The organism is Echinicola marina (assembly GCF_020463795.1).
Taxonomy (GTDB): Bacteria; Bacteroidota; Bacteroidia; order Cytophagales; family Cyclobacteriaceae; genus Echinicola; species Echinicola marina.
Genome location: NZ_CP080025.1, coordinates 1,679,804 through 2,141,176, shown reverse-complemented (window position 1 = coordinate 2,141,176; position 461,373 = coordinate 1,679,804). Strand labels below are relative to the sequence as shown.

373 protein-coding genes, 2 pseudogenes and 1 riboswitch (2 of these 376 only partly in view) are annotated in these 461,373 nt (G+C 40.5%); of the genes and pseudogenes, 135 read left to right on the top strand and 240 right to left on the bottom strand.

Annotated features, from left to right (window positions below; all coding sequences use genetic code 11):
• From KZP23_RS08985 to KZP23_RS08975, 3 genes are all read left to right on the top strand, one after another.
• Window positions 1-446 carry the 3' portion of a ribonucleotide-diphosphate reductase subunit beta gene (locus KZP23_RS08985; RefSeq protein WP_226335918.1) on the top strand. Its footprint begins 538 nt before the window's first position, so only the last 446 of its 984 coding nucleotides appear in the window; the start codon falls outside the window, past its left edge; the stop codon is at window positions 444-446.
• Window positions 447-481: 35 nt separating this feature from the next.
• Window positions 482-2,881: a ribonucleoside-diphosphate reductase subunit alpha gene (locus tag KZP23_RS08980; protein WP_226335917.1), complete on the top strand. Its 2,400-nt coding sequence runs from the start codon at window positions 482-484 to the stop codon at window positions 2,879-2,881.
• A 224-nt stretch (window positions 2,882-3,105) separates the two neighbouring features.
• Window positions 3,106-3,720 carry a hypothetical protein gene (locus KZP23_RS08975; RefSeq protein WP_226335916.1) on the top strand — a complete coding sequence of 205 codons (615 nt, stop codon included), beginning with the start codon at window positions 3,106-3,108 and terminating at the stop codon, window positions 3,718-3,720.
• Window positions 3,721-3,902: 182 nt separating this feature from the next.
• Here the strand turns inward: KZP23_RS08975 and KZP23_RS08970 are convergent, their stop codons facing one another.
• Window positions 3,903-5,696 (bottom strand): ABC transporter ATP-binding protein, encoded by a 1,794-nt coding sequence (locus KZP23_RS08970; protein ID WP_226335915.1) that lies wholly within the window; start codon window positions 5,694-5,696, stop codon window positions 3,903-3,905.
• 148 nt (window positions 5,697-5,844) lie between these two features.
• Here KZP23_RS08970 and KZP23_RS08965 point away from each other — a divergent pair, with 148 nt between their 5' ends.
• The 7 genes from KZP23_RS08965 (at window position 5,845) to coaE (ending at window position 11,044) form a co-directional block, all read left to right on the top strand.
• Window positions 5,845-6,945 (top strand): Glu/Leu/Phe/Val family dehydrogenase, encoded by a 1,101-nt coding sequence (locus tag KZP23_RS08965; RefSeq protein WP_317198056.1) that lies wholly within the window; start codon window positions 5,845-5,847, stop codon window positions 6,943-6,945.
• A 154-nt stretch (window positions 6,946-7,099) separates the two neighbouring features.
• Window positions 7,100-8,284 carry a transcription antitermination factor NusB gene (gene nusB / locus KZP23_RS08960; protein WP_226335914.1) on the top strand — a complete coding sequence of 395 codons (1,185 nt, stop codon included), beginning with the start codon at window positions 7,100-7,102 and terminating at the stop codon, window positions 8,282-8,284.
• A 13-nt stretch (window positions 8,285-8,297) separates the two neighbouring features.
• On the top strand, window positions 8,298-8,600 hold the full coding sequence (locus KZP23_RS08955; RefSeq protein WP_226335913.1) for a YtxH domain-containing protein: 303 nt from the start codon (window positions 8,298-8,300) through the stop codon (window positions 8,598-8,600).
• A gap of 14 nt (window positions 8,601-8,614) precedes the next feature.
• Window positions 8,615-9,151 (top strand): DUF1573 domain-containing protein, encoded by a 537-nt coding sequence (locus tag KZP23_RS08950; protein ID WP_226335912.1) that lies wholly within the window; start codon window positions 8,615-8,617, stop codon window positions 9,149-9,151.
• A gap of 2 nt (window positions 9,152-9,153) precedes the next feature.
• Window positions 9,154-9,474 (top strand): preprotein translocase subunit YajC, encoded by a 321-nt coding sequence (yajC, locus tag KZP23_RS08945; protein WP_226335911.1) that lies wholly within the window; start codon window positions 9,154-9,156, stop codon window positions 9,472-9,474.
• Window positions 9,475-9,483: 9 nt separating this feature from the next.
• The gene (locus KZP23_RS08940) at window positions 9,484-10,449 is read left to right on the top strand and encodes a YbbR-like domain-containing protein (RefSeq protein WP_226335910.1); all 966 of its coding nucleotides are present in this window, start codon (window positions 9,484-9,486) and stop codon (window positions 10,447-10,449) included.
• On the top strand, window positions 10,442-11,044 hold the full coding sequence (gene coaE / locus KZP23_RS08935; RefSeq protein ID WP_226335909.1) for a dephospho-CoA kinase: 603 nt from the start codon (window positions 10,442-10,444) through the stop codon (window positions 11,042-11,044). The genes KZP23_RS08940 and coaE overlap by 8 nt, the downstream gene beginning before the upstream one ends.
• Window position 11,045: 1 nt before the next feature.
• On the opposite strand, the gene KZP23_RS08930 is transcribed toward coaE, so the two are convergent.
• On the bottom strand, window positions 11,046-11,261 hold the full coding sequence (locus KZP23_RS08930; RefSeq protein WP_394370974.1) for a hypothetical protein: 216 nt from the start codon (window positions 11,259-11,261) through the stop codon (window positions 11,046-11,048).
• Window positions 11,262-11,497: 236 nt separating this feature from the next.
• On the opposite strand from KZP23_RS08930, the gene KZP23_RS08925 reads away from it, so the two are divergent.
• The 3 genes from KZP23_RS08925 (at window position 11,498) to atpC (ending at window position 14,036) form a co-directional block, all read left to right on the top strand.
• Complete coding sequence (locus tag KZP23_RS08925) at window positions 11,498-11,977, top strand: C40 family peptidase (RefSeq protein WP_226335907.1); 480 nt, start codon at window positions 11,498-11,500, stop codon at window positions 11,975-11,977.
• A gap of 213 nt (window positions 11,978-12,190) precedes the next feature.
• Window positions 12,191-13,693, top strand: a complete 1,503-nt coding sequence (gene atpD, locus KZP23_RS08920; protein ID WP_226335906.1) for a F0F1 ATP synthase subunit beta — start codon at window positions 12,191-12,193, stop codon at window positions 13,691-13,693.
• Window positions 13,694-13,790: 97 nt separating this feature from the next.
• On the top strand, window positions 13,791-14,036 hold the full coding sequence (atpC, locus tag KZP23_RS08915) for an ATP synthase F1 subunit epsilon (protein ID WP_186756101.1): 246 nt from the start codon (window positions 13,791-13,793) through the stop codon (window positions 14,034-14,036).
• Window positions 14,037-14,112: 76 nt separating this feature from the next.
• Here the strand turns inward: atpC and KZP23_RS08910 are convergent, their stop codons facing one another.
• Genes KZP23_RS08910 through KZP23_RS08900 form a run of 3 tightly spaced genes read right to left on the bottom strand, consistent with a single transcriptional unit; the run spans window position 14,113 to window position 17,954 of the window.
• Entirely contained in the window at window positions 14,113-14,841 is a 729-nt protein-coding gene (locus tag KZP23_RS08910) for an MIP/aquaporin family protein (RefSeq protein ID WP_226335905.1), read from the bottom strand.
• A 40-nt stretch (window positions 14,842-14,881) separates the two neighbouring features.
• Window positions 14,882-16,384, bottom strand: a complete 1,503-nt coding sequence (glpK, locus tag KZP23_RS08905; RefSeq protein ID WP_226335904.1) for a glycerol kinase GlpK — start codon at window positions 16,382-16,384, stop codon at window positions 14,882-14,884.
• Window positions 16,385-16,394: 10 nt separating this feature from the next.
• Window positions 16,395-17,954: a glycerol-3-phosphate dehydrogenase/oxidase gene (locus tag KZP23_RS08900; RefSeq protein WP_226335903.1), complete on the bottom strand. Its 1,560-nt coding sequence runs from the start codon at window positions 17,952-17,954 to the stop codon at window positions 16,395-16,397.
• 121 nt (window positions 17,955-18,075) lie between these two features.
• Here KZP23_RS08900 and KZP23_RS08895 point away from each other — a divergent pair, with 121 nt between their 5' ends.
• A complete protein-coding gene (locus KZP23_RS08895; protein WP_226335902.1) occupies window positions 18,076-18,837 on the top strand; it encodes a DeoR/GlpR family DNA-binding transcription regulator in 762 nt (253 codons plus the stop codon).
• An 11-nt stretch (window positions 18,838-18,848) separates the two neighbouring features.
• Here KZP23_RS08895 and KZP23_RS08890 read toward each other — a convergent pair whose 3' ends face one another.
• On the bottom strand, window positions 18,849-19,223 hold the full coding sequence (locus tag KZP23_RS08890) for a co-chaperone GroES (protein ID WP_226335901.1): 375 nt from the start codon (window positions 19,221-19,223) through the stop codon (window positions 18,849-18,851).
• 90 nt (window positions 19,224-19,313) lie between these two features.
• A complete protein-coding gene (dnaK, locus tag KZP23_RS08885; RefSeq protein WP_226335900.1) occupies window positions 19,314-21,245 on the bottom strand; it encodes a molecular chaperone DnaK in 1,932 nt (643 codons plus the stop codon).
• A 435-nt stretch (window positions 21,246-21,680) separates the two neighbouring features.
• Here dnaK and KZP23_RS08880 point away from each other — a divergent pair, with 435 nt between their 5' ends.
• Complete coding sequence (locus tag KZP23_RS08880) at window positions 21,681-21,872, top strand: hypothetical protein (RefSeq protein WP_226335899.1); 192 nt, start codon at window positions 21,681-21,683, stop codon at window positions 21,870-21,872.
• Between the two features lie 73 nt (window positions 21,873-21,945).
• A complete protein-coding gene (locus KZP23_RS08875; RefSeq protein WP_226335898.1) occupies window positions 21,946-22,755 on the top strand; it encodes an MOSC domain-containing protein in 810 nt (269 codons plus the stop codon).
• A gap of 35 nt (window positions 22,756-22,790) precedes the next feature.
• On the opposite strand, the gene hemE is transcribed toward KZP23_RS08875, so the two are convergent.
• The 6 genes from hemE to truA form a co-directional block, all read right to left on the bottom strand.
• Window positions 22,791-23,840, bottom strand: a complete 1,050-nt coding sequence (gene hemE, locus KZP23_RS08870; protein ID WP_226335897.1) for a uroporphyrinogen decarboxylase — start codon at window positions 23,838-23,840, stop codon at window positions 22,791-22,793.
• Between the two features lie 121 nt (window positions 23,841-23,961).
• Window positions 23,962-24,474 carry a hypothetical protein gene (locus KZP23_RS08865; protein ID WP_226335896.1) on the bottom strand — a complete coding sequence of 171 codons (513 nt, stop codon included), beginning with the start codon at window positions 24,472-24,474 and terminating at the stop codon, window positions 23,962-23,964.
• Between the two features lie 125 nt (window positions 24,475-24,599).
• Window positions 24,600-25,118: a hypothetical protein gene (locus KZP23_RS08860; RefSeq protein ID WP_226335895.1), complete on the bottom strand. Its 519-nt coding sequence runs from the start codon at window positions 25,116-25,118 to the stop codon at window positions 24,600-24,602.
• 67 nt (window positions 25,119-25,185) lie between these two features.
• Entirely contained in the window at window positions 25,186-25,767 is a 582-nt protein-coding gene (locus KZP23_RS08855) for a hypothetical protein (protein WP_226335894.1), read from the bottom strand.
• Between the two features lie 80 nt (window positions 25,768-25,847).
• Window positions 25,848-27,620: an ABC transporter ATP-binding protein gene (locus KZP23_RS08850; protein WP_226335893.1), complete on the bottom strand. Its 1,773-nt coding sequence runs from the start codon at window positions 27,618-27,620 to the stop codon at window positions 25,848-25,850.
• A gap of 13 nt (window positions 27,621-27,633) precedes the next feature.
• Window positions 27,634-28,389 carry a tRNA pseudouridine(38-40) synthase TruA gene (truA, locus tag KZP23_RS08845; protein WP_226335892.1) on the bottom strand — a complete coding sequence of 252 codons (756 nt, stop codon included), beginning with the start codon at window positions 28,387-28,389 and terminating at the stop codon, window positions 27,634-27,636.
• A gap of 107 nt (window positions 28,390-28,496) precedes the next feature.
• Between truA and KZP23_RS08840 the strand changes: the two genes are divergently transcribed.
• A complete protein-coding gene (locus KZP23_RS08840) occupies window positions 28,497-28,976 on the top strand; it encodes a DUF4293 domain-containing protein (protein ID WP_226335891.1) in 480 nt (159 codons plus the stop codon).
• Between the two features lie 71 nt (window positions 28,977-29,047).
• Here the strand turns inward: KZP23_RS08840 and KZP23_RS08835 are convergent, their stop codons facing one another.
• Genes KZP23_RS08835 through KZP23_RS08825 form a run of 3 tightly spaced genes read right to left on the bottom strand, consistent with a single transcriptional unit; the run spans window position 29,048 to window position 31,095 of the window.
• Window positions 29,048-29,806 (bottom strand): hypothetical protein, encoded by a 759-nt coding sequence (locus KZP23_RS08835; protein WP_226335890.1) that lies wholly within the window; start codon window positions 29,804-29,806, stop codon window positions 29,048-29,050.
• A gap of 60 nt (window positions 29,807-29,866) precedes the next feature.
• Window positions 29,867-30,568, bottom strand: coding sequence for a hypothetical protein (locus KZP23_RS08830; protein ID WP_226335889.1), 702 nt, complete (start codon window positions 30,566-30,568; stop codon window positions 29,867-29,869).
• Window positions 30,565-31,095, bottom strand: a complete 531-nt coding sequence (locus tag KZP23_RS08825; RefSeq protein WP_226335888.1) for an RNA polymerase sigma factor — start codon at window positions 31,093-31,095, stop codon at window positions 30,565-30,567. Before KZP23_RS08825 ends, KZP23_RS08830 begins: the two co-directional genes overlap by 4 nt.
• 294 nt (window positions 31,096-31,389) lie before the next feature.
• Between KZP23_RS08825 and KZP23_RS08820 the strand changes: the two genes are divergently transcribed.
• Entirely contained in the window at window positions 31,390-32,502 is a 1,113-nt protein-coding gene (locus tag KZP23_RS08820; RefSeq protein WP_226335887.1) for a trans-sulfuration enzyme family protein, read from the top strand.
• Window positions 32,503-32,924: 422 nt separating this feature from the next.
• Here the strand turns inward: KZP23_RS08820 and KZP23_RS08815 are convergent, their stop codons facing one another.
• From KZP23_RS08815 to KZP23_RS08800, 4 genes are all read right to left on the bottom strand, one after another.
• Window positions 32,925-34,463, bottom strand: coding sequence for a YifB family Mg chelatase-like AAA ATPase (locus KZP23_RS08815; protein WP_226335886.1), 1,539 nt, complete (start codon window positions 34,461-34,463; stop codon window positions 32,925-32,927).
• Between the two features lie 88 nt (window positions 34,464-34,551).
• The gene (locus KZP23_RS08810) at window positions 34,552-34,917 is read right to left on the bottom strand and encodes a hypothetical protein (protein ID WP_226335885.1); all 366 of its coding nucleotides are present in this window, start codon (window positions 34,915-34,917) and stop codon (window positions 34,552-34,554) included.
• Window positions 34,918-34,949: 32 nt separating this feature from the next.
• A complete protein-coding gene (locus KZP23_RS08805) occupies window positions 34,950-36,782 on the bottom strand; it encodes an ABC transporter ATP-binding protein (RefSeq protein WP_226335884.1) in 1,833 nt (610 codons plus the stop codon).
• A gap of 31 nt (window positions 36,783-36,813) precedes the next feature.
• Window positions 36,814-38,490, bottom strand: coding sequence for a hypothetical protein (locus KZP23_RS08800; protein ID WP_226335883.1), 1,677 nt, complete (start codon window positions 38,488-38,490; stop codon window positions 36,814-36,816).
• A 309-nt stretch (window positions 38,491-38,799) separates the two neighbouring features.
• On the opposite strand from KZP23_RS08800, the gene KZP23_RS08795 reads away from it, so the two are divergent.
• The 10 genes from KZP23_RS08795 (at window position 38,800) to KZP23_RS08750 (ending at window position 48,089) form a co-directional block, all read left to right on the top strand.
• Window positions 38,800-39,045, top strand: a complete 246-nt coding sequence (locus tag KZP23_RS08795; protein ID WP_186756068.1) for a type B 50S ribosomal protein L31 — start codon at window positions 38,800-38,802, stop codon at window positions 39,043-39,045.
• A 78-nt stretch (window positions 39,046-39,123) separates the two neighbouring features.
• Window positions 39,124-40,326 carry a GlmU family protein gene (locus tag KZP23_RS08790; RefSeq protein ID WP_226335882.1) on the top strand — a complete coding sequence of 401 codons (1,203 nt, stop codon included), beginning with the start codon at window positions 39,124-39,126 and terminating at the stop codon, window positions 40,324-40,326.
• A 15-nt stretch (window positions 40,327-40,341) separates the two neighbouring features.
• A complete protein-coding gene (locus KZP23_RS08785; RefSeq protein WP_226335881.1) occupies window positions 40,342-41,487 on the top strand; it encodes a DNA polymerase III subunit in 1,146 nt (381 codons plus the stop codon).
• On the top strand, window positions 41,484-41,927 hold the full coding sequence (locus tag KZP23_RS08780; protein ID WP_226335880.1) for an ATP-dependent zinc protease family protein: 444 nt from the start codon (window positions 41,484-41,486) through the stop codon (window positions 41,925-41,927). Before KZP23_RS08785 ends, KZP23_RS08780 begins: the two co-directional genes overlap by 4 nt.
• Window positions 41,924-42,832: a 30S ribosomal protein S6--L-glutamate ligase gene (rimK, locus tag KZP23_RS08775; RefSeq protein WP_226335878.1), complete on the top strand. Its 909-nt coding sequence runs from the start codon at window positions 41,924-41,926 to the stop codon at window positions 42,830-42,832. Before KZP23_RS08780 ends, rimK begins: the two co-directional genes overlap by 4 nt.
• Complete coding sequence (hemC, locus tag KZP23_RS08770) at window positions 42,832-43,767, top strand: hydroxymethylbilane synthase (RefSeq protein ID WP_226335876.1); 936 nt, start codon at window positions 42,832-42,834, stop codon at window positions 43,765-43,767. Before rimK ends, hemC begins: the two co-directional genes overlap by 1 nt.
• Window positions 43,768-43,770: 3 nt before the next feature.
• Complete coding sequence (locus tag KZP23_RS08765) at window positions 43,771-44,604, top strand: peptidylprolyl isomerase (RefSeq protein ID WP_226335874.1); 834 nt, start codon at window positions 43,771-43,773, stop codon at window positions 44,602-44,604.
• Complete coding sequence (locus tag KZP23_RS08760; protein WP_226335872.1) at window positions 44,594-45,526, top strand: SDR family oxidoreductase; 933 nt, start codon at window positions 44,594-44,596, stop codon at window positions 45,524-45,526. The genes KZP23_RS08765 and KZP23_RS08760 overlap by 11 nt, the downstream gene beginning before the upstream one ends.
• 253 nt (window positions 45,527-45,779) lie before the next feature.
• Complete coding sequence (locus KZP23_RS08755) at window positions 45,780-47,399, top strand: alanine/glycine:cation symporter family protein (RefSeq protein ID WP_226335870.1); 1,620 nt, start codon at window positions 45,780-45,782, stop codon at window positions 47,397-47,399.
• Between the two features lie 96 nt (window positions 47,400-47,495).
• Entirely contained in the window at window positions 47,496-48,089 is a 594-nt protein-coding gene (locus tag KZP23_RS08750) for a porin family protein (RefSeq protein WP_226335868.1), read from the top strand.
• Window positions 48,090-48,128: 39 nt separating this feature from the next.
• Here the strand turns inward: KZP23_RS08750 and KZP23_RS08745 are convergent, their stop codons facing one another.
• Window positions 48,129-48,695, bottom strand: coding sequence for a helix-turn-helix domain-containing protein (locus tag KZP23_RS08745; protein WP_226335867.1), 567 nt, complete (start codon window positions 48,693-48,695; stop codon window positions 48,129-48,131).
• 139 nt (window positions 48,696-48,834) lie between these two features.
• Between KZP23_RS08745 and KZP23_RS08740 the strand changes: the two genes are divergently transcribed.
• Window positions 48,835-50,832, top strand: coding sequence for an alpha-ketoacid dehydrogenase subunit alpha/beta (locus tag KZP23_RS08740; protein WP_226335865.1), 1,998 nt, complete (start codon window positions 48,835-48,837; stop codon window positions 50,830-50,832).
• A 53-nt stretch (window positions 50,833-50,885) separates the two neighbouring features.
• Here the strand turns inward: KZP23_RS08740 and KZP23_RS08735 are convergent, their stop codons facing one another.
• Window positions 50,886-51,479, bottom strand: a complete 594-nt coding sequence (locus KZP23_RS08735) for a DUF3244 domain-containing protein (protein WP_226335863.1) — start codon at window positions 51,477-51,479, stop codon at window positions 50,886-50,888.
• A 579-nt stretch (window positions 51,480-52,058) separates the two neighbouring features.
• On the opposite strand from KZP23_RS08735, the gene KZP23_RS08730 reads away from it, so the two are divergent.
• Entirely contained in the window at window positions 52,059-52,766 is a 708-nt protein-coding gene (locus KZP23_RS08730) for a hypothetical protein (RefSeq protein ID WP_226335861.1), read from the top strand.
• A gap of 90 nt (window positions 52,767-52,856) precedes the next feature.
• On the opposite strand, the gene KZP23_RS08725 is transcribed toward KZP23_RS08730, so the two are convergent.
• From KZP23_RS08725 to KZP23_RS08715, 3 genes are all read right to left on the bottom strand, one after another.
• Window positions 52,857-53,435, bottom strand: a complete 579-nt coding sequence (locus KZP23_RS08725; protein WP_226335860.1) for a DUF3244 domain-containing protein — start codon at window positions 53,433-53,435, stop codon at window positions 52,857-52,859.
• 733 nt (window positions 53,436-54,168) lie between these two features.
• On the bottom strand, window positions 54,169-54,777 hold the full coding sequence (locus KZP23_RS08720) for a hypothetical protein (protein ID WP_226335858.1): 609 nt from the start codon (window positions 54,775-54,777) through the stop codon (window positions 54,169-54,171).
• A gap of 666 nt (window positions 54,778-55,443) precedes the next feature.
• On the bottom strand, window positions 55,444-56,637 hold the full coding sequence (locus tag KZP23_RS08715) for a hypothetical protein (RefSeq protein ID WP_226335856.1): 1,194 nt from the start codon (window positions 56,635-56,637) through the stop codon (window positions 55,444-55,446).
• Window positions 56,638-56,846: 209 nt separating this feature from the next.
• On the opposite strand from KZP23_RS08715, the gene KZP23_RS08710 reads away from it, so the two are divergent.
• From KZP23_RS08710 to KZP23_RS08700, 3 genes are all read left to right on the top strand, one after another.
• Window positions 56,847-57,830, top strand: a complete 984-nt coding sequence (locus tag KZP23_RS08710; protein ID WP_226335854.1) for a hypothetical protein — start codon at window positions 56,847-56,849, stop codon at window positions 57,828-57,830.
• The gene (locus KZP23_RS08705; protein WP_226335853.1) at window positions 57,766-58,863 is read left to right on the top strand and encodes a 6-bladed beta-propeller; all 1,098 of its coding nucleotides are present in this window, start codon (window positions 57,766-57,768) and stop codon (window positions 58,861-58,863) included. The genes KZP23_RS08710 and KZP23_RS08705 overlap by 65 nt, the downstream gene beginning before the upstream one ends.
• A 202-nt stretch (window positions 58,864-59,065) precedes the next feature.
• Entirely contained in the window at window positions 59,066-60,226 is a 1,161-nt protein-coding gene (locus KZP23_RS08700; protein ID WP_226335852.1) for a hypothetical protein, read from the top strand.
• 214 nt (window positions 60,227-60,440) lie between these two features.
• Here the strand turns inward: KZP23_RS08700 and KZP23_RS08695 are convergent, their stop codons facing one another.
• The 17 genes from KZP23_RS08695 to KZP23_RS08615 form a co-directional block, all read right to left on the bottom strand.
• On the bottom strand, window positions 60,441-61,793 hold the full coding sequence (locus tag KZP23_RS08695) for a sulfatase family protein (RefSeq protein WP_226335850.1): 1,353 nt from the start codon (window positions 61,791-61,793) through the stop codon (window positions 60,441-60,443).
• 343 nt (window positions 61,794-62,136) lie between these two features.
• Complete coding sequence (locus KZP23_RS08690; protein WP_226335849.1) at window positions 62,137-65,238, bottom strand: efflux RND transporter permease subunit; 3,102 nt, start codon at window positions 65,236-65,238, stop codon at window positions 62,137-62,139.
• 155 nt (window positions 65,239-65,393) lie between these two features.
• Window positions 65,394-66,461 (bottom strand): 6-bladed beta-propeller, encoded by a 1,068-nt coding sequence (locus tag KZP23_RS08685; protein ID WP_226335848.1) that lies wholly within the window; start codon window positions 66,459-66,461, stop codon window positions 65,394-65,396.
• Window positions 66,462-66,765: 304 nt separating this feature from the next.
• Entirely contained in the window at window positions 66,766-69,837 is a 3,072-nt protein-coding gene (locus tag KZP23_RS08680) for an efflux RND transporter permease subunit (RefSeq protein WP_226335847.1), read from the bottom strand.
• Between the two features lie 3 nt (window positions 69,838-69,840).
• Window positions 69,841-70,920 (bottom strand): efflux RND transporter periplasmic adaptor subunit, encoded by a 1,080-nt coding sequence (locus KZP23_RS08675; protein ID WP_394370972.1) that lies wholly within the window; start codon window positions 70,918-70,920, stop codon window positions 69,841-69,843.
• Between the two features lie 254 nt (window positions 70,921-71,174).
• Entirely contained in the window at window positions 71,175-71,714 is a 540-nt protein-coding gene (gene cysC, locus KZP23_RS08670; protein WP_226335843.1) for an adenylyl-sulfate kinase, read from the bottom strand.
• Between the two features lie 187 nt (window positions 71,715-71,901).
• Entirely contained in the window at window positions 71,902-73,212 is a 1,311-nt protein-coding gene (locus KZP23_RS08665) for a glycosyltransferase (protein WP_226335842.1), read from the bottom strand.
• Window positions 73,213-73,408: 196 nt separating this feature from the next.
• Complete coding sequence (locus KZP23_RS08660) at window positions 73,409-74,188, bottom strand: galactosyltransferase-related protein (RefSeq protein ID WP_226335841.1); 780 nt, start codon at window positions 74,186-74,188, stop codon at window positions 73,409-73,411.
• A gap of 270 nt (window positions 74,189-74,458) precedes the next feature.
• Window positions 74,459-75,532 (bottom strand): glycoside hydrolase family protein, encoded by a 1,074-nt coding sequence (locus KZP23_RS08655; RefSeq protein WP_226335839.1) that lies wholly within the window; start codon window positions 75,530-75,532, stop codon window positions 74,459-74,461.
• An 11-nt stretch (window positions 75,533-75,543) separates the two neighbouring features.
• Complete coding sequence (locus KZP23_RS08650; protein ID WP_226335838.1) at window positions 75,544-76,671, bottom strand: BF3164 family lipoprotein; 1,128 nt, start codon at window positions 76,669-76,671, stop codon at window positions 75,544-75,546.
• Window positions 76,672-76,740: 69 nt separating this feature from the next.
• Window positions 76,741-76,980: a hypothetical protein gene (locus KZP23_RS08645; RefSeq protein ID WP_226335837.1), complete on the bottom strand. Its 240-nt coding sequence runs from the start codon at window positions 76,978-76,980 to the stop codon at window positions 76,741-76,743.
• 127 nt (window positions 76,981-77,107) lie between these two features.
• The gene (locus KZP23_RS08640; RefSeq protein ID WP_226335835.1) at window positions 77,108-77,488 is read right to left on the bottom strand and encodes a hypothetical protein; all 381 of its coding nucleotides are present in this window, start codon (window positions 77,486-77,488) and stop codon (window positions 77,108-77,110) included.
• Entirely contained in the window at window positions 77,485-78,579 is a 1,095-nt protein-coding gene (locus tag KZP23_RS08635; RefSeq protein WP_226335834.1) for a BF3164 family lipoprotein, read from the bottom strand. Before KZP23_RS08635 ends, KZP23_RS08640 begins: the two co-directional genes overlap by 4 nt.
• Window positions 78,580-78,638: 59 nt before the next feature.
• On the bottom strand, window positions 78,639-78,875 hold the full coding sequence (locus tag KZP23_RS08630) for a hypothetical protein (RefSeq protein ID WP_226335833.1): 237 nt from the start codon (window positions 78,873-78,875) through the stop codon (window positions 78,639-78,641).
• Between the two features lie 127 nt (window positions 78,876-79,002).
• Window positions 79,003-79,929, bottom strand: a complete 927-nt coding sequence (locus KZP23_RS08625; RefSeq protein ID WP_226335831.1) for a sulfotransferase family protein — start codon at window positions 79,927-79,929, stop codon at window positions 79,003-79,005.
• On the bottom strand, window positions 79,892-80,254 hold the full coding sequence (locus KZP23_RS08620) for a LytTR family DNA-binding domain-containing protein (RefSeq protein ID WP_226335829.1): 363 nt from the start codon (window positions 80,252-80,254) through the stop codon (window positions 79,892-79,894). The genes KZP23_RS08625 and KZP23_RS08620 overlap by 38 nt, the downstream gene beginning before the upstream one ends.
• Window positions 80,255-80,277: 23 nt before the next feature.
• Window positions 80,278-81,195: an IS1595 family transposase gene (locus tag KZP23_RS08615; RefSeq protein WP_226332547.1), complete on the bottom strand. Its 918-nt coding sequence runs from the start codon at window positions 81,193-81,195 to the stop codon at window positions 80,278-80,280.
• Window positions 81,196-81,681: 486 nt separating this feature from the next.
• Here KZP23_RS08615 and KZP23_RS08610 point away from each other — a divergent pair, with 486 nt between their 5' ends.
• Entirely contained in the window at window positions 81,682-84,321 is a 2,640-nt protein-coding gene (locus KZP23_RS08610; RefSeq protein WP_226335828.1) for a thiopeptide-type bacteriocin biosynthesis protein, read from the top strand.
• Here KZP23_RS08610 and KZP23_RS08605 read toward each other — a convergent pair.
• The 6 genes from KZP23_RS08605 to KZP23_RS08580 form a co-directional block, all read right to left on the bottom strand.
• The gene (locus KZP23_RS08605) at window positions 84,298-85,011 is read right to left on the bottom strand and encodes a LytR/AlgR family response regulator transcription factor (protein ID WP_226335827.1); all 714 of its coding nucleotides are present in this window, start codon (window positions 85,009-85,011) and stop codon (window positions 84,298-84,300) included. The two genes, KZP23_RS08610 and KZP23_RS08605, sit on opposite strands and share 24 nt — an antisense overlap.
• Window positions 84,977-85,705, bottom strand: a complete 729-nt coding sequence (locus tag KZP23_RS08600; RefSeq protein WP_226335825.1) for a histidine kinase — start codon at window positions 85,703-85,705, stop codon at window positions 84,977-84,979. The genes KZP23_RS08605 and KZP23_RS08600 overlap by 35 nt, the downstream gene beginning before the upstream one ends.
• A gap of 791 nt (window positions 85,706-86,496) precedes the next feature.
• Window positions 86,497-86,694: a hypothetical protein gene (locus tag KZP23_RS08595; protein WP_226335824.1), complete on the bottom strand. Its 198-nt coding sequence runs from the start codon at window positions 86,692-86,694 to the stop codon at window positions 86,497-86,499.
• A gap of 566 nt (window positions 86,695-87,260) precedes the next feature.
• Window positions 87,261-87,476: a hypothetical protein gene (locus tag KZP23_RS08590; protein ID WP_226335823.1), complete on the bottom strand. Its 216-nt coding sequence runs from the start codon at window positions 87,474-87,476 to the stop codon at window positions 87,261-87,263.
• A complete protein-coding gene (locus tag KZP23_RS08585; RefSeq protein ID WP_226335821.1) occupies window positions 87,464-87,913 on the bottom strand; it encodes a DUF5675 family protein in 450 nt (149 codons plus the stop codon). The genes KZP23_RS08590 and KZP23_RS08585 overlap by 13 nt, the downstream gene beginning before the upstream one ends.
• Window positions 87,910-88,662 (bottom strand): hypothetical protein, encoded by a 753-nt coding sequence (locus tag KZP23_RS08580; protein ID WP_226335818.1) that lies wholly within the window; start codon window positions 88,660-88,662, stop codon window positions 87,910-87,912. Before KZP23_RS08580 ends, KZP23_RS08585 begins: the two co-directional genes overlap by 4 nt.
• Window positions 88,663-89,541: 879 nt before the next feature.
• Between KZP23_RS08580 and KZP23_RS08575 the strand changes: the two genes are divergently transcribed.
• Both KZP23_RS08575 and KZP23_RS08570 read left to right on the top strand, forming a co-directional pair.
• The gene (locus KZP23_RS08575; RefSeq protein WP_226335817.1) at window positions 89,542-89,961 is read left to right on the top strand and encodes a MauE/DoxX family redox-associated membrane protein; all 420 of its coding nucleotides are present in this window, start codon (window positions 89,542-89,544) and stop codon (window positions 89,959-89,961) included.
• A 401-nt stretch (window positions 89,962-90,362) separates the two neighbouring features.
• Window positions 90,363-90,617: a DUF6520 family protein gene (locus KZP23_RS08570; RefSeq protein ID WP_226335816.1), complete on the top strand. Its 255-nt coding sequence runs from the start codon at window positions 90,363-90,365 to the stop codon at window positions 90,615-90,617.
• 48 nt (window positions 90,618-90,665) lie between these two features.
• On the opposite strand, the gene KZP23_RS08565 is transcribed toward KZP23_RS08570, so the two are convergent.
• The 5 genes from KZP23_RS08565 to KZP23_RS08545 form a co-directional block, all read right to left on the bottom strand.
• On the bottom strand, window positions 90,666-92,027 hold the full coding sequence (locus KZP23_RS08565; protein WP_226335814.1) for a RagB/SusD family nutrient uptake outer membrane protein: 1,362 nt from the start codon (window positions 92,025-92,027) through the stop codon (window positions 90,666-90,668).
• 453 nt (window positions 92,028-92,480) lie between these two features.
• Entirely contained in the window at window positions 92,481-92,642 is a 162-nt protein-coding gene (locus KZP23_RS08560; protein WP_226335812.1) for a hypothetical protein, read from the bottom strand.
• Window positions 92,643-92,750: 108 nt separating this feature from the next.
• A complete protein-coding gene (locus tag KZP23_RS08555; RefSeq protein ID WP_226335809.1) occupies window positions 92,751-95,948 on the bottom strand; it encodes a SusC/RagA family TonB-linked outer membrane protein in 3,198 nt (1,065 codons plus the stop codon).
• Window positions 95,949-95,968: 20 nt separating this feature from the next.
• Window positions 95,969-97,582 (bottom strand): TlpA family protein disulfide reductase, encoded by a 1,614-nt coding sequence (locus KZP23_RS08550; RefSeq protein WP_226335807.1) that lies wholly within the window; start codon window positions 97,580-97,582, stop codon window positions 95,969-95,971.
• A 604-nt stretch (window positions 97,583-98,186) separates the two neighbouring features.
• On the bottom strand, window positions 98,187-98,339 hold the full coding sequence (locus tag KZP23_RS08545) for a hypothetical protein (RefSeq protein WP_226335806.1): 153 nt from the start codon (window positions 98,337-98,339) through the stop codon (window positions 98,187-98,189).
• Between the two features lie 326 nt (window positions 98,340-98,665).
• On the opposite strand from KZP23_RS08545, the gene KZP23_RS08540 reads away from it, so the two are divergent.
• The 6 genes from KZP23_RS08540 to KZP23_RS08515 all read left to right on the top strand — a co-directional run bounded on the left by KZP23_RS08540 (window position 98,666) and on the right by KZP23_RS08515 (window position 102,414).
• Window positions 98,666-98,893: a helix-turn-helix domain-containing protein gene (locus tag KZP23_RS08540; RefSeq protein WP_226335805.1), complete on the top strand. Its 228-nt coding sequence runs from the start codon at window positions 98,666-98,668 to the stop codon at window positions 98,891-98,893.
• Between the two features lie 274 nt (window positions 98,894-99,167).
• Window positions 99,168-99,581, top strand: a complete 414-nt coding sequence (locus KZP23_RS08535; RefSeq protein ID WP_226335803.1) for a DUF6602 domain-containing protein — start codon at window positions 99,168-99,170, stop codon at window positions 99,579-99,581.
• Between the two features lie 99 nt (window positions 99,582-99,680).
• Complete coding sequence (locus tag KZP23_RS08530) at window positions 99,681-100,049, top strand: hypothetical protein (protein WP_226335802.1); 369 nt, start codon at window positions 99,681-99,683, stop codon at window positions 100,047-100,049.
• 254 nt (window positions 100,050-100,303) lie between these two features.
• A complete protein-coding gene (locus tag KZP23_RS08525) occupies window positions 100,304-101,122 on the top strand; it encodes an FRG domain-containing protein (RefSeq protein ID WP_226335801.1) in 819 nt (272 codons plus the stop codon).
• Between the two features lie 525 nt (window positions 101,123-101,647).
• Window positions 101,648-101,821, top strand: coding sequence for a hypothetical protein (locus KZP23_RS08520; protein WP_226335799.1), 174 nt, complete (start codon window positions 101,648-101,650; stop codon window positions 101,819-101,821).
• Window positions 101,797-102,414: a hypothetical protein gene (locus KZP23_RS08515; RefSeq protein ID WP_226335798.1), complete on the top strand. Its 618-nt coding sequence runs from the start codon at window positions 101,797-101,799 to the stop codon at window positions 102,412-102,414. The genes KZP23_RS08520 and KZP23_RS08515 overlap by 25 nt, the downstream gene beginning before the upstream one ends.
• 147 nt (window positions 102,415-102,561) lie before the next feature.
• Here KZP23_RS08515 and KZP23_RS08510 read toward each other — a convergent pair whose 3' ends face one another.
• Entirely contained in the window at window positions 102,562-104,715 is a 2,154-nt protein-coding gene (locus KZP23_RS08510) for a KAP family P-loop NTPase fold protein (RefSeq protein WP_226335797.1), read from the bottom strand.
• A gap of 317 nt (window positions 104,716-105,032) precedes the next feature.
• Here KZP23_RS08510 and KZP23_RS08505 point away from each other — a divergent pair, with 317 nt between their 5' ends.
• Complete coding sequence (locus KZP23_RS08505) at window positions 105,033-106,058, top strand: AAA family ATPase (protein WP_226335796.1); 1,026 nt, start codon at window positions 105,033-105,035, stop codon at window positions 106,056-106,058.
• A gap of 7 nt (window positions 106,059-106,065) precedes the next feature.
• Here KZP23_RS08505 and KZP23_RS08500 read toward each other — a convergent pair whose 3' ends face one another.
• A complete protein-coding gene (locus tag KZP23_RS08500) occupies window positions 106,066-108,537 on the bottom strand; it encodes a S8 family peptidase (protein WP_226335794.1) in 2,472 nt (823 codons plus the stop codon).
• Between the two features lie 319 nt (window positions 108,538-108,856).
• Here KZP23_RS08500 and KZP23_RS08495 point away from each other — a divergent pair, with 319 nt between their 5' ends.
• Window positions 108,857-109,522 carry a hypothetical protein gene (locus KZP23_RS08495; protein WP_226335793.1) on the top strand — a complete coding sequence of 222 codons (666 nt, stop codon included), beginning with the start codon at window positions 108,857-108,859 and terminating at the stop codon, window positions 109,520-109,522.
• Window positions 109,523-109,720: 198 nt separating this feature from the next.
• Here KZP23_RS08495 and KZP23_RS08490 read toward each other — a convergent pair whose 3' ends face one another.
• Together KZP23_RS08490 and KZP23_RS08485 are read right to left on the bottom strand one after the other, a co-directional pair.
• Window positions 109,721-110,089: a hypothetical protein gene (locus KZP23_RS08490; RefSeq protein ID WP_226335791.1), complete on the bottom strand. Its 369-nt coding sequence runs from the start codon at window positions 110,087-110,089 to the stop codon at window positions 109,721-109,723.
• A gap of 483 nt (window positions 110,090-110,572) precedes the next feature.
• Window positions 110,573-112,282 carry an erythromycin esterase family protein gene (locus tag KZP23_RS08485; RefSeq protein ID WP_226335789.1) on the bottom strand — a complete coding sequence of 570 codons (1,710 nt, stop codon included), beginning with the start codon at window positions 112,280-112,282 and terminating at the stop codon, window positions 110,573-110,575.
• 495 nt (window positions 112,283-112,777) lie between these two features.
• Here KZP23_RS08485 and KZP23_RS08480 point away from each other — a divergent pair, with 495 nt between their 5' ends.
• Entirely contained in the window at window positions 112,778-113,692 is a 915-nt protein-coding gene (locus tag KZP23_RS08480; RefSeq protein ID WP_226335788.1) for a bestrophin family protein, read from the top strand.
• Window positions 113,693-113,813: 121 nt separating this feature from the next.
• Here the strand turns inward: KZP23_RS08480 and KZP23_RS08475 are convergent, their stop codons facing one another.
• Window positions 113,814-113,966 carry a hypothetical protein gene (locus KZP23_RS08475; RefSeq protein ID WP_226335787.1) on the bottom strand — a complete coding sequence of 51 codons (153 nt, stop codon included), beginning with the start codon at window positions 113,964-113,966 and terminating at the stop codon, window positions 113,814-113,816.
• A 435-nt stretch (window positions 113,967-114,401) separates the two neighbouring features.
• The gene (locus tag KZP23_RS23030) at window positions 114,402-114,935 is read right to left on the bottom strand and encodes a septal ring lytic transglycosylase RlpA family protein (protein WP_317198054.1); all 534 of its coding nucleotides are present in this window, start codon (window positions 114,933-114,935) and stop codon (window positions 114,402-114,404) included.
• A gap of 128 nt (window positions 114,936-115,063) precedes the next feature.
• Between KZP23_RS23030 and KZP23_RS08465 the strand changes: the two genes are divergently transcribed.
• Entirely contained in the window at window positions 115,064-116,293 is a 1,230-nt protein-coding gene (locus KZP23_RS08465) for a metallophosphoesterase family protein (protein ID WP_226335785.1), read from the top strand.
• Window positions 116,290-119,322 carry an SbcC/MukB-like Walker B domain-containing protein gene (locus tag KZP23_RS08460; RefSeq protein WP_226335784.1) on the top strand — a complete coding sequence of 1,011 codons (3,033 nt, stop codon included), beginning with the start codon at window positions 116,290-116,292 and terminating at the stop codon, window positions 119,320-119,322. Before KZP23_RS08465 ends, KZP23_RS08460 begins: the two co-directional genes overlap by 4 nt.
• 79 nt (window positions 119,323-119,401) lie before the next feature.
• Here the strand turns inward: KZP23_RS08460 and galB are convergent, their stop codons facing one another.
• The 6 genes from galB to KZP23_RS08430 all read right to left on the bottom strand — a co-directional run bounded on the left by galB (window position 119,402) and on the right by KZP23_RS08430 (window position 129,758).
• Window positions 119,402-121,828, bottom strand: coding sequence for a beta-galactosidase GalB (galB, locus tag KZP23_RS08455; protein WP_226335783.1), 2,427 nt, complete (start codon window positions 121,826-121,828; stop codon window positions 119,402-119,404).
• Window positions 121,829-121,985: 157 nt separating this feature from the next.
• A complete protein-coding gene (locus KZP23_RS08450) occupies window positions 121,986-123,962 on the bottom strand; it encodes an alpha-L-arabinofuranosidase C-terminal domain-containing protein (RefSeq protein ID WP_226335782.1) in 1,977 nt (658 codons plus the stop codon).
• Between the two features lie 368 nt (window positions 123,963-124,330).
• The gene (locus KZP23_RS08445; protein ID WP_226335780.1) at window positions 124,331-125,671 is read right to left on the bottom strand and encodes a rhamnogalacturonan acetylesterase; all 1,341 of its coding nucleotides are present in this window, start codon (window positions 125,669-125,671) and stop codon (window positions 124,331-124,333) included.
• A gap of 78 nt (window positions 125,672-125,749) precedes the next feature.
• Complete coding sequence (locus KZP23_RS08440; RefSeq protein ID WP_226335779.1) at window positions 125,750-128,476, bottom strand: exo-rhamnogalacturonan lyase family protein; 2,727 nt, start codon at window positions 128,474-128,476, stop codon at window positions 125,750-125,752.
• A gap of 39 nt (window positions 128,477-128,515) precedes the next feature.
• Complete coding sequence (locus KZP23_RS08435; RefSeq protein WP_226335778.1) at window positions 128,516-129,223, bottom strand: DUF6250 domain-containing protein; 708 nt, start codon at window positions 129,221-129,223, stop codon at window positions 128,516-128,518.
• Window positions 129,224-129,584: 361 nt separating this feature from the next.
• Window positions 129,585-129,758 carry a hypothetical protein gene (locus KZP23_RS08430; RefSeq protein WP_226335777.1) on the bottom strand — a complete coding sequence of 58 codons (174 nt, stop codon included), beginning with the start codon at window positions 129,756-129,758 and terminating at the stop codon, window positions 129,585-129,587.
• 341 nt (window positions 129,759-130,099) lie between these two features.
• Here KZP23_RS08430 and KZP23_RS08425 point away from each other — a divergent pair, with 341 nt between their 5' ends.
• Both KZP23_RS08425 and KZP23_RS08420 read left to right on the top strand, forming a co-directional pair.
• The gene (locus tag KZP23_RS08425) at window positions 130,100-131,224 is read left to right on the top strand and encodes a glycoside hydrolase family 88/105 protein (RefSeq protein ID WP_226335775.1); all 1,125 of its coding nucleotides are present in this window, start codon (window positions 130,100-130,102) and stop codon (window positions 131,222-131,224) included.
• A gap of 45 nt (window positions 131,225-131,269) precedes the next feature.
• Complete coding sequence (locus tag KZP23_RS08420; RefSeq protein ID WP_226335773.1) at window positions 131,270-131,473, top strand: hypothetical protein; 204 nt, start codon at window positions 131,270-131,272, stop codon at window positions 131,471-131,473.
• Between the two features lie 98 nt (window positions 131,474-131,571).
• Here the strand turns inward: KZP23_RS08420 and KZP23_RS08415 are convergent, their stop codons facing one another.
• From KZP23_RS08415 to KZP23_RS08380, 8 genes are all read right to left on the bottom strand, one after another.
• On the bottom strand, window positions 131,572-134,199 hold the full coding sequence (locus KZP23_RS08415; RefSeq protein ID WP_226335771.1) for an alkaline phosphatase D family protein: 2,628 nt from the start codon (window positions 134,197-134,199) through the stop codon (window positions 131,572-131,574).
• A gap of 32 nt (window positions 134,200-134,231) precedes the next feature.
• A complete protein-coding gene (locus KZP23_RS08410) occupies window positions 134,232-135,902 on the bottom strand; it encodes a RagB/SusD family nutrient uptake outer membrane protein (protein WP_226335769.1) in 1,671 nt (556 codons plus the stop codon).
• Window positions 135,903-135,906: 4 nt separating this feature from the next.
• Window positions 135,907-139,227: a TonB-dependent receptor gene (locus KZP23_RS08405; RefSeq protein ID WP_226335767.1), complete on the bottom strand. Its 3,321-nt coding sequence runs from the start codon at window positions 139,225-139,227 to the stop codon at window positions 135,907-135,909.
• Window positions 139,228-139,361: 134 nt separating this feature from the next.
• The gene (locus tag KZP23_RS08400) at window positions 139,362-140,534 is read right to left on the bottom strand and encodes a FecR family protein (protein ID WP_226335765.1); all 1,173 of its coding nucleotides are present in this window, start codon (window positions 140,532-140,534) and stop codon (window positions 139,362-139,364) included.
• A 64-nt stretch (window positions 140,535-140,598) separates the two neighbouring features.
• Entirely contained in the window at window positions 140,599-141,150 is a 552-nt protein-coding gene (locus tag KZP23_RS08395; protein ID WP_226335763.1) for an RNA polymerase sigma-70 factor, read from the bottom strand.
• 261 nt (window positions 141,151-141,411) lie between these two features.
• The gene (locus KZP23_RS08390; protein ID WP_226335761.1) at window positions 141,412-143,691 is read right to left on the bottom strand and encodes a glycoside hydrolase family protein; all 2,280 of its coding nucleotides are present in this window, start codon (window positions 143,689-143,691) and stop codon (window positions 141,412-141,414) included.
• A 251-nt stretch (window positions 143,692-143,942) separates the two neighbouring features.
• Window positions 143,943-145,313: a glycoside hydrolase family 28 protein gene (locus KZP23_RS08385; protein WP_226335759.1), complete on the bottom strand. Its 1,371-nt coding sequence runs from the start codon at window positions 145,311-145,313 to the stop codon at window positions 143,943-143,945.
• Between the two features lie 153 nt (window positions 145,314-145,466).
• Window positions 145,467-146,342 carry a DUF6528 family protein gene (locus KZP23_RS08380; RefSeq protein ID WP_226335758.1) on the bottom strand — a complete coding sequence of 292 codons (876 nt, stop codon included), beginning with the start codon at window positions 146,340-146,342 and terminating at the stop codon, window positions 145,467-145,469.
• 380 nt (window positions 146,343-146,722) lie between these two features.
• Here KZP23_RS08380 and KZP23_RS08375 point away from each other — a divergent pair, with 380 nt between their 5' ends.
• Together KZP23_RS08375 and KZP23_RS08370 are read left to right on the top strand one after the other, a co-directional pair.
• A complete protein-coding gene (locus KZP23_RS08375; protein ID WP_226335757.1) occupies window positions 146,723-147,493 on the top strand; it encodes a GDSL-type esterase/lipase family protein in 771 nt (256 codons plus the stop codon).
• A gap of 99 nt (window positions 147,494-147,592) precedes the next feature.
• The gene (locus KZP23_RS08370; RefSeq protein ID WP_226335756.1) at window positions 147,593-148,480 is read left to right on the top strand and encodes a dienelactone hydrolase family protein; all 888 of its coding nucleotides are present in this window, start codon (window positions 147,593-147,595) and stop codon (window positions 148,478-148,480) included.
• A 191-nt stretch (window positions 148,481-148,671) separates the two neighbouring features.
• On the opposite strand, the gene KZP23_RS08365 is transcribed toward KZP23_RS08370, so the two are convergent.
• The 9 genes from KZP23_RS08365 to KZP23_RS08325 form a co-directional block, all read right to left on the bottom strand.
• Window positions 148,672-150,789 (bottom strand): beta-L-arabinofuranosidase domain-containing protein, encoded by a 2,118-nt coding sequence (locus KZP23_RS08365; RefSeq protein ID WP_226335755.1) that lies wholly within the window; start codon window positions 150,787-150,789, stop codon window positions 148,672-148,674.
• Window positions 150,790-151,180: 391 nt separating this feature from the next.
• A complete protein-coding gene (locus KZP23_RS08360; RefSeq protein ID WP_226335753.1) occupies window positions 151,181-152,293 on the bottom strand; it encodes a glycoside hydrolase family 88/105 protein in 1,113 nt (370 codons plus the stop codon).
• A 13-nt stretch (window positions 152,294-152,306) separates the two neighbouring features.
• Window positions 152,307-153,878, bottom strand: coding sequence for a DUF4832 domain-containing protein (locus tag KZP23_RS08355; protein ID WP_226335752.1), 1,572 nt, complete (start codon window positions 153,876-153,878; stop codon window positions 152,307-152,309).
• A 194-nt stretch (window positions 153,879-154,072) separates the two neighbouring features.
• The gene (locus KZP23_RS08350) at window positions 154,073-155,299 is read right to left on the bottom strand and encodes a SusE domain-containing protein (protein ID WP_226335751.1); all 1,227 of its coding nucleotides are present in this window, start codon (window positions 155,297-155,299) and stop codon (window positions 154,073-154,075) included.
• 216 nt (window positions 155,300-155,515) lie between these two features.
• A complete protein-coding gene (locus KZP23_RS08345; RefSeq protein ID WP_226335750.1) occupies window positions 155,516-157,171 on the bottom strand; it encodes a RagB/SusD family nutrient uptake outer membrane protein in 1,656 nt (551 codons plus the stop codon).
• Between the two features lie 13 nt (window positions 157,172-157,184).
• A complete protein-coding gene (locus KZP23_RS08340) occupies window positions 157,185-160,514 on the bottom strand; it encodes a TonB-dependent receptor (protein ID WP_226335749.1) in 3,330 nt (1,109 codons plus the stop codon).
• A gap of 118 nt (window positions 160,515-160,632) precedes the next feature.
• Window positions 160,633-161,637, bottom strand: a complete 1,005-nt coding sequence (locus KZP23_RS08335) for a FecR family protein (RefSeq protein WP_226335748.1) — start codon at window positions 161,635-161,637, stop codon at window positions 160,633-160,635.
• A gap of 62 nt (window positions 161,638-161,699) precedes the next feature.
• Window positions 161,700-162,359, bottom strand: coding sequence for an RNA polymerase sigma-70 factor (locus KZP23_RS08330; protein ID WP_226335746.1), 660 nt, complete (start codon window positions 162,357-162,359; stop codon window positions 161,700-161,702).
• A gap of 359 nt (window positions 162,360-162,718) precedes the next feature.
• The gene (locus KZP23_RS08325) at window positions 162,719-164,101 is read right to left on the bottom strand and encodes a glycoside hydrolase family 88/105 protein (RefSeq protein ID WP_226335744.1); all 1,383 of its coding nucleotides are present in this window, start codon (window positions 164,099-164,101) and stop codon (window positions 162,719-162,721) included.
• 279 nt (window positions 164,102-164,380) lie between these two features.
• On the opposite strand from KZP23_RS08325, the gene KZP23_RS08320 reads away from it, so the two are divergent.
• Complete coding sequence (locus tag KZP23_RS08320) at window positions 164,381-165,826, top strand: rhamnogalacturonan acetylesterase (protein WP_226335743.1); 1,446 nt, start codon at window positions 164,381-164,383, stop codon at window positions 165,824-165,826.
• Window positions 165,827-166,487: 661 nt separating this feature from the next.
• Here the strand turns inward: KZP23_RS08320 and KZP23_RS08315 are convergent.
• Together KZP23_RS08315 and KZP23_RS08310 are read right to left on the bottom strand one after the other, a co-directional pair.
• Window positions 166,488-167,783, bottom strand: coding sequence for an MgtC/SapB family protein (locus KZP23_RS08315; protein WP_226335741.1), 1,296 nt, complete (start codon window positions 167,781-167,783; stop codon window positions 166,488-166,490).
• A gap of 316 nt (window positions 167,784-168,099) precedes the next feature.
• On the bottom strand, window positions 168,100-169,194 hold the full coding sequence (locus KZP23_RS08310) for a branched-chain amino acid aminotransferase (protein WP_226335739.1): 1,095 nt from the start codon (window positions 169,192-169,194) through the stop codon (window positions 168,100-168,102).
• Between the two features lie 100 nt (window positions 169,195-169,294).
• Between KZP23_RS08310 and KZP23_RS08305 the strand changes: the two genes are divergently transcribed.
• Window positions 169,295-170,713: an aminotransferase-like domain-containing protein gene (locus KZP23_RS08305; protein WP_226335737.1), complete on the top strand. Its 1,419-nt coding sequence runs from the start codon at window positions 169,295-169,297 to the stop codon at window positions 170,711-170,713.
• A 213-nt stretch (window positions 170,714-170,926) separates the two neighbouring features.
• Here the strand turns inward: KZP23_RS08305 and KZP23_RS23135 are convergent, their stop codons facing one another.
• From KZP23_RS23135 to KZP23_RS08215, 18 genes are all read right to left on the bottom strand, one after another.
• Window positions 170,927-171,100, bottom strand: a complete 174-nt coding sequence (locus KZP23_RS23135; protein ID WP_394370971.1) for a hypothetical protein — start codon at window positions 171,098-171,100, stop codon at window positions 170,927-170,929.
• A 90-nt stretch (window positions 171,101-171,190) separates the two neighbouring features.
• Window positions 171,191-171,445, bottom strand: a complete 255-nt coding sequence (locus tag KZP23_RS08295) for an addiction module protein (protein ID WP_226335733.1) — start codon at window positions 171,443-171,445, stop codon at window positions 171,191-171,193.
• A 202-nt stretch (window positions 171,446-171,647) separates the two neighbouring features.
• Window positions 171,648-176,369 carry a LamG-like jellyroll fold domain-containing protein gene (locus tag KZP23_RS08290; RefSeq protein ID WP_226335731.1) on the bottom strand — a complete coding sequence of 1,574 codons (4,722 nt, stop codon included), beginning with the start codon at window positions 176,367-176,369 and terminating at the stop codon, window positions 171,648-171,650.
• A 1,335-nt stretch (window positions 176,370-177,704) separates the two neighbouring features.
• Window positions 177,705-179,123 (bottom strand): glycoside hydrolase family 28 protein, encoded by a 1,419-nt coding sequence (locus KZP23_RS08285; protein ID WP_226335729.1) that lies wholly within the window; start codon window positions 179,121-179,123, stop codon window positions 177,705-177,707.
• Between the two features lie 57 nt (window positions 179,124-179,180).
• The gene (locus KZP23_RS08280; RefSeq protein ID WP_226335727.1) at window positions 179,181-180,365 is read right to left on the bottom strand and encodes a glycoside hydrolase family 88/105 protein; all 1,185 of its coding nucleotides are present in this window, start codon (window positions 180,363-180,365) and stop codon (window positions 179,181-179,183) included.
• A 341-nt stretch (window positions 180,366-180,706) separates the two neighbouring features.
• Window positions 180,707-182,890 carry a glycoside hydrolase family 65 protein gene (locus tag KZP23_RS08275; RefSeq protein WP_226335725.1) on the bottom strand — a complete coding sequence of 728 codons (2,184 nt, stop codon included), beginning with the start codon at window positions 182,888-182,890 and terminating at the stop codon, window positions 180,707-180,709.
• A 122-nt stretch (window positions 182,891-183,012) separates the two neighbouring features.
• Window positions 183,013-184,302 (bottom strand): pectate lyase family protein, encoded by a 1,290-nt coding sequence (locus tag KZP23_RS08270; RefSeq protein WP_226335723.1) that lies wholly within the window; start codon window positions 184,300-184,302, stop codon window positions 183,013-183,015.
• Between the two features lie 361 nt (window positions 184,303-184,663).
• The gene (locus KZP23_RS08265; protein ID WP_226335722.1) at window positions 184,664-186,298 is read right to left on the bottom strand and encodes a RagB/SusD family nutrient uptake outer membrane protein; all 1,635 of its coding nucleotides are present in this window, start codon (window positions 186,296-186,298) and stop codon (window positions 184,664-184,666) included.
• 11 nt (window positions 186,299-186,309) lie between these two features.
• Window positions 186,310-189,396: a SusC/RagA family TonB-linked outer membrane protein gene (locus KZP23_RS08260; protein WP_226335720.1), complete on the bottom strand. Its 3,087-nt coding sequence runs from the start codon at window positions 189,394-189,396 to the stop codon at window positions 186,310-186,312.
• Window positions 189,397-189,413: 17 nt separating this feature from the next.
• A complete protein-coding gene (locus KZP23_RS08255) occupies window positions 189,414-191,003 on the bottom strand; it encodes a fasciclin domain-containing protein (RefSeq protein WP_226335718.1) in 1,590 nt (529 codons plus the stop codon).
• Window positions 191,004-191,014: 11 nt separating this feature from the next.
• Window positions 191,015-192,610: a fasciclin domain-containing protein gene (locus tag KZP23_RS08250; RefSeq protein WP_226335716.1), complete on the bottom strand. Its 1,596-nt coding sequence runs from the start codon at window positions 192,608-192,610 to the stop codon at window positions 191,015-191,017.
• Window positions 192,611-192,617: 7 nt separating this feature from the next.
• Complete coding sequence (locus KZP23_RS08245; RefSeq protein WP_226335714.1) at window positions 192,618-194,087, bottom strand: RagB/SusD family nutrient uptake outer membrane protein; 1,470 nt, start codon at window positions 194,085-194,087, stop codon at window positions 192,618-192,620.
• A gap of 11 nt (window positions 194,088-194,098) precedes the next feature.
• Complete coding sequence (locus KZP23_RS08240; RefSeq protein WP_226335712.1) at window positions 194,099-197,338, bottom strand: SusC/RagA family TonB-linked outer membrane protein; 3,240 nt, start codon at window positions 197,336-197,338, stop codon at window positions 194,099-194,101.
• A 17-nt stretch (window positions 197,339-197,355) separates the two neighbouring features.
• On the bottom strand, window positions 197,356-199,551 hold the full coding sequence (locus tag KZP23_RS08235; protein WP_226335711.1) for a fasciclin domain-containing protein: 2,196 nt from the start codon (window positions 199,549-199,551) through the stop codon (window positions 197,356-197,358).
• Between the two features lie 547 nt (window positions 199,552-200,098).
• Window positions 200,099-203,689: a DUF4450 domain-containing protein gene (locus KZP23_RS08230; protein WP_226335709.1), complete on the bottom strand. Its 3,591-nt coding sequence runs from the start codon at window positions 203,687-203,689 to the stop codon at window positions 200,099-200,101.
• Window positions 203,690-203,977: 288 nt separating this feature from the next.
• The gene (locus tag KZP23_RS08225; RefSeq protein WP_226335708.1) at window positions 203,978-205,492 is read right to left on the bottom strand and encodes a RagB/SusD family nutrient uptake outer membrane protein; all 1,515 of its coding nucleotides are present in this window, start codon (window positions 205,490-205,492) and stop codon (window positions 203,978-203,980) included.
• 18 nt (window positions 205,493-205,510) lie between these two features.
• Window positions 205,511-208,684, bottom strand: coding sequence for a SusC/RagA family TonB-linked outer membrane protein (locus KZP23_RS08220; RefSeq protein ID WP_226335707.1), 3,174 nt, complete (start codon window positions 208,682-208,684; stop codon window positions 205,511-205,513).
• Between the two features lie 893 nt (window positions 208,685-209,577).
• Complete coding sequence (locus tag KZP23_RS08215) at window positions 209,578-210,000, bottom strand: GxxExxY protein (RefSeq protein WP_226335705.1); 423 nt, start codon at window positions 209,998-210,000, stop codon at window positions 209,578-209,580.
• Window positions 210,001-211,166: 1,166 nt separating this feature from the next.
• On the opposite strand from KZP23_RS08215, the gene KZP23_RS08210 reads away from it, so the two are divergent.
• The 3 genes from KZP23_RS08210 (at window position 211,167) to KZP23_RS08200 (ending at window position 217,590) form a co-directional block, all read left to right on the top strand.
• Entirely contained in the window at window positions 211,167-214,010 is a 2,844-nt protein-coding gene (locus tag KZP23_RS08210) for a glycoside hydrolase family 2 TIM barrel-domain containing protein (protein ID WP_226335703.1), read from the top strand.
• A 15-nt stretch (window positions 214,011-214,025) separates the two neighbouring features.
• The gene (gene rhaM, locus KZP23_RS08205; protein ID WP_226335702.1) at window positions 214,026-214,340 is read left to right on the top strand and encodes an L-rhamnose mutarotase; all 315 of its coding nucleotides are present in this window, start codon (window positions 214,026-214,028) and stop codon (window positions 214,338-214,340) included.
• Between the two features lie 451 nt (window positions 214,341-214,791).
• Window positions 214,792-217,590 (top strand): glycosyl hydrolase, encoded by a 2,799-nt coding sequence (locus KZP23_RS08200; RefSeq protein ID WP_226335700.1) that lies wholly within the window; start codon window positions 214,792-214,794, stop codon window positions 217,588-217,590.
• 211 nt (window positions 217,591-217,801) lie between these two features.
• Here KZP23_RS08200 and KZP23_RS08195 read toward each other — a convergent pair whose 3' ends face one another.
• The 5 genes from KZP23_RS08195 to KZP23_RS08175 are packed head-to-tail and all read right to left on the bottom strand — an operon-like array spanning window position 217,802 to window position 226,362.
• Window positions 217,802-219,313, bottom strand: coding sequence for a DUF7017 domain-containing protein (locus tag KZP23_RS08195; protein WP_226335699.1), 1,512 nt, complete (start codon window positions 219,311-219,313; stop codon window positions 217,802-217,804).
• Window positions 219,303-221,510: an ATP-dependent DNA helicase gene (locus KZP23_RS08190; RefSeq protein ID WP_226335697.1), complete on the bottom strand. Its 2,208-nt coding sequence runs from the start codon at window positions 221,508-221,510 to the stop codon at window positions 219,303-219,305. Before KZP23_RS08190 ends, KZP23_RS08195 begins: the two co-directional genes overlap by 11 nt.
• A 52-nt stretch (window positions 221,511-221,562) precedes the next feature.
• The gene (locus KZP23_RS08185) at window positions 221,563-223,533 is read right to left on the bottom strand and encodes a response regulator (protein WP_226335696.1); all 1,971 of its coding nucleotides are present in this window, start codon (window positions 223,531-223,533) and stop codon (window positions 221,563-221,565) included.
• Window positions 223,530-224,165: a hypothetical protein gene (locus KZP23_RS08180; protein ID WP_226335695.1), complete on the bottom strand. Its 636-nt coding sequence runs from the start codon at window positions 224,163-224,165 to the stop codon at window positions 223,530-223,532. Before KZP23_RS08180 ends, KZP23_RS08185 begins: the two co-directional genes overlap by 4 nt.
• Window positions 224,155-226,362: a reverse transcriptase domain-containing protein gene (locus tag KZP23_RS08175; protein ID WP_226335694.1), complete on the bottom strand. Its 2,208-nt coding sequence runs from the start codon at window positions 226,360-226,362 to the stop codon at window positions 224,155-224,157. Before KZP23_RS08175 ends, KZP23_RS08180 begins: the two co-directional genes overlap by 11 nt.
• A 554-nt stretch (window positions 226,363-226,916) precedes the next feature.
• On the opposite strand from KZP23_RS08175, the gene KZP23_RS08170 reads away from it, so the two are divergent.
• The gene (locus KZP23_RS08170; RefSeq protein ID WP_226335692.1) at window positions 226,917-227,921 is read left to right on the top strand and encodes a helix-turn-helix transcriptional regulator; all 1,005 of its coding nucleotides are present in this window, start codon (window positions 226,917-226,919) and stop codon (window positions 227,919-227,921) included.
• Window positions 227,922-227,935: 14 nt separating this feature from the next.
• Here KZP23_RS08170 and KZP23_RS08165 read toward each other — a convergent pair whose 3' ends face one another.
• The 6 genes and pseudogenes from KZP23_RS08165 to KZP23_RS08140 all read right to left on the bottom strand — a co-directional run bounded on the left by KZP23_RS08165 (window position 227,936) and on the right by KZP23_RS08140 (window position 231,660).
• Window positions 227,936-228,304 (bottom strand): DUF1016 N-terminal domain-containing protein, encoded by a 369-nt coding sequence (locus tag KZP23_RS08165; protein ID WP_226335691.1) that lies wholly within the window; start codon window positions 228,302-228,304, stop codon window positions 227,936-227,938.
• 158 nt (window positions 228,305-228,462) lie between these two features.
• Window positions 228,463-228,600: a hypothetical protein gene (locus KZP23_RS08160; RefSeq protein WP_226335690.1), complete on the bottom strand. Its 138-nt coding sequence runs from the start codon at window positions 228,598-228,600 to the stop codon at window positions 228,463-228,465.
• Between the two features lie 6 nt (window positions 228,601-228,606).
• Window positions 228,607-228,840: a hypothetical protein gene (locus KZP23_RS08155; RefSeq protein WP_226335688.1), complete on the bottom strand. Its 234-nt coding sequence runs from the start codon at window positions 228,838-228,840 to the stop codon at window positions 228,607-228,609.
• A gap of 333 nt (window positions 228,841-229,173) precedes the next feature.
• Window positions 229,174-229,674, bottom strand: a pseudogene (locus KZP23_RS08150) (DUF4411 family protein).
• Between the two features lie 5 nt (window positions 229,675-229,679).
• Window positions 229,680-230,807: an ImmA/IrrE family metallo-endopeptidase gene (locus tag KZP23_RS08145; protein WP_226335686.1), complete on the bottom strand. Its 1,128-nt coding sequence runs from the start codon at window positions 230,805-230,807 to the stop codon at window positions 229,680-229,682.
• Window positions 230,808-231,213: 406 nt separating this feature from the next.
• Entirely contained in the window at window positions 231,214-231,660 is a 447-nt protein-coding gene (locus KZP23_RS08140; protein WP_226335685.1) for a hypothetical protein, read from the bottom strand.
• A 157-nt stretch (window positions 231,661-231,817) separates the two neighbouring features.
• On the opposite strand from KZP23_RS08140, the gene KZP23_RS08135 reads away from it, so the two are divergent.
• The 3 genes from KZP23_RS08135 to KZP23_RS08125 all read left to right on the top strand — a co-directional run bounded on the left by KZP23_RS08135 (window position 231,818) and on the right by KZP23_RS08125 (window position 234,529).
• Window positions 231,818-232,483 carry a hypothetical protein gene (locus tag KZP23_RS08135; protein WP_226335684.1) on the top strand — a complete coding sequence of 222 codons (666 nt, stop codon included), beginning with the start codon at window positions 231,818-231,820 and terminating at the stop codon, window positions 232,481-232,483.
• Window positions 232,484-232,517: 34 nt separating this feature from the next.
• Window positions 232,518-233,135: a hypothetical protein gene (locus KZP23_RS08130; RefSeq protein WP_226335683.1), complete on the top strand. Its 618-nt coding sequence runs from the start codon at window positions 232,518-232,520 to the stop codon at window positions 233,133-233,135.
• Between the two features lie 371 nt (window positions 233,136-233,506).
• The gene (locus KZP23_RS08125; RefSeq protein ID WP_226335681.1) at window positions 233,507-234,529 is read left to right on the top strand and encodes a HEPN domain-containing protein; all 1,023 of its coding nucleotides are present in this window, start codon (window positions 233,507-233,509) and stop codon (window positions 234,527-234,529) included.
• Window positions 234,530-235,131: 602 nt separating this feature from the next.
• Here the strand turns inward: KZP23_RS08125 and KZP23_RS08120 are convergent.
• From KZP23_RS08120 to KZP23_RS08045, 16 genes are all read right to left on the bottom strand, one after another.
• Entirely contained in the window at window positions 235,132-235,893 is a 762-nt protein-coding gene (locus KZP23_RS08120) for a hypothetical protein (protein ID WP_226335679.1), read from the bottom strand.
• A 25-nt stretch (window positions 235,894-235,918) separates the two neighbouring features.
• Window positions 235,919-236,104 carry a hypothetical protein gene (locus tag KZP23_RS08115; protein ID WP_226335678.1) on the bottom strand — a complete coding sequence of 62 codons (186 nt, stop codon included), beginning with the start codon at window positions 236,102-236,104 and terminating at the stop codon, window positions 235,919-235,921.
• A gap of 557 nt (window positions 236,105-236,661) precedes the next feature.
• Window positions 236,662-237,579, bottom strand: coding sequence for an IS1595 family transposase (locus tag KZP23_RS08110; RefSeq protein ID WP_226332760.1), 918 nt, complete (start codon window positions 237,577-237,579; stop codon window positions 236,662-236,664).
• Window positions 237,580-237,692: 113 nt separating this feature from the next.
• Window positions 237,693-238,301, bottom strand: a complete 609-nt coding sequence (locus tag KZP23_RS08105; protein ID WP_226335677.1) for a hypothetical protein — start codon at window positions 238,299-238,301, stop codon at window positions 237,693-237,695.
• On the bottom strand, window positions 238,298-238,531 hold the full coding sequence (locus KZP23_RS08100) for a hypothetical protein (RefSeq protein ID WP_226335675.1): 234 nt from the start codon (window positions 238,529-238,531) through the stop codon (window positions 238,298-238,300). The genes KZP23_RS08105 and KZP23_RS08100 overlap by 4 nt, the downstream gene beginning before the upstream one ends.
• A 266-nt stretch (window positions 238,532-238,797) precedes the next feature.
• Window positions 238,798-239,571, bottom strand: coding sequence for a hypothetical protein (locus KZP23_RS08095; protein ID WP_226335674.1), 774 nt, complete (start codon window positions 239,569-239,571; stop codon window positions 238,798-238,800).
• A gap of 49 nt (window positions 239,572-239,620) precedes the next feature.
• The gene (locus KZP23_RS08090; protein WP_226335672.1) at window positions 239,621-240,388 is read right to left on the bottom strand and encodes a tetratricopeptide repeat protein; all 768 of its coding nucleotides are present in this window, start codon (window positions 240,386-240,388) and stop codon (window positions 239,621-239,623) included.
• Window positions 240,389-240,878: 490 nt separating this feature from the next.
• Window positions 240,879-241,457, bottom strand: coding sequence for an NAD(P)H-dependent oxidoreductase (locus tag KZP23_RS08085; RefSeq protein WP_215226678.1), 579 nt, complete (start codon window positions 241,455-241,457; stop codon window positions 240,879-240,881).
• A 16-nt stretch (window positions 241,458-241,473) separates the two neighbouring features.
• Complete coding sequence (locus KZP23_RS08080) at window positions 241,474-241,812, bottom strand: hypothetical protein (RefSeq protein ID WP_226335671.1); 339 nt, start codon at window positions 241,810-241,812, stop codon at window positions 241,474-241,476.
• 56 nt (window positions 241,813-241,868) lie between these two features.
• A complete protein-coding gene (locus KZP23_RS08075; RefSeq protein WP_226335670.1) occupies window positions 241,869-242,450 on the bottom strand; it encodes a Crp/Fnr family transcriptional regulator in 582 nt (193 codons plus the stop codon).
• Window positions 242,451-242,886: 436 nt separating this feature from the next.
• Window positions 242,887-243,420 carry a dihydrofolate reductase family protein gene (locus KZP23_RS08070; RefSeq protein ID WP_226335668.1) on the bottom strand — a complete coding sequence of 178 codons (534 nt, stop codon included), beginning with the start codon at window positions 243,418-243,420 and terminating at the stop codon, window positions 242,887-242,889.
• Between the two features lie 72 nt (window positions 243,421-243,492).
• On the bottom strand, window positions 243,493-244,230 hold the full coding sequence (locus tag KZP23_RS08065; RefSeq protein WP_226335667.1) for a helix-turn-helix domain-containing protein: 738 nt from the start codon (window positions 244,228-244,230) through the stop codon (window positions 243,493-243,495).
• A gap of 356 nt (window positions 244,231-244,586) precedes the next feature.
• Window positions 244,587-245,030 (bottom strand): GxxExxY protein, encoded by a 444-nt coding sequence (locus KZP23_RS08060; protein WP_226335665.1) that lies wholly within the window; start codon window positions 245,028-245,030, stop codon window positions 244,587-244,589.
• Between the two features lie 383 nt (window positions 245,031-245,413).
• Entirely contained in the window at window positions 245,414-246,067 is a 654-nt protein-coding gene (locus KZP23_RS08055) for a DUF6266 family protein (protein WP_394370980.1), read from the bottom strand.
• A gap of 593 nt (window positions 246,068-246,660) precedes the next feature.
• Window positions 246,661-247,092, bottom strand: coding sequence for an acyl-CoA thioesterase (locus KZP23_RS08050; RefSeq protein ID WP_226335663.1), 432 nt, complete (start codon window positions 247,090-247,092; stop codon window positions 246,661-246,663).
• Window positions 247,093-247,399: 307 nt separating this feature from the next.
• Entirely contained in the window at window positions 247,400-248,773 is a 1,374-nt protein-coding gene (locus tag KZP23_RS08045; RefSeq protein WP_226335661.1) for a Gfo/Idh/MocA family protein, read from the bottom strand.
• A gap of 177 nt (window positions 248,774-248,950) precedes the next feature.
• Here KZP23_RS08045 and KZP23_RS08040 point away from each other — a divergent pair, with 177 nt between their 5' ends.
• Window positions 248,951-249,400 carry a lipocalin family protein gene (locus tag KZP23_RS08040; protein ID WP_226335660.1) on the top strand — a complete coding sequence of 150 codons (450 nt, stop codon included), beginning with the start codon at window positions 248,951-248,953 and terminating at the stop codon, window positions 249,398-249,400.
• A gap of 26 nt (window positions 249,401-249,426) precedes the next feature.
• Here the strand turns inward: KZP23_RS08040 and KZP23_RS08035 are convergent, their stop codons facing one another.
• From KZP23_RS08035 to KZP23_RS08020, 4 genes are all read right to left on the bottom strand, one after another.
• Window positions 249,427-249,771 carry a hypothetical protein gene (locus KZP23_RS08035; protein ID WP_226335658.1) on the bottom strand — a complete coding sequence of 115 codons (345 nt, stop codon included), beginning with the start codon at window positions 249,769-249,771 and terminating at the stop codon, window positions 249,427-249,429.
• A 76-nt stretch (window positions 249,772-249,847) separates the two neighbouring features.
• A complete protein-coding gene (locus tag KZP23_RS08030; RefSeq protein ID WP_226335656.1) occupies window positions 249,848-250,558 on the bottom strand; it encodes a gluconate 2-dehydrogenase subunit 3 family protein in 711 nt (236 codons plus the stop codon).
• 11 nt (window positions 250,559-250,569) lie between these two features.
• Window positions 250,570-252,312: a GMC oxidoreductase gene (locus KZP23_RS08025; RefSeq protein ID WP_226335655.1), complete on the bottom strand. Its 1,743-nt coding sequence runs from the start codon at window positions 252,310-252,312 to the stop codon at window positions 250,570-250,572.
• Window positions 252,313-252,701: 389 nt separating this feature from the next.
• Window positions 252,702-253,394, bottom strand: coding sequence for an arylesterase (locus KZP23_RS08020; RefSeq protein WP_226335653.1), 693 nt, complete (start codon window positions 253,392-253,394; stop codon window positions 252,702-252,704).
• A gap of 320 nt (window positions 253,395-253,714) precedes the next feature.
• On the opposite strand from KZP23_RS08020, the gene KZP23_RS08015 reads away from it, so the two are divergent.
• The 5 genes from KZP23_RS08015 to KZP23_RS07995 all read left to right on the top strand — a co-directional run bounded on the left by KZP23_RS08015 (window position 253,715) and on the right by KZP23_RS07995 (window position 259,007).
• On the top strand, window positions 253,715-254,392 hold the full coding sequence (locus KZP23_RS08015) for an ABC transporter ATP-binding protein (RefSeq protein ID WP_226335651.1): 678 nt from the start codon (window positions 253,715-253,717) through the stop codon (window positions 254,390-254,392).
• Window positions 254,385-256,904, top strand: a complete 2,520-nt coding sequence (locus KZP23_RS08010) for an ABC transporter permease (RefSeq protein ID WP_226335649.1) — start codon at window positions 254,385-254,387, stop codon at window positions 256,902-256,904. The genes KZP23_RS08015 and KZP23_RS08010 overlap by 8 nt, the downstream gene beginning before the upstream one ends.
• A 3-nt stretch (window positions 256,905-256,907) precedes the next feature.
• The gene (gene cysQ / locus KZP23_RS08005; RefSeq protein WP_226335648.1) at window positions 256,908-257,672 is read left to right on the top strand and encodes a 3'(2'),5'-bisphosphate nucleotidase CysQ; all 765 of its coding nucleotides are present in this window, start codon (window positions 256,908-256,910) and stop codon (window positions 257,670-257,672) included.
• A gap of 271 nt (window positions 257,673-257,943) precedes the next feature.
• Complete coding sequence (locus tag KZP23_RS08000; RefSeq protein ID WP_226335647.1) at window positions 257,944-258,393, top strand: MarR family transcriptional regulator; 450 nt, start codon at window positions 257,944-257,946, stop codon at window positions 258,391-258,393.
• A gap of 86 nt (window positions 258,394-258,479) precedes the next feature.
• Window positions 258,480-259,007, top strand: coding sequence for a YceI family protein (locus tag KZP23_RS07995; protein WP_226335645.1), 528 nt, complete (start codon window positions 258,480-258,482; stop codon window positions 259,005-259,007).
• 345 nt (window positions 259,008-259,352) lie between these two features.
• Here KZP23_RS07995 and KZP23_RS07990 read toward each other — a convergent pair whose 3' ends face one another.
• On the bottom strand, window positions 259,353-259,541 hold the full coding sequence (locus tag KZP23_RS07990) for a hypothetical protein (RefSeq protein WP_226335643.1): 189 nt from the start codon (window positions 259,539-259,541) through the stop codon (window positions 259,353-259,355).
• A 140-nt stretch (window positions 259,542-259,681) separates the two neighbouring features.
• On the opposite strand from KZP23_RS07990, the gene KZP23_RS07985 reads away from it, so the two are divergent.
• Both KZP23_RS07985 and deoC read left to right on the top strand, forming a co-directional pair.
• On the top strand, window positions 259,682-260,902 hold the full coding sequence (locus tag KZP23_RS07985; RefSeq protein ID WP_226335642.1) for an NAD(P)-dependent oxidoreductase: 1,221 nt from the start codon (window positions 259,682-259,684) through the stop codon (window positions 260,900-260,902).
• Window positions 260,895-261,563, top strand: coding sequence for a deoxyribose-phosphate aldolase (deoC, locus tag KZP23_RS07980; RefSeq protein WP_226335640.1), 669 nt, complete (start codon window positions 260,895-260,897; stop codon window positions 261,561-261,563). The genes KZP23_RS07985 and deoC overlap by 8 nt, the downstream gene beginning before the upstream one ends.
• Here the strand turns inward: deoC and KZP23_RS07975 are convergent.
• The gene (locus KZP23_RS07975; protein WP_226335638.1) at window positions 261,556-262,701 is read right to left on the bottom strand and encodes a Na/Pi symporter; all 1,146 of its coding nucleotides are present in this window, start codon (window positions 262,699-262,701) and stop codon (window positions 261,556-261,558) included. The genes deoC and KZP23_RS07975 overlap by 8 nt on opposite strands.
• 373 nt (window positions 262,702-263,074) lie before the next feature.
• Here KZP23_RS07975 and KZP23_RS07970 point away from each other — a divergent pair, with 373 nt between their 5' ends.
• The 4 genes from KZP23_RS07970 (at window position 263,075) to KZP23_RS07955 (ending at window position 268,343) form a co-directional block, all read left to right on the top strand.
• On the top strand, window positions 263,075-264,205 hold the full coding sequence (locus tag KZP23_RS07970; protein ID WP_226335637.1) for a hypothetical protein: 1,131 nt from the start codon (window positions 263,075-263,077) through the stop codon (window positions 264,203-264,205).
• A gap of 124 nt (window positions 264,206-264,329) precedes the next feature.
• Window positions 264,330-264,773, top strand: coding sequence for a nucleoside deaminase (locus KZP23_RS07965; protein WP_226336502.1), 444 nt, complete (start codon window positions 264,330-264,332; stop codon window positions 264,771-264,773).
• Window positions 264,774-264,878: 105 nt separating this feature from the next.
• On the top strand, window positions 264,879-265,484 hold the full coding sequence (locus KZP23_RS07960; RefSeq protein ID WP_226335636.1) for a superoxide dismutase: 606 nt from the start codon (window positions 264,879-264,881) through the stop codon (window positions 265,482-265,484).
• Between the two features lie 423 nt (window positions 265,485-265,907).
• Complete coding sequence (locus KZP23_RS07955) at window positions 265,908-268,343, top strand: TonB-dependent receptor domain-containing protein (protein WP_226335635.1); 2,436 nt, start codon at window positions 265,908-265,910, stop codon at window positions 268,341-268,343.
• A gap of 430 nt (window positions 268,344-268,773) precedes the next feature.
• Here the strand turns inward: KZP23_RS07955 and KZP23_RS07950 are convergent, their stop codons facing one another.
• Together KZP23_RS07950 and KZP23_RS07945 are read right to left on the bottom strand one after the other, a co-directional pair.
• Window positions 268,774-269,238, bottom strand: a complete 465-nt coding sequence (locus tag KZP23_RS07950; protein ID WP_226335633.1) for a MaoC family dehydratase — start codon at window positions 269,236-269,238, stop codon at window positions 268,774-268,776.
• Between the two features lie 138 nt (window positions 269,239-269,376).
• The gene (locus KZP23_RS07945; protein ID WP_226335631.1) at window positions 269,377-270,693 is read right to left on the bottom strand and encodes a DEAD/DEAH box helicase; all 1,317 of its coding nucleotides are present in this window, start codon (window positions 270,691-270,693) and stop codon (window positions 269,377-269,379) included.
• Between the two features lie 52 nt (window positions 270,694-270,745).
• Between KZP23_RS07945 and KZP23_RS07940 the strand changes: the two genes are divergently transcribed.
• Window positions 270,746-270,967, top strand: coding sequence for a VF530 family protein (locus KZP23_RS07940; RefSeq protein WP_226335630.1), 222 nt, complete (start codon window positions 270,746-270,748; stop codon window positions 270,965-270,967).
• 149 nt (window positions 270,968-271,116) lie between these two features.
• Here the strand turns inward: KZP23_RS07940 and KZP23_RS07935 are convergent, their stop codons facing one another.
• From KZP23_RS07935 to KZP23_RS07920, 4 genes are all read right to left on the bottom strand, one after another.
• Window positions 271,117-271,632 carry a heme-binding domain-containing protein gene (locus KZP23_RS07935; protein WP_226335628.1) on the bottom strand — a complete coding sequence of 172 codons (516 nt, stop codon included), beginning with the start codon at window positions 271,630-271,632 and terminating at the stop codon, window positions 271,117-271,119.
• A 715-nt stretch (window positions 271,633-272,347) separates the two neighbouring features.
• Window positions 272,348-273,874 (bottom strand): P-loop NTPase family protein, encoded by a 1,527-nt coding sequence (locus KZP23_RS07930; RefSeq protein ID WP_226335627.1) that lies wholly within the window; start codon window positions 273,872-273,874, stop codon window positions 272,348-272,350.
• Between the two features lie 2 nt (window positions 273,875-273,876).
• Window positions 273,877-274,977 (bottom strand): vWA domain-containing protein, encoded by a 1,101-nt coding sequence (locus tag KZP23_RS07925; RefSeq protein ID WP_226335626.1) that lies wholly within the window; start codon window positions 274,975-274,977, stop codon window positions 273,877-273,879.
• 63 nt (window positions 274,978-275,040) lie between these two features.
• Window positions 275,041-275,958, bottom strand: coding sequence for an IS1595 family transposase (locus KZP23_RS07920; RefSeq protein WP_226332547.1), 918 nt, complete (start codon window positions 275,956-275,958; stop codon window positions 275,041-275,043).
• Window positions 275,959-276,364: 406 nt separating this feature from the next.
• Between KZP23_RS07920 and KZP23_RS07915 the strand changes: the two genes are divergently transcribed.
• Window positions 276,365-276,631 (top strand): acylphosphatase, encoded by a 267-nt coding sequence (locus tag KZP23_RS07915; protein ID WP_226335625.1) that lies wholly within the window; start codon window positions 276,365-276,367, stop codon window positions 276,629-276,631.
• Window positions 276,632-276,683: 52 nt separating this feature from the next.
• Here KZP23_RS07915 and KZP23_RS07910 read toward each other — a convergent pair whose 3' ends face one another.
• Both KZP23_RS07910 and KZP23_RS07905 read right to left on the bottom strand, forming a co-directional pair.
• Window positions 276,684-277,187 (bottom strand): hypothetical protein, encoded by a 504-nt coding sequence (locus KZP23_RS07910; RefSeq protein WP_226335623.1) that lies wholly within the window; start codon window positions 277,185-277,187, stop codon window positions 276,684-276,686.
• 306 nt (window positions 277,188-277,493) lie between these two features.
• Window positions 277,494-280,058, bottom strand: coding sequence for a M14 family metallopeptidase (locus tag KZP23_RS07905; protein ID WP_226335621.1), 2,565 nt, complete (start codon window positions 280,056-280,058; stop codon window positions 277,494-277,496).
• Window positions 280,059-280,191: 133 nt separating this feature from the next.
• Between KZP23_RS07905 and KZP23_RS07900 the strand changes: the two genes are divergently transcribed.
• A complete protein-coding gene (locus KZP23_RS07900; RefSeq protein ID WP_226335619.1) occupies window positions 280,192-280,368 on the top strand; it encodes a PLDc N-terminal domain-containing protein in 177 nt (58 codons plus the stop codon).
• Window positions 280,369-280,378: 10 nt separating this feature from the next.
• On the opposite strand, the gene KZP23_RS07895 is transcribed toward KZP23_RS07900, so the two are convergent.
• Window positions 280,379-281,272, bottom strand: a complete 894-nt coding sequence (locus tag KZP23_RS07895; RefSeq protein WP_226335618.1) for a TIGR01777 family oxidoreductase — start codon at window positions 281,270-281,272, stop codon at window positions 280,379-280,381.
• 58 nt (window positions 281,273-281,330) lie between these two features.
• Window positions 281,331-281,400, top strand: a riboswitch (Fluoride riboswitch).
• Between the two features lie 33 nt (window positions 281,401-281,433).
• Between KZP23_RS07895 and KZP23_RS07890 the strand changes: the two genes are divergently transcribed.
• Both KZP23_RS07890 and KZP23_RS07885 read left to right on the top strand, forming a co-directional pair.
• Entirely contained in the window at window positions 281,434-282,735 is a 1,302-nt protein-coding gene (locus KZP23_RS07890; protein ID WP_226335617.1) for a voltage-gated chloride channel family protein, read from the top strand.
• A gap of 139 nt (window positions 282,736-282,874) precedes the next feature.
• Window positions 282,875-284,005, top strand: coding sequence for a 6-bladed beta-propeller (locus KZP23_RS07885; protein WP_226335616.1), 1,131 nt, complete (start codon window positions 282,875-282,877; stop codon window positions 284,003-284,005).
• Window positions 284,006-284,009: 4 nt separating this feature from the next.
• Here the strand turns inward: KZP23_RS07885 and KZP23_RS07880 are convergent, their stop codons facing one another.
• The 5 genes from KZP23_RS07880 to KZP23_RS07860 form a co-directional block, all read right to left on the bottom strand.
• Window positions 284,010-285,071, bottom strand: coding sequence for a GntR family transcriptional regulator (locus KZP23_RS07880; protein ID WP_226335615.1), 1,062 nt, complete (start codon window positions 285,069-285,071; stop codon window positions 284,010-284,012).
• Between the two features lie 140 nt (window positions 285,072-285,211).
• A complete protein-coding gene (locus tag KZP23_RS07875) occupies window positions 285,212-286,120 on the bottom strand; it encodes an alpha/beta hydrolase (protein ID WP_226335614.1) in 909 nt (302 codons plus the stop codon).
• A gap of 93 nt (window positions 286,121-286,213) precedes the next feature.
• Window positions 286,214-286,396 carry a hypothetical protein gene (locus KZP23_RS07870; RefSeq protein WP_226335612.1) on the bottom strand — a complete coding sequence of 61 codons (183 nt, stop codon included), beginning with the start codon at window positions 286,394-286,396 and terminating at the stop codon, window positions 286,214-286,216.
• Between the two features lie 11 nt (window positions 286,397-286,407).
• Entirely contained in the window at window positions 286,408-287,856 is a 1,449-nt protein-coding gene (locus KZP23_RS07865; protein ID WP_226335610.1) for a purine-cytosine permease family protein, read from the bottom strand.
• 95 nt (window positions 287,857-287,951) lie between these two features.
• The gene (locus tag KZP23_RS07860) at window positions 287,952-289,001 is read right to left on the bottom strand and encodes a GntR family transcriptional regulator (protein WP_226335608.1); all 1,050 of its coding nucleotides are present in this window, start codon (window positions 288,999-289,001) and stop codon (window positions 287,952-287,954) included.
• Between the two features lie 558 nt (window positions 289,002-289,559).
• Between KZP23_RS07860 and KZP23_RS07855 the strand changes: the two genes are divergently transcribed.
• Together KZP23_RS07855 and KZP23_RS07850 are read left to right on the top strand one after the other, a co-directional pair.
• The gene (locus KZP23_RS07855) at window positions 289,560-290,327 is read left to right on the top strand and encodes a hypothetical protein (protein WP_226335606.1); all 768 of its coding nucleotides are present in this window, start codon (window positions 289,560-289,562) and stop codon (window positions 290,325-290,327) included.
• A gap of 208 nt (window positions 290,328-290,535) precedes the next feature.
• Window positions 290,536-291,444, top strand: coding sequence for an NAD(P)/FAD-dependent oxidoreductase (locus tag KZP23_RS07850; protein WP_226335604.1), 909 nt, complete (start codon window positions 290,536-290,538; stop codon window positions 291,442-291,444).
• A 66-nt stretch (window positions 291,445-291,510) separates the two neighbouring features.
• Here KZP23_RS07850 and KZP23_RS07845 read toward each other — a convergent pair whose 3' ends face one another.
• Window positions 291,511-291,897: a heme-binding domain-containing protein gene (locus KZP23_RS07845; RefSeq protein WP_226335603.1), complete on the bottom strand. Its 387-nt coding sequence runs from the start codon at window positions 291,895-291,897 to the stop codon at window positions 291,511-291,513.
• A gap of 396 nt (window positions 291,898-292,293) precedes the next feature.
• Here KZP23_RS07845 and KZP23_RS07840 point away from each other — a divergent pair, with 396 nt between their 5' ends.
• The 5 genes from KZP23_RS07840 to KZP23_RS07820 all read left to right on the top strand — a co-directional run bounded on the left by KZP23_RS07840 (window position 292,294) and on the right by KZP23_RS07820 (window position 301,868).
• Window positions 292,294-293,901 (top strand): DUF6377 domain-containing protein, encoded by a 1,608-nt coding sequence (locus tag KZP23_RS07840; RefSeq protein WP_226335601.1) that lies wholly within the window; start codon window positions 292,294-292,296, stop codon window positions 293,899-293,901.
• A 224-nt stretch (window positions 293,902-294,125) separates the two neighbouring features.
• The gene (locus KZP23_RS07835; protein ID WP_226335599.1) at window positions 294,126-297,140 is read left to right on the top strand and encodes a SusC/RagA family TonB-linked outer membrane protein; all 3,015 of its coding nucleotides are present in this window, start codon (window positions 294,126-294,128) and stop codon (window positions 297,138-297,140) included.
• A gap of 16 nt (window positions 297,141-297,156) precedes the next feature.
• Window positions 297,157-298,866 carry a RagB/SusD family nutrient uptake outer membrane protein gene (locus KZP23_RS07830; RefSeq protein WP_226335597.1) on the top strand — a complete coding sequence of 570 codons (1,710 nt, stop codon included), beginning with the start codon at window positions 297,157-297,159 and terminating at the stop codon, window positions 298,864-298,866.
• Between the two features lie 65 nt (window positions 298,867-298,931).
• Window positions 298,932-299,699, top strand: a complete 768-nt coding sequence (locus KZP23_RS07825) for a hypothetical protein (RefSeq protein ID WP_226335596.1) — start codon at window positions 298,932-298,934, stop codon at window positions 299,697-299,699.
• Window positions 299,700-299,750: 51 nt separating this feature from the next.
• A complete protein-coding gene (locus KZP23_RS07820) occupies window positions 299,751-301,868 on the top strand; it encodes a glycoside hydrolase family 97 protein (protein WP_226335594.1) in 2,118 nt (705 codons plus the stop codon).
• Window positions 301,869-301,977: 109 nt separating this feature from the next.
• On the opposite strand, the gene KZP23_RS07815 is transcribed toward KZP23_RS07820, so the two are convergent.
• The 5 genes from KZP23_RS07815 to KZP23_RS07795 all read right to left on the bottom strand — a co-directional run bounded on the left by KZP23_RS07815 (window position 301,978) and on the right by KZP23_RS07795 (window position 307,894).
• Window positions 301,978-302,367, bottom strand: a complete 390-nt coding sequence (locus KZP23_RS07815; protein ID WP_226335592.1) for a helix-turn-helix domain-containing protein — start codon at window positions 302,365-302,367, stop codon at window positions 301,978-301,980.
• A gap of 15 nt (window positions 302,368-302,382) precedes the next feature.
• The gene (locus tag KZP23_RS07810; RefSeq protein ID WP_226335591.1) at window positions 302,383-302,688 is read right to left on the bottom strand and encodes a type II toxin-antitoxin system HigB family toxin; all 306 of its coding nucleotides are present in this window, start codon (window positions 302,686-302,688) and stop codon (window positions 302,383-302,385) included.
• 260 nt (window positions 302,689-302,948) lie between these two features.
• Window positions 302,949-304,298, bottom strand: coding sequence for an FGGY-family carbohydrate kinase (locus KZP23_RS07805; protein WP_226335589.1), 1,350 nt, complete (start codon window positions 304,296-304,298; stop codon window positions 302,949-302,951).
• 201 nt (window positions 304,299-304,499) lie between these two features.
• The gene (locus tag KZP23_RS07800; protein ID WP_226335586.1) at window positions 304,500-305,783 is read right to left on the bottom strand and encodes a TIM barrel protein; all 1,284 of its coding nucleotides are present in this window, start codon (window positions 305,781-305,783) and stop codon (window positions 304,500-304,502) included.
• A gap of 2 nt (window positions 305,784-305,785) precedes the next feature.
• On the bottom strand, window positions 305,786-307,894 hold the full coding sequence (locus tag KZP23_RS07795) for a bifunctional aldolase/short-chain dehydrogenase (RefSeq protein WP_226335584.1): 2,109 nt from the start codon (window positions 307,892-307,894) through the stop codon (window positions 305,786-305,788).
• 618 nt (window positions 307,895-308,512) lie between these two features.
• Between KZP23_RS07795 and KZP23_RS07790 the strand changes: the two genes are divergently transcribed.
• Genes KZP23_RS07790 through KZP23_RS07780 form a run of 3 tightly spaced genes read left to right on the top strand, consistent with a single transcriptional unit; the run spans window position 308,513 to window position 311,193 of the window.
• Window positions 308,513-309,238, top strand: coding sequence for a (Fe-S)-binding protein (locus KZP23_RS07790; RefSeq protein WP_226335583.1), 726 nt, complete (start codon window positions 308,513-308,515; stop codon window positions 309,236-309,238).
• Between the two features lie 6 nt (window positions 309,239-309,244).
• Window positions 309,245-310,618: a lactate utilization protein B gene (locus KZP23_RS07785; RefSeq protein ID WP_226335581.1), complete on the top strand. Its 1,374-nt coding sequence runs from the start codon at window positions 309,245-309,247 to the stop codon at window positions 310,616-310,618.
• The gene (locus tag KZP23_RS07780) at window positions 310,615-311,193 is read left to right on the top strand and encodes a LutC/YkgG family protein (protein ID WP_226335579.1); all 579 of its coding nucleotides are present in this window, start codon (window positions 310,615-310,617) and stop codon (window positions 311,191-311,193) included. Before KZP23_RS07785 ends, KZP23_RS07780 begins: the two co-directional genes overlap by 4 nt.
• A 122-nt stretch (window positions 311,194-311,315) precedes the next feature.
• Here KZP23_RS07780 and KZP23_RS07775 read toward each other — a convergent pair whose 3' ends face one another.
• The 11 genes from KZP23_RS07775 to KZP23_RS07725 form a co-directional block, all read right to left on the bottom strand.
• A complete protein-coding gene (locus KZP23_RS07775) occupies window positions 311,316-312,008 on the bottom strand; it encodes a potassium channel family protein (protein WP_226335577.1) in 693 nt (230 codons plus the stop codon).
• 27 nt (window positions 312,009-312,035) lie between these two features.
• Complete coding sequence (locus KZP23_RS07770) at window positions 312,036-313,814, bottom strand: TrkH family potassium uptake protein (protein ID WP_226335575.1); 1,779 nt, start codon at window positions 313,812-313,814, stop codon at window positions 312,036-312,038.
• A 54-nt stretch (window positions 313,815-313,868) separates the two neighbouring features.
• Window positions 313,869-314,678 carry an ion transporter gene (locus KZP23_RS07765; RefSeq protein ID WP_226335573.1) on the bottom strand — a complete coding sequence of 270 codons (810 nt, stop codon included), beginning with the start codon at window positions 314,676-314,678 and terminating at the stop codon, window positions 313,869-313,871.
• Between the two features lie 32 nt (window positions 314,679-314,710).
• Entirely contained in the window at window positions 314,711-314,881 is a 171-nt protein-coding gene (locus KZP23_RS07760) for a YqaE/Pmp3 family membrane protein (protein ID WP_226335571.1), read from the bottom strand.
• 37 nt (window positions 314,882-314,918) lie between these two features.
• Window positions 314,919-316,034, bottom strand: a complete 1,116-nt coding sequence (locus KZP23_RS07755; RefSeq protein ID WP_226335569.1) for an AI-2E family transporter — start codon at window positions 316,032-316,034, stop codon at window positions 314,919-314,921.
• A gap of 126 nt (window positions 316,035-316,160) precedes the next feature.
• Window positions 316,161-317,225: a hemolysin family protein gene (locus KZP23_RS07750; RefSeq protein ID WP_226335568.1), complete on the bottom strand. Its 1,065-nt coding sequence runs from the start codon at window positions 317,223-317,225 to the stop codon at window positions 316,161-316,163.
• A gap of 134 nt (window positions 317,226-317,359) precedes the next feature.
• Window positions 317,360-320,614, bottom strand: a complete 3,255-nt coding sequence (locus KZP23_RS07745) for a S41 family peptidase (protein ID WP_226335566.1) — start codon at window positions 320,612-320,614, stop codon at window positions 317,360-317,362.
• A gap of 168 nt (window positions 320,615-320,782) precedes the next feature.
• Window positions 320,783-323,662 carry a TonB-dependent receptor gene (locus KZP23_RS07740; protein WP_226335564.1) on the bottom strand — a complete coding sequence of 960 codons (2,880 nt, stop codon included), beginning with the start codon at window positions 323,660-323,662 and terminating at the stop codon, window positions 320,783-320,785.
• A 97-nt stretch (window positions 323,663-323,759) separates the two neighbouring features.
• A complete protein-coding gene (locus tag KZP23_RS07735) occupies window positions 323,760-324,947 on the bottom strand; it encodes a hypothetical protein (protein ID WP_226335562.1) in 1,188 nt (395 codons plus the stop codon).
• 188 nt (window positions 324,948-325,135) lie between these two features.
• On the bottom strand, window positions 325,136-326,107 hold the full coding sequence (locus tag KZP23_RS07730; RefSeq protein WP_226335560.1) for an AAA family ATPase: 972 nt from the start codon (window positions 326,105-326,107) through the stop codon (window positions 325,136-325,138).
• Between the two features lie 136 nt (window positions 326,108-326,243).
• Window positions 326,244-326,897 carry a pseudouridine synthase gene (locus tag KZP23_RS07725; RefSeq protein WP_226335558.1) on the bottom strand — a complete coding sequence of 218 codons (654 nt, stop codon included), beginning with the start codon at window positions 326,895-326,897 and terminating at the stop codon, window positions 326,244-326,246.
• 195 nt (window positions 326,898-327,092) lie between these two features.
• Between KZP23_RS07725 and bla the strand changes: the two genes are divergently transcribed.
• Window positions 327,093-327,833 carry a subclass B1 metallo-beta-lactamase gene (gene bla, locus KZP23_RS07720; protein ID WP_226335556.1) on the top strand — a complete coding sequence of 247 codons (741 nt, stop codon included), beginning with the start codon at window positions 327,093-327,095 and terminating at the stop codon, window positions 327,831-327,833.
• Window positions 327,834-328,134: 301 nt separating this feature from the next.
• Window positions 328,135-328,866: a leucine-rich repeat domain-containing protein gene (locus tag KZP23_RS07715; RefSeq protein WP_226335554.1), complete on the top strand. Its 732-nt coding sequence runs from the start codon at window positions 328,135-328,137 to the stop codon at window positions 328,864-328,866.
• Between the two features lie 128 nt (window positions 328,867-328,994).
• Here the strand turns inward: KZP23_RS07715 and KZP23_RS07710 are convergent, their stop codons facing one another.
• Window positions 328,995-329,909: a hypothetical protein gene (locus KZP23_RS07710; RefSeq protein ID WP_226335552.1), complete on the bottom strand. Its 915-nt coding sequence runs from the start codon at window positions 329,907-329,909 to the stop codon at window positions 328,995-328,997.
• Window positions 329,910-330,193: 284 nt separating this feature from the next.
• Between KZP23_RS07710 and KZP23_RS07705 the strand changes: the two genes are divergently transcribed.
• Together KZP23_RS07705 and KZP23_RS07700 are read left to right on the top strand one after the other, a co-directional pair.
• A complete protein-coding gene (locus KZP23_RS07705) occupies window positions 330,194-331,111 on the top strand; it encodes an IS1595 family transposase (protein ID WP_226335550.1) in 918 nt (305 codons plus the stop codon).
• A 473-nt stretch (window positions 331,112-331,584) separates the two neighbouring features.
• Window positions 331,585-331,842: pseudogene (locus tag KZP23_RS07700) on the top strand (DUF6920 family protein); the annotation flags it as partial.
• A gap of 119 nt (window positions 331,843-331,961) precedes the next feature.
• Here KZP23_RS07700 and KZP23_RS07695 read toward each other — a convergent pair.
• The 7 genes from KZP23_RS07695 to KZP23_RS07665 form a co-directional block, all read right to left on the bottom strand.
• On the bottom strand, window positions 331,962-333,569 hold the full coding sequence (locus KZP23_RS07695) for an alpha-L-fucosidase (protein WP_226335546.1): 1,608 nt from the start codon (window positions 333,567-333,569) through the stop codon (window positions 331,962-331,964).
• 440 nt (window positions 333,570-334,009) lie between these two features.
• Complete coding sequence (locus KZP23_RS07690; RefSeq protein ID WP_226335545.1) at window positions 334,010-334,255, bottom strand: hypothetical protein; 246 nt, start codon at window positions 334,253-334,255, stop codon at window positions 334,010-334,012.
• A gap of 187 nt (window positions 334,256-334,442) precedes the next feature.
• Entirely contained in the window at window positions 334,443-337,598 is a 3,156-nt protein-coding gene (locus KZP23_RS07685; RefSeq protein ID WP_226335543.1) for an efflux RND transporter permease subunit, read from the bottom strand.
• Window positions 337,599-337,615: 17 nt separating this feature from the next.
• Window positions 337,616-338,662 (bottom strand): efflux RND transporter periplasmic adaptor subunit, encoded by a 1,047-nt coding sequence (locus tag KZP23_RS07680; protein WP_226335541.1) that lies wholly within the window; start codon window positions 338,660-338,662, stop codon window positions 337,616-337,618.
• A 50-nt stretch (window positions 338,663-338,712) separates the two neighbouring features.
• On the bottom strand, window positions 338,713-340,080 hold the full coding sequence (locus KZP23_RS07675; RefSeq protein ID WP_226335539.1) for a TolC family protein: 1,368 nt from the start codon (window positions 340,078-340,080) through the stop codon (window positions 338,713-338,715).
• 74 nt (window positions 340,081-340,154) lie between these two features.
• Window positions 340,155-340,616 carry a GbsR/MarR family transcriptional regulator gene (locus KZP23_RS07670; RefSeq protein ID WP_226335537.1) on the bottom strand — a complete coding sequence of 154 codons (462 nt, stop codon included), beginning with the start codon at window positions 340,614-340,616 and terminating at the stop codon, window positions 340,155-340,157.
• Between the two features lie 140 nt (window positions 340,617-340,756).
• Entirely contained in the window at window positions 340,757-340,933 is a 177-nt protein-coding gene (locus KZP23_RS07665) for a hypothetical protein (RefSeq protein ID WP_226335536.1), read from the bottom strand.
• Between the two features lie 309 nt (window positions 340,934-341,242).
• Between KZP23_RS07665 and KZP23_RS07660 the strand changes: the two genes are divergently transcribed.
• The 3 genes from KZP23_RS07660 to KZP23_RS07650 all read left to right on the top strand — a co-directional run bounded on the left by KZP23_RS07660 (window position 341,243) and on the right by KZP23_RS07650 (window position 344,135).
• Window positions 341,243-342,376 (top strand): amidohydrolase, encoded by a 1,134-nt coding sequence (locus KZP23_RS07660; RefSeq protein WP_226335534.1) that lies wholly within the window; start codon window positions 341,243-341,245, stop codon window positions 342,374-342,376.
• A gap of 21 nt (window positions 342,377-342,397) precedes the next feature.
• Window positions 342,398-343,552, top strand: a complete 1,155-nt coding sequence (gene alr, locus KZP23_RS07655) for an alanine racemase (protein ID WP_226335532.1) — start codon at window positions 342,398-342,400, stop codon at window positions 343,550-343,552.
• 178 nt (window positions 343,553-343,730) lie between these two features.
• The gene (locus tag KZP23_RS07650; protein ID WP_226335530.1) at window positions 343,731-344,135 is read left to right on the top strand and encodes an META domain-containing protein; all 405 of its coding nucleotides are present in this window, start codon (window positions 343,731-343,733) and stop codon (window positions 344,133-344,135) included.
• 102 nt (window positions 344,136-344,237) lie between these two features.
• Here the strand turns inward: KZP23_RS07650 and purU are convergent, their stop codons facing one another.
• Window positions 344,238-345,092: a formyltetrahydrofolate deformylase gene (gene purU, locus KZP23_RS07645; RefSeq protein ID WP_226335528.1), complete on the bottom strand. Its 855-nt coding sequence runs from the start codon at window positions 345,090-345,092 to the stop codon at window positions 344,238-344,240.
• A gap of 133 nt (window positions 345,093-345,225) precedes the next feature.
• Window positions 345,226-348,165, bottom strand: a complete 2,940-nt coding sequence (locus tag KZP23_RS07640; protein ID WP_226335526.1) for a DEAD/DEAH box helicase — start codon at window positions 348,163-348,165, stop codon at window positions 345,226-345,228.
• A gap of 542 nt (window positions 348,166-348,707) precedes the next feature.
• Here KZP23_RS07640 and KZP23_RS07635 point away from each other — a divergent pair.
• A complete protein-coding gene (locus KZP23_RS07635) occupies window positions 348,708-350,288 on the top strand; it encodes a hypothetical protein (RefSeq protein WP_226335525.1) in 1,581 nt (526 codons plus the stop codon).
• 66 nt (window positions 350,289-350,354) lie between these two features.
• Here KZP23_RS07635 and KZP23_RS07630 read toward each other — a convergent pair whose 3' ends face one another.
• Entirely contained in the window at window positions 350,355-351,578 is a 1,224-nt protein-coding gene (locus KZP23_RS07630) for an ABC transporter permease (RefSeq protein WP_226335524.1), read from the bottom strand.
• Between the two features lie 77 nt (window positions 351,579-351,655).
• Complete coding sequence (gene rbfA / locus KZP23_RS07625) at window positions 351,656-352,030, bottom strand: 30S ribosome-binding factor RbfA (protein ID WP_215225259.1); 375 nt, start codon at window positions 352,028-352,030, stop codon at window positions 351,656-351,658.
• 149 nt (window positions 352,031-352,179) lie between these two features.
• On the opposite strand from rbfA, the gene KZP23_RS07620 reads away from it, so the two are divergent.
• The 3 genes from KZP23_RS07620 (at window position 352,180) to KZP23_RS07610 (ending at window position 355,669) form a co-directional block, all read left to right on the top strand.
• A complete protein-coding gene (locus tag KZP23_RS07620; RefSeq protein ID WP_226335523.1) occupies window positions 352,180-353,514 on the top strand; it encodes a hypothetical protein in 1,335 nt (444 codons plus the stop codon).
• Window positions 353,515-353,600: 86 nt separating this feature from the next.
• Window positions 353,601-354,035 carry a hypothetical protein gene (locus KZP23_RS07615; protein ID WP_226335521.1) on the top strand — a complete coding sequence of 145 codons (435 nt, stop codon included), beginning with the start codon at window positions 353,601-353,603 and terminating at the stop codon, window positions 354,033-354,035.
• A 104-nt stretch (window positions 354,036-354,139) separates the two neighbouring features.
• A complete protein-coding gene (locus KZP23_RS07610; RefSeq protein WP_226335519.1) occupies window positions 354,140-355,669 on the top strand; it encodes an IS1182 family transposase in 1,530 nt (509 codons plus the stop codon).
• 216 nt (window positions 355,670-355,885) lie between these two features.
• Here the strand turns inward: KZP23_RS07610 and KZP23_RS07605 are convergent, their stop codons facing one another.
• From KZP23_RS07605 to KZP23_RS07575, 7 genes are all read right to left on the bottom strand, one after another.
• Window positions 355,886-356,548, bottom strand: a complete 663-nt coding sequence (locus KZP23_RS07605) for a phosphatidylserine decarboxylase family protein (RefSeq protein WP_226335518.1) — start codon at window positions 356,546-356,548, stop codon at window positions 355,886-355,888.
• Between the two features lie 544 nt (window positions 356,549-357,092).
• On the bottom strand, window positions 357,093-357,818 hold the full coding sequence (istB, locus tag KZP23_RS07600; protein ID WP_226332542.1) for an IS21-like element helper ATPase IstB: 726 nt from the start codon (window positions 357,816-357,818) through the stop codon (window positions 357,093-357,095).
• Between the two features lie 29 nt (window positions 357,819-357,847).
• Window positions 357,848-359,395 carry an IS21 family transposase gene (gene istA / locus KZP23_RS07595; protein ID WP_226332541.1) on the bottom strand — a complete coding sequence of 516 codons (1,548 nt, stop codon included), beginning with the start codon at window positions 359,393-359,395 and terminating at the stop codon, window positions 357,848-357,850.
• 783 nt (window positions 359,396-360,178) lie between these two features.
• Window positions 360,179-361,177, bottom strand: a complete 999-nt coding sequence (locus KZP23_RS07590) for a hypothetical protein (RefSeq protein ID WP_226335517.1) — start codon at window positions 361,175-361,177, stop codon at window positions 360,179-360,181.
• Window positions 361,178-361,757: 580 nt separating this feature from the next.
• Window positions 361,758-363,890 carry a phage tail protein gene (locus KZP23_RS07585; protein ID WP_226335516.1) on the bottom strand — a complete coding sequence of 711 codons (2,133 nt, stop codon included), beginning with the start codon at window positions 363,888-363,890 and terminating at the stop codon, window positions 361,758-361,760.
• Between the two features lies 1 nt (window position 363,891).
• Entirely contained in the window at window positions 363,892-367,002 is a 3,111-nt protein-coding gene (locus tag KZP23_RS07580; protein WP_226335514.1) for a hypothetical protein, read from the bottom strand.
• The gene (locus KZP23_RS07575) at window positions 366,992-367,462 is read right to left on the bottom strand and encodes a hypothetical protein (protein WP_226335513.1); all 471 of its coding nucleotides are present in this window, start codon (window positions 367,460-367,462) and stop codon (window positions 366,992-366,994) included. Before KZP23_RS07575 ends, KZP23_RS07580 begins: the two co-directional genes overlap by 11 nt.
• A gap of 195 nt (window positions 367,463-367,657) precedes the next feature.
• Here KZP23_RS07575 and KZP23_RS07570 point away from each other — a divergent pair, with 195 nt between their 5' ends.
• Window positions 367,658-367,834, top strand: coding sequence for a hypothetical protein (locus KZP23_RS07570; protein ID WP_226335511.1), 177 nt, complete (start codon window positions 367,658-367,660; stop codon window positions 367,832-367,834).
• Between the two features lie 54 nt (window positions 367,835-367,888).
• Here KZP23_RS07570 and KZP23_RS07565 read toward each other — a convergent pair whose 3' ends face one another.
• From KZP23_RS07565 to KZP23_RS07475, 19 genes are all read right to left on the bottom strand, one after another.
• The gene (locus KZP23_RS07565) at window positions 367,889-368,044 is read right to left on the bottom strand and encodes a hypothetical protein (RefSeq protein WP_226335510.1); all 156 of its coding nucleotides are present in this window, start codon (window positions 368,042-368,044) and stop codon (window positions 367,889-367,891) included.
• Entirely contained in the window at window positions 368,037-368,246 is a 210-nt protein-coding gene (locus tag KZP23_RS07560; protein WP_226335502.1) for a hypothetical protein, read from the bottom strand. The genes KZP23_RS07565 and KZP23_RS07560 overlap by 8 nt, the downstream gene beginning before the upstream one ends.
• A gap of 213 nt (window positions 368,247-368,459) precedes the next feature.
• Window positions 368,460-368,807, bottom strand: coding sequence for a hypothetical protein (locus KZP23_RS07555; RefSeq protein WP_226335500.1), 348 nt, complete (start codon window positions 368,805-368,807; stop codon window positions 368,460-368,462).
• Between the two features lie 23 nt (window positions 368,808-368,830).
• Complete coding sequence (locus KZP23_RS07550; protein WP_226335499.1) at window positions 368,831-369,145, bottom strand: hypothetical protein; 315 nt, start codon at window positions 369,143-369,145, stop codon at window positions 368,831-368,833.
• A complete protein-coding gene (locus KZP23_RS07545; protein ID WP_226335497.1) occupies window positions 369,142-369,444 on the bottom strand; it encodes a hypothetical protein in 303 nt (100 codons plus the stop codon). The genes KZP23_RS07550 and KZP23_RS07545 overlap by 4 nt, the downstream gene beginning before the upstream one ends.
• A 41-nt stretch (window positions 369,445-369,485) precedes the next feature.
• Window positions 369,486-369,722, bottom strand: coding sequence for a hypothetical protein (locus tag KZP23_RS07540; RefSeq protein WP_226335496.1), 237 nt, complete (start codon window positions 369,720-369,722; stop codon window positions 369,486-369,488).
• Window positions 369,723-369,736: 14 nt separating this feature from the next.
• The gene (locus KZP23_RS07535) at window positions 369,737-370,435 is read right to left on the bottom strand and encodes a hypothetical protein (RefSeq protein ID WP_226335495.1); all 699 of its coding nucleotides are present in this window, start codon (window positions 370,433-370,435) and stop codon (window positions 369,737-369,739) included.
• Window positions 370,423-370,803 (bottom strand): hypothetical protein, encoded by a 381-nt coding sequence (locus tag KZP23_RS07530; RefSeq protein WP_226335494.1) that lies wholly within the window; start codon window positions 370,801-370,803, stop codon window positions 370,423-370,425. Before KZP23_RS07530 ends, KZP23_RS07535 begins: the two co-directional genes overlap by 13 nt.
• Before the next feature lie 6 nt (window positions 370,804-370,809).
• Window positions 370,810-371,619, bottom strand: coding sequence for a hypothetical protein (locus KZP23_RS07525; RefSeq protein WP_226335493.1), 810 nt, complete (start codon window positions 371,617-371,619; stop codon window positions 370,810-370,812).
• Between the two features lie 168 nt (window positions 371,620-371,787).
• Window positions 371,788-372,087 carry a hypothetical protein gene (locus tag KZP23_RS07520; protein ID WP_226335491.1) on the bottom strand — a complete coding sequence of 100 codons (300 nt, stop codon included), beginning with the start codon at window positions 372,085-372,087 and terminating at the stop codon, window positions 371,788-371,790.
• Entirely contained in the window at window positions 372,084-372,374 is a 291-nt protein-coding gene (locus tag KZP23_RS07515) for a hypothetical protein (protein WP_226335490.1), read from the bottom strand. Before KZP23_RS07515 ends, KZP23_RS07520 begins: the two co-directional genes overlap by 4 nt.
• Window positions 372,367-372,690 (bottom strand): hypothetical protein, encoded by a 324-nt coding sequence (locus KZP23_RS07510; RefSeq protein WP_226335488.1) that lies wholly within the window; start codon window positions 372,688-372,690, stop codon window positions 372,367-372,369. Before KZP23_RS07510 ends, KZP23_RS07515 begins: the two co-directional genes overlap by 8 nt.
• A gap of 82 nt (window positions 372,691-372,772) precedes the next feature.
• The gene (locus tag KZP23_RS07505) at window positions 372,773-373,102 is read right to left on the bottom strand and encodes a hypothetical protein (protein WP_226335486.1); all 330 of its coding nucleotides are present in this window, start codon (window positions 373,100-373,102) and stop codon (window positions 372,773-372,775) included.
• Window positions 373,095-373,298 carry a DUF3853 family protein gene (locus tag KZP23_RS23130; protein WP_226335485.1) on the bottom strand — a complete coding sequence of 68 codons (204 nt, stop codon included), beginning with the start codon at window positions 373,296-373,298 and terminating at the stop codon, window positions 373,095-373,097. Before KZP23_RS23130 ends, KZP23_RS07505 begins: the two co-directional genes overlap by 8 nt.
• 376 nt (window positions 373,299-373,674) lie before the next feature.
• A complete protein-coding gene (locus KZP23_RS07495; RefSeq protein WP_226335483.1) occupies window positions 373,675-374,958 on the bottom strand; it encodes a site-specific integrase in 1,284 nt (427 codons plus the stop codon).
• 282 nt (window positions 374,959-375,240) lie between these two features.
• Window positions 375,241-376,518, bottom strand: a complete 1,278-nt coding sequence (locus KZP23_RS07490; protein ID WP_226335482.1) for a Glu/Leu/Phe/Val family dehydrogenase — start codon at window positions 376,516-376,518, stop codon at window positions 375,241-375,243.
• A 74-nt stretch (window positions 376,519-376,592) separates the two neighbouring features.
• On the bottom strand, window positions 376,593-377,432 hold the full coding sequence (locus KZP23_RS07485) for a phosphatidate cytidylyltransferase (protein WP_226335481.1): 840 nt from the start codon (window positions 377,430-377,432) through the stop codon (window positions 376,593-376,595).
• Window positions 377,416-377,622: a putative signal transducing protein gene (locus KZP23_RS07480; RefSeq protein ID WP_226335480.1), complete on the bottom strand. Its 207-nt coding sequence runs from the start codon at window positions 377,620-377,622 to the stop codon at window positions 377,416-377,418. Before KZP23_RS07480 ends, KZP23_RS07485 begins: the two co-directional genes overlap by 17 nt.
• Window positions 377,597-378,556 carry a CPBP family intramembrane glutamic endopeptidase gene (locus KZP23_RS07475; protein ID WP_226335479.1) on the bottom strand — a complete coding sequence of 320 codons (960 nt, stop codon included), beginning with the start codon at window positions 378,554-378,556 and terminating at the stop codon, window positions 377,597-377,599. The genes KZP23_RS07480 and KZP23_RS07475 overlap by 26 nt, the downstream gene beginning before the upstream one ends.
• A 37-nt stretch (window positions 378,557-378,593) precedes the next feature.
• Between KZP23_RS07475 and dusB the strand changes: the two genes are divergently transcribed.
• Together dusB and KZP23_RS07465 are read left to right on the top strand one after the other, a co-directional pair.
• Window positions 378,594-379,592: a tRNA dihydrouridine synthase DusB gene (dusB, locus tag KZP23_RS07470; RefSeq protein ID WP_215225266.1), complete on the top strand. Its 999-nt coding sequence runs from the start codon at window positions 378,594-378,596 to the stop codon at window positions 379,590-379,592.
• A 289-nt stretch (window positions 379,593-379,881) separates the two neighbouring features.
• Window positions 379,882-380,814, top strand: coding sequence for a DMT family transporter (locus KZP23_RS07465; protein ID WP_226335478.1), 933 nt, complete (start codon window positions 379,882-379,884; stop codon window positions 380,812-380,814).
• Here the strand turns inward: KZP23_RS07465 and KZP23_RS07460 are convergent.
• The 6 genes from KZP23_RS07460 to KZP23_RS07435 all read right to left on the bottom strand — a co-directional run bounded on the left by KZP23_RS07460 (window position 380,806) and on the right by KZP23_RS07435 (window position 387,980).
• A complete protein-coding gene (locus KZP23_RS07460) occupies window positions 380,806-382,269 on the bottom strand; it encodes a potassium/proton antiporter (RefSeq protein ID WP_226335477.1) in 1,464 nt (487 codons plus the stop codon). The two genes, KZP23_RS07465 and KZP23_RS07460, sit on opposite strands and share 9 nt — an antisense overlap.
• A 27-nt stretch (window positions 382,270-382,296) precedes the next feature.
• The gene (locus tag KZP23_RS07455) at window positions 382,297-383,376 is read right to left on the bottom strand and encodes a DUF3810 domain-containing protein (protein WP_317198052.1); all 1,080 of its coding nucleotides are present in this window, start codon (window positions 383,374-383,376) and stop codon (window positions 382,297-382,299) included.
• Between the two features lie 74 nt (window positions 383,377-383,450).
• Window positions 383,451-384,035 carry a NifU family protein gene (locus KZP23_RS07450; RefSeq protein WP_226335475.1) on the bottom strand — a complete coding sequence of 195 codons (585 nt, stop codon included), beginning with the start codon at window positions 384,033-384,035 and terminating at the stop codon, window positions 383,451-383,453.
• A gap of 68 nt (window positions 384,036-384,103) precedes the next feature.
• Window positions 384,104-385,435, bottom strand: a complete 1,332-nt coding sequence (locus KZP23_RS07445; RefSeq protein WP_226335474.1) for a dicarboxylate/amino acid:cation symporter — start codon at window positions 385,433-385,435, stop codon at window positions 384,104-384,106.
• 17 nt (window positions 385,436-385,452) lie between these two features.
• Window positions 385,453-386,535: a chorismate synthase gene (gene aroC / locus KZP23_RS07440; RefSeq protein ID WP_226335472.1), complete on the bottom strand. Its 1,083-nt coding sequence runs from the start codon at window positions 386,533-386,535 to the stop codon at window positions 385,453-385,455.
• On the bottom strand, window positions 386,535-387,980 hold the full coding sequence (locus tag KZP23_RS07435) for a BatD family protein (protein WP_226335470.1): 1,446 nt from the start codon (window positions 387,978-387,980) through the stop codon (window positions 386,535-386,537). The genes aroC and KZP23_RS07435 overlap by 1 nt, the downstream gene beginning before the upstream one ends.
• Before the next feature lie 122 nt (window positions 387,981-388,102).
• On the opposite strand from KZP23_RS07435, the gene KZP23_RS07430 reads away from it, so the two are divergent.
• Complete coding sequence (locus KZP23_RS07430; protein WP_226335468.1) at window positions 388,103-388,291, top strand: hypothetical protein; 189 nt, start codon at window positions 388,103-388,105, stop codon at window positions 388,289-388,291.
• Between the two features lie 54 nt (window positions 388,292-388,345).
• Here KZP23_RS07430 and KZP23_RS07425 read toward each other — a convergent pair whose 3' ends face one another.
• From KZP23_RS07425 to tnpA, 5 genes are all read right to left on the bottom strand, one after another.
• Entirely contained in the window at window positions 388,346-389,470 is a 1,125-nt protein-coding gene (locus tag KZP23_RS07425) for a sugar phosphate isomerase/epimerase family protein (RefSeq protein WP_226335467.1), read from the bottom strand.
• Between the two features lie 97 nt (window positions 389,471-389,567).
• Window positions 389,568-390,053, bottom strand: a complete 486-nt coding sequence (locus KZP23_RS07420; protein WP_226335466.1) for a hypothetical protein — start codon at window positions 390,051-390,053, stop codon at window positions 389,568-389,570.
• Between the two features lie 33 nt (window positions 390,054-390,086).
• Window positions 390,087-390,659: a 5-formyltetrahydrofolate cyclo-ligase gene (locus KZP23_RS07415; protein WP_226335465.1), complete on the bottom strand. Its 573-nt coding sequence runs from the start codon at window positions 390,657-390,659 to the stop codon at window positions 390,087-390,089.
• Window positions 390,643-392,217 carry a bacillithiol biosynthesis cysteine-adding enzyme BshC gene (bshC, locus tag KZP23_RS07410; RefSeq protein WP_226335464.1) on the bottom strand — a complete coding sequence of 525 codons (1,575 nt, stop codon included), beginning with the start codon at window positions 392,215-392,217 and terminating at the stop codon, window positions 390,643-390,645. Before bshC ends, KZP23_RS07415 begins: the two co-directional genes overlap by 17 nt.
• 184 nt (window positions 392,218-392,401) lie before the next feature.
• Complete coding sequence (gene tnpA / locus KZP23_RS07405) at window positions 392,402-392,863, bottom strand: IS200/IS605 family transposase (protein WP_226332611.1); 462 nt, start codon at window positions 392,861-392,863, stop codon at window positions 392,402-392,404.
• Between the two features lie 262 nt (window positions 392,864-393,125).
• On the opposite strand from tnpA, the gene KZP23_RS07400 reads away from it, so the two are divergent.
• The 16 genes from KZP23_RS07400 (at window position 393,126) to KZP23_RS07325 (ending at window position 408,501) form a co-directional block, all read left to right on the top strand.
• Window positions 393,126-395,342 carry a heavy metal translocating P-type ATPase gene (locus KZP23_RS07400; RefSeq protein WP_226335463.1) on the top strand — a complete coding sequence of 739 codons (2,217 nt, stop codon included), beginning with the start codon at window positions 393,126-393,128 and terminating at the stop codon, window positions 395,340-395,342.
• Window positions 395,343-395,369: 27 nt separating this feature from the next.
• Window positions 395,370-395,567 carry a heavy-metal-associated domain-containing protein gene (locus KZP23_RS07395; protein WP_226335460.1) on the top strand — a complete coding sequence of 66 codons (198 nt, stop codon included), beginning with the start codon at window positions 395,370-395,372 and terminating at the stop codon, window positions 395,565-395,567.
• 168 nt (window positions 395,568-395,735) lie between these two features.
• A complete protein-coding gene (locus tag KZP23_RS07390; protein WP_226335459.1) occupies window positions 395,736-396,977 on the top strand; it encodes a M16 family metallopeptidase in 1,242 nt (413 codons plus the stop codon).
• Between the two features lie 177 nt (window positions 396,978-397,154).
• On the top strand, window positions 397,155-397,640 hold the full coding sequence (ispF, locus tag KZP23_RS07385) for a 2-C-methyl-D-erythritol 2,4-cyclodiphosphate synthase (RefSeq protein WP_226335457.1): 486 nt from the start codon (window positions 397,155-397,157) through the stop codon (window positions 397,638-397,640).
• A gap of 1 nt (window position 397,641) precedes the next feature.
• On the top strand, window positions 397,642-398,325 hold the full coding sequence (gene mnmD / locus KZP23_RS07380; RefSeq protein WP_226335456.1) for a tRNA (5-methylaminomethyl-2-thiouridine)(34)-methyltransferase MnmD: 684 nt from the start codon (window positions 397,642-397,644) through the stop codon (window positions 398,323-398,325).
• A 441-nt stretch (window positions 398,326-398,766) separates the two neighbouring features.
• A complete protein-coding gene (locus KZP23_RS07375; RefSeq protein WP_226335454.1) occupies window positions 398,767-399,225 on the top strand; it encodes a cupin domain-containing protein in 459 nt (152 codons plus the stop codon).
• A gap of 188 nt (window positions 399,226-399,413) precedes the next feature.
• A complete protein-coding gene (locus KZP23_RS07370) occupies window positions 399,414-399,839 on the top strand; it encodes a hypothetical protein (RefSeq protein ID WP_226335452.1) in 426 nt (141 codons plus the stop codon).
• Window positions 399,840-399,866: 27 nt separating this feature from the next.
• The gene (locus tag KZP23_RS07365; RefSeq protein ID WP_226335450.1) at window positions 399,867-400,292 is read left to right on the top strand and encodes a hypothetical protein; all 426 of its coding nucleotides are present in this window, start codon (window positions 399,867-399,869) and stop codon (window positions 400,290-400,292) included.
• A gap of 49 nt (window positions 400,293-400,341) precedes the next feature.
• Window positions 400,342-401,064 carry a hypothetical protein gene (locus KZP23_RS07360; protein ID WP_226335449.1) on the top strand — a complete coding sequence of 241 codons (723 nt, stop codon included), beginning with the start codon at window positions 400,342-400,344 and terminating at the stop codon, window positions 401,062-401,064.
• A gap of 64 nt (window positions 401,065-401,128) precedes the next feature.
• Window positions 401,129-402,409 carry a CPBP family intramembrane glutamic endopeptidase gene (locus tag KZP23_RS07355; protein ID WP_226335447.1) on the top strand — a complete coding sequence of 427 codons (1,281 nt, stop codon included), beginning with the start codon at window positions 401,129-401,131 and terminating at the stop codon, window positions 402,407-402,409.
• 87 nt (window positions 402,410-402,496) lie between these two features.
• On the top strand, window positions 402,497-404,704 hold the full coding sequence (locus KZP23_RS07350) for a S41 family peptidase (RefSeq protein WP_226335446.1): 2,208 nt from the start codon (window positions 402,497-402,499) through the stop codon (window positions 404,702-404,704).
• Window positions 404,705-404,716: 12 nt separating this feature from the next.
• Window positions 404,717-406,264 (top strand): serine hydrolase, encoded by a 1,548-nt coding sequence (locus KZP23_RS07345; protein ID WP_226335445.1) that lies wholly within the window; start codon window positions 404,717-404,719, stop codon window positions 406,262-406,264.
• Window positions 406,265-406,361: 97 nt separating this feature from the next.
• On the top strand, window positions 406,362-407,015 hold the full coding sequence (locus tag KZP23_RS07340) for a transglycosylase domain-containing protein (protein WP_226335444.1): 654 nt from the start codon (window positions 406,362-406,364) through the stop codon (window positions 407,013-407,015).
• 101 nt (window positions 407,016-407,116) lie between these two features.
• Window positions 407,117-407,539, top strand: a complete 423-nt coding sequence (locus KZP23_RS07335; protein WP_226335443.1) for a DoxX family protein — start codon at window positions 407,117-407,119, stop codon at window positions 407,537-407,539.
• A 3-nt stretch (window positions 407,540-407,542) separates the two neighbouring features.
• Window positions 407,543-408,025, top strand: coding sequence for a glutathione peroxidase (locus tag KZP23_RS07330; protein ID WP_226335442.1), 483 nt, complete (start codon window positions 407,543-407,545; stop codon window positions 408,023-408,025).
• On the top strand, window positions 408,022-408,501 hold the full coding sequence (locus KZP23_RS07325; protein ID WP_226335441.1) for a MarR family winged helix-turn-helix transcriptional regulator: 480 nt from the start codon (window positions 408,022-408,024) through the stop codon (window positions 408,499-408,501). Before KZP23_RS07330 ends, KZP23_RS07325 begins: the two co-directional genes overlap by 4 nt.
• A 42-nt stretch (window positions 408,502-408,543) precedes the next feature.
• Here KZP23_RS07325 and KZP23_RS07320 read toward each other — a convergent pair whose 3' ends face one another.
• The 5 genes from KZP23_RS07320 to ytxJ all read right to left on the bottom strand — a co-directional run bounded on the left by KZP23_RS07320 (window position 408,544) and on the right by ytxJ (window position 413,944).
• Window positions 408,544-409,059 carry an SRPBCC family protein gene (locus tag KZP23_RS07320; protein ID WP_226335440.1) on the bottom strand — a complete coding sequence of 172 codons (516 nt, stop codon included), beginning with the start codon at window positions 409,057-409,059 and terminating at the stop codon, window positions 408,544-408,546.
• 287 nt (window positions 409,060-409,346) lie between these two features.
• Entirely contained in the window at window positions 409,347-409,847 is a 501-nt protein-coding gene (locus KZP23_RS07315) for a TspO/MBR family protein (protein WP_226335439.1), read from the bottom strand.
• Between the two features lie 107 nt (window positions 409,848-409,954).
• The gene (locus KZP23_RS07310; RefSeq protein ID WP_226335438.1) at window positions 409,955-410,356 is read right to left on the bottom strand and encodes an SDR family NAD(P)-dependent oxidoreductase; all 402 of its coding nucleotides are present in this window, start codon (window positions 410,354-410,356) and stop codon (window positions 409,955-409,957) included.
• A gap of 171 nt (window positions 410,357-410,527) precedes the next feature.
• Complete coding sequence (locus KZP23_RS07305) at window positions 410,528-413,410, bottom strand: outer membrane beta-barrel protein (protein ID WP_226335437.1); 2,883 nt, start codon at window positions 413,408-413,410, stop codon at window positions 410,528-410,530.
• Window positions 413,411-413,605: 195 nt separating this feature from the next.
• The gene (ytxJ, locus tag KZP23_RS07300; RefSeq protein WP_226335436.1) at window positions 413,606-413,944 is read right to left on the bottom strand and encodes a bacillithiol system redox-active protein YtxJ; all 339 of its coding nucleotides are present in this window, start codon (window positions 413,942-413,944) and stop codon (window positions 413,606-413,608) included.
• A 306-nt stretch (window positions 413,945-414,250) separates the two neighbouring features.
• On the opposite strand from ytxJ, the gene KZP23_RS07295 reads away from it, so the two are divergent.
• Window positions 414,251-415,639: a DUF4403 family protein gene (locus KZP23_RS07295; protein ID WP_226335435.1), complete on the top strand. Its 1,389-nt coding sequence runs from the start codon at window positions 414,251-414,253 to the stop codon at window positions 415,637-415,639.
• Window positions 415,640-415,695: 56 nt separating this feature from the next.
• Here the strand turns inward: KZP23_RS07295 and KZP23_RS07290 are convergent, their stop codons facing one another.
• From KZP23_RS07290 to KZP23_RS07260, 7 genes are all read right to left on the bottom strand, one after another.
• A complete protein-coding gene (locus KZP23_RS07290) occupies window positions 415,696-416,370 on the bottom strand; it encodes a 3'-5' exonuclease (protein ID WP_226335434.1) in 675 nt (224 codons plus the stop codon).
• A complete protein-coding gene (locus KZP23_RS07285; protein WP_226335433.1) occupies window positions 416,371-418,317 on the bottom strand; it encodes a DUF294 nucleotidyltransferase-like domain-containing protein in 1,947 nt (648 codons plus the stop codon).
• Window positions 418,318-418,815: 498 nt separating this feature from the next.
• The gene (acs, locus tag KZP23_RS07280) at window positions 418,816-420,714 is read right to left on the bottom strand and encodes an acetate--CoA ligase (RefSeq protein ID WP_226335432.1); all 1,899 of its coding nucleotides are present in this window, start codon (window positions 420,712-420,714) and stop codon (window positions 418,816-418,818) included.
• Window positions 420,715-420,940: 226 nt separating this feature from the next.
• Window positions 420,941-422,644: a sodium:solute symporter family protein gene (locus KZP23_RS07275; RefSeq protein ID WP_226335431.1), complete on the bottom strand. Its 1,704-nt coding sequence runs from the start codon at window positions 422,642-422,644 to the stop codon at window positions 420,941-420,943.
• Window positions 422,645-422,674: 30 nt separating this feature from the next.
• On the bottom strand, window positions 422,675-422,932 hold the full coding sequence (locus tag KZP23_RS07270; RefSeq protein ID WP_226335430.1) for a DUF4212 domain-containing protein: 258 nt from the start codon (window positions 422,930-422,932) through the stop codon (window positions 422,675-422,677).
• Between the two features lie 246 nt (window positions 422,933-423,178).
• Window positions 423,179-423,910 (bottom strand): ZIP family metal transporter, encoded by a 732-nt coding sequence (locus KZP23_RS07265; protein WP_226335429.1) that lies wholly within the window; start codon window positions 423,908-423,910, stop codon window positions 423,179-423,181.
• 102 nt (window positions 423,911-424,012) lie between these two features.
• Window positions 424,013-425,077 carry an FAD:protein FMN transferase gene (locus KZP23_RS07260; protein ID WP_226335428.1) on the bottom strand — a complete coding sequence of 355 codons (1,065 nt, stop codon included), beginning with the start codon at window positions 425,075-425,077 and terminating at the stop codon, window positions 424,013-424,015.
• A gap of 133 nt (window positions 425,078-425,210) precedes the next feature.
• Here KZP23_RS07260 and ruvB point away from each other — a divergent pair, with 133 nt between their 5' ends.
• A complete protein-coding gene (gene ruvB, locus KZP23_RS07255) occupies window positions 425,211-426,251 on the top strand; it encodes a Holliday junction branch migration DNA helicase RuvB (protein WP_226335427.1) in 1,041 nt (346 codons plus the stop codon).
• Between the two features lie 33 nt (window positions 426,252-426,284).
• Window positions 426,285-427,220, top strand: a complete 936-nt coding sequence (gene queG / locus KZP23_RS07250) for a tRNA epoxyqueuosine(34) reductase QueG (protein ID WP_226335426.1) — start codon at window positions 426,285-426,287, stop codon at window positions 427,218-427,220.
• Window positions 427,221-427,276: 56 nt separating this feature from the next.
• Here the strand turns inward: queG and KZP23_RS07245 are convergent, their stop codons facing one another.
• Window positions 427,277-427,975, bottom strand: coding sequence for a response regulator transcription factor (locus KZP23_RS07245; RefSeq protein ID WP_226335425.1), 699 nt, complete (start codon window positions 427,973-427,975; stop codon window positions 427,277-427,279).
• Complete coding sequence (locus KZP23_RS07240) at window positions 427,972-429,672, bottom strand: sensor histidine kinase (RefSeq protein WP_226335424.1); 1,701 nt, start codon at window positions 429,670-429,672, stop codon at window positions 427,972-427,974. The genes KZP23_RS07245 and KZP23_RS07240 overlap by 4 nt, the downstream gene beginning before the upstream one ends.
• A gap of 207 nt (window positions 429,673-429,879) precedes the next feature.
• Here KZP23_RS07240 and KZP23_RS07235 point away from each other — a divergent pair, with 207 nt between their 5' ends.
• The 7 genes from KZP23_RS07235 to KZP23_RS07205 all read left to right on the top strand — a co-directional run bounded on the left by KZP23_RS07235 (window position 429,880) and on the right by KZP23_RS07205 (window position 438,025).
• A complete protein-coding gene (locus tag KZP23_RS07235; protein ID WP_226335423.1) occupies window positions 429,880-430,494 on the top strand; it encodes a hypothetical protein in 615 nt (204 codons plus the stop codon).
• 111 nt (window positions 430,495-430,605) lie between these two features.
• Window positions 430,606-431,841, top strand: a complete 1,236-nt coding sequence (gene lysA / locus KZP23_RS07230; protein WP_226335422.1) for a diaminopimelate decarboxylase — start codon at window positions 430,606-430,608, stop codon at window positions 431,839-431,841.
• Window positions 431,842-432,512: 671 nt separating this feature from the next.
• Complete coding sequence (locus tag KZP23_RS07225; RefSeq protein ID WP_226335421.1) at window positions 432,513-434,309, top strand: T9SS type B sorting domain-containing protein; 1,797 nt, start codon at window positions 432,513-432,515, stop codon at window positions 434,307-434,309.
• A gap of 3 nt (window positions 434,310-434,312) precedes the next feature.
• Complete coding sequence (locus KZP23_RS07220; RefSeq protein WP_226335420.1) at window positions 434,313-435,323, top strand: PorP/SprF family type IX secretion system membrane protein; 1,011 nt, start codon at window positions 434,313-434,315, stop codon at window positions 435,321-435,323.
• A 144-nt stretch (window positions 435,324-435,467) separates the two neighbouring features.
• Window positions 435,468-437,009 carry a glutamate--tRNA ligase gene (gltX, locus tag KZP23_RS07215; protein ID WP_226335419.1) on the top strand — a complete coding sequence of 514 codons (1,542 nt, stop codon included), beginning with the start codon at window positions 435,468-435,470 and terminating at the stop codon, window positions 437,007-437,009.
• Window positions 437,010-437,062: 53 nt separating this feature from the next.
• Window positions 437,063-437,266: a hypothetical protein gene (locus KZP23_RS07210; RefSeq protein ID WP_226335418.1), complete on the top strand. Its 204-nt coding sequence runs from the start codon at window positions 437,063-437,065 to the stop codon at window positions 437,264-437,266.
• A gap of 96 nt (window positions 437,267-437,362) precedes the next feature.
• Window positions 437,363-438,025 carry an outer membrane beta-barrel protein gene (locus KZP23_RS07205; RefSeq protein ID WP_449506051.1) on the top strand — a complete coding sequence of 221 codons (663 nt, stop codon included), beginning with the start codon at window positions 437,363-437,365 and terminating at the stop codon, window positions 438,023-438,025.
• Between the two features lie 64 nt (window positions 438,026-438,089).
• Here the strand turns inward: KZP23_RS07205 and KZP23_RS07200 are convergent, their stop codons facing one another.
• The 4 genes from KZP23_RS07200 to KZP23_RS07185 form a co-directional block, all read right to left on the bottom strand.
• Window positions 438,090-438,713, bottom strand: coding sequence for a helix-turn-helix domain-containing protein (locus tag KZP23_RS07200; RefSeq protein WP_226335416.1), 624 nt, complete (start codon window positions 438,711-438,713; stop codon window positions 438,090-438,092).
• Window positions 438,714-438,854: 141 nt separating this feature from the next.
• Window positions 438,855-440,486: an L-glutamate gamma-semialdehyde dehydrogenase gene (pruA, locus tag KZP23_RS07195; protein ID WP_226335415.1), complete on the bottom strand. Its 1,632-nt coding sequence runs from the start codon at window positions 440,484-440,486 to the stop codon at window positions 438,855-438,857.
• Between the two features lie 80 nt (window positions 440,487-440,566).
• A complete protein-coding gene (locus KZP23_RS07190) occupies window positions 440,567-441,262 on the bottom strand; it encodes a YjjG family noncanonical pyrimidine nucleotidase (RefSeq protein ID WP_226335414.1) in 696 nt (231 codons plus the stop codon).
• Window positions 441,263-441,273: 11 nt separating this feature from the next.
• The gene (locus KZP23_RS07185) at window positions 441,274-441,654 is read right to left on the bottom strand and encodes an ArsR/SmtB family transcription factor (protein WP_186755786.1); all 381 of its coding nucleotides are present in this window, start codon (window positions 441,652-441,654) and stop codon (window positions 441,274-441,276) included.
• A gap of 135 nt (window positions 441,655-441,789) precedes the next feature.
• Here KZP23_RS07185 and KZP23_RS07180 point away from each other — a divergent pair, with 135 nt between their 5' ends.
• Window positions 441,790-442,437 (top strand): carboxypeptidase-like regulatory domain-containing protein, encoded by a 648-nt coding sequence (locus KZP23_RS07180; RefSeq protein ID WP_394370970.1) that lies wholly within the window; start codon window positions 441,790-441,792, stop codon window positions 442,435-442,437.
• Between the two features lie 88 nt (window positions 442,438-442,525).
• Here the strand turns inward: KZP23_RS07180 and KZP23_RS07175 are convergent, their stop codons facing one another.
• Complete coding sequence (locus KZP23_RS07175; RefSeq protein ID WP_226335413.1) at window positions 442,526-444,124, bottom strand: aminopeptidase P N-terminal domain-containing protein; 1,599 nt, start codon at window positions 444,122-444,124, stop codon at window positions 442,526-442,528.
• 207 nt (window positions 444,125-444,331) lie between these two features.
• On the opposite strand from KZP23_RS07175, the gene pafA reads away from it, so the two are divergent.
• A complete protein-coding gene (gene pafA, locus KZP23_RS07170) occupies window positions 444,332-445,957 on the top strand; it encodes an alkaline phosphatase PafA (RefSeq protein ID WP_226335412.1) in 1,626 nt (541 codons plus the stop codon).
• Window positions 445,958-446,072: 115 nt separating this feature from the next.
• On the opposite strand, the gene KZP23_RS07165 is transcribed toward pafA, so the two are convergent.
• The 3 genes from KZP23_RS07165 to mfd all read right to left on the bottom strand — a co-directional run bounded on the left by KZP23_RS07165 (window position 446,073) and on the right by mfd (window position 454,045).
• A complete protein-coding gene (locus KZP23_RS07165; RefSeq protein ID WP_226335411.1) occupies window positions 446,073-448,874 on the bottom strand; it encodes a YCF48-related protein in 2,802 nt (933 codons plus the stop codon).
• Between the two features lie 420 nt (window positions 448,875-449,294).
• Window positions 449,295-450,476, bottom strand: a complete 1,182-nt coding sequence (gldJ, locus tag KZP23_RS07160) for a gliding motility lipoprotein GldJ (RefSeq protein ID WP_394370979.1) — start codon at window positions 450,474-450,476, stop codon at window positions 449,295-449,297.
• A gap of 218 nt (window positions 450,477-450,694) precedes the next feature.
• Complete coding sequence (gene mfd, locus KZP23_RS07155; RefSeq protein ID WP_226335409.1) at window positions 450,695-454,045, bottom strand: transcription-repair coupling factor; 3,351 nt, start codon at window positions 454,043-454,045, stop codon at window positions 450,695-450,697.
• 216 nt (window positions 454,046-454,261) lie between these two features.
• Here mfd and KZP23_RS07150 point away from each other — a divergent pair, with 216 nt between their 5' ends.
• From KZP23_RS07150 to hflC, 3 genes are all read left to right on the top strand, one after another.
• Complete coding sequence (locus KZP23_RS07150) at window positions 454,262-454,873, top strand: cytochrome c oxidase subunit 3 (RefSeq protein ID WP_226335408.1); 612 nt, start codon at window positions 454,262-454,264, stop codon at window positions 454,871-454,873.
• A 76-nt stretch (window positions 454,874-454,949) separates the two neighbouring features.
• Window positions 454,950-455,927 carry an FtsH protease activity modulator HflK gene (gene hflK, locus KZP23_RS07145; RefSeq protein WP_226335407.1) on the top strand — a complete coding sequence of 326 codons (978 nt, stop codon included), beginning with the start codon at window positions 454,950-454,952 and terminating at the stop codon, window positions 455,925-455,927.
• Entirely contained in the window at window positions 455,924-456,862 is a 939-nt protein-coding gene (hflC, locus tag KZP23_RS07140; RefSeq protein ID WP_226335406.1) for a protease modulator HflC, read from the top strand. The genes hflK and hflC overlap by 4 nt, the downstream gene beginning before the upstream one ends.
• Window positions 456,863-456,949: 87 nt before the next feature.
• On the opposite strand, the gene KZP23_RS07135 is transcribed toward hflC, so the two are convergent.
• Window positions 456,950-458,182, bottom strand: coding sequence for an ammonium transporter (locus KZP23_RS07135; RefSeq protein ID WP_226335405.1), 1,233 nt, complete (start codon window positions 458,180-458,182; stop codon window positions 456,950-456,952).
• A 54-nt stretch (window positions 458,183-458,236) separates the two neighbouring features.
• On the bottom strand, window positions 458,237-458,575 hold the full coding sequence (locus KZP23_RS07130; protein ID WP_226335404.1) for a P-II family nitrogen regulator: 339 nt from the start codon (window positions 458,573-458,575) through the stop codon (window positions 458,237-458,239).
• Window positions 458,576-458,877: 302 nt separating this feature from the next.
• Between KZP23_RS07130 and KZP23_RS07125 the strand changes: the two genes are divergently transcribed.
• Entirely contained in the window at window positions 458,878-459,780 is a 903-nt protein-coding gene (locus KZP23_RS07125; RefSeq protein ID WP_226335403.1) for a nucleotidyltransferase family protein, read from the top strand.
• Window positions 459,781-459,900: 120 nt separating this feature from the next.
• A complete protein-coding gene (locus KZP23_RS07120; RefSeq protein WP_226335402.1) occupies window positions 459,901-460,320 on the top strand; it encodes a DoxX family protein in 420 nt (139 codons plus the stop codon).
• Window positions 460,321-460,356: 36 nt separating this feature from the next.
• Here KZP23_RS07120 and KZP23_RS07115 read toward each other — a convergent pair whose 3' ends face one another.
• Window positions 460,357-461,373, bottom strand: partial view of an FAD-dependent oxidoreductase gene (locus tag KZP23_RS07115; RefSeq protein WP_226335401.1) — the 3' portion only. The gene runs 339 nt beyond the window's last position; only the last 1,017 of its 1,356 coding nucleotides appear in the window; its start codon lies beyond the right edge, outside the window; the stop codon is at window positions 460,357-460,359.

The window sequence follows — 461,373 nt, the reverse complement described above, 5'->3', positions numbered from 1 at the left end:
TAAAGAAAAGAGGTCTGATGCCTGGACTAACTTTCTCCAACGAATTAATTTCAAGAGATGAGGGGCTGCACTGCGACTTTGCATGTCACTTGTACACCCAGCATATCACTAATCACTTACCAAAAGAAACTGTATCTGAAATTATTCAAGACGCTGTGGCCATTGAAAAAGAATTCGTAACCGACGCCCTTCCGGTAAGGTTGATCGGTATGAATGCAGAATTAATGTGCCAATATATTGAGTTTGTAGCCGATAGGCTGTTGGTAGAATTGGGCTGTGAAAAAGTATGGAACAGCACCAATCCTTTTGACTTTATGGACATGATCTCATTACAAGGTAAGACCAATTTCTTTGAGAAGAGAGTTGGAGATTACCAAAAGGCTGGGGTTATGAAAGGTAAAGACGCATCTGATTCCTCTAAGTTTTCCATTGAAGAGGACTTTTAATTAACTTTTCTTCCCACCCTTAACTCCCTTATAGCATGTTAGTAATAAAAAGAGACGGCAGAAGAGAATCAGTAAGATTCGACAAAATCACCACAAGAATTGAAAACTTATGTTATGGCTTGGATTCACGTTATATCCACCCCATTGAAGTAGCTAAAAAAGTTATCGATGGTCTATATGATGGTGTTACCACTTCAGCGCTGGACAACCTCGCTGCCGAGGTCTGTGCATCCATGACGGTAAAACACCCTGAATACGCCATACTGGCTGCCAGAATCGCCATTTCAAACCTTCATAAAACTACAAGTCAGTCCTTTTCAAATACCATGAAAAGACTGTACACCTATGTAGATCCGAAAACAGGTGAAAATGCCGCCCTGATTGCCCCTGATGTATATGGAATAATCAAAAAACATGCAGCCAAACTTGATGAAGTAATTGATTACAGCAGAGATTTCAATTATGATTTCTTCGGTTTCAAGACTTTGGAAAAAAGCTACTTGATCAAACTGGATGAAAAGGTAGTCGAAAGACCACAACATATGCTGATGAGGGTAGCTATCGGCATCCATAAAGAGGACATCGATGCAGCTATTGAAACATATACCTTATTATCTGAGAAATGGTTCACCCATGCTACCCCAACACTATTCAATGCAGGTACTCCTAAGCCTCAGCTATCTTCATGTTTCTTGCTGACGATGAAAGAAGACAGCATTGACGGTATTTATGATACCTTGAAACAATGCGCCAAGATTTCCCAATCCGCAGGGGGTATCGGACTTTCTATTCACAACGTGAGAGCTAAAGGCTCCTATATCAAAGGAACAAATGGAGTTTCCAACGGCATTGTACCAATGCTTAGAAACTTTGACATGACTGCTAGGTACGTCGATCAAGGTGGTGGAAAGCGAAAGGGAAGTTTCGCCATATACCTAGAGCCATGGCATGCAGATATCAAGGATTTCCTTGAGCTGAAAAAGAACCATGGTAAAGAAGAAATGAGAGCCAGGGACCTATTCTATGCACTTTGGCTTTCTGATCTATTCATGAAGAGAGTAGAAGCCAATGAAGAATGGTCGCTATTCTGCCCTAATGAAGCCCCAGGTCTTTCTGAATGTTATGGAGAGGAATTTGAAAAGCTCTATGAAAAATACGAAAAAGAAGGTAGGGCAAGAGAAACTGTAAAAGCACAAGAACTTTGGTTTGAAATTCTGGAATCACAGATTGAGACAGGTACACCTTATATGCTTTATAAGGATGCCGCCAATGGTAAATCAAACCAGAAAAACCTCGGTACCATCAAGTCGTCCAACTTGTGTACTGAAATCATGGAATACACCTCTCCTGATGAAGTAGCTGTTTGTAACTTGGCTTCCATAGCTTTACCGAAATTCGTTATTACAGATGCTAAAGGCAACAAAACCTTTGACCATCAAAAGCTATATGAAATCACCAAGGTAGCTACTCGCAACCTGAACAAGGTGATCGACATTAATTATTACCCAGTAGAAGAAGCGCGTAAGTCTAATTTCAGACACCGTCCTATCGGTATCGGTGTACAGGGCTTGGCTGATGCTTTTATCCTATTGAGAATGCCTTTTGATTCCGAGGAGGCTGCAGGCCTTAATGAAGATATTTTCGAAACCATCTACTATGCCGCCATGGAAACTTCCATGGAATTGGCAAAAGACCATGGTACTTACGAGACCTATGAGGGTTCTCCTGTTTCCAAAGGCCAATTCCAATTTGACCTTTGGGGAGTAACACCAAAATCTGGCAGATGGAACTGGGCCGAGCTTAAAGAAAGAGTGAGCAAATATGGCGTAAGAAACTCTTTATTGGTTGCTCCAATGCCTACAGCTTCTACTTCACAAATTTTGGGCAATAATGAGTGCTTTGAGCCTTACACTTCCAATATCTACACAAGAAGAACTCTATCTGGTGAATTTGTGGTGGTGAACAAACACCTAATGAAAGATCTCATTCGTCTAGGTCTTTGGAATGATAATATGAAAAACAGGCTGATTGCAGCTAATGGATCAGTTCAAAACATGCCAGAAGTACCTCAAAACATCAAGGACCTTTACAAAACTGTTTGGGAAATCTCCCAAAAGGTAGTCATCAATATGGCTGCGGACAGAGGTGCCTATATCTGTCAATCCCAAAGTATGAACGTTTTCATGCAAGAACCTAACTTTGGGAAATTGACCTCTATGCACTTCTACGCTTGGAAAAAAGGTCTTAAAACAGGCATGTATTACTTGAGATCCAAAGCGGCTACAAGTGCCATACAGTTCACCGTAGACAAGTCCAATCTGGAAAATGCGGATCAAAAAGCAGCGGAAGTTGATCCAAATATTGGCCAACAAAACAAAGATGCCATCGCTTGTTCCTTGGACAATCCTGATGATTGCGAAATGTGTGGTAGTTAAATTTCCACATACTTAATCAATATTGCCAAGTGCCCGGAAATTTTTCGGGCACTTTTTTTGTGCTGAGACTAAACAAGCCCGAATATTAACAGGTTATTATCAAATAGAAGAAGACATCTCTCAAACCAACATGAAAAATAATTATATTTCGGTCTTCATGAGACAAAAACTTATATGATTTGACCATTTATTCCCTCTGATCAATCTATCACCCTTTAAGTATAATGAAAAGGTCACTCTTATTTACAATCATCTTTATCTCCACCCTCCTAGTGACTCTAGGGCAGAATATTATATCCTCCCAAAAATATAAGCCATTTAAAGTAGACCTTGGAATTAACCTAACCTTTCCTACGGAATCAGTACTGACAACTGGAGGCGGTTTATTCATAGAACCACGATACGGTATTAATGATCACTTGCATCTGGGATTGCAGCTTGCCAGTAATATCCTTGGAGAAGGAGAGTCCATTTTCAATCACAAAGAAGCCCTCTTTAAAGCCCAGGCTATAAGCAATGTATCAATAACTTCCGAATACCAATTTGGCATCAATGAAACACGACCATTCATTGGAGTATTAGCGGGAATGTACCGAAGAAGCAATTATGAAATAGTGGACAGTGCTGATGGCACCATCATTACCCGCTATAATGACCGAATAAACTTTGGATTAGCACCGAGAATGGGGTTGATTTCAGGTAAATTCCGACTTAATGCCACTTACCATTTTACAGGAAAAACGGTAAGTGACTTTCTCAGCATTGGTGTAGGAATGCAATTTGGGGGAGGAAAAATCAAAACAAGTCCAAGAACCCACAATTATAACGAAGATTGGTAAATCATATCATATAAAACCTGCATTCTCAACTCAAACTAAATTCCGCTTAGACAGTTTACACAAAGATTCAGCTCTAATCAATCTGCTTTATCCAGTTCTGCACAGACCAAGTATCTACATCAAGCTCATCTTTGTAATCCAAACAATATACATTGACAGCATGGATAAATACACATGCCGTCCTATTCATCCTCCATCGCTTCACTGGTACTGGTCTGTTTTTCATAAAGCTCAGCATAAATGCCCTTTTGTGCCATCAGAATATCATGTGATCCCTCCTCCACTACTTTTCCATCATCCAAAACAATTATCTTATCGGCCAGTTTAGCCGAAGAAACCCTATGCGAAATAATAATGCTCGTCCTATTTTCCATAATCCCCTTTAGGGCATTTAAGATCACATTTTCAGTTTTAGTATCTACAGCTGACAAGCAATCATCCAACAGCAATATGGAAGGATCCTTAGCAATCGCCCTAGCAATCGAGACCCTTTGCTTTTGTCCTCCGCTCAAGGTAATCCCTCGCTCTCCTAACCTAGTTTTGAAACCCGCAGGAAAATCTATTATATTTTGATAAACATCTGCATCTTTTGCGGCCTTTTCTACTACACCCTCAGGAATATTGTCTAACCCAAATCCAATATTATTATATATAGAATCACTGAAAAGGAAAACATCCTGGGGCACATAGCCAATTTGGTTCCTCAAATAGGAAATATCAAAAGCCTTTATATCCTTACCATCCAATTGGATATTACCTTCAGAAGCATCAAACATCCTCATCAATAAATTAGCAATGGTTGATTTCCCAGACCCGGTCGTACCGATAATGGCCAAGGATTGTCCCGGCTGAATATCAAAGCTAACCTTATCCAATGCCTTAATTCCAGAGTCTGGATATACAAAAGAAAGATCATTAAATACTATCTGACCTTTTACAGGAGTAGTCAGTTTTTCTTCACTGATGATATCATTTCTCTCGTCCAAAAATTCATTTATCCTAGTTTGGGAAGCAGCAGCCCTTTGCACGATACTTGTTACCCAACCCAATGAGGTTACTGGCCAAGTTAACATATTTACATAAAGGATAAACTCAGCAATCACACCATATCCAATGGCTCCTTCTATTACCTGATTACCCCCGACATAAACTGTAATGATCGTACTTACCCCTACCAACCCCATGATCAATGGATAAAACAAGGCCTGCACCTTTGTAAGACTAATGGACTTTTCCTTATAATCTTCACTGGCCTCTGTAAAATCTTTACTACTATCATCTTCCCTCACAAAAGCTTTGATGACCCTAATACCCGAAAAGGATTCTTGCACAAACGTACTCAGCCCAGAAAGACTACGTTGAATTTTTTCCGACCTTTCATTGATCATATTATTGACCAAATAGATGCTGATAGAAAGGACTGGCAAAGGCATCAGCGAATATATCGTCAAAGGAACGTTGACACTAAGCATATAACCTATCACCAAAGGAAATAGTACCAAAAGGTTGATACCATACATCAATGCTGGGCCAAAATACATCCGCACCCTACTGACATCCTCAGTAACCCTAGCCATTAAATCCCCCGTACTGTTTTTTCGGTAAAAACTCAACGGTAACTTCTGGTAATGATCAAAAATCTCGTTCTTCAGATCATACTCTATCAACCTGGACATCACAATAATGGTTTGCCTGATCAAGAAAAGGAAAAATCCTCTCAAGAATGCCATAACCAATATCAACACTCCAAAAACAAAAATATAATCCAGAAAAGCGCCCCTAATTACTGCCGTCCCATTTCCTTCTGGAAACATCTGATAAAAACTGAAACTTTCCACGACATAATCGATGGCTACCCGCACCAACTGGGCAGGTATCATCACAAACACATTGGAAATAATAGTAAAGATGATCCCCAATAGGAGATAGCCCTTATACTTAAATAAATATTTGTTTAGACGCCAGAGGGAGTTCACGAAATAAAAATTTTAAAATACCTTATTTTGTTTTACAATAATCTTTTATGTAGCTTTACCTAGCCTCTATTTAGTATTTAATTCTATATAGCATGGCAAACTTAAAGACTTACCCAAATATAACATAATCTAAACATCTAAGTTCACTATGGTAGAGATTAAAACCGAGGAAATGGTCAAAGGAGACTCAATTTATGGACAAATCACATCTTTAGGTCATGAACAATTGGTCATGTGCTATGATGAACCTACAGGACTTAAAGCGATCATTGGCATTCACAATACCGTTTTGGGACCTGCATTAGGAGGAACAAGAATGTGGAACTATGCTTCAGAGCAAGAAGCCATCACTGATGTTCTGCGCCTTTCAAGAGGCATGACCTTCAAAGCTGCAATTTCAGGATTGAATATTGGAGGAGGTAAAGCAGTCATTATAGGTGATCCAAAACTGAAAAATGAGGCGTTTTTAAGAAGGTTTGGAAAATTCGTTCAGAGCCTAGGCGGAAAATATATCACTGCCGAAGACGTGAACATGAAAACTTCCGACATGGAATATATAGCCATGGAAACCGCGCATGTGACCGGTCTTCCGGAAGTAAAAGGAGGCGGCGGAGACCCTTCTCCAGTAACCGCCTATGGTGCTTACCTAGGCATGAAAGCTGCTGCAAAAAAAGCTTACGGCCAAGACAGCTTAGCCGGCAAGAAAATTGCCGTTCAGGGAATCGGACAAGTAGGTCGCCACCTGATTGACCATTTGGTAAAGGAAGGTGCAGAGATTTTCATCACTGATATCTTCGAAGATCGATTAAAAGAAGTCGCCCAAAAGACCGGTGCCACTGTTATTTCTCCGGAGGACATTTATGACGTAAAAATGGACATCTACGCACCATGTGCTTTGGGTGCTACTGTAAATGACGAAACATTGAGTAGACTTAACTGTCAGGTCATTGCCGGCGCCGCCAACAACCAATTGAAAGACGAAGAAATCCATGGGCAAGCCTTGATAGAAAGAGGCATCATTTACGCACCCGACTTCCTTATCAATGCAGGTGGACTGATCAATGTTTATGCAGAATACTTGGGTAACTACAATAGAGACCTCGCCTATCAGCAAGCAGAAAAAATCTATGATACTTGCTTAGCTATTCTCAATAAATCTGAAAAAGAAGGCATTCCTGCACAACAAGCTGCCATTGAAATGGCCTGGAATAGAATCAATAGCATCAGTAAGCTAAAATCCACTTACTGATAAACTTACCCTTTTTTATCAAACCAAATGCAATGGAAAATAAAATCCGTGCATTTGGTTTTTTTATTTTTTAACTTTGCAGCAACATTAAGTGAACGGAGCAAATTCGTTTCACTACAATTCATCTAAATTTTACGTTCTTTATATTCAGGTAATGTTAAACAGAAGAATACTTAGAGTTAAGGCTTTCCAGAACCTTTACGCCTATGAGCAGTGTAAAGCTTCCAACCTCAATTTAGCCAAAGACTACATCAGGGAAGCCTTCCTTCCGGACCTTAACAGCATGGAAGTGCAAGACAAAGCCCAACTTAAAAAAGACGCGGAAACGACCGTTGAGCTTTTCTCTAAAAACCTGAACAATAAAGCCCTTATAGCATCAGGTGACTACGGCACCAAAATCAAATCCATTGCTATAAAAGCGGTAAATCTATTCCACCAATACAATCAAAAAGACTTAGAGTTCTTGGAAAAGAACATGGTCAATGCCGCCGAGAGCATTCCACAACTATACCTCAAAGTCATCCATATCCTGATTGGCTTCAGTAAACACGTTCAAGGAGAATACGAAAGGAAGCGCAAACTAAACCAAGAGGCTTTGGTTTCCCTTTCAGGCGACCTAAATTTGGCCAACAATCAGATCATCAAATACCTTAAAGAAGCTCCAGCTTTCAATTCGGAATCCACTCGCCAACAGGCCGATGTAGAAGAGTTGGAATTAGAGATCCAAGAATGGTTCCGTGAGTACATTAAGCCTTGGGAAAAATACCAAGATTACATCAAATTAAGCGAACCAAATGAAGAGGAAGACCTGAACATTCTATTGGAAATGATCAAAAAGATCATTTTCAAAAATGAAGCCATCATGAGCTATTTTGCTGAGCAAGACCTCAACTGGACGGAAAACAAAGCTGTCGTAAGAAGTTTAGCGGTCAAAGTCCTCAAAAACATCAGTGAAACCCCGGACAGCCAAGATTATGTCCTTCCAGAAATCGCCATAAACTGGGAAGAGGACAAGGAATTTTTCCAAAATATATTTAACTTGACTATCGAAAATGACTTTAAAAACAGGGCATTGATAGCGGAAAAAACAAAAAACTGGGACATAGAACGTGTCGCCTCTACGGACAAAATCATCCTCTCTATGGCCATTACGGAAATGTCATTTTTTCCGAGCATCCCTGTAAAAGTAAGCATCAATGAGTATATTGACATTTCGAAAACATACAGTACACCAAAAAGCAAGCAATTTGTAAATGGATTATTGGATGTTTTGGCTAAAGAGCTAACCGATCAAGGAAAAATCCGTAAGAGTGGAAGAGGCCTTTTAGATAACAAGTAAACATTATTTAATTATGAGCAAACAAAGTAATTCTATTTTAGCTTTTGTATTGGGTGCTGGAGTAGGTGCCGCATTAGGGGTACTATTCGCACCTGACTCTGGCAACAATACCAGAGACAGACTTTCTTACCAACTTTCTAAATACAAGGCTGAACTTGAGGATTTGATCAATGACCTTATCGAAGGCAAAGATCTCCCCATAAACGAGGCCAAAACTGAAGGCAAAAAAGTAATTTCTGAAGCCAAGAGCAAAGCAGAAAATTTGCTGGATGATGTCAACAAACTTATTGACCAAATCAACAAGGACAAAAATTAATAATCATCATCATTATGAAATATTTAGGACTGCCTGCAATATTACTTGCAGGTTCTCTTTTTGTATCAAGCTGTGATACCAACAACAAAGAGAAAATTGAAGAATTGGAACAAAAAATAGCCAAGCTTGAAGCCGGACAAGGTACTAAAACCACTCCTTCTAACGTACAAAACGTAGCTGAGGTTGATCCATCAAGTTTGGGCAAGTTCAAATTCCCCGAAATGGAATATGATTTTGGAGCCATCAGCCAAGGAGAAAAAATAGAACATATTTTCAAATTTACCAATGACGGCGAATCCCCTTTGGTGATTTCCAATATTCAGGCCTCTTGCGGTTGTACCACCCCTGATTGGTCCAAAACGCCTGTTAAGCCGGGTGAAGAAGGTTATGTAAAAGTAAGTTTTAACTCCGCAGGCAAATCAGGAGCACAAAGTCCAACTGTGACCATCACTGCTAACACTTCACCAAGCGTGACCAGGCTAAAATTAAAAGGAACTGTAAACACAAGTAATACCTCGACCACCAAAACTGTTGGTCCTGTTAAAAAGTAAAGATGATAAGTACAATATTATTACAAGCACCAGCTGCCGGCGGTAGCGGCATCATGGGACAGGTTTTTCTATTTGGAGCGATCATTTTGATCATGTATTTCTTTATGATCAGACCCCAACAGAAAAAGCAAAAAGATGCCAAAAACTTTGTCGATTCCATCAAGAAAGGAGATCTAGTAGTAACTATCGGTGGAATTCACGGAAAAGTGTATAGCATCGAAGGAGAAACTGTCGTTCTTGACCTTGACAAAGGATTAAAAATTAAAGTAGAAAAATCAGCCGTTTCAGCAGAATTCTCAAAGAAGGCTAATGGCACTAAATAACAAGAGGTATTGAACAAATTTGAAAAATACTTCGGGAAGCTTAAAAAAAAGAAAGCCTCCGACATCAAAGTGGTGGTCCTATGTGTAATAGCGGCCACCACTTTTTGGGTTTTGAATGCACTCAATAAAGACAATTACCTTACTGTGGTCAATTATCCTATTTCCTTTGAATACAACCGGGAAGAATATATGGCTGTAGAAAAACTCCCTAGCAATATCAAGATTGAAATCACGGGTAATGGTTGGGACCTTTTCAGGAAATATTTTAATGTCAATGTACCTCCCTTTTCTATAGAACTTCCCAACCCGGACAAACAGAAGTACCTGCTTTCTTCAGCATATAGAAGAAGCCTAAGTGAAATTTTGGAACCTACCAACCTCTCGGCTATTCTGACAGACACATTAAAGTTCAATATTGACAAAATTATCACAAAGGAATTCCAAATCCGATTGGACACTAGCACACTCAACCTTGCCCCTCACTTTCAATTTGCAGATTCTATTTTCGTGGAACCAATCCTGGTGCAAGCAAAAGGCCCCGAATCCAAAATTCAAGCCTTAAACGACAGTCTTTATATCAAAATCGATGAAAATGGTCTAAAAGAAAGCTATGACCAAGTCATTCCATTGGAAATACCCGAAGAACTCACCCCATTTATCCACTTAGACCCCAATAGTGCTCAAGTCAAATTTGATTTGATAGAATTTATTGAGGGAAACAAAAGAATTCCTATCCAACAGAAAAATTTCCCAAACAATGTCAGCATTGATAGTGAAATCAAATCAATCCTTTTAAACTATCGAGTAGACGAAAGAAGGGTGAAAGACTTACAGGAATTGGAATTAATCGGAATCATCGACTACTACCATAGAAACAAAGACGATAGCACGGTGCAAATAGAAATCCCAAACCTGCCTGATTATATCGAGTCCATAGTGTTCGAACCAAATTCATTTCAATTAAAATATGAATAATCCCAAACCACTATTAGTGGGCATAACCGGAGGAATAGGGGCTGGAAAGTCCACTGCTGCTAAAATATTCAACATCCTTGGTATACCAGTTTATTCAGCAGATGATAGAGCAAAATGGCTCATGGCTAACGACCAACACTTAATTGCTGCTATCACCAAGTCTTTTGGGACAAGCGCATATAATGCGGACAGAAGCCTGAACAAAACTTTTTTAGCTAAAGAAGTTTTTTCCGATCAAGAAAAAACCAAAACTATCAATCAATTGGTACACCCAGTCGTAAAAACTGATTTTGAAGACTGGGCAAGCAAGCAGTCCAGTCCTTATGTACTAAAGGAAGCTGCATTACTTTTCGAAACAGGCTCTTACAAAGATTTAGACAAAGTCATCAACATCAGCTCCCCGATCAAGGTCAGAATCTTAAGGGTCCTAACAAGAGATCCTCAGCGTTCGGAAGAACAAATCAATGCCATCATTGACCGTCAACTGCCAGATGAGAAAAAAAACAAACTGGCAGATTTCACCATAAAAAACACGGACAATAAAATGTTAATTCCGCAGGTGCTAAAAATCCACCAAATCCTTACAGGAAAATAGCTCAATCCATTTTGAGATTGATCTGGTCCAGATAGAATTTCATCCTACTGTGCCCGTGATTTAAAAAATCAATTTTGTCAATCTTATCTAATTTGTGGTTATAAAAGACTTCCACGTATTCATTGTCCAAAAGATAAAGATTCACCTTATGCCCATAATACCTAATCCCCACTACAAAAGTACCCTCCGTGTAGAGCTTTTGTATTTTCTTTTGCATTGGCAATTTTTTGAATTCTCCCTTTATCATCTTTCTTCCTATAAATAATCCCCCTCTCTCCTTGCCACTAAAGTATAAAACTATTAACCTTCTACTTTAACATCAAGTTTCAGCCCATTAATATTTTTTTATCATTCATTTGATTTAAACAACTACACATACCAGGTTTAGTTTATTGTTTAGCTGACAATACTTATGTATAATTGAATAACGTTTAAATATCAACAAATCATTCAATGCGTACCAAACCAGTTTCTCCACTCCTATTAATCGCACTTTTTTCTTCTCTACTGTTCTTCAGCTCCTGTTCAGCTTCAAAAAAAGCATATAAAAGAAATGTTAATACCGTAGTACAAACAGCAAAGACCTTCAGAGGCACTCCCTACCGATACGGTGGCACTACACGAGCAGGAATGGATTGCTCTGCTTTATTATATTTATCCTTCCAAAGTATTGGCATCAACCTACCTAGAACTTCTGAAGCCCAAAGCAAAGCCGGAAAAAAAATCTCTGTCAATAAACTAGAAAAAGGAGATGTACTATTTTTTGCTACAGGCAAAAAGAAACGAAAAGTCACCCATGCAGGGATAGTCACAGACACTGACAGAAAAAGCATACAATTTATCCATTCCTCATCTTCCCTTGGGGTCACTGAAGATAATTTATATTCTAAATATTGGCATCCCAGATTCATCAGGGCAAGACGCTACTTTTAAAAGCCATCAAGACTAAAACCTTTAAAATCACAAACAGCGCCCCGTACTAACAGATTTTTAAGCTATTAAAGTCTGTTTCAAGACCTTAAGAATATAAAAAATTGACCTAAAGTAGATTAATTTTGAAAACATCCTTTGGTATTAATCATTATTAGTTAATTTTGCAGTCGAATAATAGAAATGCATTAATTCCTTTTACATTAATACACAAAAATGGCGAATACTGGTAAGATAACTCAGGTGATTGGCCCCGTAGTAGATATTTCATTCGAAGGGGGAAAATTGCCGAATATCCTGGACGCACTCGAAATCACCAAAGAGAATGGTCAAAAAGTAGTATTGGAAGTTCAACAGCACCTCGGTGAAGACCGCGTAAGAACCATTGCGATGGACTCTTCTGAAGGTTTGACCAGAGGAATGGCTGCTGTAGACTTGGGCGCTCCTATCTCTGTTCCAACTGGAGAGGGAATCAAAGGACGTCTGTTCAACGTAGTTGGTGAGCCAATCGATGGTCTTCCACAAGTGGACTCTTCCAATAAACTTCCTATCCACAGACACGCTCCTAAATTTGAGGACCTGTCTACTTCAACTGAAGTGCTTTATACAGGTATCAAAGTTATCGACTTGATCGAGCCATATGCAAAAGGCGGTAAAATTGGTCTTTTCGGTGGTGCCGGTGTAGGTAAAACCGTATTGATTCAGGAATTGATCAACAACATTGCAAAAGCTTATTCAGGTCTTTCTGTATTTGCCGGTGTTGGTGAGAGAACTCGTGAAGGAAATGACCTTTTGAGAGAAATGATCGAGTCTGGTATCGTAACTTACGGTGATGACTTCGTAGAATCTCTTGAGAATGAAGGCGGATGGGATCTCTCTAAAGTAGACCTTGAAAAACTTAAAGACTCTAAGGCGACGTTTGTGTTCGGTCAGATGAACGAACCTCCTGGTGCCCGTGCTCGTGTGGCCTTGACTGGTCTTACACTTGCTGAATATTACCGTGATGGAGAAGGCGATGGCGCTGGTAAAGATATCCTATTCTTTATTGACAATATCTTCCGATTCACACAAGCTGGTTCTGAAGTATCTGCCCTTTTGGGTCGTATGCCTTCAGCGGTAGGTTACCAGCCGACCCTAGCAACTGAGATGGGGGCCATGCAGGAGAGAATTACCTCTACCAAAAATGGTTCAATTACTTCCGTACAGGCCGTTTACGTACCTGCGGATGACTTGACTGACCCTGCTCCAGCGACTACTTTCGCTCACTTGGATGCTACTACCGTACTTTCTCGTAAAATTGCCGAGTTGGGTATCTACCCTGCTGTGGATCCTTTGGATTCTACTTCTAGAATTCTTGAGCCAGGTATCTTGGGCAATGAGCACTATGACTGTGCTACTCGAGTTAAAGAATTACTACAACGCTACAAAGAACTTCAGGACATCATCGCCATCCTTGGTATGGAAGAACTTTCTGAAGAAGATAAATTGGTTGTTCACAGAGCTAGAAGGGTACAGAGATTCTTGTCTCAGCCTTTCCACGTAGCTGAGCAGTTTACAGGGCTTAAAGGGGTGCTTGTAGACATTAAGGACACCATCAAAGGTTTCACCATGATCATGGACGGTGAATTGGATCACCTTCCTGAGGCAGCATTCAACTTGGTAGGCAACATCGATGATGCTATCGCCAAAGGTGAGAAAATGCTTGCTGAAGTTAAATAATCAAAGCTCTCCAATCCGAATGGAGGACTGAATCACAGGGCAAAAGCTTATTCGTCTGCTTTTCCCTGTGATTTTTTAAAACAAAACTAACGGCATCATGCATTTAGAAATCATAACACCGGACAAAAAGGTATATCATGGAGAAATCTCAGAAGCTACTTTCCCAGGGGCTTCAGGTACTTTCCAAGTATTGAAAAACCACGCTGCTATTGTATCTGCATTGGCAAAAGGAACCGTTTCTTACACTACCAATGACGGCAAGCAGTCTCTAGAAGTGGACGGCGGTGTAGTAGAAGTAAGAGAAAATGAGATTATTCTTTTGGCTGAAAAAATCCTTGATTGATCAGCTAAACTGATAAGATAAATTTAAAGCGAACCAAAATTGGTTCGCTTTTTTTTATGCCTTAGTATTATTGGCGCTATAAAATCAAATATAGCCCAGCCGCCAAACAAGCCCCTGTCAATGGCCCCAAAATAGGCACCCAGCTATAGGCCCAATCACTACTCCCTTTCCCCTTGATAGGCAGAAACTGATGGGCAATCCTCGGCCCTAAATCCCTGGCGGGATTGATAGCATAACCAGTAGTTCCCCCCATAGCCAAACCAATCACCCACACCAAAAATGCCACTGGCAAGGCCCCTAATGCCCCAAGGCCAATGGGCGTATTATTCCCATCCTCCAATTGCGCACCTGTAGAATGCAGGATCACAAAAATCAATATAAAGGTCCCCACTACCTCAGAAATAAAATTGGAGGTATAATTCCTAATCGCTGGGGCTGTCGCAAACGGAGCAAATTTAAGCCCCTTATCCTCCGTAACATCAAAATGATCCTTATATACCACCCAAGCTATAAAAGCCCCAAAACAAGCTCCTAAAACCTGTGACAACACATATCCTGGAACTAGGGCCCAATCAAACAAACCTGCCACAGCCAAACCCACGCTAACCGCAGGATTGATATGGGCACCACTGTATGGACCAGCCACCACCACAGCCACAAACACCGCCAATGCCCAAGCAGTGGTTATCACAATCCAACCACTTTGGTACCCCTTAGTTTCTTTTAAAACCACATTGGCGACCACCCCGGAGCCTAGCGAGATCAAAAGGGCTGTGCCAATAAATTCAGCTACGTATATATTCATCGTTTATCTTATTATTGAGATGTGTTGAAAAATGAAAGCTTTAGGATTCCTCCCAGCTTTTGGACCGCTCTACTGCCTTATGCCAAAAATGCAGTTTTTCCGCCACCTCTTCAGGAGTCTTCTCTGGACGGAAGCAGGCATCTTCCTCCCATAATTGCTGTAAAGTCGCCTCACTCTCCCAATACCCAACAGCTAACCCTGCCAAAAAAGCCGCACCCAAGGCCGTAGTCTCCGTAATCTTAGGTCTCCTAATATCACTTCTCACCAAATCCGATTGAAATTGCATCAAAAAATTATTGGCTGAAGCACCACCATCCACACGCATTTCGGTAGTTTTTCCCCCAGCATCCTTTTCCATCGCATGCAAAACATCGTATACTTGAAAAGCAATGGCCTCTAAGGCCGCCCTTGCAAAATGTGCCTGCGTAGTCCCTCTCGTAATACCAAAAAAGGCTCCTCTAGCATCTTGATCCCAATATGGTGCCCCTAAGCCTGTCAGGGCAGGAACAAAGTAAATCCCCCCATTATCATCAACCTTTTGGGCAAGGAATTCACTTTCTTTGGCATTATGAATAATTTTTAGCCCATCCCTTAACCATTGAATCGCCGCTCCACCAATAAATACACTACCCTCCAAAGCGTACTTCACCTTTCCCTTTATTTCCCAGGCAATGGTCGTTAATAGTTGATTTTGAGAATCAACAGGCTTTTCACCAGTATTCATCACCAAAAAACAACCTGTGCCGTAAGTGGTTTTGGCCATTCCAGACTCTGTGCAAAGTTGACCAAAGAGTGCTGCTTGCTGATCCCCTGCTATGCCAGCAATAGGAATCTTTACAGATAAAACATCTCCTGCTGTTTTACAATACACTTCACTGGATGACTTTACTTCCGGCAAAATAGATTCAGGTATATCAAACAAGGACAGTAGTTCTTTGTCCCATTCCCTTTCATGAATATTGAACAACATTGTCCTACTGGCATTAGTAATATCCGTAATATGTGTTTCACCTTTGGTCAGCTTCCACACCAACCAACTATCTACTGTCCCAAAACACACCTTTCCCTGCCTTGCTTTTTCCCTGGCACCTTCCACATGATCAAGTATCCACTTGATCTTAGTAGCAGAGAAATACGCATCAATGACCAAACCTGTTTTTGCTTTGATCTTCTCACCAAGTCCTTTGCTTTTTAATTCATTACAGTATACAGAAGTTCGCCGGTCTTGCCAAACAATAGCATTATACAAGGGCTTACCCGTTTCCCTATCCCATAAAATGGTCGTTTCACGTTGATTGGTGATCCCCATACCTGCTATTTGCTTGGGAGATATTTCTGTCTCAGCTATAAGTTCCAAAATCACAGAAGATTGGGAAGTCCAAATTTCTGTAGGATAATGTTCTACCCAACCAGATTGGGGAAAATACTGTTTGAAATCCTTTTGGGCCATACCTACTGGCTGACCTGACTGGTTAAAAAGTATTGCCCTAGAGCTGGTCGTTCCTTGATCTAAGGCCAAAATGTACTGTTTACTTTGGGTCATGGTTAAATGGTTATATCATATATTTATTTGCCGTTTTCTTAAATTCCTCCAATTCACCCATTATCCATTCCTCACCTTGCTTCAACTCTCCTGCCATCACTTCCGCTACCAAAGGAGCCATTTCACATGCCGCTTTGGCATCCAAAAACAATATCCTCATCCTTCGAGCCAGCACATCCTCCAATTTCATGGCCATCTCCCTCCTTACTGCCCACACCACTTCTCCAACGGTATATGGGTAATCCCTATGAAGAAGCCGGGCATAGCCAGGTTCATCTTTGATCATCTGGAGGAGTTCCGTTGCATATGAACCGTATTGTCTCCAATGCCCCTCCAAAAGCCCTGTTCCAAATCCATGTATCCGCTCCTTCCAAGACCTACTTCTCCTTACTTCTTTCCCTGTCAGCTTTGAAAAGTAATCCACCGTATCTTCTCCCATCTTCCTGAAGGTAGTCCATTTACCTCCTGTCAAGGTCACCAATCCTGAACCAGAAACAATCACCTTATGATTTCTTGAGATCTCTTTGGTCTTTGTATTCCCTTCTTTTGGTGCTGCCAAGGGTCTCAGTCCTGCAAAAACAGCCAACACATCCTTTCGAGTAGGCTTCTTTAATAAATATAAACTTGCAGTCTGAAGTATAAAATCAATTTCCCTTGACAATGCTTCAGGCTCAAGCTTCGCCTTTTTGCGCAAGGTATCTGTTGTTCCCACTACCAATTTCCCTAACCAAGGCACCGCAAATAATACCCGACCATCACTGGTCTCCGGTATCATCAACGCATCCTCACTCCCCAAAAACTCCAAAGGCAAAACCAAATGAACACCTTGGCTTGGCTGTATCATTTTTGGCGCATTCGGCTCATCTAACTTCAAAACCTTATCCGCAAAAACACCTGTGGCATTAACCACCATCAGGGCCTTTATCTCATAGCTTTTCTTTGCCAAAACATCTTTCACCCTTACACCATTTATCCTCCCATCACCTGATTTCAACAAGGAGGTCACTTTGGCATAATTAAGTACACAACCTCCCAAATCATCGCAAGTCTGAGCCACACTTAAAGCTAATCTGGCATCATCAAATGCCCCGTCATGATAAACCACTCCTCCTAGCAAGCCCTCCTCCTTCACTTCTGGCAAGCGGATTTTCACTTCTCCCCTAGTAATATAAGACGAATCCCCCAAACTTAACCTACCGCTCATCCAATCATATATTTTCAGGCCTAAGGTATATTTCAATTTATCCCAATATGAATAGATCGGAATGATAAAAGGCTGGACACTGGCCAAGTGCGGGGCATTCTGAAGAATCCTCCCCCGCTCACGTAAAGCTTCCCATACCAAGAACACATCTCCCTGAGCCAAATACCTCACTCCTCCATGAACTAACTTAGTACTTCTACTGGAAGTCCCTTTGGCAAAATCATTTCCCTCAAGCAGCAATACATCAAGCCCCCTGGACAAGGCATCCAAAGCCACCCCAAGACCAGACGCTCCACCTCCTATCACCACAATATCCCATACCTTACCAGCTTCCTTTAATTTCCTTATATTTCCTAATCTATCCATAAAAATCAATTAACATCAGAAAAGTAACACAAAAAGAAATAAAAAGAAACAAAAGGATATAAATTAATTAAATCTATCTTAAAAGGAATCTTTAGTAATAATTAACTATTTTCGTCTTATCATGACGATAGCAGAAAGACATAAGTTAATATTGGACAAATTGGACCAAGAAGGGTATGTAAGTGTTTCCGAGCTGAGTAAAAGCATGAAGGTCACCATGGTAACTGTACGAAAAGACCTCAAAATCCTTGAAGACAAAGGACTGCTCTATCGGACCCACGGAAGCGCTACTCCGGTACCTCCATATGTAAACGATCGGTCTGTAAATGAAAAGCAGCTGGAAAAAGTTGACGAAAAGAAAAGAATCGCCCAAAAAGCAGCAGAAATGATACTTCAGGATGATGCTATCATCATTGGGTCTGGAACCACTGTCGTTGCCTTTGCCCAAGTCATCCCCAAAAACTTACGTCTCACCGTACTTACAGCTGCCATGAACGTCACCATGTCATTAATAGACCTTCCAGAAGTAGAAGTGGTCCAATTGGGTGGAGTAGTAAGAAAAAGTAGTTCCTCTGTCGTTGGATATTATGCAGAGAATATGATGAAACAGTTTTCCTGCAGCAAGCTTTTCCTAGGAGCGGATGGCATCAGCATGGACCATGGGCTCAGCACTTCCAATATGATGGAAGCTCATCTAAACGCACAAATGATCAAGTCCGTCCAAAAAACCATCGTATTGGCTGATTCCAGCAAATTTGAAAGAAAGGGTTTTGGAAAAATATGTGATATAGAGGACATCGATGAAGTGATTACCGATAAAGGCACGCCAAGTCACTTCATTAAAAAGTTAGAAGAAAAAGGCATCACTGTCACCATAGTATAAAAAAGGAGCTTTCAAAGCTCCTCTTCTCTTTCCAACATCAGTATAGCATTTTGTGATACGATATAAAACTTCTCTTCCTCATAAATCACCTCGTGTGCACCATTCAATAAAAAAATGGCCAAATCCCCTTCCTTCGCTTGCAAGGGGATATATCTAATACTCTCCTCTTTTTCCTTCCAAGGCTCATCCTCTTCTACATGCATAGGAATAGGATAACCTGGACCTGTTTTAATAATATAACCTTGTTGTACCTGTTCCTTCTCCTTTACACCTGGTGGTAGATATAACCCACTAGAAGTTTTTTCCCCGGCCTTTTTGAGTTTAATCAATACTCGATCACCCACTACTACCAGTTTCTTCAACTTATTATCTTCAGTTATGCGCATAACCCCTAAGCTTTTGTCAATTACTTTTAAAAACAAAAAGCACCCCGAAAAAATCGAGATGCTTTTCTTTATCCTTGATCCCGAAGAAAATTATTTCTTATCCTCTTCGTTTACTTCTTCATAATCTACATCAGAAACACTGTCTCCTGCTTCCGCTCCAGCGTCTGTACTAGCTCCGGCACCTGCTCCCGCAGCACCTTCAGCACCTGCGCCTTGAGTAGCGTTGTACATTTCAGTAGAAGCAGCTTCCCAAGCTTTATTTAACTCTTCAATAGCTGGAGTGATCGCTTCCAAATCCTGGGCTTGGTGAGCTGTTTTCAATTTCTCCAAAGCACCATTGATATTGGTTTTGTTTCCATCGGAAAGCTTATCTCCAAACTCCTTCAATTGCTTTTCTGTCTGGAAGATCAAACTGTCAGCTTGGTTAAGCTTTTCAATTTTTTCTTTTTCCTCTTTATCAGAAGCAGCATTGGCCTCAGCTTCTTTTTTCATTCTTTCGATTTCCTCATCAGAAAGGCCTGAAGAAGCTTCAATCTTAATTTTCTGCTCTTTACCAGTTCCTTTGTCCTTGGCAGACACATGAAGGATACCGTTCGCATCAATATCGAAAGTTACTTCGATTTGAGGAACTCCTCTTGGTGCTGGTGGAATATCGCTCAACTGGAATCTACCGATACTTCTGTTATCCTTAGCCATAGGTCTTTCACCTTGAAGCACATGGATATCTACTGCTGGCTGGTTGTCAGCAGCAGTTGAGAAGGTCTCAGACTTCTTAGATGGAATCGTAGTGTTGGCTTCGATCAATTTGGTGAATACACCACCCATAGTTTCGATCCCCAAAGAAAGTGGAGTCACGTCTAGCAACAATACATCTTTCACTTCACCGGTCAATACACCACCTTGGATGGCAGCACCAATGGCTACTACCTCATCAGGGTTAACACCTTTAGATGGTTTTTTACCAAAGAACTTCTCTACCTCTTCCTGAATCCTAGGAATTCTTGTAGACCCTCCTACCAAGATCACTTCGTCAATTTCAGAAGCAGACATTCCTGCATCCGACAAAGCCTTCTTACAAGGTTCCATTGACCTTTTCACCAAGTCTTCAGACAATTGTTCGAACTTAGCTCTTGAAAGATTTCTAACCAAGTGCTTAGGACCAGTCTGAGTGGCAGTGATATATGGCAAGTTGATTTCAGTAGATGAAGAGCTTGAAAGTTCGATCTTAGCTTTCTCAGCAGCTTCCTTCAATCTTTGAAGGGCCATTGGGTCTTGCTTCAAGTCAATGTCTTCCTCAGCTTTGAATTCATCCGCTAACCAGTTGATGATTACTTGGTCAAAGTCATCCCCACCCAAGTGAACATCACCATTGGTAGATTTTACTTCAAACACTCCATCACCCAACTCAAGAATTGAAATATCGAAGGTACCACCACCAAGGTCATACACAGCGATTTTCATATCTCTGTCTTTCTTGTCCATACCATAGGCTAGGGCAGCTGCAGTAGGCTCATTGATGATTCTTTTCACATCCAAACCTGCAATCTGGCCAGCTTCTTTGGTAGCATGTCGCTCAGCATCGTTAAAGTAAGCCGGAACAGTAATTACTGCTTCTGTGACTTCCTGTCCCAAGAAATCTTCAGCTGTAGACTTCATTTTTTGAAGGATCATAGCTGAAAGCTCTTGAGGAGTATAAGATCTGTCGCCAATTTTAACAGCTACAGTATCATTAGAACCTTTTTCTACTTTATATGAAGCATGCTTTTTCTCATCAGAAACTTCTGAGAACTTTTTACCCATAAACCTTTTCACAGATGAAATGGTATTGGCAGGGTTAGTGATAGCCTGTCTTTTGGCAGGATCCCCTACTTTTCTTTCTCCGTTTCCATTGTCCAAAAATGCAACAATAGAAGGGGTTGTTCTTCTTCCCTCACTGTTTTGGATAACCACTGGTTCGTTACCTTCCATTACGGCAACGCAAGAGTTAGTGGTTCCCAAATCTATACCGATAATTTTTCCCATAACTTTTTATATTTCTTTATTGCTGTTTTCTATATCATTACTCGAAAACATATTTAACAAGTCATGTGCCAAGCCCTATTTCTTTCTTTTCTGTGTCAGATTGTCAGCAATTATGACAAAGGGCGGGATTTTCGGTATAAAAATCTGTCAAGCCTATCTAATATAACAGACACTGGAATGTTATTTTGTCAACCCTACTTTTTCTAGTCGGAATTATAAACCAGTATCCATCACTTAAATCACCCAATTAGTCACATTTTTTATTAATCATCTCATTTAATGAAGTACTTGGTGCAACCATTTGGTGCTCATTGGTATCTATAAGGTGAAAGCCTTAAAAAGAATGGCAATTGGCCTAGGAGCCATTGGCACTGATATTTTTAAACAATGAACTTAATAAACAGTTCCCTTATGTCCACAATAACAATTTGACCAATGAATGCTTCACTAAAAAAAGAACGGATAAGATGGGCAATTGTCATTTTGATCGGCTTAATAGCTTCTTTGATCATTTCTGAATGGGAAAAGAAGTCCAAAACTCCCAGTAACTTGAGCCAAACCAATGATACGTCATCCATAGGAGAATTGAGACAACCCATAGAGCAAATCTTCCTTCCAATCTATTAATCTAAAAGACAAATCAGCCCCCTTTTTACTAATTTCCCTGATTATCATCTAACTTAGCTGGCAAAAGCCGCTTATGAAAATCCAAGACATTTATATCTACCCCATCAAATCACTGGGAGGAATTAGATTACAAGAAGCTGAAGTTAAAACCAAAGGTTTTAAATGGGATCGCAGATGGATGCTGGTAGATGATACAGGTGGTTTTCTTAGCCAACGTAGCCTGCACCACATGGCTTTATTACAAGTTGAAATCCATGAAAATGGATTAAAGGTTTTCCATAAGACCAAACAAGATCAATACATTAATATCCCTTTTACTCCAGAAACAGACGATTTTATCCAAGTTCAAGTCTGGGACGATAGCCTTTCGGGCCAAATTGTCAGTACAAAAGCCAACCAATGGTTTTCTGAGACATTAAATATTAATTGTCAACTTATCTTTATGCCTGAAGACAGCTTTCGGCCAGTAGAAGAAAAATATACAGTTAATAATGAAACGGTCAGTTTTGCGGATGCGATGCCTTATCTTTTAATCGGACAAGGCTCCTTAGATGACCTAAACTCAAGGTTGGATACGCCTGTTCCTATGGAACGGTTCAGACCTAACCTGGTATTCAGCGGTGGCAAAGCTTTCCAAGAAGATGATTGGTCGAATATTCAAATTGGAGATTGCACCTTTAAGATCACGAAACCATGCGCCAGATGTGTATTGACCACTGTAGATCAAAACACTGGTCTTAAAGGGAAAGAACCGCTAAAAACTTTATCTCGTTTTAGGCTTAAGGACAAAAAAGTACTATTTGGACAAAATCTTATCTCCTTAAAAAACGGAACAGTCAAGGTGGGCGATGAGCTAATTGTCAAAAAAGCCTCCACCCTATAGGTGAAGGCTTTGCATACTATGGTTTTCTAAATTTCTTAGACCTTTTCTGCTCTTAATTGAGCACTGTATTCCTTTACGGTATTGATAAACACTTTTACTTTTTCAGGGTCAATATCCGGATAAACACCGTGGCCCAAGTTGGCAATATGTCTACCAGTTCCAAACTGATCCAACATTCTTTTGGTAGCTGCCTCCACCTCAGCATCTGAACCATACAAAGCTGCAGGATCCAAATTACCCTGAAGGGTTTTATCTGGACCGATCAACCTCCTTGACTCTTCAATTCCCATATTCCAATCAAGGCCTATAGTCTCGCAGTTTAACTTAGCCATTTCTTCACGGGCAAAGAATGCACCCTTTGCAAATACTGTCACAGGAACCTCTGTGATGGCATCACAAATAGCCGAAATATATTTTAGAGAATATTTCTGATAATGGTCAGGAGGAAGAATTCCCGCCCAACTATCAAAAATCTGTACAATATCAGCGCCAGCAGCAATCTGGGCCTTAAGGTAATTGATAGTGGACTTGGTGATCATATCCAATAGCATTTCTGCCAAATCTGGTTCTTGATAAAGCATGGCCCTGGACTTAGAAAAAGTCTTGCTGCCTGAACCCTCTACCATATAGGCGAAAATGGTCCATGGCGCACCTGCAAATCCAATCAATGGCACACGGCCATTCAAGGCTTTTTTGGTGATTTTTATGGCTTCAATAACATAACTAAGATCATCCACCCCATCTGCAATTCGCAGCTTTTTCAGATCAGCAGCAGAAGAAACTGTATTAGGAAATTTAGGACCACGCTTTTCAATCATCTCATATGGCAGTCCCATTGCTTCAGGAATCACCAAAATGTCCGAAAAAATAATGGCCGCATCCACCCCCAGCAAATCCACAGGTTGAATGGTCACTTCAGCTGCCAATTCCGGTGTCTGAGCCAATTCAATAAAACCACTCACACTACTTCTCACTTCACGGTATTCCGGCAAAATCCTCCCTGCCTGTCTCATCAACCAAACTGGCGTTCTCTCTACTTGCTCCCCACGGGCAGCTCTTAATAACAAGTCATTTTTAAATTGCATGGCACAAAGATAGTTGATGAAAAGAAATTATACGAACCCTTCTTGGCAATTGGATGGACAGAAATAAAAAAAGCCGTTAAGATTTTAATCTCAACGGCTTTAACCATTTCTTTATTTGATGCTATTTCTTTTTGAAATCTTCTTCAGTAATTCCAAAATGCTTCATTGTCGCTTCATAATCCGAGAAATCCATTCTAGCGTCTACCAAATCAGCAGGAATGATCACTCCTCTAAAGGTCAAACCATCTGTCCAGTAAGGATCCAACTGGGTAAAATCAATTGCTCCATCCATAAAGATGCTGAAATCAACTGGCGTATAATCAAAATTATATACCAAAATCCCCTCTTCAAAATAGAAAGTCTGAGGAAGTAATCTCCAAGCATAACTATCTTCATAAACTGGAGATGCCTCTTCCATATAAATCAGCAATGCATCACCATCCACTAAAGGCTCTGTAAATTCAAATAATTCAGCAAAAGCATTCTCGTCATTGAAATCAATCGTCATCTCAAATGCCTCTCCAACAATCAATCCTCCATCTACACCCGGAGGTCCTTGAGGTCCTTCTGGTCCTTCACAGCCTTGAAAAATCATGGCTGAAGCTACGAACAATACTAACAATAATCTTTTCATAGTTGAGATAGTTTACACTTCTAATCAATTCCTATCAGGACCCAAAGGAAGGATAATTTTCCAAATATCCAAAATGCCCCAACATTTTAACAATAACTAAAACCGTACCAGTTTTATTGTATTCTTTAGTCTGCTTTTCTTATTGGGGCTATTACCTGGACATGATCTTCTGTTAATAGCCTATCAATAAACAAGCCTTGAAGCTCCCATCCATTATCAGCAGCAACCCCCCTCAACTCATCCTTGACCGTTTCAGGCCTAGGCATCACCAGTTTATTCACTTTAATATCTGCTACCAATGCTTGTTCCGCAAGAATCATTTTTTCCTCCCAATCCTTTCCAAGCTGATCATCCAAGCGATCCAAGCCCACAAACACTTCCATGGTATCCAGTTTCCCCGCAGGCTCTACATAATAAATGGTATGCAATACCGCCTCGGGATTAGCTTCCTTGAGGCTTTCTACTTGCTCAAAAGTTTGCTTGAGGCCTTCATCTTGCGGGGTTCCCCTATAGGTCAAACCATATAATTTGAATTCCCCCAATGATTTGCTCTCTATCGGTATGGCCTCAAATCCACCCAAATAAGCAAAGGCTCCAAGCCCAAGCAAACCTATTATCGCCACGACAATCGCCGCCTTTTTCATAATTGAATTATTAATTTATAAGGTCACCAATCGCAGGGACTTTAACTTTATTCTTTTCTCTTTACTCCTAAAAAAGGTACCTGACACCCAAACCGCCCTGCAACTTGATATGACCTGGCCTGTCCACAATCTCCATCATCAAACCTATTTCTGCAAATACGGTAATCGGCAATTCTTCTAAATAATATTCTCCTCCGCCAAACACTTCAGGACCAAAATCAACATTATTTCTGCTTTCATACCTCAAAATGTCAGCATCTGGTGTTTCATAGTAGGCATATTCCACCCCAACACTTCTCAACTGAAGGCCTGCGCCTCCATAAGCCAAAAGCTTGCCCTCAGTAATATCAAACTCTGAAGTAACGTCCTCATGATAAGCCACACGGCCATTTAAGGAAAGGCCTCCTCCTGAGCTGTGGTTAACATAAAATGATCCTGGAGCAGGCTTGTTATTATCAAATACTCTTCTGTAATAGGATGAACTATTGGAACTCCCCCTACCGATCATCGCTTCTAGGGAAATTTTTTCTTCAATAAAAGTTTTGTAAGTAATACTTAAAGGCTCACCCAATCTCAAACCAATAGATTGTTCTTGAGCAAAGGCCATAACAGGCAAGCTAAAGATGACCAATAGCAATAATCTTTTCATAATAGTGTAAGTGTATTTTAATTCAAACGGTGCAAAATTAATTCCTATTCATCAATAACTGATCAACAGGCCCCCATATTTTAGCTGACCATGGATTTTAATTGCATCTGGTGCAACTGTGCATAATAGCCTTCCTTCTCAAGCAGGGACTCGTGGGTTCCCATTTCCTTGATTTCCCCTTTATGCAAAACAATGATATTATTCGCTTTTTGTATGGTCGATAGCCTATGGGCAATGACGATGGAGGTCCTACCTTTCATCATCTTGTCTATGGCATTTTGGATCAGTTCTTCAGTTTCTGTATCTACAGAAGAGGTCGCTTCATCCAGGATTATAATCTCAGGATTGTAAACCATGGCACGAACAAATGAGATCAATTGTCTTTGACCTACAGAAAGGGTGGCACCACGTTCCATGACATTATAATCCAATCCTCCAGGTAAACGCTCAATGAATTTTCTTGCCCCAACCAACTCTGCAGCCTCCATCACCTGTTCTCGTGTAATATCCTCATTGCCCAAAGTAATATTATAGTAAATGGTATCAGAAAACAGGAACACATCCTGTAACACCACGCCTATATGCTTTCTTAATATCCCCAATTCATATTCCTTGATATCCGTCCCGTCCACTTTAATCGTTCCCTTGTTGATATCGTAAAAACGACTTATAAGGTTAATGATAGAAGATTTACCTGCACCAGTAGCCCCTACCAAAGCAACAGTTTCTCCATGTTTCACCTTAAAATTGATATCCTTAAGCACCCATTCTTCATCATTATAGGCAAACCAGACCTTTTCCAATTCAATATTGCCCTTGATCTTTTCCGGAACCAATCTTCCTTCATTTGGAATGTGCTCATCACTCTCCAACAATTTAAATATCCTCGAGGCACTCACTACCCCCATCTGCAGTGTATTAAATCTATCCGCTAACATCCTAATTGGACGGAAAAATAATTGAAGATACATAATGAAAGAAATCAACACTCCCACTTTAAGGTCCAAACCAAAAACCCCTGTAGCCCCATACCATACGACCAAGCCTATTCCTACCGCCTGAATGATCTCTGCTACCGGATAATAAATCGCATAATACAATACAGACTTGACATGCGCTTTTTTGTGCTCCGTATTGATTTCCTTAAACTTCCTGTACTCCTCATCCTCACGGTTGAAAATCTGCACAATATTCATCCCAGTAATATGCTCCTGCAAAAATGAATTTAGGTTGGAAACGGCATTTCGAACTTCATTAAAAGCCACCTTCACTTTTTCTTTGAACACATAAGTGGAGATGATCAATAAAGGCAAGGTACTTAAGCTGACCAAAGTGAGCTTCCAGTCTACCCAGAACATCACACTAAGAATGGTAACCAGCTGTAGCAGGTCCCCAATAATGGCAGCCAGTCCCTCACTGAAAACATTGGAGAGTGTTTCTATATCCGAAATATTTCTGGTCACCAGTCTACCTATAGGGGTATTATCAAAAAACTTCAAGCGCATTTTCAATAAATGCTTATAAAGCTTGATCCTTATATCTTTGATGATCACTTGCCCCAGCCAGCCCGAAAGATAAGTATGGGCAAACTGTACTGCAGCTTGTAGCACCAATAATCCCACCAAAATCATGATGATAAACATCAAGCCCTCTTTATCACCATAGGCCACGTAATTATCTATGGCTTTTTGAATAAAAAGAGGCCTGGTCGGTGCCAAAGCAGCCAATGCAACGGTCAAGAAGATCAAAAAGAAAAACCTCCCCCTATATGGCGATACAAACCTATATAACTTGCGGAGCACCTGGGTATCAATGATATCTCCGCTTTTTACATTTTCTTTGTCTAGACTCAAAATCTATTGCTGTTTATATAAATATTTCTTCGGGATAAATCACACGACTCAAGAACAAACCTCTGGCAGGAGCAGCTGCGCCCGCCTTTGTCCGACTTTTACTTTCTAAAATCGCCCTAAACCCTTCTTTGTCCATCTTTCCGGTACCTACTTCCACTAAGGTACCTACTATTGCCCGTACCATCCCTCTCAAAAAACGGTTTGCCGTTATATGGAAAATCAAATGCTGGTCTTTTTGTTCCCAATAAGCCGTTTTTATTTCGCATTCAAAATGATTGACTTCTGTTTTGACCTTGCTAAAGCACTCAAAATCCCTATACTTGAGCAATAATTTAGCGGCCTCATTCATCGCCTCCACGTCCAGTGAATAATAACATTGCCAGGACAACTCTTCTTCAAACGGATTTTTTCGCAAAGAGATATAGTATTCGTAACTTCTCCAGACAGCATCAAACCGCGCATGGGCTTCAGCCTTCACTTCCCTTAAGTCATAAATACTGATATCCTTGGGCAAAACAGCATTGGCTTTCTTCAGAAAAGTCCGCTTATCCAAAATCTCTTCACTATCAAAATGTAAATATTGCTGCTTACCGTGCACCCCTGTATCTGTCCTACCACTGCCCATGGTATCAATCTTTCTTCGCAAAATAGTAGCAAGCGCCTTATCTATTTCCTCTTGAACAGTAACAGCATTGGGCTGCACCTGCCATCCGTGATAACGAGTTCCCTTATAGGCCACCTCCAGAAAATACCTTTTTTGTGCTTTCATGAATCCACAAAGATACTATTCCCAATGAATATAATTTGGGAAATGAATGATTCCTTGCTAATATTCAAATTACCCCCTTTCTTTGTCAAAAGTTTTAAAATTTAATAATGATACAGCGAGTTCAAACTATCTTCTTATTCCTTGTGGCCGTTGCCATGCTTTTGGTTACTTATTTCCCTATTTGGACACAAGTAAATGTAGATCAAACTGAAAGCCTTAAACTGACGGCTTGGTCAATGACCCATATGAATGTGACCAGCGATTCGGTAATAGAAGAAACTGGTACTTATTATATCGGCGCATTGGCTATTCTTGCAGCCTTAATTGCCCTTTACAGCCTTAGCCAGTTCAAGACCAGAACAAAACAAATGTTCCTAAATATGATCAACTCCTTAGTGATGGTCATCAACCTAGGTATCATCGTATACATTACTTATAGCTATAATTTAGACTTTAACCCTATGGCCAGTGGCGCCTTTATGCTGGGTTTCTATACCATTATTGTCGCAATGATCTTCAATATTGTGGCCAATAGGTTTATCAGAAAAGACGAATTATTGGTAAAGTCAGTAGACAGAATTCGATAAGCGATTACAGCTTTAAAAACACAAAAGGCTAACCGATCGGTTAGCCTTTTGTGTTAGCTGAACGCCCTAATTTACCAAAACCGCACACCTATAGTCGGATAAAACGTTTTCAAATTATCTGTTGCTACCAGCCCAGCCTGAATAAAAAGATGCTTGCTCAATCTATGCCTATAAACGGCCCTTATGGTTGTTCCTTGAAACAGTTTATAACTGCCCTGATTCAATAATATTCCCACTTGAATCGTCTGTTCATTATTGACAATGGCTTGTCCCTTATTCCAAGAAAACTCTCCATTCAAAAACCAATTACTGTTCACTTCCAATTCCCCTGCCTCCCTGTCAGGAAAATAAACAGTATTGGTGATAGAAGCGCCCAAACTGTAACCTGGCAAATTCAGATGTGCCCTAAAGCCTACCTCAGGTGTAAAATAGCCCGCAGTAAAATCTATCCCCACTGGGATCCCCAATTCGATACTCTCTAAATGTCGGACATAGTTCCGGTCAATTTTATTCTTCACATTATCCAAACTCGTTGGGGCGAAATTATTGGCCAACCTAAATGCTTTGGTTTCGAACTCGGGGAATCTAGTAGCCCTTTTCATCAAGGGTTCCAATGCTGCTTTCAGCTCCTCGGTGGAAAATTCCTCTTCATTGTAGTAGAACAAGACCTTTCCTTCATTGGGCAAACTGAACTGCAAAGTATCAGTAATCGGCCAATCCTTATCCAACCAATTTTGTTGGCTATGGGAAAGTGTATTCTCTACCTCTTGGGCCAAAACTGAAGACATAACAATCCCCATTAGCATGACTATTAAACCTGCCTTTTTCATTTTTTCTTATCTTTTTTTATGATTAATTCATTTAGTTGGAAACCAAAAAAAATGTCAATTTCATTGCCCATTGGAAAACCTCAAAACAAGCTTCCCAGGATTGCTTCTCAACTTACTCAGCTCCCTTTCTGTATCAATGCGTTTATTTTTAGCTGAATAAGCTGTATTGATCTTGATCTTCTCATTAATCCCCCATGAAACCCTTACCTCATGAAAGCTTTCCTCCGCGGTTTCATCCTCTTGAACAGGCCTTGGGCGCTCATTCACAGCCAATGGCGCTGCTGTAATAAACACGGGCATGGACAATTCGGGAACTTCTATTTCACCTAATGCTATTTCCTTTTTGATCATGAAATTTTCCTTTGGGGCTTTCTGTACTGCCGTTTCTTTTACTGCCGGAACCGATGTAACTTTCAGCTTATTCATCTTTGGCACTTTTAACGGAATTTCCATCTCGGAATAAGTATTGGTCAAAAGAAATTCCTGATCATTGGAAAAAGAGTCCATTTTTATCGTCATGAAGAGTATATAAGCCACCACCATAACAAGGAAAACCGCAGCTACGCCTATCCAAAAAGGACGGATTGAATGCTGATTATTCAATTCCTCCTCGATTCCTTGCCAAGCCTCCTCCTTGGGAGCGACTAAAGGCAAATGCGGCAATTCTCTGGACAATTGCTTTTCAAAGCTTCTTTCGCTTTCCAGTTTATCCCAAAAATTCTTATTGGGCTGAAATTCCGGTAAATCAAAATTCTCTTTCATGCCTTCAGTACTTGATTTAAACTTTCTCGTAATAACTTTTTAGCATAAAACAGCTGGGACTTGGAAGTACTTTCTGAAATAGACAGCATTTGGGCACATTCTGCATGCTTAAACCCCTCCACTTCTATCATCAAAAAGACACTTCTACATCCCACCGGCAATTTCCTTATGGCTTGATCCAGCATTTCCCCATCTATCCAACCATCAAGAACACCTGCTTCAGAAAAGGCATCCACCTGATCCAATGATGAAAAATATATCCGTTTTTTCGCCATATGAATCGCTTTTCTCACTGCTATTTTTTTCATCCATGCACCCAAAGTACTCTCCCCCCTAAATTTTTTAATCCCCTTGAATATCTCAATAAAGGATTCTTGTAGGGCATCATGTGCCTCAGCCTCATCATCCAAAATTCTATACACTGTGGAATACAAGGCCACCTTATATCGCTCGAAGAGCTCAAACTGGGCTTTTCGATCCTGCCTTATACATGCAGCAATAAGATCTTTTTCAAAAATTGACTTCATTCTAATCGGTTTCCACTATAAAGAGGCTGTTTTATTGGAAATGGTTGGAAAGCCTTGCTATTTTTCTTATTACAATTTAAAAATTCTAATGGATGGGACACTTATTCTTACAATCATAAGACCACTTTTAAACAAATGTCTCCCTAACTCCAAAATACAAATCAGCAGCCCATGGCTCTTAAATCTACTTATTAAAGCTGATCACCTACAATTTTCTTAATTAGCCATGAGCAGATAACTAAATCTTACCCCACTTTGGTCCAAATTCATTAATTTTAAATAAAATTGACAATCATGAAATTCGAGACCATAGCCATTCATGGAGGGAATTTGATAACGGACAGCCACAGACCGGTAGTTCAACCCATTACCCTATCCACCACTTTTGAACACCAAAAAGATTCCCTGATATATTCCCGAGCCAATAATCCCAATAGAATGGCCCTGGAAAATCTATTGGCCAAACTTGAAATGGGAAAATCCGCTGCAGCCTTCTCTTCAGGAAATGCCGCAGGAATGGCTGTTTTTCAAGCTCTCCCTCACGGAAGCCATGTAATCGCCCCATCAGACATGTACCATGGTCTCAAAAAACAGTTGGTTGAAATATTCCATGATAAGCTGGAAGTTACATTCATTGACCTTAGTTATAGCCAAAAACTCAAAAAAAGCCTTCAACCCAATACTAAACTCATTTGGATAGAAAGTCCTTCCAATCCATTACTAAAAATCAGTGACATCAAGGCCCTATGTAAATTGGCTAGGGAAAATGATATTATCTCTATTTGCGACAATACCTTCGCCACTCCTGTATTCCAAAATCCTTTGAAACTAGGAGCCGATATGGTGATGCATAGTACGACCAAATACCTCGGGGGGCACAGTGATATTCTTGGAGGGGCATTGATTACAAAAGAGGAAAATAAGTTTTGGGATCAAATACTAAATGTTCAAAAAACCGGGGGAGCGGTCCCTTCTCCTTTTGACTGCTATTACCTAACCAGAAGCATAAAAACCTTGGCCTATAGAATGAAAGGCCATGCCGAGCATGCTGGGATTATCGCCACCTTCTTGAATCAGCATCCAATGGTCGAAAATGTCTTTTATCCAGGATTAACACAGCATCCCGGTCATCAGATAGCCGCAAATCAAATGACTGGTTTTGGGGGAATCCTTTCTTTTCTAATAAAAGGAGGACCGGAAAATGCGGACAAATTCATCTCCCACCTCAAATTCTTCAGTAATGCTACTAGCTTGGGCGGTGTGGAAAGCCTTATTGAAAGAAGAGCTGCAGTAGAAGGCCCCGATACCAAAACCCCGCAAAATCTTATCCGTGTTTCTGTCGGCCTGGAACATTTGGAAGACCTTCTAGAAGACCTAGAACAGGCTTTCAAAAAAATCAAGAACTAATCGAAATTGAATTATTATGAGAAAGGTAAGCGATTAACAACCTATTTTCAGGCCAGGCTTGATCTGAATATTCTTTCTCTCCATTTTTTGCATTTACCCTATGATTGTACCCAAAAAGAATAATTTCGGGTCAAAACAACAAAGCCATCCGCTTAAGCGGATGGCCCCTTTCTTTAACTGACTTTCTAAAGAAAAAAGTGTGTTGAATTAGTTGGATTGTATATATAAGGGTGACAACAACTTTGTCTGCAAATAAAAGCATTTCATATTTATTTGCAAAACTTAACAATCATTAAAGTACAATAATTTTATAAGAATATTTCAATACTACTTTTTCAAAATACAAATACTGGAAATATAATATCATTTTTCTAATCATATAATTATTCAAATTTAGCTCAAAACTTATTGAAAATTTTGTTTTAACCTGCCCATCCTTCACGATCCAAACTTCTGTACTGAATAGCCTCTGCCAGATGTTCTACTTTAATCTGCTCACTTCCTGACAAATCCGCTATCGTCCTCGCTACTTTCAAGATCCTATCATAAGCTCGGGCAGACAACCCCAATCTTTCCATAGCGGTTTTCAGCAGTTTTTTTCCTCCTTCATTGATCTGACACACTTCTTTAACCAAATGCGATGGCATCATGGCATTGCAGTAGATATCTTTATGCTCTTCAAAACGTTTCACCTGCATTTCCCTTCCCGCAATCACCCTTTCCCTAATAGAGGAACTGTCTTCTGCCTTATTCATGGAAGTCATTTCTTCAAACTTCACGGGGGTTACCTCCACATGCAGATCAATCCTATCCAATAAGGGACCGCTTACCTTGTTCAAATATCGCTGAACTACCCCTGGTGCGCAAACACACTCCTTATCAGGATGATTATAATAGCCACATGGGCATGGGTTCATGCTGGCAATCAACATAAAATTAGCAGGATAGTCCACAGAGACTTTTGCCCGGCTGATGGTTACCTTACGCTCTTCCAGAGGTTGGCGCATTACCTCAAGCACCGTCCTTTTAAACTCCGGCAATTCATCTAAAAATAGCACCCCATTATGCGAAAGGGAGATTTCTCCCGGCTGGGGATTGCCCCCTCCACCGACCAACGCCACATCACTTATGGTATGATGGGGAGAGCGAAAAGGTCTTTGTGCTATAAGTGTTGCTTCATTTCCTAGTCTTCCTGCGACAGAATGAATTTTAGTGGTTTCCAAAGCTTCCTGTAAAGTCAAAGGAGGTAAAATGGAAGGCAGCCTTTTGGCCAACATGGTTTTACCAGCACCTGGAGGGCCAATCATCACCACATTATGGCCTCCTGCTGCGGCTATCTCCATGGCCCTTTTGATATTGTCCTGCCCTTGGACATCCGCAAAGTCAAATTCGTAATCCTCCAGGCTGTGGTAAAATATGTCCCGAGTATCGGTCACCAATGGTTCGATCTCCAATTCCCCATCCAAAAAACCTATTGCCTCTTCCAAGGTCTCTACACCGATCACATCCAAATTATTAACGATAGAGGCTTCCGAAGCATTCATTTTAGGTAAGATCACCCCCTTGAAACCTGACCTTCTTGCTTCTATGGCTATGGGCAATACGCCCTTGATAGGCCTTAGCTGACCATCTAGGGACAATTCGCCCATGATGACATACTGCTCCAATTCCGGAAAGCCGACCTGCTCAGATGCTTTTAATATCCCCATGGCAATGGGAAGATCATAAGCTGAGCCCTCTTTACGGATATCTGCCGGGGCCAAATTGACAACTACTTTTTGCCGGGGCATCCTATAACCAAAATATTTCAAGGCTGATTCCACCCTTTGCTGGCTTTCCTTTACCGCACTGTCCGGTAGGCCTACCATATAAAAACTTGTTCCCTGACCTACATTTACTTCTATTGTAATCAGCTTGGCATCGACTCCGGACACCGTGCTTCCAAAAGTTTTAGCTACCATTTGATAATTTATTCTTGATAATAAAAAAGGAAATCTCTTTTCGAGATTTCCTAATATACTAATTATTATACTAGTGTTTTACTTTCTACTATTTGATGTTTTGACGGGGCTTAATCACTGAGGAATCCTTTTCCTCCTCTGAAGCATTCGTCACCTCTTCACCCACCCTTGATTTCTTTCCTTGTTCGATATCATAAAGTTTGGCTTTTAAGCTATTATTTTCACTTTCCATTTTCATGATCTTTTTATTAAGCCCGCCAGCATACATGCTTTGAAATAACCAAGCCAACAAATAAATCACAAATCCGACCAGCATCCAAACCACCACTTTCCCAGCGGTAAGCTCCTCGATATTGAAGCCGTTTTTCACACTATCAAACGCTAAAAAGAAGACCAATGCAACTCCAAAAAATAGCGCTACCAAAAGCTGAAATATGCTTGTTATTTTTTTCATATGTTTAAAATTGGGTTTTACTAACTAATATACTAAACTGACTGCATTGAGGAAAGCTTCTTGTACAAACCTTCTTTTTCCATCAGGCTCTCATGCGTTCCTCTTTCCACTATTTCACCTTGCTGTATCACCAATATCTCATCAGCATGCTGTATGGTGCTTAAGCGGTGCGCAATCACCAGTGTAGTCCTATGACTCATCAAATTGGTCAATGCTTCCTGCACCAAACGTTCCGACTCGGAGTCCAATGCTGAAGTGGCTTCATCCAGTATCAGGATAGGTGGATTTTTCAAAACTGCCCGTGCAATACTCAACCGCTGCCTTTGCCCGCCAGACAATTTACTGCCACGTTCTCCAATATTGGTCTGATACCCCTCCTCCAATTTCTCTATAAACTCATGCGCATTGGCAATCTTTGCAGCCTTTATCACCGCATCCATGGACACATCTTTCAGCCCAAAAGCAATATTATTAAATACTGTATCATTAAACAGTATTGACTCTTGGGTAACAATCCCTACTAAGTTTCTCAAATCAGCAATTTTGTAATCCTTGATGTTCACTCCATCTAACTTCACGATGCCATCAAGAGGATCATAAAACCTAGGCAATAAATCAGCAATAGTAGATTTCCCTCCCCCGGATGGCCCCACCAAAGCGATGGTTTTCCCCTTCTCTAAGGTAAAATGAATATCCTTTAATACCAACACATGCTCGTATCCAAAATTGACATGATCAAACTCCACCTTACTATTGAATTGAGCAAGAGATCTGGGAGATACTGCATCTTGGATTTCCGAAGGAGTATCTATCACCTTAAAAATTCTTTCTGCAGATGCCAAGCCCCTTTGAATGGTACTCATGGCTCTAGAAATTTCCTTTGCAGGATTAAGTACCTGAGTAAATAAAATAATATAAGCCAAAAATTCACTGGCACTTAAATCTGAAGCATTATTAAGAACCAAACTGCCTCCATACAAAAGGATACCTGCCACAACAAAAACGCCCAAAAACTGAGACATTGGAGAGGCCAGCTCATTCCTGCGTGCCATTGAAACATTAATAGAAGAATACTTTCCTGTCTCCTCGTCAAATTTATCATAAACATAATTCCTTGCACCAAAGGCTTTCACCACACGCATTCCCCCTATGGTTTCATCCAAAATATTTACAATCCTCCCCAATGACTCTTGGCTTTCAATGGCCTTCTTTTTCAGTCGCTTGGTAATCCCTCCAATCAATGCCCCTGAAATCGGAATAATCAAAATAGTAAAAATGGTCAGCTTTACTGACATAAAAAACAAGGCTCCAAAGTATAAAATAATGGTAACAGGTTCTCTAAAAACAACCCTCAGAGATTGAACCACGCTATTTTCTACTTCTTGAATATCATTGGTCATTTTGGACATCAGGTCTCCTTTCCGCTCATTGGAAAAATAACCGATATGCATTCGACTCACCTGATCAAAGACATTCATACGCATCTTTTTGATCACATCAGCACGCACCTTGGCCAGAACCACTCCAGACAAATACGTAAATAGATTGGAGAGGAATACCGAAACCACGATAATAATACAGACATAAACCAAAGTCCCAAACTTCCCATGCATTTCTGCTACCTGAATAAAATAATGGTTAAAAAGGTGCATAAAATAATCTATGGTAAAAGAAAAATCGGGCTGATGGGCATATTTTTCCAGCTCTTCCGGATTCACCTGTTCAAAAATCACATCAAACAAGGGTTTGAGCAAAGTGAAATTTAGCAAACCAAAAATGATTGCCAGAAATGCATATACTATATAAAAAGGAAAATATTGTCTGTATGGTCTGGCATAGGCCAGAATTCTTAAATAGGTCCTCATGTACTTAGGAAAAAACCTCCTCCACTTTTGTTTAATAATTAAAATCTTCTCTGGCTATATTCAGTCTTAAGGATAGCTGCGAATACTGACTTACTTCAGGACTATCCAAATTTTGGGCTGTATGCTTGCGATAACTATGCCCCGCATCCAAAAACAAATTATGTCGCAGCATATAGGAAGCCCTAAAGTTTCCAATAAGCATCCTGCTTTCCACCCCCTGTCCTATGGTATGCCCATAAAGTCCCAAACCATCAGTTCCTTCCAATCTGTTTTTCAACAAATCACCACCCATATTGGTTTCCTCATTGGGATCTGCTCCATAATAATGGTAAACACCTATAAAATTGAATGATAGTTTTGGAAGCGGCTGGTAACGAAGAATACCAATCATTTCCCTGAAATTAGCCCCTCTGGGATGGGTTAGCGGAGTACGGTAATTGGTATAAGCCTGGTATTCCTCCTTTTCCTGATAGGTATAGGGCCTTGCTTGATTATACTCCAACTGCAGATCCAAATTGGGAATATTGAATACATTGATATACTTATATCCTAGCTGTAAACCATGCTTATTTCTGCTAGAGTTTTTTCCATCCTGTCCAAAAAATTCTCCAAAAACAAATTCATCCAAAGCAAATTGTCCATAAAACTGCATGGAATTGGCCATATTCCATTTAAAATCCGTCCCTAACATTACTTGATCGGGAGTTCCTAATTGATGTTCTACCCACCGGTAAAATATAATCGGATTAAAATAAGTCCAATCCGCCTTATTGGCCATTACAGATTCAAAGACGCCGATATTGAATTTTTTACCCAAGTTCAAACCTAAGCGATGCAGACTAAAAAACTTCTTAGGATACCTACCATCGGTAGGTCTACCTATTCTATCCAAAAAAACATCTGCATTTAACTGGGCCCAAGTATTGGTAAACTGGAGTTTCCATACCCTTGTGTTCAGTTTAAAAAACATATAGGGATTGGAAAAATCAGAAAGCACCATGGACCTGTACCCCTCACCAATAAAATTTCTATCATGGCCCATCTGGGCAGAAATATGCTTACTGACCTGAACGGTCACATAGCCCCTTGCAGAAAAATAACTATAACCATGATCCCCATAAGTCTTCCAAAACCCTTCACCTGGCACTGCACCGTTATGCTTTGCGTAGGTATCTATCCAAGAGGGAAAGATCACCTCATTGGTACTTAAATAGGTGAAAAAACCCACTTTTCTATCCACACTCCCCCTGACAGCAATACCCCTAGAGTTTTTGAAATTCATAAAATCCTGTTCACTATCCCTCCCTCCCCGGAAATACAACACTGGATTGACGTGCACATCTACCACCTTATCTCTGTGATAATAAAAATCCGAAGGCTTTTTATATAAGGCTTTCCACAATGGCTTCTTGGAAAAATCCGTTTCCTCCTCTATAAATTCCCAATTATCGTTTTTCAGGAAATTGATATTAAATGCATCCACCTTAGACACATACTGTTCATCGATGGTTTCCAAAAAGTCAGCCACATCATCTCTTCTATACGGTTTATAGCCGGTGTGGAAGGAAGAGTTAAAATTTCCTCCCAAAATTTCATAACGATCTATTAAATGGTAATAATCCCTATTGAAATCAATATAAGCACTCTGGGCAAAACAAAATGGAAACAGGAAAACACTAGCAGTAAGAGATAGTAAAAATCTTTTCATGGGCAATTATTCACATAATTCTTCTATTCAACTACAAAAATTAAAACAATATTAGATGAAAACGAGGCTTTTTCAATAAAAAAGCGTTTTGATCAAGTCTTCTTAGCTGACCATCAAACTCCAAGCTTTCAAATTTTATCACCTCTATTGCTGATATCCGGCATTTTTTTCACAATTTTGCACTGGATTAGTTGGCTGAACCCCTTCTAGTTAAATAATTCATTGATAAACATTTGGAGGCTTTTACAAAAAAGGATAACTTTGTGCCTCCATTTGAAAAAGCGACATTTAATATAAATAGGGATTACCATGAAAAAAGACATTCATCCAAACTACAGAGAGGTTGTTTTTTATGACACTTCCAGTGAATATAAATTCATTACCAAGTCTACTATCGAAACTAACGAGACGATCACTTGGGAAGACGGAAATGAGTATCCAGTTTACAAAATAGAAGTAAGCTCAAACTCTCATCCATTCTACACTGGTAAGAAGATGCTATTGGACACTGCGGGTCGAGTAGAGAAATTCAACAGAAGATACAAGAAGAAGTAATTCATTTCTTTTCTGTAAAAAAGCGTTTTAAAAGTCTCTTGGAAATTGTATTCCAAGAGACTTTTCTATTTTTGTACCATGGAGGCAATTACATTATTTGATGACCCTACATACAGGGGTTCATTATTACCTTTTACTTTTACGCGCCCAGTGGCAGAAATCCGGGTGGGCATATTAAAAATCAGTGAAAAATGGGAAAAACACCTTAATACCAAAGCTGGATTTTTCACACAGGATTATTTAAAAGACAAATTCCCTCAGCAGAAAGAGGCAAAATTATTCATCAATGGTGGGCTCTGCCCAGATCATGGATTGACCACAGCCATCAAATCCCTGCAACAAGGCCAAGCCTTATATAAGGACAATACGCTTTTGGCTACCCTTATTACGCAAGCTTCTGATTTCTCTATAGATGAAATCAAGGAAAAATATCAATCCATCGAACACACGGGAGAAATCACCCTTATCCATAGAAACTGGCACATCTTTCAACACAATGGCCTTGAACTCCGGAAAGACTTTGCCCTGCTCACCAACAACCGCAACTCTGCTGCCATAAACGATCCCCATACGCGCGTTTACAATCCAGAGATGATCTTCGTGGAAGAAGGGACACAGATCCGGGCCGCCATCCTTAATGCAGAAGATGGGCCTATCTATATTGGAAAAAATGCACAGATCCAGGAAGGCGCTATAATCAAAGGCCCCTTTGCACTTTGCGAAGGTGCAGTGGTCAATATGGGTGGAAAAATGCGGGGTGACAATACCATAGGACCATATTCAAAAGTAGGCGGTGAAGTATCCAACACAGTCATCTTTGGCTATAGCAATAAAGGCCATGATGGTTTTATAGGCAACTCTGTCATAGGAGAATGGTGTAATTTTGGTGCCGATACCAATATATCCAACCTAAAAAACAATTATGCTCCAGTGAAAATCTGGGATTATACCAAAGGCGGCTTTGCCAATTCAGGCCTTCAGTTTTGTGGATTGATGATGGGAGACCATTCCAAATGTGGCATCAACACCATGTTTAATACTGGAACAGTGGTAGGTGTGGGAGCAAATATTTTCGGATCGGGATTTCCTAGAAACTTCGTACCTTCCTTTTCTTGGGGCGGAGCAGCTGGTTTCACCACTTTCCAATTCAAAAAGTTTGAGGAAACTGCAAGCAAAGTAATTGAAAGGAGAGGGTTCAGCTTTGATGACACTGAAAAATCTTTGCTTCAACATATATATGACATGACCAAGGCTTATCGCATTTGGGATAAGAAAGTATAAGCGAAAAGAACAAACATGCTATTTTCATCTATTCCAGGCTTACAAGAAACCAAAGACAAGCTCATCAAGGCCATCAAAAACAATCATTTGGCCCATGCTTTGCTATTTCATGGCCCAGAAGGTTCTGCCAACCTAAAAATGGCCCTGGCTTTGGCCACTTATGTCAACTGTGAAAATCCAAGCGAACAAGATGCCTGTGGCGTATGCAGTGCCTGCCAAAAAATGGCAAAACTGGTTCACCCCGACCTGAGCTTTACTTTCCCTGTGCCCGGAAGCCTTGTCAAAGAAGATGATGATGGAAATGGCAAAAAAGTAGACATCCTTGGCCCATGGAGGGAGTTTGTGCTACAGAGGCCCTACGGAAGCCTTCAAGACTGGATATACCATAATGGATTTGAGAAGAAGCAACTGAACATCTCCAAAGCTGCCGCCAAGCAAATTATAAAAACCATTTCCCTTAAATCATTTGAGGGAGGATATAAAGTGATCCTGGTTTGGATCCCAGAACTGATGCATACCGCCTCGGCCAATGCCCTATTGAAAGTTTTGGAAGAGCCACCTGAAAAGACCTTGTTCTTAATGATTGCCCATCAACCGGAGCAGCTGCTGACGACTATTCTTTCCAGGACCCAAAAAGTCTTGGTAAGGGCATTTACTGATGAAGAGATCAAGGATCACCTCATTGCCGAAGGACTCTGCTCCCGAGAGGCAGGAATGCAAATCGCCCCTTTGGCCAATGGAAACATGCGGGAAGCTTATCGACTGGCAGATCAGGTAGTCGACGAAAACACCGCTAAATTCCGGGACTGGATGCGGCTTTGTTTCACACTGGACATCAATAATATTCTTTCTTGGTCGGACAACTTCCAAACCTTGGACAAGGAAGGGCAAAAAGCCCTTTTCCTGACTGGCCTAAACATACTAAGGGAAAGTTTGTTGAAAAGAAGTCAACTGGAAGATCTGATGCGTACCGCTCCAAACGACATGGAATTTATAGAAAACTTCAGTCTAAAAGCGCTGACCGAAAATAAAATCCTCAGTATTTACCAATTACTGAACACCGCTCACTACCACTTAGAAAGAAACGCAAATGCCAAAATCCTTTTTGCTGATCTTTCCTTTAACATGGCCAAAGTCCTAAGAAAAAAAGAGACAGAATGAAAAAGTTCATTATCGGCAGAAGAGAAAAAATCAGCCTTCCTGAATGGGACCTGGACATGATTTCCTCCAAGGTGGATACTGGAGCATATACCAATGCCATACATTGCGAATGGATGGAGGAAAAGGAGATTAATGGCAAAAAAATATTGGAATTCAAACTCCTATCTCCCAAGCATCGCCTTTATAATGGCAAGCTTATACAAACCGAAAAATACAGCCAGAAAAAAGTAAAAAACTCCTTTGGAGGAGCAGAATTAAGGTACAAGGTCTCCACCAAAGTCCTGATGTTTAACCAGGAGTTCGAAACAGAGTTCACCTTATCGGACCGGTCTAAAATGCGCAATGCCATCCTATTAGGCCGAAAAATGCTAAAAGGAAAGTTCATCGTAGATGTAGATGAAACCAACCTATCAAAAAAACATAAAGCTTCACAGCCATGAGAATAGCCGTACTTTCAAGAAACCCAAACCTTTACTCAACAAGGAGACTAAAAGAAGCCATAGAAGATGCAGGGCATGAGGCGCTCATCATCGACCACTCCCTCTGTGACTTGGTCATCGAGCAGGAAGGCCCCTCTATATTTTATAAGGGAGAAAAACTAAGTGACATCCAGGCCATCATCCCAAGGATCGGAGCTTCAGTAACTTTTTACGGCACTGCCGTAGTTCGGCAGTTTGAACTGATGGGAGCATTCTCAGCCGTAGAGTCCCAGGCCATTGTAAGAAGCAGGGACAAATTAAGGAGTTTACAGATACTTTCTAGAGAAGGTTTGGGCATGCCCAAGACAGCCTTTACCAATTTCTCCAAAGGTGGTGAAAAACAATTGATCGACAAAGTGGGAGGAGCTCCCCTGATCATCAAGCTCTTGGAAGGCACCCAAGGTTTGGGCGTGGTGTTGGCAGAAACCAGAAAGGCCGGACAATCCGTAATTGAAGCATTCCATGGTTTAAAGGCCCGGATCATTGTACAGGAATTTATCAAAGAAGCCAAAGGCGCAGATATCAGGGCCTTTGTGGTCAATGGTAAAGTGGTTGGCGCCATGAAAAGACAGGGGGAAGAAGGCGAATTCCGGTCCAATCTTCACCGAGGTGGGCAGGCTTCTGTCATCAAGCTTAGTAGTGCCGAAAGAAGGGCAGCCCTTGCCGCAGCCAAGGCCTTGGGACTGGCTGTGGCTGGAGTAGATATGCTTCAGTCTGCCCGTGGCCCACTGATCCTGGAAGTCAACAGTTCACCTGGACTGGAAGGCATAGAAAAAGCCACCGGAATTAATATTGCAGGAAAAATCATCGAGTATATCGAAGCCTCTGCAAACAAAAAAACTAGTAAAAGCAAAATCAAACAATAATGCAGCCTATCAAAATAGGAACCAGAGGTAGTAAACTTGCACTGTTTCAAGCGTATCATATAGCTGACCTCTTGAAAGCCAAAGGGCTTCAAACGGAAATCGTTACCATAGAAACCAAGGGTGACAAAATTTTGGATGTCTCTATTTCAAAAATAGGCAGTAAAGGCGTATTCACTGAAGAACTAGAGGATCAATTGGCATCTGGTGAAGTGGACATTGCTGTTCACAGTGCCAAGGATATGCCTTCCTCTTTACCTGAAGGATTTGAGCTAATTTCCTTTACAGAGCGAGAAAAGGTCAACGATATCATTTTGAGCCATAAAGGGAACATAGATTATTCCAATCCTGAGAAGCCTTTACTTTTGGGCACCTCTTCCACCCGCAGAGTAGCCACCCTAAAACACTTCTACCCTCATATCAAAACGGTAGAAGTCAGAGGCAACCTTCAGACCAGGATCAAAAAAATGGAGTCTGGTGTTTGTGATGCGCTGCTTTTGGCTTATGCAGGTGCACATAGGATGGGTTATGATGAAATGATCCAACATGAACTTTCCTTGGATGAATTCACCCCTGCTGTTGGGCAGGGAAGTATTGCAGTTGAAGCTTATGATAAATTGGACAGGGAGCTAAGGCAACTCATCATTCAAGCTACACATCATGAAGCAACAGGCTATCGGCTAAGGGCTGAACGCAGCTATCTGAAAGTGCTTGAGGGAGGATGTAGTATTCCTGTATTTTGCCTAGCAGCATATAATAACGGGCAATTAACGCTCAAGGGGGGAATTGTCAGCTTGGACGGAAAGGAAAGAATCCACCATACTCTCACAGGACCTGCCGAAAAAGCAGAGGCACTGGGCAAAGAACTAGCTGAAAAGGTAATCCAATCTGGAGGAGGTCGCATTTTGGCCGAAATAAAAAATACGCTTAACAAATAAGTTATGAAATTAAGATTACTTTGGATAGCATGCCTGCTCTCCATATTGATCTCTTGTTCATCCGAAAATGATTCATTGATCAAGATCCATACGCGACATGGTGATATTTTTGCCGTTCTATATGATCAGACACCCGAGCACAAAGAAAATTTCATCAAATTGGCCAAAGCAGGAAGGTTTGATTCCACCCAATTCCATCGCATTATAGATAATTTCATGATCCAAGCTGGAGATGTATTCACCAAGGAGGGATTGCCTGAAGACGAATGGTACACCCTTCCTGCGGAATTCAATGAGGAGCTAATTCACGAAAAGGGCGCCATTGCCGCAGCCAGACAGGGAGATAATATCAATCCCGAAAAAAGGTCAAGTGGTTGTCAGTTCTATATCGTGGAAGGCAAAGTCTATACAGCGCTGGAGCTGACCACAGACATGAGACGTTTACAAAAGCAGTTCATGAAATATATCAGCCTTGAAAGCAATAAGGAACTGGCAAAGCGCTACGCTGAGCTTTATGCATTTGGGGATTTTTCTGCCATGAATGACTTGATGCTTTCTAAGAAAGTCATCATGGAAGACTTCTATGATATTAATTTGGACAAAAAATTAACTCCCCAACAAATTGAAGCCTACACCAGTGAGGGTGGCACACCACATTTGGACGAAGGAGGATATACCGTCTTTGGCAAAGTCATCAAAGGATTGGATGTGGTAGACAAAATTTCCGCAGAAAAGACCAACCAAATGGACCAAGCTAAAGTCCCCGTATACATCACCGTTGAAGTAGAGGAAATGAGCAAAAAGAAAATCACAAAAGATTACGGTTTTGAATACTAAAAACAATCATCAAGACACCATTTTGGTCACTGGTACCAACGGCCTTTTAGGACAAAAACTGATCAAAAGACTCCTAGAAAAAGGCACTTTCAAAATAATAGCCACAGGAAGAGGGGATTGCAGACTCCCTAAGAGCTGGCAAGGCTTTGATTACGAGCCCATGGATATCACCGATGAAGTATCCATAGAAAAAGTATTTGCCAAATACAGACCGGATATTGTCATCCATGGTGCCGCCATGACCAATGTGGATCAATGTGAAACTGAACAAGAAGCCTGCTACGCACAAAATGTAAGTGCTGTAAAAAATATTATTTCGGCCTCCGAAAAGGTCAGCGCCTATCTCCTCCATGTTTCTACTGACTTTATTTTCGACGGTGAAGCAGGTCCCTATACAGAGGAAGCCGAAGCCAATCCCGTCAATTACTATGGAAAAACCAAATTGGAAGCAGAACAACTGATCCAAGCTTCCCAACTTAAATGGGGGATTGCGCGAACCGTCTTGGTTTATGGTCTTTCCCATGACATGAGCAGGTCCAATATTGTCCTTTGGGTAAAAAATTCCATCGAGGAAGGGAAATCGCTACAGCTCGTAGATGACCAACTCCGGACCCCTACTTTAGCAGAAGATCTGGCAGAAGGCTGCCTGTTAATGGCGGAACAAAAAGCCACCGGGATTTTCAATATTTCTGGCGAGGAACTTTTGACCCCATATGAAATGGCCATGCAGACAGCAGACTACTTCAAATTGGACAAAACCAAGATCAACAAAGCAGACTCCAGCACCTTCCAACAACAGGCAAAAAGACCCCTAAAAACCGGATTTATTATCAAAAAAGCGAAAGAACAGCTTAATTATCAACCAAAAAGTTTTATGAATGGGATTGCTATTCTAGCAAAACAGCTTAATTTAGCCGATTGATAAATTCGGTTAATATTAAAACAATCCAATTTTATCCCTAATAAACATGAATTACATCCTTTATACATACAGTACATATGGCTATAGGGATGGTATTCTTAAACCGAATCCCCCCTTATCATAATCCGGAATTCAAAATCCGGGGGATTGAAAATCAGTATTTAAGGGAGATTGGATTGGGAAATGTAAACAAAAGTAGAATTTATCCAAAAGTTTATAAGGCTCAAATATACAAATCAAACTTAAACACATTATGTATAGAAAACTTCTATCCTTCTTAATTTTTCTACTACCTATTAGCCTGTATGCACAGGAAACCTCGCCCACAGAAGACTTAAGTTTTGGACAAAGAATAGACCAATCCTTTCAACCAGTAGCTGATGCTTGGGAAAGCCTCGTACTATACCCCATCACAATTGGAGACTATAATATCCCGATTGTTTTGATTTTATTGGTTAGTGGCGCTACATTTTTCACCATCTATTTCGCACTTCCAGGGATCACCAAAATGCCTTTGGCCATCAATACCGTAAGGGGCAAATATGATGATATGGAGAAAAACTATAAAGACCCTGAAACTGGGGAAATTATGGTGGATGACTCCAAAGGAGGGGAGGTTAGTCACTTCCAAGCCCTTGCCACAGCCGTATCAGGCACAGTTGGCCTTGGCAATATCGCCGGAGTAGCAGTAGCTATTGCAATCGGCGGGCCTGGTGCCACTTTCTGGATGATCATATGTGGTATTCTAGGAATGAGTACCAAGTTTGTTGAATGTACCCTTGGTGTAAAATACAGGGATGTAGACAAGGATGGAGTTGTTTATGGAGGACCAATGTACTACCTCTCCCGTGGATTAGGTCATGACCTCAAAAAAGGACGCCTAGGACAATTCCTCGGAGGCCTTTTTGCAGTGCTTTGTGTAGGAGCTTCATTTGGTGGTGGCAATGCATTCCAGTCCAACCAGGCTGCCTCCCAGCTGTCCAACCTCATGGGCATCAACTTCCAAACCAATGGATTCTGGATCGGTATTGTACTTGCCATGCTAGTAGCGGTAGTAATCATTGGTGGGATCAAAAGAATCGCTACCATTACTGAGAAAATTGTTCCTTTTATGGCCGGTGTCTATGTATTGGCCTCCCTGATTATCCTGGGAGCTCACTATGACTATATCGATGATGCTTTTGGCTTGATCATAGAAGGTGCCTTCAGTCCAATGGCTGGACTTGGTGGAATGGTAGGTGTGCTGATCGTTGGGTTCCAGCGAGCAGCTTTCTCCAATGAAGCCGGAGCAGGTTCCGCTGCCATCGCCCACTCTGCAGTTAAAACTAAATTTCCTGCCAGTGAAGGTGTCGTAGCCCTTTTGGAACCATTGATCGATACTGTGATTGTTTGTACCATGACTGCCCTAGTAATCATCTTTTTCAATATTGATGGTGGTCTTGGCAATGTAGAGAGCATCTTCAATTATGGTGGTGACGGAAGCGGAAACGTAATTCTTAAAGACGGAGGTGCATCTGTCGGCGGTGTGGAACTCACTACCATGGCTTATGATACGGTGATTCCTCACTTTTCCTATGTGTTGACAGTAGCCATCATTATGTTTGCTTTCTCCACAATGATCTCTTGGTCATATTACGGACTCCAATCTTGGAAATACCTTTTTGGTAGAAGCAAGGCCGCTGACCTGAGTTACAAAATCATATTTCTGGCATTCATCGTGATTGGAGCTTCTACAACCTTAAATGCTGTAGTAAAATTCTCCGATGCCATGATCCTGGCCTTGGTATTCCCCAATATGATTGGCTTGTTCTTTTTATTTCCCAAAGTAAAAGTGGAACTAAAAAAATATACAAACGCCATCAAAAACATGTGACAGTCTCCTCTCCACTCTTTGAGTGCCTAGCTCTGGCAAGGTATTTGAAGTTTGGCAGAAAGCATATTATAGATTTCAACGGATAAAAATTAAGTGATGAAAAAATTATTGGCCCTTTTTGCATTTTCCTTCTTGGCACTGTGTACCCAAGTAAAGGCCCAGGACTTTTCCATTGGCCCAAAACTAGGCATATCCCAAGGAAACATAAGCGTTAGCAATGGTGAATACGAAAGTGGTAGCAGCAAGTTAGGCTACCATATTGGTGCCTTTGCAAGAATGGGGGGTAATGCCCTATACCTACAACCTGAAGTCCTGTATGTCAACACCGGAGGTGAGATCACCAAGACGGATGGCCCTGACGAGCAAAAGTTCGAGGCCAGCTTTAACCGACTGGACGTGCCTGTCATGTTAGGTTTTAAATTAGGAAATATATTCAGGATACAAGGAGGCCCAGTTGGCAGCTTTTTGCTCAACTCCAAATTTTCGGAAGAGCTCCAATCTGACCCCATGCCAGACTATAAAAAATCCACACTTGGCTACCAGGCAGGTATAGGATTGGATATTGCCAATATGATCATTGATTTGAAGTACGAGGGCTCGCTCAGTAAACAAGCTGAGAGCATTGCTGGCTTGGAAACGGACCAAAGGCAAAACCAACTTATTTTATCACTAGGTCTAAGGCTATTCTAAAACATAAAAAGGAGCGATGGAAAATTTCATCGCTCCTTTTTATTTCACCTGGTCCAAGCTCGCCCGGGGCTTATCTTTTAATCTTTTATAGGCAGAAGGTGTCATGCCTACTACTTTTTTGAACTGGCTTGAGAGGTGCTGTACACTACTGTAACCTAGTCTCCAGGCTATTTCACTCAACTGCAATTCCTGATAACAAAGCAGTTCTTTTGTTTTCTCTATCTTCAAATGGATAAAATATTTCTCGATCGTTATCCCCTCAGTGGTACTGAACAAATGGCTTAACGCACTATAATCTTCCGGAATAACCGTCTTGATATATTCAGAAAGGTTTAATTCCGTACCTAATTCCTCTTGCTGCATCATCGCATGCAAAGCATTCTTGATCCGCTCCACTGTTTGCACTTGCTTTTCCCTCAAGAGCTCAAAACCCATCTCCTGCAATGCCTCTTCAAGTAGCTCTTCGGTTGCCTTATCCACGGACTCCTGAACACTCACCTTGCCCAACTCAACCTTGTCCACTTGAATCCCTTGCTCTTTAAAAATCTTTTCCACTGCCATGATACAGCGAGGACAAACCATATTTTTTATTAAAATTTCCGACATACTCTTTAAACTGATTTGGCCTACTTGAAGTTCTGAAAATTTGCTTCTATCACAACAGCCTCTTTTTTCTTGACCTTATCTCATGCTTTGTTTTCAATATAACTTACAGTAATTTGCTTTGAATAAGTTTCAATATACCATGAATAAAGCCAATTCCTTGATGTTTTTTGATCGCAAAAGCCTGAGCAATGAAACGTTATTGTTTTTTTATCAAGAACTTTTAGTCCCCAGAAAAATCGAAGAAAAAATGTTGATCCTATTACGTCAAGGAAAAATCAGCAAATGGTTTAGCGGCTGGGGTCAGGAAGCTATTTCTACAGCTGCTGTAATGGCCATGGAACCTGACGAATTCTTGCTACCCATGCATAGGAATCTAGGTGTATTTACAGGTAGGAGAATTCCTTTAGATAGGCTCTTTGCCCAATTCCAAGGTAAAACCAATGGCTATACCAAAGGCAGGGACCGCTCATTTCATTTTGGTTCATTGGAGCATCATATTGTAGGAATGATCTCACATTTGGGCCCCCAAATGGCTTTGGCCGATGGCATAGCGCTGTCACACAAACTTAAAAAAGAAAATAAAGCCACCTTAGCGTTCACCGGTGATGGTGCTAGCTCTGAAGGAGACTTTCACGAAGCCCTGAATATTGCTGCAGTATGGCAATTACCGGTGATTTTTCTGATCGAAAATAATGGGTACGGACTTTCTACCCCAAGCCATGAACAGTTCCGGTGCGAACAGTTTATCGATAAGGGTCCCGGTTACGGCATGGAGGCCGTTAAAGTGGATGGGAACAATATCCTAGCGCTTTACCATAGCCTTAATGAAATCGCAAATGACATCAGAGAAAATCCAAGGCCCTTTATAGTTGAAGCCTGTACTTACAGAATGCGCGGGCATGAAGAAGCTTCGGGAACAAAATATGTCCCAAATGATTATTTTGAAGAAGGTGCTAAAAAAGATCCAATCAAAAACTTTGAGGAATTTCTAGTTGCTGAAGGTATTCTGGATGAAAAATCAAAACAGTCCATCCTCCAAGAAATCCAAGATAAGATAGATGCAGGGCTTGACAAAGCTTTTGCAAGTCCTGCACCCAAGGCCAATAGCCAAGAAGAACTAAAAGACACCTATGCGCCTTTCAGCTTTCACCTAAGTAAGGCAACTTCAAACAAAAAAAGTGAAAAAAGGCTGGTTGATGCAATTAAAGACGGCTTAGAACTAAGTATGCAACGCTATCCGGAATTGATCCTAATGGGTCAAGATATAGCCACTTATGGAGGGGTATTTAAAGTTACGGATGGTTTTTTACAGAAATTCGGACCGGAAAGGGTACGGAATACCCCCCTCTGTGAAAGCGGTATTGTCGGTACGGCTCTCGGGTTGTCCATTGGTGGCTTTAAATCGGTAGTCGAAATGCAATTTGCCGATTTTGTCAGCTGTGGATTCAACCAAATTGTCAATAACTTAGCAAAGCTTCATTATCGCTGGGGCCAGCATGCTGACGTGGTCATTCGCCTGCCAACGGGTGCTGGAGTAGGTGCTGGGCCATTTCACTCCCAATCCAACGAGGCCTGGTTCTTCCATACTCCTGGCCTCAAAATCCTTTATCCCTCCTCTCCCTACCAAGCAAAAGGCTTGCTTGCCGCTGCCATTGAAGATCCTAATCCATGCTTGTTTTTTGAGCATAAGGGACTATACAGGTCCATCAGTGAAGAAATACCAGATGACTATTATACACTTGAGATAGGCAAAGCCCATTTGGTAAGCGAAGGTGAACAGCTGAGCATCATCACTTATGGAATGGGAGTTCACTGGGCCAAAACAGCTATTCAGGAAGCAGGTATAGAAGCAGATATTCTTGACCTTTGTACCTTATTGCCTTGGGACAAAAAAGCAGTAGCTGACACCGTCAGTAAAACCAATAAAGTAATCATACTCCATGAAGATTGTTTGACTGGGGGAATAGGAGCTGAAATTGCTGCATGGATCAGTGAATATTGCTTTGAAAAACTCGACGCCCCTGTCATGCGGGAAGCCAGCCTGGATACTCCAGTACCTTTTGCCTCCAATCTTGAAAAGAACTTCCTGCCCCAAGACAGGTTTAAGGAAAAGTTAAAAAAACTGCTTGAATATTAAAAAGGCTGTCCTTAACGGACAGCCTGCAGCCCAAACCTATGCTAAATATGGGATTAGAAATAGATGTATTTCTTTCTCCCTTGGGCATCCTTGATCCTTATATACAAGCCCTCGACCTTCCTGTTGCTTACACGATAATCTCTCTCAAATCCATCCTTTACCTTAACTTTGTCTGTAGCAATTACCTGATTGCTCTCATCAAAAATATCTACCTGAGTCCCTGGCTTTTCAATTCCCAGCACCGTGAGGTTGATGGTATGGTTATCGACAACTTTTCCAAAAGCCACTATGGGTCTTTCAAAAACTTTTTCCTTTTCTTTAGTCTCTACACTATAAATAGCTACTTCTTCCTTAGTTTTGATCTTAACAGAATAATAGCCTTCCGGCAAATCACTCAGGTCATAAGGAATATTCATTGGTGTCTTGGCATTGTACCTATTATGAGCTAAGATTTTATCCTGCTCATTCAAAATAGAAATGGTTACTTTACCTACTGGTACCTTAAAACTAACGCTGACTTTTTCGTCATTTGCTTCAACGCTGGTCACAGCCATTAGACTTTCTTTAGCGGCAGGATCTGGATCAGCCGAAGCTTGTGCGATAAAAATCAATCCTAATACAAAAACGGAGGTTAATAAAGCTTTCATGATGGTATATTTATTAATTGAATGTTTTTATTGTGTTTGTACCACCTCCATTGCTAATTATGTACCATGCCAAAACAACCTTCTAAGATTTGGTATATTGTAAATTTTAAAATTAAAAAAACTGTTAAAAAACAAGTGTTCTACTTTCTTTGGCACAGAGACCATTCATAAGAAACTGTATCATATTGACATAACTTACCGCCATTGTGCTCGTATTTGATACAGTTTTTTGACCATTTCTATTTAATTCCCCGTAATAGTTTTTCCACTCGACATTCTCAGAAAAAAAATATTTTTTTATTATTTCCCCATTAAAAAATTAACGCATTGAATCTCATTTCTATAAAGCTGTTCTATTTCGGACAATCGACTGTACTATTCTGTCACAAAAACCAATAACTCCAAGTCCATTCCTACAGCCCAAATCAGCACTAAAAACCATCGAGGCAAACAGCTCTTTTAAAAAGCATTTTTGACTATAGCTAGTCATTAGCACCTAAATCACCCGCACAATAACTAAAACAACATTTATGGCATAAACATTGGCTAGTTCAGGAAGAATTAAACCAACTATTTATTATGAAAAAGAATACTTTAATCATGGCCCTTTTGGCCTTGGGAACCACAGGATTTTTATCCTCATGCAATAACGACGATTCTGATGAAATGCCTCAAGCCAATATCACGGTAAAAGCGCGGGCAGTAACCGAAAGTAATTCAGAAGAAAACAATGGCCTTATCTCCGGAGCAAGTATCACAAGTGCCGATTTTTCCTTTGGTAATCTTTCCATAATTGGCAATTCCAATAGCTCGGGAAGCGTTCAGTTACCGCTAGAGCAAGCGATGAGTTATTCCCTCAACCTGATCCAAAGCGCTTTGCCACAAAGTGAAACGCTGGGCAGCTTAAGCCTAGATGCTGGAAGCTATACTGGTATTACTTTGCAATTCCAACAAGATGATGCCCTGATGGAAACAGATGTCTTATTTGAAAAAAGTATCAATATACAGGGAAATGTCAATGGTCAGCTTTTGAATATCTATACAGATACTGAAGAAATGCTAACTGCGGCTGCTGATGGTGGGAACCTGCAACTGGAAGGCAACCAAGATATTTACCTTAACTTTGACCTCAATAGATTGTTTGAAAACATAGATCTTGGCTTGGCGGTAGACGGAAACAGTAATGGCATCATAGAAATTGAACCGAACAATTTGGACGGTAACAGGAACATCTACCTCACCATGATGGGCAATCTAGAAAAAGCACTTTATATCTCTAAAAACTAAACCCAGAAGGTGATCATCTACTATAGAAATATAGAAACAAAAAAGGCGCTTTGAGATTTTCAAAGCGCCTTTCTTAATTCAGTATCTTATTTATAGTGCAGAGAAATATTTACCCTGTCCATTTTCATTACTTACTTCAAAAACCAAATTGTCAATTGAAGTTACTTTTTCAAACTTAAAGACCTTTCCGAACTTGCTACCTTCGTAAGAAGATTCAAAGATCACATTTCCGTTATCAAAAATCCTTACTGTTTTTTTAGCATCATCGGTTGATTTAACCAATACAGCTACATTATCATCACCCAATACTTTTACTTTGGTGAAATAATCAACCTGCTCTTTTTTCGCTCCTACAAATACATCCATGTTTTGTAATGTTCCTTGCTCAGGAGTAAACACTTCAATTTTATAATCTCCTTCAGCCAATGCAGTAAGATCATATTTCTTAGCGAAAAACTTCTCACTTGAAATAATGTCTTTATATACTACTGAACTGTTTTCATCTTTGATTCTTACCAAAACTTTGCTGCTTGGTACTGCGAGGAATTTCACCTCCACTTTTTTATCAGCGATTTTTTCGATTTTGACAACTTTATCGTCAAGGTCGGATTTAGCAAATGTACTTACTGAAATACATAGCGCTAATAGGGATGCAATAATTAATCTCATAATTTTAGAAATTTTATTTGATGCTTTACTTTTTCTTAAACTTTCTAGCTTAACCAACCTGCGGTTTTAGCTAATTCTAGTGGCTAACTATTTTGGGCGGGATTGTTGATGATCTCTGATCACCTTACAAAGGTACAAACCAAGAATATTATTGCAAAATATTCAACCAAAACAATATAGTTTTAACGATTTAATAATAATTTAGCCGAAAAATTAATCACACAACATTCCTGAAAAAATCAAAATTGAGAATAGACAAATCGCTTTACCCAAAATTTTCATACGACAAAAACCATAAAAGCAGAATTATATTTATTTACAAAATATCATAACTAATATTATCACAATATTAATTGGAAAAACACCGAAAACGGTTGCGATAATTCCTGCTTATTACAAAACCAATTGGCATCACTATAAATCCAAGTCCAATTCCAATTTTATATAGCGCCTTAACACCTGTCCCGGGGGGGATGAATTGAACCATGAAGACATAAAGAAATAATAGCATGAGGCTTTCTTCCCAGCCCAAATGCAAACCCAACTCTCTTAATGAACCTTAACTACATAATGGTTAATAATTAAAAAAACATAAAGAAATAAAGAGCATGAAGTACCCTTCCCCAACAAACATCTCCAATCCTTAATGGCCCTTAATTCCTTAATAGTTATAAAAGCAAACCACAAAAAAAGGCCACCCAATGGGCAGCCTTATCATATTGGTTTAATTCTATTAAAGAGCAGAAAGGAACTTACCATTACCATCGTCACCTCTTACTTCAAATACAAGATCCTTAAGCGATTCTACTTTCTTAAGCTTAAATAATTTCCCATAGTTTTCGCCCTCAAAAGAATCTTCGAATACCACATGTCCTTGGTCTAGGATGCGGATGGTCTTTTTACTTTCTCCCTTCGTTTTCACCAACAAAGCTACATTTTCGTCATCTATAACTTTAACTTTGGCGAAGTAATTAGAACCAGCTGCTTTTGCTTTACCAAGTGATACTTCAAAATTATCAATGGTACCTTCTTCTCTGGTAAACACTTCAAATTCATAATCACCTTCCGCTAAAGCTGAAAGATCATAACTCTTTTTAAATTCCTTATCGGTTTTAATGATTTCTTTATAAACCAAAGCATTTCTCGCATCTTTGATTCTTACCATTATTTTTCCATTTGGTTCCGTCAAAAACTTTAACTGAACCTTTTTGTCCCCGGTTTTCTCAAGGACCACCGTTGATTTTTTGTCTTTTTCTTTCTCTAGGTCTTTTTGACCTGCTGAATAAGCAAATGCACTTCCTGAAATGCACAATGCTACTAATGATGCAATAATTAATCTCATGGTTTTAAAATTTTAAGGGTTATAACTAACACTTGTCAAACCTCCCGATGATCATTTTGATGTCGGATTTTTCTGAGGCTAATTATTTTGGGCAGGTACTATTAATTACTTAATCACGTGATTGTAAGTCAAACGTAAAAAATAGGATTCATAATTACAAATACCGCAACAAAAAATAATTCCTATTAACAATTTGGCAATATTCGTGATTTCTGGATAATTATTCAATATTGACAAGCCGAAACCGTTTGCAGACAATTCAAACAATAGCCTAGTTCAAAAATCACCAAATAAATTACATTTTTTATAAATATCAGAAAATGAAAAAACTTTCAAAAACAATTAATTTTTTAACCTAAAAATCACAAAAACACATAAATAATGAAAAAACATGACTTGAAACAAACCAATAAAACAACATAAAACACAACATACAAAACAAATAGCTTTAACACTAACCTAGCCACATCACACAAGCATAGAGTCTACTCATCTCTATCTCAATACATCCAAACCTCAATAATAACCCTATCAGCTATCCCCTTTTGAATACCCTGGTTATTAGAAAAATCTTCTGATAATATAAAGAGCTGATTCAGTGAAAGCCATATTTTTTTGTAAGTCTATTATCTAATGTCTTAGGTCTTGACACCAAATACAAGCTACTTATTTTACCTTTAGTCTATAGAAAACATTATAATCCCGCTCCACTTCCGGATCAAGATTGTCATTAACATAGATAAATCCTTCTTCGTCCGAAAAGTTGATGCCACCATGAACTGGCAGCTCATTGATTACCCCTACTTGTTTCCCATCTTTAACCACTATATAATATGGCTTGGCATATTGTTTGGAAGCCTCCTGAAATTCAGGCAGCTGATAATATTGCTCGCTTTTGGCACGTAATTCCTTCAAGATCTCCTTAGGTATCCTGGTATAAAAGCCCAGCAAATACCCATCACCTAAGACCCTCAAGTCCATAAAGAAAGGATAATCATCCAACCAACGCTCAGCATCAAGATCTATATCAGGCGCTAAATCAGGTCGGAAACGATGACTCAGTTTGACACTATCTTTTAAAATCGGTTCCTCTCCTGAATAATCATATATAAAAAGCTGACTTCCTGCAGATGGCAGCAAAGCCATTTCCTTATTCTTCCTGTTAATGGTAACCAGAGGAGAAGCCTCTCCCACATAACGGCCAGATTTCCTGGGCTCCCATTCCTCAGGATAGGTAGTAATTAGCTCACTCTCTACATCTTCAATATTATAGTTAAAAATTGTTTTCGCTTGGCTATAAAAATCTGCGCCTAGTTTTTCGGCATTGATCTCCTTATGGTTATAGGCATTTCTTTCCTCTCCAAGGACATATAACTCACCATTTTTACTGTAGGGATGGAAAGTAGTTCTTGTCGCATTGATGGTAATGGAAAAGATCCCTTCGGTCACTGCTGGCAATTCTTTAATCCTGTTTCCCTGATAGTCAAAGACATAATAACCGGTCATTAGATTTTGGGCTAGCCAAGCAGTATCGTTCAACAACCTATATCCAGCCCCGTAACTTCCAATTCCATTTGGACCATCATTAAGAATATCATATTCTTGAATCACAGTACCATTTTCATCCACTAAAAGAGGCTGGCGGCTTTTATAGTTTCTAAGCATATAATATCCCAGATCAGCCATATGGTCATCCATAAGCAAAGGCTCCAGCTCATCCACCACCAGTGAATCCACTACCTCCAGTTCCAGTTCGGCATTGGGGCCTTTTGCTTTTTGTTGGTCTTTACTGCCTCCACAGCTGACCATAAAAAAGATGATTAAAAGAAAACAGCTGAAGTTGGTCTTAGAATGATTCATATACATTTAATAATTATAGACTAAGCTTTTGATGCAAAACAATTGCCATTGTAGCGAAAACTCTTCGAAAATAACCAAAATAATTTTTAGTTTAAAAACTATTTTATTAGTTTAATAGCTATTAAACTAATTTCCAGAAACATAGAATTCTTTTGAATCAAAAAAAGGAGCTATATTTCTGAGATTTTTTGAAAACAAACTCAATAACCATGAATATTCTATTTCTTTTCCTTTGGTTCTATTTTTTGCCCAATAACGTAAAAAAAGACATTATCATCGAACACCAATACTTACCTAGGATTGATGCCTCAAGTATTTCAGATGAGGTGAAGCTTATCAGTATGGACAGGGATTATCACAATATTCAAAGCATGGTGATTACCGAAAAATCCCTTTTTATCAGCCCAGGAGAATATAATAAAAAGGGCTTTGCCTATTCTATTTGCAAATTAGATAAAGCTGGCAGATTCCTAAAAGAAATCTATCGCAACAATGAACACCTTATAAAAGACTTAGCCTTTGACGAGCTTGAAAACAGGCTATTGATTGCTCATAGTAATTCTATCGTTATATACGATATATCAAATGATAAAATTCTCCAATCCATCTCAATTCAAGAATCCATCAATAACCTAGCCCTTTTCAAAGGAAAAGTCTATACTTCGGGCATATCAAATGAATTTGAAGAAAAAACATACTTTATGGACAGCTATAATGCCAAAGACCTGAAGTTTGAAAAGCGGCATTTGGATTTATCCTATGAATCATCTTCCATCAATATATTCAACCCTTCAACATTGACAATTAATAAAGGGGAACTGTACTCGGCTATTGGCGAGGACAATGTCATCTATTCCTCTTCCGACAGATTTCAGGCTCCCGTCTTCCAATTCAAAAACTTATCCCCTGGCAAAAAAGGCCAGGATATATTTTCAGGTTACCGGGGACTTGTTGGAAAGTACACCACAACCCACTTCAGCCATAAAAATCAGGTCTTTATCCTTTTTTATGATTTGACTGCCAATAAACAATACTTAAGTAAAACCGGAACATCTGCTGGTGTATTTGATGATTTCAATGACTCTGGATACTATCACCTCCAATTCACTAACCTAAGCTCCTATATGTATGCTTTTAAAAGAAAAACCTCAGATCACAATGCAACACTTGCGTTATTTAAAATCAAGTCTTAGCCTTCTTCTATCGGTTTGTCTTGCCTGCTCTAGCTCCGAATCAACTGAACTGGCAAGCATTTACATTCCCAAAAAAGGGGATCCGAATATCTCACTGAAGGATATTGCCCAATCTTTGGAGACTGTTAAACTGGAAACCACTGAAGAGTCCTTTCTGAGCATGGTTCAGGATGTGAAATTTTCCAAGGAGAAATATTTTGTGGTGGATATGGCAGGAAAAATCCTTGTTTTCAACAAAGAAGGAAAATTTCTTTACAGACTTGGCAAATCAGGAAACGGCCCTGGTGAATACAGACATGTTTCGTCCATTGCCATTAATGGAAAAGCTGAAATGGTATACATTGCATCAGGCAGAAAACTATTGGAATATTCTTTTGACAACACATTCGTATCGGAAAAAACAATGCCCTTCTTTATAGATCACCTCGCTATCATTGAACAGCAAGTATACCTAATCGGTGGTAATGATGGCATCAAAAAAGGGGGCAAATATGTCAATCAGCGCACATTTTATAAGCTTGATCCTGATCTAGAAATCAATGATTCTCTTCCTATAAGAAATATGCAATTGGACAAAGAAACAGCAGCCATGTTTCCCTACAAACACTATCTCTCTCAATTCAACGGTGAAAACTATTTCTATTTGCCTGTACTGATCAATGAAAGCATTTTGAGAGACAGTTTATATCAAATAAAGGATGAAAAGCTAATTCCTGTCCTCAAGTTAAATTTCGAACCTCCCTATATAAGCGAAGAGGGTATCAAAAAAATCGCCATCAAAAACGTGGTCAACTCTCCTTCCTTCTTGACCTGTGAGTACGATCGTGAAGGGATGCGCATGCTCTATTTTTATAATAAAAATGAAGATAAAGGCATCAATATCAAAGAAGGTTTTGTGGATGAAGCAGGAGAAAACGTTATCATAAGACCACTTGACCTCGAAAACAACATCTTTTATTATATCAAGGCAGCAGAATACACCTATGCTGACGCCGAAGAACCTAATCCAAGTATTGTATTAGTAAAGCTATAAACAACTGTTATTTAAACTACTTAATCTGTATATCCGCTATTCCACCAGTAAGTATTACCCTTCAAAACATTCTCTCAAAAATGACACATATTTCAAAGACATAATTAATTAAATCAGTGGAAATCCATGGAATCCGTGAGAAATAAAGCTACTGGTGTGAAAACGGATAATCATTCTACTTAAACTTTTAAACCAATAAAACATGATCCAAGTCATCATCAAAATACTTTTCGTCAAAATATGTTTCCTCTTCAGTCTTACTTGTTCTAAACATACATTTGCCCAATATTCTCTAGAAAAAGTGGATGAGTTCCAAATCAATTCACTTTGGCCGGTGGAGATCATAGACCACTCCCCAAAAGAAGGCCTTTATCTTGGTTATATTCATAAACGCAGCGAAGGAACTGAAATCGCTATCCTAAATGAGAAAGGAGAAATTCTCATTAGCAAAAACATGCAAGGCGATGCCCCTGACAAATACACCGCATCCTTAAATTGTCTTGGTTTTTCGGAAAATGGGGATATATGGGCGTTAACGGCTACAGAGCTATTGCTTTATGATCAAAAGTTAGTTTTGCAAAAGCGACAACCCTATAAATCCAGTGTAAAAATACACCTCTATGGCAGCTTGAGACCTTTTGCCCATTTCTACAAAAACAATGACCCTTCCTCCCTTTATTTTATTTCCAATCCTTCAGGAGTAAGCAAATATATGGGGAAAAGAGATTTTAAAAGCACCAACCTTATCGAGATTTCCAATGAACAGGAAAGTAACTCCTATGAAATTGCACCTGTAGCAGAAAGGGCTCTATATAGGTCCCTTGACCCATCCACTAATGGTGTTTACTCTCCCATATACACTTTGCAAGGAAAAAACAATCCTAAGCTGTATTTGACCACTTCTTTGGACAATGAAATCACTGTTTTAGATATCAATACGGGCGAAGTAATATCAAGGGTAAAAATCAACCACGATGAGTTTAAAGTCCTAGAGAGCCAATCTATCTCCCTTGACAATATGCCCTCCAAGGGAAGAATCACCCTGTCAGCCTTCAATCGTAATCTGTTCAAATTGGATGGTGAATTGATGGCACTGGAATATGTAAAGGATATTTCCCTTGGGATTTACGAAAAAAACAAAGCGGAGGATCCTAACTACCACCACTTCAAGGATCCGAACTATCACAAAATCATCCTACTGGACGAACATAAGCAGCTGAGCAAAGACCTATCCATTCCTTATGGAAAAATAGCCATGGCCTTACCGGGAAACCGTCTCTTGATCCGATTGATCAACCCAGATGAGGAAGAGGATTTTATCCAATATGGCATTTATCAAATTACCGAATCAGATAACAACTAATATGAAAAGCGCCTACTTATTTTTAACAGTTACTTTTCTTTCTCTTTCCTGCAGTTCGCCATCCTCAGATAAATACCACAAGCTTTCGCATACCTATTTTTCTTCTAGAAGTATTTTCAAAAGACTTGCATGAAACATAGCAGTTGCTATTTTAATCGAAGGGATCCTTTTGATTCGCTTTTAATCTTTACTGGTAGAATTAAGGATATATATATCATCTAATTCGTTTTCCTGTCCAGCGGTTAAATCCATCAGGCGTATAATCCTTAGGGAGTTCATCTTCAAATTCCTTTTTCCATGTATCCAACTTGGAACGCATCTCTGCCAACACCTTAGCATAAGTATCATCCATAGCCAAGTTATTAAGCTGAAAGGGATCGGAAAGCACATCATATAATTCCTCTTTTGGCCGGGAAAGGACAAAGCAATCCATTTGGATCTTTTCCAGCTCTGCCTCATTATGCAAGCGAATCATTTCCTGATAACTTATGCTGGACACCGCATCTGCCGGAGGGGAAGCATTCAGATAAGGGAATTCATTTCTGATATATAAGAACTTATCCGTCCTCAATGCACGCTCATAAGCTTGGTAATCATGCCAATTATGTTCGCCCACAATATAATCACGCCCTTTATGATCAGCATCTTCCAAAACTGAAGCAAAAGAAATCCCCTGAAAAGCTTTGGGTAAAGCAGCTCCTGCCAGTTCACAAAAGGTAGGAGCTATATCAATCGAACTAATCATCGCTGCCGTTCTTCCTGGCTTAACTTGATTGGGCCATCTGACAATAAAGGGAGTCTTGATGCCACTATCATAAAGCCTGGTTTTGTCCCTTGGAAATGGCCTGCCATTATCCGTCATATAGATCACCATGGTATTTTCATCTACACCCTGTTCCTTCAATGCTTCCATCACCTTTCCCAAATAACTGTCCAAACGGGCAATCTCATCATAGTATAAGGCCAGGTCCTTCCTAACCGAATCGTTATCGGGTAGATAGGGAGGAACTTTCACCTGTTTGGGATCATGTGGATTGGGGATGATATTTTCCTCATAGGATCTATGTGGATCTTTAGAGGCCAACCACATAAAAAATGGCTGATCTTTTGGTCGCTCTTCCAATGCCTGTATCCAATATTCACAACCACTGACTTGATGGCCATATATCTTGTCAAAATCCTTTCGAGGTGGCCCGATATGGTATTTCCCTGCTGCCACCGTATAATAACCTACTTTTTGAAGCTCTCCAGCAAACAAGAGTTGATCCTCGGGCAAGGGCATATGTAACTCGGGCGCACCTGTACTGTGCGGATACCTGCCAGTCAAAATACTGCACCTACTGGGACTGCAAGAACTGGTAGTCAAAAAAGCATTATCAAAAACCAGCCCCTCTTCTCCCAATTTATTGATATTAGGCGTTTGGACCATATCATTGCCATATACCCCGCTATCATCCCATGCGGCATCATCAGCGATAATAATGATAAAATTGGGCTGTTCCTTTTTTTGGCCCAGCACCTCAAAAGTTATTAAACACAGAAAGATAAAAACATTGATTACTCTCATGAATCAAAATGGTTAAGAAAATTAAAAAGAATATTGGCCTGAAAATAACCCAACTATCTACTGGATACAAGTTTAAGGTTCAATTAAATATTATCTTGTATACGCTAAGTTATATTATAAGTCTTTATTCTTTGCTCTTTAATCTTGACATAAAAAACCACAGAGTAACACTAAGTCTTCACAGAGGCCCCTGAGTTTCTCGTAAACCCAACCTTCGCGACCTTTGAGCTTCCTTAGCGACCTTTGTGGTAAAATCTATATACTTTGTACTTCAGTCTTTGTTCTTTTGTCTAGCGTCTGGTGTCTAGCGTATTTTATCTAGATACTTGATACTTTGTACTTGCTACTTCCTACTCTCTTTCCTCCACAAAAACACCGGCAAGGCCACAAATACCCCTAGCATACTGAACACCAGCCCTCCAATAGTACCTATGGCAAGCGAAAACCAGAATATCTCGTTTTGCCCCTCCATAATAAATGGAACCAAACCAAAACAGGTGGAAAGCACCGTCAATAGAATGGGAATGGATTTACCTGCCACTGACTTCAATACATTTCGGTTATACTTTCCATTTTCTCTATTGTTCAGGTCATTGACGATGAAAATGGCGGCATTCACCGCCAAGCCCCCCAGCATTACAAAAGCAGCATAGCCGCCCTGATCGAAATAAAAATCAAATAGCGAAAAGATCAAGAACAAGCCAATAAAGGCAATAGGGATCACCGCAATGATATAAAAAGGCTGTTTGAGATTTTCAAATAAGACTCCGCAGATAAAGAAAATCGCCACCATCAAGACCAGCAACAGTGTATACTGTCTTTGGGTCTTTCCATAGCCCCAGCCATAGGAAGAAGTCTCAGCAGAATACCCAATGGGCATACTTGCCTTCATCTCTTCCAGCACTTCATCCAGGTATTCACGGCCAAACTTCCTTGAGCCCATATACTCAAAGGCCACCCTCCGGATATATTGTCGGTCTTCCTTGTGCAGGGAGTTGGTCGTAGTTTCCTTTACCAGCGTCCCTAAACTGGACACTTTAAGCATTTTGTCCTCCGAACTGATCAAGGTGGTTTCTTCCAAGTCAAAACGGGAGAAATCTTCTGCATGCTTTTCCCTGACGACCACACCATAATTCTTATCCTCTAGGTTCAAATAAAGACTTGCCCCAGTGGGTTTGGACCTATCACTCAGGGCCGTCATCACCTCATATTGATTGGTACCCTGCAGGGCGAGCTTCTTCTGATCAAATCGAAGTACAAACTCCTCAGAACTCCTTTCCCCGTAAGACAGGCGCTCATTGGTATTGACTTCTTGGATCCTTTTGTGCTGCATGAGCTTTTCGGCCAGTACTTCGGACTGCCTTGCCAGTTCATCATAGTTATAGCCCTTCATCATCACGGTAAAGGATGGAATCCCTTCTCCGCCGGGGCCGGCACTAAAACCTTGGCCCACTCCATAGATACTCCATCTTGCACCGCTCCAGTCTGTTGCTTTTACTGACAGTCTTCCTTTCAGCTGATAAGGCAAGGCTGAATTTTCATAAGCTTCCTTAAAGGTAATGGTAATGGAAGCATATTGTCCCGAGGACACATTGCTCACAAACTTGTCTACCCCTTCTACCCCTTTTAAAAACTCCTCAAACTCCCGAATGATAAAGTCCATTTGATCGAGGGTATTCCCAAAGGGCAGGCGCACATTTACATATAGCCTTGTCTGGGCAGCTTCCCTGTAGCCAGACTTCTCAAATACCCCTCGGACAAACATCCTCAAGGAACCACCCAAAGCCTTATCCACATAGGGCCTGATGTCCTCTTGATATACCGTGCTGCCAATGACCTTATTGTACCAATCCTGCCCTTCCCATTTGGCCGGCAGGTAAAATATGGGCAAGCCAAAAAGCAAGACCAAGAATATGACAAAGGTCTTTCGGTAGTGAGCGGCAAATCCAATGAGCTTCCGGTACCTTCCAAACCACCTCACCCGTCTCCTCAACTTGGGGACAGTGATGCTTCTTTTCTGGCCTACTTTTTCCCCAAATAGTAATTGGTACATGGCAGGGGTAAACATGAGTGCCACCAGTAGCGACACTGCCAGCATCACGGCTACCACCACCGCAAAGTCCGTCAGGTTTTTCTGGTCTTCTTCCGGCAATAAAAATACCATAAGCAGGGCGGCAATGGTGGTCAGGGAAGCCGCCAAAAGGGCCAAAAAGACCTTTCTATTTTTGTGTTTGTGCAGGTGATCGATCATGATAATGGCATTGTCCACGATCAATCCAAAAGAGATGGTCAATCCTGCAATCGAATAAAGGTGCAGATGGGTCCCTAAAGTATATAGGATAATGCCCGTAGCACTCAGGTTGACCAGGATGCCCAAAAATAATACGGTCAGGTAACGCCAGTTCCGGTTGATCAAAAAGATAAAGACCACCAAAATCAGGATGGACAGCCCTGATCTTTTATAGATTTTGTTCAGTTCCTTGGACAGGTATTCGGTATCATCCTGCTCCAAGCGCACATCATATCCTGCAGGCAACAGCTCAGAAGCTTCCTCGATGGCCTCCTTTAGCCTTTGTGCCAAAACCACCTTGTTCACCCCTTCTCTACTGGTAATGCTCATGGTCACGGAGTTATTGCCATTGATCCGGTAATAGCGATTGGGTTCCGCTTCCTCCAAGGTCAGTTGGGCAATGTCCCTGAGGTAAATATCCTTTCCATCGCGATTAGTAATCCTAAGCATTTCCAACTGCTCCATTTCGACCAAGGAGCGGTCCACCTGAATAAAAAGGGCTTCCCCTTGATGGTTCAGGGCCATGCCGGGAAAACTTGTTCCAAAAGCACTGCGCAGCACTGAATTGAGCATTCCCCTGCTTATGCCAAAAGCCTGGAGTTTTTGTATATCGTAGGTCACAAAAAGCTGCAGGTCCCTGGCCCCATAAACCTGGATTTCCTCCACCTCATCAAAGCGGTTAAGGACGGACTTCAAGATATCCTCAGTGACCTTTTTGATTTCAAAGGCCGCAAAGGGTGCATTGATGCTGTATTGCAGAATAGGCGGTTCATCATTACGCTGGGCAGACTGGTAAACCAACGGAAAGCTGACCTTGGCATCCAAGGATGGATACACCTGCCTGATCAGGGAGGTCACCTCAAACTTCTTGAATTCCATGTCCGTGTGCTTATCGAAGCGCAGAGTCACAGAGCCGCCATTATAGCGGGAAACCGATTCGATTTTCTTAAGATCGGACAACTGGCTAAAAAGCCCCTCCAAAGGTGCCGTCCCCAGCTTTTCCACCAGCTCTGGGGAAGCATCCCGCACGGAATAGGAAATACTGAGCACCGGCTGCTGTTCTCTGGGATTCAGCTCCACGGTCAGCCTGGGCACCAAGGCAAAGCCTATGATGGCCAGCACAAAAAACGATATGACAATTCTAAATGGACTCAAATTTTGTTTTAGACACTAGATGTTAGACATAAGATTTTAGACTTTAGATTAGTCTTGAGATGTGAGTATTGAGTATTGAGCCTCAAGTCATGTTGTCCATTCAGCTGTGCTGATGGACCAAGCAAACTTGAGCCGTTGGCTCCTTTCAACAATTATTATTTCAATTCAACAATACCAACTATAGGGTTGGATTCTTCGGTTTCTTTATCCATGAATTCTGAAGCTTTCGCATAGTAAAACTTGTCTTTTTCTAAGTCTAGGGGCCTAAGCACGACTGGCTCCCCTTGATCATCCAGTGGTCCCACTTTTAGATTATAACTGATAGAATCCTTCTTATTAAAAACAAAAAACCGATTTTCCCTTTCTTGTACATATTCACATATCACGTAAGAATTTGAATTATTAATATTATAGATATTCACTGCCTTCCTCATTTTTAGTACATCTGAAGACTGTGGCTTTTCAAAATCCAATTTTAAAAAAGGAACTAACCTATCCTCCTTAAACTGATACAGGGTGTCCCTTTTAATATTTTCAGCAACTAGCACGGGGTAATATAGGTAGGTACCCTCTTTAGTTTTTGATATAAAATGCTTGTAATTGTAAACACTCACTATGTGTTTTTTTAAATTAACTGTCTTTAGTGTAATACTGTCCAACAATTCCAATTGAGGGCTAAATTCATGGAGAAATGAATAATTGACATAGCCCTCTTTCACCTCGTTTCCGTGAGAATTATAAAATTCATATAGTTTACCATCAGTAAATTCCAAACCGTATATATAATGGAAAAACTTTTTTTCCATCAATAATTCAGCATCCGCAGAATAAACCAATATCCTATAATTTGAAGCTATGTAAACATTTCCATTATGCGGATCCATGGCAAATGTATTAACTATCATATACTCACCGGGTCCTTCCCCATAGCTTCCGATTTGGTATAAAAACTTTCCTTCCAAATCAAAAACCAAGACTTTATCTCTATCAGCTATATAAAGCTTTTCATTATATTGTTTTACTTTCATTATATAACCCAACAATGCCGCCTTTGTGGTCTCCAATTGAATCCTTTTGACCGATTTTGCAATCTCATTCAATGCAAGGGCTGGATCAGCCTTTTCTGACACTGGAATAGTCGGCAAGATATTTTTAGGTTCCTCCGAACAACCCATTACTACTAAAGCAGCTAAAACAAGGCTAACCCTCCATAAAAAAAACATAGGCTTATCTATTATTTAATACCATTTTCGACACAACGAAAACAATATTTTTAGTCAGAGACTCAATTTAACCAGTACCAAGGCAGAGACTTGATACAACATTTCTAATAGCTCCGTTCTTCATACTCCATATTTCCACCTCGTACATCTCTACCCGTATTTTATTCGACCCCTTCAGGGTCGCTAGGCCTGATGATGCTTCACCATTAAGTATGTTTACCCCCCTTTGGGGTTTGAGTCAAGATAATTCCTGCAATACAGTCAACAGGATTCCTACTTTATACTCCATACTTTGTACTTGATACTAGCTACTAACTACTCCAATCTTTCTTCTTTCCTCTTTATTCTTTTTTCTACTCAACGCCCAATACATCAAAGGCACAAAATACAATGCGGTCAGCGTCCCGATCGTCAAGCCGCCCATCACACTGAACACCAAAGGTCTTTGCAGGTCCGCTCCCAGGCCTGAACTGAATACCACGGGCAGCAAAGCCAAAATAGTGGTCATCGAGGTCATCAAAATGGGTTTCAGCCTGATTTCCCCAGCCTTAAAAAGGGCCTGTTCCAAAATCTCCCTGTCCGTCAAATCCCTTTCCTGCTCCGCATATTTCACCCTCAACCTGTTAATGGTGTCGATCTTCAAAATGGCATCATTGACCATAATCCCCAGCATCACCACCAGACCAATGGCCGACATCACATTTAGGGAAGTCCCGGTCAACCAGAGCACTAGCAAGGCCCCTCCAATACCCAGCGGCAGGGTAAAGATCACAATCAGCGGTTGTACAAAACTTTCAAACTGGGCTGCAAGGATAAAATAAAGCAGCAGTACCGCTACGCCCAAAATCCCAATCAATTGTTGAAGATTTTCCTGATCTTTGAAATATTGTCCGGAAAAAGACACACTGAGATTTCTATCCAATCCCCAGTTTTTAAGCTCCCTCTCCCTGTTTTGTGGATTGGGCGCCGTAATTTCCACAGATTGGTAAATCCCGGTCTTATCCGCCGTCACATACTTATAATGGTCCTCATATCCCACTTGGATAAAATTGGCCAGGGCATAAGGCTGCCCCTCCTTGGAGCGCAGGTAATTGCTTGCTAAAATCCCCCTATAATCGGCATCATTTTCCAATAAGCGGATCGGGGTCACCTCGCTGAACTGTTTGATCTCATCAATGGTATAAGCGCCGAAAAGCCTTTCAATCTGCCCCGCTATCTCATTGAGCTCAATTTGGTACAAGGCCAGTTTTTCCAAATCCAAGTGAAAGACCACAGCAGATTCTTCCTGCAAGCCGGGACCTTTCTTCCACTGTTTCACCGGCAAATCCTCCAACCAAGGTTCCATGGTCGCTGCATCAACTGGCTTTTTGTCCTTCAGGTCCTTCCAGCGCATTTCATAGTAGGGCCTATTGGAAGCAAAAAGCTGGTCAAAGGCATTGGGAGCATCCATCAGCTTGATGCTGGCCTGTGGATATTGCGCCCTCAGCTGTTTTTCCAATTGTGCCGTATATTTTTCTTTGCTTGCCTGATCCCTGAAGTCAATATAAATGCTGGCCTCTTGTACCGAGTTTTCCCCATCAAAAAGCAAAAACTGACGGACTCCCACATCTGCCTCCGCATGTTCAAAGCTATTTCCCAGCAATGCCATCATTCCCTTTACCCGCTCAAGGTTCTGCTTTACCGCTATGGGCTCATTCCAATCCAGTTCGATCAAGACATCTTTTTTCCCGATCGGAGGCAATCCTTCTTTGGGCAATGCCAGACCGATCATCAAAAACAGTGGAATAAGGGCCAATAATAAAATCAAACTCAAGCGCCTTTGGGTCATCAGCCTTTGGTAGCCACTTTTATATAAAGCCAAGACCCATTTAAAAAAGCGGCTATCCTCTTGGTTGCTGTCCCATTGCTTTTTGGCAAAGAAAAGTCGGTAAAGTAAAGGCAATAATATAAAGGCCACCAGCAATGAGACAAATAGAATGGCTGCCACCGACACTGCCTGATCAAAGAACAAGGCCCCGGAAATACCACTCAGAAAAACCAAGGGCACAAAGACCGCCAAAGTGGTCAGCACAGAAGAGATCAAAGCCGACATGACTTCATTTACCCCCTTGACGCAGGCATCAAAAAGTGGCAAGCCCTCCTGTCTTTTGCGGGTGATATTGTCCAAAACAATAATGGCATTATCGATCAACATGCCCAAGCCCAAAGCCAGGCCACTTAGGGAAATCACATTGATGGAAATCCCAAAAGCATAAAATACCAGAAAACTGATCAGTAGGGAAGTGGGCAGGCTGACACCAATAATCAAGGGCATCTTATAATTGCCCATAAAGATAAATAATACCCCAAAGGCGAAAATCCCTCCAAAGAGCAAACTGGTCTGCAGGTTATTGATCCCCGCATTGAGCAGGGCGGATTGGTCCTGGCTGAGGGCAAAATCCACCTGCGGATAATCCTTTTTGAACAATTCCACCGACTCGCTGACCTTTTCCATCAGCTCATTCATCTTGGCTGCCGCCTGCTTGTGTATGGTGATCACCAAGCCTTCCTGCTCTCCATATAGGTGGTAGCCCATGGGACTTCCCATTTGGTATTGGACATTGGCTACTTTATTCAACTCCACCATATTCCCCCCAGGTCCCATTACGGGAAGCCCTGCTATATCTTCAGGGGTATCCACCCGGGTCGCCAAGCGCAAAAAATAACGATATTGCCCATCCTTTACGCTTATTCCCGAAGGTTCGCTGTTTCCAGATCGTATCGCATTGATGACATTTTGCTCGGTCATGCCCAAGCCAGCCAAGACCGCCTTATTGGGTTCCACGGTAATGACCCTTTCCTGCTTGCCATTGATATCTACCAGGGATATTCCCTGCAGTTGCTCTATGCGCTTTTTTAGGACATTTTCGGCCAATTTGGTTACTGCGGCATAATCTGTTCCTTCCTTTGGAATCACCTGTAAGCGGACCATGGGAATGTCATTGGTATTGATGCGGATGACCTGGGGGTGGGCAAGCTCTTGGGGCAGGCTATTGGTGAGGCGGTCTATTTTTTCATTCACTTCAATATAGGCCAGCTCCATGGAAGTGCCATAGGCAAATTGGAGCCTCAGCGTACCAGTTTCACTGCCTGCCTTACTGTCCATATCTTCAAGCTCGTTGAGGGTGATCAGTCCTTCCCGCACCCTGCTCAGCACATTCTGCTCAATGGCCTCAGGAGAAGCATTGGGATAATTCACCTTTACCACAATCTGCGGCACATCTATGGGCGGCAATAAGGATATGGGCAGCTTGGTGAAGCCAATTAGGCTAAAGACCATCAGGGCCAGAAAAACCATGGTGACCGCTATGGGCCTTGATAATAAAAACCTGACCATGGGCTATTCTTTTTCTTTGACGATCTGTACTGGTGCTTGGTGAGCCAACTGCAGGTTATTGCTGGTGATGACCGTTTCCCCATCCTTAATCCCATCAAGGACCTCTATCTCCCGGCCATTGTCCTTGCCCACCTCCACATAGTTCCACTTGGATTCCTTCCCATTGAGGGTAAAGACCACCGGACGTCCTGAGCGGTAGACCAGGGCCTGCTTGGGTACGACCACATTATCATTTTGCGGGGCACGGATCACTGCCCGGGCATTCATCCCGGGAAGTAATTTTTCTCCTTTTTTAAGTTTGATATTGACTTCCACCAGGCCATTTTCATCCACCTTGGGATTGATGCTGCTCACCCTGCCTGATAGGCTGCCCGTTCCTGCAGCAACAGGATATACCTCCGTCTCCTGTGCAAGGGAAATAAAGGGAATGTCCGACTCCAGCACCTTGACCCTCAGGTTCAGCTCCTCTGTACTCAGGATTTCACAAAGCTCGTCCCCCGCATTGACCAAGCTACCGGGCTTAAGCTTCAGGTCAGCCACCTTGCCCGATATGGGTGCTTTGATGGTGGACTTTTCCAATTCCAGTTCTGCTTCCTTCAGTTCGATTTCAGCTGATAATAGCCCACTGCTGGCCTTGAGCTGCTCTTGCAGTTCTGAAATCTTATCTATATCGTCACCCTCCATGATGGTGGAAAAACCCAGCATTTCACTGTTATAATTGGCCTGGGCATTTTTCAGCTGCACCAAAGCCTTCTCTCTTCTGAATATATTATCCGTATTATCCAAAAGCGCCATCACTGTTCCGGCCTTTATGGATTGGCCCTCTTTAAGATTAAGTGCTTTGAGATAGCCCCTCCTTTCGATAAAGACTTTGACCTGCTGGGCGGCCTCCACCTTGCCAGAGGCATTGATCAGGTAATCAAAGGAACGCTTTTCTGCCTTGGCCACGGTGACCTTGGTGGCAGTCACTTCATTCCTCATGGATTCCAGGGGAATCTCTTCCTGTTTTTCACCCTTGCTGTCACAGGAAAAGCAGAGCGGAAGGGCTAAAAATGGCAGTAAAAAATATGGTTTTAACTTCATAGATTTCATATAAAACTTTCGAAACCTTAATTAACTAAATTATTAAGTAAAAGAAAAGGAATTTTGGGGAGATGTAAGATTTTAGATATTAGACGCTAGATTCGAGACGCTAGAAAACTTAACCACAGAGGACACAAAGTTATCACTGAGGTTCGCTGAGCTGGCTTTAGGTCCATTGTGTCTTTGTTCTTACTTATTTATATTGAAGTCTTGCTACATCATTCATGCCTTAAATAAATTCAAGCAAGCATTTTTTATGATCTTCTTACAACGCTCACAGATAAGACCGATAAAATCTTCTGCAAACAATCCTCTACGTTTTCTTTATCAGTATTTAAGCTCAGCACATCTCCAAATGGAATTTCAAATTCTTGGTCTATTCCAGTAAATGATTTTATCTTTCCTTTTCTGACTTTTTTATATAAACCTTTTGGATCACGGTTCTCACAAATATGAAGAGGACAGTTTACAAATACCCATTCAATGACATCTTTCCCTAAAATACTTGTAATATAATCCCTGTCTTTTTCAAACGGTGTAATAGCCGCCACAATAGGAATCACCTCCGCCTCCAACATCAAGCGGCAAACCTCCGCAATCCTTCTTACATTTTCCCTTCTGTCTTCTTTGCTAAAGTCCAAACCACTACTTATTCCTTTCCTTATTTTATCTCCATCCAAGACAATACTTCTGACTCCTGCTTTTCTAAAATGTTCATGGAGGGCACTTGCTAAAGTACTTTTGCCTGCCCCTGAAAGTCCAAAAAACCATATTGCTTTATTTAGATCATTCATATTGTGTTCTTATAAAATCAATTCCATCCTAAAGTCCTATGATTTGCAAATCACTTCAAAACCATGGTCCAAGACATGTGGGGCTCTTATTCCATTTTGATAAACCTCATTATCTATCTTAAAATTAACTGTCATCCTATTGGATAGTTCTTTTTGAAATCGAACATGATTACAAATCAAAAATTGGTTACTTCCCTAATAATTCTAAATTTCTATCTGAGAGGGGTATATGCGTACCTTGCATCTCTTGTAAAAGCATCCAGTATTGCTCCCACATCTTATGGGAGGTAAAATGGTTCTCAGCTTCTTCTAAACCATTCTTTTTCAATTTTATGCCAAGCTCTTGATCATTACACAAGCGGAGAATATTATTGGCTATTTCATCTGAATCAAGGGTCTTCTTCCCTTCTTGATCATAATGAATGGTCAACTTCAAGGCATCGTGCTCATGTCTAAACATATCCTCTAGCCCCTCCACACTGCTTACAATAATGGGAATCTGGAAAAAACGCATTTCTATTGCTGTATAACTGCACTGCTCATGAAGGGAGGGCAAGACACCCACGTCAGCTAAACGGTACCAGTCATTGACCTCTTCTTTTGGTAGCTTGCCTGTAAATGTCACCTTGGTAGAGTACGGGTAAACCAAAGGTATAAACTCATCAAAATCTCCTTTCCCAACCAGCACCAACCTACAAGTAGGCTCTACTTCTAACACTTTCTTAAAAGCTTCCAGCAAATAGCCCAGTCCTTTATCTGCCTTGATTCTTCCTGTAAAGAGGATTACTTTTTCTCCTTCAGGTATTCCAAGCCGTTTGCGGAGCGCACTTTTATCAATCTTTCCGGAACTGGACTTCATATCTATCCCATTGTAAATGGTACTTACCTTTTCTGTAGGGACATCCAAATACCGGGTAAAAAAGCTTTTGGCTTGATCAGTAACAGTCACTACTTGATCGGCTAACATCGCTATGGCCTGCTGGTAACGGGTAAACTCTATTGCGGTAGAGGCATTTGGGCTTCCATTCTTCCTGTAAATTCTTACAAAATCTTCATCGCAAACATTATAGTGAATCTTCCAGCTCCAGGCATGATGCACATATAGTAACTGACAATCTAAATGTTCCTTTAGCTCAAAACACACATTTAAGTAATCGATGGAATTCACCCAAAACACTGGATTATCGATCTCTTTGATGTAGGGGTATATGATTTCAACTAGTCGTTTAGCGTAAGTCTGTTGTATAAAATCTTGAGCGCTAGCTAGAAAAAGTTTGTTTTCAGGCTGGGGAATACGGAGTACCTCTACGCCATCAATCTTTTCAAACCCCACCCTTTCAGCATCTTTATCATCTGTTTGAATTACTATGAAACGAATACTTCTCTCCTCTTTAATGAAAGGTAAAAGACTTCCAATATGTGATCCTGCCCCAAAGTTTCCAGTCCTCTGTCCGCAGTAAAATAGGATGAGTGTGATGGGTGAAGTGTTGTTCATCATTGTTGTAGAATTGTTTTGTAGTCGAATTGTTTCACTGTCTAAACCATTAAAATGTGAAACATTTAAGTGCAACAGGTATTTAAATTCGGCACCATTAATAGATCTCTATCAGTTATTTCATATAAGCAAAAAACACCTATGGGAACTAGGGAAACTGATATCTTCCAGTCCCCACTCTCCTTTCGGTTAAATTGAATTAACATTTTATCCATTCCCAATTTTCGATTAATGACTCCAGCTCTTCCTTATCTGCTTTACAGGTTTGGAGATAAGTTTGACTGCTCTTGACAGCTTGATTATTATCATAAAACCAAGAATTGGCCATTCTTTTATGCCAAAGATGAAATAACGGTCCTTCAGGGCGATAGATCCTTTGCCCCAGCTTTCCTAAGCGTTTTACCCTTTCTGCATCATCATGGCCCCAACCTGCTATACCTTCATTTTCCATCCCGCATTTACGGTACGCTGCACGATCAAAAATAAAACATCCTCCCACAGAGAGATAGGTATCTACCGCAAAAGCTGACAAACTTTCCATCAAAATAGCCGGCTCAAGTAATTTCGCAAACAGCTTTCTGTGGTACCGGTCCACCTGTACAAACCTTCCATCATAGGGCAATGAGAACCTTGCTTCTTGCTGACGAATCATTTCTACCGAATTTATGAGTTGCTTTGGGAGAATAATGACATCCGTATCATAAAGCACCGCCAAGGGTGTATCGCAAGCTTTGATGAGTTTGTTGTTGATACGCGTCCTCCGAAATACCCCCTCATGAGAAGACTCAAAGCGATAATGTGTATTTTCCTTGATCCAATTGGGAACTTTTTGATTTACATCATTCTCCCATATCCAAATGGAAGTATCGAAATACTTTCTAAGGTATGCAATGATCACTTCCAGATTAAATAGTCTGTCGGGATGGTCTATCCGGACAGGTATTAGAAAGCTAAGGTCTTTAAGGTTTATTTTCTCCAAGGTGTTTATTGGTTTTTTTAATTTCTATTTTAGGAGTTTAAATTCCTGTTATTGGGAAGTTCCTGATTGCAAATCAGGAACAGCGTAAATGCTTCGACTTTTGCTCAGGACAGGCTTCAGAAACAGCATGTGTGAATAGAACCGTCATCGCGAACAAAGTGAAGCGATCCCGTTCTCTATCAACGAGATTGCCTGCCCTCCCTGCCTACCAGCAAGACAGGCGGGAGGCAGGCTTCTCTTCGCTATCGCTACGATCGCAATGTCCCTAAGCTAGGAGACGTCCTCAGCCTGCTTTTCATTCTTAATCTTCAATTTTCCATTCTTCATTTCTCCCATTCCCAAAAGTTCCAACCAATCGCAGTTGCCCGTTTCCAAGCTTTGTAGGGGAAGGGCAGTACCCACTACTCCCCTTTCCAAACCCATAGGGATGGCTCCCGTTCTAGGGTCGGCGGGAAAAAGGCGGCTGAGAGGAATCTCTTCCAATGTCTTTCTTGAGTATTGCTCCAGCTGTTTGGATAAAGCCAATGCCCCAGTAGCTTTATCCAATAAGTTCAAGAACAAGGCATAAATAGCTGATTGATAAAAATCCACTTGCTCCTTGGATACATGCTCTATATACATCTCCATTCGGGCCACCATCTTTTCATTTTGCCAAGAACTCGGTTCTTGAAAGAGTGTCCACCAGGCTTCCAGCTGTAACCAGCTCACCTTTTCTTCGGCCAATTTATCTGTGATGATCTTTCTTACTTTATGCGTCAGTTCAGCTATTTTCTCTTTTATATATCCCAACTGTTCTACTTGCAACAGATACAGATAGACACCACTCCATCCATTCCAAATGCTGAGGTCATACTGATTTAATTCCTGGATTTGCATCCCCTTGATGAGGTGATCCAGCTGGTCAATGGAAGCAATGATCGCTTCTTTATACCGCATAACTTGAAAGGAATCTTCTGAAAAACTTTTATCCTTAAGACGAAACAGAAAGTACATCCCTATTCCGGGCAAACCCTGTGAAAAGGTAATTTCACGGCACCTGGCACCAAAAAGCACCTTTATCAGGGTATCTTCTGGTTCTGAAAACAGCCTAATAGGACTTTCTTCCAAAAATCCCTTCTTGTGCAGGTAATTGATAAGGCTACCGATCCCTGCCAATCCACTTCCATAGTCCAGTGAAATATTCTGGTTTATTTGTCCTAAGAGTTCTTCTAAAAATGAAAATGATATCTCTTCTGAATAATAATTGTTTTTACCGAGGAAAAAGTAAATAGCAGCCGAACTTTTTCCGTCTATCAAACCCAAATGGTCGGAAAAAGAAAAATTTAGATGAAGATAATTAATCATTAAAATTAAATTTAACTACCTGTGACAGGGGTGATTTTATTAAAAGGAAAGTCAAACTCTGCAATTCCGGGATCTTTATCAGTTGTCAATCCATATAATTTCTTATTAACTTCATCAACAACTAAGTTTTGTAGAGATCTGTCAAGATTTAGTTCGCAAATGACATTCCCCTTTAAATCAAATACAAAAACTTCTGTAGAGTTTATACCTGTTGAATTAATTTCCTTATTGGTCCTACCGCAATAAAGTGCATAAATAAATTTGTCCCCAACGAAAACATCCCTGTACTTATAAGGTTCATCTCTATCCATGATCAAAGCTGTTGAGGCTCCGTTTACACCTTTAGTAAAATGGAAACTAGGTAATCTATTAACTGGCCCATTGACTACAATTATTTCTTCATTTCTCTTGTCTAGGATTTCAAGTCTGTCTCTTTTCACTCCCGCTGCAACAAACAAACCTTTGTTATTGTTGCTATTTAATCTACTCAAATGCAAATCACACATCATGTAATTAGTTAATTTACCAGGCACAGATACATTTGTCCAGTCTCCATATTCATTTATTCTATCCCCATTTATATTAAATTCTACAAACCTATTTGGATCATTGGCCATTCTACACATAACAGTCGAATCGGATGACCAGACCATAGATATTGCCATATAAAAACTTCCCTCTTGTTTAATCTGGTTTTCTGAAAGTTTAATTGTATCATTTAGGAAGAATTCAGAAAATCTCTTCTCTGTAGCACTATAAACCCAAAAAGAATCTTTTTCATTACCAACATCTAACATATAGGCATCAGTTATCTCTCCTGGGCCAAAACCAATTACTCCTTTTTCACCTACATATTCCCAGTTTTTTGTATCTATAATATGTACAGGTGGATTACTTGGGTCAATTCGATTATGCTCACCTATTACCAAATAGTCACCTTTAAGAATAATCCGCATGGGTCTTTTAAGTTGGGAAAAATAATGTTTTTTACTTTTTAAATTAAGTCTTTGTGAAACGTCTTCTAACGTATATTCTTTTTTCAACCTATTTTCATCGCTAGAATTATTTTTTTTGCATGAAAACACAAATGATAATATTACCGCAAAAAGATAAAAAAGAGTCTTATGATTGCTTTTCATTTCAATATATTTAACCAACAATAATCTTTAAAGTGAAGAATAAGAAAAAAGGGGTTTCCCCCTTTTTTCTTATTCTTGTTCATGGTTTGTGCAAGTATCATCTTGGGAGTCTCGATCTACTTTTTCATCAAACATAAAAAACTGCCCATATTCATCAATACATCCTTCTCCATTAAAAGCGCAACACATATAACCGAATCCTCCTCCAGTAGTTTGTGCTTCCGCATCAATAGAATGAAATACACCTACTCCCATAGCTGCCACACTGGCTGCCATTACTACTTTTGATAAATTTCTTTTCTTTTTCATTTTAAAAATGGTTTTGATTAAATAATTTATTTATCGGTTCTAACCTATTAAATAATCCTATGGAAATGGGAAAGTGTATCTAAATAGCCCGTGAATGTCACTCCTCAACTCGTGAGTGCAAGTATTATTATAATTTGATTTTACTAGAGACTCTATATGGACTAAAGGCATTATACATCTCTAGTCCAAAGTGATCAAAAATAATTTGGACCCGCTCCTTTTGCCTATAATCAATGGCATCTATATTCTTGTAAAGCTGCATTAAAGGGCTGCTGTCTAGTCCATTCAAACTGGTTTCGCTTGCAACCCTAAAGGGAATGAATGACATTACTTCTGCAATATTTTCGTAATGAATAACTCTCTCTAAAATGGAACGGATTTGCTTCCGGGGATCTAGGAGAAAATCCCAACTGGGTGTAATTTGCTTCCAATATCTATCGGAATACACGCTCCTATCTTCTAACAATTCATAATTTGATAATAAAGCCAGGTCACCAATGACCATCATTTAGGCATTTCAAAAACAGCAATTCCTGGATTTTCATCAGCTGTTATTCCATAAATTTTTCTTGATTGCTCATCAACCGCCAAAGCCCTTATTGGTATATCAATAGTAAAAGAGCTTCTAAATTCTCCTTTCAAATTAAATATAAAAATGTCCTGAGCAAATTTGCCTTCTCTTAACATCTCTTTTCTTGTATATCCAGAATATAAACCGTATATATACTGCTCTCCAATGTAAATATCCCTGTAAGCTACTGGATTTTCTTCATCAATAATTATTACTGATGACTTTCCTTTTCCTCCTGATACGAAATGAAATTCAGGAATTTCATTTCGTGGTCCATCAACAGAGTAGACCATACCTTCATTTCTATTAAAAATTTCAATATGATCTCTATAATAAGATGCATTAACAAAAATATCACGATTCTTACTACCTTTAAACCATCCTAAATGCAGCTCTGCCATATTAAAATCGTTTAGATCCTTTCCAACATTTAAATCCTGCCAGAGGCCATAACTACCTAAGCGTGTTCCATCTATATTAAACTCCACAAATTTACATGAGTCATTCGCCATTCTACATACCACTGAACTATCCGAACTCCAGGCCATTGCTGTGGCCATAAAAAAATTCTCAGCTTGTTTTATTTGATCCTCAGAAAGGTGCTTTTTGTCATAAATATTGAATTTGGAAAACCGTTTTTCGAGTGATGAATACACCCATAATACACTATCTTCTCCACTTGCATCGATCCCATAAGCATCAGAGATTTCTCCAGGCCCAAAGCCTATTTTTCCCTTTCCTGAAAAATATTTTAAATTACGTTTATCAATTAAATGAATCGGAGAATTATAATCATTAATCCTCCTACTTTCTCCTATTATTATTAATTCATTTTTTAACTCAATTTTTTTTGGGTTTATCAATTCCTTAAAATTATACTTTTTCGCTCTTAAATGTATCGGATCATCAACCGATTCGAATTCAAAAGATCTATAATATTTTGACTCTTCATTTTCTTTACCACAAGAAAAGATTGTTATTAACAACGCAAATACAAAAAGTGTTGAACTAAAATTGATATTATTCATTTAGGATTTAAGTTATGAAATTCGTGAAATTTGGGACGAAAGTAATTCGTCCCAAAATATTATTCCTCATGATTACCACAAGAATCTCCCTGGAAATCTCGATCGATTTTTTTATCTTCAGAAAAATACTGTCCAGTTTCATCAGTACAACCAGGGCCATCAAATGCGCAACACATATACCCTGCTCCTCCACCTGTAGTTTGTGCTTCCGCATCAAACGTTTGAAAAACTCCCACTCCCATAGCTGCAACACTAGCAGCCATTACTACTTTTGATAATGTTCTTTTCTTTTTCATTTTAAAAATGGTTTTGATTAAATAATTTATTTATCGATCCTAACCTATTAAATAATCCTATGGAAATGGGAAAGTGTACCTAGATAGCCCGTAAACGTCATACCTAAACTTGTGAATGTAAGTATTATTATAATTTAATTTTACTAGAGACTCTATATGGACTAAAGGCATTATACATCTCTAGTCCAAAGTGATCAAAAATAATTTGGATCCGCTCTTTTTGCCTATAATCAATGGCATCCATATTTTTGTAAAGCTGCATTAAAGGACTGCTGTCTAGTCCATTCAAACTGGTTTCGCTTGCAGCCCTAAAGGGAATCAATGACATTACTTCTGCAATATTTTCGTTAGGAATAACTCTCTCTAAAATAGAACGGATTTGCTTCCGGGGGTCTATGATTAAATCTTCATAATAGATAACTTCTACTAAATCCTTTAAACCAGGGTTTGCTAGCAGGGGCATATTGTTGATACACCAAAGAATGATTTTGTACTCCAAATCATTCTTTGCATTTTTCAGTATTTCCTTTTTTTGCAAAAAACGGACATTATGGATACTTGAAGGAATTTCACCATAGTCGTTTGTTCCCCTTCCAAATGCCTTAAGCTGTGAGAAGCAGGTGTCAATGGGATGTCGCAACAGCAATATGGGCTTATGTCTGAATTTAATATTTTGACAAATCCAAGGAATCAATAAATTGGCCCTGACAAACTTGGTCAAAACGACCTTTCCATTTACTATACCTTCCCATGAATTCTTTCCAATGGTCCATTCGGAATATTTTCGAAGGGACAGTATATCATTGATTAAATCTCCATATTCCTTATACCTATCATCTGATGGAATATAAGGACGATCTCCCCAATTAAATTCTTTTGGCACCACTCCTTTTTCAATATGTAATGGTTCCCAATTTATAATCGCATTGGGTATATGACTTAACAATTCCATCAGCCAAGTGGTACCACTACGCGCTTCCCCAAAAATTACCAGACCATCCTCTGGAAGCAAATTCTTATTCGCTAAAATTGAGCCTATTCGATTCATATTCATTGATTGCTTTTCTTATTACTTTCACTTTTCTGTGGGACATTTGATAGATCAATTGATCATTCATACGGATGGTCCTTTCTTTGAAATGGACCAACTGCACTTTATTAAGGTTAACTATGGTATTTCTATTGATCCTCAAAAAATGACTTGGAAGCCGCCCCTCTATTTCACTCAATGCTTTACTACAGCAAAAGTCCCTGCTCCAAACCGTACGGCAAGTCAATAAATAATCATTTACTTCCAATGAAAGAATAGCATCTATGGGAATTTTCGCTATTTCTAGTTCATTTTTTAAAATAAGGTATTCCATGATTCTATATTTCATTAAAAAAATTATGTGTATCCGTTTTACTGCACGTATGGGTAAGTGCCCGCAATAACGAGCCTTTCAAAGAGTCCTTTGCCAAAATATCTTCGGTTCAATCTGTAAACAAACTCATTTAAATAGTTCTGTAAATATTTATAAGTTATCATGTGATATACCCCCAACAGGGTTCTTTTAAGATTACTGATTGCTTTGTGTACCCATTTTAAGGTGTCGTTTACGGACTCCTTTCCCGATGGAACGGCCAAATGGGTGGCCACCACTTCCTCTATTTTCGAGTAGGCCGTGTTCTTGTCTGTAAACAGTACCACATCCCCTACGGTATTGGCCCGGATAAAGGCATTGACACTCTCGCAGTCCACTTTGTCCATGACCCTCATTTTGAAATAGCCACAGCGCTTTGTTTTCTGCCCGGAATCCAGGTCTTCCAAGGGTACCGATTCGGCCGCCACCGCTACTGCGGTCTGTTTCTGGCTGCCTTTTCCACGTTTAAGCTGACCCAAGATCTGGTTCTCCTGTACGGTTTCCATATAACACTCGTCATATTCAATCATGTCACTGAGGATATAAAGCTCATCTCGTTGTCCCATGGCTGACCGTATCCTGTGCATCAGACGGAAAGTGGTCTCATATCGGCTAAGCCCCAGTTGCCGCTGGAGCTCAAGGCAGGAAAACCCTTTCTTGGTCGCCGACATAAACAGCATGGCCAATAGCCAGATACGGAGCGGAAGCTTGCTGTTTTCCATTACCGTCCCTGATTTAAGAGAAGAACGTCTCCGACAACTGCTGCATTCGAAAAACCTGCCGTTGGCAAACCAATAGTGTCGGGTTATCTTCTCACAGTTTTTGCACCGTATACCGCTTTTCTCACGGTATTTCTTGATGTATTGTTCACAACTTTCCTCATCTGGGAAATGGCCCGTAAATTCTATAAGGTTCATAGCTTTTCTTGTTTTTATGCAAGAAAACAACTATCCTGATACCTTGAAATTTAATGACACGTATTGTCATATTTTATTACGTGCACTCTTACGGATACACATAAAAAAAATTGACTACAGCACAAGTAAAAAAAAATAAGCATGTTATAAAATACCCCAATTGGGGTATTTTTATTCTCAACGAAATGAAATACAATATCGATCACTTAAAAAGCAATAATTAATAAATTTAAATCATATTAAATGGAATTATTTTCTTTCTTATCGAAAGAAAACGTCATATTTCAAAGGTTTATTCAAAAAAGGATTTGATTCCAAGAGTTATTATTGGTTTCACTTCTGCTTTAGGACCATTTCACATAATTCATTCAAGCTGTGAAAACACTTGTCCAACCCTCCAAAAGCTTTGTTTAAAGAAAAGCGTACTTATGGGGTTTTATGGACTATTTTTTATCAATAGACTTAGGAAGCCAAAATAAATGAAATATGGACTTTATTTATCGACTTCCCCTCTTAGATTTTGATATTACTGATGATGGTGAGATTCAAAGGAATTATACCAACATCTTAAAGGCCATCCAATATTCTTCTCCTGAATATTATGAACAAATCAAGCATAAAACTTATGCTGAACTGAACTGTAAGGAAAAACAAACTTTTAATAATTACCTTAAGCGGGGTCGATACCGTCCAATTCCCTTTGGGCATTGGGCAAGTGTCGGTTTAGGAGAATGGAGTGACAATAAAGGACCTTGGATAATCAAAGCTGAAACAGAGACTATCAAACATACAATTTCGGTGAGTAGGAAAAATGAACACTACTGCCTAAGTGCCTCGATTAAGAAAAGTTCCTCTCATTATATCTATTGGTCCATTGATAAAGGCAGTGAACTGTGGGAAGAATACCGGGTTTTACGAAATCCAATAATCGATCAAGTATACAAGTTCAGCATTTCTAATAAGGTTATTGGATTTCAGGACTTCCAATCTTGGTTTATAGATCCTGAGATCGATGAATCAGAAATTCACGAGGTCTGGAAAGGTATAATTGCCACCGGCATGATCATCCCCTATTTATCCATCACCAATCTAAGAAACCGTGAAAAGAGTTCCTTTTTAAACTCTTATACTTCTACAATAGTATGCCAACATCAATCTATTAAAGACGAACTTGATAACATCAGGAAAGAAATGGGTGCAATATTTGATCCTTCTACATCCTTTCTACTTCAGCAATTCAAATCATTATTTCTCCACTATTATGATGATAAAACTGTCCCAATTCAAGTCCTTATCAAACAATGTGATCCAATTATGGAGTATTTAAAAACTGATGTGAGAAGAACAGATGAGATAGATCATCCTACGTTAAAATTGAACAATCGTATAATATCAATTTTTAAACACAGTAGGTCTTTAAAACAAATAGATCTCCATTCAGAAGTTAAGAAAAAAGAAATAGTTGGTGACTATAGTCTAAGTGTTTTGTATAGGCTTGGGTTCAAAAACCAAATCATCATCGATTCCTGTAGTACCAATAAAAATCATTCACTTGTCGGGCGATTTAGTCATCATCAGGTGATAGGCAAGTATTTAAACTCTGAACTAACTCCCATAAGTAGATCAGAAAAAATCATATACGCAGATTTACCATTAATGGAAACTCAAGTAGTGAATAATTTATCTTTCCATAAAAACTATCTTCCTTATACCATTAATTATCTACAGGCCCAGCCCAGTTCAAAAAATGAAATCACCTTAGATCGAATATGTATTTCCATATGGGAGGATGAAGTAATTCTCAGTGACATCAAGACAAGACAAAAAATTGTTCCTATCAGCCAACACGCTATACATCCCCGTCATATTAGCCATCCATTAGGACGACTATTTTGGGAAATAGGCAACCAATACTCCCGGTATTTAACAAGGGATTTTGAGCATATCGGTGAACAACTTTCATTTAGCCCCCGAATCTTATGGAAAAAGATCGTACTCCAACCGGCCCTATGGTGGATAAAAAAAGAAGATTTGCCTGAAAACGCCAAGCAGAAATCGATAAGAAATATTTTGAGCAAGAAAGATGTACCAAGATATATAACTATTGGCGAAGAAGACCAGGAACTTTTAGTAGATACAACTAAACAAGGAGATATCGAATTGATACTGGCTATGATCAACAAATACTCGAAAATTAGATTAAAAGAATGCTTATGGATATATAATTCAACTTATACTTACCAAAATAGAAATCCTCTATACCCTCAATTTTTGGTCAACCTACCGCTAGCAAAATCTACTTTGGGACAAGAAAACTTCTATCTCAATCCTATTAGCGGAGAATACCTTAATAATGTCATCAATATTTATGTCTATATCACTCCAAGACATGCAAGTGAATTTCTCACAGGCACTATTATTCCATTCATTAGAAAGCATTCAGGAGCAAAAAGGTCATTGAAGTGGTATTATTTGGCCTTTAGAGATGAGGCTTTTCATATTCGACTGAGGGTTATATCTAAAAACAAATATTTAAAAAAAGAATTGCTCTATCTTTTATCCGAATCATCCCAAGTAAGCCATTATAAAACAATGCCCTACTATCCTGAAAATCATAAATACGATGCTGATAGTATTGATCACATCCACAAAATAAATCACCTTGAATCAGAATTTTTATGTAGCAATTTCTTTTCTAGAGAAGGTATCATGGCTGCCAAAAAAGAAACAAAACTAAAAATACTGGTTCATATTTTCTTGAGATTAATAAAGGGGCTTAATAAGTATGACGAAATCTTTCAATATTTAAAACGAAAAAACAACGGATCAAAAACTTCAAAATGGCACAGAAACTATTATGATGTGATAAGAACTCTTTCCATACCTATTGAAGAAATGAATTATCTAGAAGAATTCACCAAACCATATCTACTTAACTATAATCAAGCTGATTATAATCTAAATCAAAAATCCATAAAAGTACTATTCCACCATATACATATGATGGTCAACAGAACATTTCTTGATGAAGCCAATACTTATGAGCCTCTGATTTACTATTTGCTCTATAGAGAGCTCGGAGCTCTAGTCTATAAAAACAGGTTAGGGAATATTATCAAAAAATAAAGCTTGCACATTTTGCCTATATAGTAAACCTATTGGCAGTTTAACTCCTTTATCCAATAAAATGGCATCGGGTTGCTTTCCCAATACCTTATGACCATTTACAATATGCGACCGATGAATCCTTACAAAACCATGATTCCTTAAATGCTCTTCATAAAATGATAAAGGCAGGGAAGAAAGGTGCTTGGACTTTTTCGTTATAATCTCCGTATAACTATGACTACCCTTGAGGTAAAGAATTGATTTTATCTTTACCTTGATGTACTTTCCCCTTTGGACCTGAACGACCAGATCCTTAGGTTTAGTAGATTCTGCCGCCTTCTTTAAACTCCTCAAACTCTTATTAAGCGCCTTTCTATATCGGCTTAAAGAAAATGGCTTATAGAGAAAGTCGACTGCTTCTAACTCTATACTATCGAATGCATATTCCTTAAACGCACTTATTAAAATCGTGGGAATTTGAAATTCACGTGTATCTTCTAGCAAGGCCAGACCACTATAAGAGGGCATGCAAACATCCATTACCAAAATATCAGGCTTTTCTTTTTTAAGGAACCCATTAACCAAATGAGGATCCTGAATCCTAAAGGACAATTCGAAATGAGGAAGTCCATCGGTATAATTCTCCAAAATATCCAATGATGAAGGATCATCATCAATTATTCCAATTTTCTTTATTTGTTGCATCATGTCTAATGTTTATCCTAAAAATGAAGGTGCTTGTATCAGCATCTGTATTTTTATGAAAACTTACCTTATCTTTATAATAATATTTTAGAATCTCTTTTGAATATTCCGTACCAATACCCAATGTTTCTTTTGATATTCTATTTGATTTGATGGTATTTTTGAACTCCAAACGATAATCATAGCTTCCTTCCGATGATTTCTTTTGAATGGTGTAAAAATGAATAAGGCCAGGGGCATCAAGATGATTGATTACACCATGCTGGAACATATTATCCACCAATGTAACCAGGATCATAGCCGGAATCTGAAAAACCTTAGCTTGGTATTTTGGGATATCATTTATAAGATCAACAAACTGTGAATCATTATATCTGAATTTTTGTAGTTCAAGATACCGTGAAATGTGTTTAATCTCTTTTGATAGAGATACATTTCCTTCTCTATACTTTAGTCCATATCTTAAAAGTGTTGCCAATTGGAGTATAATTGTTGGTTGAAAGGAATTGGGCTTTGAAGATAAAGCTCCATAAATAGCAGTAAGTGTATTTAATAAAAAATGAGGCGACAGTTGGTTTTTCAGCATTTGTATTTCGACTTTCAACAGTCTTATTTGTGCTTCTATGGTTGAAACAAAATACCAATAGCCAAAACCATACAGACCAAAATGGATCATTCTCCATGATTCGGCAATCATATACTTGTATCCGTTCTCATAAGGAAAGGATACAAGGATCCCTTTTAAGACTATAAATTTAATGGATAAATAAATCAATAAAAAAAACGGGGTTTCCAGTATTAGCCTGCTCCAATTTTTTTTATTAATAAGAGGAAAAAACCTTAGGGAAAACCAATAAAAAATCAGGGTAATAGTAATACAGTTGATCAAAATATGAAGTAGATCCAATTTTATAGCACCATCAAAAAAGTAACTGGAAACAATATCATATAAAAAATATATCGCCCATACCACTATATGTGTAGAGAGAATTCTTCTTTTTATTTTTAACTGGTCAAAAAGTAATTTCAGCCCTTTAAACATCTCATTAACAGATTATTTTTTTTTGTTAAAATCCCTTTAAATAGATTCCCGTCGTATCAAATCAAATTCAATATGTTTACAAAAAATGATTTAAAAGATTTTGTGATTCACAGAAGTAAACAACAAAATCTCAGGAAAAAAAGGGTAGAGTCAGCGGAAGGGACAAAAAAACAGGAATCCATGAGTGCTTCCCGTGAATGTAGAACCACTGCAACATTTGGAGGTCCCTAATGCGCTCTTTTGTTATTTTAGGTATTAAGAGTTTTTTGCTTTTTTATTAAATAGCTTACCGTAAAAGGCATTTTAATGGGGTAAGCCACATTATAATTAATTTAACAAAATTGGATAAAACAATAACACCGGATCGTAATTCCGGTTGGGTCATAAGGAATCCCAGTAAAAATCATGCAGGAAGTGCAGTTTAATACTTCCTGCTTTTTATGTTATTACTGAATGTATTCCAATACCTTATCCACAGGGATACCATGAAAGCTTGCATATTCTTCAAAGGTCACCACTTGGTGGCTATTTTTATTAAAATAATCTTTAATCTTTGAAAGAATACTGTAAGCATAGCTCTTGCTTCTTCCAGTGATGAACATGATATCCTGGGCGTATATTACACTACGCTCCGTTTTTTTCATTAAAAATAATTATAGGAATATTCATTAAAAATATTTTTGTAGTACAGCTACACAGCAAAATGGGCGGTGCAAGACCGCAAGGGAATAGACAGTTTTTTTTCATCTTCCTAAAAATTAAATAGTACTTTCTTCATGTATCACAGGTTAATTACTTGCAATACTAGTATTAATATAAGTATTAAAATTTATTTATGTTAACAAATTGTCAACTACAAGAGTATTATCATCGAACTGTTATAATGTTTAATCGGTTAATCACCTTCTAATACCGGGCATTCCAAGTACTCCTTATTTTAGATTGCAAATTTGGTAATCGGGAAGCATAGAGGCACAGCCTAAATTTTAATAATCCCATCAGTCATGGCGGGATCGGGATAACGGGGGAATTTGGCTTGTGAATTGAATTCTGGAATTTGGCATTACAAATACCTGTTATTTATGGATCCAGATTACAAATCTGGACCAGCGGGTTCTTCGACAAGCCTAGCTCTCGGTCAAGAATCCTAAGGAAATTTAAGAAGCAAAGGAGACCTCCCTTGCTTCTGTATCCATAGTAAACTCTCCAGTCATTCTTCTGATTTTATTTGTTTGAGCTGGGAGTCTAGCCACTCGCGGATGTTTTGCTGCTCTGCTTTAAGCCATAAAAACATATCGCGGAGTTCCAACTGGTCACGTTTCATTTGTCTGATTTCCTGGACCAATAGCTTTAACAAGTAGGTAATCACCGATAATAGGAAAGAAACCACCGCTTCAGATAATCCTGGAAGGACTAATTGATCCATGCTATTTTTCTTTGATACTGTGACAAATTCAAAGCCTTGTCCGGAGAACTTCTGATCTCCAAAAAGACTTCTTCTTGATTCATGGCCTGATAGAGGAGCTCTTTGATTTTTTCAAAAAGATGCTTGGACTGTATCCCTTTGTATTCTCCTATGGCCCGCTTTACTGGAGCTATATTTCCTGGAGAAAGTTTTTTGATATCCGTGGCTGGGAGGATTGAAACGTGCTCCCTACCTGGAACATTTTTCAGACGAATATGCCAGCCTTTAGAGGATTCAAATTCTTTCTCCAAAAGGTATAGTCCTTCAGGAATACAGGAAGTCTGTGGGTTGTTCCTGTGCCATGGCCATTCAATACTACGGCCTACCTTAAATCCTTCAATGGTGAGGGTACCAATGGTACCCCCAGGCCAATATTCACGATCCAAATGAAGAATCATGTTCCCTCCTCTGTAAGAATGATCGCTGCACCATTGTGTGCCCCGTTGTTCAAGGTGTAGGTTTTACCATTGGTCTCCTGCAGAAACTCAATACCCAAAGCATAAAAATGATCAGCACCGGCCAATTGATTTTTGTCCACAGTAAGTATGAGGTCTGCCACCTCATCTTCACCGATACTGTACTCTGCGCTACTTACCACTGCAGATTGTTTGGTCTGATCGGTAAAATTAGCACTGGCGGCGACCATAAACATTTTAAAATGTGTAGCTCCATCAGGTCTAGCCAAGTACCTGTTAGGCACAAATGGATTAAAGGTAACGACCAGTTGAGCACCATTATCCTGCACGGTATGATCGGCAAATACCAGCGATTCAAATACCGATGCTGAACTGAACTGAAATCCAGTAAAAAGGGAGATATCCCCGTCTTCCACTTTCCTCTCTCCTCTGTCCGAAACGAGGTCCGTCTTCAATACCTTGATCGTCTGACTGTAAATCCTGTTATGCGTTCTCGCATCCCTTGCCTTAGCAACGATTTCCTGAAAAGCTCTTTTAAGAAGTTTTGCAGCAGTAGCTGCTCTAGCAAATTCCGCAAGATTTTCACGAGTCCGCTGAAACTTTGCGTCTTTCATGATCCGCTCTTTTGGAATCCCTCCTTTTTGTCTGGCATTATAGCCATTTCTTCCTTTGTAGAAGGTCACATCCCCGATGGTTCCTTCCAATTTGATAAAACTAGATTGTCTTGCCATAATGTATGGTTTTTTAGTTAAACATATGGGCAAGATGTGACAGAGAAGAATGGGAAGAAATCGAAAGTGGACTATGTGGAAAATAAGGAAAATTAGGAATTGTTGAACTGTTGGATTGTAGAACTGTAAAACTGGGAGAATTGGGAATGAGGAATTGTCGGGCATTTCAAATGCCCTTTATTGATGGGTCCAGATTGCAAATCTGGACCAGCGTGGCAATGAAAGAGTGGATTTTGTAAACAAATTAACATTTATAAGAAACGAAAGCCATCCATTTACTTCCCTCAAACGATTCGCGCATGGTAAGGAAATCATTAACAATAAAAACTCTCCATACTTTTTGGTCCCTAGATGCAAGTGAATATACAGTTGAAAAATTTAGACCAGTTTGGGAGGCACAGGCTCAATTTTAATGATCCTGCAACTCAGCTAGCGGGATAATGGGTAAGCATAGAAAAATGGAATTATGATTTTACACATAACTCAGCTCTGAAAATTGTACTTTTTGTTAAAATCATTGACCGAGGGGTCAGCCTATCCCCAGCTTTGCCCCGGCTTTGATGCAGCTTTGCCCTAGATTTGATGTAGGGATAGTGTAGAATTGTCGAACTGTAGGATTGAGAATGGGAACTTGACATTTTTTAAGGAGAAATTGGTTAATTGTCGAAGGAGAATGGTATTGCAAATGACTATCGTTTATGCATGGAGATTGGAAATTGGGATCAGCAATAAATCAGCGCTAACCGTAACATTTAAGCTTAAAAAAGCTTAACCGGTTAAAGCCCTGTTTCAACCCTTTAAAAGGCTCATTCAGCTATTTTTTTTGATAACCCCGGATTAGAAAAGTATGTTTGGCAGTAAACTAAATCTCGTGTCAACATGCAATTATATTTTTCTAAATCCAATTTTTATATGGTCACTGTAATTCTATTTATCCTTCTTTGGGCATATACGGGTATGGAAAAGCTAGTGGGATATAATGGCTTTCTACAGGCCATGCAAAATCAGACCATTCCCCTAGCTTGGGCAAGGAAACTGGCCTATATTATTCTAATCGTGGAACTCGTATTGACGCTGATGCTGATGGTACGAAATACTAGAAAGCTAGGACTATTGCTTTCAACCCTTCTTATAACGGTCTTCACTACTTATATCGGTTTGGTCTGGATAGGAGCCTTTCCTCGTGTGCCATGTTCCTGTGCAGGATTTATCGAATCTATGAGCTGGGAGGGGCATTTTTTGTTTAATGTAGGATTTATTGTCTTGGGGGTGTTTGGAGTGATGGCGAGTAAGACTTGATATGTGAAACTTGAAATGCTTAGCTGAGTCCGAGTCTCAAATTTAAAAAGTCCTGCAATGAAACTGACAAGACAACGAGCATGATGACTAGATTATGAAAAATGGATGAAGTAATTTAAATCAGTCTTGGGCATTGCAAATGCCTTTTATAAGTAAGTCTGGATTATAAATCCAGAATAGGAAAGTGAGTAGGAGACTTAAATTAAAAGTCCCGTCCGCCAAGGCGGAATCGGGACAAGGGTTTGAAAATATACTGCCCGATTCCATGACACGGGTAAACTAGGTGGAATCTGTACCTGTGCCTGGCAGCGAAAAGGAGGATGCTGAAAATCCTGAAAAGAGTAGGCAAAGCAACCATAAACGTTAAGGGATTTTGATGGTTAAAAATCCCGATTTCAATTATGAATAAATTCGTGAAAAAACTCCCAATATTAGCATTTCTTTTGGGTGCTGTAGGGGCTTTTGCTTTCAATACATCTTCTCCGGTAAGTGAAGAAATTTGGGGAGAGGATGAAAACGGCTGGCATAATGTGACGGAGCTCGAGTACGGTAAAGATTATCAATGCAATGCTTCCACTGAACAGTGTCTTTATGATGATGTGGATGGAAACCCCATCCCCAACGAAACAGGTACTTTTGAATTGTTGAATCCATAATCAGTATGCGATCACAGTGCGGAGAGAAGTCTCCGCACTGTTATTTATTCATCGTAGATTCTGCAACAGTCCTGCCAAATCCACTTCATCGGGCGGGATCGGCAATACATACTTATTGCTTTCTGCTTCCAAGACATAATCAGTCCCGTCCAATTCCCTTACGATATCTTTTTTCCGATCGGGATCCTTGTTCAAACGTCTTAAATCCATCCAGCGAAGACCACGGAAGACCATCTCCTTTCTCCGTTCTTTCAGAACAATTCCCAATGCCTGATCCCGATCCATTGCAGTGAATGGGACAAATTTCCCAGCCTCCCATCTGGTCAACAAATAGGAATTCAGCACCTCCAGACCTTTCCCATAATCCCCTTCTCTTATCAGACATTCGGATAAAGTAAGGTAAATTTCCGGTACCGATACTCCGGAAAATACACGGTAATTCCCTGTATAACTCCCCCTGAAAGTAACGTTCCCGTCTGAGCTTATATCGAAAAAAACATCTTTCCTTAAGTCGCCATCCAGATAAAGATTATACAAGGTACTATCAACCCAGGTGGAAGAGGAGGTTAAAAAAGAGTATTCAAGAAAATCCGCCTGAAAAACCACTTCTTCATTGAATAAATCAAAAGGATAGTACCTCTGACCATCCAAATCACTGAAATCGATCAAATTACTATTCAGAGCCAAAGCCTTTTCTGCATAATCTTTTGCTGACTTATAATCTCCCATAGCCAAATAAACTCGTGACAACAAGCCTAGACCTGCTGTCTTGGAAGGCCTTGTCTTAAAAGGAACTTCTTCCGGAAGGTTGTCTATGGCTATTTTCAGATCTTCCAAAATTTTCATATAAACTTTATCTACCATACTCCTTTTGGGCCGATTGTTCAGATTGGAAGATAACCTTAATGGGACCCCAAGATCGGTAGATGCGGTCTCCTTGGAATATGGGCCTGCAAAAAGCTGGATTAAGTTGAAATAGGCATGGGCCCGAAAAAACAGGGCACTACCCTCAATGGCCTTTGATTCCGTTTCTCCCTCGCCGATCTCCTGGAGTATTTCCAAAACCACATTGCTATAAAAGATCTGCTGATAGGAATAGTACCAATCCAGAGAGTGGGTTTCTCCGCTATACAGATCATCCATCCAAATGTATGCGTTTCTTTCTACCGGACTGCGATATGCATTCCAGCCATTTTGGTCTGTAAATAAATCATCAGAACTCAAAAGCCCCAAGGCTGGAGAAGAATTCATAACAAGACTATTGTCCAACAGTGCCCAAAGGTCTTTTAAGGTTTTAGGTTCTACCAGGTCCTTGCTTGGCTTCTCATCCAAAAAGGATTCGCAGGAAGACAAGAGATGAATGATGCTGATGATCATGATAGTGAATATGAGTTTGATTGTATGTTTCATTTTTTAATTAGACTTTAGATTTGAGGTATTAGACATGAGAATTATTTTCGGTAGTAAGGCCGTATCGTATCCGTCATTGCTATTATGGTTTCCGTGTCAATTAATTACCCCCTAAATCCCCCTTGAGGGGGACTTCTTGGTATCGTAACCAAAATCGGTTCTTCCCCCTTCAGTGGGAGGTTAGGAGGAGGTAAATTCTTTCTTCTTTACTCTTTCTTCTAAAAAGAAGTCCCCGTTTCCCGTATGGAAACATGTCCCGCTGTTTATTAAGATGATGTATGATCACATATGAAGAAAGTACGCGGTAAGGGACTCGTTGATAGTATTGAGTATTGAGTCGTGAGACTTGAGACTAGATTACGGCAGCGAGATCATATCGTCTCCGTCATTGCGAAGGATCTGCCCTGTCTGACGCCAGGCAGGCGTGGCGGAGACTGTGGCAATCCTATTTCTTTAATACCATTCATTGTTTTTTAGATTCTTCACTGCGTTCAGAATGACATCGAATTGTGGACTTGGAACAGCACGTGTACTCGCCTCCGAAATCAAGTCTTTCCTCTTTCCTCCTTCCTCTTTACTCCTTATTCTTTTCTCTATAATTCTTTCTACTATCATCTTAATTCTTAGATAAAACAAGCCCCGCCCACCAAGATTCGCCTTTAATAATCAATCCGGTTAGAATTAAACATGAAATACGGCGGACGGAGCTATGTCTTTAATGTGTTAGAAATCTATTTTTATACCCAAAGCCATGCTCCTTAATGGTTTTGCTGTTCTGAAATCGGGATCCATGGGATCTTCTTTGGCAGCTTTCCAGATGATGCCAAGGTTATTAGCATATATGAACAGCTCGGCATTGTTGAAGGGCAGGAAGTTTTGTTTATCCTGGACAAATCGATATCCTAGCCTGACATCCTTTAGTCTGATATGATCTCCTTTCTCGACCAGAATATCAGAAAACTGGTAGAAGGTCCTTCTGTTCGCATCCCTGGAATCGGGCATGGAAGGGATCTGGGTCATGGATTCATCTCCAGGCCTCAGCCACCTCCGGTCATAATCCCCATGCGTGATCTGTCCCGAAAGTAAATTATAGTAGCTTACTGATGAGCGCCTATAATAATAGCCCAATCTGTAGCTTATGTTAACCGATAATGAAAAGCCTCCATAAGAAAAGGTGTTCCTCAGCCCCCCAAATACCGTAGGGCGAGCGGGACCATTATAATGAATGTTCTCTGCGGTGGTATTGTCGATTATGGCATTATAATCCTTACTTTCCTCACCGTCCAGATAGCCCATGGGCTCTCCCGTATCTGGGTCCAGGCCTGCCCAGGGATAACTATAAAGCGCAAACAAGGGGCGGCCTTCCAAGGGATAAACACTTCCTGCCCCATTCAGCATGTAGGATCGGACAGAAGCCCTTGCCGTATAATCCGTTACCTTCTCTTTCAGGGCACTGAACAGCAATTGGGTATCCCACTGCAACTTCTTGCCAAGATTTTTTGAATTCAAAATAAAATCTACCCCGGAAGTGGTGGTGCCGGCATAATTGCCCCTGAAATCTATCCAGCCTGTGGATGAGGGAATGGCCGTGTCCCCAATCAGATCCTTTCCGGATTTTTTATAAAACTCCAAGCTTCCCGAGAGTATATTGTTTTTTGTCTCGAAATCCAGTCCCAAATTCCAGACCGCTATCTTTTCCCAGCGCAGTTCGGGGTTGGGCGGATTGACGATCACCCCATAAGGGTTTCCTGGGATAATTGCCCTTACTCCACCTACTGTATAAAAAGCGGTTGTTCGTGCGGAGACCGAGCGGTCCATATTACCATTATAGCCGAAGGTACTTCTTAACCTGAGGAAAGGCAGGAATCCACTATGGAAAAATTCCTCCTCGCTGATCAGCCAGCTTCCTCCAAGGGACCATAATGGGACCCACTTTTGATTGGTATCGACCCCAAAAAGGTTGGAAGCATCACGCCTTACACTTGCTGATAGAATATATTTCCCTTTATAAGTATAGGCACTGTTGAAAAACGCGCTGAGGTAATGGTCATTTCTTTCAAAATGTCCGTCGCTATTGGGAATGGAAGCAGAGCGGTTGTTATGGAATCTGGTAAACCGTGTTATATAATCCACAGGTACGCTGATACCGAGCACATCATCATACCCATAAAAGCGCGTGGAAGTCCCTGCTGTCCTGTAATCCTTGAGCTCATAACCTGCTATCGCCGACAGCTCGTTCCGGCCGGCCCACTTATGGTGGTAATCCGCCTGGAACCGGACATTATGACTATTGGATGTCACAAAGGAGCGGTCAAGAATCCCCCCATCGGGGATGGCTCGGTACAATAATACATCTTCTTCTACCTGTGTAAACTGGTTGATCAGGTTACGGGTGGAAAACAGTTTTTGGGGACTGAAGTCACTACTTTCCCCATTGGCCTGCCAGTACTGGTAACTTGTACTAAGTGACAGGCTTGGTGAGAGGTCGTATTCCATGGAGAGGTTTGCCCTTAGATCACGGTCACTGGACTGCTTCCTGTCCAGACCGATTTCTTCAAGAGGTGTATAGGTCCAATCCAATAATCCACTGCCTTCGATACTCCGGATAAAGCGATCACTGAAACCTGCATATATCCGCTGTGGGCGGTCATTACTATCCACCAAGGATTCATAGGGATAGGGATCAGGAAGAGATGTGTCCGAGCTCTCTGAGGTCCCCACATAATACAGGCTCGCGTTAAGCTTAAGATTATCATCCATGGCCTTCCACTGGTGCGTGAGGTTAAAGGTATATCTATTCTGCATGTCCCCGATTACCTGACCAAAGGCCTGATCATAACCTCCACTAACCACATACCTATGGCGACTGCTTCCCCCCGAGACATTGAGTGCATACTGCTGCCGAAAGGTGTTCTTGTAATAGAACCTTTCGAGGTCATTCCTGATATCATTTTGTTTAAAAGCCGCGATCCTGTCTTCCCCCTCCTGATTGCTCATCATCCCATCCCTCATGGCGATCAGTGTCTCCACCACCGGGGACAACATCGTCTTGTTTCTGGAAGTCTCGGCACTCTGGTAATAGCCCTGATCGAAGAGCATACGTTCGGTTTCTATAAAATCTCCCATGTCCATTTGGGGGATATAATGAAGGTCTCTTTTTTCGCCAATTTCCATATTGGCCGTAAAGCCTACCTGCATACCTTGGTCAAAGCTGCCTCTTTTGGTGGTGATGACGATGACCCCGTTTCCTGCCCGGGCACCCCAGATGGAAGCGGCTGCGGCATCTTTAAGGACAGTGATACTGGCCACGTCATTTGGGTTGATATTCTCTAAGGGCCCATCATATGGGAAATTATCGATAATGATCAAAGGCGTAGCATTGGCGAACAAGGTACTTCTACCCCTGATGCTGATCCGGTCTTCCGGGGGACCGGTCCGGTTATAGATGAGCCCTGAGGTGATGTCCTCCATCCTGTCCAATAGCGTCATCCCCGGATTGCGCAAGAGCAGCTTTTCATCCAGATAGCTGAAAGATCCGGTGGCCCGCTCCCGTGGAACCTTCTGGTACCCCGTGGATAGTACCTCTACCTGCTCCAGGTCCAAGCCATCCTCCCGCATGGTGATGGTAATAGGGGAATCCGAAGGAACGGTAATTTTCCTGCTTACCTTTTGGAAGCCCAGAAAATGTACGGTGATGGTATACTGCCCCGGCTTTAAGGCCAGCTGAAAGCCTCCGTCCTCACCGGTAACGGTGCCTTGGGAGGAACCTTCCATGCTTACTGTGGCACCGGGCATGGGCTCATTTTCTACTGTAAAAACCCGCCCTTCCAGGCGGTACCTTAGTGTATCCCCATCCGTCTGTCCCATCATCTGTATGGGAAGCAGGCAGGCATAAAGTAAAAAGGGTATAATTCGTTTCATGTGTCAGGGTTTTAAAATGTTCAATGATCGGTGTTTTGCTTCAATATGTCTTCCAGTAAGGGGATAAGCTCATTAGCGCTTTTCTGGAGCCCTCCGGTCTGGATCACCCTTCCCTTTTGGTCTAAAAGCACCTGATAGGGAAAACCATAGATATTGAAGTATTTCAGCAAAGGATGGTCAAATCCCTTTGTGGTCAGGTTGGTCCCTTTTGGGTTGGTGTAATTACCGGAACTGATGCTCTTTAGCCACCTCTGCGTGCTAGGATCAGCGGAAATGGAAACGATCTGGAAGTCCTGCTTATCAGAGAAATGATCCTCCAAGGGGCGAAGGGTATTCTTATAAAAACCTATGCAGGCCTTACAGCCGGTGTACCAAAAATCGATCAGGCTTACCTTTCCTTTGAGCTTGTCCAAGGGTACTTCCCCTCCATTGGTGTCCAAAAGGGAAAAGTCGGGCAAAGTGCTCTTTTCAGTATTTATACCGACATACTTATTAAAAAGCTCCATCACCCAAGGGGTGGTCGTATGATGGATAGCCTCTGCCAAAAACCGTTGCCTGTCTGACGGGTCCAGTCTTTGAAAATCAGAAGTAAGGTATTTGGTCAATAGGATATCCCTTATCCCGGGAGCATAGCGCTCACCTATCGCCGTTATAAAGTCCATGCCCATGAACTTCATCCTGGCCCTGTTCTTTTCGAACAGGTAATCCATATAGCCCAAAGCATTTGTCATCACAGCAAGGGAAAATTCTTCCTCTGGAAGATCCCTTATCCAATCGTCATATAGCTGGCGGACTTCCTCCTCCAATGCCTTGTCATCCAGTTTCCGGACAGCCGCCCAGAGGTATTTGTGCACGCCCCTGAGCCATACCGCCCGCCTAGTCCCGATGCTGTTCGCTTCAAGGATTTGAAGGGCAAAGGGGTCAACTTTATCCCTGTATCTACGGAGCACCTCTGACTGGCGATCAGGAGCTGATAGTGATTCATATTGGGATATCAGGTCCTGGAGCTGGTCCCGCCCATTTTCGATTATGCTAACTCCCCTGCCCAGGCCATTATTGCTTTCGCTAAAGGCCCTTCGCTTCCCTTCATCCTCCAAAACGGCCTTCCTGTCCGGGACATGGAGAGGCACCTTCTGGTTAAAGGAAGAATGGGCCCGAGCCAACTCCAGGTCCCGCTGGCACTGATAGAAATCAGCCGAAGGGCCTGCAAAGACCAATATTCTGTTTCTTGAATCTATGCTGACCTTGATGCTGTCCCCGGCGCGTACCAGGTACCGGTCCAAGAACGTCTGGTCACCATCCCCCAGACTAAAGTAGCCGTAATCCGAAAATGCGGGAACCTTTATGGTAAAGGTCTGCTTTCGGGCAGTACCCGCATAAACCGTTCCCCATTTAGGGTTAGCACCAATCTTGAGCGGGGCAGGCATTTTGGTGAAACGGTTGAGATAATGGTTCCAAAAGGTCAGGATTACCGTGTCCGAGGGTGTCCTGCTGCTGATCTCCCCGTACACCAGCACCGGAGCCGGAGCAGTATCCAATCCCATGATGGCAGGAGGTGTAGCAACTTGACTGAATGTATTGCTTCCAAAAAGGCATAGCAATGCCAGTAAGCTGTTTTTCGTTAACGCTTTCATAGTTATAAAGGTCTTTGTAGAAATATTGGAATGCTTGGTCTAGCGTCTTTTTAGATGTTAGACACAAGACGCTAGATAAAAGACTTGGTTACGGAGGCGATAACGCCCTCAAACCCGTCATTGCCTGCCTGCTGCAGGCAGGCGATGACCAGAGGGAAGAAGCAATCTCACCTAGCGAAGCCATAAATACCCCCACCTAGCCTCCCCCTTAAAGGGGAGGAACCGACCTCGTTTACGAGATCGAGAAGTCCCCTTTAAGGGGGATTTAGGGAGTAAGTCTGACATCTAGTGTCTTTTCCAACACTTCTACATTTATAATAAATTGATTAAATCCCAGCGCTAATAAAGCTCCGGGACAGGCTACCCTACCAGACGCCAATGATCTTCCGGAGAACCATGTAGCGAATGCAACCTGCGAATTGCGATATGTTAGTATCAAGACTTTAGTATCAAGTATCTAGAATGAGCGACACCAGTAATCTTGATGGTTTAAAAATAGATACCGAGCAACCGGATTGATGGTGCTTTTTAATATTTGAAATGGAGTATATATAATATGGTGTACACTATCCATTATATACTCCATTTCACTACCCAAATGATATTAGATAGGATTTTTAGGTTTACGACGGAAGCCCAGGTCGAAATTGGTGACACCAGATTGGTAAGGGGCAAAAACAGCGGATTTCTGTTCATTACTCTTCACTTTTTCCACCCAAGGGTCAAACGCTGAAAAATGATTTGTTTTTTGTTCCATAGCATTAATATTTTTATGGAACGTCTTTGATAGGCAACATCAAAAAAGATGGCGTGAACTCAGCCTATCCGTCACTTGGTACCTAGGAAGAACCTTGAACACGAACAAGCGAGCTCACGCCAATGGCGTGAGCATTTCACTTATTGCCTTGTGTTCAGAGAAATTTCCTAGGTTTCAGTGACAAGACGTAAAGTGCGATGCCTAAATATTTTAAGTATCGCAAGTTATAAATTAACTATTTCATTTATAGAGCTAATCTATAAATGAAATACAAATAACGCAAATATGCGCTAATAAAAAATTAATATTTCTATGACCTTGCTCCAATGAAAAACTTTCGAGACCAGGATTTCATTAATAAGGTTGGAAAAAAAATTGTTGAGTTGAGAAAATCGAAAGATATATCCCAGGAAGATTTGGTAGAATATACGGGATTTACATTAAGTCAAATAGGAAGAATAGAAAGAGGAGAGATAAATACAAGTATCAGCCACATTTATGCAATAGCCAAAGCTTTAAAAGTACCTCCTAAAGATATTTTTGATATTGAATAAATACACAAAGCTTCCATGATGGGAGTTTTTTGTTTTTGGGGGATTGGTGAAAAATACCTTAGATGGGGTATTTTTTAGGAAGTGGGAGTTATTTAATTTTGGAGGATATGTTTGATTGTAAATGATTACATGTATTTGGTAAGCTTTTGTAATTGGATAAATAGCCTTGAAATAATTTATTTGATTTTTCTTGGAAATTAGGATATATAAGAAATATGCTCAATGGGTTTAAAACCTCATTAACAGCAATAAATTAGAAATTAAATAGGTTAACATGAAAACATCATTTCTATATGGCAACTATGTGAAAACTTTAAACGACAAATTCATTAGACGATTAGAAGATATCGAAGCCGAATTTAATTTTGATTATGGTGACGAATTTGAAATTGCCATTTGTGAAATCTTGAGAAGTTTTCTTCCCCAAAAATTTGGAATCTGCCGAGGATTTGTAGTTGACAGTAAAGGAAATACAGCAGGTGACGATATTATTATTTACGACCAAGAAAGATTTCCAACCTTAAAATTAGTCCATAGAAATGATTATTCCAGAAAGGAAAAAATTCCTATAGAAGCTGTTTACGCATATATCGAAGCGAAACATAATATCTTAATTAATGACGATCCAAACAAATGTGTATTAAGAAAGGCCATAGCACAATGCACTTCTGTTAAAGAATTATGTTGACAACGAATAAAAACAGAATTATATCAAAACGACCCTTATTTTACTGAAACTAATAGAAAAATAACTCCGATTGATTGGTTACCAACATACAGAAACCCAGTGCTTGGAATCATTATTTCAAGACATATCGGATATATAAAAAATAGGCTAACCGATGAAAATGAAATTGATTCCTTACTAAATAAAATACCTCTTGAAATGAATCCTCATTTTCCTGAATTAATTATTGCAGGGCAACATAACATGTTATGTCCAGCTTACGATACCGGTAAAGAAATCAAATCAACTCTTTTTATGCTTACAGAAAAAAGATATGGTGTTGATGTTGTGATTAGAAATAACTTGTCATATGGTATTGGGCTTGCTCATTTATTTGCTGCGATTGACTGGATTAGACTCGGTAGAATGCCTTGGTCAGATATATTAAATGACGCTAAAAAAGACGACTATACACCACAAAATTTTTAAATAATTTTGTGGTGTGCCATTAATTGTTTGTACTACACAAAAATCGCTCTAATACTACAAAATCTTGGCCAGCATTCAGGATTGGTAAATTATCCTAAGTGGAGTATTTGATTTAATTGTTCTTTATTTTTGGGCGATATGTTCAACTGTAAATGATTAAAAATGAATTTGATAGAGCTTAGAAGGCCTTTTTTGAAAATTAAGATATTAGAGAAATCTGTGCAGTGCGTATATACGATCGTTACCCTCCATTTATGCAAAGCTTAATAGATTTAACAAACGATATACATTTAAATTTTTCTCAGGAGTTCATTTCCCTTGAAGTTTTCGATTTTAAGGAAAAGAAAAAGATGCTTAAGAAGCAACCTAAATACCTCTTCAGAGGAGAAAGGACTGAGTTATGGATTGAAACCAAATCAACATTTAGTCGGAACCTTCTTGGAAAACCACTTTTTAACGAGGTCAACCATTGGATATCTGGACATCATTATGCAAATCCAAATTTTAGGACAAACACGTTTAGTCTATACTATTTCTTAAGAGAAGCTGTGTTCGGATTGACTCCATCTGATCAAAATCCAGATCCCAATATCGAATTGTCAATTATTGGGATCATGCAACATTACGATTTTGACACATCCTTTTTCGACCTAACAAGTGACCTGAATATTGCTGCATATTTTGCAACTTTAGGATCTAACATTGGTGATATTGGCCAACTTATGATTGTTTCAACAAAATCTATTGAGGACAAATACTTTGATTTATCTCAAGAAGTTGCAAATAGGCCCAAAACTCAAAGTTCATTTGTACTCTGGGGTACTCCTGATTTGAATTTAAAATCAAATACTTTTACAGAAGAATATGGTGTTTTGTGGCGGAAATTCCAGGTTACTCAGGAGGATATTGAAAGGTTTAGAACTTTAAAAGTTTTATCAACCAAAGGTGATCGAATAGCTCAAGAAATATATGATTGGTATGATTGCCGCATTGATGGTAACACCGAAATTACCTGTGAAACGTCTGGCTACTTTAAGAATAAGATCGATAACCTAAAACAATACGGAGGGTAGTCGAGTAGGTAAAGGGGTATCTCACCCCTAAACGCTCACTACCTGTCCAGACATAATATGAGAACCGTATCCCTCTATTGTGCGACAGGCAGTGAACCACTTGATTCATACGGCTTTTATTATGCAGTCGGTTAACAGTCCATTAAGTTAGACTAATTTGTATCCCAACTCCCAGTGATAGAAAAGGTTTGGATAAGAGACAAAAAACTGTCTAAGTGCATTCACCTTGAAGCCTTAGAAACGCCTGAAAAACTCCGTCATGAAAAGGACCACAAAACGCAAATTCTCAAAGCACTTCACCCGCTTCATCCAACTATGTTTTAACCGCAATCTTGATAGTCTTAAGAAAATAGTGGATATAACGGTTTGATTTGTGCCATCCTTTTCGGCCAAACTGGGCCATTTCCATTTCATTATAAATGGAATTCCCCACCTAATACCGAGTTAGTATTGGGCCAAGTACAACTATGACTAGAACATATTAAGCGAATTTCGTACATTTGTATTAAAAGGTGATTAGAAAAAATGGAAGATAAAGAATTGGACAATTTTATAAACATCCTTGAGCAATACAAGGTGAAAGTATCCAAAAGCAAGTCTGCTTCGAGAAAATTTCTAGTAGAACTTGGTATCGTTACGGAAAAGGGTAATCTCAAGAAGAATTATAAACATCTATGTATTCCACAAGAACAGGCTTAGTTCTTGGATTCCATGGGTGTGATAAATCAGTTGTTGATAAAGTTTTAAACGGACACCAGAGCCTCCGTGTTAGTAATAATAAATATGACTGGTTGGGAAATGGCGTGTATTTTTGGGAAAACAGCCCATCTAGAGCTCTGGAATATGCAACCCATCTCAAAAACAATCCCGGCAAAGCTGTTAACCCCATAAAAGAGCCAGCTGTAATTGGAGCAGTACTGAATTTAGGATATTGCTTGGATCTATTAGATTATCAGAATTTAAAGCTTCTTAAGCTTGGCCACCAGATTTTAGTTGAATCGTATAATGCATCCGGATATAACATACCTAAAAACAAAGTCATAGGTGATTTAAGAGAATTACTTCTCAGAGAATTAGATTGCGCAGTTATTGAGACTTTACATAAGGTTAGAAAAGAAAAAAAGCTGCAACAATTCGATTCAGTGAGAGGAGTTTTTTGGGAAGGTGAAGAACTTTATCCAAATGCTGGATTTAGAGAAAAAGACCATATCCAGATATGCATAAGAAACCCAAATTGCATTAAAGGCTACTTCTTACCCAAGGAAATAGATAAATCCCATCCTAAAGTATAAAAAAGCACCTTATTGATAAAAGTTTATATAATCTGCCACTAGTCAAGCTGATCAGGGGAAATCCCCCCTTGACCCTCTAACGATCTGTCCCGCCATAGTGTGAGAACCTTATTGCAAAATCCCACAAAACCGGCAATGAAGATCTCTTTATACTTCTTCGATATTAGTCTTGTGAATCTTCTGAAACCAGCCCACCAACTGCTCCTCTGACAATTCATCTATATCTGACTCAGGGCTAAACTCAGAATGATCTCCAAATAGTAGGACTGATGTTTCGAAAAAGAAATCCATATCCATCACTCCAGACAATTGCTTATAAAATTCTTCACTAAAATGAGATTTGTATTTTTTGGTAAGTGACTTTCTACTACTATTTGAGGAATGAGAATAGGTTGTTTGGCTGTATGCGCACAATAATTTCATAAAGTTACTGTTGTCTGATTCCATCCATTCCTTCAATTCATTTCTCAATGTTTTTGGTTCGATTTCTCCGCCTATATTTAGCATATATCGAAAATGGGCATCATAAAGATGATTATATAATTGGTCTAGTGAATACTGTTTTTTACATCTTGAATATAAGACTTTAGAAGCTTCCTTCAATTCTGTATCCAATAATACGACCTCCTTGGATTTGCTATTAGGATGAAGTAAGCGCCATATTTCAAAGGCGAAATTCATCGGCCATGCTCTACCCAATATTTTCTTCACTAAAGTCATTCTTTCAGTCTCATCTTGATTCTCAATAGCAGAAAGAATAAAATGAGCCATTTGTTGCTGCGCAGCCATTATTCTAAATCCACCAGAATCTTTTTCTGGGAAATACTCCCCCATCAAGCATAAATTGAGCGCAATGATAAGCTTCGTTTCACTATCAAATGACTCTTCTAAAAACTGTAACTTTAATGCCACATCCTCAGGTTTCATATGGATAAATAAATCCATTAATTCCTTTTGGTGATTAATAAAGTCATGCTGAGAGATTTGCTCAGTTACATGATCGAAAACCACATCAGAAATTTCTCCTTCTAAAACCACATAAGTAAAATACCGTTCAAAATAACGGCCAGAGCACAATCTTTTTCCTTTATAAAAGTCTCTCCAAGTCTTATAAGAATGGGATTGATGTCCTAGCACCTCCTCCAAATTAGGAAATAAATTGGTAATGATTTGCTTTATAATCTTCCTGTCTCCATGATTATAAACATCTATATGCGCTTCAATTTGGCCTCTCGCATCTTCAATCTTCTGATGATATGTATTTGTAAATCTGTCACTTTCACTGTAATCCCTCGTCAGTAAGCCTGAATTATCTCTGATGAAATTATATATGCCTGGCATGGTTACTTTAACCCCTTCTATCATCAAAAGATCCACGACATTCACTTCTCCTTTGAGCATAGGTATCAAAAAAGAAATAGCATTTGTGTACCGAACTGCGATTCTTGGCGTGGTTATCAGTCTTAAAAAACACTTATCAAAATATTCTATAAATCGATATATTTCATCTTCCGATAAACTTATCCCATTATCATTTAGCGCCTTATTTACAGCGTCCAAAGTATATTTTCTTAAAGCAGATAGTTGGGCTTTTGGCAGTCTAAGCGGTAGTTGTATGATTTTTTCGAGATAATCATATCCACCCTTCGCATAACACCCGTCCAAAGCAGCAGCTACTAATTCATCATCAAAGGAAAGTAAATAAACGGTGTTTTTGAAGTTTGCTACCAGCTTGATCAGCCGAAAGACGATTTGGATTTCATTTATATCCAATCTATCAATATCATCTATAATAACAACTACTCTTTTATCTACTTCCTCCAAAGCTGTATTGACCCTTTCCTTATATTGATTTATCGAGGTCTCAGACAATTTCTTGCCCAATACCTCCATAATTTCCTTGCCATTAAAGCCTACAAAATTTCCCACTGCACCAATGGCTTTTCCATATTCCAAAAGTGCTTCCCCAACCTTCTCCTTCTTACTTTTTAATGGCCTGTCAATTTCAGAAGCCAGGATATTAAAAAAGGTCAGTAGTAATTGGTCCTCATTAGAAAAGAGCCAAGGATTAAACTCTACGATTATGATATCATCCTTTTGTTCTAAATCCTTCTTAATAAAATTTAGGACAGAGGATTTTCCTTCTCCCCATTTACCGTAAATCCCCACTACAAAAGACCCCAAACTCTTACTTTCCTCAATTACGGAAGCTATTCTACTTGCAAAAGGATACCGCTGAAAAGCATCTTCTTCTTTATTTGTAACCGGTAAATCGTCTAACATGGAATTGGTTTCTGACATGAGTTAAAAATTAAGTTTTTTTTCTTATTATTTAGAGGGTATCCCTAAAGCATAATACCATCAAAACCAATATGAATTATAGCTGAAACATTACATTGTAAGTAATAAAATGCTTACTTTGTATATATAAATATATACATATGTAAATATATGTATGATAGGTGCTATAATTAATTTTAGAAAGGATCCTCCTCATTCCTTTTAGAATCAGGCATTTATTTCAGATAATTTTCTCGATTTTTTGGGAATTATTGTCGATAGTAAATGTTCAGTCAATTGGCAGAAATAAGTCAGAAATAAATTACAATCATATTGTCGTGAAGCAATTTGACTATATAAAAGAAATCGCACGTTTTGGACTCGAAAATGATCAGGAAAAACTGAAGGATTCTCTTCAGGAACTGATAGAGTATGCCCGAAAAACGAGAAAGACCAATCTCGCGATACAGTTGCAGTCAATTCTTAAAGATGGATTGCGACAGCAGTATACCTTATCTACTGGTAAAACCAGTTCTGGCATCCATTTGGACAATATGGGAAATAAGGCAATGGATGAGCTTATCCTGGACCAAGTGACATCTGATTATAAAATGGATGATCTCATTTGCAGTGATCAGGTTAAAGATTCCTTGGGACATTTTATCATCGAACATCAAAAAAAATCGCTTTTACAAGCATTAGAATTGCCTGTGGCCCACAAAACCCTTTTTTATGGACCTTCGGGTTGTGGAAAAACCTTAGCATCCTATGTGATAGCAGGTGAGCTTCAGAAAATGTTACTTGTAGTAAATCTGGGGGCCATCGTTTCGTCAAAGCTTGGAGAAACCAGTAAAAACTTAGCTAAAGTCTTTAAAAAAGCTGCATCAGGAGATTATATTCTTTTCTTAGATGAATTTGATTCATTGGGAAAAATCCGTGATTACAGTCAGGATCATGGGGAAATGAAACGGGTGGTCAATACCATACTGCAGTTATTTGACTATCTACCCCAATCGACTATCGTAATAGCCGCCACCAATCAAGCGGATATGCTAGATGATGCTCTAATCAGAAGGTTTGATACCCAAGTTAAATTTGAACTCCCGGGAGATAGGGAGATTGAAGAACTTGTCAATCTTACATTAAAGCGAGGAGTTTTTCAACTCAGTGATAAGAAAGCTACAAAATCCCTTATAAAGGAATTAGTAGGACTTTCTTATTATACTATCCAAAAAACACTGATTATGGCCATGAAAAGGAGCCTATACCAATTGGAAACCGATCTGGTTCCCCATCAGGTAGAAATCAACTTGGATATATGGAAAGATCTTATTGCAAGAGAAAAGCAGGCATTAATAAAGTAAACAAGGTTTAAATTCCCCCCTCAACCGAAGACCCCGCTTCCAAATCGGCAATTGATTCCAAATCATTCAGTATCCTTAATTCTTCGTAAAGGTTTTCGTGTAGCTCTGATTTTTTGTTTTTCTGAAGTTCCCATATTGATACCACTAAAGAAAAAGGATGCTCCTGTTCCTGTAATCTTCTCAAATCAGATTCTGGAATATTCTTCTTGCCCCTGCTCCTTATTACTAAAGCTACTGAAGGATCATTCTCATCAAAATGATGTGATGATATATTGAACCTGATTTGTTGAACGTTTGATAACATTCTATCTTCGATAGCATAATGATCCTCAGACCATGATTGCCCACTCTTAAGGAGATAATCTTTTATTTCATTTTCTGCAATGACCTCTACAGCTTTGGACTTGAATACTCCGAACGACATGTGAAGTGGTAGGTAACCTGTTTGGCTATGTTCCACTGGTAAAAACTTATAAACCAGTGTGGCCGATATTGCTATCTTATTTTCTGTGGTCAAGACCCATTCCGGGAAGATAAGAGGAAATCGATATATATGGTCAAGCTCCACTTCTTCTTCAAGGACAAAAGTCATCGAATTAGAATCGTTAGCCAATAATCTTTCCTCTTGGGGCTTACCATAACCGGACAACTTATAATAAAGGTCTTTATTTCCATTTGAAGAAAAGTGCTCTGGAAGTTTATTGGATGTAGGTGTATTTCCCGTATTAATCAATAATGCCTTTACAGAGGTCATCCTAAGACCTGGGTATTCCTTGAGTAATTGTGCGGCCAACGAGGTCACTAATGGAGCAGCCAAACTGGTTCCTGCCATTCTTCCATAAAAAGGTTCTCTGGGATCCAAGGAGCTTCTTAGTACTTCCATGGCCGCCTCAGCACTAAGATAATCCCCTCCTTCCATTACCAAATCAGGTTTACGGAGGTTTTTATTTATTTGGGTTTGTTTTAATCTGCTACCGTTTAGAACAACCGAAAAATCCAGGTGACATTTCCTTGAATAGAAAGCGGGAAATTCTCTGGCAGGAGTTATCCCATAATTTATGGTCTTCTCAAAATTTCCTGCCAATGCTCCCACCGACAGCAAATTCATACCTTCAGAAGGCTCCTGTATATTCGTCAGTTCACACAGATGAAATCCATCTGTATTTTCAGGATCATAGAAAAAGCTGGGGTAATGCGTATTAGGACTTATTTCTCCCGAAGAAATCAGATCGCCCAAATCATCCAATCTATAATTACCTACTGAATTAATGATCAAAACATCTAATTGATAAGATAATTTATCCAATTCATAAGCTAGTTTACCAACTGGATCATTATAATTTTTATTACCAGGAAGATTAAGTGAAATATTGAATATTTTGATTCCGTAAGAGAGGTGTAGATCCCTTATATCATTGATCAAAGCAACTATGTTCAAGTCATCATTTTCCTGATGGATTACTTTTAAAACAGCCAGTTTTGCTTTAGCTCGAATTACCTTCAAGTCTTCATTGAAAAAATCCGTTCCCAGAGCTACTAACCCGGCCACTGCTGTCCCATGACCTGCTTCATCCCAAAAAGCACCCATTCCAGTATGATCTATAGCTATCGAGGTTACAACATCCATTAGCGGTTCAACCTGAGCTTGAATACCCGTATCCACTATAGCGACAATGGGCAACTCATCCTCTACTATTACCTCAAAATCATAAGATTTCACAGGAGTAGCCACAATACTTGGCTTAACAATTGGCACCCTGGATGAGATTATCAATCTAATTATATCAAAATTATCCGCCAGAATATTTTTCAAATCTCGATTGGCATTCTTAATAAAAATGAGGTTTGCCCCCCTTGCATCCTGTTCATATTCCACTTTTTCTTTTTCCAAATAGTCAAAAAGAAATTCCAATTGAGCTTCAGCATCTTTGGCTTCAAGTATATCACAAATGTTTATAATAAGCCCTTCATTACCTGACAGTACTCCCCTTCTTCTATTAGCATCCAGTAATTTAAAATTGCTTATTAGAGCTATTCTTGCAAAACTTTTTCCTAGGTGAGAGCTCCCTTTTGGCAATGATATTACCTCCTTTAAATGATCTTGAAAATTCTTAAAAAGCATCCGATCTCTAACCTTGAAAAGTATATTTTTGTTGAATCCACTTCTTTCGATTGCATCCATTCCATATTCTCTAATGAAATGATTCTCTAAAGGCTTATCAAAAGAACTATGGAAGTCAACCTGAATTAGCTCTATAGTATTGGGAAGATTTAGTGTACGTTTTGAATCTCTACTGGAAACAGCATCCTCATAAGCTCCTAAAACAGTTTTTAAGTGGAGCTTCTTTTCCTCGGAAATTAGGGATTCCTTTTCTTTGTCATCTTTATCGGATTCCTCCGAATTTCTCCCTCTTGTTTTTCGAAATCCATTTCTGGCAGTGGACTGTTTGGTGAATAATAGGTGCGGAAAATTGGGCATAATTAAAAATCATTAAAAAACTCAATACAAAATTTAACTAATCAACGGGTAAAAATCAACACAATCTGTTTAAAAACAACTAAGAGTCAAAACTTAGCTTAATCAGTTGACATTAAAGTATCTTTTTTTAAAGATCTCATATCGAATAGGACTTCGTCCTTTTTAGAATTTCAATACCAGAACAATGACGTAAATAGTGACAAATAAACCTTCGCAAGAGTGTTAATTGAAAATATGACTTTTTTTCACGAATTTATAAAGTGATTTTTTTTGGAAATCAGAATGAAAGTTTGACTGTTTTAATTGAACTATAAGTACCATGATAAATAGAGAATATTTTTCAATATATGAAATTGACGAGGCATCCCTTTTGGATTTTTTTCTGGAGGTATTAGAAGCCAGAAAAGTCACTAAACTCGGAGAGGAAGAGATGGAACATCCCAGTAGTTTTTCCTATCAACTGGTTCATCTGACCTGGATGCTTCACAGCGGAAAGCTCAGGCTAGATACCAGTAAAACTGTCTGGACAGTCAGCCCAGTTCATGAAAAAGAGGTTCCTTTTGAGGGATATCAAAAGCTCATCATGGAGATGTCTTACCCGTCCTTATTTGAGCTGATCCGTGATTTACAACTGTGTTGGTTTAATACTTCCTTGATGTTCGGATTTAGCTTTGATTTGGATGCCAGCTGGTACAATAAGCAATTCTTTCCATTTGGATCTGTGTATAAGCATACTAGAGACCGAACCCTGATCAGTAAGGAGAAGGATGAGTATTGGCTGATCAGGCATCATGCCAGTGGATATATGGACAAAAAGGTGAGCTATATCCAAGATGATGAAGTACGGTATTTCCACCCTAAATCAAGGGAACTACGTGCACTAAGGAAGGGAAAACCTGTAAGAAGAAGAAAGACCTGTAAACCACTGGATCTGGAGAATTATGATCTATTCAGTAAGGCATTTAAACGTTTGAAGATGAATTGAAAGGATTGAAATATAAGAAGTCATACTTAAATATTCATGGCATTACTCAAAGTCATGCCATGAATATCGTTAAAAAGATCAACCTTATAATAACTGGTATTTGAAATGCCCCATTATCAATTTCATGCAATACCATTCAACATTTTACAATCTATTCTCACTCCTAGTCGAGAAAAGCACAGACCTATTAAAATAAAATCAGTCTTCAATCTTAAGAATTTTGTTCAATTCTTCTTCCAAATATGGAAAAACTCCTACTTCCGCACCCGAAATAGCTATTCCATCTTTTAAATGGAACGGAATAAAGTTCTTATTTTTCTTATCAACTGTATCAAGCTGATTTAAGCTAAAAAACTGTCTATTTTTATCATAAAAAATAGGCCATGGATATTCGAGTTTGGTTAATTCTTTAATAAGAAATTCTTTGTCTTTTCCTTCAAATATCGATACAATACCCACATCAGGATATTTACTTTTTAGCTCAGCCCATTGAAATTTAGGAGAAAAGATATGGAGGCTACTTTTATCAAAATTGTGATAGATGAGTATCTGGTGGTCACATGTCATACAAATACTATCTGATGTATTTTCAAGACTGAGGTGCTCTAGGTCCTCAGGATATATAATGGGCGATTTACCATTATTACAACTAAATAACCCGAAGATCAAGAAAATCATAATTGGCCTTATATAGTTAGAAAACATAAGTCTAAAAATTTTTAATTGAAGGAAGTAGCTCTATTACCCCCTTATAAAAACTCAAATCTTATCATTCATTAAAGTAGCAGTACACCATTTATACTGCTCATTAAAATGTTAATCTTTAAAACAAGGAAATATATTGTAAACAAAAAATACCCCACCTGGGGTATTTTTATCTGATAAGAACAGAAAAGCATTGATCCATACTGGAATTACAAATTCCTAGGATAGAAAGGTGTAGATACAATCTAAACCTAGTACGGGGGTCAAGCCAAAAACTCTAGCATAATCCCACTGAATGATCAACTAAATTAAAGCTCAGCTGTCTAATTAAGCTTCTTCAGCTCATTACATAAATTCATTAAAGTAGGGTAAAAGTTTTAAAGGTGATCCTTTTGGGAACCAAATGATTCCATCTAGTCTCTGGGAAACATTACCCAGGAAAAATTGATTCTCCTTAGGGAGTCCTCCCACAAATCGATACATAAGCATTTGATCTTTAAGCGAAGGAATGTCACGAATATTGCAATAGAAAGGGAAGCTTGACTGATCCATACAGTATTTTTCTATACTTAAAGGATGAGGTAAAGCCAGTTCTTGAATACTTGTTTTGTTATTTCCACTAATATATCCGGGCATTCCTTGAACTTCTCCCTCTCCAACCAAAATCCCAATTGCAAAATAATGGCCTCCAAAATGATTTGCCAGTCGCTTGCCCAAAGAGACAAAATCAGAATTATTTACTTTTTGCTTGTTAATATGTGATAGATGTGCGTAGATGACTGCCTGCTCTCTTTCTTCAAGGCGTTCTTCAACAAGCCTGATCACATTACTGGCCATAATCGAATCCCTTAGCTGATCATAAGATTGAGTGGAAGTGACATTTAAAGCCTGATTGTACCTTCGTGAATATTCTAGTAGTTGCCTGTAGTTTGATTTGCCAGCTTCTGCTTCCAGTCCCTTTTGGTTATTTTTGATATAGTTGCAAAGGCTATCAGGGTACAACTTGCTTGAATGGTGCCATAATCCTTTATAGTAACTTCCTTCTTTGTATTCTTTTATTTTCTTTTCCACCAACTCACGCCATTTCAAAGAGATATCCATCCCTGCTACAGATATCCTAGTTTTATTTTTAAGATTATACTCCCTTATCCAATCAAACAGTTCTTTGTTTTTAACTGTTAATCCAAAGAAGCCAACCTGAGGCATTTTTTGAGGAAAACTTTCTTCAGCCTTTCCCAAAACATAGTCATTCATTTTTAGCATGAAAAGATCCGGTAATTCAAAAATCACCAAACTGCAACTGCCATGTTCAATCAAGGCCTTTATCATTTCATTTTTGGCCTCCTGCATTTCCTCTACTCCATGGCTGCTTTCGCCAAGCCCAATGATTCTGCTATCACCAATATCCTCTATGATGTTTCTTATCTCTGATGGAAACTCTTTTATACTCTCATTTTTTACTGTTTCTTGTTCAGATTGGAGGTCAATAATTTCATCCAAATACTCATAATAATCCTTTCCATCAACTGTGATCTCCATATCATCCAGCCAGAGGATTCCTTCAGGGTTAACATCAAACTTCAAGAAAATAGCCTTTCCGTCCTTTAAAGTCAATTGGGTGTTGACCAGTTTCCAATCCTTACTTCTCGATAGGGATAGTTTTTGATGATTTACAGTGACTTTATCTTGGTCCTGGACCACTACTGTGAAATTGGATTCTGCCAGAAGGCTGGTCTTCATCCAAAAAGAAATATTGATTTTATTTGCGTCACCAGGCAAGGGAACCTTTTGAAAAACGTAATAGGGCATTTCTTTAAAGTACTTAGGGCTCTGCACCTCGATTTTTCCGGAAGCATAGCCTTCTTTTACATTGATCGTATCATGATGCAACATACCCATATAGCAACCACCAAACTGCCAATTCCCTTCAGTGGTCAAATAACTATTGTACTTATCAAAACTGAAGTTGTAGATATCCTGATGGGATCTTTTCAGGTAGTTGCCGCAGGAAGTAAAAAGTGTCACAAGAATGACCACATAAAAAGCTGTTCTCATAGTTTACCTAATCATATTTATCTGCAGACCCTAAAACTGAATTAAATCCTTATGAAAAATGGAGATATTTTAACCAAATGAAACATCTACAAAACGGTTGTTTTACTTTCAACAATAAGATAAAGGGCCCAAAATCACTTTCAATTTTCATCTTATTGGGTCAAACAATCGCAACCTTTTACCTTAATAATCCCTAAAAAGGTAAAATTACTCCTTGGATCGAAAAAATATTTTAGCCATAATTCCCTAAATTTATATAAGACCTTGGCTATTCTAGGCCTTTGCACTAAAAGTATTTTGCTCCTAGCCCCTACTATTTCATAGATGCTTATAATCCATAAAGTTGAACAACAGAGGGCATTGAGGGGTAACAGATTTTTATTGTAAGCTACAGGACTTTGGATCCTCTTAGGCGAAAAGTCTAAAATCCAATACCTGAGGTCCAATATATTTTTATTAAATTAGTTAGTTACCCTAAGCATAAACAGCCTGCAAATGATCATCACTCAAAACATAAGACTGGGAAGGATAGTCCGAGGAACCTGGAAAAACACCCTTATGGTGGCTTTCACCTGTTCGATGGCCTATTTGTTCTACTGGTATTTTATCCAGTACCATTTTGAAATGCCCGGCATTGTCCCCACCATCTTGGGCACTGCCCTGGCATTTTTTATTGGTTTCAACAATAACCAGGCTTATGACCGCTGGTGGGAAGCTCGAAAAATCTGGGGGGCTTTGGTCAATAGCTCCAGGACCTGGGCACGGAACATTATACACCTCCCTACCGCCAATGAAAGCTTCCATGGAGAAAATCTACAACTGATGAAGGAATATACTGTGAAACGCCATATCGCCTTTTTATATGCCCTAAAGGAAAAGTTACGGGGAAGCCATCAAGAGGAATACCGTAAATACCTCATTCAAAGTGATCTTGATATCATCAAAAATGAAAGCAATAAACACAATGCCATACTCAGCCTACAGACCATGGAGCTCAAAAGCTGGAAAAGGGATGGCTTGATAGATGGCTTTGAGTTTTTGGAGCTAAATGCAGCCATTACCAGTTTCTGTGATGAAATGGGCAAATCTGAACGGATCAAAAGCACCATTTTCCCTACCACTTATAATTATTATACCAAGATGTTTATCTGGCTGTTCAATATTGCCTTTACCTTGTCCGTAGCTCCTACCGTAGGCTGGAGGGCCATTGTTTTTGGAACCATCATTGGTTATGTCTTCCATACCATTCACTTTATTGGTAAGGCCATCGTGGACCCCTTTGAGCCTGTCCCTATGGGCATCCCCCTGGACCAGATCACCCGGACCATTGAGATCAACTTACTGGAATTGATCCATGAAGAACATATTCCAGCTCCAGTGAGTCCGATCAATGATGAGTATGTAATGTAGAGCTTAGTAGGGAGTATTGAGTATTGAGATATTAGAAATGAGATTGGAGATATTAGACTTAAAATTGGAACCACAGAGGACACAGAGCCTCCACAGAGATCCATGAGTCTTTTGGGAAAAATTAAACCCTTCCAACCTTTGAGCTTCCTCCGAAATCTTTGTGATAAAATCTTTCCTCTTTATTCTTTCCTCCTTCCTCTCCACACTTGATACTTACATCTTGATACTTGATACCAATTTGAAACCTGAGATTTGAAGTCTTTATTCTTGACATGAAAAATTAGACTAAAAATGGAAACACAGAGAACACAGAGCCTCCGCAGAGATCCCTGAGTCTTTTGGGAAAAATTAAACCCTTCCAACCTTTGAACTTCATCTGAAACTTTGTGGTAAATCTTTCCTCTTTATTCTTTCCTCCTTCCTCTCCACACTTGATACTAGCGTCTTGCTACTAGATACCAATTTGAGACCTGAGATTTGAAGTCTTTATTCTTGAAATGAAAAATTAGACTAAAAATGGAAACACAGAGAACACAGCGCCTTCACAGAGATCCATGAGTCTTTTGGGAAAAATTAAACCCTTCCAACCTTTGAGCTTCCTCCGAGAACTTTGTGATAAATCTTTCCTCTTTACTCTTTGTTCTTTCCTCTTTATTCTATCTTCTCCATACTTTGTACTTGATACCTGATACTTAGTACTAAACAATTGCTACTCATCATCGCTTAGCTCCAAAGCTGTCCAGCTAAAAAGGGATTCAAGATCTTTTTCTACCTCAATGGGCTCATAGTACAATCTTAACCTTAGGCTTTCAGGGGTTTCATCCTCATAATAATCAATTAGATGGGCCATTGCAGCAGGCTTCAGCACACTGATATGCACCGGTGCCAGCCCCATTTGTATCATGCCCAGTTTTTTGGCCGCCCCCTTGGCCAGATCTATGGTCCGTCTTGAGTTTTGGGGTAAGCGGTCATTGATCTTAACGACGATTTCCTTGCCGTTTTTCAGGTTGGTCACCCTCACCATGGTCCCAAATGGAAGATGCTTGTGGGCAGCAGTCATCCCTTCCATATCAAAAATTTCCCCATTGGCCGTCCTTCGGTTATGAAAAAAACGCCCGTAATAACTGGCAATTCCTTTCTCTATCAATAAGGTCGAATCCGAGGCCACCATGGTCGGCTGTGCAGTTGCCTTAAAGCCCATCAATGCAACCAAGCACACAATTAAACACCAAGCTTTTTTCATAAGAATTGGCCTACTCAATTTAAATGCCAAATACTGTCATCGCCTTCAAATAGGTTTGCTTCACAAATTTTAAGCGCATAAATTTAATCTGAATTTTATTCAAAACATAAAATATGCATTTTTAAAATATGCTAAAAATCTTACATTCAGCCGATTGGCACCTAGGAAAACGCCTTCAAGAATATTCCAGACTGCCTGAGCAAGAGCTAGTTTTAGAAGAGATCATACAGATTGCAGATCGTGAAGATGTAGACTTGGTACTCCTTGCCGGGGATATTTTTGACACCTTTAACCCCAGCCATGAGGCAGTGGAATTATTGTACAAAAGCCTGAAAAGACTCTCCATGGATGGTCAAAGGCCCATTATTGCCATTTCTGGCAACCATGACAGCACCCAGTTTATCAGTGCCCCCAACCCATTGGCCAAAGAACTGGGTATACTTTTCTACAGCCAATACGACCAAGTGCTCAGCACTGGTCCATTGGACAGCGGCATCGAAATTACTCAAGCGGCTCCAGGCTTTGTGGAACTCAAACTTCCAACATATAATTTCCCCATCAGGCTCATACTTGCTCCCTATGCCAATGAAGTTTTGCTAAAAACCTATCTCGGAGAGGAGGACAAAGAAGCGGAGTTACGAAATGTACTCGGAGAAAAATGGCAGGAGATTGCGGACAAATACTGTGATGAAAAAGGTGTAAACCTCTTTATGGGCCATTTCTTCTTTATCAAGGAAGGCGAAAAGCCAGAAGCCGAACCGGAAAGCGAGCGCCCCATCCTCCATGTTGGGGGAGCACAAGCCATCTATACCCATCTTATTCCTGAAAGCATCCAATATGCAGCTTTGGGGCACTTACATCGCTACCATGCTGCGGACCACTCTCCCTGCCCCATCGTGTACAGCAGTTCCCCTTTGGCCTATAGTTTCAGCGAGGCCAATCAAGAGAAAAAAGTGGTCCTGGTAGAGGCAGAACCAGGAAAACCCGTCAGCTACACAGCCCAAGCTTTGGAACAAGGACGCCCCCTATACCAACAATCCTTTAGCAGTTTGGCGGATACCCTCAAATGGCTGGAAGCCAATCCCTATTGCTTTGTAGAAATCACCTTTGAAACCGACAGCTCCATAGACGCGGCCACCAGAAAGGCCATCATGAAAGCCCATGATGGCATCGTCAGCCTGATCCCTAAACTCTCGGACCTGGAACAAAGCCAGGACAATAGCCTGCAGGCCGAGGACCTTGGTCAGGATATGGGCACACTTTTCTCCCGTTTTTACCAAAGCGCCAAGGGCATCGCTCCCAATGAGGAAATCAAAACACTTTTTAACGAAATCATCAGCCAAAAAGAAGATCAATGATCCCTATCAAACTGGAAATCGAAGGATTATATTCCTATAAAGAAAAACAAAGCATCGACTTCACCCAGCTTACAGGAGCAGGCCTATTTGGCATTTTCGGGGCAGTTGGCAGTGGTAAATCCTCTGTCTTGGAAGCCATCTTATTGGCCCTTTATGGCAATACGGAAAGGCTGGCCAGCAAAGGAGAGAAAAACAGCATGGTCAACCTCCAGAGCCAAGCCATCTCCATCAACCTGGAATTCAAGGCGGGAAAAAACAACCAACAATTATATAAGGCCAGCTACCTGGCCAAAAGGAACCCCAAAAAGTTTGAGGACATCAAACCGGCCACCCATACTTTTTATGAACAACAAAACGGTTCATGGATGCCTTTGGAAATGGGTGCCGAGCAAATATTGGGTATGAAAATGTCCCACTTCCGCCAGACGGTCATTATTCCCCAAGGAAAATTCAGGGAGTTTATCGAACAAAAGCCCAAAGACAGGGCAGATATGATGAAGGAGCTTTTCGGTCTGGAACGCTTCGACTTGGCCGACAGGACCAGAAGATTACTCAGTGCCGAAAGGGAAAAGAAAACGATTCTCAACACCAAGTTGGAAGGCTTGGACACTTATACCAAGGAGGTTTTACAGCAATCCCTTGAACACCAGCAATCCCTTTCTGACCAAAGGGAAAGCCAATCAAAGCTCGTGGACCAGAAGGAGCAAGAGTTAAGAAAAGGCCAATCCATCAAAGAAAAAGCAGGACAACTCAAACAGCTTCTTGTCCAATGGCAAAGCCTGGAAGAAAAAATACCGGTATTCCAGCAAAAGCGTGAACACCTGGAACAATATCAAAAAGCATTAACCTACCTAAAACCTATTCTCGAACAAATCAAAGAGCAAGAAACGGAAGAGGAAAAGTATAGGGTAAGCGTCGTGGACTGCGAACGTTTCCAATCGACATTGGAACAGGAAATTGAACAGAAAGAAGCCAGGTACAATAAATTATACACAGAGTATAGAAAAAAAGGAGAGCGCGAAGCTCGTATCAGGGATTTATTACAGATCAAAAACCTTAACCAACTTGGCCTTGAGAAGCAATCCCTTCAGGAAGAATTGCATCGATTAACCAAAAACAGTCAGGAATTTCAATCCAAGAAAACCGAGATGGAAAAGGCCATCCAGGAGCAAGAGCAAAAGCTGGACAACCTGAAGGTGCCTTCCATGGAAGAAATCAGCAAAATGGAGGCTGCCTTGGTGGAAATGAGACAAAATGCCGGCAACCTCCAAAGTCTTGAGAGGCAGCTCAACAGCTTGGAAGAAAATTTAGCCTTATCAGAAAATGAGGTAAAATCCCTATTGACCGAACTCCATATCAACCATACTGATTTTGGCACATTGCTTCAAGAAAGCAACACCCAGCTTTCCTTATTGGAAAAGGAAAGGGAAAAGCTTTTACAGCAGCAGGGACTGTTTACCTATGCCAACCAACTTCAAGCAGGTGAGGCATGTCCTCTTTGCGGAGCCCTGGACCATCCTACCCCACTTTCCCATAATTTTGATCAGGAAAAGCTAAGCAATAATGAGCTTCAAATCCAGAAAAAAAAGACCAAACTGGAGCAGTATAGACAGGCCCAATCCAAGCATGAAAAGCTCCTGATCGGACAACAAAACGCCCAAGCCAATAAAGCCGAAAAGCTCACTGAAATCCAAAAACTAAAGGAACGAAACCAAACTTTAATCCAACAGTTTGGAGTGCTGGGCTTAAAGGATCAGGAAGCCATAGAAAACAGGCTTGTATCGGCCAAACATGAAATCCAAACAGAAAAAGAGCTAAGCTCCGGCCTTAAAAAACTACAAACAAACCATAGACAATTCTTAACAGAGGCCGAAAAAGACCTTGAAAAGCTGCAGGCCATAGATCATAAAGCAAAGACCCTAGACACAAAGATCGAGACCAAATTGGCCGAAATCAATTATCAGGATCTATTGGAAAAATACCAAAGTACCTCAGCCCAAAAAATCGACGAGGACATCTCAAAAGTAAAAACCTTTTTGGATGAGCTGGAAGTGAATCTCCCACGGGCGCAAGATGCCCTTAATGAAGCCAAACAAAAACAAACTACCAACCTCACCAACCTAAAGAATTACCAAAATCGACTGGAAGAGGTAAAAGGAAAGTTGATAAAGCTAAAGGATGAACTGGCCTTGAGTTTGGAAAGCCATGCATTCAAAGATGCCACAACAGTCAAACAGCTGTTGGCCAGTCAGATTGACCCGAAGCAATTGGAGGAGGAAATCAAGGAATTTGATAGGCAAAGAGACCTTTTCAAAGTGAAAATCCAAGAACTCAAAGCCGATCAAGCGGTGATGGAGTTTTCAATTGAAAGCTTTGAAAAAATGCAAGAGGAATACAAAATTGCTAAAAACACCCTGCATGAAATCCAAGAATCCCTATCCCTATTGACCAATAAAATAGGAGAGATCAAACTTAAGCTGGATGAAAAAAGTCAATTGAAAAAATCCCTTCAAGAGGTGGAAAACAGAGAGAGCAACCTGAACGAACTTAACAGGATGTTTCAGGGAAGCGGCTTTGTAAAATATGTCAGCAATATCTACCTCAAGGAATTGGTACAAACGGCCAACCTGCGTTTTATGAAATTGTCCAAAAACAGTTTGAGCCTAGATGTGGATGAATCCAATACTTTCTGGATCATCGATCACTTAAATGGAGGAAACAGGAGATTGTTAAAATCCCTTTCAGGCGGACAAACTTTTCAGGCATCCCTTTGCCTGGCTTTGGCATTGGCGGAAAAGGTAAAATCACTGAACAGGGCAGAACAAAGCTTTTTCTTTTTGGACGAAGGCTTTGGCGCCTTGGACAAAAATGCCCTAAGGACCGTCTTTGAAACCCTCAAATCCCTAAGGCATGAAAACAGGATCGTGGGAATTATCTCTCATGTCGAAGAGCTCCAGCAAGAAATCGGAGTATTTGCCAAAGTAGCCTTGGATACAGAAAAAGGCAGTCAGGTAAGCTATTCTTATTAAGTAATTCATGTTTCACGCAAGGCGCGCAGATTTTCCATTGCTAGTCCTTGTAGGCTTTGCGTGAAACAAAAATTAAAAGCTAATCTGAAGTAAGGGTGGTCTGAGCAGCCCTTAGCCCGTCAGAGCTAGCCCTTATGACAATTTCTCCCTTGCTTTCATTATTTTGAACGATCAGCAGGCATTTACCATTAAAGGCTTTTCTATGATCTGCCTTAAAAGATTCCAAAGAAGCCTGATAACCATTATCAACCCCGGCAATCTTAGCCGCTCCCTTCACTTCAAAATGGATCAGGTTATCCGCATGGGGTACCAAGACCCCTTTACTATCCACCACACTGACCGTAACAAAAGACAAATCCTTTCCGTCAGCTGACAGCTCCCTCCTATCTGGAGTTAAAAGTACCTTATCAGGATCCCCAGCAGTGTGCACCTGCCTTTCCAAAACCTGCTCACCATTTTTCCTGGATACCAATCTCAGTGAACCCGGCTCAAAATCCACACGCCACATGACGTGCATGGCATCTCCTTCCTTCTTCTTTACTCCAAGGGATTTTCCATTCAAAAACAATTCCACCTCATCCGCTTGACTATAATAAGCCCAGACATCCACCTGCTCACCTTTCTTCCAATTCCAATGTGGAAACAAATGCAAAACCGGCTTATCTGTCCACTCACTTTGGTAGAGATAATAAGCATCCTTAGGAAAACCAGCCAAGTCCACAATACCAAAATAGGAACTCCTTGCAGGAAATGGATAGGGAGTAGATTCTCCCAAATAATCAAATCCGGCCCAAACAAAAACCCCTGAAATATAATCTTTGCCCTTCAGCGCTTTTAAAGTTTCTTCATGGGTACTGCCCCAGTCAGCTGACACATGATCGTAAGATGAAATGGAATAATCTTCATCTTCCATACTTTCTTTCTCAAGGCTATTCATGCGAATAATCTTATCAGATGGCATTTCATAATGTCCCCTGGTAGCCAATGCAGACATTCCTTCAGCAGCAATCAAATTCATCATTGGATACCAATTATCCAGCATCGAATAGTCCTTATGTCTATAGTTAAATCCTAAAACATCCAAACTAGCCGACTGAACCACAAAGTTTTTTCCTGGCCTGTTTTCATTCAAGCCCGCTGTTATAGGCCGAGTCATGTCCAGCTCTTTGATGATCCCTGCCAATTCACTGGCTATACTGATTCCTGCACTGTCATATTGCTCTGGGATTTCATTTCCTATACTCCACATGATCACTGATGGATGATTTCTGTCTCTTAGGACCATAACTTCTAAATCCTTTCTGTGCCATTGTTCCCAATATATGTGTCCATCAGATTCCTGTTTTCCCTCCTTCCAAACATCAAAAGCTTCATCTTGCACAAGAAAGCCCATTTGATCACATAAATCCAATAATTCAGGAGCTGGAGGATTATGGGCTGTCCTGATAGCATTGACGCCCATTTCCTTCAATATCTTCAATTGCCTCTCAATGGCCCTTTTGTTTACTGCCGCTCCTAGGGCTCCTAGATCATGATGCATGGCAACCCCCTTAATTTTCATGGCTTGGCCATTCAGAGAAAATCCATTTTCAGGGTCAAACTTAAAATAACGTATCCCCAAAGGTGTTGTCAAATCATCCATTAGCTGTATACCAGCATATACTTTCGTCTCCACTTGGTATAAATAAGGATGTTCAATCGACCATAATTGCGGATTATCCACCTTGATTTCCTGAATAATCTCAGCATGCTGATTTCCTAAAACCGTCTCTTTTGTAGTTTGGCGTGCCACTTCAAGCCCCTCACTATTCAATATCCTGGTTTCTAAAGTCAAATGCCTTTGAACGAGACCTTCATTCTTAATGACTACCTCCAAATCCACCTGTGCCTGTTCCTGGCTCACTTGGGAAGTACTCACAAAAAGCCCCCAATGATCAATATGGATTTTCTCTGTCCTTACCAATCGAACATTCCTGTATATACCAGATCCAGTATACCACCTAGAATTGGGCTGGTCAGCATTGTCCACCTTTACGGCAAGGATATTGGCCTCATCGCCATAATTTAAGTAAGGGGACAAATCATATTTAAAGGAGCTATAACCATTTGGTCTTTCCCCCAATCTATGCCCATTGATCCAAACTTCACTATTACGGTATACCCCATCAAATTCTATCCAAATAATTTGTTCCACGGCTTCTTTTGGAAGTAAAAAAGTCTTTCTATACCAAGCTTTTCCTGCTGGCAAAGCACCTCCAGCCACAGTAGTGGGGTGATTTTCACTGAAATCCCCCGCTATGCTCCAGTCATGGGGTAAAGTAACTTCCTGCCAGCTAGAAACATTAAAATCTGCATTGAGGGCATTGGGATGGTCCCCCAATTTAAAATACCAGCCCTTATTGAAGTCAAGGATCATTCTTTGCTTTTTTGTTGAGCTGGAGCATGCCAGCATTAACATCACCAAAAAAACACCTAAAAAGAGCCTATATACCGTTCTTATCCTCATATTTCGTTCAAAACCTCAGACTTTATCCTGATTATTCTTTAGTAAAATAGCACAGATTCCCTAATAATTAAAACTTCCTTCAATACTTCGTCAATTCTTAGGCATGAAAAAAGGCCAACCTCTCGGCTGGCCCTCTCCCAATCAAACAATATTATTTCTATTTACTCAATTTAACTTTCCCGACATTTACAGACTGTCCTTTGAGCTCCAACTCAATTGTCTTTTTACTGATTATAAAGCTTTTTTCTTGCGGTTCTACTGCGACAGGATTCTCCAATGAGTTAAATGCTTCCAAGTCCTCATGGGCCATTTCAATTAAAACACCTTCTCCATTGCCCCTATATTTTCCATCCAATTTGATGCTGACTTTTTTAGCCGCTGTAGATGTGTTCACAATCTTGAAGATCATTTCACCACTATCTTCATCTAATACGGCAGAAGCATACAAATTATCCTCTCCTGCCAAGCTTTTTCCATCTGCAGTAATTGGCAATACATCTGTGCCTCTATTGGTCGAAAATAATTTCTGCACATGATAATTAGTCGTACCATAAGACCTGAGATTATCAAACCAGATCAAATCAGGATTCCACTGCCAGCCATTTACATGGGCAAAAAGTGGCGCATAGGATGCCAGCCTTACCACCTCAGCATTTCTCTCCAAACCCGTCATAAAGGCCGCTTCTGACAAGGCCGCTTCCCAATTATTGCGTTTCCAAGATTCGCTGACCGTAGTACTATGGGCAGCATACTCTCCGGCAAAAACTTTGGGACCATTTCGGTCATAATCATCGTACCTTCTGGCATTCTCCCTGAACCAGGATGGTGGCCTATAATAATGCTCATCCACCAGTTCTGCATCCATCTCCTTCAACTCTCCCCATAGGTAATCAAACTCATGGCCATCAGGAAAAGGGCCCGAAGTGGATACAATGGTGATCTCTGGATAGGCTGCCTTGATGGCTTTCTCAAAAATCTTTGCCCGCTCAATATACTGTGGCCCCCAGTTTTCATTGCCTACACCAATAAACTTCAGGTCAAAAGGCTCAGGATGCCCCATTGCTGCCCGTTTGGCACCCCATTTACTGTCTACAGGTCCATTGGCAAATTCAATCAGATCCAAGGCATCATTGACATATTCGTCCAAGGCTCCAATAGCCACCTGCTCTCCCGTATTAAACTGACAGGCCAAGCCACAACTCAAAATAGGCAGGGGTTCTGCGCCCAAATCTTCTGACAACTGGAAATATTCAAAAAAACCAATACCGAAAGACTGGTAATAATCGGGCGTGGTACGGTGCGCAAACTCAATATTCCATCTGTTTTTGATCACCTCGCGCTCCTCCATTTCTCCAATGGTCTTTTTCCATTCATAACGGTTCTCCAAATCAAAACCTTCCACGATACAACCACCTGGAAAACGCAAGAACCCCGGCTCCATATCGGCGAGCAATTGCACCAAATCCTTCCTTAAGCCTCTTTTTCTTCCCTTCCAAGTATCTTCCGGGAACATAGAGATCATATCAATATCAAGTTCTCCTTCTCCTTCCAGCAAAACATGAAATCCTACTCCGTCCAAGGTTTTGGTTGCCGTCATTACTATCTCATATTCTGCCCATTTACTGGTAAAACCACTTACGAAACCTTCTCCAATTACCGCTCCACCAGCCAGTAACTTTGTGCTAAGGGCTAAATCATCCCCTTTGGCCAGTTTAGCAATAAAAGTCACCGTGTACTTTAGCCCCTCTTTGACGGCCATTCCACGAAACCCTTCATTACTTACCCCAAAATTTCCTGTATTATTTAAGCGTTGCAAGCGCAGGTATTTATGGTTGACACCGCTCGGATGATTCCTATTAAAAACATATCCTTTTGCGCCATTGTCCTCCACTCTTCTCCAACCCATCATGGGATTTTCAAATTCAAAAGAATAGTTCTTGATCATTTCGGCATATAAGCCACCGTCCGCAGCAAAATTGATATCTTCAAAAAACAATCCCCACATATTGGGGGAGACATCACTGACCTTTTCATTCAGGTCAATTTCTAAAAGAGTAGTTTGGTTTTGAGCTTGGCCCAATAATGGCAGCAAAAGTGCCAGTATTCCAAGCATTAGGGGGTTTAGCTTGTTCATCGTTGAGGTTATTATTAGATGTTATTGTTCATGGCTCCGACAAGGAATCAGTATTTACTCCATATCCTACCATCCATTCGTATAAATAATAAGGTAAATATAGGAAAAATATTTAATTGTTATTTATACACTTAAAAATATTCATTGATCAAAACGAAAAGTTGAATTTCATTGGTTCGCTTCCTTTTTTGAGTCAGAGGCTCAAATTTATCATGTACCAAGTCAGAGGACTAGGTACAACTTAGTCACGACATGCCACAAAATGAGGAAAGCTGTTCAGAATTTGAAATCCCGAACAGCTTTCTCTTGTTTCCCCACTCATTTCTCCCTATTCAGTACTTGATACTAAATACTTGAGAAGCATATTTTCAATCTCCATCTGGTTTAATAATGGAAGTCCTGGTACTCAATGGCCAGTAAAATTCCTCAAAAGAGGGCGGGTTTTCTGGATCATAACTTGGCAATCCTTTTTTAAGGTACTTTTTGAGCCTTAAGTTGGTAGCTTTTAACCCCTCTACCACACAGCTGGCCAACTGATAGGCACCATAAGTACTGAAGTGGGTGTCATCGGCAAAATCTTGTGTCTGCCCTTCGAAGGTTCCTGCAGGAAAATGCACAAAAGCCTTTTTAGAATATTCCTCACCCCAAGCCTCATATAGGACTTTGCTCATGGCATTGAGATCAATAAGAGCAATACCGTCTTCTTCGGCCAATTGCCGCATGGCCTCCGGATATTCCTCCAAGGTATTGATGATTTTGCCTTCTTTATCAAACCGCCTTCGGTGCATGGAAGTCACTAGCACAGGAATCCCACCCTTCTCCCTTATGGCAGCAATATATTCCCTTATGATCTCTTGATAAGTAGTAAAAGGTGCTACATGACTGCCCCCAGGTTTCTGGTCATTATGGGCAAACTCCATAAAGAGATAATCACCCGGCTTCATCAAACTGAGGATATTATCCAATCTTCCTTCCCCACGGAAGGCCTTAAAAGTCTCTCCTGATTCTGCATGATTGGCGATGACCACTTTTCCGGGTTTGAAGAAAACAGGAAACATCTGACCCCAAGCCGCCCAAGGTTCATAGGCTTGGTCAACTACCGTACTGTTACCCGCCAAAAACACGGTTGGCGCCTTGGTATTGGGACTTATTTCAATGGACACCAGCTTGGGCGCATCACCATTGAACTCCAATGTCAGCTGATGATCCCAATGCAGGTAATCCAATTCCCTGCTCTTTAACCTCACCTTGCGATCAGTTCTTGCTATCTCGGGATAGCGAACATGTACCGAAAAACTTTTTTCCACTTGTCTGGCATATTTCGTAGTAGTTTTGTCCAGCATCAAGCGCCTATTCTCTGCCCTCACGGTCGTAGAAGAAGTTCCCTTAGGATCTCCCAAAACTACTTTTACATCATAATTTCCCTCAGGCACATCTACTGTAAAGAAAAATGGCCGATCACTACTGACAAAATCCCCCTTCAATGCATCCTTACCATGGTTAAATGCCTGTGGCTCCTTACCCTCCAAAAAACCATATCCCCTTGATTTATTGTATTTATGGGCTGGCAACACTTGCTGGTAGCCCTCACTTATCGCTCCATTTCCAAAGTCAAATTTCCAGGATCTACCCACCACTTTTTGGGCATGACTGCTATTGCCAAGTACCAACAAAACCATTGAGGAAAACAAAATCAATATGTTTTTCATTTTTTCTTTATTTAGTAATGAATAAGGAGTCATGAGAATTGAACTCTTGTCTCCAGACTTAATGCACATGATGATTGACTATTCTTTTAACTCTTCCCCAACTAAGCCCAAACACTCAATGGCAGCCAATCCCCATTGGGCAGTGGCATTGGTGGACAGTCTTCCTTCTTCCATAGGCCTCAACACCTCTGGCCCCTCCACTTGGTATACATTGGGCTTTTCAAACTTATATCCCGCAGCACCTCCGAAAAATTCCTTCCAAGCACGCTGCGCCAATGCATGGTCATTAGTCCGTTTGGCAGCATAAGCCGTCAAACGACTATGCCCCTGCCCCAAATTCAACTTGCCCAGGGCATTGCCCAAGGCCTTTTCCTGTTCTTCCGAACTGGCATTATATAATGTACAGTACTGCACCCAAGCTGCTTCGAATTCCGGCATGTCAAAATTCTCTATCAATTCTGCACATATTTCCATCAACCCAAAAACAGCACTCAAATGGGAAGCCCCAGCTCTTTGGTGCTCCTGAATTTCAAATTTCCCTGTTCTCAAATCCATCCGGCTACCACCAGTGAAAAAACCCTTAGGTTGCGCGGCAATGGTCTTCATACTATTTACTAGCTTTTCTTTGATCTTTGGATCTCCTGTTCTCTCCCACTCAGTCAACCAAGCTGCTGAAATAGCACCGTAATCTGTACCAAATCCCAAATAAACACTATGCGGATCATCTTCTGTCTCCCAAACGGATTTATTACTCACCTTTCTGGTAGGAGGGATAGCCTTCAGGGTAGCTGCTGCATTGACTTGCTCTTCCATCAAATCTCCCACTCTTTCATCAGCTGTCAAATAGTAATAAAAACGCCTGTTAGCTGCTGTGGAAATCCTTAGTTGCTTGGCACTACAGCCCCAATGCTGCACATTATGTCTGCTTCCTAAGGGGGCAAAGCGGCCAAGATGATGCACATCCACTTCTCCTGTATGTCTGGTCATAGCCTCAGCCATTCTAAAAACCTCTGCTTTACCTGTCCTCAAAAAATAATACCAGAGCCAGAGATCAGTAGACAATTCGGAGTTATCCCAGGCAAAGCCTCCTACATCATAGCGCCAAGTATGCCGGTCAAAATCATAGCTATGCATGACATCCCCATAATCCCAGAAGCCATACCATCGTCTGTCTTCCACCTGCTGCTGATAAAAATCAAAATGATCTTGCAAATAATCTTCAATTTGTGCCTTCCTGGCCGTAGTCTTGTCAGGCAAATCCCAAATCTTCCCAAATACACCTACTTGATGCAGGTATTCAGGAGCAGCCATCACCTGAGTGGGCTGTTCGACTCCATTGGAAAGGGCATTAAATAATTGGTGGTCCGGCGTTTCTGCCAAAACCGTAATACACATCTCACTGGTCCTGGCTACTCCCTTGGCCGTTCCAAAACCAGGCTCATAATCCTCATAGGTAATATTTAAAGCATCCAACTGCTTTTCATAAGTATCCTGTCCCATGCCATCATGGTAAAACCGCAGATCCATCGCCGGGGCATCCGGGGCCCATAGCCACATGCTTACTTCCGCACTTTCTGTATGAGCATTTCTGATATCCAATTGTGCTGGATAGCTTTGCCAAAAATTGCGGATACCAAAGGCCACTCCTCCCGCAGGACCACCCACATAGGCAGTACCCCGAGCACGATCTCCAAAGCCAGCTTTTAACCAGGAATGCCCGGCAGCTGTCCGCTTTCGAATGGCAAAAGCATCAGGACTCGTTTGGGACAAAGTATAATCGCCAAAAGCCGGAATATAATGTAATCGAGAGGACACATTTTCAGGGAACTCACTAGTAGGGGGTGTCTTTTCACCTGCCAATTGGGCTTCCTTCACCTTAGGACCAGGATCCCTTCGTAATCCTGTCAGTCCCCTCACCGCTTCAGCAAAAATCCCTTCTTCCTTTCCTGCAAACCTTATATGACGATCATGTAACTTATCCTCCATAGGCACATCAAAACGAAGCCCCAGGCCTTTAATAAAATCTTTTGCTTCTTCACCATCATACACTATCGTATGCATGGTCTTAATGGACGCACCACCAGCGTAAAAGTAAAACCTAATGGTAAAGAGTAGCCAGTTGGGATGACCATCAGCTGCGTGCTTTCCCTGCACTTTTACCACTGTCCTGAGTGGACCTGCTTGTTCTAAATCTACTTGATCTATTGATCCCTCAAATAAGCTGGTCTTAATATTTTCCTTTTCTCCCAAGACCCCATTCTGATGCAATAAGACCAATCGGCCATTTTTCAAACTTTGCCGGCCATTTCTGCTCACCTCTTTCAAGAGATATGTCCCTTTCTTGTTAATCTGACATCGGATAAGCCCAGTATCAACGATTATTTTGTCTTCCTCCTCGACCGTCTTCATCGTTTTTTTGAATGGGACTTTTTTGCCCGGAGCTAATTTTAAAGGCCCCTCCAATAGACCATAGTCGGCGATGGCATGACCAGTCCACTTCAAGCTCCCATCAGGCCAATAGGCCAAAGGCCAAGTTTGAACAGCTTGCTCGGAACCTCCCTCGGTCATTAAAACAAATTCCTCCTTTTTTACCTGCCCCTTTGGCCAAGGTATCCCAAAGGTCACCCCACTTTCAGTCTTGTTTTTGACGCTTTCCAAAGCGCTTATTTCTACAGCCTTCGCTTTGCCCATCCCATCCCGATTTGGGATCATGGCTTCGGACAGTCCCGGTGCCAGATAAATGGAAGAGGATAATAAAGCCGAGTGCTTTACAAAGGTTCTACGGGAAGAAGAGTGCTTATTCATAAATCAAATAGGTTATTTTAGATTAAGTATTTTTAGGGATCAATTTTGCAAGGTATTGTCTGTGATTTCCCTTATCTTAAAGTCATCAATTTCTTGGTGGGACCATACCTGTCTAAAGCCAAAATACCCCTCTTGGAGCGGACTTTCATCCTTGTATTCAAAGTAAAGCTCACCATCCACCCAAAAGCTTATCAGGCCATTTTCAACAATAATTTTGATATCATACCAGTGGTTGGGCTTTAGTAGATGAAGATCATCGTTTAATTCAAAAATCAACTTTCTTTCTCCATCTCCCAGGTATTTTCTAAAACGTGTAGTGGAATTTTCATTCCCTCCAAATCCCACATAATACATACTGAGAGAATCGTATTCCATGAACTTTCCACCACGGGTGAACAAATTTTTATTTCGGGGATCTGTCGCCATCCAAAATTGGTTCAGGTCTGATAAGCGATCATTGGGACCATCTGCCACTACCACCTTTCTTTTATAGCTTATTTCTATATTGCCCTTGAGTTGCTTATTTAACCAGACCGTGAGGCCTCCCTTACTGTCCAATACCAGCTTTCCCTCTTTTGTGCCCACATAAGCATGTTCCATACTGTCCATCTCTACTTTCCAAACATCCTGGTCCAGTGTGGCGGAAAAACCGTCTTCAAAACGTAAACTTTCAGATCGTATTTTTGTAATGCTGGTCTTACTGGAATTGACTGAACAGGTACAGGAAGCACAAAACATCCCAACCATACTTAATAGCAGAATTAAACGCGAATTTTTCATTAGCTATGCCAAATTCTTGAGCTTATACATTAATGATTGTGCATGGAATGACACGCACAAAAAACTTTCCTTCGGAGCGAACTCCTATGATATTCATCAACAAAAGTGACTAGATACGCACAGGAGGACAAATTCAGGATACCATGATCCTATCCTTAGGACTTTCTCCCACAAAATATTAATAAATGTTTTAGTAACTCTTCTGAGGTGTTATGGTTCCTAAAACCGTAGACATGGACAAGGATGAAAAAAACCAATAGAGAATCAAGGCAAAAAAAACGGCAAGACCTGAGATCTTGCCGTAATGGTCATTATAGAATTTTATTTTCTATTCCTCAATGCTTGAAATTTCCACATTATCACTGTAGGAATTTCCTGTGATTTGCTGAATTTCCGTTCTGAAATTGGCAGCTAACACACAAATTAAAAGTGTAGCCAAATAGACTAGCAACTTTGTTTTCCAGCTCAAACTGGTCCCTTTTTTCAATTTCAAGTAATTCATGGCATTTGGGTGATTGTTAATATTCCCTTAATATATGTCATTCTCATTTTTCAGACAAGTCTGTTTGAACTTAATTTTCAAACCTTATTTAAAACTATTTACATACATTATTTTGTTTTTAATATATTTTATTGAAATAATTATTTTTTATTTTCTCCTAAAAGGACTACCAAAACCTTCCTTTACAGCATTTTTTTCACCACTTCCAACCTCTCCTTTCAGAAAACAGGACATTACAGAACAAGCAATCTATCCCAAATACTTAATTTTATAAAAATGGTCGATTACATCATCGATGTATCATATTAAAACCCAGAATCAATCAAGATAAATAAATGATCATGTGCATTAGAAAATCCATTTTATTCAGCCTAGTACTGATCTCCTGTATAGGAATTTTAAAAGCCCAAGAGCTACCCAGCCAAAAAGAGATCATGGACCAAATGGTCTTGACCAATCAGTATTTGATGGACAAATGGCCCGATCCAGGTGTCAATGTCATCACCAATAGAGAACGGTCCAGTAACCTATGGACCCGTGCGGTTTACTATGAAGGGTTGATGGCGCTTTATTCCTTGAAAAATGACAAGGCCTATTATGACTATGCCGTTAAATGGGGGGAATCTCACAATTGGGGTCTAAGAAATGGCGCCCAGACCCGCCATGCCGACAACCATTGTGCTGGGCAAACCTATATTATGCTGTATGAAATGGATCCACAACCTGAAAGGATTCGAGACATTCAGGCATCGATAGATGAAATGTTAGCCAGCTATAAGATCAATGATTGGGACTGGATCGATGCCCTGCAAATGGCCATGCCGGTTTTTGCCCAATTGACCAGTCTGACTGGTGACAAGAAATATTCAGAACGCATGTATGAGATGTATATGGACACCAAGGTCACTCAGGGACTTTTTAATCCTATTGATAATTTATGGTGGAGAGACAAAGACTTTCTTCCTCCCTACCAAGAACCTAATGGGAATGATTGCTACTGGTCCCGGGGCAATGGCTGGGTGGTAGCAGCCATGGTACGTACTTTGGAATTTTTGCCCAAAGATGATCCTCACAGATTTGAATATGTACAAATGCTTCAACGCATGTTAAAATCTGTTTTGACGGTGCAAAGAACAGATGGTTTTTGGAATGTCAGTTTACATGACCCTACCCATTTTGAAGGAAAGGAAACTTCCGGCACTGCGCTATTCCTTTATGGCATGGCCTGGGGTGTAAACAATGGACTTCTGGAAAAAGAAGTATATATGCCCGCCATCACCAAAGCTTGGAAAGCCATTTCCAATGAGGCTATTCATGACAATGGCTACTTGGGATTTCTTCAAGGAACAGGAAAAGAGCCCAAAGATGGTCAACCGGTAACATACACCAGCAAACCTGACTTTGAAGATTATGGCTTGGGATGCTTTCTCTTGGCTGCTTCTGAGATGTATAAATTAATGAAGTAATTAATTCCAAGTTGGACTCCCCAAGCTGGGGATAAAAAGGAAACCATGGCTGCCTTCAATAAGTCTAAAAATGGAAAAATAGTTGTTTTGACTTTTCATGATATTCCAGACCTGGAGCATCTATGGATTAATCCACCTCCAGCCCAGTTCAAAAGCTATTTGGAATACCTGTCCAAACACAATTACAAGGTCATCTCTTTAAAAGAATTCATCAATATACCTACAGCAAAAAACTCCAACCTGACCTGAGCAAACCGCTTAAGAATTAAAAACTACTCACGGGTTAAATGAAAACAGCAGGCCAATGACCTGCTGTTTTCTTTCTATTTCCATAAGCTGAAAGCTGCCTATACTTTAAAAGAAACAGTCCGAAAGGCTCCCTCTTCATTGCTAAGTACTAAGCCCGCCAGCACTTGAGACTGTCCTGACTCCTCTTCCTGAATAATAGCGGTATATTTTCCTTTTTCGAATACCTTAGGTCTAAAACTATTTCCCTTGATTCTCAAGCAATATTCCGTCTGCCCAGTGGCTTCATTAACCAGTTTCAACACCGGATCCGGCTTACCTTCTATTTTCAGTAATGGAAGGTAGCCAACAGCCTTTCTGGAGTAATTATCATCTTGAGAAACCATAACAGGCCATCCTTCATATTGTCCATCAGGATTCTTTTCTGGATCTACATATCTTGGCCAGCATTCCATCTTCATAGTTCTGGCGGATTTGTCAAAGGTCACTATGCCATATCCCGTTGCCCTATCATAAATCAGGGCAGGTTTCCTTCCTGTTTGGGAAGGATTGGCTACGGCATGTATGGTCATCTTATTTCCAAAGCCATCATGAAAATTTCCCGTATTGTCTGATTTTCCAGGCAAAGATTGATGATCATCACTCAATTGGGGCCACCATCTCCTAGGAAAAAGATTATTGAGGGCCGGTCCTGCAAAAGCATAACCGGAATCTCCGAAATCGTCCACCCCATAATGCACCACACTGGCCAAATGCTGGTCACCAGCGATGTGTAAAGCAAAGGACTTCCTGATAATTTTCAAGGCTTCATCCCTACCTTTTTGAGGCCAGCCATTGGAATCCATATCCGATGTCGGCGCATCTCCTGAGACATACTCCCCAGGCGCTGGAATAGGCAATTTTGGGACAATACTATCAATAATACTTCCTTCAGGCAAAGTAGCAACTGTACAGAAGTTGGTCTGGGACAAAACTGCTTTCATCTGTACTGAATTGGGCCAATTTACCGTCCAGTTTTCAAGAAATTCCAATTGTCTTTCTCCCAGCAGCTGGGCTTCGATATCATAGTATTTTTTGATATCGAAATCCCGGTTTTGGATAAAGCCATTGGTAACTTTTGCTTCTTCAGGGAGAACATTTTTTGGGGCAGTCTTGAACTTTCTGTCTTCCAAAATAGCAAAGCTGACACCACCGTATATCCAATCTGTATAATAAGCACCAATCCCCTGCTTGACAGGGCTTGGATCGTAGGGATCTGGCAAATGACCTGTTTGCGTCTTCTGAACCATATTCACCCACTCCGGAGGCATTTTATAGCCCCCTTGATCTTGAGCCACATAGCCCCACCCTTCATCTGAGGGAGCATGTTTCCCGCCTTCTCCCCATACATTTCCATGATAAACATCATGGTCATCTGGAATAAATGCACTGGGAATATGACGGAATATTTCGCGGTAGGACCAACCAAACATGTACCATTTACGGAGATAGTCCAAGGATGCTTTTTCTATGGGAGAGGTTTGTATTCCAAAACCTCCCGTACCTTCATAAAACTGATCCCCTAAAAACACCGCTAAGTCTGGCTGGTGTTTGGCCACATGTTCACTGACTTCCCCATCTGGAAAGCCATAATCTGCATTACAGCTGAACACAGCCATTTTCACTTGGGATATATCTGTAGGTTCCTTGGCGATGGTTCCCTCATAGGTATAGGCCTTTACCTGCTCCAAAAGAGACAGCTCCAGATGAACCTGATAAGAAACAGCATCGGCTTGTTCCCAATTTTCTATTCTAAACTGTGCCACCCTTCCCATGGGATCCACTGTACTTTCCTGAAGCGTCTCCCATTTTCCATTGGTTTTTACTTTCAAGGATATCTTCTTACCCGATATGGCTTCAATCGGGGCCAGCTGGGCATTCAATTTAAGCGTCTTATCATGCAGGGTGTACTGCGCAAAACAAATCGGCCCAAATTCCCGATCTTCAAACTGCAACACTTTTGCTCCCTTTAATTCCCAATTGGAAAACGCCACGGAAGGCTGATCACTTCCTTGTTTGGAGTCACCTGGAAAATGAGACACCAAGGCCAAAGCTCCTGAAACAGTGGCCGAAGCCATCCCTTCAACCTGATGCGCTGCTAAGGTATCTCCACTTTCAGAAAGGGCTGTCAATTTCAAATGATAAAGGCCTGCTTTTGGCTCAGCCACTAACCTCAACCTCAATGTTTGGTTCAAAGATATACTTTCAGCCCCCTCACTATCTCCAATAAACAACTCCCCATTTCCCCTGACACCAACATCAAGTCCTTTTCCAAACACCGCGGCTGATCGGTAGTCATCAAATTTCCCTTTTGCCCCTAGGCGAAAACCTGCATAGACATCTGAACTTGAACTTACCTTTTCGGCCAACCAATCCATGGTAACATTGAGCTCAAAACCTCCCTCTTGATCACCTAGTTCATGAGACAATGTATATAGGGTCCTGTTATTACCTTGGACCACACAGGTGGCTTTGCCCTTCCTGATTTCCCAATCTTGTAACCTGTTTCCCCAAAAATCCGGGCCAACCCACTTCATATCTGGCCACAGATGCCAAGAGCTTTCATAGCTTTTATTATTGACTAGCGCTACTGGAATCACCTTCCCCTTTTTCAATGGAGCTCCTCCTAGCAGAACATGTGGAACAACAGAACTTAAGGCAATGGCTTTAACAGCGTATCTTCTTTTCATAATTCAAAAATTAATTAATGACCAAAATCTGCTTACTGTCCAAGGTTAGGATTGATATTCACCTCTGATTCTGGAATAGGCCATTGATCATCCACCCCTGGTCGGAAGTTTTTTGAAGTCACAAACCACCTAAAATCCGGATCAAGCTTCTTGGATGTAGTAGCATATTTTTCAGAGTCAGGGAAAGGAGCTCCCCAGAAATCACCCACCAACACTTCTTCACCGATTTCCCATCTAAAAATATCCCATAAACGGATTCCTTCGAAGGCCAACTCTATTCTTCTTTCATTTCTCAGTATTGGACGCAAAGCTGCTGCATTGGTCTCCTGAATGGCAGGAAGTCCTACTGATGCGCGTCCACGAACTGCGTTGATCGTTTGGTCCAGCAATTCCTGGGTAATCGGATTGCCTGCTTCCAACTCAGCTTCAAGGTAGCTCAGCAGTACTTCCGCATAACGTATAATTGGAATATTTCCCCCATAATCATTGCGTAAATTACCTGTAAAGGACTCATCAAAAAACTTCCTAAGGCCGTAACCACTTCTGGTTGCTTGCTTTGAGTAAGTCAGCTGGTCAACTGAGCTGGTGGCATCCGGGTGACAGTTATAGATATTTGATCCAAAGGTACTGTTATTCCAAAGGAAATTATACCTGAACCGAGGATCTCTGTTCTCACCCATATCATCATAGTTGAACCGAGGGTCGTCATAAGAAAGAGGACTGCCATCATCAAAACCATAAGCATCAGTCAGGCTGCCCAGAGGGTTGACAAAATGCCAGCCACCGGAAATGGCAGGATAGGCATGTTGTGGCAACGCATTCGGTGCCTGCCCGGGAGCAAATTGCGAACTAAAGATATTCTCCGAGCTATTTTCCCCATTGGGATTAAACAAAGATTGATAATCAGGATCGATTTCATTATCCCCTAAATCAATGATTTGCTTGTAAGCGGCAGAAGCTTCTGTAAACCTCTTTTCGCTAAGGTATATCCTACCCAGAAATGCCAATGCCGCCTGCTTACTGGCTCTTCCCATTTCTGATGCCTGAAGCTCCCCATAAGCCGGCAGATCCTGAACAGCAGCAGCAAGCTCATCAATAACAAACTGCACAATAACCGATTTCTCTGCTTTCACCACATTATTGGCCTCCTCGGGAGTCAAAGTTTCTGTCACCAAAGGTACAGCCCCCCAAAACTGCGACATGTAGAAATACTGTGTAGCTCGTAAAAACTTCGCCTCTGCAGCCATTCTTTGGATTTTTTCCGTTGACATGTTTACAGACTCTATATTTTCCAGAAAATCATTGCAGATCGCTATTCTTTTATACGACCCTTGCCAATAACCATTGATCACATTGTTATTGGGAAGCAGAGTTCCATTGGTCAGCCTGTTAATGGTAGAATTATCTCCACGGCGATCATAACCATTGTCCGTCGCCAATTCCAAAAACACCATTCCACAATAAGTCCACCAATCACTGGGCACGACCTGGGTACCAAACTCAATGCCCCCTCGGTACATTCCAGTCAATGCTATCAATGCATCCGATTCGGTTCTCCAAAAATTTTCTTGGGCAAATGCATTTGATGGATACTGGGAAAGCTTATCCTCACAAGAAAACAACAAGAGTAGAACAAGGCTTAAAACCACCTGTAACTTGAAAATACTTTTTGATTTTTTATGCGTTATTTTAGGAAATGCCATGGTCTTAGAATTTAATATTTACACCTAAAGTATATGTTGCCAAGATGGGATAATATGCTCCGGCAGTATTGATTTCAGGATCCCATCCTTGTCTGTAGGAGTTGAAGGAAAGCAGGTTCTCTCCACTCAAGTAAAGCCTCGCCTTTTGGAGTCCTATTCTTTCCGCAGCTGCCTGCGGAAGGGTATACCCAAGCTGAAGGTTTTTCACCCTAAGGTAAGCGGCATTCATCACCCAAAAATCAGAAAGTACTGTGTTTGGCGTACCACTATTGGTAATCACTTCCAAACGAGGATAATCAGGATAACGCTCAGGATTATCGGGATCAAATCTTCCTTCCATCTGCCATCTCTGGATATTGCCCAAGTTGAAAAATGCCCATCCCGCATAGTTGTTCAAGAGGCCACTGACACCAGCCGCTCCTTGCATCAAGACAGAAAAGTCAAAGCTTTTGTAATTTAGACCGAAATTGAAACCAAAATTATATTTTGGGATACGACTTCCCAGATAGGTACGATCATAGGTGGGATCTACCTTACCATCCGGTACTCCGTCAGGTCCGCTGATGTCCTTATACCTAATATCTCCTGCCTGAGGGTTAGGGTTGACAGCAGTCTGAGTGGGCCAATCACCTATGTCCTCTTGGCTAAGAAACACACCGTCTGATTGATAACCATAGTACATTTCCATGGGATAGCCAATAAACAAGTTGGAACCATTACCCACAAAGCCATTTGGCTGCTCAACGTTACCCAAGCCAAGGGTGACCACTTCGTTATTGATCAAGGAAAAATTTCCCGCAAAGGAATATTCAAAATCCCCACTTCTATTTCGGTATCCCAAATCAAATTCAAAGCCTGAGTTTTTGGCTTCACCAGTATTGGTTTCACTCATGCTAACGCCCAATACGGAGGAAACACTAGCAGAAGGCTGGAACAGAATATCCGTGGTAGCCCTGTTAAAATAAGTGGCATTAAAAGTGAGCTTGCCCTCAAAAAAGCCTGCTTCAAACCCCACATCTGTGGTCGTGGTGGATTCCCATTTGATGCCAGCATCTTTGTAAGTAGAATAAGCCGCACCAGTTGCAATGCCACCACCGATTGGGTAATTCCGTCCTGACTGCAGCACTCTCTGATAAGGGTAATTCCCAATATTCTGATTCCCTAACATACCCCATGAGGCCTTAACTTTAAGATCAGACACCCAATTTACATTCTGGAAAAAGTCCTCTTCTGATATTCTCCATCCCAATGCCATTGAAGGAAAGAGTGCATACTTGTTACTTTCAGGAAACCTGGATGAACCGTCATATCGGACAGTAGCCTCAAATAGGTACTTTTCATCGTGGTTATATTTTAACCTGGAAAATAAGGACTGGATCGCCCATTCGTCATCATATCCGCCAGAAAGCTGATTATCCGCACCTCCCATTCCTAGCACTGTATAGTCATTGCTCGGAAAATCCTGTCGGTAACCATTAAAGTAATTAAGAATTTGGTTTTCAAAAGAGTAGCCTACCAAAAAATCCAAGGTATTATTATTAATCTCCTTGGTGTACTCGGCTAATAATTGGGTAGTTTTATATACTTGCTTATTGCTGTATTGGTTCAAATAGGACTGTGCAAGGTACACGTCATCGTTGAGCCGCTGTGAGGCCAAGTAGGAGCGTTGCTCTAATAGCGTGAAATTATACCCCCCTATTCCTGTTAACACCAGCCCTTTAACCGGTGTCCAGGCCAATCTGACATTTGCTCCCATCCTGGACTCTGGATTTTTCAGATAAGAGGCAGACTGCAACCAAGAAATTGGTGTACCGCCACTTTCAGGACCAATGCCAAAATCCCCATTGGAGGCTTGCCCCAAATAAACAGCCGGGTAACGCAAAGCATTTTGGATCAACTGATCGGAAAGTTCCCCTCCTTTGTTGGCAGTCGCCTGAGGTTCATTCCGCTCTTCAATGGCACCAAACAACCTCGTCGTCATGGTGAGGTTCTTGCCCAGATCACTTTCCAAGTTCAAACGAATATTATATCGTTTATAATTGTTTCGTTCAATGATCCCTTGCTGACCAAGGTATCCTGCAGAAAGAAAGTATTTATGAACATCCCCACCACCGTTTAGGTTGATTGTGTGACCGGTCTGTACTCCTTTTCTGGAAAAAAGCTCATCCAAAAAACGGGTGTTTGGATAATTATCCGGATCAGACTGGTTCCTATATTTCTCAATATCTTCTTCTGTATAACTGTTGCTTCCAGAAGCAATATTATAGAGCTCTGCAAATTCCCAAGAGTTGGCCAAATCAGGTAATTCTGTTGCTTCATTGAATCCCACATAGCCATTATAACTGACTGTTAGCTTGCTTTCGCTACCGCTTTTAGTAGTAACCAAAATAACTCCATTTGCTGCCCGTGCACCATATATTGCCGCAGAGGAAGCATCTTTTAGCACCGATACGGACTTGATATCATTAGGATTTATGTCATCCAAGGTACCCGGGATACCATCAATGATTACCAAGGCATTGGGAGTAGCCCCAAAAGACCCTACACCCCTTACACGGATGGATCCGCTGCTTTGCCCAGGACGGCCTGAACGTTGAATCACTGTAACCCCAGGCATTTGTCCGGTGAGAGCTTGGGTTGCGTTTGGCACTGGCCGGTTTTCAATGCTTTCAGAAGAAATTTGTGAAACAGACCCAATCACATTGACTTTTTTCTGGGTGCCATATCCGACGACCACCACTTCATCCAGAGATTGCGCATCTGGTACCATTGACACATCAATCTTGGTTTGGTTTCCTACCGCTACTTCATATTTTTCGTAGCCCAAAAAACTAAAAATCAAAGTCGAACCTTCATCTACATCAATATTGTATTTCCCATCTATATCCGTCACTGTACCCCGAGTGGTCCCTTGAATTTGAACCGTTGCACCAGGGATAGGCTGCCCATTTTCATCGGTAACGGTTCCTGTAATTTCAATTGCTTTTAATTCTTTTAGTATTTTTGTTTCATTCTTTTTTAGGTTTTCTGTTTTTCTGATGATAACGGTCTTATCATGAATTTCATAGATAAATTCATGAGGGATCAAAATCTGATCTAACACTTTTTCTAAGCTTACCTTTTTCAGGTTGATGTTGACTTTTGGTATTTCCTTTATCAGGTCCGATCGGTACAGGAAATTAAACTCGCTCTGGCTTTTAATTTCCTCAAACACTTGTTCTACAGTGGCTTGATGTAAGTCTAGCGCCAATTTCACATTTTGGGAATATGCACTCGCTGAAACTTTCATCACACCCACCAAGATGAGGATTAGGGTGAGTTTCATGATTTTTAACATTTTACCCCATACACCGAGGGGTAGGTTACTGGGCATTTTTTTCATAATTTTAAGTTGCTTAAATAAAACATTGAGATTTAATCGATTTGTTTTGAGGAGGATGTTGGTAGCATCCTCCTTTTTTAGTTAATAGTGATCGTCCTCCTTTCTATTTTAAACTTTATATCACGGGTTTTTTCCAATAATTTCAACACATCTTCCAGCCTTTCGTACCTCCTCACCTTTCCAGTAAAAGGTAACTTTTTGGCTTGTTCATTATCAAACTTTATGGTGACGTCATACCATCTAGCCATATCCTGCATGATTGCCTCCAGGGGCTTATCCTTGAAATAAAACCAGCCTTCTTTCCAAGAAATATATTCTTCAACATCCACCATTCTTTGCTCAATGGTATTTTGACCTTTTATGAATACACTTTGTTGGTTTGGAGACAATAGCAGTGGGTTTTCAGGTACTTCTTCCAAATAGACATTGACCTTTCCTTCTACCAGAGTAGTGTAGATTTCTCCTTCTTCCTGATAGCTGGAAATATTAAATGAAGTCCCCAATACTTGCACGACTTGTCCTTGGCTAAGGACCTTAAATGGTTTTTCTTTGTTCCTTGAAACCTCAAAAAAGGCCTCCCCTGTAAGCTCTACCACCCTATCTTTCCCCACAAATGCAGTCGGATACTTCAAGGAAGACCCTGCATTAAGCCATACTCGGGACCCATCTGCCAAAGTCAAGTTAAACTGCCCGCCTCTAGGGATCACCAAAGTATTGTACTTCACTTCTTTGACCACCTCTTTATTGCTATTGTATTTGAGAGTTGTTCCTTGACTGGAAATCTCCGCACCGTCTATTTCAAGACTAAGAGCTTTACCTGACGAAAGATTATATGAGCTCCCATCATCCATCATAAGAATGGCTTTCTCTGATCCTGGAATAATGGATGAATCAACCTGCATCGGGATTTCCTCTTGAAAAAGTGCAGGTTTTAGGATGGTCAAAATGGCAAAAAATAAAACTATAGATGCCGCCACTGCCCCCCAGAAGAACATAGGCCTACTTTTTCTTCTGGGCAGTTGAGCATTGATTTTTTTTGAAAAACCTGGCCAAGCTTTCTTGGCAAGATCCGTTTCGCTTTCAAACTGTGAACCATTTTTATAAAAAGCTATCACCTTGTCAAAATAATCCTTATGATCTTTGCTTTCAGCCAACCAGCCCTGTAAGCGATCTTCTTCCTCGACCGTTAACTCGGAATGGATTTTTTTCCAAACAATTGAAAAATCAATATTTTCAGAATTTTTACTCACCTATTTTTACATTTACCCCTATGACACATGGGATAGCGAAACGGGTGACAAAAAATATTTTTTTTTATAGCAAAAAATTTATGTGTAAGGACTGATGTAATGAGGCCCTGAGCTTCCCCTTGGCCCTGTTCAATTGTGTTTTAATCGTATTTTCTGAAACATCCATTTTAGCGGCAATTTCCCTCACCGTCTTTTCCTCCAAATACTTCAATCTAAAAATCTTTCCCATCTTAGGGGGAAGGGCATCTATCGCACTTTCGATTTTTTGAATCATTTCAAGGTCCTCCATATCCATCTCCGGATCATTTAAACTGGCCTCAATATACAGCAGGTGATGTTTATCTTCAATCTTAAGATTCCTTAGGTGATTCAACGACCTATTTCTAACAGCCTTGTACAGATAGGATTTAAAAGAAGTAGTAATATTCAAAAACTCAGCATTTTCCCATATATAAATAAAAATATTTTGGACAATATCCTCACAAACTTCATTATCAAACACAAAACCCTCTGCAAACTTTATCAATCCAGCATAATAATCGTGAAAAAGCGCTTCAAAAACTTCATTATTCCGCTTTTGAATTTCTCTTAATAATAGTTTATCCTCGATCCTCACATTCAAACAGGTTAGTGATCAATCAAATAGAAATTTATTTAAATAAATAAGACGCGCAAATTCACAGGTTAAATGAAATTTGTAAACACTTGGTCCTTCAAGCCTTCACTAAAGGCATAACCAGACATTAGGGCGAACGATCTAAAACAAATATAACATAAAAGTACGATTTGAAAGAAACACATTACGAATGAAAACAATACTTCCAAAGAATTTTCTTATAGGTAATTACCCATTTACCAAACCATATGCATACTGCTGCTACAATTTTATTAAACCATGAGTATCACTGTACGCTTGATGCCTTTCACGCTTGATCAATTCAGAAATTGATTCAACAGTTTCTATATCATACCCTTTTATCTGAAAAACATCCGAAATCAGGATCATCGGCTCAAGCATATTGTAGATTTGCCAAGGTAAAAAGAAACCCACTCCATGACCTCTAGGTATGGTGACGTTCACGGCTTCTCCTAAAAAACCAGGAGCCATCCCCTCTATCGGGTCACCATCGTCCCAATTCATGTATTGCTTTGTATTTCGAAGCAGTAGTTTAGAAAAATGAAGCAATTGTTGATCCCCTGAATATAAATACAACCTATAAAAATTAAACGCATCAATGGCGGCATAAGTATCTGCCCCATTATTTCCTGTTGCAATCTGACTTAGACCTGTCACCTCCCTATCATTGGGAAATACCATTTTTGGATCATTCTTAGGAAGAGGCACTTCCCAAGAAAAAACCCAAGTTTGATAAAAATGAGCTGTTTGCTGGGCTGCATCCAACCATTTATTTTGTTTTTCCATATCATAAATCGCCAAAAAAGCCCTCAGCGCCATCGAGGCAGATTCTTTATCAGTAATATTAGGATTGTCAGCAGCACCACCAGCATATTTATAATTTTTGTAAACATCTTCAAAAACAAACTCTCCTGCCCTCAAAACCATCTGGCGATATTTTTGGATTCCCGTTATAAAATAAAGATCCACCAAAAAGGGAATAATATTGGACGTATTGTTTTTACTGCTGTTTACGAGAGCACCGGTGTTAAAATTATATTGTTGGTAAAAAGAACCGTCTTTATTTTGGATAGTAGAAAGCCAATCGGCTACTTTTTTACAGGCAGCCAACCATTCAGGTTTGTCCCGACCATTTTTCCTTTCTTGGTTCCAGGCAGCCAATATTCCTGACATGCCATCTCCCACTACCCTCATATGAGTAGGGTAATCATTACGCCAGGTTTGTGGATAAGGATCATACCAAGTTCTTGGAATTCCACTAGGCATAATCCCATTATCCACCCAAAATTTGATCATTTGTTCTCCTTTGGAAAGAAGCTCATCGTCCTCAGTATTCAAACCTTCTCTGATAAGTAAATATGCATTTCCGGTCTGCTGCCCTACAAACCCCATATTGAAATTATAATCCAAGTGGGATTCTATTTGCCCATTCAATTTGATGCGAAAAGGTAAGCCTGCTGTTCCTTTTATTTCCTTCCAATATCTCTTTAAAACTCCTATTTGATCGTTATATACCTCTGATAAATCTACCTCATATAATTTTGGAACGGATAAAGCATAATATTTTTGCCAGGTATTTTTGAGTGCTTTGGGGTAATCCAATTCATGGTGAAGACTAAATGCCATCTCATATTTCTGCTCATACCCCAATTCTACGGGATGAGCCCTTAGCGCGGTTCTTTCTTCACTGGACATTCCCCAAATCCCCGTACGATCACCTTCAGTACCAGGATAGACCATCCCGACCAATGGTTGGTGACTATTTTCCATTCCCATGGCAGCAAACTTCATTCTACCATCAATTATACGGGGCAAACCATCTTCTCCAAGGAAGGTCTCTCCATCTGCATTTTTATGAAAAACAGAAAAAGTCGCTCCATTATCTTTTTGATAAAGCATAAACACGGGCATTGGCATCCGGTCTTCCCTAAACCAAAATCCATTTTCATTTAAATCCGCTGCCAAAGCATTATCAGAGACGTAACTATTCTCCTTGTACCATATAGCCGGGGCAAAAAAATCATAATCATTCATGGAAGACAGCTCAGACCTTTGAAAGGCCATTTGGGTGGAAAAACCAATATCTCCCTTGCCAACCCGTTTTACTGTCACAGTTCTATTGACCTCAAATATTCCATTGCCAGTGGATTTTTGATAAATATCTTCAAACCCAAATATGGATCCATTAGGACTTACAAGATGACCATTGCATCGGTATATCCCATTCTCTAAGCTCTCCATTGAAGTATAAGCCCCATAATAATAAACACTATGCGTATCAGAAGTAACCACTTCCACGGCCAAAGGTGAATGCTGTTCATAAACTGTAAGCAGTCCATTTCTGCTTAATTTCAGACCAAATTGTTCTGCTCCCAAATCAACAATGGAAAGCGTACTTTGGCCAGAATGAATTTCCTGAGCCGTAAGAGATACCCCACAACAAAACAACATGAAAATGGTCAATAGGACCTTATTATTTAAGTTGGAGACATATTGGACAAAAAGTAACCACTGCATCATATCCGTAGAAATTGTAAGAAGAAAATTAGGACCATTTTTTATCGATCAAAATTTTTTCTTTCATTTTCTGATATAATAATGGTGGGGATTTATAGGAAGAAAATACAAGAACTGTTTTATTTAGGAAGCTTTTATCCTGTGTGCTATTTCTGTATGGCCCACCTTTTCCCCTTCTTGGAGCTTAAAATAATAAAAGCCATTCTTCCTCCAAAAAAACTTTTATGGTTAATTGAGCAGTAGCTACTTATACATCATTTGATCCACTCAAAACCCAGCACATTTTCATGTACCATCTCTGCCTCCCTTACTGAATCCACTTGAATATTTTGGAGCAAAACATTCTCCACCGGCTGCTCTTCATCAGCCAATATGCGGGAAACAAACTGCACGTCTTTGGCTTTTATATTGGTCATTTGAACATCACTAATGGAGGTCAGTCTGCGCTCATAAGTAGGAACCAAGTCGCGCCATTGGTATAGCACATCAGTTTCTATTCCCAAAATACCCTGGTCGATTTTTCCGGATTTAATATCTTTCATGATGATATTGGAAACATAACCACCCCTTCTTTCATTGGTTTTTATAAATAGCAGGTGGTTCAATTTTGCTCCTTCTTCGACTTCACAATTTTCCATATAAATATTTTCTATCCCTCCGGAAAGTTCACTTCCTATGGCCAACAGTTGATGGCCATTCTTGACCAGGCAATTTCTGATGACCACATTTTTGGTGGGCATATTCAGCCTCCAGGCATCTTGGTTTCTTCCAGCCTTCACAGCTATGGCATCATCTCCTTGGTCAAATACACAGTCTTCAATCAATATATTCTGGCTCATTTCAGGGTCCACACCATCATTATTATGACCATGGGCATAGACATCCACTTTTCGGATCACCACATTATTGCTCATAAAAGGATGGATCACCCAAAAAGGACTGTTTCGGATTTTCACTCCTTCCAACAAGACATTTTTGCACCTATTGAACTGAATAAACTGGGGTCGGAAATTAGCAGTATCATTTACAAACTGCCTATCTTTTACAGCAACATCCTTAGCCGCTTGCTCATAAAGTAGCTTAAGACTTTCCATATGGGGCTTTGGCCGGGCAAACCACTTCTCCCAAGTCTCCATTTCAGCTTTGAGTGTCCCTTCACCTGTAATGGCTACATTTTCACAGCCAAAAGCATAAATCAATGGAGAATAATTAAAACATTCCATCCCCTCCCAAGTCGTCTGCACAGCAGGTAAATAATCTTTGGGATCGCCAGAAAAAAGTAATGTGGCCCCTTTTTCCAGATGTAAATTGACATTGCTTTTCAAATGTACCTTTCCGGTCAACCATTCTCCCTCTGGTATCACTACTGTACCTCCACCATTGCTATTTGCCGCTGATATAGCTGTGGCAATCGCTTGGCTGTTTGCCATTTTATCTCCTTTTTCAGCTCCAAAATCAGTAATTACATACCGATTTGTCAGACTAAAGTCAGGCACCTTAATGGAAGTCATTTCAAAAGGTACCTCCAAGTCCAACTCTTCAAACAACACTTCTACATCTGGACTTGAGCATCCAAGCAAAAAAATGAAACAAATCCCCCTTAAAAACCAGCTTAGCCTATTCATTATCCTTATTCTTTTGAAACTTTTTATACTGGACGCATCCGGTCCTCCATGATCAAATATAATTTACGGATCCTTCAGAAGTATACTGATCAGTGCTGTCCATTACAAAAAAACCAGCCCTAAAATTTAGAACTGGTTATACGATGAGATAAATTATTCAAACCATCTGGCTTTGTAGACTTTCATATCCGGAAAGGGCACTTTTTTCTCCGGTTGATGGAAAAGCACATGGTGAGTCCACCAGCTCTTTTCGGGCACGGTATAAATCAGCTGCCCAGAATGGTGCTCTCCCAAACTTTTGATATTTTCCGCTGCTGGAAATCCTTCTATTTCCCCAAACTCCTGGCTGGTCAAATCAAAAAACCAAGCTCCGGTATGCTCCGTCATATAAAAACCTGTTCTATCCTCAGAAAGCTGAAGGTCATGTCCTCCTTCTCCCGGTATCTTCCACTCCCTCTCTAATTCCAACTGATTTGGATTGGGCATGCTATATTCCCTCAGCACATCATAACCTAAGGCAAATAAGGTTTTCCTTTCGGGATGCCAAACTACACCGTGAGCAGAATAAAGGCTATCTTCAAATATGACTTTTTCGTTTTCATTTATGTCAAAAAGCATAATCTTATTACCTGTTTTACTGGTAGAAGCCGCCGCTACTAGGCGGTCACCCGGTAATAATTCCACAGAGTGGGCGTTGGGAACGGTCGCGTAAAATAATACATTCCGTTCCTTGACATCCAATAAGGCCACCCCTCCTGAAGAAGCTGAAACGACTAACTGTTTCCCATCCGAAATGATCTTGCAGTCATCCATTGTATTGAAACGCTTTTCTCGGTATACCTCAGGAAGATCCACAGCTTGATGAGCATCCCAAGTCCAAATGATTGCTGCATGGTCATCCGTAGATTGCTCATAGTCCACATATAAGACCTTGCTATCTCCACAAACCAAAAAACTGGAGGTATCTTTAGCACTGGTACAGGCCATGGCCAAGCAGGCTCCTAAAAGACCTGCGAAAATCCTTTTCATCTTCTTACTTATATTTTATATAACCGATCCAAAAACAAAAACCCTGGATCAATGGGGCTCTTTCACAAATTAAATAGCAGCAATAAAAATACACATTTAGACCAAAAGCCCAATCCCTGGCTTTTTAAGCTTTCCTTATTTTTTGATAAACGGCCGATAATCTGGCCTTGCCACCCCCCAAAATGGTAATCAAAAAGAGGTGTTCTTTGAATTCCTCCTTGAAAAAACTGCTTAAACCAAAAATCTCAACCAATCTTTTTGCATTGCAAAAGCCACTAATCGCTTTTTCTAATAACTTGCAATTTGTATGCTTGGGAAGGCCTTCTCAACTTAAATCCCTATCTTTTCTATTTTAATATTAGTCATTAACAATACATGGCATGAAAAACAGTATTATCCTTTTTATAAAATCAAAACTGCTCATTTGCTTGATTTGTCTATTGGGAAGTTGTGGCACTTCCAAGAAGACCGTAGATATTCAAAAGCTATACCCTACAGAAGGAATAGTCACCCCTTATCATAATGAATGGACCGTAGGTCATTACCAAGCTCGAATCCAAAATTTCAAAGAAAATCCCCTTGATTTTGGGAACATTGTCTTTATCGGCAATAGTATTACCGAACAAGGAAAAAACTGGAGCGAAAAGTTTGGTCTGGCACCTATCAAAAACCGTGGAATTTCCGGTGATGTTACTGATGGTGTGCTGGCAAGGCTGGAGGAAATCATCCATTATAGGCCCAAAGCAGTATTTTTGCTGATTGGCATCAATGATTTGTCCAATTACCACCAGAAAGATGAATCCAGGTCCAATATCGTCTACCATACCAAAATCCCTTCTCCTGAATATATAGGCAATAATATTATCAAAATTGCCCAGCAAATTCACAAAGGCTCACCAAAAACCAAGATCTATATCCAAACCGTACTGCCCAATGCCAAGCCCGATTTAAAAGCCAGCATCAATCTGGTAAACAGCATTATAAAAGAAAATGAGGCAAAAGAATATTATCAGGTGATTGATCTTCATTCCTTTTTTGTCGATCAGAATGGATTGATGAAAAGTGAACTTACCAATGATGGCACCCACCTCAATGAAAAGGGCTATAAAGTATGGGTAGCAGCAGAAAAAAAACTAGTTAATTCACTATAAGTGGATATACCTATGCAAACGAATAAAATAACTGAACCACGGTTTATTCTGTTAGTATTTCTTTAACTTATGTCTGCACAACCATAAGACCATTTAAACATGAAAAAACTAAGCAGAAAAGATATCAAACAGGAAGTTTTTGACCTATACGATGCCTATGCCCACAATAAACTGGATCGCCGGGAATTTATGGAAAAGCTCTCTGCCTATGCTGTGGGTGGACTCAGTCTGAGCGCTTTGACCAGCTTTTTAATGCCCAACTATGCAGACAATATCCAAGTGCCCTTACAGGACAAAAGCCTCAATACTGAAACAATCAGCTATTCCTCGCCAAAGGGTGGGGGAGAAATAAAAGCCCAACTTTCCAGACCAGCAGATACCAAAGTCAAACTACCGGGAATTGTGGTAGTTCACGAGAACCGTGGGCTCAACCCCTATATTGCAGATGTGGGCAGAAGAGCGGCCAAAGCTGGTTTCATCTCCATTGCACCGGATGCCCTAAGTCCATTGGGAGGCTATCCTGGCAATGACGATGAAGGCAGGGAAATGCAACGGAAAAGAGACAGGAATGAGATGCTTGAAGATTTTATTGCGGCCTTTGAGTACCTAAAAAACCATGAGGAATGTTCTGGTTTCGTGGGTGTGGTGGGCTTTTGCTTTGGGGGATGGATTTCAAATATGATGGCCGTAAAAGTACCAGCGTTAAAGGCTGCAGTGCCCTTTTACGGCAGTCAACCACCTCTTGAAATGGTCGATCAGATCAATGCCCCCTTACTCCTCCACTATGGAGAACTGGACCAAAGGGTAAATGTAGGGTGGCCTGATTATGAGCAAGCTTTAAAAGCAAACAATAAATCGTATAAAGCCTATGTTTATCCAGGTGCCAACCACGGCTTTCATAACGACACCACACCCCGCTATGACGAAGCTGCCGCCAAACTGGCTTGGGAAAGGACGATTAGTTTTTTCAAAGAGAATCTAGGGTAATATAGTCTAGCCTATGCCCAGCCTAAAGGACCATACACTCATGACCACCTAATGCTGCAAACGGTTCCTGAAAAAACCAAAGTGATCATCTGAAAATAAATCTCCCCTTTCCTGATTTGAAAAAAGAAAGGGGAGATAAAATCCTGCAACACAGATCAAATATTCAGACAGTAGATTTAGCTGTGAAAAAATCACTTTGCATAAACAGGGAATTCGGTAATTCTCAAAGTCGTGCAACCATAGGGTACCAAAGTGATCTCATCAACAATATCCTCTTCCCCCACGCTCTTGCTCCAAAAACCTGGCAGGTTAGGTGCATCGTTTTCAAGCGTCCAATCTACAGCTCTTACACCACGCATCTTAAGACTTATAGGGCTGTTTTCAAGATTCCATGGATATTCGCCATTCCATTCATTTTCGCTTACTTCCACAAATTTATCAAGATCAGCTAAATCACTGCCCAGTAAACCATACTTCCATTCCTCGGCAGGTATATATTCATAAAACTCCCCATACCCATCATTGCGGTCTTTGGCCACCTGCTTTTCCTTTATTTTGAGAGCATATACCAAGGGGCCTCTTTCTATGGCTGCACTGAAGGAATACCACTGTGAGTGTTTCAGCTGCATAGGCAAAGTCAAAGTAACTTTATCCCCATTTTTCCAAGTACGATCAATAATCGCTACTTGCTGATGAACTTCTCCTGCCCACACTTCCCCATTTATTGTTATCACAGCTTCCTCGGTCCAATCAGGTATTCTTAAATGGAACGGAAAAGAAGCTGTTTGGCCCAAGCCCATGGTAAAATGAACCTGATCCCTGAATGGATAGCCTGTCTCCTCAATAATCCTTAAATCCACATCATCAGCCACTTTCAGCTCTACCTCACTGGGGGCATATAACAGTGCTGCTACCCCTCCATCATGGGTGGCATACCAGAGATTTTGGACAAACTTTGGCCAGGCCTGATGCATATTGGAAGTGCAGCAAGGATAGCCTGATAGAATACCAAAAACAAAATCTGTCCCTCTATGATGATTGGTTTCAAAGGAAGTTTGTAACTGATCGGTTAACTTAATTTGGTTGGCCGCTTGAAAATACTGACGGTTCATAAAATCATCCGAAGCTTGGGTAGGCAAGGCATTATAAGCGATCTTCTCCAATTGGTCGGCATAATGCATGTCCCCTGTAATTTGCAAGATGGACTCCAGGGAAAACATCCCCTCAGAAATCGAACAAAACTCGATTCCCTGAGTAGGTTTATTCCCATGCAAAGGCTCATCCCCACCATACATTCCCTGCGGTTGCCCATGGTACTTTTTCAGGTCGGCCATGGCTTCCTTAAGGGCTTTAAGGTGATTGGCATCCTTATCATATTGGTACTGAATAATGGGTTGCTTTAAGCCCTGGGCCAAATTCACGGTATGAATTCCTCCAATTTTAGACACTGTCAATGATGCTATTTCTTCCTGATCAAATGGATACCGCTTCATCTGATAGAAATACCAAGGAGATTTGGGATCCTGATGGTTCTCTTCATTGAGGAAAACCTGTGACCAAGGAAACGTCTGCTCAGTAAGTAATTCTCCCAGATCCAATAAAAACTTGTCTCCAGTGATATTATACAACCAATAGACCACTTGCAAATTATCACCACCTCGCCTATTTGCCCAGAAAGTCCATTTATCCAAAGGGCTGTTTGGAAGTTCTTCCAATTGATATTTGAAATACTTGGTTAATGCAGCAATGATCCGAGGATCATTCGTAGCATTATAATATTGCTGCATAATCTTTAGCATCACCATTTTTGGCCACCAATCTTTCCGCATCCCACGCTGGAGACCTGGTTCATAGGCGGGGTCAGCATCAAATGGAATTGGTCCTAAATAGCCATTTGCTTGCTGGTTTGCCAAAGTCCATTCTATCCATGGCTGCACTTTTGCTTTTAACTCCTTATCATCCAAGATATACGCCAAGGGTAAAAGACCATCAATCCAATAAGGTCCCCTTTCCCAACCATCTCCATCGCCTCCCAGCCATCCATTTCTAGCTCCCATCACCTCTGGATAGATTTCATCCAAATTGCCCGTAAGCCCTGTTTTCATCCTCAAAAGTTGGTCTTTGATCCAGCCTTTTGGCTGAATATTACCTAAAGGCAATTCCAGATATGGTTTTTCTGTCAGGGGTATTCTATTTTGTAAATAAAGAGAGCTGTTCTTTTTCTTGTTAGATTGACCTTGGGCCACTGCCATAACAGTGTTCATGAGCAACCCCACACACAGCACACTGGTAATCAACACTTTGTTCATTATCTTAGGTATAATTTAGGTTTGAAATAGGGTACAAAAATATAAAAGTAAACACTAAGCTCATTTCAAGTTAGTGTTTACTTTTATTCCAAACCAAAATCAAACTCAATAATCAGATTTTGTGCTAATTTTTGCTTGAAATTTAGGAGCAGTTGAAAAGTGATTATACTGAACAATAATTGCTTAGATTTAGAAGAAGCTTAATAATGAGAATATTATTCCATTTTCACCCTTCCCAAATTAAGGGCCAATTGTCTTAATCATGGGAATTTAAAAACATGCCATCATTGAGTATATCAAAAAAACTGAAGTGATAGAAAAATGCCATAATAGCGACTTTCCTCAAATAGGGCTCTTTGCTATTATGGCATTAGGTTTTTAAGCTTTAAATTCATTCACCACCATAAAGCTTATATACCTCAGAACCCGCACTTAAAAAGGCTCCGCTTCCATAGACCTCGGTCTTATCTGGCCATGCCTTACCTGGTGCTGCTCCAATTGGCTGGACATAGCCCAACATCCCTTCATCGGTCACATGACCAACCATAGCTTTCCATCCCTTACGCACAGCCAAACCATAAGTTGATTTATCAAGAACCCCATTATTTATACCCCAAGCAAGCCCATAGACATAAAATGAAGAACCACTTGTTTCTGGTGTTGGGTAAAATTCATCTCCTAACAAACTCATAGCCCAATGACCTTCTTGAGTTTGAATTTCAATCAATTTGGAAGCCATCTTCTTGTAGATACCCAAAAAGTATTTGTACTCTTTGCTCCTAGGGTTTAGCTCATTCATAATATTGACCAAACCGGCAAATACCCATCCATTACCTCTCGACCAGAATATTTTTGTACCATTATCGAGTTTCCCCATGTAACTCTCATCCCGATAATATAGGCTCTCTTTTTTGTCAAACAAAAAATCCGTTGTTGCCTTAAATTCAGACAGCATAAAGTCAAGGTACTTCTCCTCTCCTGTAACATTGTATAATTTGGCCCAAACTGGAGGTGACATAAACAGCGCATCACACCAATTCCAACGATCATGGTGATATGGAGACATCCAATGCAATGAGGTTTTAGAAGGATGGTAAAGAATATAATCGAATTGCTCTTTAGTAGGTGACAGCATCTCCTCATCTCCATACTTTCGGTACAATTCTACATATAACTGGCCTACCGTATGGTCATCAGCATGATACCTTCTATTATACAATTTCCAATTATGGTCTTTTCCTATTTCCCTAAGCCAACTGTAATACTTATCATCACCAGCCATTGTAGCCCATTTAAGCATACCAGTGTACATCGCCCCATTAGTCCAATCCAAAGGGTGATGTGGTTCCTTATGGCCGCTAAACAAATCCTGGAAATGCGCCATCTGCCAATCAGCCACTTTTCGCATGATTGCCTTAACTTCAGCTGGTTTGATTTCCTGAGCCTGGGTTAGCATGGTCAACATACTGAAAGCAATTGCGCCTAAAACTTTTAATACTTTCATTCAGCAATAATATTTACTCTACCTCCAGATTGATTAATTTCACCCATCCTTCACTGCTTAGATCTTCATTTACGGCCAGTTCTAACCCTGGCTGGTTGCTTTTTGAAGTATCTACAATGGCTACTGCCCAAGTATAGTTCCCAGCAGGCAAGTCTACGCTTACTTTAAAATCATATGATATTGGATCATCTTTATGCCATTCGGAAGGATCACTATCCCCATCTACAAGCACCTTTTTTACATTGTCATTGGCATCCAATAGTGCAAAGGCGACCTTATACTTATAGTTCCATTGAGGAAGGTTATTGGGACAATATCCCCAGCCCATATTCCTCCAGCGATGGGTTATAACCGTCTCTGCGCCACTGTTGATTTTTTCAGGCAAATATAATTGGTCGGGATAAAGGCGGTATCCACCTTCTGAGACAAAACGCTGAACCAAGGAAAAACTGTTTTCAAACCATGATTGTGTTTCTCCCACCCGGAAATCCATCATATTCACATGAGCTTCTGCCGAGACATCAAACTCCCCTTGACGGACATCTTCCGGATGACCCTCCCTGTATTTCCCGCTTGGGTCAGTCCAATATCGGTGAGTCCCGGTAGTAATCCAGCCTCCTTCCATGATGATCGGACACTTGTTATTCCATGATTTGGCAAACTGTTTTTCCCAACCTGCATAGTAATCGGTCATTCCGAATGCATCTTGCCGAAGGCTATATCCCTTGTTGATCGCATTGACCAGTAACCTGTCGCTATTTTCATTAGGCGCGCCCCAGCTTTCAGGATGGCCAATCAAGCGATGGTAGTTGATCACCAGTGGAACTTCGGAAAAGCAACGGACATACAGGTCAGTCACCCACTCAAATACCTCATCTTTAACCTGTTCCGTCCTTTCATCTGTAGCGGTTTCAGGATCTTCATAAATAACATTATGTGCCTCTCCCCATTTCCCCAAACCATAAGCATCGATAAAAGCGGTTCGGTCGGCATCATTAAACTCTTCACCCAGTGCTTCTATGAATTTAGTGTAGTATTGCTGAAAAATAGGATCTTGAGGAATAGGTGTAATACGTGTAGGGAACTTACTGTTCTCAAGGTAATATTTGGCTCCTTTATCGAACACAAACTGTGGAGTATTCATCCCTTGGTCACGCCCATCCACCACAATCCGAAACGCTATTGGAAGACCTCTCTCCTCCGCCCCTTTAATTAATTTACCTATCTTGGAATTAGGATCATCCCAAGCATAAACCCCATCGCTAGGATTCAATGATGCCCAGCTGGTTCGAATATAACAAGCAGAAGCATAATCGATTGCTTTCACCTTCTTTCCTAAATCCGAAACGTAATATTCGGTATCCCAATAAGATTCATCAGCGGTTCGTCCAGCATACATTACCCAGCCATTCAATGGATTACGCAAAACGGAATTTTTATTGTATTTGGGTTTTACCAAAGTGTTGTCTCCCTTACCTTCTTCCACATCGTCACCACCGGCTAATGTGGAACAAGCAAATAACTGAAAACAAACCAACATCATAAATAGGTTTTTGATAATTGAATTATGATTCGATATTTTCATTTGGATTAAAATTTTATGACCATAAACCTATAGACATTATTCAATAAGTCATGGTCTTTGTTTTTACATTGCCCGTTTTGGGCTTTTGATTATCGTATTAAAAATTCAGTAAAAATATTACCGCATCCCCTTTCCTCGGCCTCTATCCACCTTCACAATGACACGGTAATATTTTAAAGATATTTCATCTCATACTAGCGCTTTTCTGCTAATACAGTTTTATTTCTCAGGTCAAGTATGACGATGTTAGCCCCAGTAGGAATGGTGTAGTAGGAATTGCGCTGCCCTCTTGAAGAGCCTCCCGACAGGTATGCTACTTCTCCTAATGTCAGTGAAAGTTCCTGGCCCTCGTTATCGGACTTAGGTTCACAACTGAATGCGTAAGCAAGGTTTTTGTTATTATCGGCCCCTCCATATACGGTGAATTTGGTTTTCCCTGTCTTAGCTCCTGTATATATAAGCACCTGAGGATCCGCCAAGCTTACTGTAGCATTACATTTTATGGGGGTTCCCCAACCGTTGATAGCACCATGTAACCATAAATCCGTAATTTCTGTCGTCATTGCTACACCTGCATCAGTGTTCCAGTTCACACTTAATGGTTTAAGCGCTTTTTCAGGGGAATACATTGTTACGGTTGCTTTTTGCATATTAACAACAATTCTATATTCACCTGGTGTTTCGATTTTCCACGAGACTGGATTTTCACGCATCTTCACCTCTACAGCTTCTCCATCAAGCAAAGTCCCATCTCCGTCTGCAGGACAGATATAGTTTGTTTCACCGTTAAATTCTACAGGAATTTGCAGCTCTCCAGCCTCCAGATCCAGAAGGTAGGCATACTGATTGAGGTTTTCTAAAGTCTTCCCCATCTCTACCTTAGCAATACTGGTCAATGCACTTCCATCCAGAAACACCTTATCAGCATCAAATACCACCGTTTTGATGGGCTGCACGTTCACTGACACTGTACGAACCTCTGGAGCCTCAAAGGTTGGCCCGCCCTCCCATTGCGCAATCACCCTGAACTCTAAAGTAAATGTTTCATTTACGGGCAGGTTCCATTTCTCATTTGCCCAGTTTTGTATCTGCTCTGAGGTAAAACTTCTACTAAACACTCCCTCTTCCTCAAAATTTAAAATGGCCGTAGAAGAACCGAAATTATTACCTACAAGGTCAAGTTTAGTAGTATAGGAAATCATGTAATCGTCCTGTGACAGTGATCTTGCCTCTGCCCATTCAAATGTCAAGATATCACTTGTAAGATTACTTTCTTCAAGTACGATATCGGTAGAAGAAGCCCACACCTCCAATTTCTCCTCTACTTTTTCAATATCACTAATATCCTGATTACAGGAACTCACCCAAATGGTTAGCACCAAAAACGTCAATATTTTATAAAGAAACTGTGTTTTTTTCATCTGTATAGCATTTTATAAACAACTGAACATTAGAAAATCAATCCATTGGTCATAGCCTCTATTATTCCCCTTTTGGGGCTTCAAGTCTTCAAGCCATTTAAACTTGCAAGAAGTGAGGAGCTGATCATTTATTCCATCTGCTACTCCAAGCTCATTTCACCTTGTCTGGACTTTATTCTTCCATGAACTCATTGCATGTTATTTTAGAAATTGTTACTAATTGCCGTACCCAGGATTCTGAGGAAATTCAACATCCCGGTTAGCATTGATAATTCCCTGAGGAATTGGCCACAATTTATGGTAGTCCTGAATTTTGTTTTTTAAAGCACTATTATGGCTTTTTACACGCTCTACAAGCTTTTGGGTCCGCACCAAAGTGAAACGGCGGCTTTCCTCTCCTACCAATTCCCGGATACGCTCATCTAGCAGAAAATCCATTGTCATTACACCCGCATCCACGGTGGAGGCCCCTGACCGCTGACGAACCACATTAACCGCTTCGGCTGCTTTAGATGGGTCGCCCTGTCCAAGATAAGCCTCGGCAAGCAACAGGTACGTTTCAGCCAGACGGAATTTCATGCGGTCTTTATAACTTCCCGTGAGACTTAAATTTTCCTCCCGGCCGTAGAAAAATTTGGTCAAGGCAGGAAACAGCGTATTGGTCGATGACCATGTCTGGTCAGTTATATTGGCTTTCTTTCCAAATAAAGAGGGCTCATTGGCATTATTATAAAACCAGTCTCGCTTAATATTGTAGTTAGAGTTTCGGATATCCTTTTCATCGAAAATTCCTGCTAAATCCCCTGTGGCATTGGTACCTTTTGTCCCTACCCACCATTTCATAGGGACGATCTGAGCTAAGCCTCGGCCACCCAATGTATCGGCTAGGACGAATCCTGTTACGTTCTGATACTTGGGATTCCAGGCTCTTCTAGTCCAATCGTCAGAATTGGTACCTCCTCCTATGTTATTGAATTCAAATTGCAACACCCAGATGCTTTCTCTATTACCACTATTCCTATTTTGATTGTTTTCAACAAACAGATCACTGAACGGATCACCGGGCTCATTCATTTTAACTCCAAAGCGCGTTTTCATCAGCTCAAAATACCCACTGTTAATTACTTCAAGTGCTGCCTCCTCTGCCAATGTGTATTCTCCCTGCAATAGATACATTTCGCTGAGAAGGTGATAGGCAGCCCATTTGGTAAGTCTACCGGGCTTAAAGCCTTCACTATCGGGATTAGAAGGAAGTCGTTCCGCCGCAAATTTCAGATCGTCTATAATATGTCCCAATACTTCTTCCTTGGGAGTCCGAGTGAAATTGAGCTGAAAATCATATAAGATGGTCTCTACATAAGGCACATCTCCATAAAGGTAAACCAGTGTCCTGTAAGCATACGCACGGAAAAAACGAGCCTCGGCCTGGAAAAGCTCCTTATCAGTAGGCTGGTCCCAATCAGTATTCTTTTCCGAAAAAAGCAAGATTTCATTGGATGAGGATATCAGGCTGTATGCCCAGTTCCAGTAGGTACCCACAAACCTCTCTTCCGAAGTAAGGGTAAGATTGGCAAATGCAGTAAGGGAGGCATCCCCGTGCCCCAAGTCAGCAATATCAGTCGCCACTTGTAAGGCCTCATATGGGCAGGCACCGTTGTGAATATATCCTCCCCCTTCGCCATATGTGTTATACTCAGAACGAGTAAGTGCATAGAGTCCACTAATCCCCACTTCAAATCCATATGTACTGGTAAAAGTATTGGTTGGAGATAGCTCTGATTTAAAGTCTTCTTCCAAGAAACCCTCACATGAACTTATCGTAATTGCCAATAGAAATACAAATACTGACTTTATATATGTATGTAATTTCATATTCTGTTTTGGTTTAGAAAGTTAGGTTTAAAGCCAGCATATAAGACCTTGCCGTGGGATAGGAGGCCATCCAGCTGTTGTCGTAATTTAGTACCTGCCTAATATTAGAGAAGGTATGGGCATTGTTTACACTGACGTTGACATCAATAGCGCTTAGCCCTAACCTCTTGGCTATTTCTGAATCCATTGAATAGCCAAAGGTTATATTCTTAAGCTGCACGTAGGAAACCTTTTTGTAAAATCCGTGCCCAAAAGTATTGACATAACCAGGCGAAACAATATCGGCATCAGGGTTTTCGGGAGTCCAATAGTTAGCACCATGTACGTAATTCGTAATACCGAATGTCCAAGAACCAATATTGGCCATATTGTCATCTCTCCACACCCCAAATACCCCATTCAACAGAAATGAAGCATAAAAATTTTTGTAATTGAATCTATTCCCCATAGACATTCTAAAGTCAGGCATTCTGGAACCTATGACCTTTCGATCTTCCGAATTGATATACCCGTCACCATTCACATCTTCCAACTTGGCTGATCCTGGAGTTGCCCCTGTCTGGATTTCCCTTTGATTTTCTTCTGTGTCAGTATACAAATATTCATCTCCTTGCTGCCAAAGTCCTACCATATTGTAGTCATAATACACTCTCAGAGGTTTTCCTATGAACCAGTTGTTTCCAATATCATCCATATTGTCCCCTCTAAGCTCAACAATCTTATCCCGGTTTAAAGAAAAGTTCAGATCAGTAGTCCAACTAAAATCCTCATCATTGACATTTACCGAATTGAAAGCTATTTCAATACCTTTATTTCTGGTCTGTCCTATGTTATCCCATATTCTGCTATAGCCGTTCATAATGGGTACGGTTCGTATCATCAGTAGGTCGTGGGTATTGGACATATACATCTCAAGAGTACCTTCCAATCGGTAATTGAAAAGTTGAAAATCCAAGCCAATATTGGCTGTATAAGTAGTTTCCCATTTCAGATTGGGGTTTCCTATACCGTCACCCGCCAAATAAGCAGTATTCACCGGTGTACCTCCATCACCCCAGATATATTTCACATTGGAATAAAGTCGATCCAACGTTCTATAAGCAGTAATCGCTTGGTTACCATTAGCACCATAGGACATTCTCAGCTTTAACATATCTATCCAATTGGTATTGTCTTTTATAAAACTTTCATCTCCAATTTGCCAAGCCAGGGCCGCTGAAGGGAAAAAAGCGTATTTATTGTTCTCTCCGAATACAGAGGAACCATCTGTACGAGCTGTAACTGTAGCCATGTATTTGCCTAAATAACCGTAATTAAGGCGGAGCATATAGGATAGCAGAGAAGTCTCAGAAAGTCCTGATGAGATAGTTTGATTGCGTTCTGCGGTATTCATGATATGATAACCGGAATCGTCAGTCACAAAGCCTTCTCCACTTTGGGAAGAGCGGGTACTCATGGTCTCCTGCATACTGAATAGCCCCGTTGCATCTAAGCTGTGGCGATCGGTTTTAAATTCATATCGGAGTAAATTCTCCCAGGTATAATCTGTGTAATGGTTATTGGAAATACTGGCCCTTCCTCCTATCAATCCTGCCTGCTCCCTCCCAGTAAAAGTATCGCGGCCATAATATATTCCGGAAAAACCGCTACGATAGTTGTATCCGTAATTAGTCCGGAAAGATAATCCTTTAACAGGCAATAAAACATTGGCATAAGCACTAAGAAAAAAGTTTCGACTGGTCACATCTTGATCTGCGTTGACGTTAATCATAGGGTTGGTAATCAGGGAATACTCCATTGGCTCAGTAATGTAATAGCCCGACTCATCCTTATACTTCCCATAAGGGCTTTGCTTGATCGCATGCTCAATGTTGGGGGTGACTCCCCCAGTCTCCTTTTGAATGAACTGGCTTCCTACTCCAATAGTAAGCCACTTATTAAATACCTGGTCTATATTGGCAGAGATATTGGTACGCTTGAGTTTGGAATTATATACTACTCCCTCTTGGTCTAGGTTAGAAATCGCCGCCAGGTACTTTGTATTAGCCGTCCCTCCTGAAACACTCACCTGATTGTCCATAATATATCCCCTCTGAAATATATAATCCTGCCAGTTGTGCGTGATACCTTTGGCATAGTTTTCCCGTTCACTGATACTGATGATATCTCCTGCAATTGGGTCGAGCTGATCCCCTGTATATCCATTCCTGAGTCGACCTATATCCTGCTTTAGTCGTATGAATTCGTTTGGCCCCATGACGTTTATCCGCTGCATTGGTTCAGCCATGCCAAACTGACCTCTGTAGGTGACCTGGGGCTTATCTTCAAAACCTCTTTTGGTCTGGATAAGAATAACTCCATTGGAGCCACGGGCCCCATATATGGCCACCGCCGAAGCATCTTTCAATACAGAAAGATTATCAATAATATTAGGATCAAGATCAGCCAAGGATCCGCTGTAAGGAATTCCGTCAAGAACTATAAGGGGGTCATTATTGGCAGAAAGGGAGTTTTGTCCACGAATAAGGATACTCTGATCCTGTCCTGGAGCGGCATTGGAAGTGGTAATATTTAAGCCAGCTACCTGCCCGGTTAGCCGGTCCATAAGATTATTACTTGAAACCATGTTCAACTTCTCCTTGTCTACTACGGACAAACCTCCTGTCAGATCTTTTTTTCGGGCTTTTCCATATCCGATGACTACCACTTCTTCCAAAGACCTCGTATCCAAGGCCATCGATATATTAATCCTCGTTTGGGCTGCTACCTCTACCACCTGCTTTTCATACCCTATAAAGCTGAATATCAAAACAGCTCCCTGATCTACATCAATACTATATTTCCCATCAATATCCGTCACAGTCCCCTTAGTGGTACCTTCTACCTGAACGGTAGCTCCCGGAATGGGCTCTCCAATTTCGTCAAGGACAGTTCCTGTGATTTCCTTAAAAAAAACACTTCCACTTGATAATGGAAGGTCTTCTGAACGGGAAGGCCTAATGGATATATTATTATTCACCTGTTGAAAGGACAATCCAGTTTGTCGACTGATATCCTTTAAAGCATCTTCAATGGATATTCTTGGTGAAGAAAGTGCAACCTTTTTCTTCAAGTAGGACTCTCCTTCATGAACCGTGAAATGGAACTCAGATTGAGTTTCGATTTCTTGGAGCACCTTGGCGAGCTTTTCGTTCTCAAAGGAAACACTCACATAAACTTCGTCGATTTTTTGGGCTTCAATTTTATGGGCCAAGACCACATTTAATATTAGCATCTGAAACAAAAAACCGTATAAGGTATATTTGGTCATTTTCAGAATTAGCAGTATAGGTTTATTTTTCATAATTTTGGGTTATTAAAGTACTGACTAGTATTTTGATAGGTTTATCCAATAAGCGACCAAACCTTTGGTTAAACCGGTTTAGAATCAGTGGGGTCACATCCTACTGATTCTTCTTTTTTTAAAATCTTATGGTAATGTTGTCTCCTTTTATCTCATAGGCAAAATTTTTAGCATATTGTAAATCAGTTAATATATTTTTCAAGTTTTGTCCTTCGTAAATAGTACTTACATGCCAGTCTTGAGGAATATCTCCCCGCACCTCAATTTTCACCCCAAACCACCTTTCCAGCTTTATTTTCACCTGATCAAAGGCCGCATTGCTAAAGACAAGCTTGCCATCTTTCCAACCAATAATGGCCATCGGATCAAAAGACCTTTCAAGTACTTCATTGGTAGACTGTATCAAACTGGCCTCCCTTCCTGGACTGAGTATCAAACGATCCCCCTGGTTGCCTAATTGACGGATCTCTACTTTTCCTTCGACCAAGGACACGCTCAATTCATCCTGCCCAGGATAAGCATTCACATTAAAAGCCGTCCCCAAGGCCACCGTTTCCAATCCTTGACTTTCTACCACAAAGGGCTTTTCTTTATTTTTAGCGACTTCAAAATAGGCCTCCCCTGATAAGAGTATCCTCCGCTCATTACCTGAAAAGCCTTGTATAAATTTTATTCTGGAGGAGCTGTTTAAATAGGCTACGGATCCATCAGGGAGAAAAAGTTTGGTTTTTTGCCCTGATGGATTTTCTCTGATCACATAATTGGAATGAGCAACTACTGTAGGTTCAGGATCAGAAGACTCCATATAAAAATAAAGGCTACCAGATACACTGATCAACAACAAAATGGCAGCAGCATATCGCCATACGGCTTTCCATAGAGTCTTATTACTTTCTGTCTCCTGCATTCCAGCCTCCCACATTTCATGGATCTTTTCTTCAGCATTTACTAGAATGGGCTCAGGACTTTTCTCTGACCAAACATCTTTCAAATTTTCCAGCAAGGCCAAATTCTCCTCACTTTCAGCGGCCCATTGCTTGATGGCTTCCTTATCCTTTTCTTTGGCATTGCCAGCAAGCCAGTCTGCTAACAGCTTGTCTATATGGTTTTCTTCATTGCTCACATAATAAAGACAATTCTAAAAATCAAAAGGCGTAATGGAAACAGAAGTTTTTTTTAAAAAAATCAAATACCGTCTACAATCCCGACTTCAGCCATAAAAATTGCAAGCCAGATCATTTGGACATTTCTTTGAAGTGGGACAATTTTAGTGGAATCGTCTTTGGAGGAAAGGTAATCACTGATGCCCAGTCTTAAATCCTTAACGGCCAATTCCAGATGTTTTTTCACCGTTTTTTCAGCAATATCCAGCAGCTTGGCCACTTCACTAATTTTCAATCCCTCATCTTTGATCATTTTAAAAACCAACCTTCTCTTATGGGGCAAGCTCTCCACTATTCCTGTGATGATATTTCTGAGCTCCTTGGTCAACATTTCATCCAAAGGCTGTACATACTCCCCCGTCTTGATATCATCAAAATCAATTATAGAAAAAAGCTGATTTTTTCTTTGGTTTCTTTTGACCTGATTTAGGCACTGGTTTTTTACGGAAAAATAAATATATCCCTCAAAATTCTCTATATCACTTAATGAATCACGCTTCTTTAAAAGTTTTACAAAAACATCTGAAACAACATCTTCTGCCTCCTCAAAATTAGGCATATAGCAAAGTGCAAAAGAAATCAGTTTGGAATGGTACCTCTTAAATAGTTCGCCAAAAGCTCGCTTGTCAGCATTAGCTGATATACGGAATAATAGCTCTTTATTGGTCAGGGAACTTAGCATAGGGTTATCATCAGTCCTCCATTTTTTTAACACTTTACCCTAAGAAGCAAAAGCTATCTATGGTGTATCAAAATAATAATGGAGATTAGTAAAAGAACAAAAATAATTTACAACGACAAAAATTATAAGTAAAAACAAATGCAAAAACTTAATTCAACCAAATAATAAATCACATATAAAGCCTAAACAAAAGCTTTAACTAATTAGTTATAATTGCATTTTTTGTCTTTAAAAATCTTTCTTCAATCTTGAACAATAAAAAATCAATGTAGAATTGAGTTAGAAAAATTAAGTATGATATAAACTAAAACCACAAAGGCTTATTGATGAATCAGCCTTTGTGGTTTCCAAATCTAATCTTAGTCTTTTGAAGATGAATCCAATAGCTGCACCGAACTATCATTGATTTCAAAATCATGCATTTGAAGCATTCTGATTACCTCTGCACCTGCCGCGATAACCGGCCCGTAACCATGGGCTGCATAAGGATTGATCGGACGGTGATAATAGAAAGCAGGGTCGAATCCCATTCCAGTACCGACACAAGTTCCCTCCACTTGACCTTGATCATTGACTTTAGTACTGACTGCATTCCAAGCTAATAAGGTCATAGGTGCATGGGCTTGATCATCAATCCACCCCTCATTGATCGCCTTGGCAATACAATAGGTATAAATGGCGGTTGCAGAAGTCTCCAGATAAGAATCATTTTGATCCAAAAGCTGATGCCAAAATCCTGAACCAGACTGTAACTTGGCCAATCCTCTGATATGCTTTTTCAATAAATCCATGACCATAGGCCTTCCCGGATGATCTTCAGGCAAGGCATCCAATACTTCAACCTTGGTCAAAATGGCCCAGCCATTGGCCCTGCCCCAATGGAACTGAGGATGTACATCCATCCCCTGCACCCAGCCATGCATATAAAGACCTTTTTCCTCATTGAACATGCGCTCGGAGAAAAGCTTTATCTGTCTTACGGCCTCGTCAAAGTACTTTTGCTCTCCCGTGTATTTACCCATTTGAATAATAGCGGGTAAGCTCATGTACATATCATCCAGCCATAGGGTGTTTTTTAATGGTCGATTTCTGGCCAAGGTACCATCCTCTAACCTAAACTGCTTGTTCATGATATAATCCATGAAATTTTCAATCACAGGCCGCACATTGGCATCTACTCCACTTCGGTCAGTTTTGATAAAGGCCGCACAAAGCGCCCCCGCATCATCCAATGCCCCTGGATAAAGCACAGAATGCAAAGCATGCTCCTTGCCCGGTACTTTTTGGAAATGTGGATACAGATCAGCAATAAACTTCACACGCTCTTTGGTATAGTTGGTATAAGCTTCATCTCCAGTCACCTCTCCGGCCAAAAGCATGGCAGAATAGGTCACTCCCCATTCATAACTCAATAACCTAAAATCACCCTGCTTTAAAACAGATTCCTCATCCACTTTAGTAAAATCCGTAATGACTTCACCATCCTTGCCGCTTAGAATTTCTGCTGGTGTAGTACTTGCAAGATAGTCCCTTACACGGTCTATGACGACTTTGACCTCTGATTCCTTAGGAAAACCATAAGGCACAGGATAATCCGGCTGTAAAAGGTGCAAAGGAGTATTGGTATCCGTAATTTTTTCTTCAGTTTTCACTTCTTCCTTCGGACCTTGAGGAGAACAGGCAAGCACCAAACTTATCATCCCCAATAATCCAGCTTTAAAAAGGGTATTTTGGATTTTCATATAATCAGCAATAAATTTTCCGTTTAGTAAATTATCGAATTAAAAACATAAAATTAGTTTTTCAGAAGAATTTACTATGCTGTACTGTAGGGCTTGGAATTAAAAGCCATATACTACAGCACAGCTTTCTTGGTCAGGATAATTAGATTTAATCTTTTATTGCGCCTACTTATTCAGTAATGAATAAAGCAACAGTAAAACATATTTCAGATCTATTTAATGATGTTAAAAAACAGAAAACACTATCTTATTCTACTCTTTCCAGTCTTCTTACTGACCATGACAGCGCTTATTCAAAAAGAAGAAAAAGCCAGCCTGTATATTATTGGTGATAGCACAGTACGTAATAGCCGAGGAGATGGTGGGCCAGGACAATGGGGCTGGGGAACCTTCATTGATGACTTCTTTGACAGCACTAGACTAGAGGTGAGCAATCAGGCCATGGCTGGCAGAAGTACCAGGACCTTTGTAAAGGAAGGCCGTTGGCAGCGGGTTTTAGATGACCTTAAGCCAGGAGATTTTGTGATGATGCAGTTCGGCCATAATGAGGGCAGTAAGCCGGACACCACACGTGCAGGCTATCGAGGGGTGCTGCGTGGCACTGGGGACGAAACGGTCAACCTCACTTGGCCTGACGGTACGGTAGAAACCGTTCATACCTATGGATGGTACCTGAAAAAATTTGTAACTGAAGCCAAAGCCAAAGGAGCCACTCCAATCATATGTTCTATGATCCCTAGGAACAAATTCCAAGATGGCGAAGTAGAAAGGGCTCATCAAGATTATGGCAAATGGGCCAAGGAAATTGCCAGAAAGACAGGAGCAGCCTTTATAGACCTGAACAGTATTGTAGCAGACCAGTATGACCAATGGGGACCCAATGTGGTCAAGGCCCTTTTTGAAAGGGACCATACCCATACCAATGAGGCTGGAGCAAGGATCAATGCTTGGTCAGTAGTCCAAGGATTAAAGGGACTGGAGGATTGCAATCTAAAATCCTACCTTAAAAAAGATAAACCAACCCTTTTCCTAATTGGGGACAGCACGGTCAAAAATGGCCAGGGCGATGGTGCCGGCGGCCTTTGGGGCTGGGGAGACTATATGGCACAATACTTTGACCAGGATCAAATTAAAGTCCAAAACCATGCCCTAGGAGGCACCAGTAGCCGGACTTTCCAGACCTATGGACTTTGGGAAAAGGTACGAGAAAAATTGGAACCGGGTGATTATGTCATCATGCAGTTTGGCCATAATGACAGCAGCCCATTAGATGACAGCCACCGAGCCAGGGGGACCATCAGAAGCGCAGGCACCGAAGCTGAGGAAATTTACAATCCCATCACCAAACAATATGAAACCGTATTTTCTTATGGGCAGTACCTTAAAAAGATCATTACGGAAACCAAAGCGGCAGGAGCGACCCCTATCGTCTGCTCACTGATCCCTAGAAACAGCTGGAAAGAGGGAAAGATAAACCGCGCCGATAATAGCTATGGACTATGGGCCAAACAAGCCGCATCAGCCCGGGAAGCCTATTTTATCGATTTAAATAAAATCATCTCCGATGGATATGATGACCTAGGCGAGCAATATGTAAAGGAACATTTCTTTAATGATTCTGATCATACGCATACCATCCTCGAAGGAGCAGAATACAATGCCAAAGCTGTCATCAAAGGCATTAAAGGCTTAGAAGAATGTGAATTGAAGGATTATATAAAATAAGTTGGGTTTAATTAGGTTTGAAAAGCCAGGGGTTTCGCCTCTGGCTTTTTTTTGTCATTCCTTGTCAATAAAGGTTTGATTGCATTTTGTACTTCACATCCTTAATTCCTTCATGTCTTCATGGTTTTTAGTTTTTTGAACCATGAAGAAGTTAAGGGACATTAAGGACTAGGTTTAGTTTTTTGGGATAAGGGTACTTCATGGTCTAAATGCCTTCATGGTTTTACTATTTTAACCATTAAGGAGTTAAGGGGCATTAAGGGATGGAGTCGATTTTGGAAGAGAAAAAAGCTTCATGGTCTTCACTCCTCCATGTCTTCATGGTTTTATTATTTTTTGAACCATGAAGAAGTTAAGGGACATTAAGGACTAGGTTTAGGTTTTTTGGGATAAGGGTACTTCATGGTCTAAATGCCTTCATGGTTTTACTATTTTAACCATTAAGGAGTAAAGTTCCATTAAGGGATGGAGTCGATTTTGGAAGAGACGAAAGCTTCATGGTCTTCACACCTTCATGTCTTCATGGTTTTTAGTTTTTTAAACCATTAAAAAGTTAAGGGACATTAAGATTCTGACTGGTTTTATCGAGGAAGGGTTCTTTATGGATTAACTTTTCTATATATTTAAAAGTAAATAGATACATATATTGGAAAATAATCCCCTAAGCATTAATGATTAAAAAACCAGCAAGGCCTGTCAAAAATATCAGTCCAAAGCCCCAAAGTATATATTTTCGTAATTCTTTACTTCCCATAGTCAATGATATCCCCAACTTCACCACTGTATTGCAAAGGGTAGCCAGCAAAATGACATTTTGGGCGGTGAGGATTGAAAAAGAATCCCCAGCCAATTTGGATACGGAAATGGTGATTGCATCAATGTCCGTCAAAGCCGCAATCGCGCTGGAAACATAAATCCCCTTTGTACCCAATTGACTATTGGCATAACTGACCAAAAAGAGTATTCCGGTATATAATAGCCCAAAAAAGAAAGCTTTCTTCAGATTAAGTGGCTCCCCCAAAGGCAAATCGGTTTTCACATCGGATTTTGGAGAAGGTTGCTTAAAGAAATAATAGGCTATTCCCAAGCCCATCAAAAACACCAGGGACAAAGGCAATACTAAATTCACTAGCAATTCCTGATTAAAAATAATGACCCAAACAAATACGCGAATAACCATAATTGTTGAGGCAGAAATAATGGCTACCGCGCAGTTTTTGGAAAGGCCAGCGACTTCCTTGCTTTTCTCTGCAAATACCCAAGCAACTACTGTACTGGATACCAAGCCTCCGAAAATCCCCGTAAGCAAAATCCCCCTCTTACTGCCTAGAAATTTCATCAAAATATAGCCCACAAAGCCAACCCCCGAGGTTAGGATAATGATCCATCCCAGCTCACGAGGATTGAAAACATCATAGGGCCCCATGGTCTGATTGGGCAAAAATGGTAATATCAGCAAGGATATCACCACAAACTTTACCAAGGCGAACAACTCATTTTGTGTGATCTGCTGGATAAAACTGTGTAGAGGATCTTTCAACGACAAAACCAACAATACAACAACCGTTACAGCTAGACTTGCCTCCACAAACCCAAGAAAACTAACACTCCCCAACAAATACGCCATCAACATGACAAAAGTCGTCGTCCCCCCAAAATCCCCCCTTTTCAATTTAACCCAATAGGACAGGACGCCGAAAACCATCACAGAAACCAAGCCTGCCACCACCAACCATGGTGTAAAAAAGAAACTTAGAAATGCCGTAAAAAACCCAAAAAGAACCACAAAAACAAAAGTCCTTACCCCTGCGAAAATCTCTTCTTTTATGGGCACCGAAGCATGCTCCCGCTCCAAACCTATCAACAGACCAATACCCGTAGCCACCAACAGCCTGATAAAAAACTCCTGCTGGGTAAGTTGGAAATTATCGATGTCAATGATCAGTATTTCTTCCATAAGCTAAAAAGGCTTAGCAAAAATCAAGTGTAGCAATTCCTCCAATCTGCCCAATACTTAAACCCGGGTTATGCATTAGCAATCGTAGTGAGGGCTGAAAATGCAAGAAAATCAGGCTGTTTGGAGACTGAGGCATAGCACTGCTATGGTGAACCTGTCTACCGCCAGGTAGAGTCGAAAACAGCAGCAAAGCGACTGATTTTAAAGCATTTTCAGTCCGTAATAGATAAGCTAATGCATATTTCGGGTTAAAATTGGATCCTATCTTTTTTAATACTGAGCAATAGCTTTCCCTACCACAATTAATTTAGCAATTTTAGCTCATTTTACCCGCATCGCTATAACAGTTGGTTATGGGCTTAAAACTCCATCCATAAGTATCCTCTTCGGCACCAGACCTGATCGCAGTAAGTTTTTGCTTCAACTGATACATCTGAGCATCATCTCCTACATAAGGCTGATAATTCACTTTATCCAACTGGATCAATTCAAAGGGAGCTACCACAGCAGCTGTCCCCACACCAAAAGCCTCTACTTTCTTACCAATATCAAATGCTTGCTTTATTTCATCCAAACTGATGGGGCGCACCTCCACTTGCCAGCCAAAATCCTTGGCTATCTGGATCAAAGAATCCCTGGTCACTCCAGACAGAATGGTCTCACCTGTTGGTGGAGTAAGCAAAACCCCATCCACAATAAACATCAAGTTCATGGTCCCGGATTCCTCTACATAGTTATGCGTTTCGGCATCGGTCCATATCACCTGATCAAAGCCTTCCTGCTGGGCTAAGTTGGCTGGATAGTAAGCCGCTCCATAATTACCCCCATTTTTGGCTGCACCAACACCCCCTTTTGCGGCACGGGTGTATTGTCGCTCTACTTTTACCTTGAGTGGCTTGGCATAATAGGCTGCCATCGGAGTACATACCACCATAAAAAGGTACTCCTTGGAAATACTCACACCCAAACGCTCCTCTGTAGCGATCATAAATGGACGGATATAAAGCGAATACCCTTCTCTGTCACTGATCCACTCCTTTTCTAACTCCACCAACTTGATGATTCCATCTTTAAAAAGTTCTTCTGGGACATTGGGCATGGCCATACGTTGAAGGGATTCGTTCATCCTTTCATAATGCCTGTCCAACCTGAAAATGCTGAGCTCCCCATTGACCTGCTTATAGGCTTTGAGCCCCTCAAAAACCGTCTGCCCATAATGCAGGCACATGGCCAAGGGTGAAATGCTTAAATGCTCAAAGGGCTGAATGGCGGCTGATTGCCACTCGCCTTCACGGTACCTGGCCACCAAAATATGGTCGGTAGCTTTTACGCCAAACTGGAATTGGTCAAAGTTAAATTGATCCGCGGTATTCTGAGACTTGGTTTGCATTTTGATTTCCATACCACTCATCTTTCAGGTTATTATTTTGATTTTTCTCAAAATTAACCAACAAAAACACACCATTACAGACACAGATTTTTGTATTTTTAACCATAACAGTTCACTTAATATGAATTTGTACGAAAAACTGGCAGAGGATCTGGAAAGACAGATCAAAAAGGGCACCTTTCATTATGGGGACAGGCTTCCTTCTGTGCGCAGCATCCATCAGGAAACAGGTGTGAGCATAAGTACCGTTTTACAATCCATGTACCTACTGGAAAGTAAAGGTTTGATAGAAGCCCGGCCCAAAAAAGGCTATTTTGTAAGCCCTTACCTTAGGCCTGAACAAAACAATCCTGTTGTTTCCCAACCTATTGCAAGAAAAGGAAAAAGGGACATTGAAGACTTTATCCAAAAAGTCTATGGTCCCATGGACAGTGATAAAAGCCTTACCAATTTTTCGGTAGGAGTGCCTTCGCCAGAAATGCTTCCCATCGCCAAACTCAAAAAAATCGTTCGGGACATGATGCGGGACTTGCCGGATGCCTGCATCCATTATGAACCCATTATGGGCAGCGAATACCTCCGTAGACAAGTAGCAAAGCGGACATTGCTTTGGGAAAACAGCTTGTCGGCGGATGATCTGGTCACTACCCATGGCTGTATGAATTCCCTGGCATTTGCCCTGATGTCCCTGACCCAGAAGGGAGACAGCATCATCACCGAAAGCCCTGTGTACTTTGGCACCTTGCAGTTGGCCAAGAGCCTTGGGCTCAATGTCATTGAAATGTCCACACATAGTGAATATGGTTTGGATTTGGAAGCTGTGAAAAAGACCGTCAAAGAAACGCGAATTTCGGCGATCATCGTGGTCAGTAATTTCTCCAACCCCATGGGCTACTGCATGCCTGATCAAAACAAAAGGACTTTGGTAAAGATCTGCACCGAGCAACAGGTACCACTAATAGAGGAAGATTTATATGGTGATGTTTACTTTGGTGCGGATCGCCCCCTTTCCTGCAAAAGTATCGACACAGATGGTATTGTACTCTGGTGCAGCTCGGTATCCAAAACATTGGCTCCTGGATACAGGGTGGGCTGGATAGCTCCGGGAAGGTTTTTGGACCAAATTTGCAAAACCAAACTGTACCATAATGTGGCCAGTTCTTCCCTTACCCAAGAGGTCATTGCCAGGTTTATGGACAAAGGCCGTTATGAAAACCATCTACGACAACTTAGGATAGGACTACATCATAATTTACTAAAATACCTACAGGTCATTTACAAATATTTCCCTGAAAACACCAAGGTCACTTATCCCAATGGAGGTTTTTTACTATGGATAGAATTAGATCCCAAAATCGATACCACGCTCATCTATGATGATGCTTTGGAACAGGGAATCAAATATGCTCCGGGCAGGATGTTTACCCTTCGGGATCAATTTAAAAATTGCCTGCGCTTAAGCTTTGGACTTGACTGGAACGAAAAAACATCCCACTCCCTGATCAAATTGGGAGAGCTGCTAAAAAGGCAGTTAATTTAGGCTAATATTAGGCTAATAACTTCTTAAATAGGTCGTCTTTCACGCTTCAAAAAGTAATTTATGATTTTATGGAATCATACCTGTAATTGCGATTGATAAAAGAAGTCTACGAATTACATGAATCTATGTCTTCAAAACAGACTAAATTAACACCATTAGTTTTAATTTATTGAAACAGACAGTGCTGGTATCATTGAAGATCAACATAATATATTATCTCCTATTTTTCCAAACTCTTGGATTTCTACTGGTGTGCGTTATCCCAAAAACAATAATTAACTTATCCTCTTCTTCTATTCTATAGTGAATCTGGTACGGAAAACCATTCACTAATATTGTTCTCAGATCACGATAGGTAATCGAAAAATGTAATGGGTGTTTCTTCAAATAATTAAATCTTGATTTTAATGCTCCATAAAACCTTGTCCCCAATCTCGGCTTTTCTTTTGTTATACCATTCTATAATTTCAACAATATCTATACGGGCTTCAGGAAGCAACTTGATCTTGTAACTCCTTGTTTTTTATCAAGCTCTTTCATGACTTCGTCCCAGTCAAGTGTATTTTTAGGATTTGCTTTATAAGCTGCAATGCGATCATCCAATAACGCTTGATGAGATTCACTTAATCCTTCTTGCTGATCATTGAAGGCTTTTAATTTTTCCAAAACCTTCTGGTCTTGTAACTCCGTAAGCCAGTGTATAAGATCTATTTTCATCGTTTGAATATCCATTTCCTTTCATTTATTAATGACCTAAATATAACGATTTTTGAAATCAATTAAGTTTCAGAATACTCCATCACCATTTGTGATTTCATTATAAATCAAAGCCTTACCACCTTTTTCAACCATATGGTCAAACCAAATAAACTTTTCCAAAGTTTTAAACTTTGGAAAAGTTTATTGATTGGAGCTTATCTAAGCAATACAGCCTCTACTCTTTGATGATTTTTTGGACTGTCCTTATTCCTGAAATATTCACATACATAAAATAAATCCCAGATGCATAACTGCTGATATCCCAAGTACTCACAGGGCTGTCTATCAATCTATCAACCTTCTTGACACCATTCACATCATAAATACTTACACTTACCAATTCTGAAACTTGTTTTGGCAAATAGAGTTTGATCAAACCGCTACTAGGATTTGGAAAGACCTTAACCTGCACTTCTTCTTCACCATTGACCCTATTTACAGCTTTTGGCAAACTCCGCTGATCAGCCGATTCAATCGAATTAACTTCAGGCTCATTTCCATAGATCAATTTCCCGTAGTAATAAACCGTAATGTTTTCTTGCAAAGTCCAATCACTATTATCCATAAATGAATAATCGTTTTCCTGCTCAAAGCCGGACCAGTCAGACTTGATTATCCTCAGTGCTATCTCACCCGTCTTGCTCAATTGAGAGAGTCCTCCCAAAGCTGGAGCTAATTTCACTTCCAAATAATGATCTGCACTCGAGGAATCACCCGATACATCCATAAAGGTTCCTTGCACATTATCTTTGCCCAGCACTGCATAATCTATGGTCGTGTTCAAATCTCCTCCTCCATCTTTGGTAAACCAATACCTAAAACTCAACCCTTCATAATCCAATGGCAAATTACCTTCATTTGCTAAATTGAAGGCCTTTTTGATGGTATTGTCCTTTGAAGACTGGTGTTTCAAATAAACTTTGGCCACCCTTTCTTCTGGTACCAATTGAGGTTCATTACCCCAAATCAATTTTCCTTGATAGTACAAAGTAATGGACGGGTTAAGGGTAAAGTCAGAAGATTCGAGCATGGAATAATCATTCGTTTCATCAAAGTCAGACCAATCTTCATCATGGATTCCCGATTTGATTTCTCCGGAATCATTGCCCTGAGCGAGATGGCTATTTTCTCCAAATGCATATTCTACATAGCCCAAGGCCTTTTCCCGAGGCTCAACTAGCCCTATATAACTCATGGTCACCTGGTCTGCCCCCAATGCAGCATAATCTAACCTGGTTTGAATATGCTGGGTGTTTTCTGGAGTAAACCAGTACCTTGCAGTAATATCCTTTAAATCTACTGCCATGGTATCCTTATTGACCAATTTGAAGTTTGGCTGAAGCTGATCATCACTCAGCTGATTAAGGTCTTCATTTTTGTAAACTACCTCCAGTTTTGGGAAAGCATAGTACAAAGCCGCTATTTCCGATGCACCCAGTGCATAATTATACAGCCGCACATCATCCATTTTATCCCTGAAAGGTTTGTTTTCGTCAGAATTACCCAAACTTACAGGACTGGATTTCCCTATCCTACCTGTACCAGAATTGGTTTCAGCGGTCATTTGTCCATTGATATAAAATCGGATTTTCCTTGACTCACTATCCCTAATGGCCACCAAATGCACCCATTCATCTGTAAATAGGGGATGCGAAGAACCATTGCTAACGCTAGTACTTACAGAGGTTTTGGTCCTATCATCATCGATGGCGAAGGTCAGTCGACCATCCCTCAGTTGGATACCGTACCAATTGTCCGCAAAACTTCCTTTATGGATCAAATAGCTGTCTTTCCCTTCTCCATACCGATAAGTATCTTCCGGGATTTTCACCCACATGGAAATGGTAAAGGAGGTCTGATCAAAGGTCAAATGATCGGCATGTGGAATACCTATGGATGCGCTGCTGTTAGGACCTTCAAATGCATACGCCTGCCCAAATTTACCCGCTACTCTATCTGTACTATCAAAGCCTTGGGCCATTCCATCCTGTTCATAGCTACTATGGTCTTCTACCATTACTCCTGTTTGCTCATCCATCTTCCAGTAGCCTACCAAGCCTGCAGGAGCAGCAGCCTCAAACATCCAAACATCCCCGGTAGTGGTACCATTTGGACCTAAAGCATCCACTCGCCAATAATAGGTCTTTTTCCCTTCCAGATCTTTCAAACTAAAACTTGGGTTTTCTACGTCAGTACTTCCTACCAAATCTAAATTATCTTGTTCCTCTCCAAGGTAAATTTGGTAAGAAGTCGTGTTCACTCCACCTTTCCAGCTAACAGGAACTTCTTTGCCAAATCCTTCCAAAACAGCTCCCTCAGCCAATGATGGAGCAAAAGCTTTCATCGGTGTCGAAAGGGTATGGTATAATTCCAGCACTTCCTGATCAGTCAGCTGCTTATTGAAAAGTTTTACTTCATCAATATAGCCTTTAAAAGGTGTCCCAAAACCATTGGAATTTCCCAAAACAATCGGTTCCAACTGGCCAATGCTCTTCTCAGTGCGGTCATTGGTTTCCTTAATTTTGACCCCATTAAAATAAATCCTCAGGACATCCTCTTCCCGGTCCCTGATGGCCACTAAGTGCACCCAGTCCCCGGAAAAAATAGGAGAGGCACTAGTGGAAAGCTCGGTTTTGGTGTTATTATCATCTACGGCAAATCTTAAGTTGCCATCTTTGATTTCCAATCCATACCATTGTCCCGTTCCCCCAGTGTTCTCATCTGCTTTGAAGGTTCCTTTGTGTATCAAATAGGATTGAGAAGTAGGAGCAGATGACTTCAGCCACATGGAAATGGTAAATGAATGTTCATCAAAATACAGTTGATCTGCATGGGGTATAAAAACATGAGAAGGATTTTCTGCATTGGTGAAGTCCAGGGCATTATTTACCTTTCCTTCTGCCCAAGAAAAATCGTTAAGTTCATTGACTTCCCCATCATTAGCAAACCGGCTACTATCTGCCACCAAAGTCCCTTCCTCATGATCCATTAACCAAGCTCCTACCAAGCCTCTTGAAATAAAGGGGCGGGTGGTAAAGGACCATACAGTTCCCTCTGTAAGCCCAAGTTCATTGCCCGCATCCACTTTCCAGTAATAGGTACGATTGGACATCAAGTCTGCCAGTTGGTATTCGCTGGTAGTTAATGAATCTGTCAACTGCAAATCCTCGGGATCATTGCCAATATATAGCAAATAAAAATCGGTGTTTTCACTTCCCGCCCAACTTAAATCCAAAGTGGTAGTATCCGCAAAACTGAACCCATCATTCGGAAAACTTAAGCTCGCTTCTGAAGGAGCTGTCGGAACCGGGGTGGTTTTGACATTCAAAGTATTTGAAGGCACCGCCCCTAGTGCACTGCTGTATGGTGTCAATCTAAACTGATATGTTGTATTCGGCACCAATTCCTCTACCAATATTTCGGTAATATTTCCTGATAAGCTATCCAATACGCTAAATTCTCCATTCCCAGTTGCGCTTTCCAATACAATACCTTCATATCGTATATCATTATTTACCCAACCCAACTTAATACTATAAGGGCTGACTTCTCCATAAGACAGTTTGGTAATAGGCCTCAAAAAATCTTCTGGTGTTTGTTCAAGAATTCCATTGATATAATGCTCAATATAGGCATAGCCATCAGGAGCTATCTGCATGGCATCGGCAGCATCATTGGGATTCAGCCCATTGGCCGTTTCCCACTCATCAGGAATCCCATCCCGGTCCGTGTCTGCTTTTGATGGAGCTCCAAAAACTTGCCCTGGACCTCCTGTTGGCAGCTCCCTTTCATTTGAAATCAGCTTTCCCTCTAAGCCAAGGCTGCTTAGCTCAGTCATCAGGAATTTATCAACTTGATCCCTTCGCGGATAGTTGGCCCCAGCTTCCGCTAAAACGAAAGCATAACTCTCCTGAGCAGTCATCACCTGTTCTGGGAAAGCATAATCATAAGGCATTTCAGCAAAGGTTGTGATCCCTTCATAAGCAGATTGCTCTACCAATTCTCCGTCCAAAACACCGTTTAAATTTCCGTCATGATAATTTCCCTCCACATAGGGGATAAAGGATTCTGTCCCTCTGGAAAAGGGTCGGATGCTTGTACTTGGCCCATCGATATAATAATTGTGGATGATATTTGCCCGGGAATCCGCCGTAGATCCCCCCATAATATATCCTCCACCTCGGCCCCAATTATAGACCACATTATTCACGAACTGGTTCCGGTTTTTAACTTTGGGATTACGTGTATTATTGTCAATATACAAGTTCCTAAAGAGGCTGATCACCCCTGACGGTTCCAATAATCCACCACAGGAATGGGTTTCCAGTCCTTGGGAGATTATGCTGTTTTGGATGGTGATACTGTCAGCATGTCCAGTAATGGAAAAAGTCTCATCCCTTCCCCAGCTAGCAGAAACATGGTCAAAGATAAGGTGCTTGGCATCATCTGTCATGGTCATGGCATCTGCTCCACTGGTACCATAGCGTCCCATCCTCACCCGCAGATAACGTACTATGGAGTTACTGGCCTGGGTGAAGGTAATACCATCGCCGTAAATGACCACTCCATCTCCTGGTGCTGTCTGTCCCGCAATAGTGACATTATGAGCTACGACTATTCTCGAATTGGTCTGAATGATCCCGCCCACTTCAAACACTACGATTCTATTGGGTTCACTTACAGCATCTCGAAAGGATCCTGGGCCGGAGTCATTAAGATTGCTTACAATGTACACTTCACCATTTCTCCCTCCTTCTGCAAATCTCCCGAAACCTTCCGCACCGGGAAAGGCCAAGGTTTGGGCTAAATTTTGGTGAATGATTAATCCTGTCAATAGGATAGCCAGAAAGCAGGTAATGCCTACTTTCCTAAATGGATAAGTAAAAGTAAAATTCATGTTAGTACTTGGTTATTTTGGTTAAAACTTTACTAACACTTGGGGTTTGCAAAAATAAATTATTGTATCAGACAATTTTAAAAATATTATTACGGGAACTGTTCTGACCTATACTGTATTAGCTTGCTAAAAATTAGATGACGCTGATCCAAAATTAGAAAAAATGGGTTCTTCATGTCCTTCATGGTTTTTTTATTTTAACCATTAAGAAGCTAAGGGGCATTAAGGTTTGGGGTTGTTTTTTGGGGAAGAGCACTTCATGTTCTTAATCCCTTCATGCCTTCATGGTTTTTATATTATAACCATTAAGAAGCTAAGGGGCATCAAGGTTTGGACTTGTTTTTTGGGAAAGAGTACTTCATGTTCTTAATCCCTTCATGCCTTCATGGTTTTTATATTCTAACCATTAAGAAGCTAAGGGGCATCAAGGTTTGGGGTTGTTTTTTGGGGAAGAGTGCTTCATGTTCTTAATCCCTTCATGTCTTCATTGTTTTTATATTCTAACCATTAAGAAGCTAAGGGGCATTAAGGTTTGGGGTTGCTTTTTGGGGAAGAGTGCTTCATGTTCTTAATCCCTTCATGTCTTCATTGTTTTTATATTCTAACCATTAAGAAGCTAAGGGGCATTAAGGTTTGGGGTTGCTTTTTGAGGAAGAGTGCTTCATGTTCTTAATCCCTTCATGCCTTCATGGTTTTTTTATTTTAACCATTAAGAAGTTAAGGAGCATCAAGGTTTGGAATTGTTTTTTGGGGAAGAGTACTTCATGTTCTTAATCCCTTCATGCCTTCATGGTTTTTTTATTATAACCATGAAGAAGCTAAGGGGCATCAAGGTTTGGAATTGTTTTTTGGGGAAGAGTGCTTCATGTTCTTAATCCCTTCATGTCTTCATAGTTTTTAGTTTTTATCCATTAAGAAGCTAAGGAGCATTAAGGTTTGGGGTTGTTTTTTGGGGAAGAGTGCTTCATGTCCTTAATCCCTTCATGTCTTCATGGTTTTTAGTTTTTATCCATTAAGAAGTTAAGGAGCATTAAGGTTTGGGGTTGTTTTTTGGGAAAGAGTGCTTCATGTCCTTACTCCCTTCATGTCTTCATGGTTTTTATATTCTAATCATTAAGAAGCTAAGGGGCATCAAGGATTGGACTTGTTTTTTGGGGAAGAGTGCTTCATGTTCTTAATCCCTTCATGTCTTCATGGTTTTTAGTTTTTATCCATTAAGAAGCTAAGGGAAATTAAGAGTGCTTTTCACCTAATTATGCAAGCTCCCTCAATTCCCTTACCGTCCTTCATTTATTTCCTATTCCAAATTTTTAGCCATTTAGTTGAACCAAAAATTTATTGTTCTTCTCCTTCAAATTTCACTTCCTCTCCATTGATCACCACATTTTCAAATGTAACATCCTTGAGGTGATTGACATTGAATACCTGATCCACGCTATCAATACGGCAATTGATCATTTGGAAATTCGTTACTGGAGAACTCTCATAAGCATTGGCCAAAACAGCATATTTACCTCCATTTTTCACGTACAGGTTTTCTACGATCACATTTCGAATGGTCGGAATATGGTCACCTTCCTCCTCATAAAACATATTAAAACGGACGGCAGCCTCTTTATAAGTACCTACCACCACATCTCTCATATATACATTCTCTACAATCCCTCCCCGCTTGGAGCTGGTTTTGATGCGTAACACCCTGTCCAGATTGGGACTGTCCATGGTCAGGTTCTGAGCAAACACATTACGGGCACCACCAGAAATCTCACTGCCGATCACCACTCCTCCATGACCTTCTTTCATTTCACAACCCTCAATAATGATGTTTTCGGAAGGAATACCAGGAATTCTCCCGTCTTCATTTCTTCCGGATTTAATTGCAATACAGTCATCTCCCGTGTCAAAATAGCAATCCTTGATCAAGACATTTTTACATGCCTCTGGGTCACAACCATCATTATTGGGCCCCAGGGTTTCTATGCGGACCCGCTCTACGGTAACATTCTCGCAAAGCACGGGATGTAAATTCCACATAGGAGAATTGATCAATTTCACATCTTGGATCAGGACATTTTTACACTCAAATGGTTGCACAAACTGTGGACGCAAAAAGTGGCCTTCCCCAAATACCCTTTCCTCCAATGGCACTTGGTCATGTACCATTTCATGTAAAAGTTTCCTAGCTGGATTTTGCCTGCCCATGCCTTCTTTCCAGCCATAATGCTTGGCACCGCACCATGGCCACCAATTTTCCATATCAGAATTCCCATCCAAAGTGCCTTTACCGGTAATCGCTATATTTTCCTGTTGGTAGGCATAGATAAATGGCGAATAATTCATCAGGTCCATGCCCTCCCAACGACTGCGCACCACAGGTAGATAGTCTTTGGGATTACGGCTAAACCTCAGCACAGCACCTTCCGAAATATGAAGATTGACATTGCTCTTCAAGTGTACCGCCCCCGTAAGAAATACCCCTTCAGGTACAATCACACGTCCACCACCTGCTTCATTACAGGCCGCAATCGCCTGGGCAATAGCCGCTGTATTGAGCTGTTCTCCCCCTGCTTGAGCTCCAAAGTCTGTAATCAAAAAATCCTGCTCCTGAAATTCAGGGGCCTTGATCAAAGCTCGAATGGAATCCAGCTGGGACCAAGGACCTTGATCCACTTTTTCCGCCTCCTTTTGCCCACAGCCTACCAATAAGCTGACCGCCAATCCTAAAATATAGTATTTACTGTTTATCTTCATCATTATTAATTTTTCAACCTTCCAATTTTACAATTCCACAATCTTTCAATTCTCCACCAACTACCATCCTAACTCCATAGCTGCCAAAATAAATGGCCCTACACCTTTGGGGTCATTGGTTCTGATCTTTTCATTGACATAATATTCATAAGAGCCATCTCGATATGGTTTGCCTCCCAAGCCTGCTACTGCACATACTTGCGTCAGGTTGAGTTCACCATCATCTTTCACCTCTATCAACTCACTGATAATACCTTCAAACCCCTTTTCAGCGGTTTTCCAATAGACCTTATCCAAATGCCCCTCATTCACGCCTTTGGCCAATGCATAAACAAACATGCTGGATACCGATGCTTCCAAATAGTTTCCTTCACGAGCACCTTGATCGACCACTTGGTACCACAATCCACTTTCCTTGTCTTGATAGCGACTTACAGCTGATGCAAGTCTTTGTAAGATTCCTTTCAGCACCACCTTTCCATAATGTTCTTCAGGTAAAAAATCTAAGGCATCTACCACTGCCATGGCATACCAGCCCATGGCCCTACCCCATACATTAGGTGACCTGCCTGTTTCAGGATCTGCCCAAGCTTGGAACCTGCTTTCATCCCAGCCATGGTAAAGCAAGCCTGTTTTTGGATCCCTCAGGTGCTTTTCCATCAATTCCAACTGCAACACGGCTTCATCGAAATCCTTTGGCTGATTAAACTCCTTGGCATATTGCATCAAAAATGGCGTGCCCATATAAGCACCGTCCAGCCACATTTGATTGGTATAGCGCAATTTGTGCCAAAATCCCCCTTCACTGGTTTTGGGCTGATATTTCAGCTGTCCTCTGAGGATTCCTATGGCCTTCTTATAACGTTCATCACCAGTTTTGGCATACAGGTTGAACAGCAACTTACCTGAATTGATCATGTCAATATTATAGGTTTCATACTTGTAAGTCTTGATCTGTCCATCCTCCTCGATCAGCTTATCTGCATAAGCTTGGATATAATTATAATAGGTATTATTATCCGTTTTCTTCCACAATTCTTCAAAAGCATGTAACATCAAACCCTGGGGATAGCTCCATACCGCCCGATCCATAAAATCCACCTGCCAGGCTTCAGGATTCCGCTTCATCACAGAAAGGGCCATCCGCTCTGACCAATCCAGGTCTTCATCAATCTGCCCGGATTGCCCAAAAGTTGATTGGCTAAAAAAAATGGCCATTATCAGTAATAAACTTAATTTCTTCATATTCTATTTATAAGGTTTCAATATTGAATTATTTCAAGGTCAATAAGAGGCTGTCTCAAAATATGTCATTTCGACGTTAGGAGAAATCTCTAGACTTGTTTGTTACTGGAAATCAACTCTATGAGATTCTTCCTTTCGTCAGAATGACACAAAAAACTCGACTTACGAGACAGCCTCAATTTTAATTGTTCCGCGTTTGTATGCCGCGGCGTAGTTCTTCCAACGGGAAAGCCTGATGAGTCAACTCTTCGATCCTTCGTCCCTTTGCCAAACTCAGGAACTGATGCTCAATCCAAAGTCTCACACATCTAATGTCTTGCGTCTCATGTCTAAGGTCTATTTCAAGGCATTTCCTTAAGTCCTTCCCATTTTACATTCCATTTTCCATTGTCAGGGAAACCCGGATTAGCCCGATCTGGTGCTCCTTCCCAACCTGCTGCCATCATGGCGACTGTTGTAAGCAATCCACCATTGCCTGGCAGATAGATTCTCAAGCGCTCATCTTGATAGTTATGGCCGTTTGGTAAATAGGTATTCTTTTCTTTTCCCATAAAAAGGGCTTCCAAAGCTGTTTCAGGCATATTGAGTCTTGCCGCACTCATGGCCATCATCGGATAATCCCAACCCCAGGTAGAGTCCCAGTTCCAGATCTTCAAAATTTTCTCCAATGTATTCTTCATAATGACCGTATCGATCATATCGGTCTTTGGTAAAATCCCATAAGCCCCCAAGACCACCGGGTGGTCATGCAGGTAAAAATCATCTTCATAAGCCCTAGGATGGGTACTGCTGGGCAGATAAAGGCTGTCTTTGATGGCCAAAGGAGCCAAATTATCCAAGACCTCTCTCCACTGTGGATTTTCTTCTATACCCAAACGCTTTTGCCAATCCAATGCTATATTCAAACCATAGTGCCAGTAAGCCAACTCAAAAGGAGGATCATCAGTAGCATTGGCAGGAAATAGCTCCTGAGCAGGAATCAATGGCGCTATCAAATGGTATTTGCCATCCTTTTCGCTCTTCTTTGCAAAGGATGCCATAAATTCAGCTGTTTCGAACACAAGCTCCTTGTATTTCTCCAAAGTGGCCTGATCTTCCCTATCCTGATAAAGTTGCTCTACAAAGTAAAGGATGTGGGGCTGCTGCCAAATCAAGTATGGGGCTACTTTAGATGGACTTTCATCTCCATAAGGATCAGTCATTTTTTGCCATCTGGCGCCTTTAAATCCCTGACGAGCTGCAGTGGCCTTGGCCTTCTCCAAAGAACTGAAATACCAAGGCAGGCTTTTTTCCATTAATTCCACCCGGTTCCAAAGCCCAAAATGTGCACCATGCCACCAATGCATTTCCATATGGAATTTCCCATACCAGCTGTTCATGGTCAATCCTGTCTCCTGTGGAGGTAAGGAACCCGCACAATTGACCTTGGTAAGGTATTGGGAAAGGACCACCCTTCTTTCCAGTTCCTCTGCCCGCTCATCGGTACATTCCGAAAAATCAATCACCCCACCGGATTGCCAAAATTCTTCCCAACCTTGACTGCTACTATTTGCAGTAGCCTCAAAATCGGGCAATTGATCTTCTCCCTCTTTGGAAAAAAGGGCTGTAAATTCCAATGTTTCCTGTCCCTCTTGCGCATTGAGCAAAAAGGTATGCTTTGCTGCTGTTTCAAAAGCACCATTACCTTCCCAACTAATATCCGTCACATATTTGGTACTGTCCAATGTCCGCGAAACCCTCACTTGGCTTGGTCTTGTTACTTCTACATAGGAAGTATGTTTATCTGCTTGCGTCCAATCATAACCTGGGCAAACATGGCATCCTGAGCCATAAGGATACCTGAATTTCACTTTCAATTGGCCATTTGCCACCAAAGGTGAGCTGATTTTCGCTGCAATTCCATCTTTTTCCTGATGGGCAAAAAGCTCCACTTTTACTGGCTGCCCCTCCACTGTATACTCGCTGGTGATCTTTCCATTCCATAAATCCAATTCCTGCTGTATATTTTCCAGATCATCCACTTCCACCTTACTTCCATCAGATTTTAATATCTCCAAACCAATAATGCCCAAATGCAGGCGATGTGGACTGGTCCTGAAATAATCGGTGACTTTCTTTTTTCGCCCCTCTTTCCACTGTACCGGAAAGGATATCACCTGACCAATGGCCGAGGTATCATAGCGTAAGATCTCCTCCCATTCATAATTGTCCGGATTAGGAAAAGCATGCCAGCCCCATTGGCTTTGTGTACCAAGGGACACTCCCTTTTCATAATATTCCGGAAATGTCTGTAAGCCGCTGACATCCACCGTATAGGCAAATTCCCCATTGCCCACAGAAAGCGAGGCTAAAGTATCGGGCTGGGTCAGTACAACATTATGCCTGTTGACCAGGGAAAAACGGTCTATCGACGTGGATTTCTCCTCTCCACCTTCTTGGGGCATAGAGCATGAATAAAAAGTTAATCCAGCCGACAATACCAGACTAAATGCTTTGAAAGAACGCTTCTTAAATAAATTGATCATATGGGTATTATTGAAATTAATTTGCTTCAAAAAAAGATCACTACTGCAAATAAAACCAGCCCTCACTTCTCCTCTCCCTCGAAATCTTTTGCAGCCAAATTTTATAAGGGCAGTATAATCCATCAAAATTGGTTTCCATTCCAACTTAGATAGTGATCCACTACTAATCCATTAAGATAATTTTCCAATGCTGTATATCCGTTCTTGTCTGTCCGGTTTCTATCATTAGCATCCCTCGGGTCCAAGCCATTTCGATTCTCATACTTGTCTGGCATTCCATCGCCATCGGTATCCTTATCAGCTTTCCCACCTTTAACTTTTCCTGGACCTTTCATGGGAAGCTCCATTTCATCACTGATGGTTTTTCCTTTTTTCCCGAGGGAAACCAAATCCTTGATCAGGAAATTATCTACCTCATCCCTGTATAATGATGCGCCAACTTGATCCACGGCTTGTTGATAGGCTTCTTCCGGATGGAGGACAGTCACTTCAGGATAATCAAAGGGGTCTTCCTTCCAAGTAACAGGCTCGTATACTTTTCTCTCCACTAGCTCACCATCCAACTTTCCATTGAAGTTCCCATCATACCAATTGTCTTTGGCATAAATATGAAAGTTTTCATTGGAGCGGTTAAACGGTGGTGTATCTCCTGTTTCAGGGCCCGCTATGAAATAATTGCCTTCAACATTTGCATAAGACTTACCTGCAGAGCCCCCTCCTTGGATATAACCGGCCACTGCCCAATTGTAGACAACATTATTAACATATTGATTCATGCCTTTTACTTTGGGATTTCTAGTGTGGTTATTGATCCATAGGCAAGCCAAAATAGACACCCCGCCATTGGGCTGAATCAAGCCTCCTGTAGAGTGTGTTTGCAAGCCCTGTCCGATGATAGAATGCTGTAAAGTAACATTTTGCACATCACCATTGAGATCAAAAGTCCCATCTCTGCCCCAAGTGATGGAAACATGATCAAAAATCATATCATGACCATGAGCTATCCCTATGGCATCTTTTCCCTTATCTCCCACCTTTCCCATTCTTACACGGATATATCGAGTAATGGTATTGTTAGCATCAGAATAGCTCAGTCCATTTCCATAAATCGTAATTCCTTCTCCAGGAGCTGTCTGACCTGCTATGGTAATATTTTCCTGCACCACAATTCTGGATTTGATGTGGATCACCCCTCCTACTTCAAAAACCACGGTCCTATTGGACTCGCTTACTGCTTCTCTAAAGGAACCAGGACCGGAATCGTTTAAATTGGTAACTTTATAAACTTCCCCTCCTCTTCCTCCTGAGGCATATTTACCAAAGCCCTCTGCACCTGGAAAGGCCAATTGCTGAGCTTGGGTAAGCACTGATGAAAGTAATGTAATGACTAATAATAATGGGATATATCTCATTTTTCCAATGGTTTTGATGAGTATTGAGTCATGAGAATCCAGCTCAAGACTTAATACTAGCTACTCTATACTTACTATTAAAAAGACAAAACCGGGCAATAAGTTGCCCGATCCTGTACCTAATTAACAAACCCCAAGTATCAAGTCAATATTTTAAACCCGTTTTATGCATTAGGAATCGTTATGAGAACTGAAACTACAAGAAAATCAGGCTGTTTGGAGATTGAATCATAGCATCGCTATGGTGAACCTGTCTACCGCCAGGTAGAATCGAAAACAGCATCGAAGCGACTGATTTTAAAGTAGTTTCAGGTCGCAAATGCATTTTATAACTTGACTTGATACAAGTGTTATTACTGTTCTATTTATTTAAGTCATAATTGATAAACCAGTTTTCCGGTTGCATCAGTAAATTCCTGATGCTTTCGCTTTTTCCTGATGGATACTTGGCACTCACCCGGTCAGCTAACATGGATGGATCATTCCATCTCTTGGCCATCCTGATCATGGCAAAATAAGACCTTGCTTCTCCAGCACTCTCCATACAGGTTTCTTCCACCAAAAGACTATCCAGACCTTTCTTATATTGTTCAATCTTTTCAGGGGTATCAAGGTCTTCTTTGCTCAGTCCCTCAGGATAAACAGGACCAAGATCAACTCTTCTTCTTACTCCCCAATTGCTGCTGATCCCTGCATTGATGACTTCATTATCCAAAGGATAGCGAAGATTGTCTTCATTCTTGGACAGATAGGTCTGTACACCGTCATTCAGGAACGCTTCTGCCTCTGCAAACAACTCCATCTGGTTGAGTGCTTCTGCGATGAAAAGATGAAGATCGGCCGCTCTATAAAGCACAATATGGACATCGTTCTTATGAATATTGTCAGCAGATTCATGTGCCCTGGAAAACTTCCTGACAACCCAATCGCCATTTTGCCTCCAATAGGTATAATCTTCTCCCCGGTACCTATCCCCCACGGTGATACCATCTTGACGTACCTGCTTCTGGAAGCGCTCCCTGGCCACCTCTGTAGGTCTTAGAAAATAATCGTTTGGCTGGATATTGGAAAAAGAAGAGATCAAACGGTTCGTTTGCTGCCTTTGGTATTCAAACGGCACAATATTGATCAGCTCTCTGGTTTTGGTAATCGGATCACGGTAGAAAAACTGGATCCACTCCCCATTATAGTCCTCATTGCTGAGCTTATAGCGCTTGCTCCCTTCATCGTATATAAATGGCATCCCTATGCTGACCACTTGCTCATAATTTCCATTCCATAGGTACAGTTCCATCAGCAAAGGTTCCGGGGAAGGACAAATCATATTCCATGTCAAATCCTGGGCTGAGGTACTTACCCCTGGAAACAATAGATCAGACCAGATCAGTACCTGCTTACCATTTATTCCATTTACGCCCCCTTCCATCAGCGTGATCAATTGCCCGATCAGTTCATCAAAACCTAAAGTAGGGTACTTTGAGAGATCCGTTTGTTCTGTTAGCGGCTCCTCCATATAAACTGCTTCTCCATACAGTTTGGCCAGCATCAGGTAAGCCCAGACTTTAAAGCGAATAGCACCACTGACCAAAGGTTCAAAAACGGCATCTTCGACCGCATTCGGATTGGCCGCTTTGTATTCAAAGGCTTTTTTGATATAGTTATTGGCATTGGAAATTACGTCATAGTAGCCCTTGGGGTCCACAAAGGAATTTCCCTGTCCAATACTGTGATTATAGATATCCCAAAGTTCCTGTGGGGCATTGTCGGTAGGCGCCAGAAAGTCCCCTCTTAGCTCTGCCAAAAAGATCGCTTGGTCGGCCACCGACTGCACTTTGGCAGCAATACCCATATAGCCAGAGTAGAGCTCATTTGTATTGCCCATATAATTTTCTTCCAGTAAAATATCGTCAGCATCTGACTCAAAGTAGCTTTCACAACTACCCAAAGCCATCAAACCTGCGACAAGCACGCATTTATAGAATGAAGTATATTTCATAACTGATGTCATTAGAATTGAAGGTTAAAACCAAGTTTAACGGTAGTTGGCAGAGGCAAAGCTCCAAAATCCACCCCCTGCATATAGGGCTGATAAGAATAAGATGTCACCGGATCAAGGCCCAAATAATCGGTCAATGTAAACAGGTTTTCACCTGCCAAGTAAACCTCTCCGCCTTCTATAAAGCTCACCCTGCCCAACTGATAACTCAAAGTCACATTATTGAGCCTCAGATAAGAACCATCCTCTATCCAACGGTCAGAAAAACGACTATTTCCCATTGGATCACCAAACATGGCCTTGGGAATATCGGTTACCTGTCCATCAGTTTGCCACCTTCTATCTACAGCAAGGGATTGGTTGCGGAAATCACTTAGCGATTCCATTTCCCTTCGGGCAGCATTGTAGACCTGATTGCCAGCACTATAGGTGAACTGGGCGGATAGGGAGAATTGCTTATACCTCACTTGGGTAAAGAAACTACCGAAAAAATCAGGTGAAGCATCGCCGATAACCCTACGGTCCATATCATCAATCACACCATCTTGGTTAAGGTCTTCAAAATGGATATCTCCTGCATTGAACTGGTCACCTTTATAATCTACCAAGCCTAGCGCATCAGCCTCCTCTTGAGTGGAAATGACGCCATTGGATTTAAATCCATAAAAACTGTATGGGTTTTGCCCAACCTTTGAAACTATGGCCCAATCTCCTGGCATCTCACGCACCAGCTCGTCCTTATCACCCCCCATGGAGCTGAGTTCATTTTGATTTTTATTGATGGTACCACCAAAGTTCCAGCTAAACGCTCTTCTATTGATCAAGCTGAACTGCAGGCCTGCCTCAATACCTTTATTTTCCAGTTTTGCTCCATTGACATACATTTGGTTGATACCATACACCGAGGATACTTCCTGAGGATAAATCACATCAGATGAAACCGTCTGGTAAAGATTGATACTGGCTTTCAATTTCTGGTCAAAGAATCCAGCATCCACTCCTACATCCATAGTCTGATTACGCTCCCAGCTCAAGGAGGTATTGGCCACATTTCCATTGACAATGCCGGCTAGACTTCGATAAGCTTGGCTGCTATAAAATTGACTGCTCAAACCCGTAGGATATTGACTGTTTCCAGTAAGACCATATCCTGCATGTATATCCAACAGGTCCACACTTTTGCTATCCCTCAACCAAGGACTGTTCTTGGCTTGCCAGGTCAAATCCAAGCCCGGAAAAACCCCAAATCGTTGGGTGGCTTTTCCCGTGGATGAGGCTCCGTCCACTGATACGTTCAAGGAAGCCAAGAACTGCTCTGCAAATTCGTAGCGGGCATAACCATAGAGGCTCATCCAGTTCCAGGAATTATAATATCCCTGAAAAGAGCGACCCTCAGCATCTACATAGGAGAGGGTTTTATAAAAGTCAGAGCTAGTATTTCTACCATATCCACCATCAAATTCCTGACGGGTGAGTAATCCTTGATAACCAATCCCTGCATCCAAGGAATTACCTCCTATTTCTTTAGCAAAATCCGCATTGACCTTATAGTAAAGGTTAGCAACCTTTCCACTTCCCGCCCTGGCAGTATTCAAGGCCACACCTTCCTCTAATGGTATAATGGTTTGATCTGATCTCCCTGGAATAAAGCTGGTCTGCCGCTTATACCCTGAATAATAGCCAAATGTCCCACTAATAGTGGTATAATCACTGGCTTGAAAGTTCAATCCGGTATTCAGAAACAAATCAAAATTGTCAGATTCCATTTTCGTATTATTCAATACGGCATAGGGATTGGATACGCCAAATTGCCTTACGGCATCATAAGCCGGCAACTGGTTATTGTACTCGTCTTTTTTGAATGGGCTTAGAATCGGGGCTTTATACAATGCAGCCATCAAAGGATTGGAAGCATCAGAAAGTACCTTTTCATGAAGCTTACTGTTGCCATAAGTCAAGCCCAAAGAACTGACCAATTGGAATTTTTGACTCAAGGCAATCTGTGCGTTCAGCCTGGTAGTGTACCGGGTATAATTCGTTTTGTTCATCGTGCCACCTTGACTGCTGGCCCCCACGGACAAATCATACTTGGCAATGGCATCCCCACCTTTTACTCTCAAGTGATTGGAGGTAACAAAGGCGGAGCGATCGATTAGTTCTTGCCAATCATTATCATTATTGTAGAGGAAGTTAAAGTAATAATCCGGATCATCTTCCAAAAATGGAAAGAGTGCCAACATATCCCCCATATCTTCATAGCGGGTAAGCCCCACATCGCCGATATAGCTCTTGAAATCATCCACGCCAAGTAAAGGCAGTCTTTTTTTGTTGTAGGCTACCCCATACTGCCCTGAAAATTCAATTACCGTCTCCAAATCCTCCGGAGAACTGGTTTCTATCAACAAGACCCCATTTGACCCCAGCGAACCAAACCTTGCCGCCTCACTGCCTTTAACCAACCTGATCTCTGCGATATCATTGACATTGATGGCATTAAAAATACTGGCCGAATACCCTTCTATGATACCTGAATTGTTCAGGTCCTGAAGATAAGGAACCCCATTGATGAGAATCAAGGGCGCATTATTGCCTGTCATGGTCCTTATCCCTCTTAGGTTGATATAGGCTCCTTCACCGGGCATGCCACTTTTATTGATGACGTTCAACCCTGGAAATGCTCCTTGGATAACATCTTCCACATACATGGCACTTGGCTTAAAGCGTTGCTGTGGCAAAACCTCTGCCTTCATCTCGCCCTGCTTCAAACCTTTTTTCGGCAACTCATAATAATCATAATTCTGGGGCACCAGTACGACCTCTAGTTGATTTCTTCCCAACACAGGAATTACCTTTTCCTGGTATCCAGGCAGCCAGACCCTTAGCTCACCTTCCAACTTATCTACTTCCAAGCTAAAGGCACCTTTTTCATCAGTTTGTGTGGTGTTTTCCTGATTTTCCAGTGATATATAAGCCTCCTCCAATGGAGCATGTCCCAGAGAAGAAACCACCTTTCCTTTGATGACTTGTTGTGCCTTGGTGCTAATGGCAAACACCATCATCACGGCCAACAGGATCCATCCTTTATTTATGTTTTGCATCTTTCCTTCAGTTTTCATCAGTAGTTATTTTGGGTGGGTACTAATGCCCAGTGATAAAGCTTCATTTCTTCCCGTGAAGACTTGCCCAATAAAGCCACCTCCACTCGAAGTTTAAATGAGCGCACTTCATCACCTTCGATATTCACAATACCGACCAGACCTCCCAGTCCATCCCATTTGGTTCCCGGAACGGTATTGGTACTTCGGTCATAGTTCCATGGAGAAGAAGGCTCCACATTAAGCTCAGCAGCTACCAGCTGATCATCTATATACACATTGAGGTAAGGATGGTTCTTGGACTGTACGCCCATGTACAAATTGTACTCTCCTGGCGGCACTTCCACCACCGAAGCGGTAGTGGTCCCGTCTTCATTTTTATCCAGCTTCACAGGGGTATAATCCACGGCTAATGGTTGCCCCGGAATATCCTCTCCAAAAAGCCGCAAAATGGTGTAAGTACCAGATACATTAATGTTTGGGAAAGAATAATTATCCGTGGCCTGTATCCTTATCTCACTGGTATTGTGAAAAGTAAACAGCTCATCACGCTGTTCATCAGGAACAAACTCGTAATAGTAAAACAACTGCTTGATCGCCGAAATATGGACATTATTGGGGATTTTAAGGAAGTTGACATCATAGACCCTTCCATTGCTCATGCGCTTGTACTGTGGATTGACCCCTTGTACTGTCGTCTTCCATAGCTTCCCAAAAGCAGACACCAAATCCTCTTCCGCCCCATAATCGTCCACGACTTGATCATAGAAAACCGCATCCATCACCCAGTTCCAAGCGATCAGAGAATCAGCCTTGGTAAAAGGCTTTCCGAACTGGTCATATAGTTTTTGGAGGTTGTCAAAACAGACGCCCACCACCTCATTACTCGGCACAAACATGGTCACTTGTGAAAATTCTGACCTAAAATCAACTTCCTCGAAAATGGGATTCTCAATGACAAAAGCTGAATCATAAATCGTATTCCCAGATTTATCCACGCCTATAGGAACACTATTGCTAGCATCAAAGACAGTGTCATTGGCCGCAAAAACAGAGTCCCTGATCATGGAATATTCATCGGACAAGCCGTATAAATACTCATAGATACTTTCATCCGGTACCATCAGCTCATTGATCTCATGGACTACTCCATTTTGACAAAACTGATTTCCTTCTGTCACCGTGGCATCGGCCACTTGGATTTTATTTTCCACTGGCCTGGTTACGGGAATGTATTTTCCATTAAGGGACCTCAACCTCAGCCCATCCCTTAGCTTGCTCATGTCATAGGTCAGGTTATTGATATGATAGCGTAGGACAAATTCCTTATCCAAATCCATGCTCTCGAGCGCTTGCATGGCCTCATTATTAACTGCCCAAACGGACAAATACTGGTCACGGGTGAGCTCTTCTGCAATACCATATTGTTCCAAAGCCTCCACAAACTTGGAGTAATCAGGAATACTTTTTAGGTAATCCAATAGATTGAGTGATGATACCACATAAGCGCTCTCATCTCCGCCATCCAATCCATAGTGCTCATCCCATACTTCATTACAGGCCATGGACAGTAGTAAGAGCAAGCCCATTATATATTTTAAATTTTTCATTTGCTTCATGTTTAGTCTACAGGTGTAAATCTGATATGATCCAAAGTGAGTAACTCACCATCGATGGCCACAATTCTCAAAGTATGGCTGCTCGTCTCATCAAAGGTATAAGAACTGGTCATCCTTCGCTCCAGCTTCCTATCGTACCTTCTGTTGGACACAGGCCATTCACTACCCAGTCTCTTTCCATCCATCGAACACTGCAAATACCCCGTATTGGAGGATTTCGTGTAGCTTAAATAGATCATCGTGATCTCATAACTTCCTTTGATCAGCACCGGAGTTTCCATTTCTATCCATCCTGAAGGACCCAAGTCCAACCTAAGGTGATCATGGTTCAAAGCATCTGCATACCAGATGCCATCAGCTCCCCGATTATTTCTATAGGTCACCACATTATTTCTAAACTCCGGAGTGGATTTCCATTGATAACAGCTCACTTCATCCTGGGAAATCGTCCTATTATAAGTGGAATTCAGACTTGGATTCTGGTACTGGTCACATAATGCCTGTAGATCGGCGTAGTCGGTCAAATCCCACAGTACGGTCACGCGGGGAGGGGTAAACAGCGGCATCCAATTATCCACTTCATGGACCACCCCATTTTTACAGTTGATATTCTCCTTAATGAATTCCACTCCTTTTCCTGCCTCTTCATCATAATTCATCACCAAGCTTCCTGACCGATCAGAAATATTGATCAGCTCATTGGCGGCCATGGTGTTGATATTCATGGAAGTTTCCCCTTCAGGGAAGGCCCCCAAAGCCGCAAAAGATTTTAGCTGTGTCAGGATATGGTAAGAAACATATTGGTTAAGGGCATTTTCAGGAGCCGTAAAGTTTTCATCTGACACCTCCAGTTTTGTTTTCAAGTCCTCCAAGCTCATGATGCCTTCCTGTGCATATACTTCATCAGAAACTGCAAATGCAGTCACCCGAATACGGTATTCAAGGGGATTGCCATTCGCATCAATCCCTTCCTCCACTATGGTATTCAGTATATCGGCTTTGCCCACAAGTTCTACAGCCCCTCTGAAGATGGAAAAACGATCTTCCTCCAGACGGTCCATGATCGTAGCCCTTACCGGTACCAATACCTCTTCCAGGGCGTGTATGATCCCATTGGTAGCCTCAATATCGAGCTCCATTACCCGGGACTCCCCATTGATATAAATCGCATTGAGTCCTCCATCACGAAATTCAATGGACAAGTTATCATCAGTGGCATTACGGTCATTGATCACTCCATTTTCAAATTGGCTTTGGCTGATCTTGACGGAATAAATCGTATGGTATTTCACCAAATATTCCGCCTCTTCCTTAGGGATATCACTTACTTCATCCCAACCATTGCCTTCCAAATACCGTTGTACCCCTTCATTGCTTGGTGCAAATACAGTATAAGTGCTCCTGAGATTGAGGGTATTGTACATGTCCGCATGCTCCATCAGCTCCACCCAGAGAGAAAAGGTCTCCGGTTGGGATTTCAGCAGGGAAGAAATCGGCAGCTCTTCATATGCTGCAAAAGTGCTTTCTTCAAAGGGATCCTGACATGACACCATTGCCATGACCAAGCCCAATAGGTATATTAAATAAGTCTTTTTCATGGCCAGATTAGTTGAGGTTGTCGTAATATGGGTTTTGAACCAAAAGCCTGTTGGCTGACAGTTCATCAAAGTGAATCGGTAAATAATGGCTGTTCTCATCCAATAATTTGGACCGGATTATTGGGGCTGAACTTGCTGGAGCAGTAAGCAAGACCTGAGTGATGAGGTAATCCTTATATTGATAAGCATCTCTACTACCTACCCTCAACAAGTCAAACCAGCGTTTGCCTTCTCCCACAAACTCCCTTGCCCGTTCTTCCATCAACAGCTGCAACATTTCTATCTCAGTAGATGCTGCAGACACTGGCTCAGAAATCTGTGCCCGCTCACGGACGGTATTTATCAGTTCTGCCGCTTCATCATAGTTCCCAGCCCCCTTCATCACCAAAGCCTCTGCCTTCATCAGGTATATATCCGCCATGCGGTAAATGATCCAGTTTTGGTCACTAAAGGTCCTTGGTATGCCTGTACCCGCTTCAGCGCCTAAATATTTCCATACTTTTAGGTCTTCGGCAGTATAGCTGGATCCTTCGCCCCTGATATCTTCATCACTCTCTTCAAAAAGTGTCACCACATAATCCGTAACCACATAGCGACTGTTTGTCCCGAACCAGGAAACCAAGCTATTGGTCTGGCTTTTTTCATAATCAAACTGTAGTTCAAAAATCCCTTCGTTGGAATTCCCCGGACTGAAGATTGTATACCAGTTATTGGTTGTATTGATCATTCCTTCCAGCAAACCCAAGCGGCCAGAATTGATCACCTCATCACATACATCAAGGCATTTGTCATACTCTTCTGTCCACAGGTACACATCGGCCAAAGCAGCATAAATGGCCCATTTGGTAGACCTTCCTTTGGTTTCCCAAACCGTCGGCGCCACTTCTTTGGCATATTCCACAGCTCCTTCAAGATCTGACTTGATCTGCTGGTATATTTCATTGGCCGGGGACTTGGCCACTTCGAAAGATTGCTGGTCATCCATATATGGCTCCGTGATCAAGGGAACGTCCCTGAAGTTTCTTACCAAATAGAAATAGGCCAATCCCCTGAGAAAATATGCTTCGGACAAATAAGACTGCATTACATTTTCACTGAAGGAAGGATCTTTCGCTACCACGGTGGGGCCATATTTAATGACCATATTGGCATAGTTGATCACCTCATAAAACTTGTCCCACTTCACAAAGTCATTGCCGGGAATGATATCCCATTGACTGATTCGGAACAGATCGGCATCAACAGTTCCCCCGCCCAAAGCGAGGCCATTTCCTCTTAGCTCTCCCCAGACCAGCATCTGTTCCATGGATTCGCGGAGCCGCACATACCCAGCTCCGAGGACTGCTTCTACTTCTTCTTTATTGGCCCAATATTCATCACTTACCTGGTTATTTTCAGGCTGTACATCCAACCATTCGTTACAGGAACTCAAGGCCAATGACATCATCGTGATCAAGAAAATATATGTTTTCTTCATGATTAACTCGATTAAAAATTCATGTTTACACCCAGAGCAAACCGCTTAGGTCGAGGAGTACTCGCCTTGTCCACACTGAGCATATAAATATTACTGGAAAGGTTTACCTCTGGATCCTGGCCAGAATAATCGGTCCAAGTGTAGAGGTCTTGTACCGTGAAGAACACATCAAAGCGATCGATCTTATTTTTGGTCAGGAAGGCCTTAGGGAGGGAGTACCTCAAAGAGACTGTCTTTAGGCGCACAAAGGATCCATCCTCCACAAAACGGTCCGAACCCAAGAAATTGTAGCCTTCATTATAAAGGGCCCTTGGGATATCGGTATCATCGCCTTGATTTCTCCATCGGCTAAGCACCGCTGTACTTTGGTTGGCAGTTCCAAACATATTTTCGGTATTGATCCTGGTCTCATTGACGATCTTCTGTCCAAACCTGCCATGGAGGAAAGTGGTCAAACTAAAGTTTTTATAGCGAATATTGAAACCGCCACCAGCCGTGAACAATGGCATGGCATTGCCCAGATAAACGATATCATACTGATCGATCACGCCATCTCCATTGATATCCTCATACTTGGCATCCCCAGGAAAAACCCTTCGATTACCATTACGCATATAAACCAACTCCCCGTCTATATCCCGAATCAAATTGCCTTGACCATCACGGGCATAAGTTTCTTCTCCATTTTGGTAAACACCTTCGTACCTATAGCCATAAAACGAACCGATGGGATTGCCTTCAACGATTTTGTGCGCATATTCCCCATTGCCAAACTGGTAGTTCTCAAATTGCATATTCTCTGGCAATTCAACCACCTTATTGCGATTTCTGGCAAGATTGAAATTAAAAGACACCTTCAGGTCATCCGTTTTGATGGCATCATAGTTAAAGATCAACTCCCAACCTCTGTTATACACTTTACCGGAATTGAAATACCTCACTTCTGAGAAGCCTGTAGATGAAGGAAGACTATAATCTTTCTGTAACAAATCTGTGGTTAAGCGATCATAAACCTCCGCCGTGATATATAGACGCCCTTGCATCAAGGACAAATCCAATCCTATATTTGACTGGGTAATCGTCTCCCAACGAAGGTTTTCCAACTGTATGCTGGCAGGCGATATGGCTACCATATCCATGTATCCGGGAGTGATCGGGCTGAATGTGCCGATATAAGGGAAGGCTCCACCTGGAGGATTGCCGCTTTTACCCCAGCTGGCCCTCAATTTACCCAGATCAATGCCTGCAAGGCCATTCATAAATGGCTCGTCACCGAAGTGCCAGGCCACACCTACAGAAGGAAATCCTGCCCAACGGTTAGACGCACCCAAGCTGGAATTGGCCTCCCAGCGATAACCGCCCGAAATGATATATTTCTTATTGAATGTATAGTGTGCATTGGCAATTGTCGCCACTCTTCTGGACATGGAATTGTCGGACTTCATCGAGGCCACTGCTGCACCATCCGTAGGATCGCTTAGAGAACTTGATGCATTTCCACTGGTTTCGCTGACATAACCAAAACTTCTGGACTCATTGGTCTGTACCAATCCACTCAGGATAACATGGTTCCTCTCATTGATCTCCTTATTATAAATCAGCTTGTTTTCCGTGTTGATATACAGCTGGTCCGAAAGCAGGTCAGCACTTCTGTTGAAATAGGGATCGGTCCAAAGTACCCCAGTCACAGACTGTGGCAAAAACTTGCGGTTCTTGGTCGTCCGGGTATCAAAACCCACAGTGCCAGTATATTCCAAATCTGGATTAAAGCGGTATTTCAATCTAAAAATCACCCTTGCATTATCGGCCTTTGTTTCATTGGTAGATTCATTGACCAAGGCTACTGGATTATAAAACTTGGTGCTGGAAAATCCTCCCTGGAAATTCTCCAATGGAGTAAAATATTCCGAGGTCCTATTACCATTATCATCCAAAACATAGGGACTCATATTGGGCATTTTTCGCATAGCCATACTTCTGGCGGATGAAATACCATTTCCTGACCAGTTGGCATCCTTGATGCTCTGGGAATAGGACATGTCTGCACTGACGCTCAACTTATTGGAAAACTTATAAGTTACACTGGCCAAGGAATTGAAACGGTCCAAGGAGGTCCCGATGGTCGTCCCCACATCCCTCAGGTAGCCCAGAGAAACCCGGTAAATGGCCTTATCACCACCACCACTTAGGGAAAAGTTATTGTCCAGATAATGTCCCAGCTGACTTACCTCGTTGATCCAGTTGGTATTTTGGTTGTATTCATCAAAATACACCCATTCAGGATCAAAGTTGATTTCCTGGGTATCGAAAAGACGATCGGTATAAGCACTCCCTGCAAGGTATCCAATATCATTGACCGAATTCCAAATCCCATCCTGCATCAGGCTGACATATTGAGAACCATCCAATAAAGGAATGGTAGAAGGCTCCTTTTTGATTTCTGACTTCGTAGAAAAAGAAAAACGGGTTTTCCCTTTTCTTCCTTTTTTAGTCTTAAAGACCAAAACCCCATTGGCTCCTTGGGACCCCCAAATGGCCGTAGCTGCCGCATCTTTAAGCACTTCTATAGACTCAATATCATTGGGAGAGATATTTACCAAAGCACCAAAGTCCTGGTCATTGGCCGTGGCGAAGTTAAAATCATCCCCAAAATTGGTCGGATAGGGGATACCGTCCACTACAATCAATGGCTCCGAATTGGCATTTAGAGAAGACGTCCCCCGGATACGGATGGTACTCCTTGACCCTGGGTCTGCCCCTGAAATGATATCCACATTGGCCATCCTTCCCTGCAAACCTGACTCTATGGATGTCATAGGCACTTCCTTGAGTTGGTTCACATCAAAACGCTGAGAAGAAGATGTCTGCTCCCGCTCGCTAATACCGAGGGAGTTGGTCTGAACTCTTTCAGCTACCACTTCGGCAGAACCATATTCGAAGGCTTCCTCCAAAAGGGTAATATCCAAATTGGATTGGTTACCAAAGCCTATCTTTTTGGTTTTAAAGCCTATATAGGAAAATACAACTGTTAAGCTTTGCTGTGCTGGTATTGCCAAACGGTAATTACCATTTTCATCCGAAATGGTTCCATTAAGGTTACGCTGCTGGTCATTCTCGATAAAGATACTCGCTCCTATTAGAGGCTCGCCACTTGCGTCGGTTATTTTGCCTGTCAAAACAGTTTGCTGCGCGTGCAAAGGCGACGCGATGAGCAGCATTAGCAGGCAGCTAATGATATAAAATGATTTCATGAAACTGTATTTGAAGTTTATTGTCCTGAACTGAGCACCTTATCAATCTGATAAATCGCTCCATCCACATAAATTTTAGGGAAAGTGCTGACCACATTGGCCATTTCCCCTAAGGTGGATTTAACTTGTAAGCTGCTTCCGTTATCCACCAGGGTCAACTGGCCATAGGAATTACCATTCTCCTGAGAGGTCAAAAAATCTCCGGAGACACCCATGCCTGGAAAAGCATAGTCATTGATGCTATTGGGACTGATCGGCACAAAATAATACCGCAGGTAATCTTCCAGTTCATCCTTGTCAGTAGGAATTTTACCTTCTTCTTTGGCACGAAGGATCGCCTCATTCGTCGGAGCAAACAACATATAATTATCACCAAACAAGAATTCAAACTCTTTGTTAGGTTCTACAAGGTCTGCCTGTGACAAAAGCTTCGAAAATTCTGAGAACTCCTGTACCGAACTGGTACCAGAACTTGCCGAAGCAACGATATACTTAAAGCTTCCCTCTTCCCTGATCAGGGAACGGTCCACTTCGTAAACTTTGCCATTGGTCCAGTTGCCCCCCACATTTTCTGCCGCGGTAAACTCTCCCAGATTATAGGTATTGGAAGAAGCCACTCCATCATCACTGATATACAGGTAGCTGAAAGGATTCCTGGTCCTATATACTTTAGTCCCTGCTATCTCCGTGATTTCATCTGTCACAATATGATTTTGGACAAAAGCCTTCATGGCTCCCGTACTCACCGGTACGCGGATTCCTTCTGAATTTTCCACTTCCACTGCCTCATCGCCAAATTTCAAAGGATTTCCTTCATTCCAAAAAATTTCGCTACCACCATAAATCGTATTCAATATCACCTCATCTGATGGGGCAAACACCGTAAACTTAAGGGCATCTCCCATCAAAGCCTGCAAAGTGCCAGAGCCATATACCATATGCAAAAACATATTGTACTTTGGATTTTGGAGCATTGGCCCGGTAACACCTTCAAATAGCCCCGGAACGATGACTTCATTAAGTCCATAATAAACCCCATTCACACCTATTCCCCTGTCCTCTACATCTGTAACTGGATCAAACTGGATAATATTCCCAAAAGTACTTTTGATATCCCCACGCTCCACTTCACCAGGAAAAACTATACTCCCACTATATACATGATTATACAATAGCACCTGAAGAGGTAAAAAAGGTACTTCGTCTAAGGATGAATAATAGGGCACCCAGAATTGATTAAAGAATTGCTGAATGGCCTGGTTATTGGGAGCAAATACATTATAGGCATCCGATGAAAGGGCTGCTAGATTAGCATAATCCTGAAGGCCTCCCCCACCATTATAAGACCATTCCGAAGCGATTTCAGGTAGCCCAAGATGGCTTTTGATATACAGGGAATCACCTACTTCCGCATATTCTTTGGAGGTCTCATCATCATACCAGTAGGAGGTAAAACGATCATAAATAGAAATGAAATCACTGTAATTACTTTTTTCCTTTAATTCAGCATGGACCGTTTCCAGTGGCTCAATAACCTTGTCAACGATATACACATATCCATTGTCTGTTGGCAACGCATACTCCTCCACGCTGGCATTGGAAATATTAAATCCTCCTGCCCCTGTCCAGCTGCTTTCCGGGTAAAAATACTCGTAATTGGATGTGGCATCAATATCCTTGGAGATAAAAAGATAATGGGAGAACACCGGAACAAATCTTTCCTTATGGAAAATCGTTCGCTCTTTTCCCGCCACCATATCTTGCTCTACGGACACAGTGTCCCTGCTCTTGGTCCGGTGCTTATAATATAGACCGGCCATTGCTGGCTTCTCTACTGACTGACCTTCTGGCCGGTAATTCGCAAATCTTTCCTTATTGAATGCGTAATACACCAGATGAAAACCCACCAGTTTCTTAAGCTCTGCTGCAGAAAGTTCACTTACCGAACTGAGCCCTTTTTCATTTAGGTAAGCCTCAAAAGCTTCATCTGATGGCGCAAGCACCGTAATGATGCCCTTCCCTTCTACCAAGCTTCGATAGCCGGCAATCTCTACTGCTTCTAAAAATATGGAGAAACCTCCACGGTCTTCCAGCAGCTCCCAAGCATTGCCCTTGAGCCATTCAGGCCTTTCATAATGTTCTTCCCAGCCTACTTCCCGACAAGCAAATAGCAGAAAGCAAGCTGAAAAAAGATAAGTAATCCTTTTGATCATCTTACTAAGGTTTAGGTTATTAAAATTGGGTACTATTGATAGAGTAATAATCGCTAAAAAGAACTAGACATATTATTACGCAAAAACTCAACTATTCAAAATATGCTATCAACAATTAGCTTAGGGTTAAAATTATATTTGAAATATATGTAGCTTAAAAATACCAACTGATCTGTACTGACCTGTGCTGACCGTACAGTACGGAAACGTTTGCATTATTCAATTATTTTCTTATATTATTTTAATATTTTATTCGCCAAAACTGATATTATTTTTGCATAACTAACAGGTTGACTCCCCATTTCAGCTACTTCTGCCTAAAGTGAGGTATCATTAATTTTGATCAAATGGACATAAAAAAGCCCCACCCTTTCTCGGTGAGGCTTAACAATTCGAAAATGTAAAAGTCGCTATAACGATTGTTGTAAAGACTGCTACCAAATCGAGAAGCACAAATGATATCGTTTGGAGTAGAACCTAAATGCTTTGAAATCGACTACCCTTTCCATAAGTTTTGCACATTGAGCATTTGGCCTTTGGCAGGCTTCTATCGCTCTAAGGTCAACCCCATCAATCCAATAACCACCTCAATTGTAGTGGCTTTGACCTCTAAGTAATCCAATTCTTTACTTTGGTCCAGTGGTAGATCCCAAACAGTAGCAGCTCCTCCATCTATCGCATAAGTCGTAAAATGATCAATGGCAGTATAATCATCATGGGCTTGATTACTAATTTTACCTGTCTTTAAATGTACCCTGATAGGTCGTGGAGCACCTGTTTCGAATGCATATCTATCTATAAAATAATCTTGCTCAATAGGCCACCATGTCTCCGGATTTCTTAGGGACAGTTCCGCAGCAGTACCATCCTTATAGTGGATAATGACCTTTCCATTTTCTATCCTGCTCTGCATATGATTGGTAGAACCTGCCATCAACAAATAGGCATGACTGGCCCTGCCGGATAATGAAATCCTTGCACTATCAGGATAATTATCCCAAATCGAAGTAAAGACAATATTGTTCTTAGCAGCATCTCCCGGAGAGAAAAAAGGAATCCCTTGTGGTAAGGTGAATTTATTTTCATTACCAGCCAATGCCCTCAAGCCAACATCATCAATATCCATATATGCCCCATATGAAGCCCAATCCCCCATTCCCTGTATAGGTATTTGCAAAGTAGGGTAGGGCGAGCGGGGACTTAAATATTCATTTCTAAAGATGCTGGTCACTTTATCATTAAAAGCATCTGAAATATCAATGGGTTCTAATTCTCGGGCTTTAATAGGCAGGTTCCAGTTGGTCATTTTTTTACTGGAAAGTAGCTGTCCACCTGCAAACACCTCAATTATATTGGTTCCTGTTTTGAGGAATTCATTTGAAGCAATGGTCAAATCTTTATGCTCCTTAGCTCCACAAGCAAGCTGCTCTTCCCATATTTTCCCATTGACTTTGATGCTAAGTTGCAGCTTTTGGTCAGCATGGTGCTTGACCCTGAATTTTAAAGATGAATCATCTTGCTCTTCTGCCAGTATTAATTCTATTTCAGGCTTCACCTCAGTGCTTATTGGCTCCCACCAGCTCATCTGGCCTTGCTTTAGTTTTGCAAAAAAAGTACCATGGCCAAGGACATTTCCAATTCTCGCTGCTAGTCTTTTATCCTCTAATTCAGCCTTCGCCAAGAGATGCTCTGGATCATGCACCTGTAACACTTCCAGCTCATCACTACCAAGTGTAATCACGTCCCCACGAACAGGATTTTTTTCATGAGAAACCACATCTATTTTCTCCCCTTTCCAAACAATTGAAATAGTAGCCTTTTCTTCCAACTGAACTTTTATTGCTACCTTGGGATTTCCCACTTGATCTTCCAAGGGTTCCCAAGAAGTCTCCTGTCCATCTATCTGCACTTCCTGAATGGATTCGTAAGGAGCATCGAGTATTAAATTCAGCTCCAAATCTTTCCCAAAACGATTAATCACCTCATACTGATCCTCTTTTCCTTTTCTTTTAAAATCAACTCCCAAATCGGGAATTTTAAGCGTAGCATAATCCCAACTATCCGGAAACCCTGGCTGAATAGTCAAACGGTCGTTCATCAGCTCAGGCTGTATTCCAAAAAGTCCCTCTATCAAAGAACGCGCCCCCATACCGACAGCATCCGCAAAATCCCTATAAAGCTCGCTTCTCATGGCATCCAAGAAGGACAACTGCTGAAAGTTCCCAGGACTGCCTCCCAAATACATGCTTTCCAAAATGGCACTTTTCCAGAGCTTGAAAGCCCCTGTTGCATTGCCTGCTTGCCAATAGGCCAAACTGGTATGTAAGGCTTCCGCCAATGCCACATTGTTTACAGACCAAGTATAGGGCATCCAATTGGTCGTGGAAATGGTCTGGAACTTTCCCTCTGGAAGACCTTCGGCCACCAAGGGAATATGGGGGATTTCCGTATCTACATAGCGGGTCATTTGAAAAGCCTGGAAGGCATCTGGAACTTCACTATCTAGGCTATGGTACACGGACCAAACGCCTGCTTGGGGGTGCAATTTCTTCGGCCCCAAAAAGTCCTTATATTCAGCATACCAGCCATCCTTCAACCATAGTTCTTCATTCATGGCCTTCAAAATCTTTTGCGCCTCCGCCTGATATCCGGATCCATCCTCTCCCAAAATATCCGCCAATTCTGCTGCTTTTTTATGGGCATAATAATTATAGGCTGAAGAATGGGCGACCCCACCACTATTATACTGCAAGGCATCACTGGCCCAGATACTGGCATAGGCATTATAAAGGCCGTCATCATCTGGATCAAAATTGCGCTGCTCCCAAGCAAGGTGTCGTTGGATTGCTGGCCATACTTCCTTCAGATATTGAATATCTCCTGTCCAATCAAAATGGCGGATCAGCTGATCAAAGAACACCTGGTTCATATCATAATGATGCGGACCTGATGGCTCCCCGGGTCTCCTGCTGATATATCCTTTATTGAAAATAGATTTGCCTGTTTTTTCAAGTTGTCTGGCCAAATGTTTAGCAGAGTCAGGATCATTTCTGCTCCCTGCTGGTTCCAAATATTGCGAGGCCAAATAACCATCAAAATGGGTTCTTGCTCTATCATGCCATCCCATCCAATCTGCCACATAAGCTCCTCGCCAACCAGGCAGGGGCATCCTCCAAGCCACTGCACCATGCACATAGGCCGGGGCATCATAAATGGCATCCGCAGCGATCCCCAAGGCTCCGCCAATGGTATTGATAAAGGGATCGGGAGTTTTCACTGTCACCCTATTGGCTAAAGCAGCTCTTTCTCTATTCGCGCTTTCAAAAGCCATGGGAAGGTCTGCATAATCCATTTCGCCAAAACCTGGCCGATAAATGGCAAAATAATGCTGCTCGGAAGACAAGTTTATTTTCCCCATTATGGCCGCTGCTTGATCTGCCTGGGACGACCAAAGCTTATTAATATCATCCATCGCTGCAGGATTAACCCTTTTCAGGCTAGCCTTTTCTGGGAAAACACCCATCATCTTGGCTCTTTCCTCACCGCTTTTTTCATCACCATAGAAAAGCGCTATCTGATTGTCTTCATTAAACTGTATATGATTTCCAATACAGTTTTCCACCTTTAAATCAAATACAGATGGTGGATCAGCTCCCAAATCTCCCATCCTTCTAAACCGCTTACCTGTCACCCCACCATAGAGCCATACCAAGTTCACTTCCCCCACTTCTTCTTTGGTCCTCACCTTAAAAACAACTCCTTCCCTGTCCCTGAACGGCATGACCACAATTTCTATCTTGCCACTTGAAAGCATCGGATCTGCAATGGTATAGACCATGGCTCCTGCCCGGTAACGCGACTCGATATGAGTAGCCTCACTCAGCCATATTGATTTTTCTCCCTGCTGTATCCCAAAGCGAAAATGTCCGCCCATGCCCGGTAAGTAAAAAGAGAACAAAGGCAAATCTCCAGCTTCTGTTCTGAAGTCTGAGTGATAACCATAAAGTGCCCGGTTAAACCTGCGCTCTCCGTTCTTAATGACAAAGTCCTCTCCATCGGGTTGGTACCTAAGCTCCCTATATTCCCCATGCCAATATTCCTGTGCAATGACCTGGGGACTTTGTATTATTAGAAACAAGGTCAAAAGGAGACCATAAAATTGAAAAATAGTATTTCTGGAAAATCGCTGAATCATAATTCTTGAATTAGTTTCTTATTTTAACCCGAAATATGCATTAGCTTATCTATTACGGACTGAAAATGCATAATCCGGGTTTAAAAAGGTAGCTGTCCGAGTATTTTTCGGCTAAACATAAAATAATATTACTGACACCATTTCATTTCAAATCCGACAATCAAAAGCCAAAAAACCATCCGACTGAAGCGGATGGTTTAATTAAGCCTAACTTTATTTTATGTCCATAGTTTAATACCCTGCATTTTGGTCATACAAGCCTTCCTTAACATCCAATTGGTTGATTGGAACAGCATAAATCATATCATCTGCAGTAATATCAGTAGAGATTTTATTGGCTGCATCTTCTTCCTCAACCCAAGCTTTCATCACATCAATGGCCATTCCTGACCTGACCAAATCATGCCATCTCAGCCCTTCACCAATAAATTCCCTTCTCCGCTCTTCCATGATTTGCTCATAGGAGACATTGACCAAAGGCAATATCAATCCGGCTCTTTGACGAATACTATTCACCAAGGCATCGATCTCCAACTGCGCGCCTCCACTTTTACTCAGGGCTTCTGCCTTCATCAGCAAAATATCGGCATAGCGGATTACAGGAAAATTCAGTTCAAAATCAAAACGATCCACTCCTAGATTATCCAGATCCAAATACTTTTTGATAAATCGGTCCTGGGTAATATTTCCATTCCCGTCATCATAGTTGATCCAAACCGAAAAGTCATCACGGACATCATTGCTCTCATAAGAGTCCATTAAGTTGGCCGATACTGTTTTCGGCGCATCAGGGAAAGTCCCCCCAGCAAATGGAATCCCATTGGTTCTGGCAAATGCCTCGGGATAGTGATATTGCACATATTCCCCACCTACACCTTGGCCTCCACTCAAGAACTGGATATCAAACACGATCTCCTCATTATTCTCATTGTCATAGGCAAAGATATCTGCATAATTGTCCACCAAATCAAATTGACCGCTGTCGATAATCTGATCCAACAAACTAATGGCCTTATCCCATTCGTTTGTGCCCATTACAGGCCCTTCAGGATGCAGCTGGGTTCCAGATCGGGTCATATATACCCTGGCCAAAAGCCCTCTGGCAGCATGGGAAGTGGCCCTGCCCAAATCTGTGGCGCTGGTGAATTCATCTGGCAAGTTGGAAATGGCAAATTCCAAATCAGCAATAATCAGACTATAAACATCAGCAACAGGACTTCTTGGTATCTCCAATGCCTCTAAAGGAGTAACTGGCCGGTCAAACAAAGGCACTTTTCCATAAAACCGTACTAAATCAAAATAAAACAAGGCCCTCAAGAACTTGGTTTCCCCTTCAATCCTTGCACGCATATTTTCATCTGCCACCACATCAGCAGTCAGCTTTTCCAAAATGGTATTGGCACGCATGATATTATTGTACAGGTCATTCCAAGTGCTGTTCATAATACCGGCTGTTGCCAAATTGGTATTGAAGTTATTGATCAGGTTATAATCCCTCACACCTGCAGTTCCTGGACTGTAAATATTATCCGAGCGCACCTCACTCAGTTCAAAATGATTGATTGGATAAGCATTTAGGCCATTGTACACGCCCGAAAGTGCTTTGATAAAGTCTGACTCATTTTGATAAAATGCGTTTGATCCCAAAGAAGACTTAGGGGATTGATCCAGCTTACTTTCACAGGACATCATTGTTCCAGAGGCCAAGCTGATCAAAGCGATATATAGAATTTTTATCTTTTTCATGATACTTGTCTTTAGGAATTAAAACTTAAGGTTTACACCAAATACAACTGATCGGGAAAGCGGAAAGGCACCATAATCATCTCCGTTATTGTTAACTGCCTCAGGATTGAAGCCTCCCGTATACTTATCTCCTCCAAAGAAATTTTCAGCAGTGGTGTAGATACGGGCTCCTGTAAGGAAATTCTTGTTTTTGACCAATCTGCCAAGGTCATAGCCCAAAGTAATATTTCTGATCCTCCAATAATCAGACGGATAAAGCCAGTCCGTATTTTTTATTCTACCAAAACTGGACACGGCCTTGCCTGTCTGCCCATCACCAGGGTTCTCTGGGGATCTCCAGCGATTCCTGTGTCGGCCAAGGGTATTTTCAACAAATCCCATTCCCGGACGGTCCATCGCCCTGCCAAAAGTGGAATAGATCAATCCGCCCCATTGGCCTTGCACCAATATATTTAAGTCAAATCCTTTATATGAAAAGGTATTGGTAATCCCCCATACATAATCCGGATTGGGATGGCCTGAAAGTATCCTATCATCTGGATCGATCACCCCATCACCATTGGCATCAAAATACTGGGGATCTCCCTCCTGTTGGTTACCATAAAGTGCCGCGCCATTATCAATTTCCTCTTGGGTGAGGATCCCAATATTCTGCACCAAGTATAAGCTGTACATCGGCTCTCCCACCATGGTAATATTGTGATTGATATCAAAGCTACCACCTAATATCGGGGTGTTTTCTGGTCCTAGCTGCCTGACCTCATTGGTATTATGGCTAAGGTTAAAATTGGTAGACCAAGTAAATTCACCCGTTAGGTTTCTGGTGCTCAACTCAAATTCCCAACCCTTATTCATCACCTCACCGATATTGGTCAAGGCAGAGCTAAAGCCTGTGGCAGAAGGCACAGGGATATTCAAGAGAAGATTCGTGTTTTTCTTGGTGTAATAATCAAAGGAAGCGTAGATCCTATTTTGTAAGACCCCAAGGTCCAAACCTATATTGAGCATTTCGGACTCTTCCCATCCCAATTCGTTATTAGGAAAATTGCCTGGAATCAAACCATTGACCAATGCTCCACCATAGGAATAATTCGCAAAATCCAAGGTCGCTATATGGGAGTAATCGCCTATCCCATTATTCCCGGACAGTCCCCAGCTTCCCCGCAATTTCAAATCGCTCAAGAGAGAAACATCCTCCATAAAAACTTCATCAGAAAGTCTCCAACCCAAGGACACCGAAGGGAAGAAACCCCATTTGGTATCTTGTCCAAAGCGTGAAGAACCATCCCTCCTTGCCGATGCAGAAATCAAATATTTACCTTTATAATCATATTGCAAACGACCAAAATAGGAAAGTAAGGTACTTTGTGTTTCTGTGGTATTGGTGCTCCCCGCATTGATTACAGCGGCATTCAGGGTCGTAATGCCTTCTACATCAAAATTACCTCCCATAGTATAGGTATTGCGCTTATTGAAATTATAGGACATCCCTGCCACTGCGCTTACATTATGCACTTCATCAAAAGTCCTATTGAAGGAAAGGGTGTTTTCATTGACAAAGGTGAGTTTTCTGTACCCGTTAAAGCCCCCTGTAGTCTGCTTATTTCTGGTTACGGGCGCTGGGGTATAGTTTTTATTCTGTTGATCCACATTATCCACATTCAATGTCGTTTTGAATGCCAAGCCCTCTATAAAGTCATATTGTCCATAAATAGTCGCCAGATTTCTAAATATGCTTGTTTGGTTAAGCCGTTCTTCAGCATAAGCAATGGGACTGATCCTAGAGCTGGCCCAAGTGTACAGCGGAATATCGCCCACTCCTGTATAGATACCTGCATCAGCTTCAACCACTGGAGCCATCCCTACCGTAGTATGGGTAATCGCATCTTTACCTTCTACCCCCGGATCATCCAAAGATGAATAGGAAGGATTGAGATTCAAGCCAAATTTCAATTTATCACTTGCCTGAACCTCTACATTGGCACGGGCTGAATAACGCTTATAATCCACACCAACTGCAATTCCCTCCTGGTCCATATAATCCCCGGAAATAAAATACTTGACAAATTCATTCCCTCCGGAAGCATTCAGCTGGTAATTCTGTACCAGTCCTTTTCTGAACAAATGGTCTTGCCAGTCCACCAGCATTAAGCCTGGATAGCCTTCTTGCATCCATCGTTCATCATACATATAGTTTCGATCAAAACCACCCAAGATGGCTTCCCTTTCAGCCAAGGTCTGAGAAGCTGACCTTCCCTCACCAGAATTTTCCCACTGGGTATTGATCATTTCTGTGGCACGGTCAATCCACTCTGTAGGGCTCAGCACATCCAATTTCTTCACCGTCTCATTCCATCCTGTATAGGCATTTAAGCTGATTTGGGCCTTGCCCGATTTTCCACTTTTGGTATTGATAATGACCACACCATTGGATGCCCGGGAACCATAGATAGCCGCAGCAGATGCATCTTTCAACACTTGTATGGTTTCAATATCATTCGGGTTCAGGTTATCCATGGGATTGCCGCCAGCACTCTCCAATGGAAACCCATCAATCACGTATAGCGGTTGGTTATTGGCCGTGATGGAACCTACTCCTCTCACTTGTATGTCAAAGCCTCTGCCCGGCACCCCGGAGGTTTGCTTTACCCGAACACCCGCCATTTGGCCGATCAATGCCTGATCCACTCGCTGTATAGGCCTTTCATCCAAGTTTTCAGGTTCGATTTGGGCGATGGCTCCAGTAATATTAGCTTTCTTCTGGGTACCATATCCTACCACGACCACTTCTCCCAACTGCTGCAAATCCACCTCCATGGTAATATTGATCGTGCTTTGAGAACCTACAGTTATCTCTTGTCTTGCAAATCCAATAGAACTAAAAACCAATACGGATTCCTCACTGGGCACCTCTATGGTAAATTTCCCATCAATATCAGTGACCGTTCCTGTACTGCTGCCCTTGATCAGGATACTGACACCCGGCAGGGGCAGATTATCTTCACTTGACAGCACCGTTCCGCTTATTTCTTTGGCGAATTGCTCCTGGGAAAGTGCAAGCGCTTCGCTCGTTTTTAAATGGGCAGTTTCATAAAGCAAACTACTTGCATTAGTTGCTGTACCGCCTGCCATGGCCAGCAGGAATAGACTTCCCTTGAGCCAATGGTTTTTTAGGGTAAATTGCTTTTTCATGGTTTAATTTTAGGTTTTGTTTGTCCGGTGTGACTAATCATTTCTCCTAGGGAACAATATTCCCCAACCATCCTATATTACTGAACATTAAAGCATGGCCATCTTGATTATAATCTTGATCAAAAGCCTTGGGCTAGCTCCAGTTGATTTTCAGGACAGCAGCAAACTAGCAGTAGAATTTTAAAAATTCGTACTGTACTATCATGGGAAATGGTCTTTTCAAACGTTTGAATTTTTCACCTAACACAGTTGAAATACCAATAAAACAATATTAAAACACACAAAAACACCATTATTAAGCCTTCAAAAACCATATTAATCACCGAAACCAAGAAAAAATATACCAATAACAATTTATCCCATTTCATAGCACCTTTGTTCTAGCTGTTATGAGGTATCCTGCCACCATCCCCCATATATCATTACATAATCTGGCCCCAAAATCTTTATGCTCCTTAATGTTTAAAAAAATGAACCACGAAGACATAAAAGTATGAAGAACATAAAGCAATCTTCCACACAAAAAACACAATGCCAACCCTTAATGACCCTTAACTCCTTAATGGTTAAAAAAATGAACCATGAAGACATGAAGGAGTGAAGAGCATGAAGTACTGTTCACAAAAAACACAATGCCAACCCTTAATGTCCCTTAATCCCTTAATGGTTAAAAAATGAACCATGAAGACATGAAGGAGTGAAGAGCATGAAGTACTGTTCACAAAAAACACAATGCCAACCCTTAATGTCCCTTAATCCCTTAATGGTTAAAAAATGAACCATGAAGACATGAAGGAGTGAAGAGCATGAAGTACTGTTCACAAAAAAACAATCCAAAACCTTTAATGAACCTTTACTCCTTAATGGCCAAAAACACAAATTCCACTCATGCTTCAATCTGGCAATTCCCGAAAATATTCATTCACCATAGGTCTCATCGTTTTGCTAATATTATCTGTGAAAAAATTAATTAACAGTCCCTGTGGCTTTTTTAACAACTTCATATAAGTTAACAACTGGGCTTCATGAACGGGCAATACATTCTCCACTGCTTTTAATTCTACCACTACACAATTATCTACAAGCATATCCAAACGAAGAACTGTTTCTATCACCTGCCCATCATATTCTACTGGAACAATCATTTGCTCTATAACATTAAAGCCTTGCTTTCTTAATTCAAAAGATAAGCATTGTTGATACACGCTTTCCAATAGACCTGGCCCTAACTCCCTATGTACTTTTATAGCACATCCAGTTATTTCATAGGACAATTGCGTAACATCAAACTTAGTCATATTCAAAAATGAAGACATCTCTAAAAAATTTAATTCAACAAAAATCAATAGGTACTAATATAACAAAATCAAAGATTAAACTCAATCCCACTTATTGGTTATAAGTATTAATCACAAAAAATATTTTCTCATAATAACCAACCCAAAACCTCAATACTCCTTAATGGTTAAAACATGAACCATGAAGACATAAAGGTGTGAAGAGCATGAAGTACTGTTCACAAAAAAACAATCCAAAACCTTAATGAACCTTAATTCCTTAATGGTCAAAACATGAACCATGAAGACATGAAGGAGTGAAGAGCATGAAGCAATCTTATAACAAAAAATCCAAACCCAACCTTAATGCCCCTTAATCCCTTAATGGTTAAAAAAATGAACCATGAAGACATGAAGGTATGAAGGACATGAAGTACTGTTCACAAAAAAACAATCCAAAACCTTAATGAACCTTAATTCCTTAATGGTCAAAACATGAACCATGAAGACATGAAGGAGTGGAGAGCATGAAGCAATCTTATAACAAAAAAAACAAACCCAACCTTAATGCCCCTTAATCCCTTAATGGTTAAAAAAATGAACCATGAAGACATGAAGGTATGAAGGACATGAAGTACTGTTCACAAAAAAACAATCCAAAACCTTAATGAACCTTAATTCCTTAATGGTCAAAACATGAACCATGAAGACATGAAGGAGTGGAGAGCATGAAGCAATCTTATAACAAAAAAAACAAACCCAACCTTAATGCCCCTTAATTCCTTAATGGTTAAAACACAAACCATAAAGACATAAAAGCATGAAGAACATAAAGCAATCTTCTACACAAAAATCCAAACCCAACCTTTAATGAACCTTAATCCCTTAATGGTTAAAACATGAACCACGAAGACATGAAGGTATGAAGAGCATGAAGCAATCTTATAACAAAAAACACAATACCAACCCTTAATGCCCCTTAATTCCTTAATGGTTAAAACACAAACCATAAAGACATAAAAGCATGAAGAGCATAAAGCATTGTTGCAAAAAAAACAAACCCAACCTTAATGCCCCTTAATTCCTTAATGGTTAAAATATAAAAACCATTAACCAAACAATCCCCATCCCTCCCAGACCATAACAGTTTTTAGCCCATATATTCCTTTCTTAGTCGATTAAATTCTTTAAAATAACCTAAACCCATGGAGTTAAAATTATCTAAGGAAACAAAAAAAATAAATCACCTAAAAGTTGTATTGGCCCTGCTAACAGGCTTATTTATATTACCCCAATTGCTTATTGCCCAAAATAAGGAAGTCCAATACCTCAGTGGCAAAGACAGTAAACATACCGTCACCTGGGATTTTTACTGCACCGGAGGCAGAAACAGTGGCGAGTGGACCAGCATCGAAGTCCCTTCACATTGGGAACAACAGGGATTCGGCACTTATAATTATGGCAGGGATTATCACACCTATGGCAAATCCTTCCGCTTTGCCGATGAAAAAGGCCTATACAAACATACCTTCCAGGTCCCCGCTGACTGGCAAGGCAAAACCATCGAACTGGTTTTTGAAGGTTCCATGACGGATACTGAAGTAAAGGTTAACGGCCAACTTGCTGGGGAAATCCATCAGGGGGCTTTTTACCGCTTTAAATACGACATTACCGACAAAATAAAACCTGGTGAAGACAACTTACTGGAAGTAACTGTCAGCAAAATGTCCGCAAACCATTCTGTCAATAGAGCCGAGCGCTACGCAGACTATTGGATCTTTGGTGGCATTTTCAGACCCGTGTATTTGCAGGCTTTCCCCGAACAGCATATTGAACATACCGCTATTGTCGCTGAGGCAGATGGCACCTTCAAGGCAGAAGTCCACACCCAATCCGCTACTAAAAACAGTAGGATCAAGGCCATCATTACCGATTTAAATGGACGGGAAATCAAAACCTTGGATGTCAAGGTAGACAAAACAGGCATCACCTCGATCGAAAGTCAGCTGAATAATATTGCCACTTGGACCGCTGAAAGCCCCAATCTTTATGAGCTGCACCTTAGCCTAATGGAAGGCGAGGAAACCATTTTCAGCACCAAAGAACGCTTCGGCTTCCGCAGCATTGAAATCAGGCAAGGGGATGGCATCTATGTCAATGGCACCAAAGTAAAATTGAAAGGAGTCAACAGACATGCTTTTTGGCCGGAAACTGGCAGGTCCCTTACTCCGGAAATCGACCTACAGGACGTATTGCTGATCAAGGAAATGAATATGAACGCCGTTCGTACGGCCCATTATCCCCCGGATCCTTCTTTCTTGGACCTTTGTGATTCACTGGGACTTTATGTCATGGATGAACTGGGTGGATGGCAAAATGCCTATGATACCGAATCCGGTGAAAAGCTGGTCAAGGAACTCGTCATGAGAGATGTCAACCATCCTTCCATCCTCTTTTGGAGCAATGGTAATGAAGGCGGTACCAATAAGGAACTGGACGATGATTTCTTACTTTATGATCCTTCCAAAAGACCTGTACTCCATGCCCACCACCGTCCGGGCAATGCCTTCAATGGAATAGATACGGACCATTATGAGAACTATAAAAGCTTAACCAACAAATTTAAAAGCGACAGCCTGATCTATATGCCTACCGAATTCCTGCACGGCCAGGATGATGGCGGGGCAGCTGCCGGGCTTCATGATTACTGGGAGCTGATGTGGGCTTCCAAAATGTCTGGTGGTGGTTTCCTTTGGGTATTGGCCGATGAGGGAATTATCCGAACGGATATTCACAATAAAATCGACGTCAACCGCCTCAATGCCCCTGATGGTTTGGTAGGGCCTTTCAGGCAAAAAGAAGGCAGTGTCTATGCCATCAAAGAAATTTATTCACCAGTAAAAATCCAATTGGATCAATTGCCGGAGGCTTTTGACGGCACCATTGCCTTGGAAAACCGCTACCACTTCACCAACCTCAATGAGATTACTTTCGAGTGGAAGCTGGTGGATTATAAGTCCATGTCCAGTCCCCAAACAGGATATGAGACTGTTATCTCAGGCCAATTCCAAGGCCCTGATATGGCTCCACTGGAGACGGGTTCCATCCAAATCCCATTGCCCGCCAACTGGCAGGAACAAGAAGGATTAAGACTTACGGCTACCGATCAGCATGGGCAAGAAATTTACACCTGGTCCTGGCCTATTGCTCCTCTTCAAGGATTGATGGCACAGATCAAAAATAACGAAGAAGGAAAAACTGGCACTTTCGAAGAAAAGGATGAACTGGTAACCATCAGTGGCGGAGGCTTTACCCTTAGCTTTGACAAGGAAACCGGCAAACTTGCCCGTATCCAGAAACCTTCAGGGCCTGAGCTTTCCTTTACTAATGGCCCTAGCTTTACCCAAGGCGATGGAGAGGTAAGTACGATAAGTCATGAAGAAATTGACGGCAAACAAATTTTCAAGGTCAATTATGATGGTGCCTTGAAATACGCCCAATGGACCATCCAGCCCAATGGTTGGGTAGCACTCACCTATGAATACGAATTGCCAGAAGGGGAATATCCCTATATGGGCATCAGCTTTGACTATCCAGAGGCCAATGTTATCAGCGCCAAATGGCTGGGCAAAGGTCCTTACCGGGTGTGGAAAAACAGGCCTCAAGGACAGTTTGGCGCCCACCAAAACCTGTATAATAATACCCATACGGGCGCTACGCCATGGGAATATCCAGAGTTCAAGGGTTATTTCAGCGATATTGCCTGGATGGAGATCAACACTGCCCAAGGAAAGTTTTATGTGGTCTCTCCAGACGACCAACTCTTCGTCAGGTTATTTGACTTCTATGGCATTTCCGGGCCTACTTCCTATCCTAAACTGCCTACAGGTGATATTTCCTTCTTGGACGGCATCCCGGCATTGGGCAGTAAACTGGCACTGGGAATCACCTCCAGAGCGGGCGTCTATGGTCCACAAGGAGATGACAATAAAGTACTTGGCCCTGTAAAAAGAACCTTGTATTTTTATTTTGGCATCTTACAAGATTAATTTGAAATGAAGTCCATGAATAAACAAATCGCTTTCCGCATGAAACTCCTTCCCGGACATGAGGAAGAATATGAAAAAAGGCACCGGGAAATCTGGCCGGAACTGGTTAAGCTGCTCAAGGACAGCGGGGTCGTCGATTATTCCATTTACCTGGACAAGGAAAGCTCCAGCCTATTTGCCGTGCAGACCATTTCGGGCGACAGCTCTTCCCAGGATTTGGGCAGCACCGAGATCGTGCAAAAATGGTGGGCCTATATGGCAGACATCATGGAGACCCACCCCGACAATTCCCCGGTAAGTGTGACTTTGAAAGAGGTATTTACGCTTTAAGCCCCCTTAATCCCCCTTGAGGGGACTTTTCGATAAAAGTTACGAAATCGATCCCTCCCCTTAAAGGGGGAGGTTAGGAGGGGGGAGATAAGCGGAAATCGTTGCCCTGTCCGCTGTGCTACACCGCGGCGCACAGCCACAACAGAATAAAGAATTAACCACAGATGGATAAAGATAAACACAGATGGAGTGGTTCTTTACTCCGTGGCATGTGTCTTCACAGGCCACTTGGCCTTAAATAGGATTCATTCCGGTCTGTGAGGACACAAACCGGGGAATGAGATGAAAGGGATAAACACAGATTAATGATAAAAAGATAAAATCCATCCGTGTGCATCTGTGTTCATCCGTGGATAATATTTATCGATGCTCGGTCTAGAACTGGACCTTGAGACAATAAAAATCAATTCGCTTACATAGTGGACACCTTTTGACCATAAATAACCCATTCATGAAACTCAAAACAAGCCTTTATTCCTTAAGCTTAGCCACAGCAATATTTACATTTTCCTGCCAAAAAAGCACCGAAACGCAAACTGTCCCCCAAATACAAGCAGGCAGCTGGCCGGAGATCAGCCAGACCGCCAAACCTTGGACCCGCTGGTGGTGGATGGGCAATGCCGTGGACAAAGAAAACCTCAACTATCTCCTGCATGAGTACGCTGATGCTGGACTTGGCGGCGTGGAGATCGCTCCGATCTATGGTGCCAAAGGTTATGAGGACCGTTATTTGGATTTCCTTTCCAAACCATGGCTGGACATGCTCCACTATACCGTGGATGTGGCCGATAGCCTGGGCATGGGCGTGGACCTGACCCAAGGTACCGGTTGGCCATTTGGAGGACCATTTGTGGAAGCCCATTTTGCCGCTTCCAAATTGGAGGTCAAGGATTTTGATTTTGATGGCAATGGGACTTTTAAGGCCGATTTGAATATCATCAATGAAAGGCACCCTGACCTTTCTCCCAAACTCCTTGCGGTAATGGCCTATGGTGAAAATGGACAGGTCGAAGATATCACCACTCAGGTAGCAGAAAATGGGGAAATAAAATGGGAGGCAGCAGGAAACTGGAAAATCATGGCCATCTATAATGGCAAAACCGGGCAAAAAGTAAAGCGGGCCGCTCCGGGAGGTCAAGGCTATACCTTGGACCATTTTGCCGAGGAAGCCATTGAAGATTATTTAGGGGAGTTTGATAGCGCTTTTATCCAGCAAACACCAGGTATCCGCAGCTTTTATAATGATAGTTTTGAAGTTTATGGGGCCAATTTCACCCAAGACTTCTTGGAGGAATTCCAAGAACGTAGAGGCTATGACCTCAAGCCTCACTTGCCCGAATTGCTTGGCAAAACAGACAGCGAAAACTCCCGCCGAATCAAGTCCGACTACCGGGAAACCCTGCATGAACTGCTCTTGGAACACTTTACCCAACGATGGACCGATTGGGCGCATCATAAAGGCAAGCTGACCAAAAACCAGGCCCATGGCTCACCGGGCAACCTGATCGACCTCTATGCCGCTGTGGACATTCCCGAGTGCGAAACCTTTGGTTCCAGCTATTTCCCCATCCCGGGATTGCGCAGGGACAGTGCCGATATCCGCAACGTGGACCCCGATCCCATTATGCTTAAGTTTGCCTCTTCTGCTGGCCACCTGGCCGGAAAAGAACTGATCTCCTGCGAAACCTTCACCTGGCTGGGCGAGCACTTCAAAAGCTCCTTTTCACAGATGAAGCCAGAGGTGGACCAGGCCTTCTTGGCAGGCATCAACCATGTGTTCTACCATGGCGTGACCTATTCCCCTAAGGATGTGGAATTCCCGGGCTGGTTATTTTACGCCTCCCTGAACTTGACCCAGCAAAACAGCCTTTGGCCGCATTTCAAAAGCTTTAATGAATACATCGCCCGCTGTCAGTCCGTGCTACAGGCCGGAAAGCCGGATAATGAACTGATCATGTACTGGCCGGTTTATGATGTATGGGCAGATGAGGGCAATATGTTCCAGATGATCTCCGTGCACCATATCGACCACTGGCTGCACCCCACGCAGTTTTATGCCCAGTCCACCGCCTTGATGAAACAAGGTTATGCGGTGGATTTTGCCTCCGATAAGCTATTGGCGGGAGCACAAATCATCGACGGTAAGGTCCAAACCCATGCAGATGCTACACCTGCCAAGGCCCTGCTGATCCCCGCCATGGAATACCTACCGGTCAAGACCTTGGAAAGCATTTTAAAATTGGCAGAAGCAGGCGCAACGGTCATCTTCCAGGAACAGCCTAAGGAAGTGCCGGGCTTTCATCAAGTAAAAGAAAGAAAAGCTGCCCTGAACCAGGCTTGGGAACAGCTTAGCTTCAATGCACAGGGCATTGCTGCCCATGGCAAAGGCAAGGTGATCCTGAATCAGGATATTAAGAAGGCCTTGGAGGCTGAAAGCATCCAAAGGGAAGAACTGGCCGACACAGGCCTGCAGTTTATCCGTAGGGCTGTAGGGAAAGACAAATACTATTTCTTGGTCAACCACACCGACAAGGCCATCCAAAAAGAAATCCCACTGAACCTAAGCGCCCAAACCGTGAGCATCCTGGATCCACTGAGCGGAGCTACAGGCTTGGCACAATCCCGTATCAAGGGAGCAAAGACCATGGTCAAGGTTCATTTAGCATTCGGACAAAGCCTGATCTTACAAACCAGCCAAGCCGACAACAATGAAATCCCAACTTGGAAATACCTGGACACCATCAACAAGCAAATTTCCCTAGAAGGCCCTTGGCAAGTCCATTTCGATCAAGGTGGTCCTGAGCTACCAGAAGATCAACACATGACGACCATTCAGCCTTGGACTGAACAGGGGGATAAAATAGCCGACCAGTTCTCCGGACAGGCCACTTATAGCAGCACCTTCACCCTTCAAAAAGGGGAAGGAAAGAGCTACCTGCTAAAACTGGGCAAGGTCTACGAAAGCGCCAAAGTCTGGATCAATGGCCAAGAAGCAGGCTATGCTTGGAGTCTTCCTTATCAGTTACGGATCGGGGAATTCCTCAAAGACGGCGAAAACGAAATCAAAATTCAGGTCGCCAACCTCATGGCCAACCGCATCCGCTATATGGACCAGCAAGGCCTGGAATGGCGCAATTACCACGAAATCAACTTTGTCAATATCAACTATAAACCTTTCGATGCCTCCGGCTGGAAGGTCATGCCCTCAGGAATTGAGGGGCCAGTGGCGATTGAAATTTATGAAGAGTAGATGGGAGATTTGAGACGCTAGACATAAAAAACGAAATTAGTTGTCCCGCTGTCTCTGACGCGGGACTTATTTAATTCTTATTTGAAAGGCAGAGATTCTATTTATTCTTCTAAAGTCCCTACCTGATGATACTGTGAAAGTCTTAATATATGAAAAGGTTAAAGCATTTTTTGGACTTCCTTAGGGAAAAAGAAAAGATCAAAATGTGACACTACTTTAACTCTATTGCTTTCCATCCCCATTCATTTTTCTTTTTATTGAATGATAATATTGCCTTTCCTTTTACAATCTGTCCATTAGATATATTATTATCCTGAATGAGTTTTGGCTCAATAAAGACGTCCTCTATAAAACCAAAATTCTGTGGATAAATCACCCTTAATGTTCCTTCAAAATACTTAATCGCATCAGAGGCTTGATCAGTTTCCGCCCTTTTAGCACTTAAAATTTTGTAAAATCCGTCTTGCCCCTCTCCATTGAAACGAACCTTTAGTATGTCTCCAATTTGTAGTTTATCCAATTGACCAGAATAGTTGAAGAATCCAAATTTCTGTTTGTCCTTCACAAAATTCAATATGTTCTTGTTCTCATTCACGAATTCTACTGCAATGACCTCTTCTGGCACGTCCTGGAATAATATTTCTTCTGCCTTCTTTACATGTTTCGAATACAGATATTTATTATCCATGTTTGGTGTGGCCGATTTATACCAATCTTGTTCTGTCCATTGGATTATTTGGTTTGGTAATTTCCATTCATGTTGTTCTCTGGTAACAACCACCTTTTGGATTTCGGTTTTGGCCTCATTGTACATTTGCCTCTCCACAAGCATACCTGCAAATGTCTGTCTGAGCTTAACCAGAAAGTCTTCTGGTGTTTTCAGACTCAATGCCTTACAATAACATGCAAACTGAACTTCTTTTTCATCTGGAAATATTTCCGCCATTACTTCCCATACCCAAAAGTCATTTCTTTTCTGCTTGGCAAAAGGTAAAAAGGAAGAGAGGATATTTTCATCATCACCTAATGCCAATAATAGCTTTGCCTTGAAGTAAGGCGGATATTGATATTCGGGACGTTTTTCAATTATTTTGTCTAATTGGTGTAAAAATATCTTAATCTTGTTTTTATCAATAGCCCTTTCCTGTCCAAAAGGGTCAACCAATTCACCCTCCAAAAGCTTTTTTGAATAGGCTATGTACGCCTGTTCGGCAATTGCCATTATTTTTTTGTCTTTAAACTCTTCCTTTAGGTAATCTTCTGGAAGGAAGTTTTCAAAGTTCCACCAATCGGCAAATTCCAGATACTTTGACCAGTTTTGGTATCCCTTGTGAAAAGCCTTATAAATGAAGGAATACGCTTCTGACGGTTTGGTAAAATGAAATTCCTTGATAATATCTAAGAGTCCGTTAATTTTTCCATAATCAACGTGTTCTAGTTTATGTAAGCCAAATACCATGCTCCCAATTTGCCAGGCTAAATTATCAAATACCATTTTTTCATCTTCCGGCAATTGCAAACTTTTAATCTTTATTAGATTTTCCTTGAATGCATCAAATGAATCAGGTTGAGAAGACTTTTTGAGATAATCATAATACACCCAAGCAGCAGCTCGCTTATTCCAGATGTTATCCGGTTCTGTTTCCAAAGCCTGATTTGCCATTTCTAAAGCTTCTTCAAGTTTTCCGGTTTTTCGAAGTTCCTTTATCTCTCTAAACGACATAATCATCTTCTTTTAGGCGGTTAATAATAGCCTTAACTTTTTCAAGGATTTCAGAACTGTTGCATTTGTTTTCTAAAGGAAGTACTCGCCCAAAGAATCCATCTTTGTTGTACTCAAAGTCGATAACACATGACTTTAAATCCTTTTCTATGGTATAACGCTCCCGATAGTTAAGGTGTTGAATATCTGAAATGACTTCACCTTCATCTAAATTTTGGCTGACTTGATCAAATAAGGTCTTTAAAAATGGTTTTTCTTCTTCTAAGGCAACATCAAATCCAATCTGGGTCAAAATTCCTTCCACATTATTTCTGTTTACAATAACCTGATGAGGATTTTCAAAAATCTTTAAAATTGTTTCAAATAATTCATTCGAATTAGTTTGGGCAGGAAGCTTTTGAAAATTAGGTTTAAAAATGTTCTTCCCGTTTACCCAATACTTAAATGCTGCTGTTTGACCTTCTCTTCTAAAGATATAGCGGATTTCATATTCAACTTTTTGCCATGCTTCAATAGCTATGTATTGCTTTCGCAGATTATACCATCTGTGAATAAAATGATCTTGAACGGTCAATGGTGCATCAACTAAGCCAAATTTTTCCAATTCTGGCAAAGCCTCACTGATATTGATTTCACTTGTTGGATTTGATTGCCCTGTTAATTGATTGAAAGCCTGTTGAACATTCACATCTATAAAGTTCATTCCTGAAAAGGAGGAAAAGTAAGGAGGGTTTATACAGAAAAGCTTTTTAGATGCTCGGGTTACGGCGGTGTAGGCCCATCGGTAAAAGTCAGGGTTGGATTTTCCTGATCGATTCTGCTCTGATTCATAAAAATTGAAGTTGGCTTGTGTGCCTCTGTCCCAGAAAACGAATGCACTCGACCATTCCCCACCTTGGGCTTTATGGCAAGTTACGGCATAACCATATTTTAGAAGAATGCAGTTGAAATACTTATCATTAGTGATGGCCTTCTTGAATTCTTCAGTTCCCTTTTTCAGTTTAGGGTGCCTGTTTTTGAAATCAATGTAAAGGGCCCTTTGCTCTTCGGGGGTTAAGGTGTTATCACCGCATAGGTAGTTCTCTAAAATGAAGCCGTTTACGGTTTTGGGCTGATTATTTTCATCAGGTAAAACAAGGCTTATGCTTCGCCAAGTAAGTCTCACCCTTTGCACTTTACCTCCTTTGTCATAAAACCTCACTTCTCTGCTTTCAACTACTGGCCTGGCTTCTGAAACAACCGCAAATTCACCGTTCATGATACCTAAGCGGTAATTGTTTCCTCCTATGATAACTGTGTCAGATGGTTGTATGGGTAAATCATCTCCAAATTTGTCTCTCCGAATAGCTCGGTTCAAATCAAGTCCTGTTTTGTTCTTCCAGCAAATGATGATTTTCTGCTCTTTTTGGGCCTTATATGTTTCTAAGTAATCCTGATAAGGCGGATTAAAAATATCACGACCATTTTCTCTTAAATCAAAATCGTTGAAATAGCCGGATGTAAGACACTGCCTGATTTTAGTGGCAGAAATCAAAATGCCATTATTGGCATCTTGACGTTTCACTTCTTTCATTTCGGATTGAGCAACTTTAACATTATATGTATCTGTGAGATACTCAGGATCAAGGGCGGGGGAGAAATTCATTCCAATTGGTGGTAACTGTGCAGGGTCACCAATGAAAATGATTTTGCTGCTTGTAGTTGTTTCTTGAATTCTGCCATAAGTCATAAGGTCTCGCAACAAATGACCACTACCAAAACGGAAAAACTCACCTTCACTAAGGATATCGCTCACCATGGAAGCTTCATCCACTATCAAAACCGAATCATGAACTTCCGGATTGTTTCTGATTTTGTATTGGTACAAAAACGAAACATCATTTTCGTCTTCACCTTGCTTTATTTCCTGCAATTCTTCAAAACTGTAGATCCCCTTGTGGATAGTGCTAGATTCAAAGCCTGTTTTTTGATTAATGACTTTCGCCGCCCTGCCAGTAGGAGCCATTAATTGATATTTCTTTTCTAAAGATTTGAGATATTCAACCAAACCTTTTAATAAGGTTGTTTTACCACTACCCGCATATCCCTGAAGTATAAACACCCGCTCATCACTTTCTAAAAAAGCGTGAAGCATTTCCAACGCATTGCGTTGGTGGTTGGTGAGATTGATATGTTGGAAATGGTCAAAAATTTTCATGGCTGTTATTCTTTCATACAAAGGTTGTTTTAAACTGTGCGGTGTATCTGCATTAATTAATATCTACTCCATTTTCTTTTCCGGTCAATAAGAATGAGATTAGCTCAAATAATTCCTTGATATCTCCATTTGGTTTAATTGAATGATTAACCCTTTTCGCTTTTTCAGTTTGATTGTAGAATCCTGAAGAAATATCAGAACCATGGGTTAAATATAGGTGGTTTCTAGCCTCATTTAATCTGACTAGGTTATGTTGGAAATTTGATTTATTACTGCTAATCGAGAGATTTGCCTTTCTCTCAATCAGAAAGGCAATCTGAAGAAATAATGTGTTTTCATAATTAGTATTAGTTTTTATCGGAGAAACAATATGAAATTGATTGTTTTCGAATAAGAAACAAGATTTCCGTTCATGATTTAACTTGTAATACCTGCCTGAAGTATTCGTTACATGATGCCTCGTATTTGTATCAATAAATGTACTGTAGGCATATTCAACATATGTATCTGATTGACCAATTATTTCCCACTTAAAATGGTTCTGATTATAGGTTATTGGCTGTCCTCCTGGATGATTGGATAATAAATTACCTGCTGAATCTTGAATTGTTATGTTCGGTTGAGACTTAATAAAATTGGCCTCACTTATTTCATTCAAAACACTCCATAAGGTCATAAATGCCAACTCATAGTCTGAAAAATGAAATTGCCTTTCATTATATTCAGTTTGCTCAAAGCCTCTTTTCAAAAGGCCATAGAACATCATTAACCGTTCTTCGATTCTAGATTTAAAGTTGGAACTACCCTTTTCCGGTATTGAAAGAAATGTTTGGTCCTTAAGTATTTTTTGGATTGCTTCCCAATAAGGTCTTAACACCTTATACTTTTCCAGAGTCTCCCTGACAGACTTTTCGAAGTTTATAAAATTCTCCTTTGAATAAGTTTGATCACCAGCGTATTCAGGCGATTCTTTAACATACATACCATCAGCCCCAAAATTTCTAACGGTTTCTCTAGTCCAAGATTTATTTGATGCAGTAAATACTATTATGGGCACTTGGGGGTAAGAATCTTTTATTCTCTTTAATAGGTTTATACCGTTATCATATTCAATTTCTTTTTTTTGAATTTTTGGAAGTCTAAGGTCTAAGAAAATTAAATCATATGAACTCACGTCTTTTAGATTTCCAAATTGATTTACCATTTCAAAATCATCTGCCACATCAACCTCTCCTGGTTCAAACATTTTCGCTAGTGAGGCATGCCAGCCTTTGTCCGATTGGTCATCTATCAATAGAACTTTATTCCTTTTTAACAGGGAGTTAAAATTTGTTTTGATTGTATTAGGTTCTGTTTTAATAGAATATTTCTTGATCAAATAGTTAAAGTATAGCGTTGGCGGGAATGTATAATCTATTTCGTCTAACCCATAACCAGCATTTAAAGCTAATTTAACTGCCCCCCAATGATTCGTTATTGAGTGACGGTCATTTGCTAAATTCTCTGAAGTTATTATTATTGCCTTGGTGTCAAAATCTTTATTTATGGTTTTTAAGAACTTATTTATCCCATAGTCGGTATTACCTTCATCATTTTCTCCTTTTCCAAAAAGGGCAAAAAATGACTTATAAAATACTCCAGGAATATTTAGGAAGTTTTGTATGTCCTTTAAATTAGCTAAATCCTTATCATAAATAGGGTTAGGTACATTATCGGAACAAATGATGATAGGCGTTTTTGAAATCCAATTATCATCAGGTAGGAGCCTAAGGTAAACTGACAATCGAATCACTTGATCCCATCCAAGTCCTTCCTTGAAAATAATGATTGACTCATACTTTTCTGTTGTCAAATAAGAACTTACCCGATATGGGAATAAGTCTTTTTCATCAATTCTTTTCAAGCTTTCCTCAATTGGATTTAACGAATTTTCTTTGCGTAAATTTTCAAGATTGCAACTTGAGAATGACGCTGAATCTAGCTCTGAACTTAATTGCCCAAGATGTAGTATTAAATGTTTCATTGGTTAAAATTTAGTCTCCATTCAATTATTTTATCAGCAATTTGCTCTTCAGTAAATCGTTCCTTAAAATTTTTTTGAACTAAATGCAAATTCCAACCGCAGATAGAAATATATAATTCAAAGCTTTTGTGACTTAATAATGTGTCTTTACCTTTCTCCTCAAGTACTTGATACATTTCATCGATAATAGGATAAAAACGATTTATGTTCCCACCAAACAAATATGAAGTTGGGAAGACTTCCATTTTTAAATAAGCATCAACAGCTGGCTTTAGGAAATTACCAAAAAGCGATTCTCTCCTAACTTGTTTAGTTGAAGGATTAGTTTCCGTGCCCCCACTAAAGATAAAAAGGTCTAAGTTTTTCAACTTATCTCTTAAATCTGATAATTGGGATTCGTTAATGAGAGGGTCTTCATAGCTGTGATGAAGAAATACCCCTGCATATTTTTTCGGGTCAAATAATACCTCTACTGACCATTCATCTGATGTCATAATTAATTGATTTACATCCATATAAAAATCAATTAATAGCTGCAAATCCTTTGAAAGTTCTTGCATAAAAACTTTGCCTCTGAACTGTCCGTCTTTTTTGTCGTCAATTAGTAAAATTGGTTTTAAATCATGTGCCATAAAAAGTGATTTTATGAGTAAATCCTTTTGTTCCTTCTATACTAATAATGTCTTCTTTCCCAGTATCTTGAATTCTTTTTAGAACCCTTAGCTGAAAATTGCCATCTTCATTCTTTAAGTAAATAGTCCAATCACAAATCGACCTAAAATATTTTTTGAATACCTCAGACAACCTCAAGTCTTTTAGTATATCTTCAGCGGGTCTTTTAGCTACTGAATCTGAATCAGTAATCAAAAGAGAAATAGTGTTTAGAAAAGTATCTCTTCTTAGCTCAAAATAGATTTCTTTAGTGCTAAAGGAGCTACTCCCGCAAATATTGGAGTGTTCATTTATTCCTTGTGCGATAAATTCTAATCCTTTCTTAACAGAAGGTACCCATGTGTAAAAACTCCCTCTTAGGTTAAACCTTCTATCATCTGGAAGGAAAATGAGTTTTGAATCAAACCTTGTTATTTCCTTTAAAAATGTAAATCTTATTAATTCTTCAAGACTAGTGTAACCATCTTGCCTAGGACCAAACCGATAATTTTTCTTGAAGTTCATCGCATAGGTCGTATATTCAGACGATCCATGTTCTCCAAAGGGATATTCTTTAAATTGATCCCAATGCATATTTCCAATTCTTTCAAAAGAATTTATTAAACCAATAACAGAATTTTGGACTTCACGATTAATGTTTCCTTTAAACCCCGATTTTCTTCCTTTTTTGAAATACTCACTAAAGTTTGGATGGTTTTTCACTTCCTCTAAGACCTTGTAAGGGGTAATCTCATCAAATGGTTTATGAACCAATTCCTTAAAACCAGATCCATCATTTTTAAACTCAGTGAGAAGTATCGTTGTCTGTTCCGGATTGTGCGGGAGTGAAGGTTTATATTTGTCTGGGTTCTCAAAAATTTCAATATGGGGAAGTTTCAATCCCTTTACTAAGTATTTGTCCACCATCAACTCTTCAACGGTAGAATTACCAAGTGGACGAACAATTAGTTCTATGTTATTAATTTTGTTATTATTCAGAAGTTCTGATGGGGTTCCATTAGAAATGGACACTGTCTCATTTTCTAACATTCGATTCTGATTGTCATCGGAAAGTTTCAATATTGTGGGTGATGGATAAGATTGTGTCAATTTATCAAACCTCTCTTTCAATCCTTTATAAGTCCCATCCTCAATTCCTTTGACCATCTTCAAGAACTCCAATTTCCCATCTAACACATTAACCAAATGAGCATTGATGTTTTTTACATGCCCTTTATCGGCAATGTAATCCCGTTTAAAAATCTGTTCCGCTTTTTCATAGCCGTACTTTTCCCAATAGTAAAGCCACATGCGGATTTGCTTCACATATCTCCTGCGGACATTGACTTTGTCGTTTACAATCAATCCTGTGGCTTCTTGGCGATAATCCGCCTTCTGTAAGCGTGTCTTCTTTGGGTTGATAGCCAATTTTTGGTCTTCCTCAATGATTCGCTTCAACTCGTTATTGAATGCTTCATCGTTATAGATAGTATGCGGTGAGGAAAAAGTAATATCGTCCGCATACCGGGTAAAGGTCGCCCCAAAGCGATTGGCCAATCCATTCAGTCTGCGATCAAGTTTTTGACAAAGAATATTGGTCAAGGTAGGTGATGTTGGGCTTCCTTGAGGAAGTACGTTTTTTACTTCGCCCTCGACTTCAAAAGGATGTGTTACAAGACTTGCCAGTAAAAATGCCAAGGGCTCTTTGTCCCCATGTAAATTGAAAGGGGGGGACATGAGCCCGTATTTCACCCATTTTTTATCGAACGAATGAAAGAAATCCTTCAAGTCCAAATTTAGCACATAGTGATGTCCTACATGCTTTTGGGCATTATCCACAATGGACTTGTCCAATACAAAACCTATTGCGTTTTCATGGGGCTTGTATAGGCACTGCAAAACAAAATTGAAGGATCGAAGTATAGCCTTTAACCCTTTAACCGGAGCGTTGATGGTCCTGTCCGCACCTGATTTTTTCTTGATGTTAAAAGTTTTATAACGCTTCCTGCAAACTTTAGGATTGGAATAGTAGGTCAATGCCTTCAACTGGAATGGCTTACACTCCTGTCCATATAGCATATTCCTTGCATCGCTTAATAGCTTCACCAGGTCCTCTTTGCTTTCCAGCTCATTAAATTGCTTTTGTATTTGGTTGATGTGTGTTTGGTCAATTTTCATGATTTATATTGAAGAGTACTTTGAAAACACCTGCCGGATATTCTATTTGTAATGAATGTGTGTATATTTCATCAATCCATATATCATCATAAACAATAATCGATATCCAAAGGAAGAACAACACAAGGGAAGTCGATTGGAGTTTACCAAAATAACATTCAATCCCTCCGGGCTGGCCGGCCCATATGAAGGGAAAGAGGTGCCGATCTTTTCCCGGGAAACCGGGACAGCACCCACGAATCAATACCTTTAGGCAGGTGTTTCAAAGAACCAATGCTGCAAATTAATAATTAAAGAGTGCAGTCAAAGTGCACTGGTTATAAAATCAATGTCTTTTTCTCAAATTTCCGTTGTCCCTGGCATTTGAAGCATATTCCGTTTTTGATATGAGCAAATTGTGGCAGTTTTCCGGTGCCTCCACATCTGGAACATGTTTGAGTCTCCTTCTCTTCAACCATTCTTTTGCCTAATTTTCCTCTAGTGATCTCCATAGCTGTCATTTTTAACTTTGACACAAAATAACTTACTTGCTGTGCAATCAATCTGCACAGTAAATGGCCACTAATAAAAATGCACTAATTCGCTACCAAACTTTGGACAAATGCTTTCGCAATCCAGGCCGAATGTATTTTTGGGAAGACTTATTGGATGAATGCAACAGTGCATTGGCAGAATTTGATCCAAAGGTTGAAGGAATACAAAGAAGGCAGCTTTTTGATGATATTCGTTTTATGGAGAGCGAGCAAGGCTGGTCTATTTCATTAAAAAGAATTCGTGATGGTCGGAAAGTCTATTACCGGTATAACGATTTATCTTTCTCCATAAATAACCAACCTTTGAATGATTCGGAAGCAGAACAGATAAAATCAGCACTTCAAATACTTTCCCGTTTTTCCGGCACCCCCCAATTTGAATGGGTCAATGAAATGATCCCCATGCTAGAATCAAAGTTTGGCTTGATTGAGCGTAAAAATGAGGTCATAAGCTTTGAAAGCAATATAGATTTGAAAGGACTTCATTTCTTAACACCTTTATTTAACAGTATAATTAATGAACGGGTTTTGAAAGTCACATACAAGGACTTTAAAAGCTCAGAACCTTATGAAATAACTTTTCACCCCTACTTTTTGAAACAGTACAACAATCGGTGGTTTGCATTTGGACTTAATTCTGATAATCTGGTACCCAATTGGAATCTCGCATTGGATAGAATTGAATCTTTATCAGAAACGAGTTTAAAGTATAAACCATCCAAAACAGATTGGGAAGAGTATTTTTATGATTTAGTCGGAGTTACCAGTCCGGAAGGTGTCAAATTACAGGAAATTGTATTAAAATTTACACCCGAAGTTGCGCCTTATGTCGTAACCAAACCAATTCACCCAAGTCAAAAGCATAAAAATGATCCTACAGGTCTTGAAGTCAGAATCAAAGTCATTCCAAATTTTGAATTAGAACGATTGGTTCTATCGTTCGGAGAACAAGTTGAAGTAATATTTCCTCAAGATTTCAAAGAACGTATTGCTCATCGACTCAATTTGGCCATTCGCTCTTACTGAAACTAAATCCCTCTCTAGTCCTCGTTTGCAAACTGTCTTTTATCCTCATTATCAAGGGAAAGCATCAGTTTGTAATGCGTCCAAGTAAATTCCGTCCGCAGTGCGGACGTAGTTGGGAAAGTTCGGTAAAACTGCCGGAAGCGTTCCAATTGCCGGGCAGAAAACCCGGTACCATATTCCGGCTCCAATGCTTCCGCCAGGTTTTTTATTAAATAGGCACCGTATTCTGCTCGTTGCTCACCGTGTTGCTCCTCTTCAAAAATCCGTTCCCCAATTTTCCAGTACATCACCACCCGCTCAAAATTCACCGAGCGCACAGCATTCTGCCGAGCTGTGGAGATAATAGATTGGATGTCCGAGAGGATGTTTTTAGAGATTTTCATGCTTATGAATTTAGTCTAAAAATACTTGTTTTAATATTCCTTTTCAGTTCTGGGGTGCTCCGCCTAGCTGTATAAATAAACCGTCTATGGTGACTGGGGGTAATTTGCAATTACACCCTAATATCCTAGCCAATTTACAATTGCAAAAAAACCAAAATTTACCAATAATCTACCTCAATTACCCCTTTGAGTCCTGAGTAGTTTCTGGCGCTTGAGCACAAATAATCTTCAGGTTTCTCCACTAATCCTGCTCTTACCGGGTTTTCATGGATGTATTTGACTTTGTTTTCGGTCATTTCATGTCAGTAAAGTTCTATAGCATGGTTCTCATGAGGCCAGAACTGCATCCCTCCAGACCTTTTGTTGAATTGGGCATGGTAAGTAAAGATCATCCTCAACCACTCTTTCCTACTTTCTTGTTGATTCTCCAGAATCATGGCAAGTAGTTTCTTACTTGTAAACTTTTTGAAATCACGTACCCATGCGGACAATTTCCTGTCCTTTTGCTGAACCACCAAATGAATATGATTTGTCATGTGACATATCCAAAAAGGTAAAGTCTTTTTTCTTTTCTGTAATAGGCCAGGTTTTCCAAGACGAAGTCCCTATAGACTTTTCTTGAAAAAACATCTACCCAACCTACCACTCGGAAGGTTAAAAAACAGGGCATTTCCTGATCTCTTATCTGATAGGTTTCTACCATAGCTGGGGATAATCCATGAAAATTGAATTACAAATTCTTAGTGATAGAAAGGTGTAATTGCAAATTACACCTAGGCCAACGCTCTTTCTACACCCAGATGGGATAGTGCAAAGACATCATACACTAAATTCCCAATGCAGCTAAAAAAGGATCTACTTCAGCACAATTAGAATGTTACTCCTAACTCTCTAAACATTCCAATCGTATTTATATAGCGTACTCCGAAATGATTACATGGCTCAGGCATTTTTATTTTATTCTTTTGGTTGGGATTACTAACTTCATGGGTCACCAAAATCCTATTCTGGACATCATTCAGTACATAGGCGACTAAAAATGCATCCGCCTCATCAGCATCTAAAAATTCATTGATGGCATTGGGCAGGTAATGGTCACTTTTTGAGTTTGCCCAAGCGGATACTTAAGCATACTGCTGCAAAGCAGCTGATGAATCATGAAAGAATCCACTCGGCAAATTATTCACACACCATCCTTCAAGATCATCATTCTTATCATAGAGCTCCTTTTTAACTTTATCAATACTTATAATCATTCCCGACTGCGCTAGTTCATTGATTTTAATCCAAAAACTCTTAGCTACATCAAGTGGATAAGTGGCTCTATGGGCTTGTATAAAAAAATTGCTATCAACCACATATTTTTTCATTGGCCTTAGATCGTTTTCTCAAAAAATTTATTGAAAGTATCCCCTTTCATGCTGGTTAGTTTGTAGGCATCCCTATAAAGTAATTGACCTGTTTTCACGGCATTATTAACATGAGATGCAAATGTCAAACTAAGTCTTTTCCTTGCTGTGGCATAAAAGTCACCACCTCCCCCTTTATGTTGCTTTTTGACAAACTCTCTATTCTTATATTCTTCATAAAAAGCAAAAAATTGGCTTTTGGATATTTTCCCAGTATCCAATGCCCTCCGAGCAATAACAATTTCACTCACTTTAAAGAAACGGGAGCATTCTTTGATACTTGGATAATCTGCCCATTGCTTGTTGAATGCACTTCTAGGCACCAGAAATTCAGCAGCTACTTTGTCACAGAGTACTTCAATAGGATCATCTGCAGGCTGAAGCTTGCGAAAATCAAACCCAGCACTATGCCCTGTCCAGATATGGGCCAATTCATGTACTATCGTGAATAATTGAGCGGCTTTCCCATCTGTATTATTAACGAACATAAATGGAGCTAAATCATCCACTAAAACAAAACCACGACAATTCTCCACCTCAATAGTGCGGGACGTATTATTTTCAACTACACCATTAAAAACAGTGATAATCCCCTTATCCTCAATAACCTCTACTAAATGATTGAGGGCTTCTTGCCAGGTTTTAAAATGTTGAGCCCAGTCCTCTGCCAGTCCAAGTGTAGTTCTTATATTATCAACAATTCCAGAAACATCTTGGCTGCCTTTGAAGCTGCCTACAAAGCCCAAGCGTTCGAAACCGTTCTCCTTCAAGTATTCCCTAAGCCAATTTTGACGTTGTTGAAGCAATAAAATGGTATCATAAACATTGACACTTACTTTTTCAATTTGTTCACCATTAGTTCGAAAAAAAGGAATAGGCAGTTTTTCCTTTGGGGGCTCTGTCAAGAATAGGTACCCAAATGGCAAGTAAACTTTTTTAGAGAAGGCCTCCAGTTGCTTCAAGGTTGGTTTTTTCTCCCCTCTGATCCAAGCGGTGACCTTCGGCATCTTTTCGACAAATTCATGCATATCATACCCCGCTCGGTCTATTGCCCAAGTTAGCATGTTAGCATTTACATTTATCTCTGTTGCCATATCACAAAAATATAAATTCAATTATACAATAACTTCCTTCTTTATACAACATGAATCAGGTGATTTTGATTCTCGCTTGTAAACAGCTTAGGCTCACGCCAAAACAACGGCAAAGTATAATCAAATTTACCGATCAATATTACCTTGCAAAAATTTAAACAATCTCTCCCCTTATCATCACCTTCACCCCTCCTAGCTGTATAAATAAACCGTCTATGGTGACTGGGGGTAATTTGCAATTACACCCAGTCCTAGTCCTAATTTTCAACGAGGACTCCTAAATCCCTGCGTTTATCAACGCTATAATTTATCCTATAACCGCATTGTAAACGCGGGTTAGCAAAGGAAAAAAGTAGATAAGTAAAAACAAGATTACTTCAGCATCAACTCCCAAAAATATCTACTCCTACCCTTTAGACAAGACCTTTACCTGCTCCTCCAAATTTGCAATGATCTGGTCCTTTAGCTGGACGATGATTTCCTTTTCCTTCAGTTGCCCTTCCAGTGCGGCGATGACCTGCTTTAAGGAGGCGACCACCTCCTTGTGCTGTTCGATGATTTTGGACTGGTATTCCACCATGGGTTCGTCAAATTGGTGGGAAGGCCGCTGCTCACTTTCTCCTGGTTTTTGAGTGGGTAGCAGCATGTTTCCATCCCCCGTCAGCAGCCAAGCAGGATTGACTTCCGGAAAATGCTCCATAAATAAGGCGATCCACTTGGTATGTACATCCTTGTCCTTTCCTATGGCCTTGGACAAAGTACCATTGGCCGCTCCGATCTCCAGCTCTACCTTCCGGATACTTCTATTCGTATATTTAGCGAATTCACCTATTCTATCTATTATTACCGACATTATATAGATTTATTGTTTAAAAAAGTTGACTTATTAGATAAAATACTATAAATTTAGATGATTGTTCTTGAAATATAATCAATTGGACAATAACTATCTACATTTTTGAGCGCTTATGGTCCTGTACACACTACACCGTACAGGGATTGAAACAGTTTTGAATTTTCGAAGTAGGGCTGATCCTATTCGAAAAGTTGTTTGTTTATTTATTGCTTTTGACATCATGTTGACATTCGGAGAAAAGGGGCGCTACCCCTATAGCGTCATTGCGGATTTTTGTGATTATATGGGCTTACAGGGGTATCGCATCCATTTGGATGATTGGTTTCATGCTGCTTTTGGCTATAAGCCTGAAGCGGTCCGGTCCTATCCCTACGCCATCACACATGCCTATGGCTATTGGAACCAATTACTGGGACATCTATTTAGCCTGAAGGCGCAAGAGTGCTATCCGCACCGCATCAGAACCTATCAAGAAAAAGCCATCATTCGCATGGTGGAGGGCATTAGGAAGTTTTGGCAGCCTGATGATTATCCTTCCCACTATTGCCATACGCCTGGATATTTGACGTATCGGGAATTGCATCAGCCTTATGTGGTCTTATGGGAAATTCTAAATTGGAAATGCCAGACCGATTGGGAGCGCATGCTTTACAGATGGCAGATCAATGCACTTTGTGGTGCGGAAAGGATCTACGATATGGAGGAGGATGACTTGGAAGGATACCGTTGCCTTCATAAGCTATTGGACATCTGCTTTTTGATCTACACGGTAGAACTGGACACCAAGGAAGTGAACGGACCTGTATTACTGGATGACTGATCTTGACTTGGCACATATTTTAAGATGATACATTATGAATAATTTTCAATCAACCGCTACCGCAAAAGGACATCTCCATAAAGTGATCCTAGCGCTTTTTGACAGGGCCTCCGTCCATTATTATCTGCTAGGCATCGACCGACTTTATTATTCGGGAATGTATGAAGTTCATCCTGAAATAGAAAAGCATCCCCTATATGCTTTTTCTATGAGGGAATACTTTCTTGAACTGATCCATGAACTGGACACGCTTTTTCAAAATGGCCCCTTACCATTTTCAGATTATCCTTACCGGCCCAGGATACTGAAAAAGATCATCAAGTATGAAAAGCGGCGCCTTTCCAGGATCCTTTCAGGAAGAAGGTCTTCCGGGCATTGTGCTCCTTGGGAATATCTTCCGAAACACTTGTCGAACAAAGAGCTCAGAAAGCCCCATATAAGCCTAAGGCTTAGCCTAATCAAGATCAAGGGATTGGATTATGAACTGCTCTTAAAGGAAATGCAGGACAATGCTTTTTCGGGACACTATGAAAGGGAATCCGAATACTATCCCGACCAGATCTTACTGTACCTATCCCTAAAGAAAATGCTAGAGGCTTGCTACCTGATCTACGCCGGAGAAATGGATTTTGGCCATTCTTTAACAGAATAGTAACAGACTATTTAGTACCTGTTGTGCTAGGTCTATATTTTGATAAAACCTAAAAAAACTAACAATTGAAAGTGTTTTTGATCAATTAAAACTGTTTCTAAGCTTAACTCTTCATTTCTTTTCCTTAGATGAAAAGAAACGAAGCAAAGAAAAATCAAGACACAGCTAAAGCTTCTTCCCACAAGGCCTACGCCGGCCCGCAGCTGTGTCGACCTCCCCGCAATAAAACATCTTTCAAGATAAGACTATTCGACTAACTAGCACAAGGGGTCATTTAGTAGAGAAAACTATATCTAAAAAAACATAAAACAATCAGAAAATATGATGGTCCAAAAGCAAGCTATAGAACAGACATTTAAACCTTTAACCAAATGAAAAAACATAAAACAACAAAAACTGAATTCTTTTCCCAATTTGACCAAAGAGAAATCCATGATCGCCTATGGGAAATGCACAAAGGATGGCTCATGTATGCTGAAGAAGTGAAAGGCGGAGCAGAATTATTGGACGGCGTATTCTTTTATGAACAGCTAAGCAGGCTGCTTGAGTCCCTTGCTATCACCAATAGCCTAAAACCTACCGAGACATCGGCAAAAAAAGATCATATCAATGGGGAGACTTATTTTAAAGAATTGGTCCGTGCTTTGGAAATCCTGGTGCGACCCGAAATGATCTATTTGATTCAACAGCCCTCCTTGCTTGAAGATAAGCCCAATAAATTGAAAGAAGTCTATGTGGTACTGTCAAGCAATGATTACCGCTCTTTTGAAGAGATCAAGCCATTAATGCACTTTTTGGCTTTAGGAAAGCAAGAAGTAAACATTCACCTGACGACCAAGCGGACCTTATGGAAGGAGCAGGAAGCCGGAGACCTTTTCTTTCTACTTCACTTTCAAGACTTTCACCTCATCTACCAAAAAGAAGGGGCCAATCCTTTCCCCGAAGTGGATGCACTACAATTAGCTGAGGCTAAAAAACGGGCCAAAAAAGTATTCCATAGTCATTGGAAAAAGGCTAGAGAGTTTATGGGTTTTGCTATGCAGGCCGAAGCGAAGAAAGCCGAAGCATTGAGTTTGTATTTTTTACACCAAGCCGGGGAGCTGCTCTTAAGGGGAGTAATTCTGGCCTGGCAAAACAGGGAGAGGAAATGTCATGAGATCAGGCTTTTATTGAAGGATTGTCAGAAGTTCATTCCCGAGCTATCCAGCATTTTTCCTCAAGACAATGATCAAGAAAAGGCCTTGCTCAAACTACTGGATGACGCTTACTGCAAATCCCGCTACAATCCGAACTTCTGTCCTTCTGAGGAACAAATCTTGGTAATTAACAAGAGGATATCTAGCATCTTTGACCTTTGCGAGCAAGGAATGCAAAGAGCTTTGGATTTGGAATGAAATATTTGATACAAGTAAGGTATTAGTCCATATAATTCCTGAGGTTTTAACGCCATTATTTATTCTTAAGCCGCATTGCAAATGCTATGATTTAACAACCCGCGTTGCAAATGTGGGTTAGGGATGCCCAAGCTTTATTAACAGCCCAACTTTCTAAGAGGATATACCCTATTGACAATTCGCTTATTTCGCTATTTTTTACGGTTTTTCGACCGATTTTTATATGGCACTAGGGGTATTGATATTAAATCTTTTGCTATGGTAAAGTACAGGTATCTTGGTGGGACAGCATACCTTCGGTGCGAGGCCTTCTTCCAATTTCATCTCAATAGCTTTCACCATGATAGCACAGGAAGGTAAAAACAGGTTGCTTCGTAATTTTATTCGTTAGAACAGGAGCCTGCTTCTGGCATTTCCTGATCTCTTATCTGATAGGTTTCTACCATAGCAGGGGATAATCCATGAAAATTGAATTACAAATTCTTAGTGATAGAAAGGTGTAATTGCAAATTACACCTAGGCCAACGCTCTTTCTACACCCAGATGGGGGTAGGTTAAAGTTTATTTGTGAAGATGATAAGAGGTTGAAGATAATTGATAAATTAAGCTATCAATAATTTAACCCTATGTTCAATCCATCTTACATCCTCAAAATCAATAATATTCATTCTAAAAGGAGCTGGATAACCAACTCCTTTTCTTCGCTCTATGAAAATATCTTCATCATTATACCTAATAAACCAATCTTCACCTAATGCATTAGATCTTTTCATAATTATTTCAACAATTAAATTATTATTAGAATCAAAATAAGGGATTTTAAATATTTCAACACCACTTTCTACATCAACTGAACATGAACTATACCCCCTTTTTAAATTCAACCTTTTTCTACCTTTTCTATTGGGATATGTGTTCTTTATCTGAAAAAAAGTATGTATCACTTTAGAATTTGAATAGATGATCAGCTTAAATTTTTCCCCCTTATATTTAGAGGTGGACAAAACTCCTTCATAAACTTCAAATTGTTCATGTTTTGATTTTATTCTATTCTTTTCCAGGTAGATTTGATCACATATATATAAATAATCTACTGGAGCTATACTAAAACTAAATTTGGTTGGGTCTTGAATCTTATCATTTTCCCAATAACATTTCCTAACTCCATATGAATGCCTTTCATTTATATGCCTTAATCCAGTATCGGAATTTCCATAAGTGAGAATCAAGCCAGAACGATTTGACACCATAAAGATGGAAGCATCTTTATTTCCCCAAATATTGAAAAACGATTTCTTATAAATCTCTTTACTTGCCTCCACTTCTATTCTCAGTAACTGCTGTTTATTAAAATATTTGCACATAATCAAAACCAATTATCCTTTTAGACTACCACCCAAAACTAACTTCCTTTTTCTCATTCGGCACATATTCCATAACTACATAGTTATCTGTAAAATGGAATTGCTCATGTGCATAGTCCCATTTTACTAAACCAAAATTAGTTTTAATAAATTCTTCATCAATTGTAAAATCATTGGAAGGAAATTCTATTCTTTTTACTATCTTTTTCATAATATTTTTTCTGGTGTTGGTTCTAAGATATATTAAAAAAATTAATCCTAACAGTATTGATAAATTTTAGGAGAATAAAAAAAGAGATGTTGACCAAAAGTCAAAAATACTGTTTAAACAAAAAAGAGGCTAATTAAAACCCCTCCTAGGTGTAGAATAAACCGTCTATGGTGACTGGGTGTAATTTGCAATTACACCCTAATATCCTAGCCAATTTACAATTGCAAAAAAACCAAAATTCACCAATAATCTACCTCGATTAACCCTTTGAGTCCTGAGTAGTTTCTGGCGCTTGAGCACAAATAATCTTCAGGTTTCTCCACTAATCCTGCTCTTACTAGATTTTTATGGATGTATTTAACGCTGCTTTCGGTCATTTCATGTCGGTAAAGTTCTATAGCACGGCTCTCATGAGTACAGATTACCCAAAGCCATCCACCGATAGACCTTCCAATACCCCCTTTGGTTCACTTTATGTTCTATTTCTTGCATGCTGATTCATTTTTTCATTCCTGCTCAAAGCATTAGCTATTAATAATCTTATATGTGTATCCGTTTTACTGCACGTATGGGTAAGTGCCCGCAATAACGAGCCTTTCAAAGAGTCCTTTGCCAAAATATCTTCGGTTCAATCTGTAAACAAACTCATTTAAATAGTTCTGTAAATATTTATAAGTTATCATGTGATATACCCCCAACAGGGTTCTTTTAAGATTACTGATTGCTTTGTGTACCCATTTTAAGGTGTCGTTTACGGACTCCTTTCCCGATGGAACGGCCAAATGGGTGGCCACCACTTCCTCTATTTTCGAGTAGGCCGTGTTCTTGTCTGTAAACAGTACCACATCCCCTACGGTATTGGCCCGGATAAAGGCATTGACACTCTCGCAGTCCACTTTGTCCATGACCCTCATTTTGAAATAGCCACAGCGCTTTGTTTTCTGCCCGGAATCCAGGTCTTCCAAGGGTACCGATTCGGCCGCCACCGCTACTGCGGTCTGTTTCTGGCTGCCTTTTCCACGTTTAAGCTGACCCAAGATCTGGTTCTCCTGTACGGTTTCCATATAACACTCGTCATATTCAATCATGTCACTGAGGATATAAAGCTCATCTCGTTGTCCCATGGCTGACCGTATCCTGTGCATCAGACGGAAAGTGGTCTCATATCGGCTAAGCCCCAGTTGCCGCTGGAGCTCAAGGCAGGAAAACCCTTTCTTGGTCGCCGACATAAACAGCATGGCCAATAGCCAGATACGGAGCGGAAGCTTGCTGTTTTCCATTACCGTCCCTGATTTAAGAGAAGAACGTCTCCGACAACTGCTGCATTCGAAAAACCTGCCGTTGGCAAACCAATAGTGTCGGGTTATCTTCTCACTGTTTTTGCACCGTATACCGCTTTTCTCACGGTATTTCTTGATGTATTGTTCACAACTTTCCTCATCTGGGAAATGGCCCGTAAATTCTATAAGGTTCATAGCTTTTCTTGTTTTTATGCAAGAAAACAACTATCCTGATACCTTGAAATTTAATGACACGTATTGTCATATTTTATTACGTGCACTCTTACGGATACACATATAATCTTATCTCACTGGGTGGTATCAGTCCAGATTTCTTTTCTTTTTTGCTGATCATTCTGGGTCAAGAATTGAACTGCGATCAGAACCTGAATACTTGGATCATCTAAATCATAATATCCAGGATTCGTATAGATTCTTCCTTGGAGTAGTCCAGTTGGTTCCCAATCTCCCGAATCAAACATCCTATCATAATATTCTTTTAAGTCCGGGTTTCTATCCGATAGGTCCTTTAAAAACTGGAGGTATTTCCCATCAGTATTGAGGCATAAGGACTTATAAGTCACTTTTTCATGAAAATTTCCAGATTGACAAAAGTCCCATATTTGTAAAAATAAGTCGGATTGGAAATCTGAGTATAACTTTTGTTGCTTATCGAAATCTACGTTCTCCAATATCGCATCATAGCCATATTCAAGTAAATCAGGAAGATTAGAGTAAATGCAAGATTTAAAGTTGCTGGCACTTCCACACATTTGAGTTTGAAAGAATTCATTCAGTTTGTGTAAATCACTTATTTCCTCTTCAGTAAAGTTATTGTTTAACTCAATCGATTCGAATTTCTGAGAACAGCCCGAAATAGTCAATAAAGCGAAAAAAATGTAGAGAATTCGTATCATTTTATATTTGAAACAATAGTTTGCAATAAAATTCCAGATGAATATTTGGTCAAAACCTCTTTGAAATCTTCCGGATACGTCAAGTTTAATTCCTTTTCAAGAGTGTCAAATGATCTTCTTGAAATCGGTTCTTTTACCGTTAATTCAGAATAATCCCAGTTTCTTTTCTTTGCGATATTAAGAATCCATTCAATTCGTCTTATCCAATTACTCCAGATTTCGTTATTCATTGATTTGGTTTTAAAGTTTTAAAAACTTGGATAGAAGAACACTAATTGCCTCTATATCCATGAGGTATTTTTTCTATCAAACTTCCCCTCTTTCCCAATACAAGGCCCATTATCTATCTACAAACAGGTAAGTATTTACAATGATTATATCATTTAAAACTAAACAACTCGTAGATTAAATAAAACACCTCATCTTAGGTATTTTTACTACAAACCTCTAAAAATCCAGAATTAGAAAGCTCATTCCCAATAATTAGTACCGTTTTTTATTCTTTCTCTTCATCAAACTTGAAAATCTCCTCTTCATTATCAATCATATATCCGAGACATTTTTCAAAGTCCTTTTTAATGGTTTTGCCTAAATATTGTTTCCACCCAGGTTCGTCTTCATGCCTTACAAATGCAAACAATGCCAAGGCATAGGCCCATTCGTCAATTTTTAAATAACCAAAATTGCTATATCCCCATCGGTCGGTTTGGTTGTAAAACTGAAAAGCCGTATTAGCATTAAATATCCCAAGTCCGAAAAAGACGGTTGTAAAGTCAGTCAACATTTCATCGTTTTGGTCAATTTTCTCCTCTCCTAGCAACTTGACATGTGAAAGTTCGTGAGCAATTGTGGCGATTAAATCGTCTGGCTTTTCTAGTAAGGCTTGGTCAAGTGAAATAAGGTGTTTTCCATTTACTTTTTCATGATGATAGCGCCCTGCTGCTTCTAGACTGTCAGGGTCTGACTCCATGAAGATAACAGAAGTCCCCATATTGATTTCTTTGATCCCATTATCATAAAAATCAAGGGCAATCATATCTGGGACAATTTGCATATTGCCACAAATGATATCAAGAGCCTCAAAGGCATTTTCTTGGCTTTTATTCCATTGTATAGGAAAATCTTCTGTAGTCGGCCTTAAAATCTTGCGTTCTTCTATTTTCGGATCCGGAAACTCCTGCATCAACCACAAAAAGTTATTCTCAAAGTACTTTCTTAGTTCTTTGTCGAGCGGCACATATTTTTTGTTTGACTTTAGAAAGTTGAACATGTTTGTTTTTCAATTGTCTTATAATGATCGGATCAAGAGCAGACAGACTTTAGAATGAATTTCCAGTAAGCAGAGTCCATAGTTTTTTGAAAGTATTATTATTTCTTTTATCCGCTTCCGTCCGCTTATTTATAGTTGTTGTGATACCCTGTGACTTTTCTTTTATTTTTTTCAGTCTTTCGACTGTACTGTTGTCAGTTTTAACGATTCCAACGGTATTATGTCTGTGAAATTGAGGTTTGGTAATAGTCGAAAGCTGAATAGCCAAACTAGCAAACTCAGATGCTTCATCCATCTTCCCCATTCGCAGGCATAGATTCGCCATCAGCGTCGCATAATAGAATTTCTGGTCGTTTAAGATCAGAGCCCCACCAGTACTTTCGAATTTCGAAGTCGACAATTTATAAGCTTCTTGAAATTTATCTTCCTGATCAGAAATTAAAATCGTTTCAGTTAATTTCAAGTCGGCCAAACCAGTTGTTCCACTTCTTGTATTGCTGTGATAATGGTCAGTTACAATTCTAAAATTCTTTTCAGCTTCTTTGTAATCCTTTCGCTTCAGGTAATATTCACCAAGTTGTTCATGTCCATGTATGGTGCTAAAAGTTTCTTCAGAGTATTCATTTATCAATCTTTTCATTAACTGAATTCCTTTTTTCTGATTTTCAACGGATGGAGAGTCAAGAAGGCAACTGGCTTGAACACGTAAAAATTGAGCTTTATTTGCATTACCGCGCGCACGTTTTAGTCGAGCTTCAAATCCAGACTCGATTTGGTCATTCCAATTTGTATTTCTATACCAATCATTTTTGCTCATTCCTGCCTGATTCTATTGGCTTCTAACATATGTCTAGAGGAATGTCTATTCCTCTATATCCACCATTTTTTTTTCCGCTTAAATTCGTCCAAAAATGGATCTGACTTTAAACCTACTAAATCCTTCAAAACCAAAAAATACCCCTGATGGAGTATTTTTTGATATAATTAGTAAAATTTTAATCTTTTCGTGTGGTTGGGCTTTAGATTTCGCAGCAGAAGAGAAGGAACTGTAGGATCTGTTCTTGAAAATTAGATTGCCTGCCCTCCGTGAGGTGGGCTTCTCCCGACCTTTCGATGCTTCGACCCTTCGACAAGCTCAGGTACCGAAGCGCTATCTACCTAGGTATAGAATAAACCGTCTATGATGGCTGGGTGTAATTTGCAATTACACCCTAATATCCTAGCCAATTTACAATTGCAAAAAAAGCAAAATTCACCAATAATCTACCTCAATTAACCCTAAAACCTTATCCCTCCTTTGCCTGCCACTATTTATTCTTTTCACCTAATTTTTCAACTTTCTGCAGCCATTTTTCCCTATACGCTTCCTTCGATAGCCTTATCGGGCCAATAGTCGTAATTCGTACTTTTCTTATACCTATAAAATGTAATGTCCCCTTTTTTATCGCATGATGACTCGGACTTCTATTAATCCACCTATAATACCATGCAGGTTGATCCAAGGTACAAATAATCCGCGCTGTCTTTCCCTTTAAGCACTTATCACTAAATAAGGAGTTGGCTCTTTTCTTAAAGGCAAAACCAGGAAGTAAAACCCGGTCCAAGAAACCTTTCATAATGGCAGGAACTGAACTCCACCAAACTGGATAAACCCAAACTAGGTGTTCTGCCCATTTCAATTTTTCTTGGGCATCCAATAAATCCGGTTCTAGTTCTGTTCTTTTCCGATATCCGTACTGAAGGTTTGGGTTGAAATTTAACTCCCTGATATTAATTTCCTTTATTTCAGCATTCGACTTTACCAGCCCCTTCTTATAAGCTGCTGCAAGTGCAAAGCTGAAACTTTCTTTATCTGGGTGTCCATTTATAATCAGTGTCTTTTTCATCATCGTCATTTAAAAATTAGCATAGTCTTTTTATTTCCTCTTCAAATCTGGTCTCCGTTAAATTGTCCTCTTTAAAAAATGTATACAGTATAAAAGAGCTAGGCACTGTTAAAAAAAACGTGCAGATGGCAAAGGTGATCATCCCACAAAAAGCGGCTAATATATAAGTGCCGGATTCTCCAAGAATCGGGAAAACACTTTCTTGATACCCCTCAATATATTGATAAACGGATATTGAGTAATCATAAAAACGATATGATGTTTCGTAGATAAGCCAGGCAGGGTAAAACCATTTTCTCACTGCTTCCCACTGCCTTCCCCAAATTGGCGCTAGTTGTCGGTAATTTTCTTCCATTTTTTTATCCTTTTCACAAAGGTTCTTCAAATGGAAGAGTTATCATTTGATATAGATCAAATTTGGTACTTAGGATTTCTTATTCTGCTTAAGGTCTCCAATGTAATCCCTAAATAAGAGGCAATATGAGTAAGAGGAATTTGATTGGTTATGTCAGGATATAAGCTTAACAGGTGCCTATATCTTTCTTCTGCTTTATTGAATTGAATGGTGTAAAGCCTTTCACAGAGGCCCAGCATAGTTTCAGTAACCACTTTACTAATAAAACGCTCAAAATCGTGGTGCTTACTCGTAAGTTCATCCACTATAGCCTTAGAAAACTCAAAAACCGTCGAATCTTTCACAAACTCCACGTAATGTGGGCTTGGTTTTTCACTAAAAAAGCTGACGACTGGTGCCATAAACTGGTTTTCAAAGGTAAACCAGTCTGAAATATCCTTGCCGTCCTTTAAGTAATATGCCCTAGCGCAACCCTCTGCAATTAAATATGCTTTTTTAGAAAGTTGCCCTTCACGAATGACAAGCTCACCTTGTTTATATTTCCCAATTTTTAAATGAGCAATAAGTTCCTGCCGGCACTCGGTGGATAATGGAGAATATATTTCTTCAATATTCTTGATGACTTTTTCAGCGTCCATTCTTCAAATTTGCTTTGAAAAGTGAATATACGCTTTCTAGAAGCCCCGGCCCAATCTGCTTATGCACTTCATAGCACAACCAATGATTTTGTAGGTCAACTCATCTATTGTTTTCTGTGTGGTTCGCATATCTGTATTATTCTTTTTGAACCACATAGGCACATAGATCACAGAGGCTATGATTGCTATTGTGGCTATCTGGTTCAATTAATTCTTGTAAACCCAAATTGAAAATCCCTATAATAAGAAAGGGCAAATGAAATCGCACCTGGTCATCCGCCAATCTTCACCCAGTGAGGGGCTGAACCACATAGACACATAGATCACACAGTCTATGATTACTATTGTGCCTATGTGGTTCAAGTAATTCTTGTAAACACGAAGGGCAAATGTAATCGCACCTAGCACCTTCGGCATTATGCACTCAAAGGGGAATTTACCTTTTTCGTTTGTAATTTAACTGGATCAGTCCTGTATCAAATGTTTCTGCCTTTACAAATTCAAGCAGTTGCTCGGGCCTTCCATCCTTAAATAATCTCGTCCCATCACCTAATAACACAGGAACAACAGAAATGATCAACTCATCAACCAAATCATGTCTTAGCAGTTCATTGATTACCGCTGCACCTCCATCACAATAAATATGCTTACCATCCTGGGACTTTAATTGCTTGACCAAATCCACCAAGCTTCCGGTATAAAAGGATGTCCTGCCGGTTTTTTCTCTTGGAGTCCTGGTGATGACATATACATCCCGCTGTCCATTATCGTAATGAGATGGCCCTATTTCTCTAAGCACATAATCATAGGTTTTTCTACCAATGATCAAGGTGTCAATGGTATTGGTGAATTGGGCATATCCATAATCCTCGCCCTCCTTTTCTACCAAACTCAAGAAGCTGAGGTCATCATTGGGCTTGGCGATATAGCCATCTAAACTGCTGGCAATGAAAAGTGATACTTTACGCATGTCTCTTAAATTTTAATGATATTACAAAATTAGCCCTAGCGCATTAACGGTACTTTGTAAAAATACGACAATTTAAAGCCGTGATGGTAAAAGCCCTGTAATTCGCTTAATTTCACGGTTCAGATGAGAATGATCATAATATCCGCATTCAAAGGCAATATCCAGTAAACTTCGACGCTTAGCTGAAGATTGGATAAGGCTTAAGGCGCTTTGAAACCGGATGATTTTGGAATATTCCTTTGGTGTCAGCCCAACGGAATCTTTGAATATCCTTTCTACCTGTCTTTTTGAGATATGGTTTTCCTTGGACAGTTCATCAATACTTAAACAGCCTTTTGAGTCATGTATATCTTGTAACAAAGACACTATTCTATTGTATTTACGGTTCATTCTTTCAACCAGAAATCGGTTTAAATAAGCATCATGATTTTCATCATAAAGTTTATCTTTATCAAAAGAAAGGTTTTGGTCAAATAGAACCGTTTGATCTTTTAGGTCATTCAAAGATGCGTAAATATAAAAAGATGAAAATGCAGATGGCTTGAAACAAACGCCAACTAAATGTGTATTCTCATCCACAAAGCTTTCTTTGAAAGTCGTCATTGCGCCCACTGCATAGGTTTTTCCATACTCCATTGCAATGGCACCGTTATCCGTGATACAACTATCGCCAAGATTGACCACCAGACCTGGACATCCATCAGGAAATATTCGTTCCCAGCCGCCATCATTTTCTTCACCCTTTAACTCCCAAAAAGAATGTATATGATCTTTAAGCGGATTACACGGTTTTGTTTCTTGGTACTTCATCTATTTATAATACACATTAATGGTAAAAAATCTTGACCTAATAGGCTTCACCCATATCTAAAAGTAATTCTTGTACACCCGAATTGCAAATTCCAATAATAAGAAGGGGCAAATGAAATCGCACCTAATGAGGGCTGAACCACATAGACACATAGGTCACACAGTCTATGATAGCTATTGTACCTATGTGGTTCAATCAATTCTTGCAAACACAAATTGAAAATCCCTATAATAAGAAGGAGTAAATGCAATCGCTCCTAATCCTCTGTCAATCTTCACCTAATGAAGGGCTGAACCACATAGGCATATAGGTCACAGCGTCTATGATTGCTATTGTACCTATGTGGTTCAATATTTTATGCTTTCGGAAGGCCTGAATAGATTTCATTGACCATTGTCTTTTGACCGTATTTAAAAATATTGGTACAGTTGAAGTTGATAATAATTCCTTTTGGCTTTTCTACCATTTTCATATAAGTGAGCAACACGGCCTCGTGAATGGGCAAAATTCCATCCATGGCCTTCAATTCAACAATTATCAAATTATCTACAAGTACATCATACCGTAAATCTGCTTCAAGAGACACCCCTTTATATGCTAAAGGAATACGTTGTTGCGTACTGGTCTTCATACCTTGAATTTGAAGCTCTCTAACAAAACATTTTTCATAGACACTCTCTAGAAGACCCGGCCCAATCTGCTTATGCACTTCAATTGCGCAACCAATGATTTTGTAGGTCAACTCATCTATCGTTTTCTGTGTGATCCGCATATCTGTATTGTTCTTTTTGAACCACATGTAGCACAGAGATTGCTATTGTGCCTATGTGGTTAAATTAATTCTTATAAACCCAAATGGAAAATTCAAATAATATGAAGAGGTAAATGCAATCGCACCTAATCCTCTGCCAATCTTCACCCAGTGTGGGCTGAACCACATAGACACATAGATCACACCATCTATGATTGCTATTGTGCCTATCTGGTTCAAGTAATTCTTATAAACCCAAATGGAAAATCCCTATAATAGGAAGGTTTAAATGCAATCGCACCTAATCCTCTGCAAATCTTCACCCAGTGTGGGCTGAACCACATAGGCACATAGATCACACAGTCTATGATTGCTATTGTGCCTATGTGGTTCAAGTAATTCTAAAAATCCCCATTTGTGAAGGAATACTCCTAAACCATTCCCAAATATTGGCTATCTGAAAAACTTCTGGTCTTGTACCTGCGGCTATGATGGTGAAAACTGATATAGGCATGCAGCTTCCCCTCATGCCCCTTGCCCCCGAGAACCTTGACTTCCTGTTGCCCGGTAGACCGGAAACTCCCTTCCAGGACATATTCTACCCTTTGGTCTTCGGCATTATAGAGGACAAGCATTACCTTATCTGAATGTCGGGCACTACCTTCACCATTATTGTTTTCCCAGGAAAAGCGTACATGTTCATCATCCGCCCAACTTACCTGCGCATTTTTTGCTCTAGTCAGCGGCCCCAAACTTATCTTCACCTTATCAGGAAGCAGCTGCAGAGGATCTATGCCGCCACCATAAAAGGCATTTTTCGTGGTATAGCCCATGGCCGCGTTCATCCCGGTTCGCATGCCCTTCCGGAAGGCCTGAAAACCAAATTCAATGGGGATTTTCATGGGCCTGAGAAAATGGGAAGCCATGCTGAATTTGTTCCTGTAAAGTTGCTGAATAGGGGAAGGTTCACCGATCTTGGGTTCATCATTATGCTGCCTGACATAGGTCTTCCCATCTACAACATAAAAAACTACCCCTCCTATTTTTCCTCTAAGTTTGCTGAATATTCCGTCTGCTTTTGCCATCATCAAAAAAGGTTAAAGTTAAAACTGGCCAACAATAATCCCCTATAAGTTAAGTAATTACCTTATAGCAGTCAAGTATTTACCTTTGCATCTCCAAGGATTAATCAAGGAACAATTCCAAATTATCTTCGGATTTTACTCGGTATTTTCCGAGCTTGATCCGAAGGTGATCCGAGGGAGATCCGGGAGTGATCCAAAGATTATATTGTTTTCCCCTAAATGGAAGTGAAGAGATGGTAAGGACGAAATGGGAGTTAGAGGTAAGAAAACAGAAGAAGGGGAAGAAGCCGTTGTAGTTAGCGGGCTTTAGAGTAAAGATCAAAGAATAAAGATTTTTTGCCCCTATCATCTATTGTCTATCATCCTAGTTGTGCCGACTTACCAGGACGAACGACACGATCTAAAATGAGCCCGCCTATGTCAGGCAAACCTAAGGCCCAACATACACCGTCAGGCCTGCCGGTAGTGAAAAGGTTACCATTAAATCCGCATATAGCAAAGCCTCTCTTATTCTGAATAGGAGATCACCTAAGTTTCGCCCATGCAATCCAGTCTTTTGTCTGACATCTAACATCTAGCGTCTGCTATCTACATCAGCAAATCGCCTTGAGCCATTCCGGTGTAGGCTTCACCAGTTTTCTGGCCGTGGTATCAAATAATCCAATGCTCATCTCCACATCAGAGCATTTATTGCCTTTACTGTCAATAATCCATTGCTGAATGGTCCCCACTTTGGAGTGATATGCCGTGGTTTTGGAAAAAATGGTGATGGCTTCCCGTAATTTCAATTCCTTGATAAAGCGAATTCTAATGTCCAGGATCACGGGTCCTAAACCTGTTGTCTTGATTTCCTTCAGGCCATAGCCATTCTCCGTGATAAACTGCCAACGGGCCTCCTCATATATTTCCAGATAGGTGGCATTGTTTACATGCCCAAAAGTATCCAAGTGAAATTCCCTGATGATCATTGGATACTCAAATGTCCTGCTTTCCATTTCCTGTTTATTATAATCCTGTGTGGTCATGTGCTGATCTTTCCCTGCCTGAGTTTATGACAAAATGCTTCCGCGGGGAAATCTGTATAAAACTACTATTAATTTCCTATTTAACGAGAGAGACTATTTGATTCTATGACCTTTGCGTACAGAAAAAAATCACCTGCCCGCCCTTGCTGTTTGATAGCCTCCAGATTCACTCCTCTCATGAGCTTTGGGATCCTTTCAAAGTATACAATAAAAATCACGCAAAGGGCTGCTAAGCCGCTTCCCACTATAAAACTTTAGCGAACTTGGCGGCATATTGGCGCACTTTGCGTGAGAAAAACCTCCTGGCCTAAACCTTAGGCCGCTTGGCTTGCAGTTTGATATCCACCAAGTCTGCCACCTTAATCGGCTTCTGGGCTTCTATGCTTTTTCTGGCAGCAATCCCAATCAAGATGGACATGGCCCCATCCCTGGTTCCTGCGGATTGCCTGTAAGGATCAGCCATATTCGGATCTTTAAAGAGTTTGTCCTTCAGCCTGGTGTCTCCTCCACCATGCCCTCCTCCTGCATGTGGAATAGTGATGATTTCGGTATCGCCAAAATTCTTCGTCAACCTGAGTTCATCAGCGGGCTTTTCTTCCCAAGGCTGGCTTTCTTTGATCCAGGCCTCCAGCCTTCCTTGGGTACCATTAAAGGCTATGCGATATCCTTCATAAGGTGAATAGGAGGTCAAAGAATAACTGACCTGGACATCATTCATGTACTTGATCTGTACGGCCATCTTATCGTAAATATCGATATCCTCCCTATAAACACAGCCATCTCTTAAATAACCATCATACTGTTCATTATCCGTATACAGGCCCGTCAATCTTTCACTTTTGGTAATATCCCAGTAAAAGTCACATTGGTCCTTATGCGGACAGGGCCGGCAATTGGTATGCCTGAATTTTCCATTTTTACCATAAAACTCCAACTTACCATAAGCAAATACCTCCGCTGGATCCGAGTCCAACCACCAGTTAAGCAGATCAAAGTGATGCGTAGCCTTATGCACCAATAAAGTGCCTCCCTTTTCTCGATATCCATGCCATCTTCTGAAATAGGAGGCCCCATGATCGGTATCCAGGTACCAATGAAAATCCACTGAGGTTACTTTTCCTATTGCTCCACTATGCAGCATTTCATAAATTTTCTGACGGTGCGGACTATAGCGGTAATTGAAGGTTACAATGACCTTCTTACCTGTTCTTCTTTCAGCATTGAGGATATTTTGGCATTTGATTTCATCTGTGGTCATGGGTTTTTCAGTAATGACATTGGCCCCTGCTTCCAGTCCCTTAATGATAAATTCATCATGGGTGCAGTCCATGGTCGTCACGATCAACACATCCGGCTTTACGGTGGCCATCATTTCATCAAAATCCACAAAGGTGGGGCAGTCAGCGCCAATATATTGCTTACCATAAGCCAGCCGACCTTCATTGATATCTGATAGGCCTACAAATTCTACCTCATTGGAATATTCCTCCATCACACTTCTCCCAAACATACTGGTGCCACGGATACCTGTACCCACTAGGGCTATGCGCAGTTTCTTATTGGGATCTTCCCTTAGCGTCAGGGCTTCGGCGATGGGATGAACAAAAAATGAACCGGCGGCCATCATACCGGCTTTACTGATAAAATCCCTTCTTTTTTGGTTGGTGGTTTTTGTTGCCATTTCTTTTTGGGTTATTGTTTATTACACACTTAATATAATAAATCATGACTGATCACTACATGGAAATTGTACAAAATAAACGAATGGCCAAATTAAGTTAAGACTGGTAACAGACTGGCTTGGCTTTTGATTTAGTATATTCACAGCTCATAAAAACAACTCATGACAAAACCACTTATGCATAGGATTTTCTTGATTACTTTTCTTCTTATCTGCTCTCTTGGACTTTCACATGCCCAAGATCTTCAATCAACGCTTATTATTGGGGAATGGAAATTGGTAAAAAATGAGGCGGTGGACCAAATCAGAAGCTCGAACGCTTACCTATCTGCTAGTCCAGAAAAAAGATTGGCCATGGAAGAACGAATTAAAATCCTGTTGTCCAGCAGCTACTATCAATTCAAAGGAGATAAGCAAGTCAATTTTACTGATTTGGAGTCTGGGGCTATTGTCCAAAGACAGGCGACCTATCACATAGAAAACAATATGCTGAGCATCAAGGAAATAGACCGTGACCGAATCAAAAAGGCAAAAATCACGCAGCTAGATGAGAAAACCCTGATCCTGGCTCCCATCATCAATGGGAAAGAACAGGAAGCAAAAATGATTTTTGAGCACTGGAAATAATTTCAACAGTACATTTTTGGTCAATCTTAAGCCTTCGTTTTTGCAGACTTTCGAAGGACCGCCCTGATATAGAGCAGCAAGGCCAAGATTAGAATATTTCCTGCCAACCAAACAATATCCAAGGAGATCCAAGTGTACATAAAGTGGTTGGCCAACAGGATCAAACAGGTAAAGCAGAAGTAAGTGAGAAGCACTTTAAAAAGAAACTCCAATCTCATTTTGGAAAAGAATACGGCAGCGATCGTCAATGATAAGGAACTGGAAAGGATAAACATAAGCGTCTCTATTTCCTGAACATGATAAGCCAAGAGACTGAGGCAAAACAGGTTTAATAGACAAATCCCCAAAACCACCTTAAATAAATCATTCATAATTGAAGAATATTTTTCCAAAAAAAAAGCCATCCGCGACAATGCGGAGGGCCTTTTTCACATCCAAAACAAACAATTAACCAATTAAATTTCCTTCATCATCCCACTGTGCCAGCGTAGATCTGGTATCAGGGTTCATATATAAAGGAATATATTTTTCTTCTAATTTGAATCCATGTTTGGCCATTACCTCATCAGGCACACCATCCCAAACATTAGGACGGTTACCTTTATAATCTAGGTCTTTGAAGCCTTCTTGTGAAGTAAAGAAACCTGTGGAGGTCAAGTCCCTCAATATGTTAAAGAATTTAACACCACGGCTCATCTCTGGTTTAGCTTTCTCTGGAAAAGCTATATCATCGATGATCTCAATTCTCTGCTCTTCACTCGCCTCCATAAAAGGCTTGCCAAACCTGTCTTCGGATTGCGTATCCAACCACATCAGTCCACCTCTCATTGGTGTTTTGTATTGGGGCATGTCCTTGACAATAAATTCTATAAAATCAGGCACTCCAGCTTCAGTGGCACTTCCTGAGACATCGTCTTTGGGAATGATCACATCCACTAAGTAGTTTAACTTTTTCATTTCATCCTCCCTAAAGAAAACTTCCGCTTCCAGCTCGGCATTGCGGATCATTTCCTCTGGAGTTCTTCCCCACTTGGTTCCTTCACCGATAGTGGGCGCATGGGCAATTTCCTTAGGCGCTTCAGGACCACAACCAGTCATAAACAGACCAGAAGCCAAAGATCCAGTAAATAGCAGTTTTAAATTCTCTCTTCTATTCATCGTCCTGTCCTTTAGATATTTTTCTTTTTCAATTCACTAACTATAAAGTCGGATGTTCTCCAAGCCAATGCCAAAATAGTCCAAGTTGGGTTTTTGTCAGCTTGAGAAACAAATGGACCGCCATCCACTACAAATAGGTTCTTACACTCATGTGCCTGGCAGTTGCTGTTTACCACAGAAGAATTGGGATCGTCGCCCATTCTGGTAGTACCCACTTCGTGAATGATCCTACCTGGGGCATGGAGGCCGTACTTACTATCCGGTCCTGCTTTTTCACCAAACAATACCGCACCCGCATTGGTCAGTACTTCCTCAAAAGTATCCTGCATGTGCTTGGCCTGTTTGATTTCCTGGTCTGACCAAGTGTAATTAAATTTCAATACTGGGATACCGTATTTATCCACGGTGTTATTGTCTATCTCACAGTAATTTTCATAGCGAGGGATACTTTCCCCTCTACCTGACATCCCTACCATGGAACCGAAATAACGACGAATATCTTTTTTCAATCCGGCACCGTAGCCTCCTGCAGGGCCTGGATTACCGAATTCATCCTTGATATGCTTCCTGATGGTATCCATACCAAAACCAAAACCATAGCTAGGCATGGACATACCGCCCCAGTATTCGATATGGTAACCTCTGGCAAAGTCCAATTTACTATTGTCCAACCACCAAGGCGTATAAACGTGCATACCACCTACACCGTCCTCATTGTATTTCTGTCTGTCTACCAAATCAGGAATAAAGCCCATTCTATCGGCCCCAGTAGAGTCATGGAGGTACCTACCGATCATTCCGCTCCCATTGCTCAATCCATCAGGATGAACTTTGGATTTGGAATTCAACATGATCCTGGCAGATTCACAGGCAGAAGCACCCAGCACCACCACTCTTGATTTAAGCTTGTATTCCTTCATGTCCACCTTGCTGATATAAGACACGCCTGTTGCAAGTCCCTTATCATCAGTAGTCACCTTACGAACCATTGCATAGGTATAAAGGTCTACTTTGCCCTTTTTCATGGCCGGTTTTACCAAGCAGGTTCCTGCAGAGAAATCCGCATAGGCCTGACAAGCTCTGTTACACTGGTTACAGAAGAAACAAGCACCCCTTTCATTATTAATAGGCTTGGTAAGAATGGAAAGACGAGAAGGCATTACCGGAATGTCCACCTTATTAGCTCCCTTTTTGATGAAAAGTTCATGCAAACGTGGCTTGGGAGGAGGAAGGAAAAAACCGTCCGGTTCATTATAAATACCTTCTTTGGAGCCAAATACTCCGATCAATTTATCTACTCTATCGTAATATGGCTTGAGGTCTTCATAGCCGATAGGCCAGTTATCACCCAGACCATCTATATTCTTTCTTTTAAAATCATTAGGACCAAAACGCAGGGAAATCCTTCCCCAGTGATTGGTACGTCCACCTACCATTCTGGAACGGAACCAATCAAATTCAGTTCCATTTGCTTTGGTGTAAGGCTCACCATCAATATCCCATCCACCAATGGCCGCATCAAAATCACCAAAAGGCCTGTTTTGCGTGCTGGCACCTCTACGTGGAGATTCCCAAGGAAACCTAAGTTGGGTCCTGTCTTCCTCTTTGGCAGGGTCAAAATCTCCCCCCGCTTCAACAACGGCTACTGAAAATCCTGCCTCTGACAAGATTTTTGAGGCCATTCCCCCTCCGGCACCTGAACCGACGATAATTACATCGTATGCTTCTCCGGGAGATTTAATTTGAAAGCTCATACTTGATTTTTTTAAATTGTCTTTTAAGTTTGATTATTATTTAGCTAAACCCAAAGAACATTACTGGAACCATGATTCATCTAAAGTTTAAAACTAACAGAATATGTTTCTTAATTCCAGTGAAATTGAAATATTTGATTAGGTTATTCTTTAGAATGGAAAGATATAAAAAAAATATTAGCTAAATGGTTTTAGTGTATTGATTAAAAAAGATCAGGACAGGCCATACTTTAACTTTTCAGCAAAAAACAAAGTCATTGATTAAAAATAATATCGTGAAAAATAATTTTCATTATAAATAATACAAAAATATACTTTTTCAGGCTGATTTTTAAAAATTATAAACGGTCAAAATTTAGTTTGTATGAGCAGGAAAAAAGCCGGTATAATCATAGTACCGGCCCTAAAAATTCCCATACATTTTTGGCGACCAATTGATGCCCCTCGGCGGTGGGATGAATCCCATCGGGCTGGTTGAGCGCAGCATTTCCCCCAACCCCTTCCAATAGGAATGGGATCAGCACCAAATCGTTTTTTTCTGCTATCTCAGGATACATTTTCTGGAATTCAGCGGTATACTCTTGGCCCATATTGGGCGGAATTTGCATTCCTGCCAGGATGACTCTCGTATCGGGATATTTTTCCTCGATTTTATCTATGATGCCTTGTAGGTTCTTTTTGGTTTCATCCAGCTGTATGCCTCTCAATCCATCATTGCCTCCAAGCTCCAAAATAAAAATATCAGGTTGTTCTTCCAGAAACCAGTCAATTCTGGAAAGCCCACTTGCAGAGGTCTCCCCACTTAGCCCGCCATTGATCACCTTATAGTTCAGCCCCAAACTGTCTATCTTATCCTGAACCAATGCCGGAAAGGCCTGGGACTGATCCACACCGTAGCCGGCGGTCATGCTGTCCCCAAAAAACAGGATGGTCTTTTTCTTTTCTTCTTGGGCCGCACTATCCGTAAGCCTGGCCTCTTCCTTCTCATCTGAAGCTTGTTTTTGGTCTGTGCTGCATGCGCTAAAAAAAATGCCTATTATCGAAAGGCTTAATATGGATTTTAATATGCTTGTTTTGGTCATGTTATGAAACTTATTGTTCCTAAATTACGATTTAATAACTTATTGACGTTAGAATAGCCTGCCCGGTTTCCTATAAATAGGCTTTGTGCTGCCCCATCATTCAAGGCTATTTTCACCTTGTTGAACAGAAAATAGTCCATGGCGCCTTATTGGATACCAATGATGAAAGCAATTCATCACTACCGGGAAGACCATCTAGCCCATTCAAAATTGATTAATTTTCTATTTAGGCCCTATATTTTGATGGTTATTTTGGCCAAAGAATATAAAATCAAAAAGGAGACCAAAATTATTTCCTGTTTTATCTATAACTAAAATGTATGAGCATACTTTCTGTTAAAAATGTAAGTAAGATCTACCAAAGTGGTTCCAGAAAACTAACCGTACTGGACGATATCAATATGAGCGTTGCTGCGGGGGACAGTGTGGCCATTGTGGGACCTTCTGGAAGTGGGAAGACCACCCTTTTGGGATTGTGTGCCGGCCTGGACAGTGCCAGCGAGGGGAGCATTAGCTTAAACGGGCATCAACTGGACGGAATGACAGAAGATGAAAGAGCTGCAGTGAGAAGCCAGGAAATAGGCTTTATTTTCCAAAACTTCCAATTACTCCCTACTTTGACAGCCTTGGAAAACGTGATGGTGCCATTGGAATTAAAAAAGAGAAAAGATGCCAAGGACAAGGCTTTGGAATTATTGGAAAAAGTAGGACTTAAGGACAGGGCCACCCATTATCCAAGTCAATTATCAGGTGGAGAACAACAGCGGGTTTCCATAGCCCGGGCCTTTGCCAATGAACCCAAGATACTATTTGCCGATGAGCCTACAGGTAATCTGGACACAGAAACAGGGGAAATGATAGAAAATTTGATTTTTGATCTCAATAGGGCCTCTGGTACCACCCTGATCATGGTGACCCATGACACGGAGCTAGCCGCCAAGACCCATAAAATCATTCATATCAAAGGAGGAAAAATTCAAGAAAGTCAACATGCATAGATTCGAATGGATTCTTAAAATGGCCTTTAGGGATTTTCGAAAGAACAAAGGCAAACTCCTACTTTTTATTTCTTCCATTGTCATCGGGATTGCTGCCTTGGTAGCCATCAGCTCTTTTGGAGATAACTTGTCCAAGGACATTGACAACCAAGCCAGGGAGCTGTTGGGAGCGGACCTTGTTCTGGAAAACAACAAACCGCTTGGAGAGCAGGAATTGGACACCATGGCCAATGAGCTGGCCGAGGAAATCAATTTTGCCAGCATGGTATCCTTTACCAAATCCGATGAGAGCAGACTGGTTCAGATCAGGGCGCTAGAAGGAGACTTTCCTTTTTACGGCACTTTGGAAACAGCCCCATTATCAGCGGCACAGGATTTCAGAGATGGACAGCCCAAAGCTTTGGTAGAGAAAATCCTCATGGAGCAATTCAATGCTTCCGTAGGAGACAGCATCAAAGTGGGCAAAGTCAAGTTTGTGATAGCTGGTTCCTTATTGAGTGCCCCAGGCCAAACTGGGATAACCGCTACCGTCGCCCCAATTGTATATATCCCGATGAAATATGCTGATGAGACCGGTTTGATCCAGTATGGCAGCAGGGTGAATTACCAGCGGTATTACCGTTTTGATCAAGGAACAAATGTTGATGAGATGATCAAAGCCTATGACGAAGCCTGGGAGGAAGACCATGTGGATGCGGACACGGTAGAAGACCAAAAGAGATCTACCGGAAGGTCATTTGCCAATCTATCTGATTTCCTGAGCCTGGTGGCCTTTGTTGCCCTATTGCTGGGATGTGTAGGAGTAGCCAGTGCGGTCAATGTTTTTGTGAAAGAAAAACTGGCTTCCGTAGCCGTGTTACGCTGTTTGGGTGTCTCCTCCATGGACACTTTTTTGATTTACCTAAGCCAAATCAAATTGATGGGCTTGGCAGGTTCATTACTGGGAGCATTATTGGGCAGTTTGATTCAATTTATCCTGCCCCAAGTATTCAGTGATTTTTTACCGGTAGATGTCAGCGTAGCTGTCTCATGGAGAGCAGTGGCTTTTGGCATTATCACAGGATTGTTTATCTCGGTTCTATTTGCTTTTCTACCCTTGCTAAAAATAAGGAAAGTCCCTCCAATGATGACTTTGCGAACCGATGAGGATGCTGTAAAATTCAGCAAGGACCCTTGGCGCTGGTTAGTTATGGTGGCCATAGGTGTATTTATATTTTCCTTTAGTTTTTACCTGTTGGATGGCTGGAGGGAAGCCTTAGGCTTTACTGGTTTTGTAGTATTGGCCTTTGCCTCCTTATGGTTTGTGGGCACTGGAATCATGTGGCTGATCAGAAGGTTCTTGCCACTTTCCTTGAATTATCCTGTCCGCCAATCACTGGCCAATCTATACAGGCCCAACAACCAAACCATTTCCCTGATCGCTACTATTGGCCTGGGCACTGCCATGATCTCCACCCTGTTCTTTGTCCAAAATCAATTGCTGGACCAGGTAAAATTTGCCGATAAGGAAGACCAACCCAATATGCTCTTCTTTGATATTCAATCTTCGCAGGTGGAAGAGGTAAAGCAATCGGTTTTGAAAGAAGGCCTACCGGTCATGCAGGAAGTACCCATTGTCACCATGAGGCTGGAGTCCATCAATGGCATAGACAAAAGCGAAAATGCAGCACTGGCGGATGAGAAAAAGAGATCCAGGGGGCTTTATAATAGAGAGTTCAGGGTCACCTACAGGGATAGCCTGATAAAATCGGAGACCTTGGTCGAAGGGGAATTGCATCAGGTTAAATCACCTAAGGACAGTATTTTCATTTCCTTTGACAAGGGCTATGCAGGAAGAACGGGGATAGAAATCGGGGACGAAATTGTTTTCAATGTTCAGGGCAGGCCCATCAAAACCTATGTAGGCAGTTTCAGAGAAGTCAATTTCAGGCAGGTTTCTACCAATTTTCTGGTTTTGTTTCCGGAAAATGTCTTGGAAAAAGCCCCTAAATTCCATGTCATTATTACCAAATCAGCAACAGACAAACAGGCCGCGCAAGTACAGAACAAGATCGTAAAGGCCTTCCCCAATATTTCTGTGATCAACCTGGGATTAATCGTAGACACCTTTGAGGAGATTTTGGGCAAGATCAGTTTTGTCATTCAGTTCATGGCCTTGTTTAGCATTATCACAGGTATTTTGGTCTTGGTGAGTTCATTGATTATCAGCAAATACCAAAGAATGCGGGAAAGCATTCTCTTGAGGACCCTGGGTGCAAGTTCGCCTGTGGTCAGGACCATCAACACCCTAGAATACTTCTTTTTGGGAAGTTTGGCTTCACTGAGTGGTATTTTGCTTTCATTTTTGGCCACCGCCATGTTAAATATATGGATATTTGAATTTCCTGTACAATGGGCCTGGAAGGAAGCGGGCATCATCTATGTGCTGATCACAGCCATCACTGTCTTATTGGGTTGGCTAAATGGCAAGAACATTATCAATAAGCCGCCAATGGAGATTTTGAGAAGTTAATCCATGAACATCAATATCGAACAACTTACCCAAACGGCTGTAATGGCCGCAAGAGCTGCAGGGACTTCAATCATGAAGGTATACCAATCGAGCGATTTTGGTCTGGAATACAAAGCTGACGACTCACCACTCACGGAGGCAGATAAAGCGGCACATGAGGAGATCATCCAAGAGCTCAAGCATACAGGGCTCCCAATACTGTCTGAAGAAGGAAGGAAGGTCCCTTATGAAGAACGTAAACGTTGGGAATATTTTTGGTTGGTGGACCCTCTGGATGGAACAAAGGAATTTGTCAAGAGGAATGGAGAATTTACAGTAAATATAGCCTTGATCCACAAAGACAAACCTATAATGGGTGTGCTCTATGCTCCGGTTTTGGATTGGATGTACTGGGGTAACAGTAATGAAGGGACCTGGAAGCAAGAGGGACAACAGGCACCATATCAACTAAAGGCCAAAAACGGTACAGCCATAAAAGCCATTGTGGTGAGCTTGTCCCATCAAAGCGAGACAACCAAAAAGTTCATGAAAGACTACCCCAATGTCGATATTATAAGTATGGGAAGCTCCCTGAAGTTCATGCTGTTGGCAGAAGATAAAGCCCAACTATACCCCCGCTTTGCCCCTACTATGGAATGGGACACTGCAGCAGCACATGGGATTTTGCTGTCTTTGGGAGCGGATATTTTAAAATTCCCAGAAAATAAAAGTCTGGTCTATAATAAGGAAAATCTTTTGAACCCATTTTTCATAGCAAAAACCCCATAAGGGCTATGCTCTTATCCTGTTCCAATACCGGAGATTAATCAGATCTAACTGCCTGGAGAAAGGTGTCCAAAGTGATGAACAAAACCCTTCTGCGAAAGCCTGTCTACGGCCAATTTGATCAATCAGCCTGGCAAAAAAATGTGACTAATAAGGTATCCTAAAGCAGCACGCTAGAGTCTTATCCGTAATTATTTTTAAAAAAATCGCAGAACATGAAACCTTTATCGTCAATTAAATGTATATACATTAAATACAGCAACAAAAAGTTTACATGAAGCTCGAAGAGGCCATACAGCAGAAGTCATTCAAAAGCCCTATGAACAAGGCAGTAGTTAACCTGCTTTATACTCAAAGTTATATTGTAACGCAGCAGGTGAAGTTATTTAAGCCTTTTGGAATATCTCCCGAACAATATAATGTCTTAAGGATTCTCAGGGGATATCAGCCAGATCCGATGACCGTTTCCTCCATACAGGATCGGATGCTGAATAAAATGTCCAATGCTTCCCGTTTGGTGGAGAAGTTAAAGCAAAAGGGATTTGTCAGCAGGAAAGAATGTCCCAATGACAGAAGACAGGTGGACATCCATATTACTGAGGAAGGCCTGGCGCTATTGGATAAACTCGATAATGAGATCCAACAGCTGAACAAAAAAGTCATTAACCTTAACGATGAAGAGGTCAATCTTCTCAATGACTTATTGGATAAGTTAAGGGGATAAAAAAATTTAAACCAATACATGTATATACAAGCAATGTGTATACCTTAAAAATTAAATTTCATAAAACAATAAAAACCGTAAAAGTTATGAGTACTACAAAATGGACTATCGACCCTACCCATTCAGAAATCAATTTCAAAGCGAAACATTTGGTGATTTCTACAGTGACAGGAAAATTCAAAAAGTTTGAAGGCGAAGCAGAAGTAGCTGCTGAAGATTTTGATGGCGCAAATGTTGGTTTTACTGCAGATATCGACAGTATAGACACCAACCAATCTGACAGAGATGCCCACTTGAAATCCGGTGATTTCTTCAATGCCGAGCAATACCCAAAGTTAAAATTCGCTAATGGCGTATTGGTAAAGAATGGAGGCGACTATGTCCTGAAGGGCGACCTTACCATCAAAGACACCACAAAACCAGTGGAATTGGCCGTTGATTTCGGAGGTGTAGCAGATGACCCTTATGGCAATACCAAGGCAGGTTTTGAGCTAGAGGGCAAGATCAGCAGAAAAGAATTTGGACTTACCTGGAATGCCGTTACCGAAGCAGGAAGCGTGGTAGTAGGCGACCAAATCAAGATTTTGGCCAGCATACAGTTGGTGAAAAACTAAGCAAAATTAACACCGCATATTTTTAGAAGCTGCCTCATAACTAAATAAGTCCGTCATCACGAGAGATCAACATTTTATCAAATATAAAAGAGTTGTATGACGTGAGCTTCAAATCGATGTCATGCTGACGATAGGAAGCATCTCTTCCAGTAACGATTAGGAAAAGAGATCCTTCCTTTGTCAGGATGACTTTGATTCAGGTCACTGTCAATGGTAGCAAAGCGAAGTGATCTCGATGTGATCTCATTGCACGTATAACGAGATTGCTTCTCCTTGGTGTACTTCGACAAGCTCAGTATCCCAAGAATCGCAATGACAGAGGTTTATGAGGCAGCTTCTTTATTTTTAGCCCTTGTATTTTTTATATTTGCCCCAGAAGTATGCAGGAAAAACCAGGGCTTTTAATTTCCATTGATTCTTTTCATTAAAGCTCAATTCCTCATCCTTATGTACAGTGATATACATCATGGAGGCCATGATGGCATGTCCGAACAATAACAGGAAAAGCACAGCGTATAGGATAAGTTCTTTCATTTTTGAAGATGGATTTATACCAAGCTACTTCCATGGAAATTGGTAAATTCTTTCTATATTATGATAAGTAGGCCAAGCCTCACTTTTAATTATTTTGAACTGGAAAATAGCCATGCGAATATCCAAAAATTAACCCGCTTATGAAAATAGCTTTGATCAAAGAAGGTAAAATTCCTAGTGATAGGCGTGTCCCCTTTAGTCCCCAACAAGTAAGCGCATTGAACCAAAAATATAAAGGAAAAGCTTCATTTGTCGTCCAATCCAGTAATATCAGGGCATTTACAGATGAAGAATATGAGGTAGAAGGTGTCCACATCGTCGAGGATGTCTCCGATTGTGATGTGCTTATGGGGGTAAAAGAAGTCCCTATAGCTGATTTGATAGGCGGAAAAACCTATTTTTTCTTTTCGCACACCATCAAGGCCCAAGCCTATAACCGCACATTATTACAAACTATTTTAAGAAAAAACATTCAATTGATCGATTATGAGGTTCTGCGCCAAGGAGAGGAGAGAGTGGTTGCCTTTGGCCGCTGGGCGGGGATAGTAGGTGGCTATAATGGCCTTTGGACCTATGGAAAAAAAACAGGCCTGTTTGATTTGAAAAGGGCCAAGGATTGCTTTGATCTGGAAGAACTCCATACCGAGCTAAAGCACATTCAATTGCCCCCTATCAAAATGGTCATCACAGGCAATGGCCGTGTGGGCAATGGCGTAAAGGAAATTCTACTCGTGGCTGGGATTAGGGAAGTGAGTCCAAAAGAACTGATCAATAATTATTATGAAGAACCTGTATTTGCCCAACTGGCCATGGAGGATTATAATCGAAGAAAAACCGATGGTGGCTATGAAAAACAGGAATTTTATACCCAAGCTGAGAAATATGAAAGTCACTTTTTTAAGTACGCAGAAGTAAGTGAGATTTTATTCGCTGCTGCCTATTGGGATCCTAAAGCACCTAGATTATTTGAGCTGTCAGATGTACCCAAAGAGGAATTCAACCTATCTGTCATTGCTGACATCACCTGCGATATTAATGGCTCCGTGCCCACCACCATCAGACCGAGCACCATCGCTGATCCGGTATATGATATCGATAGATTGAGCTTGCAAGAACTGCCTGCTTTTGGATCACAGCACAGCATCTCAGTAATGGCCATTGACAACCTCCCCTGCGAATTGCCCAGGGATGCTTCAGCGGATTTTGGTGCCCAATTGATGCGCCATGTAGTTCCCGTATTATTAGCTGATGAAGAACAGGATTTAATCGATGATGCTTCCATTACAAAAAATGGTGAGTTGACTGAAAAATTCAGTTATCTACAAGATTTTGTAAAAGAGATTCCCTCGGACCATGCTTGATATCAAAAGATATATTGAACATACCCAACTAAGCCCCAAGTTGAGCGAGCACGACATTAATCAGCTGATCCAGCAAGCACGAACCCATGAATTTCTTGGGGTATGTGTTCCCCCTTTTTGGGTAAAAAAGGTAAAGCGGGAACTACAGGACCTGGATATACAGGTAGTAACCGTAGTGGGCTTTCCACTGGGCTACCAAATGACAGAAACCAAGGTCTTTGAGACCGAAAAGGCCATCAAAGACGGTGCTGATGAAATTGATGTGGTTTGGTCCCTTTCCGCCTATAAATCCGGGATGAATTGGCCAAAAATAGAACTGGCCAAACTTTCAAGTCTTTGCCACGAACAGGGGAACATCTTGAAAGTCATTATAGAAACTGCCTATTTGAGCCAACAGGAAATTATCGAAGCTTGCAAAATCGGCAGTGATGCCGGGGTGGACTTTATAAAGACCTCTACCGGTTATGCTTCCTCTGGAGCCAAGGAAGAAGATATTCAGTTGATGCGAAGCGTTTTGCCCAGTAATGTTGGGATCAAGGCAAGCGGAGGCATAAAGACTTATATGCAGGCCAAGACTATGATTGCAGCCGGTGCTGACCGCATTGGTAGCAGTTCTGGTTTATCAATCATTCAAGAATGGGAAGCTGAAAAAATTATTTGATTGTATCTTCGGGCATTTTTTTCAGCTGTATAACTGTCTCCTGATCATTGATATCCAGATCCCTAACATCATCATCTTTATTGAAATAGATCAATAAAAATGGTATAACAAAGAAAGCCATCAAAATATAGGCTATGCCTATGATCTTCCTCTTGGCCGCCTGCCTACCAAAATAAATGGCCATTTTAACCGGAATATTTCTCAAGGCAGGAAAAGGCAGGAATATCAAGGTTCCGAAGAAATTGATCAGAAAATGTACCAGCGCAATGGCAATGGCAGCTTCATTTTTAAACATTGCAGCAATCCCCGCAGTAATGGTCGTTCCTATATTGGCACCAAGTATAAAGGGAAAAGATTTCCCCAATCCCACCTTTTTTGTTGCTACAGCGGGCACCAATAAGCAGGTGGTCACCGTACTGGACTGAACGGCTGCGGTAAAAAACATTCCGTAAAGAAAACCTCTGTAAGGGCTTTTAAAGATATGCTTACTGACTTGTTTGAAATCCTTGGAAAGGAAGGTCTTATAGACTGAAGATGAGAGTAATTTAATGGATAAAAATATCAGCAACACGCTGATGATCAATGAAACTACCGGGAGACTCACCAGATCCACCAGATAATTGGACAATGGGCGCGTGAATATCACATTATAGGAAAATCGGTTATGTAATATATGACCGTCACTAAAGACATTAATGGAAACCATGCTGGCAATTTGGCTTAAAAAGCCAAAATAATATTCCAGTGGCAACAGAATAATCACCGTAATAATATTAAATATATCGTGGAGCACCCCTGCTGAAATGGCCTTTCTGAATTCCCCTTTTTTCATGATAAAGGTAAAAGAAACCAAAGTAGAAGTAATCGTGGTACCTATATTGGCGCCCATCACTAGAGGCACCGCCTGCATGATACTGAGATTTCCAGCGGCGACCACTGCTACGACCATGGCAGTAACGGTGCTGCTGGACTGGATGAGGGCTGTCATCAGCAAACCTATAAAAAGCCCTACAAATGGATTATTAGTGGCCATAAAAATTTTGTTGGCCACTTCATTATTAAGGTGCAGCAAAGAGACCGTTAGGAGATCAATGGAGAGCATGAACAGGACCAATGCAATCAATATTTGCATTCCCATGAACAACCGCTTTGAAGATAATTTTTGTTCTAAGGTCTCCGCCATTTAATTTTAATGTCTCCTCCTATACGTTCTTATTAATCCAATCCACAAAATTAAGTCTAAGCTAAATATAATTTGAGATAGTGTATGAAGCTTATGTTAACAATATGCTTGAACCGGGTAAATCCCTGACAATTACCCCAATATTTTATTCGTGATTAAGTGCTTTTTTGTGTTATTCGTTTTGTAAAAATAATATTAAAAAGCATATTGTAAAACGTAATGGTAGTTTAATAGGGACAATAGATGAAGTTAACAATTTATTAATATTATCTCGATTAAACTTAATTAACTTTGTGGCCTAATAATAAAAACCGCCAAAAACAAATCTATGGCTAAGCTTAAAGATCAAAACATCAATCAGGACGCACTTTCTAAAGCGGCCTATTCACTTTTTGATTTTACAAAAAAAGAAAAATCCTTCCTTCTTGTACTCTGTATTTTGGTATCCATAGCGGGTTTTATCACCCAGTATACCTATGCAGCCATGTGGTTTGGGTTTACCTTGGCAGCCTACTCTGCCATCGGTAATGACAGTATTCAGACCATTGGGACTTTTATTGCCTCCAACCAAAGGAAAAAATGGTATTGGCTCTGGCTCTTTATGGGCGGGATATTCGTCGCTACTGCCGTTTACAGTTGGGTCAACTATGGAGGAGATGTGAGTTACCAGCGACTTTATGTCAAGGGCTTGGACAAGGCTCCTGAGAAATTCGTTTTTCTGCAATTGGCAGCCCCTATTGTCCTTATGGTCATGACCAGAATGAGGATGCCGGTTTCTACGACATTCTTGCTGCTCAATGTATTCACCTATAAAGCGGGAACCATAGTAGGTGTAGTCCAAAAAAGTTTGGTGGGCTATTTACTGGCTTTTGTTATTGCGATATTCTTTTGGTTTGCTCTGGAGAAGCTGGTGACCAACTACCTTAAAGGTAAGGCCAAAAATTACTGGTATGTCCTACAATGGATCACCTCAGGTACCCTGTGGTCACTGTGGTTAATGCAGGACGCGGCAAATATCGCAGTATTCCTTCCCAGGGCACTGAATATATATGAGTTTATCGCCTACGCCGGCTTTATTTTCTTTGGATTAGGATTCCTTTTCTATTTCAAAGGAGATAGGATCCAAGGTATAGTGAATGAAAAGTCAAAAGTAACTGATGTAAGGGCCGCCACCATAGTGGACTTTATCTACTGTATACTCTTGTTTTATTTCAAAATGTACAGCAAGATGCCCATGAGTACCACATGGGTATTTATAGGCCTTTTGGGAGGTAGAGAGATTGCCATTGCACTTGCCAAGTCCAAAAAACTGAAGAAAAGAAAAGCCCGGTTATTCAGGGCCTATAAGATGGCCAGCAGTGATATCCTAAAAGCCAGTATCGGTTTATTGGTATCCCTGATTCTGGCCTTGATCATCAATGAAGGCGTTCGAAAAGAAATATTCGATTTGATTTTCTAAATCATAGAAAGCGGCACTTGCCGCTTTTTTTTTGCCTCATAATTAAGCTTTTGTTTCTATAGTGGCATTTGGGGTTTTGTCTCTAAGTAAAATTACCTTAAATTCATCGATTAAATTATCAATGATGGAATTGTATTCCCCTGAATATTTTATGAACGAGGCCCTTAAACAGGCCAAGTTGGCTTATGAAGATAATGAAATACCAGTAGGTGCCGTTATCGTTTGTAGGAACAGGATCATCGCCCGGGCCTATAACCAAACGGAAAAACTCACAGATGTAACGGCCCATGCAGAGGTGCTGGCCATTACAGCCGCTTCAGATGCATTGGGGGCTAAATACCTCACCGAGTGTGAGCTTTTTGTTACCTTAGAACCCTGTGTCATGTGTGCAGGAGCCAGTTTTTGGGCACAACTTGGCGGCATTCATTTTGCTGCATCAGATCCGAAGAGAGGCTTTGGAAGGTTATCAGAGCAAGTGCTGCATCCTAAAACCAAGATTTCAAGTGGTTTAATGGGGGAAGAGTCCAAAGCATTACTGGATGCTTTTTTCAAAAAGTTGAGGAAATAGCAGTTTAAAGCAATTTATAGAACCATTTTTGATTGATCTTGGTTTGTTGAGTAAGAATTTAATAAGAATTATTATTTCATGTTAAACTATAAAATTTTATAAACAATGGCTTTTGAGTTACCAAAACTACCTTATGATGTCAATGCATTGGAACCAAGTATCGATGCTAAAACAATGGAAATTCACCACGGAAAGCACCACAATGCTTATGTAGCTAAATTGAACGATGCCATTGCCGGTACAGACCTTGAAGGTAAGAGCCTTGAAGAGTTGATGAAAGTAGCTGGCTCAAATGCAGCAGTAAGAAATAATGGTGGTGGCCACTATAACCACTCACTTTTCTGGACGATCCTTTCTCCTAATGGCGGAGGAGCTCCTACAGGTGAATTGGCAGCAGCTATCGATGCCAAGTTCGGTTCATTTGACGCTTTCAAAGAAGAGTTCAACAAAGCTGCCGCTACTAGATTCGGCTCAGGATGGGCTTGGTTGTGTGTAGATACTAAAAAAGAACTTTGTGTATGTTCTTCTCCAAACCAAGACAACCCAGTGATGGATGTAGCTGAGTGTCCTGGTACTCCTATCCTTGGATTGGATGTTTGGGAACATGCTTATTATTTGAACTACCAAAACAGAAGACCTGATTATATCTCTGCTTTCTGGGATGTGGTTAACTGGGAAGAAGTAAGCAAAAGATACGCTGCAGCTAAATAATTAGCCGCCAAAGACTAAAATTAGCTGATATAGTCCTCGGTCCATATTTTTGGGTCGGGGACTTTTTTTTGTTCATATCCTTCAGTTCCAACTTTTTTGCTATTCGGGATTTGTAATCCCGAATAGATATCAAGGAGGATTTTAAATCCTCCGCTATTTCAGGTTCAGGATTACAAATCCAGAACAGTCCGAACAGCCTGAATGACCTTACTCATTTTTCATAACACAAGCCTCTTCCTAATCGGATAATACCATAAGACCTTACTGTCCATTTCATAAACGTACGGTAAAAGTGTTCGGAATCGATACAGGTACTATTGATATAAAAGCAGTAAAACGGCCTTTGGAGGCAATATAAAGGGGTTTATCCCTTTTGGCACTACATTTTCAAGAGGATGCTTAAATAAAATGAACCAGCATATCATGAAAATCTTTTACCAAATCTCACTTATTCTAATTGCCTATCTTTTTAGCTCAGGGGTGGCATTTTCACAAAAAACAGGCGCACTGAGCGGGCAGGTAGTCGATAGCCAGGGAAAGGTGATGCCTTTTGCCAATATTTCCCTATTGGATCATGAGACGGGAACACTTATTTCCGGGGTTGTCTCTGACGATAATGGTAGGTTTTCATTAACAGTAAATTCCGGCGAAGGAATGGCCGTGTTGAATGTTTCCACTATTGGATTCAGAGCTTACCAATCCACTCCTTTTAAACTGAACAAAGGCATGAACAAGGATTTCGGTGTAATCCAGCTGGAAGAAGAAGCTACGGCCCTGGATGAGGTGGAAGTAAGAAGCAGCCGACCTGAAGTGATCATAGAAGCGGACAGGACAGTAGTCAATATAGAGGGTACGGTGATGGCAGAAGGCAGCAATGCCTTGGAGGTATTGGGCAGATCCCCTGGCGTATATGTGGATGGTGACGGCAATATCAATCTTAATGGCCGCTCAGGGGTGATCGTCTTATTAGACGACCGTCAGACCTATATGAGCTCTACTGAGCTGGCGGATTTTTTAAGGGCCATGCCTGCTGACAATATCAAAAGCATCGAAGTTATCAATAACCCACCTGCCAAATACGATGCAGAAGGGGCTGCAGGCGTACTGAATATCAAACTAAAGAAGAATGATTATAATGGCACTAACGGCAGCATACAGGTGGGCAATTATTATAATGGCAGAAATGCTCCCTTTGCAGGGGCAAGCCTCAATATCAAACGTGGCAAATGGACTACTAACAGCAGCCTCAATTACAGTTCCTGGGTACGCGATATCGACCTGAGTATCTTAAGGAGATTCCAATTGGCAGAAGGAGAATCGGTATTTGACCAGGATGCCCTGTTGGGCCTTGGTGGTAAAAGTGTCTATTTCACAGGAGGAGCAGATTATCAAGTCAACGAAAAACATACAGTAGGGATAAACCTTCAGGCCTCCGATTATAATGGATATAATAATGGAAACTCCTTGACCGATATTTCAAGCCCTGAAAACAACGATATCAATCATCTCAATGCCATCAATGATGCAGATAACGATAATAGAAGGTTTTTTGGCAACTTTCACTATATAGGTAATCTGGACACATTGGGGACCAAGTTAAGTGCTGATATCGATTACACCACGGTGGATGGTGGATCTTTAAGCCTACTGAACAATGATTATTGGGTGAATGATGCTACAGAAGCAGGCACTATGGACAGGATATTGACCGATAATACGATGAATTACAATATCTTCACGGCCAAAACTGATTTCACCAAACCACTAGGAGAAAAGACCAAATTCGAAGCAGGCTTAAAAGGCAGCTGGGTGGAATCAAATAATATCCTAGAAATCTCCAGAAGTGAAGAAGAGGGACCTTTTGAACCAGATGCAAATAGCAACCATTTTATCTATAATGAAAATGTCTTGGCGGCTTACACCTCAGTAAAAGCTCCTCTAAGTGAAAAGTTAGATTTTCAAGCAGGACTAAGGCTGGAATATTCAGATATCACTGGGAACTCGGTCACTCTGAACAAGATAAATAAGCAGGAATATGTCAACTTATTTCCAAGTGCCTATTTACAGCATAAGATCTCGGATAAATATCAAATCACCTATAATATCAACAGAAGGATCACCAGACCCAATTATAGGCTTTTGAATCCCTTTGTGTTCTATATAGATCCATTGACGACCGAGCAGGGAAACCCCAATTTAAAACCTCAGTATGCCAATAATTTTGAGATGAGCCATGTCATAAAGGGAGCATATCAATTTACCATGGCCTATTCCAAGACCACCAATGCATTTGGACAGGTCATGACCCAAGATGAAGAAAGCCGCAAAACAACCCTTCAAATGCAGAACTTTGACAAATCGGAAGACTTCGGGTTGAGAATGATGCTGCCGGTGGAAATTGCAGAATGGTACAGCACCAGCAATATGCTACAGCTTTCTTACAAAACCTATCAGTCGCAATTGGGGGATGATTTTCTGGATGTATCGCAGTTTTCTTATAATGTCAGAAGCCAACATAATGTCACCTTGCCCAAGGGCTTTAAAGTGGAGCTGGTCGGAATGTACATTAGTCCATTCCTCGAGGGGCAATTGGAAGCCAAGGGCTTTGGCTGGGTAGACGCGGGGATCACCAAAACCTTCAAGGATGATACCTTTGCCCTAACCTTAAACGGGAATGACCTGTTCAGAACAGCTGGCTTCAGGGGAAAGATCAACTTTGGCGATATCAATACGGAAATCCGGCAATACAATAGTCAGCAATCCCTTCGTTTGACACTAAGGTGGAAATTCTCCAAAGGTGAAAACTTTAAGGTTTCTAGCAGAAGCGGTAGCACAGAAGAAAGAAACCGACTGGATTAATCCTTCCCTGTGCCATAAGACTAAAAAAATGAGCAAAACATAATTTATTGAAAGACTTTATTTTGGTTTAACAACAAAAAAGTAGCCTCTCCTGGAGGCTATTTTTTTATCCCTTTAAAAAAGGTACAGCATTTTTCATGGACCAAGCCGAAAAGCTGGGGGCAGTCTATTTTAGCTTTGATATGGGCTATTTATAACCATAGATGGATAAAGATGAACACGGATATGCTTATTTATAATACATCTGCGTTCATCCTTTTAAGCAATTGACTATCTAGGCAGGTTGATTAATTCAACTACGCTTAATCTGACAAGGGAAAACAAAAATTTAAGTTTGAAATTATTCACCCGAGAAATATTGCTTGATCTCCAACTTTTAGCCTGATCCTTTTTAAACTGTGCCCATTAAGGATCAAAATCCACTTACATTTTATTTGAAATGATAGAGAAAGACCAATTTACCTGTAAAAGCCGGTTTCTTTTGGTCTTTGATCTCCAGTTTGATTTCCATTTCAGTCTTTACCGTTCCTCTCAAGTTGGTGATATTGGCCAATTTGGCATGCAGTCTCACTTCACTGTCCACTACTACTGGCTGGGCAAAGCGCAAGGACTCTATACCATAGTTGACCAACATTTTCAAGTTATTCACCTGAACAATTTGCTCCCATAAAAAAGGCACCAAAGACAAGGTCAAATATCCATGGGCAATGGTATTACCAAAAGCTCCTTCCACCTTTGCTTTCTCTGGATCAGTATGGATCCACTGATGGTCAAGGGTAGCATCCGCGAATTTATTAATTTGATCCTGGGTGATCTTATGGTAGTCAGAGATTCCTAATGGTTGACCGATATATTTTTCGAATTCTTCGAAACTGTTAATTACAAGTTGACTCATGGGGTATGGATATATAAAGTTTTGAAAAGCGAATATACATAAAAGCCTTCACTTAGGAAATCACCTGTTTTTCGGAGCAGATCGGTACATTTTCTATACCTTCTCTCCATTTTTTGGTAATAGCTATTGATTCCTTTCCTACTTGGCCAAGGTCACTTTGATGGCTTTACGCTTTATTTTTTGGTTCTTAGCAGCTTCAATGGCCTGCTTGTATTTTGCCCTGCTTACGGCCACATATGAAAAGAAATCCTTTACTTCAATGAGGCCAAGGTCCTCTTTTGTCATGAAGTCAAATTGAAGGAAAAAACCTACTAAATCTATTTTATTGACTTTATGTTTTTTCCCTTTATTGATATGCAAGGTGGCAAATGCCGGCTGGACATTTTTTTCTGCTTCTTCCAAAAGCAATTCCTCCGGTTTATACCCTAGATATTTGGGCAAATAGTCCGTTTCCGTCATTAGCAGAACACTGGTACCTGTCGCTTTCATCCTGGCAGTCCTACCATTTCGGTGAACAAAGGTGGTTTCCTGTGGAGGAATCTGAAAATGTACCACATAATCCAAATCAGGAATATCAATCCCCCTGGAAGCAATATCCGTAGCAATCAAAACCTGGGCACTGCCGTTTCTGAATTTGGTCAGTTGGGATTCCCTTTCATCTTGCTCTAAACCTCCTCTGAATAAGGAAAAAATGACCCGATGTTGCTCCAAAAACTCCCCTATACGATCACAAGCATCCCGGTGATTAGCAAAAACAATAACGTTTTGACCTGCATTTAGGCTTTTTATCAGCTTTAAGAGTCCTTCAAGTTTTTCACCTCTGGGACAAATCAGCTGCTTCACAGTAATATCAGGCTTTTTCTCCACCGCTGCTTCTACCGTATAATGCTCATCAAAATCCAAATAATAGGGTAAATCAATGGCATTGGTTGCCGAAACCAGTATCTTATTTTTCACTTGGTAAAGCTGCCCTGCGATATAGCGCATCTGACCTGTAAAACCCAGCTCTAGCGATTTGTCAAATTCATCAAAAACAAGCTCAGTGATGTGCTCGGGATTAAAAGTCCCTCTTTCCAAATGATCTTTAATTCGCCCCGGTGTCCCTACCAAAATAGTTGGTGGGACAGAAAAGTTTTTCCTTTCTATGCTAAACAAATGACCTCCGTAGCAAGCATTCACTTTCAGGGGTAATTTCATCTGTTTCAAGACACTTTCAATCTGTAGTACCAGTTCTCTGGTGGGGGCCAAAATCAAGGCCTGAACACCTTCTTTTTCTTGCAATTTAGGAAGCATGCTTAGGAGATAAGCTAAGGTTTTTCCACTACCGGTAGGAGCAAGAAGCATTACATTTTGATGCTTCTCAGTAGCTTCAAGAGTAGCTTTTTGCATTTCGTTAAGCGCAGAAATGCCCAGATTTTCCAGAATTGCTTTTTGATTTGTGCTTGAAAGTTTCATGGGACAAAGGTAATTCAAGTATCTTTATAAATTAGTAAAATATCGCTATTCAATGGAAGAACAACCCAACAACCCTTTGCATGGGGTAAAGCTCGAGGAGATAGTAACTGTTTTGGTCAATTATTATGGCTGGGAGAATCTCAGCAGGAAAATCAGGATTAACTGTTTCATCAATGATCCCAGTATCAAAAGCAGCCTGAAGTTTTTAAGAAGAACACCTTGGGCCAGGGAAAAGGTAGAAGACCTTTATCTAGAACTTTTGAAAAAAAGATAGTCAATATCTCCAGCTATCATGAACAGGAAGAAGAAATCAAAGGGAAAACCTATGACATAAGAAAAGAAAGCTATGGCCCTGCTGCATACCGCACAACCATAGCTTTCACATATGAATTATCCCTTGGCTTAGATAAGCCCCGTATAGGATCAATGATTTTCCTCTTGCGGTCTTGGCCTTCTTTTCATGACCAAACTGTCTGCCGGATAATTTTCCTTTAGCATGTCCATTTGTTCCTTGGCCCAACTCATCAATGTATTTTTTTCCGCTTCACTAAGTTGGGCTTCACTATGTAAGCCAAGGGCTGTATAGGATTTTAGTGGCATTTCCCCCTCTTCTATTACCTCGATGATTTCTTCCAATTTGTGATTTTGTCGCGCTATCGGCAAGGTGGTAAAATCATCAAAGTTCAAGTGTCTCTTCCCATCCTTAATATGGCCATCCAGCCACCAGGACACAGGTTGAATATTGGAATACCAAGGATATTCGGTTGTATTGGAGTGACAGTCAGTACAAGCCTTGTTCAAAATGCCCTGCACATTTTCCGGTATGGCATACTCCGCACTCATCGGAGCAGGCTGGGCATTTGAAATATTTTTCTCAGGTCTAATAAACTGGATTATTATGAGCGCTGCAATGAGTCCCAAAAGTATTTTCTTGATCATTTTAATAAAGGTTTATGTTGACGCATTTATAGTTCAATTAAACCCGAAATATGCATTAGCTTATCTACGCCGCGGCGCACAAGTATTACGGACTGAAAATACTTTAAAATCAGACGCTTTGCTGCCTGTTTTCGACTCTACCTGGCGGAAGACAGGTTCACCATAGCGGTGCTATGCCTCAGTCTCCAAACAGCCTGATTTTCTTGCATTTTCAGCCCTCACTACGATTGCTAATGCATAATCCGAGTTAAATGATCTATGCATTTGAAATATATTTCCATCGACCAAATATTGTAAATTTTCTATTGGTATTCACCACTTAATATTGCTGAATATTTTGGTTTTCCTAGCCTAAGAAAAAAGTACCAGATAGTCAGTAAATATAACTAAAGTAAAATCCAAATGAGAAACGAACAACCATTTATTTGATTTCCTATAAAAAGGCAACGAGCTATTCTTTCGTTGGTTCATTATGCAAATTATCATTAATATCACCCCCTAATAAAGCGCTATTACACCTGGCCTCCAAGATCCACCAACACAGTGATGAGATTCCCAGTGTTATAATATGGAATAGTGAAACAGTCAACAGTACACTAAATCAAATCACTTATTTTTATGAATCAAGGTTATTTAGCCAAAAGCAAGATGTCATCAGTCTTCTTGAAGCGCTGATTATTTTATCCTTGCAGAAAACTATCCAAAGATGCAATTCCTAATTCAAATCATCTTCATCGAAATCTCCCTCTTCAGGAGCCCCCATGTCAAACATGCTGCTAAATAAGTCTTTGAACTGCATGCCAGTGTCCAGCAGCTTCTTACTCAGCTGACTGTATTCTGCCAAGCCATGTAGCGCAAATTCCATATAGAATTCCTTCTCCATTTCCGGCATTGACTGTACAAAATCTGTAGTGATCTTTTCAAGCCCAGGCACTTGGTGCAAGGCATTTTTATACTCCTTATCGTTTTGCGAGGCCAAGATATCCAAATGATTGCCTTCTCCAAACCAAGATAGTGGCAATACATAGGGATTGCCCTCTTTATCTTTTTTCTTCTGTTCTGGAGTGGGAAATTTCGAAGCAAATAATGTCCTTATGGCTTTTCCTATTAGGTTATAAGCTACCAGTCCAGCTCCCTCTTGCTCACCTTCATAAACCAATTCTACCTTACCGGTAATGGATGGAATGATACCGATCAGATCTGCGATCCTAGTGACTGTATTATTTTCCCTGTTGAGGTATAATCTCCTTTCTGCTGCTGAAATCAGATTCTCAAAAGCTGTAATAGTCAACCTGGCGGATACCCCGCTTTTCTCATCCACATATTCGCTATGCCTGGCTTCCACCGCCACCTGCTCTATCAGGTCTTTCATTAATTCAGGTACATGGATCTGCTCAATTGGTTTCCCATGAAGCTTTGCTTCTTGCCCGGTAATTTGTTTTCCTATTTCAATATTTTTGGGATAATGGGTAATGATCTGGGATTCTATCCGGTCTTTTAAGGGAGTGACAATACTTCCCCTATTGGTATAATCTTCAGGGTTAGCGGTGAACACAAACTGGATATCCAATGGAAGCCTGAGCTTAAAACCCCGGATCTGTATATCTCCTTCCTGTAGGATATTGAAAAGCGCTACCTGAATCCTGGCCTGCAGATCAGGCAATTCATTGATCACAAAAATCGAACGGTGGGATCGAGGAACCAAACCATAATGGATCACTCGCTCATCACTATAAGAAAGCTTCATCGTAGCCGCCTTAATAGGGTCCACATCTCCAATAAGATCTGCAACAGATACATCTGGTGTGGCCAGCTTTTCGGTATACCTTTCTTCCCGGTGCCACCAGGCTATGGGGGTATCGTCCCCTTTTTCTTTGATCAAATCTTTGGCATAACTTGTCAAAGGTTGCAAGGGATCATCATTAAGTTCCGATCCTGCTACCACTGGAATATACTCGTCCAATAACAAGGTCATCTGCCGGGCAATCCGGGTCTTGGCCTGCCCCCTCAATCCGAGAAAATTGATATTGTGTCTGGAAAGTATAGCCCGTTCTATATCAGGAATCACGGTATCCTCATAGCCCCAAATGCCCTCAAAAACATTTTCCTTTGCTTTGATCTTTCTGATCAGGTTTTGCCGGAGTTCTTCTTTGATAGATCGGGCCTGATAGCCGGCAGCCTTTAGTTCTCCTAAGGTCTTTATTTTCAATAAATCGTTGTTGGTCAATTGCTGATATGTCATGCTCAAAAGCGTTTTGTTCGGTTACGTCTATAATCTTCAAAAATCAAATGTCCCAATCCCTTTAGGCTGCTATAGTATGCATTGCCATTATTTACCTTGGTGAATTCCTGCACAAACTCCTTTAGGTAGGGATCTGAAGCAATCATAAAGGTAGTTACAGGGACTTTGAGTTTACGACATTGGGCGGCAAGCTTTAGGGTTTCGTTCAAAATCTTGCTGTCGATGCCAAAACTGTTTTTATAATATTTGATACCTACTTTCAGACAGGTGGGTTTACCATCCGTGATCATAAAAATCTGTTTATTGGGATTCTTCCTCCTTCTCAATAAATCCATGGCCAATTGCAGTCCGGCCACGGTATTGGTATGGTATGGGCCAACCTGCAAATAGGGCAGATCCTTGATATCTATCTGCCAGGCATCATTTCCAAAAACAATAATATCAAGGGTGTCTTTAGGGTAGCGTGTTTTTATCAGCTCAGCCAATGCCATCGCTACCTTTTTGGCCGGGGTAATCCTATCTTCCCCGTACAAGATCATCGAGTGGGAAATATCGATCATCAAAACCGTGCTGGTCTGGGTACGGTATTCATTCTCGGTCACTTCCAAATCATCCTCTGTCAAAAGAAAGTCACCGCCAAAACCATGATTTGCTTGGGCATTTCTCAGAGAGTCGGTCAGGGCAATTTGCTCCAAATTATCACCAAACTGAAAAGGTCTTCTATCTGTACCCCGCTCCTCTCCTTGGCCAGAGTGGGTAGTGCGATGTTGGCCCCTATTACCTCTTTTGAGTTTTCCAAAAATCTCTTCAAGGGCGCTTTTCCTGATCTGCTGTTCTGATTTGCCCGTGATTTTGAATTCTCCTTTTTGGTTTTCCTCAGTCAAATATCCTTTGTCCTTAAGGTCATCTATAAAATCACCTATGCCATAACCGGGATTGGTAAGTCCATAGCGGTTGTCCAAGTTGCTTAGCCAACTCAAAGCCTCTGCAACATCTCCTCCAGTCATGGTAATCAGCTGAAGAAAAATCTCCAAGAGGTTTTCAAAGGTGCTTTTGTTGGGATCCTTATTCGGGGTGTATTTGGTAAATCTAAATCCTTTCATACAGAAGAGATAACAAGATAGCTACGCGGCTAGTTTACAAAAAGCATAATATGTGTATCCGTTTTACTGCACGTATGGGTAAGTGCCCGCAATAACGAGCCTTTCAAAGAGTCCTTTGCCAAAATATCTTCGGTTCAATCTGTAAACAAACTCATTTAAATAGTTCTGTAAATATTTATAAGTTATCATGTGATATACCCCCAACAGGGTTCTTTTAAGATTACTGATTGCTTTGTGTACCCATTTTAAGGTGTCGTTTACGGACTCCTTTCCCGATGGAACGGCCAAATGGGTGGCCACCACTTCCTCTATTTTCGAGTAGGCCGTGTTCTTGTCTGTAAACAGTACCACATCCCCTACGGTATTGGCCCGGATAAAGGCATTGACACTCTCGCAGTCCACTTTGTCCATGACCCTCATTTTGAAATAGCCACAGCGCTTTGTTTTCTGCCCGGAATCCAGGTCTTCCAAGGGTACCGATTCGGCCGCCACCGCTACTGCGGTCTGTTTCTGGCTGCCTTTTCCACGTTTAAGCTGACCCAAGATCTGGTTCTCCTGTACGGTTTCCATATAACACTCGTCATATTCAATCATGTCACTGAGGATATAAAGCTCATCTCGTTGTCCCATGGCTGACCGTATCCTGTGCATCAGACGGAAAGTGGTCTCATATCGGCTAAGCCCCAGTTGCCGCTGGAGCTCAAGGCAGGAAAACCCTTTCTTGGTCGCCGACATAAACAGCATGGCCAACAGCCAGATACGGAGCGGAAGCTTGCTGTTTTCCATTACCGTCCCTGATTTAAGAGAAGAACGTCTCCGACAACTGCTGCATTCGAAAAACCTGCCGTTGGCAAACCAATAGTGTCGGGTTATCTTCTCACAGTTTTTGCACCGTATACCGCTTTTCTCACGGTATTTCTTGATGTATTGTTCACAACTTTCCTCATCTGGGAAATGGCCCGTAAATTCTATAAGGTTCATAGCTTTTCTTGTTTTTATGCAAGAAAACAACTATCCTGATACCTTGAAATTTAATGACACGTATTGTCATATTTTATTACGTGCACTCTTACGGATACACATAAAGCATAATTTTTAAAATTCAAGTTAATCATTTAAGCTGTATCTGCTATGCTACCTGTTTTATTTATAACTAGTGGAACTTCACTGGAATGGCGTAGACTTTTGTCCGTTTACCGGTAAACCTGTCCTCGCCCAAGTTACTCATAGAAATACTATCCTTTCATCCATCCGTCATTGCGCAACTTTACCATGCGTGGTAAAGGCTAAATCACCGATAACTTACACCTCATTTAAGTTACAAATAATCATCTGGGAAAGAAATTGATCTTTCTTAACTTTGTGTAAAGAGAAATTTTTAAAATCCATGTACAAAAAATTCAAAGTTTTAGGAAAAGTTCAAGGTGTCTTTTTCAGAAAATCCACACAGGACAAGGCAATGGAGCTCGGCTTAAAAGGCTGGGTGCGAAATGAATCTGATGGATCAGTCCTGGCCATCATCCAAGGAGAAGAGGAGCCTTTGAAATTAATGGAAGCTTGGCTGAAAGTAGGCCCACCTAGATCCCAGGTTTCAGAATTAATGGTCCTGGAAGAAGGTTACAATCTTCAATTTGTATCCTTTGAGATCAAATAGGAACAAGAAATTAATAGTGAAGGATTTGCTTCAATAATTGATTGGAGCAATATCAGGCTATTTTCAGTTTCAGTTCACCTTTTCTTTTGATGATCTTTAGATCAAAAAATTCGTTGATAAAACTTTTGCATCGGTTTTCAGCAAACTCAGCCCTATTTTCAGTATCATATAGCAAAGTCATTCTCAACATGCACTTCACATAGGATTCGTGTCTGCCCAATTTTCTCAGCCAAAGCACAAAATGTTCCTGCCAGTCTTCTTGGTATTTCTCAAAATGACTACGACCATCAAACAGAAATTCCAGTTGGTTAGAACCATATTTGAACCTATAAATGCCTGAAAGTTGCTGATAGATTACCCTAATCCTGTCTGTCGGAAATGTATCTGTTTCCAGGATTTGTTGGTAAGTACTTTCTACTAAGCCAAGTGGATTGTAAAGGGATTTGTAAGAAATTTTAAGTTCGCTCACCATTACTTCCAATAGCTTATCCTCCATGCTTGACTGAGCCTGTCTGAGGATGTAGTTTTTATCTAAGGGAAATAGCTTTTGAATCATTACTTTGCTTAGCGAAAATTATGGCGCAAATTACGTTTTTATGAGCAAAATCAAAAGGGAAAAAACAGCTCTTTTTGGAATATCAAAACTTCAGTAAAAGTAAAAAAATGGAAGTCCAAATATCTTTGAACTTCCATTGGTGCATGTGCCAGTTGTATCTTCCAATTACACTCCCTCGATCATCTCCATCTTAAAAGCTCCAAATAACCTGAAAATGAAGATACCCGAGAATGATCATATAATTATCAACATTATTATTTAAAACAGAACCATTGATACTATTCAACTAAAATCCTAGCCCAACTATTATCTGGCAGAGCTACTGGATATAGTACTTCCAAAGAAAATACTATTCAAAAAGAGTTTGTTCGTTCCAAACCAGAAAGCCCTAAAATTAGGGTTATCCACAAAACCTATGACCTTTCCTTTTCCATTGGCCGAAACGCGAATCATGGCGGTGTTTTTCATTTGTTCCAAATTAAATGGATAAACATAACCACTGGCCAAAGGGCTGTCTGTGTAAATCAAAGGATTGGCAAAAGGATTGCCAGAAGGCAGCATAAACTGATTACTGTTCCTAAAAGTAAAGAGATTTTCATCTTGGTAACCATAGCCCAAGGGATGGGTCAGGTCCAATTTCACTTTAAAGATCGCCCCACCAGTTACTTTTGCACCTTGGATATTGGCCATGTCTGCATATCGCTTCTGTAAGGTACTGTCCTTTTCTGTTTCATTTTTGAAACTAAACTCCCCTATTTTATTTTGGTTGATCCAATTCAGGGCAGCTCCTCTGGCGATCAGGGTTCCTCCATTTCTTACCCAGCTTTTCAGGGATTCTGATCCAGCTTGGTTGATTCCAGAATAATTGCCATTTGGCATGATGATCACATTATATCGCTGTAGATCGGCATTAGAAAAAAGGCTGGAGGGCAAAAGGGTGATGGGCATTTCCATTCTTTGATCCAATAAATGCCAAATCTCACCTGCTTCACTACTTGAAACACCATCTTCTACCAATAATGCCACTTCTGGCTTTTGCAAAACAGAAATGCTTGGTGAACCCAAGTTGATCCCCCCTGTATAGCCTGTATTGATAGCAGAGATGACTATTCCTGTTTGCCTGGCCACCTCTTGCAGGTCCTCAAAAAAGTCCTGATCCGTAACTTGCTTGCGGCCTTTGTCAATTAAAATCGTCCCACGGCTAAATTTCTTATCAGCGCCTTCCTCAAATTCTTTATGGCTGACCCTTAGATTATAGCCCTTTTCCATCAATTGATATAAAGCCTTGGGGGCATAATATTCTCCCCATTCGAATGCATAAGCATATGCCCCAGCAGCTCCTTTTAGTTCTCCTGCAGGATGCTGAGGCACCCTTTTTACCTCTTCCACATTGGCCAGGTTTAAGATCCTGCTATTGACAGTCATAAAACGCATGTCAAATGCCATCGGCAATGTCCAGGCCGATACGTCATAAAATAAGCTGTCCTGAAATTCAGTTCTGGTCTCAAACATTCCCCTGATCAATCTGTATTGTGGTTGGTTAAGAGGAACGATATAAGACTGATTGGCCTTGAAGTCAACACCATTGATATTGATATTCTCTTTGAGCCCATATACTTTGATATCGTGCTGGAGGATTATATCGGCCAAATGATTGGTTCTTCCCTTGTCATTTGGAGTACCAAAGATATAGGCCTTGTTGGTATCATTATCCGCTTCCTTTTTGGCATCGAGATAAAAATCCCTCATATAAGTATTCAGCTCCTTTCTCATGGACACGGCCGCTTCAAAAGAAGAAAGCGTGGCGGTAAACTGGTTTCTGATGGTAAATGGAAAGCTTAATGGCCCATTCACACTTTCCTGCAAATGTCCCCTGGAAGAAGCCTGTTCAAATAAAATCCCGATTTGCCCTTGGACATCCGGATAGGTAGAACCTTTTCCATAGTAGAAGTCATCATAATTTTCCTGTGTAAAATAAAGAGAACCTATTTCATCAAGATATTTCGCATGATACTGTGCTACTTTCTCTGTCAGTTCAAAATTTTTCCTAGGTGTAAGGGGATGGTTCCTGCTTGGGATTCCAGGTTGAAAGAAAAAGGTACTATTCGTCCCCATTTCATGAAAGTCTAAAACCAAATTAGGTTTCCATTCCTGAATCTTCTCAATTCTGGCCCTGGACTCCGGATGCTGTACAGGTAGCCAATCTCGGTTAAGGTCAAACCAGTAATGATTGGTTCTTCCCCGAGGCCATGCTTCATTCAGTTCCCTGTTCAAGGGATCTCCATTCATATGGATGCTTCTATTGGAATTTACCCAGGAGGCAAACCGATTGATCCCGTCCGGATTGATCCCCGGTTCTATCAGGATCACTATATTTTGTAAGTCTTCCTCTAACTCATTGGCTGCTGCAAAATGGTATGCAGCAAGCAAGGAAGCATTGACCCCGCTAGGCTCATTGCCATGAACAGAATAGCCCATATAGGCAACTACTGGAGCACTTTCTATATCTACCTCCCCGGATTGGGAAGGGTCTCTTAGCTGGGCCCGCTGAAATTTAATGGCATTCAGCCTGTTCAGGTTATCCGGATGGCTAATGGTCAGCATCATCAAAGGCCTATTTTCATAGGTCCTACCGATAATTTCCAGGTTGACCCTATCAGAGGCTGCGGCCAATTTCTCCATGTACATATACACTTGGTCATGACTGACATGCCATTCTCCAATTTCAAAGCCTAATACCGCAGCAGGAGTAGGAATAGCTGGATTATAACTGTATCCGGGTCTCAGATAATAGGAAAGATCTACTTCTTCTTGGGCCGAAGCAGAAAGTGCCAAAAGTCCCAAACAGAGGGTGAATATTCTTTTGATCATAGGATTAAATATTTTGAGAGTTGAGTCTGTGCGACTCAATTCTCCTTAAATTCTCACAAAAATTAGGTAATTTCATTCTGAAGGTAAAATAAACGAATTAAAGTTAATTTTCTCATCGATTAAACGTTCACCTATGTTAGGACTTGGTTCCATTGGAATTATCATTTATGTTTTTACCGTTTTTGATGTCATCAACAGTCGCTTTCACAAAGATAAGGATAAAGTGACCTGGTTGATCATTGTTATCATTTTACCCGGACTGGGAACTTTGCTTTGGTTCCTGATCGGAAGGGGCAGAGCTGTATTATGAACAGGTGAACTTATGGATACAGATCTTTAAGGGCATGTGCTATTTCAGTGAATTTGAATTTATAACCTGCACTGATCATTTTGTCTGAAGAGATTCTATTGCCTCCCAATATCATTCCCGCCATTTCCCCTAAAACAATTTTCAATAGAAAACCGGGGGCAGGCAGGGACACAAACGGTTTTCCGCTCAACTTAGCCGCCTGCTGTGTAAGCACTTTATTGCTCACTGGAAGTGGGGAAACTGCATTGTACGGCCCTTTAAGGTTTTTGTGTTCCAAGGCATAGCTAAACATATCCACCAAATCCTGTATATGGATCCAACTCATATATTGTTTTCCATCACCAAGGGGGGCTGCCACAGGCGGCTGTAACATCTGGGGCAAAGCCCCGCCGTCCTTTGCCAATACTATTCCAGTCCTCAAAGTCACCGTTCGAATACCAAGACTATTAAACTGCTCTACCGACCTTTCCCATTTGACGACCACTTCCGCTAAAAAATCATGCCCTGCAGGATCTGCCTCAGTGAGCCATTTTTCACCATTGTCCAGACCATAATAATTAGCCCCACTGGCAGAGACCAGTACCTCTGGTTTCTTCTCCATTGTTCTCAGTTCATCAAAGATCAACTGGGCGGAAAGTGTCCTGCTTTCCAAAATCAACTTTTTCCTTGCCGCAGTCCAACGTTTCTCCGCCACGCCAGCACCTGCCAAATGGACTATAGCATCCGCCCATTCCAATGCCTGCCGATCAATTTTCATCTGATTAATATCCCAGCTAAAGGATTTTTGGGACTGTTTTTCCGGAAAGCGGCTCAGCCAGGCCACTTGGTATCCTGTCTTCTCTAGGACCTTGGTGAGCTTTTGTCCAACTAATCCAGAACCTCCTGTGATCAAAATATTTTTCATAAGTGCTTTTTCTTCAATAACTATGCTGATCGATTTAAGTTAAGAAAAAAGTCTATATTTGCCATCAGGTGATGGGGTACCACCTTTAACCGCTCTGATTTTTCAGTGCTGATGACTCCTACTTCAACTCATCTGAAAACTTAATTTAGTCTGATATACATATGTTGGAGAGGGCACGAGAATTAATACATTTTAAGCGTTTCATCCAAACTGAATTCTATCCAAGCTTAATTTACACGATAAAATGGTTGGTTTTGGCCATTTTTATTGGATTGTTGGTAGGTTCTGCCTCAGCTTTCTTTCTCTTTGCCCTGCAATGGGCGACAGATTACAGAGAAGAAAATTTATATATTATTGCTTTATTACCGCTGGGCGGATTTATTATAGGCTGGGTCTACTACCGCTTTGGCGAATCAGTAGTGAAGGGCAATAACCAATTGTTGGAGGAATTTTATAATCCCTTAAAACCCATCCCACTTCGCATGGCTCCATTAGTTCTCTTTGGTACGATCGCGACCCACCTTTTTGGGGGCTCTGCAGGCCGAGAGGGAACAGCCGTACAAATGGGTGGGGCCATTGCAGACCAATTCACCAAATGGTTTAAATTAAAGCCCATTGACAGAAAAACTGTCATTACACTTGGGGTAGCAGCAGGATTTGCATCTGTTTTTGGGACCCCTTTGGCTGGGGCGATTTTTGCCTTGGAATGGCTGATGATTGGTAGGGTGAGGTATGAATCCATCTTGCCGGCTTTTTTGGGGGCTTATGTCGCTGATTATGCCTGTACGGATTTCTGGGCAGCACATCATACCCATTATGAAATCCCGTTTATTCCTGATTTAAATTTGGTCAATGTGCTTTGGATTATACCAGCAGGAATTTGTTTTGGACTAGCCGGAAGGTTATTTGCCAAAGCCACCACCTTCTGGGCAGAGATATTTAAAAAGCTAATACATTACCCCCCTTTGAGACCTGTAGCGGGCGGGGCCTTGGTGTCCATTTTGGTATTTTTGATTGGTACCACCAAATACATTGGACTGGGAGTCCCCTCTATTGTAGAGGCATTTAATTCCCAACTTCCGTGGTACGATTTTCTCGCCAAGATAGGCTTCACTTCCCTGACCTTAGGGGCAGGATTTAAAGGAGGAGAGGTAACTCCCCTATTCTACACTGGTGCTACCTTGGGAAATATGCTTTCAGGAGCAATACCTTTGCCTATGGCCCTATTGGCAGGAATGGGCTTTGTGGCTGTATTCTCTGGTGCCACCAATACACCACTCTCATGTACCCTAATGGGAATAGAACTTTTCGGCGCGGATTCTGGCGTTTATGTTGGCCTGGCCTGTGTGGTGGCCTATTTGTTCAGTGGACATTCAGGCATCTACGGCTCACAGGTCATCGGATCTCCCAAACACAGTTCATTAGAGCATAATAAAGGAAAAAGCTTAGGAAAACTGGAATGATAGAAAATAAGAACAAGGAAATCTCCAAAATGTATATCATGAATCATTCGTAATAAAGATGATTATCTCTCAAATATGTTTGGAAAAGAATTCGTATTGAATTAAATTTAACTATATTCATAGTTAAATTTTTAGATATATGCTTTTGTACCGTTTCTTGTTTATCAATATTGCTTTTTTAGCAATCGCTTTTATTACATCTTGCAGCCAAAAATCAACAGACAAACAAGTCATCTTAATTTCTCCAGATACGATAGAAAAAGATAGTTTGCCATTTATAGTCGATGGTATTGTTCCCCTTAAAACCACTTCGGATAATTTATTAAGTACCCAACTACTAATTAGAAAATACCATGAAGGATACCTAGTAAAAGATGAACGGCAAAGAGGAAAGGATTTGTCTCAATTTGGCATTCACCATTTTGACAGAGAAGGAAACTACTTAGGAAAAATCATTTCAGTCGGAGAAGGTCCTAATGAATTACCCAATATTAAAGATTATATCGTCGATAATGATCAGGTGGAAGTATTGGTCTCAAATGGTCAAGAAAGTTCGATTGAAATATTTTCGTTTTCTGGAAGCAAAAAGACGACCAAGAAGTTCAACTTTTTAGTAGATACTTTCATAAAAAAAACGAATGGGAATTACCTGTTTTATGGTGGTTATAATGCGCCGATAGTACAGGAAAGGCTTATTGAAACTGATCCGAAAGGCAATATTTTAGCTTCTTATTTGCACAATGATTATACGGGAAAATTGATTCCTGTGCAGGAAAGAAATTTTAGCCTTTACGAGGGAAAAATCTCTTTCAAAGAAGCCTTTAATCCTAAAGTTTATTCCGTCTCAGACACCTTAAACCCCACCTTTGAGATGAATTCCAGCCCTTTTTCAATTCCATCGGAATTTTGGGAGCTAGATTTTATGGAAGGCTTCCAATTGATCAATGAAAAAGGATTTGCCTTTATTGAAGACTATTTCGAAGGTAAAGACTGGGTCCTGTTTCATATTTCAGTCCAAGAACAAGGTAAGATGAACCATGAACTGGTCTTGTACAATAAAAGCACTGGGGCATTGAAAAGAAATGAACTAACTGAAGCATCCCTTTGGCACAAACCAATAGGCTTTGATGAAAACAGTGGTCAATTTATGTTTTTGGTACATCCACAAGTTTTAATGAAAGCAAAGACTTTAAGGATCCACTCCAATGACTTATCAGACATTGAAGTGGATGATAACCCTGTCATAGTGTTTGCATCAATCGGGGAATAAATGACTATAACGATCCCCGATCTATAAATCTAAAGATGTTCGAAACCACCTCTTGTTTATGTTTTTTGATCATATAGGCAGCCGATTCTGCCATCAATTCAAAGTCTGTAGAAATGACGGTGATTTCAAATAACTCTTTGAGTGGCGTGTCATTATAGGAAACCACACCAATATCCTTTCCAATTTCAAATTGCCTATCACGTGTTTGCTTCACCAAACTCACCAAGTCATTTTCGTCAATAATGATATAAGCATCTTTTTCCTGCAACTCCATATCCGGATAGATCTTATCGAGCACTTCCGCATCAAAATCATGGGTATGGCAGAAATTCAAAAAGCCCTGCTTGATTTCTTTTGGATAAGGATAAATAGGATTATCAGGAAAAGCCAGGATAAGCTTATTGTACTTCTTCAATTTTTGCAATGCTTCTTCCATGGCTTGGTATATATCCTGTTTGAAATCCTGATAGATACAGGCAATATCTTCACCCAATTCCGGTAGGTAATTGTCCATGATCACCAATTTATCCTTTGGAATCTTTTTCAAACATTCCAGCACCTGTTCATTGCAATGGATATGCGCATGGTTTCCGGATTCCTTTTTAAAATGAGGCATCAACACAAAATGATCATAAGCCCCCATATTCTCTTCTAAAATATTCACCAGTAATTGAGCATCACAGTGATAGATGCGTAGATCTATCTGGTTATCAGAGCCCATGCTATTGACAAAGGTATTGAAGATTTCCAGCTTATAATTACTAAGCTTATTAAGAATAAACAGTGTTTTGTGGTTGGAACTGTTGACGGCTTTATTTACATAAAAGCCCTTACTGACCACAGAGGTAATGATTTTCTTTTCACGGAGGAGGTTATAAGCCCTTACTACAGTATCGCGGCTCAGGTAGTACTCCTCACTGATGTCATTTATGGAAGGGAGTTTATCCCCGACCATCAAGGAGCCATTCTCTATATTTCTGATTATGGAATCTACAATTTGCTGGTATTTTGGAATCCGGGATTTGCCATCAATTTTTAATAAGAGGCCTTTTTCAACTAAAATCATAATTTTGGGAGTTTGTTAACGATAAAACATAATTCTTCATGCACGATGCCATGGCACCGTCAAGTACTAGAATTAAATAAGCTTAGGGTTAACAACTCTGGTAAGCTTCTACGCTTACCCCAATTATAATATATTATTTTTTATTCAGAAAACAAATCTGAGATCCATTGATCACTCATTTCAAGCCAAGTGGAAGCATTTCCATGACTTTCGATATTTCCTCTACCATAACCATGGCCGCCTTTTTCGAAGAGGTGAAGTTCACACTTTATACCCTTTTGATTTAGGGCCTTGGCATATCTTATGGAATTCTCCGGTGGAACAGCGGTATCATCCCAACTGTGCACCAAGAAAGCAGGAGGTGTAGTATGATTTATTTGCGTTTCATTGGAGAAGTAATTTTCCAGATCTGTGTTAAGCTTTTCACCTAACAAATTACGTCTTGACCCCTGATGGGTAACACTCGTATCCATGCTGATAACCGGATAAATCAATACACTAAAGTCTGGTCTAGAACTAGGCTCCTTTCCTTCTGCCGCATGGTTATGCACAGAGACAGATGAAGCAAGGTGCCCCCCAGCGGAAAAACCTAAAACACCTATCTTATCACTGTCATAGTGCCATTTTTTTGCTCTTTTTCTTAAGAAGCGAATTCCTTCTTCTGCATCCATTAAGGGGACTTCCCAAGATTCATTAAGCAGATCTTCTTCCGGAAGCCTGTACTTAAGGACAGCGGCAGTATAGCCTCTATCACTATACCATCTTGCTATTTGGTGTCCTTCATGCTGTATGGCTATAATTCCATATCCTCCACCTGGACATATCAATATGGCTTTACCGTTACTCGCTGTTTTTTGAGGTCTGTAAACTGTAATCTGGGGCACAGCAACTCTTTCTATTCTTCCCCCATTGCCAATCACATCCTTTTCCAATAGTGCCTTTGTATTAGGAGCTTCTTTCGAATAAAGGGGAAAAGTCTCCTGTTGGGCATATCCGAGAAAAGGTATCACCATCAAAAGACAGGCTATTATGTATTGGACTCTAGGCATTGGGCATTATTGTTTTACTTAAGAAGCGCAAAAGATAATCATTTTACTTTTGGAAGCACAAATTTATTCCTTACAAATTGAATACGAACACCTTCATACTTCAACTTCCTCCTTTTTATTCATCCATTTTGGCGCTGTTACAAACCATACCACTGTACCAACAAACATTAATGTTTTACAAAGATCTGCAGTAATCGAACCTGAAAACACTAAAAAGGAAGGTACTATGGTCAGGCCTAAAGAAATGAAAGAAATGATTTTAAATATATTGTTCATGTTAAGTCATTTTAGGAAATGGGAACTGTTTTTCTTGATTTGTGGACCACTGTTGGACTGGGCACCTCCTTATAATTCCTTTGGACCAGTTTACTACTGATCAAATACACAATCACCGCCACAAACCATCCTGGAAGCCCTAGAAAGAAGATCTCGATTTCTCCGAAGAGGTTAAGTCCTACACAGAAAACCAAGGTCACCAACCAGGTAATGCCCACAGCGGGATTGAAAGCACTTTTATTCACTTCCGCAAAGTTGGACCTCATACCCATTTTTGGCAAAAGGAAAATATCCATAAAGATGACCGCTCCCAATGGCATCAGTACCAAACCATAAAGCGCCACAAAATCCAACAACTGCATCATTAATGCCGGAAAACAAGCTGCAATCGTCGTAATCAAACCTACAAATAAGGTTACTTTCCATGTTTTCCACTTGGGATTGATCGATTGAATGGCGAGACCGGCACGGTACAATGTTGGATTAGCGGTGGTCCATCCGGCAATGATCACACAAACGGCCCCGGCAATTCCCACTGCCTCATAAGCGATTGGACCTGGAGCGAATACCAGGCTATTATCTGATTCCAGCAAGAAAAGTGAATAAAGTATACCTGAGGCAATCCATGCAACATAATGCCCCAGAAATACGCCTGTAGAAGTCGCAAAACCAGCAGTCCACTTTTTGGCATACCTTAGAATAGACATATCAGCCATTCCGATATGCATGGCCATATTACAAAACCAAGCAAAGAACATGATATGCCAGAAGGTGAATTTGGTATTTCCCTCCAATGGAACTCCTGACCAAATGGTTTCCTTTGCCACCGGCCAAAAGTCACTGATAGAGTGAATGCCCAAACGTGGCAAAACGGCCACGGCTGCAGCAACAAAGATCATGATCATCCAAGGCGCGGCAATATTGGCAAACTTCACCACTTGGTTAAAGCCAAACATGGCAATGACTGTGGTGATGGCCCCGACTACAAAAACCGTCAGTACAAAACCAATGCTGGTAGGTAATGTATCATTGAGGGCTGGCATGGCCATATCAAAAGGAATCCCCACTGCCGTTGCTGCCACGGTAATCATTGCCCCTGCCAGAAAGCAAAATGCCACGGCATTGACCAGATTATATATCATGGTAAATCTACTTCCTGCTATTTTCTCAAGTTGAAAGTAAAGGGTGTGACGGGTCTTGGTAGCAGCTTTTCCAGTAAGAAAGGCCCAGCTCAAAACAGCCAAAATATTCCCAACCAAAAGCCCTGTAACCAAATCAATGGCACTGGCACCGTGAGCCACAAACAGCGGTCCCAAAACAAATTCAGTTCCTGCAGTATGTTCACCCGCATAGGTACCGACAAAGCTTTTCCAACTCTTTAGCTTATGCTGTGGAATGGGCTCTCTTTCATATTCATTGACGGCTTCGAGCTTCTTTACAAGGTTATTCTCTTGGGACATATTTCTATCTTTTCGTATTTTGGGTAAAGGTGAAAATAAAAAAGTTCAAAGAAACAGCTGTCCTGTACTGTTATGGACGACCACCAATTCCATCATCAAATAGAACCTCGATCAATAAAGTTGAAGACATTTTTTACCACCTCTTTTTTATGCTTTTTGATCATATAGGCAGCCGTTTCCCCCATCACTTTAAAATCGGTAGACATGACCGTGATACCCAAAAGCTCCTTCAGTGGTGTATCATTATAGGATATCACCCCAATATCTTCTCCGAGTTCATAGTCATTTTCCCTGATTTGCTTCATCAGATTGATCAGGTCATTTTCCTCGATTAAGATATATGCATCGTGTTGGTCCAGTTCCATATCTGGATAAATCGTGTCAATGATCTCGAAGTTGATCCCAAATTCCACACAAAATTTCTTAAATCCCTGCTTGATTTCACTTGGATAAGGATAAATGACCTTGTCCGGATACACCAAAATCAGCTTCTCATATTTTTTGATCCTGGCGATTCCCTCTTTGAGTGCCTGATAAATATCCATCCTAAAATCCTGATAAATCGCTGCAGTATCCAAACCTGCATCAGGAAGATGATTATCCATGATGATCACCTTTTCGGCAGGAATTTCCTTTATACTTTTGATGACCTTTTGATCATAATTAAGATGATGTAATTCCTTATCCTTGAAATGGGGCATGATCACATAATAATCATAAGCTCCAGTATTCTCTTTCAAAAGGTTAATAAGATGCTGCGGATCGCAATGATATACGTTTAAATCCACTTGGGAATCGGGCCCTAGGCTATTAACAAACGAATTATAAATCCGCAGTTTGTAATTGGATAGCTTATTAAGTAAAAAGATTACTTTGGTTTGGGACTGGGACACGTTCCTGGCTACATAGTAGCCTTTACCTTTTACCGAAATGATAATTTTCTTTTTCTTAAGCTGACCGTAGGCCTTTTCGACTGTATCTCTCGAGAGGTAATGCCCCTCACTTATTTCATTGATGGAAGGGATTTTTTCCCCTACGGAAAGTACACCTTTCTCGATATCCTCAATAATGGAATTGATGATTTGCTGGTATTTTGGAATCCTCGATTCAGAATCAATTCGTATGGATGATGATGTTGCGATCATTTTGGGGATTAGGTTATAAAAAGGAATGAATTCTAAGATATAGATTACTGACCAAACATAGTAGAGACTGGAGGATATTTTTAATGATAAAAAACAGTAAATCCAATTTTTATCAGCTTATAGCCCCATGATAAGGAAATTTTAAAAACATGCTATCGCAAAAATCATCCTTAATCACCATGATTAAATCGCTTATTCATGTCCTAATCCCCAATATAAGCGCAAGTACAAAGTAGGTTTTGATCAGTGAAAAATACTCATTTTTGAGTATTTACAAGCAAAGTCTAAAACGATAATTTTGAGAAAATTAATTTTTGCACATGATACATTAAGAATGCCGAGGCTACAATTTCAAAACAAATATTAATGGACCATTACTTTTCCCAAATCCTGATCCCCTTTCTCCAAAGACTTTACTGATAGCAAATCATGGAAGCATATAGCTTAGGTAAGGAAAACAAAACAGACAACTTATCAATGATTATTTCCAAGGGTTTAGCCCCTTGAAAATAATCACTTTAATCAAATACCTATTACACTCATCAAAAACACAACGACATGAATAAACGAAAAATCAATTTATTTTATTTGGCATTGCTCCAATTAGTCTTCTTTACTTCTACCTATAGCTATGCACAAGACAGTACTCAAGTCCAAGTGGCTCACCAGCAAAGTTTCCCCACAGACTTCAGGGGGAGTTATATAAGATTAGGACTCAATAATGTTTCCGACAGTGAATTAAATTCTTCCATGTCCCCTTACGACAATGTGAGAGATGGTAAAATCGGTGCTTCCAAAGGCTATACCTTTGAATGGGGAAGGAATTTCTATTTCAATAAAAGGAGTTATAGCTCCTTAAAATATGGTTTGGACTGGACGATTATCAACTTAAGCTATACTGAACTTGATTGGGCGGAGTATATTGAGTCCAGTACTGGTCAATCAGGAGACCCTGATATCTTTCATGGAGCAAGTTTGTCTACAAAACTGGGCCCCGTAATAAGCTATAATCCTGTAGAAGAATTGATAGTTGATTTCAGGGCTCAGCTGGGATTATCCTACCATGCCATGCTCGTGGATTATTATGATGAATCAACAGAAGATTACTTTACCATGTTTGCTGGAGACGGTCTTGAAGGAGCCATGTCAGACATGTCCTTGTATCCAAGTTTTGGGCTTACCATCAGACGTAAAGCAATAGGCCTATCTGTTGATTATTTTAAACAAAATGTCAACATGCCTTATGAATCGGAAAATGATGGCGAAGGAATGGTGGAAGTCCCCCTCTCTTCTGTCCAATTTAAACTGACCTTTTCTTTGAGGTAACATCAGCTGATATTTTTTATGTGGAGCCCAATTAATTAACCTTTACCTCCACTCATAAGATGCAGTCCCGCTAAACAATTTGCAACAATATTGCAACTTATTTAGCGGGGTCTGTGTTTGTGCTATAATTGTTTGCTACATTGTTGCAATAAGCATCTGCAATTCTGATTAGTCGATAAAACACTTATAATTTTCACAGCATCATCTTATGGATATTCAAAACAATTTCGAAGTAATTATCATTGGAGGCAGCTATGCCGGGCTTTCTGCGGCCATGAGCCTAGGGAGATCATTAAGAAAAGTACTGGTCATAGACAGTGGTCTCCCCTGCAATAGACAAAGCCCACATTCCCATAATTTCATTACGCAAGACGGTGTAAAGCCCAGTGAAATTGCTGTCAAAGCCAAAACTCAGGTTTTAGAATATAGAACCGTACAATTCTTGGAAGACATAGCCACTGAAGGACAGCAACTCAAAGGCTCTTTTTTAATTCGCACGGCCAAAGGAAATGCATACACCGCAAAAAAACTCATCTTTGCAACAGGCATAAAAGACATTATGCCTGATATTAAAGGTTTTGCGGATTGTTGGGGTATTTCAGTGGTTCATTGTCCCTATTGCCATGGCTTTGAAATCCGCCAAAAGAAAACAGGGATCATGGCAAATGGAGAAAAGGCAATGCACATAAGTCCGTTGGTCGCTAATCTCACCGATAAACTAAGCATATTGACCACTGGAGAGGCCAACTTGGACAAAGAGCAGCTTTCAAAGCTCGAAAAGCACCATATTAGCATTATTGAAAAGGAAATAGCTGAATTCGTTCATGAAAACGGCCAAATCAAACATGTAGTTTTTAAGGACGGAAGTAGTGAAGACTTCGAAGCCTTATATGCAACGATTCCCTTCAGCCAGCATTCCAATATCCCCGCTTCATTGGGCTGTGAAATAAGTGAAGATGGCTATATCAAGGTTGATGGAATGCAGAAAACAAGTGTCGAGGGAGTGTTGGCCTGTGGGGATAATAGCACTGGAATGCGCTCTGTGGCCAATGCTGTAGCGAAGGGAAATATTGCCGGAGCCGTAGTGAATATGGAGCTGGTTCAAGAAAATTTTTAATCATAAAGCTGTTTGGGCTTACAAATCCCGAACAGCTTTATAACAAGAGTCAGGTCTAGCTCCCAATTACTTCCTTTTGGTCTTGCTCCATTTCATAAGCAGGGCCAATTCGTCCTCTGATAATTTGCCTTCAGGCTTGTTTTCCAAGAATTTTCTAGGAGGCATATTGCCTTCGGAAAGTACCTCGTAGATTTTATCTTTTGCTTCTGACTGCTCGGATTTACTTAGAGTCTGTAAAGCATCCCAATCCAACTTGGACTTTGCTTTTTCACTTCTAGCATCTGGGTTATGGCATCCATAGCATTTTTGATCTACTACTGCCATTACTTTTTTGGGGATTTTTTTCCCAGCTACCTCTAATTCTGGATTACTGCTCAACTCAGATTTTTGGGTTCCCTGAAAGAACAATAGGCCAATGATTGCGGCCAATGGAAGTAAGAATAATTTTTTCATAAGATGGTTCATGGTTTAAAAAAGGAATATTAAATAATATTAGGCTGTGTAGCAATAATACAATAGAATATTTTACTACGTTTTACAGCAATGACAAATAAAGTAAATAATTGGAGTAGTTGTTTTATAGATTGAAAAGCCCTTCCATACTTTTCTTCATCCCTATTTCCCTTTGCACTTTTCAGGTTAAGGGAAAAATGATATTCATACCTGCATAAACTATAAGTACCAATCCACCTTTAGCACTAGAGAATGATTTAGGAAATGCAATTAATTCTTTGATTCAGATATAAAAAGGACATCTTCTTACGTGAATGGCTTTTTTTCTGGCTCCTATTTGTTGTTAGTCACAAATGGTTACTTTTGTTTTTGATTCAGTTCATTTACAATCATTACATGAAGAATTTACTGATATTATTTTCTCTTTTTATAGTGTGCCATAATTCCTCTGGGCAAGAGGATAGAGATAGTTTAATACGCCAATTGGAATGGTCTTTAATAAAAATTGATAGTTTTACCAGTCATAAAACGAACAAAATTATTTTAATAAAAGATAGATTAAAAAGCACCTCATCATTAGAGGATCGTTACCGTTTGACTAAAATGTTGAGCAAAGAATATCAAGCTTATCGGTACGATTCAGCCTTGAAATATGCCTCTCGAAGAATCAGTCTGGCGCTAGATATCGAAGATGAGCAGGAAATATTCGAGGCTAAACTTGATAATATTTTTGTTCTCCGGTCTGGAGGCTTATTTAAGGAAGCGCTTGATTCATTAAAAAGCATAGATATTTCCATTTTGAATGATAGTAGCAGGATAGGATTTCTGGAAGAGTCTGCAAGAACTTATCTGAATTTGACCGATTACATTGGTGACAATTTTTACTCCCCCATTTATAGGCAGAACGGAATAGATAGTCTTAAAAAAGCACTCCAGTTTTTAAATATTACACAAGCACAGTATAGTTGGATTACGGGATCTTTGGCTGAAGCCGATTGGGCACCAGAAGCAATCAAAGATTCCTATAAGTATTTGTTGCATAACTTCAGATTGACAAAACATGAATTAGCAAGAGCCAATAATTCTATCGGTCAGTCTTACTGGTCTGTGGGTGATGAAGAAATTGCTGAGTTATATTTTATAAAAGCAGCGATCTATGATATTCATTCTAACACAAAGGAAACCGTAGCGCTGATGAATTTATCGACATTACTATTTCGGAAAGGAGAAACTGAAAGGGCTTATAATTTTATTCAACAAGCTGCTGAGGATGCAAGTTTTTATGGTTCAAAACAGCGAAAGTTGCAAGTCGCTCAAATATTACCTGAAATAGAAGCTTACAGGCAAGCTGAAATCAAATATAAAAATAACCAACTTCTCTTTATTACATTGGTATTATTAGGAGTAGGAATTATAATAGCATTTTTCCTTTTTACGATTTATCGACAAAACAAAAAACTAAAAACTGCAAGGAAAGAATTAGCCAATTCCAATACAAAACTAGTTGCCGCTAACGATGAACTGTTAGAGTCCAATAAAATTAAAGAAGAGTATATTGTTTATTCTTTTGACAAGGAAGCACAGCACTTAAAAAAACTGGAAATGGTAAGTCGATCTATCAATAGGAAACTTTTGGATAGGAAATTCGATGATATTCATTCTATTATTGATTCTCTTCAATTAAAGGATAAAACGGCTAATTTTTACAAAGACTTGGATCATGTTTTTCTTTCTATTTTCCCGCATTTTCTAGAAAGCTTCAACACATTCTTTGAGCCTGAAGATCAGTTTTTAATAAAAGACAGTAATCAACTACCTTCGGAAATTAGAATTTTTGCATTGATGCGCTTGGGAATAAGGGACTACGAAAAGATAGCTGGTATCCTTAATTATTCTTTAAGAACTATATATAACTATAAAAATAAAGTAAAAAGTAAATCCATACTTCCCAATGATGAATTTGACAATGCAGTAATGAACATCAAGGCGTTATCCATCTCGTAATTTTAGGCATAATGGTTTTATCTAAAAGGCTAACTGTTAAAAAATCATTTACCAAGCATTTACCTAAACTATTTCCAAAAATAGCTTAACAACCTGATATTAAGGCAGTTAATTTTTCCTTGATTTACCTTTTTTATCACTGAATTGATGTAGGGTTTTGACCAAGTTAATTTTGTTCAGGTGGTATTTTCCACATTTTCAATTATTAACCAAAACCCAAAATTATGGACCAAACTCTACGCAATCGAGGGAGTAACAAGGTACTTCCTAATTTCTGTCCAATCAGGATATTGCCCAAAATTGTTTTACTTCTTATAAGTTTATTTTTAATCAATGCCAATGCTTCCTTTGCTCAATCGATAGTAAAAGGACTTGTAAAAGATGACAAAGGAGATGCATTGCCTGGTGTAAGTGTCTTGATTAAGGGAACAAGCCGGGGAACTGTTACCAATATAGATGGGCTTTATGAGTTAAGTATCTCATCATCTGATATTGATGGAAAATTAATTTTTAGTTTTTTGGGTTACGAAACTCAGGAATTATCAATTGATGGACGATCTGAAATTAATGTAACGCTTTCGCAAACATTAGAAACTCTGGGAGAAGTAGTCGTTGTAGGTTACGGTACCTTGGACAAAAAAGAACTAACCAGTGCCGTTACACATGTTAGTAGTGAAGAACTCTTAACAGTCGCTGCTAATAATCCCTTAATGTCCTTACAAGGAAAAGTTGCTGGTTTGAGCATTTCTAATTCGGCTAGTGCAGATCCTAATTCAGGCCCTAGTATCCAACTTAGAGGTGTTTCCTCTCGGGATGCTGGACTAGGCCCTTTAATTGTCATCAATGGTTTCCCGGGCGGGAGTTTGGAAAATATTAATCAAAATGATATTGAATCAATTGATGTCTTAAAAGGCGGTGCAGCATCAGCTATTTATGGAACTAGAGGAAGCAATGGGGTAATTATCATTACTACCAAATCGGGAAAAGGAGAATCTAGTGCCGAATATAATGGATATACCTCATTTGATTTTCTAAATAAGCCATTGAGATCCCTCTCTGCGGAAGAATTTGTAGCCCATGAAAGGGGGAATGATTATGGTTACCAAACTAATTGGTTAAATGAAGTGACCAGAGATTATGCATTGACACAGCAGCACACCTTGTCCTTGTCAGGCGGAGATAGCCGAAATAGTTTCAGAGCAACTATAGACTATAGAGATGGTGAAGGGATAGATACCCGGTCAAAGAGAAATGAATATGGTGCAAGGTTGATGTACCAACATACAGCAAAAAGTAATTTATACAAAGTAAATATCAATGTTGCACCTCGCTTTACCAAGAGAAGAAATGCTGATTATGACGTGTTTAACCAAGCTCTCACCCTCAATCCTACGATTCCTGTAAGGGATCCTGACAGCCCATCCAGTTATTTTAACATTCAAAGTGGCTATAGTGCGCCCTATAATATTCGGGAAAGATTGGATTTGGAATTGAGTGGAAGTGAGGAAAAGGTAATTGATTGGAACGGAAGTTTTACCCTGAACATCCTACCTACTTTAGATACTAAAATCACCTTGGGTCAATCCACTGCTGATTATTTTGACTTTTTCTTTAGACCTTCTTATTCCACCTATGCTATTAACAACGAAGGTGGCGACAACTCCGCATCGCGAAATTATAATAAAAACGATACCCGTAGTTTTGAATGGATAGGCAACTATTATTTCAGCAATGATAAGCATGATCTAAAAGCCCTTGCCGGTTATTCCTATCAGTACTTTGAAAATTCCGGCATCAATATTTCTAACAGGGATTTCCCAAGTGATGCTTTTACCTATAATAATATTGGAACAGGATTGTATAATCAGGAAGAAGGAAGACTGGGAATGGGCAGTTATAAAAACTCCTCTAAACTCATTGCCTTTTTTGGAAGAGTAAACTATTCCTTCAAAGGAAAATACATGGCCTCAGCCAGTTTGCGGCATGAGGGATCATCCAAGTTTGGTTATGATAATAAATGGGGAAGTTTTCCTGCATTATCTGTAGGCTGGAGGATTAGTGATGAAGCCTTTGCTCAAGGCATTTCATGGCTTGAGGATTTGAAGATAAGGGCTGACTATGGTGTGACCGGAAACCAAAATTTTGGCAATTACCTTTCTTTGGACACTTATACTGGCTATGGTTACTACCCTATCAATGGCGAATTTTACCAAGTATGGGGGCCAAACCAAAACACCAACTATAACCTCAGATGGGAGACTGCCAAAAACTTTAATGTCGGATTGGATTTTGGTCTTTGGGACAATAAAATATCTGGTAGCATCAATTATTATAACAGAAAAAACGAAGATCTTTTAGGGTATTACAATGTCCAACTTCCCCCGAACCTCGTTGGTTCTACCTATGCCAATGTAGGTACCATGGAGAATTCAGGACTTGAAATTCAGTTAAATGCCACCATCGTCGATCAAGGTGACTTTAGATACCAAATGTCCTTTGTTGGCGCAACCAACCAGAACAAATTCGTTTCGTTCTCAAATGATCAATTTGAAGGACAAAGCTTCCTCGATGTGGTGGGCATGCCAGCCCCTGGTTCTCCAGGAACAGCCCAAAGATTAGAAGAAGGCAGAAGAGTGGGATCATTTTATATGCTAGAATCAGCAGGGGTGAGTGACAATGGTGAACTTCTAGTCTATAACAATGAAGGTGATGTAATTACTGCTGACAGAGCGTCTGATGAAGACAAACGATATGTAGGAAACGGTTTGCCGCGATTTACCGGCAGTATTGGCAATAACTTCACCTATAAGAACTGGGATGCAAGTATATTCCTAAGGGGTAATTTTGGTTATGAAATTTTCAATACACTGGCCTTTTATATAGGTACTCCTGCTACACAGTCAGAAGCCAATGTCTTGGAAACGGCTTATGATGGAGAAAAATATTCTCGACTGACTAGCAGTAGCACCTCAGCGGTTCTTTCAGATTATTTTCTTGAAAAGGGAGATTTTGTCAAACTTGACAATATTTCACTAGGTTATACCTTTGATGTTCAGTCAAAGTATGTCCGTTCGATAAGGTTTTATGGTGCAGCCAGGAACTTGGCGACTTTTACATCATTTAAAGGAGGAGATCCAGATGCATATCCCGTCAATGGGCTTTATCCAGGAATCAATGCCTCCAGAGCATATTATCCATCTACCTCACAGGTGATTTTTGGTGCAAACTTTAGATTCTAACCAAACTCTTGAAACCATGAATACCAGAAAATATATCATTAAAGCAATAGTATTAGTATTTTCTTCCATCTTGATGATGGCTTGTACCGATTTGGACGAGGAATTATACGACAGGGTGACGTCTGAGAATTTCATCCAGACGCGCGATGACGTTTACAGGACCTTTCTAAGGACCTTCGAACACGGTTATTGGACTGTCCAAGGTGATCAGTACATTCTACAGGAGCTTTCAGCTGATCAAATGATGACCCCTAACCGTCAGGGAGATTGGTTTGACGGTGGCACTTATATCCGCGCCCACAAACATGAATGGACACCGGAGGACGCTTATGTCAATAATGCCTGGGGGAATCTTTATACGGGTATCGTTCAAGCGACGAATTCCATGGAGGATATCGCAGCATTAGATCCGACAAAGTTTGGGATGAATGAAGCAGAGCAAATGCAATTATTGGCAGAATTGAAAACCATGAGGGCATGGTATTACCTTAGACTATTTGATTTTTACAGAAATATTGAAATCATCACTGCTGTAAAAGGAGAAACTAAAGGTAAACCCCAATCCACTCCTCAAGAGACTTTTTCTTTTATTGAAACCGAGTTGAAGGATGCCCTTCCTGATTTATTGAGCAAAGGTGATCCAGGAACAGCGGCTTTTGATGGTCGGTGGACCAAAGCGGGAGCTATGGCATTATTAGCAAGGCTCTACCTAAATGCTCAAGTCTATATTGGAGAAGATAAATATGCGGAATGTGCACAAATTTGTCAGGATTTAATCAATGGCGTTTATGGAGAATATGGAATAGAAGAAAGATGGGATGCGCCTTTTGATTACAATAATGACGATAGTAAAGAAACCATTTTTGCTTTCCCTGGCACTTTTGGTAGATCCCACTGGCAATATACTGAGGGCATGTATTGGTGGATGGCTCCCTATAATGTGGACAAATATTTTGGTTTCTCGGAATTTGGAGGCTCTAACCCGAGGTTTAGCATGCAGCCTGGAAAGGATGTAGACAATGTGGAATACAGCTTTAACCTTGGAAAACCATTTGTCAAATTCCAAAAATACCCTGATGACATCCGCATAAAGAAATATAAAAACATAGGCCATAGCACCAGAGAAGGTATGTTTCTTATGGGTTACCTCACTTATAACGATAATCAAGACACTGTCAAGTCTTCCAGAGGCTATAACCTTTATATCCGGGATCAAGTAGGACATTTCGAAGATCTAAAGCCTGGTCAGGAACTGGCAGATAAAGAATCTAACATGAATCATGCAGACCAAAACTCCGGAATCTATCCAGTCAAATACCCCTTCTATCCTGATGAATCCCCAAACAAAATCGAATCAGATTATGTAGAAATTCGTATGGCGGAAGCATACTATATGTTGGCTGAATGTAAGTTTAGAAATGGGAATTTATCAGAAGCATCGACCTTATTGAATGAGGTAAGAGGGAGGTATTATCCACAAGGATCGGAAAGTCTTTATGCATTGGACGGTAGCGAGCTAACTGAACAGGAACTTTTGGACGAATGGGGAAGAGAATTTCTAGCAGAAGGAAGGAGAAGAACTGATTTGATCCGCTTTGGAAAGTTCACCACGGGAAATTGGTGGGATAAGGAACCTGATAATTCCACACATCTGAGAATTTTCCCATTGGGAAGAAATGTACTTAATGTAAATCCCCAATTGGTTCAAAACCCTGGCTATAATTGATAAGGTGTTTCAATTTACCTATTCAATCAGCCCAAAAAGTAATTCTCAACAATAGAACTAATCGTATGAAAAAGATAATAAATGATGGCCTACACCATATTACTATCGTAATAATGGTATTGACTACCTGCCTATTCAGTATTTCCTCCTGTGTGGAAGATGAACCAGAAGATACACGGATACCTCTAATTGAGCTGTCTGGAATAGATGATAATGCATTAATGTCTCTGGAATGGAAAGAAGCGAACACATTTATTGAAATGATCATATCAGATAACAGGGGCATGTCAGATTATTTGATAAACATTGATTCATTAGGACAAGAAGTTTATACCTATGAAGTAAATCAATTGGACTATAAACTGATGCATGAAGTAATTGCCGTGGATCATTTAACTACAAACTTCACTTATGATATTTCGATTTCATTGAATGACATCAATGGAAATACCAATCAAATGGATTTTCAGCTATTGCTTACTGCCTTTAAGAAATTTAACTACCTAGGTTTGGTTGGCAATGGTTCTCCTGCAGGATGGAATCCCCAGGCTTCATCAACCATGACACAAAGTCCCTCAGATGAAGCCATATTTACCTACCAAGGCCCATTATTCGCAGGTGAAATAAAAATAGCAGGCTTCATAGGAGACTGGTGTGATGGAGAATGGCTTTTTGCCTCTCAGGCAGCTAAATCCATATCAGAACCTGATCAATTTGTGGTTGGTGTTTGTTCCTCTCCTGATAATAAATGGATGATTAGCCCAGAAAATGCTGGTAATTATTTAGTAACGGTAAACTTACAGGGAGGAACCATCTCGTTTGACAAGCAATAAGCTCATCCCAAAAGATAGAGAGATTAACGACGTAAACTGAAAACAAAAGTTATGCAAAAAGTATTTATAGTCCTGTGTTTCCTTTATGGGATCACAGGAAGTATCCTTGCCCAAAGCCTAAGATCACCGGACGGTAATCTTGAGATGGTATTTGAACTTGATGATAAGGGAACACCCTTTTATTCTCTGAATTACAAAAGTCAAGAAGTCATTAATAAGAGCGGTATGGGCTTCGATCTTAAAAATGACGATGTTGACCTTATAGATAATTTTAAAGTCGAAAGTAGTGGAATCACTACTTTCGATAATACATGGAAACCCGTTTGGGGTGAGGAAGCCTCCATTAGAAACCATTACAATGAGATGGAAATCAAATTAAGGCAGCAGAATTCCAACAGAATATTGGTTTTGCGCTTTAGGTTGTTTGATAGTGGTTTAGGGTTTAGGTATGAATTTCCAGAGCAATCAGAACTGGCCTATTTTGTTATTAGTGATGAAAAAACAGAATTTGCGATGGCTGGGGACCATACTGCATTTTGGATTCCTGGAGATTACGACACTCAGGAATACGATTATACCCGGTCAAAACTGTCAGAGATAAGGGCGATCATGGAGGAAGCTGTTACAGAAAATCTTTCCCAAACTTCCTTTTCACCAACAGGAGTTCAGACTGCTTTGATGATGAAGTCGGAAAATGGCTTGTATATCAATCTTCATGAAGCAGCATTGGTCGATTATCCAGCCATGCATTTGGAGCTGGATGATAAGACTATGGTTTTTGAATCTTGGCTAACACCGGATGTCAATGGGGATAAGGCTTATATGCAAACCCCTGGTCATACTCCTTGGAGGACTATCATTGTCTCAGATGATGCCAGAGAGGTGCTAGCCTCCAGAATTACGTTAAACTTAAACGAGCCTTGCAAAATTGAAGATACTTCATGGATAAAGCCGGTCAAATACATTGGAGTTTGGTGGGAAATGATAACAGGAAAGAGCAGTTGGGCATACACTAATGAACTTGCTGCAGTTAAATTGGGGACCTCCGATTATACAAAGGTTAAACCCAATGGCACACACGGAGCTACAACAGAAAACGTCAAAAAATATATTGACTTTGCGGCTAAGCATGGTTTTGATGCTGTCCTTGTGGAAGGCTGGAATATAGGTTGGGAAGATTGGTTTGGCCATTCAAAAGATTATGTTTTTGATTTTGTCACTCCATATCCAGATTTTGATTTGAAGGAAATCCACAATTACGCCCAGAGTAAAGGAATAGAAATGATCATGCACCATGAAACTTCTGGTTCTGTCAGGAATTATGAACGCCATATGGATGAAGCCTACAAATTCATGAATGACAATGGTTATCATGCTGTAAAAAGCGGTTATGTAGGTAATATTTTACCAAGAGGAGACAACCACTACAGTCAGTGGATTGTCAACCACTATCAATATGCCATCGAAAAAGCAGCTGATTATAAAATTATGGTCAATGCCCATGAAGCAGTTCGGCCAACAGGAATTTGCAGAACTTATCCCAACCTAATTGGCAATGAATCAGCAAGAGGAACAGAATATCAGGCATTTGGTGGTTCTAAACCTAACCATGTAACAATTTTACCATTTACCAGATTGATTGGGGGACCTATGGATTATACACCTGGCATTTTTGAAATGGATATCAGCCAAATTAATCCTGACAACAATTCCCATGTTAACAGTACCTTATGCAATCAACTGGCACTTTATGTGACCATGTATAGTCCATTGCAGATGGCTGCTGATCTGCCTGAAAACTATGATCGTTTTCCTGATGCATTTGAATTCATCAAGGAAGTTCCCGTAGACTGGGACCAAAGTAAATATTTAGAAGCAGAACCAGGCGATTACCTTACCATTGCTAGAAAAGAAAAGGACAGACCAAATTGGTATGTGGGCAATGTTAATGGACTGGAATCCAGAACAGTAAAAGTAAGTCTTGACTTTTTGGAGAAGGGCAAAAAATATATAGCTACCATTTATGGTGATACCAAAGATGCCCATTATAAAGAAAACCCACAGGCCTATGAAATCCGAACTGAGAAAGTGAACAACAAATCAACTATTAAACAATTTACTGCCCCTGGTGGAGGTTTTGCCATCAGTATTGTGCCTGATGAGAAATAATCCATTCCTTTATCTACCTACCTATTAAACCTACAAAGCCTCACCCAAAAGTGAGGCTTTGTGTTTTCTTCGCTGACAGATTTTTAACCTGGGTTGGCTCTTCAAATTCTCAAACTCCTACTTTCCGATCTCCATTGATTTCATAAGGCTGTATTAAGACTTCAACAGGAAGCCCTAAAAAATCAGATAAATTTCTAATCATATCTATAGTAAGAGGTCTTTTTCTATTGAGTACAAGGCTGACTGCAGACTTACTCCCCATCACAGGAATCAAATCTTTATCTTTAATCCCCTTTCTTTCCATCACTTCGCGAATAGCAGCTATAGGTTCCGGCATTGAAACTGGGAAATGCTCCTTTTCATACTTTTCGATCAAGGTCACCAGCAATTCCGCCTCCATACCTTCTGGTGTATCGGGAACAGCGTCAAATATTTCAGATAAGCGTTTTAAGGCGTTCTGATATTCCATTTCCGAAGTAATTACTTTATCCCATTTCATATTCTTCTCAAATTTTTAATACTGCTCAACAGTATTGGCATCAACTTTATCATACTCCGCATGTGTGCCTATAAATTTAACAAATACCCATTGTCTGATATAACTGATTTGAACAATCAGCCGATACTTATTGCCCGCAATATTAAATATCACTCTGTTATTTTTAATTGGGTCAGCATCTGGAAAATCCAATACCACATCAGATGGTTTATTCCATATAGCGTACTTTGTAATAGCCATCCAGTTTTCTAAGCTTATCCTTGAATCAGGGTGCTTTTGATAAAACTCAACGATATTTTTGACTGCAATGATATTTTTCAATTCATGTCAGTTAAACAACTGAATTTAAATAAAAGTTTACAAACTGTAAACTTTTAAAACCTACATTTCACAAAAAGACTAACCCTTACTTATTTTGCATCAATAAATGTAAAATTAACTAGCAGGCCTTCTCTAAAGGCTTAGACGAATCGAATAAAAAAACTCGCTCACATCCGTATAAGCGTTTCAAAAAGTCTAAGTCTGAAGACTTAGACCTGTATTCGAAAAATCCTTCCTGCGCTCCGTGGTTAAAACAGTTTTCACTTCACACCAACCCTACTTTTCTGCCCCAGCACCAAAGCCGCTCCATAAGCAGAGCCAAGAGGAAAATCAGAAAACTCCAATTCATAGCCCGACAAATAATGCTGCAACAGGTCCATAAACACCTCATTGTGCACAAAGCCGCCATCAATAAATACTTTACTGATTTCAGCACTTCCCTGGGCCAGTTTCAATGAAGCCACTTGTAGTAATGTTACCCCCCAAATCAAATGGTGATAGGCTTCTTCGTAAGAGCCAAATTCTTCTGGCTTCCATTCATTGCCTTCAAAAAGTGATTGCACCAAAGGAGTCGCTGCAATATGTTTCGGATAAAAAGTACACTTTGCTTTTCCTTCCTTGATCTGTCCTAAAATGGACTGGTCAGCAGTAAGGGTTTTATAATATTTATCCGGCTTATTGAAATGCTTGTTAATGCGATCAATCTGGTCATTGAATTCATAGCCCATGAAAAAACGAGAGGCCTTCACTGGATTACCCTCAATACTAAGAAAGTTCAAGCAATCATCTTGCAATTCCTCTTGTGTCAGTGGATCCTGGGTAAAAGGATTCAAAGAAATGCTCCAGGTCCCGGTTGATATCAATAAAAAAGGCTCCTTGATCCTTACCAGGTAAGATGCCAGTGCAGAAGAACTATCATGGATGCCCACACCTACTTGAACATCATGGCCGCAAAGTTGAGAGACAAAGCTTTTACCAGTGGGGACAATCTCCGGAAGTATACCATCGATTCCTTCCTGCTTCACCCATTGGTGATATTCCCCTTTTTCAAAATCCCAAAGCCTGGTATGACAACCAATCGAAGTAGGTTCACTGACTGCTTTACCCGTAAAGAGGTAACTTAAGTATTGAGGAAAATGTAGAGAATATTTGATTTTACTGAACAGTCCAGGCTTGGTTTTTTTTAACCAGTAAAGCTGCAAGCCAGAGTTCAACATACCCAGTGACGGCGAGGCCGTTTCAAGATTATTCTTTTCCGCTGGATAGGACCGGTAAAACTCGTCTATAACTTCCTTTGGAATCTCCTTAAGGTAATTATAAAGCGGGGTCAAAGGTCCTCCATCTTCCCCTATATGTACAAATGAGGCACCATAAGTAGAAAAGTTTATCCCCTTTAGCTTATAATCTGGAGATTTACAGATACCATCGATAGTGGATTTTATCCAATTGGTCAATGCGGCCAAATCATCACATTCAAAACCATCTTCATCCACAGCAAGTGGGATTTTGATGTATTCCTGCTTGATTTCGTTCATGTGTTCATCAAACAAGAAGAATTTTTTATTGGTCTTTCCTATATCAAATATGGCTATTACCTGTAATGGCATCATGGACTATGTTAATGACACTTTCCCTATGGAAAATAAGATACAAAACCGGCAACCCAATTCATTTCCTTTTGAGAAAATTTTCAAACCTATTAAACCCATAAATAGAGAAATGAAAGGATTACCGGAAACAATAATAATAGTGAGTGGTTTTGGGAACTTCCCATCAATGAAAAGGAACAGTTCCCTGCTTATGATTATTAATTACAATCCTGTAGATACAGTTTTGGCTCCTCGCTGGGCGATCAACTCTTTTCTAATATTCAACCTTCTATAAGCTCCTATTGGATCCAATGCTCCATCTGCCTGAAGCCTTGCCTCAGCCAGCAAAGGACGAACGTCCGTCCTGTAAGCACCTTGAAGGATTTCCTGGGCCAAAGAGGGATCATTGTTTTCCCTAGCCTCTTCCAAAGCAGCCCTGTCCACCAGTAATGCTTGGGCATAGGCCAGCTTAATTGCCTCCAATGACTGCAATAAGTCCTCCAATGGATCCTTCAAGTTATGGCTGGCATCTATCATCCAAGCTGGATAAGGATTATTGGAAGTTGGATCTTCCATCCCATCCACCAGTTCATTGAAGATCAAAAACAGTTGATATGGTTTCAATGAACCTACCGTCAAATCATCATCACCGTATTTGGAATCATTGAAGTGAAAGCCACCCAATTTACCAACCATCATTAAGGTGGCTACAATCTGCTCGATATTGGTATTGGGCAAGTGATGGCCCAGATCCACCAAACTATAAGCCCTATCTCCTAGCTTGTCTGCCAACATATGAGAAGAACCCCAGTCCTGAATTACAGTTGAGTAGAAATTCGGCTCGTATGGCTTATATTCCACAAACATCTTCCAGTCGGATGGCATTCCTGCATAAATCTCTTGAAGGGACTCCAAAGTTCGCTGAAATGCTTTCTTGAAGTTCAACTGCCCCGGGAAGGAGGAACCATCTGCCAACCAAACCGTCAATGACTTTGATCCTAGGGCATCACCATATTTGATCACTTCCAAATTATGGTCAATGGCCTGCTGACGTACCGCTTTGTCCACATGGCAGAGTGAACCAAATTTGTAGGAAAGTTTGTGGTCTGCTTGATCTTGGAAAGTATTGGAATTCACGGCATCAAATGCCAGCCCATGGGAAGCGGCCAATTGTTTGATGGCATTGACATCCTGAGGGATATCCCAAGGAATATGTAAGGAAATGGCTCCTGCCGATTGGCTCAAATGATGCAGTAAGCCCACATCGGCAATCTTGTCTTCCAAGGTACCGGGCTCTCCCCCTCCTGAAAAACGGCCAAAGCGGGTACCACCCGTTCCCAAAGCCCAGCTGGGTACGGCCACTTGAAATGCTTTTAGCTTTTCTATAATGCCATTAACATTGATATTTTTTCGTCCAAGTACTTTGGTCAAATGATCAAAACTCTCCCGATGTTCCGAGAGAGCCTGATCATTCAACTGTTTTATTTTTTGCTGATCTATACGCATAATTACCTTACAAAAGCAGCAGCTACACCGCCGTCTACATTTAGAATATTACCAGTACATTTGCTAAGGTCCCCACCGACAAAGGCAAACACACCGTTAGCAATATCATCTACCCCAATGATCTCATTCAATATAGTCCTTTTGGCGTAAAAAGCTGGTAATTCTTCCACTTTGATGCCATATGCTTTTGCTCTTCCTGCAGCCCATTCACCTTCCCAAATTTTACTTCCTTCAATGACTGCATCTGGATTCACTACATTCACGCGGATTTTATCTTTACCTAGCTCAGCAGCCAAGAGTCGGCTCATGTGTACCTGAGCCGCTTTTGCGGTACCATATCCCACATTATTAGGGCCAGAAACCAAAGCATTCTTACTGGCAATATTGATGATATCACCTCCTAGGTTTTGAGCCCTAAGTACTTCCACACCTGCTTTGGAAACTGCAAATTGTCCTTTTACCAAAATATCCTGCAGCAAATCCCAATCTTGGGCCGAAGTCTGTTCAATAGGCTTGGAAATGGCCAATCCGGCACAGTTGACGATGATATCCACCCCACCGAATTTCAAAACAGCAGCTTTATAAGCGGTCAGGATATCATCTCCCTTAGTCACGTCCATGACCGCTCCAGCTCCTACATCCTTGGAGTAAGTAGCTACGGCCTCATCCAATCTGTCCTGGTTAATATCTGTAATAAACACGCAAGCACCTTCTTTGGCCAACTTGTCAGCAATGGCCTTACCGATACCTCCGGCACCACCAGTCACCAACGCCACTTTTCTAGACAAAGGCTGCTCCTTTGGCATTCTTTGAAGCTTGGCTTCCTCCAATAACCAGTACTCAATATCAAATGCTTCCTGCAATGGCAAAGCAACATATGAGGATACGGCTTCCGCACCACGCATCACATTGATGGCATTGATGTAAAATTCACTGGCTACACGGGCAGTCTGCTTATTTTTGGCATAAGAGAACATTCCCACTCCTGGCCAAATAATGATCACAGGGTTTGGATCACGCATGGCAGGACTGTTATCCCGCTTATGGTCCTCGTAATATTTTTTATAGTAAGCTCTGTAATCTTCAAAGTCCTTTTCCAGCTTGGCTTTGATCTCTTCAGTATTGCTCAGGTCAATATCAGCAGGAAAATCCAATACCAAAGGCCTGATTTTGGTTCTAAGGAAATGGTCAGGGCAGCTGGTTCCCAGTGGTGCCAATTTTTCCAGATCATGGCTATTGGCAAACTGCAATACACGCTCATCATCGGTAAAATGACCTACCATTCTATTGTATCCGGATGCCAAGCCTCTCAAAACAGGTGCAATGATGGCTGCCTGGTCCAAACGTGCCTCAGGAGCCAATGATTCGATTTTCTGACCGCCAAATACCGGACGGTTTTTACCGTAATTATCTTCTAGGTACTGAGAAGCTTTATCTATTACTTCCAAGCTATTGATATAGCACTCATAAGCCGTGTCTCCCCAAGTGAACAACCCATGGCCACCCAACATGATGCCACGGATGCCAGGATTATCATTCAAGGCTTTCTCCAATTGCAAGGCCAAATCAAAGCCCGGCTTTTGCCAAGGCACCCACGCAATCTGTCCTTCAAAAAGCTCTTGGGTAATCTGCTCACCGTCCTTGGCTGCTGCAATGGCAATCGCGGCATCAGGATGAAGGTGGTCAATATGCTTAAATGGAAGGAAGGCATGCAGCGGCGTATCGATAGAAGGCGCCTTGGAATCCAAGTCATAAATACAATGGTTGAACAAGCCTACCATCTCATCTTCAAACTCCAACCCTCTGTACACATTTTTCAGGGCATGTAATTTCTCCACATACAACCCAGCCAATCCGCTCTTGGTCAAAGTACCAATGTCTCCACCAGAACCTTTTACCCACATCACCTCTGTTTCATTCTTTGTCAGTGGGTCGATCTCCGTCGTTTTACAGCTGGTATTGCCACCGCCATAATTGGTTATCCTTAGGTCCGCTCCCAAGATATTTGATCTATAGATCAAAAGGGATACCTCATCTCCCTCCAATTCCTGGGCCTTTTGCTCATCCCAAAGGTAATTTACATGCTTAAATGTACGCTCTGCTGTGCTCATTATATTTGATTTTTTTGATTACAATCTTCTAGTATGTGATAGCGAATTTATTTTTTTCAAATAGAAATACTGTCCTGTTGTGTGCTGATAAAACCATTTATAACAGTTTTTGCACGGTTATCAATTTATAGTAGCTAAACTATTTTTATATCAATCCGGCCTTTCCCCCATGTTCAATACTCCTATTACTTTCCACATGCGGACAAGACTTCATTTATCTTGGACAAGTCTATCACCTACTGTTAAACTTCCGGAAATGGATACTCCACTTAGATCCTAAAAAGGAGGATTGGATAAGAGATTGCAGTATGATTTTCCTTTAGACGAGCGGATGTCTCCCGCCTCTATAAAAGATTCGTTTGGGTCAAGAAAAGGAAAAAAGCTGCAAAGAAACGTTTAATATCCTAAAGCTATAAATTGATTATTTTACTTTTATTGAGGTAACTTTATCCTCTGGTTGCCTATGTCCATTATGCAGCCATATATTGGAATCATAATCCTTTACACCCAATAGACTGCGCTTGACTTTCCTGCAAAAGGCTGTCTGGACGAAACAGCATGGTGCAGGATAAAGATGTAAATGGAAGCCTATAAATTGGGAATTTGAAATTAAAAACTATGCGAGTAGGACTCTTTATACCTTGTTACGTCGACCAGTTTTACCCTGGTGTGGCAAAGGCTACCCTAGAATTATTGGAAAAACATGGCGTGGAAGTGGATTACCCGCTATCCCAAACTTGTTGTGGACAGCCCATGGCCAACTCCGGATATGAAAGATATGGCAAAGCATCATCTGAACTTTTCATGAAGAACTTTGGTGGATTTGACTATATCGTTGCTCCTTCTGGCAGCTGCACCCTTCACGTCAAAGACCATGTCCTTCCCAAAGAAGAAAATGCCCCGAAGATCTACGAACTCTGTGAATTCCTGACCGATGTACTGAGAGTCAACAATATTGCATCCACTTTCCCGCACAAAGTAGGCTTTCATTCCTCCTGTCATGGTCTGAGAGGCCTCAGACTGGCAAAGTGCTCTGAGCGAATGGATCCTGAATTCAATAAACCTCTTTCCTTATTAAAACAGGTGAAGGACATAGAAATGATAGAATTGGACCGTAAAGATGAATGCTGTGGATTTGGCGGCACCTTTGCTGTAGCTGAAGAGGCGGTCTCTATCACCATGGGCAATGACCGCTTAGCGGATCACACAAAAAATGGGGTGGAAGTATTGACAGGTGCCGATATGTCCTGCCTTATGCACCTACAAGGCTTGATCAAACGCCAAAATAGCCCTATTAAGGTGATGCACATCGCTGAAATCCTCAATGGAAACCCTGTCGAATAAGCAATTATGAAAACGCAAAGCCATGCCCAAGCGGCAGCAGAATTTATAAAAGACGATGCCAGAACCCATTGGCACGATGAAACCCTATGGCATGTACGCCAAAAAAGGGACCTTTCCGCACAGGGGATTCCTGAATGGGAAACCCTCAGGGATACAGCCTCTGCTACCAAAGATTATGTACTTTCCCACTTGGGAGAACTCTTGGAACAGTTCGAAACCAATGCATTGGCCAATGGAATAGAAGTCCTTTGGGCCAAAGACGCCCAAGAACATAATGAACATGTATACAGAATCCTTCAGGAAAACAAGGTTTCCAATATTGTTAAAAGTAAATCTATCCTTACCGAAGAATGTGGACTAAACCATTACTTAGAGGATAAGGGTTATGATGTGGTAGATACTGACCTTGGGGAGCGTATCATTCAATTTGCCAAGCAGGCGCCTAGCCATATTGTTCTTCCAGCCATTCACCTGAAAAAACAGGATATTGGGGAAATTTTCCATGAACATATTGGCACAGAAAAAGGAGCCAGCGACCCTAAATACCTTACTGAAGCGGCAAGACAGCACCTTCGAAAGAAATTTGTGGAAGCCAATGCTGCCATTACTGGAGTAAACTTTGGTATTGCTGAAACTGGTGGATTTGTGGTCTGTACCAATGAGGGTAATGCTGATATGGGTACCCATTTGGCAGACATTCACATTGCTTGTATGGGGATAGAAAAGCTGATTCCAAGGGCTACGGATCTAGGGGTGTTCCTCAGGCTTCTGGCCAGAAGCGCCACTGGACAAAGCATCACCAATTATTCCTCCCATTTTCATAAACCTGCACCCGGCAAAAAACTGTACATCATTCTAGTGGACAATGGCCGCACAGAACAGTTGGGCCGTGAGGATTTCAAAAACAGCCTAAAATGTATTCGCTGCGGTGCTTGTATGAATACTTGCCCAATTTACAGAAGAAGTGGTGGCTATAGTTATAATTCTACCGTTCCCGGACCTATAGGATCAATACTCTCTCCTGGCAAAGACCTCAAAAAATACAGCACTCTGCCATTTGCCTCCACCCTATGTGGATCTTGCTCCGATGTCTGCCCGGTAAAAATCAATATTCATGAGCAGCTTTATAAATGGCGGCAGGTAATTACCGAAAACACAGATGTCGATGCCAGTAAAAAATTGGCCATGAAAGTGGCCGGGTACACCTTTGGCAAACCTGTGCTTTATGACCTTGCAGGAAAAATGGCCAGAACAGCCTTAAAAATCACTCCCGATAGCTTGGTATACAGTAGCCTCAATGTTTGGGGAAAACATCGTGATTTGCCAGATGTTCCTAAGGAGAGTTTTAAAGAGTGGTACCAGAAAAACAGAAAATCATGAGCAGCAAAGCATCCATACTAGCGGCTATTCAGAAAAACAAGCCTGTAGCAAGCCCTTTACCGGACTTACTTTCCTTTCCTGATGAGCCCAATTTGGTAGAAAAATATGAAAAAGGATTGAGCGGAAATGGCGGCCAACTCATGCAGGTGACAGCAATTAAGAATGTCCAAGATTATATAGAGGCCAACTTCCCCCGGGAACAACTTAAAGCGTCCTTGGTTGAAGGTGTAGAGGGCAATATAGATGTCAATAATATTTCCGATCCCCATGATCTGGAACATGTGGAACTCGCTGTGCTCCAAGGTGAGTTAGGAGTAGCAGAAAATGGCGCAATCTGGATGCCAGAAAAAAATGTAGTCCACAGGGTATTGCCCTTTATCGCCCAACACCTGATCATTATTCTGAAAAAGGATACTTTATTGACCAATATGCATCAAGCCTATGAAAAAGTAAAAGTGAACGACCATGGATATGGTGTTTTTATAGCTGGCCCTTCCAAGACTGCCGACATCGAACAATCCTTGGTAATTGGTGCTCATGGTCCAAGAAGCTTGACTGTGTTTTTGATGGATTAAAGGATTAAATCAGAACTGACCAAAACGGCCAATCCATTTTTTGTGGATTGGCCGTTTTATTTTTTCTGATATACCATGTTCTAATCTTAGCAGCTCTCTACTTAATCCTGATGCCGCCTTCCCTATTCTTCGTTCAAGTCCAATATCTTCTGGATATCATTCATTTCCCCGAAGAGTACCAAAACATCCTTATCTTCAATCATAGTCTGGGCACTGACCACGCCCAGCACCTTTTGTCTTTCTTGCATATTACCAAAAATATTGGGCCTGTTCCTCATCTTGATAATGGTCAGGATATTTACGTTGAATCGATTCCTAACCGCAGTTTCCCCGATAGTCTTTCCCACAAATTCCTTAGGAGCGGTCACTTCCACAATATTATAGCCATCTGAGATATCAAAACTGTCAATCACGCCTTTCATCTCCAGCTTTTTGGACAGACGCTCTGCTGTTTCCTCCTCCGGATGAATGATCTCATCTACTCCAATGGCCCTGATCACTGTTTCATGAGTATTGGTAATGGCCCGGCTGATGATCCTCTTGGCTTTCAATTCCTTAAAAACAGCTGTGGCCATAATGGAAGCCCCCATATCCTCACCAATGGCGATCAGCACCACATCCGTATCCGAGACAGGCAGATTCCTTACCACATTCTTATCAGTGGCATTGAGACAGATGGTATGAGTGATTTTTTCCTTCGCACTATCCACCTTGGCCATATCACTATCTATGCCGATCACCTCATGACCGTTGTCTGTGAGCCTTGCTGCCAAATAAGCGCCAAAATTGCCCAAACCTACTATGATAAACTTCATATGATTGATATTTTTAATTCTTCTAATTTAGGTGATAAACACCGACTCCTCAGGGTATCGATAGCTTAGGGTTTTCACCCCTCTACTCAGCCCAATCAAAAAGGTGAGAATCCCGATTCTTCCTACAAACATGGTCACAATCAGTACCATCTTACTACCAAAGCTCAGTCCTGAGGTAATCCCTAAACTTAAACCCACCGTGGAGAAGGCAGAAAATGCTTCAAACACTACACTGGTCAATGGCAACTCACTATCAAATAATTTCAACAGAAAAACCGTTCCGCCCATCATCATTATAGAAAGGAAAGTCACGGCAAAAGCCTTTCTCAAAGTGGTATTGGATATTTCCCTTCTGAAGACCTCCACTCGGTCCTTGCCTTTGGCAATGCTCAATGTGCTCAAAATGGCCACGGCAAAGGTACTGGTCTTTAAGCCCCCTCCGGTAGAACCTGGAGAGGCTCCTACCCACATGAGCAAAAGATACAGTAATATTGTCGGACCTGCCATAGCGGTCATATCCACCGTATTAAATCCTGCCGTCCTAGGTGTAACGGCCCCAAAAAATGCTGTAACCACCTTTCCGTAGCCCTCCATTCCCTTTAGCGTGTAATCTTCTTCAAAAACCCAAAATGTCACAAAACCTATCAACAATAAAATTCCTGTCGTGATCACTACCAGCCGGGTTCCAATATTCACCACTCGGGGAACATGCCTATAGTTTTCGCCAAAAACCACTTTTCTATAAAAGCCTTTGACCAAGTGTTTTAGATATTGGTAGTAGCTCAAAACAACCGGAAATCCAATACCACCAAATACGATGGTCAACGCAATGACCAAATGCATATCGTAGTTTTGTCTAAATCCTTCCTGATAAAGCCCATCACTCAATATACTAAAGCCCGCATTACAGAATCCTGAAACACTGTGGAAAACGGAAAAGAAAATCATATCCATAGGGCCATCAAAAAGCGCCTCATCCAGACTAATATATATAAACAATGCCCCCATTCCCTCTACCAAAAAAGTAAAAGTAATTACCTTCAACAGAGTATTGAAAACCTGCCCGAAACGTTCCTCATTAATAAAATCCTTCAAAAACAGTTGGTTTTGAAAACTAAAATTCCCTTTGAAAAAGAAACCAAAGAAACTGGTAAAAGTCATCATGCCCAAACCTCCTATCTGGAACAGTATCATAATGATAAATTGACCAAACAGGGTGAAATCCTTAGCCGTATCCAAAACGATCAGACCTGTAACACATACTGCACTCGTAGCTGTAAAAAGGGCATCCACCAAATGAATCGGTGCATTGGTGGCTTTGGGCAGCATCAACAATATCGTCCCTACTCCAATCAAAGTCAAAAAACTCAGAATAAATATCATTTGGGGATTTAGCTTTAGTCCTCCTACCCCCAGACTTAATTTGGATAATTCTATCAGAAAGACCACGGTAACCAAGAAATCCACCAAAAACCGATCTGAAGTAATTGCTGTTTGGGCATCCAATCCCGGCAGCTTAAACTCGGAAAAAATAAAAAACAGTACAGTACTGATCAGAAAAATCAACAAAATCTCTGCTACAAGTTTCTTGAAATTAACTTTCACCCACTTAAAGAGAAAAAACTGACCAATATAGCCAGTCCAAACCAAAGTAAGAATCACTTTCAGGACAAAGTGAGAGTCTGACATTGAAAGAAAAGGCTTCTTAAAACCTTCTTCATAGATCACCAAGAAAAAACCTATTATACTCAATGCCAATAAAGTCTTTTCAAGAATCTTTTTTATCAGTGCTTTATTAGGGATCATAACTAATTTTCGAAGGCATAAAGATATAAAATCAATTGACCATTTTGCACAAAACTATAACCTTCCCCCACAATACTTACAGTGATAAGCGTCCTTATCATGTCCTGTAGCATGACAAACATGACAAGCGCGTTGCTCCTCGGCCAATTTGTTTTTGGTGTTTACCGCGGTAATTTCTGAAGAAACTATCCCTGTAGGAACAGCAATGATGGCATATCCCAACAGCATGATCAAGGAAGCCATAAACTGTCCCAATGGAGTCATTGGAGAAATATCTCCATAGCCCACAGTGGTAAGGGTTACAATGGCCCAGTACATGGCCATTGGGATACTTGTAAAACCACTTTCCGGCCCTTCAATAAAGAACATAACCGTTCCCATGACCAAAACAATGGTCACCACTGAACCTAAAAATATCTGGATTTTCATCCTGCTATTGTACAAAGCATCGGAAAGCACCTGTGCTTCTCGCATATAGCGGCCAAGCTTAAGGACCCTCAAAACCCGCAAAAAGCGCAAGGCCCTCACTACAGTCAAAAAATGACTGTTGACCACCAACAAGCTGATATAGGTCGGCAAAATCGCCAGCAAATCAACCATGCCATAAAAACTAAAGACATAACCTGCCGTACGCCTGCTTAGCCAAACCCTTAAAAGATATTCAACAGTAAATAACAGGGTGAACATCCATTCCAAAAGGTAAAAAATAGTACCATATGACTCATGAAGCGACCTGACAGAATCCAAAACAGCTATAGTTACGCTCCCAAGAATCGCAATCAACAAAACCACATCAAAACGCTTTGATGCGGCATCGTCCGATTCAAATACTATATGTGCCAGTCGCTTCCTGGTCAATCCCATAAAAACACCTGATTAATAAACAATAGTCAATTTTAGCTCTCACTATTTTTAGCGATCACCCATACTGCATGGATTATACCAGGAATAAATCCCAGCAAGGTCAATATAACGTTGATCCAAAAAGACTTCCCTAAGCCCACAGTCAAAAACACGCCAATCGGAGGAAGTAAAACTGCAAATAAAATTCTGATGATACTTTTCATAATACTTTGATCTTATATAATATTTTACTGGTCAAAATTATTTTCTCTTTTCTTCCAAACCATATTTTTTTCGAATAAAATCATCACTGTCCAGCTTGAGATGATCTTCATCGGGTTCTCCTATCAAAAAACTGAAAGCTTGGGTGGCTTCAGTCATATCAAACACTATTTTGATCACCGCGACCATAGGAATAGCAAGGATCAATCCTGCCAAGCCAAAAAGCATTCCACCCAAAATCAGAGAAATAATGGCCACCAAAGGATTCAAACTTACACTTCCCCCTACAATGTTCGGAGTAATAAAATTACCTTCCAAAAACTGTACTACCTGAAACCAGCCGATCACACCCAGTGCATACCAATAACTGTCCATGGTGGCCAAGGCAAAAATCGCGGGAATGATCGAACCAATGGCTACACCAATATAGGGCAGTAAAATTAGAAAAGCTGCCAAGGTCCCAAAAAACCAAGCATGCTCAATCCCCATAATTAAAAGCCCTGCGGTGTTCAAAACAGCCACTATTCCCATCACGATCAATAAGCCCAACAGATAGCTTTGGATCACATGATATACCCGCTCCAAGGTTTCTATAACCCTTTTTGCTGGAGCCCCCTTTGCAGATTGGATCAGAAAATCCCTAAAGAAATCCCTATAGTACAATAAGAAAAAAGCATACAAGGGAATCAATACACCATTGGCTAAGGTCCCCCCAGCAGAACTGAAAACAGAGGTGATATACTTACCAATATTGGCAATGGAACTCTCTGCTTCATCCTTAAGCCTGTTGGCCAGTTCTCCCAGCTGAAGACCAAAAGTCGCTTCAAACCAAACCTTGACCTTATTATAAATATTCCCAAAATTTGAAGCTATTTCACTTCCATCCTTGCCAATAATGATTACTTGATGAACGATAAAATAAATCACACCAGAAAGCACCAAAGAAGCCAAAATCACAGAAACCAGAGAAGCTGCTGCACGGGGAAACCTCCACCTCTCCAACAAATTACACAAGGGATAAAGCATGATGGAAATAATCAATGCAAACATCAACGGCACTAACACTCCCTTAAGGAAATAAGCCAGAGCTATCGTCAAAAATAAAACTATCAACTTGGCTGCAAGTATAATACTACTCGGATATTTTTTCTCCATATAAATAATGGCTTATTAAATATTTCAGTACAATGAACCTTATAATCAAAACTCATACCCAACACCTTCCCTTACCTGAGGCACCCTTCCTTAAAATCTCAAACCCCACACAAATATTACTTAAAATTAGTCAATATTTTCACCGGGATGATTAATTATCAAGCCCATTTTCTTGGCACGCTCTTCCCATTTGTTTCTGGCCAATACCTGCATATCCGTCTCTTCATCACTCTCATCCTGAATCTCTAGCCCCAATAGCGTCTCCAAAATATCCTCCAGTGTAACAATCCCAGACATGCCCCCATATTTATCCACCACCAAAGCAATATGTTCTCTTTTATTCAGCATCATTTCCAATACACGAGGAATGGGATATTGCTCATACACCAGGGCAATTTCCCGGCTCAACTCCTTCAGCTGCATGGAAAAATGGTCCTCGGCCATAGCTTCAAGCACATCATGCTTGATGATATAACCTGTAATATTGTCAATGGTTTTGCTATAAATAGGAAATCGGGAAAACCGTTTCGAATCAGGCATGGCATAAAAATCCTTTACGGTTTCGTTTTCTTCCATCGCCACGGTCACTGTGCGCGGTGTCATCACACTGCTCACCAAAATCGAACGAAACCTTATTAGATTTTGGATGATTTTCGATTCTCCTTCCTGAAACACTCCCTCCTTGGTAGCAATGCTGGCCATTGCAGACAATTCCTCCCTGCTCATGGTATGCTGTTCTTCGGATTTGAAAACCCGGGTAAGTAGCTCAGAGGCTTTGACCAAAGGATAGAGGCCAAAGATCATCAACCGCAAGATCCCCCCAATAAACGGGGCCAGCTGCTTCCAATAATTAGCTCCAATGGATTTGGGGATAATTTCAGAAAAAACCAATATGGCCAGGGTCAGACCTGCAGAAATCCATCCAAAATACTGCTGGCCAAAAACCTCCACCGCTTGAGCGCCCACTCCAGCAGCCCCCACAGTATGCGCGATGGTATTGAAAGAGAGTATCGCCGCCAAGGGCTGGTTGATATTTTCTTTGAGATGCTTGAGCTGTTTGGCATATTTTTTTCCTCTTTGCTCTTGGGTAGCAATATAGGAAGGAGTGATACTGAGCAATGCCGCTTCTAAGGCTGAACATAAAAATGAAATACCAATTGCCAAAAAGAGATAAAGAATCAATAAGGTCATAGAAGCTAAATAGATGGAATCTTCATTTAAATTAACGAAAATAAATAGCACCATCAATCTGAACATAAAAATTCATGCCATGACCTGCTGCCATGGCATGAATTTACTTAAAAACAATAACTCAATTCACTGAATTATTTCACCTCATAATCTGGTACCTGAGGTGCAGCAGGAGGATTTTCCCCAAGCCTTTTCATCACTTCCTCTATGGCCTTTTCCAATTGTGGGTCAACGCCGTTTGACAAGGCGGTAGGATCTTCTTCTACTTCAATGTCCGGATCTACACCATGGCCTTCTTCAAACCATTTACCTTCTGCATCAAACATCCTGAAGGTAGGTACAGTAACCCCACCACCGTCGATTAGTGAAGGTGCACCAGATATGCCTATCAGGCCTCCCCAGGTTCTGGTACCGATCAATGGCCCTAATCCTGACTTTCTGAAATAGTCTGGAAAGGCATCCCCACCAGACCCGCTCCATCCATTGATCAGCATGACCTTCGGTCCAAAATTGGCCACCTGAGGCCACTGCCAAGTAGCACCATCCCTTACCGCCCAAAAAGCCAATGGCTTTCTGTTCAATAACTCAATAAAACGGTCAGGGATCTGTCCGCCATTATTGAATCGCTCATCCACAATCAAGCCTTTTTTATCATGCTGGGCATAAAACATCCTCGCCAGTTCCTGCTGCCCATCCAGACCTGTACTGGGTACGTAGATATAACCTATCTGTCCATCTGTAGCTTCCTCTACTCTTTTTCTATTGGATTCTATCCAAGCCAGATTCCTCAAACGAGTTTCATCCTTTAAGGTCTTTACGATCACTTTTCTGGCCCCGGTCAAGCTTGCACGATCATTAACTGTCAGCTCGACAGTTTCCTCAGCCAGGTCTTCAAAAGCCGCCCAGGGGGCTTTTTCCATGTCCATAGGGACACCATTGACAGCAAGAATAAAATCACCTTCACTGATATCCACACCAGCTTCGTCCAAAGGCGAACGCGCCTCATTGTCCCAAGGGGCCCCACGAACGATCTTCTTCACATAATAGGCCTCGTCTTTGACTCCCCAATCAATGCCCAAATACCCGACAGACTTTGTCGATACCCTTTCTGAATCTCCCCCACCCCTATAAGTGTGCGAGGCACTGATCTCTCCGATCAATTCACCAATAATATAATTCACATCCTCCCGGGTAATGGCATGGTCTATCAGCTGACCATAATGGTCCCTCATAGCATCCCAATCCACTCCATGCATATTGGGATCATAAAAGAAATCCCGTTCTAATCGCCAAGCCTCGTTGAATAATTGTCTCCACTCTTCCTTTGGCACCAAAGTCATCTCCATCTTTTCCACTGGCATCTTATCTTCCAGCTTTTTCCCCTCTCCGATTTCAATCATACCAAAAGAACCATTGGAAACCACCAAGGCTTTTTCACCATTTGCAGCTACACGATAATCACGAACATTTTCGATTACTGTTTTTTCTTCCCGATTTGAGATATCATAATAGGCCAAGGCCACCTTATTGGATTCATCCCCATTTGTCGGGCGTTTGAGGTAAAGTACTTTTCCTTTTACCGCGGCAAGCTGGCTGTAATTCCCTGCTGAAGGAGGAAGGATAACCATTCGCTGTTCCAGTCCATCCCAATCTATGTCCACAGAAGCCTTGTCCTCCTTACTTTCCTCGTCCCTTTTCTTCTCTTCTTTTTTATTCTTCTTTTCTGCTGGCTCCTCATTTTTGACACTGGTGGTATCATTTTTGGGAGCCAAAGGAGAACCAGTTGCTTTACTCAATGGAATGGCTGCTATTTCCGTCGCATTTGCATACACCCAAGTACCCTCAAAATCACTGTAAATAGGATCAAAATCCCTATTGGTCAAAAAGTAGAGGTACTTGCCTTCAGGATCAAACACCGGATTTCTATCATTATAAAAACCAGAAGTGATTTGATGAAGCTGCTCCTCTTTGGTATCGAAAAGGGCAATAGCATTATGCAGATTATTGAGATTTTTCTCAAAGGCAAGATAGCGGCTATCCGCCGACCAGGATAATGCATAGTTGGCCAAGGAATATTGATACAAGTATTTTTGTTTGTCGACATGAGTAGTTACATCACTTTCTCGGTCATAGATATAAATATCCATGGCCTTATCTACAAAAGCCAACTTTTTACTGTCCGGGGACCAAAACAGCTGATACCGATAACCTTCCCCATAAGCAGTAAGTGTTTTCTCCACTGTCCCCGTTTCCAGGTCCTTTATAGCAAGTTCATATTCACCGGAACGATCACTCCAATAAGCCAAATACTTCCCATCCGGAGACCAAGCAGGGTATCGCTCAGCCACTCCAGAGGACTGGGTCAGGTTGATAACTGGCCCATCCTTGGCCGGAACAGAAAAGATTTCCCCTCTAGCTTCAAAGACCGCCCGATTTCCATCATAGGATGGCCAGGCATTTTGGATATAATCTTTCACTGCCACCCTTCTTGGCATCAGGGTGGCCACATCTGTACTTACTTGCACAGACACTTCTTGATAGTCTTCTGATGCAAGGTCCAACAAATAAATCTTCCCTCCAGCGGTGAACACGATTTCTTCAGGACCCATACTAGGAAACATCACATCGAAATCTGTAAAGTCAGTCACCTGCTCGATGACTTTGCTTTTCAGGTCATAGCTGAAAATATTGTTTCGCTGTGCAGGTCCACGATCTGAGAGAAAGTAGATTTTCTCCTCGGTCCACATAGGGAATTCATCATTGTAAATACTATTGCTAATATTTTCTGAAGCATGGCTTTCCAGATTGAACACAAAAATATCGGTGGCCATCCCTCCTTTATATCGCTTCCATGTCCTGAATGCCCGACTTTTCGGTGTAAAAGCTATCTGTTGCCCGTCTGGAGAAGTCATACCAAATTCCCCATAGGGAATGGGCAGCTTTTCTGGCAATCCTCCGTGAACTCCCACTTTGTAAAATTGACTGAAGCGCTGCTTTTCACTTTCTCTTGATGAAGTAAACAACAAGTGTTTTCCGTCTGCATACCAATCGGTCATACGGTCACTCATCCCGTGGTAGGTAAGCCTTTCAGGAAGTCCCCCTTTTGAGGAAATGACATATACATCTACATTTCCATTATAGATCCCACTAAATGCCACCTTACTACCATCAGGCGAAAACTTGGGAAAAGCTTCCGTTCCCTTGGAGGAAGTAAGCCTATAGGCCTGCCCACCTGTTTTGGGCACTACCCATATATCACCTCCATAGCTGAAAGTAATCTGGCTTTGGGAAACATCTGGATATTGGGCAATTTTAGCATCCACCTGGGCATGACCTAGACAAGGAACCAATATGACCAGCCCTATGAGTTTGGTTAATCTCTTCAACATAATCATTGGGTTTTAGGGAAAAATAAACTGACGCCCCTGGAAATATTGTCCTGTAATATCAACAAAAAACTTCAGGGCTTATCAAATATATAAAAAACTAAAGACCAGTAATAAAAAACGCGGACATTACTGCCCGCGTTTACATTATATAAAGGTTAATTACTTCTATTAGAAAGAGTATGCAAATTTCACACTGATCTTAGTGCCAGGCTGAATTCTGCTGAATATTTGATCTTCCGCTTGGTAAGATTTAAACACTTCTTTTCTCTCTTGGTTAAGCAGGTTGCTCACTTTCAGACCAGTCTGGATCCTTTCATCAGCACCGAAGCTCTTATTGATATTCAAGTTAAGGCTATGGAAAGGTACGGTATAAGTATCCGTTCTATTACCAAAACCAATATAAGTCAAAGTTGGCCCTTGAACGTTATAAAATATTCCAGCTTCAAGTCCTTTTTCCCAACTTTCATAAGCTATACCGGTATTGATGATATAAGGAGCTTGACCAGCCATATCCCTTGTTGAGGAAACTTCCTCTCCCTCTCTAGCAGAAAGCTGTCTAGACCTCAATTCAGATTCAGACATTTGAATAGTGGACTTGGCCAAAGTAACATTGGCATTGAAGAAGAAATTCTCCGCCGCTGGACTGATGATATCCAAAGATTTTCTCAACTCCAATTCCAAACCTGCTACTGAACCATCACCAACGTTTCTTGGCTGGAATGCACCTGGATCAGAAAGGAACTGAACCATCTCGATAGGGTCAGCGAACATTTTATAGAATGCACTGGCAGAGAAAATCTCTCCTCGCTTAGGGAATACTTCCCACCTTGCATCAAAGTTATTCACTCTGGTAGCCTGAAGATCACCATCCCAAAGAATCTCTTTGCCTCCGTTTGTTCTTTCCTCAAACAATCCACCAATAAAGGTTCTACCCGTAATCGGGTCAAGAATTTCTGCAAAAGAAAGCTCTTTGAAGGACGGTCTGGCGATTGTTCTAGAATAAGAGAACCTTAAATTCTGGTTATCCAAAACACTGTAGATCAAGTTCAGAGTTGGGAAAAGGTCCAAGTCATCCAATACTTTTTCATTGTCAAATACAATCGATCTATTTTGGTTACTACCTGTATAAAACTGATCATACTTTTCCATTCTCAGCCCTACAATTGCCTTCAATTTTTCTGCAGGATTAATTTCTGCATTTACATAAGCTCCAATATTATTGACACTGGCATTGTATTCATTAGGATTGTTAGGGATAAACAATGGGCTATACCTTACGCCGTTGATATTATCTGCAGAGAACAAGTTCTCCTCCATAAAAATCTCATTGGGATCTCCACTGAAGGTGGTATTACCTACTGCGAACTGGAAGCTTTGAATCAAGAAATCTCTTTGCTTATATGCATAGCTAGCTCCAAATCCCAGCTTAGCCATTTGGTCATTGAAGGTAAAGTCCTTTGTGATATCCACCTTACCTACTGCATTATCCTCTTCCAAAGATCTCCAAATTCTTTCTGGCAATCCTACTTCTGTTGAAATAGAATTATTAGTTGTTCTGAACCTTACGAAGCGTACATCAGGATCATTGATCACCGATCTGGTAGGCGATAATTTCCAGTTTACTGACCAATCGTTTGTAGGGCCTAATTTGTGCTCACCACTTAAAAGGATATTGGTCAGAGATCTTTCGCTATATTCTATATTATATTGATTGGCATTAAAAGTAGTTCCCACATTATTGCTCTCAAAATCAAACTCGCCTACTTTGGATTCACCATTTTGGAGTCTCAATAAATTTAGCTTAAACTTGGAAAGTCCGGTTTTATAAGCCACACCAGCAAGCCCGCCTAACAACACATTATTGACACCATAATCACCTTTTTGCTTTTCAAGCCCTACCAAATCATACTCATTTCCATCACTCGCCTTACCATAAAGGTTATATTCGGTATCTTGGAAGAAAGAAGTCTCATTGCTATAGGTCAAAGCAAAGTTATATCCCAGTTTATTGGCGCCTACAGCTACTTGGTTACCAAAAGAAACACCCACACTCATGTCCATCAAACTACTTTTGCGCTCTCCACCCATAGTTGGGTTAAACCCCCTTAGGATGGACTGGTATTCCTGGCCTTTAGCCCCGTTAGGGTTACCTACTACTTCTGCATATTGAGGGATATCAGTTCTTCCGCCAGTTGGGATATCTCTGTATCCGTTATCAAATCCTAGGAAATCCGTAGAGGATCCCTGGATGCTCAAATAGTTACTATTAAAGTGCATGGATGGATTATACCCACCACTTACACTTACTTTAAATGTCTTTTCTTCTGGAAAATCCTTGGTTTCAATATCCACTACACCACCGGTAAAGTCAGCAGGCAGGTTACTGGTAAAGGATTTAGATACAATGATATTGTCCACTACATTGGTAGGGAAAATATCCATTTGAATAGAATTCCTATCAGGGTCAAGACCAGGAATATCCACCCCGTTCAAGACGGTTTTGGTATAACGGTCTCCAAGTCCACGGATATAAACATATTTTCCGCCTTCGATAGAAACTCCGGTCACTCTTTTGATGGCCGAAGCAGCATCACTGTCACCTATTTTCTTAAAAGTAGATGCCGAAATACCGTCAATCATATTGGCAGCATTTCTTTTTACCGTCATCAAAGCCGCTTCAGTGGTTCTGATGGCCTGTGCAGAAACCACGACAGATTCAAGCTCCGCAGTGCTTTCCCCCATTTTCAAATCAGACAGAAGGGTCACCTCACCAGGTTTCACCTCCACAGCACTGATTTCTAATTTATTGAATGAGATAAATGAAGCAACAATAGTATAAGTTCCTGGAGCCAATTTGATTTCAAACGTTCCATCCAAGTCCGTAACAGCACCGGTTTGTGTTTCTTTTACTAAAACAGAAACCCCAATTAAAGGTTCTCCTAAACCTTCATCGATAATATTTCCTCTTAGAGTACCTTCTTGCGCAAAGGTAAGGGTGGGAAGAGCAGCAAATACCACAAGGGCAATAGCCACAATAAGTTTGTTCATTTTTGTGTTTTTAAGTTACAGCTAACGAGTATAAAGATGAAAAAGTAAAGGGTAGAAGGAGCCTAAAAGGCTCCTTCTGAGAATTCAGAAAGTTTTATTATTTCAAGCCATCAAGTGTACCTGATACCGCAGTCCATGTCCATCCAGCAAAGACAGACTTGTCAGCACCCACTGTATTTTCACCTTCAGCGACAGCTGTCACATTGGCATCAGAACCACCCAGGAACAAATCAGTAATTACGATTCCTTCAGGAAGGGTTACTTCAATATTGCTTAAGCTTGAAGCTACAGTTGGCATTTGATCAAATACCTGATTGGTAATACCTGTGAAGTAGATATTAGACATGTCCACATTGGTGTTATCATCATTGTCTACCAATTTTGCAGAACCACCGGCGATCACTGTTCCATTAGTCAAGGTATAATTTCCTTCTACATAAGATCCTTCAGGACCATCCAATTCAAAGCAGTTGTCACCAGTATCTTCAGAGTGAGCAACGATGAAGTTATCCAAAGTACCATTCCATGCTTGGTCAGCATCTACAGCATCATCCTTTACATTCCAGAACACTACATTTTTTACTGAAACTGTTCCACCAAACCATTCGATTCCATCATCTTGATTAGAAATCACCTCAATGTTCTCGATTTTGGTAGCAGTACCTACTGCCCCAAGGGTAAGGCCGTTGATTTCATTACCTTCACCAATATTGGCTCCTCCATGACGGATAGAAACATATTTCAACACACCTGAATTATCATCATCATCAGATCCACCGTAAAGACCATTGGTATCAGATGGTGGAATACCTTCAATCTGCGTTTCAGTAACATCTCCTGCAAGAGACGCTTTTGCATTACCCAAGATTATAAGACCACCCCAAAGACCATCAATATCAGGATCCAAGTTAGGGCTGGCAATTTCACCAGGCTGAATTTCATCAGCAACAGAAGTAAATATGATAGGCTGCTCAGCAGTACCTTCAGCCATAATATCAGCATTTCTAGCTATGATCAATGCTGTAGCATTTGAACCAGAACCTGCCTGACCTTTTACGATCACACCTGGCTCAATGGTCAAAGTAACGTCTGCTTCAACAACGATTCTACCAGCAAGTGTATATACTTCGCCAGTTTTCCAAGTCATATCTTGAGTAATGTTTGAACTGATGATGTTTTCATCTTCAGTTGGATCTACTATTGGATCATTGTTTTCATCACTACAAGAAGTAAATCCAAGCGTGGACCCCAATAGTACAGCAAATAATAAGTTGAACTTTTTCATAAGTATGAAATTGATTTGTGTTTTTTGCTTGTTTTGTTCCACAAATCTGGATCAATTTTCCGGGGCTTAAGAATTTTTCCAATTATGTATTTTTTAAAAAAAGTTTGGCGGGATTAATATTTAATTAACAAAAAAGCACAAAAAAAGCCTTTGATCTCTCAAAGGCCTTGTATAGACGTTAAATAAGCTTATTTCAATGTTACCGTTTTATTAATAGGTATCTTGTCCAAGATAATCTGAATGAGGTCTCTGGTGTTCACATTATCTGCTTCGGCCTCATAATTAAGGATTATACGGTGATTTAGTACATCTTCGGCCACTTCTTTTATATCTTCCGGAAGCACATAATCCCGACCATCCATAAAGGCCACTGCCCTAGCTGCAAGGTTCAAATTGATACTCGCCCTTGGTGAAACGCCAAACTGAATGTACTTGGCTTCTTCATGCAATCCATACTGTTCCGGGAACCTGGTCGCAAATACCAATTCAATAATATAATGCTCCAAAGGCTCTGACACCTGAACTTCATTGATCTTATTTCGGATATCAAAGATATCCTCTTTAGACAATATGGCCTGAACATCAGCCTTATAACTCATATTGGCCATCCTTCTCATGACTTCCAGTTCATCTGATTTCTCCGGATAGTCGATATGGACCTTCATCATAAATCTATCTACCTGGGCTTCTGGAAGCGGATAGGTTCCTTCTTGGTCTACCGGGTTTTGGGTGGCCAGTACCAAAAAAGGTCTGTCTAGTTGGAAAGTATTCTCCCCGATAGTTACTTGTTTTTCCTGCATGGCCTCCAATAAGGCAGACTGGACCTTAGCTGGAGAACGGTTTACTTCATCGGCCAATATCAAATTGGAAAAGATAGGCCCTTTCTTCACTTCGAAATCACCGTTTTGCTGATTATAAATCATGGTACCGATCAAATCCGATGGCAACAAATCCGGAGTAAACTGTATCCTATTAAAATCCAAATGCAATACTTTGGCCAAGGTATTCACGGTAAGGGTCTTGGCCAAACCGGGCACCCCTTCCAACAAGATATGGCCATTGGTAAAAAGTCCAATCAACAGTCTATTAACCATTCGCTCCTGACCTACCACCACTTTCTTCACTTCATTGATGACTTGCTCAATCTTTTCCTGATGCATTATTGTGATTTTTTTATGTTTTCTTTCCTGTTTCTTTCTCAGGGCAATTGCTCCCTGCTAAAATAAGAAGCCTAAATTAGAATAAATTGCCATTTAACACAATTTAACAAGGGCCGAAAATACATACGAATGGCCACTATCTTTTTTTCCTATAAACACCCTTTCCACGTTTATGAAAAGGCTTATTGGTTTTCGCTACCAACTTCCCTTGGTCCACCTTCAAAAGCCGGTAAATTTCTGTCTGCTCAAACTCCCTCACTTCCCCCACTTCAAAGCCCTGAATATTCAAATTCTCCATGGACCACCTGACCAACCTAAGCGTAGGATACCCTACTGCTGCGGTCATTTTACGAACCTGCCTATTTTTACCTTCGGTCAAGGTCAAGGTCAACCAAGAATCTGATACGCTCTTACGATAACGAATTGGTGGGTCTCTTTCGGGTAATTCAGGCGCATTTATTTTTAATGTCGCCTTTGCAGGCTTGGTATGGTATACTTTTCCTTCCACTTTAATCCCCACTCCTTTCTCCAATTGCTGTAAAGCTTTCTCATCCGGCTTACCCTCCACCTGCGCCAAATAACAACGTTTGTGACCAAACTGGGGATTGAGCAAATAATGATTTAGCGCTTTATCATCCGTGATCAATAACAGTCCCTCACTGTCTTTATCCAATCTACCGACAGGATACACCTCCTTAGGAAAATCCGCGACGGCCTTCAAGGTATCTTGTTCGCCGCTAAACTGACTCAAAATGCCAAAAGGCTTGTATATCACAAAATATCGGGGCATAAACACTGTCATTTAGAGAAGCACAAAGTTGCTCAATAATGCAGGTAAAAACAAAAACGGGCACACCACAAATAAATTGCTTATATTTATAATTAAAGAGGAGCCGTTTTTCGGTATTTTTGTCAAATAGCTTGAAGGGAACTATAGTCATCCGCTTCAACTTTTCTGCCATCAAGATTATCCCCATTCATCAAAATGAAAGTCAATTTATTATTGTTCATATTGCTCGTTACATTGGCCTGCAATTCCGAAAAGCCTGAATTCATATACGAAAGTGAATCACTGTCCATCAAACAGCTTAGCCCCAACAGCTTTTTACATGTCTCCTATCTGGAAACCACCGATTTTGGAAAAGTGCCCTGTAACGGACTCATTGTCATTGATCATGGAGAAGCTTTGATCGTGGACACACCAGTGACAGAAGGCGACTCGAAGGAATTGATCGATTGGATAAAAACAAGCCTTAAATGCCAACCAATTGGAGTTGTTGCAACACATTTTCACACAGACTGTATTGGTGGTTTGGGTGAATTCCATCGTCAGGACATCCCTTCCTATGCAAATAGACGAACAATTGACCTAGCAAAAGAAAACCATAAAATCTTCCCCCAGCATGGATTTGAGGGAATCCTCCAATTAAAAATTGGAAAAACTGAATTGATCAATGAATTTCTAGGAGAAGGACATACCAAGGACAATATCATCAGTTATTTCCCCCAGGAAAATGTACTTTTTGGGGGTTGCCTGATCAAGGAGCTGCGGGCCGGAAAAGGGAACCTGGAAGACGCCAATACCGTGGAATGGCCCACAACCGTGAGCACAATAAAACAACAATATGAAAAAGCTGAAATAATTATCCCGGGACATGGTACTCCCGGGGGAAAAGAGTTATTGGATTATACAATAGCTTTATTTAAAGATGAAGACGCCAGATAATTTTAAAATTTCATCTATTTCATTTTGAAAAGGAATAAAGAATTACCGTAAATCCGAATGAACATTAAATGAAGACTTAAAAGACCTTTCATTTCATACTGATTTTCAATCAAATGACTTTTTACTCATCAAAATCACAGCACACCAGCTGGACTATTTTTTTGCAAAAAACCTAACATTAGTTAGTTTTATATCCTCAGCTTGTCGTTTGAACAAAATAAACTTTGCTCCAGTAGTCTTTTTTGATTCCAATTAAAATAAACCAACCCAAAAGCAAAATACCTTTAAGATTAAATCAACCATGAAAAAGCTTCTTCTAATCGCCATCAGCATTTGTCTTTTTGCCTGTGATGAAAAGGAAAACATTGAACTTCCCAGCCACTTGGAAGGTAATTTAACGATTTATTCGGCGACTGATTTAGAAAATCCGGAAATACAGGCCTATAAGACCATCAACGGCAACCTTACCATCAACAACACTTACGACATTGCAGATCTCCACCAACTCAAAAACCTAGAAAGTGTAAAGGGGATTTTCATCAAATCAAATAGTCAGCTAAAGTCACTGGAAGGTCTGGAGAAACTCAAAACGCTTGAGTTTTTAGAAATTGAAAACAATCCTGCACTGGAAAGTCTACATGGCCTGGATAATTTAGAATCGATAGAGAAATCATTTAGATTATACAATAATGATGCAATGGAAAATTTAGAGGGGCTCAATAGCCTATCAAAAATCAATATCCAACTTTTCATTTTTGATAACAGATCCCTACATAACCTCAATGGTCTTAACACACTGAAGGAGGTACCACAGTTATTAATTGGCAACAATATTAACTTGACAGACATTACCCAACTCAGCTCAATCACTTCCTCATCAGATCTGAGAATCGATTCCAATGATTCCCTTAGTGATTTCTGTAGCTTGACCGACTTCCTAAAAGACAATAGTGAATCAACCTCATTTATAGCCCGTCAAAACAAATACAATCCCAGCTTAGAGGATATGCTTAATGGCAGGTGCTCTGAATAAAAAGTAAATGGTATTGAGAAAAATAGGATGACTTCCATTCATTTTAGAAGACATCCTATTCTTTTTTTATTTAATGGTCTAAAGACGGGCAATACCTAATACCTGCTCCTAAAGAGCAATAGCCTGCCTTACAAGCCAAATCTATAAGTCGCCATGATCATCAGTTGCTGCTTGGTCTTCAAAAAGCCATATTCAGACCTGAACTGCCACTTGGCATTATGTTGGTAATTCAAGCCCAACAACATGCTGTAATCATACTCCAGTCTTTTGTTGAACTTATAAAAGACATTATCATCAGCTACACCTTTGACCAAATCATAGGCCGCCTGCTGGGCAAGACGCTGGGCCAAGGTCAAATCACTCCAATATTCACCTCTACCATTGGGCACCTCGTTGTTGGTATACATTTCCCAATGATCCTCTAAACGCATTTTATCCTCTTCGCTAATCCCCAAAGCCTCATCCAAGCGGATATTACCCGAACTCCGGTTATCCAGGTTTTGGAATTGTACCCCTGCCCAAACGGCAAAATACCTGTTTTCCTTATTGGTCAATATCCTTCTAATCAACCTTAAACCGCTAACCTTCACGAGTACTGGCTTATCCAAATTTTTGTTGGTGGTCCAAGACCATGAATAATCTGCACTTAAGACGACAGGTCCAAGGGGAATAAGCCCCAATAAACTTAAACCATAATACTGGCCTTTGATATCTGTGGTACTTTTAAAATAATCGCTCCCTACGACACTAAAACTAATGCTTTGCTCTCCCCATACCCTTCCATAATAACCACCTACTGCTAAAAATGGAAGAATAAAAGCATCTCCCCGAATATTCAAAGTATTAATTCTCCCCTCAGATGGCCCAAAATCAAGGATGCCGGACAAGTCCCTATAGGTTAAGTCAGCTTCTGGGCTATTAGGATCAGCAATGGCCATCTCAAAATCATCTAACACCAGTCCTTGTCGATTAAAAATGGTACCCACATTTAGTCCAAATGGCAAGGGCAACTCATAGCCCCTTTCGTAGGCCTTCTTCCCCAAAAAGGGCAAAACATAAGGATACTCTCCCTTAGATTGTGTACTATCTGTTTATTGGGCCATGGACAAGCTAGGCAGAAGGGCTAGTTCTACAAAAACCAGCATTATAGAAACAGAAAAAAACCTAGTAAAATAAGGTATTGTCATACTTTTCTTCATCTAATTTAAACTAAGCATTAAATAATATGTGTATCCGTAAGAGTGCACGTAATAAAATATGACAATACGTGTCATTAAATTTCAAGGTATCAGGATAGTTGTTTTCTTGCATAAAAACAAGAAAAGCTATGAACCTTATAGAATTTACGGGCCATTTCCCAGATGAGGAAAGTTGTGAACAATACATCAAGAAATACCGTGAGAAAAGCGGTATACGGTGCAAAAACTGTGAGAAGATAACCCGACACTATTGGTTTGCCAACGGCAGGTTTTTCGAATGCAGCAGTTGTCGGAGACGTTCTTCTCTTAAATCAGGGACGGTAATGGAAAACAGCAAGCTTCCGCTCCGTATCTGGCTGTTGGCCATGCTGTTTATGTCGGCGACCAAGAAAGGGTTTTCCTGCCTTGAGCTCCAGCGGCAACTGGGGCTTAGCCGATATGAGACCACTTTCCGTCTGATGCACAGGATACGGTCAGCCATGGGACAACGAGATGAGCTTTATATCCTCAGTGACATGATTGAATATGACGAGTGTTATATGGAAACCGTACAGGAGAACCAGATCTTGGGTCAGCTTAAACGTGGAAAAGGCAGCCAGAAACAGACCGCAGTAGCGGTGGCGGCCGAATCGGTACCCTTGGAAGACCTGGATTCCGGGCAGAAAACAAAGCGCTGTGGCTATTTCAAAATGAGGGTCATGGACAAAGTGGACTGCGAGAGTGTCAATGCCTTTATCCGGGCCAATACCGGAGGGGATGTGGTACTGTTTACAGACAAGAACACGGCCTACTCGAAAATAGAGGAAGTGGTGGCCACCCATTTGGCCGTTCCATCGGGAAAGGAGTCCGTAAACGACACCTTAAAATGGGTACACAAAGCAATCAGTAATCTTAAAAGAACGCTGTTGGGGGTATATCACATGATAACTTATAAATATTTACAGAACTATTTAAATGAATTTGTTTACAGATTGAACCGAAGATATTTTGGCAAAGGACTCTTTGAAAGGCTCGTTATTGCGGGCACTTACCCATACGTGCAGTAAAACGGATACACATATTAAATAATACAATACTCTTAATAAACTACCAAAAAAGGACAATTAAACCAATATTTGCTTTAATAGATACTATTTGGCTTTGACTCAATAAAGCCTCTTTAAAAGTTAACAATTTACTTATTCTATTCGCGCTGTATTCAAGAATTTAATACCAAAACTCTTTATGATGATTCTTATCATGGTTTCTGGTAGAAATGGTCTGGTTTCGATCTGCTGCCTTACAACCCTTTATTTCTTGGTAACCCATCAACCAAAATACCGCCAAAGCCACCATAAACCCGCATTATACATTAGGAATCGTTATGAGAACTGAAACTACAAGAAAATCAGGCTGTTTGGAGATTGAATCATAGCATCGCTATGGTGAAATCGAAAACAGCAGCGAAGCGACTGATTTTAAAGTAGTTTCAGGTCGTAATAGATAGGCTAATGCATAATGCGGGGTAAACAGTCAAGACTCAAAAGCATCCAGGGTTTTCCATCTTGACAAAGATGGTCATTTTGAAAAATTCAGTTGCTTGAGATTCAAAGAAAAAGATGATGAGCGGCCCACTGAATGGCCGGTAACTTCAAACCAAACTGGATCCATCAACGGAATAAATATTCCCGTAGTTTGCGAAGTTACATGGGCATTGCCAGATGACAACTGGACCTGGACTATAATAAAAAGCAATGACCTAGCATATAATCAATTGCCCAATCAAAATTTTAAGTGAAAAAATAACCGTATTTCTTTGGGACTTAACACCACACTCAAAAACTTACACTCAATCAAAAATAACTATAAAAAGGTCATAAAGCCATTATTAGAGACTGCTTTATGACCTTATGGAGCTTAGAGTGCCCCCTCCAATTTAAAGACTGTGGCAAGATCGTTTGGTCTTTTGGATGGAACGTTAAGCACCAGCTTTTCATCCAATTGACTGTAACTGATCTTATCATTAGCCCCAATCATCTTGATAGCTGTTATCTTTCCGACCTTATGAGGAGATCTCAACCCCAAAGCAGGCAATTCAATATCACCAGATTTTGGATTTAATACAATGACATAAAGGGTCTCTCCTTTTGTAACAAACCTTACTTCATCATGTCCATAAGCAGGGCTATTAATCGTTCTTTCATTAAAATGGGTGGACTTTTTCTGCTCTTCCAAGGCTTTGATATCAGTCTCTGTGACTCCCAAATCCCCAGCCTTAAGGTATGAATTCAAATTATCCCCATAAACAAGCCATGGTTTACTCGCATAAATGGCCTCACTGTTGAGATTGACCCAAGCACCGATCTTATCAAGCATCACCTTTTGTTCTGGCGGGATAGTCCCATCCGCCAACAACTCCACATTCAGCAAGAGGTTCCCGTTTTTACTCATATAATCTGCCAAAATCTCTATGATGGTTCTGGCATTTTGCTGGTAATCCATTTTCTCAGGATCCTCTTTATAGAACCATGTGCGGAGAGTAGTGATACCTTGCCATGGATAGGATAAGATCTCATCAGCTCCACCACGTTCAATATCTTTTACCACCATGGATTCCCCACTGATTTTCCCTGCAATCACAGCATCAACTGTCCCATTTTCTTCCAATCTGTGATTAAAGAAAGCCTCGCAAACTTCCTTACCAAACTCATCATAGGGGAAACCATAACCATCAAACCAAAGCAAATCAATATCATATTTCGTCACCAGCTCCTTATGCCTTAGCGTCCAATTCTTTTTGACACGCTCTACATATTCAGCAGTTCGTTTTTCAGGCGGCAAGCCGTATAAATCGGCGGGGTTCAATCCTTCCCACCATTTTCCCTTTCCGTCTTCTAAGGTCATATAGCCATCATATGGTTTCCCTTTATAAATACCTGAGGTATCCGAACCAAAAGCCGGAAGCCACCATGAAAGAAACCTGTCATCATGTGAACTAACACCATAAGGAATATCATATTTCTTACAGGAAAGCTCAAATTCTTTAATAATATCCCGTTTTGGTCCTACATTAACAGAATTCCAAGGGTGATAAGTGGAATTAAAATTATCAAAATGATCATGGTGATTGGCCAGTGCAACGAAATATTTTGCTCCCAGACTTTTGAAATAACTGATCAAAGCATCAGTATCCAAACGCTCCGCTTTCCATTCATTCAACACATCCTTGTAGCCTATTTCAGATGGATGACCATAAGTTTTATTATGATAGGGATATGCATTTTTTCCCCAAACCTGATTGCCCACATCTTGTTGGTACATATGACGGGCATACCAGCCTCCGCCTTGCAATGGCGCGGTTTGAGCTCCCCAGTGTACCCATATGCCAAACCTTGCTTCAGTGTACCAAGCTGGAAATTCATATTCTTTTCTTAAATCCTCCCAAGGGATTTCTGCTTCTTGTGCAAAGCAGTTCTTTCCCAACAAAGCAAACAAAACCAATACTATTCTAATACTCTTCATCATGGGTATATATTTTATATTGCATTTACAAAGCCCCATTTCTACCGATTTAAAAGTTTATAATATCAACTTGGGCCTTCCATTCTCGTATTCGACAATCAATTAAGACATGAGTAAAACATCATTAACCCAATCATGATTAATTCAAAGCCGCACTATCAAAAATACAAAAATTAGGCCATAAGGACAATAAATATACCGATTTATTTAAGTCAATGAACTCCCCCTCAATCTGCACCATGATCCAATGAATTATGAATAAAAAAAAACAGCGCGCCATTTCTCTTGAAAGAAATGGCGCGCTTTAACAATATTTTCAGACAGTATTTGGCCGATGAAACTAAGTATCTTACAGCATTTACTGCTACTTTAGTTATTCTATTCGCCTATAGCTATCAACTGATTTTGACAAAAAGTATTTTACTTTTCATTAAATCAAGTCTTCAATTTTGGTACTGAAGCATATGATTGATCAATTCCGCTGGACTTCTTAAAGACCGGGCCACATCCTCCTGTAACTCCACCTTTAAAGCATCTTCCACATCATAAATAAGGCCATCAAGGAACACCTTATCAAAGCCCATATCTTCCACAAAATTGGATCGCTTTTGTTTTGAGATCGGGGCTATGCCATATTTTCCCATCACTTGAATGATAGTTTTGAGCTTGGAGTAATTATTGGTTTTCATAGCTTTTTATTTTTAAGACGAGACAAAAACCATTTATGTCTCAATGTTTTGTAAATCAACTCAGTAAGAAGACACCTTAATGCATCCTTACCCTTAGTAAAAAGGGCTGCACGGAAAATTAATCTACTTCAGTATTCAACAAACAACTTATTCAGATCAACTTCCGTACATGCCCATTCACACACAATTAATAAACATATTCAGCCACCTCTGATTCCGATTCATTAAGCTCAGCCTCCTCAATATGAATTTCCTTTTTCTTATCTCTACCAAATTTCGCCAAGATTCTGTCGAATATATAGTAGATCACTGGTACCACCACCATCGTAAGGAACATAGAAGAAACCAAGCCACCGATCAATGCCCAGGCCAAACCATTTTTCCACTCAGCACCTGCTCCAGCAGCCAATGCGATCGGCAACATCCCGAACACCATCGCCAATGTGGTCATTAGAATCGGTCGAAAACGAATCTCAACGGCCTTGAACAGAGCTGACTTCACCTCCATACCCGCATCCTTTAATTGGTTGGTAAAGTCCACCAACATAATCGCATTTTTCGCCACCAAACCCATCAGCATGATCAGCCCAAGAATACTGAAAATGCTTAATGAAGATCCAGACAATGCCAAAGCTAACAGTGCTCCAATGATCGCCAATGGCAAGGAAAACATCACTACGAATGGATATACGTAATTATCGTATAGAGCTACCATTATCAAATAAATCAGGAGTATAGACGCCAGCAAGGCAATCCCCAAACTACCAAAGCCATCTTCCTGCCTCTTCAGATCTCCATCAAAAGACACAGAAACCTCTTTTGGCAATTCCATCTTACTGATCAATTCCTTCACCTCTGTGCCCACTGTCCCTGTCGGTCTACCTGAAACCTGAGATTGGATGGTTACAGAACTGATCCTATCCTGCCTTTGTAACTTACTAGGACCTTCTGAAGGAATTGTTTGAGCAAATTGCTTCAGAAGAATGGATTCCCCTCGCTTATTAACAAATGCCAGGTTTTCTATATCTGATACGGATTTTCTATCAAATTCATCCATTCGGATATTGATATCATATTCATAATCACCATCTCTGAATTTAGTATCCGTGTTGCCATTAAAGGCCACCTGCATGGTGCCGCCGACCATGGCCATGTCTAATCCAAGATCAGCCATTTTGACCCTGTCTACCTCTACACGAATCTCAGGGTTTCCGTCTTCCATGGAAGTTTCTACTTTTCTTGTTCCTGGAATCTCTTGCATCTTGGCCATTACTTGATCTGAAAATTCTTTCAACACCGCCAAGTCCGGACCCGAAACAACGACCTGAATGGGCGCATCATTGGCAGAACCCATAATACTGATAGGCACGGCTGTAAATTCAGCTCCTACAATATTCTCCTCTAAAGCAATTTCCATTTCCTTAGAAAATTCAGGAGCCGTCATGGTTCTGCTCTCCGGCCCCACCATTTTTACAGTAATTTCAGCAGCATAGGGTGCAGCCTGATTACCGATCGTTCCTGAAGTTTGGCCTACTGTAGTAAACACATCAGTCACCTCAGGATATTTCATCATGAAATTTTCTACTTCCCTAGTGGTAAAGTTGGTCTCTTCCAAAGTGGCAGATTTTGGTAATTCCAGGCGCATGATGAACTCACCCTTATCACCTTGGCTCACAAACTCACTTCCTATAAACCCATTACTTACCAATAAAAAGGAAGAGATAAACAATACAAAAGTGACCACCAAAGTAATGATCTTGTGGTTGAATGACCATTTCAGAATTCCTGTCAACCAAGCAATCACTCCATCCAGCATTTTTTCAAATCCATTTACAATCCTTCCAAAAATGCTTTTGGGGTTGATATGTTCCAATTTGGAAAATCTAGAGGTCAGCAGCGGAATCAAGGTAAACGCCACCAATAAACTCATTAGCGTTGCGACAGCCACCGTAATACTGAATTGGGTCAAAATCCCCGAAATCATCCCTCCTGTCAATGAAAGCGGCACAAACACTACTACAATTACTAAAGTAATAGAAGTTACAGTACCTCCGATCTCCCGAATGCCATCATAGGACGCCTGAATCGCGGATTTTCCCTTTTCCATATGACGATAAATATTCTCAATCACCACAATGGCATCATCCACCAAGATCCCCACTACCAGCGATAAAGCCAATAAACTCATCAAATTGAGAGTAAATCCTGCCATATACATCACTGTAAAGGTAGCGATGATGGAAGCCGGTACCGCAATCATCACAATAATCGCATTCCTAAAACTATGCAAGAACAGCAACATGATCACTGCCACCAAGACCACTGCGATGATCAAATCATGGATAACGGCATTAGCCGCTTCCAAGGTAAACTCTGAAGAATCCTGTGAAATCTCAAATTTCAAATCCTGAGACTGGTAAGTAGTCTCCAATTGGGCCAAAGCTTTATTCACCTTTTCTGCCACATCCACAGCATTGGCGTCTGATTGCTTCTGAATACTTAACCCAATGGCCGTATTTCCATTCAGCCTACTGAGCACTTCATCGTCCTTCTGTGAATCCACTACCTCAGCGATATCTTGGATTTTTATAGGTGATCCATCGGTATAGCTGACAATCAAATCCCCAATTTCAGTTACAGATTTGAATTTTCCGGCTAATCGAATCAGAATTTGCTCCTCATCACTTTTCAATTTCCCAGTCGGGAAATCAAGATTGGCCTGTGCAATTGCTTGATTGACCTGCAAGGGAGAAATCCCGTAGGCCTCCATTTTGTTCAAATCCAAATTGACCTTAATTTCCCTTTCCGTACCTCCCAAAAGGTTAACTTGCGCGACTCCATCGATTTGTGCCAAAGTAGGTTGGATCCGTTGATCCATCAGATCATAGAATTCTGTCGAACTAAGGGAAGAATAGGCTCCCATTTGCATAATAGGCATATCGTCCAAACTGAATTTTCCTAGCGATGGAGGATCTGCATCATCTGGAAGATCGCCCAATACCGCATCAATTTTTCTTTGGGCATCCTGTAGTATAATATCTACATCCACATCATCATCCAACTCAATGGTTATAATGGAGAAACTTTCCAAAGAAGTGGACTTCATCACATCAATCCCCTCCAAAGAGGCCAAGGCATCTTCCAATTTTCTAGTCACTGAATTTTCCACCTCAGAAGGGGCAGCCCCTGGATAAAGCGTAGAAACCGTTACTACATTCGATGAGAACTTCGGCAAAAGTTCATAGGACATTTGACTGTAGGAAAATAGTCCTAACAATGTCAAAATAGTGAACAGCACCACTACAATGGTGGACCTTTTTATGGATACTTTCGTTATTTGCATTTCCTTGATTTTTTAACTTATAGTTCTGTCACAGGAATTCCATCACGTAAATTGATCAGTCCTGAAGTCACTAATTTTTCTCCTTCCTTCAATCCTTCAAGCACTACCAGTTTGTTTTCCCCTACTTGTGCCAACTTCACTTTTTTAAGTTTTGCCTTGCCGTTCTCGACTACAAAAACCTCAGGATTTTTCACCCCGCCCACCAAAGACTTTCTATCGATCAACATGGCCTCTTCAGCAGGATATTGGAAAGAAGCATAGGCAAACATTCCTGGCTTGATATGCTCAGAGCCTTCCTCTAGCTCTATTTCCACTTCATACCTCAAGGAAGCGTCTCCCTTTTTGCTGGTAAATGAAACTTTGCCCTTAAATTCTTTTTCAGGCAATACACCTACCTTTACATCAACCGTATCTCCTGTATTGATACGAGCTATTTCCAATTCAGAAACATTGACATTCAATTTCAACGGTCTGATATTTACAATATCCACCACATTCATCCCAGGACTCATCAGAGTTCCTATTTCCGTATAATCTTCATTGATATAGCCAGAAATGGGAGCTTTGATCAAGGTATTGGCCAACCGCTTCTTTTTCATGATGACATCTGCTTCCGCCATTTTAGTAGCATTACGGATTTCTTCCAATTGCTTTTCTGTGATGGCCTCAGTACCTGCCAAGTTTTCATATCTCGCCAAATCCTTTTTATTCTGCTGAAGTTTAATTTCTGCAATGGCCAACTCCTGTTGGATAAACTCATCATCCAGTTTGGCAATGATATCACCAGTATTTACAAAAGCTCCTTTTTTCTTATAGATCTTCACCACCTTTCCATTGGCTTCGGATTTTAAAGAAAGTTCCTGACTAGGCTCAAAAGTCCCATTGGATGAAAAAGCAATTTCATGTGGCTCTTTTTTCACCCTAGTGGTCTTTACTGGAATAGACTCACTGATTTTCATCGCTTCCTCGGCCTTAACCTCCATTTCTTGCTTGTTTTTGAAAAGTGTAAAGCCAATCGAGGCAGCTATAATGATGAGTACTAATGGTGTTATAAGTTTTTTCATGACTTTAGATGATATGGTTGGAGGAATCTCCTCTTTTGTTCTTTGTTTGATTATTTAATGATTTTTTCAATCTGCCCTTTTGATTTATACAAATCAGCCTCTGCTGTCTTAACACTGATAATCTGCTGATAATAAGTGGACCGGGCTTCTCTGAGCGACGTTTCTGCATCTAATAGATCGGTCAAAGGGGAAAGTCCTTCCCTGTACAATTGAGCCGTTTCATCAAACACAGTCTCTGAAAGTTCCAAATTGGACTCTTGGGCCTTCAAGCTTTTGATACTATTCCCAAGTTTCTTGATAGCATTGAGGTATTCTGCCTCTGCTGATTGCTCGGCCATAAACTGATCATATTTGACCTTTTCTGATTCCACTTTTGCCTGCGCAATTCTGTTCTTCTTCTGAAAGCCGTCAAAGATCGGTACATTCAATTGCAAGCCAATCAATGCTCCTCTATACCACACATGGCTATCTGAAATAAAATCGAATTCCTTTGAGAAGGCATTGTAATTTACGTCAGCAAAAGCCGCCAAGGTTGGATAATACCCCGATTTGATATTCTTGATATTCAAGGAATGAAGCTCCAATTGCTTATCCAGCACTTGGAGGTCATATCGCTCACTCAAGTCACTGTCGGATTGCAAGGCCTGCAAAGGCAAATCTTTGTCCGTAAAGTTATAAGGTGCCAGTTCCAATGGGAGATCCACTGGCATCCCCATCATCAGCTTCAAGTAATTAGTCCTTTGTTCTGTGACAATCTCCAAATTGTCCATCTGCGTTTCCAAAGTGGTCAAATTGACCTTCACACGGTTATAATCCACTTTTCTGGCCAGATCATTCTCATATTGGGCCTTGATGATTTCTTCAAGCTTCTTCAATTTATCATGGTTGGCCTGAAGATTATCCATCTGAAGCTGGGTGGCGATTACATTATAATAGTTCAAAGAAATATCATAAATAATGTCCTCTTCGGTCATTCTGGTGAGCAGTCTGTAGAATTCTTCGGAAGTTTTGGCTGCTTTTAGCCCAACCAAATAGGATTGACTGAATACCAGCTGGTTTAATTTAAACCCAGCTTTCATGCTCTGTGGCACCCCAAAAGAGATCACATCTACTCCATTCGGATCGGATTCTGGGTTCAATACCCCACCAGGAATCGCCTGCGGATATACATCCAAGAAATTATTATACTGCCCATAAGCATCTATCTGTGGCAAACCACTACCTGTAATTTCCTTACGCTGAAAATCTGCCGCTTCTTCATCCAGCTGGGCCTTTTTGATTTCGGTATTGTGCTTTAAGCCCAGGTCAATACATTCCTTGAGCGTAAATACACCGCCCTCCTCAAACTTGTTCTGAGCAAATACGCTCCCCGAGACTATAAAAGCAGCTAAAAAACCGATCAAATACTGTTTTTTCATTTTATTATATTATAGTTATTTCCTTAATTATTACTTTGTTCTGTGTTTTAAGAACTTACAAAACAAAAAATATATCAGCTGTGAAGCCGATCATATTTTTCAATAAGTTTTGGCATTTCTTCTTTCATGAAATCAATGAACTTTTGAAAATCTGTAATAACATGATTAAAATCAACATTGGAATTGGACCTTACTTCCATCACTTCCTTTAATAGGGCACTGATCCTAAAAACACCATTCATATCATCCTGCATATCCCTTCTCCAGTTTCTGACCTTCAAACGAAAATACCTTTTTCTCTCTCCTGGTTTGGTCGTATACTCTACCCTATCAAGGCTCTGCAAGAGTGTAAGGGCATTGCTGACGGCACTTTTACTGACAGACAAATATTCCTGTATCTCATCAAAAGTGGCCTCTGCTTTATCCAATACCAACAGAAGCCCCATAATTCTTCCCAATATGGGTTGATGTCCTTTCTTCTCAAAAAAGACCCCAATTCGCTCAATTATTTCTTGTTCTTTGTCAGATAACTTCATACAATATTTTGACATTTAAGGGAGTAAACGATGCAAATATACAAAAGGTTTTGTTAGTTCATAAAAAAAAGAACCAAAATTATTTAGACAAAAAAAAGCCCAATTAAGGGCCTCTCATTCAATTTCTGTTTGTCGATGGTTTAACTACCGCATCCAATACAATCAAAATGGCTATCCATAGGCTTAGTTCCATTCAGCTGCATTTCAAGATTGTGGATTTTGTCACGAACTTCCATGTCACTAAACATGTCACCAGTCAATGATGCTTTTAACTTTTCAATTTCGTCGGTAAGAGCTGTTTTTTGTTCTGCGTTCATAGGATGAAAGTTTTAGTAGATAGAAAGCAAAATTGAATATAAATAAGTTCAGCCAAATAATCTATCATTTTCAAGTTTTATATAAGCAGCTGATTCCAAGCTCAAAAATTTCATAAAAACCACTCTTTTAAACTAAAGGCCTATACAAGAAGGGGGGTTGTGAATTACCCAGAATTAAGCTAATTTAAATGCAAACTATAATTTCCCAGCCATTACAAGTGTACCCTCCTATAAATACGAAAACATAGATAATTAGTGTCAAACGGCATGATCTTGGCACAGATAAGGATCCAACAAACTTTTAGGCGCATGAAAAAAGCAGATTTTCAAAAATTAGTCAATTTTAGAAAGGAGCTCCATCAGCATCCTGAATTGTCCGGAAAAGAAAAATCCACCGCAAAAAGCGTGAAGGATTTTTTTAGTTCATTAAATCCAGACGAATGTATCGAAGAGTTGGGAGGACATGGTCTGGCATTTATTTTTAAAGGCAAAGAAGATGGCCCCAGCACTTTGATCCGTTGTGAATTGGACGCCTTGCCCATACAGGAAAGCCTGCATATCAAACATAAAAGTAAAGTCCCAAACTGCGCCCACAGTTGCGGACATGATGGCCATATGGCCATAGTAGCCGGATTGGGTATGTCTATAGCCGCTCAAAAACCCAAAAAGGGGCAAATAAACTTGCTTTTCCAACCTGCTGAAGAAACTGGAGATGGAGCAAAAAAAGTACTCCAGGATCCAAAATACCATAAAATCAAATCAGATTTTTCATTTGCCCTACACAACCTCCCCGGAGAACCGGAAAATGAAATAATACTCAAAAAAGGTGTCTTTACTGCAGCTTCAAAAGGTATGATCATTGAGCTACAGGGCAGGACTTCCCATGCGGCCCATCCAGAAGACGGCATTAGTCCGGCTCAAGCCATGTCCAAAATCATCGTAGGATTACCCTTGATCACCAAAAGTATCGATTCATTCTCCTTGGTCACGGTCATTCATGCAGAACTGGGAGAAATTTCCTTTGGCACCAGCCCAGGCAAAGCCAGTATCCGCGCCACCCTACGCACCATTGACGACCAAAATATGGGCAGACTCTTAGACTATGCGGAACAGCTTTGCAGTTTAATTGCTAAGGAATACCAGCTGGAACTAAGCATTTCTTATACAGAGGAATTTGCTTGTACCATAAATGATGATCTAGCCTGGAACTACGCCAATGAGGCCGCAAAAAAACTAGAGTTGAAAACCAAGCATATCAGAAGCCCTTTTAAATGGTCGGAGGATTTTGGCCAATTCTCTTCAGAAAGCAAAACACTGCTCTTTGGCCTAGGATCAGGCAAAAATCAACCTAGGCTCCATGAAGCCCATTATGACTTCCCCGATAAGATCATCCCCACTGGAATAAATATGTTTGAAAAAATCCTAGAACAAATTCACCATTAAACAGCGTAAAGCCATCACCCCATGCCACATACTTCCCATTTGGAAATCAGTAAATCAGCCTACCGAAGAAACATTAAGTTCCTTCAAAATCAACTGGGTACTGAAACCGTCATCTCTTCTGTAGTGAAAGGCAATGCCTACGGCCATGGTATTGAAAACATTATCCCTATCGCTGAATCTGTTGGCATAAGGCATTTTAGCACTTTTAGCACGGATGAAGCACAGCGAGTATTTGCTTCCTCCCAAAAAAACAGTACCATCATGATCATGGGCATGATTGAAAACAAAGACTTGGAATGGGCCATCAAAAACAATGTGGAATTTTTTGTGTTTGAGTTTGACAGGTTATTGGCAAGCATCAAAACGGCCAAAAGACTAAAGATACGGGCAAAAATCCATATAGAAGTAGAAACCGGCTTTCACAGAACTGGTTTTGAATGGAAGGAAAAGGAAATTTTGGCAGAAATGCTAGTAGAAAACCAAGCTTTCCTAGAGCTCTCTGGACTATGCACCCATTACGCAGGAGCAGAAAGTATTGCCAATTATGTACGCGTGCAAAACCAAATCAAAAAATACCATGAATTCAAAAAATGGTTTCTCAGTAAGGGAATTAAATTCGAAACCCATCACACCGCCTGCTCAGCGGCCAGCTTAAGCTATCCAGAGACCATCATGGACATGGTAAGAATAGGCATCGCCCAATATGGCTTTTGGCCCAGCCAAGAAACCTATATGAGCAAATTCAAACAACTGGCGGTCAACAGGAAAAATCCGCTTAAGCGCCTGATCACTTGGAAAAGCAAGATCATGAGCTTAAAAAGGGTAGAAATAGGTGATTTCATCGGCTACGGTAACACCTATATGGCTCCCAGAAACATGTTAGTCGCCATGGTTCCTGTAGGTTATGGCCATGGTTTTAGCCGAATGCTTTCCAATCTGGGCAAGGTCTTGATCTGCGGAAAAATCGTCTCTGTGGTTGGCACTGTTACTATGAACTCTATATGTGTCGACGTGACAGACCTTAAAGAAGTCAAGAAAGGCGATGAAGTAGTGATTATTGGTAAGCAAAAAAGCAATGAAATAACCGTGGCCTCCTTCAGTGAATCCAGCCAACAAGTCAACTATGAACTTTTGACACGCTTGCCTCAAGACATCCCCAGAAAAATTGTCTATTGATCCCATCGATAAAGCCCTTAAACCATAAATAAAAATATCAGTACATTTTTTCCTAATATGGCGCTTTCCGTATGCTTTTTGTGGAGTTTGATAACAAATCAGTTGGCCGATCTTTGAATTGATCAGAGATAGTTTCTTCTGATTTATTAAAAAATTTGTTCACAAAAAAACTTTAAACATGAAGTTCCTTAATGTTCTATTCTTAATCTGCTTGCTATCCTTAACATTTTTTTCTTGTAGTGGTCCTACTGATATTGGAGCCCATGACTGGAAAGTAAGATCTATCAAAGGAGCCCCAGCCACCCGAGAACAACTTGCGGATATGACCCTAAAATTCGGAGAAGACAAAAAGGTATCAGGCTCGTCAATCTGCAATGATTTTAAAGGACAAGCTGTCTATAATGAGGAAAAGGTAAAATTCTCAACACTGTATGCAGACAGCAAGCCTTGCGATGAAAGATTTATAGAACAAGCTTACTTAACATCCCTAGAAATGAGCAAAAAATACAGTCAAACTGCCAATAGACTGGTCTTTTATGATGATAAAGGGAATATTACTGTAGAGTTAGAAAAAATCAACTAAACAACATCTTTTGGAAAAATAATCAAGGCTGTCCCATAAAGAATTACTGGCCAATGACCTAAAATCAATCAAACCAGAAACCTATCGGGCAGCCTAAACTTTTTAATTAAATATAATGGTCTTGTTCCCCATGACCATTACTTTTTGGGCAATATGGTATTTTATCGCTTTTGACAGCACTACTTTCTCCACATCTTGACCGATTTGCACCAGTTCTTCCACTGTATTATGGTGTTTGACTCGGGCAATATCCTGCTCAATAATAGGCCCAGCATCCAATTCCTCTGTCACATAATGCCCTGTGGCCCCTATGATTTTCACCCCTCGCTTATGCGCGGCATGATATGGTTTGGCCCCTACAAAAGCCGGCAAAAACGAATGATGAATATTGATGATTTTATTGGGATATTGTGCGATAAATTGAGGACTTAAAATCTGCATATACCTGGCCAAAACCACAAAATCAATACCTTTTTCGGCCATTAATTCCAATTGTCTTGCTTCTTGATCAGCCTTATTTTCCTTAGTAATGGGAAAATGGTAAAAAGGAATATCAAATGCCTCTACCACTGATTTTAACTTTTCATGATTGGAAATCACCATTGGAATCTCCACCTGAAACTGCCCCGAGTAATAGCGCGAAAGAATGTCAAACAGACAGTGCGAATGCTGTGAAACCATGATTGCCATCTTTGGCTTAGGTTCCGTAAAATGCAAGGTAAAGTTCATGCCAAACTTAGTCCCTACTGTTTCTGAAAAAATTCTTTCAATTTGATCTTTTTTGATCGCAAAGGTACTCAGCTCCCACTTAGCCCTCATAAAAAAATCACCGGTTTCATTATCTATATACTGATCAACTTCCTCTACATTTCCATTGTGGAAATAAAGGAACTGGGAAACAGCTGCCACGATACCTTTCTGGTCCTTGCACTGTATGATCAAAATCGCACTTTCCATACTTATCAAAAATTAGGGAAACAAGACTAAATACTGCTTTAAAATTATATCTTTTTTAGTTTCCCACCATTATTATTGGAAGATTTTCAAACAAAGCTCCCTTCTAAGCAATCTTCATCTAAATTTTGAGGTTTTACGCTAACAAGGCCTCAATGTCCTCCTTGTTAAGGTTCTTCATAAAGCTTTCTTCCGTACTGATCAGTTCTCCTGCGAGGGCCATTTTCCTTTCTTGCAGGGCCATGATTTTTTCTTCTACCGTATTATGGGTGATAAATTTATAGATGATCACTTTGTTTTCCTGACCAATTCTGTGTGCCCGGTCAATTGCCTGAGCCTCCACGGCAGGATTCCACCATGGATCCAAGAGGAATACATACTCCGCCTTGGTCAAATTGAGCCCTACACCGCCAGCTTTTAGCGATATCAGGAAAATCTTCACCCTGTCATTTTCCTGAAATGCATTTACCTGAGCTTGCCTGTCCTTAGTGGTGCCATCCAGATAAGCATAGGGAATCTGATTGGCTTCCAAATACTCCTTCACTATGGCAAGATGCTTTACAAACTGACTAAATACCAAAACCTTATGACCTTCTCTGGCAGTAGAATCCAACATATGGATAATATCTTCCATCTTACCGGAATCTCCCGTATACGCAGGATCGGTAAGCCTTGGGTGATTGGCTATTTGCCGCAGCTGGGTCAATCCCCTTAAAAGTGTAAAAGCTTGCCTTTTCATTCCTGGAATGGACATTTCCTGGACAATTTTCTCCCGGTAATACGCCTTCACCTCCTCATAGGCCCTTTCCTGCTCAGAAGTCATATTGGAATATTTTACATTAATGACCTTTTCTGGGAGATCTGTAGCCACTTGGGTCTTCAGTCTCCTAAGCACAAACGGCTTGATCATAGCATGCAGCTTAGCAGCCTTATCCATGTCATTTTTCTTTTCTATGGGCTGCAGGAATTGCTTCTTAAACACCCCTTGCGTCCCTAGAAGACCTTGATTCACAAAATTCATTTGTGACCAAAGATCCATGGTCCCATTTTCTACCGGAGTACCGGTCAGTATCAGCCTGTGCCTACACACCAATTGATTAACCGCTTTGGAAATAATACTCCCGGGATTTTTAATCGCCTGAGATTCGTCCAAAATGATATAATTGAAGAAAAAATCTTTTAAGATATCCACATCCAAACGGGTAATACCATATGAAGTCAGGACCAAATCATATTTTGAGAACCTGCTGCTGTCTTTAATTCGTTGGGAGCCTGTATAGACGAGGATTCTCAGGTCAGGAGTAAACTTTTTGGCTTCTAATTCCCAGTTGTATATCAATGAAGTAGGCATTACCAAAAGGGAAGTAGCCCCTTCAGTTCGCTGTTTTTCGTGAGCCAGCAATGCCAAGGTCTGCACAGTTTTACCCAAACCCATATCATCTGCCAAACAGCCTCCAAAATTATATTCGTTCAAGAACCTCAACCAATCGTAACCAGCCTTTTGGTAAGGACGCAAAGTCCCTTTAAAATTAGGAGAAATATCATAAGATTCCATTTCAGAGAAATCCTTGAGCTTCTCCAATTTTCTGCTTAGCGTAAGATCTATGAGGTTACCTTTTTGTAATTCTTGGGCCAGCGCAATATGATGCTTTTTAAGCTTCATATGTTCATGTTGTTGCTCACCATTTTCAAGGAATGAAAAAATCTCAGAATAGTTGACAAACCACGAATCTGGAATCACAGCTATTTCCCCATTAGGCAGCTCAAACTCCGACTTACCCTTTACCAATAACTTTCTAAGTTGACTAAAAGGTATTTCAAATTCACCAAAGCGAATGATGGCGTTTACATCAAACCAATCTATATTTTCCTTGATTTCTACCTTTATGGAAGCATTACCAATGAAGTATTTCTTACCTTTTCCACTTTGGTTTTGGAGGATCTTAACTCCCATTCCTTCAAGTGCCTCACGGTGGGAGTTCAACCAATCAAAAGCTTTGGATTTACCCAAACTGAATCGAGAAGCTCTAACTGGCAGTCCCAAATCCTTTAGATAATCTCCATAGGATTTTTCTTTCTCCAAATCCCGGATGACTTTGTGGAAAATATAATTATCCCCCTGCTCTTCCAACTCCACATTATTGGATTTCTTTTCTTCCGAGCGGAAGGAATAATTCCCATACTGGAATTTGAGATCAAAAACGATTCTATCTTCTTCTTCGGATTCCTGTGCCTGCCCAAACAAATCTGTTCCTGCCCCAGCACTGGGCAAGTCGCTTAGGCTTAGCAAAGCCTCAGGCTTACTCCGCTGAACTTTTATGTCAAATCCTTTTGCATACACATCAAAGGACGCCACTAGCTGTGTGATGAACTTCTGATAATAAGACCGTTCTACATTTTTAGGAATGACTATAAACTTTTTATTTAAAAATGGCTTCAGTTTTTTGCCATCTACATTCTTCTCAAAATTATAGAGATTGCCATTTACCACCAACCAAGCAGGCTCTTCACAAATCAGGTAACCACCTCTATACTGCCACTCCATTTTTTCCTCACCATATTTCAGGGTAGGGAAATAATGGGTATTATCTTCATTTCTTCTAAAGTGGAAAAGCACACTAGCCTTATCAGGCATCACATTGATTTCCTTCCAAATAGGGTTGCCATCATTCCCCATTTCGAAAAGGCGCTTACCTTTAATCTTCTCCAAAATATTGGCGCGCAATCCTTCCAGACGGATTTCTATCATATTGCGAATCTCCTTATTCGCTGCAGTCTCACTATTAGTATCATATACCTTGCGCAGGTACTCTTTAGGCTTGAGCTTTTTGGTATTGAATTGCTTGACTATAGCATCATGTTGCATGCTATCCATCAGCTTGATCAGTTCATAGTCTTCCTCATCCAGTCCATTACCAAACTCAGGGGCATTTTGTGAAGCTATATTCTGATAAGCAAAGGAAAGCCTACCCTTATCGTCCAATTGTATAACAAAGGACTCAAAAAGGATTCCCAAGTATTCGTGACTGAAAAGAGAATAAACAATTTCAAATGGCTTCTCTGGAGAAACTTTCATAACACTTTCAACAATCCAACCAACCTAAATCACTGATTAGGCAATAATTTTCTAAAATATACTAGCTTGCAAAGTAATTAATAATCAGAACTTTTAATAGAAAAAAGAAAAGAAAAAAGGGAAATTTTACAAAATCTTTAACGAAAATCCGGTTGTATCATTTTTTGTAACCTTCACACCCTGCTTTATGATGTTCAGCTTTTTTCTCCCTTAATTATCACAAGGCCTACAGCCGCAAGTTCAATTGAAATGGTCCACATTGAACTACCTCTACACTGATATTATGAAACCAATTTTGCATTTATATGTAATCCAAAAAACATTTTTTGTCGTAATTAGTTATATATATGTTTAAAAACATCAATCACCTGCCCAAAATGAAATTTGGCAACCCACCATGTGCACCAAACATTGAATAACAAAATAATTCAAATACTCATGGTTTATTACAATTTAAAATAAGATCATTTTATAAATAATACAAAAACTTGACTGTTTATTTATAATTTGTGAGATTTGAAAATTAATCACCCGATCCCAAAATGAAAAATTTCTTATTTACCCTTTTGACAGCATGGCTGTGCCTATGCATGAATTCTTATGCTCAAATGGTTCCAGGAACCATGGCAAATCTCAAACTTGGAAACCAAAATTATGTCAAAAATAATATGATGCCCAGCCAAATCGTCGGAAGCGACGAAAGCGGTATTTACATGACCAAAGTAAAATTGAAACATGAGATAAGGGCAGCAAACAGCTTCCCCATTTTGGAACATTATAACGACCAAATGGTCCTCACCAAGTTCAGGGAATTAAAAGTAGACAATACCGAAACTGCACCTTATTTCGAAGGCATAATAGAACTAGACAACCAGCTCTTTTGCTTTTACAGCATCACAGACAGAAGTTCTAAGTCCAAAACTTTAATGGCGCAAAAAATCAACAAGAACAGCCTTTCTTTGGAAAACGAAATCATCCATCTGCAATCAGTGAGTTTTAAAGGAATGCCTGTCTATCAAAGCCCTGAATTCCATTTTAAATTATCTCCCAACCGCCGAAACCTATTGATAAGCTCTCCAAAGCCTGTGGACAAAAAACCAGTACAGGAATTCCTTATTTCTGTATTTGACAAGGACCTAAGTGAGATCTGGACAAAAGAAATATCCAGTCCTTTCGAAAAGGGGCGATTCAGCATAGAGAATTATCATATTTCGAACGAAGCAAATGCCTATATCCTGGCCAAAACAGTAAAAAACGCAAATGACCTCGACTCTTTCTGGGCATCCGATTATGCCTATCAAATTTTACAGATCAATAAAAACGAAAAAGATCATCAGCTGATTCAGCCAGCAATAAAAGGCAAATTCCTAAGCAAAATGCAGATAGCCAGCAGACCAAATGGAGATTTACTTTGTGCAGGATTTTATGTTGACCAAATCAATACTGACCAAACAGGAAGCTATTTCCTTACCTTATCAGCGGAGAATGGCAAAATCAGCCATTCAGACTTTCAAGCATTTACCCCTGAGCAAAACGAAATGGATGATCGCAGGCAAAACGATCCTCAACGCATTTTCACCTACACCCTTAAAGATTTGGTTATCAGAAATGATGGTAGCTCAGTACTTATGGGAGAACAGGCAACCTACACCTCAGGCAATAATCCCCGAAACAATATCCCGGGATCCAGGATGAGCTTTAATAATATTGCCGTCATCAGTATCGCGCCGGAAGGCAAAATCCTTTGGACCCAAGAAATTCAAAAAAACCAAGTTTCCTCAGGTGGATTCAGCTTCTTTTCTTCATTTGCCCAGGCCATAATGCACGATAAGATCTACCTGGTATTTAACGATCACCCAGAAAACCTTTGTGAAGGCACTTGCAAACCCGTGCGCTTTAATCCAAAATCAATCAAAAAGGAGGTATTGATCACACTGGTGGAGTTGGATTGGCATGGTTCCATCACCAAAAGAGCCCTTCCATTTTCTAAAAACATTAACATCCTGACCAAACCTGATGCATGCCAACAAGTTTCGAAAAATGAAATGGTCATCTTAGGACAAGACAATAATTCCTATCAAATGGCCAAATTAGAATTTGAGAAAACCTTTGCTTATCAGTAAACCTTATCAATTAAATCTCAACAAAACCCATGATCCAGCTTTGAATAGATGCCCGATCGTGGGTTTTTACAAATTCTCCAAAGTATTGACCTTGGCAGCAATACTGGCGGGTCTATATGAGGCAAAAAAAGTAATGATCACCACACTCAGACTAGTCCAAAGAAAATCGGACCAGATCATCTTCACCGGATAGTTTTCCACTACTGAAGAAGCAATCCCTAATGATACCAAACCAAAATGATCCTGTAGCCAGCAAACCAAAAAGCCCAAAACCAAACCTACTATTGCTCCACTAAAAGCAATAATCACCCCTTGCTTGATATATATTTTTTTGATCAAACTAGTAGAAGCACCCATGGCCAGCATTACAGCAATATCTTTTTTCTTCTCAATAGCCAACATACTTAGGGAGAAAAAGATATTAAATGATGCAACCGCAAGAATAAAAGTAAGGGTGATAAAGACAAAAAGCTTTTCTATACGAATAGCCCTTAACAGGCTAGCATGCTGTTCGTCGGTATCTTTTACTGCAAAATCATCTCCCAAAAACTCCTTTAAAGAAGCCTTCACCTCCTGTATCCCATAGCCCTCAGCCACCTTCACCTCCAAGGAGGTGCGCTTATTCCCATAATCCATCAAGTCCTTCGCAAAAGTAAGCGGCACCAAAACATAATTATCATCAAACTGCTTCTCCACCCTAAAAAAACCAGCAAAATCCAGCATATTGGAATTGTACATTTTAGTAGGATCGATGGTTCCTGCCCTAGGGGCTTTAGGGTAGTACATTCTCAGCTTTTCAAATTGATTATTGGGGTCAACACCAAGAAAATAGCCAACCCCACTTCCTAAAATAGCCTTTGGACGCTGTTCTGTACCCAAATTCATCTCCCCATTAAACACTCCCTGGCTAAACCTCTCCTCATCCAAAAAATTATTAGAGACGCCCTTCATGGTCACTACCAATTGATCATCCCTGTACTTCAATAGGGCATTATCCTCTATCACTTCTACCAAACCTTCCACTCCTTCCACTGCTCTAAGGCTATCCATCCATTCTGCTGTGCTCACAAAGGACTTCCCCTTCACTGCCTGAATTTCCAGTTCTGCGTCAAATGACGCATAAAGTCCTCGGATCAAATCCTCCAATCCATTAAATACTGAAAGAACAATGATCAAGGCCATGGTTCCAACTGCCACGCCTACCATGGCGATCCTGGACAGGACATTGATAAAATTCCTTTTCTTCTTACTTCTGAAATACCGGGAGGCAATGAAAAATGAGAGATTCACAATTTACTTATTTCTAATCAGCGCAATTAATATCCAATAGTACTTTAAACTAAAATTTAATAATTTCTAGCGAATAATCAGTCCTCTTCATCCTCCTCTGGAGCCTCAGGGATATCCAAATCTCCAATTATCTTGTCCATATGCTGGGCGTAGGCAGATGAATCATCTGGATAAAACACCAATTCAGGCACTATACGTACTGATTTTCCAATTCTCTTACCCAGATGCTTACGGATTTCGCTTTTATGGGCATTGATCTTGTCAAATAACTCTTCCTTATTGGCCAATAAAAAGCTAAGGTTAATTTTAGCCACACCAAGATCCGGACTCATCAGTACCCTGGTCACCGTCACCATGGCATTGCCCACCAATGGACGCGATTCCCTTTGAAATATCTCACCAAGCTCCTTTTGAATCAACTTTGAATACTTTTGCTGTCTCTTACTTTCCATATTGTATAATTTTCATTGCAAATTTAGTGAATTAAATGACTAACCTTTAATTTCGTACGTTCAGAATACGCAACCTACAACAGATATTATATTTGCTTAGTTTTTTTAGAATCAACGACCCCTTTAGGATCCTAGGAATAGCCCTCCTGATGATCATCCTAAGCATTCCATATTTATTTATGGATATTCCCTTGCTATCACCCGAGTTATCATGGATGCTGATAGGGGAAAGGATGAGTGCTGGACATTTCCTATATGTGGACATTATTGATGATATTGGCCCCTTATCAGCTTATACTTACTGGTCGATCGATCTATTGGTTGGAAGGTCTTGGTGGACCTACAAAATACTGGCCTCTTTAATTATCCTCTTTCAGGTATATTATGTAAATGGTCTTCTGACCCAATACAGGGCTTTTGAGGAAAGCAGCTATATCCCTGGATTGGTTATGGTCATCTTGTTTCATTTGTCATTTGATTTTCTAACACTATCGCCTACACTTTTGGGAAGCACTTTTATTGTTCTTGCTTTGGGCCAACTATTTTCCCAAACACTGATCAATGAACAGAATACTGAATCCGTCTTATTGGTAGGCATCTTCGGAGGACTGGCAGCATGCTTTCACTTCCCTCTGGTCATCTTCTTGCCTTTTTTGATTATCACTGGAATTTCTGTAAGTGGTTTTTCATTCAACCAATTGCTCCTAGCCCTGTTTGGATATTTTCAGCCCTTTTTGCTTTGCTGCATTTATTTCTTTTGGATAGGAGGTCTCCAAGAATTCATCAATGAATTTATTCTTGCCACTAGAATAAGGGGGAGCTATCCCCATGTCACTTTTTTGGACTTGGCCATCATTATAGCTGCACCGCTTGCCTTTTCGGTATTTGGTTACCTCGTAGGCACAGTTAATAAAAGCATCACGGTCAATCAGCAGAAGCAAAAACAATTGATGATTATATTTTCCATCGTCGCACCACTATCCATCATCCTGGCCAATAGAACCACTCCTTATCAGATGGTAGTTTTTCTTCCCGGCATGACCTATTTTATCAGCCAGATCTTCGTGTACATCCGCAATAAAAAACAGCTTAACTTACTGTTTTTTCTATTTATTTTATTGGTGCCAATGATTGGTTACAGCTGGGCCATCTACAAAAGCCAGCCCAATAAAAACTGGAACTACACCCTAAATGAAGACACTAAAAACGATGGCAAAAAAATCTTGGTATTGGGCGATAATATCAGCCCTTACCTCGGCAACACATTGGCCAGCCCCTACCTCAATTACCGACTGTCTAAAAGAGTCTTGACCAATTACGAAAGTCACGAAAAAATGATCGAGGTCTACCTACACTTCTTAGAAGAGAAACCCGAAGTAATATACGATCAGGAAGGCACTTTCAAAGAATTGCTGCAGCATATCCCAGCATTGGCAGATATGTATGCTCTAAAAGGAAAAGGGATTTATTATTTAAACAACTAAAACTTTCTCAAATAGCTTGAATAAGATTTAGGGCATTGGACTTGTTGAATTATTTTCGCTAAATCTTATAATAAACACATTTTCAGATGAATTATTTAAAATTAAGTTTTTTGGCAGTTATTCTCTTTTTCACTGCACATCTTTCAAAGGCCCAAGTAACAGCGGGCTTGTACACCAATAGCATCATGACCTACTTAGGTGTAGGAACTGACCCTGAAAAAAAGATCTTTGGGGAAGCCCGTCTGTTCGCAGGAGAGTTTATCAACCGGTTTTTCGGAGCTGAAGTCATTGGACAGTACAATTTTATCCAATCTGACTGGTACAATCTTTCTGGAGGATTGATGGCCGGCTATCATGAATTTGATGATGCTAGAGTGGGATTACCTGTCCTTTTGGCCATTAAACCTATTGAAAACCACCGCAAACTCGCTTTGATACTCGAGGCCACTCCTCTATACAACGGCTTGATAGCCTTTCGTGGAAATTTTGGTTTAAGGTACACCATAGAAGGGAAAAAGTAAATCCTTTAAAAAACAAGAGGCTGTCTCAAAAGTAGATAGTTTAAAAGGCTAGTCGATTTCTCGGCTAGCCTTTCTTGTTTAACTCAAAAATGTTATTTTGAGGTGTGCAAAAACAAGACTTAAATGTAGCTTTTAAAGACTACAATCCCAACCAACTGATGTTTCTTCCTCCCAGTTTGGAGGAATTGATTCCCGCCCACCATCCAGGCCGTGTAGTTCACCAGATCATTGAGCGGATAGATCTGAGTGAGGTGTATGGTCGATACTCAGAGAACGGATCCAGCAGCTATCATCCCAAGATGTTGTTAAAGGTCCTGGTCTATGGATATTTAGAGAACTGTTATTCATCCCGCAAGCTTGAAAAAGCGGTTCGGGAGAACATTGTGTTCATGTGGCTTGCCGGAATGCAGCGTCCCGATCACCATACAATCAATCGGTTCCGTTCAGAACGTCTCCGAGATGTGATTGGTGATATTTTTGCCCAAGTGGTGCTGTTGCTGCATGAAGAAGGACTTTTGGACATCAAAGAAGTGTACACCGATGGGACCAAGATAGAAGCCAATGCCAACCGCTACACCTTTGTCTGGGGCAAGGCGATCAAGAAGAGCAAGGAACGGATCAGTTCCCAGCTTCAGGAACTTTGGAACTATGCCGGTTCGGTAGCCTCCGCTGAGTTGGGGACAGAAGAACCCGACTTTGTGAATCCGAATGCAGAGAAAGTTTCCCGGACCATCGAAAAGATCAATCAGGCGCTGGAAGGGAAAGCCGTTGACAAGAAGGTGAAACAGAAGTTGGGTTATGCCCAAAAGAACTGGCCTGCCAAATTGGAAGAATATGCCCAGAAAGAGGAAGTACTGGCTGGACGGAACAGTTATTCCAAAACCGATCCGGATGCCACGTTCATGAGGATGAAAGAAGACCATATGAGAAATGGCCAACTTAAACCAGCCTACAACCTTCAACTCAGCACCCATGGACGGTTCGTGGTCAACTATTCCCTGCATCCCAATCCCAATGACACCTTAACCCTGAAGCCTCATCTACAGCAGTATTACGGATTCTACCCTTCCTGTTGTACAGCAGATGCAGGATACGGAAGTGAAGAGAACTATTGCTTTCTGGAGCAGAACCGGATCGAAGCTTACGTCAAGTACAACACCTTCCACAAAGAACTCCGTCAGGAATCCAAATCAAAGAAAGTCCATGGCTTGCTGGAAAACCTGTATTACGATCCACAGAAAGATCACTACATCTGTCCGATGGGACAGGCGATGAAACCCAGTGGGGAAAGTACCGGAAAAACCTCGACCGGTTTTGTCCAGCATTACCGGCACTATGCAGCCAAAAATTGCCAGGGGTGCCCACTGGCTGCTAGTTGTAGACCAGAGGCCGGTAACAAAACCCTCAGGGTAAACACCAGGTTACAGCAACAGAAGACAAGGGCAAAACAACGACTCACCTCTGAGCAGGGAGTCCATAAACGAAGGCAACGGGCCACCGATGTGGAACCGGTATTTGCGGACTTCAAACACAACAAAGGGAGAGCAAGGTTTATGTTAAGAGGAGCCGAAAAAGTAGCAATTGAAACCGGATTGATTGCCATCGCCCACAACCTGGCAAAAATGGCCGGGTAAGAAGGAGCTGACGCCGTTTTTAAGTTCAAAAACCCTCTGATCCCCCAAGTTTAAACTGTCGCTTCAGAACAAAGAACCTAGAGTTGAATTGACTGTGAGTCAAAAAAAATAGAGGCCGATTAATGAAAATCGGCCTCTATTGGCTAAAATCGACTGTCCCACTTTTTTAACTCTTGTTTTGAGACAGCCTTTTGTTTTCCTAAATGATGATAATGCTTATTTCAATCTGGCCAATGGCGTAATCCCTCCCTTGGTCACATCATCGATATTCACTAAGATTTCTGCATCAAGCGGAACAAATACATCGACACGGGAACCGAATTTGATAAATCCAAATTCACCTCCCTGTACCAAAGGGTCTCCCTCCTTCACATAATATTTGATTCTTCGAGCAACAGCCCCCGCGATTTGCCTTACCAATAATTTAACATCCGACTTGGCATGCTTGATCACCATGGTCGTGCGCTCATTCTCATAGCTGGCCTTAGGATGCCAAGCAACCATATACTTCCCAGGATGATAAACGAAGTAATCGACTATTCCACTGATTGGAGAACGATTAACATGTACGTTCACAGGAGACATAAAGATAGAGATTTGTTTTCTCCTTTCTTTTAGCACTTCATCTTCTTGTGCTTCTTCTATCACTACTACCTTACCATCTGCTGGAGCAAAGACTAAATTCTCATCATCCGGCAATGGGATAGTTGGGTTTCTGAAAAACTGCAATACCAGCAAATAAATGATAATACTGGCCAATAGAATCAAGTTCAGCACAGTATCCTGTCCTGGCAAAAGCTGGTGCATGGCAAAATTGACACCCGTCAAAATCACCAACATCCAGAAAAGCAAACTTCTTCCTTCTTTATGTATAGTCATTTTAATACGATTAACCTACTAAAGGTCAATAAGTTAAATTGTTTTAAAGTTCCTTATTTGCAAACAAATTGCAAACCACATTCAAATAAGACTGCAATTTGCCAATATTTATCGGTATGTTAAAGAAAAACTTTTATTTGGCAATTCCGATAATTACAACAGACTATTACTTACTTGTTTAAAAATTGATTTTCCTTAAATAATAAATTGAATGATAAAACAGCCCCGATTCCAAATGGACAACCCTAACGAGTCTACAAAAACCCGTTTCAAATTGATTTATGAAGCGGTTTTTATTTTTAGGGGATTAATTTGGGGAAATGCGGACAGTGAACAGTTATTCCTTTCATTACACTATTTAAGTTTGAGGTCTTCAATGTAAAAATGATATACTTTGTAAATCAACACAAAAACTATCCACAGATAAATTCCATTTAAAAAATAGTAACTAAAGTGTATATTCCGATGATCTTGACCACCAATCCGGTCATCCTGACCACCCTTTCAATTAGGGTTTTCAGTTACCGTTTGGAGGCTGTTAAAGTTATTGTTTTTTTCTCATTGATTCTCCTTTTAGCTCGATTCTGTGTGCGGTGTGCACCAGTCTGTCGAGAACAGCGTCGGCTATGGTACTGTCACCTATGGTTTCGAACCATTTTGTAACCGGAAGTTGTGATACCACTATTGTTGAAGCCCTTCCATGGCGGTCTTCTATGATTTCAAGCAGGGCCATTCTTGCCATTTCATCCAGTTGCTGAATGCCGAAGTCATCCAGGATCAATAAATCCTGTTTTTCTATTCTCGCTATCTCTTTGATATATGAGCCGTCAGCTTTCAGCATTTTGAGTTTCGGGAACAGCTTGGTGGTATTATAATATTGGGTTCTGACCCCTTGCATACAGGCTTGGTTTCCCAGGGCCGAAGCAATGTAGCTTTTGCCGGCCCCTGTTGCTCCTGTGATCAGTATGTTTTCTTTTCGTTTAATAAAGGACATATCAGCAAGTCTGAGGACCTGCATTTTATCCAGCCCCCGGTTTGGAGAGAACTCAAGCTCTTCAACAGTGGCACTGTACCTGAACTTTGCCGTTTTGTACAGTCTGTTGATTTTCCTGTTCTCTCTTTCTTCCCATTCTGCCTGCAAGAGATGGTTTATAAGCTCTTCGGGATTGAGATCATGATGTTTGTTGCTGTCCAGAATGGTTTTGTATGCTTCCATCATTCCGTGAAACTTCATTTTGGACATCTGGTTCAATGCGATGCTCTGTGTCATAATTGTGTGATCGGTTATATGTTTGATAATTACCTGAAGCTTTCCGCTCCCCTTATGTTTTCGTGGTCAACTGATTTATCGGACTTGTTTTCAGTATCTAAAGGGATTGAATCCATCCCGCTGTTGAGTATTCTGGTGATGACCGAATAATTATAAGTGTTGTAGTGTTTGGCACGTATTACTGCGTTTATGAGCCTTTCCCTGCCTGCCTTTTTATCATATCCCAAAATCCCCAGACAGCTTTTATAGGCCTGTTCCGGATACGGGTAACTGTCGAGGATAACCTGTAAATAATGCCGGACTTCAGGATGTATCCCTTTTGCCCAGTTCAGGAAGAATTCAGGGTTCCAGTCACTTACAAACCTGTGGGCTGAAGGCATATGGTCCTGGACCGTAGTGTATCCGCGCTCCTTAAGGCTTCTTTTATGAAAAGCGATCCTTTCCCCATCGTAGAAAACAGAAACGTAACTGGCTGAGTACACAACCTTGACTTTTTTGCCGATATACCTGTAGGGAATAGAATAATAATGGTTTTCAGGGTTCAGGGATATGTGGGAGGTTTTAGTGACGGTGGCATACTTGAACTGTTTGAGTTCATATCTTTCGGCAGGCAGGGGGGCCAGGGTTCCCTTTTCTTCCCTGTCGAAAAGCTCCTTCCTTGTTTCCGGTCTTTTCTGGAAAGGGGTATTGTTATGGATATTGAGGTAGTGCCGTATATCCGCATTCAGTGTATTGATGTCATGGTAAACTTTGTTTCTGAGCGGGGCGTATATCCTGCTGTAGACAATGCTGACGGTCTTTTCCACCAAGGCCTTGTCCTGCGGCTTCCTGCTCCTTGCCGGAAAGACCACACAGCCGTAATGGTTGGCAAAGTCCAGGAAATCGGGGTTGATGGCCGGTTCATACTTGTCGGCTTTGGTGACCGCGCTTTTGAGGTTGTCGGGCACCAGGGCCCTGGGAACACCGCCCAGGTAATGTAAAGCATTTTCAGTGGCTGCTATGAAGTCTTCTTTTCTTTGGGAGGGAATGGCTTCTACATAGCTGTATTGACTGGCTCCGAGTGTGGCAACATACACTTCCAGATCAGTGAGTTCACCTGTTACAGGATCTACTATGGACAGCCTATCACCCGTAAAGTCTATATAGAATTTATCTCCCGGAACATGTTCAATTCTCATACTGGCAGATAGACCGGTACGCCACTGCCTGAAGCTTTCACAGAACTGTGAGTAACTGTATCCGTCAGGATGTTTTTGTCTGTATTCTCCCCACAGGACCCAACGGTTCACACCGGTCCGTTTAAGCTCCGGTTCCATATAGGGAAAAAAAGATATAAGCTCCTGGTACCGCTCCCCTGAAACATGGTCCGGATCAGAAAGTAGGGCATCAAGCTCTTCGTCATTCATGGACAAAAGCTCTCCGTAAGAAAAACCTTTGGAATCAATCAGCTGAAGGTACTTCTTGACCGTGTTCCGGGCAATTCCCAAGGTTTTGGAGATGGTCTGCAGTGCCATTCCGTTGTCACGGTGGCGAATTATCTGTTTGAGATTACTCATGGTTATCGTTTTTCCTGCCATGCTTTACGGTTGGTTTTAAATCAACCGTAAAGGAAACGATAACTGAAAAATTAAAGGTGGTCAATAATGTCATTCTGGCCATTCTGACCACTTAAAGTGGTGGTCAACATGGCCGGATTGACAGTGGTCAATATCACCGGAATTTTACCCTTCGACAAAAGTTGATACCCAGAAGGGGGGTGGTCAACATCATCGGAAAAAAGTGGTCAGCATCACTGGAACAGGTGGTCAACATGAATCGGAATATACAACTAAAGACTCCCGTTTTGTTCAAAACACCTTGTATTTTCTGAAAAAAAGGAAGATCTATTGCAAATCCTAAAGAAATTACTGCAATAAAAATCAAAATTGAAACAACAATTAGCCAAACAATTAGCTTAAATGAATTTTTAGCAAAATCAATGTATCTGAGTAAGTAATTAACATCTGAAATATTGTACAAATCACTTTCAGGAAGCTCTTGCTTACTCACAAAATTCACATAGTTTGTCTTTAATTCCTTGAAAATATGGGTTAATTCTGACTTCTTTTTTTTTGACGCTTCGAAAAGAACAAAAGAAAAAGAAAACATCAGTCCACTAAACAACCCCACAAAGGAACTAATAGTCCCCATAATATCTGTGTCAATCTTTGAATACAAAGAAATCGTGACCGAAAACAAGAACAGGAACAATAAATAAATCTTAAATTCAATTTTCCATTTTTGGCTTAAAATATCCATTGCAATTAAAATGAATTTCATCTGCTAGACGAACAGCTTTTTATATTGTTACATAAAAATAATCACTTAAATGTAAAATTGCTATTGTATTTATTTTCAACCTGCAATTGCTTCAAGTAAGTGCGACAATAAGCGCGAATTTTATCTAAATCTGGTATTTGGCTATCTTCTTTTTTCAAACTTTCATCTAGAACCATAGATGGAATAAAATTCTTGTGATCACTAATTACAGCATGAGAACTAGATGTTTCTGTCTTATAATATGCCTTAGCCTCATGCCTTTCAATCACCTTAGAATCTTCTATACTCAAATCAAACAAATCATTAACAGATTTTTTTAAATCCTTATACTTCCTGAAAAACACATTACTATTTTCATCAATATTTTTAATCCTAACTTCAACCTTATATTTCTTATGACCACCAAGTAAAGTTGAAAATTCACCATCTTTAGTAGTTTCCATTATATTTAAAAATGATAATTCTTGCACTTTTGACTGATTAAAAAAATCATCTTTATCTTTCTTAGTAATACACATGTCTTCATCAAAAGTGAATTTACTGATGTTAAAATAACGTCTCAAATGAGTTTTAATAAGAGAATTTATTGTAGAATTATTATAGCTTTGAATCATAACGACGCCATAATTAGTGTCCCTGGGAAACCAAAACAAAAAATAAAAAGGAAGAGAAGATACATCATCTTTTTTTATTGGTTTTTTTTCTCCTCTCCTCTTTTTGTTCTCAACATACTGTTCTATTCCCGTTAAACCTCCTTCAAAGAAACCATCTATTATAAAATTTGAAGGACTATGATTTACTGAATCTGAAATAGTAAAAGCCTTTGTTTTGTCTTTATCCTCTAAATATTCCGAATTAAATGATTTAACAAAACCGTCAAAAAACCTTCTAAAAAGAATATTGTAATTTACAGTTGAATCATCACTTTCAGTTCTAAATGTGTCAAAATACTCTTCAAACAACACATCTCCAACATCTTTTTTTCTATACTTTTTCAGCCTAATGGAGTAGGAGTTAAGTTTTAATTTATGGCCTGCCATGTTCTTTTAGTAGTTTTTACTATTCAATTAAAATTCCTGATTCTACATCTATGACCTTAATATTACACAGATCACAGAATTTAATTTCAATATTAGACAATTTGTCATTATAAAAAAATACCACAAATAGGGTATTAATTATCAAAATTCAAATATTACAAACCCCTCCTAATTAAATAGAACTCACCAATAATCCTACCCCCCTAATTTATAACGCACTACACAAGCCTAACATTTAAATAATTTCACAAACAGCCCCTATTCTTTAACCTTTTTTATATTTAGATATTTCCTTTCTTTTTCCTTTAATACCGTCGTTTAAAACGACGGTATTCTTTTCATCTAATCTCCTTGACGACCTATATTAAACATAGGTCGTTCGTCGTTCATCTAAGTATTCCCCCCCCAAGGGTGTCCACTATAACCGACACCCTTTCGTCTTCATCAAGCCTTTCAATCTGCAATTACAAAACAATATGATTGCGGTTAACCAGATTTTTGCAATTATAAAAAGAAGGGCACTCACTTTATGAGTACCCTCTCCCCCGAATTGAACCTAAAAAATCGAATTAAGATATTTTTACCCCATCTTATTAAATAGCCAATAACCCCCCTCCCAGGTTATTCTTACCAAATCCCCCTGTGAGGGCACACCAATTGAACTTACAGGCGTTCCGTTGTCTTTAATATTTGCGGATCCTGAAGCTATGGAAACTCCACTGGCATTATTTCGCCTTATAAAATATGTTGCTCCTTTTCTTGGACTTAATGGCAATGTTACGGTTATGGCGGTTGAATTATCACAGCTTATAAAAGAATCTGTCTTTAATATAGTGTGGTCTGCGGTTATCGACCGTATAGCCAAATGAATGCCTCCGAACCAAACACTATTGAACCAACCTCCATAACTGGCACTATCTCCCGAGCTTGTGCCGTCCAAACCAGCAACGGCGGCACTGATCCCATTAGGATCTGTATTCCTATCAAACAATAGTCCTGCTATACTTGCATTAGTCTTACTTCCTGCTGCCTCTGATATAAAAGGCACTGATCCGGCATTAGTAAACATTCCCCCTGCTGAAATATAACTTGTCCTTCCGTTTGCTGGATTGGTCACCCTTAATCCACTGATAGGATTACCATCTATATCGTTGCCCAAATCATCATCAATCTGCAACACTAGCTCATCATCCTGATCATAGAACTTGAGTGAGTTTTCAGCCTCCAAAATCTCAATCCTTTGCCCAGTTTCATTGGTACGAAGGTTCTTAACAATCAGGTTGAGTATTTCAGCGTTTATAGCTTTGATCTTTTGAAGGTTCAGCCTATCACCTTCCGCTCTAGTGCTTTCTTCTATATTGATCTTGCTCTTATTGTTGACCGTTTCTTTTATGATCCTCTCTGAGGTAGTATAAGTTACTTGATCGGATATTGTGGCTTGTATAACATCGGGTTGCTTTAACGGGTATGACACGCTACTAATCCTTATCATTTGATCTATGCCCAATTTATCATCCAATACCCTGATTCTGTCACCTGGGAAAATATTGTTTTTCAGCCCCTTTTGTCTGATATAGATACGATCCATTTCGAGCTCATACGTTACCCTTGGAGAACTTACCTGGACTAACCTTTCTTGAGCTTTCTCCAATAACTTTGCCTCTGCTGCATCAATGTAGCTTTGGGGCATATCAATACCGATAAGGGTATATTTATCACCTACCTCTGGCTTGCTGATTTCATTTGGTAAAACATAATCATTGGCCTCAGTAAAGGTGTTGAACGTTATCTCTTTTGTACCATGATCATAATTGGTGATTTCAAACTCGTATCCGCTCAAAGCTCCAGATTTGAAAACGATCTTTGCAGTCTGGCCAGCTAACAAATAATCATTGATATCAAAGTCAATGGAGGTATCGATAACCTTGGTTTCTTCGCTTGTGGAGGTTACTTCTCCTGTTCTGTTGGGGTAAATATCCTCAAAGGTTACAATACCTTCACGAACGCCATAGAGGTCTGTATTCGCCTCTAAATACTTCGATTCAAATACAAGGTTCTTTTGGCCGTCCCTATAGTTTACTGAAAGGTTTCGGGTGCTACCAAAAGCATAAAGCCTAGTTATTATGTTGTTGTTATCAATAGAACGCCTAGTCAACGAGTACAATCCGTTATTCCTGCCATATTGGAATGTATAAGGTGTATCTACTCCTATTGATTTGCTTAGCGATATTTCTTTGTTTTTTACCTTATATTCGAGCTTGAAGGTTTCCGCTATCCTGGTTAATGCTGACCTACAGCTATCACCCTGAAAGGATATAAATTTGGGTTCCATGGCCTCCACATCTCCTAAGGTCCAGTCACTGTCAATTGAATTTATGTTATTGATTAATAAAGTCAAAAACTCTTCAGGTGTGCCAAAATAGGTAAATATAGCTGACCCCTCATCCATCAATATTTTATTGTATAGGGTGTATATCTCAGCCTCGAATATAATATTGTAGTAGAAGTTTGCCTCATTTTTAACTACTGGATCTTGATTCATGATAAACCGTTCCTCGTTTACCATAATATAATCACCAACTTTTATTTCAAGTGGGGATTGCCTTACTATGTTACAGGCTACTTTATGTTCACCCATTAACTGATAGGTGAGCACAGTATTTTCGTCTATGGGTGTGGAGGCTATGATAGCCCCATTCCTATAAATGTGCATATTAGTCGTTTATACCTAAGTCTCTATTACCTTTACTCGCTTTGGTGTTTTCCTGAATTTGCCTAAATATGGGAATAGCCTGATCCCATTTGACTATGTTCATTTTAGTATTGTACTCGATTCTTTGAAGCTCCATCAACTGATCAACTCCATGTTTCATGTGGGTATACAAAGTATTGTTATTCTTTTTTTGCAGATCGTAAAACCCTCTAAAAAGCCCTGATAATTCTTTGCCAGTATCTTCTGTTAGTGACTGCACTTGTCTAGTTAGCCCCTGTTTAGCGGTGGGTGAGGCCCCAAATACATCAAATCCGTATGCTTTAGATTGTTTCCTGTTTTCCTCTAATAGCTTATTAAAGTCCTTCTGCTCTGCTGCAAAGCCTTTATAGAATCGTGCTAGATCATCCGTCCAAGATTGATCCCCTCCAATATCCATACTTGCGGCCATATCCTTTTCTAGTTGTTCAAAGTTGTCCGCAAAGATTTTATTGAACAACAATTGCGAAAGGATGTTTTCTAGCACTTCAGATACTGTTTTTCCCATCTTTTTAGCTGCATCTTCACCGGCTTTAAACGATTCTACAAGGTCATCCCTTAAATCATTGCCTAGTGACCCTGCTAAATCAGAAATAACACCTTTTATTTGCTCCCTAGCCTCATCTAAAGCATCACCCCAGTCTAAAACATCTTGGACAAGTTCTTTTGTGCTATCGCTCAATAAATCGTTTTGGATAAGAGATTCAGCTAATCCACGGTTGATTTCATAAACCCCTTCGGATGTTTCTTGGACAAGCTCAGGGTATTCCTGCAATAGGGGAACATAATTATCAACTTTCTTTTTGCCTCCGAATAAGCCTCCGATAGCACCGGCAATTCCTCCAAATATGGTGCCTATGGCTGTACCAATTACAGGAACAATAGAACCTATTGCGGCTCCTGCAGCTGCTCCACCTGCGGCAGATTGACCTACATTACCCCAATCAATAGCATTCCTTTGACCTGACTTTACAGTTCCTCCCGTAAGGGCTTCAATAGCTTTTTGATAGTTGCTTATTGCGTTTTCGCTGGCTGCTAAACCGTCTTTAATCCTCCCTTCATAATCGGTTATGAAAGCACTTTCACCAAGAATCGACTGTAGCCTGATTTGTTCCTGGAGACTTAGATTATAATCTTGTTGAAAGCCAATCACCGATCTGTAATAATCCTCTTCTGCTTTTTTTCTTTGGGCGGCTGCGCTGGAAAGAGTGTCAATTACTTTGATCAGGCCATTAACCCCAGCGAATATTTTATCTGAATCTCTAGCCTCTTTATCAAACGCTACCAATACATCATTTACCCCTGATGCAAGTCCAGATAATAAACCGCCAATATTGGCTAGCCCTGCTGATCGAGAAGATTCTCCAAGTTGGATTAGTGATTGTCCTAAATTACCAAGAGCATTACCGAGTTTGAAAATATCATCAAGCTGGAACTTATTTAAATCCCTAATAAACTGCTTTAGCTCTTCTTTTCTTTCTTTGGTGATTGTAGAGGAATCAAGTTCATTTTCCGCTTTTTGGAGAAGTACTTTTGCCGCTCTAACTGTTAATATAGCTGTGCTTTGGTAAAACTCTTTTTGAAGATCAAGAGCTTTTGCTCCTGTATTCTCCATAGTTGAAAGACCTGCCTTACCAAGGTTTTCTTGGAACTTATTGAAAGTCTCGGTTTGATCCAGTAGACTGCCCTTAAGTTTTTCAGCTTGATCCAAAAATTGGCGATCTGAAAAATATGATATCTGTTTGGTAATGCTTTTTTGGTTTTTGATCGCTTTGATGTCAACAGCTTCAATCTTCTTTTTGATCTTAAGTTGTTGTTGAAGATTTTTATTGAGTGCATCGGTGTTTGTGATGTCAATTTCCGATCTTTGTTTTTGAAGATTCGCAAGTTCCTTATTAAGCGTATTTAAGGTTTCAATACCTCCATTGGAATAACCAGAAAGCAATTGTTTTCTGTACTTTTCCAGCTCATGGATTTGCTTGTTCAATCTGCCAAATGTAATGTCCCCATCGATATTATCGGAAAGGTCCCTATAGGATTTAATAGTGAGGTCAACCGCTTTATTGATTGCCTCTTCCATCCCCATTCTTTTTGATAATTTGCTTATAAGCTCGTCAACTTCCTTATTCGTTTGCTGGAATCCTGCAGCTCCAGTAACTAGGCGCATTTGGTTGCGGATCTCACTTGTACTGCTGACTGCCAATGTGGCCAATGATATGAACTCATTTAACCAATCTAATGAAGTCTTGAAAACCCCTGATTGCCTGTCTCCAATTGTTTTTGCTAGAACAGTAATATTGTCATCTAGATTGGAAATTTTGCCCGCTACTGTATCAGATATAGCAGCCATGGCACCACTTACTCCCTCTGCATCTCCTAAGCTTAGTATGTATTTTCTGATTGAGCTTTCTGTGAACTCAACCTGCTCCTGAACCCCCTTAAAAGTGAAGGTTACATTATCACCTTCTTTACTGGCCCTGATCCCGAATTCCTTTAACCTTTCAAATTCACCTACTTGGGCATCAATTATGGCCTCTGCCAATTGATCAAAGTCCTTACCGGTACTACTGGCCAAGTCTCCCAAGTTCCTCAATTCATCAACTGTAGGTTTAAACCCTTGGTTGGCTAGCTTTACAAAAGAATCTGTGAGCTGATCAACCTGGAAAGGTGTTTGGCTTGCGAATTGGACTATTTGAGCCATTGCCGCTTGCGCATCGGATTTACTTCCCAATGTATTGGTTAAAACGGCTTCCATTTTTTCGAACTCACCAACAATTCTAGCTAACTGCTTTTCAAATTGGATTAGCAACTGAACGGAAAAAGCACCTGCCAAAGCTCCCCCAAGTGTTCCGGCTATTGTCCCAAGTCCTTTTATTTGCTTTCTGGATTCTTGAGAACTCTTCTGGATGCTATCGTTAATACCCTGCATCTTAGCAATAAACTCCCTTTCGTTTCTTTCTTGCATTTTCCTCAGGTCACTAAGAATTTGCTCTGCCTTTTTTGCGTCTTTTTTCAGACCTGAATTATCTAGTCCGGTCTCAAAACTCAATCTCCCATCGTCAAATTTAACTGGCATTGTTCACCCTCCTTTCTAAATTTTTAAACGCTTTTTTCAAGTTTCTTTCTGCTATCAGGCTTGACCCCGTAAGCACGTCTTTCCCTTGAGATTCGACATAGGCGGCATAGTCCATTCCAGCAACTACAACTAAACTATAACCAAGGATAAGTTCAGCTCCAGCTACTTCTTTAACATATTTTATGGCCTGATCAACTCCTGTCTTTTTATCGGTCCCCTTTTTTGTTGATTCTTCGAAATTCTGGAATATTGGTCGTCCATCTTTTAAAAGCACAAAACCAATTGAGCTTCTTAGGTTTCCGGTTCGGTCGGTAAAATCAGCCTTTATCCTAGCATCCCTAACAAACTCTAACCCAACTATAAGGAGCTCATTTTCTAAGTTTCTCTCGATCTTTTCCACTTGGTTAAGCAGAAATTTTTCAAGGTTTTTCCCCTTGAATTTTGATTTGATTTTTAACATTTCTTAATTCTTTTTTTTCGTGTAGCTAAAAAAATATCTATTGCTAAGTACCTTAAAAACAAATGGAAATGGTAGCTAATCAATCAGTGAAACACCACTGTTCAGCTAAACAGTGATAATAAAAATACCATAGATGGGGTATTTCATACACGGAAACAAACTGTTAGTTTTATTCATTAAATAAACAATACTACTATGTTTGGATTCGGTACAAAACAAAAAATAGAAGACCTTTCTGATAGGGCTTTAAAAGAAAAGCAGGCGTATCATCTTGAGAGAATAGACAATAATTTAAAATTCCTCAGTGATGTAGTTTTGGTTGTGCTTGTGTTAGGGATTTTGGCGGGGATATATCTATTTCTTAAACCGTGAAAAGCCGGGAATTACCCCGGCTCTTGTCGTTGCTTTAAGCTGTTAAACCTTTTGTCACTGGGACCTTTCACGGGCTTCTTTTTGCTCCCTGATCTTGCGGTTGTGATCCGCGACTATCTGTTTTTCCAGTTCCTCCAAGTACACCTCGTTTTTCCAAAGTGGCACCTTCTTAGGTTTGAATGGATTACCGATTGAAACTATCTTAGCCATGGATCATTTCATTTTGGTTTTCAAGCTCGCATTCCACTGCTGTTTGGAATACCTTAACTCGTTCGCTTAATGCTGCATACCAATCAAAAAAGAATTGATCATCCCCAAAAGCACTTTCATTCGACTTGATTTGATCGAGTCCCTCTTGGATTTTGGTTAGTCCAGAATTGATTTCGTTGATTTGATTTTTAGCGTTTTCCATGTTACCTTAAATTTTAGAATTAATATGATTGAAAATTTGAAACTTAAGCACGGCTAAATTGCACTTTAGACCGTGCTTTTTTATTGATATTTTTATGACAAAAAGTCATTTTATTATAATTGGTTGCAAATTGTTCGTACAGTTTATAAAACAAACTACTAAATCACCCAATTAGACTCATTATGAGAGGTTAAATGACTACTTATGTAGTGGTCAGTTACCCAATAGCTTATTCCTGATTTTCGCCTCATTTTGGATCTTTTCAGCTTCTTGCATTAATACTTTTAGCTGCTCGATCTCATCTTCATCCAATTGGCTCAAATTGTATTTCACGTTGTTATGGACATTAATTGAGGCCTTATTTATTTGTGCTATTTCTTTACCAAATTCATTCAGCTGCTTAACGTGGTAGGCGTGGAGGTTTCCGACTGTTACCATACAAGTGTACACTAGGTTTTTGAATAGATGGTCCGTGTCTGGTATTTGTTCCAGAGTGGCCAAGCTTTTTCTGATTGTGTTTAGCTCGTGCATGAGCGTTCTTTGGTTTTCTATACTTTTCATGTTTTACTATTATTTTTTTTTAATTAATCCCACTTTTTAAGCGTTTCATTTTCAGGTTCTATTTCCCGAATGCTGGCCTCCATGTCCTTGCGATCAGGAAATACCACTACAATACTTGATACCTGGGGTAATACCCCTTCAATCTTCATATCTTCCACTTGATCCGCTTCGTTGAGTACCTCTTCGCCCTTGGTGTTATAAATTTGCTCATGGCCGTACAACTGGAAATACACAGGTATATCATTACCCTGGCCTATCATTCGCTTTAAGGCCTTCAAACGGGATATATCACCCTCTTTAATGGCTTGGATAGCTGCTTTTCTGATATTATCGTTCATGATTCTTCAAGTAAAATATGATCAATCAGTTTGTTTAGTTGCTCTGTATCAAGGTTTTCAAGCTTTTGCTCAAGTGAAACATTAGCATCAACAGCTTTAAGCCGAGGCATGACATACGATAATAGCTTTTCGTAAATGGCCACTCTGTCCCGTGGTTCAAGTTTATTGATATCCCGCTCGATTTTGGTCCAGTTCTTTTGCAGGAAGTTTGAAATATTTTCCTTTAAAGGCCTGTTAGCTTTGTTTGGCGTTCCCTTCGGCCTTCCTGATGGATTATTTGTAATTCCCTTTTTTGGCATGGCTTTCTGTATTTTTTGTACTTTTCAAATAGTAGCAGGGGTTAAAGTTCCCCTGCTTTGGCTTTTCTAAGAAGCTCTTTAAGCTCTGTACTTTCGATCAATAGCAAAGCATTGTTTTCTATCGACGTGGCCTGTAGAGCATCAAAAAACGTCTCACAATAGATGAATTTTTCACCTTCCACTTTTCGCAGATCATTTAATAAAGGCTTATCCATATTTACAATGGCTTTTTCCTTCAATTCTCTTAGCTCTTCGCTGTATGGCTCTATAATTTTCATAGCCTTCTTGGTTATCAATCTTTCCAGGACATTAACTTTTTTATCTGCTCATTAGTACGATGTGGCAGAAACAAAGAGGGATTAGGTTTGGATCGGAAATCTTTCCCAACGCCCTGCATACCGATAATTTCAGCAACAAGATTGGGAAGTACCACATCGTTTTCCTGAGCGTATTCAATGAAGCTATTGAAGGCTTTTGAAAGGACCTGTTGTCTATTGTAAAGTTCAATATCGACGGGGTCGCTAATCGATATCTCAAAGAGTTCTTTATTCGCTTCAACATACTCCTTTACACCCTCCACGGTCAGTTGAAAATCCTGGCTGATAGGCATTTTATCAACATCCAAAAGCTCGTGCGGAAAACTGCCATCACTCGGAGCGAGATTCTGTTTCCATTTTTGCATCCCTTCAATAACTGGTTTCAAAATGGTGTTCAAGTGCTTATAACCTTCTTCTCGAGCATACCCTTGGGTAAGCTTTGGGAAGGTTTTCACCGTTTCTTCTATTTTTCTCTCAACCGGAGAAATACCATTTTCAATAATTCCTTTTAGGGTATTTTTGGTCAATGGTTCAAGTTCTGTTTCCTCGGAAAATTTAGCGTAAGCCTCCACCAAGGCCGGTAAATGGTTAATTCTGAATTGATTCAATTTAGCAAGCGCATTGCGCTTGTCTGTTTCATTGGTTTTGATAGTGATTTTTTTCATTTGTCCCATCTCATTATGTTTTTAACAATATTTTTGGTGGTCGAATCTTTTTCAGACTTGCTTTCGGGGCTTGTCTTTTTTTTAGGGGGCAACCCCATCATGGAGCTGACAATATCACTCACCTTTTCCTTATCGGCTTCTGATGAGATATCTTTTTTCGATCTTCTTGGAATGCCCCCAAAGCCTTTCATCTTGCTGTCAGCTTGCATTTGCTGCAGTTCTTTTATGTCAGTATCAATGTCATCGAGAAATCCGTTGAAATCATCATCATCCTTGAATGTCATTCTTCCAAGATTATTAATTCGTGCTTCTTTGTAGCTTTCCGGTGCGCCTTCTAATTTTTCGGTTAAGGCTGATACTCTCTCTTCTTGTGTCATGTATATTTAATTTTGATTGTTCTTATTTTCTTTTTCTGTGGATTCACTCATTAGCTCTCTTGTGCGTTCGAAAATGGGAGCGTAATTGGTCTGGCTTACATGTGAATTAATTGAATAGCTCAATCTCTTTGGATTGTCATTTTCTACTTTCAAAGAATCCTTATATTTCTGTTGCCAGTTCTCAGCATTCCAAGCACCATCTTCATATTGTTTTTCAGGAGAGCCAATAAAGTTTTTCCAGGAATGTTTAAAGGATGGATTTTTTTCTTTAAGTCGCTTGTAGAAGTAATATTGGTCATGAACATATCTCAGCTTTCCTTTTTTACTCATGGTATTCACGAACCTCCCAATGGCCATGTAATGGTTCGGCTGGTTAATCTCCGAGATCCCGAAATATTCTGCTAGAACCTGATTAGCCTTTTTCCCCTCTTCAGTTAGCTGTTCTGGATCTGGGAATTTTGGAGGTTCTTCTTCTGGTGAAGTAGCATTTGATTCTACTATTTCATCTTCATTGTTTTCTTCATTATCATTATTAGAAAGGATAGTTACTATCTTGTTTTTTTGTTCTATTGTTAGATGGTTAAGTTGTTTTATTATGTCGCAAATGCTTTGTGAATTGCCTTGCAAGTGCTTTGTGAAATGCTCTGCAAATGCTTTGTCAAGTGCTTTATCAAGTGCTTTGTCAAAATTTGATAGGGCAATTATGTTAGCACTATATTGATTTTTCGATTTTTCAATCATTTGGATAAAGCCCCAGTCAATCAAATCATTCATGGCACCCTTATAGGTATTGTATGTTACACCAATAGCATCCATAGCCAATGAGGCAGGTAAACCGACTTTATCCTTCCAGCCCATTCTGTTGAAATGCTCGATAATAAAAAAAAAACAGTGCACCATGTTTAGGACTTACCTTGTCTGGATTATCAAAAGCGAAATTGTGCCATGCCCTACTGAGAGAGTACCCGTTCATCTTTTCCTTGCTCATGCTAGAACCTCCTCTAATACTTTTCCCAAATAGGGTGAAAATTCACTTTCAGCCCTGACCTGTAGTTCGTCCTGTATGTGCTTAAGATAAGCAGCGTGAGTACGCAACCATAAAGGCAAAAACTCATAATACGGATCGTTACCAAATGGCCCTTTCGCCAGTTTTTGACCATACTCAATTATCGTTTTGGAATGATGTTTATGGCTTTTTAAAAGCTCATCAAAAGTCATGTTGGCCACCTCTAGTCTCTCAATAGAGTAGTCAGGGCAACCCGCGCAAAAACTTCTTTGTTTCATGCTTCCATCCCTCCTTCCCCAAAAATTTCATCCAAGGTATCGAGGACATAGTCCGGCCATCCTGTGTTCTGAATCCTTATGTCGAGTACGCTTGCTAGCATTCTGGCTTCGAATCGCATACCTTCCACCAATGAATACATTTCCTGGTATAGCATACCTTTAGCATCTGGAATGGCCTTATTTGCCTTTTCCGCTAACCTGTTGGCTTCGTATACTAGGCGGTAGCACTCTTCATATACCTCTACAAGAGGATGATTAAATAGATGATCACCGCTAAACTTAGTCATTGTGACCTCCTTCCCAGTACTTCGGATCAGTGCTGTATTTTCCTACTTTTCGCTTGGTGATAGGGCAAATACCTTTGTACACTCTTTTTACCTTTCCTTCTTTGAGCCATTTGTCTACATAGCGACAGATATTCGCGCGTAATACATCCGTTTGGAGGGCCACCTGAAGCATGCTTTGGGGTACTCCAAAAAATCTGTTAAACACTTCTATTTCTTGTTTATACCATTTCACATTGGTATCTTTGCCCAGTGACTTTCCGTCTCCTGAGCTTGTCGTCCGGCCTTCCAAACCAAGACAAGCTTTTTTTGCTTTCATAACAACTACTTTTTACGTTTCTAATTTCTCATTCATTTATTATCAAGCTTTCAGTTGTCGTCGTTGTTGTTGTTTGGGAATTTTACCTCGAGGCAACGAGGATTTCAGATGAGTCTTTTTTCGGGGCGCCAGTTTTACCTTCCATCCAGGATAGCAGGTATTCCGTGTCGAAATAATGATATCCATCCTTTTTGATCGATTTCAAATTACCTTGGCTAATTTGAATTCTGAGGGCGTTAGCACTTCGGCCAGTTAGCTCTACGGCTTTAGCCATCGGAATAATCCGAGGTAATTTAACAGGAGCTTGTTTTTGGCTTAATTGCCTTTCTAGTTTCTCAACTTTTTGCAATAGGACTTGAATAGCTTCAGGGAGATTGTTGAAGGTTACTTCCTGGATCGTTGGCTTATCCATTTTGACCTCCTTTTTTTAGGGCTTTTAAAACCTCGTCCTTATCAAAATAGATGGTCCCACTTTTAGTCAATTGATAAAAAGGGATTTTCCCACTTGACTTGTACCGCTGAGCCGTGGGTAATGTGCAATTGAGAAAATTGGCAAGTCCTTTTAGCCCCTTTATAGTGCTAGAGCTTTTAGTGTTTAAACAAAACATAACATACACATTTTAACCTTTCGGGATATGTCCCCGACTTAAATTAATAAGGTTGTCCGCACCTAAGAGCTACCATAGTTGTACCCCGCTGGACATATCAGCAGTTTACCCCTCATTGCTCACAGGGCGTCCGTGTCGTTGTTGTTTAAGTTGTTAAAAAATCTGTTGCGTCGTTGTCGCGGATTTTGCTCGATAACCACAGTTTCCCGTGTCGTTGTTGTTACCCAGCACAACAAACAAGCACATATTTTTTTATAAATAAAAATTAATTTGATAGAATTTTTACTAAAAAAATCTAAAAGTAAACGAATTTATTACTTTTTATTGACAGTTTATATTACATTTTATTTACAAGTACTTAAAACCCCTCTTTAATTTAATTAATCTTTGGAATAAGATTAGCCTCATATTTTAAAGCCTCATCCTTTTCAAACTGTCCGAGATAATCTTCAGTAGTTTGAATATTTGAATGCCCCAGCTGCTTTGAAATGTAGGCAACCGGAGCGACCTTCATTAATTTAGTGGCATAGGCATGGCGGGCATGGTACGAGGTCAGAGGAACATCAAAGCCCAATGATTCTCCAATCTTTTTAAGGTTTACATTTACTTTATTGATCGCCATTTTTATCACCACGTAGGCTCTTTCGGTATCCATTGAAGGATCCACTATATTAAAAACATAATCATTATTTATCTTCCGGCTTCCATGCTTATCGATTATAGCCCATAAGTGTTCATTTAAATGGACCGTTATTTCTTTTGGGTCTGTACTTCGGCTTACTGTTTTTCTACGAAAGAAACTAAAGCTATCCCTACCATTAAAGTTTGACCACTTCAGTAAAAAGATATCCCCCAAATTCATACCACTGGCCAAATAACTAAAGATAAAGAAGTCTTTTGCAAATTCTTCTGGGCTGGTTTTAGCTTCATATTTAAAGAATTCAACCAGTTGATCATCTTTAAGATACTTCTTTGATTTCCTAGGTGCCGGAGGTTGATATTTCCCTTTTCCGAATGGGTACCTGTTTGGGTCTATTTCTTGGTCTCTTATTGCTTGATTGAATACCGCTTTTACCCTATTTAGAATTATAGCAATAGTTGTTGGGCTTAGCCCCCTTTTTATTTGCCAAGCCTCAAACTCATTCAACCATTTTGGGGTAATGGCATTCATCGGTAGCTTACTTATGATATCGCTTTTTTGATTTTTGCCCTTACCCTTTTTCCCTGGTATAAATTTAGGATTGTCCCGATTGATATAATGGGTCAATGCTGAGTAAGCATCTTTGTTTACACCGGTACTACCTGGATTATTCCCTGAATCACATAATTCTTCAAGACGAAAAAGAATATCATTTCGGTCTCCCTTTCCCGTAAACCTTAATTGGAAGGCTGCAAAATTAAAAAACTCGAGCTCTTTAATTATACTACTGGCTTTGCTTAACTGGGCGAAAACAATATCTCTAATCTCTGCTTGATTCTCATCCAGTCTAGAACCTTTCTTGGTCTTGATTATTTTCTCATACCCCTTAAGACTAAAACTGTATGAAGGATCTGTTTTGAAATACTTGGTTTTCCTTTCATGTGAAACTCTAAGCTTCAAAGGATAGGTACCGTCTTTGAGTGCTCTCCTTGTGTCCAAATATAAATCTACTGTTGCCATTATCGAATATAAAAATTTGCAAACATTTTTCAAACTAGTTGCAAACATAGATAAATATAAGGAAATGCGAACAATAGCAAAAAAGGGGCTTTTTAGCCCCTTTTCAATTATTTAAATATCAGAAAATGCAATTATTACAACTTTATGTATGGTCATGATTTAAAATTAAGGAGGCAAATTTAACTATAAATAACCAATTAAGGATAATTACTTATCATTTAGACAATCAAATTTTATTTTTTGCCCGCTTAACAAATATTATTCAGTGCATTACCAAGCGTTTTAGTAGCCGCCCCTATATTGGTAAGTCTGGGCTACCTTGTCAATAGCTACAATATAAGCAGCTATCCTCATAGGAACATCATATTTTACAGAAGCTTTGTATACATGATCAAAGGCTTCCTTCATAATTCTGTCTGACCTTCTGTTCACCCTTTCGGCAGTCCACTTATATCCTAAACGGTTCTGTACCCATTCAAAATAAGAAACAGTCACCCCTCCTGCATTGGCCAGGATATCCGGCACCACCATGATTCCCTTCTCATTGATGATTTTATCTGCATTGAAAGAAGTAGGCCCATTAGCACCCTCGACGATCAATTTGGCCTTGATCTTATCCACATTCTTTTTGGTAATCACATCCTCTACAGCCGCGGGAACCAACACATCCACCTCTAATTCAAACAATTCATCTGGACTGGAAAGTTTCTCCGCACCATGGAAGCCTTCCAAGATACCATTATTTTCATTCCTAAATTTAATGGCCTCCTGAATATTAATACCATTACTGTTATAATAAGCCCCCGAAATATCTGAGATAGAAACAATCTTCAGCCCCCTTTCCTCCAAAAGCTGTGCAGCCCAAGAACCAACATTACCAAAGCCCTGAACAACACAGGTTGCCTGAAAAGGATTGATTTTCAATTTTTCCATGGCCGCCAGGGCAGATACCATAACACCTCTACCAGTAGCTTCTGTTCTTCCCAAAGAACCTCCAAGTACCAAAGGCTTACCCGTCACCACTGCGTTCACTGTCGTACCATGTGCCTTGGAGTATTCATCCATCAGCCAGGCCATTTCCCTAGGCCCCGTCCCCATATCCGGGGCAGGTATATCCTTATCAGGACCAAACACATCAATCATAGCCATGGTATATGCCCTCACCAAACGCTCAATTTCTCCCTTAGACATTTCTCTAGGATTACAGCGAACACCTCCTTTTCCACCACCGTAGGGGATATCCACCACAGCACATTTCCAAGTCATCCAGGCTGCCAAAGCTCGGACCTCATCAATGTGTACATCAGGAGCAAAACGAATTCCGCCTTTAGCAGGCCCGAGAATATTGGAATGTACCACCCTAATGCCCTCAAAAACTTTTATTTTACCATTGTCCATGGTAATGGGTAGGGAAACTATCACTTGTTTAGCGGGGTTTTTCAGCACGCTATAAACCTCCTCAGAGAGGCCTAATTTTTCTGCTGCGATATTAAACCTCTCCATCATTGACTCCAAAGGATTTTCTTTGTCCTTTATAGGGGCCGGTTCAATGTAAGCCATAATTGGGTTCTAGTTTATTTAGCAATTGAATTACAATGCAATATTAATACATTTCCAAAACACCCAATACTTTTTTAAAACATTTTCAAAAAAGCAACAATAAAAGGCGCTGAAACTAACAATCCGTCAAAACGATCCATAAAACCACCGTGGCCTGGCAATCCTTTTCCTGAGTCTTTGATTGCAATACTTCTCTTGAACAAGGACTCAATCAAATCCCCATAGGTGCCGGCAATAACGATGATTCCAGCTATGCAAAACCATTTCCAAGGTGCGATTATGACAAAGTTAATCCCCAGGAAATAGGCCACTACCAATGCCATCAAAGCGCCTCCCAAGCTACCTTCCCAGGATTTTTTTGGAGACACCCTTTCAAACAACTTCGTTTTGCCAAACTTTGTTCCGGAAAAATAAGCTCCAGTATCACTTGCCCATAACAGCAATAAGCTACCTACGATGACTTCATAGTGAAAGGTTTCATCCACAGAAAAAGCGGCCATGTTCAACAATGAAAATGGAACTGCCACATAAAACAGCCCCAAAAAGGTATAGGCTATCCCCGTGAATGGCTTTTTATCCGTTTTCTTGTACAATTTAATAAAGAATATCAGGGAGACCATCGGAAAGATAAGAAAGTAATACTTATCCGCCATATGCTGCATCTCCACCAAAAAAGACATGGAAAAGATCATTGCACCCAAAAAAGTACCAAAAGATTTCAGAGGAAGCATCCCATCCAAACCTGACAGCTTATAAAATTCCATTTGAGAAAACACCAAAATCCCCCCAAATACTACAAAATAGGTCCACTCACTATAAATACAACCCCCAATTATAGCTGCTGCGCCTATTATTGCCGTGATGACACGTTGTCCCAGCTCACTATAATTGGAAATATTAAAACGAGATCTCATTCTTTATTATATTAATCGCCACAAGGGCCTTTTCTGCAGCCACCATTACCTGATAACTGCCATGAATTTGATAAACTGATTCTTTTTTATTGAGTACAATGGCCGTAATATCATGTTCGCTTAATACACCTTTGACGATTTCAGCCCTAATTGGTGTACTACTTTCAAATACCTTCTGCCATTTTTCCATGTGAAGTGACATTTCTGTTTTGAGAAATAAAAATACGCATACAGAAAACAAAGACAATCAGCCCCATCAAAACTGTATACCAGGAAAAATCATCCGGTTCCTCCATATTAAACTCTACCATGCCCAGCTTGTTCAGGTAAACCATGATCAAGGTAAAAGAATTATTCAGCACATGTGCCAACATCGGGTATACCAAACTACCCGAATATAAATACAGATAACCAAACAGTGCTCCTAAAAACATCCTTGGGAAAAAGCCATAAAACTGAAAATGAATGGCCGAGAAGATAAATGCAGAAATCCAAATTCCCATATGGGCATTTCCAGTATATCGGTGAAACTTAGGCTGAATCAAGCCACGAAACAAATATTCCTCTCCAATACCCGCCATCACACCAATCACCAGCAGCCCAAACAGAAACTCAACAGGGCTTTGGAAATCGGTAAGATATTTGGTCAAAACCATGGCCTTGTCCTCCATTTCCCTAGCAAAACGCTCAAAGCCAGACATAAAAGAAGGGAAGCTAATATTCATATTCCACTCCACTATAGCAGAGTCAAAAAGAATAAAGCCAAAAAGCAAGGGGAAAATAATCAGTAAAACATTGAACTTTACTCGATTAAACTGTTGTTTCCAGTCGAGATCGGCTTTTTCTACTAACTTAATATATAAGTAAGCCGCGAGGAAATAGGCCAGTCCACCGCCCAAACCCTGAAGAAATAACATGGCTGCCCGTCCGTTAGGGTGATCTAGCTGCCCCTCAAAAAGCGGCAGAATATCATCATAGGGAATATCAAACATGAAAGGGATAAGGATCAGTGCCAGTCCTTGTGTAAGAGCAAGTACACCAAAAGTGATCAAAACGAGTACAACTAAGGACAATATCCAGTTGTGTTTTGCAGCTATTTGGCTTTGAGTTTTATAAATCTCCATAATTGGGGTAAATTTACAGGAAAATTATAAATCAGTCGTGGTAAAAATAGGAAACTTAGACTTAGGGGAATTTCCATTGCTACTGGCCCCCATGGAGGATGTCAGCGATCCGCCTTTTAGGGCCGTATGCAAGGAAAATGGTGCCGATTTGATGTACACAGAGTTTATCAGCTCTGAGGGATTGATCCGTGACGCTGCCAAAAGTGTCCAAAAACTCGATATTTTCGAATACGAAAGACCTATTGGTATTCAGATTTTCGGCAATGAAATCGAATCCATGCGGGAAGCCGCTGCCATCGCAGAAGCTGCCGGACCGGACATTTTGGATATCAATTACGGTTGTCCAGTAAACAAAGTGGCCTGCAAAGGCGCTGGAGCGGGTATTTTATTGGATATTGACAAAATGGTGGAAATGACCGCTGAAATCGTCAAAGCCGTAAAGATTCCCGTTACTGTAAAAACCCGACTGGGCTGGGACCACGAAACCATCCGTATCGTTGAAGTAGTAGAAAGGCTACAGGATGTGGGCATTCAGGCCATCAGTGTGCATGCCCGTACCAGAAAGCAAATGTACAAAGGTGAAGCTGATTGGACCTATTTGGCCAAAATCAAAGAAAACCCACGCATCCATATCCCATTATTTGGAAATGGGGACATCGACAGTCCAGAACGCGCCCTCGATTATAGAAACCGATTTGGAGTGGATGGCATGATGATCGGCCGAGCAGCCATTGGCTACCCATGGATCTTCAATGAGGTCAAGCACTTTTTTGAAACCGGAGAAAAACTAGCCGCACCAGATTTGGCCGAAAGGATCCGCGTGACCAAAAAGCACTTGGACTTTTCTGTGAAGTGGAAGGGTGAAAAATTGGGCATTCTTGAAATGCGTAGACATTATACGAACTACTTCCGTGGCATGCCTAATTTCAAGCCTTACAGAATGCAAATGGTCACTGCAGACACTTATGACGAAGTGGCCGCTATTCTTGACGAAGTAGCGGTACAATTTGCCGATTACCAGTTTGTAGCCGGTTAATTCAATAAACTTACATTACCCAAGGTTGGCCCATAAAGCCAACCTTTTTTTTGTCTAGTATCTAAATCGAAAACACTTTGATCTTAAAGAGCCGCGATTTACTTTTTTTTCATGCAGAGGAACACTAAGAAGTCGCCAAGCACGTAAAGAATAGATATAATCTAAACTTTAACTTGTCGCACTTTGCCTAAAACCATTTTTCACATAAGGCAACTAAATTTTACCCTAGGCTGTTAATTGAAAAGTTTACTTTTGTGAATAATTTAGCAACAGATATAACCCTAATATAATGACTCAAAACCAATCAGGTGATCAAAATTTGCGCAGCTGGCTATTATTGGCCTTTCTTTCTTTAATTTGGGGAAGTTCCTTTATCCTTATCAAAAAAGGACTTGTGGTTTTCTCAGCAGGTGAAGTGGGAGCCTACAGGATTGTTTCTGCAGCCATTGTCCTACTTCCTCTTTCCATTCCTAGGCTAAAAAAATTGAACAAAAAACAGCTCTTCAACCTGGTCATAGCTGGAATGGTGGGCAGCTTTATCCCGGCCTTTCTCTTTGCCGCAGCCCAAACACAGATCAGCAGTTCCATCACGGGAGTACTCAATGCCCTCACCCCACTATTTGTAGTGATCATAGGCGCCTTGTTCTTTGGAGCAAGAATCACGGCTAGAAATAGTATCGGGTTAATTATCGCTTTTATTGGAGTATTGGTACTTATCACCGTAAAGGCAGGCGCAGGCTTCTCCGGCTTGGCCAATATCAATGCATATGCCCTTTTGGTAATCTTGGCCACAATATGCTATGGCATAAACCTAAATATCATCAAACACTGGTTTGTTAAACTCAAGCCTGTGGAAATCACCGCCATTTCCCTACTATTGGTTTTGCCCGTGGCATTAGGCTATTTATTATTTGCGACAGACTTCACCTATAAACTGAGTCATGTGGAAGGAGCAAAATTGGCGGCTGGCTACCTGACTATCCTGGGGGTACTGGGCACAGCCTTTGCCCTGATCATATTTAACGGATTGGTTAAAATCGCCTCTCCTGTATTTGCCAGCATGGTCACCTACCTGATCCCTATAGTGGCGATTGCATGGGGAGTGGTTGATGGCGAAGTATTATTGCCGGGGCATTATGTAGGCATTCTTGCAGTCATCACCGGAGTTTGGGTTGGAAACCGTAAAAAGGCCAGACAGCTCAGCCCTAGTTCTTCAAGTTAAACCTAAAGCTTCTTTCACCTTTTCCTCTTCGTCTTCTGAATTCATCATCACCATTAACTTATCGCCAGAAACAATTTCCGTATGCCCATTGGGAGTAACAAACTTCCCGTCTCTATTGATCAGTACTATCAGAGAAGTATTTGGAAAACCCAGTTCAACTATTTTCTTTCCATCAATGGAAGAATTCTCTGGTATTTCTACCTCTATCAAAGCATTCTTAAAGCTCTCTGACAGCTCCAGATCCAACAAAGACTTCTTTTTCATTCCTTCGGGAACCGCCAGTTTTAATAGCTTGGCAACAAATGAAAGAGAAGTGGCCTGTAAAGCCACTGAAGTCAAAACAATAAAGAAGACTACATTAAAAATCATATTGGCACTTTCAACCCCTGCAATAAGAGGAAAAGTAGCAAAAACAATGGGTACTGCCCCTCTAAGTCCTACCCAACTAACAAACAATTTATCCTTAAAGCTAAATTTAAAAAATGCCAAGGAAACAAAAACCCCTATAGGCCTTGCTACAACAATCAAAAATAAGGCAATGACAAAACCAATACCCATTACCGGAATCACTTGACTTGGGAACACCAATAAGCCTAGTGTTATGAACATGATAATCTGCATTAACCAGGCAATACCATCGAAAAATTTAATAATACTTTTCTTATGGATCATTTTACCATTACCTATAGTAACAGCTGCGATATAGACACCCAAAAAACCATTCCCTCCCAATATATCAAGCACGCCATAAACCAACATCACCAATGCCAGCATTAATACAGGATAAAGGCCTTCATATTCCAGTTGAATTTTATTAAAAAGCAAAACAGTTCCTCTTCCAAACAAATATCCACCAAGTCCACCAACCAACATTTGAAGTACAAAAACCGGCAAAAGGCTTTGGATGGTAAATCCCTCCAAGCTTATTAAAGAAGTCAACCCTATAGTTAAAAAATAAGCCATGGGATCATTACTCCCAGACTCCAGCTCCAATAAGGGACGCAAATTCCCCTTCAAACCGATACTCTTTGTCCTCAAAATGGAAAATACTGCAGCGGCATCAGTCGATGAAACTATAGCTCCAAGCAATAAACTCTCCAACAAACTAAACTCTCCAATCCAATAGGCAAAGCCACCAACGGACGCAGCGGTAAGCAGCACCCCCAAAGTAGAAAGCGTCAATCCAGATCCCAAAACAGGCTTGATGCTTTGCCATTTTGTATCCAGACCTCCTGAAAACAGTATATAAGCCAAGGAAACTACCCCCAACAACTGAGCTATTTTAGGGTCATCAAAAGCGATTCCCCCTAAGCCATCAGAACCTGCAAGCATTCCTATTCCCAAAAACAACAACAGGACAGGAATCCCTGCCCTTCCAGCAGTCTTACTCGCCAATATACTTGCGATTAGCAAGATAGCTCCGACAAGAAGTATATTTTCAGCAGTCAATATCATCTATCCAAAGTATTTAAGGTTTAACTCTCATCTGTCCATTTTATTCCTCCAAGCATAGGCCAACATGGTCAGCTGCGCATAACTGCCTACGCCTGCCTTAACGCCTTGGGCCTTTAAATATAAGTCATTTGATTTCCGGCTGAGCTCCAAGGAAAAGGGTTCAATCTTCCTATGGTTTTCAGAAATGTCCGCAAAATCATTGCGGATTCCCTTTCCAAGGGTCTTAATGAATGTCTTATAAGCCTCCTCATCTTGGCGATAAAGATCCTTAAGCTGATAACTGAACAGCCTTAACTGTGCAGAATAGTTCAACAAAGGTATTTCACTTTGGGTACAAACCACCCAAGCAAAGAAATTAGCTTCTCCCTCATCAGTAACCCCACAGCTATGGGCCATTTCATGGGCAAGCGTAAAAGGCTTTTCCAGATGGTGCAAGGTAGGATCGATATAACTTTCCCCAGTAAAAGGAAAATAAATACCCAATATGCCCAATTTCCTCAAAAAACCCCCGGGATATAACTGCCTCGTTCGCGGATTCCCGGAATATTCAAGCCCCAGCATGGTTATTTTCTCTTCTATTGTTTGACGCACCATGTCCTCCAATTCATCATAATCGATATTTTGATCCAATGCTGAGGTATCATTCGAAATCTGGTCGCGCCATGCTTGAAGATCATCCCTGGTAAGCTGAAGCTCACTCAGTAACTCCTCCTGCTCAAGGGGCAAGGGCTCCAAACTTAGCTGCTGAAAAATGGGAATCCTTTGATAATTAAATCCCCAAAGCAAGAGAAAGACAAAAACCAGAAAACCTAGAAAATTCAAGATATTCCTCGCTGTAAAAACCAAACTATTCAACCAGCCCTTTTGATGTCTCCAGCCTTTCCAAAAATAATACAGTGCTACCAACAAACCTGTAAAAAACAGATAGATACTGGGCACGGGGAATTTCCCAAAACTAAAGTCAATAAGATTTCTAATGGCCGGAAAAATCCCTCGGGAATAAATTTGCTCGGTATCCTCAGGAAACTGAAGAAAGAAATATCGAACGAGCAATGCTATTAGCCCAAGCACAGCCCATGTCCAATTTCCCTTTATGATTTTATCCAAGTGCATACTGGTGTAATAATACAAAAAAAGGTCATTCGCCTAGGCGAATGACCTTCAATTTTGTTATTTATCTCTTATATACCTTCAGCTTCTACTGCCTTTACTTCATCAGGAAGCATTCTGGTAAGTAAATTCTCAATTCCTGCCTTTAAAGTCACTGTACTGGATGGACAGCCTGAACAAGCGCCTTGCAATAATACCTTAACAGTTCCTTCATTAAAACTATGGAAAATGATGGCTCCACCATCTTGCTCCACAGCCGGACGGATATACTCGTCCAAAATCCCTTTGATTTTCTTAACCGTTTCGCTGTCATTCTCATCAAACAAGGGATCTTTATCCAACACCACATTGATGGCTGACTTCCCAGCTTCAAGGTACTGCTTGATATGCTCCCTGATATGATCTTGAATTTCCGGCCATTCTACATCATCCTTCTTCGTAACGGTCACAAAGTTAGAAGTGATAAACACTCTCTCCACAGCCGCAAAATTAAATAGTTCTTTGGCCAATGGGGAGTTCTCTGTGCTTTTCTCATCAGGATAATCAAAGCTTACTCCATCATCCGTCAACATGAAATTCACCACAAATTTCAATGAATTTGGATTGGGATTGGCTTCCATATAAATATGTACTGGCTTTTTCTGCGCTTGTAACATGGTTTTAATTTTTAGCTTTCTAGCAATTCAAACAGCAAAATAAGCGATAAGTTCCTGTTTTGCCTAATTTATTGTTCTACAGCTGTCAATGGATTGGATTCACGAATCAGGCCATCAGGCAATTCACCCTCTGTACTGGCCACTACAGTACAAACCGTTGCATCTCCAGTGACGTTCACCACGGTTCTGAACATATCCAAAATCCTATCTGGTGCCAAAATCAAAGCAAGACCTGCTGCTGGCACTCCTATGGACTCCAATACGATCAGAAGCATAATCAATCCTGCTCCTGGTACACCCGCAGTTCCTATTGATGCCAAAGTAGCGGTCAATACAATCATCAACTGCTGCGTAATGCTCAGATCCATTCCCAAAGCCTGCGCGATAAATACTGCAGCCACACCTTGGTAAAGGCTGGTTCCATCCATATTTATAGTGGCCCCTAAAGGCAAGACAAAACTGCTTACTTCTTCAGAAACACCAATTTCTTCCTCCACCTGCTTCATGGTTACCGGAAGTGTGGCAGAACTTGAACTTGTTGAGAATGCCAATAGCTGGGCAGGGCGCATGGCCTTAAAGAAATCCTTATAAGGGACCTTGGTAAATAGCTTTAGAATGCTTGGGTAAACCACCAAAATCATAATAAGCAAGCCTCCCACTACTACCAAACTATACTTCAACAAAGCAAATAAAAGTTCAAAAGCCGAATCAGGATTGTCTCCAGCAATTTCCACAATCAAGGAAGCCATCAAAGCAAAAACACCATATGGGGCAATCAACATAATATAGCCCACAATCTTGATGATCACATCATTCATCCCATCAAAAAAAGCAATCACTGAACTGGCTTTTTCTTTAGGAATCTGCAACAATGCTATCCCCACAATAATGGCAAAAAACACTACTTGCAACATGGCTCCATTATCCGTAGTCGCCTGGAAAACATTTTGTGGCACAATATCCACCAATGGCTGAAGCGGGCTCTGCTCCTGAAACTGCGCCGCCTGATTGGTTTTATCCCCTACCACATCATCGTACAATCCCATCAGGTTTTCTCGGGTCTCTACTGGAAGGCTCTTCCCAGGTGCAAACACATTCACTAGCACCAAGCCTAAAGAAACGGCTATCACCGTAGTCAGCATATACGTGACAATGGTCTTCCCTCCAATCCTACTTAATTTTGAGATATCACCCAAATTGGACACCCCTACAATCAATGAGGCCAAGACCAAGGGTACTGCGATCATCTTAAGGGAGTTGATAAAGATGGTACCTATAGGTTTGATATAATCAAGTGTAAAATCCGGCGAAATCTGCATTTTCACAATCACCAAACCAAACACCAATCCCAGCACAAGGCCTATGATAATTTGGGTATGAAGGGGTATCTTTTTAATCATCTTGTTGGGTTTAAATCCTATTCTTCCAATTTATTTAGTCTGTTCAATAACAAAAAGTCCGCTAAAACTAAAGCACCCATAGCTTCCACAATCGGCACCGCTCTTGGCACTACACAAGGATCATGTCTACCTTTTCCGGAAACGGTAACACTTTCCCCTGCTTGGTTAACACTTTCCTGATCGGTCATGATGGTCGCTACAGGCTTAAAAGCTACCCTGAAATAAATATCCTCCCCATTGGAAATACCACCTTGGATACCGCCTGAGAAATTGGTTTTGGTCCTCACCCGGTCTCCATCCTGATAAAAAGCATCATTATGCTCTGAGCCTTTCATGGAAACACCATCGAAACCACTTCCATATTCAAAACCTTTCACTGCATTGATACTCAACATGGCCTTGCCCAGATCTGCATGAAGACGATCAAAAACTGGCTCTCCAAGTCCTACGGGAACATTTTTGGCTACACAGCTGACCACTCCACCTACCGTATCACGGTTCTTTCTTATTAAGTCAATATACTCGATCATTTCCTCCGCTTTTTTTGGATCTGGACAGCGAACGATGTTTTTTTCTATTTCAGAAAAATCGAGCTCTTGATAAGGTTTTTCCAATTTGATATGACCTGCCTGACTTACATAAGCATTGATTTCAATACCAAAATGCTTCAGCATCAACTTAGCCACAGCACCCGCAGCTACCCTTGCTGCAGTTTCTCTGGCACTGCTTCTTCCTCCCCCTCTATAATCACGGATACCATATTTCTCCTGATAGGTAAAATCGGCATGAGAAGGCCTGTACTTGTCCGCAATATGGGAATAATCCTTGCTCTTTTGATCCGTATTCATGATCACTATCGCTATGGGTGTTCCAGTGCTCTTCCCCTCAAATACCCCAGAAAGAATCTGACATTCATCTTCTTCCTTACGTTGTGTGGTTATTTTGGACTGTCCAGGCTTCCTTCTTTGAAGCTCCTGTCTGATAAAATCCTCGTCAATTGGCAGTCCTGCAGGACAACCATCAATTATAACTCCTAGCCCTTTTCCGTGTGATTCACCAAAGGTGCTAATCTTAAATACTCTTCCGAATGAATTACCCATTACCTCTTTTTCATAATCAGTACGGCCAGCAGAATTACTGCGCCGACCAGTAGTATATTGATAAAAGTCGAAAAATAATACTTATATCGTTGGTTTAAAAGCTTATTGTCCTCAAGTTCGATTAAATCGTATATTCCTCCCAACCTTGTCGAAGAAATGGACTGGTTGATCTTACTTTCTCCTACCACTTCCAAGACTGCCTGCGGACGTAAAGTATCATACGTTTCTCTGTCCGTATTGAAGTATATCCATTCGAAGTGATCATTCAGATCTACTTCTCCTGGCTCATTGACGGTAATATAATATTCAAACTGCTTGATACCTGTTACCCGACCTCTTCCTCGATTAATCTGCTGGCGTTCATTGGGATCATAAGTGTTCAATTTGCTCATGTCCATTTTTCGAGGAGCTTTGATGGCACTGATATTTCCTTCCCCAGCAATACCAAAATCGTAGGTTACCCCTTCGCCCGTTTCTACCTTTTTGGTCTTAAAATTTTCCCTCAACCTGAAAACACCTACGCTCACCTCATTTTTCAAAGGATGTGGTGGCAATGGCTTCACCCTTACCGTTTTGGCTGGAGCATAAAATGTTTTAAAATCCTGTTGCCTATTGTTCCCAAAGAAAGTAGGATTCTTTGCCACTTTGTATTTTATCATTTCCCAGGCTACCTGTGGCAATTCTATCTCTCCCTCATTAAAGGGATAGAAAGTGGCTTCATAGACTTTAAAACGTGTCCAATTCTTCCCATCAATGGTTACCCTTTCCGGCTGGATATTGGTAATATTAAAGTTCTCCTCCCATGCACTGGTAGGCTTGATCTTTTTTACAATCTCCTCCAGCTGTTTACCTGGCTCATAAAAGTCAAAAGGAGCCTGATTGGATGCAGACATATAAAAAGCCAAACTTACATTGAAACCTTCACCCAAATAGATCTCATCCTTATTCACATTCATGGAGAAAAATGCCTCATCATCTATCTCTACAAATTCTTGGGGTTCCTGCTCTGTCCTTCCAAAGAAATCATCAAAAGGATCCCTGGAGCGTTGGCTTTGTTGATTTTGGCTGGCATCGGTAACCATAATGGTCATTCCTTGGGCAGAAACCGGCTGACCATTGATCTGCAAGGTGAAATCTGGGAGCACAAACTGCCCCTTCTTTGTGGGACGGTAATACTGCACAATACTATTGGTGCTGCTCATCTGCCCGTTGATCACATTCATGGAAGAGGACTGGGAAATGCCCTGCTTCTGAAAGCCCGGGATCTCGGGGAATTGATCATAGGACTTTATTTTTTCATCCGAAATCGTTATTTTTATACTGAACGTTTCATTCAACCCTATCTCTTCTGGACCAAGATCAACCTTGATATCCTGTGCGAATGCTTTTGAAACCAACATTGTACAGAGGAATACTAGATTGAGGTAAAGTTTCGTTCTTTTCATAGACACATGTGCTGCTTTTAATAATGAACGCAAATTAACGAGTATATTTTAAACGCAACAAATTAGTCGTGTTGTCGTATTGAATTTAGTATTGTTTAACATAATTTAAAACCAAATGAGCCATGATTGAATATGTTAAAACCATTTTATTGAAGGTGAGTTTTGACAAAAAGCTTTTCGAGAAAGAGTTAAGGAAGGGCCTCAATATGCTTGTGCCCTCTGAGGTTCAGGAATTAAAAGTTTGGTGTTATAAGACGTTTTCAAAAATTTATTTATCCGTACTAAATAAATATTTTGTAAAACTCGCCTAGAAAAATATAGCCCCGCATTGCGGGGCTTTTTCATATCATTACTTTTTAATCTTATTATCTCAAATCATCCATGGTCACCACAGGAATATCCTTGGAAGCTAAAGCATTCATTTTCTTAAAGTCTTCCTTTGGATATTGGTATCCTTCCTCAGTAAGTGGCCAAAGCAAGGGACTCAAGTTCAACACAGTGGCCTTATACCCCTGCATAATAGCTGCCATATTGCCCGTGCCTTTGGATAATCCAGCTTCATTCTCAATCTCAAAAGGGCCTGAAAAGCCCCTTTCCTGAAGGGTATTGATAAATTTTCTCCAATCCATGCTATCACCCACACCAAAGCCAGGCAAAGTTGCTTCATAATGATGCCTGTCCCATTCATTTTGTGGGTGAGGCACTCCAGCCTTTTTGGCAAGGGTTTCATTTACCAACTGGGTAGGATACATATTACCCCAAAATGGATCTGCATTATTTCTGGTAGACTTCACATGAATACGCTTCAGCCTATCCATATCCGTATTTTTGATCACCTCCACAGGATCTGTATGTTGCCAAACATCATGGGAAGGATCATAAATTTCACCATGTGCCTTGCTCGGTATCATGGCATACATCAACTTCCTAGCGGCTAGCACCCCGGGTAGGTTATTGAAAGTCCCTGTATAACCGGCAGCCCTCCAGCCTTCCATGGGACAATTTTCATATAAAACTGTTACCCCAAGGTCTTCTGCATATTTGATAATTGGCCCAAAAACCTTGGCATACTCTTCTAGGTTTTTCTCAAAACCATTCTCTTCATTTCCCAGCTCATGGTTATAACCAACAAATGTCCCTACCTTGATATCATTGGCATCTCCCCCCATCAAATGGGCCATCCGGATCAACTTGAGCAAATGATTTTGATTCTTGATTCTTTGCGCTGGATCTCCCCCGATCAGATTATCAAATGCGCCCAAAGACATGCGCAATTTTGCCTCATTAAATTTCCCAAGGGTTGTTTTGGCGGTGTCCAAGCTGAAATTGTCATAGTCCATATGGGTGGCCACAAAATCATCTCTAGTTCCATCCTTCCTAAATACACATACATCCAATCCTTGTACACCAGTTTCCTTTGCTTTATGGATAACTTCTTCCAAACTCAACTGGTCAAAGGCTGAGGTCATGATCCAAATCGGATTATTCATATTATCTCTTTTTATTCTTAATTATTACTCAACTAAATTTAAAAAAACAAAGGCAAATGCCTTTTGACATTTGCCTTTGTTTATACTAATCGTTTTATCAGTGGAAAGTAAAACGGATAGACAGTGCTATCTCATCACCCCACCAGCCAACATTGTCTGTCAAGTTAAAAGCCGGCTTATAATCCAATGAAAGGTTGATCGGCGCATCTACAAACTTGTAATCCAAACCTATGATCCCGTCAATACCAAAGACAGTGTATTCATCATTAGGATCATCAAAAGGAGGATTACTCTTATTTCCCCATGTTCCCAAATGAGCACCACCACCATAAAACCACTTTAAGCCCCTGACTTCTCTCACATCCTTATGCACTTCATACAAGCCTGTAATCACTAGGCCTTTCCAACGGGTATGCAAAATCCCTTCAATCGCCGCATCATAACCTAGAAAATGTTTTACGGTTAACCCGTTTGTCACACCTGCTCTAAGGCCCACTCCCGTACTGTAGGTCTGGGCTTCAGCCTCTTGACTAATAACCATTATGAATACTACAACAATGGCTACAATCGCTTTTTTTAACATATCAAGTAAAATTTAGTGAAATAGATGGTTTATTTAAAATTCTATAATTCCGCTCGGTAAAATACATAAATCCAAAGCAACGTCATGTTCCTCTAATGCGGAAATGGATACCTCAGGCAAAAAATAGGACAAGCCAATTTTTAACACCTTAGGGGACAGCCCTGATAAAAACTTATCATAAAAGCCCTTTCCATACCCAATTCGGTTACCTTTCAAATCATATGCCAAAAGCGGCACAAACACCACCTCAAGCACTTCATCATCGATTTTTATTACCTCATTTGGTACAGGTATGCCCCATTCGTCCAATATAAAGGTAGTTGCTGAGTCTATTTTCACAGACATCAAATTTCCCGAATCAAAATCTGAAATAGAGGTATAGACTTGCTTCCCCTCTTTTATTAAAGATTCCAACAATAGAAAAGTATCTATCTCAAATAGCTTTTCAATGGGCAAAAATAGATGAAAATGCTGAAACCTATTTTGGGCCTCTAGATATTTTTGTACTTGATCGACTATTTTTCGGGAGTATTCTGCCCTTTTTTGAGCTCCTAAGGATTTTCTCTTTTCCTTATAGCGTCTTCTCAGCTCAGCTTTTCCTTCCATCTTGCTCCAAGATAATAAAGTTAAAATCCAAGGGATCAAAATGATGGTATAGGGAGGCGATAAAATCATTATCCGCTAGATAAAACTCCAAAAAATTATTCTTTCTTTCCTGAGGGGTTCCGCCAGGAAATAATAATTCCTTCAAATCCTGCATTTGTCTCAATGCAGTCTCTAAGTTCCTCTCTTCTGCTTTTCTCAGCTTTTTACCGAAATGTTCCAGTACTTTTACTGCCCGGGTTTTGGCCGCTTCAGAGGAAGGTTTGAGTGTGGGATCTATTTCAGCAGCCTCTTCTCCCATTTTTTCAAAAAGGGCCTTTAGCGCTTCCTTTTCCTTTTCCAAACTTAAATCTGTCCGGGAATGCTCCAAAACATATTGTTTTTTCCAATCAGCATATTCCACGAAAATTTCAGCATGTCCTAGTCCCAATGTCTTTGTCCTCCTCTGGGCATTTGCATTTAATATCATTGCAAAATTCCGGGGCATTACCATCGGAAAATCCGTTTGGTACCTATCAAACACCAATTTCAACTGCAGCCAATAGGCTACTTCAGCCGGACCTCCCAAATAGGCAATATTTGGTAAAATATATTCTTGGTAAAGGGGCCTTAAAACCACATTGGGGCTGAACTTTTCCGGATGCTCCTCCACCAATTCCAATAGTTCATTCTCTTGGAACTGCTCTCCTGTATCCAAAATCTCAAATCCTGACTTGGTTTTTACGATCCTGGAACGAAGCCCTTTGTCCAAGTAAAAAAAGTTGATTTCCCGAGGAAAAATTTGGCTTTTATACCCCAGGTTTTCCAAATTCCCTGTTTGCTCGTTCACCAAATCATTGGCCTGATTGGACTGTAAGTCATCCTTGATGACTGGTTTAAAAAGCTGTTTCAAGGCAACATCATGTCCGTCTACAATCACCAGGCCCTTATCCCCAAAGAGATAATTCACATAATACCTCACCGCTTGGGCCAAGTTCTCCTGCTCTGTATAGGCCCTCTTAAAGAAATCTGGCGCAAAGTTTAATTCCTTTAATAAGGCCTGAAGCTTTGCATCCAATTTGAAATCGCCCACCGCACCTTTTTGATCTGTTTGCCAACTATATTTCTTCCCTTCATAGGTGAAATGGTTGATTTCTTCAAAATCATGGTCCTCAGTTGCCATCCAGTAAACTGGTACAAAATGATATTCAGGGTAGCGCTGCTGGAGCTGCTCTGCCAAATTTATGGTAGATACGATTTTGTAGATGAAATAAAGAGGACCGGTGAAAAGATTGAGTTGATGGCCGGTGGTGACAGTAAAAGTCTTATTGCCTTTCAAGGCCTGTATATTATCCTGGACTTTTTCACTCAGCTCAAAACCCACATATTGTTTTTCCAAAGCCTCCTTGAGCACTGTTCTCTTTACTTGGTCAAACTTTCTTTCCTGAATAATGGATTCAAAATTTTCCAAGCTCGGATATTGATTATAAAAAGGTCGAAGTTTTTCGTCTTTTCGGATATAGTCAATAAACAATGGTGAAAACTGACCGGTACACTCCGGCTCAAGGGTGGATTTCATCATGAGTCTAAAAGATTTTGCTAGGCAATTTATGGTTTTGTGTTTTTAAACTAGAAACAAGTCATTAAAGTTCGTGATTTTTTTTAGAATTCATGAATAGGCCGCGTGCTGTTTCATGGAAATCACTTCAACTATAGTTATTATTTAAGTAAATAATCCTCGGGGCAAGCCCACGAGGCATTATTGGTCAATCGAATATTTTTAATTGATAATTGGTCTTCAGTTTTTTATATCCTTTTTCCAGCCCTTGACTCTTTACATAATTAGCGATCTTTTCCTCTGTTCCATGTTGGCCTACCGTATTGACAAAATATCCCTTACCCCAAAACTCCCCTCCCCAGAGCTGTTTTTTCACCTCTGGGCATTCTTTAAACACCTCTCGTGACACTAAACTCTTTATCTTTCTCACTATTTTGGTTATACTATACGTTGGAACCGATTGGATCAGAAAATGTACATGGTCAGCATCTGTACCGATTTCCAGAAATTTAATCTCATATCTTAGTTCTATCTGTTCACACGTCGATGTCAGAACTTTATCAACCTCTTTACTGAACACTACTCGTCTATATTTTGCTGAGCAAACTATATGGTACAGCAAAACTGATACATTATGACTCTTATGGATATACTTACTTTCTTGCGACATCGAGTCACAAGATAGTAAAACGAGGCTAGCCTCGGGGAATTTGACCCTAAGAGATTAAAGCATCTAAGTGTCAGACTGAGGGCTAGGTCCACTCTCTGTTCTTATACTCCCTATCCTCAGGAAGGCAGGAACTCAATCTGAGATCAATTTACAGAACCTTAATAAAAGTGCTTTCTCGCTTAGCTGTTTAATCATTTCAAAAATTGTATAAATAGACATTATAGCATTCTAGCTAATTTTATGTCATTAAAAGAAGAATAAAATGTCTGGAAATACTTTAACATCAAAGAAAAACGAATGGCCAGTCACAGGCATGAGCTGTGCTGCCTGTGCTACTTCCATAGAAAACACCTTAAAAAAACAAACCGGTGTCCGCTCGGCCAATGTCAATTTTGCCAATCATACCGCCATTCTTGAATTGGAAAAAAATACAGATCCCAAAGCCCTGCAAAAGGCAGTCAGGGAATCAGGATATGATATGATCATTGATAATATCGCAGAACAGGACCTAGAAGCCCTACAGCTCAAAGCCTACAAATCGCTCAAAAAAAACACCATCGCTTCAGGAATCCTAGCTTTCCCTGTTTTCGTTATAGGCATGTTCTTTCATGAAATCCCCTATGGCAATTATATCATGTGGACCCTGACCACGCCCGTTCTATTTATCTTTGGCAGGCAGTTTTTTATCAATGCCCTGCGCCAGCTGAAACACAGACAGGCCAATATGGACACTTTGGTGGCCTTAAGTACAGGGGTAGCCTATCTATACAGTTCTTTCAACACCTTTTTGCCGGAGTGGCTCAGCCAAAGAGGAATTGATCCCCATGTATATTTCGAAGCTGCTGCCGTCATCGTGTTCTTTATCCTTCTGGGAAGGATGCTGGAATCAGGCGCCAAGGCTGGCACTGGTCAAGCCCTTAAAAAGTTGATGGGCTTGCAAGCTGATGAAGTAACCGTCATAAGCGGTGGAAATGAACAAATAAAAAAAACCGCTGAAGTCGGTATTGGAGAGCTTGTTTTGGTAAAACCAGGACAAAAAATCCCTTTGGATGGAAAAATTATCTCGGGGAACAGTCATGTAGATGAAAGTATGCTCACCGGGGAACCCATTCCTGTGGACAAGCAAAAGGGCGATCAGGTATTTGCCGGCACCATTAATCAGGCAGGAAGCATCAAATTTGAAGTGGAAAAGGCCGGAGGAGACACCTTTCTGTCCCAAATTATTCAAAGGATAAAAGAAGCTCAGGGATCCAAAGCACCGGTACAAAAATTGGTAGATAAAATCACCGCCATTTTCGTTCCCATAGTGATCAGCATTGGGCTAGTGGCCTTACTGGTTTGGGGTTTTAGCGGAATAGAAGATTCATGGTTACACGGCATGTTGGCCTTTATTACGGTACTCGTTATTGCCTGCCCCTGTGCATTAGGTCTGGCCACTCCCACGGCCATTATGGCTGGAATAGGAAAGGGTGCCTCTATGGGCATGTTGATCAAAGATGCTGAGAGCCTTGAAATAGGACCAAAAATAGACACTATCTTATTGGACAAAACGGGCACGATCACCGTGGGCAAACCAGTGGTGCAGGAAATATTGATGTCACCAACACTCACTGGTGTAGAAGATGACCTAGCTATTTTCTTGGCCATGGAATCAGAAAGCGAACATCCCTTGGCTGAAGCGGTGGTGCAGTACTTAAGCAAAAGCTACCAAAAGTCGGCTATTGACAAGTTCCAATCCCACACTGGCAAAGGCGTTTCTGCCCTAAGCAATGACAATAAGCTTTATACCATTGGCCAAAAAGATTGGTTGGTTTCAAAAGGCGTGAAAACCTGTAATTGGATGGACGAATTTGAAGAACGTCATTTAGAAAAAGGAAATATAGTAATTTACCTGGCCAAGGAAAACCAATTTATAGGGATCATCAGTATTGCAGACCAAATCAAGAAAAGTTCTACCAAGGCCATCACCCAGATGAAGGAAATGGGACTGGAAGTGCACATGCTGACAGGAGACCAAGAAAAGACCGCTGCAGCATTGGCAGAAAAGGTGGGCATTGACCATTTCAAGGCCAAAATGCTCCCTGAAGACAAAGGCAATTATCTGAAAGCCCTTCAAGCCAATGGCAAAACCGTGGCCATGGTGGGAGACGGGATCAATGACAGTGAGGCACTGGCATTGGCAGATTTAAGCATTGCCATGGGAAAAGGAACTGACATTGCCATGGATGTGGCCAAAGTCACCTTGATCCATTCAGACCTACTACAAATTCCCCAAATGCTTTCCTTGACCAAAAAGACGGTCAAGACCATTCGTCAAAACTTATTCTGGGCATTTATCTATAATATCATCGGAATACCGATTGCCGCAGGCATTTTATTCCCTGCATTTGGCTTCTTATTAAATCCCATGATTGCAGGAGCTGCCATGGCCCTAAGTTCTGTCTCTGTGGTCACCAATAGTTTACGTTTAAACAGATAATTTCAACTTAATAAATAAAAACAGAAAATGATCAAACTAAAAACCAATATCAAATGTGGCGCCTGCGTCGCCACTGTCAGCCCTCAACTAGATGCATTGCCCGATTCTAAATGGGAAGTAGACCTAAACCATCCCGACAGGATACTTACGGTAGAAGGAGCTGCCAGCGAAACGGAAATTAAAGCAGCATTGGAGACTGCTGGCTACCAAGGGGAATCGATTTAACCATTCTTCGATAACCTTTTGCCAGATTTTATTAGCTTTGCGCAAGACAACTGTTTTGATATACTGTCAGCAGTTGTTTTGCGCATAAATTTAGTACCAGCATTTTCATTCAGATATCCCTTCAGCTAATTTCCTAAGAGATTTTTTGAAAGTGATAGCAACCAACCTATGATTAATTACGAGAGATTTATATTGGAGAACGGCTTACAGGTATTGGTGCATGAGGACCATAGCAGTAAGATGGCGGTGAGTAATATCATTTATAAAGTAGGTTCCAGAAATGAAGTCCCTGGAAAAACAGGCTTGGCCCATTATTTTGAGCACTTGATGTTTGGCGGCTCCAAAAATGTCCCCAGCTTTGACGGCGCCTTGGAAAGGGTAGGCGGGGAATGCAATGCCTTTACCAATACCGATATCACCAATTATTATATCACCTTGCCAGCCACCAATATAGAAACTGCTTTTTGGCTGGAATCGGATAGGATGCTGCAATTAAATCTCAGCAAAAAGACCATTGAAACCCAGCGTAAGGTGGTCATCGAGGAATTCAAGCAAAGGTATCTCAACCAACCTTATGGGGATGCCATGCACCTGCTGAGGAAGCTTTGTTATAAAAGCCACCCTTATCAATGGCCGACCATTGGAGCTGAAATTGCCGATATAGAAGGATTTACAGAAAAAGACATTCGTTCTTTTTACCAGCAACATTATGCTCCCAATAACGCTATCTTGGTAGTAGCGGGTGATGTGGACAGTGAAGACATTCTTGAAATGGCCAAGAAATGGTTTGGTCCAATACCTCCATCAGGCAAAAAGGCCAAAACAATCCCTGTAGAATGTGCACAGCAGGCAAAAAGAGTGCAAACCCACTTTGCTGATGTACCCACAGACACCTTATACAAAGCCTACCATGTCCCCGGAAGACTTCAGGAAGGCTATTTGGAATGTGATTTGATTACCGACATTCTGGGCTTCGGCCGATCATCCCTGTTGGAACAAAAACTGGTAAAAAACACTGATGTGTTTGCCTCCTGTAATGCCTATGTGCTGGGTTCTATAGACCCGGGATTAATGGTCTTTACTGGAAAAATGGAAAAAGGGAAAACTGCTGAAGAAGCCGAAAAAATATTGGACGAAGTAGTGCAGAAATTTATTGAAACCCCGATCTCCTCAGAAACATTAGAAAAGGTTAAAAACCAAGCTGAAGCGATGAAGACCTATGAATCCATTCAGCTGATGAATAGGGCCATGAACCTTGCCTATTATACCCAACTGGGCAGTCCTGATCTGTATCAAATAGAATACGATAAGAAAACCAAAATCACTGCCGAACAAATCACCGCTGCCGCCCAAAACTACATTACCGAACAAAACTCCTCTGTACTGTACTATAAAAGCAAAAAAAGCTAAAACCTGATTAAATAGTACCTGCCTAACCCCACCATGCTTTTAAAATGTCCAGCCACCTGAGCTGCTTGACTCTGGACATATTATCTTAACCAAGATTTGATCATTGCTCATGGGGACACCAAACTACCAAAGCCCTCCTGTACCAAAAATCTAAAGTAAAACCATTATCTTCACCGCATGAATAACTTTAGAATTGGATTTGGATATGATGTTCACCAATTGCAGGAAGGTTATGACTTCTGGCTGGGGGGCATTAAACTAGAACATACCAAAGGTGCCGTGGGGCATTCGGACGCTGATGTATTGATTCATGTCATCTGCGATGCACTTCTTGGTGCCGCCAACCTAAGGGATATTGGCTATCACTTTTCTGATCAAGACCCACAATATAAGGGCATAGATAGCAAAATCTTACTTAGGGAAGTGATGAAACTCATCCGTAAAGAAGGCTACGAAATTGGCAATCTCGACACCACTGTTTGCCTACAACTCCCCAAGGTAAACCCACATATTGACAGCATCAAAGCCTGCTTGGCTGAGGTGATGGAAATTCCAGAAAACAATGTTTCCATCAAAGCCACCACCACAGAAAAATTGGGATTTGTAGGTAGACAAGAAGGCGTTTCTGCCTATTGTGTAGCATTGATTTACAAAAACAGTTAAAATGGACAGAGAAATCAAACTCATAGAAACAGAGGATGGCTCACATTCACTTTATGTACCTGAATTGAATGAAACTTACCATTCCTTTCATGGTGCCTACAGGGAATCTATCCATGTTTTCTTTCTCTATGGCTTGGACCATTGGTTCATGCATAACCATGGTAAACAGCCCATACGCATTTTTGAGGTGGGCTTTGGCACAGGACTGAATTCCTGGCTAGCATTGGTATGGGCAGAGCAAAACAAGCTCCCTATGCTCTATCACACCATTGAGCCTTTCCCTATTCCAGAAGACATCTATAACAAGTTAAATTATACTTCGATAGATGAGGAAATCAGCCATTATAAAGGCTATTTTGAAGAATTGCATAAGGCTGAATGGGACAAAGGAGATGCTATTACACCTTATTTCAATATGAAAAAGGACAAAACCACACTGGAAGAAGTCAAACTTTATCCTACAGATGTGGTCTTCTTCGATGCCTTTGCTCCAAGCAAGCAGCCTGAACTATGGTCCAAAGAGCTACTTAAAAAAGTAGTGGATGCCATGAATCCTGGGGGAGTATTTGTCACCTATTGTGCCAAAGGTCAGCTCAAAAGGGATTTGGCTGAATTGGGACTTCAGGTGGAAACCTTACCTGGACCTCCAGGTAAAAAAGAAATGATCAGGGGAACTAAGCTGTAAATAAATTAAGATAGATTGCAGGGACAAGGTTAGGAATAGAACGTGCTAAAATCCCTGCAATCTTTTTGACATTTTTTATCTGTAAAACTCCATTTACTGCATTCCAATATTTTTTTCTTCTCTACTTTTTAAAGAATAATCCGGAATTTTCCTGAAGTCACTACTCATTCTGAGTCTTCTTCTTATCCGCTGATTTATAGTAAGGAACTGTTCATCATTTTTTCTAACCCGAACACCCCAAACAACATCAACCAATTGAAATTAAGATATATAATACGTATTTTAGTACTAAAACTACAAATAACAATTTAATACTTTAGCTTTTTGGTGACAGCACCTGGAGGGTAAACCAATCCCAGATCTGTAAAATTTCCTACAATAAACCATACCAAGTATATTCCTACAGGCTGCTTGGTTTATTAACTTTTAAATTATCATTCTATGAAATCATTCAATTGGCTTAACAGCATTTTGATTGCAATACTATGGATACCTTTCACATCCTGCAACCAATCAAGCTCAACCACTGAAAAAGTGGAAGAAATCGCAGAAAATATCGAGGCAATGCCTACCCCAAGCAAGAAATATGATATGTCAAAAGCATGTCATATTGTGGGTGCGGATATGTCCAAGGTATTGGTGGATACACTAGGCGTAGTAATGTATGAATTTACTATGAATCCTGGCGACTCTATTGCATGGCACGAACATCCTTATCATACCCTCTATGTTTTAGAAGGAGGAAAAGCTGCTGTCTATTTTAATGGTGGGGAAAAACAAATAATGGAATTTCCTACTGGCTACGGTATGTTAGGAGAGCCACTAGGAGATGCTGCGGTTAATATAGGAGATACCCCAATTAAGGTTCTCTCCCATGAGCTCTACTCTCTGGCTCCCTAGTTTTCTTGAATTTTCTTTCCATTTAAAGACAAAATACCCCATATAGGGTATTTTTTTATTTATACCAAATCCTTAGTTTTAGTTTTTATTCCATTGGACAGACATTACATAAACCATTTATTATCAATCATTTTAAAAACAGCCCTATGGGCAATGCTATTTAGAGGGTTGACCAAATAAAAATAACCATGACCAAGAGAGACCTACTTTTTTTCGGCCTGATCACATTAGTCTTTACCTCATGTGGACTTTCGTATTCTGAGAAAAATTTTATAAAAATCAAAGAAAAAACCGTTGATGGTGTCGAATACAGGTTCATAAACCGGCTCACATCAAAAAGTTTTAAATCTCCTTTTTCAAAGGGGTTTAAGCTAGAAAATAAAATCTCTTTCAATGGACTCGAGCATGATATCCATAAAATCATTGGTAAATCCGACTTTGAAAGTAAAATTGATCTTAAAAACCCAGAGTCATTTCAAATTGACAGTGTTTCCTTTGCCGTCAACGAATCAAAGGACAAAGTTGATTTATTTTATTACCTCAGTATAGATCATCAAACGCAATTGGTTTCCATGTACTTGGTCAAAGACCAGGATCAATGGATTTTATATTAAAAAATGCTTTTAACCTAACCCAAAAAGATGGAAAATCGAACCAAAATAAAGTCATTCTTTAATTCACTTGCTTTGACCATAACTCTTCTTTGGCGGCTCTGTGTATGTATCAGATCACTAATTTTCCAATTTGAATATACGACTCCTAAGTATGAAAGCCTAAACAATATTTTGGAGCTGAAAAACAATATAGCAGAGACACTTGGCTCTAAGGATTATATATTCAAAACTAACCATACACAACCAGTTCTATTTCTAAACAACGAAATTATCATAGAACAACTTAACCCTAAACTAGCTACTGTTCCAGATTCAGTTATGAACCAGCTCACCTCTAAAATCAAGGAAAGTTGTGTCCAATTTATAGACAATGTTGATAGTTTTAACCAAATAACACTTGTCTTGAAATGGCCCGAAAACAATATAGAAAAAAAGAAAACTTTACCTTTATAAGATTAATATTGGTCGACCTTAACATTTTTAGAATTAACAATCCTAAACTATGAAGCCCCTAAAAACCACATTCATTATTTTTTCCTCGCTATTGATTTTATCTTGCCAAACTGAAAAAAACCAGCAGTTGGAGGAAGGCTACTATCTTTTGGAGAAAATAGTCAAAAAAGAAAATAACAAGCTAGAAGATTTGGATATCCGTAGCGGAGTACTACAGGTAAAAGGCCAAGATTCCCTCATTTTTGAAGGAAATAAGAATATAGGCCAACACTTTTTTGATAATGATCATTTTAAATACCAACTGACAGGAAATAAGCTACACCTACAAAACAGTAGCTATTTGGAAAAATTTCCCCTTAGCTTTGACCAGGACAGTTTATTGCGGATTGATATCCATGACAATACCCAATTATACTTTAAAAAGCTGCAACTTGATTTGGTGGGAAAATATAGCATTGTCAGTTATGAAAGACATCCGCAAGCCAATCTGGATACGATCAGCAAATACCGTGATGAATTAACGGAGGGAATAGCCTTTGATTTCAAGGAAAACAACACCGTCAATATAAATCCGAAGGTGGCCCAATCCCTTTTAAAATATCCCAATAACACTAATGAGATCTTCGATTATACTTTAACCAATAATACTATTGTCTTTAGTAATTCGGATTATAGTTTTCAACTAGACTATACCTATGATGGCATACTCCATTTTTTCCCTGAAGACAAGAATTTCAAAAGATGGGACTTTATTAAACACCCAGCACAATAGCCTAATTGAGCTATTTCATACAACCTAAAAGCCTTCAAACGGTCATTATCATTTTAAAAAAACCATGCCCAAAACTTTTAAAAGCACCTACTCCGACCTATTACTTTTTCTAAAAAGTCCGCAAGATCAACCTAATGATGACCAATCATTTAGGCAGAATATTTCAAGTTTTATTTGGATCTTACTCATTGATTTAGTCATCGTGGCTGGCCTATCAGGTGTATTTGTGTTATTGGAAAAACTTGGAATCAATGCTTTTGAAAATCATAAACTGTTGGAGCAATTAGAAAGCCTCCCCAAGTCAAGTCTATTTTTTCTCGCCGTACTTTTTGTACCATTCATAGAAGAGCTCCTATTCAGATCCTACCTCAGGTACAAATACAATTTTCTTCTTCGGTTATTTAGCTCACTATTTTTTATAGCGGGAAAGGAAACCCAGCAAGAAATGGAAAAAAGGATCAAAAAGCTATGGTATGGAAAGTACAGATATGTTTTCTATTTCTCTGCTTTGCTCTTTGGCTTTATCCATATATTCAATTTTGGGGATTATAAACAGCTGATCTATATCTTTCCGCTCCTCACATTGCCACAAATCTCATTTGGACTTTTAGGAGGATACTTACGTGTTCGCTATGGCCTTGTTTGGAGTATCATTTTGCATGCCTTTCATAATATGATATTCCTATCGCCATTATTCCTTATGGATAATGGTACGGAGGTATTCCAAAAAGAAACTGAGGATTATTCTGTCCGTATAGAGGAAGTTTCACCTGATGGCTTACCGAAAAAGTTTTACGTAGCATTTTCTGACTCCCTTATTTTCAATAATTACCAATTAAGGAATTTAATAAGTCACTATTCAGAAGTGGACACTTGGCAAATCCAGTCAAATAATGAAAAGAAAATGGACAAGAGTTTTCTGATCAATTATAAAAACAAATTGGATTCAGGTTCAATGGATAAAACGGTCGTTGAAAATTATCTGGTAGAAAAATATCAGTTCAAGAAATCCAAAGAAGTAAAATTAACCAGTTCCTGGGAATTGTTGATTGAAGATACCCTAAAATTAAACCAGTATAAAACGGATTCCATAAAAGGGAAATATATCAAAACTGGAATAGATACAACGGCTATTTTCAGGGCACCATTGTCTGAGATTGCAAGGGCAATTCAAGGATCTAAAGATAAGCGTGTGAAAATGAAATCCAAAGTTCCCGGAAGGTTCAATATTAAACTAGCTTCTAAGGATTCAACCGCAATGAAAGAGCAATTAAGTTCTGTTTATGGCTTAAAATTAGTAAACACCAGTGATTCGGTGGAGTTTATCCGTATTGAATTTCAGTAGGGAGATTGAGTATTAATTACAAATAACAAGAGAGCAGCAATGAACCGTATAGGCTCTCTCAATTTTTATTGATTAAACACGTGAACCATGAAAAATACACTAGCCCTTATCTTTTTTATTTCATTTCTAGGCTGTCAAGGCCAAGTCCATGAAAAGTTCAATCTGGGATTTGAAAACACAAACAATACGGACCAACTATCAGAAGGCTGGTTTAAATGGGGAAATTATGATTTGGCCATGGATTCCACCCAAGTTCACTCCGGTTTGAGCGCCGGCAAAATCAGTTCAAATGAAAAGGGCAATTTTGGCTCCATAGCTTATAGAATCCCTGCTGAATATACAGGAAAGAGCATCAAACTGGAAGGCTATATGAAAATCAAGAATGTAAAAAATGGCCATGCTGGATTATTGTTGAGAATCGATCACAAAGGACAGTCTTTGGAATTTGACAATATGCAAAAACAGCAAATCTCCGGAACTGAAGATTGGAAGAAATACAGTATTTCTCTTAATTATCCTGAAAGTGCTGATAATATTTATGTGGGAGGAATATTAACAGGCAAAGGTGAAGCATGGTTTGATGATTTTAAACTGACCATTGATGGCAATAATGTTCAAACCCTTAAAGTGATTGAGAAAATAGCACCTAAGGCAGAATCAGATAATAAATTTGATAAAGGCTCTGCAATTGAAATTGCCAATCTAAGTCCTGAGAAGGTAGACAACTTAACACTTCTTGGAAGAGTTTGGGGATTTTTGAAATACCATCATCCTGAAATCGCCAAAGGAAATTTTAATTGGGATTATGAATTGTTTAGGTTCTTGCCTGATTATATTTCCTCGTCTAATGAATTAGAAAGGGATCAACTTCTAGTTGGATGGATGAACTCTATCGGAAAAATCTCACCATGTAATGATTGCAGAAATCCAAATGAAAAAGCCTTCCTGAAACCAGACCTAAATTGGATAGAAAGCCAAAGTCCAGTCCTAAAGAAAAATCTCTTATACATCTATCAAAACACCTCTAATAAAAAGCATTATTATATTGAAATGGCTCCAGGTGTGGGCAACCCAAAATTCACCAATGAAGACCCCTACCTCCAATTCGATTATCCCGATGATGGATTCAGGTTATTGGCCCTTTATAGGTATTGGAATATGATCAACTATTTTTTCCCCTACAAGTACCTTACTGACAAAGACTGGAATGAAGTGTTAAAGGAATATATTCCCATTTTCTTAAAAGCCAATAATGAATTGGAATATGAATTGGCATGCCTTCAAGTCATTGCAGAAATCCATGATACTCATGGATTTCTTTCTGGTAAAGCTGATAAATTTATGCATTGGAGAGGGGAAAACTACCCTCCATTTCATCTTCGTTTTATCGAAGACCAACTGGTGGTAACTGATTATTATAATCCAGAGCTTAAAAGTATTGCTGGATTAAAAATAGGAGATGTTATCACCAAGGTGGACGGCAAATCTATTGAAGAAATTATAAAACAAAATTCAAAATATAACCCTGCATCAAATTACACCACCCAGCTTAGAAATATTTCGGCGGATATTTTACGCTCCAATTTACCAGAAGTAGAAATCCATTATATATCTGATGATTCCAAAGAGCAATCCAAAAAAATAAAATTATACCCTAAAGACAGCCTTAATATTTACCGTTTTATCCAGAAAAGCAGCAGTAAATCTTTTAAAATGCTGGACGATAATATTGGCTATATCACCTTACAAACGATAAAAAACGAAGATATTCCACAATTAAAAGAGGCGTTTATGGATACCAAGGGAATTATTATCGATATCAGAAATTATCCATCTACTTTCGTCCCATTTAGTTTGGGATCATTTTTCGTTTCATCACCCACAGCATTTGTGAAATTGACTGGTGGCAGTGTGGAAAATCCTGGAGAATTTTCACTATCTAAAAACCTCAAAATTCACAAACAAGGAAAAACCTATAAAGGCATGGTGGTCGTTATGGTAAATGAACTCTCTGTGAGTCAAGCAGAATACACCGCAATGGCTTTTAGAGCTGGAAACAATACCACTATAATAGGGAGCACCACAGCAGGTGCGGATGGAAATGTCTCTCCGATTCAACTCCCTGGGGGACTTAGAACAATGATTTCAGGTATTGGAGTATATTATCCTAATGGAGAAGAAACCCAAAGAGTAGGAATAATACCGGACATTGAAGTAAAGCCTACTATCAAAGGAATAAAGGAAGGCCGTGATGAACTATTGGAAAAGGCCATTGAAATCATCATGGAGGAATAAAACCATAATAATATGCAAAGGACAATAGCAGTAATTCTTTTGGCATTTACCATTTTTTACTCGAATCTGGCTTTTGCCCAGTTGACCTCCGATGAGATCGATCAACTTGTGGAAGATGCCAGATCCAAACTCAATATCCCTGGAGTAGCGGTGGGGATAGTAAAGGATGGAAAAATCGTACATGCAAAAGGCTATGGCTTTAGTTCCTTAGACACCAAAAAGGAAGTAGACCAACACACTCAGTTCGCCTTAGCATCGGTTTCCAAAGCCTTTACCACTACTGCTTTGGCCATTCTGGTGGATCAAGGAAAAATTTCCTGGAAAGACAGGGTCATAGATTATATTCCTGAATTCACGATGTATAATGATTATGTCCGTGAGAACTTCATTATTGAAGATCTACTGACCCATCGAAGCGGACTGGGTCTAGGAGCAGGTGATCTGATGTTTATCCCAGATGAAAATGATTTCACCATTAATGATATTCTTTCTAGTTTTCAATATTTCAAACCAGTATCAGCTTTCAGGACTCAATATGATTATGATAATTTACTTTATATAGTAGCTGGTGAATTGATCAAAAGAGTAAGTGGGCAGTCCTGGGAAGATTTTGTTCAGACCAATATTTTAATACCACTAGGAATGGACAATTCTTTTTCATCTATTGCCAATATTCAGGACAAAAGCAACCTTGCAGCTCCTCATATAAAAAAGGCTTCTACACTCCATCCAATAGAAAATTTTAAACGAACTGGAAATGGCGCCGCAGGGGGAATCTTCTCCAATGCAGACGACTTCTGCCAGTGGATGCTCTTACAACTAAATAAAGGCAGATTCGGCAGTAATCTGGAAAAACAATTGTTTACGGAAAAGAGGCAAAGGGAAATGTGGAAACCTTATATATCCAACATCACTCAGCCCAATGAGCCTTATTTTGTCAATTTTGATGGTTATGGACTTGGCTGGGTTTTAAATGATATAAATGGACATTTTATAGCACATCATAGTGGAGGACTTCCAGGAATTAGCACACAGACCATCCTTGTCCCAGATGTTAATTTAGGTATAGTGGTCTTATCAAATAGCGCTATAAGTGTAGAGCCTATTTCCTTTACAATTTTGGATAATTACCTTGGTATACCAGACAATAACTGGGTGAATAAAATACATGAAGGACAAAATAAGAAGAGTGACGAAACTGAAAAAATTGTCCAAGAAGTTTGGGAAACCGTAGCTGCTGCGAAAAACGAAAATTTAAGTCCTGAGCAAATCATAGGGCTATACGAAGATAAGTGGTTTGGAAAAATCCAAGTATTCAATAATAAAGGCAAGCTTTGGATCAAATCACATAGATCACCAAAACTTAATGGACACTTGCAATACTATAAAGAAAACACCTTTGCGGTCAAATGGGAATATCAAGATCTGAATGCAGATGCTCTCATTACATTTTCATTAGATAAAACAGGAAAGGCTAAAAGCATAAAAATGGAAGGCATTTCACCAGATATAGATTTCAGCTTTGATTTTCAAGACCTCGATATCCAACGTATTGAATAAATCAAGAAGTGTATGAGATCATTTCAAAATATTATCAAAAGCCTCAAAACAGGCACACTTTTGGAAACAGCTTAAATTGAAGCACCTATACACTATAATGAAAAAAATAAAAATTGGCCTGCTCTCATTAGGTATACTATTAAGCCTTATTTTCACCTACTATTTCATTATCGTAATGAATGCCCGAGCAAAAACCCCGGAGATCCTTCACCATGCTTTAAGTCCAGACCAAATAAAACTGGAATTATCAGATCTAACAAAGAAACAGTTGGACGAACTCCTAAAAATACAAGATCCCAACTTTTATCATCATAAGGGCTTTGACATCAGTACTCCAGGAGCTGGAGTTACCACGATAAGCCAAGGTTTGGTAAAGCTTTTTTATTTTGAAAGGTTTAAGCCAGGAATAGCAAAAATCAAACAGAGTTTAATTGCTAGATATGCATTTGACCCCTTAACGCCAAAAGACACCATACTAAAGCTATTTATCAACCATGCTTATATGGGCCAGGGAAATAGAACGGCAATCTATGGATTTGCAAATGCAGCGGAGTTTTACTTTGACAAACCTTTCAGAGAGTTAAGCCATGATGAATATCTTGCTTTAATAGCCATGATTCGTGCCCCAAATGCCTTTCACTTCATCAATAAAAGAGAAGCCAATGATCTAAGAGTCCAAAGGATGAAACGTTACCTTTCGGGAAAATATATTCCCAAGGACAACAGTGATTTTCTCTATGATCGACAGTGAGCCTAATTAACTAAAACAAAGAAATCCAAGCAGGTAACTTTGAAAGTTATGATAATCTCACTACCTTTAAATCGTGAACGATTTAATCTTTTACGACTATTATGAAAGCAAGCTTCTTTCAAAAAATCATGCGCATCCTTCTGGGATCTTTTATGACCCTGGCAGGAATTGGGCACTTGACATTCCAACGGGAAGAATTTCAAGCACAAGTTCCCAGATGGTTACCAAATGATCCGGGATTTATGGACTTTGTGGTGCTTTCCTCAGGATTAGTGGAAATTTCTCTTGGCCTGGCCATGATCTTTCTATGGAAGCACCAGATAAAGGTAGGTATAGTATTGGCCATATTTTATGTTTTGATATTTCCAGGAAACATTTCTCAGTATACCAATGAGATAAATGCATTTGGCTTGGATACTGATCAAAAAAGGCTGATCCGCCTTTTCTTCCAACCCGTACTGATCCTCTGGGCACTTTGGTCAACTGGCGCATTAAAATATTTGTTAAACCGAAAAAAGAAATAGAAGATGACATTTTATGATTTTGAAGCTCAAAAGCTAAATGGAGAAAATGCTAGTATGAGCGATTACAAAGGAAAAACGGTAGTGGTAGTCAATACAGCAAGTAAATGTGGCCTCACGCCTCAATATGAAGGTTTGGAAAAACTGTATCAGCAATATAAGGACCAAGGCTTGATAATTTTAGGTTTTCCCTGTAACCAATTTGCCAACCAAGAAGCTGGAACATCAGACGAAATACAAGCGTTTTGTCAGCTGAATTATGGAGTAAGCTTTCCCATGTTTGAAAAAATTGACGTCAATGGTAAAAATGCCCATCCCCTCTTTAAGTTCTTAAAATCCGAACTTCCTGGGGTTATTCTTGGAAAAAAAATCAAATGGAATTTTACTAAATTCCTAATTGATGCCAATGGCCAACCTGTAAAAAGATTTTCTCCGACCACCACTCCGGAAAAAATGGAAAAAATTATCCTAGAGACCCTGCAAAAATGAAAGATGACGCTGCCTCCCTCTACTTGGAAAACCAATTATGCTTTCCGCTCTATGCTGCCTCCCGCCTTACCACCAAGGTTTATGGACCGTATCTGGACAAAATGGACCTGACCTATCCACAGTACCTGGTATTATTGGTACTTTGGCAATACCAGACCTTAAGTGTAAAGGAAATTGGGCAACGGCTTTATTTAGAATCCAATACCCTTACGCCCTTATTAAAAAGATTGGAGCAAAAGGGGCTGATCCAAAGAAAACGCTCCGCAGAAGATGAAAGGACAGTAAATATCTCCCTTAGTAAAGCTGGAAAATCCCTAAGAGAAGAAGCCCTTTCCATCCCTCAAAAAATCACCTCCTCTTTTCAAGATAATGCCATGCAAGAAGAAGATTTGGTCGAGTTTCAAAAAACACTATTTGGATTGGTGGATATCTTGGCAAAAAAAACACTTTCCATCAAAGATCTGAAAGTAAAATAGTTCACTGGTCCATCCCTATTGAAAGGTTAAGGAAAATGCATATTACCTTTCTGAAGCCACTTCGAGCTTATATTTCCCAAACTTCTGCTCCATCGCCTTGAAGCGATAATCAAAAATCTGCTGCAGTTGTTTCTTGATAAAAACAGCATTCGCTATTACTCCTAGTGGTCCCATGGGTGGTTCATAGGTCACAATATCTGACATCAAAACGCCCCCATTTTCCAGGGGAGTCAGACGGTGCTGATGGTGCCACATGGCATAGGGACCAATTCTTTGCTCATCCACAAAAAAAACGTTCTCCTCCACATGGGTGATTTCTGTTACCCAAGTCATCTTGATACCCAAAAGCGGGCTGACCTTATAGGAAATGATCATTCCCGGATACATCTTCTCTGGCAGCTTATTAGAAGTAATATCAAAACCCATATGATCGGGAGTGATCACTTTTAGATTGGCTGGGGAAGAAATAAAGTCCCAGACTTCCTCCAAGCTGGCGGGTATTTTCTGTTCGGTAAATAACTGATAGTGTGCCATGAATATCTTTTGAATATTTTCCATTTGTCTAATCCTAAGGCCAAATCTACAGGAATTAAACCTTGCTGGTCTGGAATTGTTTGTAGTATCTTGCAACAACCTTCCAAAAATGGTATTTACCACATATTAAGCCTGTAATTTTCTATCAAGTCAAACCTACTTTTGACGACAGATAGACAAAAATGTGACCCCACGATTTCTTATTCTTTAACACTCCCCTCGACTACGCTCAGGGAGACCGTTGAATGGTACTTATCCTCATAGATCAGACTTAGTTTATTCGGGTATCGGTAGAGCATCCAGAAACATACCTAACTATTTAACCACCAAATACTGATATTCAAAACACTGGCAAAGCTGACCCAAAGCAAATAGGGAATCTGCAAATAGGCAGCCCAATGATTAATTTTAAGGAAACTAAGGATCATCCAAAGTATCATCCCCCATAAAACCAAAATTTCAATGGCCGCAAAACCTGGTAAATGGAAATAAAAGAATATAAAACTCCAGCAAAAGTTCAACACGAGCTGAACAAAAAATATCCTCAATGATTTGGTCCGTTGTGCAGTTTTTGGAGACTGCCAAATCCGATAAAGGCTCACCCCCATCAAGGCGTAAAGGGTAGTCCATACTGGGCCAAATACACTATTGGGTGGATTAAAACTCGGTTTGTCCAAAGCAGCATACCAGGTTTGTATATTGCCGATATTGGCGAAGCCAGAAATGCTCCCCAAGAGCACAATCCCAATCACACAAATGACTAACTTCAGCCAGTTGATTTTATTTTTTTGAAAATCCAGTATAGTATCCATAAAAGTAAATTTTGATCTGATTATCCCCTACGATGCAAGTAACCCGAGCTCCTTTAATAAAGTGGTCCGAAGCCTGTCTGACTTCCTGGTCGAAGACATTTCCCCATTCACCGGCAAAATCCACCTACTGATCTAACTCTGCTTTTATCTGAAAGTAATAAAGCTGCCATCGACATAATATCTTCTACTTTGTCTATCCTTCTACGCGCATGACTTCTGGCACTGGCCTCCCACTTCTCTTCAGACGAAAACAAAAAACTCCCCAGTGGTGCATCTGTCAAAGAAGCAGCAAAACAATTGCCCCGAATACCTGACTCCAATTCACCAGTTAATTCCTCCGTTTCCCAATCATCTTCGCGTACATCCAGATAAAAACCGTTTACACCATTGAATGCTATAGGCTGATGCTGCTGATAACTTGCCCAAACATGGTTCCCCTTTTTGAGAAATCGTTTTACCAGTACTTTACCTATTCCAGATGAGGCCCCAATGATTACATAATTTAGCATAATCCTTAAACCAGCACAAAGGCAAATTGTTTAGCATCAAGCAACATATGTATAACAAGCATTTTTTAGCAGGATAAAGGCCCATTTTCTGCTACATGACATATATAAGAAATACAGGACACATCCATCCTGCATTTCTAAAAAATTAACTATAACCTATAATACCTTCACTTACCAGCTTCTGGCCCCACCAGGAGGAGGACCAAACCTCCTGAATCCGCCTCCTCTTTCATCTTCATCAGACTTTTTGAACTTACCAATGATATAGGTAAAAGTCACTAAGCCATAACTGGTCAAAACATTGGAATAAACATCTGAAACGGTCACATCAGAAACTGACCTGTTTACACTTTGATTTTGACCCAAAATATCGAAAATAGTCAGTTTCAATTCTCCCTTATTATCCTTCAAAAATCTATATCCACCCTCAATATTCCATAACCAGATACTCTGGTCAAAGCCTTCTGACAATCCAGTATAAAGGGTATTAGCCATAGTTGTATTAAAGAATAGTTTTCCATCATTAGGAGAATAATAAAGCTGCAAATTGGAGTTTTGCTGATAATAGTTATTGTCCAGGTTACTTTGCAAACTGCTTTTGACAATATTGTAGGTCGTCGCAGTAGAAACCGTAAAATCGATGTCTTTTGAAATATTACTCGTCAAGGACAAACGCTGAGTCAGACCAATATTATTATTATAATTCACTTCATTATTGATCATTCCAGGAGTTCTATTATAGCTCACACTGGAATTTAGGTTCAAATTAGATTTCAATTTTTCTAAAGGAGTACCATAATTAAAAAACAGCCTTGCATTCCAGTTGCCACTCAAATTAACAGGTTGGGTGATCTGTCCTCCTTTTCTTAGAAGCACCTCCCCATTGATCAAGGTATCATTTTCTGCTACATAAGTGTGTGTCCCTATATAGTTGTTGGTAAATGAACCCGTTGCAAACAAAAACATGGTCTTGGACCTTTCCATGTCAAACTTTCCATAGTTCATAAAGAAATTATGGTTATAACTCTGTCCCAGATTGGGATTTCCTACACTCAGCTGCAATGGATTATTATTATTGATCACATTTTGTAATTGATTGACGCTGGGCTCATTGGTACTGGTTCTGTAGCGAAAACGGATATTTTTACCACTTTCCCTGTCCCGATACATGATGCTCGCGTTGGGCAAAACATTATTAAAACTTCTTTTAAAAGTCGCCTCCTCGGGAAAAAACGCATGATTGTTCAACTGAGCATTTTGGTAATCCACATTGAAGTTGACATTAAGGCCATTATCACTAAAGCGATACCCGACGCCTGCTTTTTGGGTGGTAAACTTATTGTCAAATTCATTGCTCAAGGCTGTATCCAAGACCATCAAATTCTGTTCCTGCATTAAAACAAAGGTTTTTTGATCAGCTGCACTTTTGTTATTGCCTATCTGATAATCAAAGGACATGATGGACTTTTCACTGAGTGGTTCAGTATAGGTAATATTTGCCCTATAATTGAAGCCATCAGAAAGGGCATTACTTTGCTGAATGACCGTATCCACTGAACTCCTAACAAAATCGCGATTGGCCATCAACAAGTCTGTAACTTGATCCCTTTTATTGAACCCTGTATAAATATTGGTACTTATGGTTCTTCCTTGCTTATCAAATTTATAGCGATAAGTAAGATTATTGGAAATATTATAACCATCGGCCAATCGTGAATTACCTGTCTGGGCAGCACTTAAAGAATCTAAGTCCTGATCTAGGTTTAAACCATACTCATCACTGAGCATTTTATTGTTTTGCCAACTCAAACTAGGACTGATGATAAGGGAATTACTTTCGTTTATATCATATTCAATTTTTGCATTGATACGGTGATTTTCATTTTTGGTATTACGTAAGAGATCTTCTTGATAATACTGCCTTTTATCCTCAGAGATAACGGTTTCCGTGTTCGTTTTTTGAATCAGACCATTGTTCGAATGATTAAAAAAGTAACTACCTGTAAAATTCATTTTATCACCCCATTTATCGCTGTAGTTAAGGCCTAGGGAATTGGTCTTGGCAATGCCGTTATTATTTCCGGTAAGGAAGTTACCATCTCCCCCTCCGCCACCTCTCCGCCGCGATCCTCCCCCTGCTCCACCAGACACACCCAGTAGGTCTTGGGAGGAAAAATTCTGTTGGTTAATATTATTGGATAGGCCGATAATGGATATTCTTTTGTCTCCATTAAAGAGATTAATGTTTCCTCCTGCTGAATATCTATCCTCATTGCCATATCCTCCATAGACTCTTCCAAAATACCCATTACGCATATTTCCTTTGGTAATGATATTAATGGTCTTGGCATAATTGCCATCATCCAAACCAGTGAGTCTGGACTGATCTGATTTTTGGTCTAAGATTTCTACTTGGTCTATCATATTGGAAGGGAGGTTTTTCAAGGCAATATTAGGGTCATTCCCAAAGAACTCCCTGCCATCCACTAAGACCTTTTGCACATCCTCCCCTTGGGCCTGTATTTTACCATTTTCTATGACTACCCCAGGAATCTTCTTGATCAGGTCCTCCGCATAACCATTTTCCTTGGTCTTAAAAGCATCCGCATTGAAAACAGCAGTATCACCTTTCATTTCACCCACAGGAACCTGCCCTTCTACCAATACCTCTCCTAGTTCATTACTATTCCCCATCAAACTGATCTCTCCCAGATCCACTGATCCACGCTGGTCGATCACTTGACTCGATTTGAGATAGCCTATGTATGAAATTTCCACGATCAAACGAGAAACCCTTGGACGAACAATAGTAAAATCACCTCGCTCATCGGTTACTCCCGCCCCCATAATACTGTCCGTCTCTGATTTTAAACGCACATTGGCACCTATCAAAGGCTCCTTGGTTTCTGCATCTAGCACATGCCCTGCAATACTGGAAGGTCCCATAGCAGAAGTGCCTTGTCCTCTGCCACCCCTATTCTGCTGTGCAACAACCTGCCAATTAAACGTAGAAAGTAAAATCCCAATAATTAAAAATGTAATCGCTTGTTTCATAAATCCTGAATTTGATGCCTATTAGACAGCATCAGACCACAGACGTTTAATTTACAAGCAGAAAATAATACCCAAAATCCTATTTTTATTGACAAGTGGTCAAAAATGGATATGAATTAGACGCTCCTTATTTCAAATAAAAAGGTGCCATCAGCAACTGAAGGCACCGCAAATATATTTTTGGCTAATAGCCAATCAACCAACCTGGCCAATGATTTCCTGATAATTGATCCCCATATGACTACTATCATAATAAGCCATGCCATCCTTTACCAGAATAACTTGAGGAGACTCATGTCCTACAGCAAACTCCACTGCGATTGCATTTGATATATCCCTATAGCTCAAAAGATCCAAAATATAAGGACTGACCTTTTCAAAGTCCTCATCTTGCCAGTTGCGCTGAAGACGGTTCCAGGCCATTCCACTAATGGAACAGCTAGTAGAATGTTTAAAGATCAAAACAGGTTGGGTTTTGCTTTCTTCTTTTAGCTGCTGAATCTGAGCCAAATTTTCGATTGATTTCCAAGCCATAATAGTCAAGTTTTATTTTCTATGCCCTAACACGCAAAAGGGATATTTTGGTTCGAAGATAATGGAAATCAACAAAATAAACGTAGAAAAGGACCCCAAGCTTTCAGCATTCAAGCTCGTACCGCTCATTTCACAGTTCCTTTGCCATGAACCATATTAAAGTAAATATCTTTGTATCATCTAATTAAGAAATTTATACCAAACTGGAATTTAAGAAATTTTAAGGCATGAAAATGGCAAAGACTTGGTCACAGACTCCCTAAAGTCCAAATGATTTATTAATCTTGTAAGCCTGAAAAGTCCATTATGAAAAGTAATATAGTAATGATCAGTTTACTACTGCTGATCGTTTCCTGTAAGGGGATAAACCCTGAAAAACCCGAATATCAAGGCGCTCCTGCTGTCCTTCCAGAAGCGATCTCTAAAGTGAATGTGCCTTTAGAAATTCCGCTTGATTATATAGAAAAAAACCTCAATAGGGAATTAAGCCAACTGCTCTATAGTGATAAGGGACTGGACATGGGAAATGGTCTGGTGGCCGACTTGGAAGTAAACAAAACTGGCAATATCGCACTCAGCGCCCGGGGACAAAACCAATTGCAAATAGAACTGCCCTTAAAGCTAAAAGGGAAAATCAATATTGAAAAGAAGCTTTTTGGACAGAGCATTTCCACCGCCATTCCCTTTGATGAAGCTCTGCAACCCAAGGTAAGTTTCATTCCGGAAATAGGTAGCAACTGGGATATTGGCATATCCAACATCAATATTGAGAGCTGGGGAAGGTCTCTAAAATACAATTTGCTAGGTTATGAATTTGATCTTGAACCCATACTAAAAGAACATGTGGAAAAGATGCTGGACGACCAACTCACCGGTGAAAACCTCAGCCGGATTAGCTTTAGAGACATGATTCAAGAAACATGGGAAGCCTATGGTCGACCAGTCAAAATCGAACATGAGGGATTTGATGCCTATGTATATACTGTCCCGCATAAAATTAAAGTAAAAGAGAAGTTTACTACGGACCAAAAACTTGCACTTACCATCGGCATAGAGGGCGAAGTATTTACCCAAATAGGATCTGAACCTGTCGTTGAGCTAAGTCCCTTGCCCAAGCTTTATTATAATGATGATGACAATAATTACTTGGACATCACCTTGCCCTTATCCATTCCCTATCAGGATATGGACAAGTACCTCAATGATATGTTAGCCGGTCAATCCTTTAAAATGGACGGCAGCACCCAACTGATTCCAAAAGCTTTTAAAACCCAGAACTTTGGCGATAAAGCCTTGGTAAAAGTGGATTTTTTGGTCAACAGAAACGGCAAAAAGAATATTTCTGGCAATATTTATTTGGTTGGAAAACCCTCCTATGATCCCTTAACAGAGTCTATTGTTTTTGAGGATATAGACTTCGATATCAACACCAAAAACATTCTAGCAAACAGTGCCAGCTGGATGAAACAGGGGCAGTTACTGGAAGAAATCCAAAAATATGCCAGCTATCCTATTGGTGACTATATCAAAGAAGCCAGAATGGAATTGCAACAGCAAGGTTATATAGACACCAAATTTGCCTCTTTTAGGGTCATCAGACCTGCCTTGGATGTAGAAGGAATCTATACAACGAAAGAAGACATCAGACTTTATCTTAAATCAACCGGCCAGATGGAAGTAAAGCTCAAAGATTAAACAGGGAATTCTCTTTCCTAATCTCGCTACTAGATACTAACATCTTAGTAGGCTCTTTAGTATCTCATCAAATCCCCATAAGTCTTGATCCCTCTTTTTTCAGCCTCCTTCAGGAGTTTGAGCAATAATTGTGCGGTCAAAAACGCATCCCCCGCCGCAGTGTGTCGATCATGAATGGGGATATTGTACCTTTCGCATAAAGCATCCAAACTATAGTTCTCCAGGTTGATACGGTTGGGATCATAGGGCACGCCATGTTCTATACGAATGGCCAGGTCTCCTGTATCTACAATGGGATTCAAGATCTTTCTAAGGCCATAAGGCTTCACCAGTTTTTCCAACATAGCTAGGTCAAAACCCGCATGATGGGCCACCATAATATGTTTTCCCAAATAAGGCAATAACTCTTTCACAAAATCATCAATGGGCATGGCATCATTGGATTGGATGATTTCGTGGATTTTAATACTTGATACATTTTGTTTGGTAGAAAACAACAAACTTTCCATGCTTGTATCCACCTTGATTCGCCCCTTAATGATTTTGACACCGCCAAAAGCAAGTACATGGTCTTTTTTTACATCCAAACCTGTCGTCTCTGTATCTAAGACCACAAAGGATAGTTCTTTGAGAGCTGTATTCTTGGCATGATCCACCTCAAATAATGATTCATAATGCTCTACTTCCGGAATTTTATTTGCTTTCTTACGAAAAATATCCAACCAGCTCATTTACCTATCAATAAAATCAGTTTGAAATCTCAAAGCCAACATCTCTTGAATTTGACGGATTGGAGAAAAGGCATTCTTCAACATTCGTCGCTGCAATTTACCCAAGGAATTCGGGCTGATATATCTGCCTGAGGAATCTGAACCAATCCCCTCCAATGCCCTAAGACGCAAGAATATCTCATAAGCTTTTCCTGCTTCCCTGAAAAGCTCTGCATTTTGAGGTTCCAGTTCGGCCAATACTTCAAATCTTTTGAAGGTATTATTGACACCCATATGTCGGTGGCTCAAAATCAATAACCTAGCTGCATCCGCCAGAGGCAACATGGCCCGCAGTTTAATATCAAACTGGTCTTTATGTTCACCGGATTTCTCCACAATAAAATTCCTAAAAAAACCCAAAGGTGGCGGGTTCAAAAGCGCATTATTGGCCAAAAAACTCATAAACACTTCCCTTTTATCAATTGCCTTAAAGATATGTCGGGTCATGGCCTCCGCAAGCTCCTTGTTTCCAAAAACAGGCCTAAAATCAAAGAAAATGGTCGCTTTAATCAAGGACTCTTCATCGGGTAGATTGACCCACTCATTGAAATAAGATTCCCAGATAGAAAGCGAATTACACCAAGCTGAATTATTTGCCATGACTTTACTGGGGCAAGGGTGAAAACCACATGCCAGCAGTACTTTGATAACCTCATCAGAAAGTTGTTGAAAATAAGCCTTGGTATTCTCCCGCTCTGCTTCTTCCACATCTTCATATACTAAAGCATTGTCCAGGTCTGTCCTGAGCAACTGCTCCTGTCTGCCTTCACTCCCCAAGGATAGAAAACAAAATGGTACCTTGGCGGCTTTAGGATAACTTGGGTCCAGTTTTTTCTTGGCCAATAATATCGCCCTTCTGATAATCACATCATTGACCTCAGAGATAATATTGGCAATAAAATCTATAGCCACTTCATTTTCCAAATAATAGGCCAACAGATTCTCTGCACGGTCCCTGATCACTTTCATCTCCTCCACATCCCAGGTATTCATCAAAGCATGAATGAGGACTGCAGGGCTATTTCCCTGGGACAAAAAGACATCATGGTCGGAAAGAATACCTGTGATCTTACTTTGATCTGTCCCATCTTCAGTCAACACCAAATGGTGCAGATGATGCTTGATCATCATCAAATACAGGCTAGGAAAATTACTTTTATGGTGCATGGTCATCACCGGAGAGGTCATGATTTCCTCCACTTTGGCATCCACTGATAGTCCAGTGGCCACCACTCTATTTCTTAAATCCTTATCCGTAATAATCCCAACAGGATGCTCCTGAACATCCAACACCACTATGGAGCCTACATCCTTTTCATGCATCATCCTTGCCGCTTCACTTATCTTGGCTCCCTGCTGACAACTCACCACATCCGTAGGAAAATTAACCTTGCCATTTTCCAGAAACAAAGAGAGACCATGGTCAGAATTCGCATCCCTAAATAATTTTCTTGCCTTTTGCGATTGGGAAAGATCGGTCCTTACCACTACCTGACCGGCAGCAAACCCTGCTGCAAAATACAAACTGACTTCGCTGTTTTCTTTGAGGATCTTATTAAAAATATCCACTGGTACAGCATATAAAAGACTATCTTCTGCCGCATAGGCATTCAAGACATAGGGCCTGTTACCCAAAAGTGCCATTACTCCAAAAACATCGCCTTCATCACAATAATCCTTGACCACCATCTTTCCAGAATCTTCTTCCGTAAGGTAAACTGATCCTTCCTTCAACACAAAAAAATGGGGATTGGCCGGGTTTCCCTTCCTAAAGATGTACTCTTCCCTACTGAAATACATCAGCTCTACTTCCTTGGCTACGCTTTCCAAAAGCTCATCCGAAAGAAAACTGAAAGGAGGATATCGAAATAAAAACTCCTTTACCCTATTGACAATTACATTTGACATGGTTATTGGTTTTGGGCTATAGGCACTCTCAAAGGTACAGTACCTGCATATGGCTCCTATTAGCAGGCTAATCTACTTAAAAACCGCTGAAAGGTAAAAGTATGAAGAAAGAAAGGTTATTGAACCCGGAATATGCAAAACTGCAAGAAAATCATCCCCTATCAACCAGGAAGCAAATAGACTGATTTAAACGGAGTTTCAACTCATAATAAACAGGCTAATACATAATGCGGGTTGAACCCGGATTATGCATTAGCAATCGTAGTGAGGGCTGAAAATGCAAGAAAATCAGGCTGTTTGGAGACTGAGGCATAGCACCGCTATGGTGAAGTCGAAAACAGCAGCAAAGCGACTGATTTTAAAGCATTTTCAGTCCGTAATAGATAAGCTAATGCATATTTCGGGTTGAATGAAGAACACAATTTACAGCAAGCTCTATTCATGAAAAAAGCCGTTTCTTAAATCAAGAAACGGCTTTTGTTCTATACCAATCTTTAATTACTCTATCCTGCCTTTGATGATTTCATCCACAACCCCTGGATCCAGTAGAGTGGAAGTATCCCCCATATTGTCCATAGAACCTTCTGCAACCTTTCTTAAGATCCTTCGCATGATTTTTCCCGAACGGGTTTTTGGCAAGCCTGGTACAATCTGGATTTTATCCGGCTTGGCGATAGGACCAATGATTTTACTGATCGTATCCTTTATTTCACCTTTGAGGTTTTCCTCCGTCCTGTTCTTCATATCACAGATCACATAGGCATAGATTCCTTGTCCTTTGACCTCATGTGGATAGCCTACCACAGCAGATTCGATCACTTTAGGGTGCTCATTAATGGCATTTTCTACCTCGGCAGTACCCATTCTATGGCCAGACACATTGATGACATCATCTACCCTACCCAGTATTCTGTAATATCCATCATGGTCCCTTTTGACGCCATCGCCAGTAAAGTACATTCCCTTATAAGTGGAGAAATAAGTCTGCTTACAACGCTCATGATCCCCATAAGTAGTTCGGATCATTCCTGGCCAAGGGAATTTTACGCAGAGATTTCCCTCTACAGAATTTCCTTTCAGCTCTTTTCCTTCGGGATCAACGATGGCCAGCTGAACACCTGGGAGTGGCAAAGTAGCATAAGCCGGTTTGGTCGGAGTGACCCCTGCCAAAGGAGACACCATAATGCCACCCGTTTCGGTTTGCCACCAAGTATCCACAATAGGACATTTATTCTTTCCAATATGAGTATGGTACCAGTGCCAAGCTTCCTCGTTGATAGGCTCTCCCACAGAACCAAGCACCTTAAGAGAATCCAACTTGTATGGCTCGATAGGCTTGGTTCCATGTGCTTCCAATGCCCGGATGGCCGTAGGTGCTGTATAGAACTGGTTTACCTGATATTTATCTACTACTGCCCAGAATCTTCCAGCATCGGGATAGGTAGGTACCCCCTCAAACATAATGGATGTGGCACCAGCCAATAATGGTCCGTAAACGATATAGGAATGGCCAGTAATCCACCCTATATCTGCTGTACACCAATAAACATCACCCGGCGAATATTGGAACACATTTTCAAATGAATATTTAGAGTAAACCATATAACCACCAGTCGTATGTACCACGCCTTTTGGTTTTCCTGTAGATCCTGAGGTATATAAGATAAACAGCATGTCCTCACTGTCCATTACCTCTGCTTCATTGGTATCAGGCTGGCCCTTGATGACATCATGCCACCAATAGTCTCGGCCTTCCTTCATATTCACCTCCTGCTTGGTCCTCTGATAAACAATGACGGATTCCACAGTATTGGTTCTCTCCAAAGCCTCATCCACTACAGCCTTTACATCTATCTTCTTGCTACCTCTGAAATTCCCATCAGAAGTCAATACCGCCTTCGCTTCACAGTCATTGATTCTATCTGCCAAGGCATTACTGGAAAAACCAGCAAAAACAACTGAATGGACAGCTCCAATCCTGGCACAGGCCAACATGGCAATCGCCGCTTCCGGCACCATTGGCATATAGATAATCACTTTATCACCTTTCTTTATCCCTTTAGCTTTTAAAGCATTGGAAAACTGACATACTGCATGATAAAGCTGACGATATGTTAAAGTCCTGCCTTCCTCATTGGGGTCATTGGGTTCCCAAATGATCGCTGGCCGATCCCCCATAATGAACAGGTGTCTTTCTAGTATATTTTCGGTGATATTGAGTTTACCATTGACAAACCACTTCACGTCTGGTCCTTCAAAATTCCAGTCTAAAACCTTATCCCATCGCTTTTTCCAATGAAAGGAATCTGCGATCCTCGCCCAAAACTGTTCTGGTTCAGTAACACTTTTTTGATATTCATGAAAATAACCACTTAGGGTGTGGATTCTATCACTCATATATAAATCTAATTTTAGGTTGTATTATTAATTTGTTCTATCCTTTTTTGGATCCTCAAGCTATTTCTAATATTTCGAAAAACAAACAATACATTAAAGAAATATTTCGAAAAAGACCACTTTCTACCATATTAAATCTCCACGCACACAACCATTCCAATCTTTTGTTAAAATATAACGAGTCGAATCCTAAATAGATATCCTGTTAGGATTATTTAACAAAAAGCTAATGGGAATGTGCCTCTCCAGCACCTCTAGGAATACGGATATCCTCCACCATCTCTTGAACAGCAACGGGTGGAGCTGGAGTCATCATGGACACCACAAAACTCACCACGAAATTCAATAGCATCCCAACAGAACCGATCCCTTCAGGGGAAATGCCAAACAGCCAATTTTCAGCAGTCAGTTGCTCTGCCGAAATTCCGAAAAGTTCCGTACCAAACTTAAAATATATGATATAGGACAGGGTAAAAACCAAACCGGTCAACATACCCGCTATGGCCCCTTCCTTGTTCATCCTTTTGGAGAAAATCCCCATAATGATCACCGGGAAAAAAGAAGCCGCTGCTAAACCAAAGGCAAAAGCTACCACCTGGGCAACAAAACCAGGAGGATTCACACCAAAATAGCCAGCCACAACCACTGCTACCGCTGCAGCACCTCTAGCGATCATCAATTCTTTCTTGTCAGAAATTCCAGGATTGAAGTTTTTCACCAAATCCCGTGAAACAGAGGTAGAAATCACCAAAAGCAGACCTGCTGCTGTAGAAAGCGCTGCTGCCATTCCTCCAGCTGCCACCAAGCCTACCACCCAGTTGGGCAATTCTGCTATCTCCGGATTGGCCAAAACCATGATATCCTTGTCTATGGTCAGTTCATTTTTCTCCGCCTCAGCAAGGTATTGCACTGTACCATCTCCATTCTTGTCATCAATCTGTATCAATTCCGTCTGCTGCCAATTCTGCACCCACTCAGGCAACTCATCCACTGGCTTTTCAGCTACAGAATCTATGGCATTATAAATCCCAAAAGCCGCTACCGCTGGAGCAGTGGTATACAGGATTGCGATAAAGACCAAAGCATAGCCGGCTGAAAGTCTCGCGTCCTTGACCCTAGGAACGGTAAAAAAGCGGACAATCACATGCGGCAAACCTGCTGTACCTACCATCAAGGCCAAGGTAATGGCAAACATATCTATCATTGGCTTTTGCCCGGTGGTATAAGCATTAAAGCCCAATTCAGTCAATACACCATCCAATTTATCCAAAAGGAAAGTTCCATCTGCCACCGTTCCTCCCAATCCAAGCTGGGGAATTGGATTACTGGTCAGCTGCATGGAAACAAAAATAGCCGGCACCATAAATGCAAAAATCAGCACACAATACTGAGCCACCTGTGTATAGGTAATTCCTTTCATTCCTCCCAAAACAGCATAGAAAAATACGATGCACATCCCGATAATCACACCAGTATTGATATCAACTTCCAGGTACCTCGAGAATACAATCCCTACACCGCGCATTTGTCCGGCCACATAAGTAAAAGAAATGAAAATGGCACAAATCACGGCCACAACTCTTGCTTTATTGGAATAATAACGGTCTCCCACAAAATCAGGCACCGTAAATTTTCCAAACTTACGCAGATAGGGCGCCAATAATAGGGCCAGCAACACATAACCTCCTGTCCAGCCCATCAAATAAACAGAACCATCATAACCTGCAAAGGAAATCACTCCTGCCATTGAAATGAATGAAGCGGCAGACATCCAGTCAGCCCCTGTTGCCATCCCATTGGCCAGCGGGGACACCCCGCCTCCTGCTACGTAAAATTCCTTGGTAGAACCCGCCCGGGTCCAAATCGCTATACCTATATAAAGGGCAAAAGAAAGCCCCACTAAAATGTAAGTCCAAACTAAAATATCCATGATTTAATGATTTCGCTGTGGTATAAAAATTTATTCGTGTACATCAAACTCCCTATCCAGCCTGTTCAAAAGCCAGACATAAACAAAAATTAATATTACAAAAACATAAATGGAGCCTTGCTGGGCAAACCAAAATCCCAGCTTAAAACCTCCTATATGCCATTGATCAAAAAAATCCACTAACAAAATGCCGCAACCAAAGGATACGCAAAACCAAACGGCCAGAAGAGACAAAAGAATTTTAACATTCTTCCTCCAATAAGCCTTCATTCTTTCTTGATGAGTCATGTTATAAAAAGGGTATTTGGGGTTAAATTAAAAGACTTTAAGTAGTGCGCGTTGAAAACGAATAATCCTTTGGATGATCACCAACTCAACACTTCCTACCTTATATCAAACCTTTAAATAACAACAAATACACTGATAATCCAGACTATTTCCAAACATTTTTCTCCAAACCTGATCAAATGGCAGCAAACATCTAAATTTGATCACATTTCTCAGCTAGAATCACCAATCAACCCTGAACAATTACTATATCAAATATTCAGTAGCTATCGCCAATAAAGCCGCCAGTAGGCTGAGCAATAACCTGTTCAAATGAAATTTATGATGTGGACTACTTTCAAAAAATATAGTCGTGGAAATATGAAGAAAACCACCTGCAACCAATCCAAATAGGATATCTATCGTTTCAGTTCCCAAAATCTCCTGTGCAAAAAGAAACTGACTTGAAAGCATACCCAATGGAGAAGCCAAAGCAAAGACCATTAGCAATATTAAAACCAAATTCCTCTTCAAATTATTCATCAACACTGCAACCAAGGCAAAAGCCGCCGGGGCCTTATGCATGATAATCCCCAACAGTAAAGTTTCTGTACCATGATGATGACCTGAAAGAGAGGGCTGTTGACTCAATAAGGTCCCCTCTAAAAAAGCATGCAAGGACAGTCCTATCATCACCATCCATACCGTATTCTTTCCGGTACCATGGTGATGGATATGGCCATGCTCTATACCAGAGGAAAGAAACTCCAACACCTGTTGCAACAAAAAACCGATCAGTACATACAAGCCCATATAATAAGCCGAATCCCTATTGGCAAACAACTCAGGTAAAATATGTAAAACGGTGATGGAAAAAAGATAAGAACCCGCAAAAACCAATACCAGCTTAAAGCTCTTTTCCTTCCACTTTGGCACAGCATATGCCAACAAGCCCGCAATCAGGGCAGATAAAAAAAGTATTAGAAATTTTCCGACCATAGGTTTTCAGTATGCTTATCCGACTTCTTTACAATTAGAATTTGGAATAAAATCCCCAACAATTTTAAAATAACAATCAATAAGATTGCCTATCCTCCCCCCTTATTGCTCTTGCCCTTTGATATAGGAAACAAAAGGTTTCAGCTTTTCACTGACAAAGGTTTTCATTTCTCCTCCTTCATCATAAATAAGGAACACTTCGATATCCGTCATCTTTTCCTGCAAAGCAATTGCCTCTTCTGTGCCCATCACCATCATGGCCGTAGCAAAAGCATCTGCAGTCATACAGTCCTTGGCCAACACTGTAGCTGACAGCAACTGATGATTTACTGGGTAACCTGTTTTGGGATTGATGGTATGAGAGTACCTAACGCTATCTTTCACATAATAATTCCTATAATTTCCAGAAGTGGCCATTCCACGATTATCCAATGCTATGATGCTATAAATATCATTATTACTAACATCGTCACTGGGCTGGTTCACACCTACTTTCCATAATTCCCCGTTTTCATTGCTACCCTTAGCCACCAACTCTCCGCCAATCTCTACCAACATGTCCTTGACTCCCTTACTTTTCAAAAAAGTAGCCACCACATCTACTCCGTAGCCCTTGGCAATAGCACTGAAATCCAGGTAAACTTCGGGCTGCGATTTCCAAACCTTCTCCTCATCAAACTGGATTTTGCTATAACCGACTTTTCTGAGTAATGCCCCAATATCCACACTATCCTTCGGGCTTGCCCCCTCTGGACCAAATCCCCAAACATTTACCAGCGGACCAACTGTTGGGTCAAAGGCACCAGCGGTTTGCTCATTAATCTCCCTACCTCTTTCCAAAATGGCCGGAAAGAATTTCGACTCAAAAAACAGCGTATCCCCTTGATTGAAACGGCTCAGCTCAGATGATGGAATATAGGTAGACAAAGATTCATTGAAAACTTCCAAAAGAGAATCCACCGAAGCTGTAAAATCCCTGTTTTCCAAATCCAAATAAACAATCCTATAGGATGTTCCCATCGTTTGGCCGCTAATGACCATCTTCCCCTCTTTCTCTGGCTCTGGAGTTTTAGGGGCATTTTGATTTTGTCTGTAAAGGAATACTAAAAAAACCACCAACAAGAGAATGATGGAGTAAATAATATTTTTTCTGGCGTTCTTTTGCATGTAAATCAGGAAATTTTCCCGAAAGTTAATTTTTATTTTTTTAATTGTCCCCAAAAGTCTGTCACAAGTCCATGGCTACTGACTTTTTCCTACTTTGATTTTTCTATATTTGTACCCAAGGAAAAAGGAGAATATGAGAGAAGACTATCTAAGCGGCGAAAATGAAAATATGAGCCATACCGACAGGGAAATTGAAAAAGCCCTGCGTCCACTCAGCTTTGATGACTTTACCGGTCAACAAAAAATTGTGGACAATATCCAGGTATTTGTGCTTGCTGCCCGAAAAAGGGGAGAGCCACTGGATCACGTTCTTCTGCACGGCCCTCCGGGTCTAGGGAAGACCACTTTGAGCCATATTATCTCCAACGAACTGGAAAGTAACTTAAAGATCACTTCTGGACCTGTATTGGACAAGCCTTCTGATCTTGCCGGACTGCTTACCAATTTGGATGAAGGGGATGTGCTTTTCATCGATGAGATTCACCGGCTCAATCCTGTGGTAGAGGAATACCTCTACTCGGCCATGGAGGATTTCCGCATTGACATCATGCTGGACTCCGGGCCCAATGCCCGCTCAGTCCAGATTTCCTTGAATCCTTTTACCCTCATTGGGGCTACCACCCGTTCTGGGCTTTTGACCTCTCCCTTAAGGGCCAGATTTGGCATTAATGCCCGTTTGGAATATTATGATGCCAAATTGCTTACGACCATCGTAACCAGATCTGCCAATATCCTGGGGGCTCCTATCGACGAGATCGCTGCCTATGAAATTGCCAGAAGGAGTCGTGGCACCCCAAGAATTGCCAATACGCTTTTGCGTAGAACACGCGATTTTGCGGACATCAAGGGAAATGGAACCATTACCATAGACATCGCAAAGATGGGCTTGGACGCTTTGGATGTGGATGAAAATGGACTGGATGAAATGGATAACCGCATCCTCATGACCATCATTGATAAATTTAAAGGTGGACCTGTGGGTCTCTCCACCATTGCCACTGCCTGCAGTGAGGAAAGTGAGACCATTGAAGAAGTCTATGAACCATTTTTGATTCAAGAAGGCTATCTTAAAAGAACCTCAAGGGGTAGGGTTGCCACTGAACTGGCCTATAAACATCTTAATATCCGTCCCAATTTTGGTGTACAGAACGGACCTTTATTTGGCGACCAATAACCAGCAAGTCATTCTCCTAAAGAGATGCTTTCCATGAATCAATTAGAGAAAAATGCCGCCATCATCAAACACTTGGCCAAAGATCTTGGCTTTGAGTATTGTGGTATCGCCAAAGCGGAATTTCTCGAGGAAGAAGCCCCAAAGCTAGAAGCTTGGCTAAACCGCAATTACCATGGGGAAATGGGCTATATGGCCAATCATTTTGACAAAAGGCTTGATCCTCGTCAACTGGTAGAAGGGGCCCAAACGGTCGTCAGTTTGATATACAATTATTATCCTGAAGAAAAGCTTCCAGAAGAAAGTGAGCATTATAAAATCGCCAAATATGCCTATGGCAAGGATTACCATTTTGTAATCAAAGACAAACTAAAAACCTTTCTGGAAAGGCTAAAAGAGAGCATAGGGAACATTGAAGGAAGGGCCTTTGTGGATTCTGCCCCAGTGATGGAACGCCAGTGGGCCCAAAAATCCGGCCTAGGCTGGCAGGGCAAAAACAGCTTGCTCCTCAACAGAAAAATGGGGAGTTTTTTCTTCTTGGCCGAGCTTATTATTGACCTTGAAGCAAGCCCAGACGCCCCCATCACCAAAGACTTCTGCGGCAGCTGCACACGATGTATAGATGCCTGCCCGACAGATGCAATCGTTCAAGCCGGTGTAGTGGATGGATCCAAATGTATTTCCTATTTTACCATAGAGCTAAAAGATGAGCTTCCTAGCTCCATGAAGGGAAAATTTGAAAATTGGATGTTTGGCTGTGACATATGCCAGGATGTATGCCCTTGGAACCGCTTCTCAAAACCCCATCAGGAAAAGGAATTTCTGCCCCATCCAGAACTTCAGGAAATGACCAATAAAGATTGGGAAGAAATCACCCAAGAAACATTCAGCAAAGTATTTCAAAAATCAGCCGTTAAACGAACTAAGCTAAAAGGTCTCCAAAGGAATATCCAATTTTTAAAGAAAGAATAAACAAAAAACGAGGCCAAACTTGATTCCGGCCTCTTGATATCAATCAATATTTATCATTACTCTTCTTTTACCACCATCTTAAACCCTTCACCATGGATAGTGATAATCTGTACTTTGGGATCCGCCTTTAACAGTTTCCTGATTTTACTCAAATAAACGTCCATACTTCGCGCATTAAAATAGCTATCATCACCCCAAATCTGCTTTAAGGCATAGCTACGGTTCACTGGTTTGTTCAGCTCAGAAGCCAATAGCCTGAGCAACTCATTTTCCTTGGAAGTCAACTTGTGCTTGCCCTGAGGACTTTCCAACAGCTGCTCATCATAGTGCAGGACCAAATCGCCCAAATTATAATTCTTCAAACTTGCCGGTGCCTCATTGCCTTTTTGGGTCCTTCTAAGAATGGCCCCGATACGTAAGAGCAATTCCTCCATACTAAATGGTTTGGTGATATAATCATCTGCACCGATTTTCAGGCCTTCGATGACATCATCCTTCATATTCTTAGCAGTCAAATAGATAATGGAAATATCCTCTTGGATTTTTTTGATATCCTTACCTAGGGTAAAACCATCCTTTTTGGGCATCATGATATCCAATATGCAAAGATCAAATTTATCTTTCTTGAACTGGCTCCAGCCCTCTTCTCCATCCCTGCACAAAGTGGTATCATATCCTTTCATGGTCAAATATTCCTGTAGGATGTCTCCCAAATTAGGGTCGTCTTCTACGACCAAAAGTCTAGCTTTACTCATTTTTTTCGGGGTAAATTGATGGTAAATGTACTTCCTTTATTGATTTCACTTTCAACAAAAATCTCACCATGGTGCTCTTCCACCATTGTTTTTACATAGGCCAATCCCAAGCCAAATCCTTTAACATCATGAACGTTTCCGGTTGGAACACGGTAGAATTTATCAAAAATCTTCTTGACCGAATCTTTAGACATACCCATACCATTATCTTTTATAGTAATGGTAAATCCATCTGAATGCTCGACCAATTTAAGCAAAATCTCCGGCTCTTCTCTGGAGTATTTATTCGCATTATCCAAAAGATTATTGATGATATTGGACAAATGAAAGGCATCTGCCTGCAAGTAAGGATTCAGTACATCTACTTCCATTTTGATGATACCTCCCTTTTTCTCCACCTGTAATTCAAAATGCTTCTTGGCCTCTTCCAGGAGGTTTACCAAATCCACTTGTTCAAATTTCAATTTGAAATCCTTCTTGTCCAGTGCAGCTGCCTGCAGCACTTTTTCCACTTGGCTGCCCAAACGCTTGTTTTCATCTTTGATTATCCCCAAGTACCTATTCCTAAATGCATCCTGATTGATCAAATCAGGATCCTGCAAAGCCTCCACTGCCAAGCTCACAGTGGCAATGGGTGTTTTGAACTCATGGGTCATATTGTTGATAAAATCATTCTTGGTCTCAGAAAGCTTTTTCTGCCTAATAATCACCTTGATGGCATAGACAAAGCAAAAGATGATAATCAATAGAAACACCAGCGAGCTGGATAGTGGGAGCCAAATCTGACTGATCAGAAAAGCATTTTTGGAAGGAAAATTAATCATCATAAAATTTTCCTTACCTACCAAGTCCCCCGGAAAAAGCTCTGCTTTCAGGCCATTGGCCAAAAAGAACTGAGGGTTTTGAATTTCATTAATCCCGATCAAGGAATTCTCATGATCCAATATAGCCAATTCAAAATGGCCATTGATCCCCCTTTTACTAAGCTGTGATCTAATATCCCTGTGTAGGGCCGCCGTGTCCACCCGGTTTAAAATACCCACCTTTGCATCTGCCAGTAACTGGGTCATCACCACTTCCACCAATTCGATTTTCTTATTGGCTTTTACAATATTCTCAGCTGCATTTTCTGAAATATTATATTCCTCGGTAATCAAAGCCTCCCTATTGAAGGTGTAATCCTGCACCATGGCAAAACTGTCCCGCTTGGCGACGAACTCCAGGTATTTTTCTTTTTCCTGAAGATAGATAATCATTTCGTCAGGAGTAAACAACTGACTGGCAATGGAAGGAGGAAGCTCAAAATACTTTTGCAACTCAAATTGGTCCTGGGGCTTTCCACTTCTGGAAGCAATCATTCTTCGAAAGGTCTGAGACACTTGGGGCACTGTTTCCTTAAACAAGGAATCCAATACAGAAGGTCTTCGCTCTATGGAAACCTGTCTCTTGATATTAAACTCTATGGGTTCTATCTTTTGGAAAAGGACCTGCTTGAAAGTACTGTCCTTTGCCATGGCATTAAGAATGATCTCACTGGTCTCTCCTTTCTCCAATTTAGCAATACTGGCCGCCAAAGACTGGTAAACATTCTGCTCAAACCTCTCCTGATTGATCTTGATGGCATTGGCTACCCAGTAGTATTGGAAGGCCACCAATCCCACACAAGCAAGGGACATTAACAGAATTATTATTTTCATTTTTGTCTTAGACATGATACAAATTTACTCGTAAATATGGAGTATGCCGGAACCTTAACAATTTTTAACAAGGCTTAACAGGCCTCCCATAGAATTTTATTTCGAAATCAGGTACATTTATATTGATCAACTTACTGATTTAATTCATAACATAATTAGTCGATAGATCATTTCCTTAAATCAATGTTCCTCTAAACCCAAATCACTATGAAAACAAAATTAAATTGGATCATAGCAGTCTTTTGCTGCTTTGCCATCTCTTCAGTTTCTCTCGCCCAGAATGATGAAGACCCCACCAAATATTACTTGAACCTTAGTGCAGAAAAAGATGGTGTAAAAGAAAATATTTCAAAGACCTATGACAGCCGAGCAACCATGGAAAAGGACCCCTTCTTTAAGGAATTAAAGCTAGACCTTCCAAAAGGGCAACATGACAAACTGGTCCTGGAAACCACTATTGATGGTAAAAAGATCAGTCTGTCGACAATGAAAATGAATCAAAAACGAGTAGGGATTTCTAAACATATGGCTTGGGTGGAAAGAGATGATGATGTCGATGTGGAAATCCTACGAGAAGATGGAAAACGAGTAAGAGTCATTGAAAAAAAAGTGGGATATCCCAACCCCGATTTTCACTTCGACACAGAGACCATGGAAGGTGGAAACGCCAAAATATTTAGTCATAACAAAAAAGTAGAGGTTTTTGCTTTTGAAAAAGATGAAAATGGCCAAATAAAAATGGATGATACCGAACTGGATGAAACCATTGGAAGACTGGAAGATTTGATCAAAGAACTAAAAGAAGCCAAAAAAAGAAATTGACAAGTAGAAATTAATACTATAGTAGGTTAAAATTTAAAAAAGGAAGGCTTTGCCTTCCTTTTTTTGTTGCCCCTCCTTTTCTATCTTTGCCCACTTAATTATTGATATATCATGACTATCAACAACGAACAGTATCAGATTCAGGGTGTTCCGCTTTTGGACATCGCCAAAGAATACGGCACTCCAGTATATGTCTATGACGGACAAAAAATACTAGATCAGGTAGCCGCATTGAAAAGTGCATTTTCTACAGTAAACCTGAAGATAAAATATGCAACTAAGGCACTTTCTAACATCAATATTCTGAAGTTGATGAAGAAAGCTGGTACTGGCGTGGACGCAGTTTCCATAGAGGAGGTAAATCTTTGTCTACATGTGGGCTTCAGTCCTGAAGAGATCATGTACACTCCTAACTGTGTTTCCTTTGAGGAAATCCAGCAAGCAGTGGACCTTGGGGTAATGATCAATATTGACAATATCCCAATGCTGGAGCATTTTGGCACTTATTATGGTAATTCCGTACCTATTTGTATTCGCCTCAACCCACATATTTTGGCTGGAGGAAATGCAAAAATTTCCGTCGGGCATATTGACAGTAAATTTGGAATTTCTATTCTTCAACTGAAACATGTATTGAAGATCGTGGAGGTCCACAACTTGCAGGTAATAGGATTGCACGTACATACTGGATCCGATATTTTGGATGCCGAGGTATTCTTAAAAGGCGCTGAAATTTTATTTGATGCTGCCAGGGAATTTAAAGATTTGAAATTCTTGGACTTTGGAGGAGGCTTTAAAGTGGCTTATAAAGAGGCCGATATTACCACAGACATTCAGGATGTGGGCAAAAAAGTCTCTGCAGCTTTCAAAACGTTCTGTACAGAATACGGAAGAGACCTGGAAATATGGTTTGAACCGGGCAAATTCTTGGTGAGTGAATGTGGCTATTTATTGGTACATGCCAATGTAATCAAATCTACACCAGCTTCTACCTTTATTGGTGTGGACTCAGGCCTCAACCACCTTATCAGACCAATGATGTATGACGCCTACCATGGTGTCGAAAATATCTCCAGACTAAATGGACCAGACAGGGTTTACACCATAGTAGGCTATATCTGCGAAACAGATACTATTGCAGCGGACAGAAAACTAAAAGAAGTAAAAGAAGGGGATATCTTGGCCATCAAAAATGCCGGAGCTTATGGTTTTAGCATGGCATCTAATTATAACTCCCGTCTTCGTCCAGCTGAAGTATTGGTATTGGATGGGAAAGCCCATTTGATCAGAAAAAGAGAATCCTTTGAGGATATTTTAAAACATCAAATAGACATTGATATCAAATAGAATTATCAATTTATCTAATTATTAACTGATAATTCTTTGAGCATTAACAGGATATATTTAAATTAGCGATGAGTATAAACCATTGCACAAGCCTGGTAGTAATAATTACAAAAGCTCGGAGCCAACTCTCCGAGCTTTTTCTTTTTTTGACCAACAAACCTGCATTATTATTTTTTCCTAGCGCATTGTACACCTGACTTTTCCAACCAATCACCAGCCATTTAAGCTCCTCAATTAACTCGATCGCATCACCATAACATAAGAAGTAGTCTCGCTAGTAACTTTCTCAACGCAACTGGTTTTTAGCAACTTTTTCATGAAAAATATTTTTCATGAAAAAAATATTCAATAATAACAGAATTAGAACCCAAACAAGTAGAACCAAATCTTTTGCTGTTAAAAACTTATTTTTTGCTTTTCACTACGTTTTCTTTCGTTTTTCATTTTTTGAAAGGCGAACCCAAACGATCAGCATCCATACTTTATTTTGTTTTTTTATATTTTATTTTATAATTTTTAAATAGAAACATCAAATAACAAATTTCAATAATTTGAATGTGAAGTTCATAAAATAATATTCTAAATACTGAAAAGCGTTTTTAATGTTTCGAAATACAAATAACCAGCAATAATCTACCCGGATTACTAATTATTTCTTCGACGTTAATCATATGCACCAAAATCCATCCACACATGGGTCTAGGCTTCTTTGGCTCTATACTTTTGTCCTTTGCCTCTGCTTGGGAACAAACAGTAAAAGCTATGCCTCTCCCCCTCTTGCCGTAGAGGTTAGTGGAAAGCTTGCATTGTGCTCGTATGAAGAAAAAGGAAATATTATTCTCAACGTTTCAGGGGGAGTAGCTCCCTACCAATATGAATGGCCATCTATCAAGCAATACACTTCATCGATAGACAACCTCAATGCAGGAAAGTATACCGTCATCATTACTGATGCCAATGGATTGGAACTCACCAAAGAGATCCTTATTCAGCCACCTTATCCTTTAATAGGAAAATTACTTCAAACAGAAGCCGCTACTTGCGGTGCTGCCAACGGAACGGCTGAAATAAAAGTAGTAGTAGGAAGGGGAGATCCCTACCGTTTCGAATGGAGCAATGGATTAAAAGGCACCACCAAAGCAGAAAATCTAGAAGCCGGCGACCATTCAGTTGAAATTTTTGACAAGTACAATTGCAGCACCACACTTTATTTCACCATTGAAGAAAAGGGCAGCCCTATACATATAGATGAATCCATCCAACACAACAGCTGCGGAAGCACCGACAAGGGCGCCATCTCCCTAGACATTACAGGAGGCCAAGCACCCTATGCATTTACTTGGTCCAATGGCGCAACAACCAACAACCTGAATCAACTTTCCAGTGGAGAATACAGTGTGGAAATCAAAGATGCATCCGGCTGCAGCATCAACAAAACTTTTCAAATCCAACAATCACAGGAAATACAGATAACCGTACAAAAACAAAATATCAGTTGCAACGGCGCTGATAATGGATGGATTTCCTTGACGATAGAAGGCGGGACAGCCCCATATACTGTCAAATGGAGCGACACCAATGAAAACGTTAAGGAAAGAAGCCAACTCAAACCAGGCACTTATACAGCTAGCATTAGCGATGGCAATGGGTGTATCACCGAAAAAAACATCACGCTTAGTGAAACGAGCCTCTTGGACGCCAAACTATTCTCCATGGTGAATGTGGACTGCAGTAATGGCACCGCTACTGGTACCGCTTGGCTAAATATCGAAGGTGGTCTTCCTCCATACAAAATTGTGTGGCATAACGGAATCGAAAATCAAAACGAGATTTCATTCAATCAAGCCCAGGAAATAAGCGTGACCATTACCGATGCAAAAGGATGCATTACCCATAGCTCTACGAAAGGAGATTTCCCTTCCAACCTCGCCAGAACCAATTTCACCTATGAATTGGAGGGATTCTCTACCAGTGAAGACATTATAGCCAGGCAACCAGTAGTATTTAAAAGCAATACGTCTGAAGAAGTAATTGCTTGGGAATGGAACTTTGGAGATGGAAGCACCAGTGAAGAGCCCAACCCTGTTCACCAATTCGTCAAAAAAGGTGAGTATGAAGTTACGCTCAGGGTGCACAATATTTATGGCTGTAGTTCCGCTTTCACCAATACCATAGAGGTGGAAGACAATAGCTCAAGCATTAAAATACCCAATGCATTCAGTCCCAATGGGGATGGCTTAAATGACTATTTCATGCCTAAGTTCAAAAATATCAGCGAATTCGAACTGAGCATATTCAATACTTGGGGAGAACTTATATATCATCAAAACAATGCTGACGAAAAAGGCTGGGATGGCAGCTATAAAGGAGCCATCCTACCACCAGGCAATTATGTCTATAAGGTCCAATTCAGTGATTTGGAAAATAAAGTATTTGAAGAAGGAGGAATTTTCACACTAATCAGATAAGGGATGAAAAAGGCATTATTGTTTGGCATATTCTGGATAAGCTGTCTGCTGTTAAAAGCGCAAGACATCCAATATTCGCAATTTTATGCTGCCCCGATATATTTAAACCCCGCCATGACCGGTGCAGGTGAAATGACTAGGATTGGCATGAACTATAGAAACCAATGGCCAGGACTGAACCAATCTGTAAATTCCTATTCAGCCTACATGGACCACTATATGTTCAATATCAACAGTGGCATTGGGCTTATGGTGAACAAAAGCCAGCAAAGTGCTGCCAGTCTGAGCACAACAGAAATTGCCGCCTCTTATTCCTACAGACTTCAACTAGGAGCAGAAAGCTATTTGCGCATGGGCGGACAAGTAAGCTATATGTCCAGAGACGCCTATTTTGGCAATCTTGTTTTTGGTTCCCAGCTAGATGTAAATTCAGATCAAATCATCGGCCCGAGTGGTGAAAACCTAGGCGACGACATCAAACACCGTTTTGCGGACTATAGCTTCGGCCTATTATATAATAATAAAAATGCCTGGCTTGGAATTTCAGGACACCACTTAACCACTCCCAATACCAGCTTTTTAGAAGATCAACTTAGCGAACTTCCCATGAAATTATCAGCCCATGGTGGAGTTAAAGTTGACCTTCTGGGAGCCGGCATGAATACATTCAATGATAGAAGCATCACCTTTGCCTTTAATTACAAAACACAAGGGCAATTCCAGCAGCTGGACCTCGGAACACAACTTGACCTCAACCCAGTGGTTTTGGGCTTATGGTACAGAGGAATTCCAGTGGCCCAACAAGAAATCCCTAATCACGAGTCCCTCATTGGGCTTTTCGGATTCTCTTTTGACAACGGTATTGACATAGGGTACAGCTATGATTATACCCTATCAAAAATGGGCAATGCCCTTTCCGGTGGTGCACATGAAATATCCCTTAGATTTTCCTTTTTCGCTGGTGATTCCCGTTTAAGAGGCAGAGAAAGCTCAATGCCCTGCTTTAAATATTAAAACAGGGCATTAGCTATTCAAGCAATAGATTGAGGGAGATATCTGCACATCCTTCCCCATCTTTTTTGTATCTTTGCCCTTTAATTCATTAGAGATTATTCTCTTAAAAGGTTTTACCTTAGAAAAAGGAAAAATATCAATAAGATGACGAAAGAAGTACGCGTACGTTTTGCCCCATCTCCAACCGGAGCCCTACATATTGGAGGTGTCCGCACCGCCCTTTACAACTACCTTTTTGCCAAAAAACACAATGGCAAATTTTTGTTGAGAATTGAAGATACTGACCAGACCCGTTATGTACCGGGTGCTGAAGAATACATCAAGTCTGCATTGGAATGGATAGGCATTACTCCAGATGAAAGCCCATGGGTGGAAGGCCCAAATGGCCCTTACCGCCAATCTGAAAGAAAACCACTTTACATGCAATATGCCATGGATTTGGTAGAAAAAGGCTATGCGTACTATGCCTTTGATACGTCTGAGGAACTGGATGCCATGAGAGAAAGGCTAACTGCTGCTAGGGTAGTCTCCCCTCAGTACAATGCCATTACCAGAACCCAGATGAAAAACTCCCTTACCCTTCCTGAGGATGAGGTAAAAGAAAAACTGGCCTCTGGAGAACCTTATGTCATCCGGCTTAAAGTTCCAAGAAAAGAAGAAATCAGATTAAACGACATGATCCGTGGTTGGGTAATGGTTCATTCAAATACATTAGATGACAAAGTTCTGATGAAATCTGACGGGATGCCTACTTACCACCTTGCCAATATTGTGGATGACCATTTGATGGGCGTTTCACATGTAATCCGTGGCGAGGAATGGTTACCTTCAGCGCCTATACATGTCTTGCTTTACCGTTATTTGGGATGGGAAGACAGTATGCCGCAATTTGCCCACTTACCATTATTATTGAAACCTGATGGCAATGGCAAACTATCCAAAAGAGATGCTGACAAGCATGGCTTCCCTATTTTCCCTATGGATTGGACAGACCCACGAACCAACGAACTTTCTCCTGGTTTCAAGGATGCTGGCTACCTTCCTGATGCCTTCATCAATTTCTTGGCTTTCTTGGGATGGAACCCTGGCGATCACAGAGAAATCTTCAATTTGGAAGAACTTATAGAAGCTTTCACTGTAGAAAGAATCGGTAAGTCAGGCACCAAATTTGACATCAATAAGGCAAAATGGTATAACGAGCAATACCTAAAAGCCAAATCCAACCAAGAGTTGGCAGGATACCTCATAGAAGATCTTCAAAAAGAAGGAATTGAAATCCTCCAATCCAAGGCTGAAAAAATTGTCAATATCATGAAAGAGAGAGCCACTTTCCCTGCAGATTTATGGAAAGAAGGTAGATTCCTATTGATAGCTCCTGAATCCTTTGATGAAAAAGTAGCGGGCAAAAAATGGGATGAAAATGCCGTACGGGTACTGGGCAGTTACAAAGAAGAATTGGCTAAATTCGAAGGTGAATTCACTCCTGAAAGTGCAAAGTCTTTATTGGAAAAAGCAGCTGAAACCAATGAAATCAAATTGGGCAAGGTGATGCAAGCGGTAAGATTAGCCACTACTGGAGTAGGTGCAGGACCTGATCTTATGGAGGTATTTGTGATCATTGGTAAAGATGAACTAATCAAAAGGATTGATTTTGCGTTAAATACATTAGAAGTAAAAGCAAATTAATTCATTCACAACCAGCATAATGATAATCACTGGTTAAAAACGAAAGGAAAGTCATGGCTAAAAAACCTAAAAAGGAGGAAAACCCCAAAGTAAACCCAGAACTGGAAGGCTTTAAGATGAATATCAATTCATTTGGGGAAATCTCAAGTTCTTTTTCCATTGACAAAATCAATGAGTTTCTGAACAAAAATGTAGAAGATAAAAAACTCAAAGACCGGGACGATTTGGACGAGGTCAAAAAATCCAAAAAAGAATAGCTCACATCTGCGAGCTATTCTTTCTCTTTTTAATATTACCCAGCAGTCTTCAATTTCGTTAATTTGAACCCTATATCTAACAAATATTTCTTTTGGATTTCGGGCATTGTGTTAAGCCTTACCTTATTGATCAACAGCAGCAATAATGCTTCTGCGCAGACCAATATCGGAATCAGGGGTGGACTTAGTTATTCAGGAATGACTTACCGATCCCTAGCCTCTCTACCCAAAGTCAAGGTACATGGAGTAAAAAACCAACCAACCTTTGCCTTTGTCTTTGAACACTTCTATAAGGATCATGCGGGTATAGAAGTAAGTTTCCAGAAAGTGACTACAGGATTCATAGAATATAATGAGGACGAAACAGCTACTAATGAAACCCATTTTGATTATTTCAAAGTACCGGTTTTGGCCAATTTCTACTTTGGAAGATCTGGGCGCTTTCATATCAAGATGGGACCACACTTTGGAAGACTCCTCAAGGCCACTGATGTCAAAAGGGAATTTGAAGCTCCCAATGAAGAGATCCCCATTCTCCCTACTTATGGACAGGAAGGCGATGATCCAAAAAAACTCATGTACGGCCTCACTGCAGGAGCGGGAATTTCCAAGGTATTTGGTATAAGTACCATAGCAGCAGACGTTCGCGCATCTTATGAATTTGGCCGACCAGAAGGTCAAGGCAGAATCTTTGATATGACCGGAACAAATATAGAATTCACCCTTTCTTATCTTTTCCAAGTAGCAAAAAGGAAATAAACTAGTCATTCCCAAATATTCGGATAAGGTAACAAGTTTATTATCTCCTTTTCCAATTGGCTTTTTATTTCAAAAATCGTATAACCGGCTTATACCATACTTTATTTCTCAAATGAATAAGTCTGGCATTCCAAAGGATAATAAGAAGATTGTAGCCATAAAAACTAAATAAGAATATAATTCGATAATAATATAATGCCTCATAAAAGTTTATAGAGATGACATCCGTACTTCTATAATAAACTATCGTAGTCAACCACATCAATAATTTTATCCCGTAATAAAATACGCACCAAGTTATTTGAAAATTTAGAATTGACTTACCAATCTCCTTTGCAAATTGAACGGTATCCATTTTTTTGATCCATAAAACCAAAGGGATCACAATACCTAGAATTGGAAAAAACAAAAAGCCTAGACTTCCTAGGTTCATTAGCTTAAGAAAACCCCTGTCTTCCTCTGTTCTCCATTCCAAAAGGTCATCAGTTGTAACTTTCAAAGCTGCAGCCAAACGCTTCAAAGTATCTCCACGTGGAGTAGTTGCACCAATTTCTAATCTTTGAACAGTCCTTAGACTAATTTGAGATATTTCAGCTAATTCCTCCTGAGATAAACAAGCTGCAGATCTAAGATTTTTCACCCTTTGTCCTAAAGTTAAGTTTTGCATTTTTCCATCTGTTTTGTTCATCTCAAAAGTATTTAGTAACCGATAAAAGTGTTGCGTCAGAACAGTGACATATTTGCGTCATTTATGTCACATGTCCAAATAAAAGAAAAACCATCCGCCATGGCGGATGGTTTTAGACAATTATCTATTAATCTTTATTTATCAATCCTCCCCTAAGAAAGGATATCTGTAATCCGTAGGAGTCACAAATGTTTCTTTGATGGTTCTTGGTGATACCCATCTCAACATATTGATCATGGCACCAGCTTTATCATTGGTACCTGAAGCCCTGGCTCCACCAAATGGCTGCTGTCCAACTACTGCTCCTGTACACTTGTCATTGATATAGAAGTTACCAGCAGCATTTCTCAATTTCTGAGTGGCCAACTGAGCAGCATACCTGTCCTGAGAGAATATAGCCCCTGTAAGTGCATATGGAGAAGTTTGGTCTACCAATTCAAGGGTAGCTTCAAAATTATTTTCCTCATACACATAAATGGTCAATACTGGACCGAAAATCTCCTCACACATGGTTGTGTACATTGGATCCTTGGTCAACAATACTGTTGGCTCTACAAAATAGCCTTTTGATTTATCGTAATTACCTCCGGCGATCACTTCAAGACCATCAGCTTTGGCATTATCGATATATTTGGTGATCCTATCAAATGCTTTCTCATCGATTACTGCATTGACAAAATTGCCGAAGTCCTCAGTTCCGCCCATTTTAATGCTTGCGAGATCTTCCACCATGTACTTCTTCACATCTTCCCAAAGGTTAGACGGAATATAAGCACGGGAAGCGGCAGAACATTTCTGGCCTTGGAATTCAAACGCACCTCTTACCAATCCTGTAGCAAATTGCTTAGCATGGGCAGATTTGTGAGCAATCATAAAGTCCTTACCGCCTGTTTCACCAACGATTCTAGGATAGGATTTATATTTCGTGATATTTTCACCGATAGTTTTCCAAATTGTCTGGAACACGGCCGTAGAACCTGTAAAGTGAATACCTGCAAAGTCAGGGTGATTGAACACTACTTCACCGGTAGCTGGTCCATCTACATAAATCAAGTTGATCACGCCATCAGGTACCCCTGCTTCTTTGAACACCTCCATCAACACCTGAGCAGCATAAATCTGGGTATAGGCAGGTTTCCAAACTACTGTATTCCCCATCATAGCTGGAGCGGTAGGCAAGTTTCCCGCAATAGCAGTAAAGTTAAAAGGAGTCAAGGCAAAGACAAAACCCTCCAATGGACGTTGTTCAGTCCTATTCCAAACGCCATTTCCGGAAATCGGAGGCTGCTGGGAATAAATTTCCGTCATGTACTTGACATTGAACTTCAAGAAGTCCACGATTTCACAAGCAGAATCAATTTCCGCCTGATAGGCATTTTTTGATTGCCCCAACATCGTAGCAGCATTCATCTTATACCTATAAGGTCCAGCGATCAAATCGGCAGCTTTTAAGAAAATAGCAGCTCTTTGCTCCCATTCCATAGTTTCCCATGCTTCTTTAGCGCCCAAAGCAGCATTAATCGCCTGCTCAACATGAGACTTATCACCTTCATGAAAATATCCAAGGATGTGCTGATGGTCATGTGGAGGAGAAAGTGGAAGCTTATTCCCTGTCCTTACTTCCTCGCTACCAATATACATTGGAATATCCACTTCCATAGCGCGAGCCTCTCTGATTGCTTCCTGTAATTTAGCTCTTTCTGCTGAGCCAGGAGCATAATCAAATACCGGTTCGTTTTTCGGTTCCGGTATGTTGAAGAAACCTTTTAACATAATAATTTGAGTTTTTTATTCTGATTGGTACAAAGATAAAATTTCAGACTTAAATTCTATGCAAAAGGAGGAGCTCACACCTAAAGAATTTTTTCTAATTCTTTGAGTTCTTGAATAGTATAGGTTGCCTCGACGGCTATATCCAATCCCATGGGGTTAAAATAAACCTGATCTATGGAGACACTTCTGGCCCCTTCCACATCAGACCTGGGATTATCACCTATCATCAAACACTCTTCAGCATTGGTTTTAAGTTGCCTCATTGCATATTCAAAAATCCGCTTATCAGGCTTTTTATGTCCTGTTGTTTCAGAGGTAACCACCAGCTTGAAATAATTACTAATTCCTGATGAAGCTATTTTCTTGGCTTGACTTTCATCAAATCCATTAGTGATAATATGCAAATCATATTTCTCATTTAAGTAGTCCAGAATTTCCTTGGAATACGGAAATAAATGCGGCTTTGTGGAAGTACGATGCATAAAATCATCCTCCATCTCTTTTGGTACTTCTACCGTACCCGCACCAAGCTGGTCAAAAATCCTTCTGAAACGTTCCTTTCTAAGGGTTATTTTATCAATTTTCCCCTTATCATAATGATCCCATAAACCATGATTTACCTTTATAAAGGCTTTGTAAAAATCATGGTTCGATGGTACTCCAAGATTTTCCAACGAATAAACCTCATATAATTCAGATAATGACTCTTGTACATTTCGATCATAATCCCACAAAGTGTGGTCCAAATCGAAAAATAAGTGGCGGTACTTTTTCAAATTTTCTAACTTTAACGATAAGGGGTGTTTTCTATCTTATTGATGGCCAATTCTCTATTGGACAGAAGGATTTCATAAATTTCCTGATCTCGGATCAAATTCACATCTTTTTGGATGAACTTAAAAATTTGATTAATGATCTCAATGGCTTCATCCAAAATATAATAAAAGGTCCATTGATCCACTCTTCGGCTGCCTACCAAACCTGAATTTTTGAGATAGGCCAAGTGCCTGCTGGTCTTGGTCTGGGTAAATTCAAGAATATGTTCCAAATCAGAAATACAGAGTTCCTTATTTTGGATCAATAGATGGATAATCCTAACCCTGGGTTCTTCAGAAAGTGCCTTGAAGACCCGCATGCCATAGTTTAAACTGATATTTTTAAGTCTCATTTAATAATTTTTAACGAGAAAACCTCCCTGAAATTAAGAAAATGCAGTGAAAATAACCTATTATAGCATTTGAATTTGGGAGCTATTACTTAAACCAATTTCCTTAAGGAACGTTTCTCTTTAAAAGGCTTTATTTTGAAAATCACTAAATTACATCTCCCTTTATTTTTGCTGTTTTTCCTGATGATGACAGGAATCACTTCTTCTTACGCACAAGATTCGCAGGACAAAAAGATTATCCAACTTTCTGGTATTATTTTAAATGAAGATAGCACCACAGCCATTTCGGGTGTTAACGTATATGTACCCAATAAGGGCAGAGGAACCAGCTCCAACAACTTTGGCTATTTTTCTATGCCTGTAGCCACAGGAGACAGCATTGTATTTAGCTTCGTGGGCCTAAAAAATCAAAGCTTCAAAGTACCCGACACTGTTGAAGACGATAAAATCAGCCTTATTCTTACGATGGTACAGGATGAAATAGCCTTGGGAGAAGTAGAAGTCATGCCCTATCCTACTGAAGAAGAATTCAAACAAGCCATATTGGCCATGACAGTGGATGAAATCCCTTTGGACAAGGGAAATTTAAGCCCACAAATGCTGCTCAGATGGGCTGAACAAATGCCTTCCTCACCTAATGAGAATTTCAGAAGCTTCCAAAGTGGCCAAATGCAACAAATTCAAGATCGCTACGGCCCAAGATCATTCCCTCTACTTAATCCATTCGCTTGGGCTAACTTCATCAAGTCCATCAAGCGGGGAGATTTAAAAAGCAAAGATTAATAAAACCATAAACAGAAATAAAAAACGGGCTGTTTTGAGAGAAGCAGCCCGTTTTCCATTTCACAATTTAAAGCTGAAAAGCTACTTTTTATAATTCTGGCAATACCCAATCTTCCAATATACTCGGCTTTTCCATCATGGCTTCAATATCTTCGCTACTCCTAGGGGCATCTGCAGAAAGGTTAACAAAACCATCCTGGGTAATCAAAACATCATCCTCTATTCTAACCGCAATATTCCACCATTTCTCATCACAGTCACTTCCTTCTGGAATATAAATACCTGGCTCAACTGTCAGCACCATTCCTTCTTTCAATGGCCCATAAGTTCCTCTATCATGTACATCAAGTCCCAAATGGTGACTCGTTCCATGGGGGAAATAACGGTGACGCTGCCCCCTCACAATAACCCCCAGTTCCGCTAGACCTTCATTAATGATCCTTTGGGCCACTTTATTGACCTCCCCAAACTCAGTCCCTGGCTTACATATGTACATGGCCTCCTCCTGTGCTTTGAAAACCAAATCATAAATGGCTTTTTCCTCTTTAGTAAATTTCCCTGAAATAGGAATGGTCCTGGTCACATCTGCTGTATACCCCCTCCACTCTGCACCAAGATCCATCAACATCAACCTTTTCTGTGGATCTCTCAAATCATTGGAAATATAATGCAGAATACAACCATTTTGACCTGCCCCTACAATAGAAGGATAACCAACAGCCTCCGCTCCATAGCGTTTATAGACAAATTCATGAATCCCTTGCACCTCCCTTTCAGATATACCAGGCTTCAATGCTTTCATCACTTCCACTTGTCCAATCGCAGAAATACGGATAGCATTTTTCAACATTTCAATTTCCTCAGGAGTTTTCACACCTCTTAATTCGGTCATTATCTGTGGTAAAGCGGCGACATCAATCTTAGTTTCTGGCAAGTTATTGGCTATTTCCATCCGCTTCTCGGGCGTGTCCGCATCAGCAAACGCAATCAACAATTTATCATTTTCCACCTCTGGATAATATTTCCTATATCTCCCTATCACTTGTGCGACATTAGCAGAATTTTCCAAATCGGTAGACTTGATCAAATCATACATCTGGTTGGTCACCTTCGAAATCTGCTCTGGATAATTGCTGGCAGCCTTAAAATCTGCTTGCAATACCATCATATCTTTATTGGCATTGCTTTCTTCAATTCCTTTAAGATTAAAGGTCATGATTTTGTCCAATTCACCAAAATCAACTTTTGCCTCACTTGAAAACTGGGAATTCAAAAAGACATGCTCAAAACCTAATTTTTCTTTTACTCCCTCGACCCCCAACCTTTTTCCATTCCACATTTCAGCATTTTCATCTCTTTCCTGCACATAGATCACCTCATCTATCATTTTTCCTCCTACCAATCGAGGTTCACTAAAAACCACCAACACCGCATTGGGCTCTCTATAGCCCGTTAAATAAAAAAAATCGGTATTGGGGTGATAAACAAAGTCCACATCATTAGATCTATTCTTGACGGGAGCAGTAAAAATTACTGCGGCCGAATTATCAGGAAGCATTTCCCTTAATGCATCTCTTCTTCCCTGATGAAAAGATTTGTCAAGACCGTCATCAAAATAGGATTGGGCCATTACTGTATTTATACCTAGGCAAATTAAAATGGCCAACAGTATTTTCCTTTTACTCATATGCGATTATTTTTTTTCAAATGTGAATATAGGGCATTAATATTACAATCAATTTTACACAAAAGACAAAATGACTGTTTAGCATTATCAAAAAAATACGGCAAACTTTTGCCATCTGTCCATTGCATTGACCAGTTTCCAATTTTATTTATCCATAAACCACCTTATTCCCTATATTTGTCTCATTCATAAAAAGCTAAAAACCTGATGAAAAAGTTTGCCTTAGCCAGTTTAATTTTGTTGGCTGCCTTATCCACGGGATTTGCTCAAAATTCCAAAAAACCAAAATTAGTAGTAGGTATTGTAGTGGACCAAATGCGTTACGAATATTTACACAAATTTCATGACCGTTATACCGAAGGTGGTTTCAAACGCCTGATGCATGAAGGCTTCATGATGAAAAATGGCCACTATAATTATATCCCTACTTATACTGGGCCTGGACATTCATCTGTCTATACAGGTACCACGCCTGCCACCCATGGCATCATTGGGAACAGCTGGTATGTAAGAAGCATGGATGGCAATATGTATTGTGCTGGTGACAGTACGGTTACGGGGATTGGAGGGACTGCTTCTAGCGGAAATATTTCCCCAAGAAACATGTTGACTACCACCATAACGGACGAACTTCAACTATCCACGAACCGTCGTTCAAAAGTGGTGGGCATAGCCATTAAAGACCGTGGTGCGGCCCTGCCGGCAGGACATTTGGGAGACGCCTATTGGTATGATGGAAAGACAGGCGAATTCATGAGTTCTACATATTATGGAGAGGAACTCCCCAGCTGGGTTGAAAAATTCAATAAGAAAAAATATCCTCAAAAATACCTTTCAAAAGACTGGAAGCCGCTTTACAACATCAAAACCTACAAACAAAGCATAGAGGATGACAACGATTTTGAAGCACCATTTATTGGTAGAGAAACGACCAGTTTCCCATATGACCTTAGGGAGCTTCAAGAGAAAAATGGTGGTCTTGGGCTCATTTCTTCTACTCCTTTTGGCAATGACCTCACTTTGGACCTCGCCTATGCTGCCCTTGAAGGCGAGGACCTTGGAAAAGGGGATGATACGGACTTTTTGGCCATAAGCTTCTCTTCTACGGATTATGTTGGACACCGATTTGGCCCTGCTTCCAAAGAAATCGAAGATACCTATTTAAGATTGGACCAAGGGCTGGACAAATTCTTTGCCTACTTGGATAAGGAATATGGAAAAGGAGAGTACCTAGTTTTCCTTACTGCTGACCATGCAGTGGCCGACGTAGTCAATTATATGAAAAGTATCGATATTCCTACTGATAGCTTTAACGCTGGCTTTGCCAAAACACAGCTCCAGGGCTTTACTCGTCAAAAATATGGCGAAGGTGATTGGATTCTAAACACTTCCAATGAGCAAATCTTCCTTAACAGAAAGTTGATCAGTGAAAAAGGGCTTGACTTGGCAAAAGTACAAAGAGATGTTGCTGATTTTATGATGCGATTTGATGGTATCAAAGAAACATACACTGCTTCAGATATGATGAGCCATGAATACACCCAAGGTAGAGCACACCTCCTTCAAATGGGCTTCAATCACAAGTCATCAGGTGATGTACTATTAATTTTAGAGCCCGCATGGCTGGTCAACTCATCAAGAGGAACCACCCATGGCACTGGTTATAAATATGATACGCACGTTCCCATTTTATTTTATGGCTGGAATGTGGAAGCAGGAAGCAGCTCTAGGTATTGTACCATTACGGACATCGCCCCTACAGTATCCATGCTACTAAATATAAGAATTCCAAACGGTGCAAGTGGTGAACCAATCTTAGAGATCACTGATTAAAAAACAGCTTTCTTAATTGAAAAAGGCCTCCCAGACTAGATACTGGGAGGCCTTTTTATTGCTATTTTTTAGTCTGATTTTTCATCCGTCGACGAGAAAAAGAAACAAATATTGTCTACTTTATCCACAGCTTTTCCACAGTCTTTCCCTGCCTGCTTTTGACCACTATCACCAGCATTCCCTTTGGCAAATTCTGTATATCAAAGTCATAAATCCCGTTATCAGGGTTGATTTTCCGTATATTTCTACCCATGGGGTCCACTATACTGATTTCCATCACTTCAGAGAGCCCTGATAGGGTAATGTGGATATCTCCTGAAGATGGGTTTGGATAAATATTTATCTTTCCATTTCCTCCCTCTTTTTCTATTGAAGTAATCAAATCTACGTTTACATCCAAGCTTTGTGATGGCCCTGATTCACAAGCATTCATAGGAACAACATTTAGAGTAAAATCACCTTCTACTTCCCAAGAAACCAAAACCTGATTCGTTCCCTGACCTTCCAATATGGTTCCGCCATCAGTACTCCATTGGTAATTTACGCCCACCACCAAAGGAACTTCATAAATTTCCTCCTTCAGCCCCACTTTAATAGGCCCACTGATACTGCCTGGCTGCGCAGGTGCTTTGCTTACAGTGATGGCTTTCTCAAAAACAACCGCTTCACCGCAAGTGTTTCTCGGAAACACTTTTAAGGACTGGTTACCCTCACTCTCCCATTCCACTGCAATATGGGCGGTACCTTGACCTTCTTTGATGACACCGCCACTTACTTCCCATATATAAGAAGTACCAGGTATTGAATCCACTTCAAAGGGCTGCACCATACCCAAACAAGCAATCCCATCACCTATAACCTCAGCTACTTGGGAAGGCTGCTCCGAAACCAAAACTTCCAAGCCGGTAGTTGGCCCATTTCCACAGACATTTTGTCCTCTTACCAAAACTGCATTCCTTCCAGGAGTATCCCATTGAACTACTACTCTATTGCTTCCTTGTCCTTCCAAAATGGTTCCTCCATCTACTCTCCATTCATAAGTCACTCCTGCCCCTACTTCATCCTGAATAGTATAAATTTGTTGGCTCAAGCAAATATCTTCCTCACCAAAAATAGCACTCGGCTCCAAGGGAACCAAACAGCTATATTGATAAAAAATCCCGTTTTCTCCTACCGCATATCCCGTATTCAAATCTCCAAAACTAATATCTGTAAAATCCTGATAGGTGCTAGTCAAGGTTTGTTCCCAAGTTTCACCTTGATCCATGGTTTGAATAATCAGACCTTTCTCCCCAGCAATAAAGCCGACAGACTCATCTAGGAAATCAATCCCTGAAAAATCCTGGGCATAGGTCAATGAAATCTTTTGCCAGCTCAGCCCTTTATCTTCCGATTTATATAAGGCTCCTGATTTACCTACCACCAAAACAGTCAATTCATCCAATATTTTCAATGCGGTAAAATCCTCTGAAGCCTCTAAACTTACTTTTTGCCAATTATCCGCTCCATCTGTCCGATAAATATTTCCTTGATCCCCTATGATCAAGCCTGTATCCTGATCGAAGAAATCAATATCCCTATAATGAATAGAAAGTCCTCCTTCTGCTATTGTCGTCCAATTGACTCCTCGGTTTTCCGTTTTGGCGATATATCCATTTTCACCAACGATATACCCTATATTGGCATCAAAAAAGTGTATACCGTACAAATCCTTCTCCGTATTGGGATTCAAGGCAGTCCAGCCTCCACCAGAATTGGTAGTGATTAAAATGGTCCCATTATCGCCTACCACATAACCAAATGATGCAGACACAAACTCCAAATCATTAAATGGTACAGACAAAGGCCTTGACCTATCCGTAAAGGAGCTCCCCCCATTTGTTGTCAAAAGCACAAGAGCTTCCTGCCCTACTACATAACCGCGAAGATCGCTCACAAACTGGCTCGCCGTAAAGTCATTGTTCCTTCCTGACATCCTAAGTGACCATGAACTCCCGGAATTGGCTGAAGAAATCAGCACGCCGGAATTAGCTACAGCATAGACATTATTCGTTGCTAATTTATAGCTGAGGCCATAAATATTTTGGCCAGTTCTACTCGTTCGCTGGGAAAAGGTAAGCCCGGCATTATTGGTGTATAAAACCACTCCATTTTCACCAGCCACTAAGCCTACATTTGGATTAGAACCATGAAAATCAACTCTATTATAATTAAATTCGGTTCCACTTTGGATAAAAGTCCAATTCAACCCGGCATCTATAGATTTCAAAATTGTCCCCGCGTCTCCCACAGCATAACCGGTAGTATCATTTACAAACACAATATCATTCAATGGTGCGCTGACGGGCGTATTGATTTCAGCCCAACTGTTCCCACCATCGACGGTTCTAAGCACTTTTGCATCTGAAGTGGCCAAATAACCTGTGTCCAGGTTATAAAAATGCATAGCATTGAAGTCAGCTGTAAAACCTATATTTTGCATGGACCAAGTTTCACCACTGTCAGTGGACAGAAACACGCTTCCTGCATCCCCTGCAAGATAAACTTTACTTTCTGTCAGGTATTGGACTGAATTTAGGTTTTCACTCTGTCCTAAATCCACCAAATTCCACTGTTCACCACCATCGATGGTCCTGAATACCAGACCTCCTTCACCAACGATCAACCCCATATCATTATCAAAGAAATCTAAAGCAAGCATCTTGCCATCAACAGGACTTTCTTGCTCTATCCAGCTCAGCCCTCCATCTATGGTTTTTAAAATAATTTCATCCCCTGAAATATACCCCACATCATCATTTACCCAATGGATTCCAGTAAGTTCATTCCCCCATCCTGACATCCTACGCCAACTTTGAGAGAAGGCATGAAGGGCAAAAAGCTGGATGACCAAAAAGAAAAGTATATATTTTTTCATGCAAATATTGGCTGTATTGATAAACGATGCTGTAAAAGTATATCCCCAAAAGCGATATATCAACGCTTCATTACTAGTAATTTACAAAAAATCCAACAGATACCAGTATTACCCATACCTTAAATTATTCACCTTCAACAAGTAGCAATTACATTAATTCATAATTTTTTTACTTTGCGTCACTTATTTCAATTAAAATCCCCTCTAAAACTTAAAAGAAGCCGTTTTATATCTTTCCATGTAGATACAAAAGAAAAAGGCCAGCCACTTCCTACAAAAAATCAACATTTATCTACTAGCACCTATAATACCTATCTCCTGTCAGAATCTTAGACACAAAAACACACCATGTGACCAGCACATGAAAAAAGGCTGATGAAACACCAGCCCTTCTTTATTCTCAATAATATCTTCGTTCCATTAACGGTCGTCTGCACCTACGGAAATCATCGCACACCTAAAGCCAATACTGTTTGTAGCGGAATCTTGGTGCATAAATCTCCTTGTACCAGGAGACAGCCAATAAGCCACATCCTTCCAGGAACCTCCTTTATACACCCGGTAATTATCATCAATCAAAGAAGTACCATATAAATCTGCATCATCTAGGGTACCATCCTTTCTCAATGGGTTTAGGTCTTCGAAATCTTCATAAGACAATGGTCTATAAACATCCTGAACCCATTCGTTCATATTACCGGACATATTGTACAATCCAAAATCATTAGGAGGGAATTCATACACATTGGCAGGGATGATTTCTCCATCATTGGTGATCCCACCTGCAATACCTGCATAATCACCTCTACCACGTTTAAAGTTAGCCAAAAGATCTCCTTGGCGAGACTTCCTTTTCACATCATATGGATTTCTCACTCCTCTACCATCCCAAGGATAAATCCTACCGTTTTCTTGGTTCTCATCCAAATACTGCGTTCCGATCATGGCTTTAGCGGCGTATTCCCACTCAGCCTCATTTGGTAATCGGTAACTAGGTAGTACCACACCGCGCTCAATAAGCATATTTCTGCTCATGGTACTATCCAATTCATTTTCTTGTCTATAAAGTTCATTTACATAAACTGTCCTCCACTTTGAATAGGCATTTGCTTGCGCCCAGGTGACACCTGCTACTGGATAAAAGTTAAATCCTGGATGACGGAAATAGTAAGTAGAATATACGTCATTATAAGATAATGCTTCAGACCAAACATCCTCTCTAGGCTCCAGCTTATTCAATGAATCTGCGCTTACACGGCTTCTCATATTGAAAAGAAACTCCTTATAATCCACATTGGTTACTTCAGTTTCATCCATATAGAAAGACGCCACCGTCACGGTTCGCTCTACATTGTCCCTGAAGGCCATTACATCTTGCTCCTGTGTCCCCAAGACAGCACGACCACCTTGAATATATTTCAGTTTCGGTCCTACCACAGGATCCTTAAGTCTAACAACAGTAAATTGTGTAGTATCCTCCAAGTCAAAATTCAGCTCAGCTCCAGTTGAAGCACTGACTTTTCCGGGATTCCCTGCGGTCCTCCTACCATAAGTTGGTCCATTGTTTTTAGCACAAGAGGCCAAAAGTGTCATTGACAGCATTAAAAACGCCCCCAATACTAATTTCAAATTTTTATTTTCAATCCCCATTTGATCGGTTGTTTTTTCCAAACCTAAACTAAATACTAATATATAATCATTCAATGAGTATTCACAATACTTTAAATGATCCCATACGCATTTCCCCTATTTATCTTAAATATAAAAGAACCTAGTAAAAAGCACAACAAATAAAGTATTAGATATAACAAAAGCAAAATTTAATGTCTCATATCTGTCAACCACTGCTTGGCTGTATTTACAGATTGGACTCCACTGATCGTAAGAATTAAACGATTTTTATGTTCCTTTATTTTACAATACCTCCCCTTTGACTGAATAAACCGAATTATATTCCCGAAAACCTGAGATTTAAAATAAATTTCCCTAGAGGATGGAACAAAATAACATTTCATCAAGCCATTTTTTAGTACCAGCTTTTCAAACCCCAGCTTCTCCGCTAGCCATCTCAGGCGAACCGTCTCGAATAGTGAACTTACCACTCCAGGAACCGGACCAAATCGATCTTTTATGGATGTAGCAAATTTTTCTAATTCCTCATCTGTTTTAATATTATCCAACTTTGAGTATAAACTCAATCGTTCGGAAATATTGGTTACATAATCTTCCGGGATCAAAAGTTCCATGTCCGTTTCGATCACGCAGTCTTGTACCAACACTTCTACTTTCTCCTTAAGATCAACTTCAAACAAAGCAGCAAATTCATTTTCCTTCAGCTCCTGAACCGCTTCATCCAAAATTTTATGATACATTTCAAAGCCTAGATCTGTAATAAAACCACTTTGCTCAGCCCCCAAAAGATTACCCGCACCGCGAATATCCAAATCGCGCATGGCTACCTTAAAACCATCTCCCAGATCAGAAAACTCTTCCAAAGTTTGTAATCTCTTCCTCGCTTCTGGTGTCAAGCCCGACATTGGAGTAGTTAATAGGTAACAATAGGCCTTTTTGTTGCTTCTTCCGACCCTGCCACGCATTTGATGAAGGTCACTCAAGCCAAACATATGCGCCCTATTGATAATAATGGTATTGGCATTCGGAATATCCAGACCGGATTCTATGATATTGGTCGAAACCAACACATCATATTCACCTTCTATAAAGCTCACCATCACTTTTTCCAACTGCTTTCCATCCATTTGCCCATGGGCGCCTACCACCTTGGCATCCGGAACCAATCTCATGATCAGGTTAGCAATAGAATCAATTTCACCTACTCTATTATGAACAAAGAAAACCTGGCCACCCCGCTGAAGCTCCTGAGAAACGGCATCTCTAATCACTTCTTCTTTGAATGCATGGATCTCAGTGGTCACAGGCTGCCTGTTGGGCGGTGGAGTGGCAATCACTGAAAGGTCCCTTGCCCCCATTAGGGAGAAATGCAGTGTTCTCGGAATCGGCGTCGCAGTAAGCGTTAGCACATCCACATTTACCCTTAATTCCTTAAGCTGATCCTTCACCTTCACACCAAACTTCTGCTCCTCATCTATGATCAATAAACCCAGGTCTTTAAATTTCATGTCTTTATTAACAATCCTGTGGGTCCCCACCAAAACATCAATCTCCCCACTTGAAACCTGCTCAGCAATCTCCCTGACCTGCTTGGCAGTCCTGAAACGGTTAATATAATCCACCTTCACAGGAAAATCTTTCAGTCTTTCTTTAAAGGTTTGATAATGCTGCATGGCCAAAATAGTGGTAGGAACCAAGACCGCCACTTGCTTACGATCATTAATGGCCTTGAAAGCTGCACGAATGGCCACTTCCGTTTTTCCAAAACCAACATCCCCACACACCAACCTGTCCATTGGATAGGCTTTTTCCATATCATTTTTGACATCTCCAGTGGCACTGGCTTGGTCTGGAGTATCCTCATAAATAAACGAACTTTCCAACTCTACCTGTAATACACTGTCAGGTGAAAATTTGTAGCCTGGGGCATTTCTGCGCTTGGCATAAAGGGCTATCAAATCCTTCGCGATATCCCTTACCTTGCGTTTGACCTTCTTCTTTTTGTTTTCCCATTCTGGCGATCCTAGCTTGGACATGCTTGGCATGGTTCCTTCCTGCCCAGAATATTTAGATATTTTGTGCAAAGAATGGATGTTCACATAAAGTAAATCATCATCTCTAAAAACCAGACGGACTGCCTCCTGCAAATTTTCATTGATCTCTACCTTTTCCAGACCTGCAAATCGGCCTATCCCATAATCCACATGGACCACATAATCTCCAGGCTGAAGGGTCTTGAGTTCCTTAAGGGTTAGGGCCTTGGTTTTACTGGCCTTTTGATTGCTTTTATATCTGTGAAAACGCTCAAAAATCTGATGGTCAGTATAGCAGGCCAACCTGACAGAATGATCTAAAAATCCCTCCCTCAGGCTTATCGGCAATGATTGCACCTTTAGTGTAGGATCTAGCTCCTGAAAAATATTTTGTAATCTTTCAACTTGCTTTTCACTCTCTGAACAGATGATATTCACCAAGCCCTGCCGTTCATTATCCACCAAATTCTCCACCAACATATCAAAATTCTTATTGAAAGACGGCTGAGGCTTGATATCAAACTCGAATACCTGAGCTTCTGGAAGATGAAACTGATTGCCAAATTCCAATTTATTAAACCCAGCTATGGATGTCATAAATGCTGCACCATCATCAAACAAAGCCTCAGGTTTTAACATCAACTTTTCACTTCCCGTCTGCCCTACAATCTGATCAAATTTTTGACTGGCTTTTCCAAATGCTTGATCCAGCAAATCCATGGTCATTTCCACGTCCTTTATCCAAACCTGAGTCCCTTCAGGCATAAACTCCAAAAACGACTGCCTTACTTCTTGCATCAGCCTGGTCTGCACATTGGGAATGATGCTGATTTGCTCTAAGTTCTCTATAGAAAGCTGACTCTCTGCATCAAAGGTCCTGATACTCTCTATTTCTTTTCCAAACAGTTCAATCCTGTATGGCTCCTCATTTGCGTAGGAAAAAACATCAATAATCCCCCCTCGAATGGCAAACTGGCCTGGCTCGTAAACGAAATCTGTTTTCTCAAAATCATAAGTAGCCAGCAATTCTGCAATAAATTCCGTATCTACTTTCTCGCCCACCTTCGCCGAAAAAGTATTGTCCTTCAAGGATTTTTTATTAATCACCTTTTCATAAAGTGCCTCAGGATAAGTCACCACGATTTCCTGCTCATTTTCCTTGGCAAGCACTTTATTGAGGATCTCTGCCCTCAAAAGCACATTGGCATTTTCCACCTCATCATATTGGTAAGGACGCTTATAAGATGAAGGAAACAATAACGGCCTGATTCCGTCCACCAGCATCTTAAGATCATCAGCTAGATAGGCCGCTTCCTCTTTATCGCGGGCAACGATCAAATGGAAATTACTTCCCATTTCTGTCATGGCTGACACAAATACCATGTCCATACTTCCAGTCAGTCCTTTTAACTGAAAGTTTTTACCCTGAACACTGAAAATGCTACTGGCCACAGTCCTGATATAAGAATCCTGTTTATATAGGGAAAGAAATGCTTTTTTATCCAAAATGAATATGTCTTAAAGGTCGTATTCCGTTTTTCAAATTATAGACCTGCAAGTTAGGAAAAAGCTGGCTTTTCTCTCGGCCAGAAATAATTTAGTAATGCTAGCCTAAAAGAGAATTATCCCCAACTTTACAAAGCCAGCTTTTCTGCAACCAATTACAATAAGTTCAGGTTATAATCTCATAGAGCAATTAAAGTCCAATTCTAGTATCAGCTCATGAGCACAAAAATCAAAGACAGCTGGGTAAAAAAAATAGAAAGACTACATCCATACCAAACCTTGGTTTATTTAGGAATGCTGGGCAGTGGCCTTATTTTCCTTTTTCTGTCTGTCGCATTTTTAAGTTCTTTTTATGACTCCAGCCCTCTGGAGGTTTATAAGCTTCCCAAACCATTTTGGCTAAGCACTTTAGTCCTTGTGGTTAGTAGTTTTATCACCCATAAATTGATCAAATTCTATAAACAGGACCATCCCAAGCAGTTAGAAAGATTATTATGGCTTATTTTCTTCTTGGGCATGACCTTTACCAGTCTCCAGCTTTGGGGCTGGGAGAAACTACAGGAACAAGGCATCGAATTTAGTGGCATTCCTAGTGGAAGCTACCTTTATGTACTCACAGGGATACATGCTTTCCATTTGATGGGGCTATTGATTTTTGCCTTATACCTGCTTTGGGAAGTCCACCAAACTGTCCTGGACCCCATCAAAGACCTGGTATTTACTACCAACCCTTATGCCAAGATGAAATTTAGGCTGTTTATTATTTATTGGCACTATGTGGACCTTATTTGGCTCAGTCTATTCCTGATATTCACTTTGGCATTTTAGCATTTTTCACCATTTTCTATGCTTATTCCAATATTTTTTTTGAATTTCATTTTTGAATTAACCAAATCCCATCTTTATGGCAAATAAAAACTTTGAGATCAATGTCGACCCGGACTGGATCAAAAAGTACCTAAGAAAAATCATTCTAGGACTGATCCTGATATATGCAGCATTTAGCGCCATCTACACGGTAGGCCCTGAGGAAGAAGGCGTAGTGCTTCAAATGGGAAAATACAACCGTACCGTACAGCCAGGGCTTAACTTCATTTTGCCATTTGGCATTGAAGAAATTTTCAAAATCCCTGTACAAAGACAGCTTAAGCAGGAATTTGGCTTCAGAACCACCAATCCCAGCCAACGATCAGATTATGTAAAGGATGGATACTTGGATGAATCCACCATGCTAACTGGAGACCTTAACTTAACCGATGTAGAATGGGTAGTACAGTACAGAATCAGTGATTCCTATAAATACCTTTTTAAGGTAAGAAATGCAGACAAAACCCTTCGTGATATGTCCGAAGCAGCCATGAGAAAAATCGTGGGGGACAGGACAGTCAATGAAGTGCTCACAGTAGGTAGACAGGAAATCGCCACCAGTGTAGAACAACTCTTACAGGAATTATGTGACGAATATGAAAACGGTATCCGAATCGATCAGGTCGTATTACAAGATGTCAATCCACCTGATCCTGTAAAACCTTCTTTCAATGCTGTCAATGAAGCCCAGCAAGAAAGAGAAACCCTGATCAACCAAGCAGAAGCAGACTATAACCGGGTCATCCCAAGAGCAAGAGGAGAGGCTCAGGAAACCATTGAGCTTGCAGAAGCTTTTGCCCTGAACAGGGTCAACCGATCCAAAGGTGAAGCAGAAAGATTCAACTCCCTTTTTAAGGAGTACATCAAGGCTCCAGAAGTGACCAAGCAAAGAATCTACCTAGAAACCATGGAAAAAGTATTACCTAAACTGGGCAATAAGGTCATTGTCGATGAAAAAGGCAATAATGTTTTGCCTTTACTCAATTTGGAAAGAAAAGGAGGAACTGAGAAATGAACAGAAATATCATCATATACAGCATAATCAGTATTCTGTTGATCATCGCGGTCAATGGAAGTGTTTTTATCTTGGATGAAACCAAACAGGCCATCGTCACCCAATTTGGAAAACCTATCGGGAAGCCCAGAACCAGTCCTGGACTCAACTTCAAAGTTCCCTTCTTGCATAAAGTCCAGTTCTTTGATAAAAGGTACCTAGAATGGGATGGAGACCGTAACCAAGTACCTACTAAAGACAAGAAATTTATCTTTGTGGACACCTACGCCAGATGGGAAATCACCAATCCGCTACAGTTTTTTATCCGATTAAGGGATGAAAGATCCGCCCAGTCCAGGCTGGACGATATCCTGGATGGAGAAACCCGAAATGCCATTGCCAGCCACGACCTATTGGATGTGGTTCGTTCTACCAACCGCGATCCTGAAGTGACAGAAGACTTCATGGAAGAGCTCGAGATCTTGGAAGAAATCTCTGTAGGCCGAGAAAAAATCGAAGAAATCGTCCTGTCCAAAGCCAATGAAAGAACAGCAGATTTAGGCGTAAGAATTTTGGATTTCAAGTTTAAACGAATGAATTATGTCAATGAAGTTCGTGATCGCGTATATGACCGAATGATCAGTGAACGAAATAGAATTGCCGATCAGTTCCGCTCCGAAGGCCAAGGAGAAGCCAGAAAAATCCAAGGTGATAAAGAAAGGGACTTGGCCAAAATCCAATCAGAAGCATTTAAAGAAGCTGAAGAAATAAAAGGACGTGCAGACGCTGAAGCCACAGCGATTTATGCATCAGCTTATAATCAAAACAGACAGGCTGTAGAACTATACAAATTTCTGCGAACCATGGAAAGTTTTGAAAAGTCACTTGATGAAAACACTAGCATCATTCTTTCGACAGACAGCGATTTCTTTAAATACCTAAACAGCATAAAATAGAACAAAATATAGGTCATTATAAACCTAAAATAGCCATCCGCTGAATCGGATGGCTATTTTATTTGTCAGGTAAATTCTTTATTTATCTTATTCCTTGGTCGCAAAGTCAGGGTAAGCCCTCATACTGTGCTCATTGATATCCAAGCCTTCCACCTCTTCACTCTCATGAACACGGATCCCCACGGTCTTTTTCATTGAATAGAACAAAATCCAGCTAAATGCTACACAGAATACACCAACAGCAGCCACACCGATCAATTGTGAGATCAATTGGGAAAAGCCTGCAAGGTCTCCAAAGATACCTACGGCCAAAGTTCCCCAAATACCTCCTACAAGGTGTACTGAAATCGCACCTACTGGATCATCCACTTTAACTTTGTCAAAGAAAACAACACCAAACACAACCAAAGCACCACCTACAAAGCCTATGATGGCGGACTCACCTACAGACATTAAGTCTGCGCCAGCAGTGATTCCTACCAACCCTGCAAGGACACCATTGAGCACCATGGTGATATCATAAGACTTAAATTTCAAATAAGAGAACAATAAAGCACCAAAAGCACCTGCAGCTCCCGCAATCGAAGTAGTGACAAATACCTTCGAAACCGTACCAGGATCTGCACTCAAAACCGAACCACCATTAAATCCAAACCAACCGAACCAAAGCAAAAACACACCGATTACCGCCATTGGGATATTGTGACCTGGTATGGCATTCATGCCTCTTTCTGTGTATTTCCCAATTCTTGGACCCAATAAATAAGCACCAACTAGGGCACCCCAACCACCCACAGAGTGAACGATCGTAGAACCTGCAAAATCATAAAAAGGCGTACTTAAAGTATCCAAAAATCCACCTCCCCATTTCCACATCCCAACGATTGGGTAACAGATCGCCACATAAAGCGTAGAAAATATGATAAATGGCCCCAATTTGATTCTTTCTGCCACAGCTCCTGACACGATAGTAGCTGCTGTAGCGGCAAACATGGCCTGGAAAATAAAATCAGTAAAGAAAGTATAACCTTCACTATATGCAAAAGTATCCCATCCTTCTGGAAGGCTAAGGCCTAGGCCACTCAATCCAAAGAAACCTCCAGCAAAAGCTTCTCCAGGGTACATCAGATCAAAGCCAATAAACGCATAGGTCAACAGCCCCATGGCAGGTATAATGGTATTTTTGAATAAAATGTTGATGGTATTTTTGGCTCTTGTCAATCCTGCCTCAAGTGAAGCAAAGCCAAGGTGCATGATGAATACCAGGATAGTGGCCACCATCATCCACACATTATTGATGGTAAATAATTCTTGATTCATTTGTTAGGAAAATTATTGATTACGATTTGAAAGGAGATATATGATAATAAGACCCTATAGTGCATCCGCACCTTTATCCTCATTTCTTACCCTATAGGCCTCAAGTACATCAGTAACGAAGATTTTACCATCTCCGATTTCACCAGTCCGGCCCTCTTTCAGGATACATTTGATCACTGAATCTACCAGATCCTCCGTAACCACAATTTCCAACTTGGTTCTAGGGATATAAGTAGGTTCATAAGCTACTCCCCTATACTTCTCAATCTTTGCATGCTCTAGCCCCATACCTTTAACTTCATAAAAAGTAAGGAATTTCACTCCCAGGGCAGCAATACATTTGTGAATCACCTCAAATCGAGATGTTCTAATAATCGCTTCTACTTTTTTCATATTAATTATACTGACAAACTACACGGTTGTTTTTTAACCACTTTTTAACTGAATTGCTCACAAATCTAATAATACAGATTAATTTACAACCCATATTTTTTATTTTTTTTAACAAAACCATTAAAAATAAGTCATTTTTAAAACCAAAAACTCAGATAACCGTGAGTTTTGGCAATAAACAAGTGGTTTTTAGCATTATTTGGAAATCGGTCTAATTTTTGACTACCAACATGGTCACTTTAAAAGATTGTCTTAATTTTAGGCACCAAAACAAACCAGACTATCAAGAAACTTTCAATTTCATGAATAAACCAACACTTTTGATCCTTGCTGCGGGGATTGGTAGCAGATACGGAGGGAATAAGCAAATCGATGGCTTTGGCCCAAAAGGGGAAACAATAATAGAATATTCCATATATGACGCGATAAGAGCAGGCTTTGGGAAAGTTGTTTTTATTGTCCGCAAAGAGATTTTGGAATTGGTAAAAGAGATTTTTTTACCTAAGCTAGAAGGAAAAATAGCCGTAGACTTTGTTGTTCAGTCCTTGGACAGTATGGTCCCTATGGAATATAGAAATGCCGAAAGAAAAAAACCATATGGCACTGGTCATGCTGTATTATGTGCAAAGGATGCCATCAAGGAACCCTTTGCAGTAATTAATGCAGATGACTTTTACGGTAAAGAAGCTTTTCAGGTCTTGGGTGAATTTCTTCAAAACGGTGTAAAACAGGATTTACACTGCATGGTAGGCTATGCCATTCAAAACGTACTATCGGAAAACGGCACTGTCAGCCGTGGGGTTTGCGAAACTAACGGTAATATGCAATTGATGGGAATGACAGAAAGAACGGCCATTTCCCAAGAAGGGAACAAAATCCTTAGCCGTGAAAATGACCAAGAATTAGAAATTCCAACAGACACGCCGGTTTCCATGAATTGCTGGGGCTTCCATCCTTCATTCTTTGAAGAAACAGAAAGCCTGTGGAGAAATTTCCTTGCAGATAACAAAGACAATATTAAATCAGAATTTTATATCCCAACCGTAGCCAATGCCTTAATAGAGAAAAAGAAAGCGAATATCGCTATTCTTGAAGGAGGCAAAACCTGGTTTGGTGTCACCTATCCTGAAGATAAACCAGTCGTGGTCCAGGCACTTAAGAGTTTACATGAACAGGGCGACTATCCTGATAACCTATGGGCCTGAGCCTAATATAACCAATAAAAAGCCACAAATAGCAAATCCCTGTATTAAGCCTGGACATTGCCCAATAGTTTAATCAAATACGCGTTGATATTATAAGCAAAATAAAATCAGCTTTTCATAATGAAAAAATTACTTTTCTCACATAGCCCAATTTCTCAAAACCTGGCTCTCTTGATCCTCAGATTAAGTGCTGCAGGGATGATGATGGTTCATGGCTGGTCAAAAATTGCCAATTTCAGTGAGTACCTCACAAAATTTTCAGACCCATTTGGATTAGGCCCTGCTGTTTCGTTACAATTGGCCATTTTTGCGGAATTCTTCTGCGCCATCCTTTTGGCCCTTGGCTTTATGAGTAGGTGGGTTCTTATTCCACTTATCTTCACCATGACCACAGCGGCATTTATGGTACATGGAGCAGATCCCTTTAGTGTAAAAGAAAAATCACTGCTGTACCTAGTAATGTACGTGGTATTATTCTTCACAGGCCCTGGAAAAATCTCCATGGATGCCCAAATCAATAAGAAAAACAGGTATCGATAAAAAAAATCCCGGCGATCACCGGGATTTTTTTTATTCTTACACCATTCTGGCAGTCTCTACCAAATTTATTATTTCCTCATAATTGATATTCTTATAATTATGGGTAATCCCCGGATCACTCATGACCTTATCCATAATTTCATTCTGCAATTGCCCTTGAGCATAAGCATCGGCATATTTCATATCCGAAAAAGTCACCATCGTATACAATGGTACCCAGTCTTGAGGATAAAGCTCATGCAGCTTTGCCTCTATTTTCTTACGGATAATAAACTTCGGATTGGCTACACTATCCCTCATTTCTACAAAATTATCCCTTGCCATCTGACTAATGGCATCTGTATCGGGTTTTCTGATTTTCTGGAATTTCTCAAAGACCAGCTCCCAGGAAGTAGTACCAAATTTCTCAATCAGTTCATCCAGGATGAAACAATCCTCAAACCCACAATTCATTCCTTGTCCAAAGAATGGAACCATGGCATGACAAGCATCCCCGATCAACAAAGACTTATTTTTTTGCCACGGGAAGCACTCCACATTGATCATTGAGCTTGTGGGATTATTGAAAAACTCATCTGACAAATTCGGCATTAATTCAAAGGCATCATTAAAGAAAGTTCTAAAAACACTTTCCAAGTCACTTTTGTCATTGATTTTATCAAAACATACCTTTTCCCCCTCAAAGGGCAAAAACAACGTACAAGTAAATGACTTATCGGGATTGGGCAAAGCAATCAACATAAATAAACCCCGCGGCCAAATATGTAAGGCTTGGGGATCCATAGCAAACTCACCATCGGCTGTTGCCGGTATCGTCAATTCCTTATACCCATGAGAAATATACTCTTGCTTATAGTTCAGCCTTGTTTGCTTCTGCATAGCATCACGCAAGGATGAGTATGCACCATCAGCACCGATGATCACATCCGATTCCTTTCCAATCCTCTGCCCATCTGCATAGGAAAAGTTCAAAGTAGTTTTTGAAATATCTATCTCTTCACAGAAATGGTCAAAAAATATATTTACTCCGCTTTTCTCCGCCTCATTGATCAA

Excerpts from the sequence above, each read along its gene's own strand:
- truA (WP_226335892.1), bottom strand. The coding sequence starts at position 28,389 with ATGAAAGCACAAAAAAGGTATTTTCTGGAGGTGGCCTATAAGGGAACT.
- KZP23_RS07955 (WP_226335635.1), top strand. The coding sequence starts at position 265,908 with ATGAAAATCTTTTACCAAATCTCACTTATTCTAATTGCCTATCTTTTT.
- KZP23_RS07475 (WP_226335479.1), bottom strand. The coding sequence starts at position 378,556 with ATGGAGATTTATAAAACTCAAAGCCAAATAGCTGCAAAACACAACTGG.
- KZP23_RS07330 (WP_226335442.1), top strand. The coding sequence starts at position 407,543 with ATGACATTTTATGATTTTGAAGCTCAAAAGCTAAATGGAGAAAATGCT.
- KZP23_RS07930 (WP_226335627.1), bottom strand. The coding sequence starts at position 273,874 with ATGACATATCAGCAATTGACCAACAACGATTTATTGAAAATAAAGACC.
- KZP23_RS07660 (WP_226335534.1), top strand. The coding sequence starts at position 341,243 with ATGAAAAAAGCAGATTTTCAAAAATTAGTCAATTTTAGAAAGGAGCTC.
- KZP23_RS08280 (WP_226335727.1), bottom strand. The coding sequence starts at position 180,365 with ATGAAGAAATTAAGTTTATTACTGATAATGGCCATTTTTTTTAGCCAA.
- KZP23_RS07565 (WP_226335510.1), bottom strand. The coding sequence starts at position 368,044 with ATGGCTAAGATAGTTTCAATCGGTAATCCATTCAAACCTAAGAAGGTG.
- KZP23_RS08365 (WP_226335755.1), bottom strand. The coding sequence starts at position 150,789 with ATGAACAAAGTGTTGATTACCAGTGTGCTGTGTGTGGGGTTGCTCATG.
- mnmD (WP_226335456.1), top strand. The coding sequence starts at position 397,642 with ATGGACAGAGAAATCAAACTCATAGAAACAGAGGATGGCTCACATTCA.
- KZP23_RS07860 (WP_226335608.1), bottom strand. The coding sequence starts at position 289,001 with ATGATCGCAACATCATCATCCATACGAATTGATTCTGAATCGAGGATT.
- pruA (WP_226335415.1), bottom strand. The coding sequence starts at position 440,486 with ATGTTAAAAGGTTTCTTCAACATACCGGAACCGAAAAACGAACCGGTA.
- KZP23_RS08410 (WP_226335769.1), bottom strand. The coding sequence starts at position 135,902 with ATGGCATTTCCTAAAATAACGCATAAAAAATCAAAAAGTATTTTCAAG.
- KZP23_RS07335 (WP_226335443.1), top strand. The coding sequence starts at position 407,117 with ATGAAAGCAAGCTTCTTTCAAAAAATCATGCGCATCCTTCTGGGATCT.
- KZP23_RS08145 (WP_226335686.1), bottom strand. The coding sequence starts at position 230,807 with ATGGCAACAGAGATAAATGTAAATGCTAACATGCTAACTTGGGCAATA.
- KZP23_RS07760 (WP_226335571.1), bottom strand. The coding sequence starts at position 314,881 with ATGAAAAGTATCATCAGAATTTTATTTGCAGTTTTACTTCCTCCGATT.
- istA (WP_226332541.1), bottom strand. The coding sequence starts at position 359,395 with ATGGCAGGAAAAACGATAACCATGAGTAATCTCAAACAGATAATTCGC.
- KZP23_RS07260 (WP_226335428.1), bottom strand. The coding sequence starts at position 425,077 with ATGCAAAAGAACGCCAGAAAAAATATTATTTACTCCATCATTCTCTTG.
- KZP23_RS07135 (WP_226335405.1), bottom strand. The coding sequence starts at position 458,182 with ATGAATCAAGAATTATTTACCATCAATAATGTGTGGATGATGGTGGCC.
- KZP23_RS08545 (WP_226335806.1), bottom strand. The coding sequence starts at position 98,339 with ATGGAACAAAAAACAAATCATTTTTCAGCGTTTGACCCTTGGGTGGAA.
- KZP23_RS08810 (WP_226335885.1), bottom strand. The coding sequence starts at position 34,917 with ATGAAAAAAATAACAAGCATATTTCAGCTTTTGGTAGCGCTATTTTTT.
- KZP23_RS07515 (WP_226335490.1), bottom strand. The coding sequence starts at position 372,374 with ATGACTAAGTTTAGCGGTGATCATCTATTTAATCATCCTCTTGTAGAG.
- ytxJ (WP_226335436.1), bottom strand. The coding sequence starts at position 413,944 with ATGGCTTGGAAATCAATCGAAAATTTGGCTCAGATTCAGCAGCTAAAA.
- KZP23_RS08835 (WP_226335890.1), bottom strand. The coding sequence starts at position 29,806 with ATGAAAAAGGCAGGTTTAATAGTCATGCTAATGGGGATTGTTATGTCT.
- hflC (WP_226335406.1), top strand. The coding sequence starts at position 455,924 with ATGAACAGAAATATCATCATATACAGCATAATCAGTATTCTGTTGATC.
- KZP23_RS08685 (WP_226335848.1), bottom strand. The coding sequence starts at position 66,461 with ATGTTTTTTTTATGGAGGGTTAGCCTTGTTTTAGCTGCTTTAGTAGTA.
- KZP23_RS08025 (WP_226335655.1), bottom strand. The coding sequence starts at position 252,312 with ATGAGCTTTCAAATTAAATCTCCCGGAGAAGCATACGATGTAATTATC.
- KZP23_RS07845 (WP_226335603.1), bottom strand. The coding sequence starts at position 291,897 with ATGAAAAAATTATTCTTACTTCCATTGGCCGCAATCATTGGCCTATTG.
- KZP23_RS08350 (WP_226335751.1), bottom strand. The coding sequence starts at position 155,299 with ATGAAAAAAACACAGTTTCTTTATAAAATATTGACGTTTTTGGTGCTA.
- KZP23_RS08275 (WP_226335725.1), bottom strand. The coding sequence starts at position 182,890 with ATGATCAATTTATTTAAGAAGCGTTCTTTCAAAGCATTTAGTCTGGTA.
- KZP23_RS07585 (WP_226335516.1), bottom strand. The coding sequence starts at position 363,890 with ATGCACATTTATAGGAATGGGGCTATCATAGCCTCCACACCCATAGAC.
- KZP23_RS07295 (WP_226335435.1), top strand. The coding sequence starts at position 414,251 with ATGAAAAGTAATATAGTAATGATCAGTTTACTACTGCTGATCGTTTCC.
- KZP23_RS08720 (WP_226335858.1), bottom strand. The coding sequence starts at position 54,777 with ATGAGATTAATTATTGCATCATTAGTAGCATTGTGCATTTCAGGAAGT.
- KZP23_RS08285 (WP_226335729.1), bottom strand. The coding sequence starts at position 179,123 with ATGATGAAGATAAACAGTAAATACTATATTTTAGGATTGGCGGTCAGC.
- KZP23_RS07520 (WP_226335491.1), bottom strand. The coding sequence starts at position 372,087 with ATGAAACAAAGAAGTTTTTGCGCGGGTTGCCCTGACTACTCTATTGAG.
- KZP23_RS08435 (WP_226335778.1), bottom strand. The coding sequence starts at position 129,223 with ATGGTTGGGATGTTTTGTGCTTCCTGTACCTGTTCAGTCAATTCCAGT.
- KZP23_RS08675 (WP_394370972.1), bottom strand. The coding sequence starts at position 70,920 with ATGAAGTTAAAACCATATTTTTTACTGCCATTTTTAGCCCTTCCGCTC.
- KZP23_RS08405 (WP_226335767.1), bottom strand. The coding sequence starts at position 139,227 with ATGAAACTCACCCTAATCCTCATCTTGGTGGGTGTGATGAAAGTTTCA.
- KZP23_RS08860 (WP_226335895.1), bottom strand. The coding sequence starts at position 25,118 with ATGAAAAAGGCGGCGATTGTCGTGGCGATAATAGGTTTGCTTGGGCTT.
- KZP23_RS08055 (WP_394370980.1), bottom strand. The coding sequence starts at position 246,067 with ATGGCAAAAGCAGACGGAATATTCAGCAAACTTAGAGGAAAAATAGGA.
- lysA (WP_226335422.1), top strand. The coding sequence starts at position 430,606 with ATGACTATCAACAACGAACAGTATCAGATTCAGGGTGTTCCGCTTTTG.
- KZP23_RS07465 (WP_226335478.1), top strand. The coding sequence starts at position 379,882 with ATGACTCAAAACCAATCAGGTGATCAAAATTTGCGCAGCTGGCTATTA.
- KZP23_RS07650 (WP_226335530.1), top strand. The coding sequence starts at position 343,731 with ATGAAGTTCCTTAATGTTCTATTCTTAATCTGCTTGCTATCCTTAACA.
- KZP23_RS08190 (WP_226335697.1), bottom strand. The coding sequence starts at position 221,510 with ATGAAAATTTTTGACCATTTCCAACATATCAATCTCACCAACCACCAA.
- KZP23_RS08680 (WP_226335847.1), bottom strand. The coding sequence starts at position 69,837 with ATGGTCAGGTTTTTATTATCAAGGCCCATAGCGGTCACCATGGTTTTT.
- KZP23_RS07755 (WP_226335569.1), bottom strand. The coding sequence starts at position 316,034 with ATGGAGAAAAAATATCCGAGTAGTATTATACTTGCAGCCAAGTTGATA.
- KZP23_RS07120 (WP_226335402.1), top strand. The coding sequence starts at position 459,901 with ATGAAAAAATTACTTTTCTCACATAGCCCAATTTCTCAAAACCTGGCT.
- KZP23_RS07695 (WP_226335546.1), bottom strand. The coding sequence starts at position 333,569 with ATGATGAAGAGTATTAGAATAGTATTGGTTTTGTTTGCTTTGTTGGGA.
- KZP23_RS08815 (WP_226335886.1), bottom strand. The coding sequence starts at position 34,463 with ATGGTAGCTAAAACTTTTGGAAGCACGGTGTCCGGAGTCGATGCCAAG.
- KZP23_RS08715 (WP_226335856.1), bottom strand. The coding sequence starts at position 56,637 with ATGAATCATTCTAAGACCAACTTCAGCTGTTTTCTTTTAATCATCTTT.
- KZP23_RS08270 (WP_226335723.1), bottom strand. The coding sequence starts at position 184,302 with ATGAGATATATCCCATTATTATTAGTCATTACATTACTTTCATCAGTG.
- KZP23_RS07375 (WP_226335454.1), top strand. The coding sequence starts at position 398,767 with ATGAAATCATTCAATTGGCTTAACAGCATTTTGATTGCAATACTATGG.
- KZP23_RS08855 (WP_226335894.1), bottom strand. The coding sequence starts at position 25,767 with ATGAAAAGATTATTGCTATTGGTCATCTTTAGCTTGCCTGTTATGGCC.
- KZP23_RS08555 (WP_226335809.1), bottom strand. The coding sequence starts at position 95,948 with ATGAAACGAATTATACCCTTTTTACTTTATGCCTGCCTGCTTCCCATA.
- KZP23_RS07510 (WP_226335488.1), bottom strand. The coding sequence starts at position 372,690 with ATGAAAGCAAAAAAAGCTTGTCTTGGTTTGGAAGGCCGGACGACAAGC.
- KZP23_RS07225 (WP_226335421.1), top strand. The coding sequence starts at position 432,513 with ATGCACCAAAATCCATCCACACATGGGTCTAGGCTTCTTTGGCTCTAT.
- KZP23_RS07395 (WP_226335460.1), top strand. The coding sequence starts at position 395,370 with ATGATCAAACTAAAAACCAATATCAAATGTGGCGCCTGCGTCGCCACT.
- KZP23_RS07325 (WP_226335441.1), top strand. The coding sequence starts at position 408,022 with ATGAAAGATGACGCTGCCTCCCTCTACTTGGAAAACCAATTATGCTTT.
- KZP23_RS07365 (WP_226335450.1), top strand. The coding sequence starts at position 399,867 with ATGGAAAATCGAACCAAAATAAAGTCATTCTTTAATTCACTTGCTTTG.
- KZP23_RS08045 (WP_226335661.1), bottom strand. The coding sequence starts at position 248,773 with ATGGCAACAAAAACCACCAACCAAAAAAGAAGGGATTTTATCAGTAAA.
- KZP23_RS08590 (WP_226335823.1), bottom strand. The coding sequence starts at position 87,476 with ATGGATCAATTAGTCCTTCCAGGATTATCTGAAGCGGTGGTTTCTTTC.
- acs (WP_226335432.1), bottom strand. The coding sequence starts at position 420,714 with ATGAGTGATAGAATCCACACCCTAAGTGGTTATTTTCATGAATATCAA.
- KZP23_RS07745 (WP_226335566.1), bottom strand. The coding sequence starts at position 320,614 with ATGTTGAAGAGATTAACCAAACTCATAGGGCTGGTCATATTGGTTCCT.
- KZP23_RS07505 (WP_226335486.1), bottom strand. The coding sequence starts at position 373,102 with ATGGATAAGCCAACGATCCAGGAAGTAACCTTCAACAATCTCCCTGAA.
- KZP23_RS08800 (WP_226335883.1), bottom strand. The coding sequence starts at position 38,490 with ATGAAAAGATTTTTACTATCTCTTACTGCTAGTGTTTTCCTGTTTCCA.
- dnaK (WP_226335900.1), bottom strand. The coding sequence starts at position 21,245 with ATGGGAAAAATTATCGGTATAGATTTGGGAACCACTAACTCTTGCGTT.
- KZP23_RS07685 (WP_226335543.1), bottom strand. The coding sequence starts at position 337,598 with ATGCAAATAACGAAAGTATCCATAAAAAGGTCCACCATTGTAGTGGTG.
- KZP23_RS07275 (WP_226335431.1), bottom strand. The coding sequence starts at position 422,644 with ATGGATATTTTAGTTTGGACTTACATTTTAGTGGGGCTTTCTTTTGCC.
- KZP23_RS07615 (WP_226335521.1), top strand. The coding sequence starts at position 353,601 with ATGAATTATTTAAAATTAAGTTTTTTGGCAGTTATTCTCTTTTTCACT.
- KZP23_RS07895 (WP_226335618.1), bottom strand. The coding sequence starts at position 281,272 with ATGAAAAATATTTTGATCACAGGAGGTTCTGGATTAGTTGGACAAAAG.
- KZP23_RS07480 (WP_226335480.1), bottom strand. The coding sequence starts at position 377,622 with ATGGAAAAATGGCAGAAGGTATTTGAAAGTAGTACACCAATTAGGGCT.
- KZP23_RS07750 (WP_226335568.1), bottom strand. The coding sequence starts at position 317,225 with ATGACCTTATTGATTCTTTATCTCTTTTTGGCAATTGGTATTTCATTT.
- KZP23_RS07235 (WP_226335423.1), top strand. The coding sequence starts at position 429,880 with ATGAAAACAAAATTAAATTGGATCATAGCAGTCTTTTGCTGCTTTGCC.
- KZP23_RS07960 (WP_226335636.1), top strand. The coding sequence starts at position 264,879 with ATGGCTTTTGAGTTACCAAAACTACCTTATGATGTCAATGCATTGGAA.
- KZP23_RS07575 (WP_226335513.1), bottom strand. The coding sequence starts at position 367,462 with ATGTTAAAAATCAAATCAAAATTCAAGGGGAAAAACCTTGAAAAATTT.
- KZP23_RS08060 (WP_226335665.1), bottom strand. The coding sequence starts at position 245,030 with ATGTGGTTCAAAAAGAACAATACAGATATGCGGATCACACAGAAAACG.
- KZP23_RS07665 (WP_226335536.1), bottom strand. The coding sequence starts at position 340,933 with ATGAACGCAGAACAAAAAACAGCTCTTACCGACGAAATTGAAAAGTTA.
- KZP23_RS07400 (WP_226335463.1), top strand. The coding sequence starts at position 393,126 with ATGTCTGGAAATACTTTAACATCAAAGAAAAACGAATGGCCAGTCACA.
- KZP23_RS08900 (WP_226335903.1), bottom strand. The coding sequence starts at position 17,954 with ATGGATAGATTAGGAAATATAAGGAAATTAAAGGAAGCTGGTAAGGTA.
- KZP23_RS08650 (WP_226335838.1), bottom strand. The coding sequence starts at position 76,671 with ATGAAAAGCAATCATAAGACTCTTTTTTATCTTTTTGCGGTAATATTA.
- KZP23_RS07635 (WP_226335525.1), top strand. The coding sequence starts at position 348,708 with ATGAAAAATTTCTTATTTACCCTTTTGACAGCATGGCTGTGCCTATGC.
- queG (WP_226335426.1), top strand. The coding sequence starts at position 426,285 with ATGAATCAATTAGAGAAAAATGCCGCCATCATCAAACACTTGGCCAAA.
- KZP23_RS08825 (WP_226335888.1), bottom strand. The coding sequence starts at position 31,095 with ATGAAGTCAATTTTTGAAAAAGATCTTATTGCTGCATGTATAAGGCAG.
- KZP23_RS08085 (WP_215226678.1), bottom strand. The coding sequence starts at position 241,457 with ATGAAAAAGACACTGATTATAAATGGACACCCAGATAAAGAAAGTTTC.
- KZP23_RS08710 (WP_226335854.1), top strand. The coding sequence starts at position 56,847 with ATGAATATTCTATTTCTTTTCCTTTGGTTCTATTTTTTGCCCAATAAC.
- KZP23_RS08380 (WP_226335758.1), bottom strand. The coding sequence starts at position 146,342 with ATGAAAAGGATTTTCGCAGGTCTTTTAGGAGCCTGCTTGGCCATGGCC.
- KZP23_RS07945 (WP_226335631.1), bottom strand. The coding sequence starts at position 270,693 with ATGAAACTTTCAAGCACAAATCAAAAAGCAATTCTGGAAAATCTGGGC.
- KZP23_RS08880 (WP_226335899.1), top strand. The coding sequence starts at position 21,681 with ATGAATGCTTCACTAAAAAAAGAACGGATAAGATGGGCAATTGTCATT.
- KZP23_RS08615 (WP_226332547.1), bottom strand. The coding sequence starts at position 81,195 with ATGAACCTTATAGAATTTACGGGCCATTTCCCAGATGAGGAAAGTTGT.
- KZP23_RS07495 (WP_226335483.1), bottom strand. The coding sequence starts at position 374,958 with ATGGCAACAGTAGATTTATATTTGGACACAAGGAGAGCACTCAAAGAC.
- KZP23_RS07820 (WP_226335594.1), top strand. The coding sequence starts at position 299,751 with ATGCAAAAAGTATTTATAGTCCTGTGTTTCCTTTATGGGATCACAGGA.
- KZP23_RS07825 (WP_226335596.1), top strand. The coding sequence starts at position 298,932 with ATGAAAAAGATAATAAATGATGGCCTACACCATATTACTATCGTAATA.
- cysQ (WP_226335648.1), top strand. The coding sequence starts at position 256,908 with ATGAACATCAATATCGAACAACTTACCCAAACGGCTGTAATGGCCGCA.
- KZP23_RS08140 (WP_226335685.1), bottom strand. The coding sequence starts at position 231,660 with ATGTCGGTAATAATAGATAGAATAGGTGAATTCGCTAAATATACGAAT.
- KZP23_RS07580 (WP_226335514.1), bottom strand. The coding sequence starts at position 367,002 with ATGCCAGTTAAATTTGACGATGGGAGATTGAGTTTTGAGACCGGACTA.
- KZP23_RS08375 (WP_226335757.1), top strand. The coding sequence starts at position 146,723 with ATGAAAAACAGTATTATCCTTTTTATAAAATCAAAACTGCTCATTTGC.
- KZP23_RS08090 (WP_226335672.1), bottom strand. The coding sequence starts at position 240,388 with ATGAGCAAAAATGATTGGTATAGAAATACAAATTGGAATGACCAAATC.
- KZP23_RS07740 (WP_226335564.1), bottom strand. The coding sequence starts at position 323,662 with ATGAACAAACTTATTGTGGCTATTGCCCTTGTGGTATTTGCTGCTCTT.
- KZP23_RS08210 (WP_226335703.1), top strand. The coding sequence starts at position 211,167 with ATGGAGTTAAAATTATCTAAGGAAACAAAAAAAATAAATCACCTAAAA.
- hflK (WP_226335407.1), top strand. The coding sequence starts at position 454,950 with ATGGCAAATAAAAACTTTGAGATCAATGTCGACCCGGACTGGATCAAA.
- KZP23_RS08525 (WP_226335801.1), top strand. The coding sequence starts at position 100,304 with ATGCAAAGCTTAATAGATTTAACAAACGATATACATTTAAATTTTTCT.
- KZP23_RS07285 (WP_226335433.1), bottom strand. The coding sequence starts at position 418,317 with ATGTCAAATGTAATTGTCAATAGGGTAAAGGAGTTTTTATTTCGATAT.
- KZP23_RS08100 (WP_226335675.1), bottom strand. The coding sequence starts at position 238,531 with ATGAATAACGAAATCTGGAGTAATTGGATAAGACGAATTGAATGGATT.
- KZP23_RS07855 (WP_226335606.1), top strand. The coding sequence starts at position 289,560 with ATGAATAAACGAAAAATCAATTTATTTTATTTGGCATTGCTCCAATTA.
- rbfA (WP_215225259.1), bottom strand. The coding sequence starts at position 352,030 with ATGGAAAGTAAGAGACAGCAAAAGTATTCAAAGTTGATTCAAAAGGAG.
- KZP23_RS07490 (WP_226335482.1), bottom strand. The coding sequence starts at position 376,518 with ATGGCTTACATTGAACCGGCCCCTATAAAGGACAAAGAAAATCCTTTG.
- KZP23_RS08950 (WP_226335912.1), top strand. The coding sequence starts at position 8,615 with ATGAAATATTTAGGACTGCCTGCAATATTACTTGCAGGTTCTCTTTTT.
- KZP23_RS08500 (WP_226335794.1), bottom strand. The coding sequence starts at position 108,537 with ATGCCCAATTTTCCGCACCTATTATTCACCAAACAGTCCACTGCCAGA.
- KZP23_RS07315 (WP_226335439.1), bottom strand. The coding sequence starts at position 409,847 with ATGGATACTATACTGGATTTTCAAAAAAATAAAATCAACTGGCTGAAG.
- KZP23_RS08180 (WP_226335695.1), bottom strand. The coding sequence starts at position 224,165 with ATGGCACATGATTTAAAACCAATTTTACTAATTGACGACAAAAAAGAC.
- KZP23_RS08740 (WP_226335865.1), top strand. The coding sequence starts at position 48,835 with ATGAATAAAGCCAATTCCTTGATGTTTTTTGATCGCAAAAGCCTGAGC.
- KZP23_RS07535 (WP_226335495.1), bottom strand. The coding sequence starts at position 370,435 with ATGGGACAAATGAAAAAAATCACTATCAAAACCAATGAAACAGACAAG.
- KZP23_RS08695 (WP_226335850.1), bottom strand. The coding sequence starts at position 61,793 with ATGAGAGTAATCAATGTTTTTATCTTTCTGTGTTTAATAACTTTTGAG.
- KZP23_RS07830 (WP_226335597.1), top strand. The coding sequence starts at position 297,157 with ATGAATACCAGAAAATATATCATTAAAGCAATAGTATTAGTATTTTCT.
- KZP23_RS08595 (WP_226335824.1), bottom strand. The coding sequence starts at position 86,694 with ATGAAAAAAACGGAGCGTAGTGTAATATACGCCCAGGATATCATGTTC.
- KZP23_RS08430 (WP_226335777.1), bottom strand. The coding sequence starts at position 129,758 with ATGAATTACTTGAAATTGAAAAAAGGGACCAGTTTGAGCTGGAAAACA.
- KZP23_RS07220 (WP_226335420.1), top strand. The coding sequence starts at position 434,313 with ATGAAAAAGGCATTATTGTTTGGCATATTCTGGATAAGCTGTCTGCTG.
- KZP23_RS08130 (WP_226335683.1), top strand. The coding sequence starts at position 232,518 with ATGAATAATTTTCAATCAACCGCTACCGCAAAAGGACATCTCCATAAA.
- KZP23_RS07560 (WP_226335502.1), bottom strand. The coding sequence starts at position 368,246 with ATGGAAAACGCTAAAAATCAAATCAACGAAATCAATTCTGGACTAACC.
- KZP23_RS07570 (WP_226335511.1), top strand. The coding sequence starts at position 367,658 with ATGTTTGGATTCGGTACAAAACAAAAAATAGAAGACCTTTCTGATAGG.
- KZP23_RS07445 (WP_226335474.1), bottom strand. The coding sequence starts at position 385,435 with ATGATTAAAAAGATACCCCTTCATACCCAAATTATCATAGGCCTTGTG.
- KZP23_RS08700 (WP_226335852.1), top strand. The coding sequence starts at position 59,066 with ATGATCCAAGTCATCATCAAAATACTTTTCGTCAAAATATGTTTCCTC.
- KZP23_RS08610 (WP_226335828.1), top strand. The coding sequence starts at position 81,682 with ATGGACTTTATTTATCGACTTCCCCTCTTAGATTTTGATATTACTGAT.
- KZP23_RS08425 (WP_226335775.1), top strand. The coding sequence starts at position 130,100 with ATGTGCATTAGAAAATCCATTTTATTCAGCCTAGTACTGATCTCCTGT.
- KZP23_RS08725 (WP_226335860.1), bottom strand. The coding sequence starts at position 53,435 with ATGAGATTAATTATTGCATCCCTATTAGCGCTATGTATTTCAGTAAGT.
- KZP23_RS08480 (WP_226335788.1), top strand. The coding sequence starts at position 112,778 with ATGATCATCACTCAAAACATAAGACTGGGAAGGATAGTCCGAGGAACC.
- KZP23_RS08420 (WP_226335773.1), top strand. The coding sequence starts at position 131,270 with ATGGCTGCCTTCAATAAGTCTAAAAATGGAAAAATAGTTGTTTTGACT.
- KZP23_RS07320 (WP_226335440.1), bottom strand. The coding sequence starts at position 409,059 with ATGGAAAATATTCAAAAGATATTCATGGCACACTATCAGTTATTTACC.
- KZP23_RS07885 (WP_226335616.1), top strand. The coding sequence starts at position 282,875 with ATGCTTTTGTACCGTTTCTTGTTTATCAATATTGCTTTTTTAGCAATC.
- KZP23_RS08310 (WP_226335739.1), bottom strand. The coding sequence starts at position 169,194 with ATGAGTGGTATGGAAATCAAAATGCAAACCAAGTCTCAGAATACCGCG.
- KZP23_RS07970 (WP_226335637.1), top strand. The coding sequence starts at position 263,075 with ATGGCTAAGCTTAAAGATCAAAACATCAATCAGGACGCACTTTCTAAA.
- ruvB (WP_226335427.1), top strand. The coding sequence starts at position 425,211 with ATGAGAGAAGACTATCTAAGCGGCGAAAATGAAAATATGAGCCATACC.
- deoC (WP_226335640.1), top strand. The coding sequence starts at position 260,895 with ATGCTTGATATCAAAAGATATATTGAACATACCCAACTAAGCCCCAAG.
- bshC (WP_226335464.1), bottom strand. The coding sequence starts at position 392,217 with ATGATGAAATCCACCCTTGAGCCGGAGTGTACCGGTCAGTTTTCACCA.
- KZP23_RS07770 (WP_226335575.1), bottom strand. The coding sequence starts at position 313,814 with ATGATCCCTAATAAAGCACTGATAAAAAAGATTCTTGAAAAGACTTTA.
- KZP23_RS07680 (WP_226335541.1), bottom strand. The coding sequence starts at position 338,662 with ATGAAAAAACTTATAACACCATTAGTACTCATCATTATAGCTGCCTCG.
- KZP23_RS23130 (WP_226335485.1), bottom strand. The coding sequence starts at position 373,298 with ATGTTTTGTTTAAACACTAAAAGCTCTAGCACTATAAAGGGGCTAAAA.
- KZP23_RS08015 (WP_226335651.1), top strand. The coding sequence starts at position 253,715 with ATGAGCATACTTTCTGTTAAAAATGTAAGTAAGATCTACCAAAGTGGT.
- KZP23_RS08735 (WP_226335863.1), bottom strand. The coding sequence starts at position 51,479 with ATGAAAGCTTTATTAACCTCCGTTTTTGTATTAGGATTGATTTTTATC.
- KZP23_RS07725 (WP_226335558.1), bottom strand. The coding sequence starts at position 326,897 with ATGCCCCGATATTTTGTGATATACAAGCCTTTTGGCATTTTGAGTCAG.
- atpC (WP_186756101.1), top strand. The coding sequence starts at position 13,791 with ATGCATTTAGAAATCATAACACCGGACAAAAAGGTATATCATGGAGAA.
- KZP23_RS07420 (WP_226335466.1), bottom strand. The coding sequence starts at position 390,053 with ATGTTAAAAAAAGCGATTGTAGCCATTGTTGTAGTATTCATAATGGTT.
- KZP23_RS08965 (WP_317198056.1), top strand. The coding sequence starts at position 5,845 with ATGGTAGAGATTAAAACCGAGGAAATGGTCAAAGGAGACTCAATTTAT.
- KZP23_RS07815 (WP_226335592.1), bottom strand. The coding sequence starts at position 302,367 with ATGAAATGGGATAAAGTAATTACTTCGGAAATGGAATATCAGAACGCC.
- ispF (WP_226335457.1), top strand. The coding sequence starts at position 397,155 with ATGAATAACTTTAGAATTGGATTTGGATATGATGTTCACCAATTGCAG.
- KZP23_RS07995 (WP_226335645.1), top strand. The coding sequence starts at position 258,480 with ATGAGTACTACAAAATGGACTATCGACCCTACCCATTCAGAAATCAAT.
- KZP23_RS08000 (WP_226335647.1), top strand. The coding sequence starts at position 257,944 with ATGAAGCTCGAAGAGGCCATACAGCAGAAGTCATTCAAAAGCCCTATG.
- KZP23_RS08325 (WP_226335744.1), bottom strand. The coding sequence starts at position 164,101 with ATGAAAATCCAAAATACCCTTTTTAAAGCTGGATTATTGGGGATGATA.
- KZP23_RS07875 (WP_226335614.1), bottom strand. The coding sequence starts at position 286,120 with ATGCCTAGAGTCCAATACATAATAGCCTGTCTTTTGATGGTGATACCT.
- KZP23_RS08450 (WP_226335782.1), bottom strand. The coding sequence starts at position 123,962 with ATGAACAAGCTAAACCCCCTAATGCTTGGAATACTGGCACTTTTGCTG.
- purU (WP_226335528.1), bottom strand. The coding sequence starts at position 345,092 with ATGGAAAGTGCGATTTTGATCATACAGTGCAAGGACCAGAAAGGTATC.
- KZP23_RS07880 (WP_226335615.1), bottom strand. The coding sequence starts at position 285,071 with ATGATTTTAGTTGAAAAAGGCCTCTTATTAAAAATTGATGGCAAATCC.
- KZP23_RS08165 (WP_226335691.1), bottom strand. The coding sequence starts at position 228,304 with ATGAAAATCTCTAAAAACATCCTCTCGGACATCCAATCTATTATCTCC.
- pafA (WP_226335412.1), top strand. The coding sequence starts at position 444,332 with ATGAAAAAGTTTGCCTTAGCCAGTTTAATTTTGTTGGCTGCCTTATCC.
- KZP23_RS07670 (WP_226335537.1), bottom strand. The coding sequence starts at position 340,616 with ATGAAGTTATCTGACAAAGAACAAGAAATAATTGAGCGAATTGGGGTC.
- KZP23_RS08645 (WP_226335837.1), bottom strand. The coding sequence starts at position 76,980 with ATGAAAAAGAAAAGAAATTTATCAAAAGTAGTAATGGCAGCCAGTGTG.
- KZP23_RS07935 (WP_226335628.1), bottom strand. The coding sequence starts at position 271,632 with ATGATCAAGAAAATACTTTTGGGACTCATTGCAGCGCTCATAATAATC.
- KZP23_RS08895 (WP_226335902.1), top strand. The coding sequence starts at position 18,076 with ATGACGATAGCAGAAAGACATAAGTTAATATTGGACAAATTGGACCAA.
- KZP23_RS07890 (WP_226335617.1), top strand. The coding sequence starts at position 281,434 with ATGTTGGAGAGGGCACGAGAATTAATACATTTTAAGCGTTTCATCCAA.
- KZP23_RS07210 (WP_226335418.1), top strand. The coding sequence starts at position 437,063 with ATGGCTAAAAAACCTAAAAAGGAGGAAAACCCCAAAGTAAACCCAGAA.
- galB (WP_226335783.1), bottom strand. The coding sequence starts at position 121,828 with ATGAGGATAAGAACGGTATATAGGCTCTTTTTAGGTGTTTTTTTGGTG.
- KZP23_RS07925 (WP_226335626.1), bottom strand. The coding sequence starts at position 274,977 with ATGAAAGGATTTAGATTTACCAAATACACCCCGAATAAGGATCCCAAC.
- KZP23_RS08640 (WP_226335835.1), bottom strand. The coding sequence starts at position 77,488 with ATGATGGTCATTGGTGACCTGGCTTTATTATCAAATTATGAATTGTTA.
- alr (WP_226335532.1), top strand. The coding sequence starts at position 342,398 with ATGCCACATACTTCCCATTTGGAAATCAGTAAATCAGCCTACCGAAGA.
- KZP23_RS08035 (WP_226335658.1), bottom strand. The coding sequence starts at position 249,771 with ATGAATGATTTATTTAAGGTGGTTTTGGGGATTTGTCTATTAAACCTG.
- KZP23_RS08575 (WP_226335817.1), top strand. The coding sequence starts at position 89,542 with ATGCAATTATATTTTTCTAAATCCAATTTTTATATGGTCACTGTAATT.
- yajC (WP_226335911.1), top strand. The coding sequence starts at position 9,154 with ATGATAAGTACAATATTATTACAAGCACCAGCTGCCGGCGGTAGCGGC.
- KZP23_RS07735 (WP_226335562.1), bottom strand. The coding sequence starts at position 324,947 with ATGAAAAAGTTCAACTTATTATTTGCTGTACTATTGGGGTCCACGCTT.
- KZP23_RS08785 (WP_226335881.1), top strand. The coding sequence starts at position 40,342 with ATGCTATTTTCATCTATTCCAGGCTTACAAGAAACCAAAGACAAGCTC.
- KZP23_RS07415 (WP_226335465.1), bottom strand. The coding sequence starts at position 390,659 with ATGGAAGGAAAAGCTGAGCTGAGAAGACGCTATAAGGAAAAGAGAAAA.
- KZP23_RS07270 (WP_226335430.1), bottom strand. The coding sequence starts at position 422,932 with ATGACTCATCAAGAAAGAATGAAGGCTTATTGGAGGAAGAATGTTAAA.
- KZP23_RS07185 (WP_186755786.1), bottom strand. The coding sequence starts at position 441,654 with ATGAGACTTAAAAATATCAGTTTAAACTATGGCATGCGGGTCTTCAAG.
- KZP23_RS08605 (WP_226335827.1), bottom strand. The coding sequence starts at position 85,011 with ATGATGCAACAAATAAAGAAAATTGGAATAATTGATGATGATCCTTCA.
- KZP23_RS08295 (WP_226335733.1), bottom strand. The coding sequence starts at position 171,445 with ATGGATATTCAAACGATGAAAATAGATCTTATACACTGGCTTACGGAG.
- KZP23_RS07620 (WP_226335523.1), top strand. The coding sequence starts at position 352,180 with ATGATCATCCTAAGCATTCCATATTTATTTATGGATATTCCCTTGCTA.
- KZP23_RS07870 (WP_226335612.1), bottom strand. The coding sequence starts at position 286,396 with ATGAACAATATATTTAAAATCATTTCTTTCATTTCTTTAGGCCTGACC.
- KZP23_RS08820 (WP_226335887.1), top strand. The coding sequence starts at position 31,390 with ATGAAATTCGAGACCATAGCCATTCATGGAGGGAATTTGATAACGGAC.
- KZP23_RS08515 (WP_226335798.1), top strand. The coding sequence starts at position 101,797 with ATGTATTCCACAAGAACAGGCTTAGTTCTTGGATTCCATGGGTGTGAT.
- KZP23_RS07425 (WP_226335467.1), bottom strand. The coding sequence starts at position 389,470 with ATGAATAATCCGATTTGGATCATGACCTCAGCCTTTGACCAGTTGAGT.
- KZP23_RS08890 (WP_226335901.1), bottom strand. The coding sequence starts at position 19,223 with ATGCGCATAACTGAAGATAATAAGTTGAAGAAACTGGTAGTAGTGGGT.
- KZP23_RS08020 (WP_226335653.1), bottom strand. The coding sequence starts at position 253,394 with ATGACCAAAACAAGCATATTAAAATCCATATTAAGCCTTTCGATAATA.
- KZP23_RS07800 (WP_226335586.1), bottom strand. The coding sequence starts at position 305,783 with ATGCGTATAGATCAGCAAAAAATAAAACAGTTGAATGATCAGGCTCTC.
- atpD (WP_226335906.1), top strand. The coding sequence starts at position 12,191 with ATGGCGAATACTGGTAAGATAACTCAGGTGATTGGCCCCGTAGTAGAT.
- KZP23_RS08345 (WP_226335750.1), bottom strand. The coding sequence starts at position 157,171 with ATGAAATTACATACATATATAAAGTCAGTATTTGTATTTCTATTGGCA.
- KZP23_RS08485 (WP_226335789.1), bottom strand. The coding sequence starts at position 112,282 with ATGAGAACAGCTTTTTATGTGGTCATTCTTGTGACACTTTTTACTTCC.
- KZP23_RS07450 (WP_226335475.1), bottom strand. The coding sequence starts at position 384,035 with ATGTTACAAGCGCAGAAAAAGCCAGTACATATTTATATGGAAGCCAAT.
- KZP23_RS08540 (WP_226335805.1), top strand. The coding sequence starts at position 98,666 with ATGAAAAACTTTCGAGACCAGGATTTCATTAATAAGGTTGGAAAAAAA.
- KZP23_RS07245 (WP_226335425.1), bottom strand. The coding sequence starts at position 427,975 with ATGAGTAAAGCTAGACTTTTGGTCGTAGAAGACGACCCTAATTTGGGA.
- KZP23_RS08265 (WP_226335722.1), bottom strand. The coding sequence starts at position 186,298 with ATGAAATATACTTCATTCTATAAATGCGTGCTTGTCGCAGGTTTGATG.
- KZP23_RS08185 (WP_226335696.1), bottom strand. The coding sequence starts at position 223,533 with ATGAAACATTTAATACTACATCTTGGGCAATTAAGTTCAGAGCTAGAT.
- KZP23_RS07975 (WP_226335638.1), bottom strand. The coding sequence starts at position 262,701 with ATGGGAATGCAAATATTGATTGCATTGGTCCTGTTCATGCTCTCCATT.
- KZP23_RS08245 (WP_226335714.1), bottom strand. The coding sequence starts at position 194,087 with ATGAAGAAAACATATATTTTCTTGATCACGATGATGTCATTGGCCTTG.
- KZP23_RS07835 (WP_226335599.1), top strand. The coding sequence starts at position 294,126 with ATGGACCAAACTCTACGCAATCGAGGGAGTAACAAGGTACTTCCTAAT.
- istB (WP_226332542.1), bottom strand. The coding sequence starts at position 357,818 with ATGACACAGAGCATCGCATTGAACCAGATGTCCAAAATGAAGTTTCAC.
- KZP23_RS08830 (WP_226335889.1), bottom strand. The coding sequence starts at position 30,568 with ATGAAAGAGAATTTTGATTTACCGGAATTTCAGCCCAATAAGAATTTT.
- KZP23_RS08070 (WP_226335668.1), bottom strand. The coding sequence starts at position 243,420 with ATGCGTAAAGTATCACTTTTCATTGCCAGCAGTTTAGATGGCTATATC.
- KZP23_RS08865 (WP_226335896.1), bottom strand. The coding sequence starts at position 24,474 with ATGAAAAGATTATTGTTAGTATTGTTCGTAGCTTCAGCCATGATTTTT.
- glpK (WP_226335904.1), bottom strand. The coding sequence starts at position 16,384 with ATGACCCAAAGTAAACAGTACATTTTGGCCTTAGATCAAGGAACGACC.
- KZP23_RS07990 (WP_226335643.1), bottom strand. The coding sequence starts at position 259,541 with ATGAAAGAACTTATCCTATACGCTGTGCTTTTCCTGTTATTGTTCGGA.
- KZP23_RS08665 (WP_226335842.1), bottom strand. The coding sequence starts at position 73,212 with ATGATGAACAACACTTCACCCATCACACTCATCCTATTTTACTGCGGA.
- KZP23_RS08655 (WP_226335839.1), bottom strand. The coding sequence starts at position 75,532 with ATGATTAATTATCTTCATCTAAATTTTTCTTTTTCCGACCATTTGGGT.
- KZP23_RS08560 (WP_226335812.1), bottom strand. The coding sequence starts at position 92,642 with ATGATAGTAGAAAGAATTATAGAGAAAAGAATAAGGAGTAAAGAGGAA.
- KZP23_RS08095 (WP_226335674.1), bottom strand. The coding sequence starts at position 239,571 with ATGTTCAACTTTCTAAAGTCAAACAAAAAATATGTGCCGCTCGACAAA.
- KZP23_RS08635 (WP_226335834.1), bottom strand. The coding sequence starts at position 78,579 with ATGAATAATATCAATTTTAGTTCAACACTTTTTGTATTTGCGTTGTTA.
- KZP23_RS08360 (WP_226335753.1), bottom strand. The coding sequence starts at position 152,293 with ATGAAAGTATTAAAAGTTTTAGGCGCAATTGCTTTCAGTATGTTGACC.
- KZP23_RS07795 (WP_226335584.1), bottom strand. The coding sequence starts at position 307,894 with ATGAGCACAGCAGAGCGTACATTTAAGCATGTAAATTACCTTTGGGAT.
- KZP23_RS08465 (WP_226335785.1), top strand. The coding sequence starts at position 115,064 with ATGCTAAAAATCTTACATTCAGCCGATTGGCACCTAGGAAAACGCCTT.
- KZP23_RS07360 (WP_226335449.1), top strand. The coding sequence starts at position 400,342 with ATGAAGCCCCTAAAAACCACATTCATTATTTTTTCCTCGCTATTGATT.
- KZP23_RS08175 (WP_226335694.1), bottom strand. The coding sequence starts at position 226,362 with ATGAAAATTGACCAAACACACATCAACCAAATACAAAAGCAATTTAAT.
- KZP23_RS08625 (WP_226335831.1), bottom strand. The coding sequence starts at position 79,929 with ATGAATATGAATCGAATAGGCTCAATTTTAGCGAATAAGAATTTGCTT.
- KZP23_RS08355 (WP_226335752.1), bottom strand. The coding sequence starts at position 153,878 with ATGAAAATATCGAATCATAATTCAATTATCAAAAACCTATTTATGATG.
- KZP23_RS08370 (WP_226335756.1), top strand. The coding sequence starts at position 147,593 with ATGAAAAAACTAAGCAGAAAAGATATCAAACAGGAAGTTTTTGACCTA.
- KZP23_RS23030 (WP_317198054.1), bottom strand. The coding sequence starts at position 114,935 with ATGAAAAAAGCTTGGTGTTTAATTGTGTGCTTGGTTGCATTGATGGGC.
- KZP23_RS08460 (WP_226335784.1), top strand. The coding sequence starts at position 116,290 with ATGATCCCTATCAAACTGGAAATCGAAGGATTATATTCCTATAAAGAA.
- KZP23_RS08570 (WP_226335816.1), top strand. The coding sequence starts at position 90,363 with ATGAATAAATTCGTGAAAAAACTCCCAATATTAGCATTTCTTTTGGGT.
- KZP23_RS07940 (WP_226335630.1), top strand. The coding sequence starts at position 270,746 with ATGGAAGAACAACCCAACAACCCTTTGCATGGGGTAAAGCTCGAGGAG.
- KZP23_RS08330 (WP_226335746.1), bottom strand. The coding sequence starts at position 162,359 with ATGCTAAGTTCCCTGACCAATAAAGAGCTATTATTCCGTATATCAGCT.
- KZP23_RS07920 (WP_226332547.1), bottom strand. The coding sequence starts at position 275,958 with ATGAACCTTATAGAATTTACGGGCCATTTCCCAGATGAGGAAAGTTGT.
- KZP23_RS08875 (WP_226335898.1), top strand. The coding sequence starts at position 21,946 with ATGAAAATCCAAGACATTTATATCTACCCCATCAAATCACTGGGAGGA.
- KZP23_RS07340 (WP_226335444.1), top strand. The coding sequence starts at position 406,362 with ATGAAAAAAATAAAAATTGGCCTGCTCTCATTAGGTATACTATTAAGC.
- KZP23_RS07790 (WP_226335583.1), top strand. The coding sequence starts at position 308,513 with ATGCGAGTAGGACTCTTTATACCTTGTTACGTCGACCAGTTTTACCCT.
- KZP23_RS08170 (WP_226335692.1), top strand. The coding sequence starts at position 226,917 with ATGGCCACTAATAAAAATGCACTAATTCGCTACCAAACTTTGGACAAA.
- KZP23_RS08475 (WP_226335787.1), bottom strand. The coding sequence starts at position 113,966 with ATGTCAAGAATAAAGACTTCAAATCTCAGGTTTCAAATTGGTATCAAG.
- KZP23_RS07350 (WP_226335446.1), top strand. The coding sequence starts at position 402,497 with ATGAAAAATACACTAGCCCTTATCTTTTTTATTTCATTTCTAGGCTGT.
- KZP23_RS08290 (WP_226335731.1), bottom strand. The coding sequence starts at position 176,369 with ATGAATTTTACTTTTACTTATCCATTTAGGAAAGTAGGCATTACCTGC.
- cysC (WP_226335843.1), bottom strand. The coding sequence starts at position 71,714 with ATGAATGATCTAAATAAAGCAATATGGTTTTTTGGACTTTCAGGGGCA.
- KZP23_RS07290 (WP_226335434.1), bottom strand. The coding sequence starts at position 416,370 with ATGAGCTGGTTGGATATTTTTCGTAAGAAAGCAAATAAAATTCCGGAA.
- KZP23_RS07545 (WP_226335497.1), bottom strand. The coding sequence starts at position 369,444 with ATGCCAAAAAAGGGAATTACAAATAATCCATCAGGAAGGCCGAAGGGA.
- nusB (WP_226335914.1), top strand. The coding sequence starts at position 7,100 with ATGTTAAACAGAAGAATACTTAGAGTTAAGGCTTTCCAGAACCTTTAC.
- KZP23_RS07785 (WP_226335581.1), top strand. The coding sequence starts at position 309,245 with ATGAAAACGCAAAGCCATGCCCAAGCGGCAGCAGAATTTATAAAAGAC.
- KZP23_RS07640 (WP_226335526.1), bottom strand. The coding sequence starts at position 348,165 with ATGAAAGTTTCTCCAGAGAAGCCATTTGAAATTGTTTATTCTCTTTTC.
- KZP23_RS08495 (WP_226335793.1), top strand. The coding sequence starts at position 108,857 with ATGATAAATAGAGAATATTTTTCAATATATGAAATTGACGAGGCATCC.
- KZP23_RS08065 (WP_226335667.1), bottom strand. The coding sequence starts at position 244,230 with ATGAAGTACCAAGAAACAAAACCGTGTAATCCGCTTAAAGATCATATA.
- KZP23_RS08705 (WP_226335853.1), top strand. The coding sequence starts at position 57,766 with ATGCTTTTAAAAGAAAAACCTCAGATCACAATGCAACACTTGCGTTAT.
- KZP23_RS08320 (WP_226335743.1), top strand. The coding sequence starts at position 164,381 with ATGACAGCGCTTATTCAAAAAGAAGAAAAAGCCAGCCTGTATATTATT.
- KZP23_RS08240 (WP_226335712.1), bottom strand. The coding sequence starts at position 197,338 with ATGAAATCATTTTATATCATTAGCTGCCTGCTAATGCTGCTCATCGCG.
- KZP23_RS07850 (WP_226335604.1), top strand. The coding sequence starts at position 290,536 with ATGGATATTCAAAACAATTTCGAAGTAATTATCATTGGAGGCAGCTAT.
- KZP23_RS08200 (WP_226335700.1), top strand. The coding sequence starts at position 214,792 with ATGAAACTCAAAACAAGCCTTTATTCCTTAAGCTTAGCCACAGCAATA.
- KZP23_RS08910 (WP_226335905.1), bottom strand. The coding sequence starts at position 14,841 with ATGAATATATACGTAGCTGAATTTATTGGCACAGCCCTTTTGATCTCG.
- KZP23_RS08125 (WP_226335681.1), top strand. The coding sequence starts at position 233,507 with ATGAAAAAACATAAAACAACAAAAACTGAATTCTTTTCCCAATTTGAC.
- KZP23_RS08235 (WP_226335711.1), bottom strand. The coding sequence starts at position 199,551 with ATGATCAAAAGGATTACTTATCTTTTTTCAGCTTGCTTTCTGCTATTT.
- KZP23_RS07150 (WP_226335408.1), top strand. The coding sequence starts at position 454,262 with ATGAGCACAAAAATCAAAGACAGCTGGGTAAAAAAAATAGAAAGACTA.
- KZP23_RS07370 (WP_226335452.1), top strand. The coding sequence starts at position 399,414 with ATGACCAAGAGAGACCTACTTTTTTTCGGCCTGATCACATTAGTCTTT.
- tnpA (WP_226332611.1), bottom strand. The coding sequence starts at position 392,863 with ATGTCGCAAGAAAGTAAGTATATCCATAAGAGTCATAATGTATCAGTT.
- KZP23_RS07605 (WP_226335518.1), bottom strand. The coding sequence starts at position 356,548 with ATGACTATACATAAAGAAGGAAGAAGTTTGCTTTTCTGGATGTTGGTG.
- KZP23_RS07705 (WP_226335550.1), top strand. The coding sequence starts at position 330,194 with ATGAACCTTATAGAATTTACGGGCCATTTCCCAGATGAGGAAAGTTGT.
- KZP23_RS08585 (WP_226335821.1), bottom strand. The coding sequence starts at position 87,913 with ATGATTCTTCATTTGGATCGTGAATATTGGCCTGGGGGTACCATTGGT.
- KZP23_RS07690 (WP_226335545.1), bottom strand. The coding sequence starts at position 334,255 with ATGAAAACCAATAATTACTCCAAGCTCAAAACTATCATTCAAGTGATG.
- KZP23_RS08260 (WP_226335720.1), bottom strand. The coding sequence starts at position 189,396 with ATGCAAAACATAAATAAAGGATGGATCCTGTTGGCCGTGATGATGGTG.
- KZP23_RS08305 (WP_226335737.1), top strand. The coding sequence starts at position 169,295 with ATGAATTTGTACGAAAAACTGGCAGAGGATCTGGAAAGACAGATCAAA.
- KZP23_RS07310 (WP_226335438.1), bottom strand. The coding sequence starts at position 410,356 with ATGCTAAATTATGTAATCATTGGGGCCTCATCTGGAATAGGTAAAGTA.
- KZP23_RS08780 (WP_226335880.1), top strand. The coding sequence starts at position 41,484 with ATGAAAAAGTTCATTATCGGCAGAAGAGAAAAAATCAGCCTTCCTGAA.
- gltX (WP_226335419.1), top strand. The coding sequence starts at position 435,468 with ATGACGAAAGAAGTACGCGTACGTTTTGCCCCATCTCCAACCGGAGCC.
- KZP23_RS08195 (WP_226335699.1), bottom strand. The coding sequence starts at position 219,313 with ATGTCGTTTAGAGAGATAAAGGAACTTCGAAAAACCGGAAAACTTGAA.
- KZP23_RS07200 (WP_226335416.1), bottom strand. The coding sequence starts at position 438,713 with ATGAACAAAACAGATGGAAAAATGCAAAACTTAACTTTAGGACAAAGG.
- bla (WP_226335556.1), top strand. The coding sequence starts at position 327,093 with ATGAAAGTCAATTTATTATTGTTCATATTGCTCGTTACATTGGCCTGC.
- KZP23_RS07345 (WP_226335445.1), top strand. The coding sequence starts at position 404,717 with ATGCAAAGGACAATAGCAGTAATTCTTTTGGCATTTACCATTTTTTAC.
- KZP23_RS07530 (WP_226335494.1), bottom strand. The coding sequence starts at position 370,803 with ATGACACAAGAAGAGAGAGTATCAGCCTTAACCGAAAAATTAGAAGGC.
- KZP23_RS07540 (WP_226335496.1), bottom strand. The coding sequence starts at position 369,722 with ATGAAAATTATAGAGCCATACAGCGAAGAGCTAAGAGAATTGAAGGAA.
- KZP23_RS08755 (WP_226335870.1), top strand. The coding sequence starts at position 45,780 with ATGTATAGAAAACTTCTATCCTTCTTAATTTTTCTACTACCTATTAGC.
- coaE (WP_226335909.1), top strand. The coding sequence starts at position 10,442 with ATGAATAATCCCAAACCACTATTAGTGGGCATAACCGGAGGAATAGGG.
- hemC (WP_226335876.1), top strand. The coding sequence starts at position 42,832 with ATGCAGCCTATCAAAATAGGAACCAGAGGTAGTAAACTTGCACTGTTT.
- KZP23_RS07525 (WP_226335493.1), bottom strand. The coding sequence starts at position 371,619 with ATGGATGCTATTGGTGTAACATACAATACCTATAAGGGTGCCATGAAT.
- KZP23_RS07805 (WP_226335589.1), bottom strand. The coding sequence starts at position 304,298 with ATGATGCCATTACAGGTAATAGCCATATTTGATATAGGAAAGACCAAT.
- KZP23_RS08340 (WP_226335749.1), bottom strand. The coding sequence starts at position 160,514 with ATGAAAAATAAACCTATACTGCTAATTCTGAAAATGACCAAATATACC.
- KZP23_RS08630 (WP_226335833.1), bottom strand. The coding sequence starts at position 78,875 with ATGAAAAAGAAAAGAACATTATCAAAAGTAGTAATGGCTGCTAGTGTT.
- KZP23_RS08510 (WP_226335797.1), bottom strand. The coding sequence starts at position 104,715 with ATGTCAGAAACCAATTCCATGTTAGACGATTTACCGGTTACAAATAAA.
- KZP23_RS08415 (WP_226335771.1), bottom strand. The coding sequence starts at position 134,199 with ATGAAAAGAAGATACGCTGTTAAAGCCATTGCCTTAAGTTCTGTTGTT.
- KZP23_RS07555 (WP_226335500.1), bottom strand. The coding sequence starts at position 368,807 with ATGAAAAGTATAGAAAACCAAAGAACGCTCATGCACGAGCTAAACACA.
- KZP23_RS08050 (WP_226335663.1), bottom strand. The coding sequence starts at position 247,092 with ATGACCACACAGGATTATAATAAACAGGAAATGGAAAGCAGGACATTT.
- aroC (WP_226335472.1), bottom strand. The coding sequence starts at position 386,535 with ATGGGTAATTCATTCGGAAGAGTATTTAAGATTAGCACCTTTGGTGAA.
- KZP23_RS08120 (WP_226335679.1), bottom strand. The coding sequence starts at position 235,893 with ATGTGCAAATATTTTAATAAACAGCAGTTACTGAGAATAGAAGTGGAG.
- KZP23_RS08520 (WP_226335799.1), top strand. The coding sequence starts at position 101,648 with ATGGAAGATAAAGAATTGGACAATTTTATAAACATCCTTGAGCAATAC.
- KZP23_RS08225 (WP_226335708.1), bottom strand. The coding sequence starts at position 205,492 with ATGAAAAAGATAAAAATTCTATATATCGCTTTGATCAGCTTGGCCTCT.
- KZP23_RS07390 (WP_226335459.1), top strand. The coding sequence starts at position 395,736 with ATGATTAATTACGAGAGATTTATATTGGAGAACGGCTTACAGGTATTG.
- KZP23_RS08110 (WP_226332760.1), bottom strand. The coding sequence starts at position 237,579 with ATGAACCTTATAGAATTTACGGGCCATTTCCCAGATGAGGAAAGTTGT.
- KZP23_RS08790 (WP_226335882.1), top strand. The coding sequence starts at position 39,124 with ATGGAGGCAATTACATTATTTGATGACCCTACATACAGGGGTTCATTA.
- KZP23_RS08115 (WP_226335678.1), bottom strand. The coding sequence starts at position 236,104 with ATGAAAAAGATAGTAAAAAGAATAGAATTTCCTTCCAATGATTTTACA.
- KZP23_RS07165 (WP_226335411.1), bottom strand. The coding sequence starts at position 448,874 with ATGAAAAAATATATACTTTTCTTTTTGGTCATCCAGCTTTTTGCCCTT.
- KZP23_RS07175 (WP_226335413.1), bottom strand. The coding sequence starts at position 444,124 with ATGAGTAAAAGGAAAATACTGTTGGCCATTTTAATTTGCCTAGGTATA.
- KZP23_RS08255 (WP_226335718.1), bottom strand. The coding sequence starts at position 191,003 with ATGAAAAATTTAAAATATATAATGGGCTTGCTCTTACTACTGTCCATG.
- KZP23_RS07915 (WP_226335625.1), top strand. The coding sequence starts at position 276,365 with ATGTACAAAAAATTCAAAGTTTTAGGAAAAGTTCAAGGTGTCTTTTTC.
- KZP23_RS08215 (WP_226335705.1), bottom strand. The coding sequence starts at position 210,000 with ATGTCTTCATTTTTGAATATGACTAAGTTTGATGTTACGCAATTGTCC.
- rimK (WP_226335878.1), top strand. The coding sequence starts at position 41,924 with ATGAGAATAGCCGTACTTTCAAGAAACCCAAACCTTTACTCAACAAGG.
- KZP23_RS08440 (WP_226335779.1), bottom strand. The coding sequence starts at position 128,476 with ATGAATAAGCACTCTTCTTCCCGTAGAACCTTTGTAAAGCACTCGGCT.
- KZP23_RS08980 (WP_226335917.1), top strand. The coding sequence starts at position 482 with ATGTTAGTAATAAAAAGAGACGGCAGAAGAGAATCAGTAAGATTCGAC.
- KZP23_RS08975 (WP_226335916.1), top strand. The coding sequence starts at position 3,106 with ATGAAAAGGTCACTCTTATTTACAATCATCTTTATCTCCACCCTCCTA.
- KZP23_RS08955 (WP_226335913.1), top strand. The coding sequence starts at position 8,298 with ATGAGCAAACAAAGTAATTCTATTTTAGCTTTTGTATTGGGTGCTGGA.
- KZP23_RS07130 (WP_226335404.1), bottom strand. The coding sequence starts at position 458,575 with ATGAAAAAAGTAGAAGCGATTATTAGAACATCTCGATTTGAGGTGATT.
- KZP23_RS08445 (WP_226335780.1), bottom strand. The coding sequence starts at position 125,671 with ATGAAAAACATATTGATTTTGTTTTCCTCAATGGTTTTGTTGGTACTT.
- KZP23_RS08750 (WP_226335868.1), top strand. The coding sequence starts at position 47,496 with ATGAAAAAATTATTGGCCCTTTTTGCATTTTCCTTCTTGGCACTGTGT.
- KZP23_RS07780 (WP_226335579.1), top strand. The coding sequence starts at position 310,615 with ATGAGCAGCAAAGCATCCATACTAGCGGCTATTCAGAAAAACAAGCCT.
- KZP23_RS08580 (WP_226335818.1), bottom strand. The coding sequence starts at position 88,662 with ATGGCAAGACAATCTAGTTTTATCAAATTGGAAGGAACCATCGGGGAT.
- KZP23_RS08550 (WP_226335807.1), bottom strand. The coding sequence starts at position 97,582 with ATGAAAGCGTTAACGAAAAACAGCTTACTGGCATTGCTATGCCTTTTT.
- hemE (WP_226335897.1), bottom strand. The coding sequence starts at position 23,840 with ATGCAATTTAAAAATGACTTGTTATTAAGAGCTGCCCGTGGGGAGCAA.
- KZP23_RS07305 (WP_226335437.1), bottom strand. The coding sequence starts at position 413,410 with ATGAAACAAGCGATTACATTTTTAATTATTGGGATTTTACTTTCTACG.
- KZP23_RS08600 (WP_226335825.1), bottom strand. The coding sequence starts at position 85,705 with ATGATTGCCGAATCATGGAGAATGATCCATTTTGGTCTGTATGGTTTT.
- gldJ (WP_394370979.1), bottom strand. The coding sequence starts at position 450,476 with ATGCTGTCAATGACACTTTTGGCCTCTTGTGCTAAAAACAATGGACCA.
- KZP23_RS07675 (WP_226335539.1), bottom strand. The coding sequence starts at position 340,080 with ATGAAAAAACAGTATTTGATCGGTTTTTTAGCTGCTTTTATAGTCTCG.
- KZP23_RS08490 (WP_226335791.1), bottom strand. The coding sequence starts at position 110,089 with ATGACATGTGACCACCAGATACTCATCTATCACAATTTTGATAAAAGT.
- KZP23_RS08840 (WP_226335891.1), top strand. The coding sequence starts at position 28,497 with ATGATACAGCGAGTTCAAACTATCTTCTTATTCCTTGTGGCCGTTGCC.
- KZP23_RS07460 (WP_226335477.1), bottom strand. The coding sequence starts at position 382,269 with ATGATATTGACTGCTGAAAATATACTTCTTGTCGGAGCTATCTTGCTA.
- KZP23_RS08795 (WP_186756068.1), top strand. The coding sequence starts at position 38,800 with ATGAAAAAAGACATTCATCCAAACTACAGAGAGGTTGTTTTTTATGAC.
- KZP23_RS08730 (WP_226335861.1), top strand. The coding sequence starts at position 52,059 with ATGAAAAAGAATACTTTAATCATGGCCCTTTTGGCCTTGGGAACCACA.
- KZP23_RS07865 (WP_226335610.1), bottom strand. The coding sequence starts at position 287,856 with ATGTCCCAAGAGAATAACCTTGTAAAGAAGCTCGAAGCCGTCAATGAA.
- KZP23_RS07775 (WP_226335577.1), bottom strand. The coding sequence starts at position 312,008 with ATGAAGTTTATCATAGTAGGTTTGGGCAATTTTGGCGCTTATTTGGCA.
- KZP23_RS07240 (WP_226335424.1), bottom strand. The coding sequence starts at position 429,672 with ATGAAAATAATAATTCTGTTAATGTCCCTTGCTTGTGTGGGATTGGTG.
- KZP23_RS08040 (WP_226335660.1), top strand. The coding sequence starts at position 248,951 with ATGCATAGGATTTTCTTGATTACTTTTCTTCTTATCTGCTCTCTTGGA.
- KZP23_RS07765 (WP_226335573.1), bottom strand. The coding sequence starts at position 314,678 with ATGGGATTGACCAGGAAGCGACTGGCACATATAGTATTTGAATCGGAC.
- rhaM (WP_226335702.1), top strand. The coding sequence starts at position 214,026 with ATGAATAAACAAATCGCTTTCCGCATGAAACTCCTTCCCGGACATGAG.
- KZP23_RS08765 (WP_226335874.1), top strand. The coding sequence starts at position 43,771 with ATGAAATTAAGATTACTTTGGATAGCATGCCTGCTCTCCATATTGATC.
- KZP23_RS07265 (WP_226335429.1), bottom strand. The coding sequence starts at position 423,910 with ATGGTCGGAAAATTTCTAATACTTTTTTTATCTGCCCTGATTGCGGGC.
- KZP23_RS07355 (WP_226335447.1), top strand. The coding sequence starts at position 401,129 with ATGCCCAAAACTTTTAAAAGCACCTACTCCGACCTATTACTTTTTCTA.
- KZP23_RS07950 (WP_226335633.1), bottom strand. The coding sequence starts at position 269,238 with ATGAGTCAACTTGTAATTAACAGTTTCGAAGAATTCGAAAAATATATC.
- KZP23_RS07730 (WP_226335560.1), bottom strand. The coding sequence starts at position 326,107 with ATGCATCAGGAAAAGATTGAGCAAGTCATCAATGAAGTGAAGAAAGTG.
- KZP23_RS08220 (WP_226335707.1), bottom strand. The coding sequence starts at position 208,684 with ATGAAAAAGCAATTTACCCTAAAAAACCATTGGCTCAAGGGAAGTCTA.
- KZP23_RS07965 (WP_226336502.1), top strand. The coding sequence starts at position 264,330 with ATGGAATTGTATTCCCCTGAATATTTTATGAACGAGGCCCTTAAACAG.
- KZP23_RS07840 (WP_226335601.1), top strand. The coding sequence starts at position 292,294 with ATGAAGAATTTACTGATATTATTTTCTCTTTTTATAGTGTGCCATAAT.
- KZP23_RS08745 (WP_226335867.1), bottom strand. The coding sequence starts at position 48,695 with ATGTCGGAAATTTTAATAAAAAATATGGTTTGTCCTCGCTGTATCATG.
- KZP23_RS07910 (WP_226335623.1), bottom strand. The coding sequence starts at position 277,187 with ATGATTCAAAAGCTATTTCCCTTAGATAAAAACTACATCCTCAGACAG.
- KZP23_RS07985 (WP_226335642.1), top strand. The coding sequence starts at position 259,682 with ATGAAAATAGCTTTGATCAAAGAAGGTAAAATTCCTAGTGATAGGCGT.
- KZP23_RS07715 (WP_226335554.1), top strand. The coding sequence starts at position 328,135 with ATGAAAAAGCTTCTTCTAATCGCCATCAGCATTTGTCTTTTTGCCTGT.
- KZP23_RS08160 (WP_226335690.1), bottom strand. The coding sequence starts at position 228,600 with ATGACCGAAAACAAAGTCAAATACATCCATGAAAACCCGGTAAGAGCA.
- KZP23_RS08010 (WP_226335649.1), top strand. The coding sequence starts at position 254,385 with ATGCATAGATTCGAATGGATTCTTAAAATGGCCTTTAGGGATTTTCGA.
- KZP23_RS08565 (WP_226335814.1), bottom strand. The coding sequence starts at position 92,027 with ATGAAACATACAATCAAACTCATATTCACTATCATGATCATCAGCATC.
- KZP23_RS08155 (WP_226335688.1), bottom strand. The coding sequence starts at position 228,840 with ATGACAAATCATATTCATTTGGTGGTTCAGCAAAAGGACAGGAAATTG.
- KZP23_RS08620 (WP_226335829.1), bottom strand. The coding sequence starts at position 80,254 with ATGAAATATAGAATCATGGAATACCTTATTTTAAAAAATGAACTAGAA.
- KZP23_RS08315 (WP_226335741.1), bottom strand. The coding sequence starts at position 167,783 with ATGGAAGAAATACTGATCATTGACATCGATAATTTCCAACTTACCCAG.
- KZP23_RS07435 (WP_226335470.1), bottom strand. The coding sequence starts at position 387,980 with ATGAAAAGAACGAAACTTTACCTCAATCTAGTATTCCTCTGTACAATG.
- KZP23_RS08925 (WP_226335907.1), top strand. The coding sequence starts at position 11,498 with ATGCGTACCAAACCAGTTTCTCCACTCCTATTAATCGCACTTTTTTCT.
- KZP23_RS08805 (WP_226335884.1), bottom strand. The coding sequence starts at position 36,782 with ATGAGGACCTATTTAAGAATTCTGGCCTATGCCAGACCATACAGACAA.
- KZP23_RS08080 (WP_226335671.1), bottom strand. The coding sequence starts at position 241,812 with ATGGAAGAAAATTACCGACAACTAGCGCCAATTTGGGGAAGGCAGTGG.
- KZP23_RS07485 (WP_226335481.1), bottom strand. The coding sequence starts at position 377,432 with ATGAGATCTCGTTTTAATATTTCCAATTATAGTGAGCTGGGACAACGT.
- KZP23_RS08250 (WP_226335716.1), bottom strand. The coding sequence starts at position 192,610 with ATGAAAAAGACTTATTTAATATACCTATTGGGCTTGGTCATGGCAATG.
- KZP23_RS08390 (WP_226335761.1), bottom strand. The coding sequence starts at position 143,691 with ATGATGCAGTGGTTACTTTTTGTCCAATATGTCTCCAACTTAAATAAT.
- KZP23_RS08075 (WP_226335670.1), bottom strand. The coding sequence starts at position 242,450 with ATGGACGCTGAAAAAGTCATCAAGAATATTGAAGAAATATATTCTCCA.
- KZP23_RS08535 (WP_226335803.1), top strand. The coding sequence starts at position 99,168 with ATGAAAACATCATTTCTATATGGCAACTATGTGAAAACTTTAAACGAC.
- KZP23_RS08105 (WP_226335677.1), bottom strand. The coding sequence starts at position 238,301 with ATGATACGAATTCTCTACATTTTTTTCGCTTTATTGACTATTTCGGGC.
- KZP23_RS07590 (WP_226335517.1), bottom strand. The coding sequence starts at position 361,177 with ATGGCAGGCCATAAATTAAAACTTAACTCCTACTCCATTAGGCTGAAA.
- KZP23_RS08930 (WP_394370974.1), bottom strand. The coding sequence starts at position 11,261 with ATGCAAAAGAAAATACAAAAGCTCTACACGGAGGGTACTTTTGTAGTG.
- KZP23_RS07905 (WP_226335621.1), bottom strand. The coding sequence starts at position 280,058 with ATGATCAAAAGAATATTCACCCTCTGTTTGGGACTTTTGGCACTTTCT.
- KZP23_RS07430 (WP_226335468.1), top strand. The coding sequence starts at position 388,103 with ATGATTGAATATGTTAAAACCATTTTATTGAAGGTGAGTTTTGACAAA.
- KZP23_RS08385 (WP_226335759.1), bottom strand. The coding sequence starts at position 145,313 with ATGAATAGGCTAAGCTGGTTTTTAAGGGGGATTTGTTTCATTTTTTTG.
- KZP23_RS07900 (WP_226335619.1), top strand. The coding sequence starts at position 280,192 with ATGTTAGGACTTGGTTCCATTGGAATTATCATTTATGTTTTTACCGTT.
- KZP23_RS07125 (WP_226335403.1), top strand. The coding sequence starts at position 458,878 with ATGAATAAACCAACACTTTTGATCCTTGCTGCGGGGATTGGTAGCAGA.
- KZP23_RS07550 (WP_226335499.1), bottom strand. The coding sequence starts at position 369,145 with ATGAACGATAATATCAGAAAAGCAGCTATCCAAGCCATTAAAGAGGGT.
- KZP23_RS08030 (WP_226335656.1), bottom strand. The coding sequence starts at position 250,558 with ATGAATAGAAGAGAGAATTTAAAACTGCTATTTACTGGATCTTTGGCT.